The sequence below is a fragment of the Caballeronia sp. LZ016 genome, assembly GCF_031450805.1.
Classification (GTDB): Bacteria; Pseudomonadota; Gammaproteobacteria; order Burkholderiales; family Burkholderiaceae; genus Caballeronia.
Window position 1 is genome coordinate 173,014 of the sequence record NZ_JARTVY010000005.1, and the last position, 461,373, is coordinate 634,386.

The following is a 461,373-nucleotide window of genomic DNA, read 5'->3' on the forward strand; positions in this document are numbered from 1 at the left end:
CGGCATCGTCGCGTGGGAGTCGTTTCCGCACGCCGAAGTCGAGTGCGTTTGAGCCGATGCGTGCGGCTGCTAGCCGGTCGTCGCTCGCATCGCCCGGTATTCGCGCCGCACGATGTCCATCAACTCGGCCACGGACGTTTCCGCGCTGCGCTGCTCATACGTCACGCGGCCGCGCTGCATCAACATGATGCGGTCCGCGATGTCGAGCGTCTGCGCATAGTTGTGCATGATCATGATGATCGACAACCCGCCTTTCTCCTTGAGCCGCATCACGAGATCGATGATGAGCGCCGCTTCCCGCGCGCCCATCGCGGCGAGCGGTTCATCGAGCAGCAGAATCTTCGCGTTCGAATTGACCGCGCGCGCCACCGCGATCGCCTGACGCTGCCCGCCCGACAACCGCTCGACGGGCAGGTCGACTGACGGCACGTGAACGCCGATATCGTCGAGACACTGGGCCGCACGCTCGCGCATCTGCCGGTGATCGACGAGACGCAGGAGACGCGCTGGCCCCTGCCGCACGATCTCGCGGTTCAGGAACATGTTGTGATAGATCGACAACGAGTTGGCGAGCGCGAGGTCCTGATACACGCATTCGATGCCGAGGGCGCGCGCATGATCGACGTTGCGCAGCAGCGTTTCTTCGCCGTGCACGTGCAGCGTGCCGCTCGTCTGCTGATGAAAGCCCGTCAGTATCTTGACGAGCGTGGACTTCCCCGCGCCGTTGTCACCGAGTATGCCGAGAATCTCGCCCTTGCCGAGCGTGAACGATACGCCGTCGAGCGCGGTCACTGCGCCGAAGCGCTTGACGAGCGTATCGCCGCGTAATGCGAGCCCAGCGGCAAGATCAGCGGAAGCAACTTGCGATGCATCCATCACCGTGCTCCCCTGCGCCGGATGCGTCCGACGTGTATGTTGAAGATCATCGCGGCGAGAATGGCTGCTCCGAGAATGATGTTGTACGTGAACGCGTTGATGCCGATGAGCGTGAAGCCATCGCTCAGAATGCCGAGCACCGCCGCGCCGAGCAGGCCGCCGACGATCGTCCCCGAGCCGCCCGTCAGCGGCGTGCCGCCGATCACCGCTGCCGCGACCGCGAGGAACATGATCTGATTGCCGCCCGCTTGCGGATCGATGGACGTGATGCGAAAACCTTCGAGAATCCCGGTGAATCCTGCAAGCACCGCCGCGAGCACGAAGTTACCGAGGCGCAGTCGATTCACATGAATGCCCGCTTCGCTCGCGCCGAGCGGGTTGGCGCCCGCCGCCTGCGTATGCAGACCCCATCGCGTATGACGCAGCAACACGTGCATGATGAACGCGAGCGCCACCGTCCAGAGGATTTCGCTGTAACCCCACGAACCCATGATCGCCGCGAACTCCGGCGAACCGGGCGTGGCGGCGGGCGTGCCGCGCGACATCGTGAGCGTGATGCCGTTGATCAGGAACAGCGTGCCGAGCGTCGTGACGAAAGAGGGCAGGCGCAGGAACACCGTCACCGCTCCATTCACGAACCCTATGATCGCAGCGGCGACGAGACCTGCGATGACTGCGAGCCACATCGGCGCGCCCGCCTCGTTGGCGAACACCATGATGAAGGGCGCGAATGCGAAGACCATCCCCGCCGACAGGTCGATATCCCCGCCGATCATCAGCATGATCTCGCCGAACGCGATGATCGCCACCGGCGCGATGAACTGCGACAGGTTGACGAGGCTCGCGTTGGACAACAGGAAGTCGTGGTTGACGATCTGGAAGTACGCAGCGAGCAGGATGGCCACGAGCAGGATGCGCAGTTCCGCTGCCCAGTGCGATGTCCATGCGCCGCGCGGCCGATCGAGCCGCGCGGGCGTCTGCGCCTTGCCGGGTTGCTTGACCGTATTCATTACGATTTGATAGCGCCGCTCATCGGCACGATCTGCGGTTTCGTCGTCTTGCCTTCATAGCGCGTCGACGTGTTGAGGTACGGCTCGACTGTGCTCTTCGTTACGAACTTGAGACCGGTGTTGATGTTCGCCGGCCCCACGAGCCCGCCCGATGCGAGGAACGTGAACGCCTCCATCACGGTATAAAAGCCCTGCACGTAGGGCTGCTGATCGATGGTGAAATCGAGGAAGCCTTCGTGAATGAGCTGAATGGTCTGCGGCAGGAGGTCGAAGCCGCCGCCGTGCACGCCCTTCGACGGCAGGTTCGACTCCTTCATCACTTGCGCGACGCCTTGCGTGCTGCCGGCATCGACGGCGAACATGCCTTTCAGGTCCTGATGGCCGAGGAAAAATGCCTTGATCTTCGACAGTTCCTCGTTGACGGTTGCGCCGGTGGCCACGGTCTGAATGTCAATCTTCTTGCCCGACTTCTTGATGGCGTCGCTTGCGCCGTCGAGACGCGGCTGAATGTTGAGCTGGCCGGGCGTCGCGATGAACAGTGCGACGAGGCCGCTGTCCACGAGACTCGCGATGCGCTCGCCCATCTGATATCCCGACAGATACAGGTCCTGGCCGATGTACGCGAGACGCGGATTCGTCTTGCCGCGCGGGGCATCGGCGTTGTAGGCGAACACGGGGATGCCCGCGTCGAGCGCCGCCTGGATCGGCTTGTCGAAAGCGTTCGGATCGACGATAGGCACGGCGATCGCATCGGCTTTCGCGGCAATGGCGGAGTTCACCGCGCGCACCATTTCGCCCGCGTCCGAGTTGGCCGAGCCGGTCCATTGATAGTCCATGCCGAACATCGAGCACGCGTCCTGAATGCCGTATTGCGTCGGAACGAAGAACGGGTTCGTCGTCACGTGGTTCACGAAGACGATCTTCCAGCGCTTGTGCTGCGGAAAGGCCGCCTCTGCAGCGTGCGCAGCGGAGATCAGGCCGCCCGAGACGCCGCCGGCTGCGCCGAGCAGCGAAAGCGCAGCGCCGAGGCCCGCGCCTTGCATCAGACCGCGTCGCGCGGGGCTGATTGCGCCGGTGCCTTCGGATTTGCTTTCGTGTGAATCGTCCCGCTTCTGCGCCATGTCTTCCTCCGGTCCTGTATCTGGTTAGGTCCTTCGTGGCTTGCTCGACTCATCGTCGATTTCGTTCTGTCGTGGCTGGCAATCGGATTCGGTTGCAATGACTGGCACCGGCGGGCAATTAGCGGCGATATCGCGCTGAATCCCACACTTCGGAATAGCTCCGACGTCGTGCCGGATTTTGAATTAGGCAAACTATATGCAGGGTATTTGCGGGTTTCGATTAGCGTTTTCCCGGTACAGGGAGCGCGAATAGTCTTGCTAATGGTTACGGAAGGTCCGGTTTGGCTTTTTCGGGCGAGCCGAGTTCGACGAGTAGTCTCGACCGCGAGTTGATTCGGATGGCTTATGAATCGCCTGATCGAAGAAGTGCGTTACGATGGGAAACGGCCGGGCACGTCCATCGCCCGCCCGGCCTCAGGCCACATCTGTCATCATTGAACTCGCCGAGCCAACCCGAAGGTGCCATGCGACAACTGGACGACGAGAAAGCGAACGGCGGTGCACTCCATCGCCCCGAGCATACCGATAGCCTCGCAGCAGAGACGTACGAACCAGCGACAGACGAGGAACACGATGCGTCCGCCGTCGGGCGCACCGGACCACTGAACGAAGCGGCGCTGCTCGGCCGCAAGACCCCGCCGTGGCCGGATTCGGCGGCGGCGAATCCGGGGCATCACGCGGCGGCCGGCGAACGCAATGTGGTGCGCGCGATTGCCGGCCTGCTGGTCGGCTATGCGCTGCTTATCGTCGGAAACGGGCTTTTTCAGACACTCATTCCGCTGCGCGTGCTGCAATCGGGTGCGTCGACGCTCGTCATCGGCCTCATTCAGTCGAGCTACTACGCGGGCTTCATCCTGGGCGCCGTCATCAATCGACGGCTGATCGACCGTATCGGCCAGCACCGGACGTTCGTCGCATTCTCGGCGGCGGCGTCGATTCTTGCGCTCGCGTTCGGCGCCGCCGAATCGCCCTGGACGCTCGGCATCGTTCGCCTGCTGACGGGCGTCGCGTTCATGGGGCTGTACACGTCCGTCGAAAGCTGGCTGAACGGCACGGTCGAAAACGAAAGGCGCGGCCAGGTCTTCGGCCTGTACGCGGCCATCAACTATCTTGCGGTAGGAAGCGGTCAGTTTCTATTGAACTTCGGGGGTGGATCGGCCGCGGTTCAGTTCTCCATCGCGGCTGCACTGTTCGCGGCGGCGGTCATGCCGGTCACGCTGATGGAAGGATGGCCCGCCAAGGTCGACGACTCCAACCTTCATCGCGTGCCCGCGCGAAGCTGGACGGAGAGCCTGCGCGAGATGATGGTCGCAACCCCGCTCGCGGTGCCGGGGTGCATCCTCGCGGGCTTCATCTATAGCAACTTTTATTCGCTGATGCCGGTGTATCTGGATCGATCAGGCTTCTCGACGCACGATCTCGCGACGTTCATGGGCGTGGCGCTCATCGGTGCGCTGTTGCCGCAGTTTCCGATGGGACGTCTGTCGGATCGAATCGACCGGCGGCGTCTCGTCTACTACACCGCGGCAATATCGGCGCTGCTGAGTCTTGTGCTGTTCAGCCTGAATATTCGCATCGTGACGTGGTGCGCGACGATGGTTTATGTCGCAGTGACCTTCACGCAATACGGGCTGATCGTGTCGCACGTGCAGGACCGCACCGAGTCGCATCTGCGAGTCGCGGTATCGGCGATGCTCCTCGTGCTGTTCTCGCTTGGCGGAATGATCGGTCCCACACTCGCTTCCGCGCTGATGACACTGATGGGTCCGCGCGGCCTGTTCCTGTTCAACGGGCTTTCGTGCGCGTTGCTGGCCCTGAGCGCGAGACGTGCGCTCGGTTCGAACTCGGGAACATCGGCGGCGAGCGTGTAGCTCGATCGAGAGATCAGAGCCAGTCGGTTTCGAAGCTGCACCCGGTGAGCGATATGCAGCCTCCATCACTGACAACGACCTGTTGCTCGAGCTTGACGCCCTCGGTGCCGCCTTCCGCGCCGATATAACTCTCGACGCAGACCGTCATGCCCGCATCGAATCGGCCATCGTATCCGGCGCTATGCCAGTCGATCTCATGCGCAATCGACGGATACTCGTCCACCATGCCGATCCCATGCGCGAGGCAGCAATACCGGTTCTTGACGTACCGGTCCGGTATCTTCCATGCGCGGTCTGCAAACTCCCTGAAGGTCATGCCGGGCCGTATCAGGTCCATGTTGTAGTGAACCTGCGTATAGGCGAGTTCATAGAGCTTGCGTTGCTCGTCCGAGGGGCGGCTGTCGCCCACGAGCCATGTTCGCGAGATATCCGAGCAATAGCCATGAGGACCGACCATGTCGGTGTCGAACGCGAGAAGGTCGCCTGATTGAAGCACGCGCGACGAGCACTCGTGCATCCACGGATTCGTGCGGTCGCCGGAAGCAAGCAGGCGCGTTTCGATCCATTCGCCGCCGTGCCTGATGTTCTCGAAGTGAACATGCGCCCACAGTTCGTTCTCGGTGATGCCCGGACGAAGCTCCCGACGCATGCGCTCGATGCCTCTTTCCGCGGTACGCAACGACTCGCCGATCAGCACCAGTTCACCCGGCGACTTGATGAGCCGGGCGGTTTCCATCAGCGCTTGCCCGTCGATCAGCGCAATGCGGTGCTTCTCGAGATACGCGGCGCCGAACGGGTCGAGACGGTCGACGGCAAGTCGCCGGTTATCGCCCGCGTGCTCGCGGAAGACGTCGACGATCTCGGCGCCCCAGATTTCCGCACGGCGCCCTGCATCGTGGCCCGCATTGAAAAACGTCCAGCTCAGCGCGCCGCGCAATTCGACGTTGAGATCGAGGCCGTCCCATACGTGCTCGCTGCTGTGAAACTCCCACGCGACGATGCGGCCATCGGCGAACACCATCACATAACGCGATGGATTGCGGCCCGCCCATACCTGCATGTTGGATGTATCGGTTGCATAGCGGATGTTCACCGGGTCATAAAGCAGGATCGCCGGGCAATCGTGCTTGCGCAGTTGCTCCAGAACGCGCGCAAGGCGATAGGTCCGCACTTCGCGCACAACGTCGTCTTCGACTCCCGTACCGTCAGCACTGCGCGCCATGCGTAAGCTCCATGCGTTGTTGTGATATGAGCTGCGACACAGGAAGTCCGGGTCGCTATAGTTCCAGCGTCAGGTCTGAAGTCGGCCGGCTGCAGCACAGCAGACGCAAGCCCTTCTGGATCTCGCGTTCGCGGATTCCACCGTTGTGTTTCATGTCGACGGTGCCGTCGAGCACTTTCGTCTTGCAGGTGCCGCATACGCCCTGACTGCACGACGATGGAATGGCGACGCCCGCTTTCCTTGCGGCGGAAAGAATGGTGTCCGAAGCATTCATGACGAAGCTCCTCGATGAGCGAGACAGCTTGACGGTGAACGTCTGCTCCGAAACGGACGCTTTCTCGTGAACCGGCTCCGGTGCGACTCCCGACGTGATGTCGAAGCTCTCCTGATGGTAACGAGCCGGATCGTGACCGCCTTCACGCAAGATCTCGCGGACGGCGTGCATGTAGCCCGCCGGACCGCATGTGAAGACCTCGCGCTCGTGGTAGTCCGGCGCGCACTCGGAGAGAAGGCGAAGGCTCAGCCGCCCCGTCGGGCCATGCCAATCCCGTTCATCGCCGACGCCTTCGCAAACGAAGTAAGTGCGCAGGCGCGGCGAGAGTTCGGTCAGCCGATGCAGCTCGTTTCGAAACACGATGTCGGCGGGCGTGCGCGCGCTGTGGATGAAGACGACGTCGCGATTCAATCCAAGGTCGATGCCCGCACGCGTCATCGCCATCAGCGGCGTGACGCCGGACCCGGCCGAAAGATACAGGGACTTGTGGGAGGGCGCGGCCGTCGACGTGAATGTTCCTGACGGTCCGTACGCGCGAAGCGTGTGTCCAGGCGCCATATGGTCGTGAAGCCAGTTGGACATTGCGCCGCCCGGTACACGCTTGACCGTGATCGACAAGAGATAGGGACGCGTCGGCGGCGACGAGATCGTGTAGCAGCGTTCGATCGACTGGCCATGCACGTCGGCGGAGACGGTCATGAACTGGCCCGGCTCGAAGCGCACCGGCGTGCCGTCGCCGACGCGAAACTCGAACGTCCGGACGTCGTGTGTCTCGTCGATCGCCCGGCAACAAGTGAGCGTCTGTTGCTCGCCGCTTGCCCACGGCTTGCCAGCGCTTTCCCACGTGCCTGGATTCGAGAACCGTTCCGCGTCGGGCGCTACGTCGAAGATCTTGTCTGGCGAATTCATGGCATCGAGTCTGTTGAGACGCGCGGCGCGCGTTCACGCGTCTGCATGGCGTGAACGGGTCGAAGCGCGTAGTGATGTGTGGCGATGACGAAGATGCTGCCGCGGTTCTTCGCTTGCGTGGGAGTATTGGTTCAACGGTTTGCAGCGTCAACGCGCTTAATTTTCGGGGCGCTATTACATTAAGTTATGCGTCGCCCGAGTCGATCCCGACTATACGGCTGACGTATGCCGAAGTAGTATGCAGACGCTTCTCCGGGGATCGCGACGCATCCGCGATGAGCCGTGGCCTCGGCGATCAGCGCGTCGTTCGACGCGAGCAGCAAATGGCCCCTCCTTTGGAACAATGTCTTTCCCAAGCTCACGATGAAAGCCGTTACAGATGGTGCGAAAGGGTATCGCCGGCTCGTCCCCTCACTGACCGCGCTGGTCGAGTTCGAGGCCGTGGCGAGACTGCGCAGCTTCACTCATGCTGCGGTGGAACTGGGCGTCACACAGGCCGCTGTCAGTCGACAGGTCCGGCTTCTCGAAGAAATGCTGGGCGTTCGCCTGCTCGACCGCCTGCATCGCAATCTGACGCTGACCAAAGAAGGGGAGGTTCTTTATACGGTCGTGTCGGAATCGATGGGCAGGATTGCTGGCGTGTTCGATCGCCTGTCCACCGGCATCGACGATGAAGAACTCGTGCTCGCATCGACAGCGGCCTTCTCGCACTTCCGTCTGATGTCGAGCGTCGGCGCACTGAAGCAGACGTACCCGAATCTGCGCGTGCGCCTGACAACGACGATGTTCACCGCCGATCTGCGTCACAACGAAGTGGCTGCGGTCGTGCGATTCGGAAACGGTAACTGGAACGATGGAACGTCCTACCTGCTGTTCGAGGAGCAGGTGTTCGCAGTGTGTTCGCCGGGCTGGATCGGGAAGCACGGCAAGCCCCAGACGCTCGATGAACTGGCGGAATGCTCGCTCATTGCCGACGACCCGACATCCGAGGGATGGCTGACCTGGGAACAATGGTTCCGGGCGGTCGGGGGCCGTCCCGGCAAGCTCAAATACGGCCTGCGTACATGTCTCTATGCCGACGCCGTGCAGGCGGCGCTCGACGGGCAAGGCATCACGCTCGGCTGGTCGAGGCTATTGCACGAACGTCTTCTCTCCGGTGAACTCGTACGCCTGACGGACGCGTCCCTGACGATGCGCGACGCTTATTACGTCGTCGTGCCGCACGGCAGGAGCATCACTCCGACGATTGAAACCCTGATCTCACTCCTGCGCGAGGCGGCAGGCGTCGCTTAGGCGCACAGCGCTTATCAGCCATAAATCAAAGTAATGCGTCGCGGAAAATTTAGCGCATTGACGAGCATTTTCGCTAATCCAATACTGGCGCCAATGCGGGAACATTCGAAGTCCCGCTGGCCCCTTAACGTTGGAGATGACGATGTCTGAGTTCGTGTTGAAGCCCCTTGGTGAACTCGTTCGGAGCCGCGAGCCGGGTTGCGGATTGCCGGGAGAGGTGTTTAGCCGACCGGACGTGTATGAAACCGACGTCAATATTTTCTTCCACAAGCACTGGATCGTGGCCGGCGTGACGGCGGATGTTCCGGAGCCGGGCGACGTCTCGGTCATCGATATCGGCAAGGCATCGGTCATCATCGTGCGCGATGACGACGAGAACATTCGTGCCTATCGCAATGTATGCCGCCATCGCGGCGCGCGGCTGAAAGAAGCGGGCAAGTCGACGGTCGGCATGCTGGTCTGTCCATATCATCAGTGGACGTATGACCTCGACGGCAGCCTGCGCCACGCGAAGCACATGGGCAAGGACTTCGACGCGACGTGTCGCAACCTGCTGCCGGTGCATCTCAAGGTTGTCGGCACGCATGTCTTCGTGTGCCTCGCGAAAGAGCCGCCGGCCGACATTGCGAAGCTCGAAGAAACAATGACGCCTCGCTTTGCGCCTTACGACTTGCAGAATACCGAAGATTGCGTTCGAGTCGGAGATCATCGAGGACGGCAACTGGAAGCTCGTGATGGAGAACAATCGCGAGTGCTATCACTGCGAAGCGGGGCATCCGGAGCTGACCTTGTCGTTCGTTCCCGAGTCCACCGGTGCAAGCGCGGACGACATGGACGAAGAAGGAAGAAAGGCGCTCGATGCGTACAACGAGCTCAACGCTGCAAGCCAGAACAACTGGGAGGGCGAGGGCTATATCTGCTCACCCGTGGAAGAACTCGGCGGCGACGTCGCCACCCATTTCCGCACGCAGCGGCTCATCATCGGGGGCAATGGCGAGTCGCAGACCATGGATACCAGGGTCGCGTGTCGCAAACTGCTCGGCAATCTGACTCGCCGTGATCTGGGCGACACGCATATGTGGACCCACAACTCGTGGTCGCACGTAATGAGCGATCACGCGATGATCACCTACATCATCCCGCTCACGCCGGAGAAAACGCTGGTTCGCACGAAGTGGCTCGTTCATGCCGATGCAGTCGAGGGCGTCGACTACGACGTGACGAAGCTGACCGAAGTATGGGTCGCGACGAACGCGCAGGATGCGAGCCTGGTGGCGATCAATCATCGCGGCGCGCAGGACCCCGGCTACATTCCGGGGCCGTACTCGCCGACCACCGAGACGTATGTGAACCAGTTCGTCGGCTGGTACGCATCGCGATTGAAGGCGCACGGTATCTAGGCCGATGAGTCCGCCGAGGCGGCTCAAAGCGCTTCGGTGGACATCGCAACAGCTTCCTTGGACCGAATCGTCGCATCGGCTTCGGCGATATGCCGCACGATGGCCGCATTGACCTCGTCGGCGTGCGTCACAGGCCCCATGTGTCCCGCGCCCGGTATCACCGCGAGGCGTGCCGCAGGCAGCAGCACGCGCAGGCGCTCCGCGATCGCACGCGTCGGAACAGGCGCGTGCTGTCCGCGCATGATGAGTGCGGGAACGCGCAACGCGGTGTATGCACTGGCGGGCGTGCGTTCTTCGAGCAGCGCACGAAAGTCGAGCGGCGCCTTCGGAGCCCAGCGTGTAAGCGCTGCCTGCACCGAGGGCCGCAACGCTTCCCATGCGCCGGGGCCGCCCCAGTAATCCACGAACGAAGCCGCCGCACCGCGATAGTCGCCACAACTGATGCCATCGGCGGTGCGCTTCGAGATCGCAATGATTTCTGCGAGCGCATGCGTTCCATGCGCGCCCATCGTCTTCAACAGATGAAACGCCGATGGCTCGTACAGCGTCAGACTCGCGATGCGCCCGGGTCTTTCGAGCGCCGCGCGCAATGCGACGCCACCGCCATACGAGTGTCCCACGAGGTGAACCTTGCCCGATGACGCGTCGATGATGCCGACGGTTCGCGCGGCTTCGTCGGCCAGCGTGAATGCGCGCTCTCCACTCCAGGGTCCCGTGCTCTGGCAGCCGTAATGCTCGGGCGCGACGAACGCGTGGCGCGAACCGATCGCCTCGCCGAGCTTTCGCCATTGAGCGGCTCCGGAGCCGGAGCAATGCAGTGCGATAACCGGTCTTGCGGATGACAAGGCTTGCGCGGCGGTGATATCCATTTTCAAGCGTCCTTTCGAAATATGAAGCGATCGAATGAGTGCGAGTATCGGCGCGTCGTTCGCTTGAGGAAATGACCTATCCTCCGGATGTCTTGCGCAAAACGCCAGAAGTAATCGGACCCGTTGCGAGCTAATATCGAAGAGACGTGTCAGCGTAGGAGGACGCCATGAACGACAGTCAGGCGACTGCGCAATCAGCACGGCGCCGACGTGCTCGCGTCCTGGCCGCAATCTTCATGCTGACGTGCGCTTCCCATGCGGCTGCCCGGACGATCACGGTCATATCGGCGACGTACGGCGGGAACTGCGGCGCACCGGCCGGCAACGCAACGGGCGACTTCGTGCGTCAATGCGATGGCCGCGACGCATGCGAGTACATGCCGGAGCGACGGAACATCGGCTACTCGGCGCAGTCCTGCCAGAGCGATCTGCAAGCCGAGTGGCGCTGTAGCAGCACCGAATCGCACACGGCGACGCTAAGCGCCGGAATCGACGCAAACAGTAGGCTCGTATTAGGCTGTGTCGAGCAAAATGGGCCGGGGCACTGATCCGCTTTTTCTATCCGACAACGTGGGGACGCCGCATGAAGACCTCCTGGTTTCTCAAGTTCTCTAACATGCTCGCGCAAGTGGCCGGCCGCGCATCGACGTTTGTAATCGCTGTCGGATTAGTGGTCGTATGGGGCATATCCGGTCCGCTTTTTCATTTCAGCGACACATGGCAGCTCGTCATCAATACGTCGACCACCATCGTCACGTTCCTGATGGTGTTTCTTATCCAGAACACGCAGAATCGCGACACCGCAGCAATGCAGATAAAGCTCGACGAGATCATTCGGGCGCTGGACAACGCTCATAATGCGCTTCTCGATCTCGAGGAACTCGACCAGAAAGAACTCACCAAGTTTCGAAAGCATTACGAATCGCTCGCGCAACAAGCGCGCGATGAGCTGCGTTCGACCAACAAGAGTCCCGCAGACGACGCACCAGGCGACACGTCACAACGCTGACGCGGATCGTATGGCGCTAAGCCCTTGCTTTGCGAATGAGTGATCTTGCTCGACTGGAAGCGCGCTTGCGGTCAGTCGCAGCCGATCTTGCAGGCGCGTCCGAAGAGGGCGAGCGAGATCGGATAACCGAGGCCGCGTTTCGGCGCGGTGGCGATTCCATCCAAGAAGGTTGGCGAAAACGTCCTAGTCCGGGCCATGCGCGCCACGGCATGATTCGACGATGCCTGGCGTCAGTGCAACGCCGGTTTCCTGCGATTGCGCGCGCGTCGACAAGCTCGGCAAAGGTTGCTTTTCACGTTCAATGGCCACTTCATCGGAGCCGTCCATGTTTGATTATTCGTCTAGTACAGTTTCGCGCGTCGACCCTGAACTCTGGGCCGCCATCGAAGAAGAAAACCGCCGCCAGGAAGATCACATCGAACTGATCGCGTCGGAAAACTACACCTCGCCCGCCGTGATGGCCGCGCAGGGCTCCCAACTCACGAACAAGTACGCCGAAGGCTATCCGGGCAAGCGCTATTACGGCGGTTGCGAGTACGTGGATATCGTCGAGCAGCTGGCGATCGACCGCGTGAAGCAACTGTTCGGCGCGCAAGCCGCGAACGTGCAGCCGAACTCCGGCTCGCAGGCGAACCAGGGCGTGTTCTTCGCGATGCTCAAGCCCGGCGACACCATCATGGGCATGAGCCTCGCCGAAGGCGGTCACCTGACGCACGGATCGCCCGTCAACATGTCGGGCAAGTGGTTCAACGTGGTGAGCTACGGTCTGAACGAAGCCGAAGACATCGACTATGAAAAGACCGAAGCGCTCGCCAGGGAACACAAGCCGAAGCTGATCGTGGCGGGCGCGTCGGCGTTTGCGCTGCGCATCGACTTCGAGCGGCTGTCGCAGATCGCGAAGAGCGTCGGCGCGTACTTCATGGTCGATATGGCGCACTACGCCGGTCTGGTTGCCGCGGGGCTCTATCCGAACCCGGTGCCGCACGCGGACTTCGTCACGACGACCACGCACAAGAGCCTGCGCGGCCCGCGCGGCGGCGTCATTCTGATGAAGGCCGAGTTCGAGAAGCAGATCAATTCGGCGATTTTCCCCGGCATTCAGGGCGGTCCGCTGATGCACGTCATCGCGGCGAAGGCCGTCGCGTTCAGGGAAGCGCTCGCGCCCGAGTTCAGGACGTATCAGCAAGCCGTGATCGACAATGCGCGCGTGCTGGCCGAAACGCTGGTCAAGCGTGGCCTGCGCATCGTGTCGGGCCGCACCGAAAGCCACGTCATGCTCGTCGATCTGCGCGCGAAGAAGATCACCGGCAAGGCAGCGGAAGCGGCGCTCGGCAACGCGCACATCACGGTCAACAAGAACGCGATTCCGAACGACCCGGAAAAGCCCTTCGTCACGAGCGGCGTGCGTCTGGGCTCGCCCGCGATGACCACGCGCGGCTTTGGCACGAAAGAGGCGGAGATCGTCGGCAATCTGATTGCGGATGTGCTCGAAGCGCCGGAAGATCAGGGCACGCTGGATCGCGTCAGGCAGGCCGTTGCCGAGTTGACGCGCCGCTTCCCGGTCTATTCGGGCAGGCAAGCCGGTTGATGCAAACGAGCGGCGTGCGCGTGGCTGTCAGGCGCTGTCCGCTCGTCTAGCGACATTCGCGCTTGCTGCGGTTCTGTGAGTCGCAGCAAGCGCCTCTCGATGACCTTCGACCACTGCTGTCGAGGATTCGTCGCATCATCTCGCGCGTCGCGGACGACGACCGCGAAATTTCGCTCCCCGTCGTCCGCACGCACGCATCCGTCGCTTACGAAGATCCTCTGGCGTGGCCGTCGCCTGACTGCCTAAGCGGAAGAGGTTTAAGAGATCTCGAAACTTTCGGAATTCAGCCATTTGTCGCTCGATTGACTTCCCGGACAATCGCAACCCCTCTTGCTAACCGAAAGCATTGAAATCTTAAAGAAAGCGGTGCACTGCCACGCAGTGTGCATCGACCGGCAAGCGCGTCGCCTAAAGGCGAGTCATAAGCGGGCCTTAAGCAAACGTGCAATAGCGTGTGCCTCCAGAGGCCTTCAGGGTCACGTTCGCCTCTCTGAAGCTCGCCGGCCGCTGCAGCACGCTGATTTCTTTAGGAGCAATCGCTCTATTCAACTCAATGCGAGTCAACAATTCCCGGCGCTGGGCGCCTCGTGGTGTCAGGCGATGGATGATCGCGGCAGCCGCGCTCGTCACCGCTGCTGTCGTGCGGGCGCTATTGCACCCGGTGCTCGGCCCGGTCATGCCCGGCACGGCTTTTCTGATCGCCGCCGTGCTCGTGCAGTACTACTGCGGCCTCGCGCCCGCCGTCTGCGTGATGCTGGCTGGATTGTGCATCGCGGATTATCTTTTTGTTCCGCCGTATGGACGCATCGATTTCATCGACCAGTCCGATATCGTTTTGCTGGTTTCGTACCCACTCATTACGGCGTTATTCATTACGCTGGTGGAGAGGCTCAAGCGCGCGCAGTATCGCGCGAAACTGCTCGCCGCAGTCGCGCAGTCGCGCTATGAAATGCTGCTTCGTCACGACAACGAGCGGCTGCTGGCGCAACGGTCCACCGATGAGATGCATCGCCTGCTGCATCACATCGCCCAATACAACCGCTCGCTCATCCTCATCAAGGCGCTCGATACGACAGCCAGCGTCACGCAAGGTGGCCTGGTTACGGCATCGTCGCCCGCAGTTTCCGATTCACCGATCGACATCGGTTCCTTCAGCGCGGGCGTCGTGTATGGCCCAGGACACGCACGGATTCATCGGGAAGACCTCGCTCGCGTGACCGATCGACTGCTTCCCGGGCGACATCGGATGCGCCTGCGTGCGGATGGGCACGACTGGCGTCCGGCCGAATGCATCTGTGAACGATTCACTACGCCGCCTGGCGACTTTCTGATTCTGCGCGTGGAAGAGCGAGCGTAATGCAGCCCGATTTCAAAACAGCACCAAGCGGCGATCACGCCGTTCTTCTCTTGCACGGGCTTTCGAGTTCGCCGCTCGAATTGCGCTTCATCGCCCGCTTTCTTGGCGACGAGGGCTTCGCTACGCACACACCGGAACTTCCCGGTTACAGCGCGGGCACCGGGCACACACCGATGGAACAATGGATCAGCGCAGCGGTAGCCGAATTCGACGCGCTCGCCGCGCGCTATCGGCATGTGTCGATATGCGGCCTTTCGATGGGGGCCACGCTTGCTGCAGCCGTGGCGCACCAGCGGCCCGACGCTCGCGCGTTGCTTCTGCTTTCGATCACGCTTCACTACGACGGCTGGGCCATTCCGTGGTATCGCTTCTTGCTGGACTGGCTCTACTACACGCCGATGCGCTCGCGGTACAGGTATCGTGAACACGAGCCTTACGGCCTCAAGAACGAAGCCTTGCGCTCGAAGATTGCCCGTGCGATGCAAAAGACCGGCATCAGCGAAGTCGGGCCTGCGTCCATCTCGATGCCCGCGCTTCACGAAGCGAGCCGTCTTGCATCGTTGCTCAGAAGGATAACGAAGGAAATCTCGAGCGATTGCCTCATCATCCATGCAATCGACGACGAGACATCGAGCCCGCACAACGCGCAGTTCGTGGAAGCCAATATCGGAGCGTCATTCCTTCGAACCATCTGGCTCGACGATTCCTATCACATGATCTCTTCCGACAACGAGCGCGAAGTCGTGGCGCGCGAGTGCGCGCTCTTCTTGCGGGAGAGCGCGGCTGCCTGTGCTTCCGCCGACAATCCCACGCCTGTCGTATCCCGCGCGCTGGCGCGTCGGCTGCGGCATCTGGCTTCGATCGCCAGACGAGCATGAGGCGTTCGCTCACATCGCGCGCGGTGCTTGTGCTGGCCTTGCTCTCGAGCGCCAGCAGCATCCGCGCCGCTGAGCCGCAATCGCCTGGCGACTGGACAGTGTCAGCGGGGCCGGGGCTCTACGTGTTTCCCGCGTATCCCGGCTCTTCCAGGCTCAAGCTTTTCCCGCTGCCCGCACAGGACATCGCCTGGCGGGACCGCATCTTCTCTCAGGGACCGGATGTGCTCGGCATCAACGTGCTTCGTGGCGAGAACTATCACGTAGGCACGTCGCTGAGTTTCGATTTCCAGTCACGAAGCGCATCCGACGATGCGCGTCTCAAAGGCTTGCCCGACGTTCATTACGGGCCGAAGTTGCGGCTCTTTGCCGACTACACATGGTGGGCGTTCACGGGGGCCGCAGCGGTGTACCAGGACATCGCCGGAACGGGCCAGGGTACGACCGCGATGGCGGACTTCTTCGTGTCCGCACCGCTCGGCAAGTTGCTCCTGTCGATGGGACCGGGAATCACCTGGGGCAGCGCGGAGTACACGAGAACGTTCTTCGGCGTGAGCGCGCAGGAGAGCGCCGCATCGGGACTGCCGCAATATGCGACGCGATCCGGCCTGCGCGATGTGCACGTGAATGCAAGCGCCACCTATGAGATCGATTCGCACTGGTCCGCGAACGTTTCGGCGGTGTTCGGTCGCCTGGAACGGTCGGCTGCCGGTAGCCCGATCACGCAGCGGCGGCTCGATGTCAACGGGATGGCGTCGGCCGCGTATCGGTTCTAGCGCATTGCCTGGCCGATGAAGCCGGCTCTCTGCGTGGATCGCCGGCATTCCGGGTCACAGGCAGGCGAAGCTGACATCGATGCTAAGGCGAGCGATGAAGCGGCGCATTCACTCGCCGCAGTCACGCCTTTACCGAAGATGCGCCATGAGTTCCGCCGACGTCATCACCGCAGCATACTTCTGCCGCATGTCGAAGAGATTCGCCTCATGCGGTTCGAGCGCGCGATCCCCCACGCAGTCCGACAACACCACAGGACGAAACCCGTACTGCATCGCATCGACGACGCTTGCGCGCACGCAGCCGCTGGTAACGCATCCCGCGACCACGAGCGTGGACACGCCACGCATCGAAAGCCACGCGGCGAGCGATGTCCCGAAGAACGCCGACGGCACGTTCTTCCTCACGACCAGCTCGCCATGCACGGGCGCAAGCTGCGGCACGATTGCGCTCGCCGGCGTGTCTTCCTTGAGCGTCAGCATGCCCGGCACTTTCAGCGAGAACACGTTGGTATCCGAATCATCGTCTGCATAGACGATGCGGCTATGCGCCACCGGCCACTTCATCTCGCGCGCCGCCGCGAGCAGCGGCACGGTGTTCGCGATCGCTTCGGCAATGTTGCCGCCGCCGAACACGGCCGGATCGGCGAAGCCATTCACAAAGTCGATGACGAGAAGCCCGACCGGGCCTTTGATTTCAAGCGTTTGTCCGAAGCCCTGACGTGCGTAGACGGTATCGCTCATTGTGCATCCTCCACGGTTTTGCCATCGCGCACGACGTCCACGCCATCGAGCGAGACGGTGCAGCGTCGCAACGGAATGTCGATATGACAGGCGGTCGTGCGTGCGCCGCCGCCTTCGTTGTTCGGCCCGAGGGAGAACAGGAAATTGCCGTCGAACGCGCGCGCGTCCATGCCCAGTGTCGCTTCGCGGTCGTACAGCCCGAGCGTGGACCAGTGCGCGCGCTTTTGCAGACCCCAGCCGATATGCGAGATCGCGTAGGCTTCCGGATCGTCGAACGTCTCCATGTATTCGCGCAGCAGGTCCGCATCGACGCCGCCCTCGATCCTGCGCGCATAACCGGCTTCGACCGTCAGCACGATCGGCTCCGTGCAATAGCGCTTCTGGGGCAGGAGAATGTCGCCGCGATCGATCACGATGCGCCCGTTGGCGCCGCCTTCGTTCGGAAACGTCAGCGCGAAGCCGCTCGGCCAGTGATCCCAGCGGCCGGGTTCATCGACGAAACCGTATTCGGCGATGGCCGGAAATTCGCCCATCGGACAGCGCAGGTCGGTGCCGGCTTCCGATGTCACGCGCATTTCGCGCGACGCTTCGATCCGCTTCGCCGCAGCGAGCACGCGCGTGCGGTCACCCGGCGTCGGCGTCATGCGCACGAGCACTTCGGGCGGCTCCACGGCGAGAAGGATCTTCGTGCCGGACGCCAGGATGTCGTGCTGTTCGGGCGAGAAAAGCAGCGTCATCAGATCGAGCACGAGATCGCTCGCCTTCAGTGCGGCGATGGCCGCGCGGTTGCCCGTGAGGGGCGTCTCGCCGAGATAGGCGAGGGCGTCCCGCGAGAGCGCCTTTTCGCCGTTGACGGGCGGCAGGTCGAGGCGGTTGACGACCGCGCCCATCGACTGCGTCGCGATCAACGCACAGGCGAGCGTTTGCGGATGGGTCGCCGCGCCGGTCAGGATGGTCACGCTCTGGCCGGGCTCGAGCCGCGAAAGCGCAAGCACCTGCTTCCAGGCTTCGACAAGTTGGTAGTCGCTGATTGGCATGATGATGTGCGATGGATTAGTCGAGCGCTGCGCCGAAGAACGAACCGAACGCGCGATAGAAACTTTCCTCGTCGTCCCACGGAATCATGTGGCCGGCGTCCGGCACCTTTACGACTTCGACCTGCGGCAGCAGGCCGCGGATCTCGTCGATGTCCCCGCTGCGGATGACGTCGCCGCGGCCCGCCGCCATCAGCAGCGCGGGCTGGTTCACATGCGGCATGTCGGCGTGAACGTCGTCAGCATGGAAGCCTTCGAAGCTCGCGCGGATGGCGCGTTCGTCGCAGGTATGCAGCCATTCGGCGCGCAGGCGCAATTGCTCGTCGGTCCACGTCGGGCAGAAGCGGCGCATGCCTTCGATATCGAGACCTTCACGTGCAAGCGCGATCGAATCCACATACCACGGCAATGCCGATGGATACGCGCGTCTTCCCGGACCCGACACGGGCGGATCGACAAGCGCAAGCCGTGCGATCGTGTCGCCTTGCGTGCGCGACGCCGCGCGCAGTGCGATGCGCGCGCCCATCGAGTGGCCGAGCACGCTCGCGCGCGCAAGGCCGATTGCGTCGATGAAGGCAAGCAGGTCGCCGGCTTGCGCATCGAGGCTGTAGTCCAGTTCGGGCGATGCGCTCGACAGGCCACGGCCGCGCACATCGAGTACATAGGTATCGAAATGCCTGCCGAATCGTTCGCCGACGAAGCCCCACGTGACTGCGGGACTCGTGATGCCCGGCACGATGACGACCGCATCGCGCCCGCTGCGCGGGCCGCTCGCGCCGCCATAGCGCAGGTAGTGCTGGCGGATGCCGTTCGCGTTGACATTCGCGCCGTAGAGATACGTCGATTGCATCGATGCGTCCTCGTTCAGTAAGCGCCTGAAAGCAGCGCGCCGGCGCCGGGCACGACGGGCCGCAGGTCGAGCTGGCGCAACATCGCATAGGTGGTCGCGATGGCCGCGGTCACGACCGGCTTGCCGGTCATCGCTTCCACCATCGGCACGACGGACAGCGACGGCATCTGCACGCAGGCCGACAGCACGATGGCATCCGCGTCCTGATACTTCAGGGACTTCACGATGTCCGGCAGATTGCGCGGATCATGGCGCGCGACTTCCAGATTGTCGGGAATCTCGAGCGCACGATAGTCGATCACTTCGAACCCTTCATGCTGGATGTAATCGACCACGAGCTCCGTGAGCGGCTTCATGTACGGCGCGACGACGACCACGCGCTTCGCCTTCATCACCTTGAGGGCATCGACGAGCGCGCCCGCGCTGGTGACGACCGGCGCATCTGCGCCATTCGCGGCGGTGTGCGCCTGCAAGCGTTGCTGCGACGCCCGGTGATAGCCGCGTCCCATCGCCATGATCGCGACGAGGCACGCGTAGCCGAGCACGTCGACGCGGGCATCGGAAAGCTCGACAGCGCAGCGGTCGGACTCCGCATCCATCTGCGCGAGTTCTTCCTTGACGACCTTCTTCATCCGCATGCGGCTCGAATGAAACGTGAAGCGCTCCGGCTCGATGCCTTGGCGCGCCGTCAGCATGGCGGGAATTTCGGTTTCCATCGTCGTGTTCGAACTCGGGACGATCTGGCCGATGCGATAAATCTTTGCGGACATGTCGAATAACCTCTTGATGTGATCAGGCGGCGGTGAGCGTGCGCGGTGCGAAGTCGGTCGCGTTGTACGCATAGACCCAGTTCGCCTGAATGCCCGATGCCTGCGGATTCAGATACGACTTGAACTTGTAGATGAGATCGCGCTTGCGTTGCGCGAACGCGCTCGGCAAGTGATACGTGCGGCCCCGTTCGCGCGACTCGAGCTGCACGCGGCTCGTGCGCGGCAGGCGCTCGGCTTCGTAGTCGCGCAATGCATTCGCGATATCGCTGCCGTGCGCCTTCAGCGAACGCGCCAGCACGAACCCGTCTTCGATCGCCATCGCCGCGCCTTGCGAAAGAAACGGCAGCATCGGATGCGCGGCGTCGCCGAGCAGGGTGACGTTGCCGCGTGACCAGGTTTGCATCGGATCGCGATCGAAAAGGCCCCATTTGAAGACCGAATCGGCGCGCTCGAAAAGGCGGATCAGGTTCGGATGCCAGCCTTCGAAGGTCGCGAGCAGCTCCTCGCGGCTGCTCGCGGCATTCCACGATTCCTCGACCCACTTCTCCGTTTCCGCGACCGCGACGATGTTGACCGCCTTGCCGCGACGCACGAAGTAGGTCACGACGTGCGCGTTCGGCCCGAGCCAGAAGGAAGAGTCCGGGCTCACGAAGTCGGGCATCTCGTCGAACGGCACGACTGCGCGAAAACACATGTTGCCGGTGAAACGCGGCGCCTCGTCGCCGAACAGCTTGCTGCGCACGATCGAGCGCACGCCATCCGCGCCGACGATCAGATCGGCTTCGAATTCGCTGCCGTCGTCGAACAGGGCGACCGCGCCGGCCTTGTCCTGACGCACGTCGACACAGCCGGTGGAAAGACGCGCGGCACCGGGAGGCACGAGCGAAGTCAGAATGCGATGCAGGTCCGCGCGATGCACGTGATAAAACGGCGCGCCGTAGAGAGCGGGGCAGACGGCCGCGAGCGGCGTGCGAAAGTTCTCGCGCGCCGTCTCCCAGTTGCGGCCGACGATCGCCTGCGGCACGAAGGCCACGTCGCGCAGTGCGTCGCCGAGGCCGAGCGCCTGCAGCACCTTCACCGCGTTGGGCGTCATCTGGATGCCCGCGCCGACCTCGCCGAATGCGCTCGCGCGCTCGAAAAGCCGCACGTCGATGCCTTGCTGCGCAAGCGCGCCCGTGAGAGCGATGCCGCCGATTCCGCCGCCGATCACGCCGACGCGAAGTGTTCTGCTCATGGTCTCGTCCTTCTCGAAAAGTAAATCCGTGTGGATGCGCGACCAATATTATATGGCCGTATAAATAAATGCAACGGCGAACGCGTGGCGAAGTGACGGCTGCAGGAAATTGCGGACATGCGGTTGAACGACCGTAAAATATGCGGCGACCGCAGCCGCATGCATCGGGCGGCCTTCCATTCAACGCAGCACGGCCACGCATGACGAAAGACCAGACTACCCACGCTCACGCACACGGAGATTCGGCCAGGCGCAAACGGCTCGGCCGTCCGGCGGGCAACGTGAATCAGCGCGAGAACATCCTCGACGCCGCCGAAGTCGATTTCTCGCAGCGCGGCTATGCGGGCACGTCGCTCAAGGAAGTGGCGGCGTCGTGCGGTGTCACGCAGGCGCTGATCACGTATTACTTCGGCACCAAGCAGCAGTTGTTCGAGCAGGTCTTCCTGCGTCGCGCGACGCTGGTGTCGGAAGAGCGGGTCAGTCTGCTGCGCGCGCTGGGCGATAGCGGCGCGAAGCCGAACGTGCGTGACATCGTGCGGGCGTTCTTGCAGCCGCTCGTCGCGTTGCGCCAGTCCGACGGCGGCCGCGCGTTCATCCGGCTGCAGGCGCGCCTGCATACCGAGCCGCCCGACATCTCCTACAGCCTGCGCAGCACGGCCTATGGCGACTCCACCGACGCCTACGTCGACGCACTGCGCGCCGCACTGCCCGGCTTGCCCGCGAAAGACCTCTACTGGCGCGTGACCGCGATGATCGGCGCCTATCTGTACGCGTTCTCGGATACGCACCGGCTCGACATGCTGGCCAAGGGCGCATGCGATCCGTGGGACGCGAAGGAGACGCTGGAGCAGTTGACGAGCTTCATCGTCGGCGGGCTGGAGGCGCAGGCGAGCGCAGCGGCCAAGCCGGAAACGACGAGCCGCGCGAAGAAAACGGTGAAGGCACCGAAGGCCGCGAAGACCGCCCGAGCGCCGCGGGCGGCCTGAGTCACGCCTGAAGCCGCATGGATTACCGGCGCAGGCCGATTTCCATCGAGTCGATCACGTGCGTGAGGGTCGCGTGCATCGACGTGAGCGCGGCCGGCGGCAAGTCCGCGCTGGCGGTCTCGCCGATCATGTCGCGCAGCGTCTCCTGAACATCGATGGATGCGCTCTGCGGCAGCGCGGCGGCGATCACGCTGATCGCGGCGGTGAGTCCATGCAATCTGCCCGTCAATACTTCGAGTTCCTGGCTCATTTCTGACTTCCTGTCGTTGCGTTGATTGAAGCGTAAAAGCGGACCGTCGGCGATGAGGACGGTCCGCGGAGATCACATCGGTTCGGTGGCCGGATGCGCTTTCAGCTTGACGAAGAGCGCGAGCCCCGCGATCACCGAAGGCACCGCGAGCAGGGCGAACACCGCCGGCAGGCCGAGCTTCCACTGTGCGAACAGTCCGCCGAGCGCAACGCCCGCAATGCCGCCGAAACGCCCGACGCCGTACATCCACGAGACGCCGGTCGCGCGGCTCTGCGTCGGATAGAACATGGCGGCGAGCGAGGGCATCGACGATTGCGCGCCGTTCATCGTCGTGCCGGCGAGAAAGATCAGCGCGCTCACGAGCCCGACGCTGCCGATCGCCTGCCCGACCACGAAGATGAACACCGCGGTCAGCAGATAACCGAGCATCACGATGACGTTCGCGTTCCAGCGATCCATCAGCCAGCCCGACGCCACGGTGCCGATGCCGCCGCCGAGCGGGAAGAGCGCGGTCAGCAGCGCGGCGCGTTCGGGCGTGAATCCCGCTTCGTTCATGAGGAGCGGCATCCAGCTCATCAGCAGATAGAAGATGACGAGGCCCATGAAGTACGTGAGCCACAGCATGATCGTGCCGACGAGAAAGTGCCTCGAGAGAATGGCGCCGACGGACGTCTTCGCGTGGATCTGCACGCGTTCGGAAAGGCGGAACGACTGGACGCGCGACAGATCGAGCGGCGCGATCTTCACGAGCGGCGCACCGATTTTTTCCTTGGGCGCGCCCTGCTTCACGAGAAAGCGCACGGATTCCGGCACCCACAGCACCACGCCGAGAACAAGGATCAGCGGCAGCACGCCACCGACCACGAAGAGGCTATGCCAGCCATACGCCGGGATGAGCCACGACGACATGAAGCCGCCGAGCGCCGCGCCGACCGTGAAGCCGCAATACGTCGTGTTGACGATAATCGCGCGGCTTCGCTGCGGCGCGTATTCGGAGACGAGGGTGATGCTGTTCGGAATCGCCGCTCCGAGACCGATGCCCGTGAGAAAGCGCAACGTCACGAGCGATTCGATGGAGCCCGCGAACGCGGTTGCGAGACTCATCGCACCGAAGAAGGCCGTCGCAGCGATGAGCACGCTCTTGCGCCCGAAGCGGTCGGCGGCAGGGCCGGAGATGACCGCGCCCGCGGCCAGTCCGAAGAGCGCGGCGCTCAACACGGGCGCGAGCGCAGCCTTCGAGATGCCCCAGCCTTTGACGAGCGCTGGCGCGATATATCCGATGGCCGCGGTATCCATGCCATCGATCAGCACGATCAGGAAGCACACGCCCATCAGGACCCACTGGAAGCGCGAGAAGCGATGCGCGTCGATGAACGCTTCGACGGGCACGTCCCCGCTCCACGCATCGCCGCGATCGGAAACCGATGGATGTCCCGCCCGCGGCGGAAAGGCCGGGCCGGATTGAAGCTCTGCTTGCGACATGAACAACTCCTCGTTGTCGACGGCTCGCACCGTCCATGAATGCCACCAGGCCGGCCAGATGCCGGAACTGCGCGAAGCGGGGGCCCACCGGTTTCGACGCGGTTTTATTATATGTATCTATAATTAATAAACGCAATCGGGAAAAAAATAGGGGTTTGGCGTGCGGGTGGCGGCGGAGCGGGGCGCAAGATTCGAGCGACCGGCAGTAAAGCGGCTGCGCGCGTGACGGCCGCCGCGGCCTTCATTCGGCAGGCGAGCGGGTGCGACGACGCGACGGGCGGCGCCGTCGTCGTGCGATTCGTCGTGGTGAATATCCTCGCCTGTGCCGTCGGCCGCAGCATGCCGAACGCGCGATCCTCATCAACGCGAGAACGTGCCGAGTCCTTCCGCGTCGTAATACTCGATCGTGACCTGATCGCTCAGGAACGAGACCTTCGAGATCGTGCCGGGCGCGGCGTTCTCGTTGGTGAGCGTGAACGTGAACGTGTCGCCGTCCCAGTGCGAGAGAGGAAGACGCAGCGGCGTGGCGCCGATGGTCAACACGAGCGTTCCGCCCGCATCGCTGATTTGGATGGGACCGTGGTAATCGTTGTTGTAGGCGCCGGTGTACGTCGACAGTGAGCGCGCCGGAAGCGGCGACGCCGGCGGCGATACGCCGACGAGCGATCCCGACGGTTTCGTCTGGTCCGCGAATGCGTGGCTGGCAAGCGTGAACCAGTCGCGCTGTATCGAGCCGAACTGGACGAGATCGAAGAACTGCGCGGTGAGCGTCTCCGGTACGCCGACCGGAAAGCCGTTAGTGAGTGCGACGATTGCGCACCCGGTCGACGGCACCACCACGAAATTCGTGGCCGCGCCCGCGAAGAACGCGCCCGAATGGCTATAGGTCGCGCGGCCCGCAGCCGACGTCCCGACGTTGAAACCGAAGCCGTAGTAGCTGGCGGGCTGTCCGTTCCCGGCGGGCTGAGTCTGCGACTGAGGACTGATTGCGGCGCTCAAGGCGTTCGCATCGACGATTCCCGCGCCGTTGAACATGCCGTTGCCGAGCATCATCGCCAGCCATCTGGCCATGTCGTTCGCGGACGAGCTGACGCCCCCCGCAGGCGACTGGGCGTCCGGCATCGAGCCCAGGCCGACCACCCATTGGCCGTTGCGCTTGACGTGGCCCGTCGCGCGATTCGCCCGCGCAACGAAGTCGGCGTAGCGCGAACTCGTGCTCGTCATGCCGAGCGGCTGATACAGCGTGCGCTCCGACAGCGTCGCCCAATCGATGCCCGCAGCCGCCGCCACCGACAGCGCGCCCGCGGTCAGGCCGAAGTTCGTATAGGCGTAAGACCGCCTGAACGGAGTGAGCGGCAGGTAACGCAGGCGTTCGAGCACGCTTCGCTGATCGAATCCCATGTCTTCGAGCAGATCGCCGGCGTGATCGGGCAGGCCGGAGCGATGCGCGTACATGTCGCCGACAGTGACGGCCGCGGTGGTGTCGGGATTCGACAGTGCGAACCAGGGCAGATTCGCTTGCACCGGCGTGTCCCACCTGATTGCGCCGATGCCGACCTGATGCGCGACGACCATCGACCCTACCGGCTTCGACAGCGATGCGAGCTGAAACACCGTATCGGGATCGACCGGCAGGCCCGAGCCGATGAGCCGGGTGCCGAAGCCTTTTGCATACACTGTCTTGAGGTTACGCACGACCGCGACGGACATGCCGGGCACGCCTGTGTTCGTCATCAGGGTGTTGGCGAGCGCGTCGAGCTGGGCGATCGCGGCATCGATCCGTGCATCGGGCACGGGTGCGTCCGTGCTGTTGCCGCCGGAATTGGAATCGTCCGAGCCGCCGCATCCCGCGACGGCGCCGCACAACGCGGCGCCCAGAAAGCGCCGCCGTCCCTTGTTCTGACTCATTCCTGGTCTCCGGCGTGACGATCGCGGCGCGCGAGACTGCTTGTCCGATCGTTCGAGGTGTCCTCGCGCGCCAGCTTTCAGTTATAGGCCATGACCGGCGATTGTTGAAAGAGTCGTTCACGCAGTGCGTGCCGGTTGCGAAAGATTCTTTGTCCTGATGAAACCTGCACCCGTCAAAGCATGGCAGATCGCACTGACATGACGATGATCCGTTCCGCAGCATCCGCCCACCACGTTCATGCGCGGCAACAACGCACGCAGCGCCCGATACTGCGCGCCGAGCTCCTCCGGATCGCCATCGTCGAGATCGGTGGAGTCGTCCAGCTCGGCATGACTGAGCCGCGATGCGTTCGCGCGGACGCCATGAACGCGATCGAGCCACGCGCCGCCATCGCCGAGCACGGTTTCGAAATGCGATGGATGCGCGCAATTGATCATGTAATACGCGGCATACCCGCCGGATTCTTCATCCGCGCGCTCGACCGCATCGCGCAGTGCATCGCCCGATGGCAAGCGTCCGTCGGTTTCGAGCGTGAACGAAATCGCGACAGGCATATCGGCTCGCCTCGCCGCGTCGATCACGCCGATGCCTTCGTCCGGGTAAGTGATCGTGAACGCCGCGACCATGTCGGCCGCGGTTGACGCGAAAGTGTCGATCTGCGGCTGATGATAGGCGCGCGCCTCGTCACGGGTCATGCGCGATTCGATCCGATAGGCGTCGCCGCGCGGCCCGAGACAACCGCTGATGACGATCGGCGTTTCCGGCGTCTCGAAGTCGGCCCGCACCCGCACGAGCATGTCGATCGCCTTCCGGTTGACGTGCGCCAGCGCGGCGTCCGGGTAGCCCAGCTTGCGGCCCCAGTCCGCGTTGGCGCGCCAGGTCGGCGCTTCGAGCACGAGACCGACGCCTTCTTTGGCGGCGATGCTCGCATACGTGCGGAAATAGCTTTCCAGACGCGCGGCGCCGTCGGCGTCTTTCAGCAGGTCGAAGGCGGCGAAGCAGGGCAACTCGATTCCTTCGTGGAAGATCAGCGTCGTCTCGATTCCGCCGTCGGTCATGAAAAGCCCGTCATCGAGCTGGGGAAGGCGAGTGCGGTACTGGCTCATGGTCATGCTCCGTCAACGAGGTCACGTCAGAGAGGTCGTCCGCAATGCGTCGCCGGTCGTGGCCGAGTGTAAGGAGGGGATACAACATGCGCGTCCGGGCGCCCGCTACGGCGAGGCGTACTGGCGCGAACGGCTTCCTTACACTTAAATAACATTGGGACGGAGCCACGATACGGCGGGCCGCCGTCCGACGCCAAAGCCATTTCGGCAACTTACCGGACAAAACGGCCATGAACGACCGCACGCCCGCGCGCATCTGCATCCTGGCGCTGCCCGAGACATCGGCGTCCGTGGTGTACGGCATGTATGACATGTTCATGTCGGCGGGGCGCGATTGGGGCGTCATCGTCGAAGGCACGCCGGGGCGCGCGCCGATTTCGCCTCGCGTGGTGTCGCGTCACGGCGGCACATTCGTCGCCGGCAACAACGTGCGGATCACGGCGGATGCCGCGCTGGATGCGTGCGCGGATGCCGACGTCATCTGCGTGCCCGAACTGCTCGTTTCGCCCGGCGAGCCGCTCGCCGGCCGCTTCGACGATGAAATCGCGTGCCTCAGACGCTGCCATGCGCAGGGAAAGATACTGGCGACGGCGTGTTCCGGCGCGATCCTGCTGGCGGAAGCGGGCCTGCTCGACGGCCTCGACGCAACGACGCACTGGGCGTTCTGCGAGTCCATGGCGCGGCGCTATCCGTCGATCAGGGTCCGCGCGCACCGGGCGCTCATCGCATCGGGGGAGGGCGAGCGGCTCATCATGGCGGGCGGCGGCACGTCATGGCTGGATCTGGCGTTGTATCTGATCGCGCGGCTGGCCGGCATCGAAACGGCGATGCAGACGGCGCGCATCAATCTTGTCGACTGGCACGACGTCGGCCAGCAGCCGTTCGCTCGGCTTGCGCGCACGCGTCAGGCGGAAGATGCGGTCATCGCGCGTTGTCAGTCATGGATCGCCGATCACTACGCGCAGTCCTCGCCCGTCAGCGCGATGATGCAGCTGAGCGGCCTGCCCGAGCGATCGTTCAAGCGCCGTTTTCAGCGGGCGACAGGAATGTCCCCGCTCGCATACGTGCATACGCTGCGCCTGGAAGAAGCGAAACAAATGCTCGAAGCCGACAGTCAGCCGATCGAAGCCATCGCCAATGAGGTCGGCTATGAGGACGCGGGCTTCTTCACCCGTCTCTTCACGCGCAAGGTGAACCTCACGCCGGCGCAGTATCGGCGACGCTTCGGCGGCATGCGCGATGCGATTGCGTCCGTCAAGGCGTAATCATCGCGACCGGCTTCCGAACGTCGATGCAATTTAGTTAGGCTCACCTATCATGCGTCTTGTATCCTTCGATACCGGCCGCACCACGCGGCGAATCGATTAGATGCTGCATCAACGCTCGCATGGTTGCAACGGTTCCGTCCTGCCTCCGTGTAAGCAGCCAGATCAGCGAGGCGCCGTGCATCCAATCGGCGGAACGGGAGGAGGCCCAAAGCGGTGGACGCGATCACTTGTCTCTGAAACGCCGCTGTCGTTAGCGGCCGGACTCTCAGTGTCCACGCCGGCCGCTGTCAAGCCGCGCTGCGGCCGGTGAGATCAACAAGCGAGAGGCGCCGGACCGACACGGGGCGCCCCTTGTGCCGCTTCAGAAGCTGTCGGGCATGCCCATCGCCGGGTCGGTTACCGAATGTCGGCCCGTCTCCATCCGTCCAGCGATGCGCCGGAAGAAGCTGCGGTCCGTGGCGCTCGTGATTTCGAAGTCATACCAGTACCCGGTCTGAGCGACGTTCCAGAACAGCGCGGCAGGAAGTGCGCCGTTCGTGCTTACCGTCCAGCTATTTCCCGCGCCGAGCGCATCATCGCGACCGAAAGGCGCGGGCGCCGGCCAGGCGCCGAAGCCCGGCGCAGGAAAGCCGCCGAAGCCGGATGGATTTCGACCGAAGCCCGGAACGGGCAGACCCGGAAACGCCTGCAATGCACCGTAGAACTTGTTCGACCTGACGGTGAACTGCGCCGGCCCCGCGCCATCGTTGCGCAGTTGCAGGTGCAGCGTGCCAGTCAGCAAGCCGTAGCCGACACGCACTTCCGGATTGACGTCCCGGTGCCCCTTCTGCGCGGCGAGCTGGCCCCTGAATTCGCGATGGAAACCGTTCGGGCCGAGTACCCAGAGATCGTATCGGCCCTGGTCCGTCGAAGTCGGCGTCCACACGTCGTCCAGCGTCTTGCCCGGCTCCACTGCATAACGCTTCGGCAAGCGGTCCAGATGCAACTTGTCGTAGACGTGGAACACGGCGCCCTGCCGACCGGTGTTGGCGAACAGCAGCCGGACGGCGCCGGAGGCCGTATCGACATGAGCGCTGGCATGGAGTTCATAGGGCAGCGCACGCGACGGGCGGAAGCCGCTTGCCTGCTTCGGCATGCCGCGGTTCGCATCGGGCACGATCTGTCCGAGCGCCTGCTGCGTTGCGCGCAGCGCATCGGCGTCGGCCTTGCTTTTTTCGCCCGCGATGGTCGGCAGCGGTTCGTTGTTCGGCGACGCGAAATTGAACGCCGTCGTCAGATCGCCATTGATCAGCCGGCGATACGGTGAGATGTTGCTCTCCTTGATGCCGAAGCGCGCTTCGAGGAAACGCAGCACCGATGTGTGGTCGAACGTCTGCGAATTGACCCAGCCGCCACGGCTCCACGGCGAGATCACCCACAGCGGCACGCGCGGGCCGGGTCCGTACGGCTTGCCGTCGGGACCGGCGGGCTGGCTGTTGGGCTGCGCGCCGGTATCGGCGCGAGTCACGTACGGATGCGTGAAATATTCGGCGCTCAGGTCGGCGCCGTTCAGCGTGGTCTTGCCGGCGTAGGTGCCGTCACCGTTCGGCGACGGCGCCGCGGCCGGAGGCACGTGATCGAAGAAGCCATCGTTCTCGTCGAAATTGACGAGCAGCACGGTCTTGCTCCAGACCTCGGGCACGGCGGTGAGCGCATCGAGGAATTGCTGCACGAACCACGCGCCCTGAACCGGGCTCGACGGCCCCGGGTGCTCGGAGTAGACGTCCGTCGGAATCACCCACGAGACTTCCGGCAGGCGGCCGTTCTTTACGTCGTCGGCGAACGCCTCGACGAACGTGCCGTTGGTATTCGGGTCCGTGTCGGTGGTCGGCAGGGTGTTCGCGTAGCCCTTGATCAGCGGCTGGGCCACGGCATCGGCGGGACTGAAGGCCGGCTCGGCGGCCTGCGTGAGCGACGTGTTGACCTGGCGCGTCGCAGGCAGTGCCTCGTTGGCCTTGCGAAACTGCCTGAAGCCGAGCAGCGGATTGCAGCCGTAGGTGTTCTTGATGTTCTGATAGACCTTCCACGTGACGCCGGCGTCTTCGAGGCGCTCGGCGGTCGTCTTCCAGTCGAAGTACGCGGAGGCGGACGTGGTCACGTCGAAGTCTCCGCTGAAGTTGTTCACAAAGGTCTTGCCATAGGCAGGACCATGCGTGCCCGTCGCATGGATGATGCGGTTCGGGTGCGTGCCGCCGAGAAACGCGCAGTGATAGTCGTCGCAAATCGTGAAGGCTTCGGCCAGCGCGCGCTGGAATGGAATTTCAGCGTTGTCGAAGTAACCCATCGTCTGGTTCTTCTTCGACACCGGCCACGCAGCCATGCGGCCGCCATCCCACGCATTCTGCGTGTCGACCCAGCTATGCGGCGTCCCGGCGACGCGCTGCGCATTGCCTCTGGTTTCGTCGAGATGGTAGGGCAGGTCGATGTTGCCGTTCGCGTCGATCTGCTGCCATACGTTGCGGCCGTCAGGCAGCGGGATCGTGAAGCGATCGCCGTAGCCGCGCACGCCCTTATAGGTGCCGAAGTAATGGTCGAACGCGCGGTTCTCCATCATCAGAATGACGACGTGCTTGACGTCCTTGATCGTGCCGGTGTCGTGATGCGCGGGAATCGCGAGCGCGCGGCGGATGCTCGGGGGAAATACGCTCAGGGCCGCGGCCGACAGGCCGGCAGTCGCCGTGCCTTGAAGAAATTTGCGACGGGAGTTCACGGGGCAAGTGCTCCTTCTTTCCTGCTGATCCTCGAAACCTTCGATTGCCTTCACCGCAGCCGATCCTCCCGGCGACCCGGCCTGGCTCGTCACGTCCGATGCCCATGCACCGGCCGCATGCCATGCTCGATGTCGCCGGCAAGAAAGACCGCCTGCCGAGACCCCGCTCGTGGAAGTTCGAAGGACGTGTTGTTGTGCGCGCGTAACCGGCCGTGCTGCGACTGCCGGTTGCGGCGATTGACGAATATAGGGCGCGGAAATGACGGGACGGTGTCGGAAAGAGAATCGTTGGCCGTGCTTACATATGCCTTGCGAAGGCAGGCGAGCACGACCGCATGCGCCGCTACATGCGGTCGTTCTGCTTTAGCCAGTCGATGAACGCGCGCAGCGGCGCGGGCACATGCCGGCGTCCCGGATAGTAGAGAAACGGCCCGGAAAACGGCTGTCTCCAGTCGTCGAGTATCGGCACGAGCGCACCGCTTTCGACGTGCGGCTGCAACATCTCCTCGAACAGATGGATGACCCCGAGACCTGCGATCGCCGCGTCGATCATCAGGCCCAACGCCGCGCCGGGACGCACGACGAGGCGCGACGGCGGATCGACGCGAACCACTTCGCCATCGCGCTCGAACTGCCACGCGGGCCGCGCACCGCCGGAGAATTGTCCCCGCACGGTGGTATGCGAAAGCAGATCACGCGGATGGCGGGGCGTGCCGTGCGCGCGCAAATAGGCGGGCGAAGCGGCGGTCGTGAATTGGTCGATGCGCGGGCCGATCGGCATGGCGATCATGTCCTGTTCGAGCTTGTCGTCGTAGCGTATGCCCGCATCGCAACCGATCGACAGGACATCGACGAAGCCGTCCTCCACCATCACTTCGACGCGGATGTCGGGATACGCGTGCATGAACCCCGCGAGCAGCCCCGGCAGCAGCGTGCGTGCGGCGCTCGCGGGGACATTGAGCCTGAGCGTGCCGCTCGGCGAATCGCGATAGCCGTTCAGCACATCCAGCGCCGCTTCCATTTCGCCGAACAACGGCGTGAGCGTTTCTATCAACCGCTGACCCGCCTCGGTCGGCGACACGCTGCGCGTCGTGCGGTTCAGCAAGCGCAAGCCCAGCTTGGTCTCGAGCCTGCGCACGGCCATCGAAAGGCTCGAAGCCGATACGCCGTTCGTACGGGCCGCGTCGCGGAAGCCGCCTGCCCGGGCGACGGAGACAAAGGCAGCGAGATCGTTCAGTTCCACATTCGGACCGTTTTGTTTTTTGAACAACCCGTGCAACTTAGCGGTATTCAATCGACGCTGCAAGCTGGAGATAATGCGCCATCCAATCTGCCACCGGGAGCCGTGCAATGATGAAGACCTATGAGTTTGCGGGACGCGAAGTGAATCGAATGGGCTATGGCGCGATGCAGCTTGCGGGACCGGGCGTATTCGGTCCGCCGAAGGATCGCGCGTCCGCGCTCGCGGTGTTGAGGGAAGCCGTTGCAGCGGGGGTGAATCACATCGACACGAGCGATTTCTACGGCCCGCACGTGACCAACGAGATCATTCGCGAGGCGCTGCATCCGTATCCATCGAACCTGACCATCGTGACCAAGCTCGGCGCGGTGCGTGACGACAAGGGCGGCTGGCTGCCCGCTTTCGAGCCAGATGACTTGCGTCGCGGCGTCGAAGACAATCTTCGCAACCTCGCCGTCGATGCCATCGACGTGGTCAATCTGCGCATCATGGGCGACATCCACAGGCCGACCGAAGGCTCCATCGAGCCGCAGATGCACGCGCTCGCAACGATGCAGCAGGAAGGCAAGATACGGCACATCGGCTTGTCCAACGCGACATCGATGCAGGTGCGGGACGCACGGAAGATCGCGCCGATCGTTTGCGTCCAGAATCACTACAACCTCGTGAATCGCGATGACGACGCGCTCGTCGACGAACTCGCGCGGGAGCACAGCGCGTATGTGCCGTTCTTCCCGCTCGGCGGTTTTTCGCCGATTCAATCGGACACGCTGGCCCGGATCGCGGCGCGTCTGAGTGCAACCCCGATGCAGATCGCACTCGCGTGGCTGCTGCATCGATCCCCGAACATTCTGCTGATTCCGGGCACGTCGTCGGTGACGCATTTGCGCGAGAACCTGAAGGCCGCCGATATCGTGCTGAGCGACGAAGTGCTGAAGGAACTGAATGCGATCGGCATTGCCGGCGCGGGGCCGGCTCGCTAAGGTGCGTGCGATCCGCGTTCGGGCCACGCTTGGCATTAACCGGATGCGGCAAGCCCTCGCCGTGAGATCCCACAGCACCATAACGGCCGTCGATCGAAGCGCGCGCGCCGATAGCCCCAATCATCACTCGGTGCCGCGCTTTTCGAGTATTGCTGCAAGGGGCATGAATCACGTTCGCGTTCCGCTGCGCGCGAACGCTCTTCACACGCGCGACCTGGGATCGGGATGACAACCTTCGTCGACTATCCGGCTGTGGTGTTCGTCGTTCTGCTCGCGCTGTTCGTGAGCGCGGTAGCGTTCGGCGCGTACGTGCTGCGCCGCTGGGCGGTGCTGCCCGAGAGCGACCGCGAAGACTTCAATCTCATCCAGACATCGACGCTGACGCTGCTCGCGCTGCTCGTGGGCTTCAGCCTGTCGATGGCGGTCAACCGCTACGACTTGCGCAAGACGCTGGAGGAAAGCGAAGCGAATGCCATCGGCACCGAGTACGCCCGCGCCGATCTCGCCGATGCCGCGACCGGCGCGAAGATCAAGTCCGCGCTGATCCGCTATGCGAAGCTGAGACTGGCGAACTATAAAACGCGCTCGTCCGGCGAACTCGCAAGAATCGCGAGCGATACCACCCGCGTCGAGGCCGAGCTCTGGCAACTTGCAACGCAAGTGGCGAAAGCGCAGCCGACGCCCATCGGCGCACTGGTCGTGTCGGGCATGAACGACGTCCTCAACTCGCAGGACTATTCGGAGGCCGCCCGCATCAATCACATTCCGCTCGGCGCGTGGTATCTGATGATCGTCATCGCCCTGGTCGGTTGCGTGGTGCAAGGCTACGGCGCGAAGGGAAGCCTGCGCAAAGGCCTGCTCATCACCATTCTTCCGGCGACGGTCGCGCTTTCGCTCGCGCTCATCGCCGATATCGACAGCCCGAAAGGCGGACTCATCCGCGTGGAACCGCGTGACCTCACGCGCCTCATGCAGTCTCTTGCACCCGATTCGTGACGAGCCGCCCTCGCGGATCGGCTCTCGCTTCTGCGCGTTGTGGATCGATCGATCTAAAATGTCGCGATAGTGGCCACGACACGGAGACGACCTGCATGATCGAGTTTTATTTTCACCCGACGCCCAATCCCGCGAAGATCGCGCTCTTTCTCGAAGAATCGGGACTGCCTTACGTGCTGAAGCCTGTCGACACGAGCAAGGGCGAGCAGCATTCGCCGGCGTTCCGCGCCATCAACCCGAACGGCAAGGTGCCGGCCATCGTCGATACGCAAGGGCCGAGCGGCAAGCCCGCAGCCGTATTCGATTCCACCGCCATCCTGCTCTATCTCGCGGAAAAAAGCGGCCAGTTTCTCGGCGCGCCGGAAGATCGCCCGCAACTGCTGTCGTGGCTGATGTTCGTCGCGAGCGGACTCGGGCCGTTCTCCGGGCAGGCCGTGCACTTCCAGTATGCAGCGCCCGAAGGGCTCGACTACGCTGTGAACCGCTACCGGCGCGAGGCGGAGCGCCATTACGAAGTGCTCGACGAGAGACTGAAGGGCCGCGAGTTCATCGTCGGCGACAGCTATACGATCGCGGACATGTCGGCGTGGGGATGGATCGATCGCGCATCGCGCGTGTTCAGGAACAGCGACGCTCCGCTTGCCGCCTATCCCGCGTTGCAGCGCTGGTTCGCGAAGATCGACGCGCGGCCTGCAGTGGAACGTGCGCGCGCGGTGAACAAGACGCATGCGTTCAAGACCGTCAACGACGACGAGACCAAGCGCGCGCTGTTCCCGTCGAACTACCCGAAGTCCGCGTAACGAAGGAGCGCGCGCATGCCACGTCCGCGTCAATTCGACGAAGATGCCGTGCTCGATGCGGCCACCGCGCAGTTCTGGTCGCGCGGCTATGAAGCAACGTCGGTGCGCGATCTGGCTGCAGCGATGGGCCTCACGTCCGCGAGCCTTTATAACGCGTTCGGGGACAAGCGCGCGCTCTATGAACGCGCACTCGAACGTTACGTCGAACGCGGATTTCGCGCGCGCGTGCAGCGGCTCGAGCATCAGGTGGCCCCGCGCGATGCCATTGTCATGTTCTTCGATGAAGTCATTCGGCTTTCGGTGAAGGACCCGCATCGCAAGGGCTGTCTGATCGTGAACTCGGCGATGGAACTCGCGCCGCACGACAAGCAGTTTCAGCGCGTGTTGAATCGCATGCTGAAGGACATCGAAGGCTTCTTCGCGCGCTGCGTGACGGCGGGGCAGGAGGACGGCACCGTTTCCTCCGATATCGACGCCGCCGACATGGCGAAGTCGCTCCTCGCGTCACTCATGGGCTTGCGCGTGCTCGCGCGCGTCAACCCGAAGCGCGAACTGCTGGAAGGCGCGCTGCGGCCTGTGCTGGCGATGCTCGACGTCAGGCCGAACGCGAATCGTGCGCGTTGCAAGCGTTGATCTTGCAGGCACGATCGGGGTTCATCCGTGTCACGGTCGCAATCCTCATACGAAGCATCCCGATCCCTGTTCATGTCCACGACAAGAAGCGGCACGAGCGTTGCGCACGTCGTTGGCGTTATCGACCGAACAGGAGGAAAACCGATGAGCACACTGAGCTTGGATGAACTCGCGAGCCGTATGGCCGAGATCGATTTCGCGATGCTGTCGACGCGCGCGTTGAACGGCAAGATCGCCGCGAGGCCGATGAGCAATAACCGCGATGTCAGGTTCGACGGGGACAGCTACTACTTCACGCTCGAGAAGACGCACATGGTGCAGGAAATCGAGGCTGATCCTACCGTTGCGCTGACCTTCACCGGCAGCGCGAAACCGGACGGTGCGCCGCCGCTGTTCGTAGCCGTCGAGGGCCGCGCCGAACTCATCCGCGAGAAGCCCGCGATGAAGGACCACTGGAATGAAGATATCGAAAAGTGGTTTGCAGAGGGCTTTGAGACGCCGGGAATCGTGCTGATCAGGGTGAGCGCGGAGCGCATCCACTATTGGGCGGGCGAAGACCAGGGCGAAATCGCGGTGTAACGCGAGGCGCGCCGCGACGCTGTGGCGCCGAAGGTCCGCCGGACGAACGCGCCGGCGGACGGTCGTAGCATGACGCGCTGAGCCTCGCCCTCAGGCACGCTTCTTTTGAGGAACGATCTCGCGTTTGACCGCAGGCACGACCTTCAGTTTGTCGTGCGTCATTGCAAGCGCCTCGGCGCGCGTCGCGACGCACGGTCCGGAGCCGAGCAACGGCGCGCCCGCCGTCTCGCGCATGGCGAACACGGACACGAGGCCGATGACGGACGCTCCCATCAGGTAGTAAGCGGGAATCATCGGATTGCCGGTCTGCTCGACGAGCCACGCGGTGACGAGGGGCGTCGTTCCCCCGAAAAGCGATACCGAAACGTTGAAGCCGATCGCCAGCGCGCCATAACGAATCCGCGTGGGGAACAATGCGGGCAGCGACGACGGCATCACGCCAGTGAAGGTGGAGAGCAGTGCGCCGAGCATGAAAAGCCCGGCGAACACCGGCCATGCCGCGCCCGTCCGGATGAGCAGCAGTGCGGGAATGGACAACAGAAAGAGTCCGATGCAGCCGCACATCATCACGGGCCTGCGGCCGATGCGATCGGACAGATGACCGGCCCAGAGCGTCATCGGGATCATCAGCACCATGACGATCAGCACCAGGAAGAGGCTATGTGTCTCGTCGAAGTGCAGCGTTGCCGACAGGAAACTCGGCAGATACGACAGCGCCATGTAGTCGGTGACGTTGAAGATCAGTACGAGGCCGACGCACTGGATCATCGGCCGGAATTGCTGCCTGAGCAGGGCGCGCAGCGAGAGCTTAGGACGCGCTCGTTCGTGCGCCTCGCGAATCTCGGCTTCTTTCTTGAAGACGGGAGTTTCCTCGAGCCTCATGCGAATGTAGAGGCCGATGAGTCCGAGCGGCCCGGCGATAAGAAACGGTACGCGCCAGCCCCACGATAGAAGCGCTTCGTGCGAAAGGCTCGTGGTCAGCAGCGCGACGGTGCCTGCGCCGAAAACGTATCCGACGAGGGTTCCGACTTCGAGAAAGCTGCCCGCGAATCCGCGCCGCCTGTCCGTCGCGAATTCGGCAATGAAGGTCGCTGCGCCGCCATATTCTCCGCCGGCCGAGAAGCCTTGTACCAGGCGCGCAATCAGCAGCAAGACGGGCGCCAGCATGCCGATCGAATCATGGCCCGGAATGAGACCGATGCAGAAGGTGCTTGCGGCCATCATGATCATCGTCATCGCGAGCACGCGCTGCCGGCCGATCTTGTCGCCGAGCGGACCGAATACCGCGCCGCCGATTGGCCTCACGAGGAACGCTGCCGCGAACGTGCCGAAGGTCGCGATCAGTTGCGCCGACGGGCTGCTGGACGGAAAGAACACGCGGCCGAGAACCACCGCGATATAGCTATAGACACCGAAGTCGAACCACTCCATCGCGTTGCCTAGGGCCATCGCGCCGACGGCGCGCTTCAGCAACGCGCGGTCGACAACGGTGATCGCGCCCAGCGTAACGGTCGACGATGCTCTGGTTCCGGCATTCTGCTCGTGCAAAGGACTCAATCGTCTCACTCCTGATTCGATGCGAGGCGCGCTTGATCGAGCGCGCAGGCAGGAAGCAGCCGATGAGGCGCGTCGCCCTCGGCATTGTTGGGTTGTTAGCTGGAGTTTGCGGATCGCGAGGCATAGGCGTCGTCGCTAACGCGCCTGGATAACGACAAAATGCGACACGCGATGTGTTTCTCGCCGAGCCTTCAGGCTTCGGCAGGGTCGTGCGAATCGGGGCGCGGCTTGTGTGAGTATGTGTGCGCGTGATCGAGGCCGTTCCTCGCGCTGGCCGGACATCGATAGCCGGGTGACGCCGCGGGAACCCTGCCGTTCTGCGGTCCTGCCTATTTTTGATTGCCGTTGACAACTAAAAATTTGACGCATTAGACTTGGCCTCATCCCTCGCGGCCCGACAAAGATGTCCGCCCGAGGACCCGGCACAGAAGCCCCCTGACGAACCGACGGTTCGTCAGGGGGCTTTTTTTTGTCCGCGTTTTTCCCCTGTTCTAGCGCTCATTTATGGAGAACCCGCATGTTGATGAAGCCGTCGGGCTGGATGCGTCTCGCCTTTACCGCAGGACTTGCCCTCACATCGCTTGCATCGAGCGCCGCCGATCCGGTAAAGATCGGCCTGCTGGAAGATGCCTCGGGAAACTTCGCACTGGCGACCATCCCGAAGATTCACGCCACGCAGCTCGCAGTCGATGAGATCAACGCGAAGGGCGGCATCCTCGGACGTCCGGTCTCGCTGATTGCCTACGACACGCAGTCCGACAACACCAAGTTCCAGGAACTCGCGCGGCGTCTGGTTCAGACCGACAAGCCCGATGTGATCTTCGGGGCGTTCTCCAGCGCATCGCGCGAGGCGATACGGCCCATCATGGATCGCGCGCATCAGCTCTACTGGTACGACAACCAGTACGAAGGCGGCGTGTGCGACACCAACACCTTCGTCACGGGCGCCGTCCCCGAGCAGCAATTCTCGACCCTCATTCCCTGGATGATGCAGAAGTACGGCAAGAAGGTGTACACCATTGCCGCCGACTACAACTTCGGGCAGATCTCGGCTGAATGGGTGCGCAATATCGTCAAGGAGAACGGCGGCACGATGGTCGGCGAGGAATTCATTCCGCTGTCCGTATCGCAGTTCGGGCAGACGATCCAGAACATCCAGAAGGCGAAGCCCGACTTCGTCGTGACGCTGCTGGTCGGCGCGAATCAGGCGTCGTACTACGAACAGCAGGCTTCATCGCATCTGAATCTGCCGATGGCAAGCTCGGTGAACGTCGGTCAGGCGTATGAACACAAGCGCTTCAAACCGCCTGCGCTGAAGGACATGTACGTCACAGCGAACTACGTGGAGGAAGTCGATTCGCCCGCCAGCAACGACTTCAAGAAGCGCTTCCACGCGAAGTTCCCGAATGAGCCGTACATCAATCAGGAAGCCGCGAACGCTTACGACGCCATCTATCTCTACAAGGCCGCCGTCGAAAAAGCGAAGACGACGAATCAGGAAGCAGTGCGCAAGGCGCTTGAAACCGGCATCTGCACAGAAGGCGCGCAAGGCAAGGTCTGCATCGATCCGAAAAGCCATCATGCGAGCCATACCATCTATCTGGTGCGCGTGAAGGACGATCACTCCGTCGAGATCCCGAAGGTCTGGGAAAACGTGCAGCCGTACTGGCTCGGCAAGGTGGGCTGCGATCTGCCCAACAAGCCGGATCATCGTCAGTACACGCCGTCGAACCTGCCCAAGAAGTCCTGATCCGGGCGGACGCGCGCGCGCCGAACACGGCGAACGCGCGTTCGCCTTCTGAACGTGGAGCATGCATGGCCACCTTTTCGGTTCTCTATTCGCTCGTCTATCAGTTCGGCGACAGCTTCGCCTATCTGGTCCTTGCGGCGCTCGGTCTCGCGGTGATCTTCGGCATGATGGGCGTCATCAATCTCGCGCATGGCGAGTTCATCATGTGCGGCGCGTATGTGACGATCCTCGCGGCCAAGCGCGGCGTGCCGCTTCCTCTTGCGATGCTGCTCGGCGCGCTTGCGGCGGCGATCGCGGGCGTGGTCATCGAGCGGCTCGTCATTCGTCACCTGTACGATCGCTTGTTCGATTCGGTCGTGGCGACGTGGGCAATCAGCCTCATCGTGCAGCAGACGATGCTGCTCGTCGCCGGTCCTTCGATAGAAGGCATCGGCACGCCGTTCGGATCGTTCTCGCTCGGCGATTATTCGTTCTCCACATATCGTGCGCTGCTGCCGGCTATCGCGCTCGCCATCCTCTTCGGCCTCTATCTGCTGTTCTTCAAGACGAATTACGGCGTCTGCGCCCGCGCCACGATTCAGAACGCCAACATCGCGCAATGTCTCGGCCTGCGCACGGACCGGCTCTATACGCTGACGTTCGCGCTCGGCGCGGGGCTCGCCGGGCTGACCGGCGCGCTCTATGCGCCGACCATGACCGCGGTGCCGACGATGGGCAGCAACTTCATCGTGCAGGCGTTCGTGTCGGTAGTGGTCGGTGGTGCGAACGTGATTGCGGGAACCACGCCCGCAGCCGCGGTGCTCGCCGTCATCCAGACCGCGCTCACGGCGTCGTATGGTCAGCTGTTCGGGCAGATCGGCTTGCTCGTGACGGTCATCGTCGTGATCCGGCTGATGCCGCAAGGTCTCGGCAATCTCTTTTCCCGCTCGCGCTAGGAGGCCGACGTGAAGCAAACGAAAGTGCCTTCGGGGCTGGCCCCGGCCGGCGCCACGACACGCGCGCTGCAGTACGCCCCCTGGCTCGTGGCCCTCGTTCTGCCGCTCATCGTGGACGCCACCACGAGCGGCAACCTCGCGTACTGCCTGTTGTGGGCGTTCGGTGCGGTCGGCCTCGCCGCGATGTGGGGCTACGGCGGCATCCTGTCCTTCGGGCAGACCGCCTTCTTCGGCCTGGCGGGTTACAGCTACGGCATCTTCACGCTCAATTACGGCGATGCGTGGTTCGACTCATGGCTGGGTCTCGGCGCGGGGCTGGCGGTGAGCGTCGTCGTCGCGGCGCTGATCGGCTACATGATTTTCTATGGCCGCATCAAGGGCGTGTTCATCGGCATCGTCACGCTCTCGGTGACGCTCGTGCTCGAAACCTTCATGTCGCAGACGGCCGGTCCGCAATGGGCGATCGGCGAAGCGCGGCTGAACGGCTACAACGGCATGGGCGGCATGCCGCCGCTGACGATTCCCTGGCCCGGCGGGCCGCTTACGCTGGAAAACGCGAGCTTCTACTACCTCGTGCTGATCCTGCTGCTCGTCGTCTATGTCGCGATACGCAGGCTGCTCGACGGCACGTTCGGACTCACGCTTATCGCCATTCGCGAGAATCCGCAGCGCGCGGAGATGCTGGGCGTCGACATCCGCCGCCATCAGCTTCTCGTCTTCGTGCTCGGGTGCACGCTCGGCGGATTGTCGGGCGCGCTGTACACGATCTGGGGTTCCTACATCACGCCATCGACGATGGGCCTCACCTCCGCCGCGATGCCGGTCATCTGGGTCGCGACCTCGGGGCGAAAGAGCATCGGCGGGACCATCGTCGGCACGGCACTGCTCGTGTGGCTCTCGCAGAACCTCGCGGTGTACGGCAGCCAGTACGCGCTCATTCTGCTCGGCGCGATCCTGCTGATCGTCGTGCTGGCAGCGCCGGAAGGTCTGCTGCCGTTCGTCACGCGGCATCTGCGGCGTCTGTATCGCCGCGCGGGCCACGATACGGGCCGCGGCGGTGCATGTCTCAAACGAGAGGAGGGCAAGTCATGACCACGCTGCTGGAAACGCGCGGACTCAAGAAGCACTTCGGCGGCGCCCACGTCATCAACGGCATCGACTTCAGTATCGATGCAGGCGAGATTCGCTGCGTGATCGGGCCCAACGGTGCGGGCAAGAGCACGTTCTTCAAGCTCATCACCGGAGAGCATCGGCCGTCGGAAGGCAGCGTGATGTTTCTCGGCCAGGACATGAGCCATGTGCTGCCGCATGAACGCATCCGCATGGGCATGAGCATCAAGTTTCAGATTCCGGGCGTGTTTCCCGATCTGACCGTGCGCCAGCATCTGCAGTTGTCGCTGCATCGTGCGAAAGACGATCGGCCTGAAAGTCTCGACGAGCTGTTGCAACGCTTCATGCTGGAGAACGAGGAACACGTGCTCGCGCGCAACCTGTCACACGGCAAGAAGCAATGGCTCGAGATCGCGATGGCCGTGTCGCTGCGTCCGAAGCTGCTGTTTCTCGATGAACCCGTGGCGGGCATGTCCGTCGAGGAAACGCACGCGACCGGCGAGCTCATCAAGCGTCTTTCGGCGGCCGGTCTCACGATGATGGTCGTCGAGCACGACATGACCTTCGTCAAGCAGATCGCCTCGCGCGTGACGGTTCTGCACGGCGGAAGCCTGCTTGCCGACGGTCCGCTCGACGACATCCTCGCACGCGACGATGTCGCGGAAGTCTATTTGGGGAAGAAGAAATGAGCGCGTTGCTTCAGGTGTCGGGCGTGGAAGCGGGGTACGGCGGCGGGCGCGTGCTCAACGGCGTGTCGTTCGGTGTCGGACGCGGCGAAGTGCTGGCGCTGATCGGACGCAACGGCGTCGGCAAGACGACGCTGATGCGCGCGTTGATCGGTCTGATCGGCCTCGATGCGGGCAGCATCGAACTCGATGGCGAATCCATCGGCCACGATAAGCCTTATGCCCGCGCGCAGAAAGGCATGGGCTACGTGCCGCAGGGCCGCGAAGTCTTCGGGGCGCTGACGGTCGCCGAGAACCTGCAGGTCGGCGCACAGGCGAATCGCGCGCAGGCGGCGCGAATGAAGGACACAGTGGTCGGGTACTTCCCGATTCTGAAGAAGCGCTATCAGCAGAAAGCGGGAACCATGAGCGGCGGCGAACAGCAACAGCTTGCGATCGCGCGGGCGCTCATCAGCTCGCCGAAGGTGATCCTGCTCGACGAGCCGTCCGAAGGCATCCAGCCATCCATCGTCGATCTGATCGGTGAAACGCTTCAGCAGATCGCGCGCGAAACAGGGATCGGCGTGGTGCTGGTCGAGCAGGACATGGGCATGGTCGAGCGCATCGCGACACGCTGCTGCGTGATGGACAAGGGACGGATCGTCGAGACACTGAGTCCCGCGCAACTCGCGGACGAACAACTGATTCGCCAGTATCTGGCACTGTGACGGAGAGCGAAACATGAAATGGCTTGAGGACTCGATCATGATGAAGCGTGGCGTCGGCGCTGATCGTGAACCGGTGGAACACCACCTGACCGAGGAGATGCAAAAGACCTATCACTACACCATCGGGCCGTACTCGCAGCCGGTGCTGCACGTGAAGCCCGGCGATCGCGTCGTGGTCGAAACACGCGATGCGTTCGAAGGCAAGATCAAGGAGGAGACGGACAAGCCGTCCGAAGTGCTGCAGGTGCCGTTCCTCAATCCGCAGAACGGGCCGATCATGATCGAAGGCGCGGAAAAGGGCGATGTGGTCGCCGTGTACATCGAAAAGATGGCGCCGCGCGGTGACGATCCCCACGGCTTCTGCTGCATGATCCCGAACTTCGGCGGACTGACCGGCACGGACTACACCGCGTTGCTGAACGAGCCGCTTCCGGAAGTGGTGCGCAAGATAAAGATCGACGAAGAGAACGTGTACTGGAGCAAGCGCAACACGCTGCCGTACAAGCCGCATATCGGCACGCTGAGTCTTTCGCCCGAGATCGATTCGATCAACTCGCTCACGCCCGACAATCACGGCGGCAACATGGACGTGCCCGACATGGGGCCCGGCAGCATCACGTATCTGCCGGTGCGCTCGCCGGGCGGACGGCTTTTCATCGGCGATGCCCACGCCTGTCAGGGCGACGGCGAAGTCTGCGGCACGGCGGTCGAATATCAGAGCACGACGACCGTACGCGTCGACCTCATCAAGAAGTGGCAGATCGACTGGCCGCGCCTCGAGAACGAGGATGCGCTGATGAGCATCGGCAGCGCCCGGCCGCTGGAAGACGCGACGCGCATCGCCTATCGCGAACTCGTGCTCTGGATGGCCGCGGAGTACGGTTTCGACAAGTGGGACGCGTACATGATGCTGAGCCAGGTCGGCAAGGTTCGACTCGGCAATTTTGTCGATCCAAAATACACGGTGGGCGCGATGGTCGCCAAGCACTATTTGAAGTAACGGGTCAGGCCGAAGCATCCCAGGCAGTAGCTGCAACGCGCGGAGCGTCCGTTCCGCGCGCATTCCAGAGCGTGTGACGAAATGGCTTTGTCCGATCCCATCCGAGTGGGCCTGCTGTGCTCGACGAGCGGCTCGACCGCGTTGCTCGAGCAGTCTCAATGGCGCGGTGCGCGCCTCGCCGTCGAAGAGATCAATGCGCGCGGCGGCATTGGCGGGCGCGAACTCGTCGCCCTTCACTACGATCCCGCGTCCGACCCGGCTGCGTTCCGCGAACTCGCGGAGCGGCTGATCGTCAAGGACGGCGTCAACACCATCTTCGGCGGCTACACGTCGACCAGCCGCAAGGCGATGTTGCCCGTCGTCGAAAAGCACAACCGGCTTCTGATCTACGCGCAGATGTACGAGGGTTTCGAGTACTCGGACAACATCATCTACAGCGGGGCGTCGCCGAATCAGAACGGCGTGCAACTCGCGGACTTCATGACCGAGACTTTCGGCGCGCGCGTGTACTTCGTCGGTTCGAGTTACGTCTATCCGTACGAATGCAACCGCACCATGCAGGAGCTGCTGCTACAGCATCCGGAAGGCGCGATTCTCGGCGAACGCTATCTGTCGCTCGACGCCACGCGCGAGCAGTTCGAACAGGTCGTCGCGGACATCCGCCGCAAGTCGCCTGACTGGATTTTCAGCACGGTCATCGGTGCGACGGTGCCTTATCTTTACGATGCCTACGCGCACGCGGACTTCGATCCGTCGCGCATGCCGATCGGCAGCCTCAATACATCGGAGACCGAAATTCACGCGATGCAGCCCGGCATCGCGGCAGGGCACTACACGGCGGCGCCTTATTTTCAGAGCGTCGACACGGAAGAGAATCGCCGCGCGGTGGCGCATCACCAGTCGCGCTACGGCTCCGACACCCCGACGGACGTGAACTGGGAAGCCGCGTACTATCAGATGCACATGTTCGCGGAAGCGTGCGCGCGGGCAGGGTCCGACGAGATCGACGTCATCATGCCGCATCTGCTCGGCTCGGAATATGCCGCGCCGCAGGGCAGGGTACGCATCGATCCGGTCAATCATCACATGGCGCTCTTTCCGCGCATCGGCCGCGCCAATGCCGACGGCCAGTTCACCATCCTGCGCGAATCGAAGTTCGCTGTCGGCCCCGATCCATACATGACGCATCAGACGCTCGGGGACTGGGTCACGAAGTTGAGCACGCGAGAGTACTGACGTGAGCGCGCGAATGGACAGAAGCCAGCGAAGCCTGACCGGTTCGATTCTCGAGCGCAATGCGCGCGTCGTCGTGTTTCATCCGGACGACGATGACGGGCTGACGCTTACGAACCATCTCCGGCGCATGGGTTTTCAGGTCGAGCGGTGCTGGCCGCCCACGGACACGCTGCCCGAGAAGACGGATCTGGTGTTTCGCGCGTTGCTCCCGGAAGAGCGCGCGCCGAAAGGCGAGTGGGGCGGGCCGGATGCGCCGCCTGTCATCTGCGTGGTGGCGTATGAGAATCCGACCTTCATCGATCAGGCGATCAAGATGGGATCGGACGGCATCGTCACGACGCCGATCCGTGCCTCCGGCCTGCTGTCCACCGTCGTGATCGCGCTGCATCACGCGAAGCGCGCGCGTCAGTATGCGCAACGGATCGCGAAGCTCGAACAGAAACTGCTCGACAGCCGGCATCTGCAGGAAGCCAAGAACATCTTGATGACCATGCATCGCGTGAGCGAACGCGAGGCTTACGACATGCTGCGCGCGCAGGCGATGGAAAAGCGCGTGACCATCGACGACATCTGCCATTCCGTCATTCAGGCGGGGGAAGTACTGCAGATTGCGCGCGGCATGGCGTCGGAGGACGGGCGCGAGCGGGAATGAGCGCCGTCGTAGCGTCATTTCATCGACAAAGGAGCGACGAAGATGGACCTGCAACTGAAGGGCTTGAAAGCGATCGTGACCGGCGGAACCAAAGGCATCGGTCTCGCGATCGCACGCACGCTTGCTTCCGAGGGCGCTGAAGTCGCTATCTGCGCACGTGATCAGGCGAGCGTCGAAGCGACTGCGAATGCGCTGACCGAACTGAGCGGCGCGCGCGCGTCGGGGGCGGCCGTCGATGTCTCGGATGGCGACGCGCTGAAGGCGTGGGTCGGGCGCGTCGGTTCGGAGTGGGGCGGGCTGGACATCGTCGTGGCCAACGTGAGCGCGCTTGCCATCGGCAACGACATCGAATCGTGGCGCAAGGAGTTCGAAACCGATCTGCTCGGCACCGTCAATCTCGTGGATGCCGCCATGCCCTATCTCACGGCGAGCCAGGCGGCATCGATCGTCGCCATCTCGAGCGTGTCGGGCCGCGAGATCGACTTCGCGGCCGGGCCATATGGCGTCTTCAAGGCCGCGCTCGTGCATTACATGCAGGGGCTCGCGAATCAACTGGCGTCGAAGGGAATTCGCGCGAACACGGTATCGCCGGGCAACGTGTACTTCGAAGGCGGCGTGTGGGACTGGATCGAGCACAACGATCCGGCGCTTTTCGAACGGGCGCTGGCGCTGAACCCGACCGGCCGCATGGCCAGGCCGCAGGAGATCGCCAATGCGGTCGCATTCGTCGCGAGTCCGGCGGCGAGCTTCGTGAGCGGCGCGAACATCGTCGTCGACGGTGCGCTCACGCGCGGCGTTCAGCTCTGAAGAACGAATCAACTCAACGGGGGCATCGAATGGATACACGCAGTGCGATCGACATCGATCTCGGCAATCTCACGGTCGAGGCCGTGCAGGAAGGCTTCCGGAGCGGCAGTTTCACGGCGGAACAACTGGCGCGCGCCTGCTTCGACCGGATCGAGCGCTATAACGGCGCTTACAACGCGCTGATCTTTCTGAATCCGGCGGCAATCGACGATGCCCGCAGGATCGACGAACGGCGCGCTGCCGGCGAAGCGCTGGGGCCGCTCGCGGGCGTGCCTGTCGTCATCAAGGACCCGATGGACATGGTCGGCTTTCCGACCACGGCGGGATGGTCGAAGCTCTACAGCAAGACGGGCGGCATCGATCTGATGCCCGAGCGCGATGCGCCGGTCGTCGCGCGCATGCGGCGCGCGGGCGCGATCCTGCTCGGCAAGACGAACGTTCCGATCCTGAGCCACACGGGCTCTCATGCGAACGATAGCTGGGCCGGCCCCACCATCAATGTCGCGAAGCCCGACCGCGTGCCGGGCGGCAGCAGCGCGGGAACGGCGTCGGCGGTGGCGTCGGGCATGGCGGTGCTCGGGCTCGCCGAAGAGACCGGCGGATCGATACAGAACCCCGCATCGGCGCAAGACCTCGTGGGCATCAAGCCGACTATCGGGCTCGTGCCGAATGCGGGCGTCGTGCCGTTGTCCAGCAATCGCGATGTAGTCGGGCCGATCGCCCGCAACGTGCGGGATGCCGCACTCTGTCTCGACGTGCTCGCCGGCTACACGGGCGAAGATCCGAAAACGCTCGCGAGCATCGGCCGGCAACCGGATGGCGGCTATGCGGCCGCGCTGGACCGCAACGCGCTGCGGGGCAAACGCATCGGTCTGTACGGTCCCGGATGGCGCACGCAGCCGCTTTCCGACGAAGCCGCGAGGCTGTATGAGCGCGTGAAGGGTGAGTTGGTATCGCTCGGCGCGACGCTGATCGACGATCCGTTCCAGGGCTCGGGCTTCGCCGAATTGCGCAAGCCGACTGCGCCGCTTCACAATTTCGATGCGCGCGGTCTCGAGTCCATTCCCTACGACTTGCAGAAATACCTGGAGCGGCTCGGCAAGAGCGCCGCTATCAAGAGCTTCGCGGAATTCGCGGAGGCCACGCGGGACGAAGACCCGTTCGCACCGGACGGCGTGCTGAAATACATGCACAGCCTCGCGGATTTCAAGGCCGCACTCGCCAATCCGTCGCTGCCGCCCGAGATGCCCGAATTCGTCGAACTGAAGGCGCGCTATTTGCGCATCTTCGACAAAGTGTTCGACGAGCAAAGACTCGACGCCCTCGTCTTCCCACAAATGCGATGCGAGCTTCCGCCGCTGCACGGGACCGACATCATTCAGGAGACGACGGTGGGGGAGATCAACATCGCGGGTCTGCCGGGCATCGCCGTGCCGGCGGGGTATTACGAGTCGGGTGCGCCGTTCGGGCTTATCTTCGTAGGTCGCCAGTGGGATGAAGCGGCGCTGCTAGGGCTCGCCTTCGCGTATGAACAGGGCGCGGGCAGGCGAAAGGCGCCGGTGCTCGGATGATGCTCCTTGCGTTAGGAATCCGGCGCTCCTGAATTCGTCGAAGCGAGACGGCTCCGGGACAGCCTGCGCGGAAAACGGGCGACAGCGACGGCGCGCGCCGCTGTCGCTGAGCAGCCTAGGCGCGTTCCAGCACCGCCATCTCGCGCACCACGACGAGCAGCATCGAAAGACTCGCGACGCCGCTTGCACGCAGTTCCGCGAGCAGGCGCGTATAGCGATCCAGCGCATCCTGCCGCCGGGCGCGCCAGGTTTCGACGATCACGTCGGCCGCATCGATGCCCCGCGATTCTTCCAGCGCGCTCACCGTCAACGCGCGCTTGAGACGCGCGAATTCTTCGAGCGCCGCCGCACGCGCCAGCAGATCCCAGTGCGTCGAGATCGGCAGCGCCATTGCGCGTTCGGCTATGCCCCGATAGTCGAGCAGCGTGCCGATGCCGAAGTACACGCTCGCGACAAGTTCGAGACTGCGCTCGGAGCACGCCGCGACTTCCGCACTGTCGAGCACCGCCGTTGCAATCTCGCCGCTTGCAACGCGCGCCGCGATGCTGCTTTCGACGCCCGCTTCCTCCAGTTCACGCCGAAGCCCGTACCAGGCGTCCAGTTGCGCGGCAGGCAGCAGCGCCGGCAGTTGCGGCATGAGCCGCTGCGCCGCCTCGCGGCAACGCGCGAGCAGGCCCCTCACTTCGTCCGCACTGGCGCCGTTGCGCTTGACTTGCCGCAGAAACCACAGCGACGTTTGATCGAGCAGGCGCACGACATCGACGAACATGCGGGCCTGCACTTCGTCCGCGACGATATTGTCCAGCGCGTCGATAGAGCGCCACAGGTCGTCGAGATCGAAGACATCGCGCGACAGCAGCGCGGCGCGCACGATATCGCTCGGGCGCGCATCGGTTTCCTCCATCAGCCGATGCACGAACGTGCAGCCCACGCGATTCACCAGCGCATTGGTCAAATGCGTCGCGAGAATCTCGCGCCTGAGCGGATGCCGCTGCATCGCTTCGCCGTAGCGCTGCTGCAGGGGCTTCGGGAAGTAATCGGGCAGCATGCCGGCGACGAGCGCATCTTCCGGCACATCGGATTCCAGCAGTTCGTCGTAGAGCCACATCTTTCCGTAGGCGAGCAGCACCGCGCGTTCCGGCGATGTCAGCCCGGACTTCGCCGCCGCGCGCTCAGCGATGTCATCGTCGTTCGGCAAGAACTCGATGCGCCGCTTGAGCCGCCCCGCGCGTTCCAGATAGCGCATCATGCGCGCTTCCGCATCGAGCGTTTCGGCGACATGGCGCTTCGCAATGGAAAGCGCCTGCGTCTGCGCGTAGTTGTCCTTCAGCACCAACAGTCCGACTTCATCGGTCATCTCGGCGAGCAATGCATTGCGTTGCTTCCCGGTCATCTCGCCGTCCGCGACCACGAGGCCGAGCAGAATCTTGATGTTGACCTCGTGATCCGAACAGTCGACGCCCGCCGAGTTATCGATCGCATCCGTGTTGATGCGCCCGCCGTGCTGCGCGAACTCGATGCGCCCCAGTTGAGTCAGGCCGAGATTGCCGCCTTCCGCGACGACCTTCACGCGCAGTTCCGCGCCGTTGACGCGCACGCCGTCGTTCGTACGATCGCCGACCTGCTGATGCGTCTCCGCGCTCGACTTCACATACGTGCCGACGCCGCCGTTGTAGAGCAGGTCCGCTTGCGCGAGCAGGATCGCGCGAATCAACTCGTTCGGCGTCAGCACGGATGCGGCGATGCCCAGCGCCGTCTGCACCTGGGGCGACACCGGAATGGATTTCGCGGTGCGCGGATACACGCCGCCGCCGGCCGAAACCAGCGAGGCGTCGTAGTCGGCCCAACTGGAGCGCGGCAGCGCGAACAGGCGCGCGCGTTCCTCATAGCTCGTTGCCGCATCGGGCGTCGGATCGAGGAATACATGCCGATGATCGAACGCCGCGATCAATCGGATATGGCGCGACAGCAGCATGCCATTGCCGAACACGTCGCCGGACATGTCCCCGATGCCAACCACGGTGAAGTCGGTGGTCTGCGTATCGAAGTTCATCTCGCGGAAATGGCGCTTCACCGATTCCCACGCCCCGCGCGCTGTGATGCCCATTCTCTTGTGGTCGTAGCCCACCGACCCGCCGGACGCGAAGGCATCGTCGAGCCAGAAGCCGTATTCGTGCGCGATGGCGTTCGCATAGTCGGAGAACGTGGCCGTGCCTTTGTCCGCGGCGACCACGAGATACGGATCGTCGGCATCGTGGCGCACCACGTCGGGCGGCGGCACGATGCCATCGGGCGTGCGATTGTCCGTCACGTCGAGCAGGCCGCGCAGGAACATCTGATAGCACGCGACGCCTTCGGCGAGAAACGCCTCGCGGTCCGTGAGGGGCGGCGGGTTCTTCACGACGAAGCCGCCTTTCGATCCCACCGGCACGATCACCGTGTTCTTCACCATCTGCGCTTTCATGAGGCCGAGCACTTCGGTGCGGAAATCCTCGCGACGGTCCGACCAGCGCAGTCCGCCGCGCGCCACGCGTCCGCCGCGCAAATGCACGCCTTCCACGCGAGGCGCGTAGACCCAGATTTCGAACATCGGCCTGGGTTCGGGCAGGCCCGGCACTTTCGACGGATCGAGCTTGAACGACACGTAAGGACGCGGCTCGCCGTTCGCATCGCAATGAAAGTGATTCGTACGCACGGTCGCCGTGATGACGCCGAGGAACTGGCGCAGGATGCGGTCCTCGTCGAGATTCGGCACCTGGTCGAGCGCCGCCTCGATATCCGCGAGCACGGACTCGGCGGCCTTCTCACGATCCTCGGCAGTCCCGCCGCGCGAAGGATCGAAGCGAACCATGAACAGTTGCAGCAGTTTTCTCGCGATCAGCGGATTACCGATCAGCGCGCGTTCGATATACGCGTCGCTGAACGTCGAGCCGACCTGACGCAGATACTTCGCATAGGCGCGCAGGATGGTCACGTCGCGCGAGCCGAATTCGGCGCGCAGCACGAGCCGGTTGAAGTCGTCGTTCTCGATCTCGCCCGACCACGCGCTGGCGAAGGCGTTTTCGAAGAGCGGCTTCACGCGGTCGATATCGAACTCGACCTCGTCCTGCAATTCGAGCCCGAAGTCGTGAATCCAGGCGTTCGGCGCGCCGGTCGGCTCGATCAGATACGGACGCTCCTCATCGACGCGCACGCCCAGATGTTCCAGCATCGGCAGGCTGTGCGACAGCGCGATCGGATCGCCCGCGCGATACACCTTGAAGCGGAACGCGCGCCGCCCGGCTTCGATCGGGCGATACAGACTCATCGACAAGCCGCCCGGCTGCGTATGCGCGGCCTCGATCAATTCGATGTCGCGCACCGCCGTGCGCGCCGGATAATCCTCGCGATAACCGGCCGGGAAGGAATCCGCGTAGCGTTGCAGCAGCCGGTTGCCTGCTTCCTCGCCGTGACTGTCGATCAGCGCATCGGCGAGATCGTCCTGCCAGCGGCGCGCCACCTGCACGACGCGCGTTTCGAGTTCGCGCGTATCGACTTCCGGCATCGTGCCGCGATCCGCGCGCACGACGATATGAATGCGCGCCAGCGGCGACTCGGAGAGCAGCGGCGTGAACTCGATGCTCTTGCCGTTGAACGCCTCCAGCAGCACTTTGCTGATGCGCCGGCGCAGGTCCGTGTTGAACTTGTCGCGCGGCACGAACACGAGACAGGACACGAAGCGGTCGAAGCGGTCGCGCCTAACGAACAGGCGCGTGCGCTGATGCTCCTGCAGACGCAGCACGCCGAGCGCGATCTCGAAGAGCACGTCTTCGTCCGCCTGAAAGAGTTCGTCGCGCGGATATTGCTCCAGCACCGTGATGAGCGACTTCGCCAGGTGGCCTTTTTCTAGGAAGCCCGCGCGCCGCACGATGTTCGCGCACTTGCGCCGCACGATCGGGATTTCGGAGGTCGGCACGAGATACGCGGTCGACGTGTATAGCCCGAGGAAACGCCGCTCGCCTGTCACCTTCCCGTCCGGCGACGTGCGCTTCACGCCGACATAGTCGAGATAGCCCGGCCGATGCACCGTTGCACGGGAGTTGGCCTTGGTCAGGAAAAGCGGTGCCGCGCTTTCGATGATCGACGCCGCACCCGGAGGCAGCGGCGTCAGGTCGCCGGGCGTCGTCTCACGCAGATTCTCGCGCAGGATGCCCGTTCCCGAACCGGGGACGCCCCGCAGCGCGAAGCCGCCGTCGTGTTCGACGAGATCGTAATCACGGCTGCCCAGAAAGGTGAAATGGTCCGCGACCATCCATTCGAGGAACGCGCGAGATTCGACGCCGTCGGGGGTGGTGTCGCGCGTCTTGAGTTCGCCGATCGCGGCGCGGGCGGCGTCGATCACCTTCGGCCAGTCCTCGACCGCCGCGCGTACATCGCCCAGCACGCGCGCGATGTTGTCGCGCACTTCGTCGAGGCGTTCCGCGTCGCTGCAACGATCGACTTCGAAATGGATGAACGATTCGAGTTCGGAGTTGCCATCGCCCGCTTCGGCGTGGGCTTGCCCGATCCGCTCGATCTCGCCCGCATGCGTGCCCTTGCTCGAACGCCACACGCGGAATACCGGATGAATCGCTGAATGAAGCGCGAGGCCCAGGCGATTCAGTTCCATCGTCACGGAATCGACGAGAAACGGCATGTCGTCGTTGACGATTTCCACCACCGTGTGATCCGAATGCCAGCCGTGCTGCTCGAGATTCGGGTTATAGACGCGCAGCACTTCACGCCCGCGCACGAACTTCTGCGCCGTCTGCCAGTGCGCCATGGCCGCGCCGTAGAGATCGGCGACATCACGGCTCGCTATGTCCTCGACATCGACCTGTTCGTAGTAATAGCGCAGCAGCGGCTCGATGACGTGGAAGGCCGGCTCGGGCAATCGCCCTCGTGCGAAATCCAGAAGATCATTGATGAGGGGTTCGACGCGCGCTTCGTTCCTGACAAGCATGATGTCCTCCCGAGGCTTGGCGCTTCAATGGGCTGCTTCCTTCGAGTGCATGCCGATTATGCGCCGCGCGGCGCGTTTGGCCTTGTTCCGGCCATGTGCGCTTGCACAACGCGAGGCCGAGTCACGGGAGCGCGGCTTATGGGAGTCGTTGCAGGCGAGGGAGTTGACTCGCTCCAAGTTATACGACAGTGGGGCGCATCTGCTTGGGGTCGTTCTAATGTGCTCAACTGTCCTGGCACGGGCGCGAGTTGCCAAACCTCTGATTTAAGGACCTGCTTCGTAACTGTAAGGAAAATTAAAAGTACTGCATAGACGAAAACTGGATCGGTAATATCACACGTCGTTTCGATCCTTGTCAGAACATAGTGAAAAAGAGGAGCGAACCGTTCACCGTATCGCGGCATCCAGGTGCCGATGCAAAACAGAATCTGAGAGAGATACCAATGATCATCTATCACGGCGGAGCGGCGTTCGAGCCGAACGTCACGCGTAACGGAAATGCTTTCGTAGCCACAGCGTCGATTCTCGAAGAAGACGGCCATTCGACTTCGCTCGGGAAATGGGGCTTTTTCGCGAACGAAGACTGCGCGATGCACTTCGCGATTCGATCGGCGACTGCCTTCATCGAAGGCGATGAATTGCCGGTGCCGCCCATCAGGCTGTCGGCTTAAAACGGCGCATTAATCAGTCGCGCTCGTCAGGCGCTGATGCTGTGATGCACGTACGGTAGCTCGCATGGCGTCATCTTGCGCCGGCTTGTGCCACGATAAGCGGTCGGACACTGCTACTCGCTCCTCACTGCGCGTCGCTAGCTCCTGTTTGAGTCTAAAACGCCGGACGGCACGCTTGCGGTCGTGGACGCAGCGCCGCGCTGCGCCGCGTCCACCTCATGCCGTGCGGCTCGTTCTCAGCTTGCAGTGACCTCGATGCGCCGCGGTTTGGCTTCCTCGCGACGAGGCAGGGTCAAACGAAGCACGCCGTCTTTTAACGACGCATCGATCCTCGACAGATCGAAGTCGTCGCTCACCGTGAAGCTCCGCGAGAAGCGCGGCGCCCGCACATCGGCATGAATCAGCCGCAGGTTGGGCGGCACGGGCACGACGGACTCGGCGTCGATCGTCAGGCGTCCGTCCTGAACTTTCACGTCCAGCCGGTCTTTCGAAACCCCGGGCAAGTCAGCCCAAAGGGTGACCGAGTGCGCGTCTTCGATGATGTCCACAGCCGGCATCCGGGGATCGCGCCGGCGCTGATCATTCGACTCTTGCGGAGCCACTGCGCTTTGCCCGCGCTCTGTAACTCGTGTCGTATCGCTCATGACATCACCTCATTCGCTCATGACTGGACGGTGATCGCGCGCGGCTTGGAAACCTCGCGCTTGCTCACGGAAATCAGCAAACAACCGTCGACGTACCGGGCCTGCACCTTGTCGGGATCGGCCTGCTGCGGCAGTTCGATGGCCCGTCGGAAGGAGCCGCTAAAGCGCTCGTGAGCGTATTCGCGCGTGCCTTCGGGCAACGCGCCATCGCGCGTCACGCGCTGGCCGGCGATGATGAGCAGACCCTTGTCGACTGACACGTCGAGCTTCGCCGGATCGAGACCGGGCGCAAACGCGACGATCTCGATCGTGTCGTCGGTCGAACCGATGTTGATTTGCGGGAATGCGTCGAAGCGGCCTGAACGCAGGCTGCTCGGAAGGCCGTCGAACAGACTCGACATCTGCCTTTGCAATCTCTCCAGCTCGGTAAAGAGATTGGCCCCAGTGAAAGCGTCATTCATCTTTGCTCTCCTCTGGCGGCAAGAGGGAAGCTGTTTTTTGCGCTCCAGCTTAGCTGCCCCGATGCCGCGGACAAAGTAAGTTGAAACACGCAGCGCGCACTCGTCGCGTCTGCCTTTCTACCGCCTAATATAAAAAAACTTTCTAAAAATTCAAGGGGCCGTCTAGCCATTCGACCGGCCATTTATCCACTTGAAAATCGCTTGCCCGACCATACAGTCCCCCGCGACTTTGCTCTCAGGAGACAACTCGTGGAATTCGATACGGACTGGATTACCCTCGGAAAGCATCGCATCAAGCTGCGCTCGACGAAGGGCTTCCCTAGCGAAATCATGCACCGGGTCGCTGAAGTCACGCGTCTCGCGGTCGATCACAACATGAGCGCGCGGGCGCGCATCGTCGAGATCGTGTTTCGGCAGGAGAAGGCCTACGACGTCACGATTGGAACCACCATGGCCGATGATCGCGTGTGCGCGCCGCAGCTCGAAGCGGCGATCGCGACCGTGATGGGCCTCTTGCCGGATCAGGTGAACCTCTTCGTCGAGGCGGTCACGCAAGAGGAGGTGGACCTTCACTTCGGCGTCTACGAGCGAATGCTCGCGGAAAAGCTCGGTACCGTGCCGCCGCTGCAGTGACGGGCGGCTGGGCGAGGCGAGGGATGAAACCGGTCGCTCCTCGCGCGGCGATGAACGCGATCTTTGCCTGCCGGGTCAGGCCATCGTCGTATCGGCTCGTCTTGAAGCGTTAGCCTGGACACCGGCTGTACAACAGCCGCAGCGTGGCGGCCCGGACGCCGTTTGTCACGTGCGCGCGCCGTCGTCCATCGTTCGCGCACGCTCCCAATTTGCCCCGGAGAAAGTAAGGCTGTCGTATTTATGCGTCGGTCGCTAATACCGATTCAGTAATCCTTGCTTCTTTTTGCGTCAGAAGTCGCGCCGTCGTTACGTATTGCTTTCCTGCCGACATCGGCTATAGGCGAGTAAAAGAGGGCGCAAAAACCCGGTATTACCGTCTATCTTCTTTGGAAAATGCGCCGTAAAAGAAAGAAGACTCTTCTCTCGTCAACGATTGCGCACGCTCGTTCAGACCATAGCAAACGTTGCGCGCTGTAACTAAATGTTGCAAAACGCTGTGCTTAGTCAGACAATTCATTCGCGCCTTGACTGACAGCGCGATGAGCAAGTCGAACTTACTTACTGGTCTGCCGCCATGAACGCCACCTCCGATCTGAGTGCTATCCGCGAATTGAACATGTCGTACTTGATGCTCGCACAGCGCGTTCTCGCGTCGGACCGGGAGGCGGCGCAGTCGCATCTCGGCCTCTCGGCGGAAATGGCGGACGCACTGTTGAAGCTGTCGCCTGGTCAGGCCGAGAAGCTGGCGTCGTCGTCGCAAGTGCTCTGCTTCTTTCGCATGAGCACCGATGCGATGCTGGCTGGCCTCGCCGGTCGCAGCAACGAGGCGCGCGCAACGGCTCCTTCTAACGACGTCCTGCTGGCGGCCTGACCATGACTACGATCACCGCGTCCAAAAGTCTCGCCGACGAAGCCGCCCAGGTCATGCGCGCGATTACGCTCATCAAGCTGGGCGCTCGCATGCAAGTGCTGGAGTCCGAGTTCCCGAAGCTTTCGCGCGAGCGACTGATTCGCCTGTACCGGGAAGTGAAGGGCGCATCGCCGCCCAAGGGCATGCTGCCGTTTTCGGAGGACTGGTATCTGACCTGGGCGCCGAACATTCATACGTCGATGTTCGCCAACGTCTACGCGTTCCTCGAGGAAAACAGCGAAGGACTGGATCGGGTCGATCTGCTGACGCGTGCCTATGCGCTGTATGCCGAGCACTTCGAGATGAACGGGGAGCCGTTGCAGATGGACCTGACTCGCGCCTGGACGTTTATCCGCTTCAAGGACGCTGGCCTGCTGCGTCTTGCAGGCTGCACGCGCTGTCGCGGCAAGTTCGTCGCTCACGCGCACGAGCCGTCGCACTCGATGGTGTGCGGCATCTGCCAGCCACCGTCGCGCGCCGGCAAGACGAAGGCGGCAGCGAAAGCCGCGCTCGAGCGTAGCGCGGCAATGCAGGCACAGGCGGCCTGAGGGGTTATTTGCGGCGTGCGGCGCGCCAGACGGCTGATCTGGCGTTCGCACAGTCTAAGTCGCTCAGCCGCGCGCACCATCGTCAGCCGATGCTCGCAGACCGCCTCGATCACTTTAATGCGTTCGAGTTCGTGCATGCTTGCCGTGATCAGTCCACGCTGTCCAAGATTGAGCCCTCGATGACGCATCGAGCCAGCATGCGCCCGAGGGCGGAAATCGGACATTTCTAATGAGCCCAAATCGGACATTACTAAAAAGGCGTGACAAGTAAAACCGACGCTAAATTGCGTTATGTCAACTTGGCTTTCGAAAGCAGCAGACGCCGTCCCACGCTTCGATACATGGGACGCTCAAAGCCGAAAAAACGCGCTACATCCGGCTCCGGCCTTCAGCCCACCGGTGATCAAACCCCTGCCCGAAGCGCCGATCAGCGGTGACGATATGCTCGTCGTCGTGTAAGCCCTTGCAGCGCGCGCCATCTACGATGTTCCAACTCTGCGGCAAACGAAGCACCAAATCCGATACGTCTTTACTGCGTGCTCCTCGCGTCCTTTTTCACACCCGCCATCAGCGCGAAGCCGCTCAGCACGAGCAGTGCGGCAAGCAGATGCACCGCCAGATCCATGCTCCCTGTGCTCGTGCGAATTTGCCCAATCACCCAGGGACTGACGATGCCGCTCGTGATGCCGATGCTGCTGATCAGTGCGATGCCTGCCGCGGCTTCATTGCCTGACAGGTGGCTCGGCGGTACCGCCCAGAAGATCGGCAACGCGGCGAAGATCAGCACCGCCGCCGTGGAAAGGATCGCCAGCATCGCCGGAAGACTGCTCAGGTGCAGCGTCAGCGCTGCCAGCGCAATGCCGCCGCCGATGGTGCAGAAGGCGAAGTGCTTGCGGCGCTCGCGTAGCCGATCCGAGCGCCGCGCGATGAGAATGAGGCCGACCGCGCCGATCGCATTCGGGATGACCGTATATAGACTGACCTGCACCACGTCCGTGATGCCGAAATCGCGGATCATCAGCGGCATCCAGAAGTTGAGCGTCAGTGACGCACACGTCAGCGCGAAATAGATAAACGCGAAGAGATAAACCCGCGGATTCAGCAGCGCAGCCGCGAAGCTGCGCGTGTCGTGTCGATGTGAGCTTGCCTTCGCCCCGCCCTGCTCCTGCGCACACAGTGTCATGATGCGCGTGCGTTCCTCATTGGTGAGCCAGGGCGCGTCCTTCGGTCTGTCGACCAGGTAAAACAACGCGACGAACGCGAGCAGAACGGCCGGCGCGCCCTCGATGGCGAACATCCATTGCCAGCCGAAGAGGCCCATCACACCGCTCATATCGCGCATGATCCAGCCGGATATCAACCCGCCGAGGACGCCGGCGACCGCCACGCCGGCGAAAAACACCGACATCACCCCGGCGCGGCGGCTGGCGGGAAACCAGTACGTGAGGTACAGCACGATGCCCGGGAAGAAGCCCGCCTCGAAGACGCCGAGCAGGAAACGCAGTACGTAGAAGTGCGCAGGCTTCGACACGAACATCATGCCGACCGAGGCGATCCCCCACAGCAACATGATTCGCGTGAAAGTATTTCGTGCTCCGAATTTCGCCAGCAGCATATTGCTTGGCACTTCGCACAGCACATAGCCGACGTAAAAGACCGCAGCGCCAAGCCCGTACATCGCATCGCTGAAACCCAGGTCGTGCTTCATCTGCAATTGCGCGAAGCCGATATTGATGCGGTCGAGAAACGATACGACGTAACAAAGGAAGAGGAAGGGAATGATGCGCCAGGCGACCTTGGCGAATAACTGATGATCGTCCACCGCCGCCTCGAAGGCGCTCGAGGATTCGATGTTGAGGGATTTGTGCATAGTCTCTCTCCACGACGGCCGATGTGCGTTCAGCGCATCGTTTCTTCCGGGGCGTCTCGTGCGCCCTTGTCGAGTGGCATGAAAAAAGGCCCCAGACACGGGACCTTCGGCGCCGGGCTATTGAATCAGTCCTGAAGCGCGGCCCACATTTCCTTGTCGCGCTGCGCCGTCCAGATGCGCGGATGCTTGATGCCGCTTGCCTCGTCATAGGCACGCGAAACGTCGAACGGCAAGCAGTGTTCGTAGATGAACACATGGCCGAACTTCGGGTCCATCGACTTGCGCGTGAGCGCCATCGAACCCTTCAGATCGAGGTTTTTTGCGACTGCGTCGCGGCCCGCTTGCAGCAGCGTCGTGACAAAGTCCTTCGTGTAGTCGAGACCCTTGTTGACTTCGGCGGGCGACAGCAGCGCCGGTCCACGGCCGGGAACAAGCTTCTCAGCGTTCAATGCGCGCAGTGCTTCGAGCGTTGCAGGCCATTCTTCAAGTTGGGCATCGCCGCAATAACAGGCAGCGTCGTATTCCACGAGATCGCCCGAGAACAGCACTTTCTGCGACGGCAGCCAGACAACCGTATCGCCTTTAGTGTGCCCCGCGCCCAGATGCGCGATCTTCACTTCGAGCTTGCCGAGCCACAGCGTGATTTCCTTCTCGAACACGAGCGTCGGCCACGTGAGACCCGGCACCGTCTCGACGCCCGCGAAGAGACGCGGAAAGCGCTCGATCTCCGACTTCATGTCCTGCTCGCCACGCTCGACGATCATTTCATACGTGCCGCGGCTCGCAATGACCTGCTGCGCGCCTTCCTCGAAATACGCCGATGCGCCCAGCACGCGCACTGCATGATAGTGCGAGAGCACGACGTACTTGATCGGCTTGTCGGTGACGCTGCGGATCTTCGCGATCAGGTCTTGCGCCATCGCGGGCGTCGCGGTTGTATCGACGATCAGCACGCCGTCATCGCCGATGATGACGCCCGAGTTCGGATCGCCTTCCGCCGTGTACGCGTAGGCGTTTTCGGAAAGCTGCGTGAACGTGATCTTCTTCTCTTCCAGGTCGGCCTGCGAAGCAAATGCTTTTGCCATGTCTGTCTCCGTGGATCGGCAGGGGATGACCAATAGTCGCGCCACGTGTCAAGTTTGTCAATGGCAAACAGACTTGCTATATTTAAACCAAGGGAAAACCCCGCGCTTGGGCGGCAATGCGCCAATGCGCTAGCATCGAACACTCGGACGTGACACACAAAGCGAGTCGGACAATTGAAAGAAGCGGCAGAGAAGTCACAGCGCGGCATTCAGAGCGTGGAAGTCGCCGGTCGCATCCTGCAAGCACTGGCGAAGCGGCGCACCGCGGCTCCACTGAGCGAACTCGCCAGCGCGGCGGCGCTTTCTACGGCGCAAGCGCACACCTACCTGGTCAGCCTGACCAGGCTGGGCCTCGTCAAACGAGATGCGTTGACCGGATATTACGAACCGGGGCCCCTCTCCCTGCGTCTCGGGCTTATTTTTGTCGAGCAACAACAGGCCTACCGTGTTGCCGCGCCGTACGCGGCGAGTCTTGCCGAGAAGCTCGGATTCAGCGTTGCAGTATGCGTTGCCGGTGCACAGGGGCCGATGATCGTGCGGTACGAGCGAGGCGCCTACCCGCTGCATGTCAACCTGCACATCGGGACGGTCATGTCGCTCAGCACAACATCGACCGGCCGGGTTTTCAGTGCTTTTCTAAGGCCGGACCGGTTCGCTGCAATGATGGAAAGTCAGGGAATCGCGCGGCTCAACCTCGGCTTCGACGATGCGGAATCGAGCGACAGCGCAAAGACCGAGAGTCTCGACAAAGTACGCAAGCGCGGCATGGCCCGCAGCGTCGATTCGCCGAGTCCGGGCATCAGCAGTCTGAGCGTCCCGGTGTTCGACGCCGATGGAAGCATGCAGCTCGCGCTGACCGTGATCGGTCCGTCCGGGGCGATGGACGTCGCCTGGAACGGGCAGATAGCCACTGAGCTTCAAGACGCATCCCGACGCATCACCGACTACTTGACCGAAAGCGCATCGATCCATGCGGACTGAATTCACAACCGGCACGAATGACGTCGCTAGCGCGGACATCAAAGCGCAACGCGGTATCAACGCACTCGACAGCACCGGCGAACTCTTGATGGCAATTGCGACGGCCAGCCAGCCCTTGAATTTGCGCGATCTGGCGGCCGCGGCCGGCATGCCGCCGGCCAAAGCCTTTCCGCATCTGGTGAGCTTGCAGAAGATCGGCCTCGTTTCGCGCAACGATGACGGCTCCTTCACGGCGGGGCCGCTCGGCTTCGAACTCGGACTGATCGCGCTGCAACGCATGTCTCCCACGCGTGATGCGGAACCGGAGATTGCGTCGCTCGCGGTGACGACGCAGATGACCGTCGCCGCCGCCACGCTTGGGCCTCTCGGACCGACGATCATCCGCCTGGAGGAATCCGTGCGGCCACAACACATCAGCCTGCGAGTCGGCACGGTCATGTCGCTGCTACATACGGCGATCGGACGTGTCTTCGCCGCCCATCTGCCGGAGGACGTGCTGGGGCGTTTGCTCGTGCAAGAGCCTATAAGACTGGCGGGCGTCGAGACGAAGCCCGCGCTGTCGCGGGCCTGTCGCGAGCGACTCAAGCGTATTCGCATCGAAGGGATCGATGAAGCATTCGATGCCCCCGTGCCCGGCATCGGCACCTTCGCCGCGCCGGTGCTGGATCACACGGGAAGCGTTCCGCTCGTCATTGCGGTCATCGGATCGTCGGCCAGTTTCGACCGCGACCCGCATGGACCTGTCGGCCACGCGCTCCTTGCGGCCGCCCAGCGCCTGTCATGGCGTTTCGGCTCGCTCGGCAAGGCAGTGGCGGGAACCTGACTCAAGCATCGGCGTCCGGCAGCGTGGCGGGGTCGGCCGCGAAGAACGCCGGGTGCGTCGCGCGAAGCCGACAGGTCTCGCCGTGACGGTTTCGGATAGGGTCACTCCGTTTTAGCGTGTTCACGCGGGCACCGGCACGCTCGCGCCTAAGCCCGCGCGTGCTTTCTCCAACGCCTCCTCGAGCACGTCCATGTCGCCGATGTGATTGGCGAGCAGCAAGATCAGCTTTGCGTTGACGAGTTGGCTGTCGGTTTCACTCAGCCCGTTATGCGTTTCGATCAGACGCTCGTAAAACCCGTCCATGTCCTTGATGTTCGGTTCGATGTTCAGGTGGCTCATGGTTCTCATCCGTTACAGGTGGCGCGGTCAACTGCCGCGGAGATGGATCGGGTGTCCATCTGGCGCCAGCGGGCACAGACGTGCTGATCAGGACGCAGCAGATAAAACGTTCCCGGGCGGGCGTCGAAGCGATGCATGACGATGCCTTCGACATCTTCGATCACCACCGCACCGGGCACCGCACATGCACTGGCCCCACGGGGAACGACCATCAGCGGTCGTACTGGAATCGGCAGGTGCGCCAGCTTCGAAAGTTGTGCGGCGGTCTTTTTCAGATCGTCATCGAGCCCGCAGAAATACAGTCCGACGAACTGGCCGTCGGCGATCTGGTTGAGGAACCATGCGTCCTTTCCATCCACGCGCACCGGCGCATCGGCACTTACTGCGCCAGGAACCATCGTGCAGGAGAATGCGTCGTTGGCTTCGTCCGGCGTGTTCAGCGGCGACCCTGACAGTACGGACGGAACCGACAATCTGCCGCTATTGACGATGCGCCGCGCGAAGGGATAGTCCTTCGCGAGCTTGAGCGTCGCGTCGCGAAACAGGCGCGAAACCGCGCTTTTCGGCGTGATGAAGTCAGTGGCGCGTGTCGAGTTCAGGATGTTTTCATCTGCCGCGTACTCACGTTCCGATGCATAGGTGTCGAGCAGAGCGGGCGGCGCATCGCCATTGACGACCAGCCTGAGCTTCCACGCGAGATTGTCGGCATCCTGCACGCCGCTGTTGGCGCCACGCGCACCGAACGGCGACACGCCGTGGGCGGAATCACCGGCGAACAACACGCGCCCATGACGGAACGAGTCCATGCGCAGGCAGGAGAACGTGTACACGCTGACCCATTCGAGATCGAATTCGACGTCCTCGCCAAGCAGCGCCTTTACACGCGGTATCACGCGCTCAGGAGCCTTTTCCGCAACCGGATCGGCATCCCAGCCGAGCTGGAAGTCGATACGCCAGACGTCGTCCGGCTGGCGATGCAGCAGCACCGACTGGTTGCGGTGGAACGGTGGATCGAACCGGAACCAGCGCTCCGTAGGGAATGAGGCCTTCATTTTCACGTCGGCGATCAGAAAGCGATCCTTGAACGTGCGGCCTTTGCTGTTCAAGCCGAGCATGTTGCGCATTGGGCTGCGCGCACCGTCAGCGGCGATCACGTACTGCGCGCGCAGAGCATAAATGCCATCCGGCGTCTCGATCTGTAATTCGACATGATCGTCGCGCTGCTCGAGACCGACGACGTTACTCTTCCAGCGCACCTGCAGGTTATGGAGCTGAAGCGCCCGCTCGGCGAGATAGCCCTCGACGTAATACTGCTGAAGATTGATGAACGCAGGCCGTGCATGGCCGGCTTCAGGTAACAGATTGAACGTGTAGATCAATTCGTCCTGCAGAAAGACTTTGCCGACGTTCCAGCTCACGCCCTTTTCGACCATTCGATCGCCGCAGCCGAGGCGATCGAAGATTTCGAGCGTGCGCTTGGCGAAGCAGATGGCACGCGATCCGCTCGACAGCGTGTCGTCGTTATCGACGAGTACGGTCTTTACGCCTTGCTGCGCGAGATCGATCGCAGCAGTAAGTCCGACCGGCCCCGCTCCGACCACAACGACAGGGTGAATCACGGCACTGGGGGCGTCGTGGTCCGGGGCTCGAACGTAATCGAACCGCAGCGTTTGGTAGTCGGTCGGCATCGGCGTCTCCAGGCTTCTTTTGTTTATAGCAAGTTATCTTGCTATCTACGAATTGAGCTCATTCTAGTTTCATTAGCGCCACGGAGAATGTGTGTTTACCCTAACGGGGTCCGCTGACCTCGGGTAGAGGCAATCGCGCGGCAACGTGCGAAACAGCGGTCCGACTGGCAAAGGCCCAATCAATGAATGTCTTTTAGTTGGATAGCGATTCAGTTGTTGCCGGTCTTCGAAATGCGGAATGGTCACGGAAAATCGACGTCTGGCGCATTGGAGGGTCGCGACACATTCGCCCCGATCTTTGTCGGGGTCTAGCCGTGTCGTGCGTGAGTAAATAAGCGCAAGTACTTACTCGTTCCGGCCACTAGCCGATTTTCTTCGGGGCAACCGATAAAGCGCCTTTCCTTGGCTGCCGCCGAAAGCCTGCGCGCCCGATTGCACCGTGCGCAGCCCGCTTAGGATGAAGCTCGTGGCACGCGTCCACCCGGAAGTCGCATCCGACGGGCGATCGACTGCATGTGCGAAGTCAAGACCACTAAGCCGAAACAGCCGCTCCGCCTAACGCCCCTCTTTCGCGAAACACCGAAAAGGCCGGTTTAAGCCTGTCTTTTCGCGTCTTAGCTTTGCGCGTCCATCGGTAACATTGTTCCCATCGTGCTGATTCTTCGTCTTCCTGGAAACACCAGCCACAATGCCTGATCTGAGAAATATTGCCGTCCTGAGCTGCTTCGGTGCGGACCATCCCGAAGTCGTCGAGTTCCTGAACGATCTCGACGCTGCACTCAAACGTCGTGGCGTCGCACTTGTCGTGTTGACGACGATCGCACAACGGAAGCTGACTGCTCTGTCTTTGCCGATACCGTACGACTTCAACGGCTTCGATTCACAGTTCGACGACAGCATCAGCCGTCCGCCCTTCCATCCGTTCGAACAAGCGCGCGACGGCGCGATGGCATGGGGCGCGGCCCCGCAAAGCGTCGAGCGCACCGCGCACGGCATCGCCAAATGCGAGGCGTTCTACAGGATGGTGGCAACGCATCTGAAGCCGGCCATTGGGATGTTCTGGAACACGACGCATCCGCACAGCCGGATTGCGCGCAACACCATGTCGGCGCACGGCGTGCCAGCTTATTGTATTGAGCGAGGATGGCTGATGGGCACGTTCCAGTTGCACAGCACGGAAAACAACGCGTTCAACGATCTTCATCTCGACTTTCCGACACGCCAGCGCCTCAAGCAGGACGTTCGCTCCCATGCCGAAGATCCCTGGCGTTTCAACGCTGCGCGCGACTACTACATCACCCGCGCCAAAGCAAAATACGCCGGTAAAGACAAGCTCGATCCGCAAGCGGTGCGGGCGAAATACGGCATCGACGATGCTCCGCTCATCGCATGCTTCAGCGCCGCCGCCGGTTCGTCACTTGTGCCGCATCAAGTGCCGTCCATGCGCTTTTCGTCACCGCTCTTCGACAACCTCCCGGCGGCACTTGCACTTCTTTCAGAGCATCTCGCCGCGTGGCCGGAAGCGCGTGTACTCGTTCAGGCGCACCCGATCGACAGAATAATCACCGAGGCGCTGCGCAAGGGAACGCTGCCGCTGCCCGACCGCTTCATCTTGTCTGACGCAGAGAACGTGCACTCATTGCTCGATGCAGCCGACCGCGTCGCCATCGTTGGCAGCACCACGGTTCAGTTCGATGCGCTGCTCTACGACAAACCCGTGCTGAGCATGTCTCGCAACGTTACGGTGACGGCGGGCGCAGCTTACGGCCTGGTGGAACACGGGGCGCAAGCGGTCGCCGACTGGAAGGACGACGTCGATGCACAAGCACAGGCAAGCGCGCGTCGCGGCCTGATCGGCTGTCTTTGCGCGGAGCGCCTGATCCGTCAACGCAGCCTGCCCGGCTTCGTCGAGAACGATACCGAGACCCTCGCAGACTTCATCGCATCGCTCGGCGACGGCGGCGATGACATGCAACACCGCCTCGACGCCTTCGCCGCCGAACTGCGGCAAAGCGTGCGCGGGCAGTAAGAGATAAAAACTTCGAGCAAAGACATGAATACGCCCTCTCACATCAGTATCGCGCGACAAGTATTCGACATCGAGATGAACGGCCTGCGCGCAGTGCGCAGTCTGATCGACGACAGCTTCGCAAGTGCCGTCGAATGCATGCTGGCGTCGCGAGGTCGCGTGGTGTTGTGCGGTATCGGCAAATCCGGGTATGTCGCCCGAAAGACGTTTGCAACGTTGGTCTCCACTGGAACGCCGAGCCTCTTCATGCATCCCGGCGAGGCGTTTCACGGTGACTTGGGCATGGTTCTCCCGGAAGACGTGTTTCTGATGATGTCGAACTCCGGTGAGACCGAAGAAATCCTGAGACTCGTTCCATTCATTCAGGACAACGGCAACAAGATGATTGCGCTTACCGGCAACGCCGAGTCGAGTCTCGCACGCGTGGCCGATCACCATCTCAACATTCGCATTGAGGAAGAGGCTTGCCCGCTGCAACTCGCGCCGACCGCCTCGACCACGGCCGCCCTCGTAATGGGCGATGCTCTCGCCATCGCATTGATGAAGGCTCGAAATTTCGACGCAGAGAACTTTGCACGCTTCCATCCGGGCGGTTCACTCGGACGCAAGCTACTGCAGCGTGTACGCGATGCCTTGCATCCCGCCACCTTCGTTCCGGCCAACGCCCCCGCCACCGCCGTTATCGCAAAGCTCGCACAGTCGCGAACGGGGCTTATCTGTGTGGGTACTGAAACGGCACTCGAAGGCATCGTTACCGATGGCGATCTGCGACGCGCGTTGAACCGTCAGGCCGACTCCGGGTTCTTCGACCTGAAGGCCGCAAACCTGATGACAGGCAAGCCCAAAACCATCAACAGCGCCGCGCGCTGCGCCGAAGCAGATGCCTTGATGGAAACCACGGGCGTGAACTCGCTCGTCGTGATGAGCGAAGGTTCGGTCACGGGCATTTACCAGCTTCTCAACAAAATTCACTGAAGGCTTCGAATGAAAGTTATCGCGTTCCTCCCGGCAAAGGGCTCCAGTTCGAGAATCGAAAGCAAGAACATGAAGATGCTCGATGGCAAGCCACTCTTTCTGCACATGCTGGAGAAGCTTACCGCTTGCGACTTCATCGACGAGGTCTATCTCGACACGGAATCGGAAGAGGTGATTGCGGCCGCAAGCGAGGTCTCGTGCAAGATCATGCGCCGTGACCCGGAACTGGCAAGCAACAAGACCGACGGCAATCAGCTTTTCTTGAACGAGGTGCACCACGCGAGCGCCGACATCTATGTTCAGGTGCTCGGGACAAGCCCCTTTATCACCCCCGAAACCATCAAGAGGGGCATCGATATACTCAAGGAGAACGCGCAATACGACTCCGCGGTGCTGGTCCGCAAAGAGCGTCAATACACCTGGTGTAGCGGACGTCCTTCCTACGACATCGAGCATATTCCAAACAGTGCCGATCTCGGGGACACGATCATCGAGACGATGGGGCTGTACATCGTCCGACGTCAGGCAGCGCTCGACACCCGCCGGCGCATCGGTGACGTTCCCTATCTTCTTGACGCCTCCGCGCTCGAAGCGGTGGATGTCAACTGGCCCGAGGACTTCGCGCTCGCGGAACTGATCGCGGCGGGCATGCGCGAGAAGGATCGCAAGCTACTCGGCAATATCAAGAATCACCTTACGAGTTCGATGCTTTCCGACATTCTCGACGATCTCGGCTATCCCGATCAGATCGTCAAAGGATTGACACCGAATATGAGCGGCGCCAAGCTCTTTGGTCGCGCAAAGACCCTGAAGCTGCGCAGGCTTGAGGAGGGTGAAGATTTCCGTGGCATCTATCATGCGTTGAAGTCGTATGAAACGATCGTTCCGGACGACATCATCGTCGTTGAGAATGAAGTGTCAACGCATGCTTATTTTGGTGAGCTAAACGCAAACCTTGCAATCCGCTCGGGCGCGGCGGGCGTCATCGTGAACGGAATGACCCGCGACACGGTGGCTGTTCGCGCCACGGGTCTGCCGGTGTTCGCACAAGGCTCGACCTGTCAGGACGTGCGCAAGCGTGCGACCACCGAATCCATCAACAAGACGATATCTCTCAACGGCATCGAAGTACGGCCGCAATCGCTGATCTTCGCGGACGCGGAAGGCGTGGTCGTGATCCCGCCGCGTATCGAGAAGCGCCTCATCGAGGAGATCTTCAAAGCGGCGGCAAACGAAAAGAGAATCCTCGTCGATATTTCCAACGGCGCCGACGTGGACCATCTGACCGCAAACTATGGCTTCTTTTAAGTAGCGAAACGCGAGTTGCTACGCGAAAGAAGATCGCCGGGGAAACGGATCGCGCTTGTTACAGTGCTGGGCGAACATGGCGGCGCATCCCGCAGCGTGGCCTTGCAAACCGGCGCAGATCCTTCAGCAGCGAGAGATGACAGTACGCTGAACTTGTGCCGGGCGAGGCTGCGGTGAACCCGTCATAAGCGGTCCGCCCGCCGCCAGAATGAAGCGGGCCGTTGCGGCTGATAAAATCCGTCAACGATCCTCAAGGGTAACCGTCATGGGTTTTGAACAACTCGCGCAACTGAAAGAGCAACTGTCCAAGCAATCGAAGAGTGCCCCGGCGAAGAAGCCGTCGCGCCCGCCTCGTCCCGCCACGGACGCGCAGCAGCGTCCGGTCGACCCGGTCGTGCACGCAATCGGAAAGCTCCAGCGGCGCTTTCCGGTCGCGTTTCCAAAGAATCCCGCTCCTAAAGTGCCGTTGAAGGTCGGCGTCATCGACGACTTGCTTCAGCGCGCATCCGACATCGGCTTGACCGATGCCGAGATTCGCAACGCCATCAAGGTCTGGTGTCGCGGCGCTCGTTATTGGAGCAGTCTCGTCGAGGGCGCTGCGCGCGTCGACCTCGATGGGAATCCGACAGGCAACGTATCGGCGGCCGACGCCGGGCGCGCGCGACAACTGGAAGCAAGGCGTTCGGCTCGTGCATCGACGACCTCAGGGGACTCGGCGCAAAAAAGCTGATGGCACCTCTGCCAGGCGCGCTGGAAAAACGGATGTCGCCTCGCAATGCCCGCCCTGCGTCATCCATGCCTTGCACTCGACCGGCAAGCCGAAGCGGTCGATGGCCGAGCATCGCCGTGTCGTCGATTGCATTGCGCGTCGCAATCCGCAGTGTTCGCCCGTTGCGTCGCGCGACGCCTTTGAAGGCGCTGCCGGACATCGTCGTTCATCGACTGCATCCAACGCCATGCGAGCGCCGAGGCGGCCCGGTACGCTGTGCGCGACAGCGCAGCGGAGCGCCCTTCCATAGGACTACTTGTCCTGCTGCGCCGACGTCATCGCGCTCGACCGTCGGCGTTCTTCACTAAAGGCCGTACGTACGTACGGACAAAGACGGCTCCCGTTGCATTTCGCTCAATAGTTCCTATGCTGAACTAAGTCCATCGTTCGACTGACACGCTTGCGATGCAGGAGGCGTCATGCACGGTTTCCGGGCCTTGCTGTCGGCTGTGGCAACGGTCGGCTGGTCATGCGTCGCAATCGCCGCCGGCCCGTTGCCGCAGAACGGCCGGTTCGTTGCGGGATCGGGAAGCATCGCTTCCTCCGGCACACGACTCGACGTTATCCAGAGCACGCCGCGAGGCGTCATCGACTGGAACAGCTTTTCCATCGGTCGCGATAACAGCGTCGCCGTGCAAAACGGCACGGGCGCCACCCTGTCGCGCGTCACCGGCACCAGCGCTTCGATAATCGATGGAAGTCTCACCGCCACCGGAAGCCTCTATCTGGTCAATCCGCAAGGGGTCCTCATAGGCTCCCACGGCATCGTCACAACCGGGGGACGCTTCGTCGCATCGACCCTCGATGTCGGCAACGATGATTTCATGAAGAGCGCGCATCTCACGCTGAACGGCGCGAGCAATGCTTCAGTGGTGAACCTCGGGAAGATCAGCTCCAGCGGCGGCGATGTTTTCCTGATCTCCGTCTCGCACACGGAGAATGCGGGCAGCATCGACGCGCTCAACGGCACGGCAGAGCTGGTCAGCGCAAGGCAAGTGCTGCTGAAAGACTCGGCAAGCGACGCACAAGTCTTCGTTCAGGCCGGCGCGCCCGGCAACGTGATCAATCATGGCGCCGTCCGCGCCGCGCAGATCCGGCTCGAAGCGGCAGACGGCAACGTCTATGCGCTCGCGGGCAATCAGTCTTCGCTTCGCGCAACAGGGACGGCGACGCGCACCGGGCGCGTGTGGCTTGTCGCGAAGTCGGGCGACGTTCAGCAGCATCAGCCCGTCGAGGCGGCGAACAGCGGCGGCGATGGCGGCGTGGTGGAAACGGTCGGCCGCACCATGCAGCTCGACGACACGACCGTCCACGCAGACAAGTGGCTCATCGGGCTGGACGAGCTAAAGGCCGGACCGCGCAACTCGGGCGCGCTTTCCCGAAGCCTGTCGGACGGCACATCGGTGGTGGTCAACGCGGCGGGAGATATCGACATGCTGTCGACGCTGCGCTGGAGCGGCAATGCTACGCTCGCGCTCAACGCGGGACGCACCATCGAGATTGGTCCAGTCGCGACGATCTCGAACACGGGCGCCGGCAAGCTGACACTGCGCGCGGATGCGCAAGGCATCGACAATCACGGCAGCGTCATCAACGCCGGCACCATCGACTGGACGAGGAGCACAGGCGCCGTCGCCGCGCTCGTCGACGAAAACGGCCGCTTCGTCCCTGGCACGGTGAGGGCGAACTGTGCGTGGATACCCCCGCCGTTCAGCGGACTGCGCACGCAGGTGACGGCGTATCGGCTCGTCAATTCCGTGGGCCAACTGGAACGCATCACGCAAGACCTGTCGGGAAACTACGCGCTCGGCAAGGATATCGCTTCAGACCGGGAGTTCACGCCGATCGGAACGGGTAGCGCGGAAGGTTTCACTGGACAGTTCGATGGATTCGGACACGGGCTCAGCCTCAGCTTTCCGAAAGGCGCCGACGGTCGCGAAGACCTGTTGGGACTCTTCGCAAGCATAGGGCGAGCGGGCGTCGCACGAAACTTCTCGATGACCGGCTCATTCGGCTACCTGGGGAGCGCGACCGCCGGGCTGGTGGCCGGCCAATCGGCGGGACTCATCGCCAACGTCAGCACGTCGGTGCAGTGGAACAGCGACATGATCGGCCTTTCATTGCCCGCAACCGTCGTTGGGTACAACACCGGGACGCTTGCGCGGGTCACGACAGACGCGACGATGTACGCTCAAGGACTGATGACGAGCCTCGCCGGCGCCAATGACGGCCGCATCGTGCAGTCCTCGGCAAACATCGCCTTCAGCGGCGGCACGCATGCACACGTCGGCGGACTGGTCAGTTACAACGGAAAGAACGGCGTCATCGAGCAGTCTTACGTGACGGGAACGGGAAGCGGCGTGACGGACGGTGGCATTGCGCTCAGCAACGCAGGGGTGATCAGGGAATCGTTCGCGGCGGCATCCCTTCCGAATTCCTTGCCGCCCGGTTACGTCGGCGCCGTCGCATCGAGCAACTCGGGGAACATCGCGAGTGACGTCTACTGGGACAAGGAAGTGTCGACACTCGACAACGGCGTGGCGTCCGGCACGATGATGCCCAGGGCGAACGGCCTGACGACCGCGCAGATGAGCCGCGCGTCGAGCTTCGCGCCAACGTGGGACTTCGCACCGGGCGGAACATGGACGTTCGTGCCCGGAGTCTCGCATCCGGTTCTGCAATGGCAGGTTCGGGACTGAGTGCCGATGCCTGATCGTTCGCGTCCGTCCCGAGTTCGCTCAATACTCGATGCCCGAATCCAGCGGATAGACGGGCCGCTTCAGGTTTTCGAACGGGAAAAGGCCATAGTCGGAGCTCGTGACCCCACGGCTATCGCATTCGACGAGACCACCCGAAATCGGCACGAAAACCGGGCGGCAGTACATGCGCGACTTGAGTATCAGAAACTTCGCGCCACGCGGATCGATGCCGACGCTCTCGAACACGCCCAGGTCCCACGGTTCGTGTGTCCGCTCGGTCAGTAGGATGCGCGCCACCGGCGTTTCCAGCACGGCGGCGCGGCCCATGTAGGCGCGTTGTCCGGTGTAGGTCGGGCCGCTGATGATGTACTCGCCATTGGTCAGCGCGCGCACGATGCCGGTCACTTCGAACGGCGGCTTGCCGAGCGATGCGACGCTTGCGAGCTTGTTGCCGATGCCGAGCGTGATCGTCGCGCCCTCGCCCGCTTCGAAGAGCTTCTCCACCGCTTCGGGATCGCACAACGGCCCGACGACGATGCGATCGAGACCTTGCCTTAGCGCTTCTTCGAATGCATCGGTCGTGTCGCAGGTTCCGCCCGACATGCAGTTGTCACCGTGATCGAGCAACAGCACAGGCTTGTCGGTTTCACGCGCGAGCGCGGCGCCTTCGCCGATCGACTGCGCAAGCGGCGCACTGTGATACACGAATGCGTCGCGCTCGTTCCAAATCTGCCGCGCGATACGGTCGGCGACCTCCTGCGCCTTCGCGCGCGCGCCATCCGCCACGACGACGACGCTGATGCAAGGCGCGGCGATATCGGCAAGCGAGAAGCCCGACAGTACCGACACGGCCAGCACGCCGTCCTCGCGCTCGGCTGCCCGCGCGGCATCGACGGCGCGCTTCATCGCGCCATCGGCCGTCGAGCTTCTGAGCGTGTGCGTGAGCAGCGGCGGTTGCGCCCATGCGATCACGGGGTTGCTTCTTCCATGAACGAGATCGAGCAGGAGCCGCGCCGCATGCTCGCCGCTTTCATACATATCGACGTGCGGATACGTCTTGAAGCTCGTGATCACATTCGCGTTGTCGATCATTTTCTGCGTCACGTTCGCGTGCAGATCGAGCGATACCGCGATCGGCGCATGCGGCAGCACAGCGCGTACGCGTTCCAGCAAATCGCCTTCGCCATCGGGAGAGTTCTCCGCGACCATCGCGCCATGCAGGTCGAGCATCACCGCGTCGCACCCTTCGGCTGCATCGACGATCGCCTGGCAGATCGCGTCATAAGCGGCAGCGGCAACACGCCCGCTCGGATTCGCCGATGCCGATATCGGCGTGACGATCTCGGCCCCTTCGCGCGTCGCGGCATCGATGAACGCGGACATCGCGGTCCGCATGCCCGCATTCTCGCGATACGCGTCGTCGCCATAACAGGGACCGTCGCGCCCGAACGCTTCGAGCGGCGTCGCGACCGGCGAGAACGTGTTGGTCTCGTGATTCATCCGCGCGATGAGAATCTTCATGCGGCGTCTCCTTCCACTGCATTGGCCGCGCGCAGCATCGCGCGCAGAAGCACGTTGCAGCCGGCCTCGAGATGATCGGCGCGTGCATCCTCGATCTCGTTGTGACTGATGCCGTCCTTGCACGGGACGAAGATCATCGCGGCCGGCGCCACGCGTGCGAGATACACGGCGTCATGTCCCGCGCCGCTCACCACGTTCATCGACGTGAAGCCGAGCGCGTCCGCGCTTTCGCGCACCGAAGCCACCAGCGTGTCAGCGAACGGTTGCGGCGCGAAGTAGACAACCTCGTCTACCGTCACAGGCAGGCTCGCTTGCGCGCACGCGTCGCGCAAGGCGCGGTCCATCGCGAGCAATGTGGCGTCGTCGGCGGCGCGCAGGTCGACGGTCAGCTTCACGCGCCCGGGAATGACGTTGCGCGAGTTGGGATGCACGTCCACCCAGCCGACCGTGCCCCGCCCATGCGGGGCATGATCGAGCGCGATGCGGTTGACCACGCGGATCAGATCGGCGGCGACCAGCAACGCATCGCGGCGCAGTTCCATCGGCGTCGGACCCGCATGCGCTTCCATGCCGTCGATGGTGACGTCGTACCAGCGCTGGCCAAGCGCGGCCTGAACGACACCGATCACCTTATCGTGCGCGTCGAGCACCGGTCCCTGCTCGATATGCGCCTCGAAATACGCGCCCACAGGATGCGCCGCGACGCGCTCGCCCGCATAGCCGATCGACGCGAGCGCATCGCGCACCGACACGCCTTCGCGATCCATCTGCGCGAGCGCATGTTCAAGCGTGAACGCGCCCGCGAACACGCCCGAGCCCATCATCACCGGTACGAAACGCGAGCCTTCCTCGTTCGTCCATACGGCGACTTCGAGCGGCGCGGCCGTGCGCACGTCGTTGTCGTTTAACGTGCGCAATACTTCGAGGCCGGCCAGTACGCCGTAGTTGCCGTCGAACTTGCCGCCGGTCGGCTGCGTGTCGATATGGCTGCCCGTCACGACAGGCGGCAGATCGTCGCGCGTGCCTGCACGTCGCGCGAAGATATTGCCGATCGCATCGACGCGCACCGTGCAGCCGGTTTCCTTCGCCCACGCGACGAAGAGATCGCGGCCTTGCTTGTCGAGCTCGGTGAGCGCGAGGCGGCACACGCCGCCTTTCTCCGTCGCACCGATTCTCGCCAGCTCCATCAGGCTGTTCCAGAGACGCGCACCGTCGATGCGCAAGCCGGCATGGGCCGGCATATCGTGAGCTTGCATTCGAGATTCCTTCGCTAGGTGATGGCGGGCATGGCGTCAGACGACGCCCACACCGAGATATCTGTCCTTGATGGATTCATCGGCGATGAAGGCATCGTTCGCCCCTTCGTACACGATGCGCCCTTGCTCGATGATGTAATGACGATCCGCGAGCTGCGTGCATACTTCGAGGTTCTGTTCGACGAGCAGGATCGCCACGCCTGCCTCGCGAATCAGCTTCAGTTGCGCGACGATCTCTTCGACGATCACAGGCGCGAGCCCTTCCACCGGTTCGTCGAGCATGAGCAGGCGCGGATGATTCATCAGCGCGCGGCCGATTGCGAGCATCTGTTGCTCGCCGCCGGAGAGCTGACCGCCGCCGTTCGTGCGCCGCTCTTTCAAACGCGGGAAGATGCGATAGATATCGGACAGTTGCCAGGGCGAGCCCTTGCGCGCGCCGAGCCGAAGATTCTCTTCGACCGAGAGCAACCTGAAGATGCCGCGATGCTCCGGCACGAAGCAGACGCCGCGCGCAGCGATTCTGTGAGGCGGGAGCTTCGCGAGGGCCGCGCCCGCGAATGTCACGCTGCCTCGCTGCGGTGTCACGATGCCCGCGATACTCTTGAGCGTCGTGGACTTGCCGGCGCCATTGCGCCCGAGCAGCGTGACCGTCTCACCCTCGCCGATCTTGAGCGATACGCCCTGAAGAATATGGCTCTTGCCGTAATAGCCGTGGATGTTATCGACAACAAGCGTCATACGCGGCCTCCGGTGATCATGTTGCCGAGATACGCGCTGCGTACGCGTTCGTCGCCGCGAATGCAAGCCGGCTCGCCTTCCACCAGCACCCGCCCTTGCTGCATGACGGTGATCGTGTCGGAGATGTCCATCACGATATCCATGTTGTGCTCGATCAGCACGACCGTATAGTCGTCGCGCAGGCTGCGGATCAGATGCTTCATGTCGTCGAGGTCGTCGATGCCCATGCCCGAGGTCGGCTCGTCGAGAAAAATCGCCTTGGGCCGTGCGGCGAGCGCCATGCCTACTTCGAGACGCCGCTGCTGACCGTGCGACAGCCCGCTCGCCTGCGTCGATGCAAAGCGTTGCAGCGCAAGCCGCTCGAGAATGCCATCGACCGTATCGCGATGTTCCAGCGCGCCGCGCGGCGGCGTCCATGCATTGAGCGCGCGCTTCGAGTCGACGCCTTGCGCGGCGAGGCGCAGGTTTTCGCGCACGGAGAGATTCGTGAAGAGGCTCGTGACCTGAAACGATCGCGCGATGCCCCGCTTCACACGACGATGATCCGGCTCATGCGTCACATCGTGACCATCGAACACGATGTTGCCCGCCGTGATGGGCACGGTGCCCGTCAGCACGTGAAAGAGCGTGGTCTTGCCCGCGCCGTTCGGGCCGATCACCGAATGCACCGTATTCTTCGCGATGCGCAGGTTCACGTCGGTCAGCGCCGAGAACTTGCCGTAGCGTTTCGCCACACCCTTCGCTTCCAGTATCGAGGCGCTCATGCCGGCTCTCCTTCATTGCGTCTCACCGCGCGCCAGATGCGTTCACCCAGCCCCCACAGCCCGCGCTGCATGAAGAGGCTCACGGCAATCAGCACGAGCCCGAGCAGCAGCAGCCAGCGCGGCCAGAGCGTCGAGAGCCAGTCGGCGAACAACACGTAAAACGCTGCGCCGAGCACGGAGGAAAAGAGGTTGCCCGTGCCGCCGATCACCGTCATCACGAGGATCATCTCGCTCGTGTGATAGTCGATGTTCGATAGCGGCGCGATGCCGGTCATCATCGCGTGAAGCGCGCCGGCCAGTCCCGTGACCGCGCCCGACACCACGAACGCAGCGAGCTTGAAGCGCCGGACATCGTAGCCCACGGCCGCGGCGCGCGCTTCGTTGTCGCGGATCGCGAGCAAGGTGCGGCCGAAGACCGAATGCGACACGCGCAGCATCAGCCAGAACGCGATCAGGAATAGCACCGCGACGAACGCATAGTATTGCCACGGCGATGCGATCGATACGAGCGGCTGCCCCAGGATCGACAGCGCCGGACGCGGAATATCCAGCAGGCCGTTGTCGCCGCCGGTGAGATCGGGTGTCGTGTAGGCGAGAAAGTAGAACATCTGCCCGAACGCCAGCGTGAGCATCACGAAGTACGCGCCGCGCTGACGAATCGAGAACCATCCGACGATCGCCGCCGCGACCGCGCCCGCCACGACCGCCCCGAGCAGCGCAACCGGCACTTGCAGCCCTGACTTCGTCAAGATCAGGCCGGCGCTGTAGCTGCCGAGTCCGAAGAAAATGCCCTGCCCGAATGACAGCAGGCCGGTATGCCCGAGCAGCAGATTGCAGCCGAGCGCGGCGAGCGCATAGACGAGCACTTCCGTTGCGAGCGATCCTGAACGCATCGTCGTCGGCAGGATGCAGACGGCGATCGCGGCGAGCAACAGAAAGCGGTATCGATGCAGCGAATGCCTGAGGGATCGCTGGGGCATGCCCACGTCCAATGTCTTTGAATCGAGCTTGGAATTCACGCGGTCCTCCCGAGCAATCCGTTCGGGCGCAGCAGCAGCACTGCGGCCATCGCGACATAGATCATGAGACGGGCGCCTTCGGGCCATAGCGTGCTCATCACGCTTTGCACGATGCCGACCAGCAATCCGCCGACGAGCGCGCCGAGAAAGTTGCCCATGCCGCCCACCACGACGACCACGAATGCGACGCCGAGCGCCTCGATGCCCATGAACGGATCGACGCCGCGTATCGGCGCGGCGAGCACGCCCGCGAGCGCCGCCGTCCCTGCGCCGAGCGCGAACACGAGACTGAAGATGCGCGTCACGTTGATGCCGAGCAGGGACACCATCTCGCTCGATTCACTGCCCGCGCGCACCGCGCTGCCGAGGCGCGTGCCTTCGAGCACCCACCATAGAATGCCGGCCAGCACCGCCGTGAACGCGATCACGAAGAGGCGGTATTTCGGGTAGATGAAGCTGCCCCACATCACCACGCCGTTCAGGATGCCGGGCACGGCTACGTTATCGCCGATAGGTCCCCACGCGATGATCGCGCACTCCTGTATCACGAGCGCGAGACCGACCGTCGCGAGAATATGGAACTCGTGCTGTTGCGCATACACATGCCGCAGCACGGCCTTTTCGACGATCCACGCGCACGCGCCGACGACGATGGGCACGATGACGAGCGCGGTCCAGAAACTCATCGACCACTGCATCGCCTGATAGCAGAAATACGCGCCCAACAGATAGAACGCGCCGTGCGCGAAGTTCACGAAGCGCAGCAGCCCGAACACGATCGACAAACCGACCGCGAGCAGAAAATACAGCATGCCCACGCCGATGCCGTTCACGACCTGCAACAGATAAACGTTCATGGCCTTGCATCAGAAGAGTGGCGGCGCGAATGCGGGGCTTGCCTGCATTCGCAAGAGTACGAAGCGTCAGCGCGCCGGCATCAGGCCAGCTTGCACTGCGTCTTGTCGAGCGGCAGGAACGACTGGCCCGAACTCACGATGTCGGCGTAATCGTCCTTGTCTTTCATCTTGCTCTTCGGCTTGCCCTTCAACAGGTAGTAATTCTTCAGCACCTGATGATCGCCCGCGCGAATCTCTTCGGGACCGGTCAGGCCCGCGTACTTCATGCCCTGCAGCGCAGCGATGACTTTCTTCGGCTCGGCGGTGCCGGCCTTCACGATGCCATCGAGAAGAATCTTGGTGCAGATGTACGATCCCGCGAGACTGTAGTTCGGGTTCGACTTGTAAGCGGCCTTCACGCGCTGCACGAGATCGTGGTTGAGCGGTGTATCGATTGCATGCCAGTACTGCGCGCCGAAGTACACGCCTTCGCAGATATCCGGACCGAGCGCCTCGAACTGCTCGAGACCCGACGCCCATGCCATCAGGATCGTGCAATTGTTCTTCATGCCGAAGCTCACGGCCTGCCGCAACGTGTCCGACGACTGCGAGCCGAAGTTGAGAATGAGAAGGACATCCGGCTTCGCGGCGACCGCATTGGTCAGATAACCGCTGAACTCTTTCTCATTGAGCGAGTGATAGCTGTTGCCTACATGCTCGATGCCCTTTTCCTTGAAGATATTCTTCGCGGCGGACAGGAGGCCGTCGCCGAACACGTATTGCGGCGTGATCGTGTACCAGCGCTTCGCCTTGGGCATCGATTCGATCAGCGGCCGCACCGTCTGCTCGATCGCGCCGAAAGTCGGCACCGACCAGCGGAAGGTCGCGCTGTTGCAGTCCTTGCCGGTGAGCTCGTCCGCGCCTGCCGTCGTGATGAAGATGCCGTCGGCCTTCTCCGCTTCCTTGCCCATTGCGAGCGCTTCCGATGAGAGAATTCCGCCCGCGAAATAGCGCGCGTTCTTCTGCTGCGCGATCTCCTGCACGCGCCGCACAGCGGTTGCGGGTTTTCCCTCGGTATCGAGCGTCGTATAAGCGAGCGGTTGCCCGAGCACCTTGCCGTATTGCTCGATGACGAGCTTCATGCCGAGGTCGGCATACTTGCCGTTGGCCGCAAACGGACCGGACATCGGGACCGGGCAGGCGAACTGGATCGGCGAGCCCTGTGCAAAGGCGCTTTTTGCGAGAAGCGCCTCGAACGATCCGGGAATGGCCGACAAGGCGGCCAGCTTCAACATGTTTCGGCGATTCAAAATTGACGCTCCTCGTGAAGATGATCCGCCAGCCGCCCGGCGTGATGTTTCATGGTAAGTTCGAGCCTCGGCTGCTTCGCCGGGTTTATGATGATAAATAGAATGAACCTGATGCTAGGAACAATAAATTCCGGTGTCAATAAGGCAATATTCCAGTGTGCGGAGCGGCCTGTGCCCGCAAGGAAAAACAGACAGCGAGAGGGAGCATCGACATGGTGATGGAGCGTGCAAAACGCGCCGGCGCGGCAATCCAGATCGCGCAGCAGCCGATCAGGCAGCCGAAGCGCGCCGACCTGGTAGCCGAAGAGATCAAGCGGCTCATCACGGAAAAGAATCTCAAGCCGGGCGACAAGCTGCCCCGCGAGGTCGAGTTGCAGCAGCTCTTCTCAGTCAGCAAGAGCACGACGCGCGAGGCGCTCAAGTCGCTGGAAGTGCAAGGGCTCATCAAGGTGACGACCGGACCTTCGGGCGGCGGCACGATCGTGGAGGTGCCGCTCGCTCGCACCTTGCAGCTCTTGCAGAACTATCTGTTCTTCAAGGACGTGAGCATCGACGACATTTATACGGTGCGTCAGTTGCTGGAGCCGGAACTCGCGGCGGGCGCGGTGCCGCATCTCACCGACGAGGACTTTGTGGCGCTCGAAGCGAATATCGCGTGTTGCGACGAGCCGGCAGCGGCGCATGCCAATCGCGACATCGTGCGGCAACGCCAGGAAGACGTGAACTTCCACGATATTCTGGCCGCCGCGAATCCCAATCCGTTTCTGCGTTTCACCTGCGAGCTCATCAACGAGATGATCCGGCAGTTGATCGAGTTCAGGAACGATACGCCGCAGAGCGAGCACGAACGCTTCGGTCGTGCGAACGTGAAGATCCATAAAGCGATCACCGAAGCGGCGCGCGCTCGTGATGCCGATAAGGTGCGCGAATTAATGGTGATTCATATGACCGAGGCCCCGCGCTACGTAAAACGAATGAAGGGCAAATTGCGCGGTCGGCTCATTCTCGACTCGGAGATTCGCAAGCGCACGCGCGCGCGCGGCGATTGAATCGCGGACGGGGGTGCAGGCGCTGCGCAGCCGGAACTGTCGGTTATTAAATTAGGCGATCGGCACTCGCGTCGACCGCGAGAGCGCGGCGCGGATCACTGATACTTAGCCATCCTGTGAATAACCGAATGCACCGCGTCGATCCGTGTACGTGCATGGCGTTTGTATGGGCCATCGACCTCTGTCACGCAGCCGTGAAGCCAAACCGATCGCCTGCTGGCGGCGGCTGATTACTACCTGGATGCGCCCGACGACAGGGATTGCATGAGATGCAGTGCATGCTGAAGATGATCAGTACCGATCGGCACGCCACGCGAGGCGAACGCTTTCAGATCGGCATCTTCGCCATCGCTCGCCTCGCTCGCATAAAGCGCGTTACCCATCCGGTGAATGTGGAGCTGTGAGATCGCATACTCGCGATCGAACTCCGCACCGGACATATTCGATAGCTCCGAATAGAGCGTGTGGTTGGCCGGATCCGTCGCCTGAAGCAGCCGGACATGCTTGGCGTCTGCAATCTGCGAAAGTTCGCCGTTCACACGCGTATGCTCGGCCACCATCTTGCTGCCGAACGCGCGGACATTGGCCGACGAACCGCGCTCCATCGCCAGCTTACCGAGTTCGATCTCGGCCTTGCCGACGCTCGCCGCAGTGAGCATGAACTGCTGATCCGACGACGACACTTGCGCGCCCGACTGCATGAGGCGGCAGCCGGACATGGCGAGCGCGCCGGCGCAGGCTAAAACAGTGAACAGGCCTGAAGCCGCCCGCCGCGCTCGTTGAGCTTCGATGCACTTCATGAAGGACCGTCCCAGTTGGTTGGCGCGTGAGAAGTTCAGCATTGCTCATGCCGTGGGTCGCGCCAGCAATTTCTTTGTCGCTAATGACGGCGACGCGTAGCACAATTCGCGCTGCCGTAGTCGTAGCAATGGCCTGGTCATCCATTCGTCAGACGTGGCACACGAATCGCTATCCAAGCCGGCGTCGGCCCATGTACACGGGCAGCAGGAACTGAAACGGAGATTAAAGATGCGGAGTAGTCCGCCTTGTATTCCGGCCGCACAAGATCGTAGCGACGGGCAATGGGGGAAGTCAGCGTCAATTGCGAGCCATGCCGTGGCCGCCATGCGCGCCATTTGCGAGAAACATCGCAAGTCGCTACTGACGCAACATCAGGTAGTCAACGCTGTCTCGGTGATAGCCAACCATGTGGCTTGCAACCTCGCGGCTGATGACCAGTTCGGCCGCGATCTTTCCGTCGTCAAGCGCCTGGCTACCGTGCGGAAGCTTCCCGACGCAGCCGAGCGATTCGAAAAAGCCATTGAAGCGCTCAGGACGCGAACGCGCGTGCGCCCGGTCATCGCCCGGCGGGCTGTGGAGCTATTCGGTAGCAGTGACAGTTCTTACCCATACCGCCGACAGCAACAGTACATGTAATAGCGGTGGCGCTGCTGGCACCGACGCACGAGTTATCGCTCGACGTTCAGTCGTGAGCGGAAAAGTCGACCCGTGCGGTGTCCCTTCGTTGCGTGACGTGGCAGCATGCTGCTGCATCAAAGAATGCCCCTCTTGATAAGGTCGATGTGCTCGACGATCTGCCTGCGATGCTCGCACATCGCTCGAAGCGTCGTGCGCATCGTTTCCAGCAGTTCGAGGGACAGCGAGGTATCGTGGCCGTCGGTTCGAAGTTCGAGGACGATCTTTTCCTGGTGGCGTATTCGCTGCTCGGCTTGCGCAACATCCTTGTCAGCCTTGCGTAGTTGCGCCTCTTCGAATTCCAGGTCCATATGCCCTCCGTTTACTCCCGACGGTCAAGCAGCCGGTCGCTTCCCGATCAAGCACTTCTTGAGCAGCGCCGCTTCAAACTCGCCAATGATTGCTCGATAGTCGGAAGTGGATGCCACACTGAAAGAAGAAATAGTGAATGCGGTTGTTGTCTTGCGACCTGCAGCTTCGATGTCCCATGTCAGCTTCCGCCCTGGCATGCTACATCGTTGCCAGCGCCTCGGGAATCGTCGTGCTTGTCTATCAGTCTCCAAGTTCCTGAGAGCAAGACCGAAGCCACCCTTCGAGCTTAGACACTGAGACTGGTCATTGCGGGAAGCGACGTTTGGAAGTGTTATGGGGCGCTAAGCGGCGCTCGTTGTGAACTTCAGGTTGTCGTCCACTTCCGACGGAGGCGTCGGCTCGGGAGACGCACTGCGGCATCGATGCGGGGAGATACAGCAAGTCACGCCACCGAACGATAGGCTTCGCGCGACTCGCAAGCTATGAGTTGGGCACTTATCGTGCGGACACTTGAAATCGAGAGGGAATCTATCGATCGTGCTGCAGGCTTCGTTCCGTTGTGGGGCCGATCGAAGTTGTATCCGGAAACACGGAGCTCGCCGCCCCCTGTTCGATGCGCCCTGCCGGCAGTAATGGATTTGGCGGCGGCATCATCTTGGCAACACAGAGTATGTCCTTCACAAGCAACGCGCGACGGTCTAGCCTATGCCGTTGCAGCGCCCCCGACCGCACCGACAGCCGTGCCGGCACGCGCAGCCGAGCGCCTCGACGCGACCGCAATGCTGGCAAGCGTGTGACGCCCCTACTGCGCGGCGCGATGGGCGCACGATCGTGCGTGCGCTGCCGCATCTATCGCATCCCCGTTGGCTCGCCTCACAATCGACGTGAAGCAACGAACGCAACGCCCTCTTACCGACTGTCCGCCTCGCCGCAATCGGCCAACGGCATAGGGCGGCCTCCAGCGTGGCCAATACCATAGTCGATTCGGGGATACCAAGCGTTGCACCCGCCCTTCTCTTCTCAACACGGTCGCGTGTTCGTCGCGACCGTGTTGCCGCACCATGTCGAACATCGTCAAAGATTACGATGCACAGTCCGTCAATGAGTGGATTCAGGCTGCGCGAGGCCTCTCCCCTCAACGGCGGGGGCTTGCTTGATCGACAGCGTAACGACCGCCCCGACCAATGCACAGCCGCCGAGCACCAGCAGTCCGGTGGTGAAGTTACCCGTCATGTCCTTCAAATAGCCCATTACGTAGGGGCCGACGAAGCCCGAGAGATTCCCGACCGAGTTGATGGCGGCGATGCCACCGGCCGCTGACGCTCCGGTAAGAAACGCCGTGGGAATGGGCCACAGGAGAGGCGGCATGGCCGAGCAGCCGATCTGACCGACGCACAGCAACGCGAGCACCAGAACCGGCGCACTGACCAGACCGGCCCCGCCGACGCCTATTCCGGCCAGCAACAGCGCGAATGCAACGTGCTCCCGGCGCTTGAGTGTACGGTCGGAGTTGCGGCAGAGAAGCACCATGCCGATTGCGCCGAACACGAACGGCACGGCGGCCAGCACACCGGTCTGGAAGTTAGTGGCGCCGAAGCCCTTGACGATGGTCGGCAGAAAGAACGCCACACCGTAATTCGCAGCGTTCAGGCAAAAGTAGACGAACGAACAGATCAGCATCCGGGGATCGCTGAGAAACTGTTTGATTCCCATATGTCCACGCCCTGCCGAGAGCTTGCTTTGTTTCTCTTGCTCGATGCAGTTCTCGAGCCAGCTGATCTCGTCCTTCTTGAGCCACGTTGCTTGCGCCGGGCGGTCCGTCAGATAGAACACGACAACGAGCGCAAGCAGGATCGAGGGCAACGCCTCCAGGATGAACAGCCACTGCCAGCCATGCAGGCCTGCGGCGGTAATGTTCAGCAAGGCGCCGGAGATGGGCGCTCCGACCACCGACGAGAACGGAATCGCCAACATGAAGAGCGCCACCACTCGCGCTCGATAGACAGCAGGAAACCAGAGCGTCAGATAGAAAATGACGCCCGGGTAAAAGCCTGCCTCGCAGACCCCGAGCAGGAAGCGAAGCGTGTAGAAGGTCGTTTCATGCGAAACGCCGATTGCGTTCGAGATAGGCTGAATGAACGCGAACAGCAACGATATGACGCCCCACGACAGCATGATCCGGGCGATCCACAGCCGCGCGCCGAACTTATGGAGAGCGAGGTTCGACGGCACTTCCAGAAAGAAATAGGCGATGAAGAACAGCCCGGCGCCGAACGCGTAGACCGTATCGCTCAGACCCAGCGCCGCATTCATCTGGAGTTTCGCAAAACCGACATTGACGCGGTCCAGATATGCGACGAAATAGCAAAGCATGAGAAACGGCACTAGCCGCGTCATCACCTTCTTGATCGTGCGAGCTTCAATATCGGTCACAGATATGCCTCTCTGATAGTGCGCAGTGCGCCATCCGCAGTCTACGGACGGTCACGCAACCGCGTGATGTTTGATGTGTGATCACATGCGAAGTTAGAGTAGCGCCGCAGCCGCGTCAACTGATTAACGCCCCGGGAAAACCCGCCCAGGCGTCATGTTGTGGGCCTTATTATTGCAGTGAGTCAATGAGACGCCGGTCGCTGACGTGGACGAATTCTCTTGCATCGAAGAAGTCGCCGCGCGAAAGCGCCAACGTAATGCCTCGCTTCGACGCGACGCTCCTCGACCACGATCGCGCCTGGCTATCGTTAGAATCTGTTTTCGAACCCGCTATTCATCTGTTACAGGAGGCGACCGTGCCAGCGTTACTCCCCGATGTCGACCGAGATGGACTTCTCGAATACTCGGTCGTTTTCACCGACCGATCGATCAATCACATGTCGCAGCTTTTTCAGGGCGTCATGCGCGACATATCCGCTTCGCTGAAGAAGGTCTATCGCGCGAGGTCTGCGGTGATCGTCCCCGGTAGCGGAACGTTCGGCATGGAGGCGGTTGCCCGTCAATTCGCGACGAATAAGAAGTGCCTTGTCATTCGCAATGGCTGGTTCAGTTTCCGCTGGTCGCAGATTTTCGACATGGGCGGCATTCCGTCCGAATCGACGGTGCTGAAGGCGCGTCCGGTCGAAGAAGGCACGCAGGCCGCTTATGCACCGCCGCCGCTCGAGGAAGTCGTCGCAGCCATCAGGGAAAAAAAGCCGGATCTCGTCTTCGCGCCGCACGTCGAGACCGCGTCCGGCATTCTGTTGCCTGATTCGTATCTGCGCGCGGTATCGGATGCGGTCCATGCTGTCGGCGGAATGTTCGTGCTGGATTGCATCGCCTCGGGCGCGATCTGGGTCGACATGGAAGCGAGCGGCATCGATGTGCTGCTGAGCGCGCCGCAAAAGGGATGGAGCGCATCGCCGTGTTGCGGCCTCGTCATGCTGAGTCCCCTCGCCCGCGAAAGAATCGACGCAACGACGAGTACGAGCTTCGCCTGCGACCTTCGAAAGTGGCTGCAAATCATGGAGGCCTATGAGAACAACGGGTTTGCCTATCATGCGACCATGCCCACGGACAGTCTTGCGACCCTTCGCGACGTCATGAAGGAGACCGAAGCATACGGTTTCGACAAGGTTAAAGCGGAGCAATTCGAACTCGGCAATCGCATTCGCTCGCTGCTGGCCGATCACGGGTTCAGGAGCGTGGCGGCGGAAGGTTTCGAAGCGCCGGGCGTCGTGGTCTGCTACACGGTCGATGATGCAATCCGATCCGGCAAGAGATTCGCCGATGCCGGCGTGCAGATCGCCGCTGGCGTCCCGCTTCAATGCGACGAGCCGCAAGACTTCAAGACGTTTCGCATCGGTCTGTTCGGTCTCGACAAGCTCCACGATGTCGAGGGGACGGTGGGGAGGTTTGCGAAAGCGCTGGAGACGATTCGGTAGGGTGTGGGTGAGGGATAGGTGCGCGACTACGAGCGCGCGGACGGTCGTCGTTATGAGGTGGGCCGGCCGTTGCGGTCGGGACTCGCAGTTCGCACTTGCCGCGAGGCGTGCTTCGAAGGCAAAGGTCGATGGCGTTAGCAGTTCTCACCGCAGAAGCGACGGGGCTTCGAAATTCCATCCGCTGGATGGGCCGCGCTCAGGCACAAGCTCATCCGCCCTGACACGCGCGCCTGCACGATCATGGCATGGCAGCGAATGCGTCAGATGCAGTGAAGCGGTGCAGCCAGCCATTGGTGGTCTCCGTTGTCCAGCGCGTACCGCCGAAAGAGGCATGATTGCGCACCTGCAATGGAAGAAGTGCCTGAGCAATTGCTTCGTAGTTCGCAAGCCGTTCGTGCCGATGACGATCGCCCAGTTCCGGCGCCTCGCCGGCCTGCAGGATGACGCCACCGGGAAGGCGCGACGAACGGTAAGCCACAGACTGCGCGGCCGCAACGGCGTTCGGGGCTTTCGATTCCAGCCGCTGCCCGATGACGGTCAGCCAGCTCGGGCACTTGTAGGCATCCCTCATGTGCATCACGGTGACGTCGAGATCCTCGGCCTCGACGCCCCAGTAGCGTCGCGCCCATGCGTACACCTGATTGAAGGACGACTTTCCGAGAGCTCCGTTGGCCTGCGCCTGGAAGAAGTAGCCGGCATATCCGGAGACGCAGCCAACAATCCCGAGAAGGTCCTGCGTGAATTTCAGCAGCCGTTCCGCAGGCAGCGCCCAGTCGAACTCGAATCGATAGAAACTGGCCCGCCCGGGCTCGGACGCGGGCTGGTAGCCATGAAACATCATCAGCCATGCATCGGTTGCGCGGTTGTCAAAGAAGCCGTAACCCCATGTCCGAGATCGGCGCAACTCGGGCAACTCGACCTGCTCGAATCGCAAGCGTGCCGCCGGCGTCCAGTCTTGCATCAGATTGCCGAGGGCAGTCGAGCAATAGCTGCAAAACGGGTTACCCCAGGTGCTCAAATACAAGTCGTAGACCGCGCGTGCCGTTTTGGGCCCGGGCGGAGTGTCGACGAACAGCACGAGATGCTGCTTCAGCTCCGCCAGCGGAATGGCAACCGCCGGGTCGGGGCTCGGGCTGATCAATGGGTTCGGCGGCATAGGCGTGATGTCAATTGTCGGGGAGGCTGCCACGGTCCGCGATGTGGCCTTCGAGCACATCCTTCTGAAACTCTCGTTGCGACCATAGCAAGTCCTCAAAATTTGCATAGGCAGTCTCATCCCCGCTCAGGCCGACCCACACGACCGCAGGCTCACCAGCGCTGTCGATCGACCGCTCGTCGAAGGCGATGAACTCAGTGGTATCGCCCGACACGATCACGAACTTATGCAGGGGATCGTAGTCATCCCACTCCTCTTCGTCCGAATCCGCCGATTCGACTATGTCCCGCGCCGAACGAAGCGACATGCGAACGTACTGCATATAGCCGGGCACGCCGTCGCTGATGCGCAGAAACTGGCGGAACGATGGCGGCAAGGGGATCCCGATATGCGCGCAATGTTTTTCGAGCGCGGCGAGATCGTCGGCCGACACCGGCGCTCGCAGCGTCGGCGTTGGCGTCGGTGCGCGCTTCTTGCGATAGGCAGCGTTTGCACGTTGGGCGCGCAGTGTTTCTTCGAGCATCGCCCTCATTTCGTCATCGTTCATGACTTGCTCCTTAAGCTGTGCAATTGCAGGAACTATGGGCCTTGACTCCGCCCGGGTGCGTCTCGGGGCTATGTTTGTCCATCGCCTTGCCGACTGTCGAGTTCACGTTCGAATCGGCCCACTTGAGGCTGCCCGGCAGCGGTCCGCCGAGGCCGACGGGGTGCATGTGATCGGGACTCATTGCATTGGCTTTGCTGCGCGGCATCGGCGTGGGCGCGCCCATGCCTTCCGGCGGATCGCCCGCCCATTTGTCGTGCAAACACTTGCTATGGAACTGTTTCGCTACGTCCTCGTGATCCTTGCCCTTCTCTTCCACCAGTGCATCGAAATTGTCGCTGAAGTCGCCGAGGCTGTCCGTGTACGCGCCGAACGCCCGGTTTTGCGCGGCTTGCTCGGCTTTGGACAAGCCAGAGAATTTGCTTGCCGGCTTGGAAGGAGTGCGTTCCGGTTTGACCTTCGGATGAGGCGACTCGTTATAGGCCTTGAGCATGGCGCACAACTGCTCGACCTCGCACGGTCCCCAGCGATGCTTCGTCTGCTTTTGCTTCTTGTCGCAGTCGACGTTGAGTTCCATCTGCGCGGGCGTACTGGGCGGCTGGTTATTGCCCGGCAACGTCCCCGAGTTGTCGGAACCGCCACCGTTATTGGTCATCGCATCGCCGAGCAACTGTATGTTCTGCCCTTCGGCTTGCACGTTCATGGAACCGGGCGCGACGAACTTCGTCTTGCCCTCTGTCGTCGACGAGACCACGCCGCCGCCGGTGCCCTGGCTAGCTACGTCCGGCGAAGGCTGGCTCTTGTAAGAACTGCCCTTGATCGCGATTTTCTTGCCTTCGATCTTCACCGTCGTCGTCGCGTCGTCGAGCCGGTCCGCTGAGCGACCCACGTTAGGCAGCGGCGTCGGGACGAAAGGCGCAGGCGGCCCTGGCATCTTGCAGACGTTGGGCAGGGTGGCGGCGGCAGTGTCGAGACTGTCTTCGGAGACCGGAGTTTTGGGCGGGTTGACGCCTACACTCGTCATGGCGATGCTCTTTAGTCACCGCCCAACGAGAGCACGACGGCGCTGCGATAGCCGCCTTCGCCGCCGGCCCAGAGCAACGGCCACGCGCCCTTGGCGTAGCCGCGCAGCCGCGACGCGACGGCGAGCGACGCGAAAAGCGGCCCGGACGCCGCGCCGACATCGCCCCAGCAATTGGCCGGACACAGGTAATCGTGGGCGTTGACGAACACAGCCTGTGTACGCAGGAGCGTGTAGGCCAGTTCTTCGCTGCGATAGCGCTCGCCGTTGATGTCACAGTACGTTGCGGTAATCGCATCCCGAGGCAGGGACAGACTTTCGGTTGCGCCTGCCACGGCAGCAGTCAGCCCTTCACCGACACACAGCCGCAAGCTGCGCAGCGGGTGCGGCTCGACGGCGGTGCAAGCAGCGGCCACTCGAGCCAGCACGGGTAGCCGGTGATGCCGGACCGCCTCACCGCTTGCCAGCAGGCATGCGCCGGCAGCCTCCCCGGGCGGGAAGCCGTTGCGGTTACTGCCGCTCATCAGCTGCCCGCCCTGATCGAGCCAATCCAACGTGTCGGAGTCGTAATAAGAGTCGACGCCGGCGGCGATACCGAGGTCGAGCTGCCCGGTCGCGATCTGCTGCGCCACGACCTGGATGGCCATTAACCCGCTCGCGTGACCCCGATGGATGCGGTGGACCAACTCGCTTGTCGTGCGGAGCGCGTCGATTACGGCACGCGCGCAGGTCTGCACGACATCGGCGGTCACGCCGGGGCGCGGCTCGGGCAGGCCGATCCAACAGGGCAGTGGCCGCCCGGAACGCGACCACTCGGCCTGTTCGAGCAACTCCGCGAGGGCCGCAGCGAGCAGGTGCCCGAGCCGTTCTCCTAAAGCCACTTGGGGGCTGAGCTCTGAATCGTTGGCCAGCCGCATCGACGACCCGGTCTTGTCGACGAAGAGCGGATGCATCTTGATCGCCGAGATCCCCGCCCGCACCGCCGCCGACGACGAGGCGCTGTCCAGACCGACAGGCGTTCGCGCGCCGACCGCGCACAGATACACTTCGCGGCGGGGCGCTTCATGCCACGATGCCACGGCCAGTTGGGCGTTGGGTGTCATGCTCCTGAACCCGCCGCCTTTTGCGTCACGATGGTGACATCCAGGTCATCGACGCGGTCGTTGCAGACGATCGACGTTTGCCACGACATCACGACGCGCGACTGATCCGGCTCCAGGAGAACCGTGCAGAGTTGACCTCTGTGCTCCTGATCCTTCCGGCCGAACCGCGTGCGAAAACACGGATGAATTTTCGGCAATGTGAACGCAAGCGTGCCCTTGGGCGACAAGTTCTCGAGTGCAACTTCCTCGCCACCCCGCAGGAACGGCCCTACCTGCTGGTCCAGCGGAGCGCAGTTGTTGTAGCGGCCGTCGAAGTCCTCGGCCCACAGCGGAAATCGGTTGCGCCGCCACGACTCGTCGTAGGTGCCGGCAAGTTCGCGCCTTGGCGACCAGCTGCATTCCACTGCGTTCAGGCCAGCGGGCGCAGGACGGTCGCGCCACGACGCAATCAGCCGATCGGGATATTCGATGTTGGGCAGCCGTCGATCGAGGCAATGCTCAGCCCGCACCGCGAATCCTGCGCCCACTGGATTGCGGTCTTCGATGCGGTGTTTAGCCGGGTCATCGGCTGAAAAATCCTGGCCGCCATAGGCGCGCTCGTAGAGGATCGGCATTGATTCGAACCACTCGGGTTGCGTAGGCACGAGGCCGCCGGCGAGGCGACGGTACCAGCAACGATCTCCGAAGACACGCAGCCGCTTGTTCACCGCACCGATCCTGAGGCGCACATCCAGCGCGCGCACTCGACGTCCCGAAGGCGCCCACGCTGAACCGTTGACGAGGACATCGGTGCCGGCTTTCACGCCGAACAGATCCGATTCGTGAATCAGGCTCGTTTTGCCGCGAGCGCCCCGGTACTCGCACGTCGCCGCGACGGGTATCTGCTCTTTCGCCAGGGACGTCGTCCCGTTCAGCGAGATGTCGAACGTAGCTTTGACGACAACCATCCACAGCTTGTTGCCGTCCTTGTCCTGACGCCAAATCTTGTCCACGGCGTAGGGCGTGCGATTATCGACCATCCACATCTCCAACCTCCCGGAGTTCCGCGGTGAACGCTGGACACTGGCAACGCGCGGATTCAACCGGCGTAAACCGACGAGACTTATCGATCTCAGCACGCAGACAAACAATCTGCGCCCACGGCGCGGACCAGTTCGTTAGCAATGGTCGGCGGCTGGCGCTGGAAGCGATGCGCAGAATCGTACGCACAACGGTCACTGCCATGACTTCACCGCACCGTAGCGCCGACCTACAAAGCGCTCGCGCTGACGCCGCCTGGTTGTTCCACCGGACGTGTTCTCTCGAATCCTCTCACCTGGAAAGACGAACGAAGGACACCTGTTCTTGAAAGAACGACCCGATCATGGCGATCAGCGGCTGCACTATCGGCAGCTCGCCGGTCTGGGCAATGCAGTCCTTGTCGATGCACCGGCCGTTCAAGCTCTACATCCACCGTGCAGCAAGCCGCTGGATACCGGGACGACGGGTTCCAAATCGATGCCTTAGCGATGGCGGCGAAAGAGACGATCGGCCCGCGTTCGAGGATGTCGCGGGCGATCAGTACTGCGATGGCGTTCCGATGGATGACTGCTTCCGCCGGTTGGGAGCAGCGCGCCTTTGCACAGTAAGCTGACATTCGCGTGCCCTCAACCCATGAGCATCACGATCCAGATTCCGAATGCGGTGCAGCTGACACACCTGCCAGCGCCCCATGTGATTTTTTCTCCTCGTGCGCGGAGATCATTTCGTTTGATGCGCGCCGGAACGAAGCCTATATTCTTGCTCACCCTTAACGACACGCAAGCACCGGAACAATGACGGAAGAGACACCTGTTGCGATCATCACGGGCGCGGCGAGCGGCATCGGCCAGGCGACGGCCCGCCTGCTGGCAGGCCGCGGCTATCGCGTCGCCATCGCCGATTTGCGCGAGCCCGCCGCCGCCGACTCCGCGCAGTCCATTCGCGCGAGCGGCTTCGAGGCGATGCCCGTCACCGTCGATGTCGCCGACGAAGCCAGCGTGAAAGGAATGGTCGAAACCGTGATCTTGGAGTGGGGCCGCATTGACGTGCTCGTGAACAGCGCGGGCGTGGAAAGCGCGAAGCCGTTTCTGGACATCACGCCGGACGAATTCCGCCGAGTGCTCGAAGTGAACACGACCGGTACGTGGCTCTGCTGCCAGGAAGTCATCCGCCAGATGGTCGCGCAAAAGAGCGGGTCGATCGTGAACCTCAGTTCCATCGCGGGGCAGAAAGGCGGCGGGATGCTCGGCACCGCCGCTTATGCGACGTCGAAAGGCGCCATCCTCGCGATGACCAAATCGCTCGCTCGCGAGTTCGCGAAGGCGGGCATACGCGTGAACGCGGTCGCACCGGCCTTCACGCTGACGGATTTCGTGCGCCGCCAGCTCGCGACGAAGCCGGAAGGTTTCATCGACTCCATCTACGCCGCCACGCCGATGGCGCGCGGCGCGCAGCCCGAGGAAATCGCGGCCGTGGTGGCGTTCCTCGCGTCGCCGGAAGCATCGTTCGTAACGGGCGCCGTCTATAACGCCGATGGCGGCAGCGCCATGTAACGGCTACGCCGGCTGCCCTTCGGCACGCTGCAATTCGTCGTTGATCCAGCTCGAGAGCGCGACCGTCTGCGGCCGCGCTTCCAGATGCGGCGCGATCCACAGCACGAGCTTGCGTGGTCCCGGCACGAAGCCGAACGGTGCGACGAGCGCGCCGGAATCCAGCTCGTCGCGCACCAGCATGCGCGGCACGGTCGCCACCCCGAGGCCGCATTTCGCGGCCTGAATCAGAAGATAGAAGTGATCGAACGACTCCGCAATCCGTGGTTGACGCGCGGGCGCATGATGCATCGCCTGGAACCAGTCGCTCCATGCGCCGGGGCGCGTCGCGGTGGCAAGCAGGCGCGCGCGTTCGAGATCGTCCACGCTCGTGATGCGCGTCTCGCGCATGTACTCCGGCGCACACACGACACCGATCCATTCGTCGACGAGCGGCTTCGGCACGATGTCCCTCGGCGGCCTGATGCTCGACAGCCGAATGGCCACGCTGATGTTGTCCCGCGCGAAATCCACTTCGCCCGATCCCATGCTGAAGCCAAGCTCGATCTGCGGCTCTTTCCGATGCAGCCGCGAGAGCCGCGGCAATAGCCAGTACATCATGATCGATTGCGAACACGACAGCGTGAGCGGCCCCGGGCGCACCTGATCGACGCTCGACTGAATCACATTGAACGCGCGCGACAGTCCTTCGGCAAGACGCGCGCCTTCGGGCGTCGGCTCCGTCCCGTGTGCATTGCGCAGTAACAGCAGCACGCCGAGATTGTCTTCAAGCGAACGGATGTGCCGGCTGATGGCGCCGTGCGTGACGGAAAGTTCAGTAGCTGCTTCGCCGAAGCTGCGCAACCGCGCGGTGGCTTCGAAGGCGCGCAGCGCGTTGAGAGAAGGACGGGGCACGTGCAATGGACCTCGCGAAACGAAGCTCGCGCGCTTCGAACCGTGTTCGAGCGAATGCGAGGCGTGATGGAAGGCGAACCCAGGAGGCGATGCAGCGAAGCACGTCGCTATTGTGAGTTTTTCGCAGCGTGTTCAGAAATCATATCGTTTGATGCTTTCAGGCGTCAATCTTATAGTCCACCGAACGTCAAGAAGCGCGCTTAGCCGCACGGCAGTGCGTGCGCGAAAGCCTATAACGGAGACATCCGGGCGCTCTCCTTCTCATCGCGCCTCCCGCAACGTAGAGCCATAACATGTCCAGACACTCCCATTCGCGCGCGGAATTCACGGCGCGTTATTTCGTGGAAAGCTCGGTGCCTATCGCGAAGGCGGCGGAAGTCATAGCGGGCGAACAGTCGAGCGGCACTTTTCTCGCGCTGCCCGGCGAAACCGATGCCCTGAAGGAACGCGCGCGCGCCCGCGTCACGCGCGTCGACTCGCTTCCGCCCGCGCTGGAACCCTCGCTGAAAAGCGCATTCGTCGAACGCAGGGAACCGGCGAGCCTCTACTATCGCGGCGAGATCGACATTGCGTTTCCCGTCGATAACATCGGGGCCAACCTGCCCGCGCTGTTGTCCACCATCGCAGGCAACCTCTTCGAACTCGGGGAAATCACGGGCTTGCGCCTGCTCGATATCGACCTGCCCGACGATTACGCACAGCGTTTCGCAGGGCCTGCGTTCGGCATCGAAGGCACGCGGCGGCTTTCGGGCGTGCATGCTCGGCCGATGATCGGCACCATCGTGAAGCCGAGCATCGGACTCATGCCGGACGAAACGGCGAAGATCGTCGATGATCTCTGCGCGGCGGACATCGACTTCATCAAGGATGACGAACTACTTGCGGACCCTGTCTACGCGAGCTTCGATGCGCGGCTCGGCGCCGTCATGCCGGTGCTGCACAAACATGCCGACCGGCTCGGGCGCATGCCGATGTACGCGATCAACATCTCCGGCAGCATCGACGAAATGCTGCGCCGGCACGACCAGGTGCTCGAAGCGGGCGGCACGTGCGTGATGGTGTGCGTGAACTGGGTCGGCTTCGCGGGCGTCGAACATGTGCGGCGTCATGCGCAGTTGCCCATACACGGCCATCGCAACGGCTGGGGCGCCTTCACGCGCCATCCGCAGCTCGGCTTCACGTTCACCGCGTATCAGAAGCTGTGGCGGCTCGCGGGCGTCGATCATCTGCATGTGAACGGCGTGCGCAGCAAGTTCTGGGAACCGGATGCATCCGTGATCGATTCGGCGCGCGCCTGTCTCGCCCCTTTCGCTGGCGTGACGCCACTGATGCCGGTATTCTCGTCCGGCCAATGGGCATCGCAAGCACCCGACCTCTTCGGTGCGTTGCGTTCGGTGGACCTGATGCATCTCGCGGGCGGCGGCATCATCGGGCATCCGCAGGGAATCGCGGCGGGCGTCGCCAGCATGCGTGAAGGCTGGGAAGCCGCGGTGGAAGGCGTCGACCTGAACACGTACGCGACAACGCATCCCGCGCTTCGCGCCGCCCTTTCCCACTTCAAGGCAGTCTGAACTGACGATGACCGATGCCAGACTGCGGCTCGCTTTCTATGGCGACGACTTCACCGGCTCCACCGATGCGCTCGAAGTGCTGGCGTTCGCCGGCCTGCGCTGCGCCCTCTTCCTGAAGCCGCCGACGCGCGACATGCTGGCCGCGCTCGGCGGCTTTGATGCGATCGGCGTCGCCGGCGACGGCCGCGCCATGACGCCCGCCGAAATGGATGCGGCATTGCCGCCCGTGTTCGAAGCGCTCGCGGCATTGCGCGCGCCGATCATCCATTACAAGGTGTGCTCTACGTTCGACAGCGCGCCGCACATTGGCAGCATCGGACGCGTGATGGAACTCGCGCGTGCGTCATTCGGGCCGCGCACCATTCCCATCGTGGCGGGCACGCCTGCGCTGAAACGCTTTTGTGTGTTCGGCAACCTGTTCGCGCGATCCGGCACCGATGGCCTCGTCTATCGCATCGATCGTCATCCGATCATGCGCGCGCATCCCGTCACGCCGATGGACGAAGGCGACCTGCTTCGCCACTTCGCGCGGCAAACGAATCTGCCGCTTTCGGGCTTTCATCTGCCGGACTTCGACGGCACGCGCGAGCAGATCGATCAGGCGTTTCATCACGCGCTCGGTGCCGCGCCTGCGGGTTTGCTGCTGGATACGGCATCGCCTGCGCATCTCACTGAAGTCGGGCGGCTGCTTTCGCGACTCGGCGACGCGCATGGGCCCGTTTTCGCGGTCGGATCGTCGGGACTCGAATACGCGCTCACGCAATGGTGGAATGAGAGCCGCACGCCGGGCGCACAAACGCGCGGATACGACCGCGTCGATGCGGCCGCGCCCATTCTCGCGCTGTCGGGCAGTGCATCGCCGTTATCGGCTGCGCAGATCGATGCCGCCATCGGCGCGGGGTTCGCCGGCATGGAAATCGATGCACGCGCGCTGATCGATACGCAAGACGGCGCGCGCACGCTCGATGCCATCGTGAGCCGCGCGCTGCATGCGTTGGGCGACGGTCAGAGCGTCATCATGCACACGGCGCGCGGGCCGCGCGATCAGCGCATCGGCAACATGCTCGATGCGCTCGTTGCACAGGGCATGAGCCTCTACGATGCGCGTCATCGCGGCGGGCGTCTGCTCGGCCAGCGGCTCGGCGCAATCGCGGATGCAGTGCTGCGTGCCGTGCCGCTGCGTCGCCTCATTCTCTCTGGCGGCGATACGTCGAGCCAGGTCACGCAAGTGCTCGGACCGGATGCGCTCGAAATCGATGCGCGGCTCACGCCGGGTGCGCCGCTTTGCCGGGTCATTTCAGACAAGCCCCATCTGCGCGACTTGCGCGTGGCGCTCAAAGGCGGACAAATGGGCGATGCGAATTTCTTCGTCACGGCGCGCGATGGCAACGTGAACTGAGCCAAGCTCTCGCAGCAGCGCCAAGGGCGGCGATGGAAACATCGTCGCCCTTGGCTTATTCAGCCCGGGCGCGCGATAAAGAGAAAGGCGGCGATATCGCGAACATCGCCGCCTTTCTCACGCTCGCCCGCAAAGGTCAGGGCGTCTTGAGGAATCCGATCGAGATCCACGGCACCAGCGCAATCACGATGATGCCGATGAACAGCGCGACCATGTAACCGATGATCGGCCGGATGCCTTCGTCGGGATGAATCTTGCTGACGGCGCAAGCGCCGTAGTAGCCGACACCGAACGGCGGCGCAAAGAGGCCGAGGCCCATCGACAGGATCACGACCATCGCGTACTGCACTTCGTGAATGCCGACATCGCGTGCAATCGGAAACAGCAGCGGTCCGAACAGCACGATTGCCGGAATGCCTTCGAGCACGCTGCCGAGCAACACGAACATCACGATCGACACGGCCATGAAGCTCATCGCACCGCCCGGCAGACGTTCCATGAACGCAGCGAGACTGTGCGAGAAGCCCGACTGCGTGAGCGCCCAGGCCATGGCCGTCGCGGTGCCGATGATGATGAGGATCGCGCCGGACAGCGCCGCCGTTTCCACGAGCATCGGCATGATGCGCTTGACGTCGAAGCGTCGATAGACGAGCAAGCCCGCGATCAGCGAATACACGATGCCGACCGTCGACACTTCCGTCGCCGTCGCCACACCTTCGACCACGGCAAAGCGGATAACGACCGGCAACGCGAGCGCCGGTATCGCAATGACGAGCGTCCTGCCGATCTCCGCGCCCGTCGCGCGTTTCGCCGATGCAGGCTTCACGCCGCGCGCGCGCCACCACACGAGCAGGCACAGCGCGATAGCGAGCACGAAGCCCGGCAGCAAGCCGCCGGTGAAAAGCGCGGAAATGGATACGCCCGTGACCGAACCGATGGTGATCAGCACGATGGAAGGCGGCACGGTTTCCGTCTGCGCGCCCGTCGCCGATAGCAGCGCGACGAGTTCGCCCGGCTTTTCTCCGCGCTTCTTCATTTCGGGGAAGAGAATCGGCGCGACGGCGGCCATGTCCGCGGCCTTCGAACCGGAGATGCCCGAGATGAGATACATCGCGCCGATGAGCACATACGAGAGCCCGCCGCGCACGTGACCGAGCAGCGACGCGAGGAAGTTGATCATCGCGCGCGCCATGCCTGTCATTTCGATCAGCAAGCCGAGGAAGATGAACATCGGCACGGCCAGCAGCAGCAGTTGCGACATGCCTTCGTCCATGCGGCTAACGACGATTTCGAGCGGCATCGATGTGGACAGCGACAGATACGAGAACACCGCGAGCCCGAACGAGAACGCGATCGGCATGCCCGAGAGCACCGTGAATCCGACCACGCCGACGAAGAAGATCAGCAGGTTCAGATTGCCGAGCGATTGCAGCACGGGACCGACGGTATGCAGCGCAGTCACGACCGCCGCCGTGACCACGATGCCGATCGCCGCCGTTTTCCAGCCGCGCGCGAGCAGCTTCACGAGCGACATGAGCAGCATGCACACGACGCCATAGACGATGGCCGCGACGCGCAGGCCATCGTTGATCTCGAGCGCCGGCGTGACGATGCCCCATTGCTGGTTGATGAACGCGTACACCGGCGCGGCGATCATCGCGAGGAAGAGCAGGCTCGCGATGAGCGCGACGTTGTCCCACACTGCGCCCCACTCCTCGCCCGCGCGATTGACGATGGCCGTCATGCGCATGTGCGAGCCGCGATGCAGCGCAGTGGCGGCGCCCGTCATCGCGAGCCAGAGAAACAGAATCGCCGCGAGTTCATCGCCCCAGACGAGCGGCTGGTGAAAGACGTACCGCGCCACCACGCCGCTGAAAAGCAGCACGATTTCGGCGAGCACGAGCAGCGCCGCGGGAACCGACACCATCAACCCGAGGATGTGATCGGCGAGCGCGAGTCCGCGCGGCATCGACGCCAGACCGCGAGCCCCTTCGCTCACTCCGTCCGGGGCTTGCGTGAAGTCATCGGCGATATGCGTTCTCATGCGAGTTTCCCGGTGACTTTTTCGAGCAGCGCCCATTCTTCTTCGCCGAAGAACTTCTTCTGCTCGGCGTAGAAGCCCGATTTCCGGAGCACGTCGCGGAAGCTGGCCACATCGGGCGCATTGAATTGCAGGCCCTTGCTTTCCAGCGTCTTTTGCAGCGACGCGTTCAGTTGCGCGACGTCCTGGCGCTGAAGCATGGCGTACGCATTCAGATGCTTCGACGTGATGTCGCGAACGCTCGCCGGCAGTTTCTCCCACGCGGCGCGGTTGCCGAGGAACCAGAAGCCGTCCCACATGTGGCTCGTCATCGAGCAATACTTCTGCACCTCGTAAAGCTTGGCCGTGTCGACCACGGCGAGCGCGTTCTCCTGACCTTCGACCACCTTCGTCTGCAGGGACGAATACACCTCGTTGAAGCTGATCGACGTAGGCGCCGAGTTCAGCGCGCGGAACAGCGAGATCCACAGGCGGCCCGGCGGCACCCGAATTTTCAGGCCCTGCAGATCGGCCGGTGTCGCGATGGCCTTCGAACTCGTGGTGATCTGGCGAAAGCCGTTGTCCCAGACCTTTTCCTGCACGACGAGACCGGCCTTCGTAATGAGGCCGCGCAGGTGCGCGCCCAGTTCGCCGTCGAGCGCGCCGAAAACCTGGTCGTAGTTCTTGAACGCGAAGCCCGTGCCGGTGATGGCGGTTCTCGGCACGAGGGAAGACAACGCGTTCGCGCCCGACAGCGTGAAGAATTCGAGCGCGCCCGCACGCAGTTGCGCGAACATGTCCGGATCGCCGCCGAGCTGGTTGTTCGCGAACACGCGAATCTCCATGCGGCCGTCGGTCTCCTTCTTGATGGCATCGGCGGCTTGCTGGATACGCACGTTCAGCGGATGCGACGCCGGCAGGTCCGTGCCCACCTTGTAGCTGAATTCCGCCGCTTGCGCGCGTCTGATCCACGGTGCGCCCATCAGGCCCGAGGCGGCCACCGCTGCCGTTCCTGCGCTCGTGACGAGGAAGCTGCGACGATCGAGTTTCATGGGTTGTCTCCTGTTCTGTGATATTTATGAGGACGCCGGTTTCATGATTGAACCGGCGCTTTGCTGCGAGAATTCGTGTGCCCTGCCGAGTGCCGTGTGCCCTTCAATCGGATCAGTCGACCGTGATGACAGGCTTCACCTCCTCAAAATTCTTCATGCGCGTGAGTGCGGTGTTGACCTCGTCGAGCGTGTAGCGGCCCGTGATCATTTCGTGGAACGGAAACGCGTGCTGGTGCTTTTCGAGGAACTGGAGCGCGAGCGAATAGCTGCGTGCATCGCCTGAAAAGGAACCGATGACCTGCAGGTTCTTCTTAACGATCATCGAGGGCGCGACCGTCGTCGATGCTTCGCCGAGCTGGCCGACCACCAGATAGCGGCCGCCCTTGCGGGCAAGCGCGAGACCTTCTGCGAACGCGGCGGGCACGCCGGTGAACTCCATCACGATGTCCGCGCCGCGGCCTTCGGTTTCGGCGAGCACCGCATCGAGCCGCTCCTGCGGCGTCGTGCCTTCCACGGCGATGCAGACATCCGCGCCGAAGCGCTCCGCCATTCTGAGCCGCGTGGAAGGCGAGCCGATCACGATGATCTTCTTCGCGCCGCGCACCCGTGCGTTGGCGGTCGCGAGCAGGCCGAGCGGACCCGCGCCCTGAATCAGCACCGTATCGGTCGGCTCGATTGCGCCGATCTGCGAGAACGCGTTCATCACCGAGCGCAGCGCGCAACTCGACAGGCTCGCGAGTTCGTTCGGCACCGAGTCCGGCACGCGCAGACGCCCCGCCTGCGGCAACACGTAGCCATATTGCGAGAAGCCGCCGAGCAGATACGGCGATTCCTCGATGTTCTCGTACATGTACGCGCGACGATTCGTGCAGAGCGTCGGCTTGCGCGCGGTCGTGCAGAAGTAGCAGCCGCCACAGGACGTATGCGTATAGACGATGCGATCGCCCTCCCTGAGCGGCGTGCCGACCGAATCGGTGGTCACGCCCGCGCCCGCGCGCACCACGCGGCCCACCATCTCATGACCGATGATCACGGGCAGATTCACCTTCAGCGAAAGCGAACCCTGCCACAGATGAACATCGGTGCCGCAAATCGAGCACATCTCGATCTTCACGAGCGCGGCGTTGGGCTCGGTCTCGCGCGGCAACGGCACCTCCTCGATCTTGAGCGGCGCCTTGAACTCACGCAGCACGGCTGCGCGCGAAAATTCCGGAACGGCTGTCATGCGCTTATGTCTCCTCGTCGATTGCATGCGCTCTGGATCAGCCGTGCTTCAGCACGACGGTCTTCGCGACGGTGTATTCCTTGAGCGCTTCCAGGCCCTTCTCGCGGCCGTGACCGCTGCGCTTCACGCCGCCGAACGGCAATTCGATGCCGCCGCCCGCGCCATAGTTGTTGATGAACACCTGCCCCACGCGCAGCTTCTTCGCGACGCGCATCTGCCGTGCGCCGTTCTCCGTCCACAGGCCCGCAACGAGTCCGTACGCGGTGCCATTGGCGATGGCGATGGCGTCGGCTTCATCCTCGAACGGAATAGCCGCGAGGACGGGACCGAACACTTCTTCCTGCGCGAGTTCGTGCGTCACCGGAACCGGCCCGAAAAGCGTCGGCGTAACGAAATAGCCGGTTTCGACGGCGCTCGTGTCGAGCGAGCCTTGCGCGATCACGCCAATGCCGTCCGCGCGTGCGCGATCGATGAAGCCCTTCACTTTCGTCTGCTGCGTGCCGTTGATGACCGGGCCGCACGGGAGATCCGCCGCCGGCGCACCGACGCGCACTTCCGACATCTTCTCCTTGAGCATCGCGACGAAACGGTCATATGCCGAACGTTGAATGAGCACGCGGCTGCCTGCCGAGCACGTTTGCCCTGCGTTCTGCGTGATGACACCGACGATCGTCTTCGCCGCGTTCTCGAAGTCGGCATCGTCGAACACGATCTGCGGTGACTTGCCGCCGAGTTCCAGCACACAGGGCACGTGGTTCTTCGCGGCTGCAGTCTGAATCAGCGTGCCGACTTCGGGAGAACCCGTAAAGGACAGGAAGTCGATATCGGAATGTTGCGACAGCGCCGCGCCCGCTTCCTCGCCGAGACCGGTCACGAGATTGATAACGCCCGAAGGCAAGCCCGCTTCATGCGCGAGCGCGGTGAGACGCATGCAGCTCATGCTCGCGTCCTCGGCGGGCTTGAGCACGACGGTGTTGCCTGTTGCGAGCGCGGGACCGATGGTGCGGCCGAACATCGATGCGGGATAGTTCCACGGAATGATCAGCCCGCATACGCCGCGCGGCTCGCGCTGCACGGTGACCTGAAAGCCGTCGAGGAACGGCAGCACGTCGCCGAGAATCTTGTCTGCGGCGCCCGCGTAGAACTCGAAATAGCGTGCGGTGGCGCGGATATCGGTGCGCGCCTGCGTGATCGGCTTGCCGGTGTCGCGCGCTTCGAGCTGCGCCAGTTCTTCGAGATTGTCCAGAATCAGCGCCGACAGCCTGCTCATGATGCGGCCGCGTTCGAAGCCGGCCATGGTGCTCCACGGACCGGCAAGCGCATCGCGCGCCGCCGCGACCGCGCGATCCACTTCCGGCTTGCCGCCGCGAGAGATCGAGGCAAAGACTTCGCCGTCGCTCGGCGAACGCACTTCAAGCGATCCCTTCGACTGTGCGGCGCCCCACTCGCCGCCGATGAAAATGGTACTGACCTCTGCTGGCATTGCTGTGTCTCCTGTTCGATATACGGTTGGCGATCGAAGTTATCGTCTTGCTTACGTGAAAAAAAGTATAGGGAGATCGCCCGAACCGCTACAAATACGAATTGGCAATAGAGGATATAATTGCTTCCTATATCCTGCGGCAATCCATGCAAAGGCTGCATAGGAGAGAAGACCAGAATGGACATTCGCCAGATGCGTTATTTCGTGGCCTGCGTCGATGCGGGAAGCCTCTCCAAGGCGGCGCTCGCCCTGTCCATCTCGCAGCCGTCGCTCAGTCAGCAGATCGCTGAAATGGAAAGCGATCTCGGCGTCCCGCTTCTCGTGCGCAGCTATTCCGGCGTCGCGCCGACCGAAGCCGGCGTGACCCTGTACCGTCACGCGCAATCCATCATCAAGCAGATCGCGCAGATGCGCGGCGACGTGAAGCGCGGCGAACATGCGCTTACCGGCCAGGTGGCCGTCGGCCTGCCGACGAGCGTCTCGTCGGTCCTCGCCGTGCCGCTTTTCGAGCGCATGCGCGCGACGTATCCCGGCGTCCAGTTGCAAATCTTCGAAAGCATGAGCGGCTATTTGAACGAGTTGCTCGCCAATGGCCGGCTGGACATTGCCGTGCTCTTTCGTGAGACCGAAACGCGCGGCGTATCGGTGATTCCGCTCTTCAACGAGCGTCTCGCCGTGCATGGCGCGGCGTGGGTCGGCAGTCCGCGTGCGAAAACCGTGCGGCTCGAACTGCTGTCCGGCGTGCCGCTCGTGCTGCCGGGCAAGTCGCACGGCTTGCGCTTGCTGGTCGAGCGCGCGTTCGATAGCGCGGGCCTCGATCTGAACGTGGTGGCCGATATCGATTCGCTTCCCACCATGCTCGAAATCGCGCGGCGTGGCGAAGCTGCGACCATCCTGTCGAGCTATCTCGGACGCGGACACGCCGGCAAAGGGCAAAGCACGCAAAAGGACCTGCTGACGCGCTTTCTCGTCGAGCCGACGATCGAACGCTCCGTCGCGCTGTGCCGCCTGAATGCCGTGCCGCAAACCGCGGCGTCGCGCGCGGTGCAGGAATGCATGGAGAAGATCGTCGCCGAAATGGCGCCGGACATCGACGGCGCCGCGAAGGAGAGATAAGCCGCCGGGCCGGGTATATTGGATTCGCCTATACCCCGTAGTTCCAAACAGTATTTCCTCCTTGAGCGTCACGCGCGCTACGATTTTTCGTACGGTGGCTGCACGGCCACAGACGTGACGCATACAACAAGGAGACAAGGCATGTCGCTTCCGCTTTCGGGCATCACGGTAGTGTCGCTTGAACAGGCCATTGCCGCGCCGCTCGCGTCCCGCCATCTCGCGGACTGGGGCGCGCGCATCATCAAGATCGAACGGCCCGGCAAGGGCGATTTCTGCCGCGACTACGACACCGTCATGAACGGCATGTCGAGCCAGTTCGTCTGGACCAACCGTTCGAAGGAAAGCGTCGCGCTCGATATCAAGAGCGACGAAGGCGCCGATGCCCTCTTCTCCCTGCTCGAAACCGCCGACGTCTTCCTGCAGAACCTCGCGCCGGGCGCGGCCGCGAAGCTCGGGCTCGACGCGAAGTCGCTCGTTGCGCGCTTCCCGCGGCTGATCGCATGCGACATTTCCGGCTACGGCAGCGGTGGTCCGTACAGCAGCAAGAAGGCGTACGACCTGCTCGTGCAATGCGAATCCGGCTTTCTCGCGATCAACGGCAGCGAAGCGGAGCCGGCCAAGTGCGGGCTCGCCATCGCGGATATCGCCACCGGCATGTATGCGCTGAACGGCGTGCTCATGGCGCTTTATCATCGCGAGCGCACGGGCAAGGGCACGGCGTTCGAGGTGTCGCTTTTCGATTCGATGACCGAATGGATGAGCTATCCCGCCTACTACGTCACAGGCAGCGGCAAGCCGCTCAAGCGCAACGGCATGCGTCACGCGACCATCGCACCATACGGACCTTTCCGCACGGGCGATGACCGCAGCATTTTCTTCGGCATCCAAAACGAGCGCGAGTGGCTGTCGTTCTGCGATGTCGTTCTGGGCGACGCCAGCATCGCCGTCGATGCGCGCTTCGACACGAATCCGCAACGCCTCGCCAATCGCGACGCCCTCGAAGCGCTGATCGAAGCCCGTTTCTCCGCATGGACGAGCGAGGACGTGCTCGCGCGACTCGATCGCGCCGCCATCGCCAATGCACGCATGAATTCGGTGGAAGAGTTCGTCGATCATCCGCAAGTCCATGCACGCAAGCGCACGCGCGAGATCGGCTCGCCGACGGGACCGCTTGCCACGTTCCTGCCCGCGATCACCATTGCCGACATGGAGCCGGTGATGAAGCCCGTTCCGGCTGTCGGCGAACATACGCAAAGTGTGCTCGATGAACTGCGCGCGAACAAACGGAGCGCCGCATGAGTGACGCAAACGAATATCGCCTGACGCGCACCGTGCTGGCGGTGCCCGCGAATCGCAGGCGTCATGTGGAATCGGCGGCGCGCTCATCGGCGGATGCGGTGTTTCTCGATCTCGAAGACGCCGTGCCCGAGTCGGAGAAGACGGAAGCGCTGCACGGCGCCGTGCGTGCGCTGCACGAACTGGACTGGGGCGCGAAGACCGTGCTCGTGCGCGTGAATGCATACGGCAGCCGTCATATCGACGATGAGATACGCACGCTCGCGCCGATCGCGCGGCTCGATTCCATCATCGTGCCGAAGGCCGAACGTCCCGCGCATATCGAAGCCATCACGCGCATGGTCGATGCCGCCGAAGGCGATGCGCGCGCCACGCCGCTCGCCATCGACCTGTTGATTGAAACCGCGCTCGGCCTCGTGATGGTCGAAGCGCTCGCGCAAAGCAGCACGCGCATTGCAGCGCTGCATCTCGGCGTCGGCGATTTCGCCGGCTCCATCGGTGCGCGCAGTGCGCAAATCGGCGGCTCCCCGGCGGGTTACCGGCAGACGTCGCTCATTGGCGAACGCTATGCCGAGACGCCGCTCGACCTCTTCGCCTATCCGATGATGCGCGTGCTCGTCGCCGCGCGCGCCTTCGGGCTGCGCGCCATCGACGGGCCGTGCGGCGCGTATCGCGATGAAACGCTCACGCGCGCCTGGGCGGAGAAAGCGGCTGCGCTCGGTTTCGACGGCAAGCAAGTGATTCACCCCTCGCAGATTGATGCGACGCGCGGCGCGTTCACGCCGTCGCCGGACGAGCTTGCGTTTGCGGCCCGCGTCGTGGACGCGATGCGGCAGGCGGAAGCCGACGGACGCGGTGCGGTATCCGTCGAAGGCAAGATGATCGACTATGCGAACCTGCGCATGGCCGAGCGCATATTGATGCTCGGCATGGCGGACCGCCGCTGAACGCTGCGCCGTCCGGCGATCGACCGGCGGCGCTTGCTCTCGCCTTCATTGCGCGGATCAGACCGCGCCCGCGCCCCACGACAGGAACCCGCCGTCCACCGGCAGCACCACGCCATTCGTATAGGCGGCTTCGTCCGACGCGAGATAACAAATTGCCGCGGCAATCTCCGATGTCGTGCCGTAGCGGCGCATCGGGATCGCGCGTGAGTATTCCTCGCGGAACGCATCGCTGTGCAGTGCTCGGGTCATGGGCGTATCGACAGGGCCAGGTGCGACCGCGTTCGCCGTGATGCCGTAATCGCACAACTCGACGGCCATCTGCCGCGTCAGCGCGATCACCGCGCCCTTAGACGTGCCGTACGCAGTGCGGCCCTTGCCGACCGCGCGCATGCCCGCCACCGAAGCGATATTGACGATACGTCCCCAGCGGCGCTCGACCATCAGCCGCGCGGCGTGCTGCGCGCATAGGAGGGTACCGGTAACGTTCACCTGCATCGTGTTGAGAAAGGCATCGAGCGGATAGTCGATGAACGGAACCAGCTTGGCGATGCCCGCACCGTTCACGAGGACGTCACATCGTCCGTGCGTTTTCGATATCTGTTCGAATGCGGAAGCGATGGACTCGGGCTTGCCGACATCCATCTGCAGCGCCGAAATCGACAACGCCTGCGCATTGAGGCGCGCAGCGGTTTCTTCGGCGCCCTCCCTGTCGAGGTCGGCCAGCACTACGTGATACCCGCGCTTGCCGAGTTGCTCTGCCGTTTCCGCGCCAATGCCCATTGCGCCGCCCGTCACCACCGCGACGCGTCCGCTCGTCTTCTCCACGTTGTCTCCGTTTATAAGCTGTCATGTGTGCGGCCCATTATCGGAGACGTGCCGGGGCTGCTCAATGGATATTAATGCAGCGTTTTGTGAGGAAACGTCACTGTCGAGCGTCGTCGACGCTTTGCCTTGCATCACCACCTTGTTCGCGATCATCAGTTGCGCTGCTTCTGCGAAGCTCGACCAGAACCCCGCAAAATGTCCGCGCCGCTCGAAGTCGATGAGCGTCGCGAACAACTGGTCGATTTGCCGATGGCCGCGTCTATCTGCAATGCGGCGCGGCCCGCGAGTTCGGGCGCGAGCAGCCAGGCCCAGCTTTCCCCCCGGCGATGAGCGTGGCGGACAACGCGTCTTCGAGATAAACGAAGCTGGCGTTGTGATTGATGGGCCGCATGCTGATGCGCCCGCTCGATTCGAAAGCAACCAGCGCTGAGGCCGCATGGGCAGCCCTCCTATCGCCGGTCGATGAGGCGATTGGCCTCTTCGCTCGCCGACGATTCGTCCGAGCCGGATTTTCTTCGATCACGCCTCGATGCTTTGCACGGCGAAACGCCGGAGGACGCAACACAGCGCTGGCGCTCCGACATCGTTCACTTCGCCTCGCGTGTATGGCGCATGCCGGAGTCGTCGTAAGCGGAGACGCGCTCTGCCTTGGTCTTCGACAACGCGATCGCCACGCCGCCCGCCATCGCCGAGACACCCAGCGCCAGCAGCGACAGCTTGTAGTCCGACGAGATCGATCGCACATAGCCGACCACCAGCGGCCCGAGAAACTGGCCGATCAGATTGCCGACGCCGCTCACGAACGCCACTGCGGGCATCGCCTTGCGCATCGGCAGGATCTCGGTCAGACGTGTGAACACGAGCGGCATCAGCATCTTCAACGTGAAGCCGAGCGCAATGAAAAGCGCAATTTGCAGCCAGAAAAGCGAAGCAGGCACGCAGGCCGCGGCGATCATCAACAAGCCGGTCAGCATCGTCGGCACCGCAGCGTGCCAGCGTCGTTCCTGCCCATGCCGGTCGGACCGGCGGCTGATGTAGTAGATGCCCAGCATCGACATCACGAAGGGCGCGCCCGCCAGAAAACCGATCGTCGTCTCGCTCAGCGTGCCGTAAGACTTCAACACCGACGGCAGCCACAGCGTCGTGCCATAGAGCAGGATCGTGTTGAGGCCGAAGCCGAGGGTCAACAGCCATACGGCCGGCTCGCTGAAGATTGTCCACCACGGATCGCTTTCGGGCTTGGCATAGGCAGCCTGCTCTTCCGTCAGATCGCGCTGAATGACCGCTCGATCAGCGTCGCCGAGCCAGCGCGCGAGATCGATGCCTTGCGGAATCGCGCGGAACCAGACGATGCAGAAGACCCACGCCGGTAAGCCTTCCGCGATGAGCATCACGCGCCAGTCGTAATGCGAGATCAACGCGCCTGAGATCGGACCGGCGAGGAAGCCGCCGAGCGGCGCGCCGAGATTCCAGATGCCGAACGCGCGCCCGCGCTCCGCTTTCATGAACCATTGCGCGAGGAGCATGGAGGTCGCCGCATAGACGGGACCCTCGGCGCAGCCGAGCAGAATACGCACGGACAGAACTTGCCGGAACGAATGCGCGAAGCCGGTGAGCATCGCCGCGCCGCCGAACAGCACGAGGCATATCGCGACGAGCCGCCGCGCGCCGAACTTGAGCGCGAGCCACCCGGCGAGCAGTTGCGTGAACGCGTAACCCCAGGCGAAAGCGCCGCCGATCCATCCGGCCTGCAAGGATGTGAGGCCGAGTTCCTTCGACATGTGCGGCAGCGCCATCGCGATGTTCACACGGTCGAAGTAGGACAGCATGTAGACGGCGAATGTCATCGGCAACACGATCAGCCAACGATTCCTGCCGACGCTCGGCGTCTCTGTCGCCAATGGGTTCACGGCGGTCTCCTGTTAGTTTGTTTTGATTTCACGGCACTCGTGACACGCAGACCGCACGCGTCAGAGCGCTTCCTTCACGTATGAGCCGCTGTCCATTTCGACGATCTCCACGCTCAGCTTGACGAGCCTGTCCGGCGACCGGCGGCATCGCGCGCGCAGGACGTTAGCGATCAGCGATGCGAGCCGCGCGCGCGTCTCCACGTCGCGCCCCGGCAGCAAGCGCAACTGGGCATGCACGTAGCCGCGTGGCGCGTTCGCCGCGCCGACGCGCACCGCGTCGCAGCGCGTGACGCGCGATTTCAGATCGGCTTCGTCCCTGATCGCGCCGCTTGCAACGAGCGCTTCGTTGAGTTCGGCGAGCAGCGGCGCGAGGTCGCCGTCGTCGAGCACACCCGGCGAATAATCGATGATGAGATGAGGCATGACGGGCGTTCCTCGCGTTACTGGTCCATCGGCGCGCCATCGACCGTGCGGCGCATCGATACGGGCCGGTAAAGGGGCTCGCGCAGCGTCTCGACATCGTCATGCAGCTCCACGCCGATCCCCGGCGCATCCGTCACGGCGATGAACCCTGCTTGCGGCACCGGATGATGCTTGACGAGGTCCGAGCCGAGCAGCTTCTGCCCGGACTTGAGCACGAGATTCTCGAAGCCGGTCGGATACTCCTGGATCGCAAAGTTCGGCACGGCCGTGGCGACCTGCATGCACGCGGCCAGACTGATCGGCGAGAGCGGATTGTGAGGGGCGATATCGACGTTCTGCGCTTCGGCGAGCGCCGCGATCTTCTTCGCGCCGGTGATGCCGCCGCACACGCACACCGACGTGCGGGCATAGCGCACGCCGCCGCCCGCGAGCTGCATGTGGAATTCGGCGGGCGTCGAAAAACGCTCGCCGGTCGCGATCGGGACGCGAATCGCGTGGCCGACCGTCGTCATCTGCGGATAGAACTCGGGGCGCAGCGGGTCTTCGAGCCACATCGGCGTGAGCGGCTCGAGCACCTGACCGATCGCGATCGCCTCGGCCGGCGACAGGCGCCGATGCATCTCAATGAGCAGATCGACATCTGGACCGACGGCCTCGCGGAAAGCCATCACGCGCTCCTTCGCGTCGCGCACCTTGCCCGCGTGTGAGCGGAAATACGCTTCCCCCTCGGGTTCATCGAGGAACGGGTTGATGTGACCGACCGCGGTGAAGCCCTCGCCGCGCAGACGCCGGCAGTCGGCCAGGACTTCTTCCAGCGTCTCGGCGTAGACGTGACCATAGACGCGCAGCTTGTTCCGGTACGCGCCGCCGAGCAGTTGCCACACGGGCGCCTGGAGACGCTTGCCCAACAGGTCCCACAACGCGATGTCGATCGCCGATACCGCCGCGTTCACCGCCGTGCCGCGGAAGTGCGAGAAGCGCTGCATCACGTTCCAGTGCAGTTCGATCTGGTTCGCGTCCTGCCCGACGAGATACTTGCCGAACTTCTCGAGCGCGGCCTTGGCGGCTTCGATATGCCCCCACGAGCCGGCCTCGCCGTAACCGGTCAGTCCGGCTTCGGTGCGGATGCGTGCATAGAGGAACTGGCCGATGTGCAGAGCTTCGACGGAGGTGATGCGATGGACGTTTCGATTCATGAAGGGTCTCGACTGCGTGATGGTCGGGTCGCGGACGGACGAGCCGCCCGGCGAGCGTCGAGATGAACTTTATGAACAAGTCCGCTGCTTGGGAATCAAATTCTATAGTGTTGCTTCTGCATTCTATATAGAATTCGCCAATGGACTCTCTCGACCTCAGCCCCGCTTTCGTGCGCCTCGCCCGGCACATTCGTGAACGTATCGTCGGTGGCGAATGGCTGCCGGGGCAGTTGCTTCCGGGGGAAGAGGCGCTTGCGAAAGAGTTGAAGGTCAGCGTCGGAACCGTGCGCAAGGCCTTCGACGTACTGAGCGGACAGGGCCTCGTCACGCGGCATCGCGGGCGCGGCACGTTCGTCGCCCGGGCCACGAACGAGCGCGCATTCACGAGCTTCTTTCGTCTCGTGGAGCGGCGCAGTGGCGTCAAACGCCTGCCGGTCGACACCATTCTGTTGCGCGAACGCGCCCCGGCCGATGCCGCGGAGTGCGCGGCGCTCAAGCTCGAGCCGGCGTCGCTGGTGTATCGGCTGCGCCGGCGGCGCGCACTGGACGAGACGCCGCTCGTCGTCGAGACCATCACGTTTCCGTACAGCCGGGTCGGCGAACGCGAATGGGGCGACGATTGCGCGAGCGCGCATCTCGTGTATTCGTTTCTCGAGCAGCAGTGCGGCGTATCGGTCAGCCGCGTGGAGGACCGGCTTCAGGCCTGCCTGCTGCCTGAGGATGTGGCACAAGACTTCGGCCTGCCGGCAGGGCATCCGGTGCTGCTGTCCATCCGGACGGCCTTCGATCTGCGCGGCGCTCCGGTGGAGTATCGCCGCTCGTGGATGGTCACCGATACCCAGGACTATCTGAGCGAATTGCGCTGGGTCGCGGGAGACGACGGACATTGACGTCGTAGTGTGAACGTGCGATCTGCGCCGCCATCTCGGCCGACGATGCGCGCGGACCGTCCAGGCTAGAACGTCGTGCGCAGGCCGACCATCACGCTGCGGGCGCCTTCGGGCGCGATATCGCGCACGACCGAGCTTGCATAACGGATGTCCTGGTTGGTCAGGTTGTCCCCGCGCACATACGCGAGCCAGTTCGTCGCGCCGACGTGGAACTTGTACGTGAGCATCACGCCCAGCCGCGTGTAGCTCGCCGTCGGCAGATCGTTTTCGGGCACGCGATGCTGCGCCCACGCGTGCTCCATCTCCGCGCGCGCGCCGAACGGTCCATAGCCGTAGTCGAGCGCGACCGTCGCCCGCAGCGGCGAGATGCGCGGCAGCGGCTGACCGGTGTCTATGTTGCGGGCATGCGTGTAGTCGCCGATCAGCGAGACATCGACCTTGTGCGCGCCTTGCTCGAAAACCCGCCACTTTCCATCGAACTCGATGCCGTACAACTCCGCGCGCACGCCGCGATAGACCGCTTCGTTCAGCGCGTCGCCTGTGCCGGGCGGCACGACTTCGTCGCCGTCGTCCACCAGGCGTCCGGTGTTGTACTCGGTCAGGTAATTTTCGAAGCGGCTATAGAACGCGCCGATGCTGCCCCGGTTCGGCCCGCTCGCAAAACGCAGCGACAGATCGGCCGAGACGGCCTTTTCCTTCTGTGCCTCCGGATTGCCGATCAGGTACTGACCGGTCGCATCATGCGGCCCGTTGGCGAAGAGTTCGTACAGCGCGGGCGCGCGTTCCGTATAGGCGACGTTGCCCGCCACCGACCACGCGGGCGTCAGCTTGTACAGCGCGCCGAGCGACGCGCTGACCGCGTTGAAATCGCGATCCGCGGCGCTCGCGAACTTGTCGTTGCCCGCCGCGGCCGGGTCCTGCTTCACATGTTCATAGCGTGCGCCCGCGCTGAGGTTGAGCGCATCCGCGACCTTCCATTCTTCCAGCGCGAACAGCGCGATGTTGGTCGTCTGCGTGGTCGGCACGAGCGTCTCGTCGCCGAGCGCGGAGAACGTGTTCTGGCTGATCTGCACGCCGATCGCGCCTTCGAGCGGACCGATCTTGCGATGCTGCGCCTCCAGCCGCGCTTCATAGCCGTGATTGCGGAATGTCGTGCCGGTCTCGCCGTTGTCGATTTCCCTGTGCTCGTAGTCCGTGTAGCCGAAGTCGAATTTCAGTTGCGAAAACGGCCCCTGAAGATTGCGCACTTCGGACGCCACCGCGACGTGATCCTGATGCATGCGCAGCCGCACATCGTCTTCGGCGACGGAGCCGTAGTTCGCTTCGTAGCCGTTGTACGACACGCCCGCGTAGCCATCGGCCCACGTGTACGACGTACCGAGCGCGCCTCCGTGCCACCGGCCGTCGCTGTTCGGAATGCTGCCGTAGGCCTGGTCGGCGTCGGGGCCGTCGAGCGCGCGCTGACGATCGGAATGCGCGAAGCCCGGTATGCGCTTCTTGCTCGTTTCGCGATCGAATGCATCGACATGAAAGGCGAACTGCCCGTTGCCGCCTTCGACCATTGCTGCGCCGGCGCGCGCAAGGTTGGCGCCGCCGTAGCTCGCATCGAGAGCACCGTCCACGCCCTTGATCGGCTCGCGCGGGATGCGGTTATCGATTGTATTGACCACGCCGCCGATCGCATTGCCGCCGTACAGCAGCGCCGCCGGTCCGCGCACGATCTCGACACGCTCGACGGTTAGCGGCTCCTGCGGCACGGCGTGGTCATACGAGAGCGACGAGGCGTCCCAGGCTGCGACGCCGTTCTGCAGCAGGCGAATGCGGTCGCCATCCATGCCTCGGATGATGGGACGGCCGACCATCGGTCCATACGTCGTGGTCGATACGCCCGGCAGACCGTTGAGTGTCTCGCCGAGCGAGTTCGTTTGCCGGCGCGTCAGCTCATCTCCGAATAGCGCCGTCGCCGGAGCGATGAGGTCGGTGTCGCCGAGGGGATTGGCGGTCACGAAAACCGGGGAGAGCGCGTCACCAGGAATTGGAGAGCCGCTGACAGCCGCGTTCTGCTGTGCATGGCAATGAATGCGAAGCAAGCCAGCGATAGCGGTGAGAAATGAAGGATTCGTCTGGGCAGGTGCTTGAGGTTTTTATTCACGGTCGACTGTCCGGTTTTTACTGTGGCTCCTCCGCGCTGTGAGTGTAACGATATAACATTGCACTCACAGCGCGGCACATGCATCGACAGACCTCTCGCCGATGCGCGGGTGCAATGTTATATTGTTGCATCCCGTAGGTAAACGGACGTTCGTCGGATGCAATCTGCCGACGGAAGCGGAACTGCAACCTGGCTCATTTCGGAATTGAGAACGCACTCATGAGCGTGTTGACTCCTTCAAAGTGAGCCTCGATTTCTGTGAGACGCTCGTGAGAAACGGTTCCACCCATTCCGTCAATCAACTTCAAAAGCGGGTCGGGCGAGCCCGCCGCGCCCCACTGTCCCTCCGGTACTTCGACGACGTGCACCCAGATGCCGGTGCCGTCATCCGACGGATCGACGACTAGCGCGTCGCGAAGATGCGCGGTGATCTCGGCAATCGCGCGAAGCTTGAGATCCGTGTTGAGGAACGCCTCGGGCGCGATGATGCGAGCAAAACACATCGTGCGGCCACGCACGTAGGTGTGATCGAACCGGCCGCCGACGGCCCAGTCTTGCGTCGGTAAAACGCGAAACCATATCCAGTCGCGCAGAGAGGCCGCCTCGGTCGGACCGCCGATTTCGATGTCGAGCATTGCTTTCGACAATGCCTGTGCAAGGGACTCTTTCGTCCGGGGCGGATTGGGTTCTCGGGTCGTGACTTCGATGAATGGCACTTCGACGCTCCTTTCGGTGAAGGTGGCTCGATCGACAGGACGACGCAAGCGGTCAGCTCCGCCCGCGCCGGCCCCAGTCTGCGCGGATCGTCCATCCGGTCAGGATAAGCCCGTACATCACGAGTCCAGCGGCGATTGCAGCGAACAGCCACAGCACTGAACCGGTCAGCGTCAGTGCAAACCATCCGCCTCCCGCCACCAGTAGCAGCCGGGCCAGACCGCCTAACACGGGCCATAGCAAGGTCCCGGCGCCCTGGTTCGCGAAATACAGCGCAAAGCCAAAGCCGTACAGCCCATAAAAAGGCCCGACCACGCGCAGATAGGTGGATCCCGCGGCAATCATCGCCGGGTCGGAGCCGAACAGGCGCAGCCACAGCGCGGGGACAAATGCCGCCGTCAACCCGAGCCCCTCCGTCATGACGAAACAGACCGCTCCGCCGATCAGCGCGATCGACCGCGCCCGCGGACCGCGCGCCGCGCCCACATTCATGCCGACCATTGCGACCAGCGTGCCGCCTACGCCAAAGACCAGCGGGACCAGCAGATACTCGAGACGGGCGCCGGTGCCGAAACCGGCGACCTCGGCTGCACCGAATCGATGACCTATCAGCGCGGTGGCGGAGGCGATCGTTGCGTTGGTGACAACGGAAGACAGCGCGGCGAGCGCGCCCACGCGCAGAATCTTCGAGAACACCTGAGCGCGTAGACGCACCCACCGGAACCGCGCGGCATTGCGGCCGCTCAGGATGTACCAGCCGAAGAACAGCGCGCCGCAGAAGTAGTAGAGCAGCAGCGCGACGCCACCGCCTGCTACGCCGATGCGCGGGAATGGCCCAATACCGAAGATCAGCAACGGCGATAACGGCACCAGTATCAACACACCGCCGCACATGCCTATTGCGGGAATGGTCAGATTGCCGGTGCCTCGAATCACGGCAGCAAGTGCGTTCATGATCCACAGAACCGGCATGCCGAGAAAAACGACGTTCGAATAGGTCAGCGCCGCGCTGAGCGATGCGCCCTCACCGCCCAGCGCCCGATAGAGGGACGGCCCGCAACTGAGGATGACAACCGAGCAGACAAGCCCGAGCCCGCCCGTCAGCACGATAGCGTGAAGCACCAGCGCATCCGCCTCGTCACGCCGGTCACCGCCGATCGCCCTTGCGATCGCCGACGAGATGCCGCCTCCGAATGCGCCGCCGGACACCGTCTGCATCAGCATCAGCACCGGGAACACGATGGCCATCGCGGCGAGGACATCGGTGCCGAGCCGTGACAGATACCAGGTTTCAATAAGTCCGGTCGCCGCCTGCGCGACCATGATGATCACGTTGGGCCAGGACAGGCGGACCACGGTCGAAAGAATCGGCCCATCGAGAAGCAGCGTGCGACGCAGCGCATGTCGGTCGGCAACAGCACCGCTCACGACATCTTGCGCGCGCAGGTCTCCCGAGCCGGAAGAACGCGTGTTCATCAACTCTCCTGAAGCTCCGCGACGTCGTGTCACGCCGCCGGAAAGTCGCCATCTTAAATTTGAGCTACTAGTCGGTCAAGCGAAGCAAAGCTTGTTGACCGACTAGTAGCTCAAATGCTAACGTGCAGTCCAGTTGGGCGCTCGGCCCTGACTTTCCATGAGGTAGCAACGTGGCAAATGACCTTTCGATCGCGGCCCGGCTCGACTTCAAGCCACTCGACAATCAGCTGGGCGACGCCATCCGCAACGGCGTCGCGCCAGGTGTGGTCGCGATCGCGGCAATGCCTGACGGCATCATCTACGAAGGCGCGTTCGGCAACGCGGGCCTGGACGACGATGCGCCGATATCGCCGGACACGGTGTTCTGGATCCTGTCGATGACAAAGGCCGTGACAGCCGCAGCCTGTATGCAAATGATCGAGCAGGGCCGTCTGCATGTCGATCAACCTGCGGCAGAAATACTGCCGGCGCTGGCGTCGCCGCAGGTACTGGAAGGCTTTGCGCCGGACAACACGCCGCTCCTGCGTCCGGCGAAGCGCCCGATCACGGTTCGCCACCTCCTTACGCACACCTCCGGCCATACCTACTCGTTGTGGAGCGAAGCGCTCGCGCGCTACGAGGAGGTCACCGGCACGCCAGTCATTTTCTCGGGCAAGAACGCGGCGTTCGACGTACCGCTGGAATTCGATCCCGGCGAGCGATGGCACTACGGGATCTCGCTGGACTGGGTCGGCAAGCTCGTGGAAGCGGTCAGCGGTCAATCGCTGGACGTGTATTTCCGCGAGAACATCTTCTCTCCATTGGGGATGAAAGACACCGGCTTCGTGATCGGCAGCGAGCAAAGGCGCAGGCTTGCGACGGCTGCACAACGGCAGCCGGATGGTTCCTTAATGTCGGAACCCTATGAGCCGCCCCAACGGCCCGAATTCTTCATGGGCGGCACGGGTCTGTTCAGCACACCCCGGGACTATCTGACTTTCCTGCGCATGCTGCTGCAGGGCGGTAGCCTCGACGGCGTTAGAATCCTGAAGCCGCAGACCGTTGCCGCGATGATGAGCAACCAGATCGGGGACCTTAACGTCGAAAAGATGGTCAGCCCCCGCCCCGCACGTTCGAACGACTTCGATCTCTTTCCCGGCATGAAGCACAAATGGGGCTTTTCATTCGACATCAACGCGCAACCCGGCCCCTTCGGTCGAAGTGTAGGCAGTGCCGCGTGGGCGGGCGCGTTGAACACCCACTACTGGATTGATCCCGTGAAGCGGGTCACCGGCGCACTGTTCACTCAGGTGTGGCCGTTCTACGACGACCAGGTGGTCGGTTTATTCAACAGATTCGAGCAAAGCCTGTATCGGGCCATCGAGAAAGGCTGATCGGCGCTGCTCGTTGCAAGGAAGATTCGTGATGTCAAAGCCGTCGAAGCGTGAGCAGTTGCTTGAAGCGACAAAAGATCTCCTCTGGGAAGTCGGATTTGAAGCGATGTCGCCACGCGATATTCAGGAGCGTAGCGCTGCCAGGCCCGGCAGTCTCTACCATCACTTTCCGTCGAAGCTCGCGCTTGCCGGCGAAGCGATGAGCGAGATCGCGCAGAAGGACATCGCCAGAATCGACGAGTTCTTCGCCGTTGATGCCCCTCCTCTCGACACCGTGAAACGCTATCTTCGTCTCGAACGGGACAGCGTTCGCGGATGCAGGTTCGGGCGTCTGGTCAACGAGGCTTCCATCGAACATGACGAACTGCGCCGGCCCGTCACCGCGTTCTTCGACACCATCCGACGGAACCTGACCGACAAGCTATCTCAGGCGAAGGCCGAAGGAACACTGCCGCAGCGCGTCGATCCCGAGAAGCTCGCCCTCACACTTCTTGCTCTGATTCAGGGCGGGGCCATTCTCGCCCGGTCGTATCAGGATGAGTCGCTCGCCCGGCAAGCGATCGAAGGCGCGCTTTCGCTGCTCGCGCACGCCACGCAACAGAGCTGACCCACGCAACGACCCGAATGAGCGGTCGTCATACATTTATTTAGGATGTCTTTATATGACACATCTGTATGAGCTTTAATCGGCTCTATATATTGCCGGGCAGTGGCTCGTCATCATGGGGTTGCGGCGGTTTGGGGGCTCCTGGTTTCACAGCAGCCACAAGGGACGGTCATCAGGCACATGAAACTTCGATGATCGCGTGCGTCGCCATCCCTGCGTCGGCGCACGTTAGCAAGTAGGATTGCACCGCTGGTCGGTGAGTCATTGCTCACAGATGAGCAATCCGTTAGCCGGTTTTCGACCACTACCCTTCGACCACCGGCGTCGCGACCGGATCTATCCATCGTTTCCGTGCGGACAGCGCGGATTGGGGTTCGAGCTTGTGGGGTTTGAAAAGCGCATAAGACCTCGGTTACGACCACGAAGCAGTTTTCCAGTTGGAAGGCAGCTTCAACGCGAAAGGCGGTGGACTGCATGTCGTGCGCGCTCGCCGTTACGAATCAGCTACACCAGAAACCCTGGGTCGAGCATGTACAACGAAGCAATGGCTTTCGTTGAGGCCCTTTCAACGCACGCGATATTTCGGGCCGACTAATGACCATGTCTAACAGTCGATTTACAGCAATTCGTTAGAGAAGTTGCCGATCGGCCAGCGCCTCACCGTGCGACTCCATGCCGACTTCTCCCGCCCGCACGCAGCTCATCGGCCGCGCAGTTCAGAAGAGGTCCGCTTCAAATCCGCAATGATCCACTGCAGACATTCTTCGGCCAGCGGATCGAGCTGTCTTCCGGCAAGCGACATCACCTGCAATCGCCGCTGCGTGAGCAAGGGATTATCGAACGCAATTGCGGTCAATTCGTCGCCAGCGAGTCGCTTGGCAACCGACACATACCCGGACGGCATGATCGCCTCCGGGATCGCCTGCGCAAAGCGGTATAGGGCTGCAACATAGCGACTCGTCATCATCGGCAATATCTCTATGCCTTCGACATCGCACGCGATATCGAATAACTGACGATTGGTTGTCCCTTTGTCCTGCAGCAGCACGGGAAAGGCAGTCAGATCCCTAAGAGCGATCTTCGAGCGCCGGGCGAGTGGATGCGCGCGATGCATCAGCGCCATTACCGGCGCGCGCTGCGTGAACTCCACCACCACACCGGCCTCCGGTTTGAAGCTGAACGCCAGCGCAATTGATGCCTCCCCCGACAGTAGCATCTGGCTCGCGCGATCGGATTGCACCACTTCGAGTTGAATCGCCACATCGGCATGATTTGCGCAGAACGCAGCCAGTGACACGGGCAAGAAATCGAACGCAAAGCCTTCGGTGCAGGCGATAGTCAACGTGCGTGCCCGCCGCCGCTCTTCGCCCTGAATCTCTTCGAATACCGCTTCCGCATCGGCTAACGTGCGCTGCGCATGACGCAGCAAAAGCCTTCCCGCATGCGATAAAACCATGCCGCGCGCATGGCGCTCGAATAAAGAAACGCCGAGATCGCCCTCCAGCTTTGCGATATGACGGCTCAAAGCCGACACAGTCAGACCAAGCTTCTCGGTCGCGGCGCTCAGTGAACCAGCCTGCGCCACCACCGAAAAATAGTAAAGCGACGGCTCAAGCAGCTTGCGCATGACAGAGTACCGGCAATGACAGAGGTTTGAGTAAAACGCAAATGTACCTTGTTTGATTGCGAATACACAAATACTTCGATAGGGCTAACCTGAATCCAGGATGACCCACACACCTCACGACATGTCCCGACAAAGCGCCCTCGCCCTCGCCCGTTCGCACTTCGACAGCGGCGATTTCTTAGCCACGCTGAGCCGCCGCGTGGCGCTCGCAACAGAAAGCCAGCGCGCCGACGCAGCGCCGCTTCTGCGCCGTTACCTCACCGAAGAAGTCGAAAGTTCGCTCGCAAAGCTCGGCTTCGTATGCGAGATCGTCGATAACCCCGTGGCGGGCATGCCGCCATTTCTCTTGGGCGAACGCATCGAGTCGCCGGACCGCCCGACCGTGCTGCTCTATGGACACGGCGACGTGATCGATGGCGATGCACGGAACTGGACGAACGATCGTTCGCCATGGCAAGTGCGAGTTGAGGGCGATCGCTGGTATGGACGCGGCATCGCGGACAACAAGGCGCAACACTCGATCAATCTCGCCGCGCTCGCGGCTGTCTTTGCCGAGCGCGGCGAACTTGGCTTCAACGCGAAGATCATCTTCGAAATGGGCGAGGAAGTCGGCTCGCCTGGCCTCAATGCGATGTGCGAAAACATGCGCGAGCGCCTGTCGGCTGACCTGTTGATCGCATCGGATGGGCCGCGCCAGCGCGCTCCAGCGCCGACGATCTTCCTCGGCTCCCGCGGCGCACTGCATTTTCGCTTGCGCGTGAACAACCCCGCCGGCGCGCGTCACTCGGGCAACTGGGGCGGCGTGCTCGCGAATCCCGCAACCGTGCTTGCCAACGCGCTCGCAAGTCTCGTCGATGGCAACGGCCGCATCCGCATCAACGGGCTCTTGCCGCCACCGATTCCGCCGCAAGTGCGCGCGCGCGTCGCACAACTCGAAGTGGGCGCGGACGAAGGCGATCCGGCGTTGTCGTCGAACTGGGGTGAGCCCGGACTCACGCCCGCCGAGCGCGTGTTCGCTTGGAACACGCTCGAAGTGCTCGCGATGAATGCGGGCAATGTGACGAACCCCGTCAGTGCGATCCCGCGTGCGGCCGAAGCGGTATGCCAGCTACGCTTCGTCGTCGGCACGGAATGGCTGCGGGCGAAAGAGCTCATCGAGCAACATCTGGCGCGCGAAGGTTTCAACGGCATCGAAGTGTCGATAGAAGCATCGGGCGCCGCGACGCGCCTGGATCCGAACGATCCGTGGGTCGCGTTCACCGAGCGGTCGATCGAGGCATCGACGGGAAAACCCGTGACGCTCTTGCCGAATCTCGGCGGCACCATTCCCAACGAATGCTTCGCCGACACGCTGAATCTCGCGACCATCTGGATTCCGCACTCGTATCCCGGCTGCCGTCAGCATGCGCCCGATGAACACGTGCTCGCACCCGTGATGCGCGAAGCGCTGCAATTGATGACCGGCGTGTTTTGGGACCTCGGCGAGTCCGACGTCCCTGCCGCGCGCTAACTCCACAACGAAACTTCGGAACGCACACCATGGATTCCACTGTCATCGAGGATCGCTCGCGGCCGCAAAGCGCGAAACCGTTGCGCCGGCTGATCGTGGCGACGAGTATCGGCAATGCGCTGGAGTGGTTCGATTTCGCCGCATACGGCTTTTTCGCGGTCACGCTTTCAAAGCTCTTCTTTCCCGCGCACGACGAGACCGTGTCGCTATTGATGACCTTCGGCACCTTCGGCCTCTCGTATGTGTTTCGCCCGCTCGGCGCGCTGGTTCTCGGACGTTATGGCGACCGGCGCGGGCGCAAGGCCGCGTTGCTGGTCTCGCTCGCGCTCACCACCGTCGGCACGCTCATCTGCGCATTGATCCCGACGTATGCGGCAATCGGCGTGGCCGCGCCCATCGGCCTGATGACCGCGCGCATTCTGATCTCGTTTTCGACAGGCGGCGAGTTCGGCAGCGGCACCGCGTTGATGATCGAGCAGAAGAGCAAGCGCAAGGCGTTTCTCGCAAGCTGGCAGTTCTCGAGTCAGGGCATGAGCACCGTGCTTGCGTCATTCGCCGGGCTTGCATTGAGCACGATGCTTTCGCCCGATCAGATCGAATCGTGGGGATGGCGTACGCCGTTCGTTTTCGGTCTGCTCGTGGCGCCCGTGGGGCTTTATATCCGCAAGCATATCGACGACACGCTGCCCGCCTCATCGCAACACACGCAGAACGCCGCACCCATTCGCGACCTGATCGCGCATCACAAGGGCCGCATCTTTCTGGCGGCGGGCATCATGGCGGTGTCCACAGCGGCGAGCTATCTGATGATCCTCTATATGCCGACGTATGCGGTGAAGCAACTGCACTTGCCGGCATCGACGGGCTTCGCCGCGACGGTCGTCACGGGGACCATCCTCATGCTGTTCACGCCGCTGATGGGCCATCTCGCGGATCGTTATGGCCGCAGCCGGATGATGGTGGTCTCCGCGATGGTGACGTTCGTGACGATCTATCCGTGCTTCGCGTGGCTGCTGTCGAGTCCGTCGTTTGCCGTGCTCATGGCGATCATGGTGCTCGCCGGCGCACTGAAAGCGATCTACTTCGGCCCGCTTGCCGCTGTGCTCTCATCGCTGTTCCCCACTTCGGTTCGCAGCACCGGCCTCGGCTTCAGCTACAACATCGGCGTGATGCTTTTCGGCGGCTTCACGCCCTGGCTCGTCACCGCGATGATCGGCGCGACGCACAATCCCCTCTCCCCGGCGTTCTATCTGATGGCGTGCGCCGTGCTGAGCCTCGCTTGCATAGCGGTCTATCACTTCAAGCTCGTGAAGCATATTTAAACGATGACCATGAATCAGGATCCTCGCAATCAGACCGGCGACTTCGGCGGCTGGCTCATGTATCACTCGGTCGGCGTCTATCCGGGCCATCGTGAGGCCATGCGCGATGCGCTCGCTTCTTTCGCCGACACATGGTGCGCCGCCGACGATACGCGCTGGGACGCCGCCCTCGCCGCGCGCGCCCGCCTGCTCGGCGACTGGGCCTCGCTCATCGGCGCGAGCGATGCTGACGTGTTCGGCGCGCAGAACGTCACCGATGCCTTCGCGCGCTATCTCGACGGCCTCGCCGATGCGACGCTGAAGAATCGCACCGTGCTCGTCGCCGCCGATTGTTTCCCGAGCCTGCACTTCCTGCTGTCGGGTCTCGCGCAGCGACGCGGCTTCGAACTGCGCACCGTGCGCGTGCGCGAGGGCGAAACCTACGTGCGCGACGAAGACTTCATCGAAGCATGGACCGACGACGTCGCGCTCGCATTGGTCACGTGGGTATCGTCGCTGACGTCGAAGCGCGTGAATCTCACTGCGATATGCGAGCACGCACGACGCCGTGGCAGTCTCGTTGCGCTCGACGTGACGCAAGGCATCGGCATCCTGCCGCTCGATCTGAACGATACGCCCTTCGACTTCGTATGCGGTTCGACGCTCAAATGGCTATGCGGCGCGCCGGGCACCGGCCTCGGCTATATCGCGCCGAAAGCGTTGCAAGGGAACGCAAGCCCGGCCGTGCGCGGATGGTTCAGTCAGGAAGACCCTTTCAACTGGGACATCGATTCGTTTTCGTACGCAAGCGACGCGCGCCGGTTCGATACGGGAACGCCTTCGGTGCTGCCCTTCGTCGCATCGCAGCCCGGCATGACGTGGCTGCGCGCGCAGCCTCCGGGAAGCGTTCGCGCACACAATCTGTCGCTCGGGCATGAACTCATCGCGATGGTCGACGACAAAGGCTATCGCCTGCTCTCTCCGCGCAACGACGACGAGCGCGGTGGCAGCATCATGGCCGAAGCGCCCGCGCATCTCGACGCCGCAAAGCTCGTCGTGCAACTGAAGGAAGCAGGCGTGTTCGTCGATTCAAGAGGCCGCACGCTGCGCTTCTCGCCGGGCGTGTGCACGACGCGCGACGGTATCGACCGGCTCGCGCAATGCCTTCCGGCATGAAGACCACGATGGTCCGTTCGCGTTCACCGCGACGCATCGGAATTGCTTGTGTGCTGACAGGCCCGCCGGCAGGCGCCGTGTATCACGCGCCGCTGTCCAACTTCATCATTCAAGCGACTCCTCATGAACTCGACCGTAACCGCATCCATTCTCGCTGACGCCGCGATCGAAGGCGTGCAAGGCTTCATCGTTCCGATGAAATGCACGGACCTTCCCGCGACGATGCAGTTCTTCATCGCGCGCCTCGGCTTTCGTCTCGACGCGATCTTCCCCGCCGACGGTCCGCGCACCGCGATTCTTTCGCGCGGCACCTTCAAAATCCGCCTCGGCCTGGACGTGAAAGACGGCCTGCAAACGCTGCAGGTGCTCTGCGACGATCCCTCTCAAACGCCCGGCGAAACGCGCGAACTCGTCGCGCCCAACGGCGTGACCGTGCGGCTCGTGCACGCCAATCCGCCGATGCATCTGCCTAAGACGCGCCAGCAACTCGTGCTTTCCCATGCGGGCGATGCCGCGCACTGGAGCATTGGCCGCGCGGGCATGCGTTATCGCGATCTGCTGCCCGAGCGTCATGGCGGTGCGTTCATCGCATCGCATATCCGTATCCTCGATGGCGGCCCGGTGCCCGATTACGTGCACTTTCACAAGATCCGCTTTCAGGCCATTTTTTGCCGCAAAGGCTGGGTGCGTCTTGCATACGAAGGACAGGGCGAGCCCTTTCTGCTGGAAGCGGGCGATTGCGTATTGCAGCCGCCGGAGATTCGTCATCGCGTGCTGGAAAGCTCGGCGGGCGCCGAAGTGATCGAACTCGGCAGCCCCGCCGAGCACATCACGATGGCCGATCACGACATGCGCCTGCCGAACACGCTTTACGATGCAGATCACGATTTCAACGGTCAGAGCTTCGTGCGCCATGTCGCGAAGCAGGCGACGTGGACGCCTTGGAAATCGCCAGGCTTCATCGCGACCGATACGGGCATCGGCCACGCGACGAAGGGTCTTGCAGGCGTGCGCGTGGTGCGTCCGGCGAGCGCCGGCCAGCAAGCTGCGCGCATGCACGACACCGAGTTCTGCTTCTTCTTCGTGCTCGCGGGTAGCGTGGACGTGAGCGCAAACGATCGGCAATGGCATCTGGAAGCAGACGACAGCATCGCGATTCCGGGCCAGCTCCGCTATGCGTTCGATAACTGCAGCGCCGACCTCGAACTACTCGAAGTGACCTTGCCTGCGGATTTCTCGCTAGCCTGAGCTTATCGAAATGACAATGTCCATGATCGATCACACGACCGTCGCTTTTGTATCGGGCGCCAATCGCGGACTCGGCGCGCAATTCGTCGCGCGCCTGCTCGCACGCGGCGCGGGCAAGGTGTACGCCGCGTCGCGTACGGGCGATACTGCGATCCACGATACCCGCGTTATTCCCATCGCACTCGATGTGACTGACGACGCCAGCGTCGCGTGCGCCGCGAGCCTCGCCGCGGATACGAATCTGCTCATCAACAACGCCGGCGTCAATCGGCAATCGGGGTTCTTTGCCGACGATGCGATCAACCATGCACGCGCCGAACTCGAAGTCAATTACTTCGGCATACTTCGCATGGCCCGCTCATTTGCGCCTGCCCTGAAGACAAACGAAGGCGCGATCATCAACGTGCTCTCGATTCTCGCGCGCACGGCGCTTCCCGCGATGGGCTCGTTGTGCGCATCGAAGGCAGCGGCGCTGCGCCTGAGCGAATCGCTGCGCGCCGAACTCGCGCCTCTTCGCGTGCGCGTCATCGCGGCGCTTCCCGGCGCGATCGATACGGACATGAGCCGCGATTTCGCTGGCCCCAAACTCTCCCCGGCCGAAGTTGCCGATGCCGCGCTCGACGCGCTCTCGGGCAGCGCGAGCGAAATCCTTATTGGCGCGATGGCGCAGCAGCTTGCTGCGGGTCTCGCCACGGATCGCGCCGCGACACAGGCCCAGCTTCATTCCACTTTTTAGCCGCGTTCATCGACGGAGACGACATTGGGTTCCTACATCGACATCGACATCGACATCGACAGTAATGATGGCCAGCGCTTTCGCGCTTATCAGGCCGTGCCTGCGCAGGGCTCGGGGCCGGGCCTCGTGCTGCTGCAGGAAATTTTCGGCATCAACGGCTATATGCGCGCCATGGCCGACCGCTTCGCTGAAGAGGGGTACGTCGTGCTCGTTCCCGATCTGTTCTGGCGAATGAAGCCGGGCGTCGAACTCGGCTACAGCGAAGCGGATTTCAACGAGGCACTAGGCCATAACGAGCGGCTCGACATCGATCTCGCCATCGCAGATATCGGCTCGACCATCGCCGCATTGCGCGCATTGCCGATGCAGTCGGGCAAGGTCGGCGCGATCGGCTATTGCCTCGGCGGCAAGCTTGCGATGCTTGCGGCCGCACGTCTGGAGTTAGATTGCGCGACGAGTTATTACGGCGTCGGACTCGATGCGTATCTCGACGAGATACCGAATATTCGCTGTCCGATGCTTTTTCACTTCGCGGGCAACGACGCATTCTGCCCGCCGGAAACACGCGAGCGTCTGCAGCAAGCGTTTGCAGCCAATCCGCGCATCGCGGCCCACGTGTATCCGGACTGCGATCATGCGTTCGCCACGCCCGAGCGGCCCCATTACGACAAGCCTGCCGCTACCATGGCGTACTCGCGCACGGTCGCGCTGCTGCGCAACGTGCTCGGTCCGATTCACGATCTGAACGCGCTGTGGGAACGCCACTGCTATTACGAATTCGCCACGCGAGACGTCGATGCGATCATGCCGACGATGGTCGCCGAGCCCTACGTCAACCACGTCCCGACGATGACTGGCGGCGTCGGTCACGATCAGTTGAAGCGGTTCTACAAATATCACTTCGTTGCTGCGAATCCCGAGGACACGAAGCTCATTCCGGTCTCGCGCACGATCGGCGCGGACCGCATCGTCGATGAATTCGTGTTTTGCGCCACGCATGATCGCGAGATCGACTGGCTCTTGCCGGGACTGGAACCTACGGGCAGGTACTTCGAGGTGCCGATGCTCGCGGTCGTCTGCTTTCGCGGCGACAAGCTCTACAACGAGCACATCTACTGGGATCAGGCTTCCGTGCTCGTGCAGATTGGCGTGCTCGATCCGACCGGCCTTCCCGTCGCCGGCATTCAGACAGCCAAGAAGATGATCGATGAAACACTGCCGACCAATACGCTAATGCGCAATTGGGAATCGAGCGAAGGCAAGCCGGTCTGAAGCGATCATCGAAGCCGATCGTACAAAGCGCGCTGTCCATCGGGCAGCGCGCTTTTTTTTTATCGACGCACCAACACAGCACGAGCCTTGCGGTTCCTGCAAACCCGTATTGATAGATTGCGAATACGCGAACGAATAAGGCTCGGTACTGTTACGTGACGGAATCGACATGCATTCCGTTCGAGCTTGCGAAGACCCACAATCACTCATCATTCGTTATGCCAATGAACAGAAAGGCGATCTCCTGCGCTGCGTTTCTCGCTGCATGCGGTATCGGGCAGGCTCATGCCGCGTCCGTCACGTTGTACGGTCTCATCGACTACGGTGTCAACTATCAGAGTAACAGCGGCGGCGGCCGCGTGATCGGCGGATCGAGCGGCATCATGCAGGGCTCGCGCTGGGGCTTCAAGGCCAATGAAGACCTGGGCGGTGGTCTTGCGGCTATCTTCCAGCTCGAGAACGGCTTTGATGCCGGCAACGGCAGATCGCTGCAGGGCGGCGCGCAGTTCGGACGGCAAGCGTGGCTCGGCCTTTCCAGCAACGCGTACGGTACGGTCACGCTCGGACGTCAATACGACTCGCTCGTCACATTCGTCGAAACACGCATGAATTCTTCGAATTACGGCGGCGGCACCACCGCGCATCCGGGCGATCTCGACAACCTGAACAACAGCAAGCGCGTCAACAACTCGATCAAGTACATGAGCCCAAGTCTGGGCGGATTCACGTTCGGCGGCGTCTACGGATTCGGCGGACAGGCCGGCGACTTTTCGCGCAACCGGATATGGTCGACGGGCATTGGTTACGACTATGGCAACTTCTCGGCGGGCGTCGCGTACATGAACGTGCGCAACCCGAACCAGTCGTTCTTCACAGCCACGCCGACCAACGTATCGGGTACGAACCTGAACAACATGACGGCAAGCCCTGTTTATAGCGGCTATGCATCGGCGCGAACGTATCAGGCCATCGCTGCGGCCGGGCGCTATACGATCGGCCCGGCGACCATCGGGCTCGTCTATAGCAACGTGCAGTTCAAGAATCTCGGCGATACGTCCTCCGGTTCGAACCCGCTTCGACTTTCCGGCACCGCGAAATTCGACACTGCTGAGGTCAACGCCACGTATTACTGGACGCCTGCGTTGCTGAGCGAACTGGTGTACAGCTATACGCGCGGATCGGGCGTGGGAAGCATCGGCAGCTCGCACTATAACAACGTGTCGCTGTCGCTCGACTATTACCTCTCGAAACGCACCGATGTATATATCATCAGCAGCACGCAGTTTGCAGACGGCACGGACTCGACAGGACGGCCCGCGCACGCCACGCTCAATGCGTTGACGGCATCATCGTCGGATCGGCAAACCTTCGTGCAGTTGGGCATCCGGCACAAGTTCTGAGGCTGCAAAGACAGAACCCCCGCGCGAGGCGGGGGTTGTTCGATACATCGATCTTCTTCAAGCGACCGCTGCGCGATCCCGCTGCACGATCTGATTGTCCTTGCCCTGCACCAGCGGCGTCAGCCTGAAGTCGAATTCGATTTCCTTGTAGTCGTCGGCCTTTAGGCCCAATGCGTTGCCGCCGCTTTTCTCGACAACATGCGGAATGAGATCTTCACGCGTGGCGTAGGCGAAGTCATCCCAGATCAGTGGATCGCCTTCGATGTTGATCTGCGTTGTCAGCTTGCGGCAGCCGTCCGCGCTCACGAAGAAGTGAACATGCGCCGGACGGTTGCCATGCCGGCCGAGCACGTCGAGCAAGTGCTGCGTCGCTCCTTGCGGGGGACAGCCGTAACCCACAGGCATCAACGTGCGGAACTCGTACTTGCCATCTGCATCCGTTCGCACCGCGCCGCGCAGATTGAAGTCGCTTTGCGCGCCGGTCGGATCGAAGTGCGAATAAAAGCCCTTCGAATTGGCATGCCAGCATTCGACAACCGCATTCGCAAGCCGCTTGCCGTCCGGTCCCGTGACCGTTCCGCGAATGACGAGCGGACCCGCGTTTTCATCGGCATCGAGATCGATCTTCGATACCCCTTCCCGTACCGCCGCACCCGCGACATACAGCGGGCCTTCGATAGTACGCGGCGTGCCGCCGTTGATCTCCGTCTCGCGATCTTCCGCATCCATGCGAATATCGAGGAGCTTCTCGAGGCCAAGGCCCGCCGCGAGCAAGGCTGCCTCACCGTCCTTGCCGAGCCGGTTCAGATAGTTCACGCCCGCCCAAATTTCATCCGGCGTCATGTCGAGATCGTCGATCGCCTTGAACAGATCGCTTAGCAAGCGATGCGTGATTTCCTTAGTGCGCGCATTGCCTCGATCGCCGCCAAGGTTCGCCGCCGCTTGCAACAAGTTCTGGACTTCATCGCTTTGAAATACTTTGACGCTCATGATTCATGTCTCCGTTCGTATGTGGGAATTCATTTTTCTACCGCTCAACCGTCGTCGTCCCTGATGGATGACGGATGGCGACACAACGGCGTCACCGATATCTTCATGTACGGAAACAACGGCAACGCGATAAGAATCTCGTGCAGTTCCGCATTGCTTTCGACATCGAAGATGCTGTAATTCGCGTACTCTCCGGCAAGCCGCCAGATATGACGCCACTTGCCGCTGTGCTGAAGCGCCTGCGAATAGGCCTTCTCTCGTGCCTTGATTTCATTGGCGACATCAGCAGGCATGTCGACGGGAATGTTCACATCCATTCGTACATGGAACAACATCGCTCATATCCTCTCAACGGGTGACTTTCATCAGGCCATCGCGCGTGAACCGCTTGACCACGGCTTCATCAAGTTCGATGCCGAGACCGGGGCCGTCCGGCACCGTCAGTTCGAAGTCACTGTAATCCAGAGGCTTCGTCAGAATTTCTTCGGTAATCAGCAATGGCCCGAACAATTCGGTGCCCCACTGCAGGTTCGCGAAGCTCGCAAACAGATGCGCCGATGCGACCGTGCTGAACGCGCCTTCGAGCATGGTGCCGCCATATAGCTCGATGCCCGCGGCATCGGCTATGGCTGCGACACGCTGCGCCGCAAAAAGTCCGCCGCTCTGCTCGATCTTGATCGCGAACACATCGGCGCCGTCGTTCTTCGCAATCTCGAACGCGCTGTCCGGCCCTTGCAGGATTTCATCGGCCATCAATGCGACGGTAAAACGCCGCGTGAGACGCGCCATTGCCGCGGGCGATGCGACCGGTTGCTCGACCAGTTCGCAGCCCGCATCGGCCAGCGCGGGGATTGCCCACGATGCCTGCGTCTCGCTCCACGCCATGTTCACATCGACGCGCACGGCCGCGCGATCACCGAGTTCGCGCTTGATCGCGGCAACGTGCTCGATATCGGTTTTGATCGGCTTGGCGCCGATCTTCAGCTTGAAGATGTTGTGGCGGCGTGCTTCGAGCATCCGGTGTGCTTCGGCAATATCGCGCGCCGTATCGCCGGATGCGAGCGTCCATGCAACCGGCAGACGATCGCGCCGGCGCCCGCCAAGCAGTTCGCTGACCGGCACGCCCAGGCGCTTGCCTTGCGCATCGAGCAATGCCGTCTCCAGCGCGCTCTTCGAGAAGTGATTGACCTTGACGAGCTTGCCGAGATGCGCCATCAATGCCTGCACGCGCGTCGCGTCGCGGCCGATGCACGCAGGCGCGAGATAAGCATCGACCGCGAGCTTCATCGATTCGGGGCTTTCGGGTCCATACGCCATGCCTGCGATGGTCGCGCCTTCGCCGATGCCCACGATTCCATCGCTGCAGAACACCCTGACGAGCATGAGCGTCTGTCCGTGCATCGTCGCGACGGAGAGCTTGTGCGGGCGTATCGTCGGCAAATCGACGAGACGCGTTTCGATACGTTCGATGATCGCTGTAGTCATTTCGTGGCCTTTGTTCATGCGGCAAGCAGCGTGCGCAATGGCACGGCGGTGTTGCGAAGCGCGTCGATACCGAGTGGCTTGCCCGCTGCAAGCAGCCGCTTGCATGCGCCCATGTCGCGGCCCGCATTGACGGCGGCAACGGCGGCCAACGCGCCCGAATCGTTCAACGCGAGCACGCAGAAGGAACCCGACGACGGATCACCGCGCAGCACGCTCGTATGCGCGGCATCGAAGAGGCCGAGCGTCTGCACGTTGCACTCGTACTGATCGGACCAGAGCCACGGCGTCTCCGCGTAACGCTCTTGTGCGCCGAGCATGTTCGCGGCCGCGACGACCGGCTGGTTCTCGGCGACCTGCCACGATTCCACGCGCACATGGCGCTGCAGCAGCGGGTTGAAATGCATCGTGACCTCGCCTGCCGCGAAGATCGCGGAATCATCGGTTCTGCATTGCTCATCGACGACGATGCCGTTGCTCACCGCAAGCCCCGCTGCCTGCGCAAGCTCCACGTTCGGCACGACACCGATGCCGATCACGACGATGTCCGCCTCGATATCGCCGCGATCCGTCTCGACGATCGCGTGACCCGCACCGCGTCTCACGGCGAGCGGCTTCGTAGCGAGCCGCATGTCAACGCCTTTGCCGCGATGCAGCGCGTGGATGAAGTCGGCGACCTCGCGCGGCATCGAACGCACGAGCAGCCGTTCAGCAGGCTCGACGAGCACGACCGCGCAGCCGGCCTTGATCGCGGACGCCGCCACTTCGAGACCGATGAAGCCGCCGCCCAGCACCGCCACGCGCTTGCCCGGCAAAAGCGCCGCGCGCAACGCGCGTGCATCGTCGACGGTGCGGACGTAGTGCAGCTTCACGCCGTCATCGACGTGGCCCGGAAACGGCCGCACGCGCGATCCTGTAGCAAGCAGCAGACGCTCGTACTCGATGCGCGAACCATCGCTCAACATGACGCTTTGCGATGCGCGATCGATCGCATCGACACGCATGCCGAGCCGCATGTCGACACGTTGTGCGTCATACCAGGCGGCATCGCGAATGAAGATGCGGCGCTCACCTTCTTCCGACAGCAACGCGCCTTTCGACAGTTCGGGGCGGTCATAGGGCAACGCGCGTTCATCGCCGATCATGACGATGTGCGCATCGGCATCGCGCGCACGCAGCGTTTCGGCTGCGCGGCGCGCGGCGTGTCCCGCGCCGACGATCACATAGGGCTTACTCGACATGAATCTCGACCTGTCCATCGACGATGCGGATTGGATAGCTGCGCACCGCTTCGGTCACGGGCGCGCAGCGCGGCGCGCCGCTGCGGATATCGAAAAGCCCCTGATGCAGGGGACATTCCACGCAGCCATCTTCGACATAGCCTTCCGACAGCCGCGCGTGTCCGTGCGTGCAGAGGTCGTGCAACGCGAAGACTTCATCGCCGATGCGAAAGACCGCCACCGGCTTGTCGCCCGCGACGACCGCTGACGGCTCGCCTGCGGTGAAGTCGTCGAGCATGCCGATGGCTTGCCAGGTATTCGTCGCTTGGTCCATGTCGGCTCCTCAGATCGGCGTCGCGAGCAGCGTCTGCACGCGCGATGTGTCGTAGATCACGCGCTTGGCCTGATAACGCAGGCCGTCTTCGGTGCGCACGACCTTGTCGAAATACTTGCCCGCCTGATAGACGTTCGACTCGCCGTTGGTGCGCGTCTGAATCACGACGTAGTTGCTCTCGGTCTCGATCACGCCGTCTTCTTCACGCGTCACGGCGAGCCCCGACGTCATGTGCCGGTAGCTATGCTCCTCGAAGATATTCGCGTGCCGCAGCGACACGACGCGGTCGCGCAGCATCTTCCGGTTCGTGCAGTGGATAATCCCGACGGGCAAGCCCATGTCCGCGTTCTCCTTCGGCACGATCTCGTAGAGGCAGTCCTCCGTGAAGAGCGCGGGCCACGCTTCGAGCCTGTCGTTATCGAGCGCGTTGATGTATTGGTCCTGCAGGATGTGCAGTTCGAACCACAGCTTCATCTGTTCCATGCGTCGCCTCGCTGCTCAATAGCCCATCAGTTGCTGATAACCGACCCAGAACTTGCGGATCAGGCTTTCGGTGATGACCGTATCCTGCTGATCAGGATTGGCGCGCGACATCTCGATGACGGAAGTCGCATCCGCATCGCGCACGGTCCCGCGCTGCACGAGCTCGGTCGCTTCGGTGTCTTCCATCGAGATGTAACCGGCGGGGCCGACGAGATTCGCCTGCTTGATGCGCAGCGCGCGCAGCTCGGGCGTATCGTCCGCATAGCCGAAGAAGTGGAAAACCAGTTCGAAGTTGTTCGGCCCTTTCGGCAACAATTGGCGCGCGACCAACGTGTTGTGAATCTGCTGGATGACGAGTTGCGGGAAGATGGGCTGAATGTGGTTCGTCGTGTCTTCTTCGAATTCGGAGACGAGTCCCAGAATGGAATCGTCTTCGAGCGCGAAGCCTTCATCGAACGAACGGATGTTCTGCTGCTTGTACGCGGACGACGTGTCTTCGCCCGTCTTCGTCACCGTGATGATGCTGTGCAGGCCATGCGTCGCGTCGGGAATCGAGCGCGCCTTCATGCCGACGCGGAAGATGTTGAACGTCGTATGGAACAGATGCAGCATGCTCGCGTGGTACGGGTCCTTCACGTTTTCGAAGTAGAGCTTCCAGTTGGACTTCGAATACTGACGCGTGCAGCCGAGATATTCGATCGGCTTGTGAAAGATGCGGTCGATCCACGGGCGCATTTGCGCGCCGAGATACTCGGGCAGCGGCGCGACTTCATCGCTGAAGCTCGCAAAGACGAGGCCCTTGTAGCTATCGACGCGCAGCTTGCGCAGGCTGTGATTCTTCGGGTCGAAATCGGCGGGCATGCCGGTCATGCCCTTCTGCCCGCGCCTGAACGGCACGCCGAGCAGATTGCCGCTGTTGTCGAAGCTCCACTGGTGATACACGCAGGTATGCGATGTCGCGTTGCCGCGCGATTTGCGGCACACGGACGCGCCGCGATGCGCGCAGCGGTTGACCCACGCGGCGAGCCCGCCATCCTCCAGCCTTGTTACGACGACAGGCGTATCGCCGACGAACGTGCTCTTGTAATCGCCGGCTTTGGGAATTTCCGCTTCGAGCGCGACGAAATTCCAGGTCGGGCCGCGAAAGATGCGCTCCTGCTCGCGGTCGTAGACGGCTTGCGAGCTGAAGACTTTATAGGGCACGCGAGAGCCGTCGTCGTGCGGGAAATGAACGTGATCCGAATCGGTCGGACCTTGCGGACGAAAAGCCAGTTCAGCCGTTTCCACGGATGTTCTCCTGTTGCGGGGGCGCCGTAATCGATACGTCACGGTGTCATCGCATTTTTGAAGAGAGAGAATGGCGGGTCTATCCACCAAAAACGGCGCTGATTCACGTACTATCCAAAAACGGCGGTTTAATCTGCTTTCGCTCGCATAGCCATGTCCCCGACTTTTTTCGCGCCCGACGCGTTACGCAGCTATCGGCTTTTCGAATCTAACGATCTCGACGAGACGCGCGACCTTATCTCGCGGGTCATGCAGCCGCATGTGCTGGTGCCTTCGGGTAAGGACCGCGGGCATTCATACATGGACTTCGTCAAGCTGGGCCGCCTCGGACTCGGCGCCATTTCGTTCGGCACGTCCATGCATGTGGATGTCGAATCCGTCGATGGCTACTATCTTCTGATGTTCTGTCTGCGAGGTCACGCAGAGGTCCGCACGCTCGATGCCACGCTCGCCGTCGATCGCAATAACGCGGTGCTGTGCGCGCCGGGCCAGCCGTTCGACGCGTCGTTGTCGCCGGACTGCGAGCAATTCGTCCTTCGCATCGACGCCGACGCGTTCAGACGAGCGAGCCGTGAAGCCGGCGCGTTGCTGTCGCCGCGCATCTGCATCGACAGTCCGCCCTTGCAGGGATGGATGCAGCAGTTGCGGGCGCTCACGGGATCATCGGCTCTACTGGAAAGCGCACGTTCGAATGCGCATGTCGCCGGACACATGGAAGGGCTGTTGATCGATCTGCTTGCTTGTGCGTTGCCGAGCGAGCCGCGTGCGGCGCTTGCGCAGTCATCGCTCGCGCCTGCATTCGTCAGGCGGGCTGAAGAATTCATGCGCGCGCACGCGGGCGAGCCGTTGCAACTCGAGGACATCGCTCGCGCGGCGGGAGTATCGGCGAGGACGTTGCGCGAGCGGTTTCATATCGCACGGGGCATCAGCCCGATGCAGTTTCTGCGCGATGTCCGCATGCAGCAGGCGCGCGAGGCGCTGCTTGCGGCAGGGCCGCGGGCCCGCATCGCAGATATTGCACTAGCCTGCGGCTTCTTCCATTTGGGCCGTTTCTCGATTGCCTACGCGAAAGCGTTCGGAGAATCGCCGTCAGACACATTGCGAGAGCGAACATCTGGCTGAGAACGGCATCTACTCTGCCCCGGCCAGCAGCGTGATCATCTGAACGTCAATGGAAAAAGAAGAACTCGCTCCATTAGAGACGACGTCGGCAGACACGCATCTCCGAATTGCAGAGTCATGCACGCTTGCCATCGCACGCACAAGACGCCTGTGCTGTGTAGGCTGACGCGCCAATACGGAACGAGCGCCGAAATGCGCCTCATCAGTGCAGGCGGAATCAGCGCGAGATGTTCCCGAAGACACCGCGCTCACGTTCCAGCGTATGCGGGTATTCACCGAATGTGACCGAACTCGTTAGTGACGGTATAGCGTGTGCGTTCGTCGGTTATTTAGAGTTCTGCGCGCGCTCGCAGCCTCTTGCCGACGGACGAGAAACTCTCGGCGATGGCCGCACGCGCTGGAAAGAAGGACTTGATGTTCGACGGAAACCGCGCGTGCCTCACGAGCCGTCGCTGTGGCGCGCATACCGCGCCTTCCGCGGAGCACGCCATTGCCGCCGAGTTTAGCGAGCACGGGATCCATCAGGCGCGATGCGTCCGTAGACCCAGGGCCGCTCGCATCACGGGCTGGAGCAGGTCTGCCCTGCGTCCCTACAGTTCATACGCTCGTCGGCAGCGTGCCCGGTTGCACGCAATAAGGTGACCCATATCGCTTCGCCCAATGCTCAAGCGTCAGATGCAGCTTCGGAGGCGCTAACTGAAAAGAGATTGCCGATAACGGGCAGACCCGGCAGATCCTTGACGCTACGCAGCGCGCCGCTGGCGCCATGCTGAAGGCAGGGCACCACTCACCTCCATACCTCAGATTCGACGTGTCCGAGAACAGACGATAGAGCGTCGGGCGGGATCGGAAAAAAGGCGCGTCGTCCGACGCGCCTTCGTTCATCAGAGTTCCGCCAGCTTGTCGAGCGGCGGCACCGGTCCCTCGTTCGCCAGCAGCGCGCGCTTTCTCACGTAGCGCATGATGCTGGTCGAGCCATAGCGCGATCCGCCCATGCCCGACTTCTTGAACGCAGTCTTCTCGCCGGCGAACATCATCACGCGCGGCAGTTCGGTATCGTTGATGCTCACGCCGCCCGCTTCCATCTTCGTCGCGAAGTCGCCGGCCGTGTGCGTGTCCGGGCCGAATACCGCGCCGCTCAGGCCAAACATCGAATCGTTCATCAGGCGCTCGGCTTCGTCCGGGGTCGAGAAGCGCATGACCGGCACCACAGGCCCGAAAGTCTCGTCCGTCATCAGCGTCATCTCGTGCGTCACATGGGTGACGATGGTCGGATCGATCCACACGGCGCCGTTCACCGTCTCGCTCTTGCCGCCGAGCACGATCTTCGCGCCCTTCGCGAGCGCATCGTCGAGTTGTGCATCGATGATGGACGCCTGCTGACCGAAGATCATCGGGCCGTAGTGACCGCCGTCGCCCGCTGCGTGACTGCGCTTGAGCGTCTGCGCTTGCGTCGCGAGTTCGGCGACAAGCGCATCGTGGAGCGAGTCGTGCGCGTACACGCGTTCGATCGCATAGCAAACCTGACCCGAGTTATAGAGCGCGCTGCGCAAAATGCTGGTCGCCGCGCGCTTCACGTCCGATCCTTCGAGCACGACGGCCGCATCCTTGCCGCCGAGTTCGAGGAACGCGGGAACAAAGGCTTGCGCCGCCGCTGCCGCGATTTTCTGGCCCGTCGGCACGCTGCCGGTGAACACGACGGCATCCGATTGCGCCACGATCGCCGCGCCCGTTTCGGCCGCGCCCTGCACGAGATTGACGATGCCCTTGAGCGCCGGCACCGCATCGAGCGATCGCTTGAGCGGTTCGACGAAGCGAGGCGTGACTTCGCTCGGCTTGATGACGACGGCCGCGCCCGCGACAAGTGCGGGAATCGCATCGATGAAGGACAGCACGAGCGGGAAATTCCACGGGCTGATGACGCCGACCACCGGATACGGCGCATACGTCACCTTGAATACGACATCGGGATGCGCTTCGAGCTTGCGGAACGGCGTGGCGAGCACTTCGGGTGCGGCATCGCAAAAGCCGTGGATGAAGTGAATGACCGCGCCGAGTTCTTCCTTGGAAATGCGGCGGCGCGCCGTATCGACGGACAGCGCATCGACGATTTCCTGGCCGTTCGCCTCGAGTTGCGCGGCCCATTCGCCGAGCGCCTTCGTGCGATGTTCGAGTCCGAGCGCGTTCCATGCGCGCTGCGCATCGCGTGCCTGCGCGATCACGCGCGCGACATCGTCCGTGGATGCCGCATTGAATTCGTAGTCGTGTTCGCCCGTGCGCGGATTGCGTACCTTAATTGACTTCATCGTGTTTCCGGTCTGTTGTCTGCCCGGTAATTGGGCGGTTGTCCAAAGTAAGGACGATGCTAACAACAGATATTTCGACACGGCAGCCACGCGCGCCGGATGCGGCCGATTTCCTACAACTGAGAGCGTTGTTCCGATATCAACGCTTGTCCGCGGTATCCGTGTTGTGCGTTTCGCTTCTTGCACGCGCGGCTTCCGGTGCATCGCGCTGCTGCGTGGAAGGACTCGCGAGACGCCGCGCATCTTTCGGCGCGAAGCCGAAGTAGTCGCGAAACGCCGCGGTGAAGCTCGTCTGATGCTGATAGCTCGTCGCAAGGGCGACTTGTCCAACGGGCAAGCGCTCGTCGACGAGCAATCGCAATGCATGATTCATGCGGCACCGATGCCCGTATTCGAAGATCGTCATGCCATATAGAAACTTGAAACCGCGCTTCAGCTTCGACGCATTCGTGCCAACGGCGCGCGCCAGTTCCGGAATCGTCGGCGCGACGCGCAAGTCCGCGACGATCATCCGCTGCGCCTGTTCGATCAGCCGAAGATCGCGCGCGGAAAGCGTCTCGCCCGGCGAATCGTCGCGCAGATGCGCGAGCCACATTTCAATGCACGCGCACAGTATTTCGTTGCACTTGCCTTCGAGATAGAAAAGCTGACGCGCACCCTTGTACGGCGATGCCAGCAATTGCTCGGCAATCTGCAGCGCGTCGACACTAAAGGGCATCTGCCGGTTGTAGATCTGATCGCGATCGATCGACGCCAGCTCCGCGCGAATCTTGTCGGCCTCGCCCCCGAGCGCATGCACGAGGCGGTCGAAATAGCGCCGCGTCACATACATGCCGACCGATTGCCACGGCCCCGGCCCGCACGTCACCTGATACTGCACGTCCGCGCCCTGGCTGCACACGAGGAGATTCGGCGCGTTGACATGCAGATGCCCTGTATCAGAGAAGTCGACGCTCGCCGGTCCGGCAATCGAAAAATGAAACTCGACGAAGCCTTCGGGAAGGATCTTCTCCGAGCGGCTATGCGCATAGTTGCAGTCCGATACGACGAGATAGATTTCGTCGCGGATGCTCGCCATCTTCCACACGCCCTCTTCCGCACCGCCTGGCACCGTGACGGTTCCGCCGTATAAGCCGAACTCCGGAACGCTCACGCAATCGGGCTGCACGCGCAGCTGATAGAACGCTTCGGTGAGGCGTGCCTGCCGGCCTGCGAGCGCATTCCTGAAGAGTCCAGCGTGTGAATCGGTCATTCTGTCTCCTGGCCGTTGCGTGCGGCACTACTGCCTGGACGCGCGCTCGATCATTCATGAACCTGCATTATGGGTCGCCAAAAGTATCGTGGCGACCCGAGCGCGATGCATCGACGGACCCGGCGAAAAAAACCGCTTCTCCTATGATCGCGGCTTCTTTGCGCATCCCGGCAAAAAATGCCGCGGGTATAAGAAAGCCACAGGCGCGCAGTCCGCGCTCATCCCTCGTCATGCCTTCTTTCACGATGAAACACTACCTCTCCCGGCTGCGCGCACGCGGCGACTTGCTGACCGTCACGCGCGAAGTCGATCCGCGCTTCGAAGCCGCCGCCGTCGCGCGACGCCTGCAGCGCGAAACAACGAAGCCCGTGCTCTTCGAAAACGTCCGCGGCAGCAAGCTGCCCGTGCTGCTCAATCTCTATAGCGATCACGACCGTCTGCGCGAAATTATCCGCTGCGCGCCGGAAGAGACGTTCTGCGCGCGTCTGGATCGCGAGATAACGCTTGCATCGACTCTCGACAACACTGTCGAACATGTGCCGATGCCATCGGACTGGATCACCGGCAAGCTGTCCGACCTGCCGATCCTCACGTATCACGAACGCGACGGCGCGCCGTACATTACCTCGGGCATCTTTCTCGCAAAGGACCCGGATACTGGCGTGCCGAACCTCTCGTTCCATCGCTCGATGGTCGTCTCCGACGACGAACTGCGCATTCGCCTCGGCAGCAGTCACGACCTCGCGCAGTACCAGTTGCGAGCGGAAGCGCGCGGCGAGGCGCTCGAAGCCGCCATTCTGATCAGCGCGGCGCCCGAGCTGTTCATCAGCGCGTGCGTGTCGCTGCCGCCGGAAGGCGACGAACTCGCGCTCGCCGCGGCCATTCGCGGCGGCCCGCTCGCGATGCGCCGCGCGCTTACCGTCGACCTCGACATTCCGGTGGCCGCCGAGATCGTCATCGAAGGCCGTATCCTGCCGAACGAGCGGCGTCCCGAAGGTCCGTTCGGCGAATTCATGGGCTATTACGTCGAAGTCGGCGACAACCATGTGTTCGAAGTCACGCATGTCGGCTGGCGTGAAGGCGCGGTGTTTCATGGCCTCATTTGCGGGTCCGACGAAGACCTGCGACCGCTCGAAGCGGCAACGGCCGCACGCATCTACAAGACGATATCGGCGCAGGTGCGCGGCGTGCTGGACGTCACGTGCAAGCCCACGGTGATGAATACGATCATCAAGATCGACAAGCAATACGACGGCCATGCGCAACACGCGCTCCTCGCCGCGCTCGGCTCGCATCTCGACTACAACAAGCTGTGCATCGTCGTGGACAAGGACATCGACATCTACGACATGGACGAGGTAATCTGGGCGTTCCTCACACGCGGGCGCGCGGACACGCGCACGATGGTCATCGAAAACGTGCCTGGCTTCTATCGCGATGCCCACAAGGATCACTGGGGACGTCTCGCCATCGATGCGACGAAGCCCTGGGGCCGCGAAGCGGAGTTCGATCGCAAGTCGATTCCGGGCGTCGATACGCTCGTGCTCGAAGACTATCTGCCGCAAGCCGTCGCGCGGGCGTTGCGATGATGGCGCAACGCCCACGCCGTATCGTCGTTGCGATCACGGGCGCGACGGGCGCCGCCTATGGCGTGCGTCTGCTCGCGGCGCTGCGCGAACGCGCGGTGGAAACGCATCTCGTCGTCTCGCGCGCCGGATGGCTTACGCTGCATGACGAGATGGCGCTCGATCGCAACGCGATGCGTGCGCGCGCCGACCAGTGGCACGAGCCGAACGAGATCGGCGCGACGCTCGCGAGCGGATCGTTCCAGCATGACGGCATGGTCATCGCGCCGTGCTCGATGAAGACGCTCGCGGCCATCGCGCACGGTCTCGACGACAACCTCGTCACGCGCGCAGCCGATGTCACACTGAAGGAGCGGCGCAAGCTCGTGCTGCTCGCGCGTGAAACGCCGCTCACGCTCGCGCATCTGAACAACATGACGCTCGTGACGCAGATGGGCGGGGTAGTCATGCCTCCGCTGCCGTCGTTTTATGCAAAGCCTGGCAGCATCGACGAACTGGTCGATTACACGGTGCAGCGCGTGATCGATCAGTTCGGCCTCAACGACGACCACGCCTACGCACGCTGGCAAGGCTTGCGCTGATCGAGGCGCAATGCACAAGGGCCGCTCGAATCTCCCGGGCGGCCCTTCTTTCTCGAGCGTTCGCAGCGTCAGACCTTCGCGCCCACCGGCTCGAGCTTTTTCTTCGACGCGCCGCGCTTCTTGCGCGTCGCCATCGACAGCAAAGTGCCGAGCACGAACAGCGCCGTCACGAGTTTGAGGTCAGATGGCTGGAACCCGAGCGCGAGCACGACGGAGATCAACTGGAAGTAGATGATCGAGCCAATGACCGGCGCGATCACCTGCCGCGTCATCGAGCGATTGCCGATCACCGCTTCGCCGAGCAGCAGCGCAGCGAGTCCGTTCACGAGCACGCCGAAGCCCATATTCACGTCGGCGAAACCCTGGTTCTGCGCGAGCATCGCACCGCCCATCGCGGCAAACAGGTTCGCCAGGCCGAGACCGACGAGTGTGTACACCTTCACGTTGATGCCCTGCGCCTTCGCCATCGACGCGCTAGATCCGATCGCGCGCATCGCGAGTCCATGCTCAGTGCCGAGGAACCACAATACGCACGCGGCTATCGCCACGTCGATCACGCCGAGCATCGCGATACGCGGCAGATAGCCGCCGCCATCGCCGGGAAGCCATGAGAACACGCTGGGAAACGCGAACAGCGCGGCATTCGGCTGGCCCATCACGCGGATATCGATCGAGTAGAGCATCGACAACACGAGAATGCCGCACAGGAGCGTGTTGACCTTCGCCTTCTCGTGGATATAGCCGGTGACAATTCCCGCGAGAAAGCCCGCCAGCGCGCCGCCGAGCAGGGCCATCACCGGATTGAGGCCGAGCATCAGCAGCTTCGCGCACACGCACGCGCCGAACGGAAACGCGCCCTCGCCCGTCATGTCGGCGAAGTTGAGGATGCGAAACGGGATCATGATCGCAATCGCGATCAACGCATAGGTCAACCCTTGCATCAGGCCGACCGGGACCAGATCGACAAAACCACTCAGGAAGTTCATGCGTTCACCGTCACGGCCGTCGCCGGCTCCTCGTTGAAGTAGGCCATCAGCTTCTCGATGGTCATCGCGCGCTTCGCGTCGCCGGACAAATCGCCGACGATGCGTCCGTCGCGCATCATGATCAGGCGATTGCCGAAGTCGATGGCGTGCTGCATGTTGTGCGTGACCATCATCGTCGTGAGGCTCTGCTCGCGCACGACCTGCTCGGTCACGCGCATTACGATGGCCGCCGTGCGCGGATCGAGCGCGGCCGTGTGTTCGTCCAGCAGCAGCAGTTCGGGGCGCTGCAGCACGGCCATCAACAGCGACAATGCCTGACGCTGGCCACCCGACAGCAGTGACGCCTTCGTCTTCAGGCGCTTTTCAAGCCCGAGGTCGAACGACGCCATGCGGTCGCAGAATTCCTTCGACAACGCGCTCGTGAGCCCCAGCCCGAACGATCGCTTGAGGCCGCGCCGGTTCGCCACCGCGAGGTTCTCTTCGAGGCTTAGCGCCGCAGCGGTTCCGACCGACGGGTCCTGGAACACCCGGGCGATATGCCTTGCGCGCTTGTGCGTGGGCAGCGGCGTCACATCGCGTCCGTCGATCACAATCGCGCCGCTGTGGGGCGTGACTTCCCCTGCAAGCAGATTGAGGAACGTCGACTTGCCCGCGCCGTTGCCGCCCACCACGACAGCGAAGTCGCCGGCGAACAGCTTGAGCGATACATCCGACAACGCGATGCGCTCATCCACGGTGCCGGGGTGAAATGTCTTGCAGATCTTCTCCGCCGACAGCATGGGAATGTGGCGCTCGCGCATCGTCGTTACCTTGGCCCGATTGCGTCCGTTCAGTTGATGAAGCATTTGCAGTCCTCGAAAGCGGCGGGCACCGTCAACCCCAGCGCCTGATACTGGCTCTTGCTGATCTGCGTGACGTAGTCCGATTGCGTCGGCAATACGGGCGGCAGCGCCGATGTCTTCTCGCCCTTCAGCACGCGGCCCGCGAGCTTCGCGGCATTCGCACCGACCGATTCCAGCGACACTGCATACGACGCGGTCGCCATGCCCTTCTTGATGAACTCGGTCTCCGAGCTCAGGACCGGAATCTTGAGGCGCTGCATGCTCGCGGCGACGGCGGGGATGGCCGACTGCACGAGATTGGATCCGGTGATGTACACGAAGCCCACGCCTTTCAAGAGTTGCGCGCGCTGCGTGATGTCGTTGACCGTATCGACGCTGACGGCCTTGAACGTGAGCCCCGCGCGCTCGGCCGCGGCTTCGAGCGCCTTCGTCGTCACGACGTCGTTCGCTTCGCCGGGGTTGTAGAGCGTGCCGAACGACTTCACACCGGGGAACGCCTTCTTCGCGAAGGCGAGCACGGCATCGAAATCCTGCAGGTCCGACGATCCCGTGAAGCGGTCGCCGCCCTGCTTCCAGCCCGGCACGAGGCCAGCCGCGACCGGGTCGGTCACTTCGGTGAAGACGAGCGGCGTCTTCGCATCGGGCACCGCCGAGCGCGCCACCTGCGAGACCGAAGTCGTCACCGTGAGAATAAGCGCGGGATGCTTCGCGGCGATCTGCGAGAACATCTGCGGCATCAGGGCCTGCGTGAAGTTGGCGTCGCTGTAGACGTAGCTGACGTTCTTGCCTTCGACATAGCCTTCCTTCGCCATCTGCTGCTTGAAGCCGTCGATGGTCTTTTCGAGCGACGGATGCGGCCCGAGGTTGGCAATGCCGATGACGGTCTGGTCCGCCGCGGCCGGCAGCGCGGTCACGGCGAATACGGCCGCGCAGATCGCGCCCAGTGCTGTCGACAACGTGCGGTTCGTCGAGCGTGCGCTCGTGCTGAAGCGTTCTTTCATGTTGTGTTCCGGGTATCGGGTTCGGCGCTCCGCGACGGGAGCGGACGGCGGCTCGGCGATATTTTTATCACCGTTGTTTTGCGCGACATTAAAGCGAGCGGTGCAATTGCCGTTTGGCTACAACTCGCGCCGCTTTGCCTATATTTCAGGCGGCCACGCGCGGCACGGCAGCGCGCATGCGTTCGACGAGAATCCGCGCGGCGCGCTCGCCGCTCGCGCAGGCGCCCGTCAGCAGCGCTTGCGACAGCCAGTCGCCGCAATACACGACAGGCGCCGCGCGCGCTTCCGAATAGTCATCCGCCCGTTGCTCCTGCCAGCGCCAGAACTGGTTCACGCGCGCGCCGTAGCCCGGCGAAAACACCGGCAGCTTGCGCGCTATCCACTGATTCGCAACCGCCACCACATGCCGGTCGAAGCCGGGAATGCGGGCGCGCAATTCATCGCGAATAAGGACATCGAGTTCATGTTCGACGCCGCGCTGCACGGCTTCACTGGCGGCTTCCGGCGTGAGTTGGCAGTAAATCTGCGTAAGCGGCCGGCCGTTCGCGGGCGCAGCGGGCAACTGCTGATACGTGGCGATGCGTCCGGGCAGGCCGCGCATTGCGAACTGCATCATCGGCGGCAGCGGCTTTGCAAAACCGTAATGGACGACGCCGAGCGAGTTGTAGCGCACGGCATCGAGCATCCGGCGTTCGGCTTGCGTGGGTTCATCGACGATTGCTTTTGCCAGCGACCCCTCGACCGCGCACACCGCATAGTCGGCGCGAAACAGCTCGCCGTTTTGCAGCGCGAGTTCGACGCCGTCGGCATGACGCCTGATCTTGCGCACCGGCAAGCCGGTCCGCAAATCCAGTTGCGCTGCGAGCGCGTGGCAGACGCGGCCCATGCCACCTTTCAGCGTATTCACCGTGCTCTGCCCGACCATATGCGGCACCGTCGATACATAGAACAGCGCGGACAGATCTTCCGGATTGAAGCTGCGCGTCGCCCGGAAGACCGGCTCGATCATGCGCGTAAGCACGTTCGGTCCTAGCGTCTCGCGGATATACGCGGCAAGCGTCATGTCGTCGAGGCGCGCATCGACGGCAAGCGCGCTCGTCGCCCAGTCGGGATCGACCTGCTTCTTCGCACGCAGCATCGCGATGGCGTGAGCCACGAGGCGCACGCGTTCGCCGGCGCCAAGGCCGGGCGTCGCCAGGGAGCGCGGCGACGGCATCAGTTCGATGGTGTGCTCGCCCTGCGGCGACTTGCACTGCGCGGTCAGCCGATGCAGCGGCACGAGGGCGTCGTGCATCGCGAGGTCATCGACGAGACGGTTGAACGCCTGCCCGAACGGATAGACGAGGCGCGCGCCGCTGTTGTAGACGAGATCGCCGGTGCGCCGGTCGCCCATGCGTCCGCCGACGACGCCCGCTGCATCGAACACCGTCACGCGCACGCCCGCCTGCTTCAGCCGGTAAGCGGCCGTGAGTCCCGCGATGCCCGCGCCGACCACGGCGACGTGCCTGCCGGATAGAGAGTGATTCATCGTTTGCCTTGAAGTGCCGTCAATCGACGGGCCGGGTGACAGTGGAAGGAACGCGCAATTCGATCAGCGACACGCCGCCCGATGCCCACGCCCGCTGCAACGCCGGCGCGAAGGCTTCGGTGGTATCGACCGATTCGCCGCGCGCGCCGAACGACTGCGCGAAAGCGGCGAAGTCGATGACGCCGAGCGCCGTGCCCGTCGTGCGGTCGAACAGCCGCCGCTGCGCGTTGCCGATCGCGCCGTAAGCGCGGTTGTTCACCACGATCACGAGCAGGTTCAGGCCGAGGCGCACGGCGGTTTCGAGTTCTTCGGCGTGCATCATGAAGCAGCCGTCGCCCGCGATAGCGACCACGCGCCGCGCCGGATCGAGCAACGCGGCGCCGATAGCGGCGGACAGGCCGTAGCCCATCGCTCCGCTTTTCGGGCCGAGTTGCGTGGCGGGCCGGCGATGCCGCAGATACCGCTGCGGCCACAGCGCATAGGCGCCCGCGCCGGACGCGACGAGCGCATTGCGGGGCAAGGCGGCATCGAGCGATTCAAATACCGCGCGCAGATCGAGCGGACCGGAACATCGTCCGCTTCCAACGAACGCGATGCGGTCTGCTCGCGCTGCGCGAACCCATGCGATGCGTTCATCGCCCGGAGCGGGCGCATCGGCGGCAGCGGCCCAAGCGCCGACGAAGGCGTCGGCATCGGCGGGAATCGCGAGGTCCGCGCGATACGCAGCGTTGAGCTCGCTTGCATCGGCATGAATATGCACCAGCACGTTCGCCTGGCGCGGCGGCGTCCATAGCGTGAAGCCGCTGAACGCTCCCGCGCCGACCGTGTTGAGCTCGCCGAGACGCGCATTCAACGCGATGATGCAATCGGCTTCACCGATGCGCGCCGCCAGCGCGCGATCGATACCGAGGCCTATCTCGCCCGCGAAGTTCGGATCGTCGTGATCGATCAGATCCCGTCGCCGGTACGTCGTCGCGATAGGCAAGCCGTGCGCGCGGGCGAGCGCCGTCAGCGTCTTCAGCGACGCGGCTTGCCAGCCGGTTCCCCCGACGATCAGGAGCGGCCGCCGCGCCTCGGCCAGCAGCGTCGCGAAGCGCGCGAGATCATGCGATGCGGGCGCGGCGGCGATGGCCGCCGGACGGGGCAGGTCGGCGACATCGGCCATCTCGCGCGACACGTCTTCCGGCAGCACGAGCACGACCGGCCCGCGACGGCCCGACATCGCGACATGCCACGCCCGCGCGAGCATTTCCGGAATGCGCAACGCCGATTCGATCAGCCCCACCCACTTCGTCAGCGGGCCGAACACTTGATGAAAATGCCCGACGCCGAGCATGGCCTCGCGCTCGGAGCACTGCATGTCCGCCTGACCGACGATCATCACGAGCGGCGCGCTGTCGGTATGCGCGGTGTGGATCGCGAGCGTCGTGTTCAACGCGCCCGGCGCGCGGGCCGCGAGGCACACGGCGGGCTGGCCGCTCAACTGGCCGATGGCCTGCGCTGCGTAGGCCATGCCGGCTTCGTGCCGGAAGCTCGCAAGACGGATCGCGGGCGCGCGCACGGCGAGGGCATCGACGAGTTCCAGAATGCCTTCGCCGGGAATGAACGTCACCACAGGCACGTCGAACCGGCGCAACGCGTCGGCAAAGATCGCGGCCCCGCTGCGACGCGCTGGCGAAAAGGTGTCAGGCAAGGAAGCGTCTCCGGAGAGGGTCGCGGCGGTATCGCTCATTCGATCAGAAACGGTGGAAGATGCCCGCCGTCACCGCGAGCTGGCGCTTGCTCGTCGATGCCCCGCCGCTGCTCGCATATTCGATGTTCGCGTGCTGCGCATCGCCGGCGGCGAGCTGAAAGATGGCGTCGAGATAGAGCGCGGTGCGCTTCGACAGGAAGTAGTTGTTAAACAGCGAGAACTGATGATACTTGGGAGAAAAATCCGTGGGTTGCACCTTTCCCAACGTGTACGTGTAGTCGAACGAGAGCTGATACGCCGGCGTGATGTACCGGCTCACGTTCGCCTCGATGTTGGTGTAGCCCGCGCGTCCGTTGGCGAGGCCCAGTTCGGCGACGCCGAGATCGTCGTATCGGCTATGCGTGACGACGAGACCGAAGGTCGTCTGTCCCGCTACGAACGATCCCCCCGCGCCGTAGATTTCCATGCTCGATGGCGAGACCGCGAGCGCGAGGGTCGGCGATTCGGGCGATATCGACGCGAATAGCGCCGTGTTCCACAGCCCTTCGCTCGATGCAATCGCCGGATGGTTCATGTGCATGTACGCCGCCGACAAGGTCACCGGGCCGTTTGCATAGTTCAGGCCGAAGCTGAATGCGCTCTGGTTCCCGAAGCTGCCGGCGACGCCGCCGAAGCTGTACATCGCCGCACCCTGCAAGCCGCGATAGTTCGGCGACACGTACTTCACCGCGTTGTTGGTGCGGAACTGGAAGTTGAAGTTGTTGTTGTCGCCGACGGTCGCGGCATAGCCGTTCCACATGTACGCCGCCGAATACTGCGCGAGCCAGTCCTGCGTCACGTCGTATTGGCGGCCGAAAGTGATCGTGCCGTAGTCTTTCGATTGCAGACCCACGAAAGCCTGACGGCCGAACTCGCGGCCACCCTGTGCCGATCTTCCCGAGTTCGGATCAAAACCTCCTTCGAGCTGGAACACTGTGCTCAAGCCCCCGCCCAGATTTTCGACGCCGCGCATGCCCCAGCGGCTTGGACCATTGGCCGTCGACAGCGACGCTCCGGCGAGCGAATTGTTCGTGTAGATGAGGCCTTCCATCAGCACGCCGTACAGCGTGACGCTGTTGTCGGCGGGCGAAGTTTGCGCGTGTGCGGCGGTGGCCGCTGCAAGCAGCAGCACGGTAGAGCAAATTCGTTTCATGTTCTTGTCTCGTTCAGGCGGCGTTGAGCGTCGTGAGGTCGGGGCGTTGCAAGCAGCGCTAGTGCATGGCTGGATGCCACGCCACGCAGACTAAAAACCGCCGCTCGAACCGGCAATCCGATAAAAAAACTTAGAACCGAAATCCTCCATTTGAGGCTCGCTTGACTCACGCTTGCCCTCGACGCTTCATCGAACGTGCGTGAAATCCCCCATACGCACGCTTCGTACGTGCATCTTCCGTGCGATGCGCCGGGCAATGCGAGGACACGCGGCCAATTACATAGGCAATCGGGTTTGTTTATTTTGTCGGCTCGCTCATGCGGGCCTTCGTTCGCACAATCGCAAGCAGCCAACTCTTCGGGCATCCAGCATGCGTTCTCTTTCTGACTTGACGGGCAAGCTGTGCGGACTCGCGCTCTCGGTGGCATTGCTGCACACGGGTAGTGCCTGCGCACAGGCGCGCACCGTGATCGGCATTGCGAACTTCGGACCGCACCCCGCGCTTTCGCGCACCATCGCCGGATTCAAGGACGAAATGGCGAAGCAAGGCTATATCGAAGGCAGCAACACCGAATACGTCTATAGCGATGCGAACTTCACGCCGGGCCTCGTGCCGCAGTCGCTCGCGCAGATCGTCGCGAAACATCCCGCTGTGATCCTCACGGTGACGACGCCGGTTGCGCAGGCATCGGTGCGCAATGTGCCGGACCGCTCGATCCCGCTCATTTTCGCGCAGGTGACAAATCCGGTCGCCGCCGGTCTCGTGCCGGACTGGGCGCATGGCAGCGATCGCATCGTCGGCACGGCGACGGTCACCGATTACGATGCCGTGCTCGCCTTCGCGAAACGCGTGTTTCCCGACGCGACATCGTTCGGGGTACTGTACAACGCGGGCGAAGTGAACGACGTGGAAGCGGTGGCGAGTCTCAAGGCTGCCGCTGCGCGCGCGAAGCTGACCATGATCGCGACATCGGTCGATGCGACCATCGACGTGCCGCAGCGCGCCGCCGCCATGAAGGGCGTCGGCTTTTTCTACGCGATCGGATCGAACCTCGTGCAATCGGCGCTGCCCGCGCTTGCGTCAGTGACTGATCGCATGAAGGCGCCGATTTTGAGCGCGGAGCACGAACTCATCAAGAAGGGCAATCTCGTTGCGGTGGCGTATGCGCCGTCCTACGAATCGCAAGGCGCGCACGCTGCCGATCTCGCAGTGCAGATGCTGCATGGCGCGAAGCCGTCCGCGCTGGCGGTCTATCGGCCACAGGCTCAGGACTATGTCGCGATCATCAATCGGGCGAAGATGGCGGCGCTTGGTCTTCCGATCGCGCCCTCACTTGCCGATTGCAAATGCTTCATTAACTGATGAAGCCGGCGCGCACACGCACCGTGCATGGCGTGAGCATCGGCATCCTGATGCTCGATACCGGCTTCGCGCGCTTGCCCGGCGATATCGGCCATGGCGCAACGTGGCGCTTTCCCGTCCAATACGCGCTTATGGAAGGCGTGACCGGCCCGATGGTGATGGCGGCCGCCGCGGGCGACCGGCGCGCGGCGGCCCCCCTCATCGACCGTTTCGTCGATGCCGCCAACCGACTCGCGCGTCTTGGCGTCGATGGCGTTGCGACCAGCTGCGGTTTTCTTGCCGCGTTCCAGGAGGACATTGCGGCACGCTGCGTGGTGCCCGTCGCTACATCGAGCCTGCTGCAGATTGCGCTCGCGGCGAGCGTGCTGCCGGGCAATCAGCGTGTGGGCGTGCTGACCGCGAAGTCGTCGGCATTGACGGCGTCGCACCTCGTCGCCGCGCACGCCGACCCGACGACGCCCGTCGTCGGCTTGCCCGAAACTTCACGCTTCTTTGAAAACCAGATGAATGATGCGGCGCACGTGAGCTTCGATGAACAGGCGCAGGACGTGCTCGATTGCGCAGCCCGATTGCTTCAGCAGCATCCTGAAGTGGGCGCGATCGTCAGCGAGTGCGCCAACTTCGCGCCCTATTCGGCATTGATCGCTGAGCGTTTTGGCGTGCCAGTATTTGATATCGTCAGCCTGATCGACTGGTTTCATGCGGGACTGCGGCCACGTGAGTTCGGACGGCCAACCGCTATCCGCAGTGATTCGCCGATGCAGGCCAGCGGCTTTGATGAGCAATAACCGACACCATCACGCTTATCTGACCAGACCTCGTTGAAGGTCGCGCCTGAAGGGCAGGCTTCGCGCACCACCAAATTCAGCATTCCGATTCTCGCGAACAGGCGCGCAGTGGAGACGATGTACAACCGCTATGGTTGATCTCTCCGTGCACATCTTCTCGGACGACACCGTTTGGTGTGTGGATCAGGGTTCACTGAACGCCACAGCCTTCCCGTACGTCAATAAGACGCTCGACCGAGGCGCTCAAAAGCTGGTCCGGCTCGATCCCGACTCCGGACGCGTGCTCGATGTCCTGCGCTTCGACGACGCCATCCTGCCCATCGGCGCTCAACTGAACGATCTGCGTTTTCACGGTTCGACGATGTATCTGACCGACTCGGGCCTGGGCGGACTGATCGTGCACGACCTGTCGAACGGCAAGACCCTCCGGAGGCTCTCTGCAGATCTATACGTGTCTTCCCTGTACTATCCGTCAAATTCATAAATAATATGGACGGTATAAACGTGGCGGATTTCAATAAGGTCGACCTTAACTTGCTTCGCGTGTTTCAAGCGGTTCTCGAAGAGCGGAGCCTGACTCATGCAGGCAAGCGCTTGGGCCTCTCGTAGCCGGCCACGAGCTACGCATTGGGACGGCTTCGCGCAATGTTTGATGACCCGTTATTCGTGCGCACGCCGGAAGGCATGTTGCCGACCTCCGTAGCACAGCGGCTGAAGGATCCAATTGGCCGGGCCCTTGCGGCTGCAAGGGAGGCGTTGCGTCACGGTGAACCGTTCGATCCTGCGACCAGTACGCGCGAATTCCGCGTGTCGATGTCGGATGTTGGAGAGCAGGCTTTCCTTCCATCCATTTGCGAAAAACTTCAACAGGTCGCGCCGCGCGTTCGGATCGCAGCCGAAGCAGTTCCTGTCACTGACCATGCCTCGATTTCACGTACAGCAGGAATTTGCTAATTTCTGTTTGTACGGAGGTTTTAATGTCAGAGAAGCTAGTGCCAAAGCGGCAGTACACGGACGAGTTCAAGGTCGAGGCCATTAGGCTTGCCGAATCAGTCGGGCAGCACGAAGCCGCGCGTAGGCTTGGAGTGCCCGTGGCAACCTTGGGCAATTGGAGTCGACGCAGTCGCGCTGCTCAACGTATCGGCGAGGTCGACAGTCACGAAGTGAAGAGCACGCGACCGACGCGCCCGGTCAACGAACTGGAGGCGGAGAACAGCCGCCTTCGCAAAGAGCTCGCCAGTGCGCGACTTGATATCGAGATCCTTCGAAAAGCGACGGCGTACTTCGTGAAGGGGTCGCGGTGAAGTACGCATGGATCGACGAGCACCGCGACCAGTACAGTGTTACTCGGCTGTGTCACATCCTGACGGTGTCGCGCAGCGGATATTGCCAGTGGCGTAAGCGCGGGCCAAGTCAGCGAGCGCAGGCCAACGCCGCGCTTGATCGGGAGGTGGCAGCGATTCATCGCGCCAGTCGCGGCAGCTACGGCCGTCCTCGGATCGTAAGGCAATTAAGGATCCAGGGCCAGCCGGCCAGCGCTGAGCGTGTACGCCGTAGCCTGCAACGCTTAGAGCTGCGGCCGGTCTATAAACGCCCGTATCGGGTGACGACGGATTCGACACACCGCTTACCGGTGGCTCCCAACCTGCTTGATCGTCGTTTTGACGGCTGGCAGCCCGATCAGGCTTGGGTCAGCGACATCACCTTCATCAGGACCGGCGAAGGTTGGTTATACCTAGCTGCCATTCTGGATCTGGCAAGCCGACGCATCGTAGGCTGGTCAATGTCAGAGCGCATCAACGCGGAACTGGTCTGCCAGGCACTGCGCGGCGCGTGCTGGCACCGTAAGCCCCCGCCAGGGTTGTTGTTACATTCCGATCGCGGAAGTCAATATGCAAGTCGGGCGTACCGAAAACTGGCCGCCGACTTCAAGATGAACGTTTCGATGAGCCGTCGCGCTAATGCATGGGACAACGCGCCAATGGAAAGCTTCTTCAAAACCCTGAAAGTCGAGCGAATCTATCAGGTTCGCTACGAAACCCGCGCTCAGGCTCGTCTGGATATCGTCGACTGGATTGAGGGCTACTACAATCGACAACGCCTGCACACCTCTATCGATTTCTCCACTCCCGTCGATTACGAGGCTAGGATGATCGCTGCATAATTTGCTGTACGTGGAAAGGAGGCAGGGTCACACTGAAGTTGAAGAACGCATGCGGCTCGGGCAGCTCGATTTCGCCATCGGGAACCTGCCATCGCTGAAGACGACAACGGAGCACGCGCTGCTGTTCAAAGATGAGTACGCTTGCATGACCCGCAAGCGGCCCGGCATGCCGGCCAGGCGACTTACTGCGGAACAGTTCCAGCAAATGTCTCACGTCGCAGTCGCATCGTTGGATCGGAGTCACGTGTTGATCGAGGAGTCTTTGCGGCTCGGCGGACTGTATCGCCGCATTGCGCTGCGCGTGTCCCACTTCAACGTAACGCCGGAGATACTCTTGCGCACCGACTGGATGGTAACCCTGCCTCGCGGCGTCGCCGACATCTTCAACGACGCGAATCAATTCGCGGTGTACCCGCCGCCCATTGACCTGCCGCATTTTGAATCGACGATTCACTGGCATGAGCTCTACGGGTCGGACGAAGGCAACCAATGGTTCCGCAAGCTGTTATTGGAGACTTTGCGACGATGAGCCAGCGGGTGTTGATTTGCGCCCGGAACCGACCGTGACTCTTAGTGGAAATAGGTTAGTTTTTTCGCCCCTATCTATCGACCGCAACGGCAACCGGCGTTGGAATGTTGGCGGCGATCTCCGTCGCCGTCGCGACGCCGTTCTCCAATGGCGCAAAGCAGAGGTCGCCGGTCCTCTTTGTATTCTCGGTCCGAGCGTCCCGGTTAGCGACCTGTTCAATTTCGTTCATCTGCGCCTCTCGGCCACCCAGGCTCGATTCATCTTTCTGTGCCGGTGACCCAACGGCCGCAAACGGACGTGCAACAGTCGTTCGGGCGACTGCTAGGCGGGCATGACGAGCGTCTGCAACTGGCCGGACTGCGCCAGCTCAATGCGATGGATCGCGCTACACACACCATCGTGCAGTTTGGGTGAGCCGTCGCCATCGGCGCACCCTGGATGCCCCGTCCACCGCTCGGACGAGGGATGCGAACAGGTGATTCTCTCTGACCTCGCAACGAGGGGCCGGCCGCGTTGAAGTTTTCATTGACCACCCGGTAGTCGTCGCAATAGACAACGCATTACCAGTCGATCCGATGGACTAGTCCGTGACACGATTTTTGGCCCTTATGACTAAGTCATCGCTCCGATATCGTGTGTGTCATGAACTGTGGAGAACGCCAATGAACATACCGCCCGAATTCCAGCATCTTGATTCGCCCGACGAATGGGCCGAAGCCTTTCCAATCATGCAGGAACTGCGTCCGCATCTGCGAGACGCCACCTGCTTCGCTGCACAGGTCCGGCGTCAGCATGAAGAACACTATCGCCTGTTGGCCGCTCGCGACGCATCGGGCGCCATCCTCGGCCTCGCCGGCTATCGTCTGCAGATGAATACGCTGTACGGTCGTTTCCTCTATGTCGACGACCTCATTGTTACCGCGCGGCAGCAACGCAGCGGCATCGGTGCGGGGCTGCTCGACCAGGTCCGCGACATCGCGCATCGTTCTGATTGCGCGCATCTCGTACTCGATACCGGCCTGCACATGCCGTTCGCGCAGCGCTTTTACTTCCGCAACGGCCTGCTTGCAAAAGGCATGCATTTCGTCGAGTCGCTTCAGCCGATCCACAAGGAGGCCGCGCAATGAAGGTGCTGTTCATTAATGCCAGCCCGCATCGCGAAGCCAGCCACGGCTATCAGCTTGCGCTCGACATGATCAGGAAGCTCGGCGCACGCGCGCAAAGCCACATGGTTAGCCGGGACCTTGCCGCATATCCTTTGCCGCCGCTCACCAGCGACTACGCGCGCGCCATCACGTCGCGCGAGCCGGATGAGCGCCATTTCGAACTTTCCGAACAACTGATCCGCGAGATCGAAACCACGGACGTGCTCATCATCAACACGCCGATGCACAACTTCACGGTGCCCGCCGCGCTCAAGCTGTGGATCGATTACGTGTTGCGCATTCATCGCACCTTCGCCAGCACGCCGGAAGGAAAGGTGGGACTGTTGCGCGATCGGCCGGCATTCGTCATCGTCGGCTCGGGTGGTCATCACAGCGGCGAGCATGCGTTACAGCGCGATTTCCTCTCGCCGTATCTGCGTTATGCGCTCGGTTGCATCGGCGTAACGAATGTGCATTTTCTGCTGCTGCAAGGTCTCGTGCGCGGCGAGGCAGCCGTGACCGAAGCAATGAAGGCGGCGCGCGAAGCGCTCGCGCAACACGATCTCTTCAACACTCAGAACGCCACCGTGACGCTCTAGCCGTCATACGCGCGCCGCAACTGGCGCACGAGCCGCGTCGCTTCGGCTTCGTCCGCAACGTTCGCGAAGCCGAGCACCACGCCGCGCAAGGTGCGCTTCGTGCGCGCGCCGATATGCCACGACGACAGCGCGCTCACCGCCAGCCCGGCTTCCTGCGCACGCGCGGCAATGGCGAGATCGTCGACGGGGACGCCGCTGACGTTGTTGAACAGCATCACGAGATGCATGCCGCCCGACGGCCGCTCGATGCGTACCTTCTCCCCGAACGCTTTTTCCAATGCCCGGGCGCAGACCTCGCGGCGCTCCGCGTAGAGCGCGCGCATGCGCTTCAGATGCCGCGCAAAATGCCCTTGTGCGATGAAGTCCGCGACGGCCGCCTGCAACAGGTAAGGCGGTCCGGCGTTCATGCTCGTCGTGAGTTGCGCGAAGCGTGCAATGGCCCGCTCGGGAACGACCACATAAGACAGCCGCAGCCCGGGAAACAAGACCTTGCTGAAGGTGCCGCAGTAGATCACGCGGTCGTCGACATCGAGGCTCTTCAGCGCGGGCAGCGGTCGCCCGGCGTAACGAAACTCACTGTCATAGTCGTCCTCGACGATCCAGCTTCCCGTGCGTCCCGCCCAGTCGAGCAGCTTCATGCGCCGCGCCAGCGAAAGCGTCGCGCCGAGCGGACTTTGATGCGACGGCGTCACGATGGCGAAGCGCGCGTGCGGCGCGTGCGCCTGCCCGGCATCGACGTCGATCCCGTCGTGATCTACCGGCACCGGCGCGAGCTTCAGCCCCGCCTGATTGAGAAAGTCGCGCGCCAGAAAATAGCCCGGCTCTTCGAACCAGGCGCTGTCGTTCGGTTTCGCAAGACTGCGCAGAATGAGTTCAAGCGACGCGCGATAACCGCTCGTCACGAACACCTGTTCTGGCTCGCACTCGACACCACGCGACAGGCCCAGATAAGTCGCAACGCGTTCGCGAAGCGGCCCGAAGCCGGCGGGGTCGGGATAAGTGAGCGAGGCTAAATCTACGCTGCGCGCCCGATGCGCGATGATGCGGCTCCACACTTTGCGCGGAAAAGCATCCAGCGCGGGCAATCCGGGACGCAGCGGGCGGGCTTCATGGCCGAGTCCTATTGCCGGTGCCGGTTTCGCGCGCGGCACATCTGCGCATTCTCGTACCCGAGGCGCTGCCGAGTTCACAACCGATGCCGGCAGCGACGACGACACAAAAGTGCCCGCCGCGCCGCGCATCTGGAGATAGCCCTCGTCGACGAGTATGTCGTAGGCCGTTTCCACCGTGCCGCGCGCCGTGTTGAGCTGCGTGGCAAGCGCGCGCAGTGCGGGAACGCGGTCGCCGGGCTTGAGGTGTCTCGCCCCGATCGCGGCCTTGAAGCGCTCGCAGATCTGCAAATAGATCGGCAGTGTCTGGCGCCGGTCGATATCGATCTTCAGTGCGTGTTGCGGATTCCGCATGCGTGATCCTTGGACTAGTCAGATCGACGATTCTTGTCCCTTCTAACCAAGACATGATTCTCACACAATGATTTCACTTTCACCAATTGAACGAGGTGTGTCATGAAGATCGTCGTCATCGGAGGGACCGGGCTGATCGGTGCGAAGGCTGTGGCCTTGTTGCGCGAGAAGGGACATGAGGCGGTCGCCGCATCGCCGAGCACGGGCGTCAACGCGATCACCGGCGCGGGCCTGGACGACGCACTGCGCGGCGCGCATGCCGTGATCGACGTGACCAATCCGCCGACGTACGAAGGCGATGCCGTTACGTGTTTCTTCCGCGAGGCGACGCGCAATCTCCTTGAGGCCGAGCGCAAAGCGGGCGTGCAGCACCATGTGGCGCTGTCGATCGTCGGCGTGGATCGGATGGAGGGCAATGCATACTTCGCGGCGAAGTGCGTGCAGGAACGGCTGATTGCGGCATCGCCCGTGCCTTATTCGATCGTGCGTGCCACGCAGTTCATGGAGTTTCTCGGCACCATCGCCGATCTGAGCACCGCCGAGGGCAATGTGCGTCTTTCAGCGCATCAGTTCCAGCCCATCGCCGCCGACGATGTCGCGGCCATCATCGTGGAGATCGCCCTGGGCGTGCCGCTCGACGGCATCGTGGATATCGCCGGTCCCGAGCGCGGCGCAATGCATGCGTTCATCGGCACCTATCTGCGCGCTACGCGTGACGCGCGCAGGGTGGTCGCCGACGACAACGCAACCTACTTCGGCGGCTCGATGGCCGAAAATTCGCTCGTGCCGACAGGCCAGATGCGGCAGGGCCGCATGAGTCTCGGCGACTGGCTGGATCGCACACGTCTGACGAATACGGCAACGGCCTGATGCGTCACTGACGTTCACGACTTGATTTGAAACGTGCGCGACCATGCGGCGCTGTCGGACGGCTTCGCCAGCAGGAAAACTCCGCTCAGCATCGCCGGCGTAACGTCACAAGCCGTGCGCAAAGGTGAAGTAACCGACCTGCGCCTGTAAGCGCAGGAGACATTTTCAACGGACAAAAGGTAAAGGACGAAGATGACCCGCTTGAACTGGCACGAGATCGCCCCGGACGGCGCAAAGGCGCTTCTGGGTGTCCATCACTATGTGACGAGAAGCACCAACCTGCCCGAGGAGCTTATTCATCTTGTGTTCCTCCGCGTTTCCCAGATCAATGGATGCGCTCATTGCATCGACAAGCATAGTCGTGATCTCAGAAAGACGATGTCCATCGACAAGATCGCGCTGGTACCGGTGTGGGACGAGGTCTCGCACCTGTTCTCCGATCAGGAGCGCGCAGCTCTCGCCTGGGCCAAAGAGGTGACGCGCGTCAGCGAAACGCACGCTTCGGATGAAGCCTATGCAGCGGCCTCAGCGGCATTCGCGCCGAAGGATCTCGTCGACCTCACGATAACGATTGCCGCGATGAACGCTTTTAACCGTCTCGGTGCGCCATTCCGACTCCCGGTCGCTGCCAAGGCTTGAGCTCATTGCGGCGTCTGACGGCGCGTGTCGGACAAGATCCGTGCAATGTCTTTACGCGAACGGAGATATTTCAATGCTTCGCCTGCTACTAAAGATGCATCTGTTCGACTCTAGTTGGTGTGGAAGGGCCTTGCAGATCCGGGATGTAAAAGTGAGGCTTGCGTTTTTGTAATTCAAAGCGAGGTCTACGACGCCGAAGTCGATCGAACCCAGATGACGGGTATCGCCCGGGAACGGTCAAAGAAACAACGGATGACGACGGGCCGAAGAGGGTCGGGAGTTCACATTGGCGGACGGCGTGACCGGTCATTCGAGACAGGCTGACGTGCGAACGGCCGGAAAGCGGCGGTCAGCCGCCTGAACAAAGCCGATGCTCGAATGACCGCAACGGTCGATAACCACCCCTTCACGCATGACAATCACTCGCCCGGCGCCCTACGTCTGGACAACGCTTACCGCTGCCGCGATCCCCTCCCCGTTGAAGCAAGCCGTGCCCCGACAAGCCCCCCTAACCGGCTATCCCCCGCCCCCGCCACACACCCTCACCGATCCCCCGTCCACCTACTCCACCCCCAACCCATCCAACTCGTCATAAATCTCCTGCGCCCCCGCATAAACCCGCTCGAAGATCGGCATCATGCGATCGTACCTGTCGCTCGCGCACTCGTCCGGCTGCACTTCACCGTCGAACCTGACGAACGCGCTGACCGCATCCGAAAGCCGCGCAAACTGCCCATATGCAGTGGCCGCGAGGACAGCGCAGCCCAACACGCCGCACTCCACTTCGGCAGGAACGAGAATCGGCGTGCGATACATGCTTGCCTTGATCGCGAGCCACAGCGCCGCCCTCGCCCCGCCGCTCGCCGCCACGATCCGCTCGATCCCGCCGCCTTCCGGCCGAAGCAGCGCAATCTGACGCCGCACCGCAAAAGCCACGCCCTCCAGCACAGCGCGATGCAGATGCCCCAGCCCATGCTTCGCCGTGATGCCGAAAAACTGCGCGCGCGAATTGGCGTGGTCGCCAAGACGCTCGCCCGTCAGGTACGGCAGAAAGAAGAGGCCATCGGAACCGACGGGCGCGCTCGCCGCCTTCTCCGTGATGACATCGTAGGACAAGGCATTCTCATGAAATGCGCGCCTCGCCCAGCGCATCGCATCGCCGCCGGAATCGAGCAGCATGAAGCGGCCCCACGAGCCGTCGCATGTGACGAGATTGGAGACATCGGGATGCAGCATCGGCGTATCGGCGATCACCGTGATGATCGACGACGTCCCCGTGATATCCGACGCCAGCCCCGGCGCATGAACGCCCGAGCCGAGCACCGATACCGGATAATCCGCGCCGCCGACGAGCACCGGCGTACCCTCGCGCAAGCCGGTCTCCCTCGCCGCACCCTGCGTCACGCCGCCCAGTATTTCGTTCGGCGCGCGAATCGGCGCGAGCTTCGAGACATCGAGGCCGAACGCGTCGAATAGCGGCCGGGACCACGTGCGGGTCGATGCATCCATCAGAAAGCTGGTCGATGCATCGCTCCAGTCGCATGCACGCTCGCCCGTCAGCCGGAAGTTCACGTAGTCCTTCGGCATGAACACGGTCGCCGCGCGCTCGAATGCGACCGGATCGTTCGCCCTGATCCACTGCAGCTTGAACGCGGGCCACGCAGGCGTCGCGGGATTCGCGGTCTGCCTCGCATGCGACGCGTAATCGGCCCGCGCGCGAAACGCCGCCACTTCGGCGCTCGTGCGCTTGTCGTTCCAGAGCGGCGCGGTGTCGCGCGTCAGGTTTCCATCCGCATCGATCAGAACCGTGCCGTGCATCTGGCCGCACGCGCACACGGCAACCACGCGCGCCGCCGCGCCCGGAACGCTCGCGAGCACTTCGCGGATGGAACGCGCCGCGCCCGACCACCAGTCGGCGGGACGCTGCTCCGACCAGCCATAACGCGGCACGATCTGTTCATGCTCGTGCGCGGCAATGCCCCTCACGACGCCGCGCGCATCCACGAGCGCGGCACGCACGCTGCCCGTGCCGACATCGATCGCCAGGTAGAAGCTGTCCATCGGCCACCGCGTCAGGCGGCGCCTGCGCGCGGCGCGGGCTTGCCGGCATCGGCGGCAATGCGGCAGAGCGCCTCGAAAGCCGGTCCGCGCGTCGGAATATCGACGTGAAAAACTTCCGCCATCACGCGCGTCCAGCCATAAATGAAGTAAGTCCAGCCGTCCTCGACCTGCAAGCGCTTCCGATCCTGCTGTGTCCGCGCCTGATCCAGAAACACCAGTTCGCCGCGATAGTTGAGCTCCCATACGATCGCGCGTTCGGGAAACACGGCCGCCTGCGTGAGCGGCGAGCCGGGCGCGTCCTTGCCGAGTCCCGTCGCGTTGATGACGAGCGCGCCCGGCGAAAGGCGCGTCATCACGCGATCGTTGTCCCCGGATTGCGAGACGAGTATGTACTCGCATGGCACGCCGAGGTCCAGCTCACGATGAATGCGCTCGATCTCTTCCAACCGCTCGCGCGACGGGTCCGACACGATCACGCTCGCAGGCCGGTCCGCGCCGCGATCCTTCTGCATCAGATGCCACGTGATCGCAATGGCCGATCCGCCCGCGCCCATCACGAACACTTCGGCAGCCGACGCGGAAAAGTGCTGCGCGGGCAGGAAACCATCGAGCGCGAAGCCCGCCGTGATCGGGTCCTTCGCGTGGCAGACGAACCTGCCATCGCGCTTCGACAGGCAACTGGTTTCGCCCATCGTCCGCGCGTATTCGTCGATGTCATCGAAAAGGTCGTGGCACGCGGCGTAGAGATCGATCTTGTGCGTCGTGACCAGCGCGCCGAGAGAAAGCGGATCGTCGCGCAGGAAGCGCACCGCCTCGCGATACTTCGCGGCATCCGCATGCGGCGCGAAGTCCATGCCCTTTATCTCGACGTCGCCCAGACCGAGATGCCTGGCCCACTCGGGAAACACACGCATGATCGAACTTTGCGCGGTCGTCACGCCGATGAACCAGAACGTGGGCTTGCCTGCCGCTTCGTAGGTCATCGTGCGCGCTCCGTCCGTGCCAGCAGTTCGGCGATTTGCGCCTCATCGCGCGCCACGTACGCCGGATTCGTCTCGCTGCGATAGCCGCCGTCGCCATCGTCGACAATGCGCAGCTTCATGCCGTTGGCGCGCTCGATGATCGCGTAATCCTGCCCGGCATCCGCGGGATAGCAGAACAGCATCACGAAGTCATCGGCGCCCAGATTGACTGACCGGTGAATCCATCGAGGCGGCACGTAGCACACCGTATGCGCCGCGATGTCGACGATGCGCGTATCGCCATCGGGCGATTCCATCAGCATGAGCCCGCGCCCCTTGAGCCCGAAGTACAGCTCGGGCCTGTCGATGTTCGCGTGAATGTGCCCGCGCGTCATGAAGAACTCGTCGCCCACTTTGCCGGGGGTCATGCGCGTGACACCCGTGATCAGATCGCCGGGCGCATCGCTCGGGCGATGATCCGTCACGTCGTACACGATGTCATCGCCGTGCGTTGCAACGAGCGCGGCGAAGGCTTCGGCATCGGCGTACAGGCCCTGGAGGTCCTTCAGGCGCTTCTGATAGCGCGTGCCCGTGCCTTCCATCAAGCCGCTCGACAGATCGACGTTGAACGCGCGCGGCTCGGGCCAGTTCGAAACGGATGGCTTCATCGTCACACCACTTTGCCGGGGTTGAGAATGCCGAGCGGATCGAGCGCCGACTTGATGGCGCGCATCGCCGCGATATCGGTTTGCCGGCGGCTTTGCGGGAGATAGTCGCGCTTCTTCGTGCCGATGCCGTGCTCGGCCGAAATCGAGCCGTCGAACTCGCGTGTCACGTCGTAAATCACGCGGTCGATGTCGTCGTGATCGTGCTTGCCCAGGCCCGGCACGTCCACGACGATATGGATGTTCCCGTCGCCCAGATGGCCATAGGTCATCACGAGCGCGTCGGGCCAGCGCTCGCGCAGACGCGCTTCGCAACGCTGTGCGGCATCGCCGACCTGGGCGATGGAAAAGCTCACGTCGTACGCGGCGTGATTGGGGATGAAGCGCTGGTATTCGCCGGGCGCATCGCGGATCGCCCAGAAATCGCGCGCGTGCGCTTCCGACGATGCAATCGCCGCATCGGTCACCACGCCCGCTTCGAGCATCGCGCCGAGAAATTCCTCGAAGGCTTCGCTGTGTCTCGCGGGATCAGTGCCGACGCTTTCGAGCAGCACGTAGAACGGATGCGCTTCGGCGAGCGGCGCGCGCAGCGTCGTGAGATTCGCGATGACGGCATCGTGATAGCCCGCCCACATCACTTCGAACGCGGATACGCCAGGCGCGAGTCCGGCTTGCGCGCGCGTGAGCAGCGTCGTCACCGCCGCGAACTCGGGCAATCCGCACCATGCCGTCGCAGTAGCCGTGGGTTTCGGCCGAAGACGCAATACGACGCGCGTGATGACCGCGAGCGTGCCTTCGCTGCCGATCAACAGATGGCGCAGGTCATAGCCGCTGTTGTTCTTGATCATCTTGTTGAGGCCGCCGATGACCTCGCCGCTCGCGAGCACCGCTTCGACACCCAACACCTGATCGCGCATCATGCCGTACTTGATGACGCGATTGCCGCCCGCATTCGTCGCGAGATTGCCGCCGATGACGCAACTGCCGCGCGCTCCGAGATCGAGCGGAAAGTAGAAGCCCGCGGCGCTCGCCGCTTCCTGAACGGTCTGCAGCGCGACGCCCGCTTCGACCGTCATCGTCGCCGAGACGGCATCGATTTCGACGATGCGGTTCATGCGCTCGAGACTCAGCGCGACTTCATCGCCACGCAGGTTCGCGCCGCCGACGAGGCCGGTCAGGCCGCCCTGCGTCACCACCGGCTGTCGATGGCGCGTGCAGATCGCCAGCGCCTGCGCGACTTCGCCGGTATTGCGCGGACGAAGCAGCGCGAGCGGCACGGCGCCGGGCAAGCCGCTCCAGTCCACCACCCGTTTGTCGCCGAATTCGTCCGGCAAGGCCACCACGTCTGCGCCGAGTGCATCGCGCAACGCGTGAATTGCATCGAGTGCGGTCATAGGCGCCTCGTCTCCGTTAGTCGGTGCATCACCATATCGTGTAGCCGCCGTCCATCACGATGTCCGATCCCGTCACGAACGCGCTCGCGCGCGACGCGAGGAAGACCACGCCCGGCGCGATTTCGTCCGGCGTGGCCATGCGTTCGAGCGGCGTGTAGTCGAGCCAGACCTTGCGCCACGCTTCGTTCTCGAAGCCGCGCTTGGTCAGTTCGGTGCCGACATATCCGGGCGAGATCGAGTTCACACGGATGCCGTCGGCCGCCCATTCGGCGGCGAGCGAACGCGTCAGATGAATGACGCCCGCTTTCGATGCGTTATACGAGGCCTGCGGCTGGGGCTTGTTCGCAATGCTGCCGCTCATGCTCGCGATGTTGACGATGCGCCCGCTCTTCTGCCGCGACATGTGACGCGCGGCGCTGCGGCAGCAATAGAACACGCCGTCGAGATTCACGGCGAGCACGGCGCGCCAGGCGGCGTCGTCGGTTTCGAGCGCAGCAGCGTTCCTGACGACGCCCGCGTTGTTGACGAGCACGTCGAGCTTGCCGTGCTGCGCGACGACGGCATCGAAAGCTGCATCGACCGATGAGGAATCCGTCACGTCCAGCGCGACGAAGCCGCCGTCCACGGCTTCGGCGGCCCGCTGCCCGAGCGCCGCTTCCCGGTCGGCGATGACGACCGTCGCGCCCGCATTGCGCAGCGCCCTCGCAATCGCAAGCCCGATGCCCTGCGCCGCGCCGGTGACGACGCACACTTCGCCGTCGAGCCGGAACACATCGAGCGTCGCGCCGCTGCTTTCTTTCGGGATGTCGCTCATTGGCGCGCTCCATCGAATACGACGATGTCCGCCGTGCCGTCCGCGTGACCCACGATCATCTCGCTCGCGATGCCGGTGAAGAGACCGTGCTCCACCACGCCGGGAATGGCGTTGAAGCGCGGCGCGAGCGCAAGGGGATCGCGAATGGCTTCGAGATGGCAATCGAGAATCCAGTTGCCGCTGTCCGTCACGACGAGCGCGCCGTTCTTCATGCGCCGCTCGATCCTGACCCCGGCGTCGAATCCCGCCGACACGAACAGTTCGCGCAACAGGCGCTCCGTGCTCTGCCAGCCGAACTGGATGACTTCGATCGGCAGCGGAAAGCGCCCGAGCGTGTCGAAGACCTTCTTGTCATCGACGACCGCCACCATCTTGCGCGATGCCGCCGCGACGATCTTCTCCCACAGCAGGCACGCCCCGCCGCCCTTGATCATGCTGCCCTGATGGTCGATCTCGTCCGCGCCGTCGATGGTCACGTCGAGCCGGTCGATCTGGCCCAGGTCCGTCAACGGCACACCCAGCTCGAGCGCCAGTTCGCGCGTCGCATTGGATGTGGGCACGCCGACGATATCGAGCCCGTCCTTCACGCGCGGCGCGAGCGCGCGCACGAACCAGTGCGATGTCGTGCCGGAGCCGAGCCCCACTTTCATGCCCGGCGCGAGGTAGTGGTCGACGGCCTTGATGCCCGAGACGAGCTTCGCCTCGTCCTGTTTCGATTGCGGCTCCAGCCGGGCGTAGCCCGGTTCGATGTGCGTGCTCAATTGCGTCTCCGTTGTTATCGAAACGCCCTTGAAACAAGGGCTAATCCATGAATTTGTCGGTGAACCAGGGGTCGAGCGCCGCGAGGTTGTCGGGCAATTCCCGTCCTTGCCGCAAGCCCAGCATGGCGACCAGCATGTTCACTACGAGCAGGTGATTGATCCGCGCCGTGAGTGGCGTGTACAACTCCGTGTTCTCGTACGCGGGCACCGCGATGGTCAGGTCGCATGTCTGCGCGAGCCGCGAGCCCGGCGCGCAGATCGCTATCGTCACGGCACCCTTGCCTTTCGCCATCGCGGCGGCCATCACGAGCGATTTCGTCGAACCCGAATGCGAGAAGAAGACCGCGACTTCATCGTTACGCAAGGTCGGCGCGAGCAGCAGTTGACGCTGGCTTTCCAGCACCACGCGGCAATGCAGCCCGAGGCGAAAGAACTTGTGCTCGGCATCGAAGGCGATGGTCTCGGATATGCCGAGGCCGAACAGAAAGATGCCTTTCGCATCGATCAGATATTGCGTTGCCCGCTCGATGGCCGCGGAATCCACGTCCCGCGCGAAACGCTGGATCGCGTGCAGCGAATTGTTCACGATCTTGCTGCAGACGCTTGCGGGGCTATCGGCATTCGTGATCGCTTCGTAGTCGAACGGCGCCTGCGGGATCAGTCCCTGACCGAGCCGGACCTTGAAGTCCTGATAGTCCGCGCAGTCGAAGCGGCGGAAAAAGCGCACCACGGTCGGGTCGCTGGTTTGCGCGGCCTCGGACAGCTCGGCCATGCTCATCTTGAGCGCGGCTTCCGGCGCGCCCAGCAATACATCGGCGATGCGCAAGGTCGCGCCCGCGAGCGTCGGGTGTTCGAGCGCGATACGGCGCAACAGGTCGTTTCTCATCAGGCTCCCGGCAGGCGCGACGCGTTGAGCGCGGCGCACCTCGTCACTAAATCGGCGAACGAATCGAGCCGCCTGTCATCCGGCACGGGAACCTCGGGCCCGGTGCCCCAGTTGACGATCAGACAGCGAACCTGCGCGCGTTGCGCACACTCGGCGTCGATGCGGGTATCGCCGATATAGAGCGTGTGCTCGGGCGCGGCGTTCATCTGTTCGAGCGTCATCAGCAGATGGCGGGGATGCGGCTTTCGTTGCGCAAGCATATCGCCTCCCACGACCGCGCTGAAATACCGCTCGATGCCGAAATGCGCGAGCACGGCCTGCGCCAGTTGCTGCGCCTTGTTCGTGCAGACGCCCAGCTTCACGCCGGCCGCGTGCATCGCGGGAATGGCGTCGAGTGCATCGGCGTAGACGGTCGCCTTCTCGACCGGGTGCTGCTTGTAGATCGACAGATACGTTTCAACGTCCGCGCTCACGCGCTCCTCGTCGAGCGCAAGACCGAGCCCCTTGTACAGCTTGTCGATCAGGCCGTACGAACCTTCGCCGATGAACTTCTCCACGAAGCCGACCGTCTGGGCGGGGATGCCGTGCGTCGCGAGCAGGCGGTTCACGGCGCTCGCGATGTCGGGCGCGGTATCGACGAGCGTGCCGTCGAGATCGAATACGACTGCATCGACAGGTCGTTCCGCCTGGAGGATGGATTCAATGACGGTCATCGGGTCGGGTTCTCCATGGCGATGCGTTGATAAACCGGACGCAGGGTGTCGTACAGCGTGCGGAAGGTGTCGAAGCGTGCGTCGTATAGCTCTTTGAGCGATGCGTCCGGGCTCACGCGGTCCGTCACGCGCAACGCGCCGGCCGCTTCGTCGAGCGATGTCCACCAGCCCGCGCCCACGCCCGCCGCCAGCACCGCGCCGTACGCGCCGCCCTCGGACGCGCCGGTGACGGTGGTCACTTCGCGTTGCAGCACGTCGGCCAGCATCCGAAGCCACAGCGGTTCGGCGGTTGCGCCGCCGGAGACGCGCACTTCGTCGCACGCGAGACCCGCCGTCTCGCCCAGCGATGCGATCGCGCGAATGTTCAGCAGCACGCCTTCCATGACGCTGCGAACCAGGTGAGCCGCATCGTGCATGGAAGTCAGGCCGATCCACGACGCGCGCCCGTCCGCCGCCACGTGGGGGCATCGTTCGCCGAGCAGATACGGCAGGAAAAGCAGTCCGTCCGAACCGGGCGCGGCCGTCTGCGCGAGTTCCGTCATGCGCTCGAACGATATCTCCGGCGCCATGCGCCGCAGCGCGCCCCGCAGCCATTCGAACGCGCCGCCGGCGGAGAGCGTCACGCCCATCACGTGCCAGCGTCCGGGCGCGTTGCCGCAGGAGATCTGCAACTGTCCGGTGGCCTCGGGACATGCGCGCAGTCCGCCCGCGACGATACCCGCCGTGCCGATGGTCACGCCGAGCGGTCCGGCGTCGATGACGCCCATCGACGTCGTCTGGATGACGGAGTCGCCGCCGCCGCCGAACACGGGGACATCGGCGGGCAAGCCCCACGCCTGCGCGAGATCGCGCCGCAAGGCGCCCGCGCGCTCCGTCGACTCGACGACTTGCGGAACCAGCGACGCGGGCAAGTCGAGCAGCGACATCAGCGCGCCGGACCACTCGCGACGGCGGACATCGAAAAGACCGGTGCCGGACGCATCGGATACGTCGGTCACATGCTCGCCGGTCAGCCGCAGACGAAGATAGTCCTTAGGATTGAGCATCCGGCGCATGCGCGCGAACAACGCGGGCTCGTGCTCGCGCATCCACAGCAGCTTGCCTGCGGTGAAACCCGGCAGCATGCGGTTCTGCACGAGCTCGAGCAGGCCGTCGAGACCGCCCGCGCGCGCGGTGATCTCATCGCAATACGGCGCCGCGCGCTGATCGCACCAGAGGATTGCGGGCCGCAGGACGTTATCGGCTTCGTCGAGCGCGGTGAGGCCATGCATCTGCCCCGACAGCCCGATGCCCGCCACGGCACGGCGATCCGGCAGCGCATCGAGCACCTGCGCGAGCGCGGCCTGCGTCGCCTGCCACCAGTGCTCGGGGTCCTGCTCGGCCCAGCCGGGCCGGGGCGACACGAGCGGATAAGCCGCCAGCGCCTTCGCCGCGACATTGCCCGCGCCGTCCACCGCGATCACCTTGCATGCGGAGGTGCCGACGTCGATGCCCAGAAGATAGCGTTCCATGCCCGTTCCGTTTGCGTATGCGTTGCCGTCGTGCGCGCGGTTCAGGCGCCGTGCCGCAACCGCACGTGCTTGAGATGGAGATAGCCTTCCATCCCTTCGCGTCCGTGCTCGTAGCCCGTTCCGCTTTGCTTGCGGCCGCCGTACGGCGCGTTCATGATGCCGGCATCGACATTGTTGATGGCGACGTTGCCGAAGTCGAGTTCGCGCGACAGCGCAAAGGTTTCCTTGACGTGCTCGGTGTACGCATAGGCCGCGAGGCCCGCTGGCGTGCCGTTCGCCGCATCGATTGCGTCCTCGAGCCGCTCGTAGGGCGCAACGCCGATCACCGGGCCGAAGGTCTCCTCGCGCATCACGAGCATGTCGGGCGTGCCGTCGGCAATCACGGTCGGTGCGTGGAAGAAGCCGTTTTCATGCGATGCCATCGCGTCGGGCCGGCCGCCGCCGCAAAGAATGCGGCCGCCGCGTTCGCGAGCGTCGTCGAGATGACGGCGCACCTTGTCGAGACCGGCGCGCGTGGCCATCGGTCCGACGTCGGCGCGCTCCTGTGCGATGCCATCGGCGACGACGAGCTTGCGCGCGCCGTCGGCCAGTCGCGCGAGGAACGTGTCGTAGACCGCTTCCTGGACGTAGGCGCGATTGATCGAGATGCAGATTTGCCCGGCATTGCGGAACGCGCGCCGCAGCGTGCCCGCGACCGCGAGATCGAGGTCCGCGTGCGCCGTCACGATCAGCGGACAGCTTCCGCCGAGTTCGAGCGACAGCCCCGTGATGCCGCGCACCGTCCTGTAGATGTCTTCGCCCGCGCTGCCGGAACCCGTGAACGCCACCTTGTCGATGCGCGGATGCCCGACGAGCCGCTTGCCCGCGTCCTTCGCGCCCATCACGAGATTGGCGACGCCCGCCGGCAATCCCGCGCGATGCACGCAGCGGAATACGGCCTCGGCGCTCGACGGCGTGAACTCCGATGGCTTCACGACGATGGTGCAGCCCGCCGCCAGCGACGCCGCGAGCTTCCAGCCGATCAGTTCGACCGGATAGTTCCACGGTGCGATGGCCGCCACCACGCCGACCGGCTCCTTTTCCACGAAGCTGACGAAGCCGTCCTCTTCGTTCGGAATGGTTTCGCCGTAGATTCGCACCGCCTCTTCCGCGTAGTAGTGGAAAGCCTTCGCGAGCTTGCGGGCCTCGCCCTGCGCTTCGGCGAGCGGCTTGCCCATCTCGGTCGTGATCGCCAACGCGATGACGCGTTCGTCCTGCGCGATGTGATCGGCAATCGCATGCAGCAGGCGCGAACGCTCGAACGGGTTGACGCGGCGCCAGCTCTTGAAGGCACGCGATGCGGCATCGACGGCTTCATCGATGATCTGCTGGTCCGCATCCGGCGCACGGGCGACGACTTGCTCAGTCGCCGGATTGACGACATCGATCCACTCGTGGACGCTTTCGCTGCCGAAGCGTCCATCGATATACATCTCGCACGCACGAGGTTCTGTCATGGTCCGGATCAAGGTTATTGCGAAACGAAGTTGACGCGGATGGCGTCCACCGCGACCGCGATGAAGATCAGAATGCCGCCGATCATCTGCACGTAGAACGAGGGCACTTCGGTGATCGCGAGGCCGACGTGAATCACGGTCAGCAGCAGCACGCCGCCCAGAATGCCGAGCGCGCCGCCGCGTCCGCCGAACACGCTCACACCGCCGATGATCGGCGCGGCGATGGCGTAGAGCAGGAAGCCTTCGCCCTGATCCGACGTGATGGCCATCTGCCATGCGGCGAGGAGATAACCCGCGACGCCCGCGAGAAAGCCCGACAGCGTGAACGCAATGATCTTGACGCGATTCACGCGGATGCCCGCCGAGTTGGCGGCGAGCGCGTTGCCGCCCGTCGCGTACAGATAGCGGCCGAGCACCGTCTTGCGCAACATGAAACCCATGCCGATCAGCACGACCAGAAAGACGATGGGCATGACCGGCCAGTTGTCGATCGTGTACTGGCCGATCCAGATATAGCCCGTGGACATGTCCGAGATGGTGTTGCCCTGCGTGACCGCGAGCAGCGAGCCTTGCAGCACGATCATGACCGCCAGTGTCTGAATGAGCGACACCATCTTGAGCCGCGTCACGCACAGGCCATTGAAGAAGCCGATTGCCGTCGCCACCGCGATGCCCACCGGCACGCCGACGCCGGGCGTCAGTCCGAAGCGCGTCGAGAGAATCGCGCCGATGGCGGCGGAGAAGCCCATGTTGCTCGCGATCGACAAGTCGATTTCGGCGACCATCAGCGGCATCGACACGGCGAGCGCAAGCAGGCCGAGCACGGTCGCCTGAACCAGCACGTTCTGCAAATTGGACAGCGTGAAGAAGAACGGATTGAGCACGCCGAATACCACGACGAGCGCCGCCAGCCACAACCACACGACGTTCTGAAAGACCCATTGCACGCCGGCCTTGCCGCGTCTCGCGCCGGGCGCGCCGCCGGCATGAGCGGCAAGGGCTGCCGGGGCGTGCGACGAAGGAAGGTCGCTTCCTGTTTGCATGGACTGTCTCCTCATGATTGGCTCACCAGCGGCTCCGGCCGAGCGCTATCGATCGATGCCGGCTCCACGTTGAACGCGGCCTGCAGAATGGCGTCCTTTTCGATATCGGCGCCGGTGTATTCCCGTTCGATGCGCCCGCCGACGAACACGGACACGCGATCGACCATCCGCACCATCTCGTCGAGATCGCTCGTGATGACGATCACGCTCAATCCTTCCCGCGTCAGCGTATCGATGATGCGATGCACTTCCTCTTTCACGCCCACGTCGATGCCGCGCGTGGGTTCGTCGAGAATCAGCAGCTTCGGCGAGGTCGCCAGCACGCGGCCGAGGCAGACCTTCTGCTGATTGCCGCCCGAGAGCGTGCCGAGCAGCACTTCGGCAGTCGGCGCCTTCACGCGAAACCGTTCGAAATAGCGCTGCACGACGCCGCGTTCCGCATTCGAATCGATGACACCGGCGCGGGACACGTGATTCAGGCTCGACAGCGTGATGTTGTGCGCGATGCTTTGCAGCCCGACGAGTCCGTCGCGATGACGGTCGTCCGACAGATACGCGATGCCGCGCTGGAACGCCTCGCCCGGATGATCGGCCGGCGCGCTCGTGTTGCCGTCGTGCGTGATCCGGCCGCGCGTCGCGCGATTCGAGCCGAAGAGCGCGAGCGCGAATTCCTTCGCGCCCGAGCCCGGCAGTCCCGCGAAGCCGACGATCTCCCCCGGCGCAATGCCGAACCGGTCGACTTCGATGCCCGGCGCGGCGAGCCCTTCGACGCGCCAGCCTTCGCGCTCGACTCGCGCGACATCGCGCCGTTCGCGATAGAACAAGGGCACATCGCGCCCGATCACCAGTTCCGACAGTCCGTCCGAGTCGATCTTCGAGAGGTCGTCGTGCTCGCCCGCGAGCCTGCCGTTGCGCAGCACGGATACGCCATCGCAGATATCGAGGATCTCTTCGTTGTAGTGCGAGATGAAGACGAAGCTCACGCCCCGCGCCTTCAGGCTGCGCATGAAGTCGAACAGATGCTCGCGGTCCGCGAGCGTGAGCGCGGTGGTCGGTTCATCGAGGATCAACAGCTTGCCGCCGCTGTGCAGCGCACGCAGGATGTTGAGCTTGCGTTTGGCGACCGCCGAAAGCTGCCGCGCGGGCATGAGCGGATCGAAGTCCGTGCCTTCGAGCGCGGCTTGCACGTTGTCCATCAACGCGCGCTGATCGACACGGCGCGCGATGCCGCGCTTGAGCGGCCAGCGGCCGAGCATGAGGTTGTCCGCGACGGACATGGAATCGACGATCATCGGTTCCTGCGTGACGAGGAACACGCCGCGCGCTTCCATCTGCTGGACGTCCGAGCCTTGCACATCCTCGCCATCCAGGACGATGCGCCCCTCGCTCGGCGCGGTCTGCCCGCTGATGAGGCGCACGAGCGTGGACTTGCCCGCGCCGTTCTCGCCGAGCAGGCCGTGGATCGTGCCGCGCCGGATGTTGATCGATACCTGGTCGAGCGCGAGCACGGCCTTGTATCGCTTGACGACATCATGGGTGCGCAGGATGTATTCGTTGCTGCCTGTATCCGCCATTCAGAAAGTCTCCGGTCGGCGTTCGGCGCGCGGTGCGCGCGCCGTTCAACTCACTCGCACTGGCGCAAATCAGGAGTAACGGATGCCCCATTCGTTATAGGCGATGTTGCCCCACTGCCGCTTGTCCTTCACCGAACCGGCATCGACGACGAACGGCTGAATGACGAGGCTCGGTCCCGTCTCCGACTTGGTCACGACCGCCTTTTCCCAGAAGTACTGACTGTTCTGATAGTCGCCGTGCGGCACCGGCTGGCCCTTGAGCGAATACTTGTCGAGCATTTCGACGGTGATTTGCGCATAGGCGATCGGGTCCTGCGACACCACGGCGTCCATGTAGCCATCGGCGATCCATTGCAACGCGGCGGGTTCACCGTCGATGTTCACGAAAATGACATGGCCCTGCTCGCCGACCTTCTTCCACTTGCCCTTCTGCTGCAACGCCGTGACGATGCCGCGCGCGGGCGAATCGCTGGGCGCGTGAACGGCGTCGAGGTCGGGATATTCGGACAGCGTGGAAAGCGTGACCGACAACATGTTCTTCAGCAGACCTTCGGTCGGACGGCTGATGAGCTTGACGTCGGGATACTTCTTCATCGTCTCTTCGAAGCCCTCCTTGCGCAGACGCCACGCGACCGACTGCAGCGCGCCATAGCAGTTCAGTACCGTGCCCTTCGCGGAACCGTTCTTCTTTTTCAGGGCCGCGACGATGGTTTCCGCGGCCATTACGCCGCCCGCCTTGTTGTCGAAGTCGACGGTGATCGCGACATCGCCGCCGAGCGCCGGGGTATCGATGATGCCGACCGGTATCTTCTTGAAGTTGAACTTCTTGATGACGCTGACGATGGCCTGACTGTCGATCGGATCGGCGATGATCGCCGAGGGGTTCTTCAGCATCAGGCTGTTCCACTGCTCGAGTTGCGTGGTGTTGCTGAAGTTGGCGTTGACCGCCTGAAACTGCCAGCCCTTCGCTTCGACGGCTCGCTTGACCGCTTCCTGCTGCGTGACGAAGAAGTAGTAGTCGAGGCTCTTGTTGCTGAACGGCACGAACACTTTCTGCTGGGCGAATCCGAGCTTCGACACCGACGACAGCGCAACGCCGCCGGCCGTGGCGGCGAGTCCCGCCAGAAACTTTCTACGCGATGCGACTTCTGATGCTTCTTCCATAGTTGTTGTCTCCTCAACATCGGTATGGACCAGCGACGCTTGCTCGGACAGGCTCGACAGGGTTGTTAGTGCCGTTCCCTCTCGACGTAGTATTACGATCAAAATATACCGATGAAGCGTTTCGGCGATCAAGCTAGGGTTTACTACTTGATGCGGCGCAGCGCCTTGCATATTCAGGCTTCGGCTTGATTTCGGGTGATGTTCAGCATGAATCGCCACGGCTTGCTTGACGTAGTTTTACTATCGTTTGTGCCGTTTCGACGGTTCCCGTCACATGCGCGGGTTGATGCATCGTTGCGGCCGGTTGAACCTGTCGGCCGGCGTGTAACGCCGGCTTCGGCGTCACGGGGCTGAAGGTCGCGGTTGCGCGCGCAGGGCGGCTCGCCGTCGTCTCGACGCTTGCCGGATTAGATTGAAAAAGGGTCGCGCCACTACCGAGGTGGCTACGCCGATTGCTAGCATTCCACTATCGACGCCTGGTGCGTAGTCAATCAAATCTGGACAGAAACACCATGAAACACGACGAATACGACGTACTGAACGTCGACGGCGGCCGCCCGGTAAAGATGTGGACCCGGGGCGTGCCGGTCGAAGAGGAAGCCAAGCGCCAATTGAGCAACACGGCGAAGATGCCGTTCATCTACAAGCACATCGCGGCGATGCCCGACGTTCATCTCGGCAAGGGATCGACGATCGGCAGCGTCATCCCGACGCTCGGCGCGGTGATTCCGGCAGCGGTCGGCGTGGATATCGGCTGCGGAATGATGGCGGCCAAGACCACGCTGAGCGCAAACGATCTGCCGGACAATCTGGGCGCCTTGCGCAGCGCCATCGAAAAGGCCGTGCCGCATGGCATGTCGCCGAAGACGCGCGGATTCAAGGGCCGCGACAAGGGCTCGTGGGAGACGCCGCCCCAACCTGTCGATCACGCATGGGCGGCGCTGAAAGACGAGTTCGACGTCATCGTGCAGAAAACGCCGAGGCTCAGGAACACGAACAACTACAAGCATCTCGGCACGCTGGGAACGGGCAATCACTTCATCGAAATCTGCCTCGATGAAGAGGGCTTCGTGTGGTTCATGCTGCATTCGGGTTCGCGAGGCGTGGGCAACGCAATCGGCTCGCACTTCATCGAAGTCGCGAAAGAGGACATGCGCGCGCACTTCATCAACCTGCCCGATCAGGACCTCGCGTATCTGCCCGAAGGCACGCAGCATTACGACGATTACGTGCAGGCCGTCGGCTGGGCGCAGAAGTTCGCCCGCATGAACCGCGAAGTGATGATGTCGAATCTGATCGCCGCCGTGCGGACGGTCATCACGAAGCCGTTCGAGACACACGTCGAAGCGGTCAATTGCCATCACAACTACGTGCAGAAGGAACATCACTTCGGCAAGGACGTGCTTCTCACGCGCAAGGGCGCGGTGTCCGCACGCGCGGGCGAGCTCGGCATCATTCCAGGATCGATGGGCGCGAAGAGCTATATCGTTCGCGGCAAGGGCAATCCGGAGAGCTTCCATAGCTGCAGCCACGGCGCGGGACGCACGATGAGCCGCACGGAAGCGAAGCGTCGTTTCAGCATCGACGATCAGGTGCGTGCGACGGAAGGCGTCGAATGCCGCAAGGACGCGGACGTGATCGATGAAATTCCGATGGCCTACAAGGACATCGACGCCGTGATGGAAGCGCAGCGGGATCTGGTCGAAGTGGTGCACACGCTGAAGCAGGTCGTTTGCGTGAAGGGCTGACGTTCACTCTCGCGCTTGCCGGCTCCGGGCCGCTTTACCGCGTCGAGCATCCGGCCCTTGCGCGAACCCATTCGGCCGTCATCGAACGATTCCTGGCGGTGGACATGACTTCCGGGGCGTGATCGTCAACGTGCGGCACGGCCGCGATGAACACGGCATGTCGGTCGAAGGACCGACATGCCGGTTCGCTCGAGGAACGGATCGGTTCATCGGCCGGATAGTTTACAAACCGATATCACTCCGTCAGAATGCGTCCGTGCAAATGCGAATGGTTCGCATTTCCCAAGACGAGAACGACGAAGAAAATGACCTCAGCAGCGCGCGACGCCGGTGCTCCCGGCGGGTGGACCTTGCGGCCATCGATCCTGGCGGTACTTCTGCTCTTTGCCACCAGTCATTGCGCGCTCGCGCAGCAAACCGGCCCTGCAGCGGCCGATACGACGCTTCCCGCCGTCTCCGTCACCGCCGCGAGCGACAAAGACCAGGGACAGCACCTTCGGAGCGACGTGAGTGCCGGCGCGCTCGGCACTCGCACTCAGCTCGACACGCCCTACTCGACCACGATCGTCACGGGCGAAGAACTCGCGGATCGCCAGGCGAAAAAGCTCGGCGATGTCTTCGCGCAGGACGCGTCGGTATCGGACAACAGCAACCCGTATAACGCATGGGCGAGCTACATCACCGTGCGCGGCTTGCAGCTCGACTGGCAAAACGGCTTTCGCATCGACGGGCAACCGATCAATGCCTACGGCATCACGATGCCTTACGAGCAGCTCGAAAGCGTGCAACTGTTGAAGGGCCTGTCCGGCTTCATGTATGGCTTCGGCGCGCCGGGCGGCGTCGTGAATTACGTGACGAAGAAACCGCCGCTCACCGACCGGCAGATTGCGAGCGTCGACGTGGGCTATGCATCGACCAACATATGGTCGGAGCATATCGACCTCGGGGGACGCGTCGGACCCAACGCCATGTTCGGCTACCGTTTCAACGCGACCCACGAGGAAGGTAAGACCTATAACGACGGAAACGTGCGCCGCGATTCATTCTCGCTGTCCGCCGACGCCCGCCTCACGCGCGATCTGACCGCGACGTTCGGCGCGTTGTATCAGGAGCGGCATGCATCCGGCATCACGACGGCGATATCCACCTCCGGCCTTACGGGCAACGCGCTGCCCGTACCGTTGAGCGGTGGCAGCAGCACGCTCGTGACGCCCGATCAGCACCTGAACACCAATCTGCAGCTCTACACGGCCGGCCTGCGCTACAACCTGAATCAGGACTGGACGATCTCGGCAACCTACGGATTCAGCAAAAGCACGCGCTATCGAAATGAAAGCACGTTCTATCTGACCGACCTCGCGGGCGATTACACCGATACGCGCTTCGAAGGCAATGAAGGACATCAACTGAACGCGTGGCAGATCATGGCGGAAGGACTCGTGAAGACAGGGCCGTTCCAGCATCAACTCGTGTTCGGCGCGTCCTATCAGAAGCAGACGAACGACAATACCGCCAACTCGTTCTATGAGCAGATCGGCGTCGGCAACATCTATCAGCCGAACGTGAACCGCTACAGCGGCGGCGGCTATATCACCTATCGCAATGCGGACATCGTGCAGAAGGCCATTTTCGCAAGCGATACGATCGCGCTGACATCCCGCTGGTCCGTGCTCGGCGGCGTGCGCTTCACGAACTATGAACAGCACGGTTACGCCGTCGACGGCACGACGAGTTCGACGTATTCGAAGAATGGCGTTGCGACGCCTTCCGTCGCATTGATGTACAAGCTCACGCCCGGCACGACGCTCTATGCGAGCTACGTCGAATCGCTCGAAGCGGGCAACGTCGTCGGCACGACTTACGCGAATTCCGGCGCGGTGCTGAATCCGCTTCGCAGCAAGCAATACGAAGTCGGCGTCAAGACACAGAACGAACGCTGGAGCGCGACGGCTGCGCTGTTTCGCATCGAGCGCGGCGCGCAGTATGCGAACAGCGACAACGTCTTCGTGGAAGACGGCGAGTCCGTGTTTCAGGGCGTGGAGGCAGGCGCGGACGTGCGGCTCGGCCGCGATTGGACCATTGGCGGCGATCTCATGTGGATCGCCACGAAGTACAAGAAAGGTTCGGACTACGACGGTAATCGCGTCGCCGGCGCACCGGGGTTCATCGCAGCCGCGCACGCGGCGTATGCCGTGCCCGTGGTGCCGGGCCTGACGCTCGGCGCGTCGGCCAAGTTCACGGGCAACACGAGCCTGCGTCCTGCAGGCGACATCAAGGTGCCGGGCTACATGATCTACAGCCTCGGCGCGACTTATGCGACGAAGATTGCAGGACATAACGTCGGCGTTCGTGCGGCCATCGATAATCTGACGAATCATCGCTACTGGGAATTCCAGTACGCGAACTATATTCAGCCGGGCGAGCCACGCACTGTCGCGATCAACGCACGCGTGGAGTTCTGATTCAACGACGCGCAGGAGGGGCGGGCGTCGGAGGGTTGACCGCATGACAACGCGTTCAACCCGTCATCCTCGCAACGCGAATCAACGCACCTGAGTGAAGGCGATGGCGAGCACCATCGCGCCGATCGCGCCATCGAAGACACGCCACGCGCCCGCACGACGGAACAGCGGAGCCAGCACTCGTGCGCCATAGCCGAGCGCGATGAACCAGACAAGGCTCGCAGCCATCGCCCCGATGGCGAACGTCAGTCGCCCTTCGGCGGGCTCGCGAGCGCCTGCCGTGCCGATCAGCAGAAACGTGTCGAGATAGACGTGCGGATTGAGCCACGTCAACCCAAGCGTGGTCAGGATCGCCGCGCCCGCGCCGACTGTCGACGTGGCCTTGGCGCCGGCTGCGGCATCGATCGTCGCATGGGACGGCTTCCATGCGCGCCACAGCGCGTTCAGGCCGAACCAGAGCAAGTAGGCGAGACCCACATAGAGCAGCGCGTGGACCACGCGCGGATAGCTTTCGACCAGTGCCGATGCGCCGCCCACGCCCGCTGCGATCAGCGCGAAGTCGGACAGCGTGCACAACACGACGATCTTGCCGACGTGAGAGCGCAGGATGCCCTGCCGGAGCACGTAGGCGTTCTGCGCGCCGATGGTCACGATAAGCGATGCGCACAGCGCCGCGCCGTGCCAGAAGGAAAGCGAGTTCATGGATGCAATCGGAAGAGAGTTGGACAGGATCGACGACTTCCGGTAGATTGCCCGACAGCTTCGACGAAGCAAAGCTAACTTTCCTAACGCCGATTAAGCATCGCTAATGCTCGACTACGCTCTCTTCGATGCACTATGCGCCGTCGTTCGCCACGGCTCCTTCGAGCGGGCGGCGCGTGCACTGAACGTCACGCCTTCCGCAGTCTCGCAGCGCGTAAAACTGCTGGAGGAACGCGTCGGCACGGTGCTGGTCAGGCGCGGTACGCCTTGCGTCGCGACGCCGTCCGGCGCGCTGCTGTGCCGACATACCGAGCGCGTGCAGATTCTGGAAGCCCAGCTTGCGGGCACGCTGCCCGATCTGCCGGGTTTGGCCAAAGGGCGGCCCACGTTGCGCGTGGCCGTCAATGACGACAGTGTCGGCACCTGGTTCGTCGATGCGGTCGCGCCTTTCTGCGTCGAGCGACAGATTCTGCTCGATCTCGTCATTGACGATCAGGATCACACGGCGCAACTCATTCGCGAAGGCGCCGTGCAGGCCGCCGTCACCACGCAGGCCGAGCCGGTGCAGGGCTGCCGTTCGACGCATCTCGGCCGCATGCGCTATTTCGCGGTGTGTTCGCCCGGCTTCTTTCAGGCGCACTTCGCCAAGGGCGTGACGCGCGAAACGTTGCGGGCCGCGCCATGCGTTTCGTTCAATGCGAAGGACGAGTTGCAGAAGCGCTTCATTCGCCGCATGACACGCGCGGAAGTGAATCCGCCGCTGCACTGGATTCCGCACGTCGCGGGTTTTCTTCGGGCTTGCGTAGCCGGACTCGGCTGGGGCATGTGTCCCGAACGCATGATCGGCGAGCAATTGCAGCGTGGCGAACTGGTGCAGATGGCGCCCGGCCGGCACCTCGACGTTGCCTTGTACTGGCAGAGCTGGCGGCTATCCATCGGCTGGCTGGACGAGTTCGGCGGGATGCTGCGCACACGCGCCGGCGAATGGCTTGGATGATGACGACATTTCGGCCACGTGCTGCGCTGTTGTTCGCCGCAATCACGGTGTCTGTTTCGCCCTTACGTATCGATGTAAAAGTTACAGTTCGGCCGTTCCTCGTTACACTCCTCCGATCAATTGCGGTATAAGCTGCCGTCACTTCAAACAAAAACAAAGGTGACGAAATGAATCGAGGATATTGGCGAAGACTCGGCCTGACCGCAGCAATGTCGACACTGCTCGCTGCCTGCGGAGGCGGTGGCAATGACGGATCAAACGCCCCGACGGGTACGCTCCACATGGCCATGACCGATGCACCCGCGTGCGGCTTCGATCACGTCTATGTCACCGTTTCGCAGGTGCGAGTCAACGCGAACGCCCAGGCCACGGACAGTGACGCAGGGTGGACCGCCATCGTTCCGTCCACGCCGCAAAGAATCGATCTGCTCTCCCTGACGAATGGCGTGCTCGCCGATCTCGGTCCAGTCGCGCTGCCGGCTGGTCAATATCAGCAGGTGCGCCTCGTCCTGGCTCAGAATACCGGCAACACGCTCGCCAACTCGGTCGTGCCCACGGGCGGCGCCGAACAGCCGCTCGCGACGCCCAGCGCGACGCAAAGCGGTTACAAGATCATCCAGCCCTTCACGGTGCAGCCGAACACGCTCGCCGACCTGGTGCTGGACTTCAACGCCTGCAAGTCGGTTGTCGCGCGCGGCAACGGGTCGTATGCATTGAAGCCGGTCGTGACCGCAACCCCGGCCACGGTGAGCGGGCAAATCTCCGGCTATGTCGCGGCTGCCGAAGCGGGCGCCACGGTATATGCCGAGCAGGGCGGGAAGGTCGTCCGGGGAACCATCGCCGATACCACCGGCAAGTTCGTCCTTTCGCCGCTCATTCAAAGTTCGACGCAAGGCACCTACGATGTCGTCATCGTTCAGAACAACGTCGCCTCGGGCATCGTGCGCTCGGTGCCGGTCGTCGTGAATGCGAACACGGCAATTTCGACGCCCGCCGCGCCTATTGCCCTGCCCCCTTCGCCGATGAGCATCGTGAGCGGGACGGCGACGCCGACCGCGAACGCGCTCGTACGTGCATTACAGACGCTCGATGCGAACCGCTACGAAATCGCGTCTGGCAACGCGAATCTGGATAGCGGCGCATACCGGTTGTCGTTGCCCGCAGCGGCGCCGCTGATCAGTACGTATTCGTCATCGCTGCCGCTCAGCTTCGCTGCAGTGCCCGCCGCAGCCGGTCAATACACGCTGGAGGCGGATGCTGCTTCGGGCGCAACGCAGTCCGCGCCGGTCGACGCCACGATGAGCCAGACCAGCGTCGACTTTACTTTCTGACAAACCACGATGGGGCGGCCGGCTTTGCGGCGCCCCTTCCCTAATGGAGCTGCTTAATGAAGAAATCCGTCGTTCTCGTTTCATTGCTGGTTGCCGCCGGCATGTTCAGCGGATGCGCCGTTTATGTCCCCGATGCGCCGTATGTCACGGTCAAACCGCAAGGCGGTCCGGGCAACGGATTCTGCCCGCCGGGGCAAGGAAAGAAAGGCAACTGCTGAGTGAGCCGGCTAGGCACGAAATGGGAGCGTCGCGAGTGCGGTCAACGAACGAGTGCAGCAGCCGTCGACGTGTCCGCTCTCGCGTTGCCGAGCCTGGTGTCGAGTGGCGCACCGCACGGTGCTTCGATAAGACTTCCATCAGTGGCCCGGTGTTGACACGCGGCCCAACTGCGTGCCGTGCGGCTCGATAGCGTGTGTTGCGTATTGCAATCGGAACGACGCGTTGCCGAAGCGCCGACGAAGTGAAGTCCGCTGCACTCACGCCGCTTGGCCGGAGACGATCGCCGTACGTTCGCGCAACCTGCCGTCCGCCACTGCGAGGCGGGCGGCGTCGAATGCGCCACCGATGATCCGATTCACGCCGCCGCTTTCGTCGCCGGATGACCCCGCTCGTACTGCCCGCGCAAGGCGGCACGCTTCGCTTCGGCGATGCCGGCATTACGCTCCTTCACATGGCCGTAGCCCCGAACGCTCTGCGGTAACCTGGCAAGCTCGATTGCCGTGTCGAGCCGTTGCGCATCGAGCGATCCGACCACCTCGCGCATCGATGCCTCGTATTCTTCTATCGCCTTGCGTTCGCGCCGGCGCTCCGCCGTATATCCGAACGGATCGAACACGGACCCTCGCAGCACCTTCGCTCGCGCGAGCACCCTGAAGACGGACAGCATCCAGCTTCCGAACTCCTGCTTGACCAGTCGCCCCTGCTTGTCCTTCTTCGCGAGCAACGGTGGCGCAAGATGGAATCGAAGACGGAAATCGCCTTCGAACAGCGTGGCTGCGCGCCGGGCGAAATCCGTGTCCGCATGGAGACGCGCGACTTCGTATTCGTCCTTGTACGCCATCAGCTTGTACAAGCTCACGGCGATCTCGCGGCTGACCTTCTCACCGCCCACGCGTTGCTGCTCTTTTTCGGCGGCCTCTCTGACGTAACGTTCATAGCGATGTGCGTAAGCGGCATTCTGATAGGCCGTCAGCCGCTGCACGCGATCCGCGATGATCTGCGCGAGCGTTTGTCTCCTGGGCGGCATCGCGATGACGCTCACCGGCTCGCCGATACCCGCTGCCGCCTTGACCGTGTTCACATCGAGCGCGGCGTGCCGGCCCCACGCGAATGCCGCCTTGTTCATCTCGATGGCCGCGCCGTTCAGTTCGATGGCGCGCATCAGCGATCGCTCTTCGAGCGGAACGAACCCGCGTTGCCATGCGAAGCCGAGCAGGAACATGTTGGTCGCCACGGCGTCGCCCATGAGCGCAGTTGCGATGCGAGTCGCTTCGAGCGAGTGCGTGACCAGCGAATGTTCCTGCACCTGCGCAATCAGGGCTTGCGGCGACGCGGACCAGTCGGGATCGCGGGCGAAGCTGCCGGTAGGCGCGACATCGGTGTTCACGACGGAGACCGTGCGAGCCGGATCGCACAGGCCGATCGCATCCTTGCCTGCCGCCACCATCATGTCGCAGCCTAGTATCAGGTGCGCTTTCCCCGCTGCGACCCGTGCGGCGTGGAGCGCCTCGGGCGCGCGCGCGATCCGGATGTGCGACATCACCGCGCCGCCCTTCTGCGCCATGCCGGCCATGTCGAGGACGAGCACGCCTTTGCCTTCGATATGCGCCGCCATGCCCATCAACGCGCCGATCGTCACCACGCCCGTTCCGCCGACACCGGTCACGACCACGTTGTACGGCTCGCTCAAGCCGGGCAACTTCACCGCCGGCAGATTGGACGGAACGGCGACTTCCGCCTTGCGCGGCTTGCGCAACGTGCCGCCTTCCACCGTGACGAAGCTCGGACAGAATCCCTTCACGCACGAGAAGTCCTTGTTGCACGAGCTCTGGTCGATGGTCCGCTTGCGGCCGAGCGGCGTTTCGAGCGGCAGAACCGACACGCAATTCGACTGCGTGCCGCAATCGCCGCACCCTTCGCAGACTTCCTCGTTGATCAACACGCGACGCGCGGGATCGGCGAGTTTCTTTTGCTTGCGGCGTCTGCGCTTTTCGGCGGCACAGGTCTGCGCATAGACGATGACCGTCACCCCGGCGACCTCGCGCAGCTCGCGTTGCAGTTCCTCCATCCTGTCGCGATGCAGAAGCCGCGTGCCCGCGGGCAACGAAGCCGCATCGAACTGCGCGGGTTCGTCCGTCACCAGATGCACCTGCTTCACGCCCTCCGCCGCGACCTGATTCACGATCTGGAGGACGCTCGGCCCGCCCTCCACGGGTTGCCCGCCGGTCATGGCGACGGCGTCGTTATAGAGAATCTTGTAGGTGATGTCGATGCCCGCCGCGACCGCCGCACGGATCGCCAGCGATCCCGAGTGCATGTAAGTGCCGTCGCCCAGATTGGCGAAGATATGGCGCGTCGCGGTGAACGGCGCCTGGCCGATCCACGAAACGCCTTCGCCGCCCATCTGCGTGAACGTCTCGGTGCTGCGGTCCATCCACATCGACATGAAATGGCAGCCGATGCCCGCGACCGCCCGGCTTCCGTCGGGCACCCTGGTGGACGTGTTATGAGGGCATCCCGAGCAGAAGTACGGCACGCGTTGCGGCAGCTTCGTGTTCAGCGCGGGACGCGCTTCGTTGCCGGCAAGCGTTTCGAGGAAAGCGTGAACGCCCGATGGCAAGCCATCTTCGCCGAAGACACGCGCCAGCCGCGCCGCGATGGTTGCCGCGATGGTCGAAGCATTGAGTTCGCCGTTCGGCGACAGAAGAATGCCGTCCTTGGGAACTTGCACCCATTCGCCGGCTTCGGCGTACTTGCCGACCACGCGCGGTCTCGACGACACCGGCTCGTTGTACAACTGCTCCTTGATCTGATACTCGATGATCTGACGCTTCTCTTCGACGACGAGTATCTCCGACAGCCCGTCCGCGAACGCCCTGACGCCTTGCGGCTCGAGCGGCCAGGAGACGCCGATCTTCAGCACGCGAACGCCGAGCGCGCGTGCAGCTTCCTCATCGAGCCCGAGCAGCGCGAGCGCTTCACGGGTGTCGAGATAGCTCTTGCCGGTGGTCACGATGCCGAAGCGGGCCTGCGGCGCGTCCCAGACTTGCCGATTGAGCCGGTTCAACCGCACGTATTCGAGCAGCGCGTAGAGCCGTTCGCGTTGCAGCCGGTTCTCCTGTTCCAGCGGCGCGTCGGGCCAGCGCAGCGAAAAGCCATCGGGCGGAACGGGATAGCTATCGGGAATCCGGATCTCGACCGATGCCGGATCGACCTCGAACGACGATGATGTTTCGATGGTGTCCGTAATCGTCTTGAAGCCGACCCAGCATCCCGAATAGCGCGACATCGCCCAGCCGTGAAGGCCGAACTCGACGAATTCCCGGACGCCGGACGGATTCATCACCGGCATCATCGCGGCGATGAACGCGTGTTCGCTCTGATGCGGCAGGCTCGACGACTTGCAACTGTGATCGTCGCCCGCGACGACAAGCACGCCGCCGTGCTTCGATGTGCCCGCGATATTGCCGTGCTTGAACACGTCGCCGGTGCGGTCGACGCCCGGCCCTTTGCCGTACCACATCGCGAATACGCCGTCGACCGTCGCGTTCGGGTCGAGGTTGACCATCTGCGTGCCCCACACGGCGGTGGCCGCCAGTTCTTCGTTGAGGCCCGGCGTGAACTTGATGTTGCTGCCCTCCAGATGCTTCCTGGCTTTCCATAGCTCCTGGTCGACCGCGCCTAGCGGTGAACCGCGATAGCCCGATACGAAACCGCCCGTCTTCAGGCCCCGGGACTCGTCGCGCGCTTTCTGCGCGAGGAGCATCCGCACGAGCGCCTGAGTGCCGGTCATATAGACGCGTCCTTGCGGCTTCAGATACTTGTCTTCCAGCGAAACGGAACTGGAAAGTTCGGCTGTCATCGTCGAGTCTCCGGGCATGTCATTGGTTTCCACGGAGTTTAGGAACCGCCCCGCCTATCGTAAAATCATAAATTCGAAAACCCGCTATGACTTTTTCGAATGCCGAGCGACATCACGATCCGTCAACTGCGGTACTTCGTCGCCGCCGCGCAAAGCGGTCAGATTTCGATGGCTGCCGCAAACGAGCATGTGTCGCAGTCCGCGGTGACGAACGCGGTGTCGTCGCTCGAAGGCGCGCTCGGGACGAAGCTCTTCGAACGCCTGCCTCATGGCGTCGCGCTGACGCTGGACGGCCACGACTTCTACAACCACGCGCGGCACGTGCTCGACTCGCTCAGCGACGCGCTCCACAAGTCCCGCTCCCGTTCGAAGGAAGCTCAGGGCACGGTGCGGATCGGGGCTTCGTACACGGTGCTCGGCTACTTCCTTCCCGAAGTGCTCGCGCGATTCGCCGCGAGCTATCCCCAGGTTCACTTCGAGTTGCACGATCTCGACCGGCCGACGCTGGAAGCGTCCGTGGCGTCGGGCGACATCGACGTGGGCGTGGCCATCCTGTCCAATCTCGAGTCGATCGGCCGGTTCGAGCATCGCAGCCTCGTCAGCTCGCCGCGAAAACTGTGGGTCGCCCCTTCGCATCCGCTCGCCAGGATTCAGCGCCCGACGCTTCGGGATATCGCGGCGCATCGGTACATCATGCTGACCGTCGACGAGGGCGAGGAATCCGCGCTGCGCTACTGGAAGAAGGTGACGCCCCGGCCCGACATCTTTTTTCGCACGGGATCGATGGAAGCGTTGCGCGGACTCGTGTCGCACGGATTCGGCGTGACCATCCTCTCGGAGATGGTGTTCCGCCCGTGGTCGCTCGAAGGCAAGCGCATCGAGGCGCGCGAGATCGCCGACGCCGTCCCGCAGATGGACGTCGGCATGTTGTGGAAGAAGGGCTCGCCGTTATCTCCTGCAGCGAACGCCTTCGCCGATTTTCTCGGCTACGGGCGCGGAGGCTGAGAAGACGCCATGCGAATCGATCATTACAGCCTCGAACTCTTCATCTCTGTTGCGCAGACCGGTTCGATCGCGCGTGCCGCGAGCCTGAACCATATCGCCGCGTCCGCGCTGAGCCGGCGGTTGACCGATCTCGAAGCGGTGATCGGCCTGCCGCTCTTCATCCGGTCGGCGGCCGGCGTCGAGCTGACGGAAGCGGGACGTCATGCGCTTTCGTGCGCGAAGTCCGTCGACGGGCAGCTCAGGCAGATGGCGCGCGAGATTCAGTCGCTCGGCGGTCAGGTGGCCGGGACGGTGCGGCTATTCGCGAACGCTTCCGCGATCGTCGGCTTTCTGCCGGAGCTTCTCAAGGGCTTTCAGGCGGCGTATCCGCTCGTGGAAATCGCTCTCACGGAGCAGATCAGCGACGAAGTGATTCGCGCATGCCTCGACGGTCGCGCGGACGTCGGGATATCGGCGAATCGCGAGGCGCCGTCGCAACTGCAGACGTGGCGCTTCGCCCATGATCCGCTGATGGTGGTGCTGCCGCCCGGCCACGAACTCGAGCAGCACGACACCCTTGCTTTCGACGATGTGATTCGCTATCCGGTCGTGGCATTGCAGGCCGGCGGCTCATTGGATCAGGTCCTCAAGGAACGGGCGGAAGCGGCGAGAACGCCCTTGCACCTCGTCGTCACCGTCAACAGCTTCGACGCTCAGTGCAGGATGGTCGAAGCGGGTCTCGGCATCGGCGTCGTGCCGACGAGCGCCGCTTCTGCGTTCGCGGGATCGCGCAATTTCGTCCGCAAGCCGCTCGATGAAGAATGGGCGCGGAACCGCTCGTTGCAGGTCCATGCCTATCGCAAGACGCCGGCGCTGCGCGCGGTTCAGGCGCTGATCGATTTCCTCACGCAGCATAAGGGTTAGTTCCGATCTCGCAATCTGCGAGATGGTCCCTGCTTAATCAGCACTTCCACCGTGGCGCGCTTGCCGTCTACAGTCTCCTCCCAAGGAGATGTTCGATGGCAAGCCTAACCCTCACGGGCCGGATTCTGTTTCTGAGCACCGACCCGGACCTCGTTCAGCAGCAATTCGAAGGCCGCGACCTGACGCTCGCCACGGCGGGCGCGTTGAGAGACGACATCTCGACCGACGAGATCACGCCGATGAGCGTCCTCACGCGCTTCGACGAGCGGCTCGGCGCGGTGCCTTACGTCGGGTTCCATGCTGGCGATCGCAATCCCATCGGCCACCACGCGGTCCGGGACGGCGGGTTCTGCGTGACGGTCGGCGGCAATCGCTACGGCAAGGGTTCATCACGCGAGCATAGCCCGCTGGCCGAGTACAGCGCGGGCATTCGTCTCGTCATCGCCCGCAGCTTCGAACGAATCTATCGGCAGAACGCGGACAACCTCGGACTCTTCACGTCGACGGACTTCGGTTTGATCGACCGCATCCAGCGGGGCGAGGCCGTCGATATCGAAGAGCTCGTCGGCTCCCGCGACGCTCTTGCGGCCGCGATTCTCAGGAACGGCGGACTCCTGCGATACGGCGCGGCGCACATGAAGCAGATCGTTCCCGCATCGGCGCAACCGGATGCGGGGCCGCGAACGCTTACCCAGAAGATTCTCGAGCGTCATGCGCTGAAAACCGAAGGGACGGACGCGACGCTCGCGCCCGGCTCGGGGACGTTCATGCGCGCCGACTGGCGCTTCATCCACGAGTACTACACGGGGATGGCCGCGCACATGCTTCACAAGACCTTCGGCCGCCCGCTGACCTTGCATCAACCCGAAACGATCCTCGCGTTCGAAGATCATCTCTCGTATTCGCACAAGAGCGAGCTGCATATCAGGAACGGCCTGCTTCCTAACGTGCGGGAACTGTCGAGCGCGCATCGCGCGTTCGCGAAGGACTATGGACTCGTCGATCACGGCTATCTGAACGAACTGGATGGCGGTTTCGACGAAGGGTCCGAAGGCATCTCGCACGCGATGATGGCCGAGCAGTACGCGCTTCCGGGCCAGGTCGTCGTCGGAACCGACTCGCATACGCCGCACAGCGGCGCGCTCGGTTGCGTCGCTTTCGGCGTTGGCACGACCGACATGTCGAATGCGTTCGTCACGGGCGCCGTTCGCCTGACCGTGCCGCAGTCGCTGCGCATCAATCTCGACGGCCATGTTCCCGCAGGCGTCACGGCGAAAGACATCGTCCTGCATCTTCTCGCCGATCCCGCCATTCGAAAGGGCTCCGGCGTAGGCAAGGTCTTCGAGTTCGCCGGCTCCGCAATCGCCGGTCTGAGCACGGACGAACGCACCACGCTCACGAACATGACCGCCGAACTGGGCGGCTTCACCGGCATCGTCGCGCCGGACCGCGAGACGGTCCGCTTTCTCAAGGAGCGACGCGGCATCGATTTCGCGCTCGAAGCCTGGATGTGCAGCGATGAAGGCGCAGCGTACGTGGCCGTGATCGATATCGACTGCGCCGCGATCACGCCGATGCTCGCCGCGCCGGGCGATCCCGGTAACGGCGTGCCCTTGTCCGCGCTGAGCGAACGGCCGGCGGTGGACATCGCCTACGGCGGATCGTGCACGGCGGGCAAGCGCGAGGACTTCGATCACTATCACGAAGTCTTGTCATGGGCTGCGGCTCACGGGCTGACGGTTCCATCGAACGTTCAGCTTTTCCTGCAGTTCGGCACGTCCGACGTGCGCGACTATTGCGTCGAGCGTGGCTACCTGAAGGCATTCGAGCAGGTCGGCGCGACCCTCCTGCAACCCTCTTGCGGCGCGTGTGCGAACTGCGGCCCCGGGTCATCGACGCAGTCGTCGCAGGTCACGATCAGCGCGATCAATCGCAACTTCAACGGCCGCTCGGGGCCGGGCAAGGTATGGCTCGCAAGCCCGCCTACCGTCGCGGCGAGCGCGATCGCAGGCAAGGTGATGTCGTTCGACGAGTTGCAGCGGCTCTGCGCGTGACGCGTCCGTGCGCTCTCCGATGCGGCAACAACGCGGGCAATCGCCCGGCGTGCTTTCAGTTTCAGTGAACGATCACATCATTATTCAGGAGACACCCATGGCCATCGCGGACAGTAGCTCGGGCTTTCGAGCGCCAGCCCAGGGCGCGTCGGAAGCGGCAAATACCGGCGGCGAAGTCGGTGAAATCTCCGCCCGGCTCGATCGGCTGCCCGCGACGAAAGCGGTATGGAAACTGATCCTGCTGCTGAGCCTCGGCTTCTTCTTCGAGCTGTACGATCTGCTCTTCACCGGCTATATCGCGCCGGGGCTGGTCAAGAGCGGCATTCTTTCATCGACGACGCACGGGCTGTTCGGCACATCCGGCGTGGCAAGCTTCATCGCAGCGCTGTTCTCGGGACTCTTCATCGGCACCGCTGCATGCGGCTTTCTCGCCGATAAATTCGGCCGCCGCGCCATCTTCACTTACTCGCTTCTCTGGTACGTCGCGGCCAACACCGTCATGGCGTTCCAGGACACTGCATTCGGGCTGAACCTGTGGCGGTTCATCTCGGGACTCGGCATCGGCGTGGAACTGATCACCATCGGCACGTATATGTCGGAACTCGCGCCGAAGCATTTGCGAGGCAGAGCGTTCGCGGTTTGTCAGGCCATCGGCTTCTCGGCTGTGCCAGTCGTCGCCTACCTGTCCTACCTGCTCGTGCCGATCGCGCCGTTCGGGTTCGACGGCTGGCGCTGGGTCGTCCTGATCGGCGGCGTGAGCGCCCTGTTCGTGTGGTACTTCCGCCGCAATCTTCCCGAGAGCCCGCGATGGCTCGCGAGCAAAGGCCGTATCGACGAAGCGGATGCGGCGCTGGCGCAACTCGAGAGACAGGTCGAAAGCCAGTCCGGTCAGCCGCTGCCGCCGCCCGGTCCGTCCGAACCTGTTCCGCGACGCGCCGGTTTCGCCGATATGTGGAAGCCGCCCTATCGTCGCCGGACGGTGATGCTCATCATCTTTCACATCTGCCAGACGGTCGGCTTCTACGGCTTCGCGAACTGGGTGCCGACCTTGCTGGTGAAGCAAGGCATCACGGTCACATCCAGCTTGCTGTACACCACTGTCATCGGGCTCGCGGCGCCAATCGGTCCCTTGCTCGGATACTGGATCGCAGACCGCTTCGAGCGCAAGCATGTGATCGTCGCGATGGCGTCGGTCAATATCGCCGCCGGTCTTCTCTTCAGCCAGGCGGGTTCACCGGCCACGATCGTCGTGTTGGGCGTGCTCCTGACGCTGGCCGGCAATATCATTTCATTCACGTACCACACCTATCAGCAAGAGCTTTATCCGACGACGATTCGCGCGCGCGCCGTGGGCTTCGTGTACTCCTGGAGCCGACTGTCCGCCGTATTCAGTTCGTTCGTGATTGCGTTCGTCCTCAGAGATTTCGGCGTGCACGGCGTCTTCGTCTTCATTGCAAGCGCGATGTTCCTCGTGATTCTCGCAATCGGCCTGATGGGTCCGCGAACGCTGGGCAAGTCTTTGGAAAGCATTTCGCACTAGCCGCGCAATTGCCCTGATTGCTTCTCGATCGTCCTTGTGAGCGGCGATCGAAGATCGCCCGTGTGCCTCGTCCGCACCGGGCGAGCGTGCGCTTCGTGCGCGAGTCGATAGCGGACGACGCGACAGCCTGACGCGGCCGCCGTGATCAATGCGCGCGAAAATGCCGGACATAGTTCAGCGCCCTTCTTATGCGGACGGCGCGATCTTCGAACACGTATGAAGCGATTAGCGCAAGCGCACCGGCGACCACTCCCGTCAGCACATGTTCGAGATAAGGCGCGCGATACCGGCTCGCGTGCGAATACGCATCGCCCAACATGCTCAGCACCGCCACGACGGCTGCGTTGCCATAGCGATTCGCGTACAGCTTGCCTGCGGGAGTGAACGTGACGAGGACCGCCAACAGTCCGGTAAAAAGCCCTGTCTCGAGCGCAGTCGTCCAGTGCGCGAGATTCATGACCTGACTCCAGCTTCCGGGCATGCACGTCATGCATGCGCACGCGGGCTGCCAGAAACGCTGGATGAAACGTGTCGCGCGCCGCTTCCACTCGCTGGCCATGATCGTCCTTTCGCTTCCGCGTCCGATTCAATCGACGCCGTCGTTCGCTATCGCTCCTGACATCTCCTGAACTATACGACTCTCTGTTGACAAGGTGGATGCGCGTCCACGTTGCAACAACCGGCCGGTTCACGGTGCCGCGACCGGTATTCAAGAAACGTGTCGAAGTGCAAGTGTCGATCCGGTAAATCTCAGTTGCCGTGCGCGTTGCGGCAGAGTTCGGCAAAAGACTTCACACTTGATTGGCTATCGGATTCAGGCAATCGTCACGCTCTCGATAGTTAGGTTTCCTTTCAATGACCGTTGACGTGCGCGCTTTCGAACGTATGCGATACAGACCGAATCGCCATCAGCACCGGAAACGTTCATAGCCCAACTCATTGCAATCGCATTACTCAATGAAACAACGTGGCAAGCGTATCGAACAACTCCTGCATTGCAGGACTGTTCACCAACGGTTGTCCCGCCGCGCGTTCCTGTGTCTGCTGATGGCCGAAGCCGGCGGCGCGGCGTTATCGGCATGTGGAGGCGGCGGCAGTCCGCCATCCGGGACCGTTGCTTCGAGCAGCGTCGCAAACGGCGCATCAGGAACAGGAAGCGCGACGGAGTCATCCGGCAACACGGTTTCGGTCGATGCAACGCATCCATCGAGCAACGCGGTTTCGCCGAGCGCAACTTACCCGCCCGCTATCACTATTCCACCGGCCGCATCCATCACCGATAGCGCGGGCGCGGTGTGGACGCTGGTCGACGGTCGCGTGATGAAGGACGGCGTGAACGCGCTGACCGGTTCGAGCGTTGCACTGTCACTGGTGCTCTATTTCAACGGCATCATCTACGCGCAGAACCTGAGCGGCGTGTGGTATCAGAACGGCTCGCCGTGGAAGAACATCGGGAGCATCGATCCGCGCAACGTCGTCAAGCCCTCGAACACGTCGCTGTTCTATGGCATCAACGGTCACATGGCCTGGGGCGCGGGCGTCTACGTCACCATGACCGCCGAGCGGCAGCTTGCGATTTTGAAGGACCTCGGCGTGACGATGTATCGCTGCGACACGGCCGACGCCGGCATGTCGGCGACGCTTGCCATGGCGCTGCGCGGCGCATTCGCGGGCAGCGGTGTCGGCATCATGCCGGTGCTCAATCCGCGTTCGGCGGGCTGGAATCCGACCGGCACCGAAGCCGCGGCGTACTCGCTCGGCTATGACCTTGCCGTGCGCTGCACGCAGCCGCTGAAGGGCCTCGTCACGCATATCGAATGCGGTAATGAACTGGATACCGTGGGCCTGCAGATTGGCGGCGACGGCAGTCAGACGTCCGACTGGAACCCGGCAGAGTGGCCGGCGTTCCGTGGCGTGATTCGCGGCATGATCGCGGGCGTCAAGGCGGTCGATCCGGCCATCAAGTGCGGCGTGAACGTCGGCATTCCGATGGCGTATCGCGCGCTGCAAATGCTGTGGAACGGCCTTTCGCCGAACGGCACGGCAACGGGCGTATCGGGCGCGGCATCGGTGCAGTGGGACTACACGACGTATCACTGGTATCACAGCTCGGGCAAGATCGAGTGCGCGGGTCGCAACAACGCATGCATCAACGTGCTGCAAGTGCTGAAGGACTCGTTCAACGTGCCGATCTGGCTGACCGAATGGGGCTGGTCCGGCTCGGCGGATTCGCCGGCGGCGCGATCGGCGTATGTGCAGGAAACGATGGCGTCGTACTACGCGATCAAGGACAAGTACAACCTCGAAAGCATCATGTTATTCACGATGATCGACGCGGACTACGGCCTGATCGAGAGTGACGGGGTAACGAAAGGCCCGGCGTACGAAGCGTTCAAGAACTCCATCGCGGCGAATCGGGTTGAGTGAATTAGGTATCTATTACATAGCACAGCCGTGCGATTAACCAAATAGGTAAAGTTTCCGCGAGACGGGTCGATAAATGTAATGAAGGCGACAGTTTCGCAGCATCGGTTTGTCAGGCGACCCTTGGCGAACTCAGCGACCGGCGACCGGCCGTGACTCTCACTGTTCCTGCCCAACCTTAACAACCGGTCCTCGACTATCAATGAATAAACTGCACCACCTCAAGGTCGGCACCCGGCTGACTGTCGGCTTCGGCGTTCTCGTTGCGATGCTCGTTCTCGTCGCCGCAATCAATCTCTTCAACATGCGCGGTCTCAACAATGAGATCACATTGATAACCGATGATCGAATGGTCAAGGCGGCCGAGGTATCTAAAGCCAAGGACTCGGCGAGCCAGACGGTATTGCGATTGCAGCGCGCTGCAATCACTGGACGCCCTGACGACATCGAGGCCATGAAAGCCGGTGTTATTGAGGCATCCAGATCAACGTCACAGCGCCTGGAACGCGTGCAGCGGCTGATTTCGTCGTCACGCGGTCAGGAGCTTTTCAACGCGGTGGTCGAGGCACGTGGCCGCAACACCGCTGCGCGCAATGTCGCCGTGGACATGCTGACGGCAGGAAATGTCGACGATGCCCGGGCGCAGATCGCCGGGCCGCTGGCGACCGCTCAGAGCCAGTATTTCGCGGCGCTCGACGCGCTGGTTTCTTACCAGTTCGAACTCGCCGACGAGTCCGCGAAGGAAGCGCATGCCGCCTATGGCCGCGCGTTCGTGCTGTCGATCGGGGCGACCATCGCGGCCGTGTTCATGGCGATTGCCGCGATGCTGGTCATCACCCGCTCCGTGACGAAGCCCGTGAAGGATGCACTCGATGCGATGACCGCACTCGAGCAGGGCGACCTGACGCATCGAGTGGAAGCGGTTGGCCGCGATGAACTCGCCGATCTCATGCGCGCGATACAGGCGGCGTTCGCCAGGCTGTCCGCGCTTGCAAACGGCATCAAGGAGTCGGTCGACGTGATTCGAACGGCATCGGGAGAGATCGCGGCCGGGAGCACGGACCTGTCTTCGCGCACGGAACAGCAAGCCGCGTCGCTGGAGGAAACGGCAGCGAGCATGGAAGAGTTGACTGCGACCGTCAAGCAGAACTGCGAAAACGCGATGCAGGCGAGCGGCCTCGCCGACAACGCGAACGTCGTCGCGAACGAAGGCAGCGCGATCATCGGACAGGTCATTCAAACGATGGACGCAATCGAGCAGAGTTCGGGCAAGATCGCGGAGATCATCGGAATGATCGAGGGCATCGCATTCCAGACGAACATCCTCGCGCTGAATGCAGCCGTCGAGGCCGCGCGTGCAGGCGAGCAGGGGCGCGGTTTCGCGGTCGTTGCGAGTGAGGTGCGCAGTCTTGCACAGCGGTCGTCGGCTGCGGCGAAGGAGATCAAGGACCTTATCGAAACGTCCGGAGGTCGCGTGGAGGCCGGTACGGAACTGGTCGCGAAGGCGGGCGAAACGATGCAGCGGGTCGGCACTGCGATCCAGCGCGTCACCGACATCATGGGCGAGATAGCGTCCGCTTCGAACGAGCAGACGCGCGGTATCGAGCAGGTGAATCAGGCCATCTCGCAGATGGACGAGGTGACGCAGCAAAACGCGGCGTTGGTCGAGGAGGCGGCTGCGGCGGCGGGATCGATGGAGGACCAGGCGAAGCAATTGAGCGCAGCGGTTGCAGTGTTTCGGACGGGAGAGACGGTTGCGGCTGCTGGTCCCGTAACGCGGCCGTTGGTGCGTGAAAGGGCGCGCGCGGCGGTCGGTGCGGTGAAGGCGTCGGGTGCGCCGGTGCTTTCGGGTAATGGCGACTGGTCGACTTTTTGAGCTCGAAGTGGATGTTGGGGGGGAGGCGGGCCTTGCACCGTGCTTCGTTAGTGCGAGCGTGGCGGCGCGGCGAAACTGATCGTGCGGGTTCCGTCGCGGGGTCACCATACGTCTGCGGCGATACATCGATCGCATCGGGCGTCATCGCACGCCCCCGGCACACCTCCTGCTCCTCACTCCGAAACCGCACGAGCCGCCCATGCCCCTTCCCTTCTACACCATCGGCCATTCCACCCGATCCATCGACGAACTGGCCGCACTCCTCCACGCAGCGAACGTCGAGCGCCTGATCGACATCCGAACCGTACCGAAATCGCGCACGAACCCCCAGTTCAACGCCGATACCTTGCCCACGAGCCTGCAACCCCACGGGATCGTCTACGAACGCATCGCCGAACTCGGCGGCCTGCGCAGCAAGGCCAGAGACATCCCGCCCGAAGTCAACGGCTTCTGGGAGAACCGCAGCTTCCACAACTACGCGGACTACGCACTGTCCGACGCCTTCCGCACCGGTCTCGATCTCCTCATCAGCCTCGGCCGCGAACAGCGCTGCGCCATCATGTGCTCCGAGGCCGTCTGGTGGCGCTGCCACAGGCGCATTGTCGCCGACTATCTGCTCGCGCACGGCGAGACCGTGTTCCATCTGATGGGCGATGACCGCATCGAAGAAGCGCGTCTCACACAAGGCGCGATCGTCCATTCGCCCACCGCCGTGCAGTACCCGGCTGCGTGACGCAGCAGGATCGTCCTATCCGCGCTCGGCGCAGCGTGCCAAAGTGACAGGCATCTTGCAACGTGGAGCATGCCGTGTCCGCCGCCGAAACATCCGCTCTTCTCTACCGCCCCTTCACCGCCGACGACATCCCCGCGGCGCACGCGTTATCCGTCGAAGTCAAATGGCCGCATCGCGCCGATGACTGGCGCTTCGTGCTCGATCTAGGCGAGGGCTTCGTCGCGCAGGAAGGCGAACGCGTCGTCGGCACGGCGCTCTGCTGGAAGCACGGCGACGATGGCGGATCGCTCGGCATGGTCATCGTCGCGCCGGATAGCCAGGGCAAAGGCATTGGACGCAAGCTGATGGAACTGCTGCTCGACGCGCTCGGCAACCGCATCACCGTGCTGCACGCAACACCCGCCGGCGAGCCGCTCTATACGAAGCTCGGCTTCCGGCGCATCGGCGCGGTCCATCAGCATCAATCCGCCGATTTCTCCGTGCCCTTCATCGATCTGCGGCCAGGCGAACGCATCCGCGCAATCGATGCAGGCGATACCCCCACGCTCGTCGCACTCGCATCGCGCGCAAGCGGCTTCGATCGCAGCGCAGTATTGCCCGCGCTGCTGGACGCCGCGCAAGGCGTGGTGATCGAACGCGACGGCCACACGCTCGGCTTCGCGCTCATCCGCGATTTCGGGCGCGGCCGTGCAATCGGCCCCGTCGTTTCCATCACCGCCGATGACGAACACGTGCGCCACGCCCAGGCGCTGATCTCGCACCTGCTTGCGCGTAACGAGGACCGCTTCACGCGCATCGACACGCCCGGCGACAGCGGCCTGTCGGACTGGCTCGCGACCGTCGGCCTGCCGCGCGTCGATACCGTCATCAAGATGGCGCGCAACGGTACGCCGCCGCACGATGCATCCGTCGCGCAATTCGCGATCATCAATCAGGGGCTCGGCTGATCCATGACGATTCTCTATAAGGCCGATCCCGAACGCGGCAGGCAATGGGCGCAGCACTTCGCACAAAAAGCGCCGGACGTCCCCTTCCGTGTGTGGCCCGATATCGGCGACGCCGCCGCCGTCCGCTATCTCGCCGCATGGCAGCCGCCTGCCGACATCATGCAGACGCTGCCCAACCTCGAAGTGATTTTCTCGGTAGGCGCGGGCATCGATCAATTCGATCTGTCGAGCGTGCCGCCGCATGTCGCCGTCGTGCGGATGACCGAGCCGGGCATCGTCGAAGGCATGACGGAATACGTCACGCAGGCGGTGCTCACGATTCACCGCGATCTGCCCGACTACGCAACGCTGCAGCGCGAGCGCGTCTGGCGCGAGATGCCCGTGCGCCCAGCCGCGACGCGGCGCATCGGCGTCCTCGGTCTCGGCATGCTCGGCACGGCGGTGCTTCAAACGCTGCGTCTCTTCGGCTTTCCGTGCGCGGGATGGAGCCGCTCGCAGCATCACATAGAAGGCGTCGAATGCTACGCGGGCGATGCTTCCTTCGATGCCTTCATCGCGCGCACGGATATCCTCATCTGCCTGTTGCCGCTCACCGATGCGACGCGCGGCGTCATCGACAGGCACGTCTTCGCGACACTGCCGCAAGGCGCATCGCTGATCAATGTGGGGCGCGGTCCGCACGTGATCCAGCAGGACCTGCTCGATGCGCTCGACAGCGGCCATCTGCACGCCGCCATTCTCGACGTGACCGATCCCGAGCCGTTGCCGCCGACACATCCGTTATGGACTCATCCGCGCGTGCGCCTCACACCGCATATCGCGAGCGCGACGCGCCCCGAGTCCGCCGTCGAGGTCGTGCTCGACAATCTGCGCCGCCATCGCGCGGGAGAACGCATGACCGGGGAAATAGACCGCACGCGCGGCTACTGAACAGTCGTGCGAATCGCGCAGCACAAAATGCTGCGCGGCCCCTGAAAAAAGCCACATTTGCGCTTTTTGGCGATTTTTTTGGCGATGCGCGCGATACCTTCCTGCCGATAGTATGAAAGCGGTCAAGAGCCATTCCGAACACTTCGCGAAGAGGAAAGCCGCATCATGTCGATCAAGTCGCTCGTCGAATCCGACCGCAAGCATCTGATTCATCCCGTCGTCAGCTATCGCGCGCACGAGGCGCGCGGCGTCACCGTGCTCGATTCCGCCGACGGCGTGTTCCTGCGCGATATCGAAGGCAATCAGCTACTCGATGCGTTCTCGGGCCTATGGTGCGTGAACACCGGCTACGGACACGCGAGCATCGTCGAGGCCGCGTCGAAGCAGATGGCGAAACTGCCGTACGCAACCGGTTATTTTCACTTCGGCTCGGAGCCCGCAATCGAACTGGCCGCGAAGCTCGTCGAGCTCGCGCCCGCGTCGCTGCAACACGTGTACTTCACGCTCGGCGGCTCCGATGCGGTCGATTCCGCGCTGCGCTTCATCACACACTACTACAACGCAACGGGCCGTCCGTCGAAGAAGCATTTCATCGCGCTGCAACGCGGATATCACGGGTCGTCGTCCGTAGGCGCAGGGCTCACGGCACTGCCCGCGTTCCATCGCAACTTCGACCTGCCGCAACGCACGCAGCATCACATTGCGTCGCCGTATGCGTATCGCAGCGATTACGCCGATGACGCCGCGCTCATCGATGCATCGGTGAAAGCGCTCGAATCGAAAGTGGCCGAACTCGGCGCGGAGAACGTCGCCGCATTCTTCTGCGAGCCGATCCAGGGATCGGGCGGCGTGATCGTGCCGCCTGCCGGCTCGCTGAAGGCAATGCGCGAAGCGTGCCGCAAGCTCGACATTCTCTTCGTCGCCGATGAAGTCATCACCGGCTTCGGCCGCACCGGCCCGCTCTTCGCATGCGAAGGCGAAGGCGTGGAGCCGGACCTGATGACCGTCGCGAAGGGCTTGACCGCCGGCTATGCGCCGATGGGCGCGGTGCTCATGTCCGATGCGGTCTATCGAGGCATCGCGGATGGCGGCGATGCCTCTGCGCCGATCGGTCATGGTCATACGTATTCGGCGCATCCGGTGAGCGCGGCCATCGGCCTCGAAGTCATGCGGCTCTATCACGAAGGCGGCCTGCTCGCAAACGGCCAGGCGCAAGCGCCGCGTTTCGCGCAAGGGCTCGATGCGCTGCTCGATCATCCGCTCGTCGGCGATTCGCGTCATCGCGGCTTGCTCGGTGCGCTCGAACTCGTCGCGGACAAGGACAGCAAGCGCGGCTTCGACGCCTCGCTCAAGCTGCCCGATCGCATCGCGGCGGCGGCATATCGCAACGGTCTCGTGTTTCGCGCATTCGGCGACAACATCCTCGGCTTCGCGCCGGCGCTCTGCTATACGGAAGCGAACTTCGACATGCTGTTCGAGCGCCTCACGAAAACGCTCGACGACGTGCTCGCCGCAAGCGAGGTCCGCGCCGCATTGAAGGGCGTTTCCGGATGTAGTTCTCGCGCGGCCGCGTGATAACATCGACCGACCGCCGACATGCAAGACCGAACCCGCCACGATGAGCAACGACAGCAAGCTGGACCGCATCGATCTCCGCATCCTCTCGCAATTGCAGAAGCGCGGGCGCATCACGAACGTGGAGCTTGCCGATGCGGTCGGTCTGTCGCCGAGTCCTTGCCTGATCCGCGTAAAAAGGCTGGAAAAAGCGGGGTATATCGTCGGTTACGGCGCGCAGATTCAACTCGAGAAGCTCGGCGACGTGCAGGTGGTCTTCACCGAAGTCACGCTCGCCGATCATCGCCGCGAGGACTTCATCAAGTTCGTGAATGCCGTGAAAGATGTCGACGAGATCGTCGAGTGTCATCTCGCGAGCGGCGGCTACGACTATCTGCTGAAGTTCGTCACGCGCAGCGTGAGTCATTATCAAAGCATCATCGAAGGGCTGCTGGAACGCGGCATCGGCATCGAAAAGTACTTCAGCTACGTCATCATCAAGACGTCGTTCGTGAAGTCGCACTATCCGCTCGAAACGCTCTTCTCGCAGCCGCAACACTGAGGCGCACGCCTCGTCCCCCTTTCGTTTTGTCAAAGGCAAGCTCGCGCTCATGCATTGCTTATGCACGCGCGTGCTTTTTCACGTCGATCAACTTCACGCGGAGTAATCCATGTCCAGCACCTATCGTATTGCCGTGATTCCGGGCGACGGCATCGGCAAGGAAGTGATGCCCGAAGCATTGCGCGCGCTCGATGCCGTGAGCAAGCGCTTCGGCATCGGGCTCGAGTATCGGCAGATCGAATGGGCAAGCTGCGACTACTACGCGCAGCATGGCCAGATGATGCCCGACGACTGGAAAGCCCGGTTGCAAGACGCGGACGCCATTCTGTTCGGCGCCGTAGGCTGGCCGCAGACCGTGCCGGACCACGTCTCGCTGTGGGGTTCCCTCCTCAAGTTTCGCCGCGAGTTCGACCAGTACATCAACCTGCGCCCTGCGCGTCTTTTCGATGGCGTGCCCTCGCCGCTCGCGAATCGCAAGGCGGGCGACATCGACTTCATGATCGTGCGCGAGAACACCGAAGGCGAGTATTCGTCGGTGGGCGGCGTATCGTTCGAAGGCACCGAGCGCGAGTTCGTCTCGCAGACCTCGATCTTCACGCGCAAGGGCGCCGAACGCGTGCTGAAGTTCGCGTTCGACCTGGCGCAGCAGCGCGAGAAGAAGATAACGGTCGCGACGAAGAGCAACGGCATCTCGATCAGCATGCCGTGGTGGGACGCGCGTGCCGCCGAGATCGCGCAGCAGTATCCTGAGATCGTGTGGGACAAGCAGCACATCGACATCCTGTGCGCGCGCTTCGTGCTGAATCCGGATCGCTTCGACGTGGTCGTCGCGACGAACCTCTTCGGCGACATTCTTTCGGACCTCGGCCCCGCATGCACGGGCACCATCGGCATCGCGCCGTCTGCGAACATGAATCCCGAGCGCAACTTTCCGTCGCTGTTCGAGCCGGTTCACGGTTCCGCGCCGGATATCGCGGGCAAGGGCATCGCCAATCCGGTCGCGATGATCTGGTCCGCTGCGATGATGCTCGACTTCCTCGGCGAGCGCGAAGCGCATGACGCGATGCTCGCCGCCATCTCCGCGGTGCTCAAGGAAGGCCCGCGAACCGGCGATCTGGGCGGCACGGCGAAGACGGCGGACGTCGGCGCAGCGATCGCCCAACTGCTCGCCTGATGCTTCCGGAGAACCATCATGACGCAACGATACGAACTGAGCGATCTGATCCGCGCCGATAACTTCATCGACGGCAAATGGGTCGCGGCGGCGAGCGGCAAGCGCTTCGCCGTCACCGATCCCGCGACGGGCGAAGTCATCGCGCAGGTCGCGGACAGCGGCCCCGCCGATGCGCGCGCCGCCACCGATGCCGCCGCACGCGCGTTCCCCGCGTGGCGCGATGCGTTGCCGAAGGATCGCGCGGCCGTGCTGCATCGCTGGCACGCGCTGATCGTCGAAAACGCGGATGCGCTCGGGCGTCTCATCTCGCTCGAACAGGGCAAGCCGTTCGTGGAAGGGCGCGGCGAAGTGATGTACGGCGCATCCTATGTCGCATGGTTCGCCGACGAAGCCACGCGCATTTACGGCGACATCATTCCGCAGCAGCAGCGCGGCAAGCGCATGAGCGCGGTGAAAGAGCCGGTCGGCATCGTCGCGGCCATCACACCGTGGAACTTCCCGCTTGCGATGATCGCGCGAAAGATCGCGCCGGCGCTCGCGGCGGGCTGCACGGTCATCGGCAAGCCAGCGGAAGACACGCCGCTCACCGCGCTCGCGCTCGTGATGCTCGCGCACGAAGCAGGCGTGCCGCCGGGCGCGTTGAACCTGATCAGCGCGTCGCGCGAGCACGCGCAGGAAGCGGTGGCGGACTGGCTCGAAGACGGCCGCGTGCGCAAGATCACCTTCACCGGCTCGACGCCCGTGGGCAAGTATCTCGCGCGTGAATCGGCGGGAACGCTCAAGAAGCTGTCGCTCGAACTCGGCGGCAACGCGCCCTTCATCGTGTTCGACGATGCCGATATCGACGCCGCTGTCGCGGGCCTCATGGCATCGAAGTTTCGCAATGGCGGACAGACCTGCGTGTGCCCGAATCGCGTGTACGTGCAGTCGTCCGTGTATGACCGCTTCGCCGACTTGCTGGCGAAGCGCGTCGCCGCGCTGAAGGTCGCGCCCGCCACCGACCCCGATGCGCAGATCGGCCCGATGATCAACGCACGCGCGGTCGAGAAGATCGAGCGTCATGTGAACGATGCGGTGAAGCGCGGCGCGCGCATACTCACGGGCGGCAAGCGGCTCGATATCGGGCCGAACTTCGGTCCCAACTATTACGCGCCCACGGTGCTCGCCGACGCCACGCCCGACATGCAACTGAGCTGCGAGGAAACCTTCGGTCCTGTCGTGCCGCTCTTCCGTTTCGACGATGAAGCCGAGGCCATTCGCGCGGCGAACGATACGCCGTTCGGGCTTGCATCGTACTTCTATAGCCAGGACGTGAAGCGCATCGATCGCGTGGCTCGCTTGCTCGAAGCGGGAATCGTGGGCATCAACGAAGGCGCGCTTGCGAGCGAGGCCGCGCCGTTCGGCGGCGTGAAGGAGTCCGGCTACGGACGCGAAGGCTCGAAATACGGTCTCGACGATTATCTGTCGATCAAGTACCTGTGCCAGGGCGGTCTCGAATGAACGCCTATCCGATCGAGATCGCGTTTCCGGACATCGGCTTGCATGAAGCGGGCAATACGGGCGTGCCGTATGTGCATACCTTCGATTCGGGCATCGACGGTCCGCACGTGATGATCAACGCGCTCACGCACGGTAATGAAGTGTGCGGCGCGATCGTCGTGGATGAACTGCTGCGGGCCGAACTGCGTCCGCGTCGCGGCAAACTCACGCTCGCGTTTGCGAACGTCGATGCCTATCGCCGTTTCGATGCCGGCAAGCCCGATGCTTCGCGCTTCGTCGACCAGGACTTCAATCGCGTGTGGACCGCGCAAACGCTCGATGACGCATCGCGCGATTCGAGCGAACTGCGCCGCGCCCGCGCGATGCGGCCCGTCGTCGACACCGTCGACCTTCTGCTCGACCTGCATTCGATGCACGAGAAGAGCAAGCCGTTGATCGTCGCAGGGCCGCTCGACAAGGGCATCGAACTGTCGGCGCAGCTCGGCGCGCCGGCCACCGTCATCTGCGACGAAGGGCATCCCGAAGGCCGCCGCATGCGCGATTACGAAGGCTTCGGCGATGCATCGAGTGCGAAGAACGCGCTGCTGATCGAATGCGGACAGCACTGGGAAGCGAGCGCGGTGACGGTCGCGCGCGATGTGACGGCGCGCTTTCTCGTGCTCTCCGGGGTAATCGACAAACAAGACCCGCCCGACGGATGGATACAGCCATCGCCGCCGGAAATGCTCGTCGTGCGCGTGACGCAACCCGTCGTCGCGACGAGCATGGATTTCCGCTTCGCCGGCGAATTCACCGGGCTCGAAGTCTTTCCCGATGCGGGCAGCATCATCGGCTGGTCCGAAGGCAAGCCCGTCGAAACACCGTACGGCGACTGCATGCTCGTCATGCCTTCATTGCGGCAATTGCGGCCCGGCGTCACGGTCGTGCGGCTCGGCAAGATCGAGCGGCGCATTTAACTCAACTGAGAGCGAGAGATGAAAGTTCAGCAGATCAGGCAAAGCGTGGCGATCGGAGGACTGGAAGACTGGGGCACGGCCGGACTGCCCGGCACGCAGGAAATCAGGGTATCCGGCGTGCAGAAGGTCATTCCGGGCAGCGAGGCGATCGATACAGGCGTGTTCGAATGCACGCCCGGCACGTATCGCCGCTCGGTGAAACAGGCGGAGGTCATGCACTTTCTGGCGGGCAGCGGCCGCTTCACGCCCGACGGCGAAGACACCGTCCACTTTGCAGGCGGCGATACGCTCTTCTTTGCGGCGAATACCGAAGGCACATGGGAAGTCGATGAAACCATGCGCAAGGTCTATGTGATCTTCTGAACGACATAACATCAGGTCATGGTCACTCCAACAATTGCGGCGTTGCCCTCGTCTATTTGACTCAATATATTTCGAATCATCCCCGCGTCGTCGCCGCTTCGGACTGAAACCGGGCGGGACTGCGCGACCTGCAACAGGTCCACTGCTTCAACCTTTGTCGAGGAAAACGCCGTGATGAAGATTGCAAGGTTCCGCTGTCCGCACATTCCCCTTCGTCCGCTTGCGATGACATTGCTGCTGTCCGTCGCGGGTGCGGCGCCCGCCTTCGCGGCCGGCAAGATCACGTTCGTGTCGCAAGGCGGCGCCTATCAGGAAGCGCAGACCAAGGCGATTCTCGATCCCGCCGCGAAAGAGCTCGGCATCACCATCAACCAGGACAGCATTCCCGATGCGTGGCCGCAGATCAAGGCGCAAGGCGCGACGGGCAAGCCGATCTGGGACGTCGTCGATACGCCGACATCGAACTGCCTGCGGGGCGGGCGTGAAGGGCTGCTCGAGAAGCTCGATTTCTCGAAGATCCCGAATGCCGCGACCATTCCCGAGAAATACCGCACGCCTTATTCGGTGCCTTACGAGTTCTATTCGACCGTCATCGGCTACAACAAGAAGACGCTCAGGAAAGTGCCGCAAGCTGGAAAGACTTCTGGGACGTGAAGAACTTCCCCGGCACGCGCGCACTGCGCAACGATCCGACAACCGTGCTTGAAGCCGCGCTGCTCGCCGACGGCGTTGCGCGCGACAAGCTCTATCCGCTCGATGTCGATCGCGCGTTCAGGAAGCTCGAAGAAATCAAGCCGCATGTCACGGTATGGTGGACGTCGGGGGGCCAGTCCGCGCAATTGCTGCATGACGGCGAAGTCGACATGACGATGATCTGGAACGGCCGCGCGAGCGCCGTGATGAAGGACGATCCCGATGTCGCGTTCACCTTCAACGACGGCATCCTGCAGAACACGCAGCTTTGCATCCTGAAGAACGCGCCGAATCTCAGCGACGCCGTGCGCTTCGTGAACGCGGCCGTATCGCCGGAATTGCAGGCCAACCTTCCGCTTTATATCGACTACGGTCCGGGCAATCCCGCTGCATTCAAGACAGGCAGATCAGCGACAAGCGCGCGGCCGAGTTGCCGAGCGCACCGGCCAACGCCGCGAAACAGGCATTGATGTCCGAAGAATGGTGGGCGTCCGAACCGGGTATTCAGGCGAAGGCGCGCTGGCTCAAGTTCATGCAGTAGCGCGGCTTTCGCCCGGGGACGTTTCGACGTGTTCGACTATCTGATACTCGGCGGCGGCTCGGCCGGCTGTGTGCTGGCCGCGCGTCTTTCCGAAGATGCGCGCGCGAGCGTCTGTCTCGTCGAAGCGGGCCGCGATATCTCCGCGCAATCGATGCCCGATGCGATCCGCAGCCGCTATCCGGGCCGCGCCTATCTCGACACGCGCAACATCTGGCATGCGCTGAAAGCACGCATGAGCGCGCGCGCCACCTTGCGGCGCTACGAACAGGCGCGGCTGCTCGGCGGCGGCTCCGCGATCAACGCGCTGATGGCCAATCGCGGTCGCCCCGCCGACTACGACGAATGGGAAGCACTCGGCGCATCGGACTGGAACTGGGCAACGTGCCTGCCGTACTTCCGCAAGCTCGAGTCGGACTGCGATTTCAGCGGCGATCTGCACGGCAGCGACGGACCGCTGCGCATTCAACGCACGCCGCTCTCGCGCATATCGCCGTTCGTGCGCGCAGTGCTTGCCTCGCTCGCCGATCGCGGTCACGCGATGCACGAAGACCAGAACGGACCGTGGCAGGACGGCACGTTCGTCGGCTCCATTGCGGTGAGTCCGCAAGGCGAACGCATCCCGACTTCGGTGTGTTATCTCGACGATGCCGCACGTGCGCGCCGCAACCTGACGATACGCACCGGCGAAACAGTCGAGCGCATTCTGTTCGATGGGCAACGGGCGATCGGCGCGCGCATCGTTCGCGCCGACGGCACGCATCACGATGTGCAAGCGCGGCGCGTGATCGTATCGGCGGGGGCGATTCACAGTCCCGCGTTGCTGATGAGAAGCGGCATCGGGCCGGCGGACGAGCTCGCCGCGCTCGGTATCGATGTCATAGCGGATCGGCCGGGCGTGGGCCGCAACCTGATGGAGCATCCGTCGATTGCCGTGTCCGCGTTCCTGCCGCGCGCCGCGCGCACACCGTTCCCCGACGAGCATCACGAGCAGGCCATCGTGCGTTTTTCTTCCGGCCTTCCCGATACCGTTCAGGGCGACATGCACGGCGCCATTCTTTCTCGATCGGGCTGGCATTCGGTGGGCTATCGCCTGGGCACGATCTTCTTCTGGGTCAACAAGTCGTATTCGCGCGGACGCGTCACCCTTGCTTCGCCCGATGCAGGCGATGAACCCACGGTCGATTTCGCCATGCTGTCGGATTCGCGCGATCTCGAACGATTGAAACTCGCGCTGCGCTTCGGCGCTTCGGTGCTTGCATCGCCGGCGATGAACGCGCACCGCGATGTAGTCTTTCCGTCGAGCTATTCCCCGCGCGTGGCGGCCGTCGCAGTGCCGGGCAAGTGGAACGCGCTGCAGCGCGGCGCATTGAGCGCGCTGCTCGATGCGGCAGGCCCGATGCGCCACGCGTTGATCCGAAGCGTCGTGACGCAGGGCGTGACCATCGGCCAACTGCTCGATGACGACGACGCGTTGACCGCGTTCGTCATGCGTTCGGTGGGTGGAACATGGCATCCGTCGGGCACGTGCCGCATGGGTTCATCGAGCGACAGATACGCCGTCACCGATTCGCGTGGCGCGGTCTACGGCGTCGATGGCCTCCACGTATGCGATGCCTCGCTGATGCCGTCCATTCCGTGCGCGAACACGAACGTCCCGACGATCATGATCGCGGAGCGCGTAGCCGATGCGTTACGCGGCGCGCTGCAAGCCGAACTCACAGCGCATACGGAGCACTACGCGCCGTAGCCCACGATGCCCTTCACTTCGAGAAACGCCTCCAGTCCCCACTCGCCGTACTCGCGGCCGTTGCCCGACTGCTTGTAACCGCCGAACGGCGAGCCCGGGTCCCACGCCGGATAGTTCACGTAGACGCTGCCCGCGCGCATCTTCCTCGCGACGCGCCGCGCTCGTTGCAAGTCCTTCGACTGCACGTAGGCCGCGAGGCCATACGGCGTGTCGTTGGCGATTGCAACGGCCTCTTCCTCGTCGCGATACGGCATGATCGCGAGCACCGGTCCGAAGACTTCCTCACGCGCAATCGTCATCGACGGATGCACGTTCGCGAACACCGTCGGCTTCACGTAGTATCCGCGCGCGAGTCCGTCCGGGCGTCCGGGACCGCCTGCGGCCAGCGCCGCCCCTTCGCTCATGCCGATCTCGATCATCCGCTGCACGCGTGCGTACTGCACGTCGCTGACCACGGGCCCCATCGTCGTGCCGGGCGCATCGGCCGGGCCTACGCGATGCTGTCCCGCCGCGCGCGCCGCGATCTCCACCGCTTCATCGTGACGCGATGCCGGCACGAGCATCCGCGTCGGCGCATTGCACGATTGACCGCTATTGCCGAAGCACGCGTTCACGCCCGCTGTCACCGCTGCTTCGAGATCGACATCGTCGAGCAGGATGTTCGCGGACTTTCCGCCGAGTTCCTGGTGCACGCGCTTCACGGTCGGCGCGGCGAGCTTTGCGATTTCGATGCCCGCGCGCGTCGATCCGGTGAACGACACCAAGTCCACATCCGGATGCGCGGAAAGCGCCGCGCCGACGGTCGGGCCATCGCCGTTCACGAGATTGAACACGCCTTTGGGCACGCCCGCGGCATCGACGATTTCCGCGAAAAGCACTGCGTTCATCGGCGATACTTCGCTCGGCTTCAGGACGACCGTGCAGCCCGCCGCGAGCGCAGGCGCAACCTTGCACACGATCTGATTGATGGGCCAGTTCCACGGCGTGATGAGCGCCGCCACGCCGACCGCTTCGTGATCGATCAGCGTCGAGCCTTTCATGCGCTGCCATTCGAAACGCGCGACCGTGCGCAGCGTCTCCTCGATATGCCGCTTGCCGAGTCCCGCCTGCCACGCATGTGCGAGCTTCTTCGGCGCGCCGATCTCGCGCATGATGACGTCGGCCATCTCGTCGTAGCGCGCGAGATACGCGTCGAGCAGACGCTCGAGCATTGCAACGCGCTCTTCGATGCGCGTCGTGGCGAACGATGCAAACGCGCGGCGCGCGGCGGCCACGGCGCGATCGACGTCGCGGGCATCGCCGAGTGCGACTTCCGCTATCGTCTCTTCCGTCGATGGATCGATGACGGGCAGACGCCTGTCGCCGGAAGGATCGACCCATTCGCCATCGATATAGAACTGCTGCAAATGTCGCATGTTTTTCAGGGGTGAAATGATCACGCAATGGTCAGGCTCGCGCCGCGGGAGAAGAACGCCGGCTCACGACGACGATCATCACGAGGCACAAGGTCAGGGCCGTCAGCATCGTGCTGATGGCGGCGATGGTCGGATCGATTTCATCGCGCAGCGTGACGAACATGCGGCGCGTGAGCGTCTGATTGTTGCCGCCCGAAATGAAGAGCGCGACCACGGTTTCATCGAGCGCCTGAATGAACACGAAGACCGCGCCCGAGATCACGCTCGCCTTGATCTGCGGCAACGTGACCGCCATGAACGCGCGAAAACGATTCATGCCGAGACTGCGCGCCACCATCTCCTGCGTGCGATCGAAAGTGCGCAAGTCCGCGCCCACGGAGATCAGCACATAAGGCAGGCCGAGCATCGTATCCGCGACGATGAGACCGCCGAGCGTGTTCACATACCCCATTTGCGTGAAGACGAAGAACACGCCGACCGCGACGATGATGATCGGCACCATCAGCGGCAGCATCAGGAGCGGGCGCAGATAGCGCAAGGACGGATGCGATCCGTACTGGATGCCATACGCCGCCGCGATGCCGAGCGGTGTCGCGATCAACGCGGCGCATGCGGAAGCCGCGAAGCTCGTCTTGGCCGCGTCGATCCAGGCGGGGTTGTCGAAGAACGCGTGATACCAGCGCAGCGAATACGCGGGCGGCGGAAAGGTGAGAAAGCGCGCATCGGAAAAAGAAAGCGGCACGACGATCACCACCGGAATCATCAGGAACGCGAGAATCAGCATCACCGATGCGCCGAGCGTCATGCGCCCGAACGACCATGTATTTCTTATCGCCATCATTTCGCCCCCAGCGTTTTCTCGAGCGGAATCACGCGGCTGACCGCATAGAAGATCGCGAACACGCAGATCAGCAGCACCACGCTCACCGAACTCGCCGCGCCCCAACTGTTGTAAATCTCGACGTTGCGGCTCACGATCATCGAGACCATCATCGATTTGCCGCCGCCCATCAGCTCCGGCGTGATGTAAAAGCCCAGGCACAGCACGAAGACGAGCGTCACGCCGGCGAGCACGCCGCTCATCGAAAGCGGCAGGAACACGCGAAGAAACACATGCAGCGGCGACCCGCCGAGGCTCGCGCCCGCCTGCGAGAGATTCGGCGCGATCTTCTGCATCGCGGAGAAGAGCGGCAACACCATGAAAGGCAGGAGAATGTGCACCATCGCGATGATCGTGCCGAACTGGTTATACGAGAGCTGCAAGGGACGATCGATCAGGCCCATGCCGAGCAGCGCCTTGTTGATGAGACCCGTGCGCTGCAGCAGCACGAGCCACGCATAAGTGCGCACGAGCACGCTGGTCCAGAATGGCAGGATCACCATGCCGAGCACGAGCGCGCTCCATCGCGGCGATATCGAGGCCGCGAAGTACGCGACCGGATAACCGAGCAACAACGTGATGACGGTCACGACGAAGCTGAGCTTGAACGTCAGCAGGAAGGTGTCGAGATAAGCGCCCGTGAAGACGCGCTTGTAGTTCACGAGCGAGAACGCGCCATCGTGCACGAACGATTGCCACGACAGCCACGCGAGCGGCGCGACGAGCAGCACGATCACGACGAGCAGCGCCGGCGCCATCAGCAGCAGCATCGTGCGGTCTTCGCGACGTTGATGGCGCACCGTTGGGTCGAGCGTCGCCGCATGCATCCCGGCGGTGTTCTGGAGTACGCGTTTGGCTGTGGTCATCATGCACCTACGGCGTCGAGAAACTGATACCACGCGGCGACGAGCCTCACGCCCGGCGCGCGCAGCGTATGAAAGGGCACCGGCCGCAGACCGTCCTGCGCGAGCAATGCAAGCTCGGGCTTTTCGCCGAGCGCAAGCGCAGCCGCATGCTGACCGATGAGACTCGCCATCGCCACGCCCGCGCCGTTGTAGCCGAGGCAGAACGTCGTGGCGTCGTCGCTGCGGCCTACGTGCGGCAGCGCGTTGAAGGTCATGCCAACATAGCCCGACCAGCGATACTCCACCGCTACATCCTGCAACTGCGGAAAGAGCGCGATCATCGCGCGTTGCAGCGCATCGAAGCCGGTCGGCTCGCCCTCTTTACCGAACGCATCGCGTCCGCCGAAGAGCATGCGGCCGTCGACCTTGCGGAACCACTTCATCATGCGCCGCGTTTCGGTATAGCTGCGGCGATTGACCATGAGTTGCGCGTCGATCTCTGGCGGCAACGGCGCGGTGGCGATCATCGCGCTTCTGAACGGCACGAGCTCGCGATGATACGAAGCGGTGGCATCGGTGAGATTGGAGTACGCGTTCGTCGCGACGATGACCTGCCGTGCACGAATGTTTCCGCCCGGCGCGCTCAGATGCACCCGGCCGTCCTTCGCACGCGACATCTCCGTGACGGGCGTCGATTCGTGAATCGGCACGCCGCGCGCAGTCAAACCCGCCGCGATGCCACGCACATATTCGAGCGGCAGGATAGTGCCCGCATCCGCGCTCAGCACGCCGCCGACGAAGCCCGCCGATCCCGTCTCATGCGCCACTTGCGCGCGCGACAGCACGCTCATCGACGTATCGTTGAGCGACGTGCGCAGCCAGTCCGCTTCGGCGCAAATCGACGCGAACGCACGCTCGGTATGCGCGCACCGCAGGCTGCCGGTCCGCTCGAAGCGCGCGCGTTCGATCCCGAATTCCTCGACGAGCGCCTCGACCGTGCGCACGCCATCGTGCGCAAGCCGATGCATGCGCTTCGCCACGTCGATGCCATGCGCGCTCGCGATTGCCGGAAACGACACGCGGAACTTCGACGACACGACACCGCCGTTGCGCCCGCTCGCGCCCCAGCCGACCGGATTCGCATCGAGCACCGCGCATTCGACGCCGCGCTTTTGCAGCGCATAGGCGGCGCTCAAGCCCGAATAGCCCGCACCGATGATGGCCACTTCGACATCGATATCGCGGGCGAGCGGCGCGCCCGTGCTGACCGGCGCATCGAACGCGGGCACGCGCGCGGCCATCGCGCGCCACAGCGATTCCGGTTGCGGGCGAAGCGGAGCAGACGGGGCGCGCATCGTCAGGCAGCGGCGCGGACTTCGTCTTCGACGGCATCCGCGAGGGCGGCAAGCGTCGCGAACTTCCACGTCGGCTCCGTGACGGTCTCGGGCACCGGCGTCGCGCCGAAGCCCTTCATGCCCTGGCGACGTTCGATCCAGCACGTCGCATATCCGAGCTTCGTCGCAATGCCGATGTCGTGATACTGGCTCTGCGCCGTGTGCAGGATCTCTTCGAACTTGTAGCCGAACGCGGCCTGACGTCCACGGTTGTAGGCGAAGAATTGCGGATCGGGCTTCGCGACGCCGGTTTCATCGCAACATACGGTGTCGTCGAACGGATTGCCGAGCGTATGGGCATACGCTGACAGTGCGACGCGATCTGCATTCGTCATCGCGACGAGACGGAAGTGCTTGCGCAGGCGCTTCAACGCCGCGACCGAGTCTTCGAACGCAGGCCATTCGAGCACGTCGCGCTGGAACGCTGCGGCGGATTGAGCATCGTCAGGCAGTCCCAACTTTCTTGCCAGATGGAGATACACGTCCGCCATTGCATGGCTCGAACGGCCGGGATGCGTCGCGCGCCCTTCCATATACGGCTCGAAAATCTGATCGTCGGTCAGGTCCTTCGCCTTCGGGCCGCCGAGCCGGCGCACGGAATCCAGCACGCCCTTCTCGAAGTTGATCAGCGTGCCGACGACATCGAACGTCAGAACCTTGAAATCGGTGAGATTCATTGCTTCATCCTCTACGGGTTGCATCGCTACGTTGACAGTCGAAATCGCCCGTGCACAGGCGGTGAATGGAAATCAGGCTGCGACTACGATCGTGTCTTGCGGATCGAGCGCCACGGTCATCGATGCACCCGGCGCGGGAATCCGCTTGCGGGCATCGTGACCGCCCGGCTGGCGAAGACTGATCGCGGTGCCGTCGGGCAAGGCCGCGAACACACGCAGGCTCTCGACCTGATACAGCACTTCGGTGACGCGGCACGAAAGCCGGTTGGCATGTGCATGACGATTCTCGCCGTCGATGACGAGCTTTTCCGTTTGCACCGCCAGCAACAGCTTCGGCGCGTGCGGCAGCGGATGCGCCGTGCGCAGGATGATGTCGCCGAGCCGCACGGCATCGTCGCCGGCGCGCGTGACGTCGAGCATCGTTGCTTCGCCGATGAAGCTCGCGACGAACGCATCGCAGGGGCGGTCGTAAAGGCGCTCGGGCGTATCGATCTGCACGAGCCTGCCGTCCTTCAACACCGCGACGCGATCGCTCATCGTGAGCGCCTCGCGCTGATCGTGCGTCACGTTGACGATGGTCGCGCCGAGCTGCCGATGCAGCCTGCGCAATTCGATCTGCATGGTCTCGCGCAATTGCTTGTCGAGCGCGGACAGCGGTTCGTCCATCAGAATCAGTTGCGGCTCGAAGACGATTGCCCGCGCCAGTGCGACGCGCTGCTTCTGCCCGCCCGAAAGCTGATGAATGCTGCGGCTCTCATAGCCTTTGAGCTCGACCATCGCGAGCGCATCGGCCACGCGCCTGGCCCATGTCGACTTCGGCTCGCGACGCGCACGCAGCGAGAACGCGACGTTCTCGCCGACCGTCATATGCGGAAAGAGCGCGTAGTTCTGAAAGACGATGCCGATGTTCCGCTTGTGCGGCGGCGCGAATGTAATGTCACGCTCGCCGACCCATACGCTGCCCGAAGTCGGCTGCACGAAGCCGCCGAGAATGCCGAGCAGCGTCGTCTTGCCCGAGCCCGAAGGCCCGAGCAGCGAGACGAATTCGCCGGGCGCGATATCGAGCGACACGTCATCGAGCGCAGTCACCGCGCCATAGCGCCTGGTGGCGGACCTGATCGACACTCCGGTTTTTGCGCGTGCGTCCATGGCATTCGTCTCGTCGAAAAGAGAGAGGTTGGGAAAATACTAAGTCGCGATGTTTTTGACGGCAATTCCAAAATTGTTGGATCGGGCATAACATCAAGTCATGCCTAACCTTCGAAAGAAACTGCCCAGCGCAAACGCGCTCTTCGTGTTCGAAGCGGCCGCGCGCTGCGGCAACTTCACGCGTGCCGCGCAAGAGCTTTATGTGAGCCAGCCTGCGGTCAGCCGCATGCTCGCACGCATGGAAGACCATATCGGCGTGCGGCTTTTCGAGCGCGTGCGCGGCGGCATCGAACTCACGGAAAGCGGCGAGATTCTTTATCGGAAGATATCGGAGGGTTTTAGCGGCATAGAAGGCGCCATACGTGAAATCGAAGCGCGTGCAACGGGCATCGAAACCGTGACGTTGTCGGTGTCCACCGGATTCACCACGCACTGGCTCATGCCGCGCATGAGCCGTCTTAATGAGGCGTTTCCTTCCATCGACCTGCGCTTTCAGTTGATTTCCGGGCGCATAGGCGGGCCGCTCGTCGACGTCGATCTCGGCATGCGCTTCGTACACGACGACGAGATTGACGAAAACGCCGTGCTCGTGATGCCCGAGATGCTTTTGCCGGTGTGCAACCCGCGTTATCACGAACTTGCAAAGACGCAAGCGGCGCGCGCTCACGGCGACACGGTCATCGTGATGGACGACGAAGAACGCGGCTGGCACGAGCGCTTTCATGCGTTCGCATCGAAACAGCGCCATGCGGCCGGCATGCTGCGTTTCAACGACTATGCGATCGTCGTGCAGGCGGCCTTGCTCGGTCAAGGCATCGCGCTCGGCTGGCTCAACGTGACATCGCACTGGCTCGCGCAAGGCGCGCTCGTGCCGGCCGAAGAAGAGCTGATCGTCACGAGCCGGCGCTGTTGCCTGCTTACGCCGCCGAACCGGCCGGTAAGGCCCATCGTCGCGGACGTGCGTGAATGGATCATTCAGGAAGCATCAAGCGACATGCGCACGGTCGAACGCACTTATCCGGGGCTCGGCTTGCGCCACGCGCTTCAACAGACCGGCATCGAACTCGGCTGAACGCGCCTTCTCGCGCGTGCGTTCGATGAACGCGCTCGGCGTCATTCCGCAAAGACGCTTGAAATGCCGCGCGAGATGGCTCTGATCGAAGAAGCCCACTTCGGTGGCCACGACCGATCCCGGCACGCCCGCGAGCAACAGGGTCTGCGCGCGGCGCACGCGCAGCTCGCACAGATACTTGTAGGGCGACAGCCCGAATTGCTCGCGAAACACGGTTGCGAAGCGCGATACGCTCAATGCCGACAGATCCGCGAGTTGCGCGAGACTCACGGTCTTGTCGAAATTGCTTTCGATGTAGGCGAGTGCGTCGACCAGATTGGCTTGGCTCATGGCGAAGTCTCGGAAGTGACCGGTTCTGCGTGCGTCGGGGATGACCGTTGAAATCGTCTGACGGAGAACGATGAAAGATCGATGGACGTGCTGCCCGTATCGAGCAATTCGGCAAGCGTTTCGCCGACGCCCGGCCCGATCTGAAAGCCCGATCCGCTGAAGCCGAACGCATAGAAAAGGCCATCGACTTTCGAACTCGGACCGATGACCGGTTCCGAATCCGGCAGATAGCTTTCCACGCCGCTCCATACGCGGATCACATGCAGCGGCCGCATCGCGGGCACCATGCGAAGAAACTGCGCCATCTGCGCGACGGTGTTCTCGGGCAACACGGATGCGCGCCGCGTGAGCGCATCGGCGGGACCAGGCGGGCCGCCGCCCAGCACGATATTGCCGCGCGCCACCTGCCGGTAATACACGCTCTCTTGCTTGATCGACGTATAAACGCCCATCGACGCGCTGAGCACGTAGGGCACCGGTTCGGTCACGGCCATTTGCGGTCCGCGCGCGACGAGCGGCACGGGTTCCCCGGCTTGCGTGCAGAGCGTATCGGCCCACGCGCCCGCGCACACCAGCACTTGTTCCGCGCGATACACCTCGCCCGCCGCACTCTCCACGCGAAAGCCGCCCGCTTCCTTTTCGATGCGAACCACTTCCGTGTTTTCGACGATGCGCGCCCCGAGCCGCGACGCCGCGCGTCCGAACGCGGGCGCGGCAAGCCGGGGATTCGCATGACCGTCCAGAGGCGAAACGGATGCCGCGAGCACATCGCGGCCCAGATGCGGAAAGCGCTTGAACATGGCCGCGCCGTCCAGCACTTCGAGATCGAGTCCATAGGCGCGCGCATCGGCGGCATAGCGATGAAAGTATTCCGCGTCATGCGCGTGATAGCACACGCGCGTATGACCCGACGGCATGAACTCGACATCCTCGCCCAGCAATTCGCGCGAGCGCCGCCATGTTTCGAGCGCGCGGTTGGACATCGCAAGCTGTTCGAGCGCGCGCCCTTGCCGCCGCACGCCGCCGAAGTTGACGCCGCTGGCCTGCTGCCCGGTCAGGCCGCGCTCGAGAAGGATCACCGATCGCTGGCGGCGGCGCAGAAAGAAAGCCGTCGCCGTGCCTATGATTCCGCCGCCGATCACGATGACATCGGCCCGATCGCTCATTCGCTCGTCTCCATGTTTTCTTGCGTCGTGACTGCCATGGGCAGCGGCTTGACGGGCGCTTGTCCGCGCAACCGGCCGACTGCTTCGAGCGGCACGCGCGCCTCGGCTGCGATCACTTCAGCGCCTGCGTGTGCACAAAAGCGGCCCTGGCAACGGCCCATGCCGACGCGTGAAAATGCCTTCGCGCGATTCGCTTCGGTCGCGCCCATCTCGTTCACGACGCGCCGCAACTCGCCTGCGGTGATCGCCTCGCATCGGCAAACGATGGTCTCGTCCGGCAGTGCGGCGGCGAATCGCGCAGGCCAGGGAAACGCGGTGCGCAGGCCCGCCGCGAAGCGCGTGAAGCGCTGCAATTGCATGCGCAAGCGGCCAGCTTCGTGTTCGTTGCGCGTCACGCCGATATCCGTCAACGCGGCCAATGCAGCGAGACGTCCTGCGTGTTCGGCGGCATCGGCGCCACGCACGCGCGCGCCATCGCCCGCCAGATAGACGCCCTTCACGCTGCTGCGGCCGTCTTCATCGGCGACGGGAAGCCATTGCTGCAAGTCTTGATCGAAGCGGAACTGGCAGCCGGCCAAGTCCGCAAGCTGGGTCTCGGAGCGAAGGTGATAACCGAGCGCGACCGCATCGCATGGCACTTGCAGCGTCGCGCCATTGGCCTTTTTAACGCGCAGGCTCTGCACACCGTTCTCCGGCGTTCCTTCGATGGCGAGCGGCGTAATGCCGCGATGAACCGGCACGCGGGCGTCCCTGAGCACGCGCATCAACGCGATGCCTTTCTTCAGCGCCGACGGTATGGCAAGGAGCTGCGGCAATGCGCGCACACGATGAGAGAACGTCGATGTATCGAGCACGGCGCCGACCGTCGCGCCCGCCTTCACGTATTGCGCGGCGACCAGATACAGCAGCGGACCCGTGCCCATCATCACGACGCGCGAGCCGATTGCGCAACCCTGCGACTTCAACGCGACCTGTGCACCGCCGAGGCTGTACGTGCCCGCGTGATGCCAGCCGGGAACCGGCATCAGCCGGTCCGTCGCGCCGCTGCAGATGATGAGCGCATCGAACGCCAGCTTGCGATGGCGCGCACCGCACACCACATGCACCGCATTCGGCTCGATGTTCCACACGAGCGTATCGGGCACATAGTCGATGTTCGCGCGCAACGCGTCGAAGTCCCGATGCAGTGACCGCGCGCGGTCCGCTTCCGTTCCATAGAGCGTTTCGTATGTGCGCGTGAAACCTTCGGGCTGCCGGCGATAAATCTGCCCGCCATCGCGCCTGCCTTCGTCGATGACCACCGGACGCAAGCCCGCTTCGACGAGCGCCTGCGCGGCCCGCACGCCCGCCGGTCCCGCGCCGATCACGATTACAGTCGCGGCCATAGGCCCTCCGTGTGCGCGAGCCGCGTGACGATGGACATGCCTTCGACCGCCGGCGTCGTGCATGCGCGCACGCGTTCGCCGTCCGCGGTCCACACCCAGCAGTCCTGACACGCGCCCATCACGCAGAAGCCGGCGCGCCGGCCATCGCCGAACTCGGAATCGCGCAAGGCTTCCTGCGATGTCAGCAATGCAACCATCAACGTATCGCCTTCCGCTGCGAGCGCGTGCTTTCCATCGATAAGGATGGCGAACGTTCTGCGCCCTTGCTCCGCGACTCGCACGAAACGTCCGCTCATGCCGTCACCGTGTCGGGCGACTGCATGCGCGCGAGATCCTCCGCGCTGTGATGACACAGAATCTGCGCGCCCGACGGAAGCGTCTTCTTCGCGGGCGGCGTCACATTGCATCGACCGTCGATGCGCGCGGCGCAGCGCGAGCGGAAGCTGCATAGTTCATGAGCATCGCTTTCCGGTCCCATCGCGGGCAACGGAGCGAGCGCCGTCGCGCGTCGCGCATCGAGCCAGCCGGGACGCAGCGCGGGCACCGAATCGACGAGCAAGCCCGTGTACGGGTGATACGGCGGATGCGAGAGCGCATCGCGCTGGCCCGCTTCGACGCACTGGCCCGCATATAGCACGATGACGTCGTCGCAAATCGCGCGCACCGTCGATATATCGTGGCTGATGAACATGTACGACACGTGCAGTTCACGGCGCAGTTCCGCGAGCAGGTCGAGAATCGCGGCGCCGACGACCGTATCGAGCGCGGACGTCACTTCATCGCAGAGTATGAGTTCGGGATTCGCCGCGAGCGCGCGCGCAAGATTCACGCGCTGTTTCTGTCCGCCCGACAAGCCGCCCGGCTGACGCTTCGCGATGGAAGCGGGCAGCTTCACGAGATCGAGCAGTTCGAGCATGCGCTTTTGCGCCGCCGCGCCGCGCAGGCCGTGATAGAAGTTCATCGGCCGGGCAAGGATGTCCGCGATGGTGCGGCTCGGGTTCAGCGCGGTATCGGCGTTCTGGAACACGATCTGCACACGCCGGTACTGATCCAGCGTGCGCGCCGAGAGCTTCGCGGGCAACGGCTTGCCGTCGAGCAGCACGTCGCCGCGCGCGCGGTCGACGAGACCCGCGATCACGCGTGCAAGCGTCGTCTTGCCCGATCCCGATTCACCGATCACGCCGAGCGTCGCACCGCGTGCGATCTTGAGGCTCACGTCATCGAGCACGCGCACGGCGGGCACGCCGTTGGCATCGACACGGCCGTAGCCCGCGCTCAGATTGCGTATTTCGAGCAGCGGCGTCTCCTTCGCGGTATTCGTGGCGTCCAGTTCGACTTCGGGGCGGCGCGTCGCGGCAAGCAACTGGCGCGTGTACTCGTCGACGGGGGCGTCGAGCACCTGGGCCGTCGCGCCGTTTTCGCGCACGCGCCCGCCATTCAGCACGACGATGCGATCCGCCATCTGTGCGACCACAGCCAGGTCGTGCGACACGTACACCGCCGTGGTGCCGAGTTCGCGCACCACGCCCTTGAACGCGGCGAGCACTTCGATCTGCGTGGTCACATCGAGCGCGGTAGTCGGCTCATCGAACACGACGACAGCGGGATCGGTGATCAGGGCCATCGCCGCCATCAAACGCTGCAACTGCCCGCCCGACACCTGATGCGGATAGCGATCGCCAATCGTTTCGGGGTTCGGCAGCGCAAGCGAGCGAAACAGGCCGATGGCTTTGCGGCGCGCGGCGGCAGGCGTCGTCAGCTTGTGCAGCAACGCGGGCTCGGTCACCTGATCCATGATCGTGCGCGCCGGATTGAAGCCCGCGGATGCGCTCTGCGCAACATACGCGACGGTACGGGCACGCAACGCGCGACGGCCCTTTTCATCGAGCGAGAGGACATCGACATCGCCGATCTTCACCGAGCCGCCCGCGATCGAGCAACCACCGCGCGCATGGCCGAGCAGCGCCAGTGCGATCGTCGTCTTGCCCGAACCCGACTCCCCGATCAGCGCGAGCACTTCGCCCTTCTTCACCGTGAAACCGACGCCCTTCACGATTTCGACAACCGGATCGGGGGCGCTGCCCGCGACCACGCGCAAGCCCTTCACTTCGATCATGTTCGTCGTCATTGCCCGCCTCCTTGCGAACGCGCGCCGTGACGACGCAGGCTATCGATCAGCAGATTCACGCCAACGGTGAGCGTCGCGATTGCAACCGCCGGCATCAGCACCGCAGGCGCGCCTTCCGCCAGACCGCCGATGTTCTCGCGCACGAGCGATCCCCAGTCCGCATTGGGCGGCTGCACGCCGAGGCCGAGAAAGCTCAGGCCCGATAGCAGCAGCACGATGAACACGAAGCGCAGGCCGAAGTCCGCGAGCATCGGATGAATCATGTTGGGCAGCACCTCGACGCGCGCGATATAGAACAGCTTCTCGCCGCGCGCCTTCGCCACCTGCACGTATTCGAGCGTCATGATGTTGACCGCGAGCGAGCGCGAAATGCGGAACGCGCCGGGGATATAGGCGAGCGCGGCGACGGTCATCAGCATCGGAATCGACGAGCCGAATGCCGCGATCACGACGAGCGCGAGGATCTTGCTCGGGATGGAAATAAGCGCATCGAAGAGACGGCTCAGCACTTCGTCGACCCAGCGGCCGGAGACGGCGGCCACCAGTCCGAAGAACGTGCCGGTCACGCTCGCCGCGACGGTCGCGGCCAGCGCGAGACCGACCGTGTACTGCGTGCCGTAGAGAATGCGGCTCAGCATGTCGCGGCCCAGATAGTCCGTGCCGAGCAGGTGCGCCGCGCTGTACGACGCGAATATCTCCGTCGATGTGAACGCCCCGCCTTTATACGGCGCGATGACCGGCCCGACGAACGCGACCACGAGCCAGAACACGACGATCGCAAGACCGATGAGGCCGAGCACGGAAAAGCGATGCACGAGGCGGCTGAGCGCACTGCGCCTGACGGCCGCGGGCGCCGGCTCCTGCGGGGCATCGGCGGGCGGTTGGTCGTATAGCACGGTCGTGGCGTGAGAAGAGACGTTCCGGTTCATCGTTGACGCAGCCTCGGGTTGGAGACGATCTGAGCCAGATCGGCGATGAGAACGAGTGCGAGATACGCCGCGCAGAACACCATTACGCAGCCCTGCACGAGCGGCATGTCGCGGTTGGTGACGGCATCGACCATCAGGCTCGCGAGACCGGGATAGTTGAAGATGGACTCGACGATCACCACGCCGCCGAACAGATACGACAGCGACAGCGCCACCGCATTCGCAATCGGCCCGATGGTGTTCGGCAACACATGGCGCAACACCACGCGCATCGGCGATGCGCCCTTGAGCACGGCCATCTCCACATACGATGCGTTGAGCTGGTCGAGCACGGCGGCGCGCGTCATGCGCGCCATCTGCGCGACGATCACGCAGCAGAGCGTCATCACGGGCATCGCGTAAGTGCGCAGCAGCGCGCCGAACGACGATACATCCGACAGATACGACAGCGCCGGCAGCCAGCGCAGCTTCACCGCGAAGATCAGCACCGCGATGGTCGCGACGAGAAACTCGGGCACCGCGACCGTCGAAAGCGTCAGGACGTTCAGCGTGCGATCGAGCAGCGAGCCGCGATACATCGCCGAAAGAATGCCGATGGTGAGCGCGAGCGGCACCGAGACGAGCGCCGTCAGTCCCGCGAGCACGAGCGAATTCGGCAGACGCGTCGAGATCAGTTCGCTGACCGGCAGGTTGTTCGACAGCGACGTGCCGAAGTTGCCCGTCACCACATGCAGGAGCCATTGCACATAACGCGTGACGGCGGGCTGATCGAGACCGAACTGATGCCGCAGCGCTGCGACCTGCTCGGGCGTGGCCGCCTGGCCGAGCGCCTGCTGCGCGGCATCGCCCGGCAGAAGACCGGTGATGCCGAATACGATCATCGACACGATCCAGAGCGTCAGCAGCGCGAGGCCGAGGCGCGCGGCGACGAGTCGTTGCGCGTGAACTTTCATCGGATATCGCCTCTCGTTCGAAGGGTTGATATCGCGCGCCGTATCGTCGACACGTCGCGCGTCCGCCGCTATTGCACTTCCTGCACGCTCATGCCTCGAGCCACACGTTCTCCGCGAACATCCAGCCCATCAGGCCCGCGAGCGGAATGCCGCCCAGGCCCTTCAGCTTCGTCGTGTGTGCATCGAGCGAACTCTGGAACATCGGAATGCCGATGCCGCCGTCCTTGTGCACGAGCTCCTGCATGTCGCCGTAGATTTTCTTGCGCTTCGCATCGTCCGGCTCGCCGCGCGCCGCGACCAGCATCTGATCGAACTGCGCGCTCTTCCAGTTCGCTTCGTTCCACGGTGCGTCGGACTTGAAGAACTGCGTGAAGATGACGTCCGCGCTCGGGCGCGCATTGATGTTGCCGAAACCGAGCGGATGCTTCATCCAGTGATTCGACCAGTAGCCATCGGACGGCACGCGCACGACCTGCAGGTTGATGCCGGCTTGCGGCGCCACTTGCTGCATGAGCACGGCCATTTCGACGGAGCCTTCCGCCGCCGGCGATGCGTATAGCTGGATCGGCGCGTTGCCGAGCTTCGCCTTCTGGAAGTGGAACTTCGCCTTCTCGGGATCGAACGTGCGCTGCGGCAGACCGGACATGTAGTACTTGTTGCTCGGATCGATCGGCTGATCGTTGCCGATCGCGCCATAGCCGCGGAAGATGGTCTTGCGCATCTGCTCGCGATCCATCAGGTGCATCATGCCGCGCCGGAAATCCGCATTGCCGGTGATGCCGCCGTCGTCGCGCATGATGAGATCGGTGTACTGGCCGGTCTTCGTTTCGAGCACCGCAAAGCCCGGCGTCCCCTTGATGCGTTCCGTCGAACGCGCGCTCACCGCGTTGATGAGCTGCACGTCGCCCGACATCAGCGCATTCACGCGCGCCGGTTCGTCCGCGATACCGATCAGTTCCACTTCGTCCAGATGCGGCATGCCGGGCTTCCAGTACTTCTCGTTGCGCACGCCCACGGTACGCACGCCCGGTGCGAATTCCTTCAGCTTGAACGGTCCCGTGCCCACCGCCGTTTTGAAATCCGTCGTGCCGTCCTTGATGATGAGGAAGTGCGAGTCCGCGAGAATCACCGGCAGGTCCGCGTTCGCGCCCGTCAGCGTGATGGTCAGTTCGTTCGGGCCGGTCGCCTTGACCTCCTTGAACTGATCCGCGAGCGTCTTTGCCTTCGAGCCGATCGCCGGGTCCTTGTGACGCATCAGGGAATAGATCACGTCCTGCGGCGTGAGCGACTTGCCGTCGTGGAACAGCACGCCGCTGCGCAGCTTCGCGACCCACACGGTCGCGTCCTTCGTCTCGAGCGACTCGGCGAGCGCCATCTTCGCGCCGAGGTGGTTGTCGAGTTCGGTGAGACCGCTATAGAACATGAACGCGCGGGCGTAATCGGTGCCGAGCGCGCCCTTCGCGGGATCGAGCGTATCGGCTGCGGACGACGATTGCGTCGCCACGCGAATGCGGCCGCCCTGCTTCGGCTTGTCCTGTGCGAAAGCTGCGCCGCTCGCGGTGAGGAGACCCGCGCCCGTCATCGACAGCAGGCCGCCCGCGGCCATCGCGCGAAGGACGTTGCGCCGCGACGCGCCACGGCGCGTCAGTTCTTCGAGCCGCGTGCCGGCATCGGCGTGGGCGAGTGCTTCAGGCGATTTGTCGATGCTCATGGACTTCTCCGCGATAGGGGCTATGAATGTGCGGCGGCTCGTTCGGTGCTGGCCGCCTGTCTTTGCTTCCGATGCTTCAATAGAACACGTCTTTGATCGAGTAATACGCGCCGACGAGCGGCAGGAACCAGGGCTTGCCCGTGTGGCCGGGAATCGCGGGCCAGTGGAACTCGCGCCACGGGTTCGCGTCGGCGTTGCCGTTCATCACGTCGGCCATGACCTGGCCCATGTGCGTCGACATCTGCGTGCCGTGGCCGCTGTAGCCCATCGAAAAATAGATGCCGTCATGCTGGCCCGCACGCGGCAGGCGGTCCGCGGTGATATCGACGAGACCGCCCCAGCAATAGTCGATACGCACGCTGGCGAGGCTCGGAAAAATCGATGCGAGATTGCCTTGCAGAATGCGTCCGCTCTTTTCATCGGAGGGGCGCTCGGATGCGGTGAAGCGCGCGCGTCCGCCGAGCAGCAACCGCGAATCGGGCGTGACACGAAAGTAGTTGTGCATCAGGCGGCTCGTCGTGTACGAGCGGCGGTTCGGCATCAGTTGCGTCAGCCGGTCGGCGGGCAAAGGCTCGGTCACGATGATGAACGAACCGACCGGGGCCATCCTTCGCCTGTACCACGAGAACGGGCCGTGTTTCGACGGCCCCGTCGCGATCAGCACCTGCTTCGCGCGAACCGCGCCGCGCTTCGAATCGATGCGATATGCGCCGCCTTCCTTCGCGATTTCCGTTACTTCGGCATGCTCATAAAGACGCGCGCCTTGCCTGGCCGCCGCCATCGCAAGTCCGGCGGCGAACTTGCCCATGTGCATCTGGCCGCCATGACGCTGCAACAGGCCGCCGTGAAACGCGTCGGATTGCACTTCATTGCGGGCCTGCTCGCGGTCGAGCAGGTCGATGTCGGGATCGACTTCGCGGCGAATGAGTTCGGCTGTCGTCGCGATATGTTCGAGATGATGGGGCTTCGCGGCGAGCTTGAGCTTGCCTGACGCGAGGTAATCGCAATCGATGTTCTCCTCGCGAATCAGACGCTCCACCGTGCCGACGGCCGCCGCATACGCGCGATAGCAGCCCTGTGCGCGTTCGACGCCGAGCTGCGCGCGCAGCGCCGCATAGTCCTGCGCGACGCCCGTGTTGCACTGACCGCCGTTGCGCCCCGACGCGCCGCCGCCGATGCGCCCCGCATCCAGCACCACGACCGACGCGCCGCGTTTGCCCAGCGCGAGCGCCGCCGACAGACCCGTGAACCCGCCGCCGATCACCGCGACATCGGCGTGACCGTCGACCGGGCCTTCGCAGGCCGACGTCATCGAAGGCGCCGTGTCGAGCCAGTAGGAGTCGAGTTTCATCGGCATTGCTCGCGTGAAGGGGTGCGGTTACAGACCGAGTTGCGTGGCGAGATCGCCGATGGTGTCGACTTCGTAGTACTCGTAGTAAGGCGTGCCAGGCTCGTGGCCGCGCTTGACGAAAGCCTTGTGCTTGATGCCCATGTCGTGCGCGGTCATCAGGTCGTAGCGCAGGCTCGACGAAACATGCAGCACGTCTTCCGGATTGCAGTTCAACTGATCGAACATGTACTCGAAGCCCTGCATCCGCGGCTTGTACGACTGCGCCTGCTGCGCCGTGAACACGCGATGAAACGGCGCGCCCAGCTTGTCGACGTTGCTCTGAATCTGATCGTTCGATGCGTTCGACAGAATCACGAGCTTGTACTTCTTCGCAAGACGCGAGAGGCCTTCGGGCACGTCCGGATGCGGGCCCCACGTCGGCACGGCGAGATAGAATTTCTCGGCTTCCGTCTCGTTGAATTCGACGTTCATGCGCGCGCACGCGCGGCGCACCGAATTGACGATGACATCGCGATACGGCTTCCACGCACCGAGCACTTCATCGCGACGATAACCCGCGAAGAACTTGACGAATTGCTCGAGGTCGTCGCCCTTCAGGCGGTCGGCGTACATCTCGCGGGCCATGTCGGCCATGCGGAATTTCGTCAGCGTGCCGTAGCAGTCGAACGTGATGTACTTCGGCTCGAAATCGATCATGGTTTCAGTCCTGTCGTGTAATGAACCCGTCCGGAGTTCGGTGGTGAAAACAAGGAACAGCGAACTGTTGAGAAAAATTTAAACAAGGCAAAAATGACTGCTGGCGTTGAATGCATGCCTCTTTACGATACAAGTCATGCGTTTTGAAGCGCCGCGACAGCACAAAATGCGGCGTCTTTTTCGCGCACGATCGTGCGTCTCAACCGTCCGTGTCGATGAGCACGCTCTTGAAGCGCAGGTTCGCCTCGTATGACTGACGCCCCAGGTCCTTGCCGATGCCCGAGCGCTTGTAGCCGCCCGTGGGAATCACGAAATCGCTCGTGCGTCCATAGCGATTGACCCAGACGGTGCCCGCTTCGATGCCGCGCACCATGCGCAACGCGCGGCCGATATCGGCGGTATGCACGCCGGCCGCGAGCCCGTATTCCGGATGCGACGCGAGTTCGAGCGCTTCCTCTTCCGTGTCGAACGACTGCACGGTCAGCACCGGGCCGAAAATTTCGCTGCGCACGACTTCGCTCTCCTGTGTCACGTCGCATAGCAAGGTCGGCGAATAGAATGCGCCCGGCGTCGCGGCATCCGCGCGTGTGCCGCCGTGCCGCAAGGTCGCGCCGCTCGCGATGCTGCGCTGAACGATCGCATCGATGCGCTGCGCCTGCGGCTCCGAGATGATCGGCGGCAAGGTCGTGCCGGCGGCCCATGTGGGTCCCGCCTTCAGTTCGCCGAACGCCTGGGCGATACGCCCGATCACTTCGTCGGCGACCGCGCGCTGCACGAGCAGGCGCGAACCCGCCACGCATACTTGTCCCGCATTGCCGGTGATCGCGCCGGCGATGCGTCTTGCCACTTCGTCGATGCGCGGTGCATCGGCGAATACGATCTGCGGGCTCTTGCCGCCGAGTTCGAGCGTGACCGGCTTCGTGCCCGTCTCCGCGCATGCGGCCATGATCGCGGCGCCGGTGCGCGTCGAGCCGGTGAACGTGACCTTGCCGATGCGCGGATGACGCACGAGCGCATCGCCGGTCGTGCGGCCATCGCCCTGAACGACGTTGAACATGCCGGGCGGCACGCCTGCTTCGATGGCAAGCTCCGCCAGCCGCAACGCGGAGAACGGCGTCATTTCCGACGGCTTGAGCACGACCGCATTGCCCGCTGCGAGCGCGGGCGCGATCTTCCATGCGCCCATCACGAGCGGAAAATTCCACGGTGCGATCGCGCCGATCACGCCATAAGGTTCCGCGATCGTCATGCCGAGATGACGATGATCCGTCGCCGCGACGTCGCCGCCGATCTTGTCGGCAAGCTCCGCATAGAAGCGGATGCTCTCGGCGGTGAACGGCACGTCCCAGTTGTATGCGTCGCGCACCGGTCGCGTCGAACCCACGGCTTCGAGCGGCGCGAGGTTCGCTGCATCGGCAGCGATGAGATCGGCGAACTGGCGCAACACGCGTGCGCGCTCGCGTGGCGCTCGCCGCGCCCAGTCGCTTCGCCTGAACGCGGCGTATGCGTTCTGCACCGCATAGTCGATCATCGCGTCATCGGCGAGGGGCACCGATGCATACGTGAGGCCATCCGATGGCCGCCGTACATCGATGCGCGACGCGCCCGCATCGATCAGTTCGCCGCCGATGAAATGCCCGCTCCTGATGCCGATGCTGGCGGGATCGAAACGGTCCATATGCGTGAGTCCTCCTGAGGCTGCTGCGTTGGCATGACATCATCGTAGGACCGGAAGCCCGGCATATTTCGCCGACAAAATTGCCGAATCAGCACAGCGCGCGCGTTGTCGGCCCGATAACCGGCCGTTTTGCGTTGCATCACACGCGAAGGCCCGCTGGCTATGTGGGACAGGAAGATCGTCCTAGCCATGCGCGATGCGCGGTGTCACAGTCACGGTAAATGTCTTCAAGGTGAGGAGGCCGGCGTGCCCGACTCGAACAATCGCGATGTGGTCGAATACCGGGCTTTCACGCTCGACGACATCCCCGCCGGTCATGCGCTTTCCATGTCCGTCAAGTGGCGGCATCGTCTGGACGATTGGCGCTTCGCCGCGCGACTCGGCCGCGGTTTCGCCGCCGTCGACGGACAAGGCGCGCTCGTCGGCACCGCGCTCGCGTGGCAATTCGGCGAAAGCGCTGCGACGCTCGGCATGTTCATCGTGTCGCCCGAACGTCAACGGCAAGGCATCGGGCGCGGCCTGCTCGACCGTCTCATCGCGTCACACGGCTCGCGCATGCTGCTCATTCATGCATCCGAGGAAGGCAAGCCGTTGTGCACGGAGCGCGGCTTCACGCGCATCGATACCATTCATCAACATCAGGGCGCGGCCTTTCAGCCACCGCTCGTTTCACTGCCGCCCGGCGAGCGGCTTCGTCCGATCGGCGCGAAGGACACGCCCCGCCTCGCCGGCCTCGCCTCTCGCGCGACCGGCATGGATCGCACCGAGTTGATGCCGCATCTGCTCGATGTCGCGAGCGGCATCGCGCTGGATCGCGACGGCGAGCTCATCGGCTTCGCGCTTTTCCGGCGCTTCGGCGACGGTCATGTGATCGGTCCGGTGATCGCGCCCGAATCGCCGGACCAGAGCCGTGCGAAAGCACTGATCAGCTACTGGCTCGCGCTGAACGCGGGCATGTTCGTGCGCGTCGATACGCCGCTGCGTCACGGGCTTTCATCGTGGCTCGAAGGACAGGGGCTGCCGCTCGTCGATACCATCGAGCAGATGGCGCTGAACGGCACGCCATCCACCGATGAATCGCTCACGCAGTTCGCCGTCACGAGCCAGGCGCTCTGGTAGAGCGAAGCGCGCCTACGCCTTGGCGAGCCATGCGAACTCAGCGAAGCGATAACCCATCACGCGGCCCGACGGACTGCCCTTCAATCCACGCAGCGTCGAACTCTGCGCATCGATGAAGTTGATGAACGCGGGAATCACGAGACTGTTCTTCTCATAGACGATGGTTTGCATGTCGCCATACATCTGCTTGCGCTTCGCATCGTCGCGCTCGCGGCGCGCCTGCACGAGCAGTTGATCGAACTGCTCGTTCTTCCACCCCGATTCGTTCCAGTTCGCATTCGAGCGGAAGAACTGCGTGTACAGCAGATCGAGCGTCGGGCGCGGCAGGATGGAACCGTAGGTCATCGGATACTTCATCCAGTACGTGGTCCAGTAGCCATCCGCCGGGACGCGGCGCACGTTGATGTCGACGCCCGCCTGCTTCGCCGCTTGCTGCACCAGCATCGCGGAATCGAGCGCCGTCTCCACCGATGGCGGCGCGATGATCTCCGCACGCGCGGTCTGCGCGCCGGCCTTCTTGAAGTGAAACTGCGCCTTGTCCGGGTCATAGGCGCGCTGCGGCAGTCCCTTCATGAAATACGGATGCCACTCCGGCACCGGATGATCGTTCGCGAGCGTGCCATGTCCGCGCAGCATCACGTTCACGATGCGCTGCCGGTCATGCAGATACTTGATGCCCTCGTTGAAGTCCGCACTCTTCGTCGGCAGCATGTCCTGCCGCAACGCGAGGTCCGAATAGAGCTGCGACGGGCTTTCGAGCACGGTCGCCTTGCCGGTCTGCCTGATGCGATCAACATCGCGCGCGGGCAGCGGCGAAATGAGCTGCACGTCGCCTGCGAGCAGCGCGTTGGTGCGCGCCGCATCGTCGCCGATGCCGATGATCTCCACTTCATCCAGATAGGGACGCCCCGGCTTCCAGAAGTTCGGATTGCGCGTGCCGATGCAGCGCTGCGCCGGCGTGAACTCCTTGCATACGTAAGGGCCGGTGCCGTTGCCCTTCGAGAAGTCCGTCGTGTTCGCCGCGACGATCACCAGATGCGGGATGGCGAGCAGCGCCGGAAGATCGACGTTCGGCTCCGTCAACGTGATCTCGACCTTCAGCGGCCCCGCCGCTTTCACGGATGCGATGCCGTCCGCAATGGACTTCGCCTTCGAGGCCGTCGCCGGGTCCTTGTGACGCATCAGCGAGAACACGACATCATCGGATGTGAACGGCTTGCCGTCGTGAAAGTGCACGTTCGGCTTGAGCGTGACGTTCCACTTCACGAAGTCGTCGGATTCGAGCTTCTCGGCAAGCGCGTTCTGCGTCTTGAAGTCGGCATCGAGTTCGGTGAGGCCGCTGTAGAACATGTAGGCGCGCGAATAGTCGCCCGTATGCGTGCCCTTCGCGGGATCGAGCGAATCCATCAGCGACTGATGCGCAAGCGCCACGCGAATGCGTCCACCGCGTTGCGGCGCGCCTTCCGTCGCGGCGAACGCAAGCGACGATGCCCCCGGCAGAATCAGCGTGGCGGCGCCGGCTGCGGCCAGCGTCCTGATGGCCCGGCGGCGGGAAGGATCGGCGACAACGAAGTCTTTCGGCAATGTCATGGGCAGCCTCGCTCGGTGATGTCGTCATGCGGATGAATGGAATGGTCCGTCACAGCGCGAGGCAAAGCCGGTACGCGTCGTAGATGGCCGTGTGGATGTCGCGCGATGCGCTCGCATCGCCGATGCGGTAAAGATTGAATTGCCCGGCCTCGCCTTCCTGTGCGGCGGGCTGCGGCTTCGCTGTCGCGAATGCTTCGAGATCCGTGTAGCCGTCGTTGACCGAATACATGCGCGCGGCTTCGTAGAGGTCGTCGACTGCGAGCATGCCGCGCTCGACGACCACATGGTCCGCTTCCATCTCGAGGAGCTCGCTCGTCAGATGATGACGGAACACCGCGCGCCGCTTGCCGTTCTCCGCTGCGTTCACTTCGACCAGTTCGACATTGGCGCGCACCGGCACGTCCCAGCGCGCAATGTCGCGCATCCACGCCTGGTCGTCGCCGCGTCCGCCCGTCTCCTGCGCGGGCGTGCTGTCGATCAACGCAAGCGATACGTCGAGGCCCGCATCGACATAACGTTCCGCGCAAAGATAGGCGTTGTGCCGGCCGGTGCCGTCGTACACGAGCACGCTGCCCGCGCGCGGCGGGGTTTCCGTCAGCGCGTCGAACACCGACTTGCATAGATCGCCGCCGGGCAACGTATCGAGATCGGGCAGGCCGCCCGTCGCGATGATGACGACATCCGCGCCGTGATTGAGCACATCGCTGAGCTCGGCATAGTGGTTGTAGCGCACGTCGACGCCCAGCTGCGCGAGTTGCGCGACGCGCCAGTCCACGATGCCGATGAGATCGCGCCGCCAGCTTCCGGTCGCCGCGAGCAGCATTTGTCCGCCTGCCGTCGAGTTCGCTTCGAGCACGGTCACGTCATGGCCGCGTTTCGCGCTGATGCGCGCCGCCTCCAGTCCCGCCGGTCCCGCGCCGACGATGAGCACGCGCTTCTTCTGCGCGGCCGGTGCGATGTCATGCGTGAGATAGGTCTCGCGCGATGTCGCCGGATTATGGATGCACGTCGCGCGAAAATTGCGGCAGAACGATGCCCCGACGCACGGCCGCGCCTCGTCTTCCTTGCCCGCTTCGACGAGCCGGACGAGATGCGGCTCGGCGATATGCGCGCGCGTCATGCCGACCATGTCGAGCAGGCCTTCGCGGATCGCATAGCGCGCGGTGGCGAGGTCGGCGATCTTCGCTGCATGGAACACGGGCAGGTCCACCGCGCGCTTGAATGCCGCGGCTTTGGGCAGCCACGGCGCGGACGGCACGAACATGCCGGGCATCGAATTCACCGCGAGCGACATCTTCGTGTCCATGCGTCCGAACGTGACATTGAAGAAATCGAAGAGACCCGTGCTTTGAAGAATGCGCGACATCTCGAGCCCTTCTTCGAAGCTGCATCCGTCTTCGAGTGCGAAGCGGAATCCCACGATGAAATCGTCGCCCGTCTGCTTGCGTATTTCCTCATGGACTTCGATTGCAAAGCGCACGCGGTTGGCCGTCGAGCCGCCGTATTTGTCGGTGCGCAGGTTCACGGTCGGGTCCATGAACTGGCCGATGAGATGCCCGCCCGCGTGCGTTTCGACGCCATCGAGACCGCCATCGCGGCAACGTTTCGCCGCGAGGCCGAAGTCGCGGATGACGCGCTTGATGTCGGCGTCGTGAATGGCCTGCGGGATCGCGCGATGCAGCGTTTCGCGCACGGCCGACGGCGCGATCATCGGCAGCCACGGCTCGGTGTAGGCATCGCCGCGCCGGCCGAGATGCGTGATCTGGCACATCAGCGCCGCGCCGTGCGTGTGAATGCGATCGGCGAAGCGCCGCAAATGCGGCACGACGGCATCGGTCGATACGTTGATCTGCTGGAACGTGTTGGGACTGTCGAGACTCACATTCGACGAACCGCCGAACATCGTCAGCGCGAGGCCCCCTTTAGCTTTTTCCTCGTGATACCGTTGATAGACCTCTTGCGGGAATTCGTCGCGCGTCAGGCGGCTTGCGTGACTCGTGCTCATCACGCGGTTCCTGAGAACGAGATGCCTGAGGGCGAACGGCTGAAGCAATGGGTCCGACGATGCAGGTGCGGCGGCGCGGTGATCGGTGTCGTGGGTCATGGCCTGCCAGATGAGTTGAGCGTCGGACTCAAGGTAAGGAGACCAATATCGGCCGTCAATTTACAAATCGATGCATGCCCCATAACATGGTGTTGTATGAGTCTGCGACTTCCTTCGCTTCAGGCACTGCTCGTATTCGAAACATCGGCGCGGCTTCTGAGCTTTACCAAGGCAGCCGGCGAGCTCAACGTGACGCCCGTCGCCGTGAGCCGCATGGTGGCGCGCCTCGAAGACGCGCTCGACTTCAAGCTGTTTGAACGCACGAAACTAGGGCTAACCCTGACGGATCGCGGCGCAACGTTGCAGCGTGCGGTCGCATCGGGCTTCGGTCAGATCGGCGACACCATCGACCAGCTAAAGCGCGATCATGCGCGAGGCGAGATCGTCACCTTATCGCTCGCGAGCGGGTTCGCCGCGTTGTGGCTTCTGCCGCGTTATGCCGAGTTCCGCAAGCGCTTTCCGTCGATCAACCTGCGTCTGCAAGTCATGCCCGGCCGCCTGTATGGACCGCTCGAAGATGCGGATCTCGGCATCCGGCTGCATGGACCCGGCTCGGAAAGCGATCCTTCGTGTCTTTGTCCCGAGATCATCGTTCCTGTGTGCAGTCCGAACTATCTCGCAGAGTCCGGACCGCTCGATGCACCGAGGCACAGCGAAGGCCACGCCTACATTCATCTGGACGTGACCACGCATTCATGGGCAGATTTTCACCGCGCGACGGGGCTGTCGGACAATGGCATCGGTGAAGCGGTGCATCACACGGACCCCGGCCTTGCCGTGCAGTGCGCGATGCTCGGTCAGGGCGTCGTGCTCGGCTGGCTGCTGGCCATCGCCGCGCCGCTCAACGAAGGCAAGGTGGTTCCCGCATGGGACCGCTATATCGAAACGGGCTGTCACTACGTGCTCGAATATCGTTCGTCGAATCCGTCGGATGGCACGCGCCATGTCGCGCGATGGCTGATCGAACAGCTCGGCGAGGAAGTCGATCGCGCGCGACGCCTGCTCGCGCCGATGAAGGCCGTGTCGAGAAACCGTGCGGGGCAATCGGCGCATCGAACCGACATCAGCGATTGCCCAACGCGCTAAAGAAGCGCGCGACGACGCCGTTAGTACGTCGAGGCAAAGCCGGAGCGATTCGGCGACGTAGAGAATCAGATTGCCCGTCGCACTGGCGGCCGGCGTCAGGAGAACAGATGAGAGTCATCAAGTTAAGCGCAGTTGGGTCGTCAATTGCGCTAAGCGGCGCTGCGCTCGCGGGCACCGTGGCGAGTACGCCGGGCGCACCCGTCACGCTGGTCGTGCCCGCCTATTTCGATGCAGCGAGAGGCGTCGCCAATTGGGACGCGCTCACGGCAACCGCGCGCAAGATACCGACCACTGCCATTCTGAATCCCAACAGCGGGCCGGGCGTTACCGCCGATGCGAACTACACGGCCGCCATCACGCGATTGCGGACCGCAGGCGGCAAGGTGATCGGCTATGTGTCGACGTCGTACACGAAGCGGTCGCTCTCCGCGGTAGTCGGCGACATCAACCGATACATCGCGCTATATCCCGTCGACGGGTTCTTCATCGACGAAATGACGGCGGATAACCAAGCGTCGCACATTCAGTTCTATCAGTCGGTCTACAACTATATCAAGGCGCTGAAGCCGACTTATACGGTCATCGGCAATCCGGGGACGAATATTCCCGAGCTTTACGCGAGCCTGCCGACCGCCGATCAGTTCGTCGTGTTCGAAAGCAATGCGAAGAGCTATGCGACTTATCAGACGATGGGATGGCAGGCTGCTTATCCGAAGAGCCGGTTCGTGCATATCGTCTATAACGTGAGCGCCGCGCAATTGCCGCGCGTGGTGACGTATGCAAAGACACATGCCGCTGGAAGCGTCTACGTCACGTCGCTTACGCTGCCGAATCCGTACAAGGCGCTTCCCGCGTACTGGAACAACGAGGTAGCGGACGCGCTCGCGCCGTGACCTGCCGCCGTTACGCCCTTGCGCGATGCACCGCCCCTGCCGCTCTCGCCTGAACCGGCGGCCAGTCAGGAAGCGGCGGTTCGCGGTGGTCGACATCGGCCATGCCGTAGGCCAGTGCATACCGCCTCGCCGATAACGCGCACGCGAACTGGCCGAGTGCGCCGCTCGCGCGCATTCCGCCATCGGGCGCACGCAAGATGAGCATCGCCGTGTAGAACGCACCGTCCTCGACGGCGAGCGGCGTGAGGGTGCACCCCTTGTAGAGCACTTCGTATTGGCTTTCCATTACCGCTTTCTCTCAGATATGTTGGAATGTTTTACCTGCATTTTACGAAAGTCAGGCGGTAATTAAGACCCTGCGTATACCCCTAGTAACGGCAAAAACTTCATATCATCGGCAAGCAGCGAAGTGACTCATTCCAGCGACAGGCGCGCAACAAAGGCGAGCAAGGTCGCGCCGAACGTCCAGCGTTGCACTTGCTGCATTCGGGGATGGCGCGTGAGCCAGCGTGACAGACGCGCCGCGCCGGCGGCGAGCGTCAGAGGATAGAGCATCGGACGGCATCCTTATGAACGGCGCGTGCTGACGATAGAATCAAGCTCGACGCGCGCGCCGAACAGGATGTTTTCGCGCCGTCGCCCCGGCGCAGCAGACGAGCCCGGTTTTCCGCATCGTCGATGATCGCCTGAAGCCTCTTCTGCCCCGACGAGTTCTCCGAGCATTCTCCACCCTTGAGTTATCACCGACACCATCATGCATATCGATCAAGACGTCGTTCGAAAGATTGCGCCTGAAGGCAGATTGCGGGCATCCATCAACCTCGGCAATCCGATCCTCGCCAACAGGCGCGCGGATACCGGCGAGCCGTTCGGCGTATCGATCGATCTCGCGCGCGAGTTCGCGCGGCGGCTGAATGTCGATATCGAACTCGTCGCCTTCGATACCGCCGGCAAGTCGGTCGAAGCCGTCGCCAACGAGCAGGCGGACATCGGCTTCTTCGCGATCGATCCGCTGCGCGGCGAAAGCATCGCATTCACGGCGCCGTACGTGCTGATCGAAGGCTGCTATCTCGTGCGCGACGAATCGAGCATCCGTGCCAACGATCAGGTGGATCGTGAAGGCGTTCGCGTGACGGTCGGCAAAGGCAGCGCGTACGATCTCTTTCTGACACGCGAACTGAAGCATGCACAAATCGTTCGCGCGCCGACATCGCAAGCGGTCGTGCAGACGTTCATCGACCAAGGGCTGGATGTGGCGGCGGGCGTGCGTCAGCAACTGGAAGCGGACGCCGCGCGCACGCCCGGATTGCGGCTCCTTGGCGAACGCTTCATGGTCATCCGGCAAGCGATGGGCACGCCGAAAAGCCGCGGGGACGCGGCGGCCGACTTGCTGCGTGCATTCGTGGAGGAGATGAAGGGATCCGGCTTCGTCGCGGAAGCGTTGAAGCGGCATGGAATTGCCGGTGCGTCCGTCGCGCCGCTGGAGTAGCAGCGGCTGCGTACAAAGCAGCGCTTCGATTCACCGGCCGAGCGCCCATTCCAGCCGCCGCGCCTGATCCAGATGCAGGATGCACGCCGGACGCGACGCCGCCAGCAGCGCCTTGACGTCGGCGCTCGTCGTCGTGCGGATGAAGCCGTCGAACGCCGCGATCGATCGCTGATGCCACCCGATTTCATGCTCCAGGTACGCGAGATCGAAATCGCGGCTTTGCACATCGTCGAGCGCGGCGAGGTCGTCGCGTAGCTGCCGCGCCATCGACTCGCTCATCGCGCTCGATTGCGCCCGCTCGCCCAGCCGGTCGAGCATGGCGGCCATCTGACGGTTCATGCCGTCATGTTCGGCGATCATTCTGCGCGCGTAGTTCTGAATGCTGAGCGACTGCGTTCTGCGCAAGGCGAGTTGGCCAACTGCCATTTCCACCTGATTGGCGACGATGAAGACGCCAGCCATTTGGGCATCGGTGAGACGTGTGCCCTGCGCATGGGCGTGCAGATTCGCTGCGATCAGCAAAAGCATCACGGCAACGAGCGATAGGTGCTTCATGGATCGCCTCATGAGTCCACGCGATAGCAGCGTGAAGACGAGGCTAGCACAGCACCGGTCCGCTCGCGCACGTCGCCTTAGAACGTCTCCCAGTCTTTGTCGGACCCGGTGGCGGCCATTGCCGGCGAAACTGCATCGGCCGTCGCGCGTTTCGTCGCTTTAGGCGCAATACGGCTCTTGATGTTCGCCGGCGCGGCAACCGTAGTCTTCGCCGGAGCGGCTTCCGCACTGGCGCGACTCGTCCGGAAAATGGCCACCGCTTGCCGAAGCTGCTTCGCCTGATCGTCGAGTGACCCGGCCGCTGCGGCTGCCTGCTCGACGAGCGCGGCGTTTTGCTGCGTGACTTCATCCATCTGCGTGATGGCCTGATTCACCTGTTCGATGCCGCGGCTTTGCTCATGCGACGCCGACGCGATCTCGCCCATGATATCGGTCACGCGCTGAATGGCGGACTGCACGCTGCGCATCGTCTCGCCTGCCTGCGCGACCAGTTCCGTGCCCGCGCCCACGCGATCGCCCGATGTTTCGATCAGCGCCTTGATTTCCTTCGCGGCGCTCGAAGAACGCTGCGCGAGACTGCGTACTTCGCTCGCGACGACTGCGAAGCCCCGGCCCTGCTCGCCCGCACGCGCGGCTTCCACGGCTGCGTTCAGCGCGAGAATGTTGGTCTGAAAAGCAATGCCTTCGATGATGCCGATGATGTCCGCAATCCTGCCTGAGCTTTCCTGAATGCCGGCCATCGTATCGACGACCTGACCGACGATCGCCGCGCCTTCGTTGGCCACCGCACTGGCGTTATCGGCGAGGCCGCTTGCCTGGCGCGCGTTGTCCGCGTTCTGCCTGACGGTGCCAGTGAGTTCTTCCATGCTCGCCGCTGTCTGCTGAAGCGACGCGGCCTGCTCTTCCGTGCGCGCGGACAAGTCCGTGTTGCCCGCCGCGATCTCGTTGGTCGCGCTGGCAATGGCGGTCGCGGATGTCGTGACCGCGCCGATCGCGTCGAGCAGGCGGTCCTGCATCGCACGCACGGACGCCATCAGGCTCTTGTCGTAGCCGGCGGGAACGTGAACCGGTTCGGTGAGATTGCCCGCTGCGATACGTTCGCACGCATCGGCGACGTCTTGCGGATCGCCGCCCAGCTTCTTCAGCACGTTGCGGATGATCCAGCCCATCGCCACCGTCAGCAGCAGGCCCACGACGCCGACGATGCCGAGCATCTCGAGCAGCCGCACGCCGAATTCGCTATCGATGTCATCGACGTAGGCGCCGGTATAGACGTGCCAGTCCCATGCGCGCACGTATTCGCCGTATGCGGTTTTCGGCAGAGCGTCCGTCTCGCCCGGCTTCGGGTAGAGATAGCTCGTGAGATGGGTGCCGTCGAGCCCGTGCTTGACGATTTCGGCGGTGAAATGCTTGCCCGTCTTGTCGACGAGATCGTTGATCTTGTTTTCGGTTTCGGGGCGAATCGGGTTCAGCAACTGCAGCATGTTCGAATCGACGACGAGCATGTAGCCGCTTTGTCCGTAGCGGACGGGGCGCAGATGCGCGATGGCTGCCTGCTTCGCGTCGGCCTCGGACATCGCGCCGCTCTGCGCCTGTTTGACATAGTGGTTCACCACGCTCACCGCGGACTGCACTTGCTCGGCGAGGCCGCGCTGGCGGTCGTGCATCATCAGCGTGCGGGTCATCGTCGCGCTCAACAGCGACAGCACGATCAGGCTCACCCAGATGAACCCGACGGTACTCCACAGCGTCGCCCTGAAACTCAGTCTTCTCATTTCGTCCTTCCTCTTTGCTTTACGCATCCGTCCCGATCTTTCGTCAGCCTTTCGGCTGCTGGGTGAAATATCGGCGGGGAAAGAGGAAAGTTGAGTCTGGCGGCGATGCTCGAGCGCCACGGCTCTCAGATGCGACGCGCACAGGCCGGACAAGCAGAGACATTGCCGGCTCGCGCATCAAGAATTAACGCGCGTTGCCGTCAACCAAGGGAGTGCCGTCGTTCACGGTGCAGATTGGGATTCGATTCGCGCTCGCAACTTCCGGTGCATCGCGGCGACTTTCTCTCCGGCTCTACAGAAACTCACTGCGCGATACGCTTGAAGGTCGCGTAATAATCATCGGTGTAATAGCAGTCACTCGTCTGCTTGCGCGGCCCGCCGCATACGATGCGCCGTTGCCCCCGATCGGTGGAACCGGGCGTACGCACCGTGTATGCATGGTAGTAGCCGCGAGGATGTTGCGGCAGCAACACCGCGCTGTTGCGGAACAGGACACCGTCTTCGCCGAAAGGAAATGGTCCGCCCGCTTTGATCAGACGCAGCGTTTCGGCAGCTTCTCCCGGCAACTGCGCCTGGGCGATGGCCGACAACGCACCGCGTTCCTGTGTCCCCGATGCAGGGACGGCGGCGCTCGCACTCTGCGCCGCCGAACTCGCCGATGCGCCCGAATCCTGAGCCGCGTTTCGCGACCCGTCCTTGTTGCATCCGCAAAGAATCGCGCTTATGGCGATCGTGCAGGAGAAAGCCAACGCGCGGTTCATCAAACGGTTGTCTCCGGTTGACCTGCATTCGACGACGACGAACGAAGCAAGAATATCCTGAGTGACAGACCGGATCAATCATCGGTTCCACACGCGCTTTCTCCCCCGACGCAATCAGACAGCCTGCTCCGCGCCTCCGAGTCCCGACGCGTCCTTGCTCGCTCCGTTTGCGCCATTCATCGCAGCGCCGGGCGCGGCCTTCCGTGCAGCTTTTTTAGCAGTGGCCTTCTTGCTTGCGGGCTTCCTGGCGGAAGCTGACGTTTTATTGGCGGCCGCCGCTCGCTTTGCCGGCGCTTTCTTAGCCGTGGCGGACGACTTCTTCGCAGCGCCTTTCTTGCGAGCAGTCGCCAAAGCGCCTTTACCGCCCGATGACTGAGTTTGCGTGTCGGCTTCCGCCGCATCGATCAGGAATTTGTTTCTGTCTTTTGCGCCCGCGAGCCAGGCCGGCGCTTTGCCTCGGCCGCTCCACGTCGCACCGGACTTCGGATCGCGATACTTCGCCGGCTGCGGACCCCTGACATAATTGCCGGCCTTGGCGGGCGCTTTCTCGGCAGATCCCGTTGCACTCGCCGCATTACCGTCGATCAAAAAGCGGTTCCGATTCTTCGCGTTCGCAATCCAGCCCGGCGCGCGGCCGCGACCGCTCCATTCAGCGCCGCTTTTCGGATCACGATACCGCGCCGACGCATTCGATTCGCTTTTCGCTTCGGTGCCCCGGCTTTTACTTCCGCTGTCTCGCCCGAGATCATCGACGGTTAAACCGTGTTCTTTCATTAGGCGCTGGATTTGCGCGATGACACCGGCTGACTGCTTCTTTCTAAGCACTTCGGCCTGAGCCTGCAGCTTCGCAATCCTTGCATTCAGGCTATCAATTGTTGCCATTCTGATTCTCCCATTCAATGACGATGTCGCGACTATGCCATATACGCGCGACACCGAGCGAATTAATCGCAAACGCAGTCCGACTGAATCGCCGAATACATTGCTGCGATGATTCGCGAACCGGTTTCTCAGAGACACTCGCATTTACGTTAAAAAGAGTTGCAGCCAGGCAAACCGACTCGGCGTTAGAAATACGGCAATGAACCGCGCGCCGTCAATCGACGCGTATTCGAAGCGCAACGCGATCGCCGCCCTGTCGCGCATCTCGCATCGGACACCCCCGATTACCTAGGTAATTGACACGTATGGACCTAGGTAATTTGAGCCTCTACTCTCGTTCGGACACCGCAAGGCATCGACACTTGAAGAGGAGAGGCACCATGCCAGATCAACGCAGCCAGGAAGTCGACACCGGAACGTTGCGACGCGTCATCGCGGCAGCCTCGATCGGCAACTTCGTCGAATGGTTCGACTTCGCCGCGTACGGATTTCTCGCCACCATTCTCACGCGCGAGTTCTTTCCGAGCGGCGACCCCACGGTCGGCCTGCTCAAGACCTTCGCGGTCTTTGCCGTTGCGTTCGCATTCCGGCCGCTCGGCGGGCTGGTCTTCGGCATCGTCGGCGACCGGATCGGCCGCAAGCGCACCCTTGCCTTCACGATCCTGCTGATGGCCGGTTCGACGACGCTCATCGGTCTGCTTCCGACCTACGCGACCATCGGTTACTGGGCGCCGCTGCTGCTTACGATCATCCGCTGCGTGCAAGGGTTTTCCGCAGGGGGCGAGTATGCGGGCGCCTGCGCCTATGTGATGGAACATGCGCCGCGCCGCCGCCGCGCATTCTTCGGCAGCTTCGTTCCGGTCTCGACGTTCTCGTCGTTTGCATGCGCCGCCGTGGTGGCGTATCTGCTCGAGTCGACGCTGTCCGCGCAAGCGATGATCGAATGGGGCTGGCGCGTGCCGTTCCTGATCGCGGCGCCGGTCGGTCTCATCGGCGTCTATTTGCGCGTCAATCTCAACGAAACGCCCGCGTTCCAGGCCCTCGAAGGCAAGCATGAAGTCGCGCATGCGCCGCTCATGGAAACCCTGCATTCGCAGTCGTGGAATATATTGAAGCTGGGTGCGTTCGTGTCGGTGACGGCGTTGTCGTTCTATACGTTCACGACTTACTTCGCCACCTATTTGCAAGTGGCCGGGCATCTCTCACGCGGCACGTCGCTGCTCGTGACCGTGCTCGCGCTCTTCTTCGCGGCGGCCCTGTGCCCGCTCGCCGGCCTCTTCTCGGATCGCGTGGGCCGCCGCGCGACGATTGCAACGACGTGCGTCTTCATCATCGCGTCGGTTTATCCGGCTTTCTCACTGGGCGGCTCTGGCGTGCTCTCGCAGTCGTTGCTGGGCGTCGCGCTGCTTGCCATCGGCGCCGTGCTTTCGGGCGTGGTGACTGCGCCGTTGATGTCGGAAGTGTTCGCGACGAAAACGCGCTACACGGCGTCCGCCATCACCTACAACCTTGCGTACACGATTTTCGGCGGCACCGCGCCGCTCGTCGCCACGTGGCTCATTTCCTCCACGGGAACGAACCTGTCGCCGGCGTACTATCTGATCGCGATATCGATCCTCGCGATGATCGGCGGTCTCTCGCTGCACGAAACGTCGAAGACCGCGCTGGAAGATGCCGGCGCCGCGACGAATAACCGAAACCAGGCCGCGTCCGTGAAACGCGCATACAAGCGCACCGTCTGAGCGACGCCACTCTTTCAGGAATGAATCGATGAACAGCCTGCACGATTCGAGCATCATCATCGACGGATTGAACATTTCGAAGTTCGAACGTTCCGTCTTCGAGGACATGCGCAAGGGCGGCGTGACCGCCGTGAACTGCACCGTTTCGGTGTGGGACGACTTCCAGAAAACCATCGACAACATCGCGGAAATGAAACAGCAGATCCGCGAATACAGTGAGATTCTCACGCTCGTCCGCACCACGGACGACATTCTTCGCGCCAAGAAAGAGAACAAGACCGGGATCATTTTCGGCTTCCAGAACTCTTACGCGTTCGAAGACAATCTCGGCTATATCGAAGTGTTCAAGGAACTCGGAGTCAACGTCGTACAGCTCTGCTACAACACGCAGAACCTGGTCGGCACGGGCTCCTATGAACCGGACGGCGGACTGTCGGGATACGGCCGCGAGGTGATTCAGGAGATGAACCGCGTGGGCATCATGGTGGATTTATCGCATGTCGGTGCGAAGACTTCTTCGGATGCGATTGCGTGCTCGAAGAAGCCCGTCACCTACTCGCATTGCTGTCCATCGGGATTGAAGGAGCACCCGCGCAACAAGACGGACGACCAGCTTCGCGAGATTGCGGAAGCGAACGGCTTCGTCGGCGTGACGATGTTCATGCCGTTTCTGCGGCGCGGCGCGGACGCAACCGTCGATGACTATCTCGAGGCAATCGAATATGTCATCGATGTGATCGGCGAAGACAAGGTCGGTATCGGCACGGACTTCACTCAGGGTTATAGCACTGAGTTTTTCGACTGGATCACGCATGACAAAGGCCGTTATCGTCGTCTCACGGACTTCGGCAAGGTCGTGAATCCGGAAGGCATTCGCACGATCGGTGAATTTCCGAATCTCACTGCCGCGATGCAGCGCGCGGGCTGGAGCGAATCGCGCATCAGGAAAGTGATGGGGGAAAACTGGCTTCGCGTATTCGGTGAAGTCTGGAACGGCTGAATCGGACACGGTCAGGCTACACTGCACAGGAGCTACGCACGACAAAGACCCCATGCCGACCACGACCGATCCGACGCGCACGCTCGATTACGAGGACCTTTTCAGGCACTTGCCCGTCGCGGTCATCGTGGCTCGCGAACGGATCATGGTCGACTGCAATATGCGCGCGCTGGAACTGTTCAGAGCCGAACGCAGCGACATCGTGGATCAGTCGTTCTCCAAGCTCTACCCCCAGCAGAAAGACTTCGCGACGACCGGCCGCCGTCTCGCGCCGCTCATCGCGAAGCGCGCGGTATTCAGTGACGATCGCATCATGCGCCGCATTGACGGCAGTCATTTCTGGGTAACGGTGCGCGGCTTCGGCTACAACCCGAAGCGTCCTTTCGAACTGGCGATGTGGACGTTCACCGATCTGTCGGACAACGGCAAGCAGACCGATGTCGCAAGCACGCTGACCGAACGCGAGCGCGATGTGGCCGCATATCTCGTGCATGGGATGACGAGCAAGGAGATCGGCAAGGAATTGAACATCAGTCCGCGCACGGTCGATATTCATCGCGCGAGCCTGTTGCGAAAATACAAAGTGCGGACAACGCCCGATCTTATCGCGCGCTTGCTTGCGTGAACGCGCCTGGCTGATCGAGACGTTCTGCGTGGCATATGAACCGCTAGTCACAACTCACTTGATTAGCGGGGCAATGTCAGCGCTCGGCACGGGATTTTGCTGGGCATGCGCGGGCAATTGATATCGCCATGCAGTGCACCATCGAATCTCGGTTGAGCGATTCCACTTTAGTCTAAAACAGTAAGGCAAAGACAAGGGAAGCGCTTAAACCAAACCGAGGAGTACGGCATGCGTAGTCGTGATCTTTTTGCCGATGTGCATCGCAGGTTCGCTATCGATCGTCCTCTCTTACCGCTTCGCCTCACGCGCGATGCCATGTTCGCCGCACTTCTTTCCGCACTGGTCAATACGTCCATCGCAGCCGGGCCGCTGCCGCAGGGAGGTCAGTACGTCGCGGGCACCGGGTCCATCACGACGCAGGGCAGTACCGTCAACATCGTGCAGAACACGCCGCGCGGCGTGATCGACTGGCGCAGCTTCTCCATCGGCAATGGCAACACCGTCAACGTATTCAACGGCACCGGCGCCACGCTGAGCCGCGTGACCGGTACGGAGCGCTCGGTCATCGATGGCAAGCTCGGAGCCTCGGGCAGCTTCTATCTCATCAATCCACAAGGCGTCGTGATAGGCGCGAACGGCATCGTGACGACAGGCGGCCGCTTCGTCGCATCCACGCTCGATGTCGACAATTACGCCTTCATGAGCGGCGGAACGCTCGGTCTCACCGGATCGAGTGATGCCGTCGTCGTCAATCTCGGCAAGATCGACTCGACCGGCGGCGATGTATTTCTCATCTCCCGGAAGCTCGTCGAGAACGATGGCAGCATCACCGCGCCAAAGGGATCGGTCGAACTCGCCACCGGCAATCAGATGTTGCTGCGTGATTCGGCGACCGGCCCGCAAGTCTTCGTGCAGGCCGGCACACGCGGCGATGTGGTGAACAAGGGCACGATAGACGCCGCCCAGATCGATCTGCGTGCAGCCGACGGCAACGTGTTCGCGCTCGCCGGCCAGCACGCCGATTTGCGCGCCACCGGCACGGCGATTCGTGAAGGCAAGGTATGGCTCGTCGCGGATCGCGGCACGGCGCACATCCATGCGAAGGTCGAGGCATCGAATGTGGATGGCGCTGGCGGCACGGTGATCACGACCGGCGACGCGCTTCATCTCGACGACGCAGCGATCAGCGCCGCCCTATGGAACATCAGCGCGCCGGTCTTCAATGCAGGACCGCTCAACTCCGCGACGCTTGCGCGCAATCTGTCGAGCGGCACGTCGATCACCGTCAACGCGACGGGCGCGCACAACGCAAGCGGCGATATCGACATGAGCGCGCCGCTGCACTGGACCGGTGGCGCCAGCCTCGTGTTGAACGCACTGCATAGCGTGACGCTCGGCCCGCTCGCGACGCTGTCGAACGCCGGCGCCGGGAATCTGACGCTGCGCGCCGATTCGGCGGCACGCGATAACGGCGGCAGCGTAACGAATGGCGGCACCATCGACTGGTCGCAAGGTACGGGCATCGTGTCCGCCTACTTCGACCTCAACGGGACCTACACAGCGGGGAACGTGCTGCAGAACGCATCGTGGAAACCGGCGCCTTTCAGCGGCATGACCACGCAATACACGCCCTATTACCTCGTCAATTCGAACGCCGACCTCGTCAAGATGGGTGAGAACCTCATGCCTAACTACGCGCTCGGCCGCGATCTCGATCTGAGCGCGGACGCGGGCAAGATCAACGTGATCGGCGGAGGCATCGCGCTATCCGGACAGTTCGACGGCATGGGTCACACCATCAGCCAGTTCCACGGATATAGCGTCGGCGAGGATCCGAGCTACGTCGGGCTCTTCGGCGCAATTTTCTATGGGGGCGTCGTGCGCAATCTGGGCATTATCGATTCGACCGCCTACGGCTCCTACAATGCGGGTGCCGGCATACTGACCGGCATCAACCGCGGGCTGGTTTCGAACGTCTATACCACCGGAAGCGCAGGCTCGCCCGAAGTCAGCGGACCCGGCGGCGGCGGGCTGGTCGCGCAAAACGAAGGCACCATCGAACGATCGTGGAGCAGCGCGAATGTCGGCAGCCAGGGCGAGTTCGGCGGTCTCGTCGGCATCAATAACGGCAAGATCGTTCAGTCGTTCGCCACTGGCGCCGTGTATGGCGGATCGCATTCGGAAGGCGGCGGGCTCGTTTCGCAGAACAACGGATCGATCACACAGTCGTATGCGTCGGGCAGCGCGCAGATGTACTACAACGGCGGTCTCGTGCTCGATAACAACAAGACAGGCACGATCAGCGAATCGTTCGCGAGCACGAACATCGTTCCGCAATTCAATGCCGAACTCAAAGGCGGCGTAGCGTTTTCAAATGCGGGATCGATTGCGAACAACGTCTACTGGGACCGGACAATGACCATGACGGACAAATCCGTCTACGGCGGCACGCCGGTTCCGCCTGCGAACGGTCTCACCACGGTCGAAATGCGGACGGCATCGAGCTTCGATGCAAGCTGGAACTTCGGCCCGAACGGCACATGGGTCATGCCCGCAGGCGCGCAGCATCCGATCCTGCGCTGGCAGCTCGACGCCAGGTGAGGATCCTTCACTGAAAGCCGATTGAGAGCTTCCGGACATATGACGGTCACCGCGCTCTCGCATCATGCGCGGGGACCATCATAAGGACACGGAAAGCCGATGAAGCGCGATCGAAAGCACGCTCTACCCGCAATGCCGAAATTTTCGCTGGCACTGACTGCATTCACCCTGACGCTTGCCGCCTGTCATGGCGACGGAAGCGACGCTGCGCCCAATGCGCCCGCCCCCGCCGCATTCTCGACGCTCGATGGCAGGATGCCGCTCGTCATCGGGCATCGCGGCCTGCCGGGCTTGCGGCCCGAGGAGACGCAGCCATCGTATGAACTGGCCGCGACCAGCGGCGCGGATGCACTCGAAGAAGATTTGCACTTGTCGAAGGATTGCGTGCTCGTCGCGCGGCATAACCCGTGGCTGTCGGACAATACGAACATCGCGGAGGTCGCCAAAACGAACGCATCCGTTGCCGCGAGAAAGCGCACGGTGCCCGGCGTGCTCGTCAATGTGAAATGGCAGAGCACGCCGCAGACCGGGCCTTCGCAATATCTGACGGACCTGACCGATCCGAACGATCCGAAGTCGGTGCTGAAGTCGCTGATCGTCGATGGCGAGGATCACACCGGCGACTGGTCCATCACGGACTTCACCGCCGCCGAACTCGGCACGCTGATCGGCGGCACCACGTACGATGCCGCGAACGAGCGTCCGTCCGAATACAACGGCAAGTATCCCGTTCTGACGTTCCAGCAGATCATCGATATCGCGAAGGCGCAAAGCGCTGCAACAGGCCGCACGCTTTCCGTGTATCCGGAGACGAAGAACCCGACGTGGAACAACGCGCAGGCCATCGCCAACGGATGCGGCGCGCCGGGCAGCCATCCGCTCGAAGACGCGCTCATCAAGATTTTGAACGACAACCAGCTCAATACTCACGACGCCGCCGTGTTCGTGCAGAGCTTCGAGCCGTCGAGCCTGCAATACATGCGCGCGCACGGCCTCAATACGAAGCTCGTGCAACTGATCGATGGCTACGACGTCGACTATCGCACGGGCGCGGTCATCTACAACGAGATCACCGATAGCCGTCCGTTCGACTGGACCGTTGCCGGCGATCCGCGCTGGTTCGACGCGATGCTCACGCCGCAAGGTCTCGCGCAGATCAGGACGTATGCGGATGGCATCGGTCCGTGGAAGCCGCAGATCGTACCGCTCAGGATCGCGCCGTTCCCCGCGACCAACGCCGACGGCTCGCCATTCACCGGCTCGACTGCGCAAGCGACCTCGCAGCCCGCCACGAGCGTCGTCAGCGACGCGCACAAGGCCGGCCTCTTCGTTCACGTCTTCACGTTCCGCAACGAGAAGAAGTACCTTGCTGCGGACTACAAAGGCGATCCGTCGGCCGAGTATCTGAAGTTCTACCGCACGGGCGTCGATGGCGTGTTCACCGACTTCGCCAACACCGCCTATGCAGCGCGTGCAGCTTATCTCAAGGAACTCGGGCGATAGCGCGCACCGCCATCACGTTCCGCGCCGCGTGACTCGTGCATGACCCCGAACCGCGGGCGTCATGCGCGCGAAGAAGACGATGACCGAAGCCGCCACCGACATCGCCGCGAGCGCGGTCAGCCCGCCCTGAATCGAGCCGGTCTTCTGCTCCAGAAAGCCGAAGGTCGCGGGCGCGACGAAGCCGCCGAGATTGCCGATCGAGTTGATGAGCGCAATCACGGGAGCGGCGATGCGCGCATCGAGATAGCCCTGGGGGATCGGCCAGAACAGCGAAGAAGCCGCCTTGAAGCCGATTGCCGCAAAGCAGATCGCGACGAACGAAAACACTGCGCTGCCCGTGCCCGCCGCATACATGCCCGCCGCCGCGATCAGCAGGACACATGCGACCCACGCCTGCTGGAACTTGAAGCGCGCCGCCAGTGCCGCGAACATATACATCGCGACGATCGAAATGAGCCACGGCACCGAGTTGAACAGGCCGACCTGGAAGTCGTTCAGATGCCCCATCTTGCGGATGATGCTCGGCAGCCAGAAGGTCGCGCCGTAGATCGTCAGGGATACCGAGAAATAGATCAGGCAGAAGATGACGATCTGCGGATCGCGCAGCAGGCTCAGCGCCGATGGCTTCGCCACATGCGTGGATTCGCGCTCGCGCTGCTCTCCTTCGATTTCGGCGACGAGCGCATCCTGCTCGGCGCGCGTGAGCCACTTCGCGTCATGCGGCTTAGAGTCGAGCCAGAACCACACGAAGCCCGCGAGCACCACCGAGGCCATGCCTTCGATGATGAACATCCACTGCCAGCCGTGCAGGCCGTGGCCTTCGATCAGCAGCAACGCGCCGGAAATCGGCCCTGAAAACACCGAGGCGAGCGCCGAGCCGGACAGGAAGATCGCCATTGCGCGGCCCCGCTGATCGCGCGGCAGCCATTGCGTGAAATAGAAGACGACGCCGGGAAAGAAGCCCGCTTCCGCCGCGCCGAGCACGAGACGCATCACGTAGAACGAGGTCTCGCCGCGCACGAACGCCATGCCGACCGCCGCCAGCCCCCACGTCACCATGATGCGCGTGAGCCACGCCTTCGCGCCGAAGCGCTGCAACAGCATGTTCGACGGCACTTCGAACACCGCATAGCTGACGAAGAAAAGCCCCGCGCCGAGACCATACGCCGCCGCGCCAATGCCGAGATCGGCGCTCAAGTGCTGCCGCACGAAGCCGATGTTCACGCGGTCGATGTAGTTGACGATGAACATCACCACGAAAAGCGGCAGCACGTGCCACTTGATTTTCTTGACGGCGCTTTGCAGCGCGTCGGCTCGGTTGCTCATGAAACTGTCTCCTTCGTTATGGGTGTCGAGCGTCGAGCCGGTCAGAAGCGCGGGTTCTTGCCGCTGAAGTCCGGCTGATACTTGCGCATCTGCGTCAGGTCATCGCGATTGCGCACGCCGCACGCGAGGTATTGCTCGTGCAGCACGGCGAGCTGCTCGCGGTCCAGTTCGACGCCGAGACCCGGCGTCGTCGGCACGCGCACCGCGCCGTTATCGAACTTCACGCGGCCGCCCTTGATGACCTCTTCCTCCTGCCACGGATAGTGCGTGTCGCAGGCGTACGTGAGATTGGGGATGCTCGCGGCGACGTGCGTCATCGCCATGAGGCTGATGCCCAGGTGCGAGTTCGAGTGCATCGACATGCCGAAGCCCCACAGACGGCACATGCGCGCGAGCGTCTGCGTCGCGCGCAGGCCGCCCCAGTAGTGGTGATCCGAAAGCAATACTTTGATCGAGCCCATGTTGCAGCCGCGACGGAAATCGTCCATCGTCGTGATGACCATGTTGGTCGCGAGCGGCAGCTTCGTATGCTTCTGCAACTCGGCCATGCCTTCGAGACCGGGGCAAGGGTCTTCGTAGTATTCGAGGATTTCGTCGAGCTCGGGTGCGGCCGCGATACTGGTCTGCAGCGTCCAGTTCGCGTTCGGATCGAGGCGTAGCGGCATGCCGGGGAACGCCTTCGCAAGCGCCTTCATGCAGGCGATCTCATGCGACGGCTCGAAAACGCCGCCCTTCAGCTTGATACTTTGGAATCCGTATAAATCGATCATGCGCTGCGCCTGCGCCACGATCTGTTCCGGGCTGATGCCCTCGCCCCATGCATCGGGCGCGTACGGTTTATCGATATGCTCCGCGTACTTGAAGAACAGGTAGGCGCTGTACGGCACCGCGTCGCGCACTTTGCCGCCCAGCAAGTCCACGACCGGCGCGCCGACGATCTGCCCTTGCAAATCGAGCATCGCCACCTCCAGCGTGCTGATGACCTTCGGCGCGTTCTTCGCCGCATGGGAGCCTGGGGCAAGCTCGAACTCGACCGCGCCTGGCGTCGCCCTGATCGTCGCGCGCACGCGTTCTTCCATCGCGTTCAGATCGAACGGCGAAAGGCCGATGGCCAGCGACTTCGCCTGATCGAGCACGCGCAGCATCGGTTCGTCGCCGTAGGTTTCGGAGATGCCGACGCGGCCGTCGCTCGTCTCCAGTTCGACGATCGCGCGCAACGCCCACGGCTCGTGAATGCCCGCAGCGTTGAGCAACGGGCCGTCGCGAAAGGCGATCGGCGTGATTCGAACCTGGGTGATGGTGATGTCGCGCGTCATGTCGGAAATCCAGTTAGCGAGGAAGTCCGTGCATGTTAAACACTAATATATTAGTGTTTCATTGGGGAAAGTACTGAGCAGGGCAGACCGTTCGGCTCCAATGCGCGGGTTGGTATGCTACGGACCGAATCCGTCTTCGATTAAGCTTTCAGCATGAATCTCAACGACGCACCACCGATGGCGCATCGCCTCGACCGCTCCCGCCACGCCGCGCCGCAAGTCTTCGAACGGCTGCGCGCGATGATCGTCTCGCTTCAACTCGCGCCCGGCAGCGTGCTTTCGCGCGCCGATCTCGCCGCCCAGTACGGTCTCAGCCAGACGCCGGTGCGCGACGCGCTGATGAAACTCGGCGAGGAGGGTCTCGTCGACATCTTTCCGCAGCACGCGACGGTCGTGAGCCGCATCAGCGTGAGCGCCGCGCTGCAGGCGCACTTTCTGCGCCGGTCAATCGAAATCGAAGTGGTCCGCACGCTGGCGATCGAGCGCGACGCCGCGCTGATCGACCGCCTGCGCGCCACCATCGACGCGCAAAGCCGCGTGCTCGATCCCGCCGACAACGAGCGCTTCGTGCTGCTCGATCAGGAGTTTCACCGGCAGATGCTGGAGGCTGCGGGCGTGCCGCAATTGTGGGAACTGGTGCGGCGGCGCAGCGGCCATATCGACCGGCTGCGGCGGCTGACCTTGCCCGTCGAAGGCAAGACGACGGCCGTGGTGCGCGATCACACGGCTATCGTCGACGCCATCGAAGCGAGCGATCCCGACGCCGCGCAAGCCGCGATGCGCAGCCATCTGTCGGGCACGCTCGGCCAGATCGATCAGATTCGCGCGAGTCATCCGGACTTTCTGACGGATCACTAGCGCTCGATTCGTCAGAACGTCGCCCAGTCGCCTTCGGCTGCGGAAAGCGTCTTCACGGCGCGCTTCGGTTGCGTGGCGCTGCGCGCCGGGGACGTAATCGCGGGCACCGGCGTCCCCGTCCGAAACACCGCGACCGCCCCGCGCAGTTGTTCGGCCTGGTCCTCCAGCGAGCCGGCTGCGGCCGCCGCTTCTTCGACGAGCGCGGCGTTCTGCTGCGTGACCTCGTCCATCTGCGCAATCGCCTGATTCACCTGCTCGATGCCGCGACTCTGTTCATGCGATGCCGCCGCGATCTCGCCCATGATGTCCGTCACGCGCTGAATCGCGGTGCCGACCTTCTGCATCGTCTCGCCTGCCTGAGCGACGAGTTCGGTGCCCGCGTGCACGCGGCTGCCCGACGTTTCGATGAGGTCCTTGATCTCCTTCGCGGCACTCGACGAGCGCTGCGCAAGGCTGCGCACTTCGCTCGCCACGACTGCGAAGCCGCGGCCCTGCTCACCGGCGCGGGCCGCTTCGACTGCCGCGTTGAGCGCGAGGATGTTCGTCTGAAACGCAATGCCTTCGATCATGCCGATGATCTCGGCGATCTTGCCCGAACTCTGTTCGATGCCGGCCATCGTTTCGACCACTTGCCCGACGATCGCGCTGCCTTCGCTCGCCACTGCGTTGGCATTGTCGGCGAGGCTGCTCGCCTGCTTCGCGTTGTCGGAATTCTGTTTGACGGTGGACGTCAACTGCTCCATGCTCGCCGCCGTTTCCTGCAGCGACGCCGCCTGCTCCTCGGTGCGTGACGACAGGTCCGTGTTGCCCGCCGCGATTTCCTTGCTTGCGCTCGCGATCGCTTCGCCGCTGGCTCGCACGCTGCCGACCGTCACCGCGAGCTTGTCCTTCATGGCCGCGACGCCGGCAAGCAAGCGCCCCATTTCATCGTGTGTCCTGACTATCACTTCTCGTGTCAGGTCGCCGCTCGAGATATGTTCGAAATGATCGAGCGCCTCTGCGAGCGGCGTCATGATCGCGCGTCGAAGGAAGTACCAGCCCGATACCGCAGCGGCGATACCCACGAGCAGCGAAACCAGGCCGATGATGCGCAGCGTCGATACCTTGCTGTCGTTCTCCGCATCCTGACGCGCCGCGTCGGTAAGCTGGAATTCGCGCAGCTTCCTGAACGCCGCGCTCACGCGGTCATACGACGCCGGCAGTTCATTCAGCGCCGAGCGGCGGACCTGCTCCTGATCGTGCCTGCCGATGGCCGCGCCGAACGCTTCGATGGCCTTGCGCATGTCCGCCCGCGCCGCGACGACCTCTTTCGCGATCATGTCTTCATCCGTGCCGCGCGGGATCGCATCGTATTTCCTGTACCAGTCGTCGGCGCTGTTCAGGAGGCTCTCGGCGCGCGCACGCGCTTCGCCCGCGCCGGGTGCGTCAGGCTCGAGCGCATAGGCATCGAGTTGCATGCGCGCGCGGCTCAGGTAGATGTCGGAGACGCCTAGCGCATTCACGGACGGCAGCGTGCTCAGGCCCAGATCTCTCGCGGACGCGTCGATCGCATTCATTCCGTAAAGGCCGAAGCCTACGCAGACGCAAAGCAGACAGCCCAGAAAGGTCATGGTGAGCGCAAGCCGCGCCCGAATGGTCAAAGTGTTCATCTCTCTCGTCTATGCGCGCGCAAGTCAAACGATCCTGCGCTGGGTCTTGGGGTCACTTGCTTATCGGCGCGCATACGCGAAACTGTAATGAGAATGTAGTGATCCGAACTCACTCATGTCTCTGCGATAACCACGGTTGCCTGCATCGCGCCTTCGATGGCTTCGTGTCCGAACTCATCGGCGATGGCGGCCGCGCAGGCATCCGTTGCAATCGACAATGCATCTGGCCCGCGCGCTTCGATCTCGAACCGCAAAGGTGTGCCCTGACAGAAGCCGATGGCCGCTGTCATCGCCGAATCAGCACGATTGTGACCAGCCACGTCGTCGAACGTCGGGCTTTTGTCGAAGCTCCCTCCACGCAGGTCGCGCTCGATGACCGAACGTTCGTAATAATCGTGCGGCGTACGAACGAAGAACATCGGCGGATCGGTGGCGAAGATGCGCGACATCGTCTGTGTCACGGTTAAAGCGAACGCGTTGTGCTCGATGCGGTCCCACACGTTGAAGATGAACACGCCATCGGTGCGCAAGACGCGGCGCATCTGCGCGAAGGCTTTGGGCTTGTCGGGAAAGAACATCGCGCCGAACTGACAGACGACCGCATCGAAGGAGGCATCGTCGAAGGGCAAGCACAGGGCGTCGGCTTGCCGCCACTCGACGGGCCTCGCGGTGCCGTTGGCTCGTGCGCGTTCGAGCATCGCCGGATTGAGGTCCGTTGCGACGATGCTGGCCGATTCGTCCAGCGCGTTCGACAGCGCGCGCGTGACGACGCCCGTTCCCGCCGCCACTTCGAGCACGCGCGCGGGTCTTCGCAACGCGACGCGAGCCGCGATGTCATCGGCATAGTGCTGGAACATCAGCGGCACGAGGTATGCGTCGTATATCTCGGGGATCGCGCCGCTGAAGCGCTTGTCGGCAATGTCGTGAGCGACCATATCGCCTCCTTCGCCGTGCAGGCGTGGGCGGTCCTATGAGTCTAGGCGATCGCGTCGCATCCAAGCAGGGTCGGGCGCAATCCGTCACACTAACGCGATCACGTCGTTAAACCGAAGCACGAGCACGGACTGCAATGGACAATCGAGCACTCATCATCGGCGCAACAGGCGTCGTCGGACGCAATCTTTTCGAGCATCTTCAATCGCGCGGCGACTGGTCGATCACCGGGCTATCGCGTGGCAGAACGCCTGCGCCTGCCGGCATGGAATCGATCACGGCGGATCTCACATCGGCGTCGTCGGTGGCGGATGCCCTCGGGGGTCAGCAATTCAGCCACGTCTTCTTCACCGCATGGTCGCGGCAGGCCACAGAAGCGGAGAACATCCGCGTGAACGGCGCGATGGTCTCCAACGTGCTCGGTGCGCTGGGGCCGACGGGATCGATCGAGCATGCCGCGCTCGTCACGGGCCTGAAGCATTATCTCGGACCATTCGAGGCGTATGCGAAGGGCGCCGTGCCGATGACGCCCTTTCGCGAAGAACAGGGCCGGCAACCCGTCGACAACTTCTACTACGAGCAGGAAGATCGGCTCTTCGAAGCGGCGGGACAGTACGGCTTCGGCTGGAGCGTGCATCGTCCGCATACGATCATCGGCTATGCGGTCGGCAATGCGATGAACATGGGCGTCACGCTCGCCGTCTATGCGACGCTTTGCAAGGCGACGGGCGAGCCTTTCGTGTTCCCGGGTTCGGCTGCGCAATGGAACGGACTCACCGACATGACCGATGCGCGCCTGCTCGCGCGTCAGCTCGAATGGGCCGCGACCTCGCCGATGGCGCGTGACGAAGCGTTCAACGTCGTCAATGGCGACGTGTTTCGCTGGAAGTGGATGTGGGAGCGTATCGCCGGTTATTTCGGCGTGGAACCCGCGCCCTTCGACGGTCAGACGCGGCCCCTCGAAAACCGCATGCAGCATGCCGCCAGGGTCTGGGCCGACATTGCCGCGCGTCATTCGCTTGCCGAAGCGGACATCGACAAGCTCGTCTCGTGGTGGCATACGGATGCCGACCTCGGCCGCCCGATGGAAGTGCTGACGGATATGGCGAAGAGCCGCAAGGCCGGCTTCCTCGACTATCAGAGCACGCCTGATTCGTTCTTCGACCTGTTCGACCGCCTGAAGGCGGAGCGCATCATTCCGGCCTGATATCGGCGCGAAGGCGTGCATCACGGCACGCCTTCATCCGATGATCGCACTGCCTCACACGACGCGAATGGTCACGTCGATATTCCCGCGCGTCGCCTTCGAATACGGACACGTGCCATGCGCGCCCTCCACGATGGCCGCCGCCACGTCGCGCTCGATGCCCGGCAGACTCACCGCAAGCCGCGCACGCAACTGATAGCCGCCTTCGTTGGTGCCGAGATCGACTTCGGCATCGACGGCGGTATCGGCGGGCAGCTTCACCTGCAGTTTCGCGGCGGCCTTGCTCATTGCGCCGATGAAACAGGCCGACCAGCCCGCCGCGAATAGCTGCTCGGGATTGGTGCCCGCGCCCGCCGATCCGGGCGGCGAGAGTTGAATGTCGAGCCGGCCGTCGGTGCTGCGCGCGTGGCCTTCGCGGCCTCCCGTCACGTGAGTGCTGCCGGTGTAGAGAACGGTGTCGATGGGCTTCGTCATGGTGTGTTCCTCAAAGTATCGTGTTGATCGACCGTCTTAGCTGCCGCGATACAGGCTCGACAGCGCGGCGATCTGCCCGCTTTTTTGCGCCTGCACGAGTTCGTTGCGCACTTCGGCGCGCGTCTTGCCCATGTCGCGATGCGCCTGCTGCGCAACGGAGGTGTCCGGCATGGCGGCAGCGCTCGTGACGGCGGCTTGCGCGGCTCCGGCGAAAGCACTGGCGGCGAGTACGAAAGCGATGATCGAAGTCTTCATGATGGTCCTCTGCGATTGAATGATTGAACGGTTGAACGTCTTGACGGCGCCTGCTTCGCTTGCTGCCGTTGACGTATTGGAACGCCGCGGTGTATCCGTCATGTTTCAGCGAAGCGGGGTGTTCGAATCGTCATGTATCGCGTGCGACAGCGGATACACTGCGATACAAAACGCTTCCGCCGCGAGTCGAATGCCGGCGCGTTTCGCGATATAAAGCTTCCATCATCCATGCTGGAGCAATGTCGTGAAGCGTATGCTCGCAATCGTCGCCCTCGTCGCTGGAGGGATGGCAACCGAACTGGCGCATCCGGTGCACTGTCTGCTGATCCATCCCGCCCGGCTGCAAATCAAGCGCAAGAGATCCTGAACGAGCGATGGAACACACCGACCATGTGCTGATCGTCGACGACGATCGCGGCATCCGCGAATTGCTCGCGACGTATCTCGAGAAGAACGGCATGCGCGTGTCGCTCGCCGCGAATGGCCGTCAGATGCGCGCCGCGCTCGAACAGGGCGCGCCCGATCTGATCGTGCTGGACCTGATGCTCCCCGGCGAAGACGGCCTCGTGCTATGCCGCGAACTGCGAGCGGGCAAGTTCCGCGCGGTCCCGGTGCTGATGCTCACCGCGCGCAACGAGGAAGCGGACCGCATTCTCGGGCTCGAAATGGGCGCCGACGATTACTTGCCGAAGCCCTTCGCCGTGCGCGAACTGCTCGCGCGCATGCGCTCGGTGCTGCGGCGCACGCGCATGCTGCCGCCGGGCATGGAGGTGACGGAGACCGCGCCGCTGCTCGCATTCGGCGACTGGCGGCTCGATACCACCGCACGCCATCTGCTCGATGCGGAAGGCACGATGGTCGCGCTATCGGGCGCCGAATATCGCTTGCTGCGCGTGTTTCTCGATCATCCTCAACACGTGCTCACGCGCGACCAGTTGCTCAACCTCACGCAGGGCCGCCAGGCGGATGCGTTCGATCGCTCCATCGATCTTCTCGTGAGCCGCCTGCGTCAGCGTTTGAGAGACGAGGCGCGCGAGCCCCGCTACATCAAGACGCTGCGCAGCGAAGGTTATGTGTTCTCCGCCGCCGTCACGCCGCTCGGCGGCGCTCAATGAGCGCGGAGATGGGTGCATCGACGAATGCGCCGGCCATCGCATCGGCATGGCTGCACTGGCCGCGCACGCTGTTCGCGCGGCTCGCGCTGATCCTGCTGATCGGGCTCGCGCTCGCGCAGACCGCCGCGTTCTGGCTGACGATGACCGAGCGCGACCAGAGCATGACGAGCGTCATGACCGGTTATGTCGAGCGCGAAGTGGCAAGCTCGGTCGCGCTGCTCGATCATCTGCCGCCCGACGAGCGCGCCGCATGGCTGCCACGGCTTGCGCGGCGCAGCTACGAATTCATGCTCGGGCCGGGCGTGGGCGGCGCGGCGCCGGACGCCGCGTTGTCGGCGCGCTTTGCGCAGTCGATTGCCGATGGCATCGGCAAGCGATATCCGCTGACCGTGAATGCGGTACCCGGCGATACGCAGCGCTTCCAGGTGCATTTGCGTCTCACCGACGGCTCGCCGCTCACCATCGACATGCGGCCGATGCAGGGCACGCCCGTATCCGGCTGGCTGCCGTTCGTGCTCGCGCTGCAGCTCGCGGTGATCGTCGCGTGCAGCTGGCTCGCCGTGCGGCTCGCGACGCGTCCGCTCGCGCAACTCGCCCGCGCCGCCGACACGCTCGGCCCCGATCTCAAAGGACAGCGCCTGCCCGAGCACGGACCCGAGGAAGTCGTGCGCGCGGCGAAAGCCTTCAACGCGATGCAGGACCGCGTCGCGATGTACATGGCGCAGCGCATGCAGATTCTTGCCGCCATCACGCACGACCTGCAAACGCCGATCACGCGCATGCGTCTGCGCGTCGACGTGATGGACGACGATGCAACCGGCGCGAAGCTCCGGCAGGACCTTCAGGAGATGGAGACGCTCGTGAAGGAAGGCGTCACGTATGCACGCACGCTGCACGGGACGCAGGAGCCTGCGGTGCGCGTCGATCCGGACGCGCTCATCGAAAGCATCGTTGACGATTATGTCGATGCGCGCAGGAACGTGTCGCTCGAAGGACGCATCGGGCATCCGCTGGTGACACGGCCACAAGCGTTGCGGCGCATCGTCGGCAATCTGGTCGACAATGCGCTCAAGTTCGCGGACGCAGCCGAGATTCACATCGAGTCATTGGCCGATGGCCGCACGCGCGTCTCGGTGATGGATCGCGGCCCCGGAATACCCGATGCATCGCTCGAGGCGGTGTTCGAGCCGTTCGTGAGGCTCGAAGGCTCCCGCAACAGAAGCACGGGCGGAACCGGGCTGGGACTCGCCATCGCGCGCCAGCTTGCGCGCGCGATGGATGCCACGCTCACGCTCCATAACCGCGAAGGCGGCGGTCTGGAAGCGCGGCTCGTGCTTTGATCGTCTTGCGATCAGCCGAAGGTGAACGCGTAGGCCCGCGCGCCGGCATCGAGAAACTCGATCCCGAACGTGCGATCGACGATGGGACCGCTTTGCCGCACGAGCTGATAGAGACGCGCGGCGGTAACGGTTCCGTTGCCGTCCGCATCGATATCCGCGCCATGCGATGCGCCCGGCGGCTTGCCGTCGATCGTGACACGAATGCGTACCGGCTTGCCATCGCCGGCGGGCGCGAGCACGAGATGCAGGTCACGCGCATGGAAGCGATAGGCGACGCGCGCGTGCGGTGCGGCGGGAACGGCGGCTTCTGCGCCGACGGTCCATTGTCCGCCGAAGGCCCATTCGTTGAGCGCAAGCTGTTTCGGTAATGCGTAGGTTTCCGAAGCGTTCTGGATGATGCGCTGCGCAGGCGTGAGTCCTTGCGACTCGCGATAGCCGAGATACGTTTCGTTCGATGCGACCTGCGCGACATCGGCGGCCACTTGTGCGCCGCTCGCCGCCACTGCACCATCATTCGTTGCGCCCGGCGTCTTTCCGAGCAACTGACGAATGACGCCTTCGGCCTCGTCATAGCCGCCTTCGCCGAACTGGTGATACCGCACGCGCCCTTCTGCATCGACGATATAGAACGCCGGCCAATAGCGATTGCCGAACGCTTGCCAGATGCGGTAGTCGTTATCGACGGCCACCGGATACGACACGTTCAGATCGCGCAATGCTCGCTTCACGTTGCGCGTGTCGTGCTCGAAGCCGAACTCGGGCGTATGCACGCCGAGCACGACGAGCCCGTCGTTCCCGTACCGCTGCGCCCATGTCCTGAGATAAGGAAGCGTGCGCAGGCAATTGATGCACGAGTACGTCCAGAAGTTGACGACAACCACTTTGCCGCGCAATGCATCGCGTGAAAGCGGCGATGTGTTGAGCCATTCGGTCGCGCCATCGAGGGCGGGCAGCTTGCCTTCCACCGGCAAGGTCGATGGCGGCTTCGGCGGCATTGCGGAAGCCAGGCCGACGAGCCTGCTTTCGATGCCATCCGTCGATACGCCCTTCACGCTAGCGAGCACGCGCGTGTCGACGCCCGATGCGATCGCCGCAACGGTCAGCAACACGAGCGCGCCCATCGCGCGGCGCACGTGCTCGCCGATGCCGAACGAACGCTTGAGCGCATCGAGCGCGCGCTTGCCGAGCGACGACGCCACCGCGAGCGCAACCGCCGCGCCGCTCGCATACGCGGCGAGTGCGGCGCCGGTCGTCCACGTTGCGCCATCGAGCGCCGCGCCGGACAGGATCGCGCCGAGGATCGGTCCCGCGCACGGCGCCCACAGCAGGCCCGTGGCCGCGCCGAGCAGCGTTGCGGACAGAATGCGGCGCGACGCGAGTTGCGACTGGGAACGCGCGATGATCCGGTCGGCAATCGACGACAGCGGACGCGCGATGCGCGCTGCGATCGACGGAAACACCAGCGATCCGCCGAAAAGCGCAAACGTGGCGAGCGCGATCCATCGGCCATACTGGCTCAATTGCGCGGCGCTTGCGAGCCCCGCGGCACCGAGGCCGGTGACGATCGTGAACGTGCCCGCGAGACCCGCCAGAAGCGGCAGACGATCGGTAAGAAAAGGCCGGTCCGTGCGCGCGAAGACGAACGGCACGACCGGCAGGATACATGGACTCAGCACGGTAAAAGCGCCGCCAAGAAACGCGATGACGATGAGTAGCACGAGAGTCTCCACGAGGTTGAGCGATGGCCCTTATTTCACGGCTCCCATGTATCGCGTGAATGTCCGCAGTGCTGTGGTTGTGTATCGCAATGTATCTGCGCGAGGCGCCGATACACGTTGACGCGATCGCCTTCCATCGCCGACACAGTGCCGATACACCGGGGCGCTTCAATGCACTCCATCGTTAATCACCGAGGAGGTCGTCATGTTGAATCGTCTCAGGATTGCAGCCGTCGCCGTGGGAATTGCAGCGACCGCTGGTGTTGCGGCCTTTGCATCCGGGAGCGTGTCGGCGCTTGCGCCCGCCGCCATTGCGACTGGTGCGGATGCGCCGAATTTTCGGGGCATCGACAACTGGTTCAACAGCGCGCCGCTCGATCTTGCGAAGCTGCGCGGCAAGGTGGTGCTCGTCGATTTCTGGACCTTCGATTGCATCAACTGCGCGCATACGCTGCCCTATATCAAGGCGTGGGATGCGCGGTATCGCGACAAGGGGCTCGTCGTCGTAGGCGTGCACTCGCCGGAATACGCGTTCGAACGAGACACCGGCAATCTGAAGAAAGCGATCGCCCGCAACGGCATTACGTATCCGGTCGCACAGGACAATGGTTTCGCGACCTGGCGCGCGTACGGCAATCAGTACTGGCCTGCGCTGTATCTGATCGATCAGAACGGCAAGCTCGTTTATAGCCACTTCGGCGAAGGGCAATACGCACAAACCGAACAGAAGATACGCAGTCTGCTTGATGGGAGGTGATCGAAACGTGTCGTGAGCACGGTTTTCGACGAGCGTGGCGTGGCGTGGCGTGGACACAAGCAGGATGCCATCTGCCGACGTGGCCTTGCTTCCGCTCGACGAAGCTCCTGAGAAGCAACGCGCGCAGACGGTCCATAGCAATTTCGGCGAAGTTGCACCCGGCGTCGTTCACTACATCCGCGCGACAGGAGCCTCGTCGCAGTCAGTGCGCTCGTCGCGAACGGCAGGTCGCGCAGAATCCGTATCACCTCAATCGTGCGATGGACAATGTTTTGACTCGGATGGAGGCGTCGGAAGTGCTGACTCAGCTTGCGTTCCATGCGGGATGGCCGAATGTGTTGTCAGCGATGCCGGTATTCAAGGATGTGAGGAGCAAGCGAGATGGTTGAATCGCCGGCTAAGCGCTTCGCGATCGAGGGCCACAAAAGAACGAACGCGCGGTCGTCCTCAAGCCCTGTCAACATCGCACTCTTCTTGCTTATCCCAACCTCGCGTCCCTGAGCGAAGCACCGCCCATCGACGACTATCCTGAACACATTCGACCGGTCGACCGCCCCGGCATGGAGAAGCGATGCATCGCGCCGCAGTCACATCCCTTATCCGTTCTGCAATTCTTGCTGCGCTGATTGCAGTGCTTACAGCATGCGGAAGCGGAAACGATTCGAATCCCGTGAACCCGTCCGGGCCCGCAGGCGGCATCCGCCTGCAAGTCGTGGCGTTCGGCGACAGTCTCTCGGACGCAGGCACCTACGCCCCGATTGCCGGCGTCGTCGGCGGCGGGCGCTTCACGACCAATCCCGGCCAGGTGTGGGCGCAGGACGTCGCGCAGTATTACGGCGATACGCTGTCGCCCGCCTATACGATCGATCTGGGTCATCAATTACGCGCGCAAAGCGGTCTCGACTACGCGCAAGGCGGCTCGACGGTCGCCACGCCCGCGGATCAGTATCAATACCTGACCGATGTGATCGGCGACATTCAGATGCCCGTGACGCAACAGCTGTCGAGCTATGTCGCCACGCACGGCAGCTTCAATGCGAACCAGCTCGTCCTGGTCTGGGCCGGGTCGAACGACGTGCTCCGCGCAGGCAGCCCGCCTGCCGCCAACGGCACCGTCGAGACGGCAGCTACGACGCTCGCGCAGCTCGTCGCGCAGATCGTGCAGCGCGGGGCGACGCATGTGGTGCTAGTGAATTTGCCGAACATCGGCTTGTCGCCGAAAGGCATCCGGTCCGCCGATGGCGGCGCGAACTATACGCAGCTCTCGCAACTCTTCAACGCAACGCTCAACGCCGCGTTGCAGACCAACGGCGTGCAAGGCAAGGTCATCCTCGTGGATGCGTACACATGGACGACGCAGACCATCGCGAACTATCAGGCCAATGGCTTTGCCGTGTCGAATACGGGCCAGGCCTGCGATCCGTCGAAGACACCGCGCGATACGTCGCTGCTCTGCTCGCCCGCCACTTACACGACGTCGAATGCGGACCAGACCTACATGTTCGCCGATGAACTGCACCCCACGACCCGCATGCACGCGCTCTTTGCGCAGTACGTGCAGGCGCAGATCGCAGCGAGCGGGCTCGGGCGCTGAGGCACGAAACAGCGCTGAGTCAATCGGAAGATAGCGCCATCTGGCGATCGATTTCTTCCATCCCGACCGCCAGCGCGAACTGACACGCCTCGTTCGCCGATGCGAATTGCCCCAGCATGCCGGTCGCGCGCTGACGACCGGCCTTGTCGCGCAGAATGAGCATCGACGTGTAGAGGCCGTCGTCGAATGCGGCCAAAGGTGTGATGACGAAGCCCCGATAGTCCGCATGCACCTGGTTCATGCGCGTCTCCTTCATTAGGGATAGACCTAGTTCAAGGGACCGGCGAAGCGCTTGCCTGCCCGTCCTTCAGGTCACTTAACTATACGGCGGCGAGCGAAAAAGAAGCGTTGAAAGCGATTCCATGACGCGGTCCGAAAAACGCCTGTTTCGGACCGCAAGCCCGTGCAGTTTCGCGGGTATCAGCTGGATTGCCGGGCGCTCACGGCACCGATGCGCGGGGTGCGCGCGTCGGCTGCAAACCACGCTTGCCCGATCGCATACTCGGCCGCCGCACCGAGCGCGAGAATGGCCGAGCCGATCTCCAGCAAGTGCGCCGGCGACATCGCGTTGGACAACCACCAGAACGTGAGCAGGGAACCCATGCGCATGACCCACATCACCAGATCGCGTGCCACGATGCGATCCACGAGTTCGCCGCGAATGTCCAGCGCGCGCTGATTCAGTACATGCTCACTGGCGTTAAGGAACGGCCCCGCAGCGGATCGGAGGATCGAATGCGCGACGAACAGTGCAGGCAGCCACGCGCTCGCGCCCAGGAGGACGAATGAGATCGCCACCGCGAAGCACGACCAGCCGAGCCAGCCCGAACGGTTATGCACGCCGCGGCTCTTGCGCGTGACATAGAGCGCAGCCGCACCGGCGAGGCCGGCGACGCTGGAAACCCATCCGAGATCGCTCGCCGATCCGAGCGACATCGCCGCCCCGACGGAACCCACTGCGCCGCCGACGCCAAGCAAGCCCGATTCGAGAAAGAACAGCGGCAGGCAGTTGCGAAATTCCGGTTGCGCGATGACCGCGAGTGGATTCTTCGCGGGAACCATCGGCGCTTCGGTCACGTTGCGTCCGAGCATCAGGCCGGCTCCGATGCAAACCATGCCATACAGCTTGTAAAGTGCATGGCTGCTGTTGCCGGTCTTCGCGAGGAAAAGCGTAGCAACGAGCGTTGCGACGATGCCCCCGGCAACTGCAAGCGCGCCTGAACGCGACGCATAACTGTCGCGTTCCGCGTCGCTCAGCACGCTCATTTCCAGCCAATACCGCGCGCTCCATGTGAGCCCGAGGAAAAGGCCATAGACAGCGGCCATCATCGGAACGGATTCGTTTCCGGTCAGCAAAAGCGCACCCGGAATCAAAAAGCTCAGTCGCATGAGGCGGCGCCCGGTCAAGCCGAAATACGGGCCGAGCAGATAAACGAAGAGCGCGCAGCCGCTGGCGTCGCTCAGCATGTACGCGGTGAAGCGAAACATCGCGTTAATGTCGTCGACACCAACGACGAAATAGCCGATAAACGCGGCCAACGTGCCAATCGCTCCCTGAAACGCTACAAAGAGGAGCATTTCCTGCTCGTGCTTCAACATGGTCTTGCGTGTACTCGTGGATGTCCCCGCGCGAAAGCGTCGCGCTGGGACCGGCTTGAGGCCGGAGACAATCGATTAACGGGGATCAGGCTGGGAAGATTGGTGCCGGCGCTGGCGTCCGGTAAAACCTGCCGATCCCTTAGGGAAGGCGATCAGCATTTCCGACTAGCGATCGCGCGGGAGCAAAGTGTATTCGCATCGCCGAGCAATTGGCAAGGATTTCTAGGGGTTTTTATTTAGGAGAATTATTTACCGCGTCGCTGGTGGCTCGCAGCACGCCGGCCGCCGGAAGGCGATATGGAAAAGATGACCGATGCCGGCGCGTTGCACGCCGGCATCGTTGAGTGTTACGCGGCCTGCTTCATGCCTTCCTTTTCGGCGATCCGCTGAACCATGCTCAGTGCCTGCGCGACGACCTGGTCCATGTTGTAGTAACGATAGCTTCCGAGCCTTCCCGCGAACGTCACCTCCGGCTTTGCGTCGGCGAGTTCCTGATAACGCCGGAAAAGCTCTGCGTTCGCAGGCCGCGGGATCGGATAGTACGGGTCGCCCTCGTCGCTCGGATACTCGTATGTGATGCTGGTCTTGGCGTGCGTCTGGCCCGTCAGATACTTGTACTCGGTAATGCGCGTATGCCGCACATCCTCCGACGGATAGTTCACGACGGCAAGCGATTGAAAATGCGCCTCGTCGATCGTTTCATGCCGAAACTTGAGCGAGCGATACGGCAGCCTGCCGAGACAGTAGTCGAAGTATTCGTCAATCGGGCCGGTGTAGATGAGCCGGCGGTATCGAACCTGCTCGCGCACGTCCTTATAGTCGGTTGCTAAACGCACTTCGATGTTCGAATGCGAAAGCATCTTCTCGAACATGCGGGTATAGCCTTCGAGCGGCATGCACTGGAATTCATCGTTGAAGTATCCGTCTTCGGCCGTGGTCCGTATCGGTACGCGCGACGTCACTGACCGATCCAGATCGGATGGATCGATGCCCCATTGCTTGCGCGTATAGCCGCGAAAGAATTTCTCGTAGAGCTCGCGCCCGACCTTGCTGACCACGACGTCTTCCGACGTTCTGATATCGGCCACAGGCTCGGCGCGCGCCGCCAGAAAAGCCTCGGCCTGTTCAGGCGACATGTTCATCGAATACAGCATGTTCAGCGTAGTCAGGTTGATCGGCATCGGTACGAGCATGCCGTCGACCGATGCCAGTACGCGATGCCTGTACGGTCGCCACTGCGTGAATCGCGAAAGATAATCGACGACACGCTGCGCGTTCGTGTGAAAGATGTGCGGCCCATAGCGATGAATCAAGATGCCGTCGCTGTTGTACTCGTCGTAGGCGTTCCCGCCAATATGCGGACGCCGGTCCACGACCAGCACGCGCTGGCCATATTGCGCGGCCAGTCTTTCGGCCATCACACTACCGGCGAACCCCGCGCCGACGATCAGGTAATCGAAGCCCCTGCCGCCCTTCTGGCCCGAACCTGACCATTGATTCGTACTGTCTAGCGTGCGCATTTTTGGACCTCCGCCAGCATCGCCGCGCAAGTGTTATCCCATGACATCCCTGCAAGCACGGCCCTCGCGCGAGCAACGAACGCGGAGCGGTCTGCCGAATCGATCAACGCCTCCTCGATAGCCCGCTCGAAGCCGCTCGCATCGGAAGCGATTCGCACGACGCCCGTATCGCCGTAACGCGACACGACATCCGCAATCGGTGTCGACACGACCGGACGTCCTGCCGCAAGATATTCGGGCGTCTTCGTCGGACTGATGTAGCGGGTGGACTCGTTGAGCGCGAACGGCATGAGCGCGACGTCCCAGCCCGCGAGATAGCGCGGCAAGTCGTCGTAGGTTTTCTGGCCCAGGTAGTGAATATTCGGGGCTTGCGGCAGATCGGCGGGATCGATCTTGACGACCGGGCCGAGCATGATGAACTGCCAGTCAGGCCGCGCAATCGCCAGTTCGCCGAGCAATGCGGTATCGAAGCGTTCGTCGAGCACGCCATAGAAGCCCATGCGCGGTCGCGGCAGCGCTTCCTGATCGTGCGGTTCCTCATGCCCTTCACAGGCCTTCTGGAAGTGCGCGACGTCCACGCTGCTCGGGAAAGCGTGAACGTTGCGATGAAACCGCCGCTTGGATTCGTAAAGGCTTTGCCCGCCGGTGAATACCACGTCCGCTCTTTGCATGAGACGCGCCTCGCGTTGCGAGAGCTGCGGCGGCGCCTTCTTGAAGGCCGACAGTTCGTCCATGCAGTCATAAACGACGAGACGCGCATCGAGATGGTCCGTGAACGCGAGCATCATCGGCGAGTAATACCAGAGCGCGAGATCCTGCACGTTTTCGAGCGCGAGATATTCGTCGAGCAATACGCGCTGGGATTCTTCGTCCTGTTCGCTTGTCTGGCCGGCAGGCAGACAGGGCGTGAGAATCTGTATTCGGTCGCCGGCGGCATGCACGTCGAGCCGGGGCCGCGTCTCATCGATACGTCTGGGTTCTTCGAAAAACAGCACCCGTGCATGCTTTGCGAGCCGCGAGAGCAGATGCTGCGGCCGTTGATACACGAAGTCCCATCGCAAGTGCGACAGGCACAGTACCGTCCGTGGCAGTCCCGATCTCGCCGGCACGATGCGCGGGCGAACGACATTCGACGGACGATGACCACCGCCGGACTCGGCAACGTCAGGCACGATTTGTTGTTGGGCTAGCGACTGGGGCAAGGAAGGCCTCCGTTCATACGCATGGCGGTTAATTCTCACCCGACCCGCAATTCCGCCTGTGTCCGAACGTGCAACGTTGGACCTTCAGCGCTCCTGAGAGCCGGTTGCCTTTTGCTTCCACAACGACGACGATTGCGCGAAGCATTCCATCGAACAACTAAGAACCGGGCAGACACGAGCACATCGGAGGGTTCCATTCGACGATGGGCAATCGTCGTTCCCGAACGGCTCGACGAAAAGTGAAGCGCCAGTTCGAAGCAAAGGCATATGAACTGCTCAGAGGGATGCGTCGCGTTAAATCAACGTAGAGTGCAAAGACATGGAAGAAAGGCTGGTGCTATGGGGCGGGCTGGAATGCACGATCAACCGCGTGCGGGACAGGTTCTTCAGTCAGTTGGACCGCAATGGCCACGCAACGCGCGAGAGCGACCTCGAACGCTTCGCCTCATTGGGCATCGAGGCGTTGCGTTACCCGGTGCTGTGGGAGCGAACCGCTCCGTCCGGCATCGAAGCAGCCGACTGGTCGTGGCTGGACGCGCGCTTGCCTGAACTGCGCGATCTGGGCGTCGAGCCGATCGCCGGGCTTCTGCACCACGGCAGCGGCCCCTTGCCCGGTGGACTGCTGGACCCCGATTTCGTCGAGCGTCTCGCGGAATTCGCACGTGCGGTCGCACAGCGTTATCCGTGGCTCGAGTACTACACGCCCGTCAATGAGCCGAACACCACGGCGCGCTTCAGCGGGCTCTATGGCGTGTGGCATCCGCACGGCACCGATGACCGAACCTATTTGCAGGCATTGATCAATCAATGCAAAGCCACGGTGTGTGCCATGCGAGAGATCCGCGCCTTCAACCCGCGCGCGAAGCTCGTGCAGACGGACGATCTCGGCAAGACACAAGGCACGCCTGCGATGGCGAAGCTCGTCGATTTCTACAACGAACGGCGCTGGCTTTCGTGGGACTTGCTGTGCGGCATGGTGGTGCCGGGCCATCCTCTGTGGCAATACTTCATGGACGCGGGCATCGCCGAAGACGAGGTTCTCTGGCTGGCCGACAATCCCTGTCCGCCAGACATCATCGGAATCAACTACTACATCACCAGCGAGCGATGGCTCGACGATCGCGCCGAGAATTATCCCGAGGCTTATCGTTGCGACTGGTACGGGCATCGCCTTGCGGATATCGAAACCGCGCGCGTCCTCGCAGGGCCGACAGGCGGCATCCGGGCTTTGATCGACGAGGCATGGCGGCGCTACGAGCGGCCGCTTGCGATCACGGAAGCGCATATCGACGCGACGCGTCAGGATCAGATGCGCTGGCTGCATGAGATATGGACCGCGGCAAGCGATGCACGCGAGCAAGGCGTCGACATCCGCGCGGTGACGGTCTGGGCACTGCTCGGGTCATACGACTGGAATTGCCTCGTCACCGACGATCGCGGCTACTATGAGTCCGGCCCGTTCGATGTGCGCGGCACGACACCGCGCGAGACGGCACTCGCCGCGCTGATGCGCGATCTTGCTGCAGGGAGAGCACACGATCATCCGGTGCTGCACGGCACCGGATGGTGGCGCAGGCCGGGGCGCTTTCTTTGCGAGCCGGTCGTCTACGATGCGTCGGGCGTCGTCTCGCTGCACGCGAGGCCGAAGATCGCGCCGGAAACCGCACCGCCGATACTCATCATCGGTCGCGGTCCGCTCGGTCGAGCGTTCGAGGAAATATGCGCGCAGCGCGACTTGCGATACGAGCGGCTTCCGTCGGACTTCATGCGCGGCGCCGATGCAGGTGCGATCGATCGCCTCATCGACAGGCATTCGCCCTGGGCCATCATCAATGCAGGCGAACTCATCGACGTGGACGAAGCCGAGCGTGGCGGCGGCGAGCAGCTTCGTCGCATGATGGCGCATGCAACCCGCTTCGCCATGGCTTGCGCCAAACGTTCGATCCGCTATGTGATGTTTTCGTCGGACTACGTGTTCGACGGCCTGCGCGCGCGTCCCTATGTCGAGACCGACGATGTATCGCCGGTCAACTGCTACGGCAGCATCATGGCTCAGACGGAAGCCAGTGTGCTGCGTGCCTGCCCCGATGCACTCGTCGTGCGGACGAGCGGCCTCTTCGGGCCTTGGGACGACAGCAACTTCCTTCTGGGCGCGCTGCAGGCGCTATCGCAGGACCGGCCTTTCGCCGCGGCGCATGATCTGACGATATCGCCGACCTACGCGCCCGATCTCGTCCATGCTTGCCTCGACCTGCTCATCGACGCCGAAGCGGGCATTCTTCATCTGAGCAATCGCGGCGCCGTGACGTGGGCGGACCTCGCCATTCAGGCCGCGACCATCGCGAACCTGAACGCCGATCTCATCAGCAGGCGCACTGCCAAAGAGATGAAGTTCGCGGCGGCGCGGCCTGCATACAGCGCGTTGACGAGCGACCGCGCAGCCGTCCTTCCGACACTCGACAGCGCGCTGTATCGTTATATGGAGCATTGGCGCATGCACTTGCGTGACGTCTCGGACGATGCATCGAGGCTGCGGATCGCGCGATGACTGTCGGACGCACGTTATTCGATCGGCGGCTCGAAGAAATCGGCGGAATAAGTCATGTTGAAGTATCCCGCCTGCGCGAAGAGCGCGATGCACCGAAGCCGTTCGGCGCGGGATGCCTCGCTGTCGCTGTCGTTGCGGTTCGAAGCGGCGCAACCGCACCCGCTCATCGCGCGTCTGGCTTCACGCAGAAAGCGGCGCTCGCGCGCACGTTCGGCGCGCTGGAACAAGCTGTTCAGAATCGGATGCATCGTAGTCACGCGGTCTTCAGATCGCGCCCGGTAAAGAACCGATCGTCCGGCACCACGTTCAACGCAATGGTCAAGCGGTTCGCGTAATTGAAAAAAGCCGCTATTTCCAGCACTTCGGTGACCGCTTGCTGCGTGAAGCCGATCTCCCGCAAGCGCTGCAAGTCGTCTTCGCCGATGCTCGCCGGATCGCGCGTCACGCGCTCCGACACTTCCGCGAGGGCCGCTTCCTTCGGCGAGAGGCGCACATGATGAAAGCCCTGCGCAATGCGCTGCGCGCGCACCGTATCGCCGGTCACGTTCGCGAGCGCCTGCGTGTGATTGAACACACAATAGCTGCATCCGTTCGCCGCCGATGTCACCACCGCAATGAGTTCGCGCTCGGCCGCCGTCAGATGACTGCGATGCGGATCGAAGAGATGCTCGTAGAACGTGACGAGCCGATAAGCGGTATCCGGATTCACCGATAAAGCCGCAAGCCAGTTCGGCACGAAGCCATACTGTCGCCGGAATTGCGCATGAATCGACGCGACGTGCGGCGGCAGGCGCGCTTCGTCGGGCACGACGAAGCGCGAGATCGGCTCGCGACTCACGGTGGCATCGGCGAGCGTGTCTTGTTCGGGCGCGAGCGTGGACATCGTCGGGTTCTCCTGTCGCTTCTGAAAGTGCTTCAAGGTAGCGCACGAACACGGTCACCGGTACGACCCATTTTTCATAAGCTAATCGGTGAACGCGCTGTTCCACTCGTCGCGCCGGCCGAATTTGCAAATCGCAAATCGATATTGGATCGCGCCAGAGGACGCTGCGCATAATGAATCGCAGTCTTTCCCGAACGCCCAAGACGAGGAATGCGACATGGCAGAAGTCCTCAGCGCCGATGCTCACGTCATCGGACGGCTCGACGTGCCCGATCACGACACGCTCGGCGACGATATCCGCGATCTCGTCGACAAGCACGACGGCGACAACTGGATTCGCGCGCTGTCCGTGAACCCGGAGACGGCACGCCGCTTCACGCAGTATTTCGAGAAGCTTTTCAGCGCGACCGAAGGGCGCCTGCCGCTCGACGAACGGGAACTGATCGCGGTGATCGTATCGCGCACGAACGGCTGCGGGCTATGCACGATTCATCATGCACATGCGCTCGCCGCTGCTTTGCGGGACCGCGTGCGTGCACGGCGCATCACGCTCGATCATCACCTCGCCGATCTTTCGCCGCGTCAGCGCGCACTCGCCGAAATTGCCGAGACCATCACGATATCGCCGCGTTCGATCACGCCGCATCACATCGAACGATTGCGACGCCTCGGCCTCGACGATGCCGACATTCTCGAAGCGATCGAAACGGCATCGTGGTTCAACCATACCAATCGCATCTTCATTGCAACGGGCGTCGTGCCGGACGAGAAGTATTTCTCGACGCTTGCCTGAACCCCGCACAGGAGACTCTCGATGAGCGCAGTGCTCGAACCGGCGATCACGCCGTCATCTGCAAGCGGCGCATCGCATCTGCTTTCGGACGAACTGCTCGACGCAATCGGCAAGCGCGCCGCGAGCTATGACCGCGACAACCACTTCTTTTCCGAAGACCTGCGCGACCTTCACGAAGCCAACTTCCTGCGTGCGAGCGTGCCGCTCGAATTCGGCGGCCTCGGACTCACGCTCCCGCAACTGCTTCGCGAACAGGCGCGACTCGCGGCGCGTGCGCCATCGACCGCGCTTGCGCTGAACATGCATCTCTGTTGGGTCGGCGCGGCGCTGCATCTTTATCGCCGTGGCGATACCTCCGCACAATGGATCCTCGAAGAAGCCGGCGCGGGCAAGGTCTTCGCGGCAGGTCACGGCGAACCGGGCAACGATCTCGGGCTCGCATGGTCATCGGTGAAGGCGACGCCGCTGCCGGACGGCGGCTATCGCTTCGATGGCCGCAAGATATTCACGTCGCTTTCGCCCGCATGGGACTGGCTCGGCGTGCATGGCATCGACGAAACGGACCCGCATGCGCCGAAGATCGTGCATGCGTTCATTCGGCGCGATGCAGCGGGGCATCGCACGGTGCAGACATGGGATGCGCTCGGCCTGCGCGCCACACGCAGCGACGACACCTTCCTCGAAGGCGCAATCGCGCCGCGCGACAAGGTCATCCGCGTGCTTCCGCTTGGCATTCCTGACGATCCGTTCGTCGACGGTATTCTCGGCGCGGTGCTGCCCGGCCTGGGCGCGGTGTATTACGGCATCGCCAGACGCGCGTTCGATGTGGCCGTCGAATCGGCGAAGCAGCGAAGTTCGCCCGCTATTGGGGGCAAGACCTTCGCATACAAGCCGCTGACGCAGCATGCCGTCGCGCAGGCGGCGATCGAGCTCGCGAGCATTCAGGCGCTGGTCGAGCGTGCGGCGGACCAATGGTGGAACGGCTATGCCGATGACGATCCGTGGATCGCGCACTTGCTCGCGGCGAAGCAGCATGCGGTGGATGGCGCGTTGCGCGTGGTCAATCTCGCGCTGAAGATCGCGGGCGCAGCGTCGCTGTCGCGAAACAACGAGCTGGAGCGGCTTTATCGCGATGTGCGCGCCGGCGCGTTTCATCCGCCGAATGCGGATGCGGCGCACGAAGTCATCGGGCAAGCCTGGCTCGGGGTGCTGGGCAAGGCGTGATCGGCCTTTCGCTTAGATGCCGGCTTCGGGCGAGACGGCTTGCGTTGCTATGCCGTCCGCTGTGCGCGCTGCTTCAGAACGGCCGTCCGCGACTGCATCGGACGGCCGTTCGCATCGTCATGCAAACAGCTTGTCGAGCGTGATTGGCAGGTCCCGCACGCGCTTGCCGGTCGCATGCCAGATCGCGTTCGCAACTGCGGCCGCCACGCCTACCACCCCGATTTCCCCGACGCCCTTCGCGCCGAGCGGATTCACGATATCGTCGTGCTCGTCCACGAATATCACGTCGATGTCGTGCACGTCCGCATTCACCGGCACGTGATACTCGGACAGGTTGTGGTTCATCTGCCGGCCGAGCTCGTGATCGAACTGGCCATTCTCGTGCAGCGCCATGCTGATGCCCCACACGACGCCGCCCGACACCTGGCTCGCCGCCGTCTTCGGATTGACGATGCGCCCCGCCGCCACGGCGCTCACGACGCGGGTCACGCGCACCGCGCCGAGCGCTTCGTCGACACGCGCCTCGACAAAGACCGCCGAATGCGTGCCCATCGAGTACGACTGCTGCTTGTCGTGAGGCGTCACTGTCACCTGAGCATCGATGGTGTCCAGCCCAGCGCGTTTCATCAGCTCCCCTAACGGGAGACGTTCTTCAGCGCCATCGCCGCACGCCACATGATCGCCGTCTATCCGCACCGCTTCGGGAAGCGCGCTGGCGAATGCCGCACCGCCGTGTTCGCGTGCGAGCGCGACGACCTTGCCGCACAGGCGCACGCCGGCGGCATGCACCGCGCTGCCCACCGACGATACCGTCCACGACCCGCCTTCCAGCGGCGCTTTCGACAGACGGCTATCGCCCAGGCGAAAGTCGACTGCCTCGAGCGGCACGCCGACCGCATCGGCAGCGAGCTGGCTCATCGCCGTGTACGTGCCGGTGCCGATATCGGCCGTCGCGCTGCCGACGATCACGCGGCCATCCGCCGTTATCTCCGCACGCGCGGATGCCTCGTTCTGCATCGCGTCCCATATGCCGGTCGCAACGCCCCATCCTATTAGTTCGTTATCCTCACGCATGGAACGCGGTGCAAGCGGACGATTCTCCCAGCCGAATCGTGCGGCCCCTTCTTCGAAACATTCGCGCAGCGCCTTGCTCGAGAACGGCAGATTCTTGTTGCCATCGCGTTCGGCGTAGTTGATGAGGCGCAGCTTCAATGGGTCGATAGCGAGCGATTCCGCCAGTTCGTCCATCGCCATTTCGAGCGGAAACAGGGCTTGAGCCGCGCCCGGCGCTCGCATGTCGGCGGGCGTCGGCACATCGAGCTTGCTGACCTTGTAATCGAGCCTGACGTTATCGCATGCATAGAGCTGACCGGCCCAGTTCACCATCACGTCGCAATAGTCCTCGTATTGCGATGTCTCCGATACCGCCTCGTGGATCACCGCCTGCAGCTTGCCGTCCTTGTTTGCCGCCAGCGCGACGCGTTGCAGGCTCATCGGCCGATGCGCGAACGTGAACATCTGCTGGCGCGTCAGCACGACGCGCACGGGGCGCTTGAGATCGCGCGCGGCCATCACCGCGAGCGGCAGGTGATACTGCGGACGCAGCCCCGAACCGAACGCACCGCCGACGAACGGCGAGATCACTTCGAGCTCGTCGTCGGCAAAGCCGAACACTTTCATCAGATACTGCTTCGTGTTGAGCACGCCCTGCGTCTTTTCGTAGACCGTGAACTTGCCCGACGGCTCCGGAATCACCGTGCAGCCGTGCAATTCGATCGGGTTGTGATATTCGGCGGGCGTCGAGTAACGTTGATCGATGCTGACCGGCGCGGCCATGAGCGCAGCGTCCGCATCGCCGCGTGGCGCGGGCGGCGGCTCGAACCCGCCCTTTTCTGTCGACGGCGGATAGGCATCCGCCTCGGCCTCGCGGAAATCCGTGCGGTGATCGGTGCGTTCGTAAGTCACGTCGATGAGCGATGCAGCATGACGCGCGAGCTCATGGCTCTCTGCGATGACGAGCGCAACAGGCTGCCCGCTATACCAGATGCGATCGTCCCACAGCGGACGAAACGGCATGCCGCCGGGAGCGGACTGGTCCTTGTAGGCATCGTCGTGAAGCGGCATGTTCGGGCGGTTCTCGTGAGTGAGCACCATGAGCACGCCGGGCAGTTCGAGCGCGCGTGCAGCCTCGATCGATACGATGCGTCCGGTCGCGATGCGGCTCGGTAGCGCGAAGCCATAGGTCATGCCATCCGCGAAAAACTCGCCTGCATAGCGAGCTTCGCCCATCACCTTCTTTCTGCCGTCGACGCGATTGACCGGCTTGCCGCTCGATTGCGCGGCCTGCGCCGCGATGCGTTCCAGTGCGGTCGTGGAGTTCATGTCGGATCGTCCTCGCTTGCGGCCAGCTTGTTTCCCGATGCGTGTTCGAAGGCGCGCACGATCGCGCGCGTCGTCAGTTCGATCTTGAATGCGTTGCAGGGCCGGCCGCGTGCGTCGCTTACCATCGCGCTCGCAAAGTCACGCACCGCCGCACGCGTAAGCGTCTTGCCGCGCAGGGCGGCTTCGGCATCGCGGTTACGCCACGGCTTATGCGCGACGCCGCCGAGCGCGCATCGCACATCGTCGATGCGGTCGCCATCGAGCTTGAGGCCAAGCGCCACGGCAACGAGCGCGAACGCATACGATGCCCTGTCGCGCACTTTCACGTAAGCGTGATGATCGGCGAATCCTTCGGCGGGCAAGTCAACGGCGAGGATCATTTCATCGTCGCGGAGGTTCGTGTCTTTCTGCGGCGTATCGCCGGGCAGCCGGTGAAATTCGTCGAATGCAATCGTGCGATCGCCGCTATCGCTCGTCACGAGGACGGAAGCATCCAGTGCCGCGAGCGCGACGCACATATCGGACGGATGCACGGCGATGCAGTGTTCGCTCGCGCCGAGGATCGCGTGAATGCGATTGACGCCGTTCATCGCGCCGCAGCCGGCGCCCGGCTCGCGCTTGTTGCAGGGCGTCGCGGTGTCATAGAAATAATGACAGCGCGTGCGTTGAAGCATGTTTCCGCCGACGGTCGCGACATTGCGAATCTGCGCGGACGCGCCGGCGAGAAGCGCCTTCGAGAGCAACGGGTAGCGCGACTGGATGCGTTCGTCGTAGGCCACGGCGCTGTTCGTGGCGAGCGCGCCGATACGCATGCCGCCGTTATCGGCTGCTTCGATGGCTTTCATCGGCAGACGGCGGATATCGACTAGTCTATCCGGGCGCGCAACGCCTTCCTTGATGAGGTCGACGAGATTCGTACCGCCGGCGAGGAAGGCGGCGGCCGGTGCGTTGTGGGCGTTCAGCGCGGAAGCAATGTCATCCGCGCGTGTGTAGGAGAATCGGTTCATGACCGGTCCTTCTTTTCATGCGAACGATCACGCGAACGCGAGACTTCGACGATTGCTTGCACGATGTTGGGATAGGCGCCGCAGCGGCATACGTTGCCGCTCATCGCCTCGCGAATGTCGGCGACGTCGTGTGCGTGGCCTTCGGCGAGCATGCCGACGGCCGAGCATATCTGGCCTGGCGTGCAGTAGCCGCACTGGAAGGCGTCGTGGTCGATGAATGCCTGCTGCATGGGGTGCAGCTCGTCGGCGCTTGCGAGGCCTTCAATCGTCGTGATCGACGAGCCATCGTAGGACGCGGCCAGCGCGAGGCACGTGTTGATGCGCTGGCCGTCGACCAGCGCGGTGCACGCGCCGCATTGGCCGTGATCGCAGCCTTTCTTCGTTCCCGTCAACTGGCAATGCTCGCGCAGCAGGTCGAGCAATGTCGTCCAGGGTTCAATGTCGAATACTCGTTCTTGGGTGTTGATCGTCAGGGTGCAGCGGACGTGCTGCGGTTCTGGCGCTGTCGTGTCGAGCGCCGGCGCGGTGGGGGCGGTGGTCATGGGAGGCTCTCTTTGGGAGTCTTTTGCTTAGCACGCCGCGTGCCGGATTGTTCGTGCCGGCTTGCAGGCGCCCCGCCCAGGACGAGGGAAATAGAGTCTAGCCCCGAACAACTTCGTCAGACGATCGCTGGCGCAACGTCTGTGGCAGAGAAAGCTCGACCGCGGCGCCGTCCGACGCAACCGGACCTTCGCTCAACGCTTTCGAATTCCGCCGCCACCCCGCCGGCGGCATCCCGAACTCCCGCTTGAACGCGCGATTGAACGCGGCCTCGGACTCATAGCCCACATGCTCGGCAATCCCGGCGATCGACCGCGTGCCGTTACGCAATTCCTGCGCTGCAATCTGCAACCGCCAGCGCGCAAGATACTGCATCGGCGGTTGCCCGAGCAATTGCGTGAACCGCTGAGCGAGCGCCGACCGCGACAGGCCCGCCTTGCGCGCCAGCTCATCGACGGTCCAGCCATGCTCCGGCCGGGCGTGCAGCATCGCAAGCGCACGGCCCACGAAGCGATCGCCGACGCCCGCGAGCCAGCCCTTGCGATCCGCCGGCAACGCATCGATGCAACGCCGCACCGCCTCGACGAACAGCAACTCCGACAGACGCGCAAGCACGATCGCACTGCCCACGCGCCATTCGGCCGCCTCGACCGTCGCCAGGCTCAACGACGATTCCAGCCACGCCGAGCGCGGATCATTTCGCATATCTACCTTGAACAGACGCGGCAAGACCGATAACACCGGGTTCGTCAACGTGTCGTCACTCGCAAGAAAGCCGCATATCACCCGCGTGCGCGGCTCGCCGCCGCCGCCATACGTCAGCTTCATCACTTCGCCGGGCGTGGTCTTGAGATAGTGCGCCATCATCTCTTCCGAACGCGCAGGCGTGATCGAAAGCGAACTGCCCATCAGATGCGGCTCACCTTGCGGCACGACGAGCAATTCGCCGGCATCGACGCGGATTGCGGATGAGGGATCATCGACGAGAGAAGCCCAGCAGGTTCCTTCCGTGACGAGGTGATACGAGACGATGCGCTCGGCGCGAGGCAGGAACGTCGCGCTCAATTCCTGTGAAGCCTGGCCGACCACGCACCACGGCGCTGTGAAGTCGCCGTTTAGATAAACCGCCCCGCTGAGCCGCACGAGACGAAGAACGTTCGATAGCGCATCCATGATGCTCGCTCGTCAAATCTGGCGTCCTTCACAAAACTTCTGGACGCGCAGTCATTCATTGATTCGGCTTGCGTGCCGATACTAGCACTCACACGAACCCGCAACAACGAACTCTGAAGCACGCCACCACCGGAGGCCGATGTGAATCATCCCGACGTCTATCGCGCTCGATGCATCTGCGGCGGCGTGCGCTTCACGCTGAACGGCGAACCCGCGGGCGTCGGCTATCAAGGACGTATCGTGCCCCTCGACGCATTCGTGCTCTGGACGCGTAACGCGTTGCACGTCACGCGCGGCATCGATGACATCGGCGCTTACAGAACGAGTCCGCGCGACTCGCGTCACTGGTGCAGGTCGTGCGGCGGCTATCTGTTCACCGAGCATCCGAGGCTCGGTCTCGTCGACGTTCATGCGTCCATCCTCGGCGACGCGCGATGCGAGGAAGCCGCACGTCTCATGGACGATATGCGCATCGCGTACCGCGATTCATAGTTTCGATTGCGATGTGCCCGATTGCCGCGCGGGCCCATTCGTATCGCAGTGTCGCGGCGCCGATCGAACGTGCAACACGGATGCATCGCGCATTCATGCCGTTCGCGTACTGTCCGCCTATCAGGAGCCTGTTATGTCCGCTGTCGAATCCGCTCTCTCGCCCGCCATCGATCTCGCCGCCGTCAAGGTCCGCCAGCAAGCCGCCTGGTCGACGGGCAACTATGCCGTCGTGGGCACGACGCTACAGATCGTTGGAGAAAGCCTTTGCGAAGCGCTCGACGTGCGCGCCGGCAGCCGCGTGCTCGATGTCGCAGCGGGCAACGGCAACGCGACGCTCGCCGCCGCGCGACGCTGGTGCGATGTGACCTCGACCGACTACGTGCCCTCGTTGCTCGAAGCCGGCCGCGCACGCGCCGCTGCCGAAGGTCTCAGCGTGCAGTTCCAGGAAGCGGACGCGGAAGCGCTGCCCTTCGCGGATGCATCGTTCGATGTGGTGATGTCGACCTTCGGCGTCATGTTCACGCCGGATCAGCAGCGCGCGGCCCACGAACTTGCGCGCGTGTGCAAGCCGGGCGGCAAGATCGGCCTCGCGAACTGGACACCGGAGAGTTTCATCGGTCAGGTCTTCAAGACGATCGGCCAGTACATTCCGCCAGCCCCGGGAATGAAATCGCCGGCGCTATGGGGCACGCGGGCGCGGCTGGAAGAACTCTTCGATGGCCGTGCGCGCAGCATCCATACGACGAGCCGCGACTTCACGTTCCGCTACAGGTCGCCCGCGCATTTCATGGACGTTTTCCGCACTTACTACGGGCCGATGAACAAGGCGTTCGCCGCACTCGAAGGCGAGCGGCAGGAGGCGTTCATCCGCGACCTGACGATGCTGATCGAGAGCCGTAACCGCTCGGGCGACGCCACGCTCGTGCTGCCGAGCGAATACCTCGAAATTGTCGTGGAGCGATCGTGAACACCATCAGACGCGGGTTTTCCGCATTCCCTGACTATGCACTGCACCTGTGGTGGTCGGCTTGCATGATTCGCCTTCGCTACGGCTCCGCGCTGCTTGCGCTGCCGCTGTGCTCGTCGTTATGCTTCTTCGGGCTGCGTTTCGTGCTGGAGTCGGCGGGCGTATCGGTCTGAGCGTTTCCGTATGCTGACGATCGTGACCGCACCTTCGTCAGCCGCTGTGTGTCGAATCGCGGCGCGGGCGCATCGTGATTCGCCATCCGGGCCACCAGATGCCGGACTGTCCCCGCCAATCACGGCCATGTCGGGGCACATCGCGCCGCTCGGCACGACAGCGATCTCTCGCGTCTATCGGCGGTAGTCCTTATTTCCATACATCTTCGGGTAACGGCGCAGAGTGCGTCGTTTCATGAATCGAATCCGACGGGGGGATTATTCGAAAAGCGGTGGCGCATGACACGCGTGCGAACGAGCGTTCGAAGTGACAAGCTGAATGATTTCTGATGCGGTTAATCCCGATCGCGATTATGCTACCGCGTAATGCAGCGTCATCCGGTTGTCCTTACTAACGCGAGGTACGGTTTTCATGCATGCCGATGCTGTTCAGCGGGCTTTATCCGATCCCTTGCGAGCGCTCTCGTATGTCAGGAACCTGGCATTGATCGACAGAAGAAATCTCTATCAGCATTGGGAGACGACTCACCTCGAAAAGCTGTTCGCCTACCTGAATGTGGACTGCGTGTTCGACATCGGCGCAAACCAGGGGCAGTATGCGACGATGCTCCGCCGTAAGGTCGGTTACGGCGGCCTGATTTTCTCCTTCGAGCCCAATCCTGAGGACGCGGCCATCGCGCGCGAGCATGCAAAGGGAGACGACAAGTGGGAGGTAGTCGAACTGGCGATCTCCGAAACAGAAGGAGAGGCGCAGTTCAACGTCATGCGGTCGAGTCAATTCAGTTCGCTGAGCGCCCCGAGGCACGACGAAGTCTCGCTATTTGAAGAGATGAACTCCGTTTCTCATGTCGTCACGGTCAGAACCGAGCGCCTGGAAACCGTATATCGGCGGCTGAGACACGAACATGGCTTCGAGCGTCCATTCCTCAAGATGGACACGCAAGGGTTCGACGTCAAGATAGTCAAGGCATCGCCCGATGTCATGCGCAGCTTCGTCGGACTTCAGAGCGAACTCGCCATCAACAAGCTTTATACGGACTCCGTCGATTTCCGCGATGCATTGACCGAATACGAGCGATGCGGCTTTCTGCTCAGCGCGTTCGTACCGAACAACGCCGGCCACTTTCCGAGGCTGGTCGAGACGGATTGCGTGATGATCCGGGCCGATCTGGCTGGCTGACGCGCTTCATGGCAGTTCGTTTGCGTCACGTCGATAGCGAATGAAGGATATTTCCATGACACAAGAAAAACGCGCGGTCATCATCTGTTCGCAGGATGCTTTCGCTAACGGCATCAAGCCGAAGGAGCTCGAAGCCTACCTCAAGCGTAACGGTTTCTCCTCCGTGCTCCGCTTCGATTCCGGCAAGCTATCGCGTCTTGCGAAGACAGGCGTGCGTCGGCTTCTTCCTGCTTTGCATCCCTTGAAGCTCCAGTTGTATCTGCACGAAGCGTTGCTCGCTGTCGCGGTGAAGATGGGCGGTTCCGCGTGCCTGTCCGCAACATCGGGTCTACTCTGGCGCATCATGATGTTGCGCGGCAAAGTGTTGGGGAAGACGCTCCGCGCAAGAGGCCATTTCAATCTGCTCATTTGCGAAAGCAACATGGATCAGACGGTGACGCTCGGCAAGCGTGTCGCCGATGTGCAGATCCTCGACCTGCCATCCCCTTTCGCGGAAGAGATGCTCTTCGGCGGCGAACTGACGCCGGCCGGATACGAGAAGCTGCGCGATGTGGAAGTGGCGTCTTATACCGCCGCCGATTATCTTTCTTTTCATTGGCACACCTACGCCGACTATGTCCGGCAGAAGAAATACGACGGCAGCAACTTTCTGCCGATCACCTACGGCACGCATGAGAAAACGAAGCTGGCCCGGTATAGCGAGCAGCCGCGCATCATATTCCTGGGCTATCTCGGCGGCTATTGGGTCAATCTCCCGCTGCTGTCGCGGCTATGCAAGCTATACCCGAAGCTCGACGTGTATGGCGGCCCCGAGCCCGACGCGTCGCTCGGCATCAATTACAAGGGATATGCGCCATCCATCGATGTGATCGCGGACTATCAGTTCGGTCTTGTCACCATCAGTGACGACGAACTGCGGCAGCATAGCTTCTCGTCCAAGCATCTCGAGTACATCTCTTACGGCGTACCTGTGCTTACGCCGGCCTGGCGAAGAGATGCGGCGCTCGATGATAGTTCGATCTACTACACGGCTGACGATTTCATCGAACAGATTGAACGCGCCAGCACTCGCGAAGCCTGGGAAAGCCTTCATGCCGCCGCGCTGAAGGATGCGGCGCGCTTCAGCTGGGACAATGCGCTGAGGGCGCTGGAAGTGAGTCAGAAGCGCAGCGAGGTCTGGGAGGCCAGCACCGATCAGCTAGAGCCTGAGCAAGCGGTGATGCGGACGTATCCCTGATCCTGCTCAATCGCACCCGAGTCCGCTGACACTACGGGCGACAAAGCGGCGCAAACGAAATGCATATGACGCCACGCACAATAGCGTTATGCATATTCCTACGTTTGCCCGCAGGTCCGGGCGCTTTAGCATCTGAAATCTTTCAATTGCCAAAGCGCCGATTTCCTCATGTCAGAAGCCAAGAAAACCACCGACCGTCGCGCGTTCTTATCTCTCTCCGCCCGCACTGCGATGGCCGCCGCGACGTTCGCGGCCGTTCCCGCTTCTTTCGCGCAGCAAGCCGGCCAAGGCCAGTCGCGCGTACTGAGAGTCGGGAACCAGAAGGGCTATCTGAATCTGCTGAAAGGACGCGGAACGCTTGAAAAGCGGCTTGCCCCGCTTGGCGTATCGGTGAGCTGGACTGAGTTCTCCGCCGGCCCCGTACAACTCGAGGCGCTCAACGTGGGCTCCATCGACTTCGGCGACGTAGGCGAAGCACCGCCGATCTTCGCGCAAGCTGCCGGCGCACCGCTCACCTACGTCGCGGCCACGCCGACGCGGCCCAAGTCCGAGGCCGTGCTCGTTCCGGCCCAATCGTCGGTTCAGACGGTCGCGGACTTGAAGGGCAAGCGCGTGGCATTGAACAAAGGCAGCAACGTGCACTACTTTCTCGTCAAGCTGCTGCGCCAGCACGGCCTGCAATACAAGGACATCGAGCTGGCCTTCCTGCCCCCTGCCGATGCGCGCGCCGCCTTCGAGCGCGGATCGATCGATGCTTGGGTCATCTGGGACCCGTTCCTCGCCGCCGCGCAAAAGACGCTGAATGCACGCATCATTGCGGATGCGAGCGGCGTCGTCGGCAATCGCGCGTACTACTTCTCGTCGCAGAACTACGTGGCGAAGAATCCCGATGTGATTCGCGTCGTCATCGAGGAGATCAGGGCGGTCGATCAATGGGGCAAGCAGAATCCCGACGCGCTTTCGGGCGAACTCGCGCGGCTTTGGGGTCTGCCGAAGCTCGTCGTCGATCTTGCGGTCAGCCGCCAGGTGTTCGGCACGGAGGCGATCACGAGAGAGATCATCGGCGAACAACAGCAGATTGCCGATACGTTCCTGGACCTCGGCTTGTTGCCCAAGCATGTCGATGTCGCGAGAGCCGCGCCGCCCGGCCTCGCGTGAACGCCGTGCAGCGCGCGCCGCGTCACGAATCGCGGCGCGCGGAGTGACTGCGCTGGTCGATCCATAGACGCGCCCAGCGCGCTGCATACGCGATTGCGTGGTCGGCCTCGAAGAAGTAATCGAGCGCATCGAATGTGAAGGATGCGCCGCGCGCCGACGTACTGTTCTCGATGATCAGGTTGGCCGCGTACAAGCCGCTCGGCAGCGCGTGCGCGGATGGTGCAACGTCATATCCCTTGTATCGCATGAGGCGTTTCCTTGCATGAATACGATCGCGGACGACATCGCCCTCGAAGCACCATGCTAGTGACCGGCTCGCACTCCGCAAACGAATGCTTTGACGTAAGCAAATCAGCTTGAGCGTTAATTGATCCGTTGCACCGGTGATTTCTGCAAGCCAGAGCTTCTCTACTGAGTCTCTTCTGTATTTCGTGCGCCTGATCGGAAGGCGCTATTGCGAGGGACAGTTAGTTGCGGGCATAAGTGACTCTTCGAAACCTGCACACCGCGTCCGCAAGTCACGGAATACGGACATCCCACGGGCTTTCGGACCATTCATAGAATGCGGCCTAACGAACCCTGCAGATTGCGCCGGTATGGGCCGCGCCGCCAACGATTGGGAGGGACAACATGATCATCTATCACCGAGGCGCGGCCTTCGAGCCCTTCGTCTCCCGCGTGGGGACTGCATTCATGGCCAAGGCCTCGATTCTCGAAGAAGATGGCCACCTGACATCGCTTGGCGATCTGGGCGTGTTCGCCAACGAGGAGAGCGCGTTCAAGTTCGCCGTCTATTCGGCCACCGCGTTTATCGAAGGCGAACAGCTGCCGACACCCGCCTCGCAAAGGTACACGGCGTAGCCCGCCTTTATAACGAACGCACGTTCGACGCCGCGTGTGTCCGCTGGTCTGCGGTTTGCTCGACTTCAGTCGAGCTACTCATAACACCGCAGATAGGGAGCGAACGCCGTGACGCCATCAGGAACCATCATCCTTGTCCAACGCGAAGACCCGTGGTCGAAGGACGCACAGGCGCTTCTCGATGAACTCAGCGCCATGCTCGCCGTCTTCTCTGGCGATAGCGGCCAATCGCGCTTCTGTCTGCAGGACGTCTGCTCCGCGCGAGGCGCGTTCCTCGTCGCGCGAAACGAACAAGGGATCGCGCTAGGTTGCGGCGCATTCCGTCGCTTCGATTACGGTGTCGCCGAAGTCAAGCGACTCTACAGCCGTCCGGACACATGCGGCGTAGGCACCGCGCTCCTCGCGCAACTCGAAGCCGAAGCGGCTGCGGTCGGCTATCACAAGTTTCTGCTCGAAACGCGGGCCGTCAACCGGAAGGCGATCGCGTTCTATGAGCGCAACGGCTTTCAGGCGACGAGCCCGTACGGCATCTACGTTCATCAACCCGATGCGCGCTGCTTCGAGAAGGCGATCATCGTTCCGGCCGAGCAGCGTCGAATGGACCAATGCTGAAATCGCCGGAAACCCGCATAACGAAGCGGTGTTTATGCGAACGCCGCATGTTTCGTGATACCGTACCTTCGTTCTTCGACACCACGGAGGACACGTTCTCGGGGCGGGGTGTGATTCCCCACCGGCGGTAATCGTCGTGATGTTCAGTCACGCGACGTAGCCCGCGAGCGCTCATCGGTGCGCAGGCAAGTTGCATCGAACGAGGTCAGCAGACCCGGTTGGATTCCGGGGCCGACGGTATAGTCCGGATGAAAGAGAACAGGACAGCCAGCATTTTCACGCCCGACGTGCGCGCTTTTCAGCGTGCAAGGGCGCGGTTGTCCTTCGCCCTGTTCACACAAAACAGGCTGAAGTCCATGAACGCACCCAATATCATCGAATCACAAGCGGTATCCGCTACCCGTTCCAACCGTCCTCGCATTGCGTTCGTCCAGGCTTGCTGGCATCGCGATATCGTCGATCAATGCAAGACGTCTTTTCTCGAAGCCATGCAGCAATACGGCTACACGAGGGACGATATCGATCTCTTCGAAGTCGCCGGCGCATTCGAGATTCCGCTGCATGCGAAGCGGCTTGCGTCGAGCGATCAGTATGCGGGGATTGTCGCGGCGGGGCTGGTCGTCGATGGCGGCATCTATCGGCACGAGTTCGTCGCGCAGGCTGTCATCAATGGCTTGATGCAGGTGCAGTTGGACACCGGAACGCCGGTGTTTTCGGCGGTTTTGACGCCGCATCACTTCCATCACGGTGAGGAGCACGTCGGGTTCTTTCGCGAGCACTTTCTCGTGAAAGGGCGGGAGGCGGCGCATGCTTGTGCCGATACTGTCGGCAAGTTGAGCGCATTGCCGGTTGCTTGACGGTTCGTATATTCGCGTCGGTTTATTAGCTCGCCCCTCCCCGGGGCGGGGCGACTTTCTCGGCTGTCGACCAGAGTTGGCGCTTGAGCGCCATCACTCTGGTCCCATGCAAGGAAAGCAGCTATTCTCGAACCGCACGATGCACTGACTCATGTGCTCACTCCGTAGAACATCGGTGGCACTCGGATTACTTAGCAGCCTTGAATGACCTTCCGCGCCCCAAGCGAGCCCCTCGGCTCGTCAAAGCCATCGGAACGCTCGTCTGTCATGACATGAACATGCCACCATCCACGTTCACCGTCTGCCCCGTGATATATCCGGCGTCCTCCGATGCAAGGAACGTCACCAACCCCGCGACATCGCCTCCATTCCCCGCACGCTTCATCGGAATGTTAGCCACCCACTCCGCCATCAGTTCACCCGGCTTGTAGTCGCCGAGCAACTTGCCCCAGGCCTCATCGTTATATGACCACATGTCCGTCGTGATGATGCCCGGACAAAACGCATTCACGGTGATGCCCGTCGGCGCAAGCTCCTTTGCAAGACTCTGCGTGATTCCCAACACTCCGAACTTGCTCGCCGCATAGTGCGGCGTGTAGACGAAACCCTGCCGCGCCTGTCCCGATGCCGTGTTGATCAAACGGCCGCCCTTGCCAGCGCGCAACATGCGCGTCGCCGCTTCCTGACAGCACAGGAACACGCCTTTGGTATTCACGGCCATGACCTTGTCCCACTCGCTTTCCGTGAGATCGGGCAGCTTCGCAATCGTGATGACGCCCGCGTTCTGCACCGACACATCCACTTCGCCGAGCTTGGCCGCGACTTCTTCATACAGCGCGACGACCTGGCTCTTGTCGGTCACGTCCATCTCGACCGCGAGCGCATCGAAGCCCGCATCGCGCAGATGCGAGGCCGCATCGTGCACGCTCTTCTCGTTCGCGGTCACGCAAACCTTCGCGCCTTCCTGCGCGAAGCGTTCCGCGATCGCCAGACCGATGCCGCGACTGCCGCCCGTCACGACGGCCACCTTGTTCTCGAACCGCTTTGCTTCGTAAGCCACGTTGCCCTCTCCTGAAGACGAATTTACAGACGTTCGATCCAGCGCAGCCATTGCGCATGATTCGCAGCCGCCGCATCGACGCCGCTGCCCGGTTCCACACGCCGCGCAATCACGCGCTTGCTTTGATACGTTTCGAGCGATGCGATCAATCCGCCCTTCCATGCCGCAAGCGCAGCCGCACCCGCCGCCGATATCTCGCTCAGCGCGAGCGTGCTGACCGGGCGATCGAGCGTATCCGACAGGTACTGCAGCAGGAACGGACGCTGCACCAGGCCGCCATCGAGATACAGTTCGCGCAGCCGCACGTTGGCCGCCTGCTCCATCACGGTGATGACGTCCTTGATCTGATAGACGATGGATTCATACGCCGCGCGCGCGACGTGCTGCCACGACTTCGAAAAATCGAGCCCGACGATCTGCGCGCCGCCCGGATACTTCCAGTGCGGACAGCCGATGCCGGAAAACGCGGGCAGCACGAACACGCCCCCGTTGTCGTAGTCGATGAAGGCCTGCTCCGCTTCGGCGAAATCATCGAAAAGACGCAGCTTGTCCTTGAGGAACGCGGGCGTCGAACCCGCGCTGATCACGATGCCTTCCAGCGCATAATCCACGCGCTCGTCGCTTGCGAAGCACAGTGTCGAGACGAGGCCATGCGCCGGTTCCTGCGGATGCGCCCCGACGTTCATCATGATCGACGAGCCGGTGCCCATCGTCGCTTTCGCCACGCCCGGATGCAGGCATCCTTCGCCGACGGCCGCCGCATGTGAATCGCCGATCATCGATAGCACCGGTATCGCGCGTTCGAGCAGGCCGTCGAAGTCGGTCGCACCGAAGTCGGACGCGGACGGCATCGGCTCCGGCAGACGCAAGCCTTGCAGGCCAAAGCTATCGACCAGTTCGCGGTCCCATTGCAGCGTTGCGAGATTGAACAGCATCGTGCGCGACGCGTTCGTATAGTCGGTCCGGTAGGCATGGCCCTTCGTCAGCCGATACAGCAGCCAGCTATCGACCGTGCCGAAGTACGCATCGCCTGCGGCGATCGCATGGCGCACGCGCTCGTCGTTCTCATTGAGCCAGACGAGTTTCGACCCTGAAAAATACGGGTCGATCAGCAAGCCTGTCTTCTGCGCGATGACCGGTCCGAGTCCGTCCGCCTTCATGCGCTCGCAAATGCCGAGCGATCGCTGGCATTGCCACGACACCGCCGGCACGATCGGCTCGCCCTGCTCGTTCCACAGCACGACCGTTTCGCGCTGATTCGAGATGCCCACGCCTGCTATCTCGTCGCGCGGTCCTTCGAACTTGCCGATACACTCGGCCACCGCGCGCAACACCGACTCGTAGAGCGCATCGGCATCCTGTTCGACGAAGCCCGTTCGGGGATGCGTGCACGTCACCGGCGCAAAGCCGCGCGCATGCACCTGGCCTTCGCTATCGAACAGCAATGCCTTCGTGCCGCTCGTGCCCTGATCGATCGCCAGAATGGTTTTCATGTGATGACCCTCGTATTGACGCGCATCACGCGGTGAGCGAAACCATGCGCGACTGCAGGCGCTGCTGCAACTGGTCGATGACCACCGCGAAGATGATCACGAGTCCCTTGATGACCATCTGCCAGAAGTCGCTGATGCCGCACATCACCATGCCGTCGCCGAGAATGCTGATCACGCACGCGCCGACGACCGAGCCGAACACGGTGCCGCGTCCGCCCATCAACGCGGTGCCGCCCAGCACGACCGCCGCGATTGCGTTGAGTTCGTAGGTCTGTCCGGTCAGCGGGTGAGCCGTCTGCAACTGCGCCGTGATGACGAGGCCGACGAGCGCCGCGCAGAAGCCGGAGAACATATAGACGAAGAGCTTCACGCGATTCGTGCGAATGCCCGAGAAACGCGCGGCCTGTTCGTTGCCGCCGATTGCATAGATGCGGCGCCCGAGCGGCGTCTTGCGCGCGATGAAGATGGTCACGACCGCGAGCACGAGCATGATCCAGACGGGCATCGAGAGACCGAGTATCGTGCCGTTGCCGATGAATTCGAAGCCCGTGTTGCCGAGCGCCGGATTGCCTTCGAGGTCCGCAAACGTGCTGCCGTTGTTGACGAGCAGCGCCGCGCCGCGCACGACATACAGCATGCCGAGCGTCGCGATGAACGGTGCGACGTTCAGCATCGTGATGAGATAGCCGTTCACCGCGCCGATGAGCGCGCCGAGCACGCACGCAATGATCGTCACGCCGAACGGACTGAAGAACACGATGTGATGCCCGATCTTCACGCCTTCGAGCAGCAGATACCCCGCTGCCATCCCGCTTATGCCGACGATCGACCCCACCGACAAGTCGATTCCCCCCGTCAGTATCACGAGCGTCATGCCGATGGAAAGAATCGCGACGACGGTCACGTGCTTCGCCATGATGAGCATGTTGCTCGTCGAGAGAAAGTTCTCCGTGGCCAGCGAGAACACGATGATGATCGCAAACAGTGCGATGAAGATCCGCAGCTTGAGCAGGTTGACCGCGATCCGCGACGCGACATACGCGCCATGCCGGCTATGCTTCGCATGCACCGGATGCACCGGCGGGTTGCTACTGTTGGGAGTGTTCATGGTATCGATCTCGGTTTGCTTCTCTCAGACCACGGCGGTCGCGGGCGTCGATGCCCGCACGATCCGCTCGCTGTCGAATTCATCGCGCCTGATGTCGGCGGTGAGCTTGCCGCTCGCCATCACGAAGACGCGATTGGAGACGGCCATTGCTTCGTCGAGCTCGGACGTCGCATAGATCACGGCGATGCCCGATTGCGCGAGCAGGCTGATCGTCTTGTAGACGTCCTCTTTCGCGCCGACATCGATGCCGCGCGTGGGTTCGTCCATCAGCAGCACCTTCGGCTTCGTGAGCAGCGCCTTGCCGATCACCACCTTCTGCATGTTGCCGCCCGAGAGCGACGTGATGGGCGCATCGACGGATGCCGCCTTGATCGCGAGCCGCTTGACGATATCGTTCGCGGCTTCCACTTGCCTGTCGCGCGCGAGCGACCCGACGAAGCGGCGCGTGAACTTGCCGAGGCTCGACAAGGTCATGTTCTCGAGGATGGTCATCAGTTGCACCATGCCCTGCTTCTGCCGGTCTTCCGGCACGAGCGCGATGCCGGCTTCGATGCGCTTCGGAATGGGCAGGTCTTCGATCGCCTTGCCCGCCAGCTCGATCTCGCCGAGCGCGAGCGGCTGCGCGCCCAGCAGCGATTCGAGCAACTCCGTGCGGCCCGCGCCCATGAGTCCGTATATGCCGATGACTTCGCCCGCCTTCACGGAGAACGAAACGTGATCGACCGCGTAGATGCCGTTCGAACGCTTGAGCGCGAGGTCTTTCACGTTGAGCACTTCATCGCCGATGGCGTGCTGCTCGAATGCGAAGCGCTTTTTCGACGAACCGACCATCGCCTCGATGATCCACGGAATGTCGATGTTGGGGATATCGTCTTCGGCGACGAGACGCCCGTTGCGCAGAACGGTGATGCAATCGCCGATCGCCATGATCTCTTCGAGACGATGCGAGATGTAGATCACCGTCACGCCTTCTTCCTTCAGCTGCCCGATGATCTTGAAGAGAATCTCGACTTCGGTCTTCGACAGCGCGGACGTCGGCTCGTCCATGATCAGCACCTTGATGTGCTTCGACAGCGCCTTCGCGATCTCGACCAGCTGCTGCTGGCCGACGTAGAGATCGCCGAGGCGCGTGCGCGGACTGATCGGAATGCGCAGGCGGTCCAGCAGCACTTTCGCCTGATGGTTCTCCATCTTCGCGCGGATCATGCCCGAGCTCGTCAGCTCGTTGCCGGCGAAGATGTTCTCCGCCACCGTCATGTCGGGGAAGAGATTCAGCTCCTGAAAAATGATGCCGATGCCATGATGCTCCGCGCTGCGTACATCGGTGATATGCGCGATCTTGCCATCGACCCATATCTCGCCGGACGTCGCCGTCTCCGCGCCTGCGAGCAGTTTCATCAACGTGGACTTGCCCGCGCCGTTCTCGCCGATCAGCACGTTGACCTTGCCGCGACGCACCTTGTAGTTCACGTCGACGAGCGCGGCGGTGCCGGGATACTGCTTCGACAGTGCGCGCGTTTCAATCACGTTCGACGTGTTCATCGTGCGCGGTTCGCTCGGAGTTTCGTTCATTTCCAGGCCACCGGTATCGCGCGAATCTCGCCTGTCGGCTCGGTCCATGTGCTGTAGACGGCGGCGACGTCCACCGTCTCGCCGACCTTCAGCTTCATCGACTGCACGCGATTCACGACGAGCTTGTTCAGCTCCTGGCCGAACGCGGCGAAGCGCGTCTGGTCATCGAAGTCGCTGTACTTGACGCCGGGGAAGCCATCGCGCACGCCGGTGCCGACCACGACCGGGCCGGTCTGCAACACGACGTGCACAGGTTCGCCGCCCGATGCGGGAGCCACGTCGACATAAGCCTTGCCGACACGCGAAGAACCATCGATGCGCGTCACCTTGCCCTGCACGCGCAGCCAGAAATTGCACGGGAACGCCGTGCTCTGACGGAAGCCGTACTGCTTGCACGCATCGTCGAAGTTCGAGTTGAGCGCGGCGATCACTTGCGAAGCCGGCTTCGCATTCTTGTCGGCATAAGGGATGAGTTGCTCGCTCAGCATCTTGCCGGCGTCCGGCCCCTTGTGCTGACCCTGGCTGCGTATCGCCGCGAGTTCGGTATCGGTGACGACGTGGCACGCGCCGAGACCCGCCGCACCGAGCACGAAGAGCACGGTGAGCGCGCGCCGGGTGGCGTAGATTGGATGAACCATGACGACCTCACATGACAAGCCTTGCACGGGCGCGGCCATGACCGCGCCCGCCGAACGGCGCAACGCGTTACTTCGTGTAGTAGAAGTCCTTGACCTTCGACGCGTTGTCCTTCGTGATCAGAATGCCGCGGAACAACTGGCGCTCCTGCTCGCCGGTCTTGCCGGTCGTGATGTACTTGTCGAGCAGGTCGACGCCGTGAATCGCAATGCCTTGCGCCTGCAGCATGACCGTTGCCTTGAGCTTGCCCGCGAGGATGGAATCGCGCTCGTCGTTGCTGCCGTCGATGCCCATCACGACGACATCCTTGCGTCCCGCCGATTCGAGCGATGCAATCGCGCCGAGCGCAACCGGACCATTGCCGCTGATGACGCCCTTGATCTTCGAATGCTCCTGCAGGATGGAATCCATTGCCTGCTTGCCGGGCAGAAGCGCACCCTTCGCGTCCTGACGCGCGACCATCTTCAGGTCGGGGTATTGATCGAGCACCTGATGGAACGCCTGCGAGCGCGTCACGCAGTTCTTGTCCGCGAGATTGCAGGTGAGCTCGACATATTCGCCCTGCTCGCCGATGGTCTCGACGAAGCGTTGCGCCACTTCCGTTCCCGCTTGCAGGTTGTTATGGCTCAACTGCGCAAGCGCGATACCGTCCTTCGGAATCTCGCGATTGATCAGCACGACCGGCACTTTCTTGTCGACGGCGGTACGCACCGTGGCGACGCTCGCGTTCGAATCGGCGTTATCGAGAATGATGCCCTTCACGCCCTTGCCGATCACCAGATTGACGAGCTCGTTCTGCTTGTTGACGTCTTCGCCATGCGAAAGAACGATGGTGTCGTAGCCGAGCTTCTTCGCTTCGCTTTCCGCGCCCTTCGCTTCGGCTGCATAGTACGGATTGTCGAGCGCGTTCACGAGAATCGCGATAGTGCCCTTGCCCGCCGCATTGGCGACGCCGGGCACGGCGGCGGCGAACGAAACGGCCACCGCCGCAGCGACTGCTAGCTTCTTCCACATGGTGTTGTCTCCGGTTGATTTGTGTTGTTCGAGCAATGCCACATCAGGCGATCGTATAGCCGCCATCGATCATGATGTCCGCGCCGGTGATCATGTCCGCGCCGTTCGAGAGCAGGAACAGAATCGCGGCGGCGATTTCATCGGTATAGGCGAAGCGGCCGACGGGAATCAGCTTCTTCATGTTCTCGCCCTTCTCGCCTTCCCATGCGGCCGCGCCCATCGGCGTGAGCACGACGGTCGGCGATACGGTGTTCACGGTGATGCCGCGCCCGGCCCATTCTTTCGCGAGCACTTTCGTCATGCCGATGAGCCCGGCCTTCGCTGACGTATAGGCGCAATGCTGATCGATCGCGACGGTCGCCGCCTGCGATGCGATGTTGACGATCTTGCCGCCATGCCCGCTCGCCAGCACGACGCGCGCAAAGTGCTTCGAGCACAGAAACGGGCCGGTGAGATTGACGTTGATCTGCCGCTGCCATTCGTCGTAGCCGATGTCTTCCGCAGGCGTCAGCGTGATGCAGCCCGCCGCGTTCACGAGCAGATGCAGATCGCCGAAGTGCGTATGCGCGGCCTGGATGGCGCGCTCGACATCGGCTTCATTGGCGACATCGCAAGCGAAGGCTTTTGCGTTATCCGCGCCGAGTTCATCGATGGCGGCCTGCACGCGCGGCTCTTCGAAGGCCGGATAGAGAATCGCGACGCGCGCGCCCTTCGCGATCAGCGCGGCGTTCGTCGCCATCGCAATGCCGCCGAGACCGCCCGTCACGACCGCGACCTTGCCGTCCAGACGAAAATCGAAATCGACGCCGTGGCGCAGCGACATGTCGTACTGAATGCCCATCTGTGTCTCCTGATCCTGTGTCTTGTCTGCGCGCTCAGTTGGCGCACTGCGCGCGGATCGCATCGGCGATGCCGGCTGCATCGATACCATAATGGCGGCGGATGCCCTTGCGCGTGCCGTACTTCGCGAACTCGCCTTCGGTGATGCCGAGCATCTTCAGCGGCCGCGCAAACTGACGCCGCGCCATCAACACGGCCACCGTCGCGCCGATGCCGCCATGCAGCGAATGCTCCTCGACAGTGACGATCGCATCGTGGCGTTCGATGATCGCGGCGAGCGCGTCATGATCGAGCGGGCGCAGCGACGAGAGATTCACGAGGGTCGGCGATATGCCGCTGTCTTTCTGTACCGATTCGCACGCATCGAGCGCTTCGCCGACGACCGAACCCATCGCGATGACCGCGACGCGCGAGCCTTCGATCAGCACATCGGGGCGGCCCGGCACGAAGCGATACGACGCGTCGTGCACGACCGGGAACTTCGCGTTGTCGAGACGGATGTAGACCGGGCCATCGAAGGATGCGGCGTAGTCGATCATCTGCACGACCTCGACTTCATCGCAGGGCGCGAAGATCTGCACGTTGCCGAAGCCGCTCATGATGGAGAGGTCGTCGATGGCATGATGCGTCGATGCGAGCGGCCCATAAGCCACGCCCGCATTCAGGCCGAGCATCTTCACGTTGGTGCCGCTATAACAGACGTCGTTCTTGACCTGCTCGTTCGCGCGTCCGACCAGAAACGGCGCAGCGTTCGCCGTGAACACGATATGGCCGCCGAGCGCGAGACCCGCCGCCATGCCGACCATGTTCTGCTCCGCGATGCCGACGTTGATCACGCGCTCGGGATAGTCCTTCATGAACGGGCCAATCTTCGAGGTGGACGTGGAATCCGCCACCATCACGATGATGTCCTGCCCGGAGGCGGTCAGCCGGCCGAGCGCGCTTACCGCGCCGTCCCGCAAGTCAACGAATTCACGCATGGTCGAGCTCCTTCAGCGCCTGCTTGAGTTGGTCTTCGTCGGGGAACTTGTGATGCCAGGCCGGCACGTTCTCCATGAACGATACGCCGCGTCCCTTGATGGTATGCGCGATCACGACTTTCGGCTTTCGGTTCGCGTAGTCGAGACTTTCCAACAGTTTCCAAATGGAGTCCGACTGGTTTCCGTTCACGTCGTGAACCTCGAAACCGAAAGCGCGGAATTTTTCGTCGAGCGGATCGAGATCCATGATGTTGTGCGTGAAGTCCGCCAGTTGCAGGCGATTGCGATCGACGATCACGACGAGGTTCGACAGCTCGAAATGCGCCGCCGCCATCGCAGCTTCCCAGTTGGAACCTTCCTCGAGTTCGCCGTCGCCGGTCAGCACGAACACTCGTCCGGCCGGGCCTTCCTGTTGCGCGGCATGACGCTGCTTGGCCATCGCGAGACCGGCGGCGATCGGCAAGCCGTGGCCCAGACCGCCCGTGTTGACCGTCACCCACGTCGGCAGTTTCTGTCGCACGGGATGGCCCGGAAGACGCGAATCGTCCTTCAGATAGGTAAGCAGTTCATCGTCCTTCAGCCAGCCGAGTTCCGCAAAGCAACCGTAGAGGCCGCCGACACCGTGCCCCTTGCTCAGGATGAACTCGTCGTGCCAGCGCACGCTGCTGTCCGCATCGATCTCATAGCGAAGCACGTGAAAATAGAGCGCGGCGAGGATGTCCGCCTCCGACATGTCGCCGCCCGTGTGACCGCTTTTGGCGGCGGCGTTCATGACGCAGATTTTCTTGCGGATCTCTTGCGCCCGGCGATGCAGCGCGTCGCCCGACTGCTTGAAGGGGTTTTCCATTCCCTGCTCCCAGACTTCCCGTTTGCTTGAGACAAAGTTTCTTTTAGTTTCTTTCGAAAGTCAAAGACAAATGAATCGAAAGAGGGAAAACCCCTAAAACGAACGCCGCGGCGTTTCTGATCAGGCAGAATACGGCTTGGGGCGGCGCGGGATAGCGCATGTGCAGGAAGGGCGGAATGGATCAACGAACCAGAACAGAGAAGATTTTCGAACGTGTGCGGGCGGCGAAGCTCGTGAAGCTCTCGGAGTTGTCGAGCGAGTTTGGCGTTTCGATGCCGACGATTCGAAAGGACATCGACGAACTGCAGCGGCTCGGGCGTGTCGAGCGCGTGCATGGCAACGTGCGCCTGCGTGCCGAGCGTCCGGAGCCTGCGAGGCGCAGCTATGAGACGCCGGTGCTGCCGACGAGCGAGGAGAAGGCGCTGATCGGTGCGAAGGCGGCGAGTCTGATCGAGAACGGGGATTCGATCATTCTGGACTGCGGCGCGACGGCGACGGAGCTTGCGAAGAATCTGCTGGATCGCCAGAACCTGCGCATCGTGACGAACGCGTTGAACATTGCGATCCTGCTCGGCGCGGAGCCGACGAATCGCGTGATGCTGACGGGCGGCCTCTTCAAGCCGGAGACGATTGCGGTGTCGGGCGAGAAGGCATCGACGTTCTTCGAGGGCATGTTCGTCGACAAGCTGTTTCTGGCGGCGGGCGGCGTGTCGATGGAATCGGGCATTTCATATCCCGACTTCATCGATTTGCACGTGAAGCGCGCGATGATCGACGCCGCCAAGACCGTCTATTTGCTGGCGGATTCGAAGAAGTTCGGCAAGCGCGAGTTCGCGGCGTTCGGCGCAATGGACCGTATCGATTACCTCGTCACCGACGACGGCCTCGGCGACGAGTTCGTGCGATGGCTCGATGGCAACGGCACGAAGATTCTGTATGCGTGAGCGCGGGCCGCGCGGCGTTATTTGCCGTTTCGAGTAGAACCCGTAGATTGTTCCTGATGCGTGGCGGTTCCGGCGCCGCTGCCGGGCGTGGCGGCGGCTCGGCCGGCGCCGGTGCCGCCCGCGTTGCCGGTTCCGCCGGCGCCTCCGGTGGTGCCTCCGGGGCCGCCTGTCGCGCCGGTGGCTGCGGCGGAGGTTCCTCCGTTGCCGCCGGTGTTTTCGCCGGCGCTGACGCCGCCGGCCTTGTGGGCATCGCCGACGCCACCGAGCCCGGCGCTGCCAGCGGCGAGGGCGGCGGCGGAGACGGAAAGTATCGTGGCGGCGAGAAGAGTGGCGGGGAGTTTGGGCATGGGGGGCTCCGGTGGAACGATCGACGCAAGGGGAGCCGCAATGCACATGCCAAAGGCCAGCGTGGTGTTAGCGAGCCAAGGAGTCTGAGGATGTGGATGCTCGGCGGGCGCAGAAGATCAATCAAGGCTGCTAATTAATTCGATAGCCTGCGGAGTGACCGAACGAATCAGTGCTTCGAGCCGGAAACGCTGCTTTCTTCGGTTACTCTCTTTGCATGCGACCAGAACAAGGCGCTAAAGCCCCAACTCTGGTCGACAGCCAGAAAAGTGCCCCGCCCCGGGGAGGGGCGAGCTAATAGACCGGTACGAACAAGAGCTCCACGGAAAAGGAACCCCTACTTCTTCCCGTCAACAACCGCGACGACCTCCTCCCGCGAATATTCCTTATTAGCCAACGCCCCCGTCGGCGTCTTGGCCAGCACGGCGTCGAGTTCCTCGGGCTTCACCTCGAGCACCGGCATCCGGATGTCATGCGGCACCTTCTTCCCCGCCAGCACCTGCTGCGTGACCCAGAACGCAAACGAGGAAGCCCCCGGCGGAATCGTCACCGACATCGTTTCGTAGCCGCTCTTGCGCTGCTCCGCCCACCACGCCAGTTCTTCCTGACGATTGCCGAGGATGATGATCGGTGTCGGCCGCCCCGCCGCCTTGATCGCCTGCGCCGCGCCGAAGCCATCGCCGCCCTGCGTGACGACGCCATCGATCTTCGGCAGCGTCGGCAAAATACCCGCGACCTGTTTCTGCGCGACGGTCTGCGTCCAGTCGCCATGCACCGAGCCGACGATCTTCAGCCCCGGATACTTCTTGATCTGTTCGACGATGCCCTGGTGAATCTCGTCATCGACCGACACGCCCGCCAGCCCGCGAATCTCCAGCAGGTTGCCCTTGCCATTGAGACGCTTCGCCAGATAATCCACCTGCATGCGCCCCATGCCCTGGAAATCCACGGCGATGCGATACGCGCACGGCTCCGTCGCAATGCCGTCGAAAGATACGATGGTCACGCCCGCGCCGCACGCCTGCTTGATCACGCCATTGAGCGCGGTCGGCGAGACGGCATCGACGGCAATCGCCTTGTAGCCCTGCAAGATGAGATTCTGTATCTGCTGGACCTGTTCCGTCGCCTGACTCTCGGCGGTCGTGAAGCTCGGCGCGGACGCCACGATCTTCTGCTTCACCGCGGCATCGGCGACGTTGGACCAGCTCTTGAGCATCTGCTGACGCCAGCTATTGCCCGCATAGTTGTTCGACAACGCGATCTTCATCGACGACGTATCGCCGTTCGCCACCTGCGCCATCGCCGATGCGCTCGCCAGCGCCACGCATGCCGCCGCAATCGTCTTGAGAATCTGCACTCTCCGTCTCCTGTCGTTATTGATTAGCGCGCCGCGCCGCGCACGCCCACATGAAGCGCGTAAACCGATGATGTCGCGGTGATGAACAGCCGGTTGCGCCGCAGCCCGCCGAACGTCAGGTTCGCGACGACTTCCGGAATCAGTATCTTGCCGAGCAGCGCGCCATCCGGCGCATAGCAATGCACGCCGTCTTCCGCGCTCGTCCACACGTTGCCGTGCTCGTCGGTGCGCAGGCCGTCGGGCACCCCGCTTTGCATCTCGATAAACACGCGGCCATTGCGCAACGCGCCATCGTTCGCGACATCGAAGACGCGTATGTGACGCGGTGCATCGTCGTCGTGCGATGCAGCGGAATCCGCGATATAGAGCTTCGATTCGTCCGGCGAGAACGCGAGGCCGTTCGGCTTCGCGAAGTCGTCTGACACGAGGCGCACTTGCGTTTCTCCCGGCGCGACGCGATACACATTGCATCGCCCGATCTCGCTATCCGAACGATATCCTTCGTAGTCGCTGATTATTCCGTAGTCCGGATCAGTGAACCAGATCGCGCCTCCGGAATCGACGATCACATCGTTCGGCGAGTTGAGCTGCTTGCCTTCGAAATGCGATGCGATCACCGTGATACTGCCGTCGTGCTCGGTGCGCGTCACGCGCCGCGCGCCATGCTCGCAACTCACGAGCCGGCCTTCGCGGTCGCGTGTATTGCCGTTGCTGTAATTCGACGGCGCGCGATACACGCCGACACCCATTCCCGGCGCCCAGCGCAACATGCGATTGTTCGGAATGTCGCTCCAGATGAGCAGGTCCGTCGCCGGAAAATACACGGGACCTTCGGCCCACAGGCAATCGCCGGTCAGCTTTTCGAGGAACGCGTTGGGCTGAAGCAGCAGCCGGAAGCGCGGATCATGCACTTCGTAGTCTTGGGCTTTCATGTCTCCTTGTCCTTCTAGTTGTCTTTCCCGTTCGTTGATTCAGCGCGCCGCCTTGCCGCCCGCCGCCACCGTCACCGCGATGATGAGCACGCCATACACGATCGAGCGCACGCCCGCATCGGCGCCGACCGCGTTCAGCACGGCATTGGTCAGAAAGAGGAACATCGATGCGCCCCATACGCCCGCGATCGTCGCCTTGCCGCCGGCCACGAGCGTGCCGCCGATCACCACCACGGCGATCGAAATGAGCATGTATTCGACGCCCATGTCGAGCGACGCCCCGCCCGATGTGGCGGCGATCAGCAACGCGGTCAGCGACGCGATCATCGACGACATCACGTAGGCGAGGCAGCGCGTGCGATGCACGTCCACGCCCGCGAGCCACGCCGCCCGCGCGTTCTGTCCGATTGCCGAAAGCCTGCGCCCGTACACCGCGCGATGCAGCAGCACAGCGAGCGCGATCGATAGGACCAGCGCCACCAGCGCGATATACGGCACGTTGAGAAAGCGGCCCGTCGCGAATGCGCCCAGGCCCGGCGGCGGCGGCGGAAGCTGCCTGCCCTGCGTGATGGCGACCGACTGAATGATGAAGCTCGAGGACAGCGTCGCGATGATCGGCGGAATGCGCAGCATGCGAATGAGCGCGTAATTCGCGAGGCCGATCGCGATGCCCACGCCGAGCGCGGCCGCAATGCCCAGCGCAATGTTCCCGTTCGCGCCGCCCATCACGTGCATGCCGACGACACCGGCGAGCGCGATCGTCGATGGCACCGACAAGTCGATGTTGCCCACGCCCGATGTGATGACGAGCATCTGCCCGAGCCCGACCAGCACCATGAATACGCCGTAGGTCAGCGCCGTCTGCGCCACGTTGCTCGCGATGCCGAAGCCGAAGATCGCGACGATGGCGAGCCACACGAGCACCGCGCCGACGAACGACCAGGCCCACGGCGCCTGAATGGCCTTGATGCGCGACCACGCGCTCGCGTTGTTGTCTGCGATGGTGTTCATCGGCGCTCTCCGCGTTGCAGCAGCACGCGCAACGACAAAACCACGATCAGGATCGCACCCTGCATGCCGACCTGCCAGTCCGACGAGATATTCAGGAATGCGAGGAATGATGCCGCGAGCGTCAGCGTGATCGCGCCGAGCACCGCGCCGATCACCGAGACGCGGCCGCCCACGAACTCACCGCCGCCGAGGATCACGGCTGCGATGGAAAGCAGCGTGTAACGCAACGCGAGATTGGCGTCGGCGGATGTGGTGAGGCCGAGCAGTGACAAGCCCGACAGCACGCCGAACACGCCTGCCACGCCATAAAGAGTCGCCTTGCTGCGTACGAGCGACCAGCCGAAGCGGCGCATCGCGCGCGGATTGCCGCCCGCACCGCGCACGCGCACGCCCGCCGACGAACGCATCAGCAGGAGATGACCGATGATCGCGATCAGCACCGACCATACGATGGGCGCGGCGATGAACGGCGTCTGATAGTTCATCGCCGCGCCTAGCCACGCAGGGCTCGTGCCGCCCGGCGACGGCAACAGTACGATTGCAAGCCCGCTCCACACGAACGAAAGCCCGAGCGTCACGACGATCGACGGTATCTGCCGCAATTCGATCAGCGCGCCGACCGCCGCATAGGCCAGCACGCAGCCGGCGAGCGCGAGCGCACCGAGCCACGGCGTCTTCACGAGCAGCGTCGCGCCGATGCACGCGACGAGGCTCACGAAGGGCCCGATGGAAAGGTCGAGATCGTTGACGGTGATGATCGCAAGCTGGGCGAGCGTTGCAAGGACGATCGGCACGGCGAGATTCAGCAGCAGGCTCGAGCCGAAGTAGCTCATCACGGCGGGCTGCATGACGAGGATCGGGATCAGCACCGCGACGAGCGATATCGCGGGAAGCATCGCGCGCAAGCGCGCTTGTGTAACGGCGAGAGTCATGCAGCCTGCTCCTCGAAACTCGCCGCGAGCAACGCTTCCTCCGTGCATTCGTCGGCATGAAGCACGCGCGTGACGGCGGACGAACGGAACACGTAGGTGCGGTCGCAATGCGACAGTTCTTCGTTTTCGGTGGTGTACCAGATGAAGGTGCGCCCTTTCGCGGCTTCATCGTGGACGAGCTGATAGATGTCGCGCTTCGTGCCGACATCGACGCCGCGTGTGGGATCGTCCATCAGGATCAGGTCGGCATCCGATGCGAGCGCCCGCGCGAACAGCACCTTCTGCTGATTGCCGCCCGATAGCGACAGGATGCCCGCGCTCATTGCCGCGCCGCGAATGCCGATCTTCACGCGCCATGCTTCGACGATCGCCCGCGCCGCCGCCAGATCGACGAGACCGCGCTTGCGCGGCGCACCGCCCGCGAGCCATCGCACGTCGAGGTTCTGCGCGATCGACCAGATCGGGAAGACGCCGTCGCGGCCGCGATCGCCGGCGACGAAAGCCACTTTCGCGCGGCCCGGACCACGGCTCGACGCGGCTTCATAGATGGCGAGCAACGCTTCGGTCTGGCCCTGGCCCGCGAGTCCCGCGAAGCCGACGACTTCGCCACGCGACGCTTCGATGGACGTGTGACGCTTGACGCCGACGTTCCATTTGAAGTGCCGTTCACCGCTCTGCGCAGCTTGCGAGCGACTTTCGCTCGGCGTCTTGTCCGCCTCGAGATGCTGGCCCATCGCCTGAATGATGGATGCGCGGCTCGACTGCGCACGCGGCAGCACGCTGACGATGCCGCCGTCGCGCATCACCATCACGCGGTCCGCCACGCGCTCGATCTCGCCCAGCATGTGCGTGATGAGCAGGCACGTGATGCCGCCCTGCGCCGCCTTGCGCACGAATTCGAGCAGTTGCTCGGCGGTATGCGCGTCGAGGGATGACGTCGGCTCGTCGAGGATCACGAGGCGCACGGGCGCATCGGTGACGGTGAAGCCTCGCGCGATCTCCACCATCTGCTGCTGCGTCAGCGTGAGATCGGAGACGAGTTCGTTGCCCTTCAACCCGTTGCCCGGAAAGATTTCTTCGAGCTTCTCGCGCATCAGCTTCGTCGCGGTGCGCCGCCATCCGCGGCCATGCAGTTGCGGATGCACGATGCACATGTTCTCCGCGACCGTCAGATTCGCGCACAGCGACAGCTCCTGGAACACGCAGCGCACGCCGGCTTCGCGTGCAGCGTTGGCGTCGTAATGCGGCGCGTCCTTGCCCTCGACTTCGATGCGTCCCTGCGTCGGCGCATGCACGCCGGCCAGCACGGCCATCAGCGTCGACTTGCCCGCGCCGTTGTGCCCCGCGATGCCGACGCATTCGCCTCGCATGAAGGCGAAGTCGATGCCGTCGAGCGCGCGCACGCGCCCGAACGTCTTGCCGATGCCTGCAAAGCGAATCAGCGCTTCATCGCCGGCAATCGTGTCTCCTGCTCCGCCCATTCACATGCTCCATGCGTGGCGTTACGTTTTTACTATTCAGCTATCCGAATCACTTCTTCTTGTCGAGCAGCGCGACCGTTTGCGGCAGCGTGTACGTCACGTCGCTGATCCCGCCGGGCGGCGTCGCCGCGAGCTTCGCCGGCAACTCCTGCTGCGATATCTCGAGCAGCGGCACGTTGATGGTCACGTCCTTCGGAATCTTTTTGCCCGCGAGCACCTGCTGCGCGACCCAGAATGCGAACGTCACCGCGCCCGGCGGATTCGACAGCGAACGCGACTGATAGCCGTTCTTCGTCTGCTCGTTCCACCAGTTGAGCTCGGGATACGTGCTGCCGATGATCATCGGCGGAGTCGGGCGATTCGCCGCCTTGAACGCCTGCGCAATGCCGAACGACATCTCGCCTTCGGTGGCGACGCCATCGACTTGCGGCAGCGTCGGCAAGATGCCCGCGACGGCCTTCTGCGCGACCGATTGCGTCCAGTCGCCGTTCACCGATCCGACGAGCTTCATGCCCGGATACTTCTTCATCGCCTCGAGCACGCCTTCGTGCATGAGGTTGTCGACGGAAATGCCCGCCACGCCGCGCACTTCGAGAATATTGCCCTTGCCGTTCAGACGCTGCGCGAGATAGTCGACGCCCTGCGCGGCCCAGCCCTTGAAGTCGAAGTTCACGCGATACGCGCACGGCTCGTCGACGATGCCGTCGAAGGACACGACCACCACGCCCGCCGCGCACGCCTTCTTGATGGTGCCGTTGAGCGCCGTCGGCGACACGGCGTCGATGACGATTGCGTTATAGCCCTGCAAGATCAGGTTCTGCACCTGCTGCGCCTGCTCGGTCACCTGATTTTCCGCCGTCGTGAAGGCGGGCGCGGCCGCGACCTTCTTGTCGGCGACGGCCTGCTGCGATACGCCGTTCCAGCTCTTCAACATCGACTGACGCCACGCGTTGCCCGCGAAGCTGTTCGACAGCGCGATCTTCTTCTGCGACGTATCGCCGGTAGCGACCTGCGCGTGGACCGCGCCGGACATCATGCATGAGGCCGTGGCGAAGGCCATCGCCGCGTGTTTTGCTGAACGGGACATCGTGTCTCCTTTGTCGTGCTGCGTGTTTTTGTCGGTTCAATGCGTGCAGCGCGCGTGGCGAATGCGCGTGCGTTTCAGCGCGATTGCCGTGAAGCGCGCCGAAAGGAAAGCGAATGGGGAGAAGCGGTACGTGCGCGCTCGATGCGAACGCCGGAGCGGAATAGCTGAAACGACATGGTCATGAGCACGCCTCTTCAAAGCGCATCGGCCAGAGCGCCGATGCAATGCTTTCAAACAGTTGCCTTCCAGGACTGCCTTCAGTTGCATTGCGGTCAGGCCAATCACAGTGGTCAGGCCACCGCACCGCCGAGGCAGTATAGCGACTGCCTTTGCGCGATGCAATTCGAACTACGTGACCGGTAACATCGCTGCCCGCCAACCGCCCGTTCGATGGAACGAAACGTGCAGACGCGTCTGTACTGACTCAATCGGACAGGCCATGAATACCTTACGTTTCACATCCAGAGTAGTCGTCGTCACGGGCGCGGGATCGGGCATCGGCGAAGGGACGGCGCGCCGCTTCGCGGCGGAAGGCGCGAACGTCGTGCTCGCCGGGCGCACGCAAGAGAAGCTCGAACGCGTCGCACGGGACCTCGATCCGTCCCGCACGCTGATTCACCCTTGCGATGTCTCTCGCCATGAAGACGCGGAGCGGCTGATCGAAGCGGCCGCCGCGCGCTTCGGGCGCATCGACGTGCTCGTGAACAACGCGGGCGTCGCGCCGACGGGACGCATCGACGAAGCATCGCTCGACGACTGGCGCGCCATCATGTCGACCGATCTCGACGGCGTGTTCTATTGCAGCCGCGCGGCCATCCGTCATCTGATCGCGGCGAAGGGGTCGATCGTCAATGTGTCGTCGGTGTCGGGGCTGGGCGGCGACTGGGGCATGAGCTTCTACAACGCAGCCAAGGGCGCGGTGACCAACTTCACCCGTGCGCTCGCCATGGACCACGGCCGCGACGGCGTGCGCGTGAACGCGGTGTGTCCGAGCCTGACCGCGAGCGACCTCACGCAGGACATGTTCGACGACGATGAACTCATGGCGAAGTTTCGCGAGCGCATTCCGCTCGGCCGCGCCGCCGAACCGGACGACATCGCGGCGGTCATCGCCTTTCTTGCCAGCGACGACGCGCGCTTCGTGACGGGCGTGAATCTTCCCGTCGACGGAGGCCTGAGCGCATCGAACGGACAGCCGCCGCAAGCATGAAACGCGCGCGGCCGTGATTCGGTATGTCCATTGCTCGATCTTCCGGCAAGGAGGAATCGGGCATGGAGCTGGACTCGGCCGCATGGTTCGGCAAGACGTTCTCGGAGTTGTGCAGGAAGCAGCGGTCCGCCGCGACGACCATCACGTTCGTGCTGGGCGCGGGGTTCTCGAACTCATGGGACCCGCGTTACCCGACCGGCGCGGCGCTCTTCAATCTCGCCGATGACGACTGGACCGCGTGGTCGCCCATTCTTGCCGAATTCCTCGCGATGATCGGCTTTCCGGCCGATCGCACGACGCTGGATCGCGAGTTGTTTCTCGACATCGTGTATCAGGTGGGCATGTTGAGAAAGTATCCGCCGATACGCAACCGCTTCGTCGACGACTCCTGTCTCGACGCCATCGAGCGCGAGCTCCGGTATATCGTGTACCGGAAATTCAACGAGACCGCGCCGCCGCCGAAGCGAGTCGATAACCGGTTCCGGCTCGACGCCACCGGTTCGCCGGAGAAGGACGCGATCCTCTCGCTCTTCTCGGCGCTGATGCATCCGTCGTGCGCGAGCGCGGATCACGGGGCCGATCATGCGCTGCAGGTGAGCTTCGTCACGACGAACTATGACTTCGTGATCGAAGCCCTCGTCGACAGCGCGAATCCGCAGGCGCGGCATGCTTCGCGCCGGCTTTATCGCGGCATTACGCCCGTTTCATGGTGCGGAGAAGATGCGTTGATCGCGGGGCATCTGCGACCGTCCGGCAATCTGTTGAAGGTCAACGGCGGCTTCGAGCTGATCATGACGCAAGAAGGCTTGCAGATCGATTACCGCGAACGCGATGACGAAGCCGTGCGACGTCATCCGCCGCAAATCATGCTGCCGTCCCGCGCGCAGGACTACGACCAGCCCTATTTTCAGGCGCTTTTTCCGAAGGCGGTGCGCCTGCTGCAGGAATCACGCGTCGTGGTGCTCGTGGGCTACGGGTTCCCCGAAGAAGACGCGCTATTGCGGCTGCTGCTCCGGCAGTTCGCGGAAGCGCCCGCCGATGGCCGGCAACGCGTGCTGCATTACGTCGATCTTGCCGACGAACGCACGCAACTGGTTCGCGCACGCCGCGCGTTTCCGCATGTCGGGCGCGATGGCGGCCTCGTCGTCAAGCCCTTCGAAGGCTCGTTCGGGCAGTGGTGCAAGGACGTGCTGAGAAGCCTGTCGATATGATGAAGCGTGACGAGCGCGCGCTGACGACACGCGCGTTTGCAACGCTTACCAGCCCTGCGACCCGCCCGCGTCGTGCTTCGTCGCGGGCGACGGCTTGCCGCTTTGCGCGCCCGGCACGCCGGTGCCGCCCGTATCGCGGCTCGTGCCGCTGCCCGCGCCGCCCTTCGATACCGTCCCGTCCGACTGCCCGTTCGGCGCGGCGTGGATGCGTGGTCCTTCCGTGGACGCGCCCGACGTATCGCCGTTGCCGGATGGCAGGCCCGCGCCCTGTCCGCCCGATCCGCCGCCCGGACAGCCCCCGCCGCCGCAGCCGAGGCCGCCGCCCGCCGCGTGAACGCTGCCTGCGAGCGCCAGCAGCGCGCCCGACAACATGAGTTTGATGGCGTCCGCTTTCATTGGCATCCTGCTCACAGCGCGAGCGCCTCGTGCTCGTCGATCCACGCGATCGCGCCTTCTTTCGCGAAGGCCATCGCTTCGTTTTCATCGACGAAGGACAGGCGGAACTCCATGTCGTGCGACTCCATCGCGTCCCCGTCGTTCGCGGTCGGCAGATAGATGCGCGCATTGCCGACGATGCTTCCGTCGTCGATGCTCGCCGATGTGTGGATCGTGCATGACCGGTACTTGATTTCCATGACGTGCCTCCGCGCCGAAAATGAAAGATTGCGCGACAACGCAGCATAAGCCGTGCCGCTTGCGCCGATGCCGGGCACGCTGAATGCATCGACACGCTGCATCGATGCATTCATGAACATAAGCGAGGACGCAATGCAGAACGCCGAAGGAAATCCGTCACAGGCACAACAGAACGAAATGGCGGCGAAAAGCCCGGTCAAGACGCCCGCAACCGGCACGGTCGGCCCGGACGCCGCGAAGCAGGCCGAAGAATTCGGCAAGACGAAGCACGCGGGTTCCGCCGAACCTGGCGCGGCGGACGACAACTCCCCGCTGCCATCGTTCGACGAGTCGGGCAACCAGTCAGCCGCGCGCGATTCGGGCGATCCGGTGCAGCGCGCGAGCGGCCGCATCCGCTCGGTCGATTCGGACGGCATGGAATCCACCGACGACACCGTCGATGCGGATGCGAAGTCGATCGAAGCGAGCCGCGATCTCTCGGGATGGCACGACAACGTCATCTCATCGAACGCAACGCTCTCGAACAATGTTCCGGCGCCAGCGGCCGGGCTCGGCGGCATTGACAGCCGGCCGACCGGCAACATGCCGTCGATTCTGCCGAAGCAGGGTTATCGCGTGGTGATGGGCGAGACGGAGTATGACCGGGAACTGAACGGGTCGAAGACATCGCACGTGTTCACGCTGGAACGCACGCAAGAGACCTGAAGCGACGAACGAGAAGGAGAAGGGAAGTGGGCATCTTCACGAAAGGCAATCTCTATGTATCGGAGTTCGAGCAGTTCCTGAACCGGCTCAAGCACGATCATCCCGAGATCGACCGTAATCAGATGATGGGCCGCGCGTTGTTGTGGGACAAGCTGCCGAATCTTCCGGACTCGGGCGACGTGGCGGGAAAGGAAGGCGCGGTGAAGCAGCCGTCGTACGTGTACTACAGCAACAACGACTGACCGCTACTGCGCGCCTTCCTCTTCGAGCCAGCCGCAGAACGACGTCACGACGTCGTCGGCCGGCCGGCTTTCCGGGATGTACGTGCAGTAGGTCCGCGACGGCAGACGCGGACCCGCGAACGGCATCACGAGCCGGCCGGCCGCGAAATCGTCGGCGACGAGCGCGGTCGGTCCCATCGCGACGCCTATTCCGTCGATTGCGCCCTGCAGGGTCAGAAAGAAGTGATCGAAGGTGACGACAGCCGCCGGCCGCAACGCGGGAATCCTCGCCTTCGTCAGCCAGTCGGGCCAGAGACGCGGCAGGCTCGATGTATGGAGCATCGTATGGCGATGCAGGTCGTCGGGCGTGCGTAGCGGCACGCGCGCGAGCAGCGCGGGACTGCACACCGGCAGCCGTTCCTCGGACAGGAACGGGCGCATCGAATAGCCGTAGAAAGTATCGGGACCGCCGCGAATGATCACGTCGTACCCTTCCTTCAGCGCTTCGAGCGGCTCGTTCGACGTCTCCACGTTCACATCGATATCCGGATGCGCCGCGCGAAACGCGACGAGCCTCGGTACGAGCCATCGCAAGGCGAACGTCGCGGGCGCATTCACGGATAACGTGCGCGGCACGGCTTTAGGAATGCCGTAGCGTGCCGTCGCCTGCGCAAGCTGCCCGAACAACGGCCCGATCTCCGCGAGATACGCTTCGGCCGCGCCCGTCAGCACGACGCGCCGGTTTCTCCGCTCGAACAGCGATGCGCCGAGCCATTCCTCCAGCAGACGCACTTGCTGACTGACCGCGCCTTGCGTCACGTGCAGTTCCGCTGCGGCGTCCTTGAAGCTGCCGAGCCGGCCCGCAGCCTCGAAAGCGCGCAATGCATTCAGGGAAGGCAGGTCTCGTTTCATCGCAATAGAAAATCTGACGCGTTCGGCGAATTTATCTGGTTTGCCGGACCGGAACAAGATAGATATTCTGGCGCATGTCCTGACCCACACCGGAACGCGCATGTTCAGCTACACCGGCGGCGTCGTGCTTTTCGCCGCTCTGCTTCACGCGAGCTGGAACGCGATGCTGCACGGCAATCGCGACCGCTTCCTCTCGATGACATGGATGAGCATCGCGATTGCGGCGGTATCGTCGGTTGCGGTCATGGCGCTTCCCTTGCCCGCCGATGCCGCCTGGCCCTGCATCGTCGCCTCCGGGCTCGTCCATATCGTCTACAACGTGAGCCTCGTGCGCTCGTATGGACGGGGCGATCTCGCGCAGGCGTATCCCATCGCGCGGGGATCGTCGCCGCTGCTCGTTACGCTCGGCGCGGCGCTGTTTGCGCACGAGGCGATCGGTCCGCTGCACGCATTCGGCATCGCGCTGATCTCGGGCGGCATCATGGCGCTTGCGTTGCTGGGACGTCGCGTGTCGCGATCGAGCGTGCTGGCGGCGCTGACCACCGGGGTGACCATCGCGATCTATACGGTGATCGACGGCATCGGCGTGCGTGCATCGAACGGACAGGCGCTCTCCTATACCGCGTGGATGTTCCTCTTCTACTGGCTGATGCCGCTGCTCTTCGCGACCATGCGCGGGATGCACGCGCTCTGGACGCCGATACGCACGGCGCCCGCAGCCATCGGCTCGTCGCTCGCGGGCGGGCTCGTCTCGATCGCCGCGTACGGCATCGTCATATGGGCGATGCAGGCGGGTGCGATGGGCGCGGTATCGGCGTTACGCGAAACGAGCGTCGTATTCGCCGCGCTGATCGGCAGGGTGTTTCTGCGCGAGACGGTCGACGCGAAGCGCTGGCTCGCCTGCGTCGTCGTGGCGGCGGGCGCTATCTGCCTGGGCTTGTGAGGCTTCGATGGCTTATCTGATGGTACTGACGGTCGGGCTGATGGCCGGCGTGTTGAGCGGGATCATCGGCACCGGGTCGTCGATGATGCTCATGCCCGTGCTCGTCATCCTCTATGGACCGCAACAGGCCGTGCCGATCATGGCGATTGCGTCGATACTCGGCAATCTCGGCAAAGTGCTTTCGTGGTGGCGCGAGATCGACTGGCGGGCGTGCATCGCGTATGCGGTGACCGCCGTTCCCGGCGCGATGCTGGGCGTTCGCACGTTGCTCGCACTGCCATCGCGCACGGTCGACCTCGCGCTCGGCGTGTTCTTCATGGCGATGGTGCCCACTCGGCGATGGCTGGCTCGCCGGTCCATCCGCTTCTCGCTCTTTCAGCTTTCGATGATAGGCGCGGTGGTCGGCTTTCTCACGGGCATCGTCGTCTCGACTGGGCCGATCACCGTGCCCGTCTTTATGAACTTCGGTCTCGTGAAAGGCGCGTTCCTCGCGACCGAAGCGGCCGCATCGCTCGCGGTGTACGGCGCGAAGGTCGCCTCGTTTCGTGAAGCGGGCGCGCTGCCGCCGGGCATCGTCGCGCAGGGACTCATCACCGGCGCGTCGATCATGGCGGGGACGTTCTGTGCGCGCGGCATCGTCGCGCGGATGTCGGCGAATGCGTTCCGGCTCGTCGTCGATGCGCTCATGCTGTCATCGGGCCTGACGCTGCTCTGGGCCGCCAGCCGATAAGACCGCCGACGCCACGGCTCCTTGCGAAGCCGCGGCATCGCTCGTCTCACTGAAACGTCATTGCAGACTTACTGCGAAGCGCACGTGAAGCTCGCCGCCACGTTCACATTGCCCGAGCCGTTATAGCGCGGGAACGTCGGATACTCGCACAGCGGCCGCGTGCGGCCCGGCACGCCCGCCGTGTCGGCGACGGTTTGCGCGGGCGGCGCCGTGCCCCGTTCGACCCAGTTCTCGAGCGTCGTCAGCGAGTCCCACGATGCGTTGAAGATCGTGCTGATCGAATGTCCGTAGCCCGGAATCTCGTAGTAGCGCACGAAGTTCGCGACCGTGGATACACCCATCGTCTGCTGCAGCCGCACGTAATACTGCTCGGTCGACTGCGTGCTGACGAGCGCATCGGACATGCCGTGGGCCATCAGGATCTTGCCGCCCTTCTTGTCGAACGCGGACAGGTCCGTCTTGTTCACGTCCTGCTCGGCCGTCAGCGCGCTGATGCGGGCCTGATAAGCGCCCGGATTCTGCGGATCGACATTGAGCGAATTGACGTTCGGATCGCGCGCCACGAAGTAGCGAATCCACTGGTCCCAGAAGACGCTGAAGTATGGCGCGGTCGCCGGCATCGGGTTATTCGGCTGCAGCAGGTTGAGCGCCAGCGCCGTCACCGTGGCCTGCGCCGGCGCGGGATTGTTGACGCCCAGGTCCGCGCCCCACACGTTGAAGCCGGGATACTGCGTCTCGCCGCTCGCAAGCGGATATGCAAACGTAATCGGCGTCGCATACACCTTGAGCGCGGCGATCTGCGCATCCGACAGACAGGAGAGACCGGTATCCGCGCCGCCCGGACAGCGCAGCGGCGCGCCGTTGAGCATGGCCGTCGATGGATCGAACGTCGCATTGCATGCGGGCATGTTGCTGATGAGGCCATCGGCGACGCCGTCGAGCGCATCGCACGTGGCGGTGGCCGAATCGAGCAGCGCCTTGCGCTTCAGCTGGCTCGGGTACGCGCCCGGCTGCGCGAGCGCCCGCGTGATGCGGCCGAACTGCAGATCGAGCGTAGCGGCGTTCCATGCCGGATAGAGCGCGATGATGCCGTCCCAGTCCTGCGGCCAGCGCTGCACGACCGCGAGCGCCTCGCGTCCCCCCGACGATCCGCCCGCGAAGTACGCGCGCTTCGGCTTGTCCACCGCATAGCGCCTGGACAGCAGATAGACGGCAGTGTCGCGCGTCTTTTTCAGCGCATCGCCGGAGAAGTTGGCGACGGCTTCGTCGTTGGTGCCGAAGGAGCCGTCACGGCTGCCGAGCGCGCCGGCCTGATGACCGGAATCGCTGCTGAACACCGCGTAGCCGCGTGCGAGCGGCGCGGGCTGCGTGGTCGGGCCCGCCGGAACGTTGGCCGTCACGGACGGCACGGTGCCGTCGTATCCGCCGCCGCCGAACATGACGACCTTGCTGTTCCACTGCGTCGGCATCGCGATGCGGAAGTTGATCTTCGGCGCTGCCTGATCGACCGGCGAAATCGAGCCGTCCACCTGACAGTATTCGGGCGTGGCGGTCACGCCCGTTCCCGATGCCGCGACGGTTGTCGCCGCCGTGACGGTCGCGCCCGTCGTCTGAAGGCCGATGGCGCTCGCCGGCACGGCCATGCCTGCGAGTTGCGCGCAACTCAGCGGTGTCTGCGCGGGCGTCGACGAACCGTTGTCGTCCCCGCCGGAACAGGCGGCGAGCGCGAGCGCGGTGAATGGCGCGGCGACGATGAGACCACGATGTGCTAAAGAGCGGCCGAGTGCTTCTGGCATGTCCCCTTCCTCCATGTAGTTTGCTTCGCTATGTCGACGGTTTTCACCGGACGCCCCGCTCGCGGGATGCCGCGGCAACGGCGTGACACATCGTCGTCGCGGCGCATGGAGAAAGTCAATTGGGTGTTTACTACACCCGGCCGCGCCCGATCAGTCGTACAGCACTGCGGCGATCTTCGGGTCGTTCATGTTGCTCTTGTCGTACCAGTAGAAGCCGGTATCGACCTTCTTCGGCAGCTTCTCGCCCTTCAGCGCCCTGACCGCCGAATCCACCACGCACTTGCCGATACCGATCGGGTTCTGCGTGATCGCGCCGAGCATCAGCCCGTTGTTGATGTCCGCCTTTTGTTCCTTGCCCGAGTCGTAGCCGATCAGCACGAGCTTCTTGCCCGACTCCTTGATGCCGATGGCCGCGCCCGCAGCGGAGCCTTCGTTCGCGCCGAAGATGCCCTTGATGCTGGGGTTGCCCTGGATCATCGCCTTGGCGATTTCCGCCGACTTCAGGTGATCGCCAGCGCCGTATTGCACCGATACGATCTTGATGTTCGGATGCTTCGATTTCATCTGATCGACGAAGCCATCGCGACGATCGATGCCGGTGCGGCTCGTCTGGTCGTGAACGATCACGCCGACTTCGCCCGCATTGCCGATTGCATCGGCCATCTTGTCGGCGGCGAGCGCGGCGGCGGCGACGTTGTCGGTGGCGCACGTCGTGAGCGGAATGTCGCCATCGACGCCCGAGTCGAACGCAATGATCGGAATCTTGTTGTTCTGAGCGCGCCTGAGCAGCGGAATCGTGGCCTTGCTGTCGAGCGCGGCGATGCCGATGGCCTGCGGCTTCTTCGCGAGCGCGGCGGACAGCATGTCGATCTGCTTGTCGACCATGGCTTCGGTCTCGGGTCCTTCGAAGCTGATCCTGACCTTGTGTTCCTTCGCCGACTGTTCGGCGCCGGACTTCACCGCCTGCCAGAACTGGTGCTGGAAGCCTTTGGAGATGAGCGGGATATAAGGCTCGTCCGCGTAGGCCGCGCCCGTTGCGCAGCCGAGCGCGGATACACCGATCAGGATAGCGATGATTCTTCTTTTCAACATGATGCGTCTCCTCCTTGGGTTTATATCGGTTCTTGCGAGATGTTCTTCGCGCGGTGGTCAGCGCTTCCTGCGCCGCAGGATGTCCGCATAGACCGCGAGAATGATGATGAGGCCGGTCACGACGATCTGCCATTCCTGCGCCACCGACATGATGCGCAATCCATTGGTCAGCACGCTCATGATGAACGCGCCGATGATGGTGCCGAGAATCGTTCCCGCGCCGCCGCTCAGCGACGTTCCGCCGATCACGACCGCCGCGATGGCGTCGAGCTCATAGCCTTGTCCGAGCGCCGGCTGCGCCGAGTTGAGCCGCGACGCGATCAAGAGACCCGCGACGCCGCAGATTGCGCCGCCCAGGCCATAGATGGCGATCTTCCAGCGGTCCACGTTCACGCCCGATAGGCGCACCGCTTCCTCATTGCTGCCGAGCGCGAACGTATAGCGGCCGAGCGCCGTGCGATTCAGCGTGATGGAACTCACGATCGCGATAACGAAGAGAATCAGCACCGCATTCGGAATCGGCACGCTCGGGAAGAAATAGCCGATCAGCGAGTCCTGCGAGATCATGTAGAAGTTCTCGGTGTCGGTGAAGTAGATCGGCTTGTTCGACGACACGACGAGGGAAAGGCCCTTCAGCAGCATCATCATGCCGAGCGTCGCGATGAAGGGCGGTATCTTCATCTTCGCGGTCAGCGTGCCGGAGATCGTGCCGCACAGCGCACCCGTTGCGATGGCCGCGACGATGCCGAGCCACATCGGCAGATGCCAGTAGGTGAGAAACACGCCGCATATGACGGCGGTGAAGGTCATCAGCGTGCCCACGGACAAGTCGATGCCGCCCGTGATGATGACGAACGTCGACGCAATCGCCAGCACGCCGTTCACGGCCGTCGCCTGCAGAATGCCCAGGATGTTGTCCGTCTGCATGAACGCGGGCGAGGCGAAGCTGAAGAACACGAGCAGCAGGATGAGGCTTGCGAAGGCGAGCAGCTTTTGCAGCGCGGTCGGAGAGAAAAGCCGGCCGCGCAGGCCGCTTGCGCGTCCCCCGGGGCTGAGCGCGGCGCTATCGGATGGCTGGGAAGGCTGCGATGGCTGGTTCATGGTCGGTCCTCGCGGCTTTAGGCCGCTTGCAGTGTGGGACGACGCGTCGCGAGCTGCATGATGCGCTCTTGCGTCGCTTCGCTCGCGGAAAGTTCGCCGGTGATGCGCCCTTCGCACATCACGACGATACGGTCACTCATGCGCAGAATCTCCGGCAGTTCGGAGGAGATCATCACGATCGCCTTGCCCTGTGCCGCAAGCGAGCGCAGCAGCCGATAGATTTCGCTCTTTGCGCCGACGTCGATGCCGCGCGTGGGTTCGTCGAAGAACAGCACGTCGCAGTCGCGCTCGAGCCATTTGGCAATGACGATCTTCTGCTGGTTGCCGCCCGAGAGCAGCCGCACCGGCTGCGTGGGCGAGGGCGTTCTGATTGCAAGCAGCCTGATGAAATGCGACGCCGACTTGCGAATGCGTGAACGCCGCAGGAACATGCCCGCCCAAAGAAACTTGCCGAGGTCCGACATGACGATGTTCGATTCGACATCCATGCCCGTTGCGAGGCCGAAGCGCTTGCGGTCCTCCGACAGATAGCCGATGCCCCGCGCGACCGCATCGCTCGGCCTCTTGATGCTGGCCTTCGCGCCCTTCACGAAGATCTCGCCGGACGCGATCGGATCGGCCCCGAACACGGCGCGTGCGACTTCGGTGCGGCCCGCGCCCATCAAACCGGCGAAGCCGAGAATCTCGCCTTTGCGAAGCGTGAAGCTCACGTCGCGCACGAGCGGTCCCGCGTTGAGATGCCTGACGTCGAGCGCGACATCGCCCTGGTCCGAACCGCCGAGGAAAGACGTCAGATCGGTGAGCGTGCGGCCCACCATCATGCCGATGATCGTCTCCACGCTCGTCTCGCGCGTGCCGACGGTAGCGACGTATTCGCCGTCGCGCATGACGGTCACGCGGTCCGATATCTGTTCGAGCTCGTCCATCTTGTGCGAGATATAGACGATGCCGACGCCGCGCTCCTTCAGTTGCCGGATGATGCGAAAGAGCTCGGCGATTTCCGCGTCGTTGAGCGCGGAGGTCGGCTCGTCCATGATGAGCACGCGCGAATCGAACGATAGCGCCTTCGCAATCTCGACCATCTGCTGGCTAGCGACGGTGAGCGTGCCGACCACGGTGCGCGGATCGAGATTGACGTGCATGCGCGCGAGAATGTCGTGCGCCGCGCGATTGAGCTTGTCCTCGTCGAGCAGGAGGCCCATCAGCTTGCGGGGCTCGCGTCCGATGAAGATGTTCTGCGCGACGGTCAGATGATTCATCAGATGCAGCTCCTGATGAATGATGCCGATGCCGAGCGCCTGCGCTTCACGCGGACTGGTGAACTCGACCGGCTTGCCGTCCACGAACATGTCGCCTGAATCGCGGCTGTAAACGCCGGCGAGAATCTTCATCAGCGTGGACTTGCCCGCGCCGTTTTCGCCCATGAGCGCATGGACTTCACCCGGCATGAGTTCGAACTGCACTTCATGCAGCGCGCGCACGCCTGGAAAACTTTTACTGAGCTTGCTGACAGAAATGAGCGGAGTCATGGAGTCCCGTTTCAAGAGGTTCGATACTGCGTGTCGATACCGCTGAACATCCACTGCCACTGCTACAGCTACTGCTCGAAGAGATCAGGCCTCTTCCCGGCCGAGCGGTGCAGCTCAGTCACGACCTGGTCGAGATGGTCGTGCATGGCTTTCGCGGCGGCATCGGCTTCGCCCTTTCGTATCGCTTCGAAAATGCGTTCGTGTTCTGCGAGCGTATGCACGAGCCGCTCCGGACTGGCCAGAATCTGCCGCGCGCGATCCAGCGCGTTGCGCGATACCGCGACGATTTCCTTCACACGCGGCAACGCGATTGCATCGAGCAGGATTTCGTGAAAGCCCAGGTCCAGCGCATGGAACGCAAGACGCTGCGTATTCGCGACGGCCGCGCGTTGCTGCTCCAGATTGCTGGCGAGTGACTCGAGCGTCGCCGGCGAAAGATGAAGCGCCACGTCGCGCACCGTTTCCACTTCGAGCGCACTGCGGATGAACAAATGCTGATGAATGTCGCGCAGCGCGATGGGTTTGACTCGCGTGCCGCGCTGCGGCAAGACTTCGACGAGGCCCGCGTGCTCGAGCCGCGCCAGTGCAGCGGAAACAGGAAAGCGCGACACGCCCATGCGTTCGCATACGGCAATCTTGTCGATCATCATTCCCGGTTCGAGCGCCAGCGTGACGATGGCTTCGCGTAACGCTTCCTCCACCGCATCGGTGAGACTGCCGCGCTGCGCGCCACCGATCTTGTGCAGTGCGTCATACGGAGTACTCATAGTGTTCGTATCGGACGAAGTACTCACGGGGCGCTTGATTTCCGATGAAGATGCTAGCATGCTAGAAAGCAGATTCGATGTTGTCAACGCGTGCAAATGCCTAGTCGTCGTTAAGCGCTTATGACGTCATCGAACTTCATTGGTGTTTTCCCGCAGACCGAAGTCGATCGCCATCGCCCCGGAGGGCGCCCTGATGACCACGATCACCAACCTGTCCGTTCGGGACATCCGCTTTCCCACTTCGCGCTCGCTCGATGGCTCCGACGCCATGAACGCCGCGCCGGACTATTCCGCCACCTACGTCACGCTCGAAGCGGATTCACCGTCCGGCGTGACGGGCCACGGCCTCACCTTCACCATCGGACGCGGCAACGAGATATGCGTTGCCGCCGTCAATGCGCTCAGGCCGCTCATCGTCGGCAGGACGCTCGAAGACATCACCGCGAACATGGGCGCGTTCTGGCGCGCGTTCACATCGGACAGTCAGTTGCGCTGGATCGGTCCCGACAAGGGCGCGATTCATCTCGCGACGGCAGCGGTCGTCAACGCGGTGTGGGATTTGTGGGCGAAAGCCGAAGGCAAGCCGGTGTGGAAGCTGCTCGTCGACATGACGCCCGAAGAACTGGTGCGATGTCTCGACTTCCGCTATGTCACCGATGCAATCACGCCCTACGAGGCCATCGCGATCCTGAATCGCCATGCGAAGACGCGCGGCGAACGCGAGAAGGAAATGCTCGACCGCGGTTATCCGGCTTATACGACATCGGCGGGCTGGCTCGGCTACGACGACGACAAGATTCGCCGGCTCGCACGCGAAGGCGTCGCGCAGGGCTGGACGCACTTCAAGCAGAAGGTCGGCGGCAATCTCGAAGAAGACGTGCGCCGTGCGCGCATTCTTCGCGAAGAGATCGGCGCGGATGCAAAGCTGATGATGGACGCGAACCAGGTGTGGGACGTCGATGAAGCCGTCGCCAACATGCGGCGTCTGGCCGAGTTCGATCCCTGGTGGATCGAAGAACCCACGAGCCCGGACGATGTTCTCGGCCATGCGGCCATCCGTCGAAGACTCGGTTCCATCGGCGTCGCGACGGGCGAGCACTGCCAGAACCGCGTGATGTTCAAGCAGTTGCTGCAGGCCGAAGCCATCGATTTCTGTCAGATAGACAGTTGCCGTCTCGGCGGCCTGAACGAAGTGCTGATCGTGCTGCTGATGGCCGCGAAGTTCGGCGTGCCGGTATGTCCGCACGCGGGCGGCGTCGGGCTATGCGAGTACGTTCAGCACATATCGCTGTTCGATTACATTTGCGTGTCGGGCTCGCTCGAGAATCGCGTGCTCGAATACGTCGATCATCTGCACGAGCATTTCGTCGATCCCGTCGTGATCCGCAACGGCCGGTACATGCCGCCGCAGCAGCCGGGCTACAGCATCGAAATGAAGGCGGCTTCGCTCGACCGGCATGTGTATCCGGATGGCGAAGCCTGGCGTTCGTGAACGCGTGCCCGGCCGTTCGAAGGCCGGGCGTGTATCGACCGCTGATTAACGCAGCCCGCCGCTCGCAATGATGCTTTCGCCCGTCAGCCAGCGTGCATCGTCCGATGCGAGGAACACCGCAACGGATGCGATGTCGTCGGGCTGGCCCAGGCGGCCTAGCGGCGTCTGCGCGACGATGGCGGCATCCATCTCCGAACCGATGATGCCCGCCGTATTCGTGCCTTCGGTCACCACCATGCCCGGGTTGATCGAGTTCACGCGAATCTTCTTCGGCCCGAGCTCACGCGCGAGCGCCCCGGTGATGGCGTCGACCGCGCCCTTGGTGCCGCTATAGACCGCGCTTGCGGGCGGCGTGATGCGGCTCACTACCGAACTCACGTTGATGATGCTCGCGCCTTCGCCCAGATGCTCCGCGGCGGCCTGCGTCACGAGCAGCACGCCGAGCACGTTGACATTGAACTGCTTGTGGAAGTGTTCTTCGGTGATCTCTTCGATCGCACCGAATTCATAGATGCCCGAGTTGTTCACGAGGATATCGAGCCGGCCATACGTTTCGACGGCCGCATTCACGATGCCTTGCGCATCCGCCGCTTTCGACACGTCGCCGCCGACCGCGATCGCGCGTCCGTTGGCTGCTGTGATGTCGGCCACGACCGCATCCGCGCCCGCTCTGCTGCTCGAATAGTTCACCACCACCGAAGCGCCTTCCGCTGCGAGCTTTCTGGCGATTGCAGCGCCGATACCCTTCGATGCACCTGTGACGACGGCGACTTTCCCTGTGAGCTTGCTCATGATCGTTTCCTTTCAAGGATGGTTTGCGGCGGTTCATCGGTCGAACCGATCTGCTAAGCGCAAATGTAGACAGGTCGATCAATGCGATAAAGCGGCTCGCAACGAATTGACTGGCGGGAAATCACGAATAATCGATTCCTTCCGATGCGTTCGCTACAACGCACCCGGTCTCGGGTCGCCGACGAAGCCGTCGCGGTTCGGCATCTTCACGCGAGGCAACGACCGTGCATCGAGCCGCGCGTCTTCCGGCACGATCCTGTTCAGATAGAGCACATACGCGCTGACCGCATAGACCTCGTCCGCCGACAGCGATTGCGGCGCGTTGTACGGCATCGCGCGGCGTATGTAATCGAAGAGCGTCGTCGCATACGGCCAGTAGCTGCCGACCGTCTTCTTCGGCTTCGCGCTCGACAACGTGCCGATGCCTCCTGCGAGCGGATCGCCGATGCCGCCCTCGCCGTTCGCGCCGTGGCACATCGCGCACTTCGCGCCGAAGATCAGCTTGCCGTGCGCGACATCGCCGGAACCTGCCGGCAGGTTGCGACCTGCCGCATCGATGTCGATGTCCCATGCGGCGATCGCGTCTCGATCGACAGGATGACCGATGCCGTAATCGGTCGCGAACGCATACGAGGGAATCGTGAAGGCCGTCGCCATCAAGAGCGTCTTAAGCATTGCGCACCTCGCCGCTCGCATCGACATGCCAGTTATGAATGCCGTTGTAGTGATACTGCGTGTTGAGCCCGCGCGCGGCCACCAGCGCTTCACGCGACGGCTGCACGTAGCCGGTTTCGTCCGTCGCGCGGCTTTGCAGATCGGCGGGGCCGCCGTCCCATCGCCAGTCCGCTTCGAAACGCGTGAGCGCCCGGTCATTCACCGCACTCGTCAGACGCGCGGCGCGCCAGCTCCGGCCGCCATCGGCCGATACCTCCACGCCCTTGATGCGGCCGCGTCCGGACCATGCATAGCCGCTGATCGCATAGAAGCCCCGCTCTTTCAGCCGATGCCCCGCCGATGGACGCGTGATGACCGACTTCGCATCCATCTCGAAGACGAACTGACGCGCGCGGCCATCGGGCAGCAGGCTCGTGTACTTCGATGTTTCCTCTCGCGTCATTTCCGGCGCGCGCACGAGTTTCAGACGCCGCAGCCATTTGATGTTCGTATTGCCTTCGAAGCCGGGTACGACGAGCCGCACCGGGTAGCCGTTCTCCGCGCGCAGACGTTCGCCGTTCTGCGCATACACGACGAGCGCGCGTTCGAGGATTCGATCGAGCGGCAGGCTGCGCGTCATCGCCGCGCCGTCGGCGCCTTCGGCCAGCAGCCATTGCGCGGACGGTTCGATGCCGACCTCGTCGAGCAAGGTCGAGAGCCGCACGCCCGTCCATTCGCAGCACGACAGCAGGCCGTGCGTGAGTTGCACCGGCAAGCCGCTCGGCCCGTTCCACTCCGTGCCGGTATTGCCCGAGCATTCGAGGAAGTACACGTGCGATTCGGCGGGCAGGCGCACGAGATCGTCCATGCTGAAGACGCGCGGCTCGCGCACGAAGCCGTGAATCACGAGCCGGTGCTGGTCCGGATCGATCTTCGGCACGCCCGCGTGATGCCGCTCGTACACGAGGCCGTTCGGTGTGAGGGTGCCGAAGAGATCGGCGAGCGGCGTCATCGATGAGCCGGAGCCCGGCATCGCGGGAGCGCGCGCGCTACGTCGAATGACATCGCGTTCGAACGATGCAGGCCCGCCATACGCAGGCGACAGCAGCGGCGAGCCCGGCGCAAGCGTCCACGACGGCACGGCGAGCGGCGCGGACGGCGCGAGCACATCGGCCCGCAATGCAGCGCCCGAGGCGAACATGCCGGCCGTGCCGGCCGCGAGCTTGCGCATGGCGTCGCGCCGTCCTTCCGCCACGCGCGGAGATCGCGTGGTCTTCGTTGGTTTTCGCATCGTATGGAATCCGTAATGATCTCCGCCGCTCGATGAGCGAAAGAGCCGCGCGGCCCTGAAAGCGCAGGCGCATCATTCTAGTCAACGGACGTTCGTCCGCTAACCAACGAGGATTCATATCGTTATGAGAGAAGCCGGGACGTTCAGTAGACCAGCAACTGCTCGGCGGGAATGCCGGGCGAACGTCCCGCCAGTCTTTCGAATTCGAAGGGATCGTGACTGCAGAAGACAGTCAGCTCGGAACCCGCGCTTCGGCAAAGCTCGCGCAGGCGTGCCTGATTGTGCAGGCGCGCCGCGCGATCCTTCTCCATCATCCATTGATAGAACGCGAGGCCCGGCGTGCAGCGCGGGCGGTCGCGGTCCATCTCCGTATGGAAGAAGTAGGCGTCGGCGGCGAGCAGCAGCCATCCCGCGCCGTCCTTGCGCACCGCGATGCCCGCGTGTCCGAGCGTATGGCCGGGCAGCGGCACGAGCGCGATGTCATCCGCGAAACCCGGCAGCGGACGCACGGAGTCGAAGCCGCGCCACGTCTCACCGCCTCCGCGATGCACCTTCCAGTGGCCGCGCGTCGACCACTGCTGCGGGCGGAAGCGCTGCCGGTCGAGCCACGTCCTCTGCGCGAGCGCATCGTCGCGTTCGATCTCGAGCATATGCACGGTGGCCTGCGGGAAGTCATCGAGGCCGCCCGCGTGATCGAAGTCGAGGTGACTCATCAGGATGTGGCGCACATCGCTCGCCCTGAAGCCGAGACGCTCGATCTGCCGCACCGCCGTCATCTCTTCGCGGAACGCCGGCTTCAGCATGAAAAGAAAGAACGTGCTCAGGCGGCTCTGCGGATTCGCGACATCCCGCAGGCCGAAGCCCGTATCGATGAGCACGAGGCCGTCGTTCGTCTCGACGAGCAGGCAATGACACGTCAGCTCGCCGCGACGCAACAGGCTCGGCGTGCGGCCGTCGAACAGCTTGCCGCCGAGCGGACAACTCGAGATGCAATTCAGGTGATGAACGCGCATGAGGACCGCTCGCGCGTCATCAGGACTTGTCGCCGCCTGCGGGCTTCACTTCGGACAGATCGTCGGCCCTCACCTCGGCTTCGCGCACCGTGGTGCCTTCGTCGTCGGTTTCGGAGACATCGGTCGTAAAGGTTTCGTCGCTGCCGGTTTGCGCCTGATCGTCGGCGTTCTGCGATGCATCCGGTTTGCCGTTCTGGGGTGACGTGCTCATGATTCGCTCCTGAAGGTGAACGTGAGGGGGACGGATGCGGCACTGCGAGATCCGCACGCCGACCTTCAAGCAATCGCAGTGCCGCGCGCGCTTGCGTTCGCCCACGCGTGCCGGAACGCTTATTGCTGCCCGACGGACAAGGGAATGCATGACAAAACGGAGACATGGATGACCAACCGGCGCGTGCTGTCGAACCAATCGGACCCGCTGATGCCGCTCGCCGCAGGCGTGGTCGCGGGCCTTGCTGCGGCTGCGGGGCTCCTGATCGGCCGCCGTGCGAGCGCGCTTGCGCGCACGGGCGAGGGCCACTCGGCGAAGCATCGCCTGCTCGATCTCGCATCGGGCGTGATGCAGCCGAAGTATCCGCTCGACGCCATGAGCACGTGGCTCAACGGCTTCCACATGTATGCGGACGACATGGGCCGACAGGTCGAAGCTCACCACTTCTGCATTCATCTGAAGCACGACCTGCATCAATGCGTGATCTTCGATTCGAACCGGCCGGATGCGCGGCTCATCGGCATCGAATACATCATTTCGGAAGCGCGCTTCCGGCAACTGCCCGAGGAAGAGAAGCGCCTCTGGCACAGCCATCACTATGAAGTGAAGTCGGGCACTCTGATTGCGCCCGGCATACCGGAGATGGCCGAGCGCGCCTATTTCAACGATCTCGTGTCCACTTACGGAAAGACCTTTCATACATGGCAGATCGATCGCGACGACTTCCCGTACGGCCCGCCGCAACTGATGATGGGTTTCACGCAGGACGGGCAGCTCGACGAATCAATGCTCGCTGCGCGCGATGCGCGTCTCGGCGTCTCGTGGGAAGACCGGCGGCGCAAGCGCTACGACATTCCCGTGCCCGACATCGCGCCGGGTGCGAATGCGTGGGAAAGCGGCACCTCAGTGCAGACGACGCTCATGGACGTCCCGTTCAGGGACGGGCGCGATGCGTCGTGATCGGCCAAACGCAGTCCAAACCCAGAATGGAGGAAGGACAAATGCGCATGAACCCCATCACCCCCATTACTCGCATGGCAGTGCTCGGTGCAGTCGTCGCCGCGATGTCGCTCACGGCGGGCTGCAAGCGCGGCTCCGATAACGCCGCCGGCGGCGCAGCAAGCGACACCTCCGCAGCGTCCGCGCCGATGGCGTCCGCCCCTGCCGCGACGAGCTTCCCCGCGACCGCCGCCAGCGACGCCCCCGCCGGCGCGAGCCAGTAAGCGAGGCTGCATCGCGCAGGCGCTTTTCGAATCATCTTCTCAAGGAGAAATGCGATGGCCAAAGACGAGTCCAGCGGCTCGAACAACATGTTCATCGAGATGCAGAAGGCGCTCAAGGGAATCGACTATCCCGCGGACAAACAGACGCTCCTCGAGACCGCGCGCAGCAACGGCGCGAGCGAGGAAGTCACCAACGCGCTCGACGCGCTGCCCGAGCAGGAATACGACAGCCCCGCCGCGGTATCGAAGGCGGTCGGCCAGGAAGAGTGAAAGTCTTTCAATCACCTGCACTGCGCGGACTTCGCGCTGCTCCAACCAAAGGGGGAACACAATGAGCATTTTCTCGACGATCCTGAACAAGATCTTCCCGCATGACCATCCGGCCGCGACGACGTCCGGGGCGGCCACGCCGCCGGCGGCATCGAACGCGACGGGCGGTGCGCCGGCCGCGGCGCAGGCCAATCCGTCGGCTGCGCCGGCCACGCCCGGCACCGAACCCGCGCGTCCTCCCGTCACGCCGATGCCCGAAGTCGACGTCGAAGCAATCCTCTCGCAAAAGCAGCAGCAGAACGGCGCAAACCTGAACTGGCGCACCTCGATCGTCGATCTGATGAAGCTCCTCGGCCTCGACAGCAGTCTGCAGGCGCGCAAGGAACTCGCGTCCGAATTGCACTACACCGGCAATACCGAAGACTCGGCTTCGATGAACATCTGGTTGCACAAGGAAGTGATGAAGAAGCTCGCGGAGAACGGCGGCAAGGTTCCCGACGATCTCAAGAACTGACGCGCGGACTCGCGATGACCGGCTCTGTCGTGCGATCGGCAGTCGAAGCATTCGGCGTGCGGCATGCCGAGCGTTCGCGCCGTTTCTACTGAGGGATGTGATCGCCATGAAAGAACCGGTCTCGCGTCGCGCGAAACTCGTGCTGTTCCCATGGAAGAAGAACGTGTCGGCGAAACCCGGCCTCACCGACGATGATTACGCGATCTACGCGTCGTATCGGCCTCACGTGAGCGGCGCATTCGTCGGCACGCTGAAAGTCGTGCGGCTCACCGACGGGCGTCTGCTCTACCCCTTCGACGGCGCCGAGGAGATCGGCCCGTTCACGCTCAAGGACGACGCGAAAAACGCGGCGCAGGCGCGGGGCCGGGAAATCGTCGCAGCCGATCTGCGGATGCCGGAGATGTGAGCCCGCCCCGCCGCACGGGGACCGACGGGCGCGCTCGCGCCTTTTCTTGCGCGGCTTCCTCATCGCCAGCGCGCGTTTGCCCGCATCGCCGCGCCATGCTTGAACGGCACCCTCGCACGAAGAAGGCCGCAAGCCGCTAAAATGCCGGGTTGAGACAACTCCCGTCCATGCTTTGCGAATTGCCGCGTGAAGGGTCAACGAGTACAAGAACCGATGACGATTGCCATGCGCAAGAGCGACAACCCGAACGACCGTCACACCCTTCGAGACTGGGCGCGCATCTGGGTCGAATCGACGACGAACCTTGCCGCCTTCTTCCTGTCGCCCGAGGGTTTCGTCTCCACATGGAACCCGGGCGGCGGCGCCATCTACGGCTATGCACCCGATGAAATCATCGGACGCCATTACTCCATCTTCTTTCCCGACGAGGTTCGCGAACGCGGCATCGTCGAGACGGAGTTGCGCGAAGCGCGTGAGCACCGGAGCTTCGAGACCGAGGGCTGGCGCAAGCGCAAGGACGGCTCGGTGTTCTGGGCAAGCGTGCTGACGACCTCGCTCGTCGATAGGGACGGCTCGGTGCTCGGCTTCGTGAAGATCGTTCGCGACGAGAGCGACAAGCGCAAGGCGCACGATGCGGTCATCGAAAGCGAGCGGCGCTTCAGGCTGCTCGTGGAAGGCGTGACCGATTACTCGATCTTCATGCTTTCGCCCGAAGGTCTCGTGACCAACTGGAACAGCGGCGCGCGGCGCATCAAGGGCTATACCGCCGACGAAATCATCGGGGCTCACTTCTCCCGCTTCTATACGCCCGAAGACGCCGCCGCCGGCCTGCCGCAACGCGCGCTCGACACCGCCGCGCGCGAAGGACGCTTCGAGTCCGAAGGCTGGCGACTGCGCCGCAACGGCACGCGCTTCTGGGCGCATGTGATCGTCGACGCCATCCGCGACGAAAAAGGCACGCTGATCGGCTTTGCAAAGATCACGCGTGACGTGACCGAGCGGCGCGAAGCGGACCAGCTTCTGGAAGAAACCCGCGCGGCGCTCCTTCAGGCGCAGAAGATGGAAGCCATCGGCAAGCTGACGGGCGGCGTCGCGCATGACTTCAATAACGTGCTGCAAGTGCTGCGCGGCAATCTCGAACTGTTGCGCACCCGCTGTCTTCACGATAGCTGGAGCATGGAACGCCTGGGCAGCGCGATCGACGCTGTCGAGCGCGGGGCCAAGCTCGCATCGCAATTGCTCGCGTTCGGACGCAGGCAGGCGTTGCGGCCCGTATCGGTGAATCTCGCGGCGATGGTGCGCGGCATGGACGATCTGCTGCGTCGCGCGCTCGGGGAGACCATCGAAGTGGAGACCGTCGTATCGGGCGGGCTGTGGAATGCGTTCGTCGACCTGCATCAGCTGGAAAACGTGCTGCTGAATCTTGCGATCAATGCGCGCGACGCAATGCCCGAGGGCGGCAAGCTCACGCTGGAGCTCGCCAACGCGATGCTCGACGACCGCTACGTGCGCAGCTTGTCGGATGTGCCCGCCGGCCAGTACGTGATGCTCGGCGTGACCGACACGGGCGGCGGCATGACGCCCGAAGTCGTCGAGCGCGCATTCGATCCGTTCTTCACGACGAAGCCCGAAGGCGAAGGCACCGGCCTCGGACTGAGCATGGCGTACGGCTTCGTCAAGCAAAGCGGCGGACATATCCGCATCTATAGCGAAGTCGGTCACGGCACGACCGTGCGCGTCTATCTGCCGCGATCGTCCGTCGAGGCGATAGAGCCGGTGATCTGGCGCAACACCCCGGTCACGGGCGGCACCGAGACGGTGCTCGTCGTCGAGGACGACCGGAAGGTGCAGGCGACGGTGATCGAGATGCTCTCCGATCTCGGCTATCACGTGCTGAAAGCGGACAACGCCGATCAGGCGCTCGTGGTCCTGAGCAGCGGCGTTCACGTCGATCTCATCTTCACCGACGTCGTGATGCCCGGTTCCGTCAAAAGTCCCGAGATGGCGCGTCGCGCGGTCACCATGCAGCCGCATGTGCGCGTGCTGTTCACATCGGGTTATACGCAGAACGCCATCGTGCATGGCGGGCGTCTCGATCCGGGCGTCGAGCTGCTGAGCAAGCCGTACAGCCGCGAAGACCTCGCTTTCAAGCTCCGGCAGATGCTGGGCTCGCCGGCTGCGCCCGCTGCGGCGCCGGTCGATGAAGCATCGGCGCAATCGGCCCCGAAGGATGCGAAGCGCGTGCTCGTCGTCGAAGACGACGGCGCGACGCGCGAAGCGGTCGGCGAACTCATCGTCATGCTCGGACATCAGGTGGTCAGCGCCGCGAACGCGCAGTCGGCACTCGATGCGATGTCTCAAGGCCCGTTCGACGTGCTCCTCACCGACATCAACTTGCCCGACATGACGGGCATCGAACTGGCGCGACGCTGGATTCAGCGCTTCCCCGACATGAACGTGATCTTCGCGTCGGGCGACACCGTCATGCAGGAGGACGTGGGCGACTTCCCGTGGCGCGCGTTGCGCAAACCCTATACGCTCGAACAACTGGACTGCGCGTTGCGCGAGACGGGCGCAGCCTGAGCATGCGTCATCGCTGCGGCGCATGGCCGAGACCGCGATAGTCGCCCGCGTCTCGGCCGACGACCCTCGTTAATTCATTGCTCACTGCGGACGGGGCCGCGTCCGCCCCTGCAGGAATGATTTCGATTTATCCGACGCTTGTTACGGCGTCCAAAATGATTCGAACCAGCTTGTAAATCTGCTACGACGCTCGCCCCCTTCGAGCGTCGGCGCACTGTCGCGTGTCGCGGCACAACGCTTGCGGAAAGCGTTCACCTGAAGCGCAAGCGCCACCTGCGGCCATGCGGAAGGTGTGACCTATTAGGGGAACAACATGAAACTTCTCACCACGCGCGACGGCCTGCCACGGTTGTCGTGGGGCTCCATCATCGCGGGCGTCATCTTGTCGATGGTCGTCTATCTCATCATGAGCGTGCTCGGCACGGCGATAGGCGCATCGCTGCTCTCTCCGATGTCGAAGCCCGATACATTGCACGGCTTCGGCTTTGGCTCCGGCGTTTGGGTCATCGTCACGACGGTGCTCGCCGTATTCGTCGGCTCCTACTACGCCGGGCGATGCGCGCCCGTGCTCGGCTGGCTGCACGGTCTGCTCGCGTGGGCCGTCATGACGCTTCTGATCGTCTATGGAATGACCTCGATCATTACCGGCGCAGTGAGCACGGCAGGCAGCATAGCCGCGACGAGCGCGCAGGTCGGCGCGACAGCCGCCGACCAGTCGGGCACCGCGAGCCAGATGATCGACACCGCGAAGCAACAGGTGCAGGCGGCGGTCGCATCGGCGGCATCGGCGGTATCCAGTCCCGAAGCCGAGCAAAACGCGCGTCAGGCCGCCGACACGGCCGCTCGCAACGTCGCCCGCGCAAGCTGGTTCTCGTTTGCGGCGCTCGTGGTAGGGGCGATCATCGCCATCGTGTCGGGCAATGCAGGATTCAGGCATCAGCCGCCGTTCGAGGAAGGCGGCGGCTCCGCCACCACGCGCGATACGGCGGCCACGCGTAACCGTCCGCTGCAAAGCGGCGGACGCGCCTGAGCATCGACGTGAAGACCACCAAAGAAACGGAGACCCCGATGAACCCGGACGAAACGCCCAGGCACGTGAGCCCATCGACGGATTCGTCCGACGAAGTTCGGCTGGCGGCGGTTCAGGAAGAACTCGCCGTCGGCGTCCGCAAGACCGAAACCGGCTCGGTGCGCGTGCGCAAGGTCGTGCACGAGGAGATGCAACCGGTATCGATGCGCCTTTCCACCGAACAGGTCGAAGTCTCGCGCGTGCCGGTGAACCGGGCCGTCGATGAACGGACGGAACCGAGGCATGAAGGCGACACGCTCATCATCCCCGTCTTCGAATACGTGCCGGTAGTGCGGATGCAACTCACGTTGAAAGAAGAAGTGCATGTCCGGACGATCCATACGCAAGAGGACGTCGTTCGTCAGGTTCTTTTGAACTCCGAAGAATTGATTGTCGAACGGCGCGACGGCCCGGACGGCGAATGGAAACCCGATCGAAGCAGCGAGTGACGGCAGGCGGGAACGCTCGTTGCGCTTCTCGTGCACGCGCTTCAATCCTCGGCCTGCGTACGCCTTTCTTTAAGGAGATCATGCAATGACTCAGACCATCATCGGTGTATTCAACACCATCCAGGATGCGGAAATTGCCCAAGCCCGGCTCGAAGCAGAAGGCATCTCGAGATCGGACATGAGCGTTCACGCGCAGAACGCGACGAACACGACCGGCGCCGATCTCGGCACGCGCGATGTCACGACGGATACGTCGGACGCCGGCTATCACGAAGGCGCGATGGGGCGTATCGAGCACTTCTTCAAGAATCTGTTCGGCGATAACGACCGCCCGGAAGAGATCGGCCACTATCAGGAAGCGGTTCGCCGCGGCGGCGCATTGCTGACCATCGATATCGCCAACGAGTCGGATACCGAGCGCGTGCGCGATGCGCTGTATGCCGCGGGCGCCATCGACATCGACGCGCGTGTCGCCCAGTGGCGCAACACCGGCTACACCGGCTACGACAGCAGCGCGCCGGCCTACACCGCCGATGAAATCGACGCTGAACGCAAGGCGTTCCCGGTCGTGCAGGAATCGCTCGAAGTCGGCAAGCGCGAAGTTCAGACGGGCGGCGTGCGCGTGTACTCGCGGCTCACCGAGACGCCGGTCAGCGAGTCGGTCAATCTGCGCGAAGAACATGCGAGCATCGAGCGCCGCGCGGTCGATCGTCCCGCGACCGCCGCCGATCTGAAGGAAGGCTTCGTCGAGATTCGTGAGACGGCGGAGCAGCCGGTCGTGGCCAAGACGGCGCGCGTCGTCGAGGAAGTGGTCGTCGGCAAGGAATCGTCGAACCGGACGGAGACCATTACCGACACCGTGCGCGGCACCGAAGTGGAAGTGGAGCGGACCACGGGCGTCGAAGGGACGGGCGTCGGCACGCGAGTGGAAGGCGGCGCAGACGTGCCGCCGGTAAAGAAGACGCCGCTTTAAGCGCGGCAGCGTTCAGCGGTCCGTCACGCGCGGGCCGCTGAACGCGTACGGGCATCCCAAAAAGTAGTTGACTGAATCATTCGGGTTCGGCATAATTCAATGTGAAGTTCAAGAAGTCGATTGCTGTTCATCAATAGTCCGATTCCCCTCCGGTATTCGTTGTCCACTCCCTCCTTGCTGCTTCGCCCTGCTCACTGAGCGATCACACTTATTCATTTCAGGATTCTCATGGATACCGGTACGGTTAAATGGTTCAACGACACCAAGGGTTTTGGCTTCATCACGCCGGATAACGGCGGCGACGACCTCTTCGCACACTTCTCGGAAATTCGCGCTGACGGCTTCAAGACGCTCGCCGAAGGCCAGAAGGTGAGCTTCGAAACGAAGCGCGGCCCGAAGGGCATGCAGGCTTCGAACATCAAGCCGCTGTAAGTGCTGCACATCGGGAGCTGAATAATCGGCTCCCGATTTCTCGCTGGTCCGCTCCGCTCTCCTCCCCTCTGCGTTTCTCCCGGCCAGTCGTTACAGGCCCTTCCCCAATACGTCGTCAGACGCAGTGATTGCAGACTTTCCGCTCCTTGACGGAAGGCATTCACCTACACAATTAAAAAATGACATCGAATCAACATTACCGCGGTTATGCGGTGCACCCCTTCGCACATCGTCTCGGCGATAACAGTTTCTCGGCTAACGTACTGCTCGAACGCGCCGAACAAAATCCCGGCGATACCGATTACCAGTTTTACTCGCTCGATTACTTTCCCAAAGAAGCCGACGCAATCGCTTATTCGAGCCAATGGGCTCGCGAGTGGATCGACACGCGAGGCTGATCGCCCGCGCTCTTCTGGCTGCGACGCACCACTCGGTAACGTTCGCCCGCACCGTACTCGTCTCCTGCATTTTTTCCCTCGCGGAACATTATCGGATCGACCTTCCGATAATTAAGATTCAACGCGCCAAACGTTTGCTCGCGCAGACATAGCCTTCAGTCGTCGCCCTGCCTGCCGTTATCGGAAGAAGGAGGTTTATCCGGCTCGACCGTCGGATGCCTCGCCCCGACCCCGGCTTTGCAGTCGCATCGTTCCGTCGTTTGAGAGCGAACAAGAAAGGAAAACATGCGCGTTGCCTCGAAAACGACGAATCGGCAGTTATTCAACACAATCTGGCCGTTCCTGGCGGTCGTCATCTCCCTGCTGGCGATGGCGGCTACGAGCCTGGCGATCATGTCGTCGGTGCGTGCCTATATCGGCGGGGAAAGCACCTGGTCGAAGGGGCAGAAGGACGCGGTGTTCTATCTCGTCCGCTATGCACAGACCGGCGATGAACACGCATTCTGGGAATATCAGAGCGCGATTGCCTATCCGCTGAACTTGAAGCGCGCGCGTCTCGCGCTCGACCGTCCCGATCCGGACGAGCCCGCCGCGCGCGCGGCGCTGCTTGCGAGCGGCGTCTATCCGGCGGATGTCGGCGCAGTGATCTGGGTCTATCGCACATTCCGCCGCGCGAGCTACTTCCAGGAAGCCGTCGCGTACTGGACGGCCGGTGATCTGCTCGTCGACCAGCTCGCCGATGCCGGCCGCCAGTTGCGCGCCGCCGTGAAGCGCGGAGAGGCCGGGCGCGCCGACGTCGACCATCTCACCGACGAGGTCTGGAACATCAACGGCGCGATCGCCCCGATTTCGCGCGCCTTTGCCGACGTGCTCGGCTCCGCCTTCCGGCAGACGGCGATGCTGCTTTTCACGGTCAACGTAGTGATTGCCGTGCTGCTCGTCTGCTTGTCCGGGTGGTACGCACGGCGCTTCATCACCGCGCGGCTCGCGACGGAAAACGCGCTGCGCCGAAGCGAAGCGCGCGCGAAGGCGACGCTCGGCTCCATTGGCGAGGCGGTGATCTCGGTCGGTCCATCGGGTCTCGTCGAGTTCATCAATCCGGCCGCGGAAAAGCTCTTCTGCCGGGAAGCCGCCGCATGCGTGAACCGGCCGCTGGGGGCGCTCGTGACGGTCGCGCGCGAATGGGATCGCCGGCCCGTGGACGTGATCGACGAGGCGCTCAAGGAAGCGGAACCCGAAGACGTGAGCGGCGACCTGATCCTCACGAACGCGATGGGCGTCGATATCGTCGTGCAGGCGATCACGTCGGTCGTGCGCGATCAGTCGGATGTGCTGACCGGCGTCGTGCTGCTCCTGCGGAACATGACGCGCGAGCGCGAGTACGTGTCGAATCTCGCGTGGCAGGCGACGCATGACGGCCTGACCGGATTGCTGAATCGCACGGAATTCGAACGGCGTCTGAGCACCGCGCTCGATCGCGAATCGGATATCGATCCGTCGCATCGCGCGCAAATGCTGATGATGCTGGACCTCGACCAGTTCAAGGTCGTCAACGATACCTACGGTCACGCCGCCGGCGATGCGATGTTGCGCGAAGTGGCGCTTTTCATCGAAGAATGCCTGCGCGAAGACGACGTGCTCGGCCGCCTCGGCGGCGATGAATTCGGCGCGCTGCTCTGCAATTGCGACAAGCAGACCGCGATGCAGATCGCGGAGCGGTTGCGCAAGGACGTCGCGGCTTTCGAATGGTCGTGGGAGACGCATCGCCTGTCGACGAGCGTGAGCATCGGCGTAGTCGATCTCCGGCAGAACGGGCTCGATGTCGAGACCGCGATGCGCTACGGCGACATCGCGTGCTATCTCGCCAAGGAACGCGGCCGCGATCGCGTGCATCTCGCGGTGCCCGGCGACAAGGAACTCACGCGCCACGCGAGCGAGATGTCGTGGTGCGGACGCATCAAGGACGCGCTCGCGAACGACCGCTTCTGCCTCTATACGCAGGAAATCCGCGCAACCGATTCGCACCTGCATGAAGGCCTTGCCAGCAGCGTCGCTTACCCGCGTCATGTCGAAATCCTCTTGCGCATGGTGGGCGAACGCGGCGATATCGTGCCGCCGGGGCTCTTCATGCCGGCAGCGGAACGATATGGCCTGATGTCGGCCATCGATCGCTGGGTCGTGCGCGCGGTGTTCTCGACGTTATCGCAAATGCCGCAGCCCGAACGGATGGAATACGCGATCAACCTCTCGGGCGCATCCATCGGCGATGAACGCTTCCTCCAGTTCCTCAACGAGCAATTCGCGATCAGCGGCGTCGCGCCATCGTCGATCTGCTTCGAAGTCACCGAGACCACCGCTGTCGCCAATCTCGCCGCCGCAGCGCGGTTCATCCGCGAACTGAAGAAGCGCGGCTGCAAGTTCGCGCTCGACGACTTCGGCGCCGGCATGTCGTCGTTCGGCTATCTGAAGCACTTGCCGGTCGACTACATCAAGATCGACGGCGGATTCATCAAGGACATGCTTAAAGATGCCGTTAACCGGGACATGGTGGCGGCTATCAACGACATCGGCCATTCAATGGGCCGTCTGACCATTGCGGAATACGTGGAAAGCGAGGCGATTCTTCGCGCGCTTCGGGAGATGGGCGTCGATTTCGTTCAAGGCTTCCATGTCGGGCGTCCCGAACCCTGGGCGCAGCACGTCGAACCTATCAACATCTAACAGGAGAGTACGTTTTGGATCCGACTTTTCAGCGGGTTGGCGATCTGAAGGACATCGCCAGCTACCCGGCATGGCTTGGCGACGTTCTGGCCGAGACGAACGAAGCGAAGCAAGGCGTCGTCACGCATCCCATTTTCGCGGCGATGCGCGAGGCGAAGCTGGAAGCGCGTCAGGCGGAGGCGTTCCTCGTCAACGGATGGCCGGTCGTCGAGCAGTTCCCGCAATACATGGCGATGAACCTGCAAAAGGTGCGCTACGGCCATTCGCGCGGCGAAGACCTGGCGCGGCGTTACCTGACGCGCAACATCCGCGTCGAACAGAATCACGCGGATTACTGGGTCGACTGGGCTGCGGCCCACGACGTCAGCAAGCGCGCGCTGATGAAAGCCAACGGTCCGACGCTTGCCTATGCGCTCAGCCACTGGTGCTGGAAGAGCAGTTCGACGGACGCGCTCGCGGCCAGCATCGCGGCAACGAACTTCGCGATCGAAGGCGTGACCGGCGAATGGTCGACGCTCGTCTGCAGCAGCGATACGTACGCGAACAGCTTCCCGGTATCGATTCGCCGCAAGGCGATGCGCTGGCTCAGCCTGCACGCGCATTACGACGACGCGCATCCGTGGGAAGCGCTGGAAATCGTGGCCACGCTGCTCGGCAATGCGCCGGGCGTCGACGAGGTGCATACGGTGAAGCGCAGCATCGCGATGAGCTACGAGTACTTCAAGATGAGCCTCGACTGCTGCCTGTAGCAGCCGGCTTCCCGCTGTATCAAAGAGCGCCGTCCGCATCCGCACACGCGTTGTCGTGTGCGGAACGGATGCGCTCTGCCCGGCAAACTGGAACCAATCTGGACAAGAGATGAAAAAGAAGCAATTTGCGTGTGCTGCCGCAGCGGCCCTGTGTGTCACGGGCGCTCACGCACAGTCGGCGGGAAGTGTCGTCGTCAACGCCGGGTGGATGCACTTCGCACCGCAGGACTCGAGCGGCCCGTTCAAGATCACGGCGCTGGGCCAGACCACGACGGCGCCGGGCGCGGGCGCATCCGTAAGCGATGCCGACACGTTCGGCCTCACGGCGACGTACTTCATCACCGATCACATCGCGGCTGAAGGTGTGATGGGCGTGCCGCCGAAGTTCAATCTGTACGGCACCGGCACGCTGAGTCCGTTCGGCAAGCTGGGCTCCGCGCGGGAATGGAGCCCGACGCTGCTGCTCAAGTACTACTTCGGCGGCGCGCAAAGCCGTTTCCGCCCGTACGTGGCGGCGGGCGGTTCGTATGTGTGGTTCTCGGGCGAGAAGCTGAACGGCGCGATGTCGAGCGGCGCCTTCCTCTACTCGAGCCAGTTCGGCAACGCGCTGACGGGACCGACGACCGTCAAGCTCAGCAGTTCGTTCGCGCCGGTCGTGAATGCGGGCCTTGCGTACAACTTCAACGAGCACTGGTCGGCCGCCTTCTCGGTGTCCTACATGTGGCTGAAAGCCCGTGCGACGCTCGAGACGCAATCGGCGGTGGGCACGGTCAAGAGCGAATCGAAGATCAAGCTCGATCCGATCGTGACGTTCCTTTCGGTCGGCTACAAGTTCTGAGCCTCTTCGCGATGCCGCCGCCGTGACGGGCGGCGGTTCATCGCAGGGTCAGGATTTCTGTCCACGGCCCGTCTTTTCCTGCAATTCGTCGATCCTGCGGGAAGCGTCTGCTTTCGTCAGCGACGGATCGAACGGCTCTTTCGCCTCTTCCGACAACGTCTTCAGATACGACGCCTGCGCGCCGGTCATCGGCTCGTCGCCTGTGACCCATTCGTCGGGGTCCTTCTCGGCATTCGACGTGGGGTTGGCTTTCGGGTTATCGGCTTGCGCGTCGCTCTGCGTCTCTTCGGTGTCTTTCGATTTCATCGGTCGGTCCTCCTTGCCGGATGCGGGTCGTGATGGTGTGCCCGGCGCAAAGAACGTGCCTCCGCGCTCAGCTTCCCGACAGCGCCGCCCGTACATGCGACACGAATCGCGCAGTCACCGCATTGTCCCGCGCCGATGGCCACGCGAGCCCGACGCGCCATTTCGCGTGCCTGCCGGCGAGCGGCAGGACGGTTGCATCGCGCAGCAGATGTTGCGCGCGCGACGGAATGAACGCGACGCCCACGCCCGCCGCCACCGACGTCAGCACAGCCTGAACGTCTTCCGCATGCTGCGTGACATTGGGCACGAAGCGCCGCTCGCGGCACCATCGGTCGATCTGCGCCGCGAGGCCCGGCCCGCGTGCGCGCGACAACGCGATGAACCCGATGTCGTTGAGCACCGCAAGATCCGAGGGCAGGCGCTTGAATGTGCCGTGCGGCGGCATCGCGAGCGCAAGTCCTTCGTCGATGACCTTGAACGACGACAAGCCGGCGCTCGCCTGCAAGCGCAGGAAGCCGGCATCGAGCTTCCCCGCCAGAAGCCGCCGCTCCTGCTCGGCAGACGACAGATCGCTCAGCGTGATCGCGACGCCCGGATTCGCGCGCCGGAAATCCGCGATGATGCGCGGCACGAGCGTCAGCACCGAAAGGCAAATGCCGATGCGCAGATGGCCGGTTCGGCCGCTGCTCGCATCGCGCGCACGCGCAAGGATTTCGTCGGCGTCTTGAACGAGCGTCTCGGCGTCGGGGAGAAAGCGCTCGCCGAACAGCGTCAGCTCCGCGCCGTGCCGGCCGCGCTCGAACAGCTTGCCGCCGATGCTGGCTTCCAGCGCGCCAATTTGCTTGCTGAGCGCGGGCTGACTCATATGCAGGGCGTCGGCGGCGCGGCTGAAATGGCGCAGTTCCGCGACGGCGAGAAAGGTCTTGAGCAGTCTGAGTTCCATTCGTTTCGGTGATCGAATGCGGCAAATCATTCATTTTACAAATCGGATGCGGCGACGTTCAATGGCTGCCTGAACTTTCGTCCGAGGTAGCGTGATATGTCATCCGAAAAGCAGAAGCGTCCTGCCGATGCGGCCGCTGCGCGCGAAGTGCCTAAGCCCGCGACGCGCCCGCGGCGCATCCAGGTCGCGGAGGCACGGACGCACGACCGCCCCGCAGGCGGATCGATTGCGCTGAGCTTCGCCGTGGTCAGGCGAGATGTCGAGCCGTCATTGAAGTAGGGAGGCGGAGCGCCCGGTTGCCCGATACGGGCATGGACGCCATACTGCTGCATACCGAACAAGCGCACACGCCCTTCGAACATGACGCAAGACTCGCTCGTTTCCCTTTCCGCCGTCGATGCACGCGCACTCATCGGCAATCGCACAGTCTCGCCGGTCGAATTGCTCGACGCGTGCATCGCGCGCATCGAAGCAGTCAACCCCGCCGTCAACGCGTTGGCCGCGCGCTGCTTCGAACGTGCGCGGGTCGAAGCGCATCGCGCGGAAGCGGCCGTCATGCACGGCGAGCCGCTTGGCCTGCTGCATGGCTTGCCCATCGGCATAAAGGACCTGGAGGAAACGGCGGGCGTGCTCACCACCTACGGCTCGCCCCTCTATCGCACCCACATTCCCGAACACGACAACGCGATGGTCGCGCGCATCCGCGCGGCAGGCGCGATCGTCACGGCAAAGACGAACACGCCCGAGATGGGCGCGGGCGCGAACACGCGTAACGTCGTGTGGGGCGCAACGGGCAATCCCTTTGCGCCCTTGCTGAACGCAGGGGGATCGTCCGGCGGGTCGGCTGTCGCGCTCGCCACCGGCATGCTGCCGCTTTGCACCGGCTCGGACACCGGCGGTTCGCTGCGGATTCCAGCGGCGCTATGCGGCGTCGTGGGTTTTCGTCCGTCGCCGCGACTCGTGCCGGGCGATCGCCGGGAACTCGGTTGGACGCCCCTCACGGTAAGCGGCCCGATGGCGCGCACCGTGGCGGATACGCGTCTTCTGCTCGCCGCGCAGGCAGGCTTCGACGTGCGCGATCCGCTCAGCTATGAAGTGGACGTGAATACGATCGCGCAGCGCCGGCACGTCGATATCGGCGCCCTGCGTATCGGCATCACGGAGGACTTCGGCGCTTGCGCAGTGGATGACGCGTCGCGCGCCACGTTCCGCGCGAAGGTCGGCAAGCTGGCGCATTACGTCGATGTCTGCGAGCCCGTCAGCATCGACATGACCGATGTGCACCGCTCGTTCGATGTAATCCGCGCCCAGAACTTCATCGCGCAGTTCCGCGAGACATACGAACGCGATCCGTCGCTGCTCGGACCGAACACGCGCGCGAACTATGAGATGGGCATCGCCATGACGCTCGCCGACGTCGTCCGGGCGCACGCCACGCAGACGACGCTCTACCGGCGATTCCAGCAGCATTTCGAACGCTACGACATCGTGCTTTCGCCGACGACGCCCATCACGCCCTTTCCCTGGTCGCAATGGCATCTCGACGCCATCAACGGCGAGCCGCTCGACACGTACTATCGCTGGCTCGGCCTGACTTACGTCGTATCGCTGATGACGAACCCGGCGATGTCCTTGCCATGCGGCGTCGATCATGCGGGCATGCCTTTCGGCTTGCAACTGATCGGCCCGGCGCGCGCGGATGCGCGTTTGCTCGACATCGCGGAAGCCCTCCAAGCGGCAATCGCGGACGATGATGCATTCCGGCGCCCGACGCCCGATCTCGATACCTTGCGCGAACCGGTGGCGGAACTGACGTCGATCGTCACGCACCCGCCCGCGCACGGCTGAGCCACGTCAGCGTCAGACGCCAGGCATGATCGGATACGGAATCGTGTGATCCTCCACGCGCTTCACGCCGGGGATATTTCCGGAGGCGATACGCATCGCATCGAGCTGATCCGTGGACCACACCGTGCCCCACAAGTGCACGACGCCATTGCGCACGACGATATTGCGGCCCGGAAACGCCCAGCCGCGCCCCGCCAGTTCGCCCATCAGCATCGCGCGAATCTCCTTGTCGCTTGCCGATGTACCCTGAGCGCTCTCCGCCACCGGCGCCGGCACGGACGCGAGCGCCTGCACGAGATTCGAGCGGCTCACGATGCCGACGAGCCGGTGATCGCGCAACACGGGCACGCGCTTGATATGACGCGTTTCCAGCACCGAAGCGATCTCGGCAAGCGAAGTGTCCTCTTGCACGCACACCACGTCGCGGCTCATGATCTCGCCGACCGTGCGCGCATGTGACTTCACGTAATCCGCCGCGCCATCCGAGCCGATCAGGTCGAGCCACCACGAACGCCTGCCCTGGCGCTTCTCGGTATCCGTCTCGCTGCGATGAAGCAGGTCGCCTTCGCTGACCATGCCGACCACATGCTGGTTCTCATCGACGACCGGCGCGCCGCTGATGCGGTGCCTGACCAGCAATTTCGCCAGCTCATGAACGGTCGTGTCCGGCGTGACGGAAACGAGCGTCGAGGTCATCACATCGCGTGCTTGCATGATGGGCTCCGGTAGGGTGAATCATCAGTTGATCGAAACGATGCCGCCTTCGCCTATCACGATACGCCTCGCCCGATGTCAGGCGTTGACATGCGTCAACGGCGCACGAGATGCGAAGCGTTATCCGTCGATACCTGCCGATCGCGATACGTGCAGGCCGGCGCGTTTGCGTCGAAGCACATCGCACGCATCATCCGGCTCCATGCGGATTTCTTCCCGCGCGACGCTCCCGCTTCGACGGCGGCGATTCCGGCAACGCGGGTTCGGGCGGCAACGCATGTTCATGGCTCGATGAGTCCGCGCGGCGGTGCGTCCTAAGATTCGCGGGAACTGCGTCGCTGAAGCGGAAATAGCCGCTGCGAAGCATCACCGGCTTGCGTCCGACGCTCGTGAGCAATTGTTCGGCGGCCCCTTCGATGGCGGCGCGATTGCGCTCGAACGCGCGCTGCAAGTCGTCCTCTCGTGAGGACGCGGCCCCGAAATGATCCTTCAGCGCCTCCGCCGATATCGTGCATCGAACCCGCTCGCCGCCCGCGATGGCCTCGAACACGAGCGCGGGTTCGTCGCCCTGATAGACGGGTGTGGCGCCCGGAAACGTGATGTCCATGATGAGGAGCCCTCGCAGGACGATGAGAAGCGAGCGGCACATGCGCCGCGGCCGACGCTTCCAGTGTTCCCGCCGCGACGCCCGAGAGCGTTGATCCAGATCAATGCGCGCACGCCTGCCTGCGCGAAAACGACGGCGCGGCGCAAGGGATGCCGTCGCAGGCGGCCACTGTATTCGCCCGCGAAAACATACGGCAGCAGTCTCAGCGCGATGTCCGCGCGCCGCGCCGCGGCGGGACGACTTCCGCGAGCAGTTCGCCATGCAGTTCACGAAGAATCTCGACGAACGCCAAGGTGAGCCTTTCACGCGGCCGATGCGGCGGAAACAACAGATAAGTCGGGAAACGCGTGGCCGGAAGAAACGGACGAATGGCGATATCCGGCCCCGCGAAGTCCCGCGCGACGATCGGATGCGCGAGCGTCACGCCCATGCCGTGCCGGACCATTTCGCAGCTTATCGCGGTGTACTGCGCTTCTATCGCAAGCACGCGCTCGACACCGGCGCGCTGGAAAACCTCGTCCATCAATGCGCGCGTGCCGTCGCCGTGACACAACGATATGAACGATTCGCCTTCGAGATCTTCGGGCCGGATGCTGCGCTTGGCCGCCAGCCGGTGCGAAGCGGGCATCACGCATACAGCCGCCACGTTCGATAGCTGCTCGACCTCGCAATCGGATGCCTCGCTGACATACACCGCGACGCCGAGGTCGCAGAACTGCGATGCGGTCCAGTGATTCACGGTGCCGGACGTGTTCACGTGCAGCGACACCGTGACCTCCGGAAACTGCGCGACGAAGCGCTTGATGGCGTGCGGCACGAGCGTCATGCCCGCCGACGGCATCGCCGCGATGCGCAGACGTCCGCTGCCGAGATTGCGTATCTGCGCGGCCGCGTTCGCCAGTCCCTGCAAGCCGACGAACGCGCGCTCGACTTCGCGAAAGAACGCCGTGCCTTCGCTCGTCGGTATCAGACGCACGCCGCTGCGCTGAAAGAGCTGCAGGCCCGTATCGCGTTCGAGCTGGGAAATCAGGCGGCTCACGTTCGGCTGCGACGTGAAGAGCGCCTTGGCGGCGGCCGTCATCGATCCCGAGACCATCACCGCGCGAAACGCCTCGATGTGCTTCAGATTCATGCGTGCTTTCCTTCGCGTTTTCCCTGAGCGGAACAACCATGACCCATATCATTCCTGCATGGATACGTATTTTATTCGTATTGGACGATATGACACGCCGGCGCGACACTGCATCACAACGACAGGTTTAGAAGCCCGCCCCACACATACCGGTACTGGAGATCGTCGTCATGAAGAGAGCGCTGCATCGCCGTCTTTCCGCCCCTGCCCGCACCGCCGTCGCGGCGCTTTCGCTGGCTGCCCCCCTTGCCCCGCTTCTCGCGCACGCCGAAACCACGCTCTATGTCGCGAACGTCGGCGGCTCGAACGAGCAGTTGTATCGGCAGAAGGTGATTCCGCCGTTCGAGAAGGCGCATAACGTGAAGATCGTCTACGTCGCGGGCAATTCGAGCGATACGCTCGCGAAACTCCAGGCGCAGAAAGGGCATCAGCAGATCAACGTCGCGGTGATGGACGACGGCCCCATGTATCAGGCGATGCAGCTCGGCCTGTGCGCGAAGGTCGAAGACGCGCCCGTGATGAACGACCTGTATCCGCTCGCGAAGCTCGGACCGACCGCGGTCGGCGTCGGCATGGTGGCAACGGGCATCGGCTATAACGAGGAAGCCTTCAAGAAGGCCGGCCTGCCGCCGCCCGATTCATGGAAGGTGCTCTCGGACGCACGCATCAAGGGCAAGCTGGGCGTGCCGCCGATCACCAACACTTATGGGCTGCATACCCTCGTGATGCTCGCGCGCATGAACGGCGGCGGCGAGAAGAATATCGATCCGGGCTTTTCCGCGATGACGAAGCAGGTCGCGCCGAACGTCCTCTCGTGGGCGCCGACGCCCGGTGAGATGGACGGCCAGATGCAATCGGGCGACGTGATTCTCGCGCCGTACGGCAGCGGACGCGCGGTGGCCCTGCAAAACACGGGCTTTCCGCTCAAGTTCATCTACCCGAAGGAAGGCGCGGTCGCGCTGCAAGTGGCCGCATGCACCCTCGCCGAGAACGCGCAGCCGCAGCTGTCGCAGCAATTCGTGCAGTACTTGCTGAGCCCGGAAGTGCAGACGATGCAGGCGCAAGCCATCGGTCTCGGTCCCGTCAACAAGACGGTCAAGCTCACGCCGGAGATCGCCGCGCGCGTGCCTTACGGTCCCGAGCAGATCGGCAAGCTGACCGCGATGGACTGGACGAGCATCAATCAGCATCGCACGGAATGGACGGAGCGCTGGAATCGTTCGGTCGAACGCTGATCCCCCTACCCGCCTCGTGCACGTGATTCGATGAAGGAGCAAGGCGCATGGCCTTCCTGACTTTGCAGGGCATTTCGAAACGCTACGGCGATTTCACCGCGATCGAGCAACTCGATCTTTCGGTCGAACGCGGCGAGTTCTTGTCGCTGCTCGGGCCTTCGGGCTGCGGCAAGACGACGACGCTGCAGATGGTCGCGGGCTTCGTCACGCCGAGCACCGGGCGCATCATGCTCGACGGCCGCGACATCACGCACGAGCGTCCGGAGAAGCGCGGCATCGGCGTCGTGTTTCAAAGCTATGCGCTCTTTCCACACATGACGGTGGCGGGCAACGTCGGCTTCGGGCTCGAGATGCGCAAGGTCAGGCGCAAGGAGCGCGAAGCGCGCGTGACCGAAGCGCTCGCGCTCGTGCGGCTCAACGGCCTCGGGCATCGCTATCCGAAGGAACTGTCGGGCGGGCAGCGGCAGCGCGTGGCCATTGCGCGGGCGATCGCGATGGAACCCGAGCTGCTGCTGCTCGACGAACCGATGTCGAACCTCGACGCCAAGCTGCGCGAGGAGATGCACATCGAGTTGCGCGCGATCCAGAAGCGCCTCGGCATCACGACGATTCTCGTCACGCACGACCAGGTCGAAGCGATGACCATGAGCGACCGCATCGCGGTGATGCATCGCGGGACCATCGCGCAACTGAGCACGCCGTACGACGCCTATGAACGCCCCGCGACGCCGTTCGCATCGACGTTTCTCGGCCGCACCAATGCGTTCGCGGGCGAAGTGCTGCGGCGCAATCCGCGCTGCGCGGAGGTATCGGTCGCGGGCGCGACGCTGCACGTGCCGCACGAGGGCCGTCATGTCGATGGCGCGGTGAACGTCTATATCCGCCCCGAGAAACTGCATCTCGCCAATGGCGATGCCCGGGTGCGCGGCCGCATCTGCACGCGTGTCTTCGTCGGCAATCAATGGCTGCTCGAAGTGGAGACGGACCTCGGCAAGCTGCGTGTGGCGCAGCCGAATCACGGCGCGCCGCCGCCCGAAGAAGGCGATGAAGTCGGTCTGGCATGGACCGACGACGACCTGCGCGTACTCACGCAAGAGACGGCAGGAGGCGCACATGGCCACGCTTGACGACGCCCGTCCCGGCGCGGCGCCGTGGCTGCTGTCGGGTCCCGCGCTGCTGCTTTTCATCGGCCTGTTGCTGGTGCCGCTGCTGCTCACGCTGATGCTCTCGTTTCGCGTTTTCAGCGATACGGCCGGCATCCAGAGCACCTACACGCTGACGAACTATTGGGAAGTCGTTAGTGATCCGTACTATGGCGCCATCTTCCTGCGCACGGCGGGTCTCGCCTTCGCCGTCACGCTGCTGTCGATCGTGCTGGGCGTGCCGGAGACCATCGTGCTTGCGCGCATGAAGCGGCCGTGGCAGTCGCTGTGTCTCCTGATCGTGCTCGGGCCGCTCCTGATCTCGGTCGTCGTGCGAACGCTCGGCTGGCAGATTCTGCTGGGCAACAACGGCGTGCTGAACAACGTGCTGCAGGCGCTGCACATCACGGACGAGCCCATCCGCCTCGTCTTCACGATGACCGGCATGATCATCGCGCTGACGCACGTGCTCGTGCCGTTCATGGTGATGTCCGTCTGGGCCAACATGCAGAAGCTCGACAGCCAGGTGGAATGGGCCGGGCGCTCGCTCGGCGGCTCGTCTTTCGCGGTGTTTCGCCGCGTGGTGCTGCCGCAGATCATGCCTGGCGTGCTGTCGGGATCGATCATCGTGTTCGCGCTGTCGGCATCGGCGTTCGCGACGCCCGCGCTGATCGGCGGACGACGCCTGAAAGTGGTCGCGACCGCCGCCTATGACGAGTTTCTCGGCACGCTCAACTGGCCGCTCGGCGCGAGCATCGCGGTGCTCCTGCTGATTGCGAACGTGGCGATCGTGATGGGATGCAGCCGTCTCGCGGAACGCCGCTTCAAGCACATCTTCGACTGAGCGCGAGAGGACCTCATGAAACAGAACGGCATGCTCGGCCTCGTCTATAACGCCTTCTTTCTCACGTTCATCATTGCACCGCTCGCGGTGGTGATGCTCGTCGCGTTCACCGACAAGGGCTTCATCTCGATGCCCTTCGACGGCGCATCGCTGCGCTGGTTCCACGCGATCATCGAGAACGGCGACATCGTCTCGGCATTCTGGCTCTCGGTGCGCCTCGCATTCGCGGCCGCGACCATCGGCGTGTTGCTCGCCGTGCCCGCCGCGCTCGCCATCGCACGGTATCGCTTCCCCGGCCGCGCCGCGCTCACGAGCTTCTTTCTCTCGCCGATGATGATTCCCGCGGTCGTGCTCGGCATCGCGTTCCTGCGGTTCCTGTCGCTGCTGCACCTGTCGGGATCGTTCTGGTCGCTGGTTTGCGCGCACGTGGTCATCGTGCTGCCGTATGCGCTGCGGCTCGCGTTGTCGTCGGCGGTCGGGCTCGATCGCGATGCCGAGCGCGCCGCGCTCTCGTGTGGCGCGAGCCGCTTCACCGCGTTTCGCCGCGTGGTCCTGCCGATGATCCGCACCGGCGTCGCCGGCGGCTGGGTGCTGTCGTTCATTCAGAGCTTCGACGAGCTCACGATGACGATCTTCGTCGCGACGCCCGGCACCACGACGCTGCCCGTCGCCATGTACAACCAGATCGCGCAGACGATCGATCCGCTCGTCGCGTCGGTGTCGGCGGTGCTGATCGTCGGCACGGTGCTCCTGATGATTCTGCTCGACCGCATGGTCGGACTCGACCGCATCCTGATCGGAGAAGCGCGATGACACAAGCAAGCACCGCCGATGTGATCGTCGCCGGCGGCGGCCTCGTCGGTTCCGCCGTGGCTTACGGCCTTGCCCGCGAAGGCGCGCGCGTAACCGTGCTCGACGAAGACGACGGCGGCTTTCGCGCATCGCGCGGCAACTTCGGCCTCGTGTGGATTCAGGGCAAGGGCTACGGTCTTTCGCCTTACGCACGCTGGTCGCGCAGTTCGGCCACGCGCTGGCCCGGACTCGCGGAGGCGTTGCTCCAGGAAACCGGCATCGACGTGGCGTTGAAGCAGCCGGGCGGCTTTCACTTCTGCTTTACCGACGACGAACTCGCCGAACGCGAGAAGCGCCTCTCGACGCTACAAGCCGAACTCGGCGACTACCCCTACGAAATGCTCGATGCCGCCGACGTGCGCGCGCGCATTCCGCAGATCGGCCCCGCCGTGCTCGGCGCGAGCTATACGCCGATGGACGGCCACGTCAATCCGCTCAAGCTGCTGCGCGCGCTGCATGTCGCGATGCAGGCGCGCGGCGTGAGGCTCGTATCGGGCGAACGCGCGGAGCGCATCGAGCCGCAGGCGAACGGCTTCGTCGTGCACGGGAAACGCGGCGTCTATCGCGCGGGACGCGTGGTGCTGGCGGCGGGCCTCGGCAATCGCACGCTCGCGCCGTTCGTCGGACTGAATGCGCCGGTCGCGCCGAATCGCGGGCAAGTGCTGGTCAGCGAGCGCGTCGCGCCGTTCCTTCATTACCCGACGCTCAACGTGCGACAGACCGACGAAGGCAGCCTGCAGTTCGGCGATTCGATGGAAGAAGTCGGCTTCAACGATTTCACGACGACGCACGTGCTCGCCGACATCGCGCGTCGCGGCGTGCGCGCCTTTCCAATGCTGCAAAACGTACGGCTCGTGCGCATGTGGGCCGCACTGCGCGTCTACAGCCCCGACGGCTTTCCGATCTACAACGAATCGGAAGCGCATCCCGGCGCGTTCGTCGTCACCTGTCATAGCGGCGTGACGCTCGCCGCCGCGCATGTGATGCGCATCGCGCCGTGGGTCATGGGTGCGCCGATGCCCGACGAATTGCCCACGTTCTCCGCGCGCCGCTTCGACAACGCCGAACAACTGACACTCGCACACTGAACCGACATGACTTCACACACAACGTTGTTCAAGCCGCTCGCGGGCACGGGCGCGGGCGCGGCCATCGACATCTGGTTCAACGATCAGCGTTTGTCCGTGCCGGGCGGGCGCTCGGTGGCGGCCGCGCTGCTGGCGGCGGGCGTGTCGCGCTTTCGTGCGACGCCGGTCTCGGGCGCGCCGCGCGCGCCGTACTGCATGATGGGCGCGTGCTTCGAATGTCTCGTCGAGATCGACGGCGTGCCGAGCCGGCAAAGCTGCATGGTGGAAGTGAAGGCCGGCATGCGGATTCGCTCGCAGGAAGGCGCACGCGACCTGCCGCCGATGGATCTGACCGATGCCCCTCTGGAGAACGCGCATGGCCGCTGATTTCGCATCCGAAGCCGTCGATGTGGTCGTCGTCGGCGCGGGCCCCGCCGGCATGAGCGCGGCGACGATCGCCGCGCGCGCGGGCCTGAAAACCGTGCTGATCGATGAACAGGACGCCGTCGGCGGGCAGATTTATCGCGGCATCGTGAAAGCCGATGCAGAGCGCAAGCAGATACTCGGCCCCGACTATGCGGCGGGCGCGGGCATCGCGCAGGCCTTCGCCGCATCCGGCGCGCGTCATGTGACCCATGCGACCGTGTGGCAAGTCACACGCGAACGCGGCGTCAATTATCTGAAGGACGGAAAGATCGGCAGCTTCGACGCCGAGCGAGTGATTCTCGCGAGCGGCGCGCTCGAACGTCCGTTCCCGATTCCCGGCTGGACCCTGCCCGGCGTGCTGACGGCAGGCGCCGCGCAAATCCTTCTGAAGAGCGCGGGCGAAGTGCCTGCCGCGCCGCCGGTGCTCGCGGGTTGCGGACCGCTGCTCTATCTGCTCGGCTGGCAATACGTGCGCGCCGGCGTGCCGATCCGCGCACTCGTCGATACCACGCGCCATGAGGATCGCTGGCGCGCGAAGCGTCACATGCTGTCGGCGTTGCGCGCGTGGCCGTTTCTATCGAAGGGCCTCCAACTGATCCGCACATTGCGTGAGGCCGGGGTGCCGATCTTCGAAGCCGCCGACGATCTGCGCGTGGAAGCGCGCATCGGCGCGGACAACGTGGAGCGCGCCGCTGCGCTGAGCTTCACGACGCAGGGCGCGACGCATCGCATCGAGGCCGACGTGATCCTGCTGCATCAGGGCGTCGTGCCGAATACGCAGTTCACGCAGGCGCTGCGCGCATCGCACCGATGGGACGATGCCCAGCTCTGTTTCACGCCGAAGGCCGACGAATGGGGCGAGCTGGACGTGCCCGGCATCTTCGTCGCGGGCGATGGCGCGGGTATCGGCGGAGCGCAGGCGGCGGCCTTGCAGGGCACGCTGGCGGGACTGGCCGTTGCCGCGCAGCTCGGCGCGATCGGCAACGCGAAGCGCGATGCGGAAGCCACCGCGACGCGGCGTGCGCTCGCGGGCGTGCTGCGCATTCGTCCGTTTCTCGACAGCCTGTATCGTCCGCGCGATGTCAACCGCATTCCGAGCAACGAAACCATCGTGTGCCGCTGCGAGGAAGTCACCGCAGGCGAGCTGCGCAAGTTCGTCGAGCTGGGATGCGTCGGACCGAATCAGGCGAAGTCCTTCGGGCGTTGCGGCATGGGTCCGTGCCAGGGCCGCATGTGCGGTCTCACGGTGACGGAAGTGATCGCGGATGCGCGGCGCGTCTCGCCCGCCGATGTCGGCTACTACCGCATTCGTCCGCCGATCAAGCCGCTCACGCTCGGAGAACTCGCCGGTGAATGACGCACGCGCGGTACAGGAAGCCGATGTGCTCGTGATCGGCGGCGGCCTGCACGGCACGAGCAGCGCGCTTCATCTGGCGCGGCGCGGCGTGAAGGCCGTCGTGCTCGAAGCGGATTATGTCGCGCGCCATTCGTCGGGCGTGAATGCAGGCGGCGTGCGAACGCTCGGGCGTCCGTTGCCGGAAATCCCGCTTGCGTTGATGTCGCGCGAAATATGGCATGGCATGACCGAACTCATCGGCGAGGACGGCGGCTTCGTTCCATCCGGACAACTGAAGATCGCGGAAACCGACGAAGAACTCGAAGATTGCCGCAAGCGCGTCGCGCTGCTGGAATCTCACGGTTTCACGCATGAGAAGGTGATCGACCGCGAGACGGTGCTGGAACTGGAACCGGCGCTCGCGCGGCACGTGACGGGCGGCATATGGGTCGAACGCGATGGCTATGCGCTGCCCTTTCGCACGACGACGGCGTTCCGGCTCGCAGCGCAAAAGCTCGGCGCGCGGTTTCTGGAAGGCACGCCGGTGCGCCGCATCGAACAGCGGGGTACGCGCTGGTTCGCTCATACGCCGCACGGCGCTTTCAGCGCGGAGAAGCTGCTCGTCACGGCGGGCGCGTGGTCGGGCGAGCTTGCGAAGCAAGTCGGCGAACCCGTGCCGGTACATCCGGAAGGGCTGATGCTGATGGTCACGCATCGCGTCGCGCCATTCTGCCGTGCGACGCTCGGCGCGACGGGCAGGCCGCTCTCCTTCAAGCAGTTCGACAATGGCACCGTGGTCATCGGCGGAAAGCTGATCGGGATCGCGGAACTCTCGAACCGGCATGGCGAAGTGGACTTCATGCGCCTCGTGCGCAGCGCGCGGACGGTCACGGATCTCTTTCCGCACTTGCGTCATCTCGGCGTGAATCGCGCATGGGCCGGTGTCGAGGCTTTCACCGAAGACGAACTGCCGGTGATCTCCGCGAGCCGCAAGGCGTCGAATTTGTACTACTCCTTCGGCTATTGCGGCAGCGGCTTCCAGTTGGGACCGGGCTGCGGCAAGCTCATGTCGGAATTGATGCTCGACGGCGCGCCGTCCATTTCACTCGATGCCTTCGCGGTCGACCGATTCAATCGGATTCCGAACGATTCGAAAGCGAACGCGCTGCATCTCGCGACTCACTAACGGTAACTCAACTGGAGTACATGCATGACCGACATCCAACGCATCGAAACCAACCAGCGCATGAGCCGCGTCGTCAAGGCGGCGGGCCTCGTGTTCATCGGCGGACAAACTTCCGCCGATCACACGCCCGATGTGAAGGTTCAAACCGCGAAGGTACTGGACAAGATCGACGCGTTTCTCGAGAAAGCGGGCATCGACAAGACCCGCCTCGTTTCCGCGCAGGTATGGCTCGCGGATATCGATCGCGACTTCGCCGGCATGAACGAAGTGTGGGACGCATGGGTGCCGCAAGGCCACGCGCCCACGCGCGCCACGGTGCAGGCGAAGCTCGCCGCGCCCGAGCTGCTGGTCGAGATCGCGGTGGTTGCGCTGGCCTGAGGCTAGTTCAACGCGACTGCGGCGGCAGCGCCGACGGGCGTCCCCTGTATTGCGACGGACGCCCGGCCATCCGGCCCGACCGGCACGTCGCCGACGAGCGTCGTGCGATAAAGCTGGCGATCGAAGTCGAGATCGAAGATATCGGTCGGCGCGAGATGCGCGGTCGTGCGGTTGTCCCAGAACGCGACGCTGCCCGCCTCCCACTTGAAGCGCACGGTGAACTCGGGCCGCGTCACGTGCTCCCACAAGAGTTCGAGCAAGACCTGACTCTCGCGCGGCGCGAGCCCGACGATATGCTTTAGAAAGCCCGGACTCACATAGAGCGCCCGCTCGCCCGTCTCCGGATGCACGCGCACGAGCGGATGCTCGCTCACCAGCGTGCGATCGTCGACGGCCTTCGAGAACGCTTCGGTGCCGCTTGCGCCCTGCGGCGGCGCGAAGCGATGCACGCCACGCAAGCCATCGACGAAGGCCCGCAACGGCGCGGACAACTTCTCGTACGCGATGACGAGATTGGTCCACTGCGTATCGCCGCCGTAGGGCGGAATGGTCACGCCGCGCAGGATCGACGCGAACGGCGGATTGACGGCCGCGGTGACATCCGTATGCCACCCGGTCCACGGACGCAGCAACGCCTGCCCTTCGAAGCGCGTCGCCTTGCGAAACTTGGAGATGGAGTAGATCTCCGGGTGCCCATCGACATGACCGAACACCGGATGCCCGACCGTCAGCTCTCCGAACTGTGCAGAAAACGCGACGTGCTGGTCGTGGCTGAGAAACTGTTCGCGGAAGAACACGACACGCCACTTCAAAAGCGCGGCGCGAATCGCGTCGACTTGCGCACGCGACAGCGTTTTCCTGAGATCGACGCCGCTAATCTCCGCACCGATATGCGCGGACAGCGGACTGACTTTCACACCGGCCTCATGCTCGTTGACGACAACGGCTGCGTTCACTGATATGTCTCCGTTCGAATGATGGAATGGCGCTCGGCCTCAGCTGCCGGGCGCGGCGGGATCGTCGGCGAAGAAGTAGTCGCGCCACGTCTTCGGTTCGTGCTTGATGACGCCGACCTTGGAGAGAAACGCGCCGAGCGGGAGCGTGTTGTTCGGCGTCGTGGCGAAGCTCACTTCCTTGTCGCTGAGAATGCGTTCGACGAACGCGGGCGAGAGCTTCGAGCCGTCCTGCCGAATGTAGATGGCTGCTGCTTGTGCCTTGTCGGCTGCAATGAGCTTCGCTGCGTCTGCAAGCGCCGCGCGCACGGCGGCGTAGGTCTTCGGATTGTCGCGCCGCCACTTGTCCGATGTAACCGCGACACTGCTCGTCGCCAGCCCGCCGAGTATGTCGGTGGAACTCAGCACCTTGTGGATCTTCGGATCGTCGAGTTCCTGGTACTGATACGGCGCGTTCGAGAAATGCAGGTCGATCACGGAACTGCCCGACAGCATCGCGGTCGTGGCGTCCGCATGCGGCATGTTCACTTCGAAGCGATCGAGCCGCGCGTAGTGCGCGTCTCCGAAAGCCTGCGCGGACGCCATCTGCAACAGCCGCCCTTGCTGCGATACCGCGACCGACACCACGGCGATGCGGTCTTTTTCGCCGATATCCCTGATGCTGCGGATGTGCGGATCGTTCGATACGAGGTACACCGGCACCGCGCTTTGCGCCGATATCGCGCGGAAATCCTGATGCCCGCGCGTGCGATCCCAGATGGTCATGAGCGGACCGATGCCGAGCGTCGCGATATCCGCCGCACCGGACAGCAGCGCCTCGTTCACGGCCGCGCCGCCGGAAAGCGTGGTCCATTGCACGTCGATGGCCAGACCCGCGCGTGCGCCCTCTTTCTCGATCAGCTTCTGATCCTTCGCCACTTTCAGCAGCAATGAACCGATGCCGTATTGATCGGCGATCTTCACGGCGCCTTCGGCATGCGCGCGGCTCGAAGGAGCAGCGAATGCCGCAATGAGCGCGATCGTCGAAGAAAAACGCTTGAACCAGCAGGATTTCGTCATGCGGTGACCGTCCAGGCGATATGCGCCGAGAGGGTCACTGTACAAGCGGCATTCCTTCTTCCCAACGAAGAAAGGATGCTACGGATATGCAGTCACGTGAAAAGCGTGCGCTGCTGACTCATCGCCAGCGTCACCGCACGCGGCGAGGATGACCGACAGCGCGAGCGGCATCGATCTGAAAAGCACTTTCATCAGGCGTTATCGTTTTTCGTGCCGACAATCTTGAGTCGCGCGGCTATGCGCTTTCGCCCCATGCGCCGAAGCGCGCGATCTCGTCGAGCGGCAATCGCGCACGAGGCGCAAGCTCGCGTTCGGCCAGTTCGGCGGGCAATGCCTGGGCGTCGCCGTGATGCGCTACCGAGATCATGCTCAATGCCGTGTAGCGCTCGGGAATCGCGAATGCCCTGCTGAGTCCGCTCGCGTCGAAACCGCCCATCGCGTGAGCGGCGAGGTCTTGCGCATGGGCTTGCAAGAGCAGCGCCATCGCTGCGGCGCCGGCGTCGTAGCTTGCGCTCGGATTGACCGTGCCTTTCCCGGTGAGGGTATCGGCGAGCACGGCGATCAACACCTGCGCGTGCTCGTTCCACTTCTGATTGAACGGCACGAGCAACGCGAACGCGCGATCGAACGCCTCGCGGTCCTGCGACTTCTCGAACACGAGAAAGCGCCACGGCTGCACGTTATACGCAGACGGCGCCCAGCGCGCCGCCTCCAGCAACGCGACGACCTGCGCGTGCGCGACGGGACGATCCGCATAGGCGCGCGGGCTCCATCGTCCGGCGATCAGCGGATGAATGGCGATATCGGTCGGTGCGGGACGGTGTGTCATAAGCCTCTCTGGACGAGTGTCTGCAAGCGTGGGCTCAAGCATACCGCGTGCAGATACACCTGCAGAACAGGCATCCAACGAATGCTTTGCGATATGCAATCCACTGCCGATGCTTAACGCCCGAGCACGAGCGTACGCTGCCACACCCATGCATATCCTTAGCGCAATTCATGCGTTCCGATGCGCGTTGCCGCTCGTTATGATGGCTGGCTCGGGGCTTGCAACATGGCCGACATCATTACAAGGGAGTCCGATCTTGACCCAGATGCAATCACCGCGCAGGCCGCTCGTCGTCGGAATCGGCGGCACGACGCGCCCGGCGTCGTCGACCGAACGCGCGCTGGCTTTCGCATTGAAAGGCGCGCAGGAAGCCGGCGCGCGCGTGCAGTTGTTCGGCGGCGCGTTCCTGCACAGCCTGCCGCACTATGCGCCGGAGACTCGCGAACTGACCGACGAGCAGCACGAACTGATCGAGGCGGTTCGCGCCGCGGACGCGTTGATCATCGCGACGCCCGGCTATCACGGCGGCATCTCGGGGCTCGTGAAGAACGCGCTCGATACGCTCGAGGAGCTACGGCTCGATGATCGCCCGTATCTCGATGGCCGCGCGGTCGGCAGCATCGTGACGGCTTATGGATGGCAGGCTGCGGGCACCGTGCTGACATCGCTGCGCTCTATCGTGCATGCGTTGCGCGGCTGGCCGACACCGTTCGGCGCGGCCGTCAACACGCTCGAAACGCGTTTCGAAACCGCCGATACGTGCTCCGACCCGAAGGTCGTCGAGCAGCTGCGCACAGTGGGGCGGCAGGCGTCGACGTTTGCCCTTGCGTTCGGCGCGCATGCATCGTCGGATGCGTATCACGCGGTCGAGCATCGCGTTGCCGTCGTGCAGAGTTGATGCACATGAACGGGACCACGCTGGCGGTGTGGACGGTTCACGATGTTCGCGACGCCCTTCTCGCAAAACGCGAAGTCGCGCTGCTCGATGTGCGCGAGGAAGACCCGCATGCGCAATGCCATCCGCTCTTCGCGGCAAATTTCCCGCTGGCGCGCATCGAACTCGATGCCTACACGCGGCTGCCTCGCCGCGACGTGCCTGTCGTATTGCTGGATGACGGCGAAGGGCTTGCATCGCGTGCGGCGCGGAAGTTCGCGGAATTGGGTTACACCCGGGTCGCGCTGCTCGAAGACGGCCTCGCCGGATGGATTCGCGCGGGCGGCGAAGTGTTTCGTGACGTGAACGTGCCGAGCAAGGCATTCGGTGAATTCGTCGAAGCGCAGCGTCATACGCCGATGCTGTCCGCCGCGACGCTGCATGAGTTGCAGAAGAATGGCGATGACGTCGTGGTGCTGGATGCGCGCCGCTTCGACGAATATCGCACGATGAACATTCCGGGCAGCATCAGCGTGCCGGGTGCGGAACTGGTGTTGCGAGCGCGCGCACTGGCGCCGGATGCGTCGACGCGCATCGTGGTGAATTGCGCGGGCCGCACGCGCAGCATTATCGGTGCGCAGTCGCTGGTCAATGCGGGCGTGCCGAATCCGGTGGCGGCGCTGCGCAACGGCACGATCGGATGGACGCTTGCGGGGCAGGCGCTCGAACACGGCAGCGAGCGGCGATTCGAAACGGACGCGGGGCGCGATGCGTCGTCGCTGGATGCATCGCGGAGGGCGGCAAAGGCGCTTGCGACGCGAGCGGGCGTGCGGCGCACGTCGTTCGAAGAGGCATCGCGATGGGCTGCGGATGCGGCGCGGACGATCTATCGTTTCGACGTGCGCACGCCGGAGGAATATGAAGCTGGCCATGCGCTGGGCTTTCAGAACGCGCCGGGCGGCCAGCTCGTGCAGGAAACGGAGATGTTCGCGCCGGTGCGTGGCGCGCGCGTCGTCCTTTTCGACGATGACGGCGTGCGAGCGAACATGACGGCATCGTGGCTCGCGCAGATGAACATCGAGACGTATGTGGTCGATGATGATTCATCAGGACGGCTGACGGAAAAGGGGCAGTGGCGGCATGATCGCCCGCAGCCGCCGAGTGTGCCGTCTGTATCGCCTGCTGAACTGTCGGCGCTGCTCGAGGATTCGGGAAGTGGCGTTGTGTTACTCGATGTGGGGCCGAGCGCCAGTTATGTGAAGGCGCATATTATCGGCGCGCGGTGGATTTTGCGATCACGACTGACACCCGCGTACGACGACTTGCGAAGCTTGCCCGACGCCAGGCGCTATGTGGTGACATGTGGTGCGAATGCGCTTGCGCCTTACGCTGCGGCTGACGTTGCTGCGCTGACGGGCAAGCCGGTGCATGTGCTGGAGGGCGGAACGTCGGCGTGGGTACGTGCGGGGTTGCCGACGGAAGGCGGCGAGAACGGGTTGGCGTCGCCGCGAATCGACAGATATCGGCGTCCGTACGAGGGCGTGGATAACGCGCGGGAAGCGATGCAGGCGTATCTGGAATGGGAGTATGAGTTGGTGGCGCAGCTGGAGCGAGATGGGACGTGCGGGTTCTTTGTGGTGTAAGTAGCGCAAGGATGATGTTGTCGAGCCAGGAGGCTCGGAGGACGTGAGTTGTCAGCGGGCGTGGAAGGCGATTCAGGGCTCCGTCAAGCTTGATAACGATATCGCCCGATATTATTTGCCGCCAGCGCCCCCGCTAATTAGCATCACGACTCACACATCAGAAAGCGCGGGGAACGCAAACCATGAAACCGATAAAAACCGCCTTATTCACGGCCCTGCTGACATTAGGCATCGTATCCACGCAACCATCGCAAGCAGCGGACAAGACGATACGAGTAGGCATCATGTCCGGCGAAGACGAGGACGTCTGGCGCGCGGTCGCAGCAAACGCCGCAAAACAAGGCATCAAAGTGAAGGTGACGACCTTCTCCGACTACACGCAGCCGAACGAGGCGCTATCCCAACACGACCTCGACGCGAACTCCTTCCAGCACAAGCCTTATCTGGATGCGCAAGTCAGCGCCCGTCATTACGACATCGTGCCGGTAGGCTTCACTTACGTGCAACCGATCGGCCTGTATTCACGCAAGGTGAAATCGGTAGCAGAGTTGCCGCAGAACGCCGCCATCGGCGTGCCGAACGACCCGAGTAACGAAGGCCGCGCGCTGTTGCTGCTGCAGGCTAACGGCATCATCAAGCTCCGCGAAGGCGTGGGCCTGCTGCCGACGGCACGCGACATCGCAAGCAATCCCAAGCATGTGCAGATCAAGGAGCTGGACGCAGGCATCGTGGGCCGCGCGATCGGCGATCTCGACGCGGCCGTGGTGAACACCGACTGGGCGATCAAGGCCGGCATCAAGATTCCGCAGGAGCGCATCGCGCAGGAAAACGTGACGGGCAACCCGTATCGCAACTTCATCGCGGTGAATGCGAAGGATGCGCAAGCGCCCTGGGTCAAGACGCTCGTGCAGAGCTATCAGCAAGCGAACGTGGCATCGGCGATCCTGACCGTCTATCACGGCGCCACGCTGCCCGCCTGGGACGGCGCCCCGCAACATTAAGCGGCCGCCACGGTGTGTCCGCACGCTTATCTGCGCGCGCGAGATGAATAGCTGAATCCATCAGTTAGCGCGGGATCGTCGCATTGCTACGATGACGATCCCGCGACCTCGCATCCGACACAAGGACACACCGCAATGGCGCCGATGACCCGACGCACCTTCACCCGCCTCGCGCTCGCTTCCACGCTCGGTGCCGCGCATTCCTTCGCATTCGCGCAGGCATCGCCGCAAGTGCTGCGCATCGGCTATCAGAAGTCATCGACGCTCATCACGCTGCTCAAGACGCGCGGCTCGCTGGAGCAAGCGCTCGCGCCGCTGAACGTGCGCGTATCGTGGCACGAATTCGCAAGCGGTCTGCCGCTGACCGAAGCGCTCAACGTGAACGCCGTCGACTTCAGCGCCGATGTCGCCGACACCGTGCCGATCTTCGCGCAAGCCGCCCACGCGAGCTTCGTCTATGTCGCGCAGGAAGCGCCGTCGCCGCACGCGCAGGCCATCATCGTGAAGAAGGACGGGCCTATCCGTTCGCTCGCGGATCTCCGGGCCAAACGCATTGCCGTGACCAAGGCCGCCGGCAGTCACTATCTCCTCTTCGCTGCACTCGCACGCGCGAAGCTCGAACCCGCCGACATCAAGACCGCCTATCTCACGCCCGCCGACGGACGCGCCGCATTCGAGCGCGACAGCGTCGACGCATGGATCACGTGGGACCCGTATGTCGCGTCAGTGGAAAAGACGAGCGATGCGCGCGTGCTCGTCGATGGCGCGGGGCTCGCTTCGTATCAGCGTTACTACCTCGCATCACGCACGTATGCCGCTGCGCATCCGCAGATCGTCCAGACGGTGTTCGATCAGCTGAAAAGCGCGGGCGAGTGGCTGCTTGCGCATCAGCAGGATGCCGCGAATGCGCTTGCGCCGGTGTGGGGTCTCGATGCCGCGACCATCGAACGTGCAAATGCGCGCCGCAGCTATCTGGTGCGCGCCGTGACGGCGCAGAACTTCGGCGAACAGCAGACTATCGCGGACACGTTCCATCGCAACGGCTTGCTGCCCGCGCATATCGACACGAAGGACTCGCTCGTATGGGACTTCGCCGCGAAGCAGGCCAAGCCGATCGCGGTGTGATGACGTTGCGGGCCTTCATCAGAGGCCCGCGTTTGCTTAGGCTTGCTTCAGAATGCGGCGCAGCACGCGTTCTTCCAGCGCCGACGCTTCCACCGACGCCTGCTTGCGCGGCCGTGCAAGCGGCACAGGCTGATCCAGTGCGATACGCCCTTCTTCGATCAACAGAATGCGGTCGCCCAGCACGACGGCTTCGTGAACGTCATGCGTCACGAGCAGCGCGGTGAAGCGGTGCTCGCGCCACAACCGCTCGATCAGCGCATGCATTTCAATGCGCGTGAGCGCGTCGAGCGCGCCGAGCGGTTCATCGAGCAATAGCAGTTGCGGCCGATGCACCAGCGCACGCGCGAGCGCGACGCGCTGCCTTTGCCCGCCCGACAGTTGCGACGGCCAGTCGTTCTCGCGTTCCAGCAGCCCGACTTCGGCGAGCACCGCGCGAGCCTGATCGCGTGCGCCGCGCTTCAAGCCCAGCATCACGTTCTGCAGCACCGTCTTCCACGGCAACAGCCGCGCGTCCTGGAACATGATGCGCGTATCTAGCGCTTCGCCGTTGCTCGCGCGCTTCGTCAGCGCGCCGCCGCTCGGCGTTTCAAGGTCGGCGATAAGGCGCAGCAGCGTCGACTTCCCGCATCCGCTGCGTCCGACGATCGTCACGAAGCTCCCCTGCTCGATCGACAGGTCGAGCGCCGACAACACCGTGCGATCGCCATAGCGCTTTTCGACGCCGCGCAGTTCCACCGCGACGTCATGCGCCGACCGCGCATGCGGCTGCGTGCGCTCGACGGTGAATCGCTCGTCCACTCTCAACGACACAGACGCAGTCGCGCTCATGCCTTTCCTCCTCGTTGATACGCCGGATGCCAGCGCAGCGCCACGCGCTCGATGCCCTTCGCGAGCACATCCGCGAGCTTGCCGAGCACCGCATAAAGCAGAATGCCGACGACCACCACATCCGTTTGCAGGAACTCGCGCGCGTTCATCGTCATATAGCCGATGCCCGATTGCGCCGAGATGGTCTCCGCTACGATCAGCATCACCCACATGAGGCCGAGGGCAAAGCGCACGCCGACGAGAATCGACGGCAACGCGCCTGGCAGAATCACATCGCGATACAGCTCGAAGCCCTTCACACCATAGCTGCGCGCCATCTCGACGAGGTTGGCATCGACGGAACGGATGCCGTGGAACGTATTGACGTAGACCGGAAAGAACACGCCCAGCGCGACGAGAAAAATCTTCGCTTCCTCTTCGATGCCGAACCACAGAATGACGAGAGGAATCATCGCGAGCGCGGGAATGTTGCGGATCATCTGCACGGTGGAATCGAGCGCGACTTCGAACGGACGAAAGAGCCCGGTCCAGAGTCCGAGCACGAGCCCGACGCCGCCGCCGATCGCAAGCCCCAGCAACGCGCGCCACGCGCTGACTTTTACGTTCGCCCACATGTCGCCCGACTGAATGAGCGTCCACGCCGATTTGACGACAGCGAGCGGCTCGGGCAGCACGCGCGTCGAGAGCACGCCGGCGCGCGCCGCATATTCCCACAGCAGCAAAATCGCGATGGGCACGAGCCACGGCGCGATGGCCGCGCCGATGCGCCTGAAGATGAGCGCGCCGTTGCGTGTGTTTCGCGGCGCGGCGGGTATCGCCTGGGTGAGGGCATCGGCCATGCTGCTAGTTCCTCCGATGAGAGTGTCGTTGCATGATCAGCTCTGACTCGCGTTCGGCAGATAGCCGTTGCCGACGATTTCGCCGAACGGTCCCGACAACGGGCCGGACTTCTGCCCGACCCGGACACCGCGCTCGCCGAGCAGCGGGAATACGAGTTCGGCGAACCGATACGACTCTTCCAGATGCGGATAGCCGGAAAGAATGAAGGTCTCGATGCCGAGTTCCGCATACTCCCTCATGCGCGCCGCCACTTGTTCCGGATTGCCAACTAATGCGGTGCCTGCCCCGCCGCGCACGAGGCCCACGCCCGCCCAGAGATTCGGATAGATTTCGAGCGTTTCCCGGCCGCCGCGCTTGCCGCCGTGCAATTGCGCCATGCGGCGCTGGCCTTCGGAATCCATCTTCGCAAAGGCGGCTTGCGCGCGTGCCACCGTTTCATCGTCGAGATGGCTGATCAGGCTGTCCGCCGCCGCCCACGCTTCCTCTTCCGTCTCGCGCACGATCACATGCAGACGAATGCCGAAGCGAATCTTGCGGCCCTGCGCCTCTGCGCGGGCGCGGATATCGTCGAGCTTCTTCCTCACCGCTTCGGGCGGCTCGCCCCAGGTGAGGTAGGTATCGATATGCGTCGCGGCGATATCGTGCGCCGCCGCCGACGAACCGCCGAACCACAGCGGCGGATGCGGCTCCTGCACCGGCGGATACAGCACCTTGCCGCCCTTCGATTGCAGATGCTTGCCCTCGAATTCGATGGCTTCGTTCGCATGCGACGCGCTCAGCAGATTGCGCCAGATATGCAGGAATTCATCGGTGATTTCGTAACGCGTGTCGTGATCGACGAAGAGGCCGTCGCCTTCGAGTTCGGCCGCGTCGCCACCGGTCACGACGTTGATGAGCAGACGTCCGCCCGAGAGCCGGTCGAACGTGGACGCCATGCGCGCGGACAGTCCGGGCGACGAGAGCCCCGGACGGATCGCGACGAGAAACTTGAGCTTCTTCGTGGCCGCGATGAGGCTCGATGCGACGACCCATGCGTCTTCGCACGAGCGCCCCGTAGGCAGCAGCACGCCCTGATAGCCGAGCGTATCGGCGGCGACTGCGATCTGCTGAAAATACGAGAGGTCAGCGGCGCGCGCCCCTTTCGACGTGCCCAGATAGCGGCTGTCACCGTGGGTCGGAATGAACCAGAACACATTCATGCGCTATTCCTCTTTTCCTTCGTTGAGCGTTGAGGGTCGACGTCGATTGAGGGCGATGCCGTCGAAGACGAGTAGGCCAGTTTAAGGACGCGGGCCGCCGCCGCGAACAATGGAATTCAGCTTTGGTTTTCTGCTTTGGTGCTTTGGTGCTTTGGCCGCGATAGCGGCGCGCATGTCGACATGACGGTGATTTGCTTATCTGCAAACGTGATTTCACGGCGCATGTCCGCTTCGCTAGCATGGCGAACCGGGCCGTCTCGTGCATGCAGGCGGTCTCGTCACTCACATGCCGGAGGCTTTGCACCATGAATCGCACGACACTCAAAAGCCGCCGAATCATTTTGGCTGCGCTCGCCGGAACACTCGGCGGAATCGCCGCGCCGTCCTGGGCGAAGTTTGAGAACGATCGCTTCAGAATCGGTTATCAGAAGGCCGCGAGCACGCTCGTGTTGCTCAAGGCGAATGGCACCCTCGAGAAGCAGCTTGCGCCGCTGGGCGTCAAAGTGACGTGGACGGAATTTCCCGCTGGGCCGCAACTGCTGGAAGGGCTGAATGTCGGCGCAATCGACTTCGGCTATGTCGGCGAAGCGCCGCCCGTTTTCGCGCAAGCGGCGGGCGCGGACTTCGTCTATACCGCCTACGAGATTCCGACGCCGCGCGCCGAAGGGGTGATCGTCGCGCAGGATTCGCCGATCAGGAGCGTGGCCGATCTCAGGGCCAGGAAGATCGCCTTCAACAAGGGATCGGACGTGCACTGGTTCATCGTCGCGTTGCTGCGCAAGCACGGGCTCGCCTATACCGACATTCAGCCCGTGTTCCTCGCCCCCGCCGATGCGCGCGCCGCGCTCGAACGCGGGTCGATCGATGCGTGGGCGATCTGGGACCCGTTCCTCGCCGCCGCGCAGGCGCAGAGCAATGCGCGCCTGATCGCGGATGCCGACGGCGTCGCGAGCCATCATCAGTTCTTCCTGAGCCAGCGCGAGTTCGCGCAGAAGCGTAAGGACGTGATCGGCATCGCGATGGAGGCGCTCGGCAAGCAGGGGCAATGGGTCAGGCAGAATCCGGCGGAAGCCGCCACGCAACTCGCGCCGATTCAGGGGCTCGACGCCGCGATCATCAAGACCGGGCTCGAGCATTACGAGCATGTGTATCGTCCTATCGATTCGTCGGTGCTCGAACAGCAGCAGCGCATCGCGGATTCGTTCTACGAACTGAAGCTCATCCCGCGCAAGATCGTGACGAAGGATGCCGCGCTGACCTGATTCACTTCGACCGCGCCACCGCGACACGACCGGCAATGTCGATGATGAACGCCACGCCGAGGGCCGCCGCGCCGATCGCGAACAGCAGCCGGTAATCGCCGCCGCTTCGCGAGAACAGGAACGACAGGCCATAGGCGGACGCGGCCTGCATCACCGCGAAGCTCGTCGTCGCGGTGCGCCATGCGCGTTTTTGCGCAGCGGGATGATGCGCGAGGAGTTCGTTCACGCGCCCGAGCACGAGCGGTACGATGCCCGGCGTGAATGCGCCGACCACGACGCTCGATACCGTCAGCAGCGCCGCGCCCGATCCCAGGACCGGCAGCAGGACCGCGACGAGCTGAAGCGCGAGCGCGACCCGTAGCGCACGCCCGAAGCCTGCGCGGTCCGCGAGATGACCGCTCAACAGCGGCCCTGCGATGGCGCCGAGCCCGTACAGCACCCAGTATTGCGCGCCGGCATCGACACCTTTGCCGAGCCCGCGCGCGACGTAATCGACGAGAAAGATCATGTGCGGCACGAGGCCGACCGCGTTTAGCCCGTACTCCGCGAAGAGCGCGCGCAACGCGGGGGCTGGCGGCGCTTTCGCTGTCGGTTGTTCGCCGGCTTGCGACGGCGGCGCATCGTGCGCGGGCCATCCGTTCCACGCGATGACCGTCAGCAGCAGCGACACCGCCGCCAGCCCGAGCCACGTTTGTTGAAGCCCCTGCCGCAGCAAGAGAGGCACGATCGTCCCCGATGCGGCGATGCCGAGTCCTACGCCGGTGAAGATCGCGCCGCCCGCGAACCCGCGTCGCGATGGCGCGACGTGCGCGAGGATCGTCGGTGCGGCGAGCACCATCAGCGCGCCGCCCGAGATGCCCGACGCGAGCCGCCACACGAAGAACCATGCGAACGAGACCGGAAACGCGCACGCGATGAACGCAATGGTCGCGAGCAGCATCATCGCGCGCAGCACCGTTGCCGGACGTGCACGACGCACCAGCGCACCCGCCGACAGCGCGCCGACCAGATAGCCGCCGAGATTGGCCGCGCCGAGATAAGCCGCCGTCGATGCCGGGAACCAGTGCGCGCCGATGATGGCCGGCAAGAGCGGCGTATAGGCGAAGCGCGCGAGCCCGATGCCGACGAGACTCGCGCTCGCGCCCGCCAGCACGCCGCGCCACACCTGGAACGTCGCGCCCTCCGTTTGATTCGACACTGCGTATCGCATGCTGCCTCCGTACCGTTGCACGCAGTTTATATTCGCGCGATTCGCGAGAGAATCGGCGGCAGACGGAAGAGACTCTTTCGCTAGGCGGTCGACCGGCCGCGCGTGCCGATCCGCAATTGCCTGAACTGGCGGCGCAGGCGCGGCGTCGCGAAGTCGACGAACGCGCGCACTTTCGGCACTGCGAGCCGCCCTTGCGGCGTCAGCAGATGAACGGGCAACGGCGCGTGCTCGCTGTCCGGCAACACGATGCGCAGCGCGTCGCCTTTCACTTCCTTCGCGACGTGATAGGAAAAGAGCCGCGTCACGCCCTGGCCATCGACGGCGGCCGCCACCGCCGCGCGCACCGTATTGACCATGATGCGCGGCGCGAACTGCACGACTTGCGAAATCGCGGAGCCGCCCGATGCCGGAAAGCTCCACGAATCGAGCCCGAAGTGCGTCATCGAGATGATGCGATGCTGCGCGAGATCGGCGGGCGTATCGATCGGCGGATGGGCGGCGAGATAGCCAGGCGACGCGGTCACGACCCGCCGCACGTCGCCCACGGGAATCGCGATGAGCGTGGAGTCCGCGAGATGCGCGATGCGCAGCGCGATATCGATGCCTTCGTCGATCAGGCTCACGGGCCGGTCGAGCAGTTGTAGGCGCACGGACACGGCGGGAAAGCGCGCGAGGAAGTCGTCGAGCATCGGCGCGAGCAGCGCTTCGCCGGCGGCGACGGGCGCGGTGATCGTCAAGAGACCGCGCGGCGCGGAGCGTTCGTGCGCGACGAGCAGGTCCGCTTCTTCGATGTCGGTCAGGATGCGCCTGCATGCGGACGCGTACCGTTCGCCGGCTTCGCTCAGCTTGATGGTGCGTGTCGTGCGATGAAGCAGCGCGGTGCCTGTATGCGCTTCGAGAAAGGCGATGGCGCGGCTCACCGCGGCGGGCGACCGGCCGAGCCGCCGTCCCGCGCCCGCGAGACTGCCTTCGTCGAGGGTGGCGATGAACACTTTCATCGCGTCGATTCGATCCATGGATGATTTGCGCGCGCCGGTTGAATGTTGCGCCAAGTCTAACCGCGCGTGGCACGCATCCGCCGATGCGATGTACGATGCATCACCTTGCGCATCCACGGAGCACGATCTGCATGTCATCCACGCACGCGAGAACTTTCATCCTGATCCACGGTGCATGGCATGGCGGCTGGTGCTGGCGCTTCGTCGCGGATCGGCTCGTGGCGCGCGGGCATCGGGTGTTCGCGCCTTCGCTGACGGGTCTCGGCGACCGGCGTCATCTCGTGGGCGCGGCGGCATCGCTCGATGTGCCGATTGCGGACATCGAGAATCTGATCGAATCCGAAGAACTGAGCGATGTCGTGATCGTCGGCCACAGCTTCGGCGGCCTGGTGGCGTCGGGCGTGGCGGACCGCAGGCCGGAGGCGATTCGCTCGCTCGTCTTTCTCGATAGCCTGCTCGTCGAGAACGGACAGGCCGCTTTCGATGTGCTGCCGCAAAACGTCGTGAAAGAGCGCATGGACTCGGTCAACGCAAGCGGCCAGACCCTCGCGATGCCTGTGAACGGACTCGCGGGCACCGGCATCCCGGACGATCACCCGCTCGCGGACTGGGTGCGGCGGCGGCTGACGCCGCATCCGGTGGCGACGTATCGCACGCCCTTGCATCTGAAGCACCCGCTCGGCAATGGCTTGCCGTGCACGTACGTGCACAGCGCGAACCCGTCGTATGACACGCTCGCAGCGGTGCGGGAACGGGTTCGCGCGCTGCCCGGCTGGGAATGGGAAGCGATCGATACCGGGCACGATGCGATGATCCTCGCGCCGGATTTACTCGTGGCGGTGCTGGAGAGGCTGGCGGCATGAGCCGGCTTTCGTTCGGTACGTAGTCTTCGACGAAACGAAGCTGACAGCTCACGGGATCGCGAGCGGCGAGCGGCAGGCCGAGTTCGCGGCGGCGGGTCGCCATTGTGAATGGCGGTCGGCGGGAAGCAGCATCGGGGCGGCCGCCACGGGGTAGCGGGAGGCGCGAGCGTTGTCGCTGCGTATGACTCGTCCGGTCGCATTCAACGCTTCAGGATATCGACGGACCGTCGCGACGCTTGCTTGCGTCTCGCGCGCGATATCGGAAGACGAGGCTTCGGTCTGCCCGAACTCGCGAAGCGTTCAAGCGCCGCGACGATCGAAGCTGGCGTGACTTCAGTCATTTATCCGCTCGTTCATCCGCTCGTTCATCCGCTCGAACGTGAGCGGATAACACAGCAATCGAGCGGATACCGGGCAGATTCGGGAAATGCGCTTCACCGAAGCATCTTCACGCCGCCACCGCCTCCCTTCCCCGGAACGTCTTCGGCACGCCCGCGCGCGCAATCGCTCCGGTGAACGGTTCACCGGGCAACCACTGCGCGAGCGTCTCGCGCATCGCGAGCAGCTTGTCCAGATCAATACCCGTCCTCAAGCCCTCGGCTTCCAGCAGGAACACCGTATCCTCGGTATTGATGTTCCCCGTGGCGTTCGGGGCAAACGGGCATCCGCCCAGACCGCCGAGCGACGAATCGAACACGCGCACGCCCGCATCCAGCGCGGCGAGCACGTTCGCCAGCCCCAGACCGCGCGTGTCGTGAAAATGGCACGCCACCGGCACCGGACCGGCCAGCGCGCACACCTTGCTCATCAGCGCACGCACCTGCCCGGGATTCGCATAGCCGACCGTATCGGCGACGGTGATCTCGTCCGCGCCCGCCTCGATCAGCTTGTCGACGAGCGCGAGCACCATGCTCTGCTCGACCTTGCCCGCGATGGTGCAGCCGAACGCCGTCGCCACGCCCGCGCCGAGCACGACGCGCGGCGCGCGCTCATCCCGCTCCGCGACGATGCGCCCGAAGTCCGCGAGCGACTCCGCCGTGCTGCGCCGCACGTTCTTGAGATTGTGCGCGTCGCTTGCCGACAGTACGTAGTGCACTTGCGCGACGCCCACATCGAACGCACGCTGCGCGCCCTTCAGGTTCGGCACGAGCGCCGCCGCGTGCAGGCCGTCGATCGCGAGCGCGCCGCGCGCCACGTCGGCCGCATCGGCGAACTGCGGCACGACCTTCGGCGGCACGAACGACGTCACCTCGATATCGCGCACGCCCGCATCGACCATGCGGCGGCACCATTCGAGCTTCTGCTCCGTCGTGAGAATCGTGCCGACCATCTGCAGGCCATCGCGCAGGCCGACTTCGCGCACGCGGACAGCGGGCGTTCCAATCACTGCATCATTCATCTCGATTCCCTTTTCAAAGCGTCGCATCCGCGACCGTCGCGCCGCCCTCGGCACGGCCTTCGTCCTTCGCCGCCACCGCCGACGTCGAAGGCGCGAAGCGCACCGCCGCAATTGCGCCGAGCACCATCAGGAGCGCAATCGCGCCCAGGCCGCCGACCATGCTGTTCGTCATCGTCTTGATCGAGCCGATGATCATCGGGCTCACGAAGCCGCCGAGCAGGCCGAGGCAGTTGATCATCGCGACGCCGCCCGCCGCGCCGCTGCCGCGAATGTAGTCCGTCGAGATTGCCCAGATCAGCGGATTCGGCGCGAGAATGCCCGCCGTCGCAATCGAAAGCGCGACGAGCGACAGCGCCAGATTGCCGGTCGTGAACGCCGCGATGACGAGGCCCGCCGCGCCGCAGACCATCGGGATCGCGCAGTGCCAGCGGCGCTCCATCGTGCGGTCGGAATGGCGGTTCAGCGTGACGAGCGCCACCCAGCTCACGAAGTACGGAATCGCCGAATAGCAGCCGATGGCAAGCGAACTCGTCACGCCCGCGCTCTTGATGAGCGTCGGCAGCCAGAAGCCGATGGCGAACACGCCTGCGATCTGCGTGAACCAGACGAAGCCCATCACATAGACGCGGTAATCGCGAAGCGCGCGGGCGAACGTGTGCTCGGCGTGCGTCGCGGAGACGCTCGACGTCTTGCGGATATCGCGCAGCACGATGTTCTTCTCGGCTTGCGTGAGCCACTTCGCTTCTTCCGGGCCGTTCTGCAGATAGAAGTACGCCATCACGCCGAGCACGCTGGCCGGCAGGCCCTGGACGATGAACATCCACTGCCAGCCGTGCAAGCCGGCGTAGCCGTTGAAGTAGGTCATCAACGCGCCGGACAGCGGCCCGCCGAAGAGGCCGGCAATGCCCGTCGCACACGTGAAGATCGCGATGACCTTCGCGCGGCGTTCGACCGGGTACCAGCGCGTGAGATAGAAGATCACGCCGGGATACAGCCCCGCTTCGGCCAGCCCGAGAAAGAACCGCACGGTATAGAGATGCGACGGCAGCGTGACGAAGGCCGTCCCCGCCGCGATCAATCCCCACAGCACCATGATGCGCGAGAACGTCCGCTTCACGCCGATGCGCGCGAGCAGCAGGTTGCTCGGCACTTCCATCAGCACGTAACCGAGGAAGAAGATGCCCGCGCCGATGCTATAGGTGAGATCGCTGAAGCCGACATCGTGCTTCATGTCGAGCTGCGCAATGCCGATGTTGATGCGATCCAGAAACGCGAACACGTAGCACAGGAACAGAAACGGGATCAGCCTGCGCGTGATCTTGCCGTAGGTCCGTTCCGCGTCGGGCGCGTCGAAACTGCCAGGGTTGGGGGTCATGTCTGTCTCCTCCGGTGATTCCGGGTGTCGTGCCGGCCGGTCGATGCCGGCCGGTGCTTGGCTTCCTGCTCGATGCTGCGTTCCTGCGTCCGCGGTCAGCGGCCCTTGAACGCGGGCGTCCGCTTTTCGTTGTACGCGCTGATGCCTTCCTGTCTGTCGGCAGTCGGGATCAGGCGGTTATACGCCTCGATTTCGACGTAGAGGCCCGTGCGCAAATCGCCCTGAATGCCGAGATCGATGGCCTTCTTCGCCTGCGCGACGGAAAGCGGCGCGCTCGTGCAGATATCGCGTGCGGCTTCGATCGCATCGGCGAGCACGCGGCCGCGCTCGCACAGCCGGTTGACGACGCCCCAGGCGAGCGCCTCGTCGGCGGTGAAGCGCGCGCCCCGCAAGATCAGCTCCTTTGCGCGCCGCGTGCCGATGGTGCGCGGCAACTGCTGCGTGCCGCCGCCGCCCGGCATGATGCCGCGCTTGACTTCGGTGAAGCCGAATACGGCGTCTTTCGCGGCGTACGCGAAATCGCAGGCGAGCAGCAGTTCGAGTCCGCCCGCCACCGCCGATCCGTTCGCCGCGCAAATGAGCGGCAGCGGGCAATACGTGATCGCGCGGTTCATGCGTTCGAAGAGATAGTGCTGCACGCCGAAGTCGTCATCGGTCATGCCTTCGCGCTGCTTCAGGTCCGCGCCGCCGCAGAACGCGCGATCGCCCGCGCCCGTCAAGATGACGCAGCGATACAGCGACGGATCGGCCTCCAGCGCGCCGAACACGCGGATGATCTCGTGACCCATCGTCGTGCTGATCGCATTCGATACGGCCGGACGGTTGAGCGTCACGACCAGGATATGCTGGTCGATCTCTTCGAGCTGCAGCGTTTCGAGCGGCACGTGGCCGAGTTGTTGTGCCAGTTTCAAGGTGTCTCCAGTGGCGTCTTGGCCAGCAGATGATTGTGTTCGCCGAGCTTCGGCGTCCGGCCCACATGCGCGGGCCGCGCGCCGCCGAACGAAATCGGCACGCCGACGACCGTTGCCGCGCCGTCGTCGGTGGTGCGCAAGAGATCGAGCGCCTTCGTCTGCTCGTGTGCGACCACCTGGTCGATGGTCTGAAGCGGGCCGCTCGGAATGCCGGCTGCATCGAGCGCGGCGAGCCAGTGCGCGCCGCCCGCCTGGCGGAACCGGGCGTGCAACAGGTCGATCAGCTCGACGCGGTTCTGCACGCGCGCGCCGTTGGTGGCGAAGCGCGCATCGGCGGCGAGCGCGGGGACGGCGAGCACGTCGCATAGGCGGCGGAACAGGCGGTCGTTGCCGGCTGCGACCATGATCGTGCCGTCCGCGCATTCGAACGCCTGATGCGGCACGATCGCGGCCGTGCCGGAGCCCCAGCGTCCCGGCAGCACGCCCGATGCAAGATAGTCAGCGATCTGGATGCCCGCCCAGCTGATCGCCGTCTCGTACAGCGAGACCGAGACGACTTCGCCCTCGCCCGTCTGCTGCCGCCGGAACAGCGCGGCCAGCACGCCGATCGCGGCCCATAGCCCCGTGCCCATGTCGTTGACGGATACGGGGATGCGGCTCGGCGGTTCGCCCGGCTGCCCGAGAAAGCTCATGAGGCCCGAGAGCGCCTGCACGAGCGGATCGTAGCCGGGCTTGTCGCGCAACGGTCCCGACGTGCCGAACGCGCCGAGATTGCAGTACACGAGCGACGGCTTCGAGCGCCGCATGTCGTCCGCGCCGAGGCCGTACTTCTCGGTGCCGCCCGCCTTCAGATTCTGCAGCACCACATCGGCGCGGCTGCGGATGAGTTCGCGCAGCGCATCGGCTTCATCCGGATTCGACAGCGACATCGCGATGCTCGATTTGCCGTGATTGACCGCATGAAAGAGCGCCGCCGCGCCGTCGATGAAGGGCGGGCCCCAGTCGCGGGCATAGTCGCCGCCGTCCGCGCTCTCGATCTTGATGACCGACGCGCCCAGCGAGCCGAGGATCATGCCCGCGTAGGGCGCGGCGAGGCTGTGGCCGATCTCGACCACGCACACGCCTTCGAGCGGCAGCCGCGAGGAGCTATCGTCGTGCGCGTTCATTCGGCGGCCACCGCGAGCGCGGGCTCTTCGTGCGTGACGCTCTGGCCGTAGCCGTAGAAGCGCTGCGCGGCGTCCTCGCTGATGTAGCCATCGGCGACATCGGCGGCGACGCGATCCCGTTCGCGCGTGGCGGGATCGCCGTATCCGCCGCTGCCTGCGGGCTGCACGGTCACGCGATCGCCGCGATACACCACCGTCTGGCCGCCCTTCGCCGCGACTTTCTGCTCGCTGCCGTCGGCACGCTGCACCGTGCACTGAAAGCGCGTGCCGGGCAATCCGCCGAAGTGGCCTTCGGGCGCCGAGCGTCCGCGCTCGCCGGATACCGTGAACGTCGCTTCGTCGTATTCGACGCGATACACACGCCGCGACGTCAGCCCGCCGCGCCGGCGTCCCGCGCCGCCGCTGTCGGTGACGAGCGACCATTCCTCGACGACGAGCGGCGACGTCGCTTCGATCATTTCGATGGACTGGCTACCCGCATTGCCCACATACACGCGCACGCCGCTCACGCCGTCCTTCTCGGCGCGCGCGCCCATGCCGCCCGCGTGGACGTCGTGCATCGTGACGAACGCCTGGCCCGTTTCGGCGACGCGCGCCGGGTCCGTATCGCGGCCGCTGAAAATCCCCGCGCACGACGCGCAATTGCTTTGGCCGGTGATGCGTTCCGGCACTGCGGGCGCGAGGGCTTTCAGCAAGAGATCGATCACGCGCGGCGAAGTCTCCGTATTGCCCGACACCACCGACGCCGGGTACTGGCAGTTGAGCACGCTGCCTTCGGGCGCGATGATCGTCACGGGGCGATAGCAGCCCTGGTTGATCTGGATTGCCGGATCGGTCAGCGCCTTCACGGTGAACCACGTGCTGTTGCAGGTGACGGAAAGCGGGCAGTTGATGCCGCCGCGCACTTGCGCGCCGGTGCCGGTGTAATCGAACGTGATGTGATCGCCTTCGACCGTCACCTTCACTTTCAGAAGCGGACGCTCCTGCTTCCAGCCCGGCGCTTCGATCGGATCGAGATACTCTTCCGCTTCGTAGACGCCGTCCGGAATGCGCGCGATTTCCGCGCGAATCAGCTTCTCGGAATGGTCGAGGCTCTGGCTCATCACTTCGGCGAGCGCATCCGCGCCGTACTTCGCGACGAGTTCGCCGATACGCCTGTCGCCGACGAAGGTGCCCGCGTATTGCGCCTGGATGTCGAGCCGCAGTTCGTGCGCGTTGCGGCTGTTCTTCGTGAGCAGGTTCAGCATGTCCTTCACCGGCTCGTCGTTGCGATACAGCAGGACCGGCGGAATGCGGATGCCTTCCGCGAAGATATCCCACGTCGTGACGGTGTAGCTGCCGGGCGATTGCCCGCCGATATCCGTCCAGTGCCCGCGCGTCATCACGAACGCGACGATCTTGCCGCCGGCGAACACGGGGCGCGTGAACTGCACGTCCGGCTGGTGATTGCCGCCGCCGACATACGCGTCGTTGCTGACGATCACATCGCCGGGCCGCAGGTTCTCGCGGCCCACGGCTTCCACCGAGACGCGCGTCGAGATGACGGCCGAGCCGAGCATCGTCGGGATGTCGTTGCCCTGGGCGACGAGTTGCATATCGGCGTCGAAGATCGCGGCTGACGAGTCGCCGCTTGCGTGCATCAGCGGGCTGCCCGCGGTGCGCATCATCGCGATTTTCATTTCGCGCGCAACGGCGAAGAGACTGCTGCGGATGATTTCGTAGGTAACGATGTCCATGAATCAGGCTGCCAGTTCGATGACGAGGTTGAGATCACGATCGACGCGCGCGACGTGCGACGCCTTCAGCACCGCGCAACTGCTGTGCTCTTCGATCACGGCCGGCCCTTCGATGCTCGCGCCCACCGGAATCTCGGTGCGGGCGAACACGGGCAGCGTGCGGACGTTGCCGTCGAAGTACACGTCGCGGGTGCGCGTCGGCGCGGGCGTCGCGCCGCCGTTCTTCTGCGCCGCGCTGCCGCGCCAGCCGGTCGACGTGACGAGTTGCAGCCGCACGTTCGCGACGACGATCGGCTTGTCCTTGCTCACGAAGTTCCACTGCCGCAGATGCGCCGCCTCGAAGTTCGCCGCGAGCGCATCGCAGACGCCTTGCGTGTCGTCCGGCACTTCGACGGTGATCACATCGGGCTGGCCGGCGTAGCGGCAATCGGCGAGACGCACCGCCTTTACGCCCTGTGCATCGACGCCATGCCGCTGCAGCTCTTCCATGCCCTGTGCGCGCAGATCGTCGAGCGCGCCGCTCAATGTGGCGTCGTCGATCTTCGCGAGATCGCTTTCGAGCGGACGCTGATAGTCGTATTGCTGATCGGCGACGGTCATGCCGAACGCGCTGAAGAGTCCCGGCAGCGGCGGAATCACGACGCGGCGAATCCCCATTTCCTGCGCGAGATCGACCGCGTGCACCGGGCCCGCGCCGCCGTAGCAGATGTAGCTGAATTCGCGCGGATCGTAGCCGCGCTCGACCGTCATGATGCGGATGGCCTGCGCCATCAGCGCGTTCGCGACGGAGCGCACCACTTGCGCCGCTTCCGGCACCGAGAGACCCAGCGGCCTGGCGATCACTTCATCGACGACACGCCACGCGGCCTTTGCATCCAGCTTGAATTCGCCGCCGAGGAAGCTGTCGGGATCGATATAGCCGAGCACGAGATTGCAGTCGGTGACGGTCGGGCGCGTACCGCCGCGTCCATAGCAGGCGGGGCCGGGATCGGCTGCCGCGCTTTCCGGTCCGATACGCACGCCGCCGCCCGCATCGATCCACACGATGGAGCCGCCGCCTGCGCCGACCGAATCGATATCGATGCTCGGCGAGCGCACCGTGTAGGTGTGCAGCACGCTCTTGTTGCGCAGTTCGGGGCGGAAATCGCGGATCAGCGAGACATCGAACGTGGTGCCGCCCATGTCGCCGAGAATCGCGTTTTTCAGCTCGCTCTTCTCGCAGTTGCGGATCGCCGCCGATACGCCGCCCGCCGGTCCCGATTCGAGCAGGACGATGGGGCGGTCCGCGACCATCGCCGGGCTCGCGAGGCCGCCGTTGGACTGCATGAACAGGAACTTGCCCGCGAAGCCCAGTTGCGCGAGCGCATTGATGAGCCGGCCGATATAGCGGCCGCAGACCGGCCCGAGCATCGCGTTGATGACGGTGGAGCTGGCGCGTTCGTACTCCATCGCTTCGGGATTGACTTCGTGCGATGCGCAGATGAAGCGGTCCGGCAGCAGGCGGCGAAGCGCATCGACGGCTTCGCGTTCGTGCTGCGGATTCACATGCGCGTGCAGGAGACACACGGCGACGGCTTCGACATCCGATTCGCGGATCTGCGCGGCGATGCGTTCGAGTTCGGCGTGATCGAGCGGCGTCGCGACGGTGCCGTCGTAACGCATGCGCTCGGTCACTTCGAGCCGCCAGCGGCGCTCGACGAGCGGACGCGGGTTATCGAACAGCAGATCGTAGAGATCGGCGCGGTCGTGGCGCGAAACACGGCGCAGTTCGAGGATGTCGCGAAAGCCGTGCGTCGTGACGAGTGCGGTTTTCGCGCCGGTGCCTTCGACGACCATGTTGGTCGCCATCGTCGTGCCGTGCCCGAGGAAGGACACGTCCGTGCTCGCGGCTCCCGACAGCTCGAGAATCTTGCGAAAGCCTTCCACGGTGCCGATAACGCGATCCTTCGGCGTCGTCGGAACCTTGGTCGACCAGATGCGGCCCGTTTCGTCATCCACCATGACGACGTCGGTGAACGTGCCGCCGACATCGATACCGATTCGTTTCAATTGCGTCTCTCCATGTTCGTTGTGTGTTTGAGCGCCATGCGCGTTGCGGCTATGATCTGCCGCACCAAAGGCATCGGGCATCGACGGAATCAGTGTAGAGAGGACGGGGCCGGGCCAGATAATGAAACGTTCCGATCAGGTGAATCAGTGGGGTTATATCGGTGATAACCAGTATCGACGCGATCCTGCGGCGCTTGCGCGGGAACCACGTGGCGCTGTTGATCGCGCTCGACGACCACGGCTCCCTTCGCCGTGCCGCGCAACAGGTCTCGCTCTCCCAGCCCGCGACGACGAAATCCCTGCGCGAGATCGAAGCGATGTTCGGCGCGGAACTGTTCGCGCGTTCGCCGCGCGGCATCGTCGCGAATGAGCTCGGGCGCTGCGTGATTCGCCATGCGCGTGCCGTGCGATCGGAGATCGGCGCATTGCGCGACGAACTCGCGGCGATCATGCGCGGTGGCGGCGGGACGCTCGCGATCGGCGCGGTGATGGGATCGATGCCCGTATGGCTCACGCCGATCCTGAAATCGTTGCGCGAGGTGCAGCCGGATATATCGGTGGAAGTGTGGGAGGACAACAGCGCGCGGCTGCTGTCGATGCTCGATCAGCGCCTGCTCGATCTGGTTATCGGCAGGCCCAGCACCAGCGTGCATCCGGATGCTTACGACTTCGTGCCGCTCGAAGCGGAGGAGGTGTGCTTTGTCGTGGACGGCGCGGACCCGCTGGCGAAGGTGGAGAGCATCGAGCTTGCGGACCTGAGCGGCAATCCGTGGATCGTGCCGCAGGCCGCGCTGCCAATGCGCTCGCTGCTCGAACAGCTCTTCGACGACAGGCAGCTGCCGTTTCCGCGCTATGCGATCGAAACGTCATCGACGTTCGCGACGCTCTCGCTGCTGCGTTCGGGAAGCGGGACGGTCGGTCTCGTGCCGATGAAGGTCGCGCGCTACTTCGAGGAACACGGGCTCGTCGCCGTGCTGCCCATCAGGATCGACCGGCGCGGCCCGCCGTATGGCATCGCGACCCGGCGTGGCGCGACGCTGCCGCAGCCGGTGCAGCGGTTCATCGACCTCTGCGTGGCCAGGCGGGACGCCGAAGCGTGATCAGGCTTTCTCGGTGGCCCACTGCTGGCGTATCGTTTCGAGCATGCGGCCCCATTCGTAATCGACGCTGTCCGGCGACATGCGCAACACACCCGCGCCCGGAGTGAACGTTAGCTCGCCGAAATAAATCTGCTCTCGCAGCGAGTAGAGATCGACGCGCACGTACTCGAAGTCTCTGGCGAGTTCACCGGCGGTCTTCAGCAACGCATCGAGGTTCGCGGGTCGCGGCACGGGCTTGTCGCTCGGCTTGTAATGACCGAAGCGGATGTTCTGCAGATTCCAGTTCGCATCGAACGTGTCGCCGTGCGGCGTTTCGCCGAAGCGGTCGGAGATCACGAGGATGAAGATCGTCTGCTTGCCGGACTTCTCGTTGAAGACGTGGAACTTGAGGTCGGGCGGCACGGTGCCGGTGTCGTCGAGCAGCAGTTCTTCGAAGAAGATGCGCGGCTTGATCGCCCGATAGTGCCGCTCGCGCGCGATGCGGTAGAAGTCCGTCGACAGCCACGATTGCGCGAGCTGCGAGAGTTCTTCGAACGAGGTCGTCGACTTGTCGCGGACCACTTTCACGAAACCGCTGCCGTGATTGGCTTTCATAACGAAGGCGTTCGGCAGTTCGTCGAAGACGGTTTTCGTGAAGACGGAGGGCGCCGCGAGCAGTGGAATCAGATATTGCGGGCCGATCTTGCGTGCGATGTAGTCGCGCACCGCGAGCTTGTCGCTCAAGTCGACATAGCGCGGATCGGGGTGCAGACAGCGCCGCAGAATTTGCTCGTTGAACGTAAGGGGACGCCGCAAGTTCGGGAATCGCCCAATGCGCCTGCGATGAACGAAGCTCAGGAACACATCGTCCGGCAACCACACCTTTGCGCTGTCAAAGAGCCGTTTCGAAAGCGACATCCGGGTATTCTCCGTGTGACTGATTTTGTAATATTGGTCGTAAGTTCAAGCCCCGTTTCGTTCACGAGCGCCTGACGTCGTTCACCGGGTGGGGATGGACTCGAAATCGTCCCAAGCCGCCGATGCCCCGACCGTGCGGCAACCAACACAACGAAATCAAAAGGCTTGCCTGCCAATTTTGCTTGTATTAAGCGGCTGCGAAGCGCCGCTCCTCGTTCGACGAGCGTAGCAGACGCTTATGAGGAACCGGAGCGCGGTTCCCCACGCTGCGAGGCAAATTGTCGTATTCGCGGAGAATTAGCAAGACGAATTCCCGCCAGATGTCCCGCCTGGCGCACGATGGTGCTCGGGACGTTAGGAATTCGAAAGGTTGGCGTGTGCCGTTCGCGTGTTTCTTTAGTCTGCGTAATCGCTGAAGAGGTCCGGTGTGGCGTCGCTCGCTGGCGGCCTCGGCTGCAACGATCCGTCGCGCACTTGTTCGAGCATGGCTTGCGGCAACCACGTTTCTTCCATCTGACCGATGCCGCGTTCGATCATCTGTTGCAGGAAAAACGACTGCTTGTGTCCCGTTACTTCTGCCAATAGCCGCAATCTCTGTTCGATCGCCGGCTCGACGCGTACCGCGACCACCTTCAACTTGTTTTCGGCGGTCCTTCTCACCTTCTGCTCCTTAGCCGCTGCTGCCGCTTGGTTCGTTGCCAGTTGGCGCGTCGAGAGACGCGCGTGCAGCGGTGCTTCTACCACGGAATTTTGGTGCGGTGCAAGGTTTCGTGAAGCCGGCCGAGTGCGAGAAGCGTGGCATCAACCCCCGCAGCGCTTCCCGCATTTCGTTGTCGCGCCCTGTCGTCCGGATGTGCATGGCGAGGTGCCGCGACTCCGATCACATGCCGTGCGCCTTCCGGAAAATACGCGGACGTCCGCAGTACGCGCGCCGCGTGATAGTGCGACAACCCGACATGCCTGATCGGCTTGACCGCGTTGCCGCGAATCTTTGCGATAAGGTCCTGCGCCATCGTCCGCGATCATCACGCGCGAGTTTGGAAACCTGCGCGAAGCTGATCGATGCGCAAGCGCTGGCAATCGGTCTGCACGCTTCGCTAAACGCAAGTCGAGTTCGATCTACGGGGCGCCATCGGCGATTGAATCTGCGTCTAACCCGCAGCACCGAGGCAAAAAGAAAGCGCAATGCCGTGTAACACGGCATTGCGCGTTGAGCCAGGCGTGCGTCGCGACTTACGGCGCCGCTACGCCCTGCGTTTTTGGTGCATACGGCGCATAGAAGCTGGAGCCTGCCCAGGCGGGCGCCGCTGCGGTATAGAGCGGCGCGCCTTGCGTGTAGTTCGCGCCGTCGTGCCAGTCGCCGCTGCCGGTGTACTTCGCGACAGCAGGATACGGATACACCGGACGCGACGCCGTGACCTTGTTCGCCGTGTCGGTCTGATACGACATCACCGCGTTCGGCGCTGCGTCATGCTCCACCCAGCCGGTGATCTGCGACACCAGGTCGATGTTCGGAAAGCCCTCGCCGCCGCCGCAATGACCCACGCCCGGCACGACGTAGAGCCGCGTGAATTCGTTCGCGCTGGCTTCGCCCATCGTGTTCTGCACCGCCTGGTAATACGCGATCGTATAGAGCGGCGAGATGTGCTGATCGGCCCAGCCGTGCCACAGAATCAGCTTGCCTCCGGCCTTCCTGAACGCGGACAAGTCGGGATTGGTCGCGTCGTTGAGCGCGTGGTTCGACTGCAGATAGCCCGGATAGAAGTTCGCGTCCTGATAGCCGAAGGTATCGATGTTCGGCGTCGCCGGCGAACCCGTGAAGATGAGGTTGTACGCGCCGGAAACGATCGTATAGCTGAAGAGGCTCGTGACGGGAACCGGCGCATCGGTCGAGTTCGAGGTCGGCACTTCCACGCCGATCCAGTTCGCCTCCGAACCGTATTGCGGCGAGCCGCCGAGCATCCGCACGCCGGTGGTCGAATCGGTCGGGCCGGAATAGATCTTCGTGGCCGTCGCGACTTCGGCGGCGGTCAGGCAGCTACTCGTATCCGATGCGCTCGCCGGGCATTGAATCGATGCGGGATCGAAGTGGCACACGCGCGGATCGACGATGAGCCCGTCAGCCGCCCCCGATTGCCCGCCGCAAGCCGCCACGACCGCCTTGTGCAGTACTTCCGCCTTGTCGGCATACAGCACCGCCTTGCCCGCGCTCGTGCCCGTCGTGCTGTTCGATTCGACGCTCCATCCGTGATACAGCGAGTTCTGAATCTGGAAATGCGCAGCCGGCGCACCCGCGACGATACCGTTGTAATCCGACGGATAACGCTGCGCGGCCATCAGCGCTTCGCGGCCGCCATCGGAGCAGCCGACGAAGTACGAATACTTCTGCGCCTGACCGTAGTAAGCCTGAATCAGCTTCTTGGCGGCGAGCGTGGTGATGTGCTGTCCGCGATAAGCGAAATCGGCCTGCTTTTGCGGGTCCGTGGTCCATGCGGCGCTTTGCCCCGAGTGGCCCATATCGGTTGCCGCAGTGACGAAGCCGCCCTGCTGCACGAGCGGGCACGTATAGCTGAAGCTGAACGAGCTTTGCTTGGTCGGATCGCTGAGATTGCCGCACAGACCGCCGCAGCCGAGTTCAGCGAAGCGTTGCGTCCATGAATCGACGGGAAGCGCGACTTCGAACGTATTGGAAGGGGCAAGCGTGCCCTTCACCGTGCAGAAGTTGACCGACGCGCCGTTGATGGTCGCGGCCGTGACCGTCGCGGAGCTGATCGCGCTGCCCGCGCCGCCGATATCGCTGAGATCGACCGAAGCGAGCTTCGAGCAATCGACGACGGGCTTCACCACGGACAGCGGCGCATTGCTTGCCGGCGCGCTGTCGCTACTGCCGTCGCTGCCACACGCGGCGCTCAGCACGGCGGTCATGCACATGACGAACAATGTCAGGAGCGAGGCTGCGCCCGACCGTGCCATCCCAAAGCGATTCATGCGTTTCATGAGTCTCCCTCTTCAAATAGTTGTGCCGCGTATCGCTATCGGCATCGGAGTACGTTGCTGCCGGGGGTCAAAATGGCTCGTGCGCCGGGGCGGCGGAAGGGCGGGTTAACCAGCGCGTGAAACGCCGGAACGCGTGCGTGGGGCAACGCATCGCCTTGCTGACACGGACTCGAAGGAGTACGAGGCGCGACGCTGTCCGATAAACAGATTAGATGGCCCCGACAGGTCTTTCGAATTGGCTGCCCGGCCATGTATGCGCCTTGCTGGCACGCAGAGCGACGCCGCGCTGCGCCGGCACGCGGCCATCCATGTGCTCAACGACTACGAGGAACAGAGATGAAACTGCAAGGGAGAAAGGCGCTCGTCACCGGAAGCGATTCCGGCATCGGTCAGGCCATCGCGATCCTGTTCGCCGAAGAAGGCGCGGACGTCGCCGTGATCTACCACACCGACCGCGCGGGCGCGGAGAAGACAGCGGAACAAGTCGCGGCCACCGGCAGGCGGGCAATCGTCTTGCAGGCCGATGTCGGCGATCCCGCTTCGGTCGCGCGGATGTTCGAGGAAACAACGACGCAGCTCGGCGGTCTCGACATCCTCGTCAACGACGCGGGCGTCGGCGCGGGCGGCGCCGAAGTCGCGGAGCTGGAGGACGAACAGCTCGAGACGGTCATCAGGACGGACCTGTTCGGTCCGCTCTATTGCTGCCGCGCGTTCGTGAAGCTGCGCCGGGCGAGCGGGGGCGGCGGGCGCATCGTGAATATATCGTCGGTGGCGCAGCATCTTCCCACGCCGGAAAGCGCGCCTTATGGCATGGCGAAAGCCGCGCTCGGATCGCTGTCGCGCAGCCTGTCGCGTGAAGTCGCCGAGGACAGGATCAACGTGAACAATATCGCGCCGGGGCTGATCCAGACGCCGATGACGCAAAAACGCCTTGATGATCCGGACGCCCGCGAGAAATCGATGTCGGTGATTCCGTGGCATCGGCCGGGACAGCCGGAGGAAATCGCGCGTGTTGCGCTCTTCCTCGCGTCCGATGACGGCGACTACGTCACCGGACAGACATGGACCATCGACGGCGGACTATCGATGCAATGGGGCGGCGCGTGACTCAGGCTTCCGCGCGGGTCTTTTCGCCCGCGCGCGCTTTCGAATCGTCGCGGCTTCGTGCGGACCAGTACTGGGTCCGCACGCCGATGTCGTCGGACCGGAAGGGGCCGCCGCGCGTGGCCTGATAATGCGCGAGCGCCCGATACACGAGCCCTTGCCCGAGCAGCACGATCGGCACGTTGAGCAGCACCATCACGATGTTCATGAGATCCGACAGCGCCCACAGGTTCGGCAATTCAAGCCCCGCAAGCACGGTCAGCGCGCCGAACGGCACGAACACGAGCGATCCGAGCACGCGTATGCCCGCGATAAAACGTGGACTGCGCGAGATGAAGTTCGCCGATATTTCGGCGAACGAAATCATGCCGAGCAAGGTGGTGAACGCGAAGAGTCCGTAGCAGACGCACATGACGATGCGGATCACGTCGCCGGCCCACGCCGGGACCAGCGCTTCCACCGACGCCAGATACACCGTGATTTTCGACGCCCGCACCGATTCCCACGCCTGGCCATCGACCGTGCCGGTCCACACGTGCGCCATCACGACGATGAAGCCCGTCATCGTGCAGATGACCATCGTATCGAAGAACACGCCGAGGCTTTGCACGAAGCCCTGTTCGCAGGGGTGATCGTTATCGGCGATGGCGGCGGCCATCGTGATGGTCCCCTGCCCCGCTTCGTTCGACATCAGCCCGCGCTTGACGCCTTGCGCAAGCGCGGTGCCGATCGCGCCGCCGAACAGCGCATGCGGTGCGAACGCGCCGACGACGACCTCGTGAAAGAAGTACGGAATGAGCGGCAGATTGATGAGGATGATGACGAGCGACATCACGCAGAAAAGCGTCGCCTTGATGGGCACGAGCACATCGGTATAAGCGGTCACGCGCCGGATGCCGCCCATGATGATGAACGCGCACGCCAGCACGAGCCCAGCCGCGATGAAGTAATAGACCGTCGATTGCCGCGCGAGATGCGTGCCGGCCACCGTATCGGCGATGGTGCCGATCGCCGTGAAGACGTTGAACGTTTGCGGCGGCACGTTGAACAAGGCATAGACGATGAACACGAGCGACAGGAAGGCGCCGACGAAGCGCCGTCCGCCGAGAATGCGTCGTCCATAGAACGGCAGGCCGCCGACGAATTCGTCGTCCTTCCTTTCCTTGAACAGCTGCGCGAGCGTCGATTCCATGAAGGCCGTCGCCATGCCGAAGAATGCGGCGACCCACATCCAGAACAGCGCGCCCGGACCGCCGACCGAGATCGCGCCCGTAATGCCGACGATGTTTCCGGGCCCCGCGCGCATCGCGAGTCCGAGCATGAACGATGCGAGCGCGCTCACCCCGGTACTCGATGATTGCCTGCGCAGCATGATGCGCACGATCCTGCCGATGTTCATCGTCTGGATGAAACGCGTGCGAATGGTGAAGTGAATGCCGACGCCGACGAGCAGCAGGATCGCGAACGGAAACTGCCCGAGCACCGGGATTCGCGAGTAAGCCTTGAAGTTGGTGGGGAAGTCCCAGAGAAAGTCGGAGACAGGCGCGATGAACGCAAAGAACGCGTTCACGGATTGGAAAAGGTCATCCACGCGGGGCCTTCTTTGTTGCTTCGAGCTGTTTGCAGCAGGAGTTCGGATTAGAAAAACCCGATTCGATGGAACCGGGCCGAGTGCCAGCGCGCATCATCGGATGCGCGGGCGCGTATTATACGGCGCGCGTTCGCGTGCTCTTCACGAACCGGCTTCGTCGGCGGATGAGGCGTCTTTGGACGCCGCGCGCAGGAAGTCGAAGTCGCATCCGGCGTCGGCCTGCAGCACGCGCTCCTGATACAGCTTCTGATAGCCCCGCGCGATGCGCTCGGGCGGCTTCACGTCCTGCGCCCGGCGCGCGAGCTCCGCTTCATCGACGAGCAGGTCGATGCGGCGCTCGCGCACGGAGAGGCGAATGCGGTCGCCGTTGCGCACGAGTCCGATCGGCCCGCCGAGCGCGGCTTCCGGCGTGACGTGCAGCACGATGGTTCCATAGGCCGTGCCGCTCATGCGTGCATCGGAGATGCGCAGCATGTCCTTCACGCCCTGTTGCGCGAGCTTCCTCGGGATCGGCAGATAGCCGGCTTCGGGCATACCTGTGCCGCTCGCGGGGCCGGCGTTCTGCAGCACGAGGATGTCGTTTGCCTCGACATCGAGACCGGGATCGTCGATGCGCGCCGCCAGGTCTTCGAGCGACGTGAACACGACCGCGCGCCCTTCCTGCTCGAACAGCGATTTGTCGGCGGCGGAGCGCTTGAGGATCGCGCCGCGCGGTGCGAGCGAACCGAACAGCGCCACGAGCCCGCCTTGCGGCTCCACCGGGTCGGACGACTTCCTGACGATACGATGATCGACCCACGCCTCGCGTTCGGCCGCGATGCGCTCGCCGAGCGTTTCGCCGGTCACGGTGATCGCGTCGAGATGCAGTTGGGGTTCCAGTTCGCGCAGCACGGCTGTCATGCCTCCGGCAGCGAAGAAGTCCTCCATGTAGTGCTCGCCGGTCGGCTTCAGGTTGACGAGCACGGGAGTTTCATCGGAGATGGCGTTGAGCCTTTCGAGCGACACGGGAATGCCTAGCCGTCCCGCGACAGCCGTGAGATGGATGATCGCGTTGGTCGATCCGCCGATGGCGAGCAGCACGCGCACGGCGTTCTCGACCGACTTCGCGGTGATGATCTGGCTTGGCCGCAGAGGTTCGCGAATGAGTTGCACCGCGCGTGCGCCGCTGGCTTCGGCTGCGCGGATGCGGTCCGCATGCACGGCGGGGATGGCGGCGGTGCCGGGCAGCGACATGCCGAGCGTTTCGGCGATGCAGGCCATGGTGCTTGCGGTGCCCATGACGGCGCAGGTGCCGGCGGTGGTCGCGAGACGCCCTTCGATCTGATCGATTTCGTGCCCGCTGACCTCGTTCGCACGGAACTTCGCCCAGAAGCGGCGGCAGTCGGTGCAGGCGCCGAGGCGTTCCCCCTGGTGACGGCCGGTCATCATCGGGCCGACGACGAGTTGCACGGCGGGGATATCGGCGGCGGCGGCGCCCATCAGCTGCGCGGGAACGGTCTTGTCGCAACCGCCGATGAGCACGACGGAGTCCATCGGCTGCGCGCGCAGCATTTCCTCGACGTCCATGCTCATGAGGTTGCGGAACATCATCGACGTCGGGTTCAGGAAGACTTCGCCTAACGAGATCGTCGGAAAGTCTATCGGCATGCCGCCGGCTGCGAGGACGCCGCGTTTCACTGCATCCACGAGCTCGGGCATTCCGCGGTGGCAATTGTTGAAGCCGGAGCCGCTGGTCGCGATGCCTACTATCGGCTTGTTCAGCAAGTCCGTCGAATAACCCATCGATTTTGCGAACGAGCGGCGCAGGTATAACGCGAAGCCGCGGTCACCGTAGTTGGTCAGGCCTTTCGACAGGCCTCCGGCCTCTGGATCTTCCTTTTGCATTTGCTTTCTGTCTCCGGTGTGCTTCGGGTCGCATGTCGTGTGCTCTTGTTCGTGGAGGTATATTAGCTCGCCCCTGCCCGCGCGCACCGATACGCCGGGAGCCGAATGAGCAAGCAAAGCAAAGTCAAAGGACATGGTTAGCGAACAGAAAGCCGCGTATGCGCTGCAATCTGTAGCTCACGCGATGACGATCACAACCGGATGCCCTGTTCCCCTCCATGATCCACGAACCGCACATGACCGCTGCGACACAAGCCCGAACGCGAGCCGCACTCGAAGTGCTAGTGGCCTTCCTGAAGCTGGGCCTGACGAGCTTCGGCGGCCCGGTTGCGCACATCGGCTATTTCCGCCGGGAATTCGTCGAGCGCCGGCGCTGGCTAGACGACGAAACGTTCACCGATCTCGTCGGCCTGTGCCAGTTTCTTCCGGGGCCTGCGAGCAGTCAGACCGGCTTTTCGATCGGCCTGCTCAGGGCGGGCTGGCTCGGCGGCCTCGCCGCGTGGTGCGGCTTCACGCTGCCGTCCGTGCTGTTGCTCGTCGCCTTCGCCGTGATCGCGCCGCGCGTCGGCGGGCCGGTCGGCGATGGCCTGATTCACGGACTGAAGCTCGTCGCCGTGGCGGTGGTCGCGCAGGCGGTGTGGGACATGGCGCGCCGGCTGTGCCCCGATCGACGGCGCGCGGGCATGGCGCTTGCCGCAATCGTCGCGCTCGGCGTGCTGACGACCGTCTATGCGCAAGTCATCGTGATCGGATGCGGCGCGGTGCTCGGACTCGTGCTGTGCCGTGAGACGGCGACACCGGCGAATCGGCCGGCCGCCTGCGAGCATGAGTTTCGCGTGTCGCGCACGGCGGGCGTCATCGCGCTGGCTGTGTTCTGTGCGTTGCTGTTTGGTCTGCCGCTATCGTCCCTGACTCGCGACGTTCATCCCATCGCTATCTTCGACGCGTTCTATCGTTCGGGCGCGCTGGTTTTCGGTGGCGGTCATGTCGTGCTGCCGCTGTTGCAGCAGCAGACCGTCGCGACGGGATGGATATCGCCGAACGACTTTCTCGCCGGCTATGGCGCGGCGCAGGCGGTGCCGGGTCCCCTTTTCACGTTCGCGTCGTATCTCGGCTGGATGGCGGCCGGCCCGACGGCTCGCTGGGCCGGCGCGCTCGTGGCAACCGCCGGCATCTTTCTGCCGGGGCTGCTGCTCGTCGTCGCGGCGTTGCCCTGGTGGCAGGCGCTGCGCTCGCGACCTTCCGTCGCCGCGATGCTGGCCGGCGTGAACGCGGCGGTCGTCGGATTGCTGGGCGTGGCGCTTTATTCGCCGGTCTGGACGAGCGCGGTTCGTTCGGCCGTCGACTTTGGCATCGCAGTGTGCGGCTTCGTCTTGCTCACGCGGTGGAAGACGCCGCCGCTTGCCGTCGTCGTGTTGTGCGCGCTGGCGGGGATCGCTGAGTCGGTGTGGCGCTAGTTCAACCGGCCCAGCACACGCAACGGTTTTGCGCTGCCGTCGCTGAGCGATATCGCCATGGCGGCGGGCGCACGCTTCGTTCGCGGGGCGCTTCGTCGGGTTTGCGCCGGCAGTAACGGCGAGTCAGCCGAAGAAGTTCACCGCGCCGGTTCGAAGGTCGTACATCGCGCCGACGATCCGGATCGTGCCGTCAGTCTCGAGACCGGCAAGCACGGGACTGTCGCGCCGAATGGCCGCGACCGTCATCTCGACGTTCTTGCGCGCGACGGCATCGACGAACGCGTAGTTGGTCGCGGATCGGTCGCCGTCGTACGGGGTGGCCTGTACCGCCGGCTTGATCCGGTCCAGCAAGCCGGTGAGATGGCCCAGCTCGGCGTTGGCAATGGCGCCCTTGATCGCGCCACATGCGGTGTGGCCCATCACCAGCACGACTTTCGCGCCGGACAGTTTGCACGCGAATTCCATGCTTCCGAGGATATCGTCGTTCTCGACATTGCCGGCGATCCGGCAATTGAAGATATCGCCGATACCGAGGTCCATGATGACTTCCGCCGGCGCGCGCGAATCGATGCAACTGAGCAGCACGGCTGCGGGATACTGCCCCGCGGCACTCGCCCGCTGTTCGCTCAGATAGTTGCGCGCTTTTCGTTCGCCCTTCTGGAACCGGGCGTTTCCCCGTTTCATGACCTGGATGATCTGGTCCGGCGTCATGCTTTTGCGCTGGGCTTTCGTCAATGCGCCGGCGCGCGCGCCTTCGATAGACAACGGGCCGGTGGCAAGCGCGGCAACGGCGACGCTCGCCCGCTTGACGAAGCCGCGCCGGGCGGTGCCGGCATCATGCTGCGAACGGTTCGAATCGGTGGACATGACGCTGACCCTCCTCTTCTTTTTTTGGGCGGAGGGACGTGCCGGCCCCGACGCGCGCAGACTTACTATAGGCAATCCAGCGCGGCGTTCAAGCTCCCGAAGCGCGACGCGCTCATTCCCCTTCGTCCGCGCCCGCCCTGCCCGCTTCCCATTCGCGCCGAACCCTGGCCAGTTCTTCGGCGAGCACCTTTTCGTCAGGCAGCATCATGTGATATTCCGCTGCGAGCACCTTGTTCGGCAGGCCGTCGAGCGCATAGCGAGCCACGGCCGCGTTCGTCCGCGCGCAAAGAATGAGGCCGACAGGCGGATTCTCGCCGGGCAGCGTCCAGTGCTCCCTCGCGTAATTGCAGTACATGTGCATCTGCCCGACATCGGCGTGATTGAGTTCGGTGAGCTTCAGGTCGATGATCACGAGACACCGCAGCCGTCGATGAAAGAACAGCAGATCGACGCGATACCAGCTATCGCCGATGCGCAAGCGGCGCTGCCGCCCGACGAATGTGAAGTCGCCGCCCAACTCGAGCAGAAAGTCTTCGAGCCGATGAATCAGCGCGTCTTCCAGCTGGCTTTCCGAATACTCGTCCTTGAGGTCGAGGAATTCGAGCACGTACGGGTCCTTGATGGCTTCTTCGGGCGTCACGATGTCCCCGCGCTCCGCGATGCCGCCTTTCTCCAGCATCGCGCGCTTGTCGCGCGACATCAGCGTGCGGGTGTAGAACTGGCTGCCGATCTGCCGGTCGAGTTGCCGTACGCTCCAGCCGCCGTGCAGGGCTTGCGCCTCGTAGAAGCGGCGTTCGTCGTCGGAGCGCGTGCGTCGCATCAGATGGACGTAGTGCGTCCATGAAAGCGGGAATCGCTCGGCCAGTTGCGCGAGCGTTGAATTCCGAATCGCCGATTCGGATTTCGCCTTCGCGGCCGATACGCCGGATTTCCGATTCCGCGATTCGGAAATCGCTTCGGTCGTCGCGGCGGGCAATGCCGGATAAGCCTGATAGAAAAGCCGCATCAATTCGAGATTGTCGACGCCGAAACCGCGCCCGAAGCGCGTCGTCAGATCGGCCGACAGCCGCCGCAACAGCGCCTGTCCGTACGCCGCGCGGCCCGCGCCGCCCTGCTCGAATTCGACGATGCGATGCCCGATGCGCCAGTAGGTCGCCGTCATCAGCGCGTTGATGCTGCGCGCCGCCGCCTGCCGGCCCTGCTCCAGCAGCGCGAGCACGTCGCCGAGCGTCGCGCCGTAGTCGTCCTCGGGGAGAATCACGTCGTTCATCATCGTCCTTGTCTGCCGTTGCGAGCGCAAGCTCACCGCCGTGCAGTGTCGCATACGGGCTTGCGTCGCCTACCGCACATCATTGTCCGACGATTCGTCCTACGCTTCGAGCTTCCTGCGACCGGACGTTTCGCTGGCTCAATGACCCGATATTTCACCTCAAGGCAAGGCGCGATCAAGCGTCTGATGGACCTCAAGCGGCAAGTCGCGCGCACCGGCTATTCGTTCGCCAACATCGCCGGATGCCGCGCAGACGGCAGCGAAGTGAGCGGCATCGACGCCGTGCTGCTCGACGTGCGCGCGGGGCGCATCGGCTATTTCCGTCATGAGGACGCCAACGGCGATCAGCTCGTCTACATCAGCTGACCCGAGCGGCCGCGTGCCGCGTCTTCAACGGCCGCCGGCCTCGGCGATGCCCGCCCGCACGCGACGCATCGCCGTCAGCACGGCCAGCGCGATCAGCGCGCGCCACAGCCACACCGCGCTTTCGCCGATGCCGTACCCCAGGCCGACCCACAACGCGAACGCCCCGATGACGAACGCGCGATCGCTCTTGCCGAACGGCCCGTCGTAACGACGGCTCGCGCCCGCGAGCGGTCCGATCAACCCCGCGCATTCGACGATCACCGCAGTCAGCGCGAAAAGCCAGACATCGGCCGAAGGGAATCCCGCGACGGCGAGAAACGGCAGGACCAATGCGATATCGGATATCACGTCGCCCATTTCGTTCAGATACGCGCCCAGGGTGCTTTTCTGGCCGTGCTCGCGGGCGAGCATGCCGTCGATGGCGTTGAGCGCCATCCGCGCGAAGAGCCAGACGGGAATCAGCAGGAACATGGCGTGATGCGGATACGCAAGTCCCGCCATCGCACCGACCGCGATCGATCCGATTGCCGCACCGACCGTCACCTGATTCGCCGTCACGCCGTGCCGCGCCAGCCAGCCGGTCAAAGGGCGCAAGAAATTCTGGAAGCGGGGTTTGAGTGCGTAAAGGCTCATGGAATGGGGGTGCCGTGTGGCCGGACATAAACGCGCTACTATCGCGACCCGCGACGGGCCCGTCAACCGTCAGGATTCCCAAGCTCATTAAACAGGCGCATTTGTGGCAACACAGAAGATATTTGGCATAAGTCGTCAAGGCCGATTGCTTCCACGCCGGCGCTATGACAGGAATAGCGCCCTGACGACAACTCGAACACTCGACCGATGAAACTCATCCACAGGTGGCAGCGCGACCTGCTTCTCGCTTTCGTGCGGCTCGTGGCCGGCGCTTATCCGCTCTGGCACGGCGGAGCGCCATCCGCGGCACAGAAGCTGTACTTCTCGAATCACACGAGCCATATCGATACCCTCGCCATTCTGGCCGCATTGCCGCGCGGTCTGCGCAATGCGGTGCGGCCGGTCGCCGCGCGCGACTACTGGGATTCGGGCCCGCTCAAGCGACATATCGCGCAGAAGCTGCTCAACGTCGTGCTGATCGATCGCCGCCGCGAAACGGAAGGCGATCCGCTCGACCCCGTACGCGACGCGCTCGCGCAGGGGCATTCCATCATCATTTTTCCGGAAGGCACGCGTGGGGCGGATGCGCTGCCGCAAGTTTTCAGGAGCGGGCTCTTTCATCTGGCGAGCGAATTTCCGCATGTCGAGCTTGCGCCGGTTTATCTGGAGAACCTGCAGCGGATCATGCCGAAGGGCGCGCTCGTGCCGATACCGCTCATCTGCAAGCTGCACTTCGGCGCATCGGAGGCGCGGCGCGAAGGGGAAGACAAGGCTTCGTTCCTCGCCCGTATGCGCGATGCCGTGATCGCGCTCGCGCCGCAATCCACCGCGCAGTGACGCGGATATTTCGCACATCAAGGAAATCATGCCGACAACATTCTGGAAACTCGTGGCCGGCGTCACCGGCGTGCTCGCCGTGGCGACGATCATCGGCGCGATCCTCGGCGCACGCACCAAGGCCACGAACGCGACGATCATCAACCTGAACCAGCGCATCCACGCGTGGTGGGGAATGATCGCGGTGATGGTCATCGCCATCGGTCTCGGCGACAAGGCGACGTACGTGGTATTCGCGCTGCTCTCGTATCTCGCGTTGCGCGAGTTCATCACGCTCACGCCGACGACGCCGAGCGATCACACGACCCTCTTCGTCGCGTTCTTCGTGGCGGTGCCGGCGCAGTACGTGCTGCTCGGCATCGACTGGTACGGGATGTATTCGATCTTCGTGCCGGTGCATCTTTTCTTCGCGATGTCGCTGCTGTCGGCCGTCACGCAGGACACGCGCGATTTCCTGAGCCGCAATGCGCGCATCAACTGGGCGCTGATGGTCTGCGTCTACGGACTGAGCCATGCGCCCGCGTTGCTGACGCTCGATATTCCCGGTTATCGCGGACAAAACGCGCTGCTGCTGTTCTATTTCCTGCTCGTCGTGCAGTTGAGCGATGTGCTGCAGTATGTCGTCGGCAAGCTGTTCGGGCGGCGCAAGATCGCGCCGGTGCTGTCGCCATCGAAGACGGTGGAGGGATTCGTCGGCGGCGGCCTGCTCGCGGCGTTATGCGGCGCGGCGCTGTATCGCGTGACGCCGTTCAGCTTCGGCGCGGCGTTGCTGATGTCGCTTGCAATCGTGCTGACGGGGTTCGTCGGCGGGCTCGTGCTCTCGGCGGTGAAGCGCTCGCTCGGCGCGAAGGACTGGGGAACGATGATCGCGGGACACGGCGGAATGCTGGATCGGGTGGATTCGATCTGCTTTGCTGCGCCGGTGTTTTTTCATCTGGTGCGGTATGTGTATGTGTGATCGCGCGTGCTCAGCTCTTGCCGCTGCGTGAGCGCTTGCCGCCGCGCATGTCCGCGAACGCTGCGGGTTCCCATTCGCGCGCGCCCAGCAGCATGCCGATTCCACGGCGATGCGCAATCGGCGCTTTCGCCGACTCCGCGTGCAACTCCGCCACGCGCGCACGAAGCGTGAGCAGTTCGCCGCGAAGCTGCTCGATCGCCGGTTCGGTGAGCATCGCGTGGGCGAATTCCATCGTCGCTCGGGGATGATCAAAGTCGCTCGCGACGAAGTCCGGCAGCGCCTCCTCCATGAAGAAGCGCCGGATGGGGCCGCCGGGAAGCCAGTGAAAGTCTCGCTCCACGAGCAGGCGAATGCGGTCGCCGGGCATCAGCATGATGAGACCCATGCGTTCGAGCTTGAGCAGCTTCTCGAGACACTGCGCATGGGTGATGCGATATTCACCGACGATCTCCGCTACCGTCCAGTGATTCAGCGCGCATACCGCGACCAGCAACAGCCTGCGATTGGCAACGAGTTGGGCTTCCTGGGCGTGTGTGAGCGTCTTTCGCCTCGGCGTGACGGACGCGGCTTCGTTGGTGAGTTCGGCCAGCGTGAAGCCGAGCAACGCACTGACCTGCGCGAGACGTTCGACGGTGAAACGCTCGCTTGAAAACAGGCGTTTGACGCTCGGCTCGGACAGTTCGAGCGCATGCGCGACTGCGCGATACGTCAAGCCTTGCGCTTTGAGATGGCGTTTGATGACCGCGATGATGCGCGCCACTTCGTTCATGTTTTCCTGGTATCGGATTTCGATACCCGACCGTGCAAGCCGCAATGCCGCGTGGCAAAGAGCGTGCGTTCGATGACCGGGGATTGCATGCTAACGCTTCTCTACTGGCAATGCGATCACGAGGACATTCGAACATGCTCGCCATCAATCACGCTCAGGCGCTTCCGGTGAATCTGCAAACCGGCGATGTGGTCTTTGTCCGCGTTCGCGCGCGGCCGTTTCGAGAGATTTCGATTGCGACGGAGTCGTGGACGCATCATGTCGGGATCGTAATCGGCGAGAGCGACGGCGAAACGTTGATCGCGGAAAGTGCATTCCCGCTGAGTCGCATCACCACGCTTCGGGCCTTCATCGCGCGTTCGGAAGGCGGGCGCGTGGCCGTCGGCCGACTGCGCGCTTGCCTGACGGACGCGCAGAAGGAACGCATCGCGGCGGCCGCGCGGCGGCGCATCGGCATCTGGTACGACACCGGATTCAACATGCATTCGACGCGGCAATTCTGCTCGCGCTTCGTGCACGAGGTGCTTCGCGATGCAACCGGCGTGCGCGTCGGCGAAGTGGAGACGTTCGCGGCGCTGCTTGCGCGTCAGCCGGGAGCGGCGCTCGGGTTCTGGCGCTTGTGGCACTTCGGACGCATTCCGTGGCGGCGTGAGACGGTGACACCCGCCAGTTTGCTGAACAGTTCCGAGCTGGAGGTGTTTTTCGAGAGCGGCGAGGACGGCGTCGCTCGTCCGATGATTCATGCGCCACATGAAGCCGTTCAATGATGAGATGAACGGCGCGCCATCGTCCCGATAGGAGCGGGCGCGAAAACGTGGCGTGAGCGTGGTGTGCTTGTCGTCAGCTTCGAGCTTCGTCGACAAGAAGACGAGTCGATGCAATGGGAAAATGCGCAGCAAATCTGGACTACGACGCGCAGCGGGAGGAGATGCAAGCGCCCGCGCATCTCCATGCACGGGCGCTTCCCATCACTCAGGCAAGACTCAAACCGCCATCACCGTGACCGACTTCGTCACGAGATACGGCTCCAGCGCCTCCGGTCCGCCTTCGGAGCCATAGCCCGAATCCTTCACGCCGCCGAACGGCATTTCCGGCCACGGCGTCGCGGGCTGGTTGATCCACAACATGCCGACTTCGAGCCGGTTCGTCAGCAGATGCACGTTCTTGAACGAGCGCGTGAACGCATAGCCGGCGAGACCGTACGGCAGACGATTCGCCTCCGTGATCGCGTCTTCGAGGGAGTCGAAGCCGCGGATCGCCGCGACCGGACCGAACGGCTCGTTGTTGAACACGTCAGCTTCGAGCGGCACGTCCGTGAGCACCGTCGGCGCGAAGAAGTTGCCCGCGCTGCCGATGCGCTCGCCGCCCGTCGCCACCGTCGCGCCCGCCTTGCGCGCGTTCTCGATCACGCTCGTCATCGCCGTGATGCGTCGTGCGTTGGCGAGCGGCCCGAGCGTCGTGCCCTCGGCGAGACCATCGCCAACCGAGAGCCCTTCCGCGTGCTTCACCAGCGCCTTCGCGAAGTCATCGCGCACGCTGTTGTGAACGAGAAAGCGCGTCGGTGAAATACACACCTGCCCCGCATTGCGGAACTTGGCCGCGCCCGCCGCCTTCACCGCAAGCTCGACGTCCGCATCCTCGGCGACGATCACCGGCGCATGACCGCCGAGTTCCATCGTCGCGCGCTTCATGTACTGGCCCGCCAGCGCGGCCAATTGCTTGCCGACCGCGGTCGAGCCCGTGAACGTCACCTTCCGGATGACCGGATGCGAAATCAGATACTTCGAAATCTCGGGCGGATCGCCGAACACGAGGCCGAGCACGCCGTTCGGCACGCCCGCATCGGCGAATGCGCGGATCAGTTCGGCGGGCGATGCCGGCGTCTCTTCCGGCGCCTTCACGATGAACGAACAACCCGTCGTCAGCGCAGCCGACAGCTTGCGCACGACCTGATTCACCGGGAAATTCCACGGCGTGAACGCCGCAACCGGACCGACCGGCTCCTTCACGACCGTCTGCTGCGCGTTGACGTTGCGCGGCGGCACGATGCGCCCGTGCACGCGACGCCCTTCGTCCGCGAACCATTCGATGATGTCCGCCGCCGAGTTCACTTCGATGCGCGCTTCGACGAGCGGCTTGCCCTGTTCCTGCGTCATCAGGCGGGCGATCGAATCGGCGCGTTCGCGCACGAGCGCGGCGGCCTTGCGCATCAGCGACGCGCGTTCGAGCGCCGTCATCCGGCGCCACGTCGCGAAGCCGGCTTGCGCGGCAGCGAGCGCACGATCCAGATCGCCGATGCTGGCCCGCGCGACCGTGCCGATCTTCTCGCCAGTGGCCGGATTCAGCACGTCGATCGTGGCGCCGCCCTCTGCGTCGCACCACTCGCCGTTGATGTAAAGACGCGTGTTCTGATACGTTCCTGCGGTCATTGAGCACCTCTTGCTAAAAAGATGGCCGGGCCGGCGTGCTCGCCAGCCAGGATTCTGCTTCGATGAGAAATGCGGTGGAAGAGTCGAGCCTGCATCGTTATTCAAGGATACGCAGGAAATCGCACGACCGCACGCTTCGCGGTCATCGGCGCGATCCGTCGAAGAACTCGGTGAGCGCATCGGTGGCGGTCTTGTCGGCCGCGAGCCGTGCGTAGAGTCCCGAGGCTCCTTCGTAGATGCGATGCTCCGCGAAGTCGTCGCCGATGAACGCCGCGATCTCTTCCATTTCCGCGACCCAGCGATACGCCTTCGGCGGCATGCGCGGCACGTTGCTCGCGAGCCAGGCGGCAATCTCCGGCTGGCTTTCAGCGAGTTCGTCCAGCAACGCGCGGCCTGCGCCATTGCGCATCGCTGCGAGCGACATCGCCGCGCCGATCGCCGTCAGCCCCTTGGTGATGCCCGCGTACGACATCTTGAGCGCCGACGCCGCGCCGATCGGCCCGTCGAGCAGACGCACGGCGAGGCCGGCGCCGGCAAGCCCGTTCGCTCGCGGCGCGTGCGAACCCGAGAAATAGAACTTGGGCGATGAGGGCAAGCCGATGATCCCGCCATCGACGAATGCGGCGCCGGCGGCATCGACGGTCTGCGCGATTGCCGCGACGGTCTGCGGGCTGATGGCGTTGCAATCGATATAAACGGCTTTCTTCGCGGCTCGCGTGAGCGCGGGCGCGAGGCGTTGCGCGGTATCGACGGCCACGGCGGGCGGCACGATCGACAAGATGAAATCCGCCGCGGCGAGTTCGTCGACACTCGCGTCTTCCATGCCGGCGTCACTCGCGCGGGCGATGCTGGCCGCGCTGCGGCCTTCGAGCGTGGTGAGCACGCGCGCGCCCGACGCGCTCAATAGCTTGCCGACGGCCGCGCCCATGCTTCCCGCGCCGAGGAGCGCAATGGTGTATCGAGTCAAAAGCGGCTCCCTGCGGTCAGTGGAACAGACGCACAGGATACGCGGATGAGCGCGGCTTCGCAGAACGCGCCATGCTCATCCGGCCGGCGCGCGTTACTCGCTGTCGCCCTTGATCTGCGGCAGCGCGGACGACTCGCCCGGCGTCAGCAGGCCGACTTGCGCGTAGATGCGCAGCTTGTCGCGCGTATCGGTGATATCGAGGTTGCGCATGGTCAACTGACCGATGCGATCGCGCGGCGAGAAAGTCGACGCCACCTTCTCCATCGACAGGCGCTCCGGCTGGTACGTCAGGTTCGGCGACTTCGTGCTGATAATCGAATAGTCGTTGCCGCGGCGCAGCTCCAGCGTGACTTCGCCGGTGATCGCACGCGCGACCCAGCGTTGCGCCGTCTCGCGCAGCATGATGGCCTGCGAATCGAACCAGCGGCCCTGATACAGCAGACGGCCGAGGCGACGCCCGTTCTCGCGATACTGCTCGATCGTGTCTTCGTTATGAATGCCGGTGACGAGGCGTTCATACGCGATATGCAGCAGCGCCAGCCCCGGCGCTTCATAGATGCCGCGGCTCTTCGCCTCGATGATGCGGTTCTCGATCTGATCGCTCATGCCGAGACCGTGACGCCCGCCGATGCGGTTCGCTTCGAGCAGCAACTCCACCGCGTCCGTGAACGTCTTGCCGTTGAGCGCGACGGGGCGGCCTTCTTCGAATCGAATGGTCACTTCTTCACGGTCGACCTTCACGTCGTCGCGCCAGAACGCCACGCCCATGATCGGATTCACGATTCTGATGCCCGATTCCAGGCTTTCCAGGTCCTTCGCTTCGTGCGTCGCGCCGAGCAGGTTCGAATCCGTCGAGTACGCCTTTTCTGCCGACATCTTGTACTCGAAGCCCGACTGGCGCATGAACTCCGACATTTCCGCGCGCCCGCCGAGTTCGTCGATGAACTGCTGATCGAGCCAGGGCTTGTAGATCTTCAGGTCAGGATTCACGAGCAGGCCGTAGCGGTAGAAACGCTCGATGTCGTTGCCCTTGTACGTGCTGCCGTCGCCCCAGATGTTGACGCCGTCTTCCTTCATCGCCGCGACGAGCATGGTGCCCGTGACCGCGCGGCCGAGCGGCGTCGTGTTGAAGTAGGTGACGCCGGCGGTCGAGATATGGAACGCGCCGCACTGCAGCGCGGCGATGCCTTCCGCGACGAGTTGCGCGCGGCAGTCGATCAGGCGCGCGCCTTCTGCACCGTACTGCGTCGCGCGTCGGGGAATGGAGTCGTAGTCGTCTTCGTCGGGCTGGCCGAGATTGGCCGTGTAGGCGTAGGGCACCGCGCCCTTCAGGCGCATCCAGTGCAGCGCGGCGCTCGTATCGAGGCCGCCTGAGAATGCGATACCGACTTTTTGCCCAGTCGGAAGGCTTTCAAGAATTGTGCTCATTAGCGAAACCGTTAAGTCGACGTGCGGGGTTGGGTGCAACTTTCGAGTATCAACCATGCCCGGTGATATGACAAGTTGGGCAAGTTTAGACCATCGCCGACGGCAGGCCGCTATTGGAGGATGTCGGTCGCCTTGTGGGAGGCATCGACGCCATCGATGAGAAACACCGCGCCGCGCGCGTGGCGCGTGCGTAGCGGCAGGATGCCTTGATACGCGTCGGACGCGTACCAGTCGCGGGCTTGCGCGAGGTCGGGGAAGGCGATCACGATCAGATCACCTTTCCACTCGCCTTCGCAGAGTTCGCATCGTCCGCCGTGGACGATGAAGCGGCCGCCAAACGGCGCGAGCGTATCGTCGATACGTTGCAGATACTCGACGATGTCCGCGCACAAGTCGACTTCATATAGATGGCCAATCGCATAAGCGGTCATTTCGAAGCTCCCGTGGTGATGTCGCACGCCGTCAGCCTGGCCTTGGCAGCGCCGTGCGTCCATTACGCGGGAGGTAAAGCGCCTAGCCGTTGCGGAACAGGAAGCTGTACGCGTTCAACGCCGGGACGCCGCCGAGATGCGCATACAGCACCCTGGAACCTTCGGGGAATTCGCCGTTGCGCACCATCTGGATCATGCCGTCCATCGACTTGCCCTCGTAGACGGGATCGGTCAGCACGCCTTCGAGCCGTGAGCAAAGACGGATTGCGTCCAGCGTGCCTTCGTTCGGCAGCCCGTATTCGGGGCCGCCGAAGCGCGTATCGAGAATCACGTCGTCGCTCGTGATGTCCTGCCCCAGTTCGACGAGTTCCGCGGTGTGCTTCGCGATGCGCGTAATCTGCTCGTGCGTCTGCTGCGGTTTCGCCGATGCATCGATGCCAATCACGCGTCGCGCGCGGCCATCCGCGGCGAATCCGGCGACCATGCCCGCCTGCGTGCTGCCCGTCACCGAGCACACGACGATGTAGTCGAACCTGAAGCCAAGTTCCGCTTCCTGCTGCCGCACTTCTTCCGCGAAGCCGACGAAGCCGAGTCCGCCCAGCCGATGCTCCGAGCATCCCGCCGGAATCGGAAACGGCTTGCCGCCCGCTTCCCGGACGCTATCCATCGCGTCCTGCCAACTCTTGCGAATGCCGATATCGAAGCCGTCCGGCACGAGGCGGACATCCGCGCCCATCATCCGCGAGAGCTGAATGTTGCCGACGCGGTCGTAGACGGCATCCGAGTAATTGACCCAGTTTTCCTGCACGAGAACGCATTTCATGCCGAGATGCGCCGCGACGGCGGCAACCTGCCGCGTCTGATTCGACTGGATGCCGCCGATCGAAACGAGCGTATCGCACCCCTGCGCGAGCGCTTCGGGAATCAGGTATTCGAGCTTGCGTGTCTTGTTGCCGCCGAACGCGAGGCCGCTGTTGCAGTCTTCGCGCTTTGCGTATAGCTCGACCTTGCCGCCGAGATGCGCCGAAAGACGCTTGAGCGGCTGAATGGGCGTCGGGCCGAAAGTCAGCGGATAACGGGGGAAACGTTGCAGGTTCATGGTCGGCATCCTCGTGATTGGGCTCCGGCAGTCGCGCAGATCGGCGACGCCATGCGGACAATCGTAGTCAAGCCGGCGATAAAAGGCGTTGCGAAATTAATAGGACGCGCTTAACGTTTGAACGCAAGTGTGATCCCGAACCTACGGTTATTTCGTCAGATGGTGATTTCGCGCAATGAAAAAATCCTCGGCAGCGCAAGAACCGCATGAGACCGACCGCGTCGACCGCGCGATCCTGCGTCAGCTTCAGCGCGACGCCTCCATATCCAACGTGGCGCTCGCGGCAAAGGTCAATCTGAGTCCGCCCGCGTGTCTGCGGCGCGTCGAGCGCTTGCGCGAAGCGGGCCTGATTCGCGCGACCGTCGCGCTCCTCAATCCCAAGGCGCTGGATGCGGGGATGCTCGTGCTTATCGGCGTGATGCTGGACCGATCGACGCCCGAGTCGTTCACCGCATTCGAGAAAGCAGCGCAGAAAGTGCCCGGCTGCATGGAGTGTCACGTCGTCACCGGCGAATTCGATTTCTTCATGCTGATCCGTACGCGCGACAGTGATAGCTTCAACCGGCTGCACGCCGAAAAGCTGCTCTATCTGCCGGGTGTACGGCAGATACGAACATTCGTCGTGTTGCGGGAGATTCTGTCGACTACCGCGTTTCCGGTGTGACGGCTTCTAGTCCCGCCCGTAATGCTTCGTTATCCTATCGAATTTATTGCGTGTTGCGCCGATGCTTGGTACGAGAGCGTACATACTGTTTCTCTATCGCATGGATTATCGACTAACCTGATTGCAGCTTGTCTTTCGCATGTCAGTGACGCCGTCGCCGCGCGTTCAACCTTTACCGATGAGAGGCGCCATGTTCAACTCGGCAATACTCGAAGTCGCTATCGGCATCGTCTTCATCTATATGCTGCTAAGTCTCATGTGCACCGCGTTGCGCGAGGGACTGGAGGGATTGCTGAAGACGCGCGCGTCGTATCTCGAGAATGGTATCCGCGAGTTGCTGTTCGACCTGAAGGGCGAAAATCTCGCGAAGGCCTTCTATGAACATCCGCTCGTTTTTAGCCTTTTTGCCGGGGAATATGCTTCGCCCGCGCCGGGAAAAATAGCGGGCGCGCTGACACGCGGCAAGTCGCTGCCGTCGTATATACCGGCCAGGAACTTCGCGGCGGCGCTGATGGACATCGTCGCTCGCGGTTCGGGCCGAGCGTTGGTGTCGACGGAAACGGTTACCGTCGCGGGCATTCGTGGGCAGCTTGCACTGATGGACAATCCCGCCGTGCAGCGCGCCGTCCTCGCCGCGCTCGATACCGCCCACGACGATCTCGACAAAGCGAGAAAGAATCTCGAGCGCTGGTACGACAGCGCGATGGATCGCGTATCGGGACGATACAGACGATCGACGCAATGGGTGCTGTTCTGGATCGGACTCGTGATGTCCGTGGGCTTCAATGTCGATACGCTGACCCTCGCCGATTACCTCTACCGCAATGAAACGCAACGCGGGGCTATCGTCGCGCAAGCGGGTTCCATCGCCAGGGACGCGAGCGGCCTGCCGGTGAATTTCAAGGATGTCAAGGAACAGATCGACGAGCTCAGGCTTCCCATCGGATGGGACTTCGTTTTCAATGAGAAAGCAAGGCAGAGCGGCACTCGAACGAACCTCTGGAACGAATATCACGCCTACTTCACGAAGCCGCTAGGGTGGCTGCTCACGGCTTTTGCCATTACCCTCGGCGCGCCGTTCTGGTTCGATGTACTAAACAGGATCATGGTCGTTCGGTCGACCGTGAAGCCGCATGAGAAGAGTCCCGAGGAGGCATCGGAGGACCGACAAGCGTGATTTCGGACGTTGCGTTAGATGGGTGGCGTGCGGAGCATAGGTGCGCAGGCATTCGCGCCATCGTTCGACGTGGGTCGCTTGCACTCGACGTCACGGCGGTCGGTGGTCAGAGGGTCGTGGTTGGCGCCCTGTGTCATTACACGATGCGACTTGCCGATCCTTCGCACGCTGATCGCGGGACACGGCGAGATTCGCGATCCTGCTACTTTTGTGCGTATTCCTTTTGCGCCTTCTCCGGTTCAGGCGATCGTGCCGGCGCGGCCTCATCAGTCGTCGTCACGATCGAGGCCCCGCGCGTGCGACGCTGTCGGCCCGTGGCTCGACGCGCCGACTTACGCCTATTGGCGCGGCGTCGTTGGCATCTCCGCCGCACGTCCGATACCGGCTTTGACAACGACCGATTGCGGCGCTTGCGTCGTTGACTTTATGCCCGGCACTGCAGCGCACTCCGGCTCGGTGGAAGGCGTTTCATGAAGCTCGATGTCTTCGTAACGTGCGGCTGCTTCACTGATCAAGGTGCTGCTTCTCGCCATGCACCCAGCCTTGCCCGACTGCAATCGTGCCCTTGCGGTTCAACGTGTCGGCGCTCAATACCGCATGTCTAATCATCGGTGCTGTCGCCCGCCTGCGGCGCGACCGGTGAACTCCGGTACGGTCGATTTCGCCTTACGGCACCCAAGGCTGCGCGTGGTGGCGGCGTCGTCGAATCCGGTCGACAACCGGTGCGAGTCTCGATTCGTGGTCTTGCCGGGATAGTCTCCACTGATCGTCACAATGACGTTGCTGATAGTGCGATATCGCGCGGGTACAGCCGGTCATTTATTAGGGATATGTCATCTGCACCCGACGCATGCTGTTAGGCTGTTAGTTGCATAATGTTCGTTCGTCCCTTCGTATGCCATTTCAATAAGGCGATGCAGCCGAGCTGGAGGGCTCAAGCCTGTGCCGTTCCACCGCCTCATACGGTCTTTCGCCGTCTGATGCGGGGACGAGAGACCACGGTTCGGCAGGCGCAGGCGGCAGGTTGTTGAGGTGGTGGTGAAGCGAAGCCACTCGGCTGTTCCGTCAGTTCCGCGACCGTCACATGGAAGGATCAAGATGCGTCGAAGTGTCCGTCGCGCAACGCGCGATCACGCCGGAGCGTACCTGCATCGGATCTGTCGGATGTCGACTGTCGATGGTGCCTATCCCACACCGTGCCCCTCAAGATTCCCTAGCCTGCGATCGTTAACCGAGAAAGGTCATCCAACGAGCGATCCAATGTCAACCACCATCCCTTTCCGGCGCTCCGCGCCAGCAATGCAGAAACGCCAGACAAAAGCACAGTTGCTTCCGATGCCCCGTGCGGTGGCTGACGAGTTGGCTCTACTCGCTCATTTATCGTTGGAAGCCCTCCGCGCCGGTTCGTCCGACATTGCTCCGGCTCGACAGATGGCCGAAGTTGTCCTCGTCGCAAGATTCATGGCAGAAGCGGGACATGGCTACTTTCCAGACGACGCATTCTTCGACGCGGACGCCATCATGACCAGCGTATTCGACGCCGGTCAGCGCTCAGGATGTTGGTCGATTAGCGGGGAGGAGGTCGAACGGCTAGCGCCTATCGTTTCTCTTTACGATCATCAGCTACGGCGAGCGACACTGGGAGCATTGACTGTTGCCAGTGCAAGGCTCGAGCAGTTCAAGGCGGGTGAGTCATATCGGGGCTTGCAGAAACGGCGCGCTTAACGGCGCTGCTCCACGACGGTCGAGGTGCGTGCGGCTCCCAGAGTTCGCGGAGGATCGATCGATATCGCTTACACGCGTGCGGGTCCTTGGCTACGGCATCCGTGTCGTTTGATACAGGTTCGGCTTTCCGGTGTCGCGTACACGGGCATTGTGCAGGACCGGACTCCGCACATAAGAAATCGATGCCGACGCGTAGCCCAAGCGTGAAACAAGTCGAGAAAACGTGCCTATCCAACTGAATTTCCAGCGAAATTCGCTTCTCGGCATTGGTTTCCGAGTGTTTCACGGGACGCGGCTTCTCGAGTCGATGCAGATCCTAGCTACGTTGGATGGCACCGGTGTTCGATCGCGGCAGTCCTGCAATGCGCCCCCACGTTGAGTCGTTGCGGCTCGGCGGACTAGCGGAATGCATCCGCGCATCTTTGCAGTCCAGTACGCAAATGCCTGTCTGTCAGCTCGATCCCCGCTCCCGCGCAACGCGGTGCGGCTCTTCGGAAGCCGGGCGCTCGCCCCGACTGATTTCCACGTTATCAACCGCGCAACTCTGAGCGACGATTCCATCGCGTTGACGCGTTGTTCTCGAAGGGAGTTCGCGTCTTTTTGCCTCGGGTTACGAATCAGTCGATAGCGCGCGGAGGATATGTACGGCGACGAGCGCATGACACGAGTGACTTGTTCGCTTGAGGCGACGTTGCCAAGCGGGCGGCCGATAGTGCACAGTAACCGTCGGGCAATTAGCCCGCTACTCGACACAGACGGCGAGTCCCTCTCGCGAGTGGTTTCCTTCCATTTCGGCGACGCCAATAATGGATCGTGCTGAAGTGTCCGAATTCGGACACCACGCGCCGATGTGGGGCGCCGCAGCGATCGAAGCGCCGATTATGCGGTAATTGGAGCCCCGCCCCGCGACGTTCACGGGGACGGGAGGCGCGTTTCCGGGGCTGCTACTCCCGCACGTTCTGTTCGTGCACGGAGATCGGTCCACGGGTTTTCCGCGCGTTCGAGCCACGCGCGGCCAAACTCTGAGCCAGGGTCCAGCAGACGCCAACGCTTGAGCAAGGACACTGTCCGAATTCGGACACCTAGGGATGGCGCACGCCTGCACGACTGAGCGACGTCGAAACTTGAAACGCGCATGAGTTCGTTACCATTGCAAGGACTCCCGCAAAGGCGGCATACCGCGAGCCGGTTCTTACAACAGGAGCCCCCAAACCCTTGCCAACATCGCCGCGCGCTCGTCTTCAAACGGCGAGTCACAGGCGAATCTAGGTGGAACACTGTCCGAATTCGGACACCGCACAATGCAGGAACAGCGCTCAAAGCACGCGTCAACCTCGAGCCGACTCCATAAGAGGCGTAAAAAAACCCGCTTGCGCGGGTCTCTCGTCTACTCCGACCTAATAGAGAACATCTTGCCTATATGTTCTCTCAGTTGGTCCTCCTGCTCCTCAGTGACCACTCCAGCCTTGAACTTGAAGGTCAGCCCCTTCACATCCTTGGTGATGCTGCCGGCCTGCACCTTTCCAGCAAAGATCTTCAAGATACTGCGGCCGCCAGCGTCCGTGGCCGACTCCCCCCGGCTGACCTGCGCTATCAAACTTGCAGCCAGCTTGGTTTGGACCAAGTCCCCGGATAGAACCTGCGGCCATAGTTCGTGAAGCGCCCGAAGTCCCGGCTCCCCAGACTTCTTGAGTGCGTTCGCCACGTCTTGCGCCGATGACGCCCCCAGCACCGACGGCGTCAAATCCAGATCACGTTTGACAAAGTCCGGCAGCGCGTCAAACGCGAGGAAACGATACAGATCGCTGCGCGATATCCCCATGGCTTCTGCAAGGCGCGTGCGATTAGGAAACTCGGCTTCGGCACGACGAATAGCGATGGCGATCTCATAATCAGACAGGTCATCGCGAGTGACGTTCTCCATCAACGCGAGCGCCGCCATGTCCTGATCCGAGCACTCGATGACAACAGCCCGAATCGTTTCCCTGTTGATCAGCTTGTGTGCGCGGAACCGTCGTTCACCCGCGACGAGTTGGAACGCCTCCCCAATTCGTCGCACGGTCACCGCCTGCAAAAGGCCGACCTCATCGATCGACCGGGCAAGCTCGGATAGCTTCGCCTCGTTAAACTGACGTCGCGGTTGCCACGGATTGGGCGCAATCGAGTCCAGCGGAATGTCCGTTTCGACGCCCTTCGCCTCGAGTTCCTGGATGCGCAACTGAGCCGCCGCTAGCGCGCTCGTAATCCCCGGCATCGTTTGCGGCCCACGCGCCGTGCGATCCTTTTTGTTCTCGCCCTTGAAATCGGCAGGCTTCGGAAGGTTGGCCGTTTTGGCCATGAGTTGTTCTCGAATGTTGCTCATGCAGCCTCCTTCCAGGATTTGACGAACATGTCGTCGAGCCACTTTGCGTACTGCATCATCGGTTGCCGAACTCGCTGTAGCGACTTTGCGGTGGAATGCGTGCTGACGATATCCAGCGCCGTCGAGAAAGAAAGGGCGCCGCCGCTCATCACCGAACTAGCCGGAATTTCGAAGGGATCGAGCCATCGGCCGTACGCGCTCTGCGCCCATTGACGGACGACGGGTGCGGACGACGTCTTGCCGTAATCCACCTTCGACAGCAGGATCGAGATGAAGTCATAGACCTTGTCCTCTTCATAAGGCAGAAAGTCTTCGGCGACATCGGAGAACAAACGCCAGAACGCCAGGGAGCTGATGAAGTCGAGGTTCTCCGGAATCATGGGCATGACGAGCGCGTCGGCGGCCAACAGCGCATTCAAGTTCATATACGACAGTGACGGCGACGTATCGATCAGGATGTAATCGTATTGCGCGCGCAACGGCTCCAATCCTTGCCGCAGGACCGCCCAGAACCGGTAACCCTGAATCGTCTTCTGCCGCGCAGGGAGCAGGAACTCAGCGCCATAAAGAAAGGTATGACCGGGGATGATGTCGAGGCCATCCCAGTACGTCGACTGCACGCTTGCGCCCAGACCGCCTTCGACGTTCTGGTCATATATATAGGGGAGCACGGTGTCGTCCCCGGAAATTTCCTTCTCCGCATACAGTCCACACAGTTCGGACGCGGAAGCCTGAGGGTCCAGATCGACGAGCAGTACCTTGCGGCCGAGAAGCGTGAGCGCTTGCGCAAGGCAGACCGTCGTCGTAGTCTTCGCCGACCCGCCTTTCAACTGCGCGGTGGTGAGCACCTTCCCTTTGAAGTCGCCCTGGCCGTCATCGAGTCCGGTTTGATAGATATCCGAGGCCATCTTCACCCAGACGCGAACCTCAGGCAGCGTGAAAGTGCGGCTACGGCCGTTTCCATTCAACGTACCCGATGGCAACCCGCCTTCACCTTTAGTGACCAGATACTGGATCTGCTGACGCGTGAGATTGCACATCTCCGCCAACTCGCTGATGGTGTAGATAGGAGCGGTCTTGCGCGGCCGGGGCGCCAGTATTTGCTCGCGAAGGTTGTCGGAAAAGGGTTCGAGGTTATCCGCGAATTCTGCGACTTCGCGGAGGGAGACCTTCCGGTCTTCCATAGGTAGGCTGCCTACGTTGGCCATTCTGCGCTTTCTCCATGTATTGACGCTAAAGCGCAGAATACACGAATGCGCGTAAACAGGGTTACATAGCGCCTAAATATCCCACTTTGCAACGCACGAGCTTTGTTTTTGGTCTGTTTTTCTAGCGAAACGGTCGCAGCCCTTTCCACGCTCGCAACCGCCGCCGATCTCGCACACAAGCCCGAAATCATCCCAGCACAAAAACCGCCCCCGGGGTGGTTTTTGTGCTGGCACTTTATTCTGGCAAATCACCTTTCGAATCAGCCAGTTAGACGCCCCAAAGGGGTTTAGGGCACGCGTGTCGGCAAGGTTGTTCGTTTTGTTTTTTGTAAACTTCCACCGACCTACAAACTAACAGGACGCAATTTCTGCTTTGAAATCAACAACGACGCCTGTGGATAGGGGCGGTTTTTGTGCTGCATAGGGCGGTTTTTGTGCTGGCTGAGGCGGAAACTAGGCAGCGCAGGACGCTTTTTGTGAGCAAAGGGACGCTATTTGGGCTGGAACACGTCCTCGGGGACGGTTTTTGTGCCGACGTTCGAAGGGTATTTGCGGGGCGGTTTTTGTGTTGACACGCGTTCCTTGGCTGTTAGAGTGCCGGGGACCTCCGCCGAATCGAAGAATGGAAGACCAGGATTTCACCGTCACGCCTCAGCAACTTGCGCTGGACATCTACGAAGATATGTCCGGCCAGGGTGCGGCCATTTCCGAGGCGACACGCGATATCGGTTTCCTGCGGAACAACATCTTCACGCGCGTCGGAGGATTGGGCATTGCCGCGCGGCGCGTGCTGGACGCCGCCTACTTCATCGTGGCGACCAAAGCGCCGGACGAACTCATCGACGATAAGGTGTACACCTTCACCGCCGATGTGAACTACTTCAAATGGCTCATGCGCTATGACAGCCGCAACCATAGCCATCTGATCGCACAGATGCGGGCCGCGGCGCGGGCGCGCGTCGAAATCATGACCGCGCCGTCGATCGAGGAGTTGACCGAGAAGGACTCGTGGGGAACCATCAGCCTGCTCGGCGACTGTTACATCGAGCGTAATGTCGTCTGCGTGCTGCTTTCCGGCCGCGTCATCAAGTATCTGATCAGCCCGTACAAGGCGCATTGGCTGAGCTTGCGGGCGTCGACGGCCTTCTCGCTTTCGCTCGCGCGGGCAATCTACGACCGCCTCATTCCGTGCCAGGGCCACGGCGTCACCGAATGGTTTCCGTTCGACGAAGTGCTCGAATGGCCGGGAAAAGTCGGCGAATCGCGCAAGGAAGTGAAGGAGTTCAAGAAGCGCTTCCTGGAACCGGCCATCGACCAGCTCAACGAAGTATCGGATTTCGATGTCAGCTGGGAACCCAATGCCGACCGCGTCACACGCGACAAGCTCAAGATTCGCTTCCGGTTCACCAAGAAGCAGGGCGCGGATGCGGCGCGCGCGGGCATCCAGGATTCGATGTACCTGTTGCTGAACAACGAATTTGCGTTCGATACCCGCGACTTCGAGCGCCTCGCGAAACACCGCGACGTGTGGACGGATGAACGCCTCGAACAGGCCATCGAGTACACGCGATTCAAGCTCAACGAAGGCAAGGTCACGGTCAGTCCTCGCGGCTATCTGTTCAAGGCGCTGGAAGGCAATTACCGCATCGGCGAAGCGGACCGGCGGATGGCCGCGATCAAGGCGAAGCAACTCGAGGACGACAAGAAGAATCGACGGGATCGCGAGTCCGCCCAGGCGCAACTGGAAGCAACGATCCAGGCGCAGAACGACTCCGCGCGCGCGAAGATGAGCGAAGAGATTCGCGCTGGCCGCGAGTTCTTCGAAGCTGCCGACGCGCACACGCGGAAGGACCTGTGCCACTCGTTCGTGAGCCAGCTGATTCCACAGCGGTTGATAGAAAAGCAGGGGCTATCGCGCGAATCGTTAAGTGCGGAAAACATCCTGACCGTCAATCGCGTCGTCGCCGATGCTTTTTGCTCGCACGTCTTCGTCAAGATGAAGAAGGCGAGGCCGGGCGCGTAACTCCCGCTGCATCATTCGGATGCCGAAATAAACTGCACCGAAGCTCATTCGCTTCTCATGAGACATCCCGCAATGGCCTCTGGCAAGCCGCGAGCGCCGCGCCGGCAGCCAGCACCAGCGCGGAATAGACGAGACCGCGCGTGAGACCGGCGCTGTCGGATATGCGTCCGATGACAGTCGGTCCGACGATCTGACCCACTGCGAAAACGATCGTGAACGCGTTGATTCCGCTTCCCCACTGACTGGCCGGCAGGTTGTGCCGTACGAACGCGGTCGTCGATGCAACCGCCGAAAGGAACGTCGCACCGAATAACGCGCCGGAAGCAAATGCCGCGAGCGGATGCGCGATCACGGCGGGAATGACGGTCGCCACGGCGAGCAACGCGTTCAGCAGCGCGAGCGCCTGTCCACCGCGCATCCTGTCGAGCAGCCCCGACCACATGCGCGCGGACACGATCGTCGCGACGCCGAGCAGCGTATAGAAGCCCGTGACGACGCCGTCGGACAGGCCTGCGTTTCGCAGCAGCGCCACGATGAACGTCATGTAGCCGATGTACCCGATCCCGAAGCACGCGTATCCGGCGAGCGCGAGAGTAAAGCGCCGTCGACGGATCGCCTGGTCGTGCATGACGGCCCGCGCGCCATCCGTCGTTGCAGTCGGTTGCTCGCGTTCGATGCGCCGCGCAGCGGCCACGGCGATGACCGAACTGGCGGCGCATGCCGCGGCCAGCGCGAACCAGGCGAACCGCCAGCCGTGCAAGCCGGGTGCAACCGTGATGGGCACGAGTATCGACGACATCACGATGCCCCATCCGGTGCCGCCGTAGTAGAGACCGATGATGAGTCCCGCGCGGCCCGGCGACAGTGATGCGAGCCGTGCGGCCAGCACGCCTCCGCTGACGAACACGAGCGCGCTGGCGGCGCCGGTGACGACGCGGAGTATCAGAAGGGCGTTCGTATCGGTGACGGCGCCGCTGAACGCCATCAACATGGCCGTCGCGAGGCAGCCGGTGACGAACGATGTCCGCGACGCCCATCGACGCGAAAGGCGCGCGAAGGCGATGGCGCCGACGAGGTATCCGAAGGCGTTTGCCGTGTTCATCGCGCCGGCCTGCGCGAAGTTCCAGGCGAGGTCCTGCTTCATCGACGGAAGCAGCAGCGCGTAGGAGAAGCGTGCGAAGCCGAGCGCGATGGCGCTGCCGAGCGAGAGCGCCATCGCGACCGTGAGCGCGTGCCGCGCGACGGATGCTCGAACGGTCGATGATGCTTCGTCCGGCCCGGCGCGGCTCGTTTCGCGGAAAGCATGGTCGGCGAGGGCTTCGCTACGGTCGTCATGTCGTTGCACGCGGGGTTGTCCTGGTCGGGCTTGCGCGGCGATTCATCGGCGGTCGTGAGACTGCCGTCTGGGTGCTTCTTGCCGATGTATGGTAACGCGGCGGACGCGTTGTGCTGCATGCGTTTCGTCGTCCGAGCGCCGACGGTCGAGGTTGAAAGAACGCCCGCATGCGGCGGTGACGCATCGCGAGCGCGCCGCTGGCTCTGCGGTGATCGAGCCACTGAGCGCGCGCCGGGCGCGTGGCGCCGCGGCCCGCGATGACGTCCCGCACGCAACCCGCCGCCGACGATACCGCAACGTACGAAGAAGGGCAGGCACCGACTGCCACTTCACGCGTACGCGCCCGATCCGCGTCGTTCGAAAGAACCGCCCGCAGGCCAGGCGATGCAAGCACAGTCGTTGCTACCAGCGAAGATGCGAACCAACGCACCGAAGGCACCTTTCCCCCAAGCCTCAAGGAGCATAGCCATGCCAGACGCTTCCGACCCGCAAAAGCCCGACCCTGCGCAAGCGGAGATAGCCCGCGGCACGCCGCCCGCGCGAACCCCGGAGACGTTACCCGACACCGACCTGCAACCGGACCAGCAACCCGTGCGCGGGATGCCCGATCTGTCCAGGCCCGGCGCTGACGGCTGACATCTACCTACGCCCGCCGCGCCGCGCCGACGCTCCCGTGCCCCGGGTGCGACGGGCCACGCCGCGCCAGCGACAACACGCGCTCGCCGCGCGCAAGCGTCTTCCTTCAGGCCATCGCCCGCGCTGGCATCGCCAATGCTATACGCCCTCAGCAAGCCAAAAAGGAGGAAGCGATGGACAAGACCCCCGCCCGGGAATCGAAATCCCTGATGAGCCGCGTCATTGCGTGGCCCGCTCGCACGTTCAAGCGATTCAGCGCCGACCGCAGCGCGCCGATGGCCGCGAGCATCGCGTTCTATTCCGCGTTCTCGCTCGCGCCGACGCTCGTCATGGTCATCGCCATTGCCGGACTCGTGTTCGGCGCCGAAGCCGCGCGCGGCCAGCTTTTCCACCAGATCAGCGGGATGCTCGGCAAGGAAGCCGCCGAAAGCGTGCAAACGATCGTCGAGCACGCGCATCGCAGCGGCGGGGGCGGCATCGCGGCGATCGTCTCCTTCGTGCTCCTGGCGGTCGGCGCATCGGCGACGTTTTCATCGCTGAACACGGCGCTCTCGATCATCTGGCCCGCCGACAACAAGGAGAAGTCAGGCGTCGCGACCATGGTCAAAGTGCGCCTGATTTCCTTCGGCCTCGTGATGGGCGTCGCGTTCCTGCTGATCGTGTCGCTCGTTCTCGATACCGCCGTGCAGGCCGCCGGAAAATGGGTGTTCGGGGAATCGCCGCTCGTCATCATCGGCGATATCGTGCAGTTCGTGCTCGGACTCGTCATCCTGTCCGCCGCATTCGGCGCGTTGCTGAAATATCTTCCCGATGGTCACGTCGAGTGGCGCGATGCCCTCGTCGGCGGCGCAATCTCCGCTGTGCTGTTCTCGGTCGGCAAGAAGCTGTTCGCGCTGTATCTGACGCACGCGGGGACCGCCAACGCATTCGGCGCGGCGGGGTCGCTCGCGGTGCTGCTGATGTGGCTGTACTTCGCGGCGGCCGTGGTGCTGCTCGGCGCGGAAGCCGCGGCCACGCGCGTCGAAGCGCGCGAGGGCAAGGCGAGCGAACATGAAGCGCCCGCAACCGCGGACAAAGGCGCCAGAGCGATGCCGACGCCTGCGCCTGTCATGCGCGTCGAGCACCTCGACGACGTGAAGCCCGCAGCGCAAATCGAGCCGGTGATCGTGCCGCGATCGTCATCGTCATCGTCATCTTCGTGGGCGCAGACGGTCGCGAAAGGCGTCGCTACGCTGAAAGCCAATCCCAGCCGCATCGCGATCGCGGCGGCGGGAGCGGGCCTCTTCGTGTTCACGAAGGGATCGCGCCGGACGCAGGGGCGGCATCGCTCGGCGAAGGCGTAATCGAACAGCGGGGCGGCCGCGCGCCGCCCCTCGCCGCATCTACGACGGCGTGCCCGTCTGCCGCCGATGCTCCGGCGTCTCGGCCGCCACCGTTGCGCCCGTCTTGTCGTTAGGCACGTCGCCCTGGTGCCAGCTCTGCGCATCGGCGCTCACCTCGCAATCGCCCCGGCTCAGCGAAAGGAGCACGGGTATCGACTTGTACGAAGGCGTGCCGCTGCGCGGATCGTTGTCCGCGAGTGAAACGAGGCAATTGGCTTCCGGATAGTACGCGGCGATGGACCCCGGCGCGATATCGAACGCGACTGCCGTCAGCCCGCACAAGCGCCGCGTTCCGCCGACGCTCACCGTGCTCTCGATCGTCTCCAGATCGACCAGATCGCCATGCTGCAAGCCGCGCGCTTCGAGATCGCGCTCGTTGACGAACACCACGTCGCGCCGGCCGGTGATGCCGCGATACCGGTCGTTGAATCCGTAGATCGTCGTGTTGTACTGATCATGGCTGCGGATGGTCGCGAGTATCAGTGCGTCGTCGCGATTCACGCGCGGGTCCATCATCACGCCCTTGTGCGCGATGAAGCGCGCGCGGCCGCCGGGCGTGTTCCATCGGCGCGCCGCGGCCGCGTTGAATAGCCGAAAGCCGCCGGGGTCCTGAATGCGGTCGTTGTAGCGGTCGAATTGCGGAAAGACTGCCTCGATCAGATCGCGGATACGGCTGTAATCGGCCACCCAGCCGTCCCAGTCGAGCGAGGCGTCGTCGAGCGTGGCCTTCGCCATCCGCGCGACGATGGCCGGCTCGGACAGCAGATGCCCGGACGCGGGCGGCAGCGATCCGCGCGACGCATGCACCATCGACATCGAATCTTCGACCGTCACCGTTTGCGGGCCGCTCGCCTGCACGTCGAGCTCGGTGCGTCCGAGGCACGGCAGGATGAACGTCTCCTTCGCCGTGAGCAGATGCGAGCGATTCAGCTTCGTTGCGATGTGCACCGCGAGATCGAGCTTGCGCATCGCATCGAAACATACCTGCGTGTCCGACATCGCCACGGGCAGATTGCCGCCGAGACAGATCAACGCTTTCGAGCGCCCGTCGCGCATTGCCTCGATCGCGGTGATCGCGCCGTGTCCATGCTCGCGCGGCGGGGCGAACTTGAATACGCGCTCGATCGAATCGAGCATGTCGTCGGGCGGCACTTCCGTGATGCCGACGGTGCGATCGCCCTGCACGTTGGAATGTCCGCGCAACGGGCAGATGCCCGCGCCGTCGCGGCCCATGTTCCCGCGCATCAAGAGCAGGTTGACGATCTGCTGAACGTTCGCCGTGCCGCTATGGTGCTGCGTGATGCCCATGCCATAGCACGCGATCACCGCCTTCGAACCGGCGTACAGCTTCCCGATACGCTCGATCTCCGCGCGCTCGATGCCCGCCGCACCGACGATGTCGCTCCACGCAGTCGCGTCGAGATCGGCGATGACTTCATCGAGCCCCTCCGTGTGTTCGTCGATGAACGCGCGATCGAGCACGCCTTCGCCGCCCTTCGAAAGGCTGTCGCGGTGCAGCGCGAGGACGGTCTTCATCATCCCCTTCATGAAGGCGACGTCGCCGCCGATCCTCACCTGGACGTAATCGGTGGCGATCGCCGTCGAGCGTCCCGTCACCATCTCGACCGGGTCTTGCGGCGATGCGAAGCGTTCGAGGCCGCGCTCCTTCAGCGGATTGAGCACGACGATTTTGGCGCCCCGCCGGGCCGCGCTGCGCAGTGTCGCGAGCATGCGCGGATGATTCGTGCCGGGGTTGTGGCCGATGCAGAAGATCGCATCGCAATGATCGAAGTCCGCGAGCGTCACCGTTCCCTTGCCGACGCCGATGGCCTCCGGCAAGCCGACGCTCGTCGGCTCGTGACACATGTTCGAGCAATCGGGGAAGTTGTTGGTGCCGAAGCGGCGCGCGAACAGTTGATACAGAAATGCCGCTTCATTCGATGCGCGCCCCGACGTATAGAACTCCGCCATGTGCGGATCGGGAAGGGCGCGCAGCGCCGCGCCGATGCGCTCGAATGCTTCGTCCCAGGAAACGGGCACGTAATGCCCGGTCTGCGCGTCGTAACGCATCGGATGCGTGAGGCGGCCTTCGTCCTCGAGCGCGTGATCGTTCCACGCCCACAGTTCGCTCACCTTATGGCGGGCGAAGAACTCGGGCGTGGTCCGCTTGGTCGTGGCCTCCCATGAGACCGCCTTTGCGCCGTTCTCGCAGAACTCGAACGACGACGTGCTGCGGGGGTCCGGCCACGCGCAGCCGGGACAATCGAAGCCGGCCGGCTGATTGACCTTGAGAAGCATCGTCGCTTCACGCGCCACGCCCATCTGATGCTTCAGTGCGCGGGCCACTGCCTGCAACGCGCCCCATCCCCCAGCCGGTCCGCCATACGGGCCGACGCCCGGCACTTCACGCTTGCTCATTGCTGCCCTCCGTTGTCCAGTCCACGGAGGGCAGCAATGCCTATGCCGTCGCGTCGCCCTCAGTGCTTGTCAGGCAATGCATAGGCGATCACATAATCTCCGAGCTTCGTCTTGAACGAGCCGTGCCCGCCCGCCGCGATCAGCACGTATTGCTTGCCGTTCGCCTCGTACGTCATCGGCGTGGCCTGTCCGCCTGCCGGCAGACGCGCCTCCCAGAGCTGCTTGCCGGTATCGGTGCTGAACGCGCGGATATAGTCGTCCGCCGTGGCGCCGATGAAGAACACGCGGCCCGCCGTCGTGATCGGGCCGCCCAGCATCGGCATGCCCATCTTGAACGGAATCGGAATCGGCGATGCATCGCGCGTCGTGCCGATGCGCTTCTTCCAGATCACCTTGTGCGTATCGAGATCGAGCGCGGACACATAGCCCCACGCGGGCTGCTTGCACGGCAGGTTCAACGGCGAGAGGAACGGATTCAGCGTGACGCCGAACGGGACGCCGTACTGCGGCTGAATGCCGACTTCCGTCCCGGTGCCGGCCCGACCTGCCTCGGGCGGATCGATCGGGTTGCCCGGCCCGCGCGGGATGAGCCGCGACACGAACGGCAGCGCGATAGGATTGGCAATCGCGATGCGCCGGTCCGTATCGACCGCAAGCCCGCCCCATTCGAACATGCCGAGGTTGCCCGGAAACACGAGCGTGCCCTGTTCCGACGGCGGCGTGAACGGCCCCTCGTAGCGCAGCCGATGAAAGATCACGCGGCACGCGAGCTGGTCGTACATCGTCGCGCCCCACATGTCGGCGCCCGTCAGGTTCTTTTGCGGCCGGTAGGTCAGTTCGGAGAACGGCTGGGTCGGCGAAAGACGATCCCCCTTCGCCGGCCCCTGCGGCACCGCCTGCTCGGGCGCGGGAACGATCGGCTTGCCGGTGCGGCGGTCGAGCACGAAGATGTTGCCCGTTTTCGCGGGCGCATAGATCGCCGGGACGATGTTGCCGCTCGCATCCTTGATATCCGAGATGGTCGGCTGCGCGGGCAGGTCCATGTCCCACAGATCGTGGTGCACGGTCTGATAGAACCAGGCGAGCTTGCCGGTCGTCGCGTTGAGCGCGAGCAGGCCGCTCGCGTAACGTTCCTGCTCCGGCGTGCGGTTGCCGCCCCAGATATCCGGCGTCGTTACGCCCATCGGCAGATAGACGAGATCCAGTTGCGCATCGTACGCGGCGGGCGCCCAGGAGTTCGGCGAGTTGCGCGTATAGCCGTGCTGGTCGTCGGGAATCGCGTTCGGATTGGCCGCGCCCGGATCGAAGGCCCACAGCAGCTTGCCGGTATCGACATCGAAGCCGCGAATCACGCCCGAAGGCTCGCGCGTGCCGTAGTTGTCCGTCACCGCACCGGCGATGACGATTACCTTCGACGTCACGATCGGCGGCGACGTCGGCTCGTACTGGCCCGGCGTCTTCACCGGCTGCAGATGCTGAAGGTCCAGCACGCCGTTCGTTGCGAAGCCGGCGCAGCGCTGCCCGGTGGCGGCATCGAGTTCGAAAAGGCGGCCATCGTTGACGGGCAGGATGATGCGGCGCGCGCACATCGGCAGCGAAGCGGCATTGTTGGCCTGGCGCGCCTGCGCGGCGGCGGGCGTCTCATAGTAGGACACGCCCCGGCAGGTCACGTGCTGAAAGCTCGGGTCCGGCTTCAGTTCCGGATTGAAGCGCCACTTCTCCTTGCCGGTCGCGCCGTCCAACGCGATGGCGTGCTGATGCGGCGTGCAAAAGAACAGCGTGCCGTCGACGGCGAGCGGCGTCACTTCGTCGGTGATTTCGACGGGATCGTTCGGGCCTTTCATGTCGCCGGTGCGAAAGCTCCATGCTTCCTTCAGATCGCCGACGTTCTTGTCGTTGATCTGCGCGAGCGGCGAATAGCGCGTGCCGCCCTGCGAGTTGCCATAGGCGAGCCAGTCGCCCGGCCGGCCGGCCGTGGCCTTCGCCGCAGGCGTGTCCGATCCCTGACGCGCGAACGAACCGTCGATCTCCTGCGGATCGTTGAGCGCCGCATACACGAGCGCGATGCCCGTCAGCACGAGCGCCACCGCCATCGCGATTCCGCCTCCGCGCACCGGCGTTGCATACAGGCGATAGGTGAACGGCAGCAGCAGCCACACGCCGACGATCACGAGCACGTCGAGACGCGGCGCGAGCGCCCAGAAATCGAAACCGGCTTCGATGACGGCCCATATCAGCGTGCCGAACAGCAGGAGCGCATAGACGAAGAGCGCCGCGGAATTGCGCCGCATGATGAGCCACGCGACCGCCAGCATGAGCAGGCCCGCGATGACGTAATAGGGCGATCCGCCGATCGTCACGAGCCATATGCCGACGCCCGCGAGATAAAGCCCGGATATCGCGAGGAAGACGATGGTGAGCCACTTGACGACGGGCGACGGCGAGCGGGCGGCAGGCCGCGCTGGCGGGGCATTGGTATTCATTCACACACCTCTGTTTGCGACTTGAGTGACGGACGATGCGGTCAGCACGACGCGTCGCATGCGTCTGATGCGCGTGCGACGCTGGCTGGCGATGCGATCAGCGACGCAAGAGATGCGCCGCTGCAGCAAGCGAGTCAAGCACTTGACGTGCCACTGCCGCTTTTCGCGCCCGGCGCGAGGATGTTCGGCAGAACCGGATTTTCAGGCTGCGTATAACGCGCTTCCACGGCCTTTCGGATTCCGTCGAGACTGTCGGCGGCCGAAAGCGCTTCGTCGGCTTCGATCCCGCGCGCTTCGTCGGCGAGCGTGGCATCGCCGATGACGTCGCGGAACCATGTCGAGTAATCGCCCCGTCGCAAGTGGAAGAGCCAGGTGTCCTCATCGACGCCTTCCGCGATTTCGAGGAACAGCACGAGGTTGTGCGCGCGCAGATTCAGCTTGTTGTCGGGACCGCGAAAATAGAAGCTGCGCTCGGGGATCAGCATGCCCTCCGCATACTTCCGCACGTGCCGCCGGCGGTGTGTCTTCGCCGGCTCCGCGCGCACCACGACCGGTGCGCCCCACGTCCCCTCGCGATCGCGACGCCAGACGAGCGCCTCCCCTGTCTCGATCTCTTCGGGAAGCTCGGCCGGTTCGTCGATGCCTGCGGCCTGCGCGAATTCCTGCAGCGTTTCCTGCGCGCCCGGACCCGCGCCGATGAACACCGTCACGCGATCGAGCAGCCGCGCCGAGAGCTGATTCGGATGCACGGTCGCGAACAAGGCGGGCGCGAGCTGGTCGGGCAGCGTTTCATCGGCGGCATTGATGCTCGCGGGAAAGAAGTGATGCGCCTCGTCGAAGATCATCCAGTGCGGACGGCCGGTGAGCGCGCGCGTCTTCTGCATGTGGGCGAGCACGGTCGCGCAATACGTCGGCCGCTCCGCGAACGAGACGCGCATCAGGTTGACGACGACCGACTGGCTCGGCTGGTGAATGAGCCGCGTGACGTCATCGGCTTTCGGGGCGGTCTCCGCGTCGCCGATGGGCAGCGCGCCTTCGAAGTTGTCGAAGTCGCCTTCGGGATCGAGCGCGCAGAACTGATAGCCCGATTCCGACAGCCGCTCCATCAGGCCGGTGATGAGCGTGGACTTGCCGCCGCCGGATTGCCCCGCGACCAGCGCGACCGTGTCCTGCGGCGGGAGCGTTGCGGTTTTGTCGCCGTCCGCGTCGTTTTCTTCGACGCGCTCGCCGAGCACCAGATGACGCCGCGTGAGATGCTCGCTCGCGCCGGCGAGATCGTCTTCGAGGATCGCTTCGATCAGCTCCGTCACGCCGGCGCCGCATTCGCGATCCAGCACGATATCGGCGTGCGCCTTCAGCGCATCGATCGCGTTGCCGACGGCCGCCGATATCTCGCACGCATCGAGCAGCGGGTGATCGTTTTGCGCGTCGCCGACGCCGACCGCATTGCGCGGCGACAGCGCCATCTTGTCGAGCGCCGCGAGCAGGCCGCTCGCCTTGCTGACCCCGGGTGCGAGGACCATCACCGCGTCGCCGTTATAGACGACGTGCAGATCGAGACCGAGATCGCGGATAGCGGCGTGCGCCTGTTCATCGTAAGGCTTCACGGTCGCGACGAGCGTCTGGCTCACGCCGAGATGACGCACGCCGCTTGCCTTCATCGCCTCGACGAATTCGGGCGGCGGCGGGGGCGCGAGCAAGGTGCGCTCGCGCGTCGCCGGCGAGTAGATCACGCCGCCGTTCTCGGCGACGATCAGCGAGAAGCGATCGACGCGATCGCACAGGGTAAGGAGATCGTCGAGTTCGCGTCCCGTCACGAGCACCATATGACGCCCCGACGCACGCAGCCGGTCGACGGCGTCCCATGTTGCATCGCTCACGCGGCCTTCTTCGGCGAGCGTGTTGTCGTAATCGCTGGCAAGCACCATGCATCGCATAGCGGTATCCCTCAGTTAAGCGTCCTCTTCGACGAGATGCGGCGGCATCGCGCATCGGGCGGCGCGCGCGTCGAGCAGGCGCCGATAAACATCGACGTAATCGCGCGCCATGCGTTCGGCCGTGAAGCGCCGCTCGAAACTTTCGCGGCAGCGGCGGCGATCGATTTGCGGCAGACGCGCCACGGCCTCGACCGCTTCGTCCTCGTCGCGCACGACGAAGCCGTTCACGCCATCCTCGATGATCTCCGGCACCGAGCCGCGCCCGAATGCGATCACCGGCGTGCCGCAGGCCAGCGCCTCGATCATCACGAGGCCGAACGGCTCCGGCCAGTCGATCGGAAACAGCAATCCGCGCGCATGGCCGATGAGATGGCTCTTCCCTGCATCGTCCTGCTCGCCGGCATATTCGATCAGCGGGGCCTGCACGAGCGGCGCGACGGCGCTTTCGAAGTACGGGCGATCGGCTTCGTCCACCTTCGCCGCGATGCGAAGCGGCACGTTCGCACGGCGCGCGATGCGGATTGCGGCATCCGGTCCCTTGGCCGGCGCGATCCGGCCGACGAACGCGAGGTGTTCGCCCGCGCGTTCGCGGAACGGGTAGAGCGTGCCGGGCAAGCCGTGATGCACCGTGCCCGCCCACGACAGCCACGGCAGCGGCGCGCGCTGCGCGTCGGAGATGGATACGAGCGGAACGTCCGCGAAGCGTCGATACATCGGCTCGAGGCCGGGCACGTCGAGCCGCCAGTGAAGCGTCGTGACATGCGCGCACTGCATGCGCCGCGCGAACGGAAAACTCTGGTAGTCCGTATGAAAATGCACGATGTCGAACTGCTTCGACGCAGCCACGACATCTTCGAGCATCGCGAAGTGGAAGGCTTGCGGGTCGGCTGTGTCTTCGACGAGCCTCACCGCGCAATCGCTGCCCGCAACGAGCTTCGCGCTCGTGCGGGAATCCGCGCTCGCGAACAGCGTGACATCGTGGCCCGCCTTTACGAGCTCTTCGCTGAGATAGGACACGATCCGTTCGATGCCGCCGTAACGCCGCGGCGGCACGCTCTCATACAACGTCGATACCTGGGCGATGCGCATGACGTTATGCCTGCAACGCGTCGGTGTCGAAATCGGCGGCATCGGCATTGGCGGCCGGCGCAGGCGCGCGCGAGTCCAGCAGATCGCGATAGACCGCGACATAGTCGCGCGCCATGCGATCGGCGGAAAAGCGCTGCTCGAAAGTCCTGCGGCATCGCGCCCGATCGATCTCTCCGAGATCGCGCACAGCGCACACGGCCTCTTCCACATCATCGACGATGAAGCCGCTCACGCCATGCTCGATCACTTCGGGCACCGCGCCGCGCCTGAACGCGATTACCGGCGTGCCGGATGCCATCGCTTCGATCATCACGAGGCCGAACGGCTCTTCCCAGTCGATCGGAAAAACGAGCGCACGTGCATGGGCGAACAACGCGCGCCGTGCTTCGCCGCCCACTTCGCCGAGATATTCGACGAAAGACTGCGAAGCCTCCAGCAGCGGACAAATCTCTTCCTTGAAATAGGCGCGCTCGCCCGGATGCACGGCTGCGGCAATCTTGAGCGGCATCCCCGCGCGGCGCGCAATCTCGATCGCGCGATCGATGCGCTTTTCCGGCATCACGCGTCCGACGAAGAGCAGATAGTCGCCGCCTTCCTGCGAATAGCGCATTTCATCGAGCGCGAGGCCGTGATGAACCGTCGCGCGCCAGTTGGCGTCGGGCATCCCGCTGCGCTGGCTCTCCGAAATGGCGACGAGCGGCGCATCGCGGAACGTATCGAAGAGCGGGCCGTGATCGGCGGGCAAGAGGCGGCCATGCATCGTCGTGATGGACGGACATGCGAAGAGGCGCTGCATCGGCAGATGCAAGGGCTCGGTGTGGAAGTGGATCACGTCGAACTGCGATGAACGTTTGATGACCGCATCCAGCTGGCGCAAGTGATGACTCGTCGTATCCCACACGCGTTCGTCGCGCCACAGCGCGGTGGGCGTGCCGCTGCGAAGGCGGGCGCGCGTGCGGGAATCGCCGGTGGCGAAGAGCGTGACGTCGTGCCCCGCCGCGACGAGTGCTTCGGTCAGGTAAGAGATGATGCGCTCGGTGGCGCCGTATGCGATAGGAGGGACGCTCTCGTAGAGCGGTGCGACCTGTGCGATTTTCATCGATGAGTTCCGGTGTCGGCCACGCGGATGCATGGTTGTTGTCGTTCGTTGCGCTCACTGAGCAATCTGCGGGCCGACGTTCGCCTGCGCGGTGAATCGACGGCATGCCGCATGCTTGACCGATGATCCGCCTCGATCTACCGGAGAACGCCATGACCAAGGTTGCCGAAGTAATGACACGCGGCGTGCAAACCATCGCGCCGACCGACACGATCCGCCGCGCGGCGGAGTTGATGGACGAGCTCAACGTCGGCGCGCTACCGGTATGCGACGGCGAGCGGCTCAAAGCGATGATCACCGACCGCGATATCGTGGTGCGCGCGGTGTCGGCGGGCAAGGACGCGTCATGCACGGTGCAGGAAGTCGCGAGCGAGCCGGTGGAGTGGTGCCGCGAGGATGATGAGATCGAATCCGCCATCCAGAGGATGGAGCAACTGCAGATCCGGCGCATGCCTGTCCTCGACAGCGAGCAGCATGTCGTCGGCATGCTCGCCCTCGGCGATATCGCGATCTACTCGGACGGCGAAGTGTCATCGACGATTCAGGCTATCTCCACGCCTTCCGTGCCCGACCGGTGATCGGATGCATCACACCGGATTGCCGTCTTCCGGCGTCTTCAGACGGTCGCGCTCGCTTTGCGTGCCGGGCGGCGTGCCGGGCTTGTCGTCCGGCGTCGCGTCGGGCGCGCGGTCTTCGTTGGGACCGCGTTGCGGCGCATCGGCCGGATTCGTCGGGATGTTCTCGGTATGGCCGGGTATCGGCTGGCTCTCGATGTGATCTTGCTGGCTCATCGCATGTCTCGCTGGTGGTGAAGAGGATTCCTCAGCCGAGCGAGCAAGCGACGTTCCGATGCGTGGCACGCACGATGCTTGCAATACGCTCCTTGTCCCGTTCGCCTCCTCATCATCGATATGCGTAAATCACGAACAAGCGCTTCTGCGTCGAACACACTTCTTGCCGGCGTCGCCGCCGTATCCGTCGGCATCGCCGCGTGGGCCGCATGGCGCGGGCGACGGGCCGAGCGCGAACATCCGCCCATCGGGCAATTCATCGATGTGGATGGCGTGCGCCTGCATTACATCGACGAAGGCGAAGGCCCCACGGTGCTGCTCGTGCACGGCAACCTCGTCACGCTGCAGGACTACATCGCGAGCGGGCTGGTCGCGCGTCTGTCGAAGCGTCATCGTGTGATTGCGTTCGATCGTCCGGGCTTCGGCTTCAGCACGCGCCCGCGCGATCGCGTGTGGACGCCGCAGGAGCAGGCGGCACTTTTTCAGCGCGCGCTCCGGCAGATGGGATTGACGCGCGCGGTCGTCGTCGGGCAATCGCTCGGCTGCCTCGTCGCGCTGGCAATGGCGATCGAGCCGCGCATCGAGATTCGCGGACTGACGCTCGTGTCGGGCTACTACTATCCGACCGCGCGATTCGACGTGCTCCTCACCGCGCCCGCCGCCGTTCCGGTGCTCGGCGATGTCATTCGCTATACCGTTTCGCCCGTGATGGGACGCCTGCTGCTCAACCAGAACGTGCGGGTCATGTTCGCGCCCTCGGATGTTCCGCCCGAGTTCGGCCATCAGGTGCAACGCCAGATCGTGCTGCGGCCGTGGCAATTACGGGCGATCGGCGAAGACGCGGCGTGCATGGTGCCGGCGGCGAACGAGTTGTCGAAGCACTATCGCGACATCGATATACCGGTGCGAATCTTCGCGGGCGAAGACGATGTCGTGGTGGATGCGCAATCGCATTCCGCACGTCTTGCGCGCGACATTGCGCAGAGCGTGCTGTCGGTGATCCGGCATAGCGGTCACATGGTTCATTACGATGACGCGGGACGCATCGGCGATGCCGTCGAAGCGATGGCAATCGAGTGATGCGCGGACGCTTCAGAGCCGTCGCGTGAGTATCGGCACGACGACCGGTACGAGTATCGACGTCAGTATGCCGTTGAGCCCCATGCCGAGGCCCGCGAACGCGCCCATTTGCTGACTGATCTGGAACGCGCGCGCCGTGCCGATTCCGTGGGACGCCACGCCGAGCGCAAAGCCGCGCGCTTCGGGCTCGGTCACGCGCAGCGTGTTGAGGATGACGCGTGCGAACGCAGCGCCGAAGATGCCGGTCGATATGACGAGCACCGCCGTCAACGATGGAATGCCGCCGATGGACGTGGCCACCGCCATCGCGATGGGCGTCGTCGCGGAATTCGGCGCGAGCGATGCGATGGTCTGCTTCGATGCCCCGAGCCACGATGCGACCGCGACAGCCGACACGATCGCCGTCATCGATCCCGCAACAAGCGCGACCGTCAACGGCGCGGCGAGCCTGCGCAGATTGCCGAGCTGACGATATAGCGGCAAGGCAAGCGCGACCGTTGCCGGCCCCAGCAGAAAGTGCACGAATTGCGCGCCTTCGAAATACGTCGGATACGGCGTGCGGCTGATCTGCAAGACGGCCACGAGAATGGCAACCGCGATGAGCACCGGATTCGCCAGCGGGTTGAAACGGCAACGCGCGTAGATCCACTGCGCGATCAGATACGCGAAGAGCGTGGTGGTCAATCCGAGCAGCGGCGATGCGGCGAGATAGACCCATATCGCATTGATCTGCGGGAACGCGATCATCGCGGCTTCTCTGCGCGATGACCACGCATCAGCGCGCGCATGACGAGCGCGGTCACGGCGATGCCGAGCGTGGTGCTGACGATGATCGCGAGCACGATCGCCAGTACGTTGCCGCTCAGCGCGCTCACGGACACCATGATGCCGACGCCTGCCGGGACGAACAGCAGCGAGAGATGACGAAGCAATTCGTTAGCGGTCGGCTCGATGGCGTCGGCGGCGCGCGGCCGCGCCATCAGGAACACGAGCAGCAGCAACATGCCGACGACCGGGCCCGGCACCGGAAGCCGGAAGACATACGAAAGCCCTTCGCCGAGACATTGAAAGAGCAGCAGCACGGCCAGTGAGAGAAGCATCGCGAATCCTGTGTTCATGGTCCCGAACCGCAAGCGCAAAGCAAGCGATAGTCCAGCCGACGAATGCACGGAATGCTCCTAGAATGAAGAAGCCGCTGACATCCGGCGGTCACTACTCGAACGATGAATCGAACGATTCAGGAGACAGCGATGACGCCTCGCAATGCAGCAGGACTCGTTACGGTAGCCGTCGTGTCCGGTCTGGTGACCGGATGTGGCGGCTCCGATCATCACGATGCTTACAACGATGCCCCGAAGGTCATTATCGATTCCGACTTCAACACGATGGGCGACGACGGTCAGCTCTTCGCGATGACGACGCAACTGATGGGGCAGGGCAAGATCAACCTGCTGGGCTTGTGCGTGGTGACCGGCAACGACTGGCTGCTGCAGGAACAGGCGGATGCGCTGAAAGCCGTCGAGCGCATGGGCGTGCAGGACAAGGTCGGCGTGTATGCGGGCGCGAATTATCCGCTGCAATACGATGTCGCGAGCATTCGTGCGCAGCAGGCCGCGAATCCGAACGGCTACTTCGGCGCGTGGATGCGGCCGGAGCCGACGCAGCCATCGCAACTGACCGCGCCGCCCGATGGCTTCGCGCAATCGACGACGCTGAAAGCGCAGGCCGCCGCGGACTTCATGATCGATACGATCAAGCGCTATCCGAATCAGGTGACCATCATCGAAGTCGGGCCACCGACGAATCTCGCAACGGCCGTGAGGCGAGCGCCGGAGATCGTGCCGCTCATCAAGGAGATCGTCTACATGGGCGGCGCGATGAACGTACCCGGCAATGCCAACGCAGTGGGTGAGCTCAACTGGTGGTTCGATCCGGTGGCGGTGCGTACGCTCTTGCAAACCACCATTCCGCAGCGGGTCATTCCGCTCGACGTCACCAATACCGTTCCCTTGACGCAAACCATCTACAACCAGATTGTCAATCCGCCGACGGGACAGACAGCGGTGACGCAGGCATATGCCATCGCGAACGCAGGCGCATTCGCCGCGAATACGAATATCTACGACACGTTGACCATCGGATACTTTCTCGATCCCACGTATGCGAAAGAGACGCAGAGCGCGTACCTCGACATCGACACGACGCCGGGCGAAGATCAGGGACATGTGCGCGTGTATCCCGACGCGCCGGCGGCTGGCGCGTCGCCGCAGAAGATCACTTACGTGACGCGCTATGACAACGACCGCTTTTTCGATTTCTACGTGGGCTTGCTGACGAGTCCGGTGCCGGTCAAGTTTCGCTGACGGTTGATTCCGGCTCAGTCCATTCTGGCTTTCGGCGTTATCGCGGGCGTGACGGGTTCGACGGTTCTTTTGATGGCGCCCCCGAGCGCGCTGCGATACACGTCGAGATAGGCGTTGACCATCGAGTCGGGACTGAAGGTATCGGCGTGCTTGCGCAGCCTGTCGTGCACGGACGGTTCCTTCAGCAACGCGATGGCCTCGCGGATCTTCTCGATGAGCGTGTGCGGACGCTCCATGTCGAAGACGAGATTCGAACGCGGCTCGATTACTTCGGGAATGCCGCCGCGATTCGCGCCGACGACCGGCAAGCCGTACGAATATGCTTCGACGATCACGCGGCCGAACGGCTCGTGCCAGATCGACGGCACGATCAGGATGTCGATGCTGCGAAGGAAGTCGTCGGGCTTCACGTGACCGAGATACTGCACGCGCGGATCGTCGTATTTCTGCTTGAGGCCCTCGATGTAGCCGGGGTCGCCCTTGCCGCCGAAGACGAGCGTCCAGTCGAGTGTGTTGTCGGCGGCGAGCTGCTCGAGCACGACCTCCGAGCCTTTGTCTCGCGCCACGCGGCCGAGCACGCCGAGACGCACCGGTCCGCCTTTATAGCGTTGCTTCGTGTGCGTGGCGGCGTCCTGGCTCGGAACGTAGCAGTTGTTGATGACGGCCGTGCGTGTGGCTTCAGGAAAATAGCCGCTGTTCAGATGCTTTTGCAGCACGAAGCGGCTGACGCCCACGGCGACCTGAACGCGGGACGATGCGGACTTTTTCGGCGCGGAATACAGCGCGCATGATCCGCATTGGCGCTTGCAGGGCTCGACGTCGGAGAACATCGTCGTGGCCGGACACATGAGGTAGTAGTCGCGTGCCGTGTGAACGATGGGAATGCCGGCGGCGCGGGCAGCGCGCCATACGTCGACGGACAGGCACGCGAGATTACTCGTATGAATGATGTCCGGCTTGTCGCGCGCGATGATGTCGCGCAGCTTGCGTGACATGACGACGTTGACGACATCGATGCCATGCCAGATGAATCGCGCGACGCGGGAGCGCTTCTTGGGCGCATGCGGCCAATACAGGTTGGCCGAGCGCAGACGATAAACCTTGACCCCGTTGAATTCGGTGACGCTGTCGCTGCGTGCTCCCGTTGCACAGGCGACGCTCACGTCCATGCCTGCCCTGACGAGCCCCTCGGCGAGCAGTTGCGTCGATACCTCAGCCCCGCCGATCTTGTCCGGGTAGTACAACGTGTTGACGATGAGTATTTTCACGGCGTTTGAAGTAGTGTCGTCGTCCTGCGATAAGGCACCCGCTCTGTCGGCCCGAAGACAGATCCCGAAAGGCAAGGGGTGCACCGCTGCAGCCTTCTCGGATTAGAAGCACAACGTGAAAACGTAGTTGCGGCATCGCTCCAGCCGGTAAGCAGGAGTTTAGGATAAGCCAAATTGCTTGAGAAGGCGCAAAGCGAAACGTAAGCAATTGCAATGCTAGCTCGTGTAGCGGTTTGATGCGAGTGAGTCTTTTGGTAACGCGATTTGTCTGCAAATATTGCCGGGGGTGGACGCGTGAGGTGAACAACTTACGCGCCATGCCATTGCTTGTGACAATGACCGTTGGAGTGCACGGGCGGCGGAGGGTTCCACTAGCGCTGCTGTCGCCGCGTCGATTAGTCAGTTGTATCGGCCATACGATCGAGACGTGAATTTTCTCCTGAGCAAGCGACTTCGCAGCCTGGTGTCGACTTGTGTCGCTGAAAGATCGAACGTGTTCCTGCGCCGAAACGAGGTAAGCATCATCTGTGAAAGACCATCACCGACTTCTAAACGCCGCTGACATTAAATATTACGACCTACTATCTATATGTAGGCTTTACATGTTTGCTTAAAAGCAATTATTCGGTTCTGGACAAACATTCAAGCGTCGTGCGTTAATCCTCGGACGATTCATTAGCTATCCGAGATACACCACGTATGACCCTATCCCGCATGCGATATTGTCCTGTCCCATGTCGTTCAGAACCTGTGCCGCGCCGAACCGAAGCGAATCGCGGGGAGACGCTGCGCGCGCCGCGCAATGACGGGTCAGGAGCTCCCGGCGAAACCGACCGTCCGCTACGGTGACACGATGACCAGCGCCGCTCAAGACAGCCGGGACGCGCGGGCAGGCAGTGCTTCGCGCCGTGGGAACACGCACCTCATGCCGGCGCTCATCGATCGGCTGCGCGACGATGCGCCGCATCGCCGGACCGAAGCGCCCGGCGAGTATGCCGTCACGCGTGCGCAGCTACGCGAGATCATCCAGCGCGACCTGTCGTATCTGTTGAACGCCACTAATCTCGGCAGTGAGATCGATGCAGGGCGATATCCGCTCGTGGCCGCATCTACCGTCAACTTCGGCGTGCCGCCGCTGGCCGGCGCGTTCATGGCTTCGCGCAAGTGGTCGGATATCGAGCAGACCATCAAGGATGCGATTTTTGCCTTCGAACCGCGCCTCGTGCCGAATTCGCTTCAGGTCGTTCCGTGCAGCGAGGGAGACCGGCACGGCCGTCATAACGAAGTGGCGTTCGAGATTCGCGGAATGATCGACGTGGAGCCGTATCCGCTGGAATTCTTGGTGCAGAGTTCGCTCGATCTCGAAAGCAGCCGCCTGCATGCGGACAGCCGGCGCGCGTGAGCCGGACATTCACGAAGCAAATGCACCGCAATGGACCCGCGACTACTCGATTACTACAACCAGGAACTCATCTACCTTCGTGAGAGCGCGGGCGAGTTCGCGGACGCGAATCCGAAGATCGCGCGCCGATTGGGAATCCACGCGGGGGAAACGAGCGACCCTTACGTCGAGCGGCTGATGCAGTCGTTCTGCTTCATGTCCGCGCGCATGCGATTGAAGCTCGACGCCGACTTCCCGCGCTTTACGCAGCGCCTGCTGGAAGTGACATACCCGAACTACGTCGCCCCGACGCCCTCGATGGCCGTCGTGCAGATGTATCCGGCGCACACGAAAGGCAATCTGAACGATGGCTTTCGCGTGCCGCGCGGCCTCACGATCAAGACGCACGCACCGGACGGCGAGCGCACGGCCTGCATGTTCACGACCAGCCAGGACGTCGTGCTCTATCCGCTGACCATCGTCAGCGCAAGGCTCACAGGCATCCCGCCCGATATTCCCGGACTCGAGCGCTATGTTCCCGCGCACGCGCAGGTTCGCGGCGCTCTGAGGCTGCGTATCCGCACCACGAACAAGGCGAAGATCGCCGCGCTCGAGAACCTCGACCGCCTGCCTGTGTACTTGTCAGGCGATGAAGAAGTCGCGTCCAACCTGTTCGAACTGCTGCACACCGCTGCATTGGCTTCCGTGGTCGGGGAGCCGGGCGCCTTCAGCGCGGCTGACCGCCCGTTCGCGGCAGTCGAATCGAAAGCGGTGGTTCACGAAGGTCTGGGCATCGACCAGGGGCTGCTGCCGCTCGTCTGGCCCAAGTTCCATGGACACAACCTGCTTCATGAATACTTCGCTTGTCCCAGCCGCTTCTACTTCTTCGCGCTGACCGGTCTTCGCGCGGGGCTGAAGAAGACGAAAGGAGAGGAACTCGAGATCGTCGTGCTGCTCGACCGTGCGCCGGATCGGCTCGCGAGTCTGGTCGATGCTTCGCGGTTCGCGCTTTTCTGTACGCCTGTCGTCAATCTGTTTCAGCAGAAGGTCGACCGCATCGAACTGGCCGATGCGACCACGGAATTTCATCTGGTGCCCAAGCGTCAGCATCCGATGGACTACGAAGTATTCGCCGTTCAGGCGCTGGAGGCGCAAGTCGAGAAGAACTCGGAAAAGTGCGAATTCCAGCCGCTCTATCAGACGCTCAACAACGACGAAGCGAGCCACGGCCGATACTTCACCGTGCGTCGTGAGCGACGCCTGTTGTCCGGTTCTTCGCGGCGCTACGGCACCCGCACGTCGTATGTCGGGACGGAGACGTTCGTCTCTCTCGTCGATGCAGACGAAGCGCCTTATCATGAAGGCATGCGCTATCTGTCGGCCTACGCATGGCTCACGAACCGCGACTTGCCGATTCTCGTGCCGCGTAACGGCGTGAACGATTTCCAGAAGGTGAAGAACGATCCGCCGATCGAGAGCATCGGCCTCATTCGACGGCCCAGCGCGCCGCGTCCGCCGTATGCGGAGGGTGCAGCGGCCTGGCGCCTGATCCGGCAACTGAACTTCAACTATCTGGCGCTCGAAGAACTCGATCATCGTCCGGATGGGCAGGGCCTGCGCGACATGCTGCGCCTCTTTCTCGGCAGCGACGACACCGGACTCGCGCAGCAAGTGGACAGCCTGGTTGCCGTGAAGACCAGCGCCGTCACGCGCAAGCTGCCGGGAGGAGGCCCGTTCGTGTTCGGACGCGGCATCGCGTGCGAGTTGACAGTCGATGAAGCAGGTTTCTCCGGCATGAGTCCGTACCTCTTCGGCCTGGTGATCGAACACTATCTCGCACGTCATGTCTCGATGCATTCGTTCACGCAGACCCAACTCAATTCGACTCAGCGTGGCCGCATCATGCGCTGGCCCGTGCGAATGGGCACACGTGGAGTGGCGTGATGGATGACCGATCATCTGGCGCATCGTCCCGCAATACGGGGTTATCGGATTCGCTAACGGAGCGGCTGCGGAACGAGCCATGGCTTTTTGGCTTCCTGTCGCTGATGCGCCGCGTCGGCGCCAACAAGCGCATCGATCCGATCGGGACCGCCGAGCGGCCGGGCGCAGAACCGTTCCGCCTCGGCCAGCGGCCCAGCCTGACGTTCTCGCCGCGGGAGATTGCCGATGTCGACGAACGCAACGGGCGCCTGCATGTGCATCTGTACGGACTCGGCGTGCTCGGTCCCAATGGCCCGTTGCCCATTCACATGACGGAGATCGCGAGAGAGCGCGAAGAGAGCCGGCACGACGCCACGCTAAGCCGCTTCCTCGACCTCTTTCATCACCGATATCTGGGCGTCCTGTATCGGGCGTGGGCGTCGGGACAAGCGGCGGCGGGTCTGGACCGCGCCGACGACGAGAGCTTTTCGTCGCATGCCGCGAGTCTCACCGGGCAGCATCCCGACGAGATAGCGCAACGCGCGTTGCCGGCTCATGCGCAACTGGCGGGGTCGCCGGGTGTCACGCGCGAAGCCCGCGATCCGGATGGCCTCTGCATGACGCTCGAGCATTACTTCGGCGTGCCGGTGAGCATCGACGAGTATGTGTTTCATTGGGTGAGTGTGCCGCGCGAAGAGCAGACGCACCTAGGCGAGCCCGGCGCGGCGTCGATTCTCGGAGATGGCGCGATGCTCGGCGAGCAGGCGCCGGACAGGCAGCATCGGTTTCGACTCATCATCGGGCCAGTCGATCTCGAGCAATATCTGCGGTTCACGCCGCGCGGCGCGGCGCTACCGGAACTTGTCGACTGGGTGCGTGCTTTCGTGGGGCGTGAGTTCCAGTGGGAATTGGAACTGCGGATCCGGGCCGACTGCGCGAGTCCCGCCGTCATTGGAGGACAGCAGCAGTTGGGGTGGTCCGGCTGGCTCGGTCAATCGCCCGATGGCAAGCCGATCACCGGCATGAGGTTCGATCCCGAGGAGTACATCAGGCGAGGCGACCTGAGGTCCGTCCCTGGTGCCGATCGTGCCGACTCGCTGCGAGGTCCGACATAGCGCGACACGTATTTTCGGAGTATTTGAATATCGAGGTCAGTATCATTAGGATAACGTATGTTCAAATCATTGAACGCAATCGCGATTGGTCTCGTGCTGCTTGTCATGGCGTCATTGAACGTCAACTCAACGAGACAGTTCTTGCAGAGCTCGGTCGTTGTGCCGGGACGAGTGGTCGCATTGAACGCCGGCGGGAGTCACCCTCAGGTCGAGTTCGTCACGTTGTCCGGTGAACGAGTCTCCTATCCTCAGGGCGGCCTGGTCTTCGGCATGAAAGTCGGGGAGGCAGTGCGCGTGCGGTATGCGCCGGCGGCGGTGCGTCACAGCGCGACGCTCGACGCGTTCGGGACGGTGTGGTACGCAGCGCTTCTTCTGGCAACGGTCGGACTGGGCTTCGTCGTGGCGGGGGTAGTGAGCGTGTTGCGGCGTGAGGCTAATAACAAGTGAATTCAGATTTATGTTCCTGCTAAGACCAAGCGAGTGGAGCTATAGCACCGGCGCGACCGGAGGTGTCTGCGCCGATGTGGTTGTCGCATCGGGCGGCTCCATCGTGCTCAGCGACCCGGACGCGAAAGACGAAGCGTTCTACTACGGCGGCATCGGCGCCGGCATGGGCGTCGGCATCAAGATTCCTCGTCTCAAGCTCCCGGGGCTTAACGGGAAGGAAGTAGGTGGCGCGGGCTCCGCGAAGTCGTTTCCCAGCGGGGGCGCCATCTTCATGACCGATGCCTTTCGAGGCAGCGAACTCTCACGCCGGGACATTCAAGGCGCCACCGTGTACGTGGACGCAGGAGGGGGTCTCCTGCTCGGTGCAGGTGGTTCGGTCATGTTTCTTGGCATCAACTCGGCCGAGTTGATTCTGGGGCTCTCCTCACCTGGCATGCTCTATCTGGCCGAGCGAGCCATTGCCCAAGCGCCTGCGTTGCTGGTCATGGGCGGCATTACCGCCGGACTTCAGGCGGGGCTGGGCGTCGGATTGCTTGCAGGCTACCTGCATTAGACACGCGCGTTCGATCTCCCGAGCGGCAGCCATCCACCGATGGACTCGCCCGCATAAATTCTGGAATCCGAAGCACGTAACTGGAGAATCTACTGAAGTGCTGACTTCTAAAACCCGTACTGTGACCATCAGCGGCGCCGCGCTTCCGACGGGCCCCGATGGCACACCCTCTCTCCTGCTCAGCGCCCTGCGCGGCGGGGAAACGCTGTCGAGCATCTACAAATACACGCTGGACTGCCGCACGCCGCTCGAATCCGCCATGCCTGAACGGGCGGCCGCGAATCTGGATCTCAAGTCGATGATCGGGAAGGAACTGACGATCACCATCGAACTGGAAGGCATGGGCAGCTTTCTGCCCGGGCTCGTTGGCATGGGCGGCGCGACCAACATCGGCGCGGGCACGCGCGAGATCAGCGGGATCGTCACGCAGGCGCATTACGCAGGCCAGGCCGACCGCCAGAGTCACTATCAGCTCGTACTCAAACCGTGGATCTCGCTCGCGGAGAAGCGTTCGGACTTCAAAATCTATCAGGGTAAGACGGTCGTTGAAATCGTCGAGGCGGTACTCGGCAATTACATGTACTCGTATGAGACGCGCCTGAGCGAAACGTATCCGGTGCTGGATTATCAGGTGCAGTACGGCGAAACGGATTTTCGCTTCATTCAGCGCCTGATGGCCGAGCACGGCATCTACTGGTTCTTCGAGCACAGCAAGGGTTTCCACCGGATGATCCTGGTCGATCAGCTCGGCGCACACAAGCCGGTGGAAAGCGCTGCGTATCAAACGCTATGGTATTTCCCGCCGGGTCATCGAGTGGATCGCGAGCACATCGATGCATTCAATCTCGATGGAAGTCTTCAGTCCGGCCGATGGACCACGAATGACTTCGACTTCAAGAAACCGAGTGCGGCGCTAATCGTTCAGAACGAGTTGCCGCAAGACACCGCGCACAACGACCTTGAGCGCTACGAGTGGCCTGGCGACTTCACCGATCCCTCGCAAGGCGAGCAGTTCGCCCGTTTGCGGATGGAGGAGGAGCGCGCGCAAGGCGAGCGGGCACATGGTTCGGGCAACGTGCGGGACATCGTATGCGGCACGACCTTCCGCCTCGAAGGCTTTCCGCATGAAGCGGCCAATCGCGAGTATCTGGTGATCGCATCGGCGATTGCGGCATCGGAAGCCAGCGAGGCGAGCGGCTCGGGCGAGTATCGCTTCGCGTCGTCGTTCGTCGTGCAGCCTGCGACCTCCGTGTTCCGTCCGCCGCGTGGGGATTATCCGAAGCCGCGCACGAGCGGTCCTCAGACCGCCATCGTCACCGGTCCGGCGGGCCAGGAAATCTGGACCGACCAGTACGGCCGCGTGAAGCTGAGCTTCCATTGGGATCGTTCGGGCGTGAAGGATCAGAGCTCGTCGTGCTGGGTGCGCGTGTCATATCCGTGGGCCGGCGGCGGGTACGGAGGCGTGAACATTCCGCGCGTGGGGAGCGAGGTGATCGTCGATTTCGAGAATGGCGATCCGGACCGTCCTATCGTCGTGGGACGCCTCTATAACGCCGAGACGATGCCTCCGTGGGATCTGCCCGGCAACGCGACGCAAAGCGGCATGCTCTCGCGCTCGATGAAAGGTAGCGCAGAGACCGCCAATGGCTTGCGCTTCGAGGACAAGCAGGGCGCCGAGGAAGTATGGCTGCAGGCTCAGAAGGACATGAATACGACCGTCAAGAACAACGAGTCGCATTCGGTCACGGCGAATCGCACCAAGTCGGTGGGAGGCAGCGAGACCACGACCGTGGGCGGCACGCGCACGGAGACGGTCACGGGTGATGAAACCATCACGCTGCAAGCGAACCGCACGTGCTCGGTAACGCTGAACGATACGCTCAACGTAGGCGTCGATCAGTCGACGACCATCAAGGGAAATCAGACGCACGACGTCATCGTCAATCGGACGAGCACCGTCGGGGGCAATGACACGCTCACCGTGACCGGCTTTCGCGAGGAGACGGTGAATGGCACGAGCACGGAAACCGTTACGCAGGCGAAGACATCGACGCTTCTGGCGGACCATACCGTGGCGGTAACCGGCCAGCAAGTCGTCAACGTCGGCACGAAGCAGGCGGTCACCGTCGGCACGAACGCCACACTTCACGCGGGCGACAAAATCGAGTTCGTGTGCGGCGCGGCGAAAATCGTCATGCATTCGAGCGGCAAGATCGAGATTAACGGAACGGACATTTCGGTCACCGGCAAGAAGATCGTCGCGACCGGGTCTGACAGCCATGCGATCAATGGCGGCACAGTCACGAGCTCGGCGACGAAAACCAATACCGTTCAGGGCTCGGTCCTGAAGTTGAATCCGTAAGGCGGCGTCATGAATAACTGGCAACCGACGAATCCTGTCGATCGTCGTCTCATGGACGCGCACCAGGACTGGCTGCAGTTCGCGCAGGACAAACCCGCGCGGCTCTTGTACTGGTCCGCCAACGAGCCGGACCTCGAACTGATCCACGCATATTTCCAGAGCCAGAAGAGACTGTCCAGCGCGGTCATGCAGTTCACATCGCCGTTCGAGACCGAGAGCCAATATCCGCTTTCGCTCGTTCGCGAGATTTCGGATTACTACGAAAAGACCCGGGACGGATCGGCCGCGAATGGCATCGTCGCAAATTGGTCGATTCCCTCGCGCTCGAACGAGAGCGAGACACATCACCTCATGAATGTGCTGGACAGTCTGATGGCGCATCATCCCGACGTGTTTCCAGGCATGGTGCTCGTGCTCCGTCCGCAGTCAATCAAGAATGAGCAAGCGTTCGAGCGCTGGCTCGATGAGCTCCTGGGCGCCTTCGACAAGGGGCGCTGGAGATCCGAACGCTTACGCCTCGTTCAATACGGCGTTGCGACCGCCCCGTTGGCTTCGTTGCGCCAGAACCGGCCCTCGCAGGTAAAGCTCGTTCGCGGCCGCTATTACATGGAAGCGGTCCCGCGCGAGCTCGTCGCCCAGTCCGGTGAGCGTGGCCCCGGTGGAGAGTTCCGCCGCCTTTTCGTGGAGCTGTCCGAGTCGATTTCGCGCGATGACCCGCAGCACCTTGCGCGACTGCGTGAACGCGCGCTCGCCATCACGTCGCGTGAGCAATGGCCCGATCAAAGTGCGGTCGTGCATCTGATCGCGGGCGCGGCGTATTTGAAGTGGAAATCGAATGATGAAGCGCTGGCCGCTTATCAGGCCGCAACGCAAGCAGGGCGGCAGGCATTGGACGCAGCCCACCCCGGCGGGAACAAGCTGGTTGTCAACGGTCTCTTCGGTGAGGCCAGCGTTCACCTGATGCAATCGGACTTCAAGAGCGCCGCGCGTTGTTACGACGAAGCGGCGCAGTATGCCGCAGCCGAGCAGGACGGAATTCTGACCGTCGAATCGCGCCGCATGCAGGCGTGGTGTCTGGAGAAGACCGGCCGCACCGATCAGGCGTTCGAAGCCGGGATGCAGGCGCTGGCTGCGGGCCAATGGCTGGAGCCTGCGATCCGCTCCAACAGCAATCTCCAGCTGGTTACGGCGTGGATGCTCGGACAAACAGGCTTCTTCGACAAGCATCACAAGCGTCGCGATGACGTGGTGGCCCAATTCAAGTCGCTCTACGGTGAAAACTGGCGCGAAGGGATCAAGCCGCTTGCGCCGGATCAGGTTTCGCGACTCTTCATCGCTGCACAGGAGGGCGCGTAATGGCTCTGCTCGCAGTGAACCATCTGACGCCGGTAGTTGGGATCGACGTTCATCAGGTGACGGGGCCGCCGTTTCCGATCATGCCGCATCCGCATGTGGGGTTCGTGTTTGACGTGCAGGAGTACATTGCGGCGTTCGAGGCGATGATCGGCAGCATCGTGTTCAGCTTCATCGAGGAACAGGTCTCGGACTTCGTGGCATCGCACGAGGCGCAGATCGCCGAGGTGATGAACAGCGGGGTCGTCAAGTCGGCGATGGGTACCGTTGCGGCGGTGAACGACGCCGTCGACAAGGTGATGGACAACGACGTCGTCAAAACCGTCGCGAATCTCCAGAACAGCATAAACGATGCGCTGGGCGGAAACGTCGGTCGTGGCGGCGGCGGCGCGCCGATCTGGATCAACGGCTTCATGCGCGCAACAGCCGGCACGCATAACTACCACATCCCCGGCCTGCACTTTCCGCTTGGCGGGACGTTCACGGGTGCGGACGCGAAAGGCCCGTCGCAGGACTCGGAATCGTTCATGGGCAGCAAGACGGTGCTGGCCAATGGCGATCCGCTCTCGTTCCTCGCGCTGCCTGCGCTGAGCTGCTGGTTCGTCGGCATGGTGCCGATGGACCACAACAGCGCGCACACTGACCGCAAGAGCATGTCGTTGCCGACTGCGGTGATGCTGCCGATTCCGGCAGGGCGTCCGGTGCTGGTGGGTGGCCCGCCGATCATGAACATGATGGCGTTCGCCGCGGGGCTGTTCAAGGCGTTCCGCGGCTCGAAGCTCGCGAAGAAGCTGTTCGAGAAGTTTCCGTCGGGTTTCATCAAGTGCGTCATTTTCGACGCGGAGCCGGTGAATTCCGTCACCGGCGAAGTCGTCGTGCAGCAGAACGACTTCACGATCGAAGGGCGTCTGCCGCTCGTGTGGGATCGCTATTACGCGAGTCACGACCCTCACGCGGGCGCGCTCGGTCATGGCTGGCAGAGTCCCGCCGACGTCCGCCTCGAACTCGTGCGCGACGACACCGGGAACCAGGCGCAGTTCGGCGCAGCGGTTTATTTCCCCGACCACTTCACCGCGTTCGACATGCTGCCCGATCAACCGGGCTGGGACGCGCGCCGATACGATCGTCAGCATGGCCATGCGGTCTACATCGAGGGCGACGCGCTGACCGTGCGTACGCGAGGCGGTCTGGAATACGCCTTTGCATTGCCTGTGCACTGGCGCGAACAGGTTCCGGCGAAGCGGAGCGGCCGGCGTATGCATCTTCCGCTCACGCAGTTGTCGGATCTCAACGGCAACGCGTGGCGAGTCGAGCGATCGGAGCAAGCCGGTGCGGTCCTGCGCTTTGTCGAGCACTCTGCCGGCCGGCCTACCGGTCGCGCGCTGCACGCGGGTGCGGGCGACGTGCGCGGCTGCCTTGGCGAACTCACGCTCGTCGATGCGCGCGGCCAACGGCATCCGCTCGTGCGATACGAGCAGAACCGCACCGGCGACCTCATCGCCGTGCACGACGCGCTGAAAGCGCCGTACACGTTCGAATATCGTGGCGAGCATCTGATGGTGCGCCATACCGACCGCAACGGCCTGTCGTTCTACTACTCTCATCAGCAGCACGCGGACGGCCTGTGGCGCGTCGATCATGCCTGGGGTGACGGGGGCCTGTACGACTATCGCTTCGAATACGACCTGACGTATCTCGAGACGCGCATTGTCGATTCGCTCGGCGGCGTCTCGGTGCTCCAGTACGACGCGCAGCAATTGCCGGTGAGCCGCACGGACCAGTTGGGCGGCGTGCGCAGCTATCGGTACGACGGTGCCGGGCGCACCATCGCCGAGACGGATCCGGCGGGCTACACGACGAGTTGGGAATACGACGAGCACGCGAACCTCATCGAGCAGCGCCTGCCCGATGACACGGCCGTACGCACGCAGTATGACGCGGATCACCGGCCGGTTGCGATCAGCGATCCTGAAGGCGGCGTATGGCAGCAGAAGTGGGATGCGCGCGGCAATTTGATTGCGCAGATCACGCCATCGGGCACGGCTTCGCAGTTCGCATACGATTCACAGGGTCAGTTGGTTCAGGTCACGGACGCCGCGCAGCAGGTGACAACGCTCGCGTACGATCCGCTCGGCTACCTCGCCGAGCTGACCGACCCGGTCGGACGTGCGACGCGTTTCCGGCATGACGCGCGCGGTAATCTGCTGCGTCGAGAATCGCCGGGTGAAGAAGCGACCACTTATACGTGGGACCCGAAAGGGCGGCTCGTGGCGTGCGCCTTGCCAGGGGAGCGCTTCGTGCGTTGCGAGTATGACGCCGAAGACAACCTGACGCGGTACACCGACGAAGCGGGTCATGTCACCACGTTTGGCTACTACGGACAGGGCCAGCTGGCGAGCCGAACCGACGCCGACGGCAGCGTCACGCGTTATCACTACGACACCGAAGAACAACTGACCGGCGTTACCAATCCGCTGGGGCAGACCTGGAAGTTGAGACGCGACGCGGCGGGGAGGCTCGTCGAGGAAGTCGGCTATGACGGGCAATCGCGGCGCTATGCGTACAACCGCGCGGGCCATCTCACGCAGACGATGGACCCGCTCGGCCACGCACTGGCAATCACCTGCGATCCGCTCGGCCGGATCACGAGCCGCATCGCGGGTGAAGCGCAGGAGCACTATCGGTACAACGGGCGCGGGCAGCTCACCGAGGCGCGCAATGCACAAAGCGTCGTGGAGCGCAGCTACGACGACGACGGACGGCTGGTGCGCGAGACGCAGCAGCAGGACGAAGCCACGGCGGTGCTCGAGTATGTCTACGACGCTGCGGGCCGGTTGCAGCTGCACGATCGCACGCTCAGGCTCGCCACTGGCGACACGCGTTTCGCTCAGGCGCTCAAATACGAGTACGACGCGCTCGGGCAGCCGCAAAGTGTCCAGATGGACGACCACGAGCCTATCCGCTTCACGCGCGATCTGGCGGGGCGGTTGTCCGATACGCGCTTTAACAGCGACTTCGGGCATCAATATCGATACGACCGCGCGGGCCGTCTGAGGGAACACGCGACGAAGCGTGCGGGGCATCGCGACGAGATCACCGGTTACGACTACGACGCGAGCGGGAACTTGACGGTGCGGCGCGATAGCCGGCTCGGGGAGGACCGGTATCGCTACGATCCGCTTGGGCGGATCATTGCGCACACCGACCCGGCGGGGCGCTTGCGGCACTTCGCTTATGACGCCCACGGCGACCGGTTCCGCACGCACGAGCGAGCCGATGGTGCGCGCGAACTCCATCACGCGGATGGCGCGAAGTGGCGGCTGGATGCGGCGGGGCAACTGGTTGTGCGGCAGGATGCAGAGCACGGCGTGCAGCGCTTCGAGTGGGATGCGTTCGGGCGGCTGGCGTGCTTCGAGAACACGCGCAACGAGTGCTGGCGGTATCGATACGATGCGCTGGGACGGCGTATCGCGAAGATGGCGGCCGAAGTGCGGTACACGGGACGCGAGCATGCACATAGTCAGCGCGGGGCGCAGACGTGGTTCCTGTGGGACGGGGATGCGCTGGCGGGCGAGGCGCGGGCGCGGGATGCGACGTCGGGTGCAGTGGATGAAGCGCGATTCTATGCGTATCATCTGGATAGCTTCGAGCCGCTAACGATGCAGGTTGCGGCTGCTGCGGATGATGCGGCTGATAGCCGGTTGTACTACTATCAGAACGATGTGAACGGCGCGCCGATGCGGTTACGTGATGGCGCTGGAGCAGTCGTTTGGGAGGCGCATTATGGTGTGACCGGGCGAGTCGATCGGATCGAGGTCGGGGCGGTTGAGCAGGGGTTGCGGTTGCAGGGACAGTATTTCGATCCCGAATCGAACCTGCACTATAACCGGCATCGGTACTTCGATCCAGGCACCGGTCTGTTCGTTTCGCAAGACCCAATTGGCCTTGCAGGTGGAGAGAATCCGTATCAGTTGGGTCCCAACATCCTGGACTGGATTGATCCACTCGGTCTTTGGAAAAAACATAAAAATAACGGTCAATTCGCGAAGAAGCCGGGACGAAAGAGGAAAAAATGCCCTTCGAAGCATGGCAATAGTCTTGACACCGATAAGCCGACTCAAGGTTATACGTTAAGAGATCGCGACAACGGGTCGGTTGCTAAATATGGAGAGACAACAAACGGTAAAAAGAGATATTCTCAAGAATATCTCGATGCGAATAATGTCGATATGATTTTTGAGGAAAAGGGAAGTAAGCGAGAAATGCATACTTGGCAACATGAGATGATTCTTGAACACACAAGAATTCATGGAGCGAGACCACGACTCAACAAATCGGATTACTGATATGAAACTATGGATGGCGACAGAAGCAGACTCCGATGTTGCTGATGCTTTTCGAGAGGCGCGAAAGATTGTTGAGGATAAGATCAATTCAAGGCTTATTAGTCTTTCGCTCCAAAATTCGTTTGAAAAATGGGCGTTCATAGCTATGATTCGGTCCGATAAGGATTGGGCAAACGAAATCGCAAAGAAGAACTCTCAAAAAAAAGTGCTTGAATTCAGACTAAAGATCGATCACGAAAGATTTCTGAATGGAGACTTGGTAGAGCGACAAAGACTGCTACTATCTGCCTTAAGTTGTTCGGTCGATAAGATGGAAAAACTAGGAATCTCAGACAACGACAGAAGTTTGCTGTATTCTATTTTACAATGCTGAGAATTAAGGGCCGCGAAAGCGGCCCGTTGTTTTATTCAGCGGTAATCACCAGCCTTCCGTGTTCCACATTGATCTTGACACGCTGCCCCGGCATGAATCCCGCCTGCTCAATCCACCGTCCGGCGAGCTTGATCCACGGTATTGGAAAGAAACATGGACGCCGAAGAGTACTTGGTAGAGGAAATGCGTTCGTTCTCGCGGGTCGAGGATGCCGTCTTGCACATCGCTTCAAGTACCGGTCTTAATTTCAACGATTTTGAACCATGCAAGGGACAAAAGATATTCAATCCCAATTTGCCGGATTCCTGATATTACAAACCGCTGCATCTCACTTATGCAACTTACTCCGCAACGAAGCGACATCATTCGTCGTCACGGGACGAGCATCGTTCCCCCACGATCCGCGGATATAACTAAGCACTTGCGCGATCTGCAAATCCGACAGCCTGCCCGCAAAACCCGGCATGTTCTGACGCGGCGGTCCGTTCCTCGTCGCGGGACTATTCCCCCCTTCGACCAGCAATCGAATCAGCGAAGTCGTATCTTCGCTGATGACGGCCTGATTCCCCGCCAGCTTCGGAAACACCTTGGGCACACCTTCGCCCGTGTCCAGATGACACTGCGCGCAGAACGTCGCGTAGACGCCCGCGCCCTGACCGGGCGGCACGTCGGGCGCGCGCGTCTTGAGCTGACCGGGCTTCGCCTTCGACGGATCGTACGAGCCATCCGCCGCCCCCGTCGCGGGCAAGCTCTTCAGATACGTCGCCATCGCGAGCAGATCGTCGTCGCGAAGATACTGCAGGCTGTCCTCGATCGTCTGCACCATGCTGCCGATCGCCGCCGTCCCCCCGCCCTGTCCCGTCTTCAGCAGCGTCGCGATATCTTCACGCGACATCCGCCCGAGTCCCGAGCCCGGATCGCCGCGAAGATTCGGCGCGTACCAGTTATCGTTGACGCCGCCCGACAAATACGTCTTCGACGATTCATCGTAGCCACGCTCCTGAAACGCCGGCCCGCGCGGCGAATGACATGCTCCGCAGTGGCCGAGGCCCTGCACGAGATAGGCGCCGCGATTCCACATCGCGTCGCGGTCGGGACGCGGCGTATAGACGTCCTTCGGTGCGAGCGCCGCGCGCCATAAGCGCAACGCCCATCGCTGATTGAACGGAAAGGGCACGTCGTTCGGCGGCGGACGATAACGCACCGGCGGCACGCCATGCATCATGTAAGCGTAAAGCGCGTGCATGTCGTCGTCGGTCATCTTCACGAAGGACGCATAAGGCATCGCCGGATAAAGTCCCTTGCCGCCCGGCGCGACGCCTTCGCGCAGCGCCTTCGCGAAGTCTTCATAGCTGTACTTGCCGATCCCCGTCTCCGGGTCCGGCGTGATGTTGCTGCTGACGATCGTGCCGAACGGGGACGCCATGCCCAGACCGCCCGCGTACGGCGCGCCCTTGTTCGGCGCGGTATGGCAACCCGCGCAGTCTCCGAGTTTCGCGACGTAACCGCCGCGCGCAATCAGATCGGCCGATGGAACGGGCGGCGCAGCCAGCGCCGCGCGCGCGCATATCGATAGAAGCGCGAACGAAATGATGCGGCGGCAGCGTCGTGATATCGAGCGCATGTCAGGACTCCTCGTGCGCCGGCATGGCGGTGCGCACCACGCTCGTCAGCTCGCGCGCCGGACGCCTCGCGAGCCATCGTGCGCCGATCAGCAGCCCGCCGACGAGATACGCCAGACCCCCCGGCACCCACATCACGAGTCCGCCCAGTTGCTGGTCCTGCAGCGGATCGAAGCCGAGCGCGAGCGTGCTCTCGATGCACGACGGATACCACACCGCCGGCGCCAGCGTGAGCAACGCACCGAGCGCGCCGGTGTGGACCATCGTCGTGAAGAGCGACAGCATCGCGTGCGCGCTGTGGGCGCGCGATCCATCGGCGGCGGCGGGACGGAACACGGTCCACCAGAACAGCAGCGCGCTGCCAAGGAAACTCGTGTGCTGGAACGTATGAATCCATTCGCTTGCAAGCGCGGCCTCGAAGAATCGCGGCGCGTGCCAGCACCAGAGCGCGGCGGCATGCAGGCCCCAGGCGACGGCGGGCATGGTCAGCCATCGCCACGGCCATCCGATCCACGCACTGCGCGTCGCCACGCTGATGCGTGCGCGCGCGCGCGGTGGAAACGCCCATATCCATACCGCGAGGGGCCGGCCGATGACGAGCAGCGGCGCGGCCACCAGCATGAATATCTCGTGCTGGAGCATATGCGCCGAAAACAGCGCTTCGCTGAGCGCATGCAACGGCGACACCAGCGCGATGACGAGCGCCACCCATCCCGCGACGAAGGCGGCGAGCCGCATCGCACGGTCCGCGCGTCCCCGCGATCCGCGACGACGCAATCGCGCATAGCCGGCGACGTAAAGCCCGATGCTCAGCGCAAGACACACGACGACCCACGGTTCGAACGTCCAGCCGAACGTCTGCACGTCGCGCGCGGCGGGCGCGACGACATGCGCCGATGCCGTATCGGCGAACAGCACGGCGGCAAGGAGAATCAGCAAGCGGAAAGCAGCCATTGCGGTAGAGAGATGACGAAGATGGCCAGAGACGAAAGCGCGCCCACGCCCGTTGCGACGGCGGCGATGAATCCCGGTCGCGATGTCAGACCCGGCGCCGATGGATCGGCTTCCCGCCGCGCGGCGCGCCAACGGGCGAATGCGAGCGCCGTGCAGACGACGCTGATCGCCAGGCTCGACGCACTGACGCCATTGAGCAGGGCCATGCTCTGCAGATGGCACGAAGGCTCGACGAGCGCGTAGTTCACGCTCAGCAATCCGAGCAGCAGCGACGGAGCGAAGAGAAGCGCAGGCCATGTAAGCATGATCGTGAAGAGGCTAGAAACGCGGTGCCCAGTAGATGACGCCATAAATCGGCAGCCAGCTCAGAACGACGAAGTACCAGTAGATGGCGTTCTCGCTGACATCGACGAAACGCTTGCTCTCGAACGGTCCCGTGAAGAGGAGCACCGTGAGCACGGCGGTATCGATGGTGTCGGTGATCAGATGTGTCGTGTGCAACCCGAGCAGCAGCCACACGACCGATCCATACGCGTTCGCGTACCAGCTCACGTTGAGCGTCGCGAATTCGAAGCCGCGCACGACGAGAAACGCGAAAGACATCAAGAGACAGACGGTCATCCACAGCTTCGCCGCGCCGCGATCGCTGCGTTCCGCCGCGCGCTTCGCAAGCTGGTTCGGCAGCAGGCTCGCCATCAGGATCACCGTGTTCAGCGTGCCCCAGCGCAGTTCGGGCGCTTCGGCGGCCATCGGCCACGCAGGAGCGTGCGTGCGCAGATAGAAGTACATCATCATGCCGATGGCGAACACCGTGCCTTCGATGAGCATCAGCCCGCCCGTCGCCCACCACATGAGGCTGCGATGCCCGAACGCGAAGGTCGGCAACTCGCGAACATCGAGCAGATAGTCCGATGGCCGCGCATCGTCGGGGCGCGTGTGCGGGCTCTTGAGATCGCCGGTCGCGCTCATGGACGCCGCTCCCGTGCGGCCGCGAATGCGTTGCTCGCGCGCTTCGGCCAGAACCAGAGGATCATCGCCACGGCGACGGGCAGCGAGGCATACACGACCGCCCACGGCGTGAAGATCGACCAGATGAAGAGCACCGTCGTCGCGACCGCGCTGATGAACGGCCAGATCGAAGGCGATGGAAACAGCGGCCGATGATCCGGCTTCGCATCGAGCACGCTCGTCACGAGCACTTCGCGCGCGTCGGCGGCAAGACCGCCCACGAAGCGCGGTTGCGCGCCCGCCTCCCATAGCGGATCGCGGCCATGCACGACGGGCACCGCATCGAAGTTATGCGGCGGCGGCGGCGACGGCACGCTCCATTCGAGCGTGCCCGCGCCCCACGGATCGGCGGGCGCCTGTTCGCCGCGTCGAAGCGTCAGCACGACATTGACGATGAACAGCAGCACGCTGACCGCGATGGTCCATGCGCCGACCGTGGCTGCGAAGTTCATGCCGTCCCAGCCCATGCCGCCCGGATACGTCCATACGCGGCGCGGCATGCCGTGCAGGCCGAGCAGGTGCATCGGAAAGAAAGTGACGTTGAAGCCGATGAAGAACAGCCAGAACTGCCAGCGCCCGAGCCGCTCGGAGAGCATGCGGCCCGCGAACTTCGGGAACCAGTAGAAGAACGCGCCGAAGAGCGGAAACACCGCACCGCCGATCAGCACGTAATGCAGGTGCGCCACGACGAAGTACGTATCGTGCACTTGCAGGTCGAGCGGCACCGATGCCACCATGATGCCCGTCATCCCGCCGATCACGAGAATGAAGAAGAAGGCGAGCACGAACAGCAGCGGCGTGCGCAGGTTCAGCCGCCCCGTCCATAGCGTGCCGATCCAGCAGAAAATCTGCAGGCCCGATGGAATCGCGATCATCAGGCTCGCCGCCGTGAAGAAGCTCTTGCCGAGTTCGGGAATGTTCGTCGCGAACATGTGATGCACCCACAAGCCGAACGCGAGGAACGCGGTGCCGATGAGCGCAAGGACCATCGCGGGATAGCCGAACACGGGGCGCCGCGCGAAGGTCGGAATGATCGACGAGATGAAGCCGAGCGGGGGAATGAAGATCAGATAGACCTCGGGATGCCCGAAGAACCAGAAGAGATGCTGCCAGAGCAGCACGTCGCCGCCTTTGGCCGGGTTGTAGAAGTGCGTGCCGACGAGCCGGTCGAGAATGAGCGCGGTGCTGCACAGCATGACCGACGGCATCGCGAAGATGACCATGAACTGCGTGACGAGCGTCGCCCAGACGAAAAGCGGCATGCGGTTGAGCGACATGCCGGGCGCGCGCATCTTGAAGATCGTCGTGATGAGGACGATGGCTTCGAGCAGGCCCGACAACTCCGTGAACGTGATCATCTGCGCCCAGATGTCCGAGCCTTTGCCGGGCGCATAGTCGGGGCCCGCGAGCGGCACATAGCTGAACCAGCCCGCGGCCGGCGCGCTGTTGAGCACGAGCGACCCGAACAGCAGGATGCCGCCGAACAGAAAGACCCAGTACGCATACGCGTTCATGCGCGGAAACGCGATGCTGCGCGCGCCGATCATCAGCGGCACGAGATACGCGGCGACCGCCTGCATCACCGGCACGGCGAAGAGGAACATCATCGTCGTGCCGTGCATCGTGAAGAGTTCGTTATACAGATTCGGGCCGATGAGCCGCGCATCGGGCCGCGCGAGCTGCATGCGCATCACGAGCGCGAGGATGCCCGCCAGCACGAAGAATACGAACGTCGTGACGATGAAGCGCCGCGCGATCGTCTTGTGATTGATCGCCTTCAGCGCGCCGACGAAGCCCGGCGGATCGCTCCATGTCGCGGCGAGCGCGCGGCGCACGGACTCGGGCGCGTGCGGGCCATCGACGGGGCGCGAGCCGCTCGCATCGGATGCGCTGTAGCCGGATGGAGATACGTTGTCGCTCATTTCAGCGTGCCTAGCCAGGTGACGAGAGCCTGAAGGTCAGGAGGGGAAAGACGCGTTGCCGGCATCATGACGCCGGGCTTGTGCGCGGGGGGATCGACGATCCACGCGGACAGGTTCTTCGCATTGTTGACGAGCGTGCCGGCGGCAATCGTCTGCCGGCTCGCGAGATGCGTGAGGTCGGGTCCGAGCGAGCCGTTCGCAGGCGTGCCGCGCACCGTATGGCAACGGGCGCAGTCGTTGTTCAGGAAGACATCGCGTCCGTGACGCGCGAGCGCATCGGGGGGCACCGGCGCGGCCTGACGCTGGCGCGCGGCCCACGCTTCGTATTGCGCGGGGGGATCGGCGATGACCGAGAAGGCCATCAGCGCGTGCTCGTAGCCGCAGAATTCCGCGCATTGACCGCGATACGCCCCGGCGCGATCCGCACGAAACGCGATGGTCGTGGGCTGGCCGGGAATCATGTCCTTCTTCCCGTGTAAATTAGGTACCCAGAATGTATGAATGACATCGCCGCCGACGAGCGATACCACGACCGGCCTTCCGACCGGCACGTGTAGTTCGTTCGCGAGGGTGAATCCTTCGGCGCCGCCCTCGGGCGCATAACGCGCCTGCCACCACCATTGATACCCCGTCACTTCGACATGCAGCGCGTTATCGACCGGCAGGCGCGACAGCGCGCGATCCGTGACGACATCCGCCACGACGAGGCCGACGAGCAGGACCGCCGAGACGATCGTCCCCGCGATCACGGACCGGCTGATTCCCCGTTCGGGCCGTTCGTTGCCGCTCAGGTCCGCCGGCGTCGACTGCGTGCCGCGCGGCGCGCGTATCAGCGCGATCATGCAGGCAAGGAGCACCGCCGCGAACACGATGCAACAGACGGTAAGCGTGAGATGCCAAAGGTCGAGCACGCGGCTCGCCTGAATGCCCGCCGGACTAAGCGCGCTCTGCATGGCTGCCGTATTCATTAAACATTCGCGTTTTGGTTGTACGTCCAGCCTCGCGGGACGGTTCGAGGGCTGTAGAGCAATAGACATTCCATGGACGGGCTGCCCGTGGAGCGCGGCTTGCTCGACCGGTTTGGCTTGCAAGCGGCTTGCAAGCGCATCGCCAGCAACGTGAATGGGGTCGAACAGCATGGATATCGCCAGACAAGTCGTTTCATTTCTCAGCTCCCGTGGCTTGATGCTTGCGACGGCCGAATCGTGCACGGCGGGCTATATCGCATCGCTGGTTTCGTCGGTGCCGGGAAGCGGAAGCTGCCTCGATGTGGGCTTCGTGACGTATTCGCCGACAGGCAAGGCGGGCTTTCTCGGCGTGCGCGAAGAAACCATGAAGCAGTACGGCCTGACGAGCGAGGAAGTCGCGCGCGAGATGTCGGAAGGTGCGCTCAGGCAGGAGGCGTGCTGCGCGAACGTTTCCGTATCGAATACGGGTGTCGCGGACGAGCCGCCGGGCGACGGTCCGCCAGCCGGCACGCAGTGCTTCGGATGGTCGTACAAACTGCGCGACGGGCAAGTCGTGACCTTCAGCGAGACGAAGGTTTTCGACGGCGACCGCAACGACGTGCGAAGCGCCGCCGCGCATTACGCGCTATCGCGCATCGAGCATTACTACGACCGTCTGCCGCGACACTGAACCCAGAGACTGAACGAACGCAACGGGAGGCGAGCATGCAGGACAACGACGTCGATTTGCAGCAGTGGCAGCGGCAGGTCATCGAGGAACTGGGCGTGCGCGATCAGTTCGATGCCGACGGCGAACTCGAGCGGCGCGTCGCTTTTCTGGCGGACTACCTGAAGTCGAGCGGGCTTCGCACCTATGTGCTCGGAATCAGCGGCGGGGTGGACTCGTCGACGGCGGGGCGTCTTGCGCAACTGAGCGTCGAGCGCCTGCGCGCCGATGGATACGAGGCGCATTTCGTCGCGGTGCGGCTGCCGTACGGCACGCAGCGCGACGAAGACGACGCGCAGCTCGCGCTGCAGTTCATCCGTCCCGACGAGAGCTTCACCGTCAACGTCAAAGGTCCATCGGACGAGATGCTCGCCGCGCTCAAGGCAGGCGGCGCGCAATACACCGACGATTTCCAGGAAGACTTCGTGCTCGGCAACATCAAGGCGCGCCAACGGATGATCGCGCAATTCGCGATGGCGGGCGCACGGCGCGGCGTGGTCATCGGCACCGATCACGCGGCCGAATCGCTGATGGGCTTCTTCACGAAGTACGGCGATGGCGGCGCGGACATCCTGCCTTTGTCGGGCCTGACGAAGCGCCGCGTGCGGGCGCTCGCGCGGGCGATGGGCGCGGAGGAACGTCTCGTGATGAAGGTGCCGACGGCGGACCTCGAAACGCTCACGCCGCAGCGCCCGGACGAGGACAGTTACGGCATCTCGTATGAAAACATCGACGACTTTCTGGAAGGCAAGGAAGTCAGCACCGAAGTGCTCACGACGATTCGCCGGTTCTATACGGCAACGCGTCACAAGCGGGCATTACCTGTCGAGCTTCCGCGCGACTGACGCTGGAATGCTGATTGCGAACCGTAAGCCGCACGATGGCTGCAAGCCTGTCTGAACCCACTCACTTTGCAATGGAGGCAACATGGCATCGAAAACTTTGCAGGACCTCTTCATTCATTCGCTATCGGATGTGTACAGCGCGGAGAAGCAACTGACGAAGGCGCTGCCGAAGCTTGCGCGCGCCACCTCGAACGAGCTGCTCAAGCAGGCGTTCCAGCAGCATCTCGAAGAAACGAATGGTCAGATCGAACGGATCGACAAGGTTGTCGAGCTGACCGGCTTCAAGCTCAAGCGCATCAAGTGCGTGGCGATGGAAGGGCTCGTCGAGGAAGGCCAGGAGCAGATCGAGGATTTCGAACAAGGCCCGATCCGCGATGCCGCCTTGATCGGCGCGGCGCAAAAGGTCGAGCACTACGAGATCGCAACGTACGGCACGCTCGCCACGCTCGCAAAGCAGCTCGGCCAGGAAGAGGCGATGAACCTTCTGCTCGAAACGCTGCAAGAAGAAAAGTCCACCGATGAAAAGCTCACGGAACTCGCAAAGGCGCAACTCGCCGAACAGACCAAGACCGCGGGCTGATCTCCCGATGGTCGAATAGCCGAACGACGCGCCGCATCGCCGGCGCGTTTTTTATGGACGATCGAAGGCCGTTAGAAAGGGAATATCCCTTGCTTTCGCGTGTAGAAACATAACCCACAACGCGCGAGGCATGACATGGCCGAGTCAGACAATGGCGCCCGCAAGAGCGAGGCGTATCCCTTTTCGTCGGGCGGCTGGGGCTCGCTCAAGGCAGTGGCGAGCGTGCTTGCTCAAGAGAAAGTCCCGCTCAAGGACGCGACCGTACTGCTCAAGCAGAACAAGCCGGATGGCTTTCAGTGCGTGAGCTGTTCGTGGGCCAAGCCGGCCGATCCCCATGTATTCGAGTTCTGCGAAAGCGGGGCAAAGGCGACCGCCTGGGACCTGACCGCGAAGCGCATGACGCCGCAGTTCTTCGAGTTGCATACGGTCTCGCAACTTCGCGCATGGCACGACCATGACCTCGAAGAAGCAGGACGCATCACGGCGCCGTTGCGCTATGACCCGGCTACCGACAAGTACGTGAGCGTCAGCTGGGAAGAAGCCTTCGAGGACATCGGCCGGGAGCTGCGCGGCTTCGATCCCAATAGCGTCGTGTTCTATGCATCGGGACGCGCATCGCTCGAAACGTCCTACATGTTCCAGCTCTTCGCGCGCATGTACGGCACCAACAATCTTCCCGACAGCTCGAACATGTGCCACGAGAGCACGAGCGTCGGGCTCAAGGCAGCGATCGGCGTGGGCGTCGGCACCATCACGCTCGACGACTTCGAGAAGACCGATCTCATGTTCTTCTTCGGGCAGAACGTCGGCACCAACAGCCCGCGGATGCTGCATCAACTGCAGGAGGCCCGCAAGCGCGATGTGCCGATCATCACGTTCAATCCGCTGCGCGAGCCGGGCTTGCTGCAGTTCGTGAACCCGCAGTCGCCCGTGGAAATGATGACGCCCGCGCATACGGTCATCAGCACGCAATATCATCAGGTGAAGGCGGGCGGGGATACGGCGGCGCTGCTCGGCATCTGCAAGTCCGTCATTCATGCGGACGACCGCGCGAAAGCGAGCGGCGAGCCGCGCATTCTCGATGTCGCGTTCATCGAAGAACATACCGTGGGCTTCGAAGCGTTCGCCGACTATGTGCGCGCCGCATCGTGGGACGACATCGAGCGCTTGTCCGGCCTCTCTCGCGCCGACCTCGAAGCCGCCGCCGACGAATACATGCGTGCTAACGCCGTCATCGCGCATTACGGCATGGGCATCACGCAGCACCGGGAAGGCGTGCAGAACGTGCGCATGCTGTGCAATCTGCTCTTCTTGCGCGGCAATGTGGGCAAGCCGGGCGGGGGGCCGTCGCCGGTGCGCGGTCATTCGAACGTGCAGGGACAACGCACCGTCGGCATCACCGAGAAACCGGAGCTCGCGCCGCTCGACAAGCTCGCGAGCCAGTTCAGTTTCGAACCGCCGCGCGAGAAGGGCATGAATATCGTCGAGGCATTCGAGGCGATGCTCGACGGCAAGGTGAACGCGGTCATCAACCTCGGCGGCAATCTGGTGCGCTCGGTGCCGGACCGCCTGCGCATCGAGCCGGCGTGGCGCGATCTGAAGCTCACCGTGAACGTCGCGACGAAGCTCAACCGCAGTCATCTCGTGCACGGAAAGAAGTCGTATATCCTGCCGTGCCTGAGCCGCATTGAAATCGATACGCAGGCAAGCGGCGCGCAGGCGGTGTCGATGGAAGACAGCACGGGCTGCATTCACGGTTCGCGCGGCATGGCCGAGCCGGCATCGGCGGATGTGCGTTCCGAGCCGTATATCGTCGCGGGGCTGGCGAAGCACACGCTCGGCGAGCGCTCAACCGTCGACTGGGATCGCTGGGTCGGCGACTATGCGCTCGTGCGCGACGAGATCGCGAAGACCTATCCGGAGACGTTCCACGAATTCAACGAACGCATGTGGACGCCCGGCGGCTTTCCCCGCGATCTGCCCGCGCGCGAGCGCAAGTGGAAGACGAAGAGCGGCAAGGCGGAGTTCTTCGTGCCGGAATCCATCGGCGAAGATCCGGACATGCCCGAGCGCGATGAGCAGGCGCTGCGGCTCATGACGCTTCGCAGCGACAGTCAGTTCAACACGACGATCTATAACCTCGACGACCGCTTTCGCGGCATCAGCAACGACCGCATGGTGCTTCTGATGTCCGAAGCCGACATGCAAAGCCACGGTCTCAGGAAGGATGATCGCGTGACCTTGCAGACCATCGCCGATGACGGGTTCGAGCGCCGCGTCGCGGGCTTGCGCATCCAGCCGTATGACATACCGGCCGGCTGCATCGGCGGCTATTACCCGGAATGCAATCCGCTTCTGCCGCTATGGCACCACGCGAAGGAAAGCAAGGTGCCGGCGGCGAAGTCCATTCCGGTGCATATCGTCGAAGTGAACGGGACGCCGCGCGCGGCATGACGCAGGCGCGGCGTCGTGGGGCGTGACGCTTTACGCGTAATGCTTCATGCGCCGCGATGCCGAAGGCTTGAGGCAATGCGCGATGGCAAGCGCGCCGAGCGACATCACCGCGAGCGATGCGAGCGGGAACGTGCCCATCGTGTTCGCCGCGATCGCCGCAGGCCGCTTCTGCCCGACGAGCTGCATCCTTCGCATCGTCATGCGCGCCCCGAGCTCGGAAAGCCGCGATGCCAGTGCGCGTTCGGCGGTCGGCAGGAGCACGGTCTCTTCGTCCGCGACATGATGAATCGTTTCGCGCATGAGTTGCATGAAGCGTGCGTCGTACGCGGCGTCGTCGGGGCCCATCGCTCGCAGCTTCGCGATGTCCTCGCGCATCTTGTCGTGCTCGGGCTTGCTCTTCGCGAGGGTGTCGTCGCCGGGCAAGGCTTCGGCCAGTGCGGGATAGAAGATCTCTTCTTCGAGCTGCGCATGAATTTCCAGCGCCGTGCAGGCAAGTTCGACGATGGCGCGCTTTCTCCACCACGGACTATCCGCATGATAACGATGAAAGGCGGCCATGACGTGCGTGTGATCCATGCGGATCATCGTCGTGATGGAGGGCGAGACGGATTGCATATCCACGGTGACTCCTTCGCTCGGTAGTGGGGATGTATCGATTCTTATGAACGTCAGGCGCCCTGGGCTTCCTTGAACTGCGGATGCGTGTAGGGCAACAGCGCATCCGGCGCGCGCATGTCGCGCGGCGTTTCGAAGGTGCGCAACGCTTCGCCGCGCATCGCGTCCGGCGCGCGCGGAAAGCCGCTGCGGTTCCGATACATCGAGACATAGCGTTGCGTACGGACGTGCGACTCTTCGTCGTCGGCGTTCGATAGCGACAACGCCGTGTGCACGTCGAGCGCCGCGATGCCCGCGACATTGACGATCGCGCCGAGCGCATGCGTGCGGCTGTCATCGCGTCTCATGTCGGATGCGGCAGCGAGCGTGGCGAGATCGAGCACATCGCCGCCGACGCGCGCCCACAGATAAGGCGCAGGATTGCGCGACATCAGAATGCCGACGCCGCACGCAATTTCCCGCAGTCCGTAAAGACGCATGAGCGCGGAGTTCGTGCGCACGCCGGCCGCGCGTGCAACGGCGTTCGGCGCGAGCAATTGCGCAGCGCCGAGGGCGAGACTGAACCAGCCGAGCCCGCGCGCGATCGACGCCGGTTTGCTGCGCGACGTGCTTTGTGCGGTGCGTTGTGTGGTGCGCTCTTTGGGCCGGGACTTCGGAAACGGATACGGGGCGTCGCTCATGGATTCACCTCTTTGCGGGGAAGGCGGAGACGTGATCATCCAAAGCAAAGGGCGTTCCGCTTCGTGCTGGGGAATGCGCGGCAAGGTATGCGTCCTGCTTGCCGGGCCGGATCGACCCGATGCATTCATGGAGGCAATACACGATGGCAACACAAAGGCAGCGACTCGGCGGCTGGCTTCCGGAGAAGGAAGAGCAGGTTGCGCAGTTCCGGAAGCAGTTTGCCGCTCAAGCCAGGGAGCGCGCCGCGACGGCCATGACGAGCAGCGTCATCGACGAGTTCGCATCGTTCATACGCGAAGATCCGGTGATCCGCATGAACTTCGCGCGCGCGATCGATGAAGCGCTCGCAGAAGGGTTCGAGCTGGGTTACGCGAATATCGACGAATGCCTGCAAATGCTCGATGCAATCCTCACCTACGCGCCGCCGTTCAGCGAGTCGAGCCTCATCCACTGTCCCGTCAACGCGATACTCGACTGGCCGATGGTCATGCCATCGGGCTATGCGCTCTTTCGCGATCCCGCGTTCAACAGGCACATGAAGCGCGTGCTGAACGTGTGGTCCGGCTATCTGAGCGGTCCGTATTCGCGCGTGCATCTGAACACGGACGCGCCGAACGGCTGGTTCAGTCCGGAAGCGGACAGCAAGATCGGCTTGTCGCAGTTTCTATGCGATCCGGAGAAGCCGTACTGGGGCTTCTCTTCGTGGAATCACTTCTTCACGCGCGAGTTCAGGCCGGGAGCGCGGCCCGTCGCGCAGCCGGCGAACGACAAGATCATCGTCAGTGCCTGCGAGGCCTCGCCGTATAACATCAAGCACGATGTGAGGCTCAAAGACGAATTCTGGATCAAGTCGCAGCCGTATTCGCTGAAGGAGATTTTCACGGCGAAGGAAACGGCGCTCGCGGAACGTTTCGTCGGCGGCTCCATCTACCAGGCGTTCTTGAGCGCGTTCTACTACCATCGCTGGCACGCGCCGGTCAGCGGGACCGTCGTAAAAGCGTATCTGGTGGATGGCACGTATTACTCGGACGCGGAATCGGAAGGCGAAGACCCCGGCGGCCTCAACGATTCGCAAGGCTATATCAGCGCGGTCGCGGCGCGTGCGGTCATCGTCATCCAGTGCGACGATCCGGCCATCGGCGAAGTGGGGTGCGTGTTCATCGGCATGGCGGAAGTGTCGTCATGCATGATCGAGGCGCTGCCGGGACAACGCGTGCGGAAGGGGGATGAGCTGGGTTACTTCCAGTACGGCGGTTCATCCATGTGCCTTATTTTCAGGCCCGGCGTGATCGACAGCTTCGTCGTGCAGCCGCCGTTCAGCAAGGACGAATCACCGGTGAAGGTCAACGCGCATCTGGCGACGGCGCGCTGAAGAAGTCGAGCGCCGCGCGTTTTTTTCGAAGCAAGTAAAACGCGCGGCGCCGCCATCAGCGATGGGCAAGACCATGCTCGCGCGCCGGCATGAACGCCCGGACGAGTGAGTAGATGCCTGCGAGTCCAACGAGGATATAAACGATACGCGCTCCCGGCGATCCCGCGCCGAAAATGGCGGCGACGAGATCGAAGTTCAGGAGACCCACGAGGCCCCAGTTCAGCGCGCCGATGATGACGAGCGCACCGGCGATCCAGTCGACCGGGCTGCGGCGAACCGCGACGGTCCCATTCGATGAAACAGTTGGCATGACTAAACTCCGTATAGACGATTGTTGAACAGCTTCCACATGGCCGATGCCGCTTGTTGAAGCAGCATCGACCTTCGAACGACTACCTTACTTCGGCTGAGTCACCGCCTGGCCCGAGCCGAGATCGGCTCCCGTGGTCGGATCGGCCGTCGGGTCGGATGCGGTGCGCGTCGCCAGCGCCTGAAGCGCTTCGACTTCGGTCTGCGTCACCTGGACGCTCGCGGTGCCGTCGCCGCCGTCGACTGCCGGCTGCGGGTCCGCGACGAACTCCCAGTCGCCGCCCTCGTTCCACGGGCCGCGCATGTCTTCGCCCTTCGACATGTTGAAGTACACGCTCGTAAATTCCGGCTTGCCCGGCAGCTTGCCCTGCGGGAAGTTCGGCTGAATCGAGTGCAACGCCTTTTCGAACGACTTCTGATGCGCGATTTCGCGCGTCATCAGGAAGCCGAGCGCATCCTTGATGCCGGGGTCGTCGGTCACGTTGATGAGACGTTCGTAGACGATCTTCGCCCGCGACTCGGCCGCGATGTTCGAACGCAGGTCGGCTGTCGGATCGCCGATGGTGTCGATGTACGCAGCGGTCCACGGCACGCCCGCGGAATTCGTGAGCGGTGCGCCCGCGCCGTACAGGATGGACGTCGTGTGCGAGTCGTTGCCGTTGTTGGTGATCGTGCGATACAGCTCCGCCTCTTCTTCGACGGCTTCCGCCAGCGTGCCCTTCGCCCCCTTGTTCAGCATCGCGACAATGCTGCCGATGACTTCCAGGTGGCTCAGTTCTTCGGTGGCGATATCAAACAGCAAGTCCTTGCGGCCTGCATCGTCTTCGGTGACTGCCTGCGTGAAGTAACGCATCGCAGCGGCAAGCTCACCTTGCGGACCGCCGAATTGCTCCAGCATCAGATTGGCAAGGCCAGGGTTCGGTGCAGCCACGCGGACGGTGTATTGCAGGCGTTTGTTATGTACGAACATATCAACGGCTCCTTGTTTTTAGGGACGAACGCTTCCATTGCGGCGGTTAGGCTCACAGTGGGGCTTGAGTCAATCTCTTGGTGCTCGCAGCGGCGCGTGCCTCGCACATGCGTGGCACACGCCGGTTTTGCCGCGAGCCTCAGCGCATGCGGATCGCGCTGGCGTGATGCGGCCGACAGCGCCGCTCGGTGGACTGGAGCCTTCCCGTCGTTGCCTCGGAGCGTGGACGGGCAGGCGTTTCTCTATCAGCAACGCACGTGCCAACGTGCGCTTACTTCTTTGCTTCCTGACCCGCCGCAGACCGTTCGAGATACTGCGTGGTGATGAGCGGGATATGCTCGAGCAGCCACTGTGCCATCGCGTGTTCCTGCGGCAGAATGCGTTCGCAGGCGGCCTTGGTCTGCGTATCGCCGCAGCGTTCGGCGGCAGCGATGAGCGCCGTGTAAGACGCGATTTCGAGGTTCTCGAACACGTAGCTCATGTTCGCGCCCTTCACGACTTCGTCGGTCTGCGTCATGCCGCCGGCCGCCTGGCCGAACGCCATCATCTTTGCAGTGAGATCCTTCACGATCGACGTCGAGCCGCCGAGCCGTTCGATGCATTCCGCGACGATCTTCTGCTGGCCGAGCGTTTCTTCCAGATGCTGGTCGATGCGTGCCTTGAGTTCGGGGTAGTGTTCCAGCCGGCCCGACTGCGCGCGAAGCATCTGCTCCGCTTGCTGCTCCATCGCGTGAGCGTCGCGCAGCCAGTCGAGAAGGTGTTCAGCAGGGTCGGTCATGATGTGCTCCTGACGAGGGGTGAAGCGCGAAGAGACGCGCGTAGTTCTCATTTCGCAATACTCGTGCCGCGAGCGTCGTCCGAAGAAGCGTCGCATTCTGTACTAAATGCGGAATAGCGCTTGCTGGCGGAGATGAGGCAAAGGAGGCACGAAGATGAAATCGAACAGTGCATTGATGCGCGCCATCTGTTCCGGCGGCATGGCGGGGCTTTTCTCGGCGGCGGCGGCAGGGGCGGGCGCATCGGCGTCGGGCCGTCGTCCTTATGCGGCGATCAACGCGGTCGCGCACTGCCTGTGGCCCGACACCGCGCCGCGCGAAGAGGACCTGAGCGCGAAATACACGGCGACGGGCGCGGGCATCCACATGGGCAGCGCCGTATTCTGGGGCGTGTTGTTCGAAGCGCTGTGCGGGCGGCGTGCGCGTGCGGACAAGGTCGTCGCCGCTGCCGCGACGACAGCGGCGGTGGCCTATGTCGTCGATTATCACGTCGTGCCGAAGCGTCTCACGCCGGGCTTCGAAGCGCACTTGTCGAAGCAGTCGCTCGCGATGACTTACCTTGCGCTGGCAGCAGGCTTCGCAGTGGCCGGCCTGTTGCGTACCGAAACTTCGCGCTAACAGGTCTACGCGGACAGCGGCGCGAAAGGCGCATGACCGCGCCGGCGAGCGGACAGCCATGCTTCGAGCGTCCCGATGTCGGCTGCGCTCGCTTCGAGCCCGAGCTTCGTGCGACGCCAGAGAATATCGTCGGCGGTGTGTGCCCACTCGTGGTCGACGAGATAGCGCGCTTCCGCTTCGTATAAGTCGGGCGCCAGCCGCGCGCCGAGCGCCTGCATCGAGCCGATACCGTCGAGCATGACATCGGCGCGAGTGCCGTAGGCGCGTGCGTAACGCGTTGCCAGCTCGCGCGGCAAGAACGGATATCGCTGTTCGAAGCCGTGCAGGAAGCGCGCGAAATCGGCATCGGGCATCTCGCCGCCGGGTAGCGGCGCGGCATGTGTCCATGCGGGGACGGTGATCGCAAGCGGTCCTGCAAGCTGCTCGACCGCTTCTTCCGCGAGCCGCCGATACGTCGTGATCTTGCCGCCGAAAATCGTGAGCAGCGGTGCGCGCGTCGTATCGAGCTGAAGCTCGTAATCGCGCGTGGCCGATGCCGCATTGTCCGCGCCGTCCGCAAGCAGAGGTCGCACGCCGGCGTAAGACCACACGACATCGCTCGCCGCCACCGGCTTCCGAAAATAGCGATTCACCGCCGCGCAAAGATAATCGATCTCTTCCGGCGCGATGCGTACGTCCGCGAGCGGCCCTTCGTAATCGACATCCGTCGTGCCGATCAGCGTGTAGCCGCGTTGCCACGGAATCGCGAAGATGATGCGGCGGTCGTCGTTCTGAAGAATGTACGCGTGATCGTGATCGAACAGCTTGCGCGTGACGATATGACTGCCCTTCACGAGCCGCATCGCCCGCGTGCCGTTGTCTCCGGCGGCCAGCGCATTGACCCACGGCCCCGCCGCATTGACGAGCGCGCGCGCGCTGATTTCCCGCTGATGCCCGGCCGCATCGGCGATCAGCACGCGCCACTCGTCCTCACCGCGCGATGCCGAAACGAAGCGCGTGCGCGTTGCGATCCGCGCACCGCGTTCGTGCGCGCCGAGCGCGTTGAGCACGACGAGACGCGCGTCGTCGACGGCGGCATCGGAATAAATGAAGCCGCGCGTGATCGAATCGACGAGCGGCGCGCCCGCGACATGGCGACGCAAATTCACGCTGCGCGAACCTTCGAGCACGGCGCGGCGGCTCAGATGATCGTAGAGAAAAAGGCCCGCGCGAATCATCCATGCGGGACGCAGCGCAGGCACATGCGGCATGACGAAACGCAGCGGCGCGATGAGATGAGGCGCGACGGACAGCAGCACTTCACGCTCTCGAAGCGCCTTGCGGACGAGGCCGAACTCGCCGTATTCCAGGTACCGCAACCCGCCGTGTATGAGTTTCGTGCTCGCCGATGACGTGTGCTGCGCGAGATCGTCCCGTTCGACCAGCATCACGCGCACGCCGCGCCCCGACAGGTCTCGCGCGATGCCCGCACCGTTGATGCCGCCGCCCACTACGAGAACGTCGAAATCGACGTGTGCGCCCCGTTCAGCCATGCGTTCCCCCGTTTTCCCCAGTCTTGACTGCGTTATAGGCCGGACTGCACGTTTTTGCAACGCGTCTGCAATTTCGTGCAACCGTCACTATAAGACGATCAGGCGACGTGATGTAATGACGGCATCGATGCATATGCAGAGCGACCCATGCCGAACCCCGTGTTCAAGGACGAAGCCAGCCAGTTCGCCGCCGCCGTGCAAGTGGCGAAGATGTACTACTACCAGAGCATGACGACCGATGCGATCGCGCAGGACATGAAGCTGTCGCGTTCGAAGGTGTCGCGGCTGCTCGGCGTCGCGCATGCGAACGGTCTGGTCGAAATCCGCATCAACGATCCGAGCGAGCGGCAAAGAAGCGTCGAACTGGAACTCACGGAACGGTTCCGGCTGGCAGCCGCGCGCGTGGTGCCGGTGCCCGAAGCGGCGGGCGAAGCGGAGTGGCTGCGTCGCGTGGCGATGTTCACCGCGAGCTATCTGAACACCGTCGTCGATTCAAACATGGTCGTCGGGGTGGCGTGGGGCACGACGATGGCGGCGGTATCGGACCATCTGATTCCGAAATCCACCGCGAACGTGGACATCGTGCAACTGAACGGGGCGGGCAACGCGCAGGGCGTGACGAGCACGTTCAGCAGCAATCTCATCATGCGCTTTGCCGTCAACTTCGACGCGCGGCCGCATCCGTTCCATGTGCCCGCGTTTTTCGACTACGCACAGACGAGGCGCGCATTGTGGCGCGAGCGCAGCGTCCGGCAGATACTCGACTTGCAAAGCCGCGCCGACATCATGCTGTGCAGCGTCGGCGTGATGTCGCCGCACATGACGAGCCATGTCTATAGCGGCGGCTTTCTCGAGAAGAGCGAGCTGGAATCGCTGCGCAAGGACGAAGTCGTCGGCGATATCGCTACCGTGTTCTTTCGCGCGGACGGGACGTATCGGGACATTGCGCTCAATCGACGCGCGAGCGGGCCGGACCTCGGCCTGTTGCGGCGCGCGAAGCATACGCTCTGCGTCGTGTCGGGGCAGCGCAAGGTCGAAGGCTTGCGTGGCGCGCTGCGAGGCGGCTTCATCCGGGAGCTGATCATCGACGAGCCGACCGCGCGTGCGTTGCTCGCAGGGTAATCGCATGGAACGCGGCACGACGCTCGCTAGCGCCAGCATGGACGAATCTGCTTTGATCTTCATAGAGCGATGAGAGAAAGGGCCACCATCATTTGCTACCGCGACGGGAAAATATTGCTCGTCGGACGGAAGCGCTCGCGCTGGGCGCTGCCCGGCGGAACCATCCGCAGAAAGGAGTCGCCACAGGACGCGGCGCGCCGCGAACTGGAGGAAGAGACGGGCCTCGTCGTCGGCGAACTCGCGTATCTGTTCCTCTTCGGCGGCGTGAACAAGCATCATCACGTGTTCAGCGTGAGCATCGCGCCGCAAGCAAGGCCGGAGCCGCGCAACGAGATTGCGCGCTGCGAATGGTTCGCGGCATCGCAGATCGCGACGCTCGCGACGAGCGTGCCGACGCGGGAGATCGTCGCGCTGACGCGAAGCCGCGCGGCGGGCGCGGAGCACGTCGAAGTCACATGGGGCGCGATAGACGCACTCGCATGACGCGCCGAACGAGCAGGGGAAAGAGGAACGGCAGATGCTGAACCGTCTGCTTACCCTCTCACTTCGGAACCGCCATGCGAAACAGACTGAAGCCTCTGCGTGAACAGACCATCGTGCTGACCGGCGCGACGAGCGGCATCGGACTCGCCACCGCGCGTCGCGCCGCGAAGGCCGGCGCGCGCCTCATGCTCATTTCCCGCGACGAGACCGCGCTCAAGTCGCTTGCGGAAGAATTGTCGAAGGAGGGCGGCCCGGATGTCGCCTACACGGCAGCGGACGTCGGCGACGAAAGCCAGCTTCAGGCCGCCGCCGATGCCGCCGTCCAGCGCTTCGGCGGCTTCGATACGTGGATCAACAACGCGGGCGTGTCCATTTATGGGCGCTGCGTCGACGTCACGCTGGAAGATCAGCGCAAGCTGTTCGACACCAACTACTGGGGCGTCGTGAACGGATCGCGCATCGCCGTGAAGTCGCTGCGCGAACGCGGCGGCGCGCTCATCAACGTCGGCAGCGAATTGTCGGATGTAGCCGTGCCGTTGCAAGGTCCATACGTCGCATCCAAGCATGCGGTGAAGGGCTTCACCGATTCGCTGCGCATCGAACTCAAGGACGACGGCGCGCCGGTCTCGGTGACGCTGATCAAGCCTGCGGGCATCGATACGATGTTCGTCGAGCATGCGAAGAACTATCTCGATCAGGAGCCGAAGCTGCCGCCGCCCGTGTATGCGCCGGACATCGTCGCAAAGGCGATTCTTCATGCGGCCGTCCATCCGGAGCGCGATATCTATGTCGGCGGGGCGTCGCGCATGATGGCCGGCTTCGGTCAGCGCGCCCCGCGTCTTTACGATGCGATCACGAGCAAGCTCGGCATCAGGAGCCAGTTGAAGGATGAGCCGCGCAGCAGCGGCGATGCGCTCCACGAAGGTTCCGGCACGCTTCGGGAACGCTCGGGCCGCAACGGCCGCGTGCGCGAGACGAGCCTGTACACCAGCGCGCGTCTGCAGCCGGCGGGCGCGCGCGCCGCGCTGACCGGCGTGGCCGCGGTGATGCTCGTGATGGCCGCGCGGCGCTATGTGCGGATCGTGCGCGATGCGTATTGAATCCCAACGCTCCGATCCATACCAGGAATCCGCCATGCATCGACTGAACCGCTGTCTTGCTGCCCTGAGTGTCGCCATGCTGACGCAGGCGACTGTCGCCCAGACCCTGCCGAACGACACAGCGGCGTACGCGCGCATGGGCGGCGCGAAGTTGCAACTGATCGCCCGTTTCGAGCATCAGGTCACGGGCGTGACGGTATCGCCCGATGGCCGCACCTTCGTCAATTTTCCGCGCTGGACCGAGGACGCGCCGATATCGGTTGCGGAACTCGGCCCGAACGGCGATCTTCGCCCGTTCCCCGATGCCGAATGGAACGCCTGGCGCAATGCCCGCCGCGATGAACTGTCGCCGGCGGATCATTGGGTGTGCGTGCAATCGGTCGTCGCGGACAAAGCGGGCAATCTGTGGGTGCTCGATCCCGGCGCGCCGGCGCAATCGCTCGTCGTGCCGGGCGCGCCGAAGCTCGCGCAGATCGACCTGCGGACGAACCAGATCGCGCATGTGTTCGCGTTCGACGAATCCATCGCGCCGCAAGGCAGTTATCTGAACGATCTGCGCCTGAGCCCGGACGGCCGCTTCATCTACATGACCGATTCGGGCGTGCGCGGGGCGATCGTCGTGATCGACAGGACGACGGGCGTCGCGCGGCGCGTGCTCGACGGCGATCCGAGCACGCAGGCGGACAAGACCGTGACCGTGAAAGTCGACGGCAAGCCGCTGCGCCAGACCGATGGCCGGGGCGTGAACTTCTCGGCGGACGGCATCGCGCTCACGCCGGACGGACGCTATCTGTACTGGCAGGCGGTGAAGGGCAAGACGCTTTACCGCATTCCGGTCGATGCGCTGCAGAACGCGCAACTGAGCCCGCAGCAAGTGTCGTCGCGCGTGGAGACGGTCGGCATCGACGGCCCCGCCGATGGCCTGCTCTTCGACGAGCGTGGCCGGCTCTACATATCGGCGGTGGAGCATCATGCGGTGCGCGTGCGGGACGGCGAGCGGCTCTGGACGCTGCTGCGCGATCCGCAGCTTCGCTGGCCCGACACGTTCACGCAGGGTCCGGACGGCACTGTTTATGTGACGGACTCGCGCATTCCGGACATGAGCTGGTTCAAGCCCGACAATCCGGCCGCGCTGCCGACGTCCCTTTACGCGATCCGGCGCAGATAGCGCTTACAAGCCGAACGGAAAGGTCTCCGGCGCATCGGGCGATGCCTGCGGCGCGGGCATCGCCTGGACGGCGCGCGTCGTGTCGAACCAGACGAACGCGTCGAACTGCGCGGGCAGTTCGGCCTGCGCGTAGTGACTATAAAGCTCCGTGTCCGGCCGATAAATTACGCCGATGAACCGTTCCAGCCGCTCCTCCGAGAGCGCCTCGCGCAGCGCATCGGCGACGCCGGGGCGCAGATCGACCATGCAGCGGTTCACGCCCGCGAGATGAAACTGCTGCTCGTAGCTGTCCGCGCGCGAGGGCCGCACGTTCATCACCTGCATCGGCTCGTCCCAGTCCGATGCCGCCGCGACCGTCCCCCCATGCGTGCCGAAGCCGATGAGCGCGGCGGCGTCGCCGAAGCGTTCGCGGCACAACTGGCCGACGTTCAGCTCGTCGCGCACGCGGCCCATTTCGGTGGCGGAGGCATCGCCGAGATGCGAGTTATGCGCCCACACGACGGCGCGGGAATCCGGACCCCATGCGTCGAGCAGGCTCGTCAGCGTGTCGAACATGTGGGTGTCGCGCAGGTTCCAGCTTTCGGCAGAGCCGCTATACATCGCGCGATAGTACTGCTCCGCCGATGCCACGAGCCGCGCGTTGTGCGTGGCGTCGAGCAGGCCGGGATCGGCGGCGGGCGATGCGAGGCGCTTGTCGAGCAGATCGCGCAACTGGGCGATGACCGCCTTCTCGCACTTGCCGAAGCCCGCCTGCCACGCGGCGCGGCCATACACGGCGGGGTTTTTCTGCCACGGCGTGAGACAGCCGTAGCGCTCGCGAGCGATGCGCGCCGCTTCGGGGTCCTCGCGGTCGAGATAGGCGAGCACGGCGGTGATGGACTCGGACAGGCTGTAGAGATCGAGGCCATAGAACGCGGCGCGGCGATCGGGCGGCAGCGCGACGTTGTGCTCGCGCATCCACGCGACGAACGCGCCGAATTCGGCGTTGCGCCACATCCATTGCGGAAAGCGCTGGAAGGGCTTCGCATCGGGCCGCGTGCGCGGCCTATGACGCACGTGTTCGTCGACGGTCGCCGCGTCCGGCCAGTCCGCCTCCACCGCGACGAAGCGAAAACCGTGTTTCTCGATGAGCCGCCTCGTGATGGCGGCGCGCGCCTCGTAGAACTCAGCAGTGCCGTGGCTCGCTTCGCCGAGCAGCACGACGCGCTTGTCAGCGAAGCGGTCAAAGGCTTGCGCGAACTCCGGCGCGGCCGGCGCGGGCAGCGGCACCGCCGAAGCGCGGATCAGGTCGGGCAGCGAACGTGCGGCGCTCGCGCGTTGCGCCTGCGGCGGCATCGACGGGGCCGTGTGGCGAAGGTCCGGTTCGTCGGCCCAGCCCGCCGCGCCGATCAGCGGGACGAACATCACGGAGCCGAGGTCTTCCTGCTCGAAGTCGTGCTCGCCGACGCGCACGAACCTGACGAGCCGCTGCGCCTCGCGGGCATCGCCGACCGGCATCACGAGCCGTCCGCCCATCTTCAATTGCTCGCGCCACGCCGCCGGCACGTACGGGCCGCCCGCCGACGCGAGGATCGCATCGAACGGCGCGTGCTGCGCAAGCCCTTCGGTGCCGTCCGCATGATGCACGGCCACGTTCGCGACGCCGAGCGCATCGAGGGTGGAGCGGGCGGCGTCGGCGAGTTCACGAAGACGCTCGACCGATTCCACCTGCGCGCCGATGCACGCCATCACCGCCGCTGCGTACCCCGAACCGGTGCCGATGTCGAGCACGCGGTCGCCCGGCTGGAGGCCGGCGGCTTCGAGCATCAGCGCGACGATATACGGCTGCGAGATGGTCTGATTCGCGGCGATGGGCAGCGGGTTGTCGTCGTAGGCGAATTCGGCGAGGGCGGCATCCACGAACGCATGACGCGGCACCTTCGCCATGCAGTCGAGCACGCGCGGGTTCGCGATGCCGCGTCGTTTGAGCTGCCGCTCGATCATGCGGCTCTGCGCAGCCTCGATGCTGTCCATCGGTGCTCCCTGAGAAAACGCCGGGGTTCGTTCCGGCAAGCAAGCGACGGACCCAGGTTCGAGGTTTGCTCGACGATTCGGGTCGAAGCTCCGGAGGGACGCAACATGTCGCCGATGCCGCTCGTCCTCCAATGGCCGGATGTGTGCATCCGCATCGCGCTGGCGGCGCTGGCCGGCATTCTGATCGGCCTGAACCGCGGCGAATCGGGCAAGGTGGCGGGCCTGCGCACGACGCTGCTCGTCTGCCTCGCAGCGTGTCTTGCGATGCTGCAAGTGAATGCGCTTCTCGCGCAGTCCGGCAAGAACGAACAGTCGATGATCGAACTCGATCTGATGCGTCTGCCCCTCGGGATACTGTCGGGCGTCGGCTTCATCGGCGCGGGCGCGATCTTGCGCAAGGACGGGCTCGTGCTCGGCGTGACGACGGCGGCGACGCTGTGGTTCGTCACCGTCGTCGGGCTGTGCTTCGGCGGCGGGCAGCTCGCGCTCGGGGCCGTCGGGCTCGTGCTGGGCATCGTCGTGCTGTGGTTCATGAAGGTGGTCGAGATGCGGATTCCGCGCGATCAGCAGGCGGAACTGAAGATCGTCTACGAACGCGGACGGTTCACGAGCGAATCGCTCGTCCAGTCGATGCGCGCGTGCGGCTGCCGGCTGACGGCGGTTGCCGGATCGGCGGGCGCGACAGGGGATCGCGTGGAGGAGCGCTTCGAGGTCCGCTGGCGGCAAGCGCCGGGTTCGGTGGACATGCCGCCGTTCGTCGAGGCGGCATCGGTGGCGGGCGTGGAGCACGTCGAGTGGTCGGTCATGCGCTGAAAGCGTACCGCTTCGCTGCGATGAAATGCTTTACCCTTGAGGCGGACCATCGCCCAGGAGACCGCCCCCGTGAAGAAGCTCATCAACAGTCCGGCCCGCGTCGTGCGCGACATGCTCGAAGGGATCGCGCGTCAAGCGCCGCACGTCGCCATTCTCGGCGATGAAAACGTGCTCGTGCGGCGGCCCGAACCGGACGCGGCGGATCGCCCCGTCGCGATCATCTCCGGCGGCGGCAGCGGACACGAACCGGCGCACGGCGGCTATGTGGGCCACGGCATGTTGAGCGCAGCGGTATGCGGCGAAGTCTTCACGTCGCCATCGACGGATGCGGTGCTCGCCGCTATCCGCGCGACAGCCGGCCCGCGCGGGGCCGTGCTCATCGTCAAGAATTACACGGGCGATCGCCTGAACTTCGGGCTCGCGGCGGAGATCGCGCGGGCGGAAGGCATCCCGGTCGAAGTGGTCGTCGTCGCGGACGATGTCGCGCTGCGCAGGCAGGCGGATCGCAGCCAGCGGCGCGGCATCGCGGGCACCGTGCTGGTTCACAAGATCACGGGCGCGGCGGCGGCGCGCGGTCTCGCGCTGGACGACGTTGCGCGCATCGCGCGGCAGGCGGCGGCGAAGCTCGGCACGATGGGCGTCGCGCTCGACGGCTGCACGCTGCCCGGCGCGGACCGTTCGGGCTTCACGCTCGCGGACGATGAAATCGAGCTCGGCCTCGGCATCCACGGAGAAAAGGGCGTCGAGCGCACCGCGCCCAAGCCCGCCGATGCGCTCTCCGACGTGCTGATAACGAACATCGTCGACGACATGGCGCTCGATGCGGGCGAACGCGTCGCGCTGCTCGTGAACGGCCTCGGCGCGACGCCGCAAATGGAACTCGACATCGTGCTGCGCGCGGCCTTCGACACTCTTGCGCGCCGCGACATTCACGTGGTCCGCGCGTGGTCCGGCACGCTGCTCTCGGCGCTGAACATGCCCGGCTGTTCGATCTCCCTGCTGCGTGTGGACGACGCCACGCTCGACTTGCTCGACGCGCCGACCGACGCCCGCGCGTGGCCCGGCGGCGGCGCGGTGAACGGCGACATTCGACTCGACGTGCCGATGCCGCCGCCCGTCGCGGGCGCGGTCGTCCAGAGCATGCCGGGAGGCGGCTGGGCGCGGCGCATCGCGCCCGCGTTGCACGCCGTCGCGGATGCGCTCATCGCCAACGAGCCTACGCTGACGGATCTGGATTCGCAGGCCGGCGACGGCGATCTCGGCGTCAGCATGACGCGCGCGGCTCACGCAATCCGCGATGTCCCCGACGCTGCGCTCGAAACGCCCGACGGCGCGCTCGCCGCGCTCGGGGCGGCGTTACGCCGGGCGATCGCGGGCAGCTCCGGCCCGTTCTATGCGACGGCGCTGATGCGCGCATCGCGGCATCTCGCGGGCATCGAACGTCCCGCGGCGAAGGACTGGGCGGCGGCGTTCGCCCATGCGGTGGACGCGATCGGTGAACTCGGTGGCGCGAAGGCCGGCGATCGCACGATGCTCGATGCCTTGCTGCCCGCCGTATCCGCGTTCGACAACGCGCTGAACGCAGGCCGTGGCGCCGGCGACGCCTGGTCCGCCGCCGTCGCCGCCGCGGAAGAAGGCGCGCAGGCAACGGCGGCAATGACGCCGCGGGCCGGCCGCGCGAGCTATCTGGGCGCGCGGGCGGTCGGCATTCCGGATGGCGGCGCGGTGGCGGTCGCGTGCTGGCTCGCCGCGCTGACGCCGCATGTGCGGTAGGCCGGTTTGCGACATGCGCGGCGGTTCAAGACTTTCGCGTATTAGCCGTTAACTGGCCATATGCGTGGCCATATGCGAAGCGTCAATTCAGAATGAAGCAGGCAAGCGAGTGCATGTCGACCTTATTACCCTCTATTTCCTTGCTATCGGAACGCTTCTCGCCAGTTCGGCGATGACGTTCTGGGAGCATCGGACGCATCCCGCGCGCAGCAGGCAACTCAGGATTCTGGCGGCGGGCTATGCGACGCTCGCGCTCGGCTGCGCGGCGGCGTCCTTTCGCCGCGATTTGCCCGGCGCGTGGGGCGCGGCGACGAGCAACCTCATCATCGTCAGCGGCTATCTGCTGATACTGCACGGCGTCGCATCGTTGAACGGACGGCAGCACGGGCGCGCGTCCGCCGGCATTCTCGTCGCGCTCGCGCTCACGTGGGCGCTCGGCGGCGGCCGATGGCTCGAACTCATCTGGAGCTATGCGAGCGCGGTTCCCATTGCGATTGCCTGCGCGCTGACGTCGCGCGAACTGCTGATCAGGAGCGGCGGCACGGGGCTGCAGGCGAGGCGCATCGCGGCGCTCGTCTCCGGCGCTCACGCGTTGTTCTATGCCGCGCGCGCCTTCGTTCTGCCGTGGCTCGTCACGTCGTTCGGGCATGGCGTGCTGCTCGTCGTCGGCAAGATCACGATGTACGAGGGCGTTCTCTATTCCGTCGTGCTGCCGATGACGCTCCTGCGCCTCGTGCGCGATGAATCGCACGGCCAGCTCGTGCACGAATCGAATACGGACTATCTGACGGGCGTCGGCAACCGCCGATGGTTCTTCGAGGAAGGCGCGCGAATCGTTCGCGATGTCGGCGCTTCGCGGCCTGTCGCGGTCCTCGCGGTCGACCTCGACCACTTCAAGGCGATCAACGACCGGCACGGGCATCAGGCCGGCGACGATGTGCTCAAATCATTCGCGACGATCGCCCGCAACGTGCTGGGACCGCACGCCACGCTCGCGCGCATCGGCGGTGAGGAGTTTGCCGCTGTCCTGCACGACCATGACGGCGTCAGGGGGCAGGCAGCGGGCGAATCCGTCGTTCGCCGTTTCGCGGAGGCCGCCGTGCAGGGCGCGGATGGCGCCGTCATTCGCGCGACGGCGAGCATCGGGCTCGCGGTGTCCGACACGCACGCGCCGTCGCTCGGCGTATTGCTCGCCTCGGCGGATCAGGCGCTGTATCGCGCGAAATCGCTGGGCGGCAACCGGCTCGAACGTGCGATGCCGGCGCATCGAGACGAAGTGGCGGCGCATCCGTCGCCGACGCACGAGGCGCACCGCTAGAGCGCCCGCTTTTTCCGGCGCTTAGCGCCGTCCGAACGTTCGTCGGACGCATTGTCGTTCGCGTCGGCGAGGCCCGATTCCGCGATCAACTGCTGGCGCGCGCGATGGTAATACTCGTCCGCGCGGTCCGGCTGCCTGCCTTCCGCTTCCCACATGTAATACGCAAGCGTGCGAATCCGTTGTTCGAGCAGTTCGCCCTCCATCGGGACTTCCGCCTGAGCGTCGGGCTTGCTGGGGGTGTCTGACATTCTCTGTCGTCCTCAGGATGAGTGGAGCAGGCGCAACCGGTGCATTCGTCATGCCACGCCGCAGGTTCTGACGCTACGGCGCATCGTCGTCGAACTCGCTTGCAACGACGATTCTGCCGCAATAGTTGAGCGCGTGATCGTGTGCGTCGATGACCCGAAACGACAAGTCCGGGTAACTCAGTCTTCGATAGAACGCAGTCTCGAAGAGTTCGCCCCGCGCTCGCCGATAAAGCACACGGCCGGCGAGATACGACTGCGCGCCATCAGGAGCCGGGGCCTCGGCTGAAATGCCGCCGCCGAACGTCGTGTGGATGTCGCCGTCGAACGAAGACCACAGCTCCGCGCGGGCGTCGAGCACCGTGCCTTCGACGATGACGGATGTCACCGGATAGCCCCAGCTCGCTCGCGGCAACGCGTGCGGCGAACCGGGGTATGCGCGCTTCAGCTCGAAGATGCTGCGGACGATTTCGGCGCGCGCATCGCCCTGATTGCCGATGACGAGCACCACGCGGCCAGGCGTGCCGGGAATGGCCGTCGCCCTGAGCAGAACGATCGACGGATTCACGGCGTCCGCCGCACGCGCTCCATCACGAAGCCGCTCGCGGGTATCGCCGGCATGCGCGACAGGTCGATCGACAAGTCCTGTTCCGGCACCGCGTACTCCATTTCGCCCGCCAGTATCTGCGCGGCGCGCCTGAGCAGTGCGATGGTGGCCCATTCGCCCGCGCAGCGATGGCCGGTATCGAAGACGCCGCCGCCTTGCGGGACGAGCGCGAAGCCGTCGTCGCGCCAGTTGCGGAACCGCGCCGGATCGAAGTCGTCGGGGCGCTCCCAGGCGTGGGGATCGCGATTGGTGCCGTAGAGATCGAGCAACACCCATTCGCCCGGCGCGAACGCTCGGCCCTGCCATTCGAACGGCGTGAGCGCGCGCCCGCCGACCGCCGGAAAGAACGGGAAGTAGCGCCGCACTTCCTGCACGAATTGCAACGCGGCATCGGCGTTCGTGGCGACGGCTGCCCGGTGCGCCGGCCATCGATACAGCGCGAGCGCCGCATAGACGATGAAGCGCTCGATCGCCACGGTCGGGCGCAGCAGGTTGATGAGCTCGTTCGCCGCGACTTTCGCCGGCAGCAACGCACCGTCCGCGTCGAGATGCGAAGCGATGATCGCGACGGGGCTTTGCGCGTCCACCGCGAGCGTGCCGGAGCGCACGTCATCGAAAATGCGCCGCGCCCAGCGCTCCGTCCTCGCGCGCAGCAATTGAGCGCGCCAGTTCTTCGGGCCGACCGAGCCGGAGGAATCGAACATGGCGGTCAGCTCGTGCGTCAGCGAATCGAAATCGCAGCGGGCGCGCGGCACGCCGGTCCACTCGCACGCGGCCTCGCACAGCACGCGAGGCACTTCGCGCGCGAGCACGATGCGGCCCGCGCCCTGCCAGCGGTGCATGCTCCGGTGCCACGCGTCGGTCATGCAGGCGTCGTATCGGGCGATGGCCTCGCGCGTCATCATCGCCATGAACATTGCCTTGCGCCGATGATGCGCCGCGCCGTCGAGCGTCTGCACGCTGCCGATGTCCTGCAGCAGCGTCAGCGTCAGCGGCGGGATCGCCCCGCGGCGCGTGAAGCGTTCGGGCGTATAGAACATGCGCGCGGCGTCCGCGCCGCTGACACAGATCACGTGCCGCAACATCATGCGCGCTTCGAAACCCGGTGCGCCCAACGCTTCGCAGCGGCTCGGGATGAAGCGATACCCTTCGCGCAGTAGCGCAAGCGTGCTGTCGAATTCGGTCGTGCGCGGGAAGTGCGGCATGCGATGACCTTGCGCTCCGTCGGTCGGGACCGACTCCGCCCGCATGCCGTGTGCCCGAAAGCGCCGGCGGCGTGGGCATAGCCATTGCGGCGAGGATGCTCGCCTGGGCGATAACCCATCGAACGTCGAAGCGAGGCGCGTCTCCAGGCAGCGCCTGCGCTACTCAGCAAACGGAGTCAGTCATGGCAAGACACGCGAACAGCCCATCGGGGCCGGGCAAGCCGACGGCCGTCGAAACGTCGGACATCAAGAAGGAAGAAGGACTCGTCGAGTTATCGAGCGAGGACGATACGATCGGCGGCGCGGAAGGCGCTCAATCGCAGCGGCAGGAAGGCGGCAGCAACGATGACGGCGCCGCCTCCGTCAAGGGAGAATGACAAGGCGGCGCCGCGTGCTCATCGCGCGGGCTGCCGCCATTGCGTCCACCAGCCGCGCAATTGCAGCGCCATCGACTTGAACGGCGGATTGGCGAACAGGACGAACGCGCCGAGCGCAAGGCCGCCGCAAGCGAGGAATGTGATCCGATAGCCCATTGCAGCGACGAGTGCGCCCGACAGGACGCCCGACAGAATGGAGCCGACGCGCGATGCGTTGAAGAAAAGCGCCGTCGCCGCGCCGGGGTTGCGCGGCATCATGTCCTGGATATAGACCATGCCGAGGCACGAAGTCACCGCGACGACGAACGCATTGAAGGCCTGCATCGGGATGAGAAGATGCACCGTCTGCGATGCGCTCACCGCAACGAAATAGACGACGTGCACGACGGCGCATGCGGCAAGCCAGCGCTGCTTGTCGAGGCGCGCACCACGCGCGCCGAGCGCGAGCATCATCGGGATCTCGAGGAATGCGCCGAGACCCAGCATGATCGATACGTCGATCTGCGTGCCGCGCAATCCCTGCACGACATAGAGCGGCAGCACGATCATCGTGGCATTCGCCGCGAGGCCGATGAGCGTCAGCGCAATGGCCGCCCGCCATATCTGGGCGCGCGTGCCTTCCATTTCCGGATGCGGCTCGGCGGGATGCGCGTGCTCGGTCATCGTCGTCA

The 461,373-nt window shown here is 63.4% G+C and carries 413 protein-coding genes, 8 pseudogenes and 1 riboswitch (2 of these 422 cut by a window edge); of the genes and pseudogenes, 199 read left to right on the forward strand and 222 right to left on the reverse strand.

Going from position 1 to position 461,373, the window contains the following annotated elements; all coding sequences use genetic code 11:
- Positions 1–52: the 3' end of a hypothetical protein gene (locus P9220_RS24595; RefSeq protein ID WP_309768459.1), read on the forward strand. Its footprint begins 347 nt before the window's first position; 52 of the gene's 399 nt are visible here — the last part of the coding sequence; the start codon falls outside the window, past its left edge; the stop codon is at positions 50–52.
- 17 nt (positions 53–69) lie between these two features.
- Here the strand turns inward: P9220_RS24595 and P9220_RS24600 are convergent, their stop codons facing one another.
- Genes P9220_RS24600 through P9220_RS24610 form a run of 3 tightly spaced genes read right to left on the reverse strand, consistent with a single transcriptional unit; the run spans position 70 to position 3,007 of the window.
- Positions 70–876, reverse strand: a complete 807-nt coding sequence (locus tag P9220_RS24600; RefSeq protein WP_309768460.1) for an ATP-binding cassette domain-containing protein — start codon at positions 874–876, stop codon at positions 70–72.
- The gene (locus P9220_RS24605; RefSeq protein ID WP_309768461.1) at positions 876–1,886 is read right to left on the reverse strand and encodes an ABC transporter permease; all 1,011 of its coding nucleotides are present in this window, start codon (positions 1,884–1,886) and stop codon (positions 876–878) included. The genes P9220_RS24600 and P9220_RS24605 overlap by 1 nt, the downstream gene beginning before the upstream one ends.
- Positions 1,886–3,007: a sugar ABC transporter substrate-binding protein gene (locus P9220_RS24610; protein ID WP_309768462.1), complete on the reverse strand. Its 1,122-nt coding sequence runs from the start codon at positions 3,005–3,007 to the stop codon at positions 1,886–1,888. Before P9220_RS24610 ends, P9220_RS24605 begins: the two co-directional genes overlap by 1 nt.
- Positions 3,008–3,471: 464 nt before the next feature.
- On the opposite strand from P9220_RS24610, the gene P9220_RS24615 reads away from it, so the two are divergent.
- Positions 3,472–4,878, forward strand: coding sequence for an MFS transporter (locus tag P9220_RS24615; protein WP_309768463.1), 1,407 nt, complete (start codon positions 3,472–3,474; stop codon positions 4,876–4,878).
- A gap of 13 nt (positions 4,879–4,891) precedes the next feature.
- Here the strand turns inward: P9220_RS24615 and P9220_RS24620 are convergent, their stop codons facing one another.
- Together P9220_RS24620 and P9220_RS24625 are read right to left on the reverse strand one after the other, a co-directional pair.
- The gene (locus P9220_RS24620; RefSeq protein ID WP_309768464.1) at positions 4,892–6,100 is read right to left on the reverse strand and encodes a Xaa-Pro peptidase family protein; all 1,209 of its coding nucleotides are present in this window, start codon (positions 6,098–6,100) and stop codon (positions 4,892–4,894) included.
- 55 nt (positions 6,101–6,155) lie between these two features.
- Entirely contained in the window at positions 6,156–7,283 is a 1,128-nt protein-coding gene (locus P9220_RS24625) for a hybrid-cluster NAD(P)-dependent oxidoreductase (protein WP_309768465.1), read from the reverse strand.
- Between the two features lie 363 nt (positions 7,284–7,646).
- On the opposite strand from P9220_RS24625, the gene P9220_RS24630 reads away from it, so the two are divergent.
- Positions 7,647–8,576 (forward strand): LysR substrate-binding domain-containing protein, encoded by a 930-nt coding sequence (locus P9220_RS24630; RefSeq protein ID WP_309768924.1) that lies wholly within the window; start codon positions 7,647–7,649, stop codon positions 8,574–8,576.
- 142 nt (positions 8,577–8,718) lie between these two features.
- Positions 8,719–9,976 (forward strand): annotated as a pseudogene (locus tag P9220_RS24635) (SRPBCC family protein).
- A gap of 23 nt (positions 9,977–9,999) precedes the next feature.
- Here P9220_RS24635 and P9220_RS24640 read toward each other — a convergent pair.
- On the reverse strand, positions 10,000–10,845 hold the full coding sequence (locus P9220_RS24640; RefSeq protein ID WP_309768466.1) for an alpha/beta fold hydrolase: 846 nt from the start codon (positions 10,843–10,845) through the stop codon (positions 10,000–10,002).
- Between the two features lie 167 nt (positions 10,846–11,012).
- Here P9220_RS24640 and P9220_RS24645 point away from each other — a divergent pair, with 167 nt between their 5' ends.
- The 6 genes from P9220_RS24645 to P9220_RS24670 all read left to right on the forward strand — a co-directional run bounded on the left by P9220_RS24645 (position 11,013) and on the right by P9220_RS24670 (position 16,450).
- Entirely contained in the window at positions 11,013–11,393 is a 381-nt protein-coding gene (locus P9220_RS24645; protein ID WP_309768467.1) for a hypothetical protein, read from the forward strand.
- Between the two features lie 35 nt (positions 11,394–11,428).
- On the forward strand, positions 11,429–11,854 hold the full coding sequence (locus tag P9220_RS24650) for a low affinity iron permease family protein (protein WP_309768468.1): 426 nt from the start codon (positions 11,429–11,431) through the stop codon (positions 11,852–11,854).
- Positions 11,855–12,179: 325 nt separating this feature from the next.
- Positions 12,180–13,442: a serine hydroxymethyltransferase gene (gene glyA, locus P9220_RS24655; RefSeq protein ID WP_309768469.1), complete on the forward strand. Its 1,263-nt coding sequence runs from the start codon at positions 12,180–12,182 to the stop codon at positions 13,440–13,442.
- 553 nt (positions 13,443–13,995) lie between these two features.
- The gene (locus tag P9220_RS24660) at positions 13,996–14,799 is read left to right on the forward strand and encodes a DUF4118 domain-containing protein (RefSeq protein WP_309768470.1); all 804 of its coding nucleotides are present in this window, start codon (positions 13,996–13,998) and stop codon (positions 14,797–14,799) included.
- Positions 14,799–15,677: an alpha/beta fold hydrolase gene (locus tag P9220_RS24665; RefSeq protein ID WP_309768471.1), complete on the forward strand. Its 879-nt coding sequence runs from the start codon at positions 14,799–14,801 to the stop codon at positions 15,675–15,677. The genes P9220_RS24660 and P9220_RS24665 overlap by 1 nt, the downstream gene beginning before the upstream one ends.
- The gene (locus P9220_RS24670) at positions 15,674–16,450 is read left to right on the forward strand and encodes a MipA/OmpV family protein (RefSeq protein WP_309768472.1); all 777 of its coding nucleotides are present in this window, start codon (positions 15,674–15,676) and stop codon (positions 16,448–16,450) included. The genes P9220_RS24665 and P9220_RS24670 overlap by 4 nt, the downstream gene beginning before the upstream one ends.
- Positions 16,451–16,579: 129 nt before the next feature.
- Here the strand turns inward: P9220_RS24670 and P9220_RS24675 are convergent, their stop codons facing one another.
- From P9220_RS24675 to P9220_RS24695, 5 genes are read right to left on the reverse strand one after another with little or no spacing between them, the layout of a single operon-like run.
- The gene (locus P9220_RS24675) at positions 16,580–17,191 is read right to left on the reverse strand and encodes an N-carbamoylsarcosine amidohydrolase (RefSeq protein WP_309768473.1); all 612 of its coding nucleotides are present in this window, start codon (positions 17,189–17,191) and stop codon (positions 16,580–16,582) included.
- Positions 17,188–18,228 carry a 2,5-dihydroxypyridine 5,6-dioxygenase gene (locus P9220_RS24680; protein ID WP_309768474.1) on the reverse strand — a complete coding sequence of 347 codons (1,041 nt, stop codon included), beginning with the start codon at positions 18,226–18,228 and terminating at the stop codon, positions 17,188–17,190. Before P9220_RS24680 ends, P9220_RS24675 begins: the two co-directional genes overlap by 4 nt.
- Before the next feature lie 16 nt (positions 18,229–18,244).
- Positions 18,245–19,075: an alpha/beta hydrolase gene (locus P9220_RS24685; RefSeq protein ID WP_309768475.1), complete on the reverse strand. Its 831-nt coding sequence runs from the start codon at positions 19,073–19,075 to the stop codon at positions 18,245–18,247.
- A 14-nt stretch (positions 19,076–19,089) separates the two neighbouring features.
- Positions 19,090–19,845 carry an Asp/Glu racemase gene (locus P9220_RS24690; RefSeq protein WP_309768476.1) on the reverse strand — a complete coding sequence of 252 codons (756 nt, stop codon included), beginning with the start codon at positions 19,843–19,845 and terminating at the stop codon, positions 19,090–19,092.
- Positions 19,846–19,867: 22 nt separating this feature from the next.
- A complete protein-coding gene (locus P9220_RS24695; RefSeq protein WP_309768477.1) occupies positions 19,868–21,079 on the reverse strand; it encodes an FAD-dependent monooxygenase in 1,212 nt (403 codons plus the stop codon).
- 200 nt (positions 21,080–21,279) lie between these two features.
- Between P9220_RS24695 and P9220_RS24700 the strand changes: the two genes are divergently transcribed.
- Entirely contained in the window at positions 21,280–22,065 is a 786-nt protein-coding gene (locus tag P9220_RS24700; RefSeq protein ID WP_309768478.1) for a TetR/AcrR family transcriptional regulator, read from the forward strand.
- A gap of 22 nt (positions 22,066–22,087) precedes the next feature.
- On the opposite strand, the gene P9220_RS24705 is transcribed toward P9220_RS24700, so the two are convergent.
- The 4 genes from P9220_RS24705 to P9220_RS24720 all read right to left on the reverse strand — a co-directional run bounded on the left by P9220_RS24705 (position 22,088) and on the right by P9220_RS24720 (position 26,812).
- The gene (locus tag P9220_RS24705) at positions 22,088–22,315 is read right to left on the reverse strand and encodes a hypothetical protein (protein WP_309768479.1); all 228 of its coding nucleotides are present in this window, start codon (positions 22,313–22,315) and stop codon (positions 22,088–22,090) included.
- 72 nt (positions 22,316–22,387) lie between these two features.
- On the reverse strand, positions 22,388–23,797 hold the full coding sequence (locus P9220_RS24710; RefSeq protein WP_309768480.1) for an MFS transporter: 1,410 nt from the start codon (positions 23,795–23,797) through the stop codon (positions 22,388–22,390).
- Between the two features lie 360 nt (positions 23,798–24,157).
- Positions 24,158–25,705 (reverse strand): serine hydrolase, encoded by a 1,548-nt coding sequence (locus P9220_RS24715; protein WP_309768481.1) that lies wholly within the window; start codon positions 25,703–25,705, stop codon positions 24,158–24,160.
- A 117-nt stretch (positions 25,706–25,822) separates the two neighbouring features.
- Positions 25,823–26,812 carry a homocysteine S-methyltransferase family protein gene (locus P9220_RS24720; RefSeq protein WP_309768482.1) on the reverse strand — a complete coding sequence of 330 codons (990 nt, stop codon included), beginning with the start codon at positions 26,810–26,812 and terminating at the stop codon, positions 25,823–25,825.
- 230 nt (positions 26,813–27,042) lie between these two features.
- Here P9220_RS24720 and P9220_RS24725 point away from each other — a divergent pair, with 230 nt between their 5' ends.
- A complete protein-coding gene (locus tag P9220_RS24725; RefSeq protein ID WP_309768483.1) occupies positions 27,043–28,077 on the forward strand; it encodes a helix-turn-helix domain-containing protein in 1,035 nt (344 codons plus the stop codon).
- Positions 28,078–28,441: 364 nt separating this feature from the next.
- Here P9220_RS24725 and P9220_RS24730 read toward each other — a convergent pair whose 3' ends face one another.
- Both P9220_RS24730 and P9220_RS24735 read right to left on the reverse strand, forming a co-directional pair.
- On the reverse strand, positions 28,442–30,829 hold the full coding sequence (locus P9220_RS24730; RefSeq protein ID WP_309768484.1) for a phosphocholine-specific phospholipase C: 2,388 nt from the start codon (positions 30,827–30,829) through the stop codon (positions 28,442–28,444).
- Positions 30,830–31,172: 343 nt separating this feature from the next.
- The gene (locus P9220_RS24735; RefSeq protein WP_309768485.1) at positions 31,173–32,072 is read right to left on the reverse strand and encodes a LysR family transcriptional regulator; all 900 of its coding nucleotides are present in this window, start codon (positions 32,070–32,072) and stop codon (positions 31,173–31,175) included.
- 107 nt (positions 32,073–32,179) lie between these two features.
- Between P9220_RS24735 and P9220_RS24740 the strand changes: the two genes are divergently transcribed.
- The 5 genes from P9220_RS24740 to P9220_RS24760 all read left to right on the forward strand — a co-directional run bounded on the left by P9220_RS24740 (position 32,180) and on the right by P9220_RS24760 (position 36,060).
- Positions 32,180–33,052 carry an aldo/keto reductase family oxidoreductase gene (locus P9220_RS24740; protein WP_309768486.1) on the forward strand — a complete coding sequence of 291 codons (873 nt, stop codon included), beginning with the start codon at positions 32,180–32,182 and terminating at the stop codon, positions 33,050–33,052.
- A gap of 225 nt (positions 33,053–33,277) precedes the next feature.
- The gene (locus tag P9220_RS24745) at positions 33,278–34,048 is read left to right on the forward strand and encodes a hypothetical protein (RefSeq protein ID WP_309768487.1); all 771 of its coding nucleotides are present in this window, start codon (positions 33,278–33,280) and stop codon (positions 34,046–34,048) included.
- A 95-nt stretch (positions 34,049–34,143) separates the two neighbouring features.
- Positions 34,144–34,848 carry a glutathione S-transferase C-terminal domain-containing protein gene (locus tag P9220_RS24750; RefSeq protein WP_309768488.1) on the forward strand — a complete coding sequence of 235 codons (705 nt, stop codon included), beginning with the start codon at positions 34,144–34,146 and terminating at the stop codon, positions 34,846–34,848.
- 15 nt (positions 34,849–34,863) lie between these two features.
- A complete protein-coding gene (locus tag P9220_RS24755) occupies positions 34,864–35,481 on the forward strand; it encodes a TetR/AcrR family transcriptional regulator (protein ID WP_309768489.1) in 618 nt (205 codons plus the stop codon).
- Between the two features lie 144 nt (positions 35,482–35,625).
- A complete protein-coding gene (locus P9220_RS24760; protein WP_309768490.1) occupies positions 35,626–36,060 on the forward strand; it encodes a pyridoxamine 5'-phosphate oxidase family protein in 435 nt (144 codons plus the stop codon).
- Positions 36,061–36,150: 90 nt separating this feature from the next.
- Here the strand turns inward: P9220_RS24760 and proP are convergent, their stop codons facing one another.
- A complete protein-coding gene (gene proP, locus P9220_RS24765) occupies positions 36,151–37,617 on the reverse strand; it encodes a glycine betaine/L-proline transporter ProP (protein WP_309768491.1) in 1,467 nt (488 codons plus the stop codon).
- 517 nt (positions 37,618–38,134) lie between these two features.
- Between proP and P9220_RS24770 the strand changes: the two genes are divergently transcribed.
- From P9220_RS24770 to P9220_RS24815, 10 genes are all read left to right on the forward strand, one after another.
- The gene (locus P9220_RS24770) at positions 38,135–39,367 is read left to right on the forward strand and encodes an urea ABC transporter substrate-binding protein (protein ID WP_309768492.1); all 1,233 of its coding nucleotides are present in this window, start codon (positions 38,135–38,137) and stop codon (positions 39,365–39,367) included.
- A gap of 65 nt (positions 39,368–39,432) precedes the next feature.
- Complete coding sequence (locus P9220_RS24775) at positions 39,433–40,302, forward strand: ABC transporter permease subunit (RefSeq protein WP_309768493.1); 870 nt, start codon at positions 39,433–39,435, stop codon at positions 40,300–40,302.
- 9 nt (positions 40,303–40,311) lie between these two features.
- Positions 40,312–41,394 (forward strand): ABC transporter permease subunit, encoded by a 1,083-nt coding sequence (locus P9220_RS24780; protein WP_309768494.1) that lies wholly within the window; start codon positions 40,312–40,314, stop codon positions 41,392–41,394.
- Positions 41,391–42,101 carry an ABC transporter ATP-binding protein gene (locus P9220_RS24785; protein WP_309768495.1) on the forward strand — a complete coding sequence of 237 codons (711 nt, stop codon included), beginning with the start codon at positions 41,391–41,393 and terminating at the stop codon, positions 42,099–42,101. Before P9220_RS24780 ends, P9220_RS24785 begins: the two co-directional genes overlap by 4 nt.
- Complete coding sequence (locus tag P9220_RS24790; protein ID WP_309768496.1) at positions 42,098–42,805, forward strand: ABC transporter ATP-binding protein; 708 nt, start codon at positions 42,098–42,100, stop codon at positions 42,803–42,805. The genes P9220_RS24785 and P9220_RS24790 overlap by 4 nt, the downstream gene beginning before the upstream one ends.
- Positions 42,806–42,818: 13 nt before the next feature.
- Positions 42,819–43,805 carry an acetamidase/formamidase family protein gene (locus P9220_RS24795; protein WP_014252311.1) on the forward strand — a complete coding sequence of 329 codons (987 nt, stop codon included), beginning with the start codon at positions 42,819–42,821 and terminating at the stop codon, positions 43,803–43,805.
- Positions 43,806–43,886: 81 nt separating this feature from the next.
- Positions 43,887–45,041, forward strand: coding sequence for a transporter substrate-binding domain-containing protein (locus P9220_RS24800; protein WP_309768497.1), 1,155 nt, complete (start codon positions 43,887–43,889; stop codon positions 45,039–45,041).
- A gap of 1 nt (position 45,042) precedes the next feature.
- Positions 45,043–45,693: an ANTAR domain-containing protein gene (locus P9220_RS24805; protein WP_309768498.1), complete on the forward strand. Its 651-nt coding sequence runs from the start codon at positions 45,043–45,045 to the stop codon at positions 45,691–45,693.
- Positions 45,694–45,735: 42 nt separating this feature from the next.
- Complete coding sequence (locus P9220_RS24810) at positions 45,736–46,500, forward strand: SDR family NAD(P)-dependent oxidoreductase (protein WP_309768499.1); 765 nt, start codon at positions 45,736–45,738, stop codon at positions 46,498–46,500.
- Between the two features lie 29 nt (positions 46,501–46,529).
- A complete protein-coding gene (locus tag P9220_RS24815; protein WP_309768500.1) occupies positions 46,530–48,071 on the forward strand; it encodes an amidase in 1,542 nt (513 codons plus the stop codon).
- Between the two features lie 115 nt (positions 48,072–48,186).
- On the opposite strand, the gene P9220_RS24820 is transcribed toward P9220_RS24815, so the two are convergent.
- Positions 48,187–53,052 (reverse strand): NAD-glutamate dehydrogenase, encoded by a 4,866-nt coding sequence (locus tag P9220_RS24820; protein WP_309768501.1) that lies wholly within the window; start codon positions 53,050–53,052, stop codon positions 48,187–48,189.
- Positions 53,053–53,495: 443 nt separating this feature from the next.
- On the opposite strand from P9220_RS24820, the gene P9220_RS24825 reads away from it, so the two are divergent.
- Positions 53,496–53,723: a hypothetical protein gene (locus P9220_RS24825; protein WP_309768502.1), complete on the forward strand. Its 228-nt coding sequence runs from the start codon at positions 53,496–53,498 to the stop codon at positions 53,721–53,723.
- Positions 53,724–53,959: 236 nt separating this feature from the next.
- Here P9220_RS24825 and P9220_RS24830 read toward each other — a convergent pair whose 3' ends face one another.
- Together P9220_RS24830 and P9220_RS24835 are read right to left on the reverse strand one after the other, a co-directional pair.
- Positions 53,960–54,367: an Hsp20/alpha crystallin family protein gene (locus tag P9220_RS24830; protein WP_309768503.1), complete on the reverse strand. Its 408-nt coding sequence runs from the start codon at positions 54,365–54,367 to the stop codon at positions 53,960–53,962.
- A gap of 17 nt (positions 54,368–54,384) precedes the next feature.
- Entirely contained in the window at positions 54,385–54,828 is a 444-nt protein-coding gene (locus P9220_RS24835; RefSeq protein WP_309768504.1) for an Hsp20/alpha crystallin family protein, read from the reverse strand.
- A 249-nt stretch (positions 54,829–55,077) separates the two neighbouring features.
- Between P9220_RS24835 and P9220_RS24840 the strand changes: the two genes are divergently transcribed.
- The 3 genes from P9220_RS24840 (at position 55,078) to flhC (ending at position 56,919) form a co-directional block, all read left to right on the forward strand.
- Positions 55,078–55,461, forward strand: a complete 384-nt coding sequence (locus tag P9220_RS24840; RefSeq protein WP_309768505.1) for a hypothetical protein — start codon at positions 55,078–55,080, stop codon at positions 55,459–55,461.
- Positions 55,462–56,035: 574 nt separating this feature from the next.
- Positions 56,036–56,332, forward strand: coding sequence for a flagellar transcriptional regulator FlhD (locus tag P9220_RS24845; RefSeq protein ID WP_309768506.1), 297 nt, complete (start codon positions 56,036–56,038; stop codon positions 56,330–56,332).
- Positions 56,333–56,334: 2 nt separating this feature from the next.
- A complete protein-coding gene (gene flhC / locus P9220_RS24850) occupies positions 56,335–56,919 on the forward strand; it encodes a flagellar transcriptional regulator FlhC (protein WP_309768507.1) in 585 nt (194 codons plus the stop codon).
- Positions 56,920–57,448: 529 nt separating this feature from the next.
- Here flhC and P9220_RS24855 read toward each other — a convergent pair.
- Together P9220_RS24855 and P9220_RS24860 are read right to left on the reverse strand one after the other, a co-directional pair.
- The gene (locus P9220_RS24855; protein ID WP_309768508.1) at positions 57,449–58,789 is read right to left on the reverse strand and encodes an MFS transporter; all 1,341 of its coding nucleotides are present in this window, start codon (positions 58,787–58,789) and stop codon (positions 57,449–57,451) included.
- Positions 58,790–58,914: 125 nt separating this feature from the next.
- Positions 58,915–59,874, reverse strand: a complete 960-nt coding sequence (locus tag P9220_RS24860; RefSeq protein WP_309768509.1) for an MBL fold metallo-hydrolase — start codon at positions 59,872–59,874, stop codon at positions 58,915–58,917.
- Between the two features lie 174 nt (positions 59,875–60,048).
- On the opposite strand from P9220_RS24860, the pseudogene P9220_RS27115 reads away from it, so the two are divergent.
- Positions 60,049–61,678 (forward strand): annotated as a pseudogene (locus P9220_RS27115) (IclR family transcriptional regulator).
- Positions 61,679–61,798: 120 nt separating this feature from the next.
- Here the strand turns inward: P9220_RS27115 and P9220_RS24875 are convergent.
- Together P9220_RS24875 and P9220_RS24880 are read right to left on the reverse strand one after the other, a co-directional pair.
- Positions 61,799–62,017, reverse strand: coding sequence for a DUF2783 domain-containing protein (locus tag P9220_RS24875; RefSeq protein ID WP_309768512.1), 219 nt, complete (start codon positions 62,015–62,017; stop codon positions 61,799–61,801).
- Between the two features lie 5 nt (positions 62,018–62,022).
- Positions 62,023–63,705, reverse strand: a complete 1,683-nt coding sequence (locus tag P9220_RS24880; RefSeq protein WP_309768513.1) for an FAD-dependent oxidoreductase — start codon at positions 63,703–63,705, stop codon at positions 62,023–62,025.
- A gap of 1,102 nt (positions 63,706–64,807) precedes the next feature.
- Between P9220_RS24880 and P9220_RS24885 the strand changes: the two genes are divergently transcribed.
- The 5 genes from P9220_RS24885 to P9220_RS24905 all read left to right on the forward strand — a co-directional run bounded on the left by P9220_RS24885 (position 64,808) and on the right by P9220_RS24905 (position 71,485).
- Positions 64,808–65,734: a hypothetical protein gene (locus P9220_RS24885; RefSeq protein WP_309768514.1), complete on the forward strand. Its 927-nt coding sequence runs from the start codon at positions 64,808–64,810 to the stop codon at positions 65,732–65,734.
- A 24-nt stretch (positions 65,735–65,758) separates the two neighbouring features.
- Positions 65,759–66,709 carry a KpsF/GutQ family sugar-phosphate isomerase gene (locus tag P9220_RS24890; RefSeq protein WP_309768515.1) on the forward strand — a complete coding sequence of 317 codons (951 nt, stop codon included), beginning with the start codon at positions 65,759–65,761 and terminating at the stop codon, positions 66,707–66,709.
- Positions 66,710–66,718: 9 nt separating this feature from the next.
- Complete coding sequence (locus tag P9220_RS24895; protein ID WP_309768516.1) at positions 66,719–68,017, forward strand: cytidylyltransferase domain-containing protein; 1,299 nt, start codon at positions 66,719–66,721, stop codon at positions 68,015–68,017.
- Between the two features lie 265 nt (positions 68,018–68,282).
- On the forward strand, positions 68,283–68,747 hold the full coding sequence (locus P9220_RS24900) for a ProQ/FinO family protein (protein WP_309768517.1): 465 nt from the start codon (positions 68,283–68,285) through the stop codon (positions 68,745–68,747).
- A gap of 458 nt (positions 68,748–69,205) precedes the next feature.
- The gene (locus tag P9220_RS24905; protein WP_309768518.1) at positions 69,206–71,485 is read left to right on the forward strand and encodes a filamentous hemagglutinin N-terminal domain-containing protein; all 2,280 of its coding nucleotides are present in this window, start codon (positions 69,206–69,208) and stop codon (positions 71,483–71,485) included.
- Between the two features lie 39 nt (positions 71,486–71,524).
- On the opposite strand, the gene P9220_RS24910 is transcribed toward P9220_RS24905, so the two are convergent.
- From P9220_RS24910 to P9220_RS24940, 7 genes are all read right to left on the reverse strand, one after another.
- A complete protein-coding gene (locus P9220_RS24910) occupies positions 71,525–73,006 on the reverse strand; it encodes a M81 family metallopeptidase (protein WP_309768519.1) in 1,482 nt (493 codons plus the stop codon).
- On the reverse strand, positions 73,003–74,262 hold the full coding sequence (locus tag P9220_RS24915; protein ID WP_309768520.1) for a Zn-dependent hydrolase: 1,260 nt from the start codon (positions 74,260–74,262) through the stop codon (positions 73,003–73,005). The genes P9220_RS24910 and P9220_RS24915 overlap by 4 nt, the downstream gene beginning before the upstream one ends.
- A gap of 36 nt (positions 74,263–74,298) precedes the next feature.
- Positions 74,299–75,000: an ABC transporter ATP-binding protein gene (locus P9220_RS24920; RefSeq protein WP_309768521.1), complete on the reverse strand. Its 702-nt coding sequence runs from the start codon at positions 74,998–75,000 to the stop codon at positions 74,299–74,301.
- Complete coding sequence (locus P9220_RS24925) at positions 74,997–75,764, reverse strand: ABC transporter ATP-binding protein (RefSeq protein ID WP_309768522.1); 768 nt, start codon at positions 75,762–75,764, stop codon at positions 74,997–74,999. The genes P9220_RS24920 and P9220_RS24925 overlap by 4 nt, the downstream gene beginning before the upstream one ends.
- On the reverse strand, positions 75,761–76,744 hold the full coding sequence (locus tag P9220_RS24930) for a branched-chain amino acid ABC transporter permease (protein ID WP_309768523.1): 984 nt from the start codon (positions 76,742–76,744) through the stop codon (positions 75,761–75,763). The genes P9220_RS24925 and P9220_RS24930 overlap by 4 nt, the downstream gene beginning before the upstream one ends.
- Before the next feature lie 35 nt (positions 76,745–76,779).
- Positions 76,780–77,640: a branched-chain amino acid ABC transporter permease gene (locus P9220_RS24935; protein WP_309768524.1), complete on the reverse strand. Its 861-nt coding sequence runs from the start codon at positions 77,638–77,640 to the stop codon at positions 76,780–76,782.
- Between the two features lie 80 nt (positions 77,641–77,720).
- Positions 77,721–78,929: an ABC transporter substrate-binding protein gene (locus P9220_RS24940; protein WP_309768525.1), complete on the reverse strand. Its 1,209-nt coding sequence runs from the start codon at positions 78,927–78,929 to the stop codon at positions 77,721–77,723.
- 212 nt (positions 78,930–79,141) lie between these two features.
- Between P9220_RS24940 and P9220_RS24945 the strand changes: the two genes are divergently transcribed.
- Complete coding sequence (locus tag P9220_RS24945; RefSeq protein ID WP_309768526.1) at positions 79,142–79,978, forward strand: FCD domain-containing protein; 837 nt, start codon at positions 79,142–79,144, stop codon at positions 79,976–79,978.
- Positions 79,979–80,211: 233 nt separating this feature from the next.
- On the opposite strand, the gene P9220_RS24950 is transcribed toward P9220_RS24945, so the two are convergent.
- Positions 80,212–80,697 (reverse strand): DUF4142 domain-containing protein, encoded by a 486-nt coding sequence (locus tag P9220_RS24950; RefSeq protein ID WP_309768527.1) that lies wholly within the window; start codon positions 80,695–80,697, stop codon positions 80,212–80,214.
- A gap of 397 nt (positions 80,698–81,094) precedes the next feature.
- Here P9220_RS24950 and P9220_RS24955 point away from each other — a divergent pair, with 397 nt between their 5' ends.
- Positions 81,095–81,415, forward strand: a complete 321-nt coding sequence (locus P9220_RS24955) for a hypothetical protein (protein ID WP_309768528.1) — start codon at positions 81,095–81,097, stop codon at positions 81,413–81,415.
- Positions 81,416–81,531: 116 nt separating this feature from the next.
- Here P9220_RS24955 and P9220_RS24960 read toward each other — a convergent pair whose 3' ends face one another.
- Both P9220_RS24960 and P9220_RS24965 read right to left on the reverse strand, forming a co-directional pair.
- Positions 81,532–81,765 carry a hypothetical protein gene (locus P9220_RS24960; protein WP_309768529.1) on the reverse strand — a complete coding sequence of 78 codons (234 nt, stop codon included), beginning with the start codon at positions 81,763–81,765 and terminating at the stop codon, positions 81,532–81,534.
- 1,099 nt (positions 81,766–82,864) lie between these two features.
- A complete protein-coding gene (locus tag P9220_RS24965; protein WP_404980239.1) occupies positions 82,865–84,163 on the reverse strand; it encodes an MFS transporter in 1,299 nt (432 codons plus the stop codon).
- Between the two features lie 392 nt (positions 84,164–84,555).
- On the opposite strand from P9220_RS24965, the gene P9220_RS24970 reads away from it, so the two are divergent.
- The gene (locus tag P9220_RS24970) at positions 84,556–85,683 is read left to right on the forward strand and encodes an alanine--glyoxylate aminotransferase family protein (RefSeq protein ID WP_309768531.1); all 1,128 of its coding nucleotides are present in this window, start codon (positions 84,556–84,558) and stop codon (positions 85,681–85,683) included.
- Between the two features lie 238 nt (positions 85,684–85,921).
- Here P9220_RS24970 and P9220_RS24975 read toward each other — a convergent pair whose 3' ends face one another.
- The 5 genes from P9220_RS24975 to P9220_RS24995 are packed head-to-tail and all read right to left on the reverse strand — an operon-like array spanning position 85,922 to position 90,526.
- Entirely contained in the window at positions 85,922–86,839 is a 918-nt protein-coding gene (locus P9220_RS24975) for a type VI immunity family protein (RefSeq protein WP_309768532.1), read from the reverse strand.
- A gap of 10 nt (positions 86,840–86,849) precedes the next feature.
- Positions 86,850–87,386 carry an SMI1/KNR4 family protein gene (locus P9220_RS24980; RefSeq protein ID WP_309768533.1) on the reverse strand — a complete coding sequence of 179 codons (537 nt, stop codon included), beginning with the start codon at positions 87,384–87,386 and terminating at the stop codon, positions 86,850–86,852.
- Positions 87,387–87,396: 10 nt separating this feature from the next.
- The gene (locus P9220_RS24985; RefSeq protein WP_309768534.1) at positions 87,397–88,407 is read right to left on the reverse strand and encodes a PAAR-like domain-containing protein; all 1,011 of its coding nucleotides are present in this window, start codon (positions 88,405–88,407) and stop codon (positions 87,397–87,399) included.
- Between the two features lie 11 nt (positions 88,408–88,418).
- On the reverse strand, positions 88,419–89,507 hold the full coding sequence (locus tag P9220_RS24990) for a beta-ketoacyl synthase N-terminal-like domain-containing protein (RefSeq protein WP_309768535.1): 1,089 nt from the start codon (positions 89,505–89,507) through the stop codon (positions 88,419–88,421).
- On the reverse strand, positions 89,504–90,526 hold the full coding sequence (locus P9220_RS24995) for a DUF2169 domain-containing protein (RefSeq protein ID WP_309768536.1): 1,023 nt from the start codon (positions 90,524–90,526) through the stop codon (positions 89,504–89,506). The genes P9220_RS24990 and P9220_RS24995 overlap by 4 nt, the downstream gene beginning before the upstream one ends.
- Positions 90,527–91,321: 795 nt before the next feature.
- Here P9220_RS24995 and P9220_RS25000 point away from each other — a divergent pair.
- Positions 91,322–92,080: a 3-oxoacyl-ACP reductase family protein gene (locus tag P9220_RS25000; RefSeq protein ID WP_309768537.1), complete on the forward strand. Its 759-nt coding sequence runs from the start codon at positions 91,322–91,324 to the stop codon at positions 92,078–92,080.
- Between the two features lie 3 nt (positions 92,081–92,083).
- Here P9220_RS25000 and P9220_RS25005 read toward each other — a convergent pair whose 3' ends face one another.
- Positions 92,084–92,971, reverse strand: a complete 888-nt coding sequence (locus P9220_RS25005; protein WP_309768538.1) for a LysR substrate-binding domain-containing protein — start codon at positions 92,969–92,971, stop codon at positions 92,084–92,086.
- Between the two features lie 293 nt (positions 92,972–93,264).
- On the opposite strand from P9220_RS25005, the gene P9220_RS25010 reads away from it, so the two are divergent.
- Together P9220_RS25010 and P9220_RS25015 are read left to right on the forward strand one after the other, a co-directional pair.
- The gene (locus tag P9220_RS25010; RefSeq protein WP_309768539.1) at positions 93,265–94,542 is read left to right on the forward strand and encodes a ribulose-bisphosphate carboxylase large subunit family protein; all 1,278 of its coding nucleotides are present in this window, start codon (positions 93,265–93,267) and stop codon (positions 94,540–94,542) included.
- A 7-nt stretch (positions 94,543–94,549) separates the two neighbouring features.
- Entirely contained in the window at positions 94,550–95,941 is a 1,392-nt protein-coding gene (locus P9220_RS25015; RefSeq protein ID WP_309768540.1) for a four-carbon acid sugar kinase family protein, read from the forward strand.
- A gap of 136 nt (positions 95,942–96,077) precedes the next feature.
- Here the strand turns inward: P9220_RS25015 and P9220_RS25020 are convergent, their stop codons facing one another.
- The 4 genes from P9220_RS25020 to P9220_RS25035 all read right to left on the reverse strand — a co-directional run bounded on the left by P9220_RS25020 (position 96,078) and on the right by P9220_RS25035 (position 101,721).
- The gene (locus tag P9220_RS25020) at positions 96,078–97,985 is read right to left on the reverse strand and encodes a TRAP transporter large permease subunit (protein ID WP_404980230.1); all 1,908 of its coding nucleotides are present in this window, start codon (positions 97,983–97,985) and stop codon (positions 96,078–96,080) included.
- On the reverse strand, positions 97,982–99,013 hold the full coding sequence (locus P9220_RS25025) for a TRAP transporter substrate-binding protein (RefSeq protein WP_309768541.1): 1,032 nt from the start codon (positions 99,011–99,013) through the stop codon (positions 97,982–97,984). The genes P9220_RS25020 and P9220_RS25025 overlap by 4 nt, the downstream gene beginning before the upstream one ends.
- Positions 99,014–99,125: 112 nt before the next feature.
- Entirely contained in the window at positions 99,126–100,238 is a 1,113-nt protein-coding gene (locus P9220_RS25030) for a zinc-binding dehydrogenase (protein ID WP_309768542.1), read from the reverse strand.
- A gap of 37 nt (positions 100,239–100,275) precedes the next feature.
- Positions 100,276–101,721, reverse strand: a complete 1,446-nt coding sequence (locus P9220_RS25035; RefSeq protein ID WP_309768543.1) for an aldehyde dehydrogenase family protein — start codon at positions 101,719–101,721, stop codon at positions 100,276–100,278.
- A 177-nt stretch (positions 101,722–101,898) separates the two neighbouring features.
- Between P9220_RS25035 and P9220_RS25040 the strand changes: the two genes are divergently transcribed.
- From P9220_RS25040 to P9220_RS25050, 3 genes are all read left to right on the forward strand, one after another.
- Complete coding sequence (locus tag P9220_RS25040) at positions 101,899–102,837, forward strand: LysR substrate-binding domain-containing protein (protein WP_309768544.1); 939 nt, start codon at positions 101,899–101,901, stop codon at positions 102,835–102,837.
- A gap of 141 nt (positions 102,838–102,978) precedes the next feature.
- On the forward strand, positions 102,979–104,136 hold the full coding sequence (locus tag P9220_RS25045; protein ID WP_309768545.1) for a CaiB/BaiF CoA-transferase family protein: 1,158 nt from the start codon (positions 102,979–102,981) through the stop codon (positions 104,134–104,136).
- A complete protein-coding gene (locus tag P9220_RS25050) occupies positions 104,133–105,080 on the forward strand; it encodes a CoA ester lyase (RefSeq protein WP_309768546.1) in 948 nt (315 codons plus the stop codon). The genes P9220_RS25045 and P9220_RS25050 overlap by 4 nt, the downstream gene beginning before the upstream one ends.
- A gap of 57 nt (positions 105,081–105,137) precedes the next feature.
- Here the strand turns inward: P9220_RS25050 and P9220_RS25055 are convergent, their stop codons facing one another.
- The 5 genes from P9220_RS25055 to P9220_RS25075 form a co-directional block, all read right to left on the reverse strand.
- Positions 105,138–105,905: an SDR family NAD(P)-dependent oxidoreductase gene (locus tag P9220_RS25055; protein WP_309768547.1), complete on the reverse strand. Its 768-nt coding sequence runs from the start codon at positions 105,903–105,905 to the stop codon at positions 105,138–105,140.
- Between the two features lie 21 nt (positions 105,906–105,926).
- Positions 105,927–106,139, reverse strand: coding sequence for a hypothetical protein (locus P9220_RS25060; protein WP_309768548.1), 213 nt, complete (start codon positions 106,137–106,139; stop codon positions 105,927–105,929).
- Positions 106,140–106,492: 353 nt separating this feature from the next.
- Positions 106,493–107,815, reverse strand: coding sequence for an MFS transporter (locus P9220_RS25065; RefSeq protein ID WP_309768549.1), 1,323 nt, complete (start codon positions 107,813–107,815; stop codon positions 106,493–106,495).
- A gap of 60 nt (positions 107,816–107,875) precedes the next feature.
- Positions 107,876–108,238, reverse strand: coding sequence for a 5-carboxymethyl-2-hydroxymuconate Delta-isomerase (locus P9220_RS25070; RefSeq protein WP_309768550.1), 363 nt, complete (start codon positions 108,236–108,238; stop codon positions 107,876–107,878).
- 17 nt (positions 108,239–108,255) lie between these two features.
- Positions 108,256–109,434 carry a mandelate racemase/muconate lactonizing enzyme family protein gene (locus tag P9220_RS25075; RefSeq protein ID WP_309768551.1) on the reverse strand — a complete coding sequence of 393 codons (1,179 nt, stop codon included), beginning with the start codon at positions 109,432–109,434 and terminating at the stop codon, positions 108,256–108,258.
- A 140-nt stretch (positions 109,435–109,574) separates the two neighbouring features.
- Here P9220_RS25075 and P9220_RS25080 point away from each other — a divergent pair, with 140 nt between their 5' ends.
- Positions 109,575–110,324 (forward strand): GntR family transcriptional regulator, encoded by a 750-nt coding sequence (locus P9220_RS25080; RefSeq protein WP_309768552.1) that lies wholly within the window; start codon positions 109,575–109,577, stop codon positions 110,322–110,324.
- Positions 110,325–110,389: 65 nt separating this feature from the next.
- On the opposite strand, the gene P9220_RS25085 is transcribed toward P9220_RS25080, so the two are convergent.
- The 3 genes from P9220_RS25085 to P9220_RS25095 form a co-directional block, all read right to left on the reverse strand.
- Positions 110,390–112,405: a TonB-dependent receptor gene (locus P9220_RS25085; protein WP_404980240.1), complete on the reverse strand. Its 2,016-nt coding sequence runs from the start codon at positions 112,403–112,405 to the stop codon at positions 110,390–110,392.
- A gap of 265 nt (positions 112,406–112,670) precedes the next feature.
- Positions 112,671–113,192 carry a hypothetical protein gene (locus tag P9220_RS25090; RefSeq protein ID WP_309768554.1) on the reverse strand — a complete coding sequence of 174 codons (522 nt, stop codon included), beginning with the start codon at positions 113,190–113,192 and terminating at the stop codon, positions 112,671–112,673.
- 52 nt (positions 113,193–113,244) lie between these two features.
- The gene (locus P9220_RS25095; RefSeq protein ID WP_309768555.1) at positions 113,245–114,666 is read right to left on the reverse strand and encodes an MATE family efflux transporter; all 1,422 of its coding nucleotides are present in this window, start codon (positions 114,664–114,666) and stop codon (positions 113,245–113,247) included.
- A 170-nt stretch (positions 114,667–114,836) separates the two neighbouring features.
- Here P9220_RS25095 and P9220_RS25100 point away from each other — a divergent pair, with 170 nt between their 5' ends.
- The 3 genes and pseudogenes from P9220_RS25100 to P9220_RS27120 form a co-directional block, all read left to right on the forward strand.
- Positions 114,837–116,039, forward strand: coding sequence for a serine hydrolase domain-containing protein (locus P9220_RS25100; RefSeq protein ID WP_309768556.1), 1,203 nt, complete (start codon positions 114,837–114,839; stop codon positions 116,037–116,039).
- Between the two features lie 31 nt (positions 116,040–116,070).
- Positions 116,071–116,646 carry a TetR/AcrR family transcriptional regulator gene (locus P9220_RS25105; protein ID WP_309768557.1) on the forward strand — a complete coding sequence of 192 codons (576 nt, stop codon included), beginning with the start codon at positions 116,071–116,073 and terminating at the stop codon, positions 116,644–116,646.
- 320 nt (positions 116,647–116,966) lie between these two features.
- Positions 116,967–117,119, forward strand: a pseudogene (locus tag P9220_RS27120) (porin); the annotation flags it as partial.
- Positions 117,120–117,346: 227 nt separating this feature from the next.
- Here P9220_RS27120 and P9220_RS25110 read toward each other — a convergent pair.
- Positions 117,347–118,273 carry a LysR family transcriptional regulator gene (locus tag P9220_RS25110; RefSeq protein WP_309768558.1) on the reverse strand — a complete coding sequence of 309 codons (927 nt, stop codon included), beginning with the start codon at positions 118,271–118,273 and terminating at the stop codon, positions 117,347–117,349.
- 121 nt (positions 118,274–118,394) lie between these two features.
- On the opposite strand from P9220_RS25110, the gene P9220_RS25115 reads away from it, so the two are divergent.
- The 7 genes from P9220_RS25115 to P9220_RS25145 all read left to right on the forward strand — a co-directional run bounded on the left by P9220_RS25115 (position 118,395) and on the right by P9220_RS25145 (position 126,916).
- Entirely contained in the window at positions 118,395–119,783 is a 1,389-nt protein-coding gene (locus P9220_RS25115; protein WP_309768926.1) for a M20 family metallopeptidase, read from the forward strand.
- Between the two features lie 29 nt (positions 119,784–119,812).
- Entirely contained in the window at positions 119,813–121,105 is a 1,293-nt protein-coding gene (locus P9220_RS25120; RefSeq protein ID WP_309768559.1) for an MFS transporter, read from the forward strand.
- A gap of 9 nt (positions 121,106–121,114) precedes the next feature.
- Positions 121,115–122,260 (forward strand): aminotransferase class V-fold PLP-dependent enzyme, encoded by a 1,146-nt coding sequence (locus P9220_RS25125; protein WP_309768560.1) that lies wholly within the window; start codon positions 121,115–121,117, stop codon positions 122,258–122,260.
- Between the two features lie 123 nt (positions 122,261–122,383).
- Positions 122,384–123,508 (forward strand): cupin domain-containing protein, encoded by a 1,125-nt coding sequence (locus tag P9220_RS25130; RefSeq protein ID WP_309768561.1) that lies wholly within the window; start codon positions 122,384–122,386, stop codon positions 123,506–123,508.
- 16 nt (positions 123,509–123,524) lie between these two features.
- Positions 123,525–124,244, forward strand: a complete 720-nt coding sequence (locus tag P9220_RS25135; RefSeq protein WP_309768562.1) for an SDR family NAD(P)-dependent oxidoreductase — start codon at positions 123,525–123,527, stop codon at positions 124,242–124,244.
- A 36-nt stretch (positions 124,245–124,280) separates the two neighbouring features.
- Positions 124,281–125,516 (forward strand): dienelactone hydrolase family protein, encoded by a 1,236-nt coding sequence (locus P9220_RS25140; protein WP_404980241.1) that lies wholly within the window; start codon positions 124,281–124,283, stop codon positions 125,514–125,516.
- 218 nt (positions 125,517–125,734) lie between these two features.
- Positions 125,735–126,916, forward strand: a complete 1,182-nt coding sequence (locus P9220_RS25145) for a porin (protein ID WP_309768565.1) — start codon at positions 125,735–125,737, stop codon at positions 126,914–126,916.
- A 57-nt stretch (positions 126,917–126,973) separates the two neighbouring features.
- On the opposite strand, the gene catA is transcribed toward P9220_RS25145, so the two are convergent.
- From catA to andAc, 7 genes are read right to left on the reverse strand one after another with little or no spacing between them, the layout of a single operon-like run.
- The gene (catA, locus tag P9220_RS25150; RefSeq protein ID WP_309768566.1) at positions 126,974–127,906 is read right to left on the reverse strand and encodes a catechol 1,2-dioxygenase; all 933 of its coding nucleotides are present in this window, start codon (positions 127,904–127,906) and stop codon (positions 126,974–126,976) included.
- A 44-nt stretch (positions 127,907–127,950) separates the two neighbouring features.
- On the reverse strand, positions 127,951–128,241 hold the full coding sequence (catC, locus tag P9220_RS25155; protein WP_309768567.1) for a muconolactone Delta-isomerase: 291 nt from the start codon (positions 128,239–128,241) through the stop codon (positions 127,951–127,953).
- 13 nt (positions 128,242–128,254) lie between these two features.
- Positions 128,255–129,391, reverse strand: a complete 1,137-nt coding sequence (locus P9220_RS25160) for a muconate/chloromuconate family cycloisomerase (RefSeq protein ID WP_309768568.1) — start codon at positions 129,389–129,391, stop codon at positions 128,255–128,257.
- A 14-nt stretch (positions 129,392–129,405) separates the two neighbouring features.
- Positions 129,406–130,629, reverse strand: a complete 1,224-nt coding sequence (gene andAa / locus P9220_RS25165) for an anthranilate 1,2-dioxygenase system ferredoxin--NAD(+) reductase (RefSeq protein ID WP_309768569.1) — start codon at positions 130,627–130,629, stop codon at positions 129,406–129,408.
- Entirely contained in the window at positions 130,619–130,942 is a 324-nt protein-coding gene (gene andAb / locus P9220_RS25170; RefSeq protein WP_309768570.1) for an anthranilate 1,2-dioxygenase ferredoxin subunit AndAb, read from the reverse strand. Before andAb ends, andAa begins: the two co-directional genes overlap by 11 nt.
- Before the next feature lie 9 nt (positions 130,943–130,951).
- Positions 130,952–131,425 (reverse strand): anthranilate 1,2-dioxygenase small subunit AndAd, encoded by a 474-nt coding sequence (andAd, locus tag P9220_RS25175; protein WP_309768571.1) that lies wholly within the window; start codon positions 131,423–131,425, stop codon positions 130,952–130,954.
- A gap of 15 nt (positions 131,426–131,440) precedes the next feature.
- Positions 131,441–132,712, reverse strand: coding sequence for an anthranilate 1,2-dioxygenase large subunit AndAc (gene andAc / locus P9220_RS25180; protein WP_309768572.1), 1,272 nt, complete (start codon positions 132,710–132,712; stop codon positions 131,441–131,443).
- A 153-nt stretch (positions 132,713–132,865) separates the two neighbouring features.
- On the opposite strand from andAc, the gene andR reads away from it, so the two are divergent.
- Positions 132,866–133,834 (forward strand): anthranilate 1,2-dioxygenase regulatory protein AndR, encoded by a 969-nt coding sequence (gene andR / locus P9220_RS25185; protein ID WP_309768573.1) that lies wholly within the window; start codon positions 132,866–132,868, stop codon positions 133,832–133,834.
- An 884-nt stretch (positions 133,835–134,718) separates the two neighbouring features.
- On the opposite strand, the gene P9220_RS25190 is transcribed toward andR, so the two are convergent.
- Both P9220_RS25190 and P9220_RS25195 read right to left on the reverse strand, forming a co-directional pair.
- Positions 134,719–136,140, reverse strand: coding sequence for an aldehyde dehydrogenase family protein (locus P9220_RS25190; protein ID WP_309768574.1), 1,422 nt, complete (start codon positions 136,138–136,140; stop codon positions 134,719–134,721).
- Between the two features lie 139 nt (positions 136,141–136,279).
- Complete coding sequence (locus P9220_RS25195) at positions 136,280–137,392, reverse strand: AraC family transcriptional regulator (protein ID WP_309768575.1); 1,113 nt, start codon at positions 137,390–137,392, stop codon at positions 136,280–136,282.
- Between the two features lie 245 nt (positions 137,393–137,637).
- On the opposite strand from P9220_RS25195, the gene P9220_RS25200 reads away from it, so the two are divergent.
- Both P9220_RS25200 and P9220_RS25205 read left to right on the forward strand, forming a co-directional pair.
- Positions 137,638–138,981, forward strand: coding sequence for a UbiD family decarboxylase (locus P9220_RS25200; protein WP_309768576.1), 1,344 nt, complete (start codon positions 137,638–137,640; stop codon positions 138,979–138,981).
- On the forward strand, positions 138,981–139,559 hold the full coding sequence (locus tag P9220_RS25205; protein WP_404980242.1) for a UbiX family flavin prenyltransferase: 579 nt from the start codon (positions 138,981–138,983) through the stop codon (positions 139,557–139,559). The genes P9220_RS25200 and P9220_RS25205 overlap by 1 nt, the downstream gene beginning before the upstream one ends.
- Positions 139,560–139,627: 68 nt before the next feature.
- On the opposite strand, the gene P9220_RS25210 is transcribed toward P9220_RS25205, so the two are convergent.
- The 6 genes from P9220_RS25210 to P9220_RS25235 form a co-directional block, all read right to left on the reverse strand.
- Positions 139,628–140,545 carry an ABC transporter permease subunit gene (locus P9220_RS25210; protein ID WP_309768578.1) on the reverse strand — a complete coding sequence of 306 codons (918 nt, stop codon included), beginning with the start codon at positions 140,543–140,545 and terminating at the stop codon, positions 139,628–139,630.
- Positions 140,542–141,324 carry an ATP-binding cassette domain-containing protein gene (locus P9220_RS25215; RefSeq protein ID WP_309768927.1) on the reverse strand — a complete coding sequence of 261 codons (783 nt, stop codon included), beginning with the start codon at positions 141,322–141,324 and terminating at the stop codon, positions 140,542–140,544. The genes P9220_RS25210 and P9220_RS25215 overlap by 4 nt, the downstream gene beginning before the upstream one ends.
- A gap of 50 nt (positions 141,325–141,374) precedes the next feature.
- Complete coding sequence (locus P9220_RS25220) at positions 141,375–142,388, reverse strand: ABC transporter substrate-binding protein (RefSeq protein ID WP_309768579.1); 1,014 nt, start codon at positions 142,386–142,388, stop codon at positions 141,375–141,377.
- Positions 142,389–142,533: 145 nt separating this feature from the next.
- Positions 142,534–143,916: an NAD(P)/FAD-dependent oxidoreductase gene (locus P9220_RS25225; protein ID WP_309768580.1), complete on the reverse strand. Its 1,383-nt coding sequence runs from the start codon at positions 143,914–143,916 to the stop codon at positions 142,534–142,536.
- 19 nt (positions 143,917–143,935) lie between these two features.
- Positions 143,936–145,609, reverse strand: coding sequence for a thiamine pyrophosphate-dependent enzyme (locus P9220_RS25230; RefSeq protein WP_309768581.1), 1,674 nt, complete (start codon positions 145,607–145,609; stop codon positions 143,936–143,938).
- 43 nt (positions 145,610–145,652) lie between these two features.
- The gene (locus P9220_RS25235; RefSeq protein ID WP_309768582.1) at positions 145,653–146,801 is read right to left on the reverse strand and encodes a porin; all 1,149 of its coding nucleotides are present in this window, start codon (positions 146,799–146,801) and stop codon (positions 145,653–145,655) included.
- A 370-nt stretch (positions 146,802–147,171) separates the two neighbouring features.
- Between P9220_RS25235 and P9220_RS25240 the strand changes: the two genes are divergently transcribed.
- The 8 genes and pseudogenes from P9220_RS25240 to P9220_RS25275 all read left to right on the forward strand — a co-directional run bounded on the left by P9220_RS25240 (position 147,172) and on the right by P9220_RS25275 (position 153,389).
- The gene (locus P9220_RS25240; protein ID WP_309768583.1) at positions 147,172–148,164 is read left to right on the forward strand and encodes an ABC transporter substrate-binding protein; all 993 of its coding nucleotides are present in this window, start codon (positions 147,172–147,174) and stop codon (positions 148,162–148,164) included.
- Positions 148,164–148,952 carry an aspartate/glutamate racemase family protein gene (locus tag P9220_RS25245; protein ID WP_309768584.1) on the forward strand — a complete coding sequence of 263 codons (789 nt, stop codon included), beginning with the start codon at positions 148,164–148,166 and terminating at the stop codon, positions 148,950–148,952. Before P9220_RS25240 ends, P9220_RS25245 begins: the two co-directional genes overlap by 1 nt.
- Positions 148,953–149,082: 130 nt before the next feature.
- On the forward strand, positions 149,083–149,436 hold the full coding sequence (locus P9220_RS25250; protein WP_309768585.1) for a hypothetical protein: 354 nt from the start codon (positions 149,083–149,085) through the stop codon (positions 149,434–149,436).
- A gap of 20 nt (positions 149,437–149,456) precedes the next feature.
- Positions 149,457–149,870 (forward strand): annotated as a pseudogene (locus P9220_RS25255) (LysR family transcriptional regulator); the annotation flags it as partial.
- A 59-nt stretch (positions 149,871–149,929) separates the two neighbouring features.
- Positions 149,930–151,116 (forward strand): IS3 family transposase gene (locus P9220_RS25260; protein WP_309766881.1). Its coding sequence is split into 2 segments (ribosomal slippage): positions 149,930–150,224 and positions 150,224–151,116, totalling 1,188 coding nucleotides; the frame shifts between segments, so codons are not numbered across the junction.
- A 10-nt stretch (positions 151,117–151,126) separates the two neighbouring features.
- Positions 151,127–151,645: a LysR substrate-binding domain-containing protein gene (locus P9220_RS25265; RefSeq protein ID WP_309768928.1), complete on the forward strand. Its 519-nt coding sequence runs from the start codon at positions 151,127–151,129 to the stop codon at positions 151,643–151,645.
- 662 nt (positions 151,646–152,307) lie between these two features.
- Complete coding sequence (locus P9220_RS25270) at positions 152,308–152,772, forward strand: GNAT family N-acetyltransferase (protein WP_309768586.1); 465 nt, start codon at positions 152,308–152,310, stop codon at positions 152,770–152,772.
- Positions 152,769–153,389: an NAD(P)H-dependent oxidoreductase gene (locus P9220_RS25275; protein ID WP_309768587.1), complete on the forward strand. Its 621-nt coding sequence runs from the start codon at positions 152,769–152,771 to the stop codon at positions 153,387–153,389. Before P9220_RS25270 ends, P9220_RS25275 begins: the two co-directional genes overlap by 4 nt.
- Here the strand turns inward: P9220_RS25275 and P9220_RS25280 are convergent.
- Positions 153,386–154,852 carry a PLP-dependent aminotransferase family protein gene (locus P9220_RS25280; RefSeq protein WP_309768588.1) on the reverse strand — a complete coding sequence of 489 codons (1,467 nt, stop codon included), beginning with the start codon at positions 154,850–154,852 and terminating at the stop codon, positions 153,386–153,388. The two genes, P9220_RS25275 and P9220_RS25280, sit on opposite strands and share 4 nt — an antisense overlap.
- Positions 154,853–154,954: 102 nt before the next feature.
- Here P9220_RS25280 and P9220_RS25285 point away from each other — a divergent pair, with 102 nt between their 5' ends.
- Positions 154,955–155,722 carry an NAD(P)H-binding protein gene (locus P9220_RS25285; RefSeq protein WP_309768589.1) on the forward strand — a complete coding sequence of 256 codons (768 nt, stop codon included), beginning with the start codon at positions 154,955–154,957 and terminating at the stop codon, positions 155,720–155,722.
- 192 nt (positions 155,723–155,914) lie between these two features.
- On the forward strand, positions 155,915–156,361 hold the full coding sequence (locus P9220_RS25290; RefSeq protein ID WP_309768590.1) for a carboxymuconolactone decarboxylase family protein: 447 nt from the start codon (positions 155,915–155,917) through the stop codon (positions 156,359–156,361).
- Positions 156,362–156,922: 561 nt separating this feature from the next.
- On the opposite strand, the gene P9220_RS25295 is transcribed toward P9220_RS25290, so the two are convergent.
- The 13 genes from P9220_RS25295 to P9220_RS25355 form a co-directional block, all read right to left on the reverse strand.
- On the reverse strand, positions 156,923–158,422 hold the full coding sequence (locus P9220_RS25295) for an FGGY family carbohydrate kinase (protein WP_309768591.1): 1,500 nt from the start codon (positions 158,420–158,422) through the stop codon (positions 156,923–156,925).
- Positions 158,423–158,433: 11 nt separating this feature from the next.
- Entirely contained in the window at positions 158,434–159,405 is a 972-nt protein-coding gene (locus P9220_RS25300) for a shikimate dehydrogenase (RefSeq protein WP_309768592.1), read from the reverse strand.
- The gene (locus P9220_RS25305) at positions 159,402–160,052 is read right to left on the reverse strand and encodes a glucose-6-phosphate isomerase (protein WP_309768593.1); all 651 of its coding nucleotides are present in this window, start codon (positions 160,050–160,052) and stop codon (positions 159,402–159,404) included. The genes P9220_RS25300 and P9220_RS25305 overlap by 4 nt, the downstream gene beginning before the upstream one ends.
- Positions 160,053–160,054: 2 nt before the next feature.
- On the reverse strand, positions 160,055–161,443 hold the full coding sequence (locus P9220_RS25310) for an FAD-binding oxidoreductase (RefSeq protein ID WP_309768594.1): 1,389 nt from the start codon (positions 161,441–161,443) through the stop codon (positions 160,055–160,057).
- 28 nt (positions 161,444–161,471) lie between these two features.
- Positions 161,472–162,257, reverse strand: a complete 786-nt coding sequence (locus P9220_RS25315; RefSeq protein ID WP_309768595.1) for an SDR family oxidoreductase — start codon at positions 162,255–162,257, stop codon at positions 161,472–161,474.
- Entirely contained in the window at positions 162,254–163,018 is a 765-nt protein-coding gene (gene rpiA, locus P9220_RS25320; RefSeq protein WP_309768596.1) for a ribose-5-phosphate isomerase RpiA, read from the reverse strand. The genes P9220_RS25315 and rpiA overlap by 4 nt, the downstream gene beginning before the upstream one ends.
- 40 nt (positions 163,019–163,058) lie before the next feature.
- Positions 163,059–163,904, reverse strand: a complete 846-nt coding sequence (locus P9220_RS25325; protein WP_309768597.1) for an SIS domain-containing protein — start codon at positions 163,902–163,904, stop codon at positions 163,059–163,061.
- A complete protein-coding gene (locus tag P9220_RS25330; protein ID WP_309768598.1) occupies positions 163,904–164,617 on the reverse strand; it encodes an HAD-IA family hydrolase in 714 nt (237 codons plus the stop codon). Before P9220_RS25330 ends, P9220_RS25325 begins: the two co-directional genes overlap by 1 nt.
- On the reverse strand, positions 164,614–166,128 hold the full coding sequence (gene xylB / locus P9220_RS25335) for a xylulokinase (RefSeq protein ID WP_309768599.1): 1,515 nt from the start codon (positions 166,126–166,128) through the stop codon (positions 164,614–164,616). Before xylB ends, P9220_RS25330 begins: the two co-directional genes overlap by 4 nt.
- A 41-nt stretch (positions 166,129–166,169) precedes the next feature.
- Positions 166,170–167,624, reverse strand: coding sequence for an aldehyde dehydrogenase family protein (locus tag P9220_RS25340; RefSeq protein WP_309768600.1), 1,455 nt, complete (start codon positions 167,622–167,624; stop codon positions 166,170–166,172).
- A 14-nt stretch (positions 167,625–167,638) separates the two neighbouring features.
- Entirely contained in the window at positions 167,639–168,667 is a 1,029-nt protein-coding gene (locus P9220_RS25345; protein WP_309768601.1) for an ABC transporter permease, read from the reverse strand.
- Between the two features lie 11 nt (positions 168,668–168,678).
- Entirely contained in the window at positions 168,679–170,241 is a 1,563-nt protein-coding gene (locus P9220_RS25350; protein WP_309768602.1) for a sugar ABC transporter ATP-binding protein, read from the reverse strand.
- 69 nt (positions 170,242–170,310) lie between these two features.
- Positions 170,311–171,405 (reverse strand): sugar ABC transporter substrate-binding protein, encoded by a 1,095-nt coding sequence (locus P9220_RS25355; RefSeq protein ID WP_309768603.1) that lies wholly within the window; start codon positions 171,403–171,405, stop codon positions 170,311–170,313.
- Positions 171,406–171,917: 512 nt separating this feature from the next.
- On the opposite strand from P9220_RS25355, the gene P9220_RS25360 reads away from it, so the two are divergent.
- Positions 171,918–173,153 (forward strand): RtcB family protein, encoded by a 1,236-nt coding sequence (locus tag P9220_RS25360; RefSeq protein WP_309768604.1) that lies wholly within the window; start codon positions 171,918–171,920, stop codon positions 173,151–173,153.
- Positions 173,154–173,458: 305 nt separating this feature from the next.
- Positions 173,459–175,615 (forward strand): TonB-dependent receptor, encoded by a 2,157-nt coding sequence (locus tag P9220_RS25365; protein ID WP_309768605.1) that lies wholly within the window; start codon positions 173,459–173,461, stop codon positions 175,613–175,615.
- Between the two features lie 81 nt (positions 175,616–175,696).
- Here the strand turns inward: P9220_RS25365 and P9220_RS25370 are convergent, their stop codons facing one another.
- Positions 175,697–176,317 carry a LysE/ArgO family amino acid transporter gene (locus tag P9220_RS25370; protein ID WP_309768606.1) on the reverse strand — a complete coding sequence of 207 codons (621 nt, stop codon included), beginning with the start codon at positions 176,315–176,317 and terminating at the stop codon, positions 175,697–175,699.
- Positions 176,318–176,423: 106 nt separating this feature from the next.
- Between P9220_RS25370 and P9220_RS25375 the strand changes: the two genes are divergently transcribed.
- The 3 genes from P9220_RS25375 (at position 176,424) to P9220_RS25385 (ending at position 178,863) form a co-directional block, all read left to right on the forward strand.
- Positions 176,424–177,314: a LysR family transcriptional regulator ArgP gene (locus P9220_RS25375; protein ID WP_309768607.1), complete on the forward strand. Its 891-nt coding sequence runs from the start codon at positions 176,424–176,426 to the stop codon at positions 177,312–177,314.
- 167 nt (positions 177,315–177,481) lie between these two features.
- A complete protein-coding gene (locus P9220_RS25380; RefSeq protein WP_404989576.1) occupies positions 177,482–178,645 on the forward strand; it encodes a DUF4382 domain-containing protein in 1,164 nt (387 codons plus the stop codon).
- 56 nt (positions 178,646–178,701) lie between these two features.
- Complete coding sequence (locus tag P9220_RS25385; RefSeq protein WP_309768608.1) at positions 178,702–178,863, forward strand: hypothetical protein; 162 nt, start codon at positions 178,702–178,704, stop codon at positions 178,861–178,863.
- Positions 178,864–179,219: 356 nt separating this feature from the next.
- On the opposite strand, the gene P9220_RS25390 is transcribed toward P9220_RS25385, so the two are convergent.
- Positions 179,220–182,726 carry an indolepyruvate ferredoxin oxidoreductase family protein gene (locus P9220_RS25390; protein ID WP_309768609.1) on the reverse strand — a complete coding sequence of 1,169 codons (3,507 nt, stop codon included), beginning with the start codon at positions 182,724–182,726 and terminating at the stop codon, positions 179,220–179,222.
- Positions 182,727–182,825: 99 nt separating this feature from the next.
- On the opposite strand from P9220_RS25390, the gene P9220_RS25395 reads away from it, so the two are divergent.
- From P9220_RS25395 to P9220_RS25410, 4 genes are all read left to right on the forward strand, one after another.
- A complete protein-coding gene (locus P9220_RS25395) occupies positions 182,826–183,731 on the forward strand; it encodes a LysR family transcriptional regulator (protein WP_309768610.1) in 906 nt (301 codons plus the stop codon).
- Positions 183,732–183,740: 9 nt separating this feature from the next.
- Positions 183,741–184,634, forward strand: a complete 894-nt coding sequence (locus P9220_RS25400; RefSeq protein ID WP_309768611.1) for a LysR substrate-binding domain-containing protein — start codon at positions 183,741–183,743, stop codon at positions 184,632–184,634.
- A gap of 95 nt (positions 184,635–184,729) precedes the next feature.
- Positions 184,730–186,688 (forward strand): aconitase family protein, encoded by a 1,959-nt coding sequence (locus tag P9220_RS25405; RefSeq protein WP_309768612.1) that lies wholly within the window; start codon positions 184,730–184,732, stop codon positions 186,686–186,688.
- 97 nt (positions 186,689–186,785) lie between these two features.
- Positions 186,786–188,228, forward strand: coding sequence for an MFS transporter (locus P9220_RS25410; RefSeq protein WP_309768613.1), 1,443 nt, complete (start codon positions 186,786–186,788; stop codon positions 188,226–188,228).
- A gap of 145 nt (positions 188,229–188,373) precedes the next feature.
- Here P9220_RS25410 and P9220_RS25415 read toward each other — a convergent pair whose 3' ends face one another.
- Complete coding sequence (locus P9220_RS25415; RefSeq protein WP_309768614.1) at positions 188,374–188,787, reverse strand: hypothetical protein; 414 nt, start codon at positions 188,785–188,787, stop codon at positions 188,374–188,376.
- A gap of 398 nt (positions 188,788–189,185) precedes the next feature.
- On the opposite strand from P9220_RS25415, the gene P9220_RS25420 reads away from it, so the two are divergent.
- The 13 genes and pseudogenes from P9220_RS25420 (at position 189,186) to P9220_RS25480 (ending at position 204,228) form a co-directional block, all read left to right on the forward strand.
- The gene (locus P9220_RS25420; protein ID WP_309768615.1) at positions 189,186–190,655 is read left to right on the forward strand and encodes a glycosyl hydrolase; all 1,470 of its coding nucleotides are present in this window, start codon (positions 189,186–189,188) and stop codon (positions 190,653–190,655) included.
- A 199-nt stretch (positions 190,656–190,854) separates the two neighbouring features.
- Positions 190,855–192,528 (forward strand): methyl-accepting chemotaxis protein, encoded by a 1,674-nt coding sequence (locus P9220_RS25425; RefSeq protein WP_309768616.1) that lies wholly within the window; start codon positions 190,855–190,857, stop codon positions 192,526–192,528.
- A gap of 199 nt (positions 192,529–192,727) precedes the next feature.
- Positions 192,728–193,261 (forward strand): DUF488 domain-containing protein, encoded by a 534-nt coding sequence (locus tag P9220_RS25430; protein ID WP_309768617.1) that lies wholly within the window; start codon positions 192,728–192,730, stop codon positions 193,259–193,261.
- A 74-nt stretch (positions 193,262–193,335) separates the two neighbouring features.
- Positions 193,336–194,208: a GNAT family N-acetyltransferase gene (locus P9220_RS25435; RefSeq protein ID WP_309768618.1), complete on the forward strand. Its 873-nt coding sequence runs from the start codon at positions 193,336–193,338 to the stop codon at positions 194,206–194,208.
- Positions 194,209–194,211: 3 nt separating this feature from the next.
- Positions 194,212–195,138, forward strand: coding sequence for a glyoxylate/hydroxypyruvate reductase A (locus P9220_RS25440; RefSeq protein ID WP_309768619.1), 927 nt, complete (start codon positions 194,212–194,214; stop codon positions 195,136–195,138).
- A gap of 165 nt (positions 195,139–195,303) precedes the next feature.
- Positions 195,304–196,713, forward strand: coding sequence for an aspartate aminotransferase family protein (locus P9220_RS25445; RefSeq protein WP_309768620.1), 1,410 nt, complete (start codon positions 195,304–195,306; stop codon positions 196,711–196,713).
- Positions 196,714–196,756: 43 nt separating this feature from the next.
- Positions 196,757–197,254 (forward strand): winged helix-turn-helix transcriptional regulator, encoded by a 498-nt coding sequence (locus P9220_RS25450; RefSeq protein ID WP_309768621.1) that lies wholly within the window; start codon positions 196,757–196,759, stop codon positions 197,252–197,254.
- A gap of 109 nt (positions 197,255–197,363) precedes the next feature.
- Positions 197,364–198,428, forward strand: coding sequence for a tartrate dehydrogenase (locus P9220_RS25455; protein ID WP_309768622.1), 1,065 nt, complete (start codon positions 197,364–197,366; stop codon positions 198,426–198,428).
- A gap of 18 nt (positions 198,429–198,446) precedes the next feature.
- Entirely contained in the window at positions 198,447–199,928 is a 1,482-nt protein-coding gene (locus P9220_RS25460; protein ID WP_309768623.1) for an NAD-dependent succinate-semialdehyde dehydrogenase, read from the forward strand.
- The gene (locus P9220_RS25465; protein WP_309768624.1) at positions 199,925–200,884 is read left to right on the forward strand and encodes a M14 family metallopeptidase; all 960 of its coding nucleotides are present in this window, start codon (positions 199,925–199,927) and stop codon (positions 200,882–200,884) included. Before P9220_RS25460 ends, P9220_RS25465 begins: the two co-directional genes overlap by 4 nt.
- Before the next feature lie 18 nt (positions 200,885–200,902).
- Entirely contained in the window at positions 200,903–201,247 is a 345-nt protein-coding gene (locus tag P9220_RS25470) for a cupin domain-containing protein (RefSeq protein WP_309768625.1), read from the forward strand.
- A 225-nt stretch (positions 201,248–201,472) separates the two neighbouring features.
- Positions 201,473–202,410: pseudogene (locus P9220_RS25475) on the forward strand (ABC transporter substrate-binding protein).
- Positions 202,411–202,509: 99 nt separating this feature from the next.
- A complete protein-coding gene (locus tag P9220_RS25480) occupies positions 202,510–204,228 on the forward strand; it encodes a GMC family oxidoreductase N-terminal domain-containing protein (RefSeq protein ID WP_309768626.1) in 1,719 nt (572 codons plus the stop codon).
- Here P9220_RS25480 and P9220_RS25485 read toward each other — a convergent pair.
- The 6 genes from P9220_RS25485 to P9220_RS25510 form a co-directional block, all read right to left on the reverse strand.
- On the reverse strand, positions 204,216–205,643 hold the full coding sequence (locus P9220_RS25485) for an aldehyde dehydrogenase family protein (RefSeq protein WP_309768627.1): 1,428 nt from the start codon (positions 205,641–205,643) through the stop codon (positions 204,216–204,218). The two genes, P9220_RS25480 and P9220_RS25485, sit on opposite strands and share 13 nt — an antisense overlap.
- A gap of 31 nt (positions 205,644–205,674) precedes the next feature.
- Positions 205,675–206,481, reverse strand: a complete 807-nt coding sequence (locus P9220_RS25490; protein WP_309768930.1) for an ABC transporter permease — start codon at positions 206,479–206,481, stop codon at positions 205,675–205,677.
- Complete coding sequence (locus P9220_RS25495; protein WP_309768628.1) at positions 206,481–207,392, reverse strand: ABC transporter permease; 912 nt, start codon at positions 207,390–207,392, stop codon at positions 206,481–206,483. The genes P9220_RS25490 and P9220_RS25495 overlap by 1 nt, the downstream gene beginning before the upstream one ends.
- A complete protein-coding gene (locus P9220_RS25500) occupies positions 207,389–208,723 on the reverse strand; it encodes an FAD-binding oxidoreductase (protein WP_309768629.1) in 1,335 nt (444 codons plus the stop codon). Before P9220_RS25500 ends, P9220_RS25495 begins: the two co-directional genes overlap by 4 nt.
- 2 nt (positions 208,724–208,725) lie before the next feature.
- Positions 208,726–209,439 (reverse strand): HAD-IA family hydrolase, encoded by a 714-nt coding sequence (locus P9220_RS25505; RefSeq protein ID WP_309768630.1) that lies wholly within the window; start codon positions 209,437–209,439, stop codon positions 208,726–208,728.
- 72 nt (positions 209,440–209,511) lie between these two features.
- Positions 209,512–210,588 carry an ABC transporter ATP-binding protein gene (locus P9220_RS25510; RefSeq protein ID WP_309768631.1) on the reverse strand — a complete coding sequence of 359 codons (1,077 nt, stop codon included), beginning with the start codon at positions 210,586–210,588 and terminating at the stop codon, positions 209,512–209,514.
- Positions 210,589–210,688: 100 nt separating this feature from the next.
- Between P9220_RS25510 and P9220_RS25515 the strand changes: the two genes are divergently transcribed.
- Positions 210,689–211,660 (forward strand): LysR family transcriptional regulator, encoded by a 972-nt coding sequence (locus P9220_RS25515; RefSeq protein ID WP_309768632.1) that lies wholly within the window; start codon positions 210,689–210,691, stop codon positions 211,658–211,660.
- Here the strand turns inward: P9220_RS25515 and P9220_RS25520 are convergent.
- The 11 genes from P9220_RS25520 to P9220_RS25570 all read right to left on the reverse strand — a co-directional run bounded on the left by P9220_RS25520 (position 211,574) and on the right by P9220_RS25570 (position 223,987).
- Positions 211,574–211,990: an AraC family transcriptional regulator gene (locus tag P9220_RS25520; RefSeq protein WP_309768633.1), complete on the reverse strand. Its 417-nt coding sequence runs from the start codon at positions 211,988–211,990 to the stop codon at positions 211,574–211,576. The two genes, P9220_RS25515 and P9220_RS25520, sit on opposite strands and share 87 nt — an antisense overlap.
- A complete protein-coding gene (locus P9220_RS25525) occupies positions 211,987–213,156 on the reverse strand; it encodes an FAD-dependent oxidoreductase (protein WP_309768634.1) in 1,170 nt (389 codons plus the stop codon). Before P9220_RS25525 ends, P9220_RS25520 begins: the two co-directional genes overlap by 4 nt.
- Positions 213,153–214,541, reverse strand: a complete 1,389-nt coding sequence (locus tag P9220_RS25530) for an FAD/NAD(P)-binding oxidoreductase (RefSeq protein WP_309768635.1) — start codon at positions 214,539–214,541, stop codon at positions 213,153–213,155. The genes P9220_RS25525 and P9220_RS25530 overlap by 4 nt, the downstream gene beginning before the upstream one ends.
- Positions 214,526–214,837: a (2Fe-2S)-binding protein gene (locus P9220_RS25535; RefSeq protein WP_309768636.1), complete on the reverse strand. Its 312-nt coding sequence runs from the start codon at positions 214,835–214,837 to the stop codon at positions 214,526–214,528. The genes P9220_RS25530 and P9220_RS25535 overlap by 16 nt, the downstream gene beginning before the upstream one ends.
- The gene (locus P9220_RS25540; protein ID WP_309768637.1) at positions 214,834–216,669 is read right to left on the reverse strand and encodes an ABC transporter ATP-binding protein; all 1,836 of its coding nucleotides are present in this window, start codon (positions 216,667–216,669) and stop codon (positions 214,834–214,836) included. The genes P9220_RS25535 and P9220_RS25540 overlap by 4 nt, the downstream gene beginning before the upstream one ends.
- Entirely contained in the window at positions 216,666–217,598 is a 933-nt protein-coding gene (locus P9220_RS25545) for an ABC transporter permease (RefSeq protein WP_309768638.1), read from the reverse strand. Before P9220_RS25545 ends, P9220_RS25540 begins: the two co-directional genes overlap by 4 nt.
- Positions 217,595–218,551: an ABC transporter permease gene (locus tag P9220_RS25550; protein WP_309768639.1), complete on the reverse strand. Its 957-nt coding sequence runs from the start codon at positions 218,549–218,551 to the stop codon at positions 217,595–217,597. The genes P9220_RS25545 and P9220_RS25550 overlap by 4 nt, the downstream gene beginning before the upstream one ends.
- Positions 218,552–218,639: 88 nt before the next feature.
- Positions 218,640–220,262 (reverse strand): ABC transporter substrate-binding protein, encoded by a 1,623-nt coding sequence (locus P9220_RS25555; protein WP_309768640.1) that lies wholly within the window; start codon positions 220,260–220,262, stop codon positions 218,640–218,642.
- A 76-nt stretch (positions 220,263–220,338) separates the two neighbouring features.
- Positions 220,339–221,613, reverse strand: a complete 1,275-nt coding sequence (locus P9220_RS25560; RefSeq protein WP_309768641.1) for an FAD-binding oxidoreductase — start codon at positions 221,611–221,613, stop codon at positions 220,339–220,341.
- A 27-nt stretch (positions 221,614–221,640) separates the two neighbouring features.
- Positions 221,641–222,309 (reverse strand): haloacid dehalogenase type II, encoded by a 669-nt coding sequence (locus P9220_RS25565; protein WP_309768642.1) that lies wholly within the window; start codon positions 222,307–222,309, stop codon positions 221,641–221,643.
- Between the two features lie 199 nt (positions 222,310–222,508).
- Positions 222,509–223,987, reverse strand: coding sequence for an aldehyde dehydrogenase family protein (locus P9220_RS25570; RefSeq protein WP_309768643.1), 1,479 nt, complete (start codon positions 223,985–223,987; stop codon positions 222,509–222,511).
- A gap of 246 nt (positions 223,988–224,233) precedes the next feature.
- Here P9220_RS25570 and P9220_RS25575 point away from each other — a divergent pair, with 246 nt between their 5' ends.
- Entirely contained in the window at positions 224,234–225,106 is an 873-nt protein-coding gene (locus P9220_RS25575) for a GNAT family N-acetyltransferase (RefSeq protein WP_404980232.1), read from the forward strand.
- Positions 225,107–225,118: 12 nt separating this feature from the next.
- On the opposite strand, the gene P9220_RS25580 is transcribed toward P9220_RS25575, so the two are convergent.
- Together P9220_RS25580 and P9220_RS25585 are read right to left on the reverse strand one after the other, a co-directional pair.
- Positions 225,119–226,696, reverse strand: a complete 1,578-nt coding sequence (locus P9220_RS25580) for an ABC transporter substrate-binding protein (RefSeq protein ID WP_309768644.1) — start codon at positions 226,694–226,696, stop codon at positions 225,119–225,121.
- A 49-nt stretch (positions 226,697–226,745) separates the two neighbouring features.
- Positions 226,746–228,800, reverse strand: coding sequence for an FAD-dependent oxidoreductase (locus P9220_RS25585; RefSeq protein WP_309768645.1), 2,055 nt, complete (start codon positions 228,798–228,800; stop codon positions 226,746–226,748).
- 96 nt (positions 228,801–228,896) lie between these two features.
- Here P9220_RS25585 and P9220_RS25590 point away from each other — a divergent pair, with 96 nt between their 5' ends.
- Positions 228,897–229,886 carry a LysR family transcriptional regulator gene (locus P9220_RS25590; protein WP_309768646.1) on the forward strand — a complete coding sequence of 330 codons (990 nt, stop codon included), beginning with the start codon at positions 228,897–228,899 and terminating at the stop codon, positions 229,884–229,886.
- Positions 229,887–229,993: 107 nt separating this feature from the next.
- The gene (locus P9220_RS25595; protein ID WP_309768647.1) at positions 229,994–230,779 is read left to right on the forward strand and encodes a spherulation-specific family 4 protein; all 786 of its coding nucleotides are present in this window, start codon (positions 229,994–229,996) and stop codon (positions 230,777–230,779) included.
- A 10-nt stretch (positions 230,780–230,789) separates the two neighbouring features.
- Here P9220_RS25595 and P9220_RS25600 read toward each other — a convergent pair whose 3' ends face one another.
- Positions 230,790–231,065 carry a hypothetical protein gene (locus tag P9220_RS25600; protein WP_309768648.1) on the reverse strand — a complete coding sequence of 92 codons (276 nt, stop codon included), beginning with the start codon at positions 231,063–231,065 and terminating at the stop codon, positions 230,790–230,792.
- Between the two features lie 128 nt (positions 231,066–231,193).
- Entirely contained in the window at positions 231,194–231,334 is a 141-nt protein-coding gene (locus tag P9220_RS25605) for a hypothetical protein (RefSeq protein ID WP_309768649.1), read from the reverse strand.
- A 199-nt stretch (positions 231,335–231,533) separates the two neighbouring features.
- Between P9220_RS25605 and P9220_RS25610 the strand changes: the two genes are divergently transcribed.
- A complete protein-coding gene (locus tag P9220_RS25610) occupies positions 231,534–232,268 on the forward strand; it encodes an ABC transporter substrate-binding protein (protein ID WP_309768650.1) in 735 nt (244 codons plus the stop codon).
- Positions 232,269–232,298: 30 nt separating this feature from the next.
- On the opposite strand, the gene P9220_RS25615 is transcribed toward P9220_RS25610, so the two are convergent.
- The 4 genes from P9220_RS25615 to P9220_RS25630 all read right to left on the reverse strand — a co-directional run bounded on the left by P9220_RS25615 (position 232,299) and on the right by P9220_RS25630 (position 236,241).
- Positions 232,299–232,823, reverse strand: a complete 525-nt coding sequence (locus tag P9220_RS25615; RefSeq protein ID WP_309768651.1) for a DUF4142 domain-containing protein — start codon at positions 232,821–232,823, stop codon at positions 232,299–232,301.
- Between the two features lie 77 nt (positions 232,824–232,900).
- On the reverse strand, positions 232,901–234,598 hold the full coding sequence (locus tag P9220_RS25620; RefSeq protein ID WP_309768652.1) for a methyl-accepting chemotaxis protein: 1,698 nt from the start codon (positions 234,596–234,598) through the stop codon (positions 232,901–232,903).
- 302 nt (positions 234,599–234,900) lie between these two features.
- Positions 234,901–235,359: a ribonuclease gene (locus tag P9220_RS25625; protein ID WP_309768653.1), complete on the reverse strand. Its 459-nt coding sequence runs from the start codon at positions 235,357–235,359 to the stop codon at positions 234,901–234,903.
- A 114-nt stretch (positions 235,360–235,473) separates the two neighbouring features.
- Positions 235,474–236,241, reverse strand: coding sequence for an H-NS family nucleoid-associated regulatory protein (locus P9220_RS25630; RefSeq protein WP_309768654.1), 768 nt, complete (start codon positions 236,239–236,241; stop codon positions 235,474–235,476).
- Positions 236,242–236,621: 380 nt separating this feature from the next.
- On the opposite strand from P9220_RS25630, the gene P9220_RS25635 reads away from it, so the two are divergent.
- The 5 genes from P9220_RS25635 to P9220_RS25655 all read left to right on the forward strand — a co-directional run bounded on the left by P9220_RS25635 (position 236,622) and on the right by P9220_RS25655 (position 243,712).
- Positions 236,622–237,983: an MFS transporter gene (locus P9220_RS25635; protein WP_309768655.1), complete on the forward strand. Its 1,362-nt coding sequence runs from the start codon at positions 236,622–236,624 to the stop codon at positions 237,981–237,983.
- Between the two features lie 28 nt (positions 237,984–238,011).
- Positions 238,012–238,983 (forward strand): dipeptidase, encoded by a 972-nt coding sequence (locus P9220_RS25640; protein ID WP_309768656.1) that lies wholly within the window; start codon positions 238,012–238,014, stop codon positions 238,981–238,983.
- A 52-nt stretch (positions 238,984–239,035) separates the two neighbouring features.
- Positions 239,036–239,608 carry a PAS and helix-turn-helix domain-containing protein gene (locus tag P9220_RS25645; RefSeq protein WP_309768657.1) on the forward strand — a complete coding sequence of 191 codons (573 nt, stop codon included), beginning with the start codon at positions 239,036–239,038 and terminating at the stop codon, positions 239,606–239,608.
- 315 nt (positions 239,609–239,923) lie between these two features.
- Positions 239,924–242,209, forward strand: coding sequence for a filamentous hemagglutinin N-terminal domain-containing protein (locus P9220_RS25650; protein ID WP_309768658.1), 2,286 nt, complete (start codon positions 239,924–239,926; stop codon positions 242,207–242,209).
- A 99-nt stretch (positions 242,210–242,308) separates the two neighbouring features.
- The gene (locus P9220_RS25655; RefSeq protein ID WP_309768659.1) at positions 242,309–243,712 is read left to right on the forward strand and encodes a glycerophosphodiester phosphodiesterase family protein; all 1,404 of its coding nucleotides are present in this window, start codon (positions 242,309–242,311) and stop codon (positions 243,710–243,712) included.
- Between the two features lie 12 nt (positions 243,713–243,724).
- Here the strand turns inward: P9220_RS25655 and P9220_RS25660 are convergent, their stop codons facing one another.
- Both P9220_RS25660 and P9220_RS25665 read right to left on the reverse strand, forming a co-directional pair.
- Positions 243,725–245,038, reverse strand: coding sequence for an MFS transporter (locus P9220_RS25660; protein WP_309768660.1), 1,314 nt, complete (start codon positions 245,036–245,038; stop codon positions 243,725–243,727).
- Between the two features lie 41 nt (positions 245,039–245,079).
- On the reverse strand, positions 245,080–246,354 hold the full coding sequence (locus P9220_RS25665; RefSeq protein ID WP_309768661.1) for a glucarate dehydratase family protein: 1,275 nt from the start codon (positions 246,352–246,354) through the stop codon (positions 245,080–245,082).
- A gap of 153 nt (positions 246,355–246,507) precedes the next feature.
- On the opposite strand from P9220_RS25665, the gene P9220_RS25670 reads away from it, so the two are divergent.
- Complete coding sequence (locus tag P9220_RS25670; protein ID WP_309768662.1) at positions 246,508–247,212, forward strand: GntR family transcriptional regulator; 705 nt, start codon at positions 246,508–246,510, stop codon at positions 247,210–247,212.
- An 11-nt stretch (positions 247,213–247,223) separates the two neighbouring features.
- Here the strand turns inward: P9220_RS25670 and P9220_RS25675 are convergent, their stop codons facing one another.
- Together P9220_RS25675 and P9220_RS25680 are read right to left on the reverse strand one after the other, a co-directional pair.
- Positions 247,224–248,861 (reverse strand): methyl-accepting chemotaxis protein, encoded by a 1,638-nt coding sequence (locus P9220_RS25675; RefSeq protein WP_309768663.1) that lies wholly within the window; start codon positions 248,859–248,861, stop codon positions 247,224–247,226.
- Between the two features lie 113 nt (positions 248,862–248,974).
- Positions 248,975–249,796 (reverse strand): methyltransferase domain-containing protein, encoded by an 822-nt coding sequence (locus P9220_RS25680; protein WP_309768664.1) that lies wholly within the window; start codon positions 249,794–249,796, stop codon positions 248,975–248,977.
- 134 nt (positions 249,797–249,930) lie between these two features.
- On the opposite strand from P9220_RS25680, the gene P9220_RS25685 reads away from it, so the two are divergent.
- Positions 249,931–251,001: an SDR family oxidoreductase gene (locus P9220_RS25685; protein ID WP_309768665.1), complete on the forward strand. Its 1,071-nt coding sequence runs from the start codon at positions 249,931–249,933 to the stop codon at positions 250,999–251,001.
- Between the two features lie 54 nt (positions 251,002–251,055).
- Here the strand turns inward: P9220_RS25685 and P9220_RS25690 are convergent, their stop codons facing one another.
- Together P9220_RS25690 and P9220_RS25695 are read right to left on the reverse strand one after the other, a co-directional pair.
- Positions 251,056–251,475 (reverse strand): organic hydroperoxide resistance protein, encoded by a 420-nt coding sequence (locus P9220_RS25690; RefSeq protein ID WP_309768666.1) that lies wholly within the window; start codon positions 251,473–251,475, stop codon positions 251,056–251,058.
- A gap of 36 nt (positions 251,476–251,511) precedes the next feature.
- Entirely contained in the window at positions 251,512–251,730 is a 219-nt protein-coding gene (locus P9220_RS25695; RefSeq protein ID WP_309768667.1) for a DUF4148 domain-containing protein, read from the reverse strand.
- A gap of 244 nt (positions 251,731–251,974) precedes the next feature.
- Here P9220_RS25695 and P9220_RS25700 point away from each other — a divergent pair, with 244 nt between their 5' ends.
- The 3 genes from P9220_RS25700 to P9220_RS25710 are packed head-to-tail and all read left to right on the forward strand — an operon-like array spanning position 251,975 to position 254,185.
- Positions 251,975–252,097 (forward strand): hypothetical protein, encoded by a 123-nt coding sequence (locus P9220_RS25700; protein WP_309768668.1) that lies wholly within the window; start codon positions 251,975–251,977, stop codon positions 252,095–252,097.
- Between the two features lie 7 nt (positions 252,098–252,104).
- On the forward strand, positions 252,105–252,845 hold the full coding sequence (locus P9220_RS25705; protein ID WP_309768669.1) for a response regulator: 741 nt from the start codon (positions 252,105–252,107) through the stop codon (positions 252,843–252,845).
- A gap of 8 nt (positions 252,846–252,853) precedes the next feature.
- A complete protein-coding gene (locus tag P9220_RS25710) occupies positions 252,854–254,185 on the forward strand; it encodes a HAMP domain-containing sensor histidine kinase (protein ID WP_309768670.1) in 1,332 nt (443 codons plus the stop codon).
- 11 nt (positions 254,186–254,196) lie between these two features.
- Here the strand turns inward: P9220_RS25710 and P9220_RS25715 are convergent, their stop codons facing one another.
- Positions 254,197–255,903, reverse strand: a complete 1,707-nt coding sequence (locus P9220_RS25715; RefSeq protein WP_309768671.1) for a cytochrome c biogenesis protein DipZ — start codon at positions 255,901–255,903, stop codon at positions 254,197–254,199.
- A 205-nt stretch (positions 255,904–256,108) separates the two neighbouring features.
- On the opposite strand from P9220_RS25715, the gene P9220_RS25720 reads away from it, so the two are divergent.
- From P9220_RS25720 to P9220_RS25730, 3 genes are all read left to right on the forward strand, one after another.
- Positions 256,109–256,660: a thioredoxin family protein gene (locus tag P9220_RS25720; RefSeq protein WP_309768672.1), complete on the forward strand. Its 552-nt coding sequence runs from the start codon at positions 256,109–256,111 to the stop codon at positions 256,658–256,660.
- Positions 256,661–256,941: 281 nt separating this feature from the next.
- A complete protein-coding gene (locus P9220_RS27125; RefSeq protein WP_404980244.1) occupies positions 256,942–257,049 on the forward strand; it encodes a hypothetical protein in 108 nt (35 codons plus the stop codon).
- Between the two features lie 182 nt (positions 257,050–257,231).
- Positions 257,232–258,254: an SGNH/GDSL hydrolase family protein gene (locus P9220_RS25730; RefSeq protein ID WP_309768673.1), complete on the forward strand. Its 1,023-nt coding sequence runs from the start codon at positions 257,232–257,234 to the stop codon at positions 258,252–258,254.
- A gap of 19 nt (positions 258,255–258,273) precedes the next feature.
- Here P9220_RS25730 and P9220_RS25735 read toward each other — a convergent pair whose 3' ends face one another.
- From P9220_RS25735 to P9220_RS25750, 4 genes are all read right to left on the reverse strand, one after another.
- A complete protein-coding gene (locus P9220_RS25735) occupies positions 258,274–258,495 on the reverse strand; it encodes a hypothetical protein (protein WP_309768674.1) in 222 nt (73 codons plus the stop codon).
- Between the two features lie 179 nt (positions 258,496–258,674).
- Entirely contained in the window at positions 258,675–259,832 is a 1,158-nt protein-coding gene (locus P9220_RS25740) for a hypothetical protein (protein WP_309768675.1), read from the reverse strand.
- 368 nt (positions 259,833–260,200) lie between these two features.
- Positions 260,201–261,373 (reverse strand): UDP-galactopyranose mutase, encoded by a 1,173-nt coding sequence (gene glf / locus P9220_RS25745; protein WP_309768676.1) that lies wholly within the window; start codon positions 261,371–261,373, stop codon positions 260,201–260,203.
- Positions 261,361–262,545 (reverse strand): glycosyltransferase family 1 protein, encoded by a 1,185-nt coding sequence (locus P9220_RS25750; RefSeq protein WP_309768677.1) that lies wholly within the window; start codon positions 262,543–262,545, stop codon positions 261,361–261,363. The genes glf and P9220_RS25750 overlap by 13 nt, the downstream gene beginning before the upstream one ends.
- Positions 262,546–262,894: 349 nt before the next feature.
- On the opposite strand from P9220_RS25750, the gene P9220_RS25755 reads away from it, so the two are divergent.
- A complete protein-coding gene (locus P9220_RS25755) occupies positions 262,895–265,123 on the forward strand; it encodes a family 1 glycosylhydrolase (RefSeq protein ID WP_309768678.1) in 2,229 nt (742 codons plus the stop codon).
- Positions 265,124–265,137: 14 nt separating this feature from the next.
- Here the strand turns inward: P9220_RS25755 and P9220_RS25760 are convergent, their stop codons facing one another.
- A complete protein-coding gene (locus P9220_RS25760) occupies positions 265,138–265,380 on the reverse strand; it encodes a hypothetical protein (RefSeq protein ID WP_309768679.1) in 243 nt (80 codons plus the stop codon).
- The gene (locus P9220_RS25765) at positions 265,377–266,006 is read right to left on the reverse strand and encodes a peroxidase-related enzyme (RefSeq protein WP_309768680.1); all 630 of its coding nucleotides are present in this window, start codon (positions 266,004–266,006) and stop codon (positions 265,377–265,379) included. Before P9220_RS25765 ends, P9220_RS25760 begins: the two co-directional genes overlap by 4 nt.
- 217 nt (positions 266,007–266,223) lie before the next feature.
- On the opposite strand from P9220_RS25765, the gene P9220_RS25770 reads away from it, so the two are divergent.
- Positions 266,224–266,799: a peroxidase-related enzyme gene (locus tag P9220_RS25770; RefSeq protein ID WP_309768681.1), complete on the forward strand. Its 576-nt coding sequence runs from the start codon at positions 266,224–266,226 to the stop codon at positions 266,797–266,799.
- 21 nt (positions 266,800–266,820) lie between these two features.
- Positions 266,821–268,023 (forward strand): acyl-CoA dehydrogenase family protein, encoded by a 1,203-nt coding sequence (locus P9220_RS25775; protein WP_309768682.1) that lies wholly within the window; start codon positions 266,821–266,823, stop codon positions 268,021–268,023.
- A gap of 117 nt (positions 268,024–268,140) precedes the next feature.
- Here P9220_RS25775 and P9220_RS25780 read toward each other — a convergent pair whose 3' ends face one another.
- The 4 genes from P9220_RS25780 to P9220_RS25795 form a co-directional block, all read right to left on the reverse strand.
- Complete coding sequence (locus P9220_RS25780; RefSeq protein ID WP_309768683.1) at positions 268,141–270,405, reverse strand: xanthine dehydrogenase family protein molybdopterin-binding subunit; 2,265 nt, start codon at positions 270,403–270,405, stop codon at positions 268,141–268,143.
- Positions 270,402–271,412, reverse strand: coding sequence for a xanthine dehydrogenase family protein subunit M (locus P9220_RS25785; protein WP_309768685.1), 1,011 nt, complete (start codon positions 271,410–271,412; stop codon positions 270,402–270,404). Before P9220_RS25785 ends, P9220_RS25780 begins: the two co-directional genes overlap by 4 nt.
- Positions 271,409–271,954: a 2Fe-2S iron-sulfur cluster-binding protein gene (locus P9220_RS25790; protein ID WP_309768686.1), complete on the reverse strand. Its 546-nt coding sequence runs from the start codon at positions 271,952–271,954 to the stop codon at positions 271,409–271,411. The genes P9220_RS25785 and P9220_RS25790 overlap by 4 nt, the downstream gene beginning before the upstream one ends.
- 97 nt (positions 271,955–272,051) lie before the next feature.
- Positions 272,052–273,125 carry an AraC family transcriptional regulator gene (locus P9220_RS25795; protein WP_309768687.1) on the reverse strand — a complete coding sequence of 358 codons (1,074 nt, stop codon included), beginning with the start codon at positions 273,123–273,125 and terminating at the stop codon, positions 272,052–272,054.
- A gap of 141 nt (positions 273,126–273,266) precedes the next feature.
- Between P9220_RS25795 and P9220_RS25800 the strand changes: the two genes are divergently transcribed.
- The 6 genes from P9220_RS25800 to P9220_RS25825 all read left to right on the forward strand — a co-directional run bounded on the left by P9220_RS25800 (position 273,267) and on the right by P9220_RS25825 (position 278,332).
- Positions 273,267–273,617 (forward strand): hypothetical protein, encoded by a 351-nt coding sequence (locus P9220_RS25800; RefSeq protein WP_309768688.1) that lies wholly within the window; start codon positions 273,267–273,269, stop codon positions 273,615–273,617.
- A 133-nt stretch (positions 273,618–273,750) separates the two neighbouring features.
- A complete protein-coding gene (locus P9220_RS25805; RefSeq protein ID WP_309768689.1) occupies positions 273,751–274,584 on the forward strand; it encodes a class I SAM-dependent methyltransferase in 834 nt (277 codons plus the stop codon).
- Positions 274,581–274,757, forward strand: a complete 177-nt coding sequence (locus P9220_RS25810) for a hypothetical protein (RefSeq protein ID WP_309768690.1) — start codon at positions 274,581–274,583, stop codon at positions 274,755–274,757. The genes P9220_RS25805 and P9220_RS25810 overlap by 4 nt, the downstream gene beginning before the upstream one ends.
- 484 nt (positions 274,758–275,241) lie before the next feature.
- Positions 275,242–275,937 (forward strand): FkbM family methyltransferase, encoded by a 696-nt coding sequence (locus P9220_RS25815; protein WP_309768691.1) that lies wholly within the window; start codon positions 275,242–275,244, stop codon positions 275,935–275,937.
- 40 nt (positions 275,938–275,977) lie between these two features.
- Positions 275,978–277,174 carry a hypothetical protein gene (locus tag P9220_RS25820; RefSeq protein ID WP_309768692.1) on the forward strand — a complete coding sequence of 399 codons (1,197 nt, stop codon included), beginning with the start codon at positions 275,978–275,980 and terminating at the stop codon, positions 277,172–277,174.
- Between the two features lie 168 nt (positions 277,175–277,342).
- Positions 277,343–278,332: a sulfonate ABC transporter substrate-binding protein gene (locus tag P9220_RS25825; protein WP_404980233.1), complete on the forward strand. Its 990-nt coding sequence runs from the start codon at positions 277,343–277,345 to the stop codon at positions 278,330–278,332.
- Between the two features lie 22 nt (positions 278,333–278,354).
- On the opposite strand, the gene P9220_RS25830 is transcribed toward P9220_RS25825, so the two are convergent.
- Entirely contained in the window at positions 278,355–278,579 is a 225-nt protein-coding gene (locus tag P9220_RS25830) for a hypothetical protein (RefSeq protein ID WP_309768693.1), read from the reverse strand.
- Between the two features lie 383 nt (positions 278,580–278,962).
- On the opposite strand from P9220_RS25830, the gene P9220_RS25835 reads away from it, so the two are divergent.
- The 3 genes from P9220_RS25835 to P9220_RS25845 all read left to right on the forward strand — a co-directional run bounded on the left by P9220_RS25835 (position 278,963) and on the right by P9220_RS25845 (position 280,662).
- On the forward strand, positions 278,963–279,193 hold the full coding sequence (locus P9220_RS25835; protein ID WP_309768694.1) for a hypothetical protein: 231 nt from the start codon (positions 278,963–278,965) through the stop codon (positions 279,191–279,193).
- Positions 279,194–279,301: 108 nt separating this feature from the next.
- Positions 279,302–279,805, forward strand: coding sequence for a GNAT family N-acetyltransferase (locus tag P9220_RS25840; RefSeq protein ID WP_309768695.1), 504 nt, complete (start codon positions 279,302–279,304; stop codon positions 279,803–279,805).
- Positions 279,806–279,895: 90 nt separating this feature from the next.
- A riboswitch (FMN riboswitch) is annotated at positions 279,896–280,069 on the forward strand.
- 92 nt (positions 280,070–280,161) lie between these two features.
- On the forward strand, positions 280,162–280,662 hold the full coding sequence (locus tag P9220_RS25845; protein WP_309768696.1) for a 6,7-dimethyl-8-ribityllumazine synthase: 501 nt from the start codon (positions 280,162–280,164) through the stop codon (positions 280,660–280,662).
- Between the two features lie 265 nt (positions 280,663–280,927).
- Here P9220_RS25845 and P9220_RS25850 read toward each other — a convergent pair whose 3' ends face one another.
- The 9 genes from P9220_RS25850 to P9220_RS25890 form a co-directional block, all read right to left on the reverse strand.
- Positions 280,928–281,722: an SDR family oxidoreductase gene (locus tag P9220_RS25850; RefSeq protein ID WP_309768697.1), complete on the reverse strand. Its 795-nt coding sequence runs from the start codon at positions 281,720–281,722 to the stop codon at positions 280,928–280,930.
- 23 nt (positions 281,723–281,745) lie between these two features.
- Positions 281,746–283,215 (reverse strand): FGGY family carbohydrate kinase, encoded by a 1,470-nt coding sequence (locus P9220_RS25855; RefSeq protein ID WP_309768699.1) that lies wholly within the window; start codon positions 283,213–283,215, stop codon positions 281,746–281,748.
- Positions 283,216–283,240: 25 nt separating this feature from the next.
- Positions 283,241–284,323: an ABC transporter permease gene (locus tag P9220_RS25860; RefSeq protein WP_309768700.1), complete on the reverse strand. Its 1,083-nt coding sequence runs from the start codon at positions 284,321–284,323 to the stop codon at positions 283,241–283,243.
- 24 nt (positions 284,324–284,347) lie between these two features.
- Complete coding sequence (locus P9220_RS25865; RefSeq protein ID WP_309768701.1) at positions 284,348–285,895, reverse strand: sugar ABC transporter ATP-binding protein; 1,548 nt, start codon at positions 285,893–285,895, stop codon at positions 284,348–284,350.
- Positions 285,892–286,533: a DUF2291 family protein gene (locus tag P9220_RS25870; protein WP_309768702.1), complete on the reverse strand. Its 642-nt coding sequence runs from the start codon at positions 286,531–286,533 to the stop codon at positions 285,892–285,894. The genes P9220_RS25865 and P9220_RS25870 overlap by 4 nt, the downstream gene beginning before the upstream one ends.
- A gap of 67 nt (positions 286,534–286,600) precedes the next feature.
- Entirely contained in the window at positions 286,601–287,545 is a 945-nt protein-coding gene (locus P9220_RS25875; RefSeq protein WP_309768703.1) for a D-ribose ABC transporter substrate-binding protein, read from the reverse strand.
- A 43-nt stretch (positions 287,546–287,588) separates the two neighbouring features.
- A complete protein-coding gene (locus P9220_RS25880) occupies positions 287,589–288,386 on the reverse strand; it encodes a GolD/DthD family dehydrogenase (protein WP_309768704.1) in 798 nt (265 codons plus the stop codon).
- Positions 288,387–288,420: 34 nt separating this feature from the next.
- Positions 288,421–289,365, reverse strand: a complete 945-nt coding sequence (locus tag P9220_RS25885; RefSeq protein WP_309768705.1) for a transketolase C-terminal domain-containing protein — start codon at positions 289,363–289,365, stop codon at positions 288,421–288,423.
- Entirely contained in the window at positions 289,358–290,212 is an 855-nt protein-coding gene (locus P9220_RS25890; RefSeq protein ID WP_309768706.1) for a transketolase, read from the reverse strand. Before P9220_RS25890 ends, P9220_RS25885 begins: the two co-directional genes overlap by 8 nt.
- Positions 290,213–290,388: 176 nt before the next feature.
- Here P9220_RS25890 and P9220_RS25895 point away from each other — a divergent pair, with 176 nt between their 5' ends.
- Complete coding sequence (locus P9220_RS25895; protein WP_309768707.1) at positions 290,389–291,156, forward strand: DeoR/GlpR family DNA-binding transcription regulator; 768 nt, start codon at positions 290,389–290,391, stop codon at positions 291,154–291,156.
- A gap of 17 nt (positions 291,157–291,173) precedes the next feature.
- On the opposite strand, the gene P9220_RS25900 is transcribed toward P9220_RS25895, so the two are convergent.
- The 7 genes from P9220_RS25900 to P9220_RS25930 all read right to left on the reverse strand — a co-directional run bounded on the left by P9220_RS25900 (position 291,174) and on the right by P9220_RS25930 (position 298,301).
- Positions 291,174–291,503 carry a hypothetical protein gene (locus P9220_RS25900; RefSeq protein WP_309768708.1) on the reverse strand — a complete coding sequence of 110 codons (330 nt, stop codon included), beginning with the start codon at positions 291,501–291,503 and terminating at the stop codon, positions 291,174–291,176.
- Positions 291,504–291,838: 335 nt separating this feature from the next.
- The gene (locus P9220_RS25905) at positions 291,839–292,801 is read right to left on the reverse strand and encodes an ABC transporter substrate-binding protein (protein WP_309768933.1); all 963 of its coding nucleotides are present in this window, start codon (positions 292,799–292,801) and stop codon (positions 291,839–291,841) included.
- Between the two features lie 80 nt (positions 292,802–292,881).
- Positions 292,882–293,790, reverse strand: a complete 909-nt coding sequence (locus tag P9220_RS25910; protein ID WP_309768710.1) for an SMP-30/gluconolactonase/LRE family protein — start codon at positions 293,788–293,790, stop codon at positions 292,882–292,884.
- A 39-nt stretch (positions 293,791–293,829) separates the two neighbouring features.
- Positions 293,830–294,801, reverse strand: coding sequence for an ABC transporter permease (locus tag P9220_RS25915; protein WP_309768711.1), 972 nt, complete (start codon positions 294,799–294,801; stop codon positions 293,830–293,832).
- Positions 294,798–295,733, reverse strand: a complete 936-nt coding sequence (locus P9220_RS25920) for an ABC transporter permease (RefSeq protein ID WP_309768712.1) — start codon at positions 295,731–295,733, stop codon at positions 294,798–294,800. Before P9220_RS25920 ends, P9220_RS25915 begins: the two co-directional genes overlap by 4 nt.
- Positions 295,730–297,214, reverse strand: coding sequence for a sugar ABC transporter ATP-binding protein (locus P9220_RS25925; RefSeq protein WP_309768713.1), 1,485 nt, complete (start codon positions 297,212–297,214; stop codon positions 295,730–295,732). Before P9220_RS25925 ends, P9220_RS25920 begins: the two co-directional genes overlap by 4 nt.
- A 49-nt stretch (positions 297,215–297,263) precedes the next feature.
- Entirely contained in the window at positions 297,264–298,301 is a 1,038-nt protein-coding gene (locus P9220_RS25930) for an ABC transporter substrate-binding protein (RefSeq protein WP_404980234.1), read from the reverse strand.
- Positions 298,302–298,740: 439 nt separating this feature from the next.
- On the opposite strand from P9220_RS25930, the gene P9220_RS25935 reads away from it, so the two are divergent.
- Positions 298,741–299,511, forward strand: a complete 771-nt coding sequence (locus tag P9220_RS25935; RefSeq protein WP_309768714.1) for an SDR family oxidoreductase — start codon at positions 298,741–298,743, stop codon at positions 299,509–299,511.
- A gap of 62 nt (positions 299,512–299,573) precedes the next feature.
- Positions 299,574–300,722: a hypothetical protein gene (locus P9220_RS25940; protein WP_309768715.1), complete on the forward strand. Its 1,149-nt coding sequence runs from the start codon at positions 299,574–299,576 to the stop codon at positions 300,720–300,722.
- Between the two features lie 45 nt (positions 300,723–300,767).
- Here P9220_RS25940 and P9220_RS25945 read toward each other — a convergent pair whose 3' ends face one another.
- Both P9220_RS25945 and P9220_RS25950 read right to left on the reverse strand, forming a co-directional pair.
- Positions 300,768–301,118, reverse strand: coding sequence for a hypothetical protein (locus P9220_RS25945; RefSeq protein ID WP_309768716.1), 351 nt, complete (start codon positions 301,116–301,118; stop codon positions 300,768–300,770).
- An 11-nt stretch (positions 301,119–301,129) separates the two neighbouring features.
- A complete protein-coding gene (locus P9220_RS25950) occupies positions 301,130–301,471 on the reverse strand; it encodes a hypothetical protein (RefSeq protein WP_309768717.1) in 342 nt (113 codons plus the stop codon).
- Between the two features lie 19 nt (positions 301,472–301,490).
- On the opposite strand from P9220_RS25950, the gene P9220_RS25955 reads away from it, so the two are divergent.
- Positions 301,491–302,063, forward strand: coding sequence for a DUF3005 domain-containing protein (locus tag P9220_RS25955; protein WP_309768935.1), 573 nt, complete (start codon positions 301,491–301,493; stop codon positions 302,061–302,063).
- A 26-nt stretch (positions 302,064–302,089) separates the two neighbouring features.
- Positions 302,090–302,305: a DUF3460 family protein gene (locus P9220_RS25960; RefSeq protein WP_309768718.1), complete on the forward strand. Its 216-nt coding sequence runs from the start codon at positions 302,090–302,092 to the stop codon at positions 302,303–302,305.
- 3 nt (positions 302,306–302,308) lie between these two features.
- Here P9220_RS25960 and gcvA read toward each other — a convergent pair whose 3' ends face one another.
- Entirely contained in the window at positions 302,309–303,196 is an 888-nt protein-coding gene (gene gcvA / locus P9220_RS25965) for a transcriptional regulator GcvA (RefSeq protein WP_309768719.1), read from the reverse strand.
- A gap of 100 nt (positions 303,197–303,296) precedes the next feature.
- Here gcvA and P9220_RS25970 point away from each other — a divergent pair, with 100 nt between their 5' ends.
- Entirely contained in the window at positions 303,297–304,139 is an 843-nt protein-coding gene (locus P9220_RS25970) for a DMT family transporter (protein WP_309768720.1), read from the forward strand.
- A gap of 7 nt (positions 304,140–304,146) precedes the next feature.
- Complete coding sequence (locus P9220_RS25975) at positions 304,147–304,869, forward strand: sulfite exporter TauE/SafE family protein (protein ID WP_309768721.1); 723 nt, start codon at positions 304,147–304,149, stop codon at positions 304,867–304,869.
- Positions 304,870–304,937: 68 nt separating this feature from the next.
- Here the strand turns inward: P9220_RS25975 and P9220_RS25980 are convergent, their stop codons facing one another.
- From P9220_RS25980 to P9220_RS26000, 5 genes are all read right to left on the reverse strand, one after another.
- Positions 304,938–306,665, reverse strand: coding sequence for a tannase/feruloyl esterase family alpha/beta hydrolase (locus P9220_RS25980; protein ID WP_309768722.1), 1,728 nt, complete (start codon positions 306,663–306,665; stop codon positions 304,938–304,940).
- Between the two features lie 150 nt (positions 306,666–306,815).
- Positions 306,816–307,757: an ABC transporter substrate-binding protein gene (locus tag P9220_RS25985; protein WP_309768723.1), complete on the reverse strand. Its 942-nt coding sequence runs from the start codon at positions 307,755–307,757 to the stop codon at positions 306,816–306,818.
- Between the two features lie 57 nt (positions 307,758–307,814).
- A complete protein-coding gene (locus tag P9220_RS25990; RefSeq protein ID WP_309768724.1) occupies positions 307,815–308,858 on the reverse strand; it encodes an ABC transporter permease in 1,044 nt (347 codons plus the stop codon).
- Positions 308,859–308,875: 17 nt separating this feature from the next.
- Positions 308,876–310,387: a sugar ABC transporter ATP-binding protein gene (locus P9220_RS25995; RefSeq protein WP_309768725.1), complete on the reverse strand. Its 1,512-nt coding sequence runs from the start codon at positions 310,385–310,387 to the stop codon at positions 308,876–308,878.
- Between the two features lie 68 nt (positions 310,388–310,455).
- On the reverse strand, positions 310,456–311,214 hold the full coding sequence (locus P9220_RS26000; RefSeq protein ID WP_309768726.1) for a GntR family transcriptional regulator: 759 nt from the start codon (positions 311,212–311,214) through the stop codon (positions 310,456–310,458).
- Between the two features lie 133 nt (positions 311,215–311,347).
- Here P9220_RS26000 and P9220_RS26005 point away from each other — a divergent pair, with 133 nt between their 5' ends.
- The gene (locus tag P9220_RS26005; RefSeq protein WP_309768727.1) at positions 311,348–312,646 is read left to right on the forward strand and encodes an L-fuconate dehydratase; all 1,299 of its coding nucleotides are present in this window, start codon (positions 311,348–311,350) and stop codon (positions 312,644–312,646) included.
- Between the two features lie 45 nt (positions 312,647–312,691).
- Here P9220_RS26005 and P9220_RS26010 read toward each other — a convergent pair whose 3' ends face one another.
- The 5 genes from P9220_RS26010 to P9220_RS26030 form a co-directional block, all read right to left on the reverse strand.
- On the reverse strand, positions 312,692–313,438 hold the full coding sequence (locus P9220_RS26010; protein ID WP_309768728.1) for a glucose 1-dehydrogenase: 747 nt from the start codon (positions 313,436–313,438) through the stop codon (positions 312,692–312,694).
- Positions 313,439–313,591: 153 nt separating this feature from the next.
- Entirely contained in the window at positions 313,592–314,113 is a 522-nt protein-coding gene (locus P9220_RS26015) for a c-type cytochrome (protein WP_404980235.1), read from the reverse strand.
- Entirely contained in the window at positions 314,106–315,383 is a 1,278-nt protein-coding gene (gene soxC, locus P9220_RS26020; RefSeq protein ID WP_309768729.1) for a sulfite dehydrogenase, read from the reverse strand. Before soxC ends, P9220_RS26015 begins: the two co-directional genes overlap by 8 nt.
- Before the next feature lie 143 nt (positions 315,384–315,526).
- The gene (locus P9220_RS26025; protein WP_309768730.1) at positions 315,527–316,396 is read right to left on the reverse strand and encodes an MBL fold metallo-hydrolase; all 870 of its coding nucleotides are present in this window, start codon (positions 316,394–316,396) and stop codon (positions 315,527–315,529) included.
- A 19-nt stretch (positions 316,397–316,415) separates the two neighbouring features.
- Positions 316,416–316,607 carry a hypothetical protein gene (locus tag P9220_RS26030; RefSeq protein ID WP_309768731.1) on the reverse strand — a complete coding sequence of 64 codons (192 nt, stop codon included), beginning with the start codon at positions 316,605–316,607 and terminating at the stop codon, positions 316,416–316,418.
- 144 nt (positions 316,608–316,751) lie between these two features.
- Here P9220_RS26030 and P9220_RS26035 point away from each other — a divergent pair, with 144 nt between their 5' ends.
- From P9220_RS26035 to P9220_RS26100, 14 genes are all read left to right on the forward strand, one after another.
- Positions 316,752–317,567 carry an OBAP family protein gene (locus P9220_RS26035; protein WP_309768732.1) on the forward strand — a complete coding sequence of 272 codons (816 nt, stop codon included), beginning with the start codon at positions 316,752–316,754 and terminating at the stop codon, positions 317,565–317,567.
- A gap of 47 nt (positions 317,568–317,614) precedes the next feature.
- Positions 317,615–317,830, forward strand: coding sequence for a hypothetical protein (locus tag P9220_RS26040; protein ID WP_309768733.1), 216 nt, complete (start codon positions 317,615–317,617; stop codon positions 317,828–317,830).
- Between the two features lie 54 nt (positions 317,831–317,884).
- On the forward strand, positions 317,885–318,100 hold the full coding sequence (locus P9220_RS26045; RefSeq protein ID WP_309768734.1) for a DUF2795 domain-containing protein: 216 nt from the start codon (positions 317,885–317,887) through the stop codon (positions 318,098–318,100).
- Positions 318,101–318,161: 61 nt separating this feature from the next.
- A complete protein-coding gene (locus P9220_RS26050; protein ID WP_309768735.1) occupies positions 318,162–318,614 on the forward strand; it encodes a DUF3597 domain-containing protein in 453 nt (150 codons plus the stop codon).
- A gap of 106 nt (positions 318,615–318,720) precedes the next feature.
- Positions 318,721–319,020 carry a DUF6723 family protein gene (locus P9220_RS26055; protein ID WP_309768736.1) on the forward strand — a complete coding sequence of 100 codons (300 nt, stop codon included), beginning with the start codon at positions 318,721–318,723 and terminating at the stop codon, positions 319,018–319,020.
- Positions 319,021–319,245: 225 nt separating this feature from the next.
- Positions 319,246–321,603, forward strand: coding sequence for a PAS domain S-box protein (locus P9220_RS26060; RefSeq protein WP_309768937.1), 2,358 nt, complete (start codon positions 319,246–319,248; stop codon positions 321,601–321,603).
- Between the two features lie 313 nt (positions 321,604–321,916).
- On the forward strand, positions 321,917–322,633 hold the full coding sequence (locus tag P9220_RS26065) for a YrzE family protein (protein WP_309768737.1): 717 nt from the start codon (positions 321,917–321,919) through the stop codon (positions 322,631–322,633).
- Between the two features lie 38 nt (positions 322,634–322,671).
- A complete protein-coding gene (locus tag P9220_RS26070) occupies positions 322,672–323,121 on the forward strand; it encodes a YsnF/AvaK domain-containing protein (protein WP_309768738.1) in 450 nt (149 codons plus the stop codon).
- Positions 323,122–323,206: 85 nt separating this feature from the next.
- Positions 323,207–324,094, forward strand: a complete 888-nt coding sequence (locus P9220_RS26075; RefSeq protein ID WP_309768739.1) for a YsnF/AvaK domain-containing protein — start codon at positions 323,207–323,209, stop codon at positions 324,092–324,094.
- A gap of 228 nt (positions 324,095–324,322) precedes the next feature.
- On the forward strand, positions 324,323–324,526 hold the full coding sequence (locus tag P9220_RS26080) for a cold-shock protein (protein WP_159834819.1): 204 nt from the start codon (positions 324,323–324,325) through the stop codon (positions 324,524–324,526).
- Between the two features lie 179 nt (positions 324,527–324,705).
- Positions 324,706–324,924: a hypothetical protein gene (locus tag P9220_RS26085; protein ID WP_309768740.1), complete on the forward strand. Its 219-nt coding sequence runs from the start codon at positions 324,706–324,708 to the stop codon at positions 324,922–324,924.
- A gap of 285 nt (positions 324,925–325,209) precedes the next feature.
- Positions 325,210–327,645, forward strand: a complete 2,436-nt coding sequence (locus P9220_RS26090) for an EAL domain-containing protein (RefSeq protein ID WP_309768741.1) — start codon at positions 325,210–325,212, stop codon at positions 327,643–327,645.
- A 14-nt stretch (positions 327,646–327,659) separates the two neighbouring features.
- Entirely contained in the window at positions 327,660–328,394 is a 735-nt protein-coding gene (locus P9220_RS26095) for an iron-containing redox enzyme family protein (RefSeq protein WP_309768742.1), read from the forward strand.
- A gap of 109 nt (positions 328,395–328,503) precedes the next feature.
- Entirely contained in the window at positions 328,504–329,232 is a 729-nt protein-coding gene (locus tag P9220_RS26100; RefSeq protein WP_309768743.1) for an OmpW family outer membrane protein, read from the forward strand.
- A 48-nt stretch (positions 329,233–329,280) separates the two neighbouring features.
- On the opposite strand, the gene P9220_RS26105 is transcribed toward P9220_RS26100, so the two are convergent.
- A complete protein-coding gene (locus P9220_RS26105; RefSeq protein ID WP_309768744.1) occupies positions 329,281–329,538 on the reverse strand; it encodes a DUF3072 domain-containing protein in 258 nt (85 codons plus the stop codon).
- Positions 329,539–329,605: 67 nt separating this feature from the next.
- On the reverse strand, positions 329,606–330,481 hold the full coding sequence (locus tag P9220_RS26110) for a LysR substrate-binding domain-containing protein (RefSeq protein ID WP_309768745.1): 876 nt from the start codon (positions 330,479–330,481) through the stop codon (positions 329,606–329,608).
- Between the two features lie 360 nt (positions 330,482–330,841).
- Between P9220_RS26110 and P9220_RS26115 the strand changes: the two genes are divergently transcribed.
- A complete protein-coding gene (locus P9220_RS26115) occupies positions 330,842–332,329 on the forward strand; it encodes an amidase family protein (protein WP_309768747.1) in 1,488 nt (495 codons plus the stop codon).
- Between the two features lie 12 nt (positions 332,330–332,341).
- Here P9220_RS26115 and P9220_RS26120 read toward each other — a convergent pair whose 3' ends face one another.
- The 3 genes and pseudogenes from P9220_RS26120 to P9220_RS26130 all read right to left on the reverse strand — a co-directional run bounded on the left by P9220_RS26120 (position 332,342) and on the right by P9220_RS26130 (position 334,782).
- Positions 332,342–333,043, reverse strand: coding sequence for a CBS domain-containing protein (locus P9220_RS26120; RefSeq protein ID WP_309768748.1), 702 nt, complete (start codon positions 333,041–333,043; stop codon positions 332,342–332,344).
- A gap of 340 nt (positions 333,044–333,383) precedes the next feature.
- Positions 333,384–333,650 (reverse strand): annotated as a pseudogene (locus tag P9220_RS26125) (DUF1488 domain-containing protein); the annotation flags it as partial.
- 202 nt (positions 333,651–333,852) lie between these two features.
- On the reverse strand, positions 333,853–334,782 hold the full coding sequence (locus P9220_RS26130) for a LysR substrate-binding domain-containing protein (RefSeq protein WP_309768749.1): 930 nt from the start codon (positions 334,780–334,782) through the stop codon (positions 333,853–333,855).
- Between the two features lie 170 nt (positions 334,783–334,952).
- Between P9220_RS26130 and P9220_RS26135 the strand changes: the two genes are divergently transcribed.
- Genes P9220_RS26135 through P9220_RS26175 form a run of 9 tightly spaced genes read left to right on the forward strand, consistent with a single transcriptional unit; the run spans position 334,953 to position 343,248 of the window.
- Positions 334,953–336,017, forward strand: coding sequence for an ABC transporter substrate-binding protein (locus P9220_RS26135; RefSeq protein ID WP_309768750.1), 1,065 nt, complete (start codon positions 334,953–334,955; stop codon positions 336,015–336,017).
- Positions 336,018–336,064: 47 nt separating this feature from the next.
- Entirely contained in the window at positions 336,065–337,144 is a 1,080-nt protein-coding gene (locus P9220_RS26140; RefSeq protein WP_309768751.1) for an ABC transporter ATP-binding protein, read from the forward strand.
- Positions 337,131–338,003 carry an ABC transporter permease gene (locus P9220_RS26145; protein ID WP_309768752.1) on the forward strand — a complete coding sequence of 291 codons (873 nt, stop codon included), beginning with the start codon at positions 337,131–337,133 and terminating at the stop codon, positions 338,001–338,003. Before P9220_RS26140 ends, P9220_RS26145 begins: the two co-directional genes overlap by 14 nt.
- A gap of 15 nt (positions 338,004–338,018) precedes the next feature.
- The gene (locus tag P9220_RS26150) at positions 338,019–338,816 is read left to right on the forward strand and encodes an ABC transporter permease (RefSeq protein ID WP_309768753.1); all 798 of its coding nucleotides are present in this window, start codon (positions 338,019–338,021) and stop codon (positions 338,814–338,816) included.
- Positions 338,813–339,943, forward strand: coding sequence for an FAD-dependent oxidoreductase (locus tag P9220_RS26155; RefSeq protein ID WP_309768754.1), 1,131 nt, complete (start codon positions 338,813–338,815; stop codon positions 339,941–339,943). Before P9220_RS26150 ends, P9220_RS26155 begins: the two co-directional genes overlap by 4 nt.
- A gap of 6 nt (positions 339,944–339,949) precedes the next feature.
- On the forward strand, positions 339,950–340,309 hold the full coding sequence (locus tag P9220_RS26160; protein WP_309768755.1) for a (2Fe-2S)-binding protein: 360 nt from the start codon (positions 339,950–339,952) through the stop codon (positions 340,307–340,309).
- Positions 340,299–341,705 carry an NAD(P)/FAD-dependent oxidoreductase gene (locus tag P9220_RS26165; RefSeq protein WP_309768756.1) on the forward strand — a complete coding sequence of 469 codons (1,407 nt, stop codon included), beginning with the start codon at positions 340,299–340,301 and terminating at the stop codon, positions 341,703–341,705. Before P9220_RS26160 ends, P9220_RS26165 begins: the two co-directional genes overlap by 11 nt.
- Positions 341,698–342,870 (forward strand): FAD-binding oxidoreductase, encoded by a 1,173-nt coding sequence (locus tag P9220_RS26170; protein ID WP_309768757.1) that lies wholly within the window; start codon positions 341,698–341,700, stop codon positions 342,868–342,870. The genes P9220_RS26165 and P9220_RS26170 overlap by 8 nt, the downstream gene beginning before the upstream one ends.
- Positions 342,871–342,894: 24 nt before the next feature.
- Positions 342,895–343,248, forward strand: coding sequence for a RidA family protein (locus tag P9220_RS26175; RefSeq protein ID WP_309768758.1), 354 nt, complete (start codon positions 342,895–342,897; stop codon positions 343,246–343,248).
- A gap of 2 nt (positions 343,249–343,250) precedes the next feature.
- Here P9220_RS26175 and P9220_RS26180 read toward each other — a convergent pair whose 3' ends face one another.
- The 3 genes from P9220_RS26180 to P9220_RS26190 form a co-directional block, all read right to left on the reverse strand.
- Positions 343,251–344,204: a TauD/TfdA family dioxygenase gene (locus P9220_RS26180; protein WP_309768759.1), complete on the reverse strand. Its 954-nt coding sequence runs from the start codon at positions 344,202–344,204 to the stop codon at positions 343,251–343,253.
- Positions 344,205–344,243: 39 nt separating this feature from the next.
- Positions 344,244–345,260, reverse strand: coding sequence for an ABC transporter substrate-binding protein (locus P9220_RS26185; protein ID WP_309768760.1), 1,017 nt, complete (start codon positions 345,258–345,260; stop codon positions 344,244–344,246).
- Between the two features lie 235 nt (positions 345,261–345,495).
- Positions 345,496–346,089, reverse strand: coding sequence for a nitroreductase family protein (locus P9220_RS26190; protein WP_309768761.1), 594 nt, complete (start codon positions 346,087–346,089; stop codon positions 345,496–345,498).
- A gap of 265 nt (positions 346,090–346,354) precedes the next feature.
- Between P9220_RS26190 and P9220_RS26195 the strand changes: the two genes are divergently transcribed.
- From P9220_RS26195 to P9220_RS26210, 4 genes are all read left to right on the forward strand, one after another.
- A complete protein-coding gene (locus P9220_RS26195) occupies positions 346,355–346,987 on the forward strand; it encodes an NAD(P)H-dependent oxidoreductase (RefSeq protein ID WP_309768938.1) in 633 nt (210 codons plus the stop codon).
- Between the two features lie 5 nt (positions 346,988–346,992).
- Positions 346,993–348,606: a rhodanese-like domain-containing protein gene (locus P9220_RS26200; protein WP_309768762.1), complete on the forward strand. Its 1,614-nt coding sequence runs from the start codon at positions 346,993–346,995 to the stop codon at positions 348,604–348,606.
- 182 nt (positions 348,607–348,788) lie between these two features.
- Entirely contained in the window at positions 348,789–349,607 is an 819-nt protein-coding gene (locus P9220_RS26205) for a MetQ/NlpA family lipoprotein (RefSeq protein WP_309768763.1), read from the forward strand.
- 135 nt (positions 349,608–349,742) lie between these two features.
- A complete protein-coding gene (locus tag P9220_RS26210) occupies positions 349,743–350,732 on the forward strand; it encodes an aliphatic sulfonate ABC transporter substrate-binding protein (protein ID WP_309768764.1) in 990 nt (329 codons plus the stop codon).
- 39 nt (positions 350,733–350,771) lie between these two features.
- Here P9220_RS26210 and P9220_RS26215 read toward each other — a convergent pair.
- The 3 genes and pseudogenes from P9220_RS26215 to ssuD all read right to left on the reverse strand — a co-directional run.
- Positions 350,772–351,560: pseudogene (locus P9220_RS26215) on the reverse strand (ATP-binding cassette domain-containing protein); the annotation flags it as partial.
- Entirely contained in the window at positions 351,557–352,399 is an 843-nt protein-coding gene (ssuC, locus tag P9220_RS26220; RefSeq protein ID WP_309768766.1) for an aliphatic sulfonate ABC transporter permease SsuC, read from the reverse strand. The gene ssuC and the pseudogene P9220_RS26215, both read right to left, overlap by 4 nt.
- 36 nt (positions 352,400–352,435) lie before the next feature.
- The gene (gene ssuD, locus P9220_RS26225; RefSeq protein ID WP_309768767.1) at positions 352,436–353,599 is read right to left on the reverse strand and encodes an FMNH2-dependent alkanesulfonate monooxygenase; all 1,164 of its coding nucleotides are present in this window, start codon (positions 353,597–353,599) and stop codon (positions 352,436–352,438) included.
- A gap of 305 nt (positions 353,600–353,904) precedes the next feature.
- Between ssuD and P9220_RS26230 the strand changes: the two genes are divergently transcribed.
- Positions 353,905–354,861, forward strand: coding sequence for a sulfonate ABC transporter substrate-binding protein (locus tag P9220_RS26230; RefSeq protein WP_309768768.1), 957 nt, complete (start codon positions 353,905–353,907; stop codon positions 354,859–354,861).
- Position 354,862: 1 nt separating this feature from the next.
- On the opposite strand, the gene P9220_RS26235 is transcribed toward P9220_RS26230, so the two are convergent.
- Together P9220_RS26235 and P9220_RS26240 are read right to left on the reverse strand one after the other, a co-directional pair.
- Complete coding sequence (locus tag P9220_RS26235; protein ID WP_309768769.1) at positions 354,863–356,071, reverse strand: YbfB/YjiJ family MFS transporter; 1,209 nt, start codon at positions 356,069–356,071, stop codon at positions 354,863–354,865.
- A gap of 80 nt (positions 356,072–356,151) precedes the next feature.
- Complete coding sequence (locus tag P9220_RS26240) at positions 356,152–357,087, reverse strand: LysR family transcriptional regulator (protein WP_309768770.1); 936 nt, start codon at positions 357,085–357,087, stop codon at positions 356,152–356,154.
- 113 nt (positions 357,088–357,200) lie between these two features.
- Here P9220_RS26240 and P9220_RS26245 point away from each other — a divergent pair, with 113 nt between their 5' ends.
- Positions 357,201–357,932 (forward strand): alpha/beta hydrolase, encoded by a 732-nt coding sequence (locus P9220_RS26245; RefSeq protein ID WP_309768771.1) that lies wholly within the window; start codon positions 357,201–357,203, stop codon positions 357,930–357,932.
- Positions 357,933–358,380: 448 nt separating this feature from the next.
- Here the strand turns inward: P9220_RS26245 and P9220_RS26250 are convergent, their stop codons facing one another.
- From P9220_RS26250 to P9220_RS26275, 6 genes are all read right to left on the reverse strand, one after another.
- Positions 358,381–359,331, reverse strand: coding sequence for a hydroxymethylglutaryl-CoA lyase (locus tag P9220_RS26250; protein ID WP_309768772.1), 951 nt, complete (start codon positions 359,329–359,331; stop codon positions 358,381–358,383).
- Between the two features lie 13 nt (positions 359,332–359,344).
- The gene (locus P9220_RS26255) at positions 359,345–360,706 is read right to left on the reverse strand and encodes an MFS transporter (protein WP_309768773.1); all 1,362 of its coding nucleotides are present in this window, start codon (positions 360,704–360,706) and stop codon (positions 359,345–359,347) included.
- Positions 360,707–360,801: 95 nt separating this feature from the next.
- Positions 360,802–361,617, reverse strand: coding sequence for an enoyl-CoA hydratase-related protein (locus P9220_RS26260; protein ID WP_309768774.1), 816 nt, complete (start codon positions 361,615–361,617; stop codon positions 360,802–360,804).
- Positions 361,614–362,783: a CoA transferase gene (locus P9220_RS26265; RefSeq protein WP_309768775.1), complete on the reverse strand. Its 1,170-nt coding sequence runs from the start codon at positions 362,781–362,783 to the stop codon at positions 361,614–361,616. Before P9220_RS26265 ends, P9220_RS26260 begins: the two co-directional genes overlap by 4 nt.
- Complete coding sequence (locus P9220_RS26270) at positions 362,780–364,519, reverse strand: hydantoinase B/oxoprolinase family protein (RefSeq protein ID WP_309768776.1); 1,740 nt, start codon at positions 364,517–364,519, stop codon at positions 362,780–362,782. Before P9220_RS26270 ends, P9220_RS26265 begins: the two co-directional genes overlap by 4 nt.
- 3 nt (positions 364,520–364,522) lie before the next feature.
- The gene (locus tag P9220_RS26275; protein WP_309768777.1) at positions 364,523–366,568 is read right to left on the reverse strand and encodes a hydantoinase/oxoprolinase family protein; all 2,046 of its coding nucleotides are present in this window, start codon (positions 366,566–366,568) and stop codon (positions 364,523–364,525) included.
- Between the two features lie 209 nt (positions 366,569–366,777).
- Here P9220_RS26275 and P9220_RS26280 point away from each other — a divergent pair, with 209 nt between their 5' ends.
- Positions 366,778–367,668, forward strand: coding sequence for a LysR family transcriptional regulator (locus tag P9220_RS26280; RefSeq protein WP_309768778.1), 891 nt, complete (start codon positions 366,778–366,780; stop codon positions 367,666–367,668).
- Here P9220_RS26280 and P9220_RS26285 read toward each other — a convergent pair whose 3' ends face one another.
- The 4 genes and pseudogenes from P9220_RS26285 to P9220_RS26300 form a co-directional block, all read right to left on the reverse strand.
- Positions 367,669–368,565 carry an ATP-grasp fold amidoligase family protein gene (locus P9220_RS26285; RefSeq protein ID WP_309768779.1) on the reverse strand — a complete coding sequence of 299 codons (897 nt, stop codon included), beginning with the start codon at positions 368,563–368,565 and terminating at the stop codon, positions 367,669–367,671.
- Between the two features lie 396 nt (positions 368,566–368,961).
- A complete protein-coding gene (locus P9220_RS26290) occupies positions 368,962–369,225 on the reverse strand; it encodes a hypothetical protein (RefSeq protein WP_309768780.1) in 264 nt (87 codons plus the stop codon).
- Positions 369,226–369,443: 218 nt separating this feature from the next.
- Positions 369,444–369,578: pseudogene (locus P9220_RS26295) on the reverse strand (MBL fold metallo-hydrolase); the annotation flags it as partial.
- A 220-nt stretch (positions 369,579–369,798) separates the two neighbouring features.
- Complete coding sequence (locus P9220_RS26300) at positions 369,799–371,562, reverse strand: tannase/feruloyl esterase family alpha/beta hydrolase (protein ID WP_309768781.1); 1,764 nt, start codon at positions 371,560–371,562, stop codon at positions 369,799–369,801.
- A gap of 336 nt (positions 371,563–371,898) precedes the next feature.
- Here P9220_RS26300 and P9220_RS26305 point away from each other — a divergent pair, with 336 nt between their 5' ends.
- On the forward strand, positions 371,899–372,669 hold the full coding sequence (locus tag P9220_RS26305) for a 3-oxoacyl-ACP reductase family protein (RefSeq protein WP_309768782.1): 771 nt from the start codon (positions 371,899–371,901) through the stop codon (positions 372,667–372,669).
- Between the two features lies 1 nt (position 372,670).
- Here the strand turns inward: P9220_RS26305 and P9220_RS26310 are convergent, their stop codons facing one another.
- Positions 372,671–374,257, reverse strand: a complete 1,587-nt coding sequence (locus tag P9220_RS26310; protein WP_309768783.1) for an amino acid carrier protein — start codon at positions 374,255–374,257, stop codon at positions 372,671–372,673.
- Between the two features lie 141 nt (positions 374,258–374,398).
- Entirely contained in the window at positions 374,399–376,141 is a 1,743-nt protein-coding gene (locus tag P9220_RS26315) for an IlvD/Edd family dehydratase (protein WP_309768785.1), read from the reverse strand.
- 236 nt (positions 376,142–376,377) lie between these two features.
- Between P9220_RS26315 and chrA the strand changes: the two genes are divergently transcribed.
- Positions 376,378–377,598, forward strand: coding sequence for a chromate efflux transporter (chrA, locus tag P9220_RS26320; RefSeq protein WP_309768787.1), 1,221 nt, complete (start codon positions 376,378–376,380; stop codon positions 377,596–377,598).
- 123 nt (positions 377,599–377,721) lie between these two features.
- Here the strand turns inward: chrA and P9220_RS26325 are convergent, their stop codons facing one another.
- Both P9220_RS26325 and P9220_RS26330 read right to left on the reverse strand, forming a co-directional pair.
- Positions 377,722–378,465 carry a carbonic anhydrase family protein gene (locus P9220_RS26325; RefSeq protein WP_309768788.1) on the reverse strand — a complete coding sequence of 248 codons (744 nt, stop codon included), beginning with the start codon at positions 378,463–378,465 and terminating at the stop codon, positions 377,722–377,724.
- Positions 378,466–378,577: 112 nt separating this feature from the next.
- On the reverse strand, positions 378,578–379,735 hold the full coding sequence (locus P9220_RS26330) for a PDDEXK nuclease domain-containing protein (protein ID WP_309768939.1): 1,158 nt from the start codon (positions 379,733–379,735) through the stop codon (positions 378,578–378,580).
- A 141-nt stretch (positions 379,736–379,876) separates the two neighbouring features.
- Here P9220_RS26330 and P9220_RS26335 point away from each other — a divergent pair, with 141 nt between their 5' ends.
- Positions 379,877–380,101: a hypothetical protein gene (locus tag P9220_RS26335; RefSeq protein ID WP_309768789.1), complete on the forward strand. Its 225-nt coding sequence runs from the start codon at positions 379,877–379,879 to the stop codon at positions 380,099–380,101.
- A 24-nt stretch (positions 380,102–380,125) separates the two neighbouring features.
- On the opposite strand, the gene P9220_RS26340 is transcribed toward P9220_RS26335, so the two are convergent.
- Positions 380,126–380,734 (reverse strand): CDP-alcohol phosphatidyltransferase family protein, encoded by a 609-nt coding sequence (locus tag P9220_RS26340; protein ID WP_309768791.1) that lies wholly within the window; start codon positions 380,732–380,734, stop codon positions 380,126–380,128.
- A 207-nt stretch (positions 380,735–380,941) separates the two neighbouring features.
- Here P9220_RS26340 and P9220_RS26345 point away from each other — a divergent pair, with 207 nt between their 5' ends.
- Positions 380,942–381,571 carry a lysophospholipid acyltransferase family protein gene (locus P9220_RS26345; protein WP_309768792.1) on the forward strand — a complete coding sequence of 210 codons (630 nt, stop codon included), beginning with the start codon at positions 380,942–380,944 and terminating at the stop codon, positions 381,569–381,571.
- Positions 381,572–381,599: 28 nt separating this feature from the next.
- Positions 381,600–382,529 (forward strand): phosphatidate cytidylyltransferase, encoded by a 930-nt coding sequence (locus P9220_RS26350; RefSeq protein ID WP_309768793.1) that lies wholly within the window; start codon positions 381,600–381,602, stop codon positions 382,527–382,529.
- Positions 382,530–382,539: 10 nt separating this feature from the next.
- Here the strand turns inward: P9220_RS26350 and P9220_RS26355 are convergent, their stop codons facing one another.
- Positions 382,540–383,298 carry a helix-turn-helix domain-containing protein gene (locus P9220_RS26355; protein WP_309768794.1) on the reverse strand — a complete coding sequence of 253 codons (759 nt, stop codon included), beginning with the start codon at positions 383,296–383,298 and terminating at the stop codon, positions 382,540–382,542.
- Between the two features lie 134 nt (positions 383,299–383,432).
- Between P9220_RS26355 and P9220_RS26360 the strand changes: the two genes are divergently transcribed.
- A complete protein-coding gene (locus P9220_RS26360; RefSeq protein WP_309768795.1) occupies positions 383,433–384,065 on the forward strand; it encodes a YebB family permuted papain-like enzyme in 633 nt (210 codons plus the stop codon).
- Between the two features lie 216 nt (positions 384,066–384,281).
- Here the strand turns inward: P9220_RS26360 and P9220_RS26365 are convergent, their stop codons facing one another.
- From P9220_RS26365 to P9220_RS26385, 5 genes are all read right to left on the reverse strand, one after another.
- Positions 384,282–385,727: an NAD-dependent succinate-semialdehyde dehydrogenase gene (locus P9220_RS26365; protein ID WP_309768796.1), complete on the reverse strand. Its 1,446-nt coding sequence runs from the start codon at positions 385,725–385,727 to the stop codon at positions 384,282–384,284.
- A gap of 142 nt (positions 385,728–385,869) precedes the next feature.
- Positions 385,870–386,694, reverse strand: a complete 825-nt coding sequence (locus tag P9220_RS26370; RefSeq protein ID WP_309768797.1) for a DUF1932 domain-containing protein — start codon at positions 386,692–386,694, stop codon at positions 385,870–385,872.
- A gap of 93 nt (positions 386,695–386,787) precedes the next feature.
- Positions 386,788–388,122 carry an argininosuccinate synthase gene (gene argG / locus P9220_RS26375; RefSeq protein WP_309768798.1) on the reverse strand — a complete coding sequence of 445 codons (1,335 nt, stop codon included), beginning with the start codon at positions 388,120–388,122 and terminating at the stop codon, positions 386,788–386,790.
- A gap of 110 nt (positions 388,123–388,232) precedes the next feature.
- On the reverse strand, positions 388,233–388,553 hold the full coding sequence (locus P9220_RS26380) for a DUF1330 domain-containing protein (protein ID WP_309768799.1): 321 nt from the start codon (positions 388,551–388,553) through the stop codon (positions 388,233–388,235).
- 82 nt (positions 388,554–388,635) lie between these two features.
- On the reverse strand, positions 388,636–389,652 hold the full coding sequence (locus tag P9220_RS26385) for a 1-aminocyclopropane-1-carboxylate deaminase (RefSeq protein WP_309768800.1): 1,017 nt from the start codon (positions 389,650–389,652) through the stop codon (positions 388,636–388,638).
- A 175-nt stretch (positions 389,653–389,827) separates the two neighbouring features.
- On the opposite strand from P9220_RS26385, the gene P9220_RS26390 reads away from it, so the two are divergent.
- From P9220_RS26390 to P9220_RS26400, 3 genes are all read left to right on the forward strand, one after another.
- Entirely contained in the window at positions 389,828–390,316 is a 489-nt protein-coding gene (locus tag P9220_RS26390) for an Lrp/AsnC family transcriptional regulator (RefSeq protein ID WP_309768801.1), read from the forward strand.
- A 190-nt stretch (positions 390,317–390,506) separates the two neighbouring features.
- Positions 390,507–391,493 carry a hypothetical protein gene (locus P9220_RS26395; protein WP_309768802.1) on the forward strand — a complete coding sequence of 329 codons (987 nt, stop codon included), beginning with the start codon at positions 390,507–390,509 and terminating at the stop codon, positions 391,491–391,493.
- Positions 391,494–392,753: 1,260 nt separating this feature from the next.
- Complete coding sequence (locus tag P9220_RS26400) at positions 392,754–393,218, forward strand: hypothetical protein (protein ID WP_309768803.1); 465 nt, start codon at positions 392,754–392,756, stop codon at positions 393,216–393,218.
- 1,387 nt (positions 393,219–394,605) lie between these two features.
- Here the strand turns inward: P9220_RS26400 and P9220_RS26405 are convergent.
- Together P9220_RS26405 and P9220_RS26410 are read right to left on the reverse strand one after the other, a co-directional pair.
- Positions 394,606–395,580, reverse strand: a complete 975-nt coding sequence (locus P9220_RS26405; RefSeq protein WP_309768804.1) for a ParB/RepB/Spo0J family partition protein — start codon at positions 395,578–395,580, stop codon at positions 394,606–394,608.
- Positions 395,577–396,788 (reverse strand): AAA family ATPase, encoded by a 1,212-nt coding sequence (locus P9220_RS26410; RefSeq protein WP_309768805.1) that lies wholly within the window; start codon positions 396,786–396,788, stop codon positions 395,577–395,579. The genes P9220_RS26405 and P9220_RS26410 overlap by 4 nt, the downstream gene beginning before the upstream one ends.
- Positions 396,789–397,410: 622 nt before the next feature.
- On the opposite strand from P9220_RS26410, the gene P9220_RS26415 reads away from it, so the two are divergent.
- Positions 397,411–398,811 (forward strand): replication initiation protein, encoded by a 1,401-nt coding sequence (locus tag P9220_RS26415; protein ID WP_309768806.1) that lies wholly within the window; start codon positions 397,411–397,413, stop codon positions 398,809–398,811.
- Positions 398,812–398,866: 55 nt separating this feature from the next.
- Here P9220_RS26415 and P9220_RS26420 read toward each other — a convergent pair whose 3' ends face one another.
- Positions 398,867–400,027, reverse strand: coding sequence for a YbfB/YjiJ family MFS transporter (locus P9220_RS26420; protein WP_309768940.1), 1,161 nt, complete (start codon positions 400,025–400,027; stop codon positions 398,867–398,869).
- Positions 400,028–400,956: 929 nt separating this feature from the next.
- On the opposite strand from P9220_RS26420, the gene P9220_RS26425 reads away from it, so the two are divergent.
- Positions 400,957–402,126: a YihY/virulence factor BrkB family protein gene (locus P9220_RS26425; protein ID WP_404980236.1), complete on the forward strand. Its 1,170-nt coding sequence runs from the start codon at positions 400,957–400,959 to the stop codon at positions 402,124–402,126.
- A gap of 39 nt (positions 402,127–402,165) precedes the next feature.
- On the opposite strand, the gene P9220_RS26430 is transcribed toward P9220_RS26425, so the two are convergent.
- The 5 genes from P9220_RS26430 to P9220_RS26450 all read right to left on the reverse strand — a co-directional run bounded on the left by P9220_RS26430 (position 402,166) and on the right by P9220_RS26450 (position 411,191).
- Entirely contained in the window at positions 402,166–404,583 is a 2,418-nt protein-coding gene (locus tag P9220_RS26430; RefSeq protein ID WP_309768807.1) for an FdhF/YdeP family oxidoreductase, read from the reverse strand.
- Positions 404,584–404,642: 59 nt separating this feature from the next.
- A complete protein-coding gene (locus P9220_RS26435) occupies positions 404,643–407,066 on the reverse strand; it encodes a glucose/quinate/shikimate family membrane-bound PQQ-dependent dehydrogenase (RefSeq protein ID WP_309768808.1) in 2,424 nt (807 codons plus the stop codon).
- Positions 407,067–407,200: 134 nt separating this feature from the next.
- A complete protein-coding gene (locus P9220_RS26440) occupies positions 407,201–408,994 on the reverse strand; it encodes an HAD hydrolase family protein (protein ID WP_309768809.1) in 1,794 nt (597 codons plus the stop codon).
- A gap of 24 nt (positions 408,995–409,018) precedes the next feature.
- Complete coding sequence (locus P9220_RS26445; RefSeq protein ID WP_309768810.1) at positions 409,019–410,092, reverse strand: glycosyltransferase family 4 protein; 1,074 nt, start codon at positions 410,090–410,092, stop codon at positions 409,019–409,021.
- A 4-nt stretch (positions 410,093–410,096) separates the two neighbouring features.
- The gene (locus tag P9220_RS26450; protein ID WP_309768811.1) at positions 410,097–411,191 is read right to left on the reverse strand and encodes a glycosyltransferase family 4 protein; all 1,095 of its coding nucleotides are present in this window, start codon (positions 411,189–411,191) and stop codon (positions 410,097–410,099) included.
- 152 nt (positions 411,192–411,343) lie between these two features.
- Here P9220_RS26450 and P9220_RS26455 point away from each other — a divergent pair, with 152 nt between their 5' ends.
- Complete coding sequence (locus tag P9220_RS26455; protein ID WP_309768813.1) at positions 411,344–411,769, forward strand: CBS domain-containing protein; 426 nt, start codon at positions 411,344–411,346, stop codon at positions 411,767–411,769.
- Positions 411,770–411,778: 9 nt separating this feature from the next.
- Here the strand turns inward: P9220_RS26455 and P9220_RS26460 are convergent, their stop codons facing one another.
- Positions 411,779–411,982, reverse strand: coding sequence for an MARCKS-like protein (locus tag P9220_RS26460; protein ID WP_309768814.1), 204 nt, complete (start codon positions 411,980–411,982; stop codon positions 411,779–411,781).
- A gap of 120 nt (positions 411,983–412,102) precedes the next feature.
- On the opposite strand from P9220_RS26460, the gene P9220_RS26465 reads away from it, so the two are divergent.
- Positions 412,103–413,062: an alpha/beta hydrolase gene (locus P9220_RS26465; protein WP_309768815.1), complete on the forward strand. Its 960-nt coding sequence runs from the start codon at positions 412,103–412,105 to the stop codon at positions 413,060–413,062.
- A 12-nt stretch (positions 413,063–413,074) separates the two neighbouring features.
- Here P9220_RS26465 and P9220_RS26470 read toward each other — a convergent pair whose 3' ends face one another.
- Together P9220_RS26470 and P9220_RS26475 are read right to left on the reverse strand one after the other, a co-directional pair.
- Entirely contained in the window at positions 413,075–413,809 is a 735-nt protein-coding gene (locus P9220_RS26470) for an LrgB family protein (protein ID WP_309768816.1), read from the reverse strand.
- On the reverse strand, positions 413,806–414,162 hold the full coding sequence (locus tag P9220_RS26475) for a CidA/LrgA family protein (RefSeq protein ID WP_309768942.1): 357 nt from the start codon (positions 414,160–414,162) through the stop codon (positions 413,806–413,808). The genes P9220_RS26470 and P9220_RS26475 overlap by 4 nt, the downstream gene beginning before the upstream one ends.
- A gap of 150 nt (positions 414,163–414,312) precedes the next feature.
- Here P9220_RS26475 and P9220_RS26480 point away from each other — a divergent pair, with 150 nt between their 5' ends.
- Positions 414,313–415,425: a nucleoside hydrolase gene (locus tag P9220_RS26480; RefSeq protein WP_309768817.1), complete on the forward strand. Its 1,113-nt coding sequence runs from the start codon at positions 414,313–414,315 to the stop codon at positions 415,423–415,425.
- 14 nt (positions 415,426–415,439) lie between these two features.
- Here P9220_RS26480 and P9220_RS26485 read toward each other — a convergent pair whose 3' ends face one another.
- Positions 415,440–416,693 carry a glycosyltransferase family 4 protein gene (locus tag P9220_RS26485; RefSeq protein ID WP_309768818.1) on the reverse strand — a complete coding sequence of 418 codons (1,254 nt, stop codon included), beginning with the start codon at positions 416,691–416,693 and terminating at the stop codon, positions 415,440–415,442.
- Between the two features lie 925 nt (positions 416,694–417,618).
- On the opposite strand from P9220_RS26485, the gene tssE reads away from it, so the two are divergent.
- From tssE to P9220_RS26530, 9 genes are all read left to right on the forward strand, one after another.
- Positions 417,619–418,095: a type VI secretion system baseplate subunit TssE gene (gene tssE, locus P9220_RS26490; RefSeq protein WP_404980219.1), complete on the forward strand. Its 477-nt coding sequence runs from the start codon at positions 417,619–417,621 to the stop codon at positions 418,093–418,095.
- A gap of 30 nt (positions 418,096–418,125) precedes the next feature.
- The gene (gene tssF, locus P9220_RS26495) at positions 418,126–420,018 is read left to right on the forward strand and encodes a type VI secretion system baseplate subunit TssF (RefSeq protein WP_309768820.1); all 1,893 of its coding nucleotides are present in this window, start codon (positions 418,126–418,128) and stop codon (positions 420,016–420,018) included.
- Positions 420,018–421,112, forward strand: coding sequence for a type VI secretion system baseplate subunit TssG (gene tssG / locus P9220_RS26500; protein ID WP_309768821.1), 1,095 nt, complete (start codon positions 420,018–420,020; stop codon positions 421,110–421,112). Before tssF ends, tssG begins: the two co-directional genes overlap by 1 nt.
- Before the next feature lie 57 nt (positions 421,113–421,169).
- Positions 421,170–421,559 carry a DUF3592 domain-containing protein gene (locus P9220_RS26505; protein ID WP_309768822.1) on the forward strand — a complete coding sequence of 130 codons (390 nt, stop codon included), beginning with the start codon at positions 421,170–421,172 and terminating at the stop codon, positions 421,557–421,559.
- 10 nt (positions 421,560–421,569) lie between these two features.
- Positions 421,570–422,112, forward strand: coding sequence for a hypothetical protein (locus tag P9220_RS26510; RefSeq protein WP_309768823.1), 543 nt, complete (start codon positions 421,570–421,572; stop codon positions 422,110–422,112).
- A gap of 97 nt (positions 422,113–422,209) precedes the next feature.
- Positions 422,210–424,474 carry a type VI secretion system tip protein TssI/VgrG gene (locus tag P9220_RS26515; protein WP_309768824.1) on the forward strand — a complete coding sequence of 755 codons (2,265 nt, stop codon included), beginning with the start codon at positions 422,210–422,212 and terminating at the stop codon, positions 424,472–424,474.
- A 351-nt stretch (positions 424,475–424,825) separates the two neighbouring features.
- Complete coding sequence (locus tag P9220_RS26520; protein ID WP_309768825.1) at positions 424,826–425,830, forward strand: hypothetical protein; 1,005 nt, start codon at positions 424,826–424,828, stop codon at positions 425,828–425,830.
- Positions 425,830–430,173 (forward strand): DUF6531 domain-containing protein, encoded by a 4,344-nt coding sequence (locus P9220_RS26525; protein WP_309768826.1) that lies wholly within the window; start codon positions 425,830–425,832, stop codon positions 430,171–430,173. Before P9220_RS26520 ends, P9220_RS26525 begins: the two co-directional genes overlap by 1 nt.
- 13 nt (positions 430,174–430,186) lie before the next feature.
- A complete protein-coding gene (locus tag P9220_RS26530; protein WP_309768827.1) occupies positions 430,187–430,546 on the forward strand; it encodes an Imm44 family immunity protein in 360 nt (119 codons plus the stop codon).
- A gap of 31 nt (positions 430,547–430,577) precedes the next feature.
- Here P9220_RS26530 and P9220_RS26535 read toward each other — a convergent pair whose 3' ends face one another.
- Positions 430,578–430,688, reverse strand: a complete 111-nt coding sequence (locus tag P9220_RS26535; RefSeq protein WP_404980237.1) for a SymE family type I addiction module toxin — start codon at positions 430,686–430,688, stop codon at positions 430,578–430,580.
- Positions 430,689–430,699: 11 nt separating this feature from the next.
- Here P9220_RS26535 and P9220_RS26540 point away from each other — a divergent pair, with 11 nt between their 5' ends.
- A complete protein-coding gene (locus tag P9220_RS26540) occupies positions 430,700–430,855 on the forward strand; it encodes a hypothetical protein (RefSeq protein ID WP_309768951.1) in 156 nt (51 codons plus the stop codon).
- 19 nt (positions 430,856–430,874) lie between these two features.
- Here the strand turns inward: P9220_RS26540 and P9220_RS26545 are convergent, their stop codons facing one another.
- The 6 genes from P9220_RS26545 to coxB are packed head-to-tail and all read right to left on the reverse strand — an operon-like array spanning position 430,875 to position 437,020.
- Positions 430,875–432,170, reverse strand: a complete 1,296-nt coding sequence (locus tag P9220_RS26545) for a cytochrome c (RefSeq protein ID WP_309768828.1) — start codon at positions 432,168–432,170, stop codon at positions 430,875–430,877.
- A 1-nt stretch (position 432,171) separates the two neighbouring features.
- On the reverse strand, positions 432,172–433,122 hold the full coding sequence (locus P9220_RS26550; protein ID WP_404980220.1) for a cytochrome c oxidase assembly protein: 951 nt from the start codon (positions 433,120–433,122) through the stop codon (positions 432,172–432,174).
- Complete coding sequence (locus P9220_RS26555) at positions 433,101–433,427, reverse strand: hypothetical protein (RefSeq protein ID WP_309768830.1); 327 nt, start codon at positions 433,425–433,427, stop codon at positions 433,101–433,103. Before P9220_RS26555 ends, P9220_RS26550 begins: the two co-directional genes overlap by 22 nt.
- A gap of 13 nt (positions 433,428–433,440) precedes the next feature.
- Complete coding sequence (locus P9220_RS26560; protein WP_309768831.1) at positions 433,441–434,091, reverse strand: cytochrome c oxidase subunit 3; 651 nt, start codon at positions 434,089–434,091, stop codon at positions 433,441–433,443.
- Positions 434,088–436,052 (reverse strand): cytochrome c oxidase subunit I, encoded by a 1,965-nt coding sequence (gene ctaD, locus P9220_RS26565; RefSeq protein WP_309768832.1) that lies wholly within the window; start codon positions 436,050–436,052, stop codon positions 434,088–434,090. Before ctaD ends, P9220_RS26560 begins: the two co-directional genes overlap by 4 nt.
- Positions 436,049–437,020: a cytochrome c oxidase subunit II gene (coxB, locus tag P9220_RS26570; RefSeq protein WP_309768833.1), complete on the reverse strand. Its 972-nt coding sequence runs from the start codon at positions 437,018–437,020 to the stop codon at positions 436,049–436,051. Before coxB ends, ctaD begins: the two co-directional genes overlap by 4 nt.
- A gap of 169 nt (positions 437,021–437,189) precedes the next feature.
- Between coxB and P9220_RS26575 the strand changes: the two genes are divergently transcribed.
- The 4 genes from P9220_RS26575 to P9220_RS26590 all read left to right on the forward strand — a co-directional run bounded on the left by P9220_RS26575 (position 437,190) and on the right by P9220_RS26590 (position 441,605).
- Positions 437,190–437,690, forward strand: coding sequence for a CinA family protein (locus P9220_RS26575; RefSeq protein WP_309768834.1), 501 nt, complete (start codon positions 437,190–437,192; stop codon positions 437,688–437,690).
- 35 nt (positions 437,691–437,725) lie between these two features.
- Positions 437,726–438,571 carry an ammonia-dependent NAD(+) synthetase gene (nadE, locus tag P9220_RS26580; protein WP_309768835.1) on the forward strand — a complete coding sequence of 282 codons (846 nt, stop codon included), beginning with the start codon at positions 437,726–437,728 and terminating at the stop codon, positions 438,569–438,571.
- 82 nt (positions 438,572–438,653) lie between these two features.
- Positions 438,654–439,151 (forward strand): ferritin-like domain-containing protein, encoded by a 498-nt coding sequence (locus tag P9220_RS26585; protein ID WP_309768836.1) that lies wholly within the window; start codon positions 438,654–438,656, stop codon positions 439,149–439,151.
- Between the two features lie 135 nt (positions 439,152–439,286).
- Positions 439,287–441,605, forward strand: a complete 2,319-nt coding sequence (locus P9220_RS26590; protein WP_309768837.1) for an FdhF/YdeP family oxidoreductase — start codon at positions 439,287–439,289, stop codon at positions 441,603–441,605.
- Positions 441,606–441,635: 30 nt separating this feature from the next.
- Here P9220_RS26590 and P9220_RS26595 read toward each other — a convergent pair whose 3' ends face one another.
- Positions 441,636–442,220 (reverse strand): hemerythrin domain-containing protein, encoded by a 585-nt coding sequence (locus P9220_RS26595; RefSeq protein WP_309768943.1) that lies wholly within the window; start codon positions 442,218–442,220, stop codon positions 441,636–441,638.
- A gap of 53 nt (positions 442,221–442,273) precedes the next feature.
- Complete coding sequence (locus tag P9220_RS26600) at positions 442,274–442,900, reverse strand: hypothetical protein (RefSeq protein ID WP_309768838.1); 627 nt, start codon at positions 442,898–442,900, stop codon at positions 442,274–442,276.
- A gap of 143 nt (positions 442,901–443,043) precedes the next feature.
- Between P9220_RS26600 and P9220_RS26605 the strand changes: the two genes are divergently transcribed.
- The gene (locus P9220_RS26605) at positions 443,044–444,273 is read left to right on the forward strand and encodes a phosphatidylserine decarboxylase family protein (RefSeq protein ID WP_309768839.1); all 1,230 of its coding nucleotides are present in this window, start codon (positions 443,044–443,046) and stop codon (positions 444,271–444,273) included.
- A 55-nt stretch (positions 444,274–444,328) separates the two neighbouring features.
- On the opposite strand, the gene P9220_RS26610 is transcribed toward P9220_RS26605, so the two are convergent.
- The 3 genes from P9220_RS26610 to P9220_RS26620 form a co-directional block, all read right to left on the reverse strand.
- Complete coding sequence (locus P9220_RS26610; protein ID WP_035968788.1) at positions 444,329–444,583, reverse strand: DUF378 domain-containing protein; 255 nt, start codon at positions 444,581–444,583, stop codon at positions 444,329–444,331.
- 87 nt (positions 444,584–444,670) lie between these two features.
- The gene (locus P9220_RS26615; protein WP_309768840.1) at positions 444,671–445,552 is read right to left on the reverse strand and encodes a manganese catalase family protein; all 882 of its coding nucleotides are present in this window, start codon (positions 445,550–445,552) and stop codon (positions 444,671–444,673) included.
- Positions 445,553–445,823: 271 nt separating this feature from the next.
- Entirely contained in the window at positions 445,824–446,330 is a 507-nt protein-coding gene (locus tag P9220_RS26620) for a ferritin-like domain-containing protein (protein WP_309768841.1), read from the reverse strand.
- A 154-nt stretch (positions 446,331–446,484) separates the two neighbouring features.
- On the opposite strand from P9220_RS26620, the gene P9220_RS26625 reads away from it, so the two are divergent.
- Entirely contained in the window at positions 446,485–446,946 is a 462-nt protein-coding gene (locus P9220_RS26625; RefSeq protein ID WP_309768842.1) for a hypothetical protein, read from the forward strand.
- A 5-nt stretch (positions 446,947–446,951) separates the two neighbouring features.
- On the opposite strand, the gene glpD is transcribed toward P9220_RS26625, so the two are convergent.
- Complete coding sequence (glpD, locus tag P9220_RS26630; protein ID WP_309768843.1) at positions 446,952–448,478, reverse strand: glycerol-3-phosphate dehydrogenase; 1,527 nt, start codon at positions 448,476–448,478, stop codon at positions 446,952–446,954.
- A 147-nt stretch (positions 448,479–448,625) separates the two neighbouring features.
- Here glpD and P9220_RS26635 point away from each other — a divergent pair, with 147 nt between their 5' ends.
- The 4 genes from P9220_RS26635 (at position 448,626) to P9220_RS26650 (ending at position 452,351) form a co-directional block, all read left to right on the forward strand.
- On the forward strand, positions 448,626–449,600 hold the full coding sequence (locus P9220_RS26635; RefSeq protein WP_309768844.1) for a sugar-binding domain-containing protein: 975 nt from the start codon (positions 448,626–448,628) through the stop codon (positions 449,598–449,600).
- Between the two features lie 69 nt (positions 449,601–449,669).
- Positions 449,670–450,083, forward strand: coding sequence for an NUDIX domain-containing protein (locus P9220_RS26640; RefSeq protein WP_309768845.1), 414 nt, complete (start codon positions 449,670–449,672; stop codon positions 450,081–450,083).
- Positions 450,084–450,157: 74 nt separating this feature from the next.
- Complete coding sequence (locus P9220_RS26645) at positions 450,158–451,183, forward strand: SDR family oxidoreductase (RefSeq protein WP_309768846.1); 1,026 nt, start codon at positions 450,158–450,160, stop codon at positions 451,181–451,183.
- 136 nt (positions 451,184–451,319) lie between these two features.
- Positions 451,320–452,351 carry an SMP-30/gluconolactonase/LRE family protein gene (locus P9220_RS26650; protein ID WP_404980238.1) on the forward strand — a complete coding sequence of 344 codons (1,032 nt, stop codon included), beginning with the start codon at positions 451,320–451,322 and terminating at the stop codon, positions 452,349–452,351.
- 3 nt (positions 452,352–452,354) lie between these two features.
- On the opposite strand, the gene P9220_RS26655 is transcribed toward P9220_RS26650, so the two are convergent.
- On the reverse strand, positions 452,355–454,364 hold the full coding sequence (locus P9220_RS26655; RefSeq protein ID WP_309768848.1) for a protein-L-isoaspartate(D-aspartate) O-methyltransferase: 2,010 nt from the start codon (positions 454,362–454,364) through the stop codon (positions 452,355–452,357).
- 105 nt (positions 454,365–454,469) lie between these two features.
- On the opposite strand from P9220_RS26655, the gene P9220_RS26660 reads away from it, so the two are divergent.
- The 3 genes from P9220_RS26660 (at position 454,470) to P9220_RS26670 (ending at position 458,268) form a co-directional block, all read left to right on the forward strand.
- The gene (locus P9220_RS26660) at positions 454,470–455,177 is read left to right on the forward strand and encodes an MgtC/SapB family protein (protein ID WP_309768849.1); all 708 of its coding nucleotides are present in this window, start codon (positions 454,470–454,472) and stop codon (positions 455,175–455,177) included.
- A gap of 69 nt (positions 455,178–455,246) precedes the next feature.
- On the forward strand, positions 455,247–456,950 hold the full coding sequence (locus P9220_RS26665) for a dihydroxyacetone kinase family protein (RefSeq protein WP_309768850.1): 1,704 nt from the start codon (positions 455,247–455,249) through the stop codon (positions 456,948–456,950).
- Between the two features lie 109 nt (positions 456,951–457,059).
- Positions 457,060–458,268: a GGDEF domain-containing protein gene (locus tag P9220_RS26670; protein ID WP_309768851.1), complete on the forward strand. Its 1,209-nt coding sequence runs from the start codon at positions 457,060–457,062 to the stop codon at positions 458,266–458,268.
- On the opposite strand, the gene P9220_RS26675 is transcribed toward P9220_RS26670, so the two are convergent.
- The 3 genes from P9220_RS26675 to P9220_RS26685 all read right to left on the reverse strand — a co-directional run bounded on the left by P9220_RS26675 (position 458,265) and on the right by P9220_RS26685 (position 460,325).
- A complete protein-coding gene (locus P9220_RS26675) occupies positions 458,265–458,516 on the reverse strand; it encodes a DUF2934 domain-containing protein (RefSeq protein ID WP_309768852.1) in 252 nt (83 codons plus the stop codon). The genes P9220_RS26670 and P9220_RS26675 overlap by 4 nt on opposite strands.
- A 73-nt stretch (positions 458,517–458,589) precedes the next feature.
- A complete protein-coding gene (locus P9220_RS26680; RefSeq protein ID WP_309768853.1) occupies positions 458,590–459,081 on the reverse strand; it encodes a hypothetical protein in 492 nt (163 codons plus the stop codon).
- Entirely contained in the window at positions 459,078–460,325 is a 1,248-nt protein-coding gene (locus P9220_RS26685; protein WP_309768854.1) for a cytochrome P450, read from the reverse strand. Before P9220_RS26685 ends, P9220_RS26680 begins: the two co-directional genes overlap by 4 nt.
- A 182-nt stretch (positions 460,326–460,507) precedes the next feature.
- On the opposite strand from P9220_RS26685, the gene P9220_RS26690 reads away from it, so the two are divergent.
- Positions 460,508–460,702, forward strand: coding sequence for a hypothetical protein (locus tag P9220_RS26690; RefSeq protein WP_309768855.1), 195 nt, complete (start codon positions 460,508–460,510; stop codon positions 460,700–460,702).
- Between the two features lie 18 nt (positions 460,703–460,720).
- On the opposite strand, the gene P9220_RS26695 is transcribed toward P9220_RS26690, so the two are convergent.
- A protein-coding gene (locus tag P9220_RS26695) for a sugar efflux transporter (RefSeq protein WP_309768856.1) crosses the window boundary here: on the reverse strand, positions 460,721–461,373 show its 3' portion. 643 nt of this gene lie beyond the right edge of the window; the window shows 653 of its 1,296 coding nt (coding positions 644–1,296); its start codon lies off the right edge, out of view; its stop codon occupies positions 460,721–460,723.

Coding starts and splice junctions, on each gene's coding strand:
- P9220_RS25275 (WP_309768587.1), top strand. CDS start 152,769: ATGAAGGTGCTGTTCATTAATGCCAGCCCGCATCGCGAAGCCAGCCAC.
- P9220_RS24975 (WP_309768532.1), bottom strand. CDS start 86,839: ATGCCGCCGAACCCATTGATCAGCCCGAGCCCCGACCCGGCGGTTGCC.
- argG (WP_309768798.1), bottom strand. CDS start 388,122: ATGAGCACAATTCTTGAAAGCCTTCCGACTGGGCAAAAAGTCGGTATC.
- tssE (WP_404980219.1), top strand. CDS start 417,619: ATGCCGGCGCTCATCGATCGGCTGCGCGACGATGCGCCGCATCGCCGG.
- P9220_RS26595 (WP_309768943.1), bottom strand. CDS start 442,220: ATGCAATCCGTCTCGCCCTCCATCACGACGATGATCCGCATGGATCAC.
- ssuC (WP_309768766.1), bottom strand. CDS start 352,399: ATGGCCGATGCCCTCACCCAGGCGATACCCGCCGCGCCGCGAAACACA.
- P9220_RS26645 (WP_309768846.1), top strand. CDS start 450,158: ATGCGAAACAGACTGAAGCCTCTGCGTGAACAGACCATCGTGCTGACC.
- P9220_RS26405 (WP_309768804.1), bottom strand. CDS start 395,580: ATGAGCAACATTCGAGAACAACTCATGGCCAAAACGGCCAACCTTCCG.
- P9220_RS24875 (WP_309768512.1), bottom strand. CDS start 62,017: ATGAGCCACCTGAACATCGAACCGAACATCAAGGACATGGACGGGTTT.
- P9220_RS24700 (WP_309768478.1), top strand. CDS start 21,280: ATGACGAAAGACCAGACTACCCACGCTCACGCACACGGAGATTCGGCC.
- P9220_RS26410 (WP_309768805.1), bottom strand. CDS start 396,788: ATGGCCAACGTAGGCAGCCTACCTATGGAAGACCGGAAGGTCTCCCTC.
- P9220_RS25655 (WP_309768659.1), top strand. CDS start 242,309: ATGAAGCGCGATCGAAAGCACGCTCTACCCGCAATGCCGAAATTTTCG.
- P9220_RS26450 (WP_309768811.1), bottom strand. CDS start 411,191: ATGAAAATCGCACAGGTCGCACCGCTCTACGAGAGCGTCCCTCCTATC.
- P9220_RS25495 (WP_309768628.1), bottom strand. CDS start 207,392: ATGATGACCACAGCCAAACGCGTACTCCAGAACACCGCCGGGATGCAT.
- P9220_RS26000 (WP_309768726.1), bottom strand. CDS start 311,214: ATGCTAGCATCTTCATCGGAAATCAAGCGCCCCGTGAGTACTTCGTCC.
- P9220_RS26600 (WP_309768838.1), bottom strand. CDS start 442,900: ATGAGCGACGCCCCGTATCCGTTTCCGAAGTCCCGGCCCAAAGAGCGC.
- P9220_RS25710 (WP_309768670.1), top strand. CDS start 252,854: ATGGGTGCATCGACGAATGCGCCGGCCATCGCATCGGCATGGCTGCAC.
- P9220_RS25205 (WP_404980242.1), top strand. CDS start 138,981: ATGGCGCAACGCCCACGCCGTATCGTCGTTGCGATCACGGGCGCGACG.
- P9220_RS25070 (WP_309768550.1), bottom strand. CDS start 108,238: ATGCCTCATCTCATCATCGATTATTCGCCGGGTGTGCTCGACGACGGC.
- P9220_RS25375 (WP_309768607.1), top strand. CDS start 176,424: ATGCTCGACTACGCTCTCTTCGATGCACTATGCGCCGTCGTTCGCCAC.
- ssuD (WP_309768767.1), bottom strand. CDS start 353,599: ATGAATGTGTTCTGGTTCATTCCGACCCACGGTGACAGCCGCTATCTG.
- P9220_RS25860 (WP_309768700.1), bottom strand. CDS start 284,323: ATGAACACTCCCAACAGTAGCAACCCGCCGGTGCATCCGGTGCATGCG.
- P9220_RS26040 (WP_309768733.1), top strand. CDS start 317,615: ATGAACCCCATCACCCCCATTACTCGCATGGCAGTGCTCGGTGCAGTC.
- P9220_RS26205 (WP_309768763.1), top strand. CDS start 348,789: ATGAAACCGATAAAAACCGCCTTATTCACGGCCCTGCTGACATTAGGC.
- P9220_RS26660 (WP_309768849.1), top strand. CDS start 454,470: ATGTCGCCGATGCCGCTCGTCCTCCAATGGCCGGATGTGTGCATCCGC.
- P9220_RS24810 (WP_309768499.1), top strand. CDS start 45,736: ATGGACCTGCAACTGAAGGGCTTGAAAGCGATCGTGACCGGCGGAACC.
- P9220_RS24835 (WP_309768504.1), bottom strand. CDS start 54,828: ATGAATGACGCTTTCACTGGGGCCAATCTCTTTACCGAGCTGGAGAGA.
- P9220_RS25300 (WP_309768592.1), bottom strand. CDS start 159,405: ATGACCTACGAAGCGGCAGGCAAGCCCACGTTCTGGTTCATCGGCGTG.
- P9220_RS25600 (WP_309768648.1), bottom strand. CDS start 231,065: ATGGAAAGCCAATACGAAGTGCTCTACAAGGGGTGCACCCTCACGCCG.
- P9220_RS26345 (WP_309768792.1), top strand. CDS start 380,942: ATGAAACTCATCCACAGGTGGCAGCGCGACCTGCTTCTCGCTTTCGTG.
- P9220_RS24725 (WP_309768483.1), top strand. CDS start 27,043: ATGAACGACCGCACGCCCGCGCGCATCTGCATCCTGGCGCTGCCCGAG.
- glyA (WP_309768469.1), top strand. CDS start 12,180: ATGTTTGATTATTCGTCTAGTACAGTTTCGCGCGTCGACCCTGAACTC.
- P9220_RS25135 (WP_309768562.1), top strand. CDS start 123,525: ATGTCCATGATCGATCACACGACCGTCGCTTTTGTATCGGGCGCCAAT.
- P9220_RS25595 (WP_309768647.1), top strand. CDS start 229,994: ATGAGAGTCATCAAGTTAAGCGCAGTTGGGTCGTCAATTGCGCTAAGC.
- P9220_RS26420 (WP_309768940.1), bottom strand. CDS start 400,027: ATGGCGCTCTCGCTCGGCAGCGCCATCGCGCTCGGCTTCGCACGCTTC.
- P9220_RS25825 (WP_404980233.1), top strand. CDS start 277,343: ATGTCAGAAGCCAAGAAAACCACCGACCGTCGCGCGTTCTTATCTCTC.
- P9220_RS24965 (WP_404980239.1), bottom strand. CDS start 84,163: ATGACGCGGCTAGTGCCGTTTCTCATGCTTTGCTATTTCGTCGCATAT.
- P9220_RS26525 (WP_309768826.1), top strand. CDS start 425,830: ATGGCTCTGCTCGCAGTGAACCATCTGACGCCGGTAGTTGGGATCGAC.
- P9220_RS25535 (WP_309768636.1), bottom strand. CDS start 214,837: ATGAGCGGACGTTTCGTGCGAGTCGCGGAGCAAGGGCGCAGAACGTTC.
- P9220_RS25250 (WP_309768585.1), top strand. CDS start 149,083: ATGGTTGATCTCTCCGTGCACATCTTCTCGGACGACACCGTTTGGTGT.
- P9220_RS26150 (WP_309768753.1), top strand. CDS start 338,019: ATGAAACAGAACGGCATGCTCGGCCTCGTCTATAACGCCTTCTTTCTC.
- P9220_RS26520 (WP_309768825.1), top strand. CDS start 424,826: ATGAATGTGCTGGACAGTCTGATGGCGCATCATCCCGACGTGTTTCCA.
- P9220_RS26445 (WP_309768810.1), bottom strand. CDS start 410,092: ATGCGCATCGCCCAGGTATCGACGTTGTATGAGAGCGTGCCGCCGCGG.
- P9220_RS24690 (WP_309768476.1), bottom strand. CDS start 19,845: ATGTCCGCAAAGATTTATCGCATCGGCCAGATCGTCCCGAGTTCGAAC.
- P9220_RS25970 (WP_309768720.1), top strand. CDS start 303,297: ATGTTCAGCTACACCGGCGGCGTCGTGCTTTTCGCCGCTCTGCTTCAC.
- P9220_RS25455 (WP_309768622.1), top strand. CDS start 197,364: ATGTCCAGCACCTATCGTATTGCCGTGATTCCGGGCGACGGCATCGGC.
- P9220_RS25130 (WP_309768561.1), top strand. CDS start 122,384: ATGAACTCGACCGTAACCGCATCCATTCTCGCTGACGCCGCGATCGAA.
- P9220_RS25025 (WP_309768541.1), bottom strand. CDS start 99,013: ATGAAACTCGATCGTCGCAGCTTCCTCGTCACGAGCGCAGGAACGGCA.
- P9220_RS26080 (WP_159834819.1), top strand. CDS start 324,323: ATGGATACCGGTACGGTTAAATGGTTCAACGACACCAAGGGTTTTGGC.
- P9220_RS25995 (WP_309768725.1), bottom strand. CDS start 310,387: ATGACTCCGCTCATTTCTGTCAGCAAGCTCAGTAAAAGTTTTCCAGGC.
- P9220_RS25360 (WP_309768604.1), top strand. CDS start 171,918: ATGAAACACGACGAATACGACGTACTGAACGTCGACGGCGGCCGCCCG.
- P9220_RS25865 (WP_309768701.1), bottom strand. CDS start 285,895: ATGAACGAAACTCCGAGCGAACCGCGCACGATGAACACGTCGAACGTG.
- P9220_RS26155 (WP_309768754.1), top strand. CDS start 338,813: ATGACACAAGCAAGCACCGCCGATGTGATCGTCGCCGGCGGCGGCCTC.
- P9220_RS24980 (WP_309768533.1), bottom strand. CDS start 87,386: ATGAACGATGACGAAATGAGGGCGATGCTCGAAGAAACACTGCGCGCC.
- P9220_RS24915 (WP_309768520.1), bottom strand. CDS start 74,262: ATGCAAGCTCACGATATGCCGGCCCATGCCGGCTTGCGCATCGACGGT.
- P9220_RS24605 (WP_309768461.1), bottom strand. CDS start 1,886: ATGAATACGGTCAAGCAACCCGGCAAGGCGCAGACGCCCGCGCGGCTC.
- P9220_RS26100 (WP_309768743.1), top strand. CDS start 328,504: ATGAAAAAGAAGCAATTTGCGTGTGCTGCCGCAGCGGCCCTGTGTGTC.
- P9220_RS24770 (WP_309768492.1), top strand. CDS start 38,135: ATGTTGATGAAGCCGTCGGGCTGGATGCGTCTCGCCTTTACCGCAGGA.
- P9220_RS25295 (WP_309768591.1), bottom strand. CDS start 158,422: ATGGACAGCTTCTACCTGGCGATCGATGTCGGCACGGGCAGCGTGCGT.
- P9220_RS24895 (WP_309768516.1), top strand. CDS start 66,719: ATGAAAGTTATCGCGTTCCTCCCGGCAAAGGGCTCCAGTTCGAGAATC.
- P9220_RS26085 (WP_309768740.1), top strand. CDS start 324,706: ATGACATCGAATCAACATTACCGCGGTTATGCGGTGCACCCCTTCGCA.
- P9220_RS25355 (WP_309768603.1), bottom strand. CDS start 171,405: ATGGAAGAAGCATCAGAAGTCGCATCGCGTAGAAAGTTTCTGGCGGGA.
- P9220_RS26325 (WP_309768788.1), bottom strand. CDS start 378,465: ATGTCCACCGATTCGAACCGTTCGCAGCATGATGCCGGCACCGCCCGG.
- coxB (WP_309768833.1), bottom strand. CDS start 437,020: ATGAATACGGCAGCCATGCAGAGCGCGCTTAGTCCGGCGGGCATTCAG.
- P9220_RS26015 (WP_404980235.1), bottom strand. CDS start 314,113: ATGCTTAAGACGCTCTTGATGGCGACGGCCTTCACGATTCCCTCGTAT.
- P9220_RS25765 (WP_309768680.1), bottom strand. CDS start 266,006: ATGTCCACGCTCGCGCCCGAACAAGACACGCTCGCCGATGCCACCGTG.
- P9220_RS25030 (WP_309768542.1), bottom strand. CDS start 100,238: ATGACAGCCGTTCCGGAATTTTCGCGCGCAGCCGTGCTGCGTGAGTTC.
- P9220_RS25210 (WP_309768578.1), bottom strand. CDS start 140,545: ATGAACTTCCTGAGTGGTTTTGTCGATCTGGTCCCGGTCGGCCTGATG.
- P9220_RS26200 (WP_309768762.1), top strand. CDS start 346,993: ATGAACGGGACCACGCTGGCGGTGTGGACGGTTCACGATGTTCGCGAC.
- P9220_RS26185 (WP_309768760.1), bottom strand. CDS start 345,260: ATGACGAAATCCTGCTGGTTCAAGCGTTTTTCTTCGACGATCGCGCTC.
- P9220_RS25610 (WP_309768650.1), top strand. CDS start 231,534: ATGCATATCGATCAAGACGTCGTTCGAAAGATTGCGCCTGAAGGCAGA.
- P9220_RS24650 (WP_309768468.1), top strand. CDS start 11,429: ATGAAGACCTCCTGGTTTCTCAAGTTCTCTAACATGCTCGCGCAAGTG.
- P9220_RS24945 (WP_309768526.1), top strand. CDS start 79,142: ATGGTGATGGAGCGTGCAAAACGCGCCGGCGCGGCAATCCAGATCGCG.
- P9220_RS25035 (WP_309768543.1), bottom strand. CDS start 101,721: ATGCCAGCAGAGGTCAGTACCATTTTCATCGGCGGCGAGTGGGGCGCC.
- P9220_RS25115 (WP_309768926.1), top strand. CDS start 118,395: ATGTCCCGACAAAGCGCCCTCGCCCTCGCCCGTTCGCACTTCGACAGC.
- P9220_RS25345 (WP_309768601.1), bottom strand. CDS start 168,667: ATGCAAACAGGAAGCGACCTTCCTTCGTCGCACGCCCCGGCAGCCCTT.
- P9220_RS26130 (WP_309768749.1), bottom strand. CDS start 334,782: ATGAATCTGAAGCACATCGAGGCGTTTCGCGCGGTGATGGTCTCGGGA.
- P9220_RS26625 (WP_309768842.1), top strand. CDS start 446,485: ATGAAATCGAACAGTGCATTGATGCGCGCCATCTGTTCCGGCGGCATG.
- P9220_RS26195 (WP_309768938.1), top strand. CDS start 346,355: ATGCAATCACCGCGCAGGCCGCTCGTCGTCGGAATCGGCGGCACGACG.
- P9220_RS25675 (WP_309768663.1), bottom strand. CDS start 248,861: ATGAACACTTTGACCATTCGGGCGCGGCTTGCGCTCACCATGACCTTT.
- catA (WP_309768566.1), bottom strand. CDS start 127,906: ATGAGCGTCAAAGTATTTCAAAGCGATGAAGTCCAGAACTTGTTGCAA.
- P9220_RS25445 (WP_309768620.1), top strand. CDS start 195,304: ATGTCGATCAAGTCGCTCGTCGAATCCGACCGCAAGCATCTGATTCAT.
- P9220_RS25735 (WP_309768674.1), bottom strand. CDS start 258,495: ATGAACCAGGTGCATGCGGACTATCGGGGCTTCGTCATCACACCTTTG.
- P9220_RS25110 (WP_309768558.1), bottom strand. CDS start 118,273: ATGCGCAAGCTGCTTGAGCCGTCGCTTTACTATTTTTCGGTGGTGGCG.
- P9220_RS26045 (WP_309768734.1), top strand. CDS start 317,885: ATGGCCAAAGACGAGTCCAGCGGCTCGAACAACATGTTCATCGAGATG.
- P9220_RS26530 (WP_309768827.1), top strand. CDS start 430,187: ATGGCGACAGAAGCAGACTCCGATGTTGCTGATGCTTTTCGAGAGGCG.
- P9220_RS25235 (WP_309768582.1), bottom strand. CDS start 146,801: ATGAAACGAATTTGCTCTACCGTGCTGCTGCTTGCAGCGGCCACCGCC.
- P9220_RS24685 (WP_309768475.1), bottom strand. CDS start 19,075: ATGCAATCGACGTATCTCTACGGCGCGAATGTCAACGCGAACGGCATC.
- P9220_RS25380 (WP_404989576.1), top strand. CDS start 177,482: ATGAATCGAGGATATTGGCGAAGACTCGGCCTGACCGCAGCAATGTCG.
- P9220_RS25580 (WP_309768644.1), bottom strand. CDS start 226,696: ATGACATTGCCGAAAGACTTCGTTGTCGCCGATCCTTCCCGCCGCCGG.
- P9220_RS25950 (WP_309768717.1), bottom strand. CDS start 301,471: ATGAATGCATCGATGCAGCGTGTCGATGCATTCAGCGTGCCCGGCATC.
- P9220_RS26005 (WP_309768727.1), top strand. CDS start 311,348: ATGACCACGATCACCAACCTGTCCGTTCGGGACATCCGCTTTCCCACT.
- P9220_RS26105 (WP_309768744.1), bottom strand. CDS start 329,538: ATGAAATCGAAAGACACCGAAGAGACGCAGAGCGACGCGCAAGCCGAT.
- P9220_RS25775 (WP_309768682.1), top strand. CDS start 266,821: ATGAGCGCAGTGCTCGAACCGGCGATCACGCCGTCATCTGCAAGCGGC.
- P9220_RS25690 (WP_309768666.1), bottom strand. CDS start 251,475: ATGACGAAGCCCATCGACACCGTTCTCTACACCGGCAGCACTCACGTG.
- P9220_RS25015 (WP_309768540.1), top strand. CDS start 94,550: ATGACCGATGCCAGACTGCGGCTCGCTTTCTATGGCGACGACTTCACC.
- P9220_RS25930 (WP_404980234.1), bottom strand. CDS start 298,301: ATGTCCCGTTCAGCAAAACACGCGGCGATGGCCTTCGCCACGGCCTCA.
- P9220_RS24660 (WP_309768470.1), top strand. CDS start 13,996: ATGCGAGTCAACAATTCCCGGCGCTGGGCGCCTCGTGGTGTCAGGCGA.
- P9220_RS25645 (WP_309768657.1), top strand. CDS start 239,036: ATGCCGACCACGACCGATCCGACGCGCACGCTCGATTACGAGGACCTT.
- P9220_RS24795 (WP_014252311.1), top strand. CDS start 42,819: ATGAAATGGCTTGAGGACTCGATCATGATGAAGCGTGGCGTCGGCGCT.
- P9220_RS26135 (WP_309768750.1), top strand. CDS start 334,953: ATGAAGAGAGCGCTGCATCGCCGTCTTTCCGCCCCTGCCCGCACCGCC.
- P9220_RS24675 (WP_309768473.1), bottom strand. CDS start 17,191: ATGAGCGATACCGTCTACGCACGTCAGGGCTTCGGACAAACGCTTGAA.
- P9220_RS25670 (WP_309768662.1), top strand. CDS start 246,508: ATGAATCTCAACGACGCACCACCGATGGCGCATCGCCTCGACCGCTCC.
- P9220_RS25040 (WP_309768544.1), top strand. CDS start 101,899: ATGGACATTCGCCAGATGCGTTATTTCGTGGCCTGCGTCGATGCGGGA.
- P9220_RS26465 (WP_309768815.1), top strand. CDS start 412,103: ATGCGTAAATCACGAACAAGCGCTTCTGCGTCGAACACACTTCTTGCC.
- P9220_RS24960 (WP_309768529.1), bottom strand. CDS start 81,765: ATGGACCTGGAATTCGAAGAGGCGCAACTACGCAAGGCTGACAAGGAT.
- P9220_RS25990 (WP_309768724.1), bottom strand. CDS start 308,858: ATGAACCAGCCATCGCAGCCTTCCCAGCCATCCGATAGCGCCGCGCTC.
- P9220_RS26055 (WP_309768736.1), top strand. CDS start 318,721: ATGAAAGAACCGGTCTCGCGTCGCGCGAAACTCGTGCTGTTCCCATGG.
- P9220_RS25400 (WP_309768611.1), top strand. CDS start 183,741: ATGCGAATCGATCATTACAGCCTCGAACTCTTCATCTCTGTTGCGCAG.
- P9220_RS26395 (WP_309768802.1), top strand. CDS start 390,507: ATGTTCAACTCGGCAATACTCGAAGTCGCTATCGGCATCGTCTTCATC.
- ctaD (WP_309768832.1), bottom strand. CDS start 436,052: ATGAGCGACAACGTATCTCCATCCGGCTACAGCGCATCCGATGCGAGC.
- P9220_RS25955 (WP_309768935.1), top strand. CDS start 301,491: ATGCAGAACGCCGAAGGAAATCCGTCACAGGCACAACAGAACGAAATG.
- P9220_RS25350 (WP_309768602.1), bottom strand. CDS start 170,241: ATGGCGGATACAGGCAGCAACGAATACATCCTGCGCACCCATGATGTC.
- P9220_RS25525 (WP_309768634.1), bottom strand. CDS start 213,156: ATGAGCGATCGGGCCGATGTCATCGTGATCGGCGGCGGAATCATAGGC.
- P9220_RS24910 (WP_309768519.1), bottom strand. CDS start 73,006: ATGAAGATTCTCATCGCGCGGATGAATCACGAGACCAACACGTTCTCG.
- P9220_RS25620 (WP_309768652.1), bottom strand. CDS start 234,598: ATGAGAAGACTGAGTTTCAGGGCGACGCTGTGGAGTACCGTCGGGTTC.
- P9220_RS25560 (WP_309768641.1), bottom strand. CDS start 221,613: ATGAAACTCGACTCCTACTGGCTCGACACGGCGCCTTCGATGACGTCG.
- P9220_RS25190 (WP_309768574.1), bottom strand. CDS start 136,140: ATGAAGTCAATTAAGGTACGCAATCCGCGCACGGGCGAACACGACTAC.
- P9220_RS25630 (WP_309768654.1), bottom strand. CDS start 236,241: ATGGCAACAATTGATAGCCTGAATGCAAGGATTGCGAAGCTGCAGGCT.
- P9220_RS24845 (WP_309768506.1), top strand. CDS start 56,036: ATGAACGCCACCTCCGATCTGAGTGCTATCCGCGAATTGAACATGTCG.
- P9220_RS25530 (WP_309768635.1), bottom strand. CDS start 214,541: ATGGCCGCGACTGTAATCGTGATCGGCGCGGGACCGGCGGGCGTGCGG.
- P9220_RS26390 (WP_309768801.1), top strand. CDS start 389,828: ATGAAAAAATCCTCGGCAGCGCAAGAACCGCATGAGACCGACCGCGTC.
- P9220_RS25160 (WP_309768568.1), bottom strand. CDS start 129,391: ATGACTACAGCGATCATCGAACGTATCGAAACGCGTCTCGTCGATTTG.
- P9220_RS26145 (WP_309768752.1), top strand. CDS start 337,131: ATGGCCACGCTTGACGACGCCCGTCCCGGCGCGGCGCCGTGGCTGCTG.
- P9220_RS24680 (WP_309768474.1), bottom strand. CDS start 18,228: ATGCCAATCAGCGACTACCAACTTGTCGAAGCCTGGAAGCAGGTGCTT.
- P9220_RS26615 (WP_309768840.1), bottom strand. CDS start 445,552: ATGTTCGTACATAACAAACGCCTGCAATACACCGTCCGCGTGGCTGCA.
- P9220_RS25905 (WP_309768933.1), bottom strand. CDS start 292,801: ATGGCGCAGGTGGCGAACGGCGATACGTCGTCGATGAAGATCGCGTTG.
- P9220_RS26250 (WP_309768772.1), bottom strand. CDS start 359,331: ATGAATGATGCAGTGATTGGAACGCCCGCTGTCCGCGTGCGCGAAGTC.
- P9220_RS26655 (WP_309768848.1), bottom strand. CDS start 454,364: ATGGACAGCATCGAGGCTGCGCAGAGCCGCATGATCGAGCGGCAGCTC.
- P9220_RS24755 (WP_309768489.1), top strand. CDS start 34,864: ATGCCACGTCCGCGTCAATTCGACGAAGATGCCGTGCTCGATGCGGCC.
- P9220_RS24900 (WP_309768517.1), top strand. CDS start 68,283: ATGGGTTTTGAACAACTCGCGCAACTGAAAGAGCAACTGTCCAAGCAA.
- P9220_RS26575 (WP_309768834.1), top strand. CDS start 437,190: ATGGATATCGCCAGACAAGTCGTTTCATTTCTCAGCTCCCGTGGCTTG.
- P9220_RS24925 (WP_309768522.1), bottom strand. CDS start 75,764: ATGAGCGCCTCGATACTGGAAGCGAAGGGTGTGGCGAAACGCTACGGC.
- P9220_RS25405 (WP_309768612.1), top strand. CDS start 184,730: ATGGCAAGCCTAACCCTCACGGGCCGGATTCTGTTTCTGAGCACCGAC.
- P9220_RS26555 (WP_309768830.1), bottom strand. CDS start 433,427: ATGCTTACATGGCCTGCGCTTCTCTTCGCTCCGTCGCTGCTGCTCGGA.
- P9220_RS24710 (WP_309768480.1), bottom strand. CDS start 23,797: ATGTCGCAAGCAGAGCTTCAATCCGGCCCGGCCTTTCCGCCGCGGGCG.
- P9220_RS25935 (WP_309768714.1), top strand. CDS start 298,741: ATGAATACCTTACGTTTCACATCCAGAGTAGTCGTCGTCACGGGCGCG.
- P9220_RS25440 (WP_309768619.1), top strand. CDS start 194,212: ATGACGATTCTCTATAAGGCCGATCCCGAACGCGGCAGGCAATGGGCG.
- P9220_RS24825 (WP_309768502.1), top strand. CDS start 53,496: ATGATCATCTATCACGGCGGAGCGGCGTTCGAGCCGAACGTCACGCGT.
- P9220_RS25020 (WP_404980230.1), bottom strand. CDS start 97,985: ATGAGAACGCATATCGCCGATGACTTCACGCAAGCCCCGGACGGAGTG.
- P9220_RS24750 (WP_309768488.1), top strand. CDS start 34,144: ATGATCGAGTTTTATTTTCACCCGACGCCCAATCCCGCGAAGATCGCG.
- P9220_RS25545 (WP_309768638.1), bottom strand. CDS start 217,598: ATGAACCGGAACGTCTCTTCTCACGCCACGACCGTGCTATACGACCAA.
- P9220_RS25500 (WP_309768629.1), bottom strand. CDS start 208,723: ATGCGCGCCCCGTCTGCTCCGCTTCGCCCGCAACCGGAATCGCTGTGG.
- P9220_RS26060 (WP_309768937.1), top strand. CDS start 319,246: ATGCGCAAGAGCGACAACCCGAACGACCGTCACACCCTTCGAGACTGG.
- P9220_RS26425 (WP_404980236.1), top strand. CDS start 400,957: ATGGACAAGACCCCCGCCCGGGAATCGAAATCCCTGATGAGCCGCGTC.
- P9220_RS25370 (WP_309768606.1), bottom strand. CDS start 176,317: ATGAACTCGCTTTCCTTCTGGCACGGCGCGGCGCTGTGCGCATCGCTT.
- P9220_RS26440 (WP_309768809.1), bottom strand. CDS start 408,994: ATGGTGCTTGCCAGCGATTACGACAACACGCTCGCCGAAGAAGGCCGC.
- P9220_RS25790 (WP_309768686.1), bottom strand. CDS start 271,954: ATGACCACCGCCCCCACCGCGCCGGCGCTCGACACGACAGCGCCAGAA.
- P9220_RS26285 (WP_309768779.1), bottom strand. CDS start 368,565: ATGTCGCTTTCGAAACGGCTCTTTGACAGCGCAAAGGTGTGGTTGCCG.
- P9220_RS25000 (WP_309768537.1), top strand. CDS start 91,322: ATGACGGAAGAGACACCTGTTGCGATCATCACGGGCGCGGCGAGCGGC.
- P9220_RS26350 (WP_309768793.1), top strand. CDS start 381,600: ATGCCGACAACATTCTGGAAACTCGTGGCCGGCGTCACCGGCGTGCTC.
- P9220_RS24760 (WP_309768490.1), top strand. CDS start 35,626: ATGAGCACACTGAGCTTGGATGAACTCGCGAGCCGTATGGCCGAGATC.
- P9220_RS26415 (WP_309768806.1), top strand. CDS start 397,411: ATGGAAGACCAGGATTTCACCGTCACGCCTCAGCAACTTGCGCTGGAC.
- P9220_RS24815 (WP_309768500.1), top strand. CDS start 46,530: ATGGATACACGCAGTGCGATCGACATCGATCTCGGCAATCTCACGGTC.
- P9220_RS25940 (WP_309768715.1), top strand. CDS start 299,574: ATGGAGCTGGACTCGGCCGCATGGTTCGGCAAGACGTTCTCGGAGTTG.
- P9220_RS26230 (WP_309768768.1), top strand. CDS start 353,905: ATGAATCGCACGACACTCAAAAGCCGCCGAATCATTTTGGCTGCGCTC.
- P9220_RS25215 (WP_309768927.1), bottom strand. CDS start 141,324: ATGCTGTCGGCGGAGAAGATCTGCAAGACATTTCACCCCGGCACCGTG.
- flhC (WP_309768507.1), top strand. CDS start 56,335: ATGACTACGATCACCGCGTCCAAAAGTCTCGCCGACGAAGCCGCCCAG.
- P9220_RS25470 (WP_309768625.1), top strand. CDS start 200,903: ATGAAAGTTCAGCAGATCAGGCAAAGCGTGGCGATCGGAGGACTGGAA.
- gcvA (WP_309768719.1), bottom strand. CDS start 303,196: ATGAAACGAGACCTGCCTTCCCTGAATGCATTGCGCGCTTTCGAGGCT.
- P9220_RS26620 (WP_309768841.1), bottom strand. CDS start 446,330: ATGACCGACCCTGCTGAACACCTTCTCGACTGGCTGCGCGACGCTCAC.
- P9220_RS26470 (WP_309768816.1), bottom strand. CDS start 413,809: ATGATCGCGTTCCCGCAGATCAATGCGATATGGGTCTATCTCGCCGCA.
- P9220_RS24890 (WP_309768515.1), top strand. CDS start 65,759: ATGAATACGCCCTCTCACATCAGTATCGCGCGACAAGTATTCGACATC.
- P9220_RS26400 (WP_309768803.1), top strand. CDS start 392,754: ATGTCAACCACCATCCCTTTCCGGCGCTCCGCGCCAGCAATGCAGAAA.
- P9220_RS25640 (WP_309768656.1), top strand. CDS start 238,012: ATGAACAGCCTGCACGATTCGAGCATCATCATCGACGGATTGAACATT.
- P9220_RS25125 (WP_309768560.1), top strand. CDS start 121,115: ATGAATCAGGATCCTCGCAATCAGACCGGCGACTTCGGCGGCTGGCTC.
- P9220_RS26265 (WP_309768775.1), bottom strand. CDS start 362,783: ATGAACGCGCACGACGATAGCTCCTCGCGGCTGCCGCTCGAAGGCGTG.
- P9220_RS25880 (WP_309768704.1), bottom strand. CDS start 288,386: ATGGGCATTCAGTACGACATGTCGCTGCGCCACGGCGTCGATTTCGAT.
- P9220_RS26315 (WP_309768785.1), bottom strand. CDS start 376,141: ATGCAAAAGGAAGATCCAGAGGCCGGAGGCCTGTCGAAAGGCCTGACC.
- P9220_RS24715 (WP_309768481.1), bottom strand. CDS start 25,705: ATGAGTCAGAACAAGGGACGGCGGCGCTTTCTGGGCGCCGCGTTGTGC.
- P9220_RS25390 (WP_309768609.1), bottom strand. CDS start 182,726: ATGACAGCCGAACTTTCCAGTTCCGTTTCGCTGGAAGACAAGTATCTG.
- P9220_RS25460 (WP_309768623.1), top strand. CDS start 198,447: ATGACGCAACGATACGAACTGAGCGATCTGATCCGCGCCGATAACTTC.
- P9220_RS25665 (WP_309768661.1), bottom strand. CDS start 246,354: ATGACGCGCGACATCACCATCACCCAGGTTCGAATCACGCCGATCGCC.
- P9220_RS26340 (WP_309768791.1), bottom strand. CDS start 380,734: ATGAGCCTTTACGCACTCAAACCCCGCTTCCAGAATTTCTTGCGCCCT.
- P9220_RS26190 (WP_309768761.1), bottom strand. CDS start 346,089: ATGACACACCGTCCCGCACCGACCGATATCGCCATTCATCCGCTGATC.
- P9220_RS25280 (WP_309768588.1), bottom strand. CDS start 154,852: ATGCGGAATCCGCAACACGCACTGAAGATCGATATCGACCGGCGCCAG.
- glpD (WP_309768843.1), bottom strand. CDS start 448,478: ATGGCTGAACGGGGCGCACACGTCGATTTCGACGTTCTCGTAGTGGGC.
- P9220_RS24625 (WP_309768465.1), bottom strand. CDS start 7,283: ATGAATTCGCCAGACAAGATCTTCGACGTAGCGCCCGACGCGGAACGG.
- P9220_RS25740 (WP_309768675.1), bottom strand. CDS start 259,832: ATGCTCCTCTTTGTAGCGTTTCAGGGAGCGATTGGCACGTTGGCCGCG.
- P9220_RS26245 (WP_309768771.1), top strand. CDS start 357,201: ATGTCATCCACGCACGCGAGAACTTTCATCCTGATCCACGGTGCATGG.
- P9220_RS26035 (WP_309768732.1), top strand. CDS start 316,752: ATGCATGACAAAACGGAGACATGGATGACCAACCGGCGCGTGCTGTCG.
- P9220_RS25885 (WP_309768705.1), bottom strand. CDS start 289,365: ATGCGTGAATTCGTTGACTTGCGGGACGGCGCGGTAAGCGCGCTCGGC.
- P9220_RS26065 (WP_309768737.1), top strand. CDS start 321,917: ATGAAACTTCTCACCACGCGCGACGGCCTGCCACGGTTGTCGTGGGGC.
- P9220_RS26330 (WP_309768939.1), bottom strand. CDS start 379,735: ATGAACGACGTGATTCTCCCCGAGGACGACTACGGCGCGACGCTCGGC.
- P9220_RS25490 (WP_309768930.1), bottom strand. CDS start 206,481: ATGGCGATAAGAAATACATGGTCGTTCGGGCGCATGACGCTCGGCGCA.
- P9220_RS26235 (WP_309768769.1), bottom strand. CDS start 356,071: ATGCGATACGCAGTGTCGAATCAAACGGAGGGCGCGACGTTCCAGGTG.
- P9220_RS26025 (WP_309768730.1), bottom strand. CDS start 316,396: ATGCGCGTTCATCACCTGAATTGCATCTCGAGTTGTCCGCTCGGCGGC.
- P9220_RS26690 (WP_309768855.1), top strand. CDS start 460,508: ATGGCAAGACACGCGAACAGCCCATCGGGGCCGGGCAAGCCGACGGCC.
- P9220_RS24785 (WP_309768495.1), top strand. CDS start 41,391: ATGACCACGCTGCTGGAAACGCGCGGACTCAAGAAGCACTTCGGCGGC.
- P9220_RS25945 (WP_309768716.1), bottom strand. CDS start 301,118: ATGAAAGCGGACGCCATCAAACTCATGTTGTCGGGCGCGCTGCTGGCG.
- andAa (WP_309768569.1), bottom strand. CDS start 130,629: ATGTCGAGTAAGCCCTATGTGATCGTCGGCGCGGGACACGCCGCGCGC.
- P9220_RS26590 (WP_309768837.1), top strand. CDS start 439,287: ATGGCCGAGTCAGACAATGGCGCCCGCAAGAGCGAGGCGTATCCCTTT.
- P9220_RS25520 (WP_309768633.1), bottom strand. CDS start 211,990: ATGAGCCAAGCCAATCTGGTCGACGCACTCGCCTACATCGAAAGCAAT.
- P9220_RS25550 (WP_309768639.1), bottom strand. CDS start 218,551: ATGAAAGTTCACGCGCAACGACTCGTCGCCGCGCGCCTCGGCCTCGCG.
- P9220_RS25660 (WP_309768660.1), bottom strand. CDS start 245,038: ATGAGCAACCGAGCCGACGCGCTGCAAAGCGCCGTCAAGAAAATCAAG.
- P9220_RS24820 (WP_309768501.1), bottom strand. CDS start 53,052: ATGCTTGTCAGGAACGAAGCGCGCGTCGAACCCCTCATCAATGATCTT.
- P9220_RS24790 (WP_309768496.1), top strand. CDS start 42,098: ATGAGCGCGTTGCTTCAGGTGTCGGGCGTGGAAGCGGGGTACGGCGGC.
- P9220_RS26335 (WP_309768789.1), top strand. CDS start 379,877: ATGACCCGATATTTCACCTCAAGGCAAGGCGCGATCAAGCGTCTGATG.
- P9220_RS25680 (WP_309768664.1), bottom strand. CDS start 249,796: ATGGTCGCTCACGACATTGCCGACAAGCGCTTCAGCGGCGCGATCCCC.
- P9220_RS26010 (WP_309768728.1), bottom strand. CDS start 313,438: ATGAGCAAGCTCACAGGGAAAGTCGCCGTCGTCACAGGTGCATCGAAG.
- P9220_RS25975 (WP_309768721.1), top strand. CDS start 304,147: ATGGCTTATCTGATGGTACTGACGGTCGGGCTGATGGCCGGCGTGTTG.
- P9220_RS25590 (WP_309768646.1), top strand. CDS start 228,897: ATGAGTCTGCGACTTCCTTCGCTTCAGGCACTGCTCGTATTCGAAACA.
- P9220_RS25875 (WP_309768703.1), bottom strand. CDS start 287,545: ATGTGGAAGAAGCTAGCAGTCGCTGCGGCGGTGGCCGTTTCGTTCGCC.
- P9220_RS25515 (WP_309768632.1), top strand. CDS start 210,689: ATGCCTAACCTTCGAAAGAAACTGCCCAGCGCAAACGCGCTCTTCGTG.
- P9220_RS26675 (WP_309768852.1), bottom strand. CDS start 458,516: ATGTCAGACACCCCCAGCAAGCCCGACGCTCAGGCGGAAGTCCCGATG.
- P9220_RS26140 (WP_309768751.1), top strand. CDS start 336,065: ATGGCCTTCCTGACTTTGCAGGGCATTTCGAAACGCTACGGCGATTTC.
- P9220_RS25835 (WP_309768694.1), top strand. CDS start 278,963: ATGATCATCTATCACCGAGGCGCGGCCTTCGAGCCCTTCGTCTCCCGC.
- P9220_RS26365 (WP_309768796.1), bottom strand. CDS start 385,727: ATGACCGCAGGAACGTATCAGAACACGCGTCTTTACATCAACGGCGAG.
- P9220_RS24610 (WP_309768462.1), bottom strand. CDS start 3,007: ATGGCGCAGAAGCGGGACGATTCACACGAAAGCAAATCCGAAGGCACC.
- P9220_RS25870 (WP_309768702.1), bottom strand. CDS start 286,533: ATGGTTCATCCAATCTACGCCACCCGGCGCGCGCTCACCGTGCTCTTC.
- P9220_RS25605 (WP_309768649.1), bottom strand. CDS start 231,334: ATGCTCTATCCTCTGACGCTCGCCGCCGGCGCGGCGCGTCTGTCACGC.
- P9220_RS24985 (WP_309768534.1), bottom strand. CDS start 88,407: ATGACGAGTGTAGGCGTCAACCCGCCCAAAACTCCGGTCTCCGAAGAC.
- P9220_RS26300 (WP_309768781.1), bottom strand. CDS start 371,562: ATGAAACGCATGAATCGCTTTGGGATGGCACGGTCGGGCGCAGCCTCG.
- P9220_RS25570 (WP_309768643.1), bottom strand. CDS start 223,987: ATGGACCGTTTCGATCCCGCCAGCATCGGCATCAGGAGCGGGCATTTC.
- P9220_RS25415 (WP_309768614.1), bottom strand. CDS start 188,787: ATGGCCAGCGAGTGGAAGCGGCGCGCGACACGTTTCATCCAGCGTTTC.
- P9220_RS24930 (WP_309768523.1), bottom strand. CDS start 76,744: ATGCCCCAGCGATCCCTCAGGCATTCGCTGCATCGATACCGCTTTCTG.
- P9220_RS26360 (WP_309768795.1), top strand. CDS start 383,433: ATGCTCGCCATCAATCACGCTCAGGCGCTTCCGGTGAATCTGCAAACC.
- P9220_RS25430 (WP_309768617.1), top strand. CDS start 192,728: ATGCCCCTTCCCTTCTACACCATCGGCCATTCCACCCGATCCATCGAC.
- P9220_RS24630 (WP_309768924.1), top strand. CDS start 7,647: ATGAAAGCCGTTACAGATGGTGCGAAAGGGTATCGCCGGCTCGTCCCC.
- tssG (WP_309768821.1), top strand. CDS start 420,018: ATGGATGACCGATCATCTGGCGCATCGTCCCGCAATACGGGGTTATCG.
- P9220_RS25720 (WP_309768672.1), top strand. CDS start 256,109: ATGTTGAATCGTCTCAGGATTGCAGCCGTCGCCGTGGGAATTGCAGCG.
- P9220_RS25755 (WP_309768678.1), top strand. CDS start 262,895: ATGGAAGAAAGGCTGGTGCTATGGGGCGGGCTGGAATGCACGATCAAC.
- P9220_RS24705 (WP_309768479.1), bottom strand. CDS start 22,315: ATGAGCCAGGAACTCGAAGTATTGACGGGCAGATTGCATGGACTCACC.
- P9220_RS26090 (WP_309768741.1), top strand. CDS start 325,210: ATGCGCGTTGCCTCGAAAACGACGAATCGGCAGTTATTCAACACAATC.
- P9220_RS25340 (WP_309768600.1), bottom strand. CDS start 167,624: ATGACAGAACCTCGTGCGTGCGAGATGTATATCGATGGACGCTTCGGC.
- P9220_RS25485 (WP_309768627.1), bottom strand. CDS start 205,643: ATGCGACATTTGCAGCAGTTCTATATCGATGGCGAATGGGTCGATCCT.
- P9220_RS26355 (WP_309768794.1), bottom strand. CDS start 383,298: ATGAACGAAGTGGCGCGCATCATCGCGGTCATCAAACGCCATCTCAAA.
- P9220_RS26030 (WP_309768731.1), bottom strand. CDS start 316,607: ATGAGCACGTCACCCCAGAACGGCAAACCGGATGCATCGCAGAACGCC.
- P9220_RS24670 (WP_309768472.1), top strand. CDS start 15,674: ATGAGGCGTTCGCTCACATCGCGCGCGGTGCTTGTGCTGGCCTTGCTC.
- P9220_RS25540 (WP_309768637.1), bottom strand. CDS start 216,669: ATGACGACGAACATGATCGAAGTGAAGGGCTTGCGCGTGGTCGCGGGC.
- P9220_RS25290 (WP_309768590.1), top strand. CDS start 155,915: ATGACCCGCTTGAACTGGCACGAGATCGCCCCGGACGGCGCAAAGGCG.
- P9220_RS26505 (WP_309768822.1), top strand. CDS start 421,170: ATGTTCAAATCATTGAACGCAATCGCGATTGGTCTCGTGCTGCTTGTC.
- P9220_RS25045 (WP_309768545.1), top strand. CDS start 102,979: ATGTCGCTTCCGCTTTCGGGCATCACGGTAGTGTCGCTTGAACAGGCC.
- P9220_RS26075 (WP_309768739.1), top strand. CDS start 323,207: ATGACTCAGACCATCATCGGTGTATTCAACACCATCCAGGATGCGGAA.
- P9220_RS26050 (WP_309768735.1), top strand. CDS start 318,162: ATGAGCATTTTCTCGACGATCCTGAACAAGATCTTCCCGCATGACCAT.
- P9220_RS25585 (WP_309768645.1), bottom strand. CDS start 228,800: ATGACCCACGACACCGATCACCGCGCCGCCGCACCTGCATCGTCGGAC.
- P9220_RS24615 (WP_309768463.1), top strand. CDS start 3,472: ATGCGACAACTGGACGACGAGAAAGCGAACGGCGGTGCACTCCATCGC.
- P9220_RS26460 (WP_309768814.1), bottom strand. CDS start 411,982: ATGAGCCAGCAAGATCACATCGAGAGCCAGCCGATACCCGGCCATACC.
- P9220_RS25245 (WP_309768584.1), top strand. CDS start 148,164: ATGAAGCCGGCGCGCACACGCACCGTGCATGGCGTGAGCATCGGCATC.
- xylB (WP_309768599.1), bottom strand. CDS start 166,128: ATGGAACGCTATCTTCTGGGCATCGACGTCGGCACCTCCGCATGCAAG.
- P9220_RS25555 (WP_309768640.1), bottom strand. CDS start 220,262: ATGAGCATCGACAAATCGCCTGAAGCACTCGCCCACGCCGATGCCGGC.
- P9220_RS24905 (WP_309768518.1), top strand. CDS start 69,206: ATGCACGGTTTCCGGGCCTTGCTGTCGGCTGTGGCAACGGTCGGCTGG.
- P9220_RS26175 (WP_309768758.1), top strand. CDS start 342,895: ATGACCGACATCCAACGCATCGAAACCAACCAGCGCATGAGCCGCGTC.
- P9220_RS25820 (WP_309768692.1), top strand. CDS start 275,978: ATGAAGGATATTTCCATGACACAAGAAAAACGCGCGGTCATCATCTGT.
- P9220_RS24880 (WP_309768513.1), bottom strand. CDS start 63,705: ATGCCGACCGACTACCAAACGCTGCGGTTCGATTACGTTCGAGCCCCG.
- P9220_RS26475 (WP_309768942.1), bottom strand. CDS start 414,162: ATGCTTCTCTCACTGGCCGTGCTGCTGCTCTTTCAATGTCTCGGCGAA.
- P9220_RS25395 (WP_309768610.1), top strand. CDS start 182,826: ATGCCGAGCGACATCACGATCCGTCAACTGCGGTACTTCGTCGCCGCC.
- P9220_RS25220 (WP_309768579.1), bottom strand. CDS start 142,388: ATGAAAGAACGCTTCAGCACGAGCGCACGCTCGACGAACCGCACGTTG.
- P9220_RS25855 (WP_309768699.1), bottom strand. CDS start 283,215: ATGAAAACCATTCTGGCGATCGATCAGGGCACGAGCGGCACGAAGGCA.
- glf (WP_309768676.1), bottom strand. CDS start 261,373: ATGCGCACGCTAGACAGTACGAATCAATGGTCAGGTTCGGGCCAGAAG.
- P9220_RS25285 (WP_309768589.1), top strand. CDS start 154,955: ATGAAGATCGTCGTCATCGGAGGGACCGGGCTGATCGGTGCGAAGGCT.
- P9220_RS24745 (WP_309768487.1), top strand. CDS start 33,278: ATGACAACCTTCGTCGACTATCCGGCTGTGGTGTTCGTCGTTCTGCTC.
- P9220_RS26110 (WP_309768745.1), bottom strand. CDS start 330,481: ATGGAACTCAGACTGCTCAAGACCTTTCTCGCCGTCGCGGAACTGCGC.
- andAb (WP_309768570.1), bottom strand. CDS start 130,942: ATGGACCAAGCGACGAATACCTGGCAAGCCATCGGCATGCTCGACGAC.
- P9220_RS25845 (WP_309768696.1), top strand. CDS start 280,162: ATGAACGCACCCAATATCATCGAATCACAAGCGGTATCCGCTACCCGT.
- P9220_RS24645 (WP_309768467.1), top strand. CDS start 11,013: ATGAACGACAGTCAGGCGACTGCGCAATCAGCACGGCGCCGACGTGCT.
- P9220_RS25225 (WP_309768580.1), bottom strand. CDS start 143,916: ATGAATCACTCTCTATCCGGCAGGCACGTCGCCGTGGTCGGCGCGGGC.
- P9220_RS25450 (WP_309768621.1), top strand. CDS start 196,757: ATGAGCAACGACAGCAAGCTGGACCGCATCGATCTCCGCATCCTCTCG.
- P9220_RS24695 (WP_309768477.1), bottom strand. CDS start 21,079: ATGAGCAGAACACTTCGCGTCGGCGTGATCGGCGGCGGAATCGGCGGC.
- P9220_RS25650 (WP_309768658.1), top strand. CDS start 239,924: ATGTTCGCCGCACTTCTTTCCGCACTGGTCAATACGTCCATCGCAGCC.
- P9220_RS26640 (WP_309768845.1), top strand. CDS start 449,670: ATGAGAGAAAGGGCCACCATCATTTGCTACCGCGACGGGAAAATATTG.
- P9220_RS25075 (WP_309768551.1), bottom strand. CDS start 109,434: ATGAATCGAAACGTCCATCGCATCACCTCCGTCGAAGCTCTGCACATC.
- P9220_RS26610 (WP_035968788.1), bottom strand. CDS start 444,583: ATGCCAACTGTTTCATCGAATGGGACCGTCGCGGTTCGCCGCAGCCCG.
- P9220_RS25695 (WP_309768667.1), bottom strand. CDS start 251,730: ATGAAGACTTCGATCATCGCTTTCGTACTCGCCGCCAGTGCTTTCGCC.
- P9220_RS26070 (WP_309768738.1), top strand. CDS start 322,672: ATGAACCCGGACGAAACGCCCAGGCACGTGAGCCCATCGACGGATTCG.
- P9220_RS25330 (WP_309768598.1), bottom strand. CDS start 164,617: ATGACCGTCATTGAATCCATCCTCCAGGCGGAACGACCTGTCGATGCA.
- P9220_RS25915 (WP_309768711.1), bottom strand. CDS start 294,801: ATGAACACCATCGCAGACAACAACGCGAGCGCGTGGTCGCGCATCAAG.
- andAd (WP_309768571.1), bottom strand. CDS start 131,425: ATGGAACAGATGAAGCTGTGGTTCGAACTGCACATCCTGCAGGACCAA.
- andR (WP_309768573.1), top strand. CDS start 132,866: ATGTCCCCGACTTTTTTCGCGCCCGACGCGTTACGCAGCTATCGGCTT.
- P9220_RS26605 (WP_309768839.1), top strand. CDS start 443,044: ATGGCAACACAAAGGCAGCGACTCGGCGGCTGGCTTCCGGAGAAGGAA.
- P9220_RS25910 (WP_309768710.1), bottom strand. CDS start 293,790: ATGAAAGCCCAAGACTACGAAGTGCATGATCCGCGCTTCCGGCTGCTG.
- P9220_RS24885 (WP_309768514.1), top strand. CDS start 64,808: ATGTCGGCGCACGGCGTGCCAGCTTATTGTATTGAGCGAGGATGGCTG.
- P9220_RS25685 (WP_309768665.1), top strand. CDS start 249,931: ATGGACAATCGAGCACTCATCATCGGCGCAACAGGCGTCGTCGGACGC.
- P9220_RS26540 (WP_309768951.1), top strand. CDS start 430,700: ATGGACGCCGAAGAGTACTTGGTAGAGGAAATGCGTTCGTTCTCGCGG.
- P9220_RS25465 (WP_309768624.1), top strand. CDS start 199,925: ATGAACGCCTATCCGATCGAGATCGCGTTTCCGGACATCGGCTTGCAT.
- P9220_RS25385 (WP_309768608.1), top strand. CDS start 178,702: ATGAAGAAATCCGTCGTTCTCGTTTCATTGCTGGTTGCCGCCGGCATG.
- P9220_RS25420 (WP_309768615.1), top strand. CDS start 189,186: ATGAAACAACGTGGCAAGCGTATCGAACAACTCCTGCATTGCAGGACT.
- P9220_RS24860 (WP_309768509.1), bottom strand. CDS start 59,874: ATGGCAAAAGCATTTGCTTCGCAGGCCGACCTGGAAGAGAAGAAGATC.
- P9220_RS24935 (WP_309768524.1), bottom strand. CDS start 77,640: ATGAACGTTTATCTGTTGCAGGTCGTGAACGGCATCGGCGTGGGCATG.
- P9220_RS26115 (WP_309768747.1), top strand. CDS start 330,842: ATGACGCAAGACTCGCTCGTTTCCCTTTCCGCCGTCGATGCACGCGCA.
- soxC (WP_309768729.1), bottom strand. CDS start 315,383: ATGCGAAAACCAACGAAGACCACGCGATCTCCGCGCGTGGCGGAAGGA.
- P9220_RS26255 (WP_309768773.1), bottom strand. CDS start 360,706: ATGACCCCCAACCCTGGCAGTTTCGACGCGCCCGACGCGGAACGGACC.
- P9220_RS25200 (WP_309768576.1), top strand. CDS start 137,638: ATGAAACACTACCTCTCCCGGCTGCGCGCACGCGGCGACTTGCTGACC.
- P9220_RS26305 (WP_309768782.1), top strand. CDS start 371,899: ATGAAACTGCAAGGGAGAAAGGCGCTCGTCACCGGAAGCGATTCCGGC.
- P9220_RS26160 (WP_309768755.1), top strand. CDS start 339,950: ATGACTTCACACACAACGTTGTTCAAGCCGCTCGCGGGCACGGGCGCG.
- P9220_RS26385 (WP_309768800.1), bottom strand. CDS start 389,652: ATGAACCTGCAACGTTTCCCCCGTTATCCGCTGACTTTCGGCCCGACG.
- P9220_RS24720 (WP_309768482.1), bottom strand. CDS start 26,812: ATGAGCCAGTACCGCACTCGCCTTCCCCAGCTCGATGACGGGCTTTTC.
- P9220_RS24740 (WP_309768486.1), top strand. CDS start 32,180: ATGATGAAGACCTATGAGTTTGCGGGACGCGAAGTGAATCGAATGGGC.
- P9220_RS26480 (WP_309768817.1), top strand. CDS start 414,313: ATGACGCCTCGCAATGCAGCAGGACTCGTTACGGTAGCCGTCGTGTCC.
- tssF (WP_309768820.1), top strand. CDS start 418,126: ATGGACCCGCGACTACTCGATTACTACAACCAGGAACTCATCTACCTT.
- P9220_RS25985 (WP_309768723.1), bottom strand. CDS start 307,757: ATGTTGAAAAGAAGAATCATCGCTATCCTGATCGGTGTATCCGCGCTC.
- P9220_RS25900 (WP_309768708.1), bottom strand. CDS start 291,503: ATGCCCAAACTCCCCGCCACTCTTCTCGCCGCCACGATACTTTCCGTC.
- P9220_RS25315 (WP_309768595.1), bottom strand. CDS start 162,257: ATGAGCGACATCCCGAAAGAAAGCAGCGGCGCGACGCTCGATGTGTTC.
- P9220_RS26270 (WP_309768776.1), bottom strand. CDS start 364,519: ATGGACATCGTTACCTACGAAATCATCCGCAGCAGTCTCTTCGCCGTT.
- chrA (WP_309768787.1), top strand. CDS start 376,378: ATGACCGCTGCGACACAAGCCCGAACGCGAGCCGCACTCGAAGTGCTA.
- P9220_RS25805 (WP_309768689.1), top strand. CDS start 273,751: ATGTCCGCTGTCGAATCCGCTCTCTCGCCCGCCATCGATCTCGCCGCC.
- P9220_RS24600 (WP_309768460.1), bottom strand. CDS start 876: ATGGATGCATCGCAAGTTGCTTCCGCTGATCTTGCCGCTGGGCTCGCA.
- P9220_RS25095 (WP_309768555.1), bottom strand. CDS start 114,666: ATGAACACGCGTTCTTCCGGCTCGGGAGACCTGCGCGCGCAAGATGTC.
- P9220_RS25510 (WP_309768631.1), bottom strand. CDS start 210,588: ATGGACGCACGCGCAAAAACCGGAGTGTCGATCAGGTCCGCCACCAGG.
- P9220_RS24775 (WP_309768493.1), top strand. CDS start 39,433: ATGGCCACCTTTTCGGTTCTCTATTCGCTCGTCTATCAGTTCGGCGAC.
- P9220_RS24830 (WP_309768503.1), bottom strand. CDS start 54,367: ATGAGCGATACGACACGAGTTACAGAGCGCGGGCAAAGCGCAGTGGCT.
- P9220_RS26585 (WP_309768836.1), top strand. CDS start 438,654: ATGGCATCGAAAACTTTGCAGGACCTCTTCATTCATTCGCTATCGGAT.
- P9220_RS24920 (WP_309768521.1), bottom strand. CDS start 75,000: ATGACGCTTGTTGTCGATAACATCCACGGCTATTACGGCAAGAGCCAT.
- P9220_RS25425 (WP_309768616.1), top strand. CDS start 190,855: ATGAATAAACTGCACCACCTCAAGGTCGGCACCCGGCTGACTGTCGGC.
- P9220_RS24950 (WP_309768527.1), bottom strand. CDS start 80,697: ATGTCCGGCTGCCGCCTCATGCAGTCGGGCGCGCAAGTGTCGTCGTCG.
- P9220_RS26380 (WP_309768799.1), bottom strand. CDS start 388,553: ATGACCGCTTATGCGATTGGCCATCTATATGAAGTCGACTTGTGCGCG.
- P9220_RS25565 (WP_309768642.1), bottom strand. CDS start 222,309: ATGATCGATTTCGAGCCGAAGTACATCACGTTCGACTGCTACGGCACG.
- P9220_RS25270 (WP_309768586.1), top strand. CDS start 152,308: ATGAACATACCGCCCGAATTCCAGCATCTTGATTCGCCCGACGAATGG.
- P9220_RS26165 (WP_309768756.1), top strand. CDS start 340,299: ATGGCCGCTGATTTCGCATCCGAAGCCGTCGATGTGGTCGTCGTCGGC.
- P9220_RS25505 (WP_309768630.1), bottom strand. CDS start 209,439: ATGAATCTCACCGATTTCAAGGTTCTGACGTTCGATGTCGTCGGCACG.
- P9220_RS25830 (WP_309768693.1), bottom strand. CDS start 278,579: ATGCGATACAAGGGATATGACGTTGCACCATCCGCGCACGCGCTGCCG.
- P9220_RS25105 (WP_309768557.1), top strand. CDS start 116,071: ATGTCAAAGCCGTCGAAGCGTGAGCAGTTGCTTGAAGCGACAAAAGAT.
- P9220_RS25770 (WP_309768681.1), top strand. CDS start 266,224: ATGGCAGAAGTCCTCAGCGCCGATGCTCACGTCATCGGACGGCTCGAC.
- catC (WP_309768567.1), bottom strand. CDS start 128,241: ATGTTGTTCCATGTACGAATGGATGTGAACATTCCCGTCGACATGCCT.
- P9220_RS24990 (WP_309768535.1), bottom strand. CDS start 89,507: ATGACACCCAACGCCCAACTGGCCGTGGCATCGTGGCATGAAGCGCCC.
- P9220_RS26685 (WP_309768854.1), bottom strand. CDS start 460,325: ATGCCGCACTTCCCGCGCACGACCGAATTCGACAGCACGCTTGCGCTA.
- P9220_RS26455 (WP_309768813.1), top strand. CDS start 411,344: ATGACCAAGGTTGCCGAAGTAATGACACGCGGCGTGCAAACCATCGCG.
- P9220_RS26545 (WP_309768828.1), bottom strand. CDS start 432,170: ATGCGCTCGATATCACGACGCTGCCGCCGCATCATTTCGTTCGCGCTT.
- P9220_RS24855 (WP_309768508.1), bottom strand. CDS start 58,789: ATGCACAAATCCCTCAACATCGAATCCTCGAGCGCCTTCGAGGCGGCG.
- P9220_RS25785 (WP_309768685.1), bottom strand. CDS start 271,412: ATGAACCGATTCTCCTACACACGCGCGGATGACATTGCTTCCGCGCTG.
- P9220_RS25365 (WP_309768605.1), top strand. CDS start 173,459: ATGACCTCAGCAGCGCGCGACGCCGGTGCTCCCGGCGGGTGGACCTTG.
- P9220_RS25780 (WP_309768683.1), bottom strand. CDS start 270,405: ATGAACTCCACGACCGCACTGGAACGCATCGCGGCGCAGGCCGCGCAA.
- P9220_RS25890 (WP_309768706.1), bottom strand. CDS start 290,212: ATGGAAAACCCCTTCAAGCAGTCGGGCGACGCGCTGCATCGCCGGGCG.
- P9220_RS24995 (WP_309768536.1), bottom strand. CDS start 90,526: ATGGTCGATAATCGCACGCCCTACGCCGTGGACAAGATTTGGCGTCAG.
- P9220_RS26210 (WP_309768764.1), top strand. CDS start 349,743: ATGGCGCCGATGACCCGACGCACCTTCACCCGCCTCGCGCTCGCTTCC.
- P9220_RS25310 (WP_309768594.1), bottom strand. CDS start 161,443: ATGACCGCACTCGATGCAATTCACGCGTTGCGCGATGCACTCGGCGCA.
- nadE (WP_309768835.1), top strand. CDS start 437,726: ATGCAGGACAACGACGTCGATTTGCAGCAGTGGCAGCGGCAGGTCATC.
- P9220_RS25730 (WP_309768673.1), top strand. CDS start 257,232: ATGCATCGCGCCGCAGTCACATCCCTTATCCGTTCTGCAATTCTTGCT.
- P9220_RS25410 (WP_309768613.1), top strand. CDS start 186,786: ATGGCCATCGCGGACAGTAGCTCGGGCTTTCGAGCGCCAGCCCAGGGC.
- P9220_RS26635 (WP_309768844.1), top strand. CDS start 448,626: ATGCCGAACCCCGTGTTCAAGGACGAAGCCAGCCAGTTCGCCGCCGCC.
- P9220_RS24620 (WP_309768464.1), bottom strand. CDS start 6,100: ATGGCGCGCAGTGCTGACGGTACGGGAGTCGAAGACGACGTTGTGCGC.
- P9220_RS26560 (WP_309768831.1), bottom strand. CDS start 434,091: ATGAGCGCGACCGGCGATCTCAAGAGCCCGCACACGCGCCCCGACGAT.
- P9220_RS27125 (WP_404980244.1), top strand. CDS start 256,942: ATGGAGGCGTCGGAAGTGCTGACTCAGCTTGCGTTCCATGCGGGATGG.
- P9220_RS25305 (WP_309768593.1), bottom strand. CDS start 160,052: ATGAAGCCATCCGTTTCGAACTGGCCCGAGCCGCGCGCGTTCAACGTC.
- P9220_RS25240 (WP_309768583.1), top strand. CDS start 147,172: ATGCGTTCTCTTTCTGACTTGACGGGCAAGCTGTGCGGACTCGCGCTC.
- P9220_RS25195 (WP_309768575.1), bottom strand. CDS start 137,392: ATGACCGATTCACACGCTGGACTCTTCAGGAATGCGCTCGCAGGCCGG.
- P9220_RS25615 (WP_309768651.1), bottom strand. CDS start 232,823: ATGAAGCACCTATCGCTCGTTGCCGTGATGCTTTTGCTGATCGCAGCG.
- P9220_RS24640 (WP_309768466.1), bottom strand. CDS start 10,845: ATGGATATCACCGCCGCGCAAGCCTTGTCATCCGCAAGACCGGTTATC.
- P9220_RS25050 (WP_309768546.1), top strand. CDS start 104,133: ATGAGTGACGCAAACGAATATCGCCTGACGCGCACCGTGCTGGCGGTG.
- P9220_RS25705 (WP_309768669.1), top strand. CDS start 252,105: ATGGAACACACCGACCATGTGCTGATCGTCGACGACGATCGCGGCATC.
- P9220_RS25980 (WP_309768722.1), bottom strand. CDS start 306,665: ATGCCAGAAGCACTCGGCCGCTCTTTAGCACATCGTGGTCTCATCGTC.
- P9220_RS24665 (WP_309768471.1), top strand. CDS start 14,799: ATGCAGCCCGATTTCAAAACAGCACCAAGCGGCGATCACGCCGTTCTT.
- P9220_RS25625 (WP_309768653.1), bottom strand. CDS start 235,359: ATGAACCGCGCGTTGGCTTTCTCCTGCACGATCGCCATAAGCGCGATT.
- P9220_RS25925 (WP_309768713.1), bottom strand. CDS start 297,214: ATGGGCGGAGCAGGAGACACGATTGCCGGCGATGAAGCGCTGATTCGC.
- P9220_RS25895 (WP_309768707.1), top strand. CDS start 290,389: ATGGATCAACGAACCAGAACAGAGAAGATTTTCGAACGTGTGCGGGCG.
- P9220_RS25920 (WP_309768712.1), bottom strand. CDS start 295,733: ATGACTCTCGCCGTTACACAAGCGCGCTTGCGCGCGATGCTTCCCGCG.
- P9220_RS26120 (WP_309768748.1), bottom strand. CDS start 333,043: ATGCAAGCACGCGATGTGATGACCTCGACGCTCGTTTCCGTCACGCCG.
- P9220_RS24800 (WP_309768497.1), top strand. CDS start 43,887: ATGGCTTTGTCCGATCCCATCCGAGTGGGCCTGCTGTGCTCGACGAGC.
- P9220_RS26550 (WP_404980220.1), bottom strand. CDS start 433,122: ATGGCTGCTTTCCGCTTGCTGATTCTCCTTGCCGCCGTGCTGTTCGCC.
- P9220_RS26510 (WP_309768823.1), top strand. CDS start 421,570: ATGTTCCTGCTAAGACCAAGCGAGTGGAGCTATAGCACCGGCGCGACC.
- P9220_RS25325 (WP_309768597.1), bottom strand. CDS start 163,904: ATGAGAAACGACCTGTTGCGCCGTATCGCGCTCGAACACCCGACGCTC.
- P9220_RS26430 (WP_309768807.1), bottom strand. CDS start 404,583: ATGAGCAAGCGTGAAGTGCCGGGCGTCGGCCCGTATGGCGGACCGGCT.
- P9220_RS25145 (WP_309768565.1), top strand. CDS start 125,735: ATGCCAATGAACAGAAAGGCGATCTCCTGCGCTGCGTTTCTCGCTGCA.
- P9220_RS26240 (WP_309768770.1), bottom strand. CDS start 357,087: ATGGATCGAATCGACGCGATGAAAGTGTTCATCGCCACCCTCGACGAA.
- P9220_RS25635 (WP_309768655.1), top strand. CDS start 236,622: ATGCCAGATCAACGCAGCCAGGAAGTCGACACCGGAACGTTGCGACGC.
- P9220_RS25795 (WP_309768687.1), bottom strand. CDS start 273,125: ATGGATGCGCTATCGAACGTTCTTCGTCTCGTGCGGCTCAGCGGGGCG.
- P9220_RS25010 (WP_309768539.1), top strand. CDS start 93,265: ATGTCCAGACACTCCCATTCGCGCGCGGAATTCACGGCGCGTTATTTC.
- P9220_RS25080 (WP_309768552.1), top strand. CDS start 109,575: ATGGACTCTCTCGACCTCAGCCCCGCTTTCGTGCGCCTCGCCCGGCAC.
- P9220_RS26435 (WP_309768808.1), bottom strand. CDS start 407,066: ATGAATACCAATGCCCCGCCAGCGCGGCCTGCCGCCCGCTCGCCGTCG.
- P9220_RS26650 (WP_404980238.1), top strand. CDS start 451,320: ATGGGCGGCGCGAAGTTGCAACTGATCGCCCGTTTCGAGCATCAGGTC.
- P9220_RS25120 (WP_309768559.1), top strand. CDS start 119,813: ATGGATTCCACTGTCATCGAGGATCGCTCGCGGCCGCAAAGCGCGAAA.